Source organism: Pseudonocardia benzenivorans CB1190 (assembly GCF_000196675.2).
GTDB lineage: Bacteria > Actinomycetota > Actinomycetes > Mycobacteriales > Pseudonocardiaceae > Pseudonocardia > Pseudonocardia benzenivorans.
Genome location: NC_015312.1, coordinates 2,394,437 through 2,849,276, shown reverse-complemented (window position 1 = coordinate 2,849,276; position 454,840 = coordinate 2,394,437). Strand labels below are relative to the sequence as shown.

Annotated in this window: 446 protein-coding genes, 5 pseudogenes and 3 riboswitches (1 of these 454 only partly in view); of the genes and pseudogenes, 213 read left to right on the top strand and 238 right to left on the bottom strand. The window is 73.4% G+C overall.

Annotated features, from left to right (window positions below):
- Positions 1-69: 69 nt before the first annotated feature.
- From PSED_RS13590 to PSED_RS13580, 3 genes are all read left to right on the top strand, one after another.
- Positions 70-525 carry a nuclear transport factor 2 family protein gene (locus tag PSED_RS13590; protein ID WP_013674819.1) on the top strand — a complete coding sequence of 152 codons (456 nt, stop codon included), beginning with the start codon at positions 70-72 and terminating at the stop codon, positions 523-525.
- A gap of 52 nt (positions 526-577) precedes the next feature.
- Entirely contained in the window at positions 578-1,303 is a 726-nt protein-coding gene (locus PSED_RS13585) for an NADPH-dependent F420 reductase (protein ID WP_325051323.1), read from the top strand.
- A gap of 149 nt (positions 1,304-1,452) precedes the next feature.
- Positions 1,453-2,505 carry an endonuclease/exonuclease/phosphatase family protein gene (locus tag PSED_RS13580; protein WP_013674817.1) on the top strand — a complete coding sequence of 351 codons (1,053 nt, stop codon included), beginning with the start codon at positions 1,453-1,455 and terminating at the stop codon, positions 2,503-2,505.
- On the opposite strand, the gene PSED_RS13575 is transcribed toward PSED_RS13580, so the two are convergent.
- Positions 2,469-3,764 (bottom strand): cytochrome P450, encoded by a 1,296-nt coding sequence (locus tag PSED_RS13575; protein ID WP_013674816.1) that lies wholly within the window; start codon positions 3,762-3,764, stop codon positions 2,469-2,471. The genes PSED_RS13580 and PSED_RS13575 overlap by 37 nt on opposite strands.
- 64 nt (positions 3,765-3,828) lie before the next feature.
- Entirely contained in the window at positions 3,829-4,611 is a 783-nt protein-coding gene (locus PSED_RS13570) for a DsbA family protein (RefSeq protein ID WP_013674815.1), read from the bottom strand.
- Between the two features lie 209 nt (positions 4,612-4,820).
- On the opposite strand from PSED_RS13570, the gene PSED_RS13565 reads away from it, so the two are divergent.
- The gene (locus PSED_RS13565; protein WP_233899399.1) at positions 4,821-5,837 is read left to right on the top strand and encodes a TIGR03617 family F420-dependent LLM class oxidoreductase; all 1,017 of its coding nucleotides are present in this window, start codon (positions 4,821-4,823) and stop codon (positions 5,835-5,837) included.
- Between the two features lie 43 nt (positions 5,838-5,880).
- On the opposite strand, the gene PSED_RS13560 is transcribed toward PSED_RS13565, so the two are convergent.
- From PSED_RS13560 to PSED_RS13530, 7 genes and pseudogenes are all read right to left on the bottom strand, one after another.
- On the bottom strand, positions 5,881-7,080 hold the full coding sequence (locus tag PSED_RS13560; RefSeq protein ID WP_013674813.1) for an MFS transporter: 1,200 nt from the start codon (positions 7,078-7,080) through the stop codon (positions 5,881-5,883).
- A 146-nt stretch (positions 7,081-7,226) separates the two neighbouring features.
- A pseudogene (locus PSED_RS13555) lies at positions 7,227-8,203 on the bottom strand (thiamine pyrophosphate-dependent dehydrogenase E1 component subunit alpha).
- Between the two features lie 253 nt (positions 8,204-8,456).
- The gene (locus PSED_RS13550; protein WP_013674812.1) at positions 8,457-9,377 is read right to left on the bottom strand and encodes an SMP-30/gluconolactonase/LRE family protein; all 921 of its coding nucleotides are present in this window, start codon (positions 9,375-9,377) and stop codon (positions 8,457-8,459) included.
- A complete protein-coding gene (locus PSED_RS13545) occupies positions 9,374-10,987 on the bottom strand; it encodes an ABC transporter substrate-binding protein (RefSeq protein ID WP_013674811.1) in 1,614 nt (537 codons plus the stop codon). The genes PSED_RS13550 and PSED_RS13545 overlap by 4 nt, the downstream gene beginning before the upstream one ends.
- Before the next feature lie 157 nt (positions 10,988-11,144).
- Complete coding sequence (locus tag PSED_RS13540) at positions 11,145-11,903, bottom strand: SDR family NAD(P)-dependent oxidoreductase (protein ID WP_013674810.1); 759 nt, start codon at positions 11,901-11,903, stop codon at positions 11,145-11,147.
- Positions 11,904-11,995: 92 nt separating this feature from the next.
- Positions 11,996-12,946 carry an SMP-30/gluconolactonase/LRE family protein gene (locus PSED_RS13535; protein ID WP_013674809.1) on the bottom strand — a complete coding sequence of 317 codons (951 nt, stop codon included), beginning with the start codon at positions 12,944-12,946 and terminating at the stop codon, positions 11,996-11,998.
- Positions 12,947-13,122: 176 nt separating this feature from the next.
- Positions 13,123-14,055: an alpha/beta fold hydrolase gene (locus tag PSED_RS13530; protein ID WP_103384003.1), complete on the bottom strand. Its 933-nt coding sequence runs from the start codon at positions 14,053-14,055 to the stop codon at positions 13,123-13,125.
- 289 nt (positions 14,056-14,344) lie between these two features.
- Between PSED_RS13530 and PSED_RS13525 the strand changes: the two genes are divergently transcribed.
- From PSED_RS13525 to PSED_RS13515, 3 genes are all read left to right on the top strand, one after another.
- The gene (locus PSED_RS13525) at positions 14,345-15,508 is read left to right on the top strand and encodes an FAD-dependent oxidoreductase (RefSeq protein WP_013674807.1); all 1,164 of its coding nucleotides are present in this window, start codon (positions 14,345-14,347) and stop codon (positions 15,506-15,508) included.
- A 76-nt stretch (positions 15,509-15,584) separates the two neighbouring features.
- Positions 15,585-15,698: riboswitch (SAM riboswitch) on the top strand.
- A 41-nt stretch (positions 15,699-15,739) separates the two neighbouring features.
- Complete coding sequence (locus tag PSED_RS13520; RefSeq protein ID WP_013674806.1) at positions 15,740-17,161, top strand: aminotransferase class V-fold PLP-dependent enzyme; 1,422 nt, start codon at positions 15,740-15,742, stop codon at positions 17,159-17,161.
- A gap of 208 nt (positions 17,162-17,369) precedes the next feature.
- The gene (locus tag PSED_RS13515; protein WP_013674805.1) at positions 17,370-18,737 is read left to right on the top strand and encodes an NAD(P)/FAD-dependent oxidoreductase; all 1,368 of its coding nucleotides are present in this window, start codon (positions 17,370-17,372) and stop codon (positions 18,735-18,737) included.
- Here the strand turns inward: PSED_RS13515 and PSED_RS13510 are convergent.
- The 5 genes from PSED_RS13510 to PSED_RS13490 form a co-directional block, all read right to left on the bottom strand.
- Positions 18,734-19,306, bottom strand: a complete 573-nt coding sequence (locus PSED_RS13510) for a bifunctional nuclease family protein (RefSeq protein ID WP_049803392.1) — start codon at positions 19,304-19,306, stop codon at positions 18,734-18,736. The genes PSED_RS13515 and PSED_RS13510 overlap by 4 nt on opposite strands.
- Positions 19,307-19,468: 162 nt before the next feature.
- Positions 19,469-21,439 (bottom strand): flavin-containing monooxygenase, encoded by a 1,971-nt coding sequence (locus PSED_RS13505; RefSeq protein ID WP_013674803.1) that lies wholly within the window; start codon positions 21,437-21,439, stop codon positions 19,469-19,471.
- A 98-nt stretch (positions 21,440-21,537) separates the two neighbouring features.
- The gene (locus PSED_RS13500) at positions 21,538-22,314 is read right to left on the bottom strand and encodes an enoyl-CoA hydratase/isomerase family protein (protein ID WP_041761154.1); all 777 of its coding nucleotides are present in this window, start codon (positions 22,312-22,314) and stop codon (positions 21,538-21,540) included.
- Between the two features lie 72 nt (positions 22,315-22,386).
- Positions 22,387-23,136: an SDR family NAD(P)-dependent oxidoreductase gene (locus PSED_RS13495; RefSeq protein WP_013674801.1), complete on the bottom strand. Its 750-nt coding sequence runs from the start codon at positions 23,134-23,136 to the stop codon at positions 22,387-22,389.
- Positions 23,137-23,144: 8 nt separating this feature from the next.
- Positions 23,145-23,894 (bottom strand): SDR family NAD(P)-dependent oxidoreductase, encoded by a 750-nt coding sequence (locus PSED_RS13490; protein WP_013674800.1) that lies wholly within the window; start codon positions 23,892-23,894, stop codon positions 23,145-23,147.
- Positions 23,895-24,088: 194 nt separating this feature from the next.
- On the opposite strand from PSED_RS13490, the gene PSED_RS13485 reads away from it, so the two are divergent.
- On the top strand, positions 24,089-24,784 hold the full coding sequence (locus tag PSED_RS13485; RefSeq protein ID WP_013674799.1) for a TetR/AcrR family transcriptional regulator: 696 nt from the start codon (positions 24,089-24,091) through the stop codon (positions 24,782-24,784).
- Here PSED_RS13485 and PSED_RS13480 read toward each other — a convergent pair.
- Positions 24,765-26,282, bottom strand: coding sequence for an acyl-CoA synthetase (locus PSED_RS13480; RefSeq protein WP_013674798.1), 1,518 nt, complete (start codon positions 26,280-26,282; stop codon positions 24,765-24,767). The two genes, PSED_RS13485 and PSED_RS13480, sit on opposite strands and share 20 nt — an antisense overlap.
- Positions 26,283-26,445: 163 nt before the next feature.
- Between PSED_RS13480 and PSED_RS13475 the strand changes: the two genes are divergently transcribed.
- On the top strand, positions 26,446-27,228 hold the full coding sequence (locus tag PSED_RS13475; RefSeq protein WP_013674797.1) for an SDR family NAD(P)-dependent oxidoreductase: 783 nt from the start codon (positions 26,446-26,448) through the stop codon (positions 27,226-27,228).
- Positions 27,229-27,401: 173 nt separating this feature from the next.
- Here the strand turns inward: PSED_RS13475 and PSED_RS13470 are convergent, their stop codons facing one another.
- The 4 genes from PSED_RS13470 to PSED_RS13455 form a co-directional block, all read right to left on the bottom strand.
- Complete coding sequence (locus tag PSED_RS13470; protein ID WP_013674796.1) at positions 27,402-29,369, bottom strand: hydantoinase B/oxoprolinase family protein; 1,968 nt, start codon at positions 29,367-29,369, stop codon at positions 27,402-27,404.
- 11 nt (positions 29,370-29,380) lie between these two features.
- Positions 29,381-31,417: a hydantoinase/oxoprolinase family protein gene (locus tag PSED_RS13465; protein ID WP_013674795.1), complete on the bottom strand. Its 2,037-nt coding sequence runs from the start codon at positions 31,415-31,417 to the stop codon at positions 29,381-29,383.
- 28 nt (positions 31,418-31,445) lie between these two features.
- On the bottom strand, positions 31,446-31,697 hold the full coding sequence (locus PSED_RS13460) for a hypothetical protein (protein WP_013674794.1): 252 nt from the start codon (positions 31,695-31,697) through the stop codon (positions 31,446-31,448).
- A gap of 228 nt (positions 31,698-31,925) precedes the next feature.
- The gene (locus PSED_RS13455; RefSeq protein WP_143770474.1) at positions 31,926-33,923 is read right to left on the bottom strand and encodes a helix-turn-helix domain-containing protein; all 1,998 of its coding nucleotides are present in this window, start codon (positions 33,921-33,923) and stop codon (positions 31,926-31,928) included.
- Positions 33,924-34,103: 180 nt separating this feature from the next.
- Here PSED_RS13455 and PSED_RS13450 point away from each other — a divergent pair, with 180 nt between their 5' ends.
- Positions 34,104-35,354 (top strand): CaiB/BaiF CoA transferase family protein, encoded by a 1,251-nt coding sequence (locus PSED_RS13450; protein WP_013674792.1) that lies wholly within the window; start codon positions 34,104-34,106, stop codon positions 35,352-35,354.
- A gap of 6 nt (positions 35,355-35,360) precedes the next feature.
- On the opposite strand, the gene PSED_RS35645 is transcribed toward PSED_RS13450, so the two are convergent.
- Entirely contained in the window at positions 35,361-35,930 is a 570-nt protein-coding gene (locus PSED_RS35645; RefSeq protein ID WP_158511310.1) for an SDR family NAD(P)-dependent oxidoreductase, read from the bottom strand.
- Positions 35,931-36,051: 121 nt separating this feature from the next.
- On the opposite strand from PSED_RS35645, the gene PSED_RS13440 reads away from it, so the two are divergent.
- From PSED_RS13440 to PSED_RS13420, 5 genes are all read left to right on the top strand, one after another.
- Complete coding sequence (locus PSED_RS13440; RefSeq protein WP_013674791.1) at positions 36,052-36,741, top strand: HAD family hydrolase; 690 nt, start codon at positions 36,052-36,054, stop codon at positions 36,739-36,741.
- 35 nt (positions 36,742-36,776) lie between these two features.
- The gene (locus PSED_RS13435) at positions 36,777-37,490 is read left to right on the top strand and encodes a M24 family metallopeptidase (protein ID WP_013674790.1); all 714 of its coding nucleotides are present in this window, start codon (positions 36,777-36,779) and stop codon (positions 37,488-37,490) included.
- Between the two features lie 102 nt (positions 37,491-37,592).
- Positions 37,593-39,182, top strand: a complete 1,590-nt coding sequence (locus PSED_RS13430) for an MFS transporter (RefSeq protein ID WP_013674789.1) — start codon at positions 37,593-37,595, stop codon at positions 39,180-39,182.
- Positions 39,183-39,269: 87 nt separating this feature from the next.
- Positions 39,270-40,868, top strand: a complete 1,599-nt coding sequence (locus PSED_RS13425) for a DHA2 family efflux MFS transporter permease subunit (protein WP_013674788.1) — start codon at positions 39,270-39,272, stop codon at positions 40,866-40,868.
- 43 nt (positions 40,869-40,911) lie between these two features.
- On the top strand, positions 40,912-41,640 hold the full coding sequence (locus tag PSED_RS13420; RefSeq protein ID WP_013674787.1) for a TetR/AcrR family transcriptional regulator: 729 nt from the start codon (positions 40,912-40,914) through the stop codon (positions 41,638-41,640).
- Positions 41,641-41,658: 18 nt separating this feature from the next.
- Here the strand turns inward: PSED_RS13420 and PSED_RS13415 are convergent, their stop codons facing one another.
- From PSED_RS13415 to PSED_RS13400, 4 genes are read right to left on the bottom strand one after another with little or no spacing between them, the layout of a single operon-like run.
- Positions 41,659-42,576 (bottom strand): XdhC family protein, encoded by a 918-nt coding sequence (locus PSED_RS13415; protein ID WP_013674786.1) that lies wholly within the window; start codon positions 42,574-42,576, stop codon positions 41,659-41,661.
- Positions 42,577-42,584: 8 nt separating this feature from the next.
- Entirely contained in the window at positions 42,585-44,993 is a 2,409-nt protein-coding gene (locus PSED_RS13410; protein WP_013674785.1) for an aerobic carbon-monoxide dehydrogenase large subunit, read from the bottom strand.
- The gene (locus PSED_RS13405; RefSeq protein ID WP_041759621.1) at positions 44,990-45,469 is read right to left on the bottom strand and encodes a (2Fe-2S)-binding protein; all 480 of its coding nucleotides are present in this window, start codon (positions 45,467-45,469) and stop codon (positions 44,990-44,992) included. Before PSED_RS13405 ends, PSED_RS13410 begins: the two co-directional genes overlap by 4 nt.
- A complete protein-coding gene (locus PSED_RS13400) occupies positions 45,466-46,362 on the bottom strand; it encodes an FAD binding domain-containing protein (RefSeq protein ID WP_013674783.1) in 897 nt (298 codons plus the stop codon). The genes PSED_RS13405 and PSED_RS13400 overlap by 4 nt, the downstream gene beginning before the upstream one ends.
- Positions 46,363-46,598: 236 nt before the next feature.
- Here PSED_RS13400 and PSED_RS13395 point away from each other — a divergent pair, with 236 nt between their 5' ends.
- Genes PSED_RS13395 through PSED_RS13350 form a run of 10 tightly spaced genes read left to right on the top strand, consistent with a single transcriptional unit; the run spans position 46,599 to position 52,619 of the window.
- The gene (locus PSED_RS13395) at positions 46,599-46,826 is read left to right on the top strand and encodes a hypothetical protein (RefSeq protein ID WP_041759619.1); all 228 of its coding nucleotides are present in this window, start codon (positions 46,599-46,601) and stop codon (positions 46,824-46,826) included.
- Positions 46,826-47,701, top strand: a complete 876-nt coding sequence (locus PSED_RS13390; RefSeq protein ID WP_013674781.1) for an FAD binding domain-containing protein — start codon at positions 46,826-46,828, stop codon at positions 47,699-47,701. Before PSED_RS13395 ends, PSED_RS13390 begins: the two co-directional genes overlap by 1 nt.
- 11 nt (positions 47,702-47,712) lie before the next feature.
- Positions 47,713-48,228, top strand: coding sequence for a (2Fe-2S)-binding protein (locus PSED_RS13385; protein ID WP_013674780.1), 516 nt, complete (start codon positions 47,713-47,715; stop codon positions 48,226-48,228).
- Positions 48,225-50,636 carry an aerobic carbon-monoxide dehydrogenase large subunit gene (locus PSED_RS13380; protein ID WP_013674779.1) on the top strand — a complete coding sequence of 804 codons (2,412 nt, stop codon included), beginning with the start codon at positions 48,225-48,227 and terminating at the stop codon, positions 50,634-50,636. Before PSED_RS13385 ends, PSED_RS13380 begins: the two co-directional genes overlap by 4 nt.
- A 3-nt stretch (positions 50,637-50,639) precedes the next feature.
- Complete coding sequence (locus PSED_RS13375; RefSeq protein ID WP_013674778.1) at positions 50,640-51,221, top strand: SRPBCC family protein; 582 nt, start codon at positions 50,640-50,642, stop codon at positions 51,219-51,221.
- Between the two features lie 13 nt (positions 51,222-51,234).
- Complete coding sequence (locus tag PSED_RS13370; protein ID WP_013674777.1) at positions 51,235-51,507, top strand: hypothetical protein; 273 nt, start codon at positions 51,235-51,237, stop codon at positions 51,505-51,507.
- Entirely contained in the window at positions 51,507-51,734 is a 228-nt protein-coding gene (locus PSED_RS13365) for a hypothetical protein (RefSeq protein ID WP_013674776.1), read from the top strand. Before PSED_RS13370 ends, PSED_RS13365 begins: the two co-directional genes overlap by 1 nt.
- A 3-nt stretch (positions 51,735-51,737) precedes the next feature.
- Positions 51,738-51,980, top strand: a complete 243-nt coding sequence (locus PSED_RS13360) for a hypothetical protein (RefSeq protein WP_041759617.1) — start codon at positions 51,738-51,740, stop codon at positions 51,978-51,980.
- Between the two features lies 1 nt (position 51,981).
- Positions 51,982-52,281, top strand: a complete 300-nt coding sequence (locus PSED_RS13355) for a hypothetical protein (RefSeq protein WP_013674774.1) — start codon at positions 51,982-51,984, stop codon at positions 52,279-52,281.
- A complete protein-coding gene (locus PSED_RS13350; RefSeq protein ID WP_013674773.1) occupies positions 52,278-52,619 on the top strand; it encodes a hypothetical protein in 342 nt (113 codons plus the stop codon). The genes PSED_RS13355 and PSED_RS13350 overlap by 4 nt, the downstream gene beginning before the upstream one ends.
- A 41-nt stretch (positions 52,620-52,660) precedes the next feature.
- On the opposite strand, the gene PSED_RS13345 is transcribed toward PSED_RS13350, so the two are convergent.
- The 6 genes from PSED_RS13345 to PSED_RS13320 all read right to left on the bottom strand — a co-directional run bounded on the left by PSED_RS13345 (position 52,661) and on the right by PSED_RS13320 (position 56,768).
- Entirely contained in the window at positions 52,661-53,611 is a 951-nt protein-coding gene (locus PSED_RS13345) for a hypothetical protein (protein WP_013674772.1), read from the bottom strand.
- A gap of 135 nt (positions 53,612-53,746) precedes the next feature.
- Positions 53,747-54,121, bottom strand: a complete 375-nt coding sequence (locus PSED_RS13340; RefSeq protein WP_013674771.1) for a hypothetical protein — start codon at positions 54,119-54,121, stop codon at positions 53,747-53,749.
- Positions 54,118-54,405, bottom strand: a complete 288-nt coding sequence (locus tag PSED_RS13335; RefSeq protein ID WP_013674770.1) for a hypothetical protein — start codon at positions 54,403-54,405, stop codon at positions 54,118-54,120. The genes PSED_RS13340 and PSED_RS13335 overlap by 4 nt, the downstream gene beginning before the upstream one ends.
- A 9-nt stretch (positions 54,406-54,414) precedes the next feature.
- Complete coding sequence (locus tag PSED_RS13330) at positions 54,415-55,539, bottom strand: vWA domain-containing protein (protein ID WP_013674769.1); 1,125 nt, start codon at positions 55,537-55,539, stop codon at positions 54,415-54,417.
- A 1-nt stretch (position 55,540) separates the two neighbouring features.
- Positions 55,541-56,410: an AAA family ATPase gene (locus PSED_RS13325; RefSeq protein ID WP_013674768.1), complete on the bottom strand. Its 870-nt coding sequence runs from the start codon at positions 56,408-56,410 to the stop codon at positions 55,541-55,543.
- 55 nt (positions 56,411-56,465) lie between these two features.
- Positions 56,466-56,768: a hypothetical protein gene (locus PSED_RS13320; protein WP_013674767.1), complete on the bottom strand. Its 303-nt coding sequence runs from the start codon at positions 56,766-56,768 to the stop codon at positions 56,466-56,468.
- Between the two features lie 328 nt (positions 56,769-57,096).
- Between PSED_RS13320 and PSED_RS13315 the strand changes: the two genes are divergently transcribed.
- Positions 57,097-58,044 (top strand): LysR family transcriptional regulator, encoded by a 948-nt coding sequence (locus PSED_RS13315; protein WP_013674766.1) that lies wholly within the window; start codon positions 57,097-57,099, stop codon positions 58,042-58,044.
- Positions 58,045-58,059: 15 nt separating this feature from the next.
- Here PSED_RS13315 and ppk2 read toward each other — a convergent pair whose 3' ends face one another.
- Positions 58,060-58,893: a polyphosphate kinase 2 gene (ppk2, locus tag PSED_RS13310; RefSeq protein WP_013674765.1), complete on the bottom strand. Its 834-nt coding sequence runs from the start codon at positions 58,891-58,893 to the stop codon at positions 58,060-58,062.
- A gap of 168 nt (positions 58,894-59,061) precedes the next feature.
- Between ppk2 and PSED_RS13305 the strand changes: the two genes are divergently transcribed.
- Both PSED_RS13305 and PSED_RS13300 read left to right on the top strand, forming a co-directional pair.
- Positions 59,062-61,374 (top strand): serine/threonine-protein kinase, encoded by a 2,313-nt coding sequence (locus PSED_RS13305; RefSeq protein WP_013674764.1) that lies wholly within the window; start codon positions 59,062-59,064, stop codon positions 61,372-61,374.
- 70 nt (positions 61,375-61,444) lie between these two features.
- Positions 61,445-61,669, top strand: a complete 225-nt coding sequence (locus tag PSED_RS13300) for a hypothetical protein (protein ID WP_013674763.1) — start codon at positions 61,445-61,447, stop codon at positions 61,667-61,669.
- Between the two features lie 7 nt (positions 61,670-61,676).
- Here PSED_RS13300 and PSED_RS13295 read toward each other — a convergent pair whose 3' ends face one another.
- Both PSED_RS13295 and glgX read right to left on the bottom strand, forming a co-directional pair.
- On the bottom strand, positions 61,677-62,261 hold the full coding sequence (locus PSED_RS13295) for a UdgX family uracil-DNA binding protein (protein ID WP_013674762.1): 585 nt from the start codon (positions 62,259-62,261) through the stop codon (positions 61,677-61,679).
- A gap of 86 nt (positions 62,262-62,347) precedes the next feature.
- Positions 62,348-64,453, bottom strand: coding sequence for a glycogen debranching protein GlgX (glgX, locus tag PSED_RS13290; RefSeq protein ID WP_013674761.1), 2,106 nt, complete (start codon positions 64,451-64,453; stop codon positions 62,348-62,350).
- 140 nt (positions 64,454-64,593) lie between these two features.
- On the opposite strand from glgX, the gene PSED_RS13285 reads away from it, so the two are divergent.
- Positions 64,594-65,772 (top strand): thiolase family protein, encoded by a 1,179-nt coding sequence (locus PSED_RS13285; protein WP_013674760.1) that lies wholly within the window; start codon positions 64,594-64,596, stop codon positions 65,770-65,772.
- 41 nt (positions 65,773-65,813) lie between these two features.
- Positions 65,814-66,365, top strand: a complete 552-nt coding sequence (locus PSED_RS13280) for a type 1 glutamine amidotransferase domain-containing protein (RefSeq protein ID WP_013674759.1) — start codon at positions 65,814-65,816, stop codon at positions 66,363-66,365.
- Between the two features lie 102 nt (positions 66,366-66,467).
- Here PSED_RS13280 and PSED_RS13275 read toward each other — a convergent pair whose 3' ends face one another.
- Together PSED_RS13275 and PSED_RS13270 are read right to left on the bottom strand one after the other, a co-directional pair.
- Positions 66,468-67,547: a DNA topoisomerase IB gene (locus tag PSED_RS13275; protein ID WP_013674758.1), complete on the bottom strand. Its 1,080-nt coding sequence runs from the start codon at positions 67,545-67,547 to the stop codon at positions 66,468-66,470.
- Positions 67,548-67,599: 52 nt separating this feature from the next.
- Positions 67,600-69,402, bottom strand: coding sequence for an ABC transporter ATP-binding protein (locus PSED_RS13270; RefSeq protein ID WP_013674757.1), 1,803 nt, complete (start codon positions 69,400-69,402; stop codon positions 67,600-67,602).
- A 91-nt stretch (positions 69,403-69,493) separates the two neighbouring features.
- Here PSED_RS13270 and PSED_RS35300 point away from each other — a divergent pair, with 91 nt between their 5' ends.
- A complete protein-coding gene (locus PSED_RS35300; RefSeq protein WP_013674756.1) occupies positions 69,494-69,952 on the top strand; it encodes a MarR family winged helix-turn-helix transcriptional regulator in 459 nt (152 codons plus the stop codon).
- Positions 69,953-70,193: 241 nt separating this feature from the next.
- A complete protein-coding gene (locus tag PSED_RS13260) occupies positions 70,194-70,631 on the top strand; it encodes an STAS domain-containing protein (protein WP_013674755.1) in 438 nt (145 codons plus the stop codon).
- A gap of 69 nt (positions 70,632-70,700) precedes the next feature.
- Here the strand turns inward: PSED_RS13260 and PSED_RS13255 are convergent, their stop codons facing one another.
- Positions 70,701-71,198 (bottom strand): STAS domain-containing protein, encoded by a 498-nt coding sequence (locus PSED_RS13255; RefSeq protein WP_013674754.1) that lies wholly within the window; start codon positions 71,196-71,198, stop codon positions 70,701-70,703.
- Positions 71,199-71,297: 99 nt separating this feature from the next.
- Complete coding sequence (locus PSED_RS13250) at positions 71,298-71,957, bottom strand: GntR family transcriptional regulator (RefSeq protein ID WP_013674753.1); 660 nt, start codon at positions 71,955-71,957, stop codon at positions 71,298-71,300.
- A gap of 401 nt (positions 71,958-72,358) precedes the next feature.
- On the opposite strand from PSED_RS13250, the gene PSED_RS13245 reads away from it, so the two are divergent.
- The 9 genes from PSED_RS13245 to PSED_RS13205 all read left to right on the top strand — a co-directional run bounded on the left by PSED_RS13245 (position 72,359) and on the right by PSED_RS13205 (position 81,612).
- Entirely contained in the window at positions 72,359-73,279 is a 921-nt protein-coding gene (locus PSED_RS13245; RefSeq protein WP_013674752.1) for a dihydrodipicolinate synthase family protein, read from the top strand.
- Positions 73,279-73,953, top strand: a complete 675-nt coding sequence (locus PSED_RS13240; RefSeq protein WP_013674751.1) for a cyclase family protein — start codon at positions 73,279-73,281, stop codon at positions 73,951-73,953. The genes PSED_RS13245 and PSED_RS13240 overlap by 1 nt, the downstream gene beginning before the upstream one ends.
- Entirely contained in the window at positions 73,950-75,113 is a 1,164-nt protein-coding gene (locus tag PSED_RS13235; RefSeq protein ID WP_013674750.1) for an LLM class flavin-dependent oxidoreductase, read from the top strand. The genes PSED_RS13240 and PSED_RS13235 overlap by 4 nt, the downstream gene beginning before the upstream one ends.
- 3 nt (positions 75,114-75,116) lie before the next feature.
- A complete protein-coding gene (locus PSED_RS13230; protein ID WP_013674749.1) occupies positions 75,117-76,424 on the top strand; it encodes an LLM class flavin-dependent oxidoreductase in 1,308 nt (435 codons plus the stop codon).
- Positions 76,425-76,430: 6 nt separating this feature from the next.
- Positions 76,431-77,150 carry an enoyl-CoA hydratase/isomerase family protein gene (locus tag PSED_RS13225; protein WP_013674748.1) on the top strand — a complete coding sequence of 240 codons (720 nt, stop codon included), beginning with the start codon at positions 76,431-76,433 and terminating at the stop codon, positions 77,148-77,150.
- Positions 77,147-78,469: an MFS transporter gene (locus tag PSED_RS13220; protein ID WP_013674747.1), complete on the top strand. Its 1,323-nt coding sequence runs from the start codon at positions 77,147-77,149 to the stop codon at positions 78,467-78,469. The genes PSED_RS13225 and PSED_RS13220 overlap by 4 nt, the downstream gene beginning before the upstream one ends.
- A 61-nt stretch (positions 78,470-78,530) precedes the next feature.
- Entirely contained in the window at positions 78,531-80,066 is a 1,536-nt protein-coding gene (locus tag PSED_RS13215; RefSeq protein WP_013674746.1) for an acyl-CoA synthetase, read from the top strand.
- A 119-nt stretch (positions 80,067-80,185) separates the two neighbouring features.
- Positions 80,186-81,400, top strand: a complete 1,215-nt coding sequence (locus tag PSED_RS13210) for a cytochrome P450 (RefSeq protein WP_013674745.1) — start codon at positions 80,186-80,188, stop codon at positions 81,398-81,400.
- Positions 81,397-81,612: a ferredoxin gene (locus tag PSED_RS13205; protein WP_013674744.1), complete on the top strand. Its 216-nt coding sequence runs from the start codon at positions 81,397-81,399 to the stop codon at positions 81,610-81,612. The genes PSED_RS13210 and PSED_RS13205 overlap by 4 nt, the downstream gene beginning before the upstream one ends.
- Positions 81,613-81,674: 62 nt before the next feature.
- On the opposite strand, the gene PSED_RS13200 is transcribed toward PSED_RS13205, so the two are convergent.
- Positions 81,675-83,321, bottom strand: coding sequence for an MDR family MFS transporter (locus PSED_RS13200; RefSeq protein ID WP_013674743.1), 1,647 nt, complete (start codon positions 83,319-83,321; stop codon positions 81,675-81,677).
- A gap of 126 nt (positions 83,322-83,447) precedes the next feature.
- Between PSED_RS13200 and PSED_RS13195 the strand changes: the two genes are divergently transcribed.
- The gene (locus PSED_RS13195; RefSeq protein ID WP_013674742.1) at positions 83,448-84,008 is read left to right on the top strand and encodes a TetR/AcrR family transcriptional regulator; all 561 of its coding nucleotides are present in this window, start codon (positions 83,448-83,450) and stop codon (positions 84,006-84,008) included.
- Between the two features lie 22 nt (positions 84,009-84,030).
- Here PSED_RS13195 and PSED_RS13190 read toward each other — a convergent pair whose 3' ends face one another.
- The gene (locus tag PSED_RS13190) at positions 84,031-84,519 is read right to left on the bottom strand and encodes a MarR family winged helix-turn-helix transcriptional regulator (protein WP_013674741.1); all 489 of its coding nucleotides are present in this window, start codon (positions 84,517-84,519) and stop codon (positions 84,031-84,033) included.
- A 161-nt stretch (positions 84,520-84,680) separates the two neighbouring features.
- Between PSED_RS13190 and PSED_RS13185 the strand changes: the two genes are divergently transcribed.
- Positions 84,681-85,514: an LLM class flavin-dependent oxidoreductase gene (locus PSED_RS13185; RefSeq protein WP_013674740.1), complete on the top strand. Its 834-nt coding sequence runs from the start codon at positions 84,681-84,683 to the stop codon at positions 85,512-85,514.
- A gap of 7 nt (positions 85,515-85,521) precedes the next feature.
- Here PSED_RS13185 and PSED_RS13180 read toward each other — a convergent pair whose 3' ends face one another.
- Positions 85,522-87,261, bottom strand: coding sequence for an alpha/beta hydrolase (locus PSED_RS13180; RefSeq protein WP_233899398.1), 1,740 nt, complete (start codon positions 87,259-87,261; stop codon positions 85,522-85,524).
- A 173-nt stretch (positions 87,262-87,434) separates the two neighbouring features.
- On the opposite strand from PSED_RS13180, the gene PSED_RS13175 reads away from it, so the two are divergent.
- Both PSED_RS13175 and PSED_RS13170 read left to right on the top strand, forming a co-directional pair.
- Positions 87,435-89,465, top strand: a complete 2,031-nt coding sequence (locus tag PSED_RS13175; protein ID WP_063821965.1) for a P-loop NTPase family protein — start codon at positions 87,435-87,437, stop codon at positions 89,463-89,465.
- A gap of 27 nt (positions 89,466-89,492) precedes the next feature.
- On the top strand, positions 89,493-90,890 hold the full coding sequence (locus tag PSED_RS13170) for an FAD-dependent oxidoreductase (protein WP_013674737.1): 1,398 nt from the start codon (positions 89,493-89,495) through the stop codon (positions 90,888-90,890).
- A gap of 204 nt (positions 90,891-91,094) precedes the next feature.
- On the opposite strand, the gene PSED_RS13165 is transcribed toward PSED_RS13170, so the two are convergent.
- From PSED_RS13165 to PSED_RS13105, 13 genes are all read right to left on the bottom strand, one after another.
- Positions 91,095-92,000: a TrmB family transcriptional regulator gene (locus PSED_RS13165; RefSeq protein ID WP_013674736.1), complete on the bottom strand. Its 906-nt coding sequence runs from the start codon at positions 91,998-92,000 to the stop codon at positions 91,095-91,097.
- Positions 91,997-93,445, bottom strand: a complete 1,449-nt coding sequence (locus tag PSED_RS13160; protein ID WP_041759610.1) for an FAD-dependent oxidoreductase — start codon at positions 93,443-93,445, stop codon at positions 91,997-91,999. Before PSED_RS13160 ends, PSED_RS13165 begins: the two co-directional genes overlap by 4 nt.
- Positions 93,446-93,453: 8 nt before the next feature.
- On the bottom strand, positions 93,454-93,915 hold the full coding sequence (locus tag PSED_RS13155) for a VOC family protein (RefSeq protein ID WP_013674734.1): 462 nt from the start codon (positions 93,913-93,915) through the stop codon (positions 93,454-93,456).
- A 12-nt stretch (positions 93,916-93,927) separates the two neighbouring features.
- Positions 93,928-94,689, bottom strand: coding sequence for an SDR family NAD(P)-dependent oxidoreductase (locus PSED_RS13150; RefSeq protein ID WP_013674733.1), 762 nt, complete (start codon positions 94,687-94,689; stop codon positions 93,928-93,930).
- Positions 94,686-95,480 (bottom strand): SDR family NAD(P)-dependent oxidoreductase, encoded by a 795-nt coding sequence (locus PSED_RS13145; RefSeq protein ID WP_013674732.1) that lies wholly within the window; start codon positions 95,478-95,480, stop codon positions 94,686-94,688. The genes PSED_RS13150 and PSED_RS13145 overlap by 4 nt, the downstream gene beginning before the upstream one ends.
- Before the next feature lie 34 nt (positions 95,481-95,514).
- Entirely contained in the window at positions 95,515-96,087 is a 573-nt protein-coding gene (locus PSED_RS13140) for a hypothetical protein (RefSeq protein WP_013674731.1), read from the bottom strand.
- A gap of 22 nt (positions 96,088-96,109) precedes the next feature.
- Positions 96,110-96,814, bottom strand: coding sequence for an ABC transporter ATP-binding protein (locus PSED_RS13135; RefSeq protein WP_013674730.1), 705 nt, complete (start codon positions 96,812-96,814; stop codon positions 96,110-96,112).
- On the bottom strand, positions 96,798-97,628 hold the full coding sequence (locus PSED_RS13130) for an ABC transporter ATP-binding protein (protein WP_013674729.1): 831 nt from the start codon (positions 97,626-97,628) through the stop codon (positions 96,798-96,800). The genes PSED_RS13135 and PSED_RS13130 overlap by 17 nt, the downstream gene beginning before the upstream one ends.
- Positions 97,628-98,749 (bottom strand): branched-chain amino acid ABC transporter permease, encoded by a 1,122-nt coding sequence (locus PSED_RS13125; protein WP_013674728.1) that lies wholly within the window; start codon positions 98,747-98,749, stop codon positions 97,628-97,630. Before PSED_RS13125 ends, PSED_RS13130 begins: the two co-directional genes overlap by 1 nt.
- Complete coding sequence (locus PSED_RS13120) at positions 98,742-99,605, bottom strand: branched-chain amino acid ABC transporter permease (protein ID WP_013674727.1); 864 nt, start codon at positions 99,603-99,605, stop codon at positions 98,742-98,744. The genes PSED_RS13125 and PSED_RS13120 overlap by 8 nt, the downstream gene beginning before the upstream one ends.
- 64 nt (positions 99,606-99,669) lie before the next feature.
- On the bottom strand, positions 99,670-100,878 hold the full coding sequence (locus tag PSED_RS13115) for an ABC transporter substrate-binding protein (RefSeq protein WP_013674726.1): 1,209 nt from the start codon (positions 100,876-100,878) through the stop codon (positions 99,670-99,672).
- 107 nt (positions 100,879-100,985) lie between these two features.
- On the bottom strand, positions 100,986-102,209 hold the full coding sequence (locus PSED_RS13110; RefSeq protein ID WP_013674725.1) for an alpha-hydroxy acid oxidase: 1,224 nt from the start codon (positions 102,207-102,209) through the stop codon (positions 100,986-100,988).
- 96 nt (positions 102,210-102,305) lie between these two features.
- On the bottom strand, positions 102,306-103,061 hold the full coding sequence (locus tag PSED_RS13105; RefSeq protein WP_013674724.1) for a class II aldolase/adducin family protein: 756 nt from the start codon (positions 103,059-103,061) through the stop codon (positions 102,306-102,308).
- 166 nt (positions 103,062-103,227) lie between these two features.
- On the opposite strand from PSED_RS13105, the gene PSED_RS13100 reads away from it, so the two are divergent.
- From PSED_RS13100 to PSED_RS13090, 3 genes are read left to right on the top strand one after another with little or no spacing between them, the layout of a single operon-like run.
- Positions 103,228-104,172, top strand: coding sequence for a ketopantoate reductase family protein (locus PSED_RS13100; RefSeq protein ID WP_013674723.1), 945 nt, complete (start codon positions 103,228-103,230; stop codon positions 104,170-104,172).
- 58 nt (positions 104,173-104,230) lie between these two features.
- Entirely contained in the window at positions 104,231-105,034 is an 804-nt protein-coding gene (locus PSED_RS13095) for a sugar phosphate isomerase/epimerase family protein (protein ID WP_013674722.1), read from the top strand.
- A 2-nt stretch (positions 105,035-105,036) separates the two neighbouring features.
- Positions 105,037-106,038 (top strand): zinc-dependent alcohol dehydrogenase, encoded by a 1,002-nt coding sequence (locus PSED_RS13090; RefSeq protein WP_013674721.1) that lies wholly within the window; start codon positions 105,037-105,039, stop codon positions 106,036-106,038.
- Positions 106,039-106,084: 46 nt separating this feature from the next.
- On the opposite strand, the gene PSED_RS13085 is transcribed toward PSED_RS13090, so the two are convergent.
- From PSED_RS13085 to PSED_RS13060, 6 genes are all read right to left on the bottom strand, one after another.
- On the bottom strand, positions 106,085-107,719 hold the full coding sequence (locus PSED_RS13085) for an FAD-dependent oxidoreductase (RefSeq protein WP_013674720.1): 1,635 nt from the start codon (positions 107,717-107,719) through the stop codon (positions 106,085-106,087).
- 88 nt (positions 107,720-107,807) lie between these two features.
- Positions 107,808-107,996, bottom strand: a complete 189-nt coding sequence (locus tag PSED_RS13080; protein WP_013674719.1) for a ferredoxin — start codon at positions 107,994-107,996, stop codon at positions 107,808-107,810.
- 14 nt (positions 107,997-108,010) lie between these two features.
- Positions 108,011-108,454, bottom strand: coding sequence for a VOC family protein (locus PSED_RS13075; protein WP_013674718.1), 444 nt, complete (start codon positions 108,452-108,454; stop codon positions 108,011-108,013).
- 137 nt (positions 108,455-108,591) lie between these two features.
- A complete protein-coding gene (locus tag PSED_RS13070) occupies positions 108,592-109,386 on the bottom strand; it encodes an SDR family NAD(P)-dependent oxidoreductase (protein ID WP_013674717.1) in 795 nt (264 codons plus the stop codon).
- A gap of 17 nt (positions 109,387-109,403) precedes the next feature.
- On the bottom strand, positions 109,404-110,633 hold the full coding sequence (locus PSED_RS13065) for a cytochrome P450 (protein WP_013674716.1): 1,230 nt from the start codon (positions 110,631-110,633) through the stop codon (positions 109,404-109,406).
- Between the two features lie 59 nt (positions 110,634-110,692).
- A complete protein-coding gene (locus PSED_RS13060) occupies positions 110,693-111,934 on the bottom strand; it encodes a cytochrome P450 (RefSeq protein ID WP_013674715.1) in 1,242 nt (413 codons plus the stop codon).
- A gap of 143 nt (positions 111,935-112,077) precedes the next feature.
- Here PSED_RS13060 and PSED_RS13055 point away from each other — a divergent pair, with 143 nt between their 5' ends.
- Positions 112,078-113,394, top strand: coding sequence for an MFS transporter (locus PSED_RS13055; RefSeq protein WP_013674714.1), 1,317 nt, complete (start codon positions 112,078-112,080; stop codon positions 113,392-113,394).
- Here the strand turns inward: PSED_RS13055 and PSED_RS13050 are convergent.
- The 11 genes from PSED_RS13050 to PSED_RS13000 all read right to left on the bottom strand — a co-directional run bounded on the left by PSED_RS13050 (position 113,348) and on the right by PSED_RS13000 (position 123,176).
- Entirely contained in the window at positions 113,348-114,109 is a 762-nt protein-coding gene (locus tag PSED_RS13050; RefSeq protein ID WP_013674713.1) for an SDR family NAD(P)-dependent oxidoreductase, read from the bottom strand. The two genes, PSED_RS13055 and PSED_RS13050, sit on opposite strands and share 47 nt — an antisense overlap.
- 17 nt (positions 114,110-114,126) lie before the next feature.
- Positions 114,127-114,906, bottom strand: coding sequence for an amidohydrolase family protein (locus PSED_RS13045; protein ID WP_013674712.1), 780 nt, complete (start codon positions 114,904-114,906; stop codon positions 114,127-114,129).
- Positions 114,903-115,652, bottom strand: a complete 750-nt coding sequence (locus tag PSED_RS13040; protein ID WP_013674711.1) for an SDR family NAD(P)-dependent oxidoreductase — start codon at positions 115,650-115,652, stop codon at positions 114,903-114,905. The genes PSED_RS13045 and PSED_RS13040 overlap by 4 nt, the downstream gene beginning before the upstream one ends.
- Positions 115,652-117,202, bottom strand: a complete 1,551-nt coding sequence (locus PSED_RS13035) for a class I adenylate-forming enzyme family protein (protein WP_013674710.1) — start codon at positions 117,200-117,202, stop codon at positions 115,652-115,654. The genes PSED_RS13040 and PSED_RS13035 overlap by 1 nt, the downstream gene beginning before the upstream one ends.
- A gap of 15 nt (positions 117,203-117,217) precedes the next feature.
- Positions 117,218-117,613, bottom strand: coding sequence for a Rieske (2Fe-2S) protein (locus tag PSED_RS13030; protein WP_013674709.1), 396 nt, complete (start codon positions 117,611-117,613; stop codon positions 117,218-117,220).
- The gene (locus PSED_RS13025; RefSeq protein WP_013674708.1) at positions 117,606-118,748 is read right to left on the bottom strand and encodes an amidohydrolase family protein; all 1,143 of its coding nucleotides are present in this window, start codon (positions 118,746-118,748) and stop codon (positions 117,606-117,608) included. The genes PSED_RS13030 and PSED_RS13025 overlap by 8 nt, the downstream gene beginning before the upstream one ends.
- 17 nt (positions 118,749-118,765) lie before the next feature.
- Positions 118,766-119,923, bottom strand: coding sequence for a thiolase family protein (locus PSED_RS13020; protein WP_013674707.1), 1,158 nt, complete (start codon positions 119,921-119,923; stop codon positions 118,766-118,768).
- Positions 119,920-120,333, bottom strand: a complete 414-nt coding sequence (locus PSED_RS13015; RefSeq protein WP_013674706.1) for a Zn-ribbon domain-containing OB-fold protein — start codon at positions 120,331-120,333, stop codon at positions 119,920-119,922. The genes PSED_RS13020 and PSED_RS13015 overlap by 4 nt, the downstream gene beginning before the upstream one ends.
- A gap of 4 nt (positions 120,334-120,337) precedes the next feature.
- The gene (locus PSED_RS13010) at positions 120,338-121,207 is read right to left on the bottom strand and encodes a hypothetical protein (RefSeq protein ID WP_013674705.1); all 870 of its coding nucleotides are present in this window, start codon (positions 121,205-121,207) and stop codon (positions 120,338-120,340) included.
- Positions 121,208-121,427: 220 nt separating this feature from the next.
- Positions 121,428-122,153 carry a FadR/GntR family transcriptional regulator gene (locus tag PSED_RS13005; protein ID WP_041761117.1) on the bottom strand — a complete coding sequence of 242 codons (726 nt, stop codon included), beginning with the start codon at positions 122,151-122,153 and terminating at the stop codon, positions 121,428-121,430.
- A 264-nt stretch (positions 122,154-122,417) separates the two neighbouring features.
- Positions 122,418-123,176 (bottom strand): carboxymuconolactone decarboxylase family protein, encoded by a 759-nt coding sequence (locus tag PSED_RS13000; RefSeq protein ID WP_013674703.1) that lies wholly within the window; start codon positions 123,174-123,176, stop codon positions 122,418-122,420.
- 115 nt (positions 123,177-123,291) lie between these two features.
- Here PSED_RS13000 and PSED_RS12995 point away from each other — a divergent pair, with 115 nt between their 5' ends.
- Positions 123,292-124,434 carry an acyl-CoA dehydrogenase family protein gene (locus PSED_RS12995; RefSeq protein ID WP_202946374.1) on the top strand — a complete coding sequence of 381 codons (1,143 nt, stop codon included), beginning with the start codon at positions 123,292-123,294 and terminating at the stop codon, positions 124,432-124,434.
- Positions 124,435-124,486: 52 nt separating this feature from the next.
- On the opposite strand, the gene PSED_RS12990 is transcribed toward PSED_RS12995, so the two are convergent.
- The 6 genes from PSED_RS12990 to PSED_RS12965 all read right to left on the bottom strand — a co-directional run bounded on the left by PSED_RS12990 (position 124,487) and on the right by PSED_RS12965 (position 130,835).
- Positions 124,487-125,293 (bottom strand): crotonase/enoyl-CoA hydratase family protein, encoded by an 807-nt coding sequence (locus PSED_RS12990; protein ID WP_013674701.1) that lies wholly within the window; start codon positions 125,291-125,293, stop codon positions 124,487-124,489.
- The gene (locus tag PSED_RS12985; protein ID WP_013674700.1) at positions 125,290-126,054 is read right to left on the bottom strand and encodes an SDR family NAD(P)-dependent oxidoreductase; all 765 of its coding nucleotides are present in this window, start codon (positions 126,052-126,054) and stop codon (positions 125,290-125,292) included. The genes PSED_RS12990 and PSED_RS12985 overlap by 4 nt, the downstream gene beginning before the upstream one ends.
- Positions 126,055-126,067: 13 nt before the next feature.
- Positions 126,068-127,249, bottom strand: coding sequence for a thiolase family protein (locus PSED_RS12980; protein WP_013674699.1), 1,182 nt, complete (start codon positions 127,247-127,249; stop codon positions 126,068-126,070).
- Positions 127,250-127,331: 82 nt separating this feature from the next.
- The gene (locus PSED_RS12975) at positions 127,332-128,057 is read right to left on the bottom strand and encodes an ABC transporter ATP-binding protein (RefSeq protein WP_013674698.1); all 726 of its coding nucleotides are present in this window, start codon (positions 128,055-128,057) and stop codon (positions 127,332-127,334) included.
- A complete protein-coding gene (locus PSED_RS12970) occupies positions 128,047-129,927 on the bottom strand; it encodes a branched-chain amino acid ABC transporter ATP-binding protein/permease (protein WP_013674697.1) in 1,881 nt (626 codons plus the stop codon). The genes PSED_RS12975 and PSED_RS12970 overlap by 11 nt, the downstream gene beginning before the upstream one ends.
- The gene (locus PSED_RS12965; RefSeq protein WP_013674696.1) at positions 129,924-130,835 is read right to left on the bottom strand and encodes a branched-chain amino acid ABC transporter permease; all 912 of its coding nucleotides are present in this window, start codon (positions 130,833-130,835) and stop codon (positions 129,924-129,926) included. Before PSED_RS12965 ends, PSED_RS12970 begins: the two co-directional genes overlap by 4 nt.
- A 280-nt stretch (positions 130,836-131,115) precedes the next feature.
- Between PSED_RS12965 and PSED_RS12960 the strand changes: the two genes are divergently transcribed.
- Both PSED_RS12960 and PSED_RS12955 read left to right on the top strand, forming a co-directional pair.
- Positions 131,116-132,240, top strand: a complete 1,125-nt coding sequence (locus tag PSED_RS12960) for an ABC transporter substrate-binding protein (RefSeq protein WP_158511309.1) — start codon at positions 131,116-131,118, stop codon at positions 132,238-132,240.
- Between the two features lie 17 nt (positions 132,241-132,257).
- The gene (locus tag PSED_RS12955) at positions 132,258-133,844 is read left to right on the top strand and encodes an FAD-dependent oxidoreductase (protein ID WP_013674694.1); all 1,587 of its coding nucleotides are present in this window, start codon (positions 132,258-132,260) and stop codon (positions 133,842-133,844) included.
- A gap of 75 nt (positions 133,845-133,919) precedes the next feature.
- Here PSED_RS12955 and PSED_RS12950 read toward each other — a convergent pair whose 3' ends face one another.
- Both PSED_RS12950 and PSED_RS12945 read right to left on the bottom strand, forming a co-directional pair.
- The gene (locus PSED_RS12950) at positions 133,920-135,551 is read right to left on the bottom strand and encodes an AMP-binding protein (RefSeq protein ID WP_013674693.1); all 1,632 of its coding nucleotides are present in this window, start codon (positions 135,549-135,551) and stop codon (positions 133,920-133,922) included.
- The gene (locus PSED_RS12945) at positions 135,548-136,324 is read right to left on the bottom strand and encodes an enoyl-CoA hydratase/isomerase family protein (protein ID WP_049803388.1); all 777 of its coding nucleotides are present in this window, start codon (positions 136,322-136,324) and stop codon (positions 135,548-135,550) included. Before PSED_RS12945 ends, PSED_RS12950 begins: the two co-directional genes overlap by 4 nt.
- Before the next feature lie 52 nt (positions 136,325-136,376).
- On the opposite strand from PSED_RS12945, the gene PSED_RS12940 reads away from it, so the two are divergent.
- A complete protein-coding gene (locus PSED_RS12940) occupies positions 136,377-136,922 on the top strand; it encodes a nuclear transport factor 2 family protein (RefSeq protein WP_013674691.1) in 546 nt (181 codons plus the stop codon).
- Here the strand turns inward: PSED_RS12940 and PSED_RS12935 are convergent.
- Positions 136,901-137,560 (bottom strand): EthD domain-containing protein, encoded by a 660-nt coding sequence (locus tag PSED_RS12935; RefSeq protein WP_013674690.1) that lies wholly within the window; start codon positions 137,558-137,560, stop codon positions 136,901-136,903. The two genes, PSED_RS12940 and PSED_RS12935, sit on opposite strands and share 22 nt — an antisense overlap.
- Positions 137,557-138,405 carry a hypothetical protein gene (locus PSED_RS12930; protein ID WP_013674689.1) on the bottom strand — a complete coding sequence of 283 codons (849 nt, stop codon included), beginning with the start codon at positions 138,403-138,405 and terminating at the stop codon, positions 137,557-137,559. Before PSED_RS12930 ends, PSED_RS12935 begins: the two co-directional genes overlap by 4 nt.
- 190 nt (positions 138,406-138,595) lie before the next feature.
- Between PSED_RS12930 and PSED_RS12925 the strand changes: the two genes are divergently transcribed.
- The 4 genes from PSED_RS12925 to PSED_RS12910 are packed head-to-tail and all read left to right on the top strand — an operon-like array spanning position 138,596 to position 143,401.
- Complete coding sequence (locus PSED_RS12925; protein WP_013674688.1) at positions 138,596-139,471, top strand: FAD binding domain-containing protein; 876 nt, start codon at positions 138,596-138,598, stop codon at positions 139,469-139,471.
- Positions 139,468-139,977, top strand: coding sequence for a (2Fe-2S)-binding protein (locus PSED_RS12920; protein WP_013674687.1), 510 nt, complete (start codon positions 139,468-139,470; stop codon positions 139,975-139,977). Before PSED_RS12925 ends, PSED_RS12920 begins: the two co-directional genes overlap by 4 nt.
- Positions 139,977-142,334, top strand: a complete 2,358-nt coding sequence (locus PSED_RS12915; RefSeq protein WP_013674686.1) for a xanthine dehydrogenase family protein molybdopterin-binding subunit — start codon at positions 139,977-139,979, stop codon at positions 142,332-142,334. The genes PSED_RS12920 and PSED_RS12915 overlap by 1 nt, the downstream gene beginning before the upstream one ends.
- Positions 142,331-143,401, top strand: a complete 1,071-nt coding sequence (locus PSED_RS12910; RefSeq protein WP_013674685.1) for a cytochrome P450 — start codon at positions 142,331-142,333, stop codon at positions 143,399-143,401. The genes PSED_RS12915 and PSED_RS12910 overlap by 4 nt, the downstream gene beginning before the upstream one ends.
- Before the next feature lie 134 nt (positions 143,402-143,535).
- Here the strand turns inward: PSED_RS12910 and PSED_RS12905 are convergent, their stop codons facing one another.
- From PSED_RS12905 to PSED_RS12895, 3 genes are read right to left on the bottom strand one after another with little or no spacing between them, the layout of a single operon-like run.
- Positions 143,536-144,462 (bottom strand): beta-keto acid cleavage family enzyme, encoded by a 927-nt coding sequence (locus PSED_RS12905; RefSeq protein ID WP_013674684.1) that lies wholly within the window; start codon positions 144,460-144,462, stop codon positions 143,536-143,538.
- Positions 144,459-145,259, bottom strand: coding sequence for an SDR family NAD(P)-dependent oxidoreductase (locus PSED_RS12900; RefSeq protein ID WP_013674683.1), 801 nt, complete (start codon positions 145,257-145,259; stop codon positions 144,459-144,461). Before PSED_RS12900 ends, PSED_RS12905 begins: the two co-directional genes overlap by 4 nt.
- Positions 145,256-145,876, bottom strand: coding sequence for a carboxymuconolactone decarboxylase family protein (locus PSED_RS12895; protein ID WP_013674682.1), 621 nt, complete (start codon positions 145,874-145,876; stop codon positions 145,256-145,258). Before PSED_RS12895 ends, PSED_RS12900 begins: the two co-directional genes overlap by 4 nt.
- Before the next feature lie 228 nt (positions 145,877-146,104).
- Between PSED_RS12895 and PSED_RS12890 the strand changes: the two genes are divergently transcribed.
- The 6 genes from PSED_RS12890 (at position 146,105) to PSED_RS12865 (ending at position 155,821) form a co-directional block, all read left to right on the top strand.
- Positions 146,105-147,955 (top strand): ABC transporter ATP-binding protein, encoded by a 1,851-nt coding sequence (locus tag PSED_RS12890; RefSeq protein ID WP_013674681.1) that lies wholly within the window; start codon positions 146,105-146,107, stop codon positions 147,953-147,955.
- Positions 147,956-148,512: 557 nt separating this feature from the next.
- A riboswitch (glycine riboswitch) is annotated at positions 148,513-148,601 on the top strand.
- Positions 148,602-148,752: 151 nt separating this feature from the next.
- Positions 148,753-151,596, top strand: coding sequence for an aminomethyl-transferring glycine dehydrogenase (gcvP, locus tag PSED_RS12885; protein ID WP_013674680.1), 2,844 nt, complete (start codon positions 148,753-148,755; stop codon positions 151,594-151,596).
- Positions 151,593-152,705 carry a glycine cleavage system aminomethyltransferase GcvT gene (gene gcvT, locus PSED_RS12880; RefSeq protein ID WP_013674679.1) on the top strand — a complete coding sequence of 371 codons (1,113 nt, stop codon included), beginning with the start codon at positions 151,593-151,595 and terminating at the stop codon, positions 152,703-152,705. Before gcvP ends, gcvT begins: the two co-directional genes overlap by 4 nt.
- A 33-nt stretch (positions 152,706-152,738) precedes the next feature.
- Positions 152,739-153,137, top strand: a complete 399-nt coding sequence (gene gcvH / locus PSED_RS12875) for a glycine cleavage system protein GcvH (protein WP_013674678.1) — start codon at positions 152,739-152,741, stop codon at positions 153,135-153,137.
- Positions 153,138-153,142: 5 nt separating this feature from the next.
- The gene (gene glyA / locus PSED_RS12870; RefSeq protein WP_013674677.1) at positions 153,143-154,432 is read left to right on the top strand and encodes a serine hydroxymethyltransferase; all 1,290 of its coding nucleotides are present in this window, start codon (positions 153,143-153,145) and stop codon (positions 154,430-154,432) included.
- Positions 154,433-154,438: 6 nt separating this feature from the next.
- The gene (locus PSED_RS12865; protein ID WP_013674676.1) at positions 154,439-155,821 is read left to right on the top strand and encodes an L-serine ammonia-lyase; all 1,383 of its coding nucleotides are present in this window, start codon (positions 154,439-154,441) and stop codon (positions 155,819-155,821) included.
- Positions 155,822-155,841: 20 nt separating this feature from the next.
- Here PSED_RS12865 and PSED_RS12860 read toward each other — a convergent pair whose 3' ends face one another.
- A complete protein-coding gene (locus tag PSED_RS12860; protein ID WP_202946372.1) occupies positions 155,842-156,543 on the bottom strand; it encodes a FadR/GntR family transcriptional regulator in 702 nt (233 codons plus the stop codon).
- Between the two features lie 370 nt (positions 156,544-156,913).
- Between PSED_RS12860 and PSED_RS12855 the strand changes: the two genes are divergently transcribed.
- The 4 genes from PSED_RS12855 to PSED_RS12840 are packed head-to-tail and all read left to right on the top strand — an operon-like array spanning position 156,914 to position 160,631.
- Positions 156,914-157,390, top strand: coding sequence for a DUF1097 domain-containing protein (locus PSED_RS12855; RefSeq protein ID WP_013674674.1), 477 nt, complete (start codon positions 156,914-156,916; stop codon positions 157,388-157,390).
- 50 nt (positions 157,391-157,440) lie between these two features.
- Positions 157,441-158,874 carry a glutamine synthetase family protein gene (locus PSED_RS12850; protein ID WP_013674673.1) on the top strand — a complete coding sequence of 478 codons (1,434 nt, stop codon included), beginning with the start codon at positions 157,441-157,443 and terminating at the stop codon, positions 158,872-158,874.
- Position 158,875: 1 nt separating this feature from the next.
- The gene (locus PSED_RS12845; RefSeq protein ID WP_013674672.1) at positions 158,876-159,925 is read left to right on the top strand and encodes a carbon-nitrogen hydrolase family protein; all 1,050 of its coding nucleotides are present in this window, start codon (positions 158,876-158,878) and stop codon (positions 159,923-159,925) included.
- A complete protein-coding gene (locus PSED_RS12840; protein ID WP_013674671.1) occupies positions 159,918-160,631 on the top strand; it encodes a type 1 glutamine amidotransferase in 714 nt (237 codons plus the stop codon). The genes PSED_RS12845 and PSED_RS12840 overlap by 8 nt, the downstream gene beginning before the upstream one ends.
- Before the next feature lie 125 nt (positions 160,632-160,756).
- On the opposite strand, the gene PSED_RS12835 is transcribed toward PSED_RS12840, so the two are convergent.
- On the bottom strand, positions 160,757-161,023 hold the full coding sequence (locus tag PSED_RS12835; protein WP_013674670.1) for a hypothetical protein: 267 nt from the start codon (positions 161,021-161,023) through the stop codon (positions 160,757-160,759).
- A 204-nt stretch (positions 161,024-161,227) separates the two neighbouring features.
- Between PSED_RS12835 and PSED_RS12830 the strand changes: the two genes are divergently transcribed.
- Positions 161,228-162,463, top strand: a complete 1,236-nt coding sequence (locus PSED_RS12830; RefSeq protein WP_013674669.1) for a dipeptidase — start codon at positions 161,228-161,230, stop codon at positions 162,461-162,463.
- A 93-nt stretch (positions 162,464-162,556) separates the two neighbouring features.
- Here the strand turns inward: PSED_RS12830 and PSED_RS12825 are convergent, their stop codons facing one another.
- From PSED_RS12825 to PSED_RS12810, 4 genes are read right to left on the bottom strand one after another with little or no spacing between them, the layout of a single operon-like run.
- On the bottom strand, positions 162,557-163,918 hold the full coding sequence (locus PSED_RS12825) for a phenylacetate--CoA ligase family protein (protein ID WP_013674668.1): 1,362 nt from the start codon (positions 163,916-163,918) through the stop codon (positions 162,557-162,559).
- A gap of 8 nt (positions 163,919-163,926) precedes the next feature.
- The gene (locus tag PSED_RS12820; protein ID WP_013674667.1) at positions 163,927-165,468 is read right to left on the bottom strand and encodes a class I adenylate-forming enzyme family protein; all 1,542 of its coding nucleotides are present in this window, start codon (positions 165,466-165,468) and stop codon (positions 163,927-163,929) included.
- Positions 165,469-165,471: 3 nt separating this feature from the next.
- The gene (locus PSED_RS12815; protein ID WP_013674666.1) at positions 165,472-166,305 is read right to left on the bottom strand and encodes an SDR family NAD(P)-dependent oxidoreductase; all 834 of its coding nucleotides are present in this window, start codon (positions 166,303-166,305) and stop codon (positions 165,472-165,474) included.
- On the bottom strand, positions 166,305-167,414 hold the full coding sequence (locus PSED_RS12810; protein ID WP_013674665.1) for an LLM class flavin-dependent oxidoreductase: 1,110 nt from the start codon (positions 167,412-167,414) through the stop codon (positions 166,305-166,307). Before PSED_RS12810 ends, PSED_RS12815 begins: the two co-directional genes overlap by 1 nt.
- Positions 167,415-167,649: 235 nt before the next feature.
- On the opposite strand from PSED_RS12810, the gene PSED_RS12805 reads away from it, so the two are divergent.
- From PSED_RS12805 to PSED_RS12795, 3 genes are read left to right on the top strand one after another with little or no spacing between them, the layout of a single operon-like run.
- Positions 167,650-168,018: a Zn-ribbon domain-containing OB-fold protein gene (locus PSED_RS12805; protein ID WP_041759598.1), complete on the top strand. Its 369-nt coding sequence runs from the start codon at positions 167,650-167,652 to the stop codon at positions 168,016-168,018.
- Complete coding sequence (locus tag PSED_RS12800) at positions 168,015-169,145, top strand: thiolase family protein (RefSeq protein WP_013674663.1); 1,131 nt, start codon at positions 168,015-168,017, stop codon at positions 169,143-169,145. The genes PSED_RS12805 and PSED_RS12800 overlap by 4 nt, the downstream gene beginning before the upstream one ends.
- Positions 169,142-170,350 carry a cytochrome P450 gene (locus tag PSED_RS12795; protein ID WP_013674662.1) on the top strand — a complete coding sequence of 403 codons (1,209 nt, stop codon included), beginning with the start codon at positions 169,142-169,144 and terminating at the stop codon, positions 170,348-170,350. The genes PSED_RS12800 and PSED_RS12795 overlap by 4 nt, the downstream gene beginning before the upstream one ends.
- A gap of 42 nt (positions 170,351-170,392) precedes the next feature.
- Here PSED_RS12795 and PSED_RS12790 read toward each other — a convergent pair whose 3' ends face one another.
- Entirely contained in the window at positions 170,393-171,004 is a 612-nt protein-coding gene (locus tag PSED_RS12790) for a TetR/AcrR family transcriptional regulator (protein ID WP_013674661.1), read from the bottom strand.
- Positions 171,005-171,084: 80 nt separating this feature from the next.
- Here PSED_RS12790 and PSED_RS12785 point away from each other — a divergent pair, with 80 nt between their 5' ends.
- Positions 171,085-172,242, top strand: a complete 1,158-nt coding sequence (locus tag PSED_RS12785) for a cobalamin-independent methionine synthase II family protein (protein WP_013674660.1) — start codon at positions 171,085-171,087, stop codon at positions 172,240-172,242.
- Positions 172,243-172,282: 40 nt separating this feature from the next.
- Here the strand turns inward: PSED_RS12785 and PSED_RS12780 are convergent, their stop codons facing one another.
- Positions 172,283-172,906, bottom strand: coding sequence for a TetR/AcrR family transcriptional regulator (locus PSED_RS12780; RefSeq protein ID WP_013674659.1), 624 nt, complete (start codon positions 172,904-172,906; stop codon positions 172,283-172,285).
- Positions 172,907-172,967: 61 nt separating this feature from the next.
- On the opposite strand from PSED_RS12780, the gene PSED_RS12775 reads away from it, so the two are divergent.
- Positions 172,968-173,441, top strand: a complete 474-nt coding sequence (locus tag PSED_RS12775; protein ID WP_013674658.1) for a nitroreductase/quinone reductase family protein — start codon at positions 172,968-172,970, stop codon at positions 173,439-173,441.
- A gap of 54 nt (positions 173,442-173,495) precedes the next feature.
- Here PSED_RS12775 and PSED_RS12770 read toward each other — a convergent pair whose 3' ends face one another.
- The 4 genes from PSED_RS12770 to PSED_RS12755 form a co-directional block, all read right to left on the bottom strand.
- A complete protein-coding gene (locus PSED_RS12770) occupies positions 173,496-174,344 on the bottom strand; it encodes an IclR family transcriptional regulator (RefSeq protein WP_013674657.1) in 849 nt (282 codons plus the stop codon).
- A gap of 4 nt (positions 174,345-174,348) precedes the next feature.
- On the bottom strand, positions 174,349-175,401 hold the full coding sequence (locus tag PSED_RS12765) for a histidine phosphatase family protein (RefSeq protein WP_013674656.1): 1,053 nt from the start codon (positions 175,399-175,401) through the stop codon (positions 174,349-174,351).
- A complete protein-coding gene (locus PSED_RS12760) occupies positions 175,398-176,327 on the bottom strand; it encodes a catechol 2,3-dioxygenase (RefSeq protein ID WP_013674655.1) in 930 nt (309 codons plus the stop codon). The genes PSED_RS12765 and PSED_RS12760 overlap by 4 nt, the downstream gene beginning before the upstream one ends.
- Before the next feature lie 70 nt (positions 176,328-176,397).
- Complete coding sequence (locus PSED_RS12755; protein ID WP_013674654.1) at positions 176,398-177,312, bottom strand: catechol 2,3-dioxygenase; 915 nt, start codon at positions 177,310-177,312, stop codon at positions 176,398-176,400.
- Between the two features lie 117 nt (positions 177,313-177,429).
- On the opposite strand from PSED_RS12755, the gene PSED_RS12750 reads away from it, so the two are divergent.
- The 6 genes from PSED_RS12750 (at position 177,430) to PSED_RS12725 (ending at position 181,216) form a co-directional block, all read left to right on the top strand.
- Positions 177,430-178,143, top strand: a complete 714-nt coding sequence (locus PSED_RS12750) for a hypothetical protein (protein ID WP_013674653.1) — start codon at positions 177,430-177,432, stop codon at positions 178,141-178,143.
- Positions 178,140-178,934 (top strand): IclR family transcriptional regulator, encoded by a 795-nt coding sequence (locus PSED_RS12745; RefSeq protein WP_013674652.1) that lies wholly within the window; start codon positions 178,140-178,142, stop codon positions 178,932-178,934. The genes PSED_RS12750 and PSED_RS12745 overlap by 4 nt, the downstream gene beginning before the upstream one ends.
- 88 nt (positions 178,935-179,022) lie before the next feature.
- Positions 179,023-179,826: a 2-keto-4-pentenoate hydratase gene (locus PSED_RS12740; protein ID WP_013674651.1), complete on the top strand. Its 804-nt coding sequence runs from the start codon at positions 179,023-179,025 to the stop codon at positions 179,824-179,826.
- The gene (locus PSED_RS12735; protein ID WP_013674650.1) at positions 179,823-180,581 is read left to right on the top strand and encodes a 2-keto-4-pentenoate hydratase; all 759 of its coding nucleotides are present in this window, start codon (positions 179,823-179,825) and stop codon (positions 180,579-180,581) included. Before PSED_RS12740 ends, PSED_RS12735 begins: the two co-directional genes overlap by 4 nt.
- Positions 180,582-180,599: 18 nt before the next feature.
- Positions 180,600-180,803, top strand: coding sequence for a 2-hydroxymuconate tautomerase (thmT, locus tag PSED_RS12730; RefSeq protein ID WP_013674649.1), 204 nt, complete (start codon positions 180,600-180,602; stop codon positions 180,801-180,803).
- Positions 180,800-181,216 carry a Rieske (2Fe-2S) protein gene (locus PSED_RS12725; protein ID WP_013674648.1) on the top strand — a complete coding sequence of 139 codons (417 nt, stop codon included), beginning with the start codon at positions 180,800-180,802 and terminating at the stop codon, positions 181,214-181,216. Before thmT ends, PSED_RS12725 begins: the two co-directional genes overlap by 4 nt.
- Before the next feature lie 105 nt (positions 181,217-181,321).
- Here the strand turns inward: PSED_RS12725 and PSED_RS12720 are convergent, their stop codons facing one another.
- Both PSED_RS12720 and PSED_RS12715 read right to left on the bottom strand, forming a co-directional pair.
- Positions 181,322-181,564 carry a hypothetical protein gene (locus tag PSED_RS12720; RefSeq protein ID WP_013674647.1) on the bottom strand — a complete coding sequence of 81 codons (243 nt, stop codon included), beginning with the start codon at positions 181,562-181,564 and terminating at the stop codon, positions 181,322-181,324.
- Positions 181,561-182,817, bottom strand: coding sequence for a Rieske 2Fe-2S domain-containing protein (locus PSED_RS12715; protein ID WP_013674646.1), 1,257 nt, complete (start codon positions 182,815-182,817; stop codon positions 181,561-181,563). The genes PSED_RS12720 and PSED_RS12715 overlap by 4 nt, the downstream gene beginning before the upstream one ends.
- Positions 182,818-182,890: 73 nt before the next feature.
- On the opposite strand from PSED_RS12715, the gene PSED_RS12710 reads away from it, so the two are divergent.
- From PSED_RS12710 to PSED_RS12700, 3 genes are all read left to right on the top strand, one after another.
- Positions 182,891-183,688 carry an IclR family transcriptional regulator gene (locus tag PSED_RS12710; RefSeq protein WP_013674645.1) on the top strand — a complete coding sequence of 266 codons (798 nt, stop codon included), beginning with the start codon at positions 182,891-182,893 and terminating at the stop codon, positions 183,686-183,688.
- 14 nt (positions 183,689-183,702) lie between these two features.
- Positions 183,703-184,611, top strand: coding sequence for a TIGR03564 family F420-dependent LLM class oxidoreductase (locus tag PSED_RS12705; RefSeq protein ID WP_013674644.1), 909 nt, complete (start codon positions 183,703-183,705; stop codon positions 184,609-184,611).
- A 327-nt stretch (positions 184,612-184,938) separates the two neighbouring features.
- The gene (locus PSED_RS12700) at positions 184,939-185,460 is read left to right on the top strand and encodes an OsmC family protein (protein WP_013674643.1); all 522 of its coding nucleotides are present in this window, start codon (positions 184,939-184,941) and stop codon (positions 185,458-185,460) included.
- Between the two features lie 50 nt (positions 185,461-185,510).
- Here the strand turns inward: PSED_RS12700 and PSED_RS12695 are convergent, their stop codons facing one another.
- Complete coding sequence (locus tag PSED_RS12695) at positions 185,511-186,596, bottom strand: PEP/pyruvate-binding domain-containing protein (RefSeq protein ID WP_233899397.1); 1,086 nt, start codon at positions 186,594-186,596, stop codon at positions 185,511-185,513.
- Positions 186,597-186,607: 11 nt separating this feature from the next.
- Positions 186,608-188,380, bottom strand: a complete 1,773-nt coding sequence (locus PSED_RS12690) for a PEP-utilizing enzyme (protein WP_013674641.1) — start codon at positions 188,378-188,380, stop codon at positions 186,608-186,610.
- 200 nt (positions 188,381-188,580) lie between these two features.
- Between PSED_RS12690 and PSED_RS12685 the strand changes: the two genes are divergently transcribed.
- A complete protein-coding gene (locus PSED_RS12685) occupies positions 188,581-189,237 on the top strand; it encodes an HAD-IA family hydrolase (RefSeq protein WP_013674640.1) in 657 nt (218 codons plus the stop codon).
- Entirely contained in the window at positions 189,234-189,974 is a 741-nt protein-coding gene (locus PSED_RS12680; protein WP_013674639.1) for an SDR family NAD(P)-dependent oxidoreductase, read from the top strand. Before PSED_RS12685 ends, PSED_RS12680 begins: the two co-directional genes overlap by 4 nt.
- A 46-nt stretch (positions 189,975-190,020) precedes the next feature.
- Here PSED_RS12680 and PSED_RS12675 read toward each other — a convergent pair whose 3' ends face one another.
- The 5 genes from PSED_RS12675 to PSED_RS12655 form a co-directional block, all read right to left on the bottom strand.
- Positions 190,021-190,428, bottom strand: coding sequence for a tautomerase family protein (locus tag PSED_RS12675; RefSeq protein WP_013674638.1), 408 nt, complete (start codon positions 190,426-190,428; stop codon positions 190,021-190,023).
- 1 nt (position 190,429) lies between these two features.
- Positions 190,430-191,860, bottom strand: a complete 1,431-nt coding sequence (locus PSED_RS12670; protein ID WP_041759596.1) for an aldehyde dehydrogenase — start codon at positions 191,858-191,860, stop codon at positions 190,430-190,432.
- Between the two features lie 146 nt (positions 191,861-192,006).
- Positions 192,007-192,789, bottom strand: a complete 783-nt coding sequence (locus PSED_RS12665) for a cyclase family protein (RefSeq protein WP_013674636.1) — start codon at positions 192,787-192,789, stop codon at positions 192,007-192,009.
- A complete protein-coding gene (locus PSED_RS12660) occupies positions 192,789-193,685 on the bottom strand; it encodes a uroporphyrinogen decarboxylase/cobalamine-independent methonine synthase family protein (protein ID WP_143770468.1) in 897 nt (298 codons plus the stop codon). Before PSED_RS12660 ends, PSED_RS12665 begins: the two co-directional genes overlap by 1 nt.
- A 62-nt stretch (positions 193,686-193,747) precedes the next feature.
- Positions 193,748-194,668, bottom strand: a complete 921-nt coding sequence (locus tag PSED_RS12655; RefSeq protein WP_013674634.1) for a LysR family transcriptional regulator — start codon at positions 194,666-194,668, stop codon at positions 193,748-193,750.
- Positions 194,669-194,772: 104 nt separating this feature from the next.
- Here PSED_RS12655 and PSED_RS12650 point away from each other — a divergent pair, with 104 nt between their 5' ends.
- Positions 194,773-196,128, top strand: coding sequence for a mycothione reductase (locus tag PSED_RS12650; RefSeq protein WP_013674633.1), 1,356 nt, complete (start codon positions 194,773-194,775; stop codon positions 196,126-196,128).
- Positions 196,129-196,132: 4 nt separating this feature from the next.
- Here the strand turns inward: PSED_RS12650 and PSED_RS12645 are convergent, their stop codons facing one another.
- Positions 196,133-196,984 (bottom strand): sigma-70 family RNA polymerase sigma factor, encoded by an 852-nt coding sequence (locus tag PSED_RS12645; RefSeq protein ID WP_013674632.1) that lies wholly within the window; start codon positions 196,982-196,984, stop codon positions 196,133-196,135.
- Between the two features lie 207 nt (positions 196,985-197,191).
- Between PSED_RS12645 and PSED_RS12640 the strand changes: the two genes are divergently transcribed.
- The 9 genes from PSED_RS12640 to PSED_RS12600 all read left to right on the top strand — a co-directional run bounded on the left by PSED_RS12640 (position 197,192) and on the right by PSED_RS12600 (position 206,027).
- Positions 197,192-197,473 carry a hypothetical protein gene (locus PSED_RS12640; RefSeq protein WP_041759594.1) on the top strand — a complete coding sequence of 94 codons (282 nt, stop codon included), beginning with the start codon at positions 197,192-197,194 and terminating at the stop codon, positions 197,471-197,473.
- A 238-nt stretch (positions 197,474-197,711) separates the two neighbouring features.
- Positions 197,712-198,566, top strand: coding sequence for an enoyl-CoA hydratase/isomerase family protein (locus PSED_RS12635; protein WP_041761100.1), 855 nt, complete (start codon positions 197,712-197,714; stop codon positions 198,564-198,566).
- Between the two features lie 144 nt (positions 198,567-198,710).
- The gene (locus PSED_RS12630; protein ID WP_143770466.1) at positions 198,711-199,376 is read left to right on the top strand and encodes a hypothetical protein; all 666 of its coding nucleotides are present in this window, start codon (positions 198,711-198,713) and stop codon (positions 199,374-199,376) included.
- 237 nt (positions 199,377-199,613) lie between these two features.
- A complete protein-coding gene (locus PSED_RS12625) occupies positions 199,614-200,297 on the top strand; it encodes a GntR family transcriptional regulator (protein WP_013674629.1) in 684 nt (227 codons plus the stop codon).
- 44 nt (positions 200,298-200,341) lie between these two features.
- Entirely contained in the window at positions 200,342-201,238 is an 897-nt protein-coding gene (locus PSED_RS12620) for an FAD binding domain-containing protein (protein WP_013674628.1), read from the top strand.
- Positions 201,231-201,755, top strand: coding sequence for a (2Fe-2S)-binding protein (locus PSED_RS12615; RefSeq protein ID WP_013674627.1), 525 nt, complete (start codon positions 201,231-201,233; stop codon positions 201,753-201,755). Before PSED_RS12620 ends, PSED_RS12615 begins: the two co-directional genes overlap by 8 nt.
- Positions 201,752-204,202: a xanthine dehydrogenase family protein molybdopterin-binding subunit gene (locus PSED_RS12610; RefSeq protein WP_013674626.1), complete on the top strand. Its 2,451-nt coding sequence runs from the start codon at positions 201,752-201,754 to the stop codon at positions 204,200-204,202. The genes PSED_RS12615 and PSED_RS12610 overlap by 4 nt, the downstream gene beginning before the upstream one ends.
- The gene (locus tag PSED_RS12605; protein WP_013674625.1) at positions 204,199-205,098 is read left to right on the top strand and encodes a cyclase family protein; all 900 of its coding nucleotides are present in this window, start codon (positions 204,199-204,201) and stop codon (positions 205,096-205,098) included. The genes PSED_RS12610 and PSED_RS12605 overlap by 4 nt, the downstream gene beginning before the upstream one ends.
- Before the next feature lie 11 nt (positions 205,099-205,109).
- Complete coding sequence (locus tag PSED_RS12600) at positions 205,110-206,027, top strand: beta-keto acid cleavage family enzyme (RefSeq protein WP_013674624.1); 918 nt, start codon at positions 205,110-205,112, stop codon at positions 206,025-206,027.
- Positions 206,028-206,066: 39 nt separating this feature from the next.
- On the opposite strand, the gene PSED_RS12595 is transcribed toward PSED_RS12600, so the two are convergent.
- Together PSED_RS12595 and PSED_RS12590 are read right to left on the bottom strand one after the other, a co-directional pair.
- On the bottom strand, positions 206,067-206,372 hold the full coding sequence (locus PSED_RS12595; RefSeq protein WP_013674623.1) for a Zn-ribbon domain-containing OB-fold protein: 306 nt from the start codon (positions 206,370-206,372) through the stop codon (positions 206,067-206,069).
- Positions 206,369-207,496: a thiolase family protein gene (locus PSED_RS12590; RefSeq protein WP_013674622.1), complete on the bottom strand. Its 1,128-nt coding sequence runs from the start codon at positions 207,494-207,496 to the stop codon at positions 206,369-206,371. The genes PSED_RS12595 and PSED_RS12590 overlap by 4 nt, the downstream gene beginning before the upstream one ends.
- A 127-nt stretch (positions 207,497-207,623) precedes the next feature.
- Here PSED_RS12590 and PSED_RS12585 point away from each other — a divergent pair, with 127 nt between their 5' ends.
- From PSED_RS12585 to PSED_RS12575, 3 genes are all read left to right on the top strand, one after another.
- Positions 207,624-207,821 carry a hypothetical protein gene (locus tag PSED_RS12585; RefSeq protein ID WP_013674621.1) on the top strand — a complete coding sequence of 66 codons (198 nt, stop codon included), beginning with the start codon at positions 207,624-207,626 and terminating at the stop codon, positions 207,819-207,821.
- Between the two features lie 439 nt (positions 207,822-208,260).
- Positions 208,261-209,223 carry a hypothetical protein gene (locus tag PSED_RS12580; RefSeq protein ID WP_013674620.1) on the top strand — a complete coding sequence of 321 codons (963 nt, stop codon included), beginning with the start codon at positions 208,261-208,263 and terminating at the stop codon, positions 209,221-209,223.
- Between the two features lie 138 nt (positions 209,224-209,361).
- Positions 209,362-210,111, top strand: a complete 750-nt coding sequence (locus PSED_RS12575; protein WP_013674619.1) for a hypothetical protein — start codon at positions 209,362-209,364, stop codon at positions 210,109-210,111.
- 60 nt (positions 210,112-210,171) lie between these two features.
- Here PSED_RS12575 and PSED_RS12570 read toward each other — a convergent pair whose 3' ends face one another.
- Complete coding sequence (locus tag PSED_RS12570) at positions 210,172-210,819, bottom strand: TetR/AcrR family transcriptional regulator (protein WP_013674618.1); 648 nt, start codon at positions 210,817-210,819, stop codon at positions 210,172-210,174.
- Between the two features lie 101 nt (positions 210,820-210,920).
- On the opposite strand from PSED_RS12570, the gene PSED_RS12565 reads away from it, so the two are divergent.
- The gene (locus tag PSED_RS12565) at positions 210,921-211,991 is read left to right on the top strand and encodes a glycoside hydrolase family 113 protein (RefSeq protein WP_202946371.1); all 1,071 of its coding nucleotides are present in this window, start codon (positions 210,921-210,923) and stop codon (positions 211,989-211,991) included.
- A 176-nt stretch (positions 211,992-212,167) separates the two neighbouring features.
- On the opposite strand, the gene PSED_RS12560 is transcribed toward PSED_RS12565, so the two are convergent.
- On the bottom strand, positions 212,168-212,800 hold the full coding sequence (locus PSED_RS12560) for a ribonuclease H family protein (protein ID WP_013674616.1): 633 nt from the start codon (positions 212,798-212,800) through the stop codon (positions 212,168-212,170).
- 77 nt (positions 212,801-212,877) lie between these two features.
- Between PSED_RS12560 and PSED_RS12555 the strand changes: the two genes are divergently transcribed.
- On the top strand, positions 212,878-213,810 hold the full coding sequence (locus PSED_RS12555; RefSeq protein ID WP_013674615.1) for a LysR substrate-binding domain-containing protein: 933 nt from the start codon (positions 212,878-212,880) through the stop codon (positions 213,808-213,810).
- Between the two features lie 3 nt (positions 213,811-213,813).
- Here the strand turns inward: PSED_RS12555 and PSED_RS12550 are convergent, their stop codons facing one another.
- Both PSED_RS12550 and PSED_RS12545 read right to left on the bottom strand, forming a co-directional pair.
- Positions 213,814-214,275 (bottom strand): pyridoxamine 5'-phosphate oxidase family protein, encoded by a 462-nt coding sequence (locus tag PSED_RS12550; protein WP_013674614.1) that lies wholly within the window; start codon positions 214,273-214,275, stop codon positions 213,814-213,816.
- A 236-nt stretch (positions 214,276-214,511) separates the two neighbouring features.
- Complete coding sequence (locus PSED_RS12545) at positions 214,512-215,105, bottom strand: TetR/AcrR family transcriptional regulator (RefSeq protein WP_013674613.1); 594 nt, start codon at positions 215,103-215,105, stop codon at positions 214,512-214,514.
- Between the two features lie 333 nt (positions 215,106-215,438).
- On the opposite strand from PSED_RS12545, the gene PSED_RS12540 reads away from it, so the two are divergent.
- The 10 genes from PSED_RS12540 (at position 215,439) to PSED_RS12495 (ending at position 225,346) form a co-directional block, all read left to right on the top strand.
- Positions 215,439-217,196, top strand: coding sequence for an ABC transporter permease subunit (locus PSED_RS12540; RefSeq protein ID WP_158511308.1), 1,758 nt, complete (start codon positions 215,439-215,441; stop codon positions 217,194-217,196).
- 74 nt (positions 217,197-217,270) lie between these two features.
- Positions 217,271-218,503 carry an ABC transporter substrate-binding protein gene (locus PSED_RS12535; protein ID WP_013674611.1) on the top strand — a complete coding sequence of 411 codons (1,233 nt, stop codon included), beginning with the start codon at positions 217,271-217,273 and terminating at the stop codon, positions 218,501-218,503.
- 19 nt (positions 218,504-218,522) lie between these two features.
- Complete coding sequence (locus PSED_RS12530) at positions 218,523-219,386, top strand: branched-chain amino acid ABC transporter permease (RefSeq protein ID WP_013674610.1); 864 nt, start codon at positions 218,523-218,525, stop codon at positions 219,384-219,386.
- Between the two features lie 20 nt (positions 219,387-219,406).
- Positions 219,407-220,249: an ABC transporter ATP-binding protein gene (locus PSED_RS12525; protein WP_143770462.1), complete on the top strand. Its 843-nt coding sequence runs from the start codon at positions 219,407-219,409 to the stop codon at positions 220,247-220,249.
- Complete coding sequence (locus tag PSED_RS12520) at positions 220,246-220,719, top strand: VOC family protein (protein WP_013674608.1); 474 nt, start codon at positions 220,246-220,248, stop codon at positions 220,717-220,719. The genes PSED_RS12525 and PSED_RS12520 overlap by 4 nt, the downstream gene beginning before the upstream one ends.
- Entirely contained in the window at positions 220,709-221,608 is a 900-nt protein-coding gene (locus PSED_RS12515) for an LLM class flavin-dependent oxidoreductase (protein ID WP_013674607.1), read from the top strand. Before PSED_RS12520 ends, PSED_RS12515 begins: the two co-directional genes overlap by 11 nt.
- A 1-nt stretch (position 221,609) precedes the next feature.
- A complete protein-coding gene (locus PSED_RS12510; protein WP_013674606.1) occupies positions 221,610-222,797 on the top strand; it encodes an amidohydrolase family protein in 1,188 nt (395 codons plus the stop codon).
- A 36-nt stretch (positions 222,798-222,833) separates the two neighbouring features.
- Positions 222,834-224,117 (top strand): M24 family metallopeptidase, encoded by a 1,284-nt coding sequence (locus PSED_RS12505; protein WP_013674605.1) that lies wholly within the window; start codon positions 222,834-222,836, stop codon positions 224,115-224,117.
- A gap of 9 nt (positions 224,118-224,126) precedes the next feature.
- Positions 224,127-224,984 carry a fumarylacetoacetate hydrolase family protein gene (locus tag PSED_RS12500; protein ID WP_013674604.1) on the top strand — a complete coding sequence of 286 codons (858 nt, stop codon included), beginning with the start codon at positions 224,127-224,129 and terminating at the stop codon, positions 224,982-224,984.
- Entirely contained in the window at positions 224,981-225,346 is a 366-nt protein-coding gene (locus PSED_RS12495) for a Rieske (2Fe-2S) protein (protein ID WP_013674603.1), read from the top strand. The genes PSED_RS12500 and PSED_RS12495 overlap by 4 nt, the downstream gene beginning before the upstream one ends.
- Positions 225,347-225,517: 171 nt before the next feature.
- Here the strand turns inward: PSED_RS12495 and PSED_RS12490 are convergent, their stop codons facing one another.
- The gene (locus PSED_RS12490; protein ID WP_013674602.1) at positions 225,518-226,174 is read right to left on the bottom strand and encodes a TetR/AcrR family transcriptional regulator; all 657 of its coding nucleotides are present in this window, start codon (positions 226,172-226,174) and stop codon (positions 225,518-225,520) included.
- A 175-nt stretch (positions 226,175-226,349) separates the two neighbouring features.
- Between PSED_RS12490 and PSED_RS12485 the strand changes: the two are divergent.
- Together PSED_RS12485 and PSED_RS12480 are read left to right on the top strand one after the other, a co-directional pair.
- Positions 226,350-227,783: pseudogene (locus PSED_RS12485) on the top strand (MFS transporter); the annotation flags it as partial.
- Positions 227,784-228,133: 350 nt separating this feature from the next.
- Complete coding sequence (locus PSED_RS12480) at positions 228,134-228,898, top strand: MSCRAMM family protein (RefSeq protein WP_013674600.1); 765 nt, start codon at positions 228,134-228,136, stop codon at positions 228,896-228,898.
- Here the strand turns inward: PSED_RS12480 and PSED_RS12475 are convergent.
- Entirely contained in the window at positions 228,879-229,439 is a 561-nt protein-coding gene (locus PSED_RS12475; protein ID WP_013674599.1) for a TetR/AcrR family transcriptional regulator, read from the bottom strand. The genes PSED_RS12480 and PSED_RS12475 overlap by 20 nt on opposite strands.
- An 83-nt stretch (positions 229,440-229,522) precedes the next feature.
- Here PSED_RS12475 and PSED_RS12470 point away from each other — a divergent pair, with 83 nt between their 5' ends.
- Genes PSED_RS12470 through add form a run of 3 tightly spaced genes read left to right on the top strand, consistent with a single transcriptional unit; the run spans position 229,523 to position 232,220 of the window.
- Positions 229,523-230,416, top strand: a complete 894-nt coding sequence (locus PSED_RS12470) for an aldo/keto reductase (RefSeq protein ID WP_013674598.1) — start codon at positions 229,523-229,525, stop codon at positions 230,414-230,416.
- A gap of 44 nt (positions 230,417-230,460) precedes the next feature.
- Positions 230,461-231,183: a GntR family transcriptional regulator gene (locus tag PSED_RS12465; RefSeq protein ID WP_013674597.1), complete on the top strand. Its 723-nt coding sequence runs from the start codon at positions 230,461-230,463 to the stop codon at positions 231,181-231,183.
- A 23-nt stretch (positions 231,184-231,206) separates the two neighbouring features.
- Positions 231,207-232,220 carry an adenosine deaminase gene (add, locus tag PSED_RS12460; RefSeq protein ID WP_013674596.1) on the top strand — a complete coding sequence of 338 codons (1,014 nt, stop codon included), beginning with the start codon at positions 231,207-231,209 and terminating at the stop codon, positions 232,218-232,220.
- 4 nt (positions 232,221-232,224) lie between these two features.
- Here add and PSED_RS12455 read toward each other — a convergent pair whose 3' ends face one another.
- The 3 genes from PSED_RS12455 to PSED_RS12445 all read right to left on the bottom strand — a co-directional run bounded on the left by PSED_RS12455 (position 232,225) and on the right by PSED_RS12445 (position 234,471).
- Complete coding sequence (locus PSED_RS12455; RefSeq protein ID WP_013674595.1) at positions 232,225-233,043, bottom strand: carbon-nitrogen hydrolase family protein; 819 nt, start codon at positions 233,041-233,043, stop codon at positions 232,225-232,227.
- 218 nt (positions 233,044-233,261) lie between these two features.
- Complete coding sequence (locus PSED_RS12450) at positions 233,262-234,119, bottom strand: class III extradiol dioxygenase subunit beta (RefSeq protein WP_013674594.1); 858 nt, start codon at positions 234,117-234,119, stop codon at positions 233,262-233,264.
- On the bottom strand, positions 234,112-234,471 hold the full coding sequence (locus PSED_RS12445) for a protocatechuate 3,4-dioxygenase (RefSeq protein WP_013674593.1): 360 nt from the start codon (positions 234,469-234,471) through the stop codon (positions 234,112-234,114). The genes PSED_RS12450 and PSED_RS12445 overlap by 8 nt, the downstream gene beginning before the upstream one ends.
- Before the next feature lie 296 nt (positions 234,472-234,767).
- Here PSED_RS12445 and ligM point away from each other — a divergent pair, with 296 nt between their 5' ends.
- Positions 234,768-236,195: a vanillate/3-O-methylgallate O-demethylase gene (gene ligM / locus PSED_RS12440; protein ID WP_013674592.1), complete on the top strand. Its 1,428-nt coding sequence runs from the start codon at positions 234,768-234,770 to the stop codon at positions 236,193-236,195.
- Between the two features lie 137 nt (positions 236,196-236,332).
- Here ligM and PSED_RS12435 read toward each other — a convergent pair whose 3' ends face one another.
- From PSED_RS12435 to PSED_RS12425, 4 genes are all read right to left on the bottom strand, one after another.
- The gene (locus PSED_RS12435) at positions 236,333-237,937 is read right to left on the bottom strand and encodes a class I adenylate-forming enzyme family protein (protein WP_013674591.1); all 1,605 of its coding nucleotides are present in this window, start codon (positions 237,935-237,937) and stop codon (positions 236,333-236,335) included.
- Positions 237,937-238,959 carry a DUF7064 domain-containing protein gene (locus PSED_RS12430; protein ID WP_013674590.1) on the bottom strand — a complete coding sequence of 341 codons (1,023 nt, stop codon included), beginning with the start codon at positions 238,957-238,959 and terminating at the stop codon, positions 237,937-237,939. The genes PSED_RS12435 and PSED_RS12430 overlap by 1 nt, the downstream gene beginning before the upstream one ends.
- A gap of 370 nt (positions 238,960-239,329) precedes the next feature.
- Complete coding sequence (locus PSED_RS35295; RefSeq protein ID WP_013674589.1) at positions 239,330-239,464, bottom strand: hypothetical protein; 135 nt, start codon at positions 239,462-239,464, stop codon at positions 239,330-239,332.
- Complete coding sequence (locus PSED_RS12425) at positions 239,461-240,108, bottom strand: VOC family protein (protein ID WP_013674588.1); 648 nt, start codon at positions 240,106-240,108, stop codon at positions 239,461-239,463. The genes PSED_RS35295 and PSED_RS12425 overlap by 4 nt, the downstream gene beginning before the upstream one ends.
- Positions 240,109-240,165: 57 nt before the next feature.
- On the opposite strand from PSED_RS12425, the gene PSED_RS12420 reads away from it, so the two are divergent.
- The 5 genes from PSED_RS12420 (at position 240,166) to PSED_RS12400 (ending at position 247,165) form a co-directional block, all read left to right on the top strand.
- Positions 240,166-241,968, top strand: a complete 1,803-nt coding sequence (locus PSED_RS12420) for a helix-turn-helix domain-containing protein (RefSeq protein ID WP_013674587.1) — start codon at positions 240,166-240,168, stop codon at positions 241,966-241,968.
- 146 nt (positions 241,969-242,114) lie between these two features.
- A complete protein-coding gene (locus PSED_RS12415) occupies positions 242,115-244,166 on the top strand; it encodes a hydantoinase/oxoprolinase family protein (RefSeq protein ID WP_013674586.1) in 2,052 nt (683 codons plus the stop codon).
- Positions 244,163-246,160, top strand: coding sequence for a hydantoinase B/oxoprolinase family protein (locus tag PSED_RS12410; RefSeq protein ID WP_013674585.1), 1,998 nt, complete (start codon positions 244,163-244,165; stop codon positions 246,158-246,160). Before PSED_RS12415 ends, PSED_RS12410 begins: the two co-directional genes overlap by 4 nt.
- Positions 246,157-246,402 (top strand): hypothetical protein, encoded by a 246-nt coding sequence (locus PSED_RS12405; protein WP_013674584.1) that lies wholly within the window; start codon positions 246,157-246,159, stop codon positions 246,400-246,402. Before PSED_RS12410 ends, PSED_RS12405 begins: the two co-directional genes overlap by 4 nt.
- Positions 246,395-247,165, top strand: coding sequence for an SDR family NAD(P)-dependent oxidoreductase (locus tag PSED_RS12400; protein ID WP_013674583.1), 771 nt, complete (start codon positions 246,395-246,397; stop codon positions 247,163-247,165). The genes PSED_RS12405 and PSED_RS12400 overlap by 8 nt, the downstream gene beginning before the upstream one ends.
- Before the next feature lie 55 nt (positions 247,166-247,220).
- On the opposite strand, the gene PSED_RS12395 is transcribed toward PSED_RS12400, so the two are convergent.
- Positions 247,221-247,481 carry a hypothetical protein gene (locus PSED_RS12395; RefSeq protein ID WP_233899396.1) on the bottom strand — a complete coding sequence of 87 codons (261 nt, stop codon included), beginning with the start codon at positions 247,479-247,481 and terminating at the stop codon, positions 247,221-247,223.
- Positions 247,482-247,768: 287 nt separating this feature from the next.
- Here PSED_RS12395 and PSED_RS12390 point away from each other — a divergent pair, with 287 nt between their 5' ends.
- Entirely contained in the window at positions 247,769-249,019 is a 1,251-nt protein-coding gene (locus PSED_RS12390) for an IS110 family RNA-guided transposase (protein ID WP_013674581.1), read from the top strand.
- Between the two features lie 11 nt (positions 249,020-249,030).
- Here the strand turns inward: PSED_RS12390 and PSED_RS12385 are convergent, their stop codons facing one another.
- From PSED_RS12385 to PSED_RS12370, 4 genes are all read right to left on the bottom strand, one after another.
- Entirely contained in the window at positions 249,031-250,443 is a 1,413-nt protein-coding gene (locus tag PSED_RS12385; RefSeq protein ID WP_013674580.1) for an amidase, read from the bottom strand.
- 232 nt (positions 250,444-250,675) lie between these two features.
- Positions 250,676-251,338 carry a GntR family transcriptional regulator gene (locus PSED_RS12380; RefSeq protein WP_233899449.1) on the bottom strand — a complete coding sequence of 221 codons (663 nt, stop codon included), beginning with the start codon at positions 251,336-251,338 and terminating at the stop codon, positions 250,676-250,678.
- A 68-nt stretch (positions 251,339-251,406) separates the two neighbouring features.
- A complete protein-coding gene (locus tag PSED_RS12375) occupies positions 251,407-252,012 on the bottom strand; it encodes a cysteine hydrolase family protein (RefSeq protein ID WP_013674577.1) in 606 nt (201 codons plus the stop codon).
- Positions 252,009-253,673 carry a purine-cytosine permease family protein gene (locus PSED_RS12370; RefSeq protein WP_013674576.1) on the bottom strand — a complete coding sequence of 555 codons (1,665 nt, stop codon included), beginning with the start codon at positions 253,671-253,673 and terminating at the stop codon, positions 252,009-252,011. Before PSED_RS12370 ends, PSED_RS12375 begins: the two co-directional genes overlap by 4 nt.
- Positions 253,674-254,051: 378 nt before the next feature.
- Between PSED_RS12370 and PSED_RS12365 the strand changes: the two genes are divergently transcribed.
- Positions 254,052-254,390, top strand: a complete 339-nt coding sequence (locus PSED_RS12365; protein ID WP_013674575.1) for a hypothetical protein — start codon at positions 254,052-254,054, stop codon at positions 254,388-254,390.
- A gap of 51 nt (positions 254,391-254,441) precedes the next feature.
- Here the strand turns inward: PSED_RS12365 and PSED_RS12360 are convergent, their stop codons facing one another.
- The 3 genes from PSED_RS12360 to PSED_RS12350 all read right to left on the bottom strand — a co-directional run bounded on the left by PSED_RS12360 (position 254,442) and on the right by PSED_RS12350 (position 258,188).
- On the bottom strand, positions 254,442-255,212 hold the full coding sequence (locus PSED_RS12360) for an enoyl-CoA hydratase-related protein (RefSeq protein WP_013674574.1): 771 nt from the start codon (positions 255,210-255,212) through the stop codon (positions 254,442-254,444).
- 97 nt (positions 255,213-255,309) lie between these two features.
- Positions 255,310-256,518 (bottom strand): cation:proton antiporter, encoded by a 1,209-nt coding sequence (locus PSED_RS12355; protein ID WP_013674573.1) that lies wholly within the window; start codon positions 256,516-256,518, stop codon positions 255,310-255,312.
- A gap of 368 nt (positions 256,519-256,886) precedes the next feature.
- Complete coding sequence (locus tag PSED_RS12350) at positions 256,887-258,188, bottom strand: S1C family serine protease (RefSeq protein ID WP_013674572.1); 1,302 nt, start codon at positions 258,186-258,188, stop codon at positions 256,887-256,889.
- A gap of 213 nt (positions 258,189-258,401) precedes the next feature.
- Between PSED_RS12350 and PSED_RS12345 the strand changes: the two genes are divergently transcribed.
- The gene (locus PSED_RS12345) at positions 258,402-258,737 is read left to right on the top strand and encodes a YrdB family protein (protein ID WP_013674571.1); all 336 of its coding nucleotides are present in this window, start codon (positions 258,402-258,404) and stop codon (positions 258,735-258,737) included.
- A gap of 83 nt (positions 258,738-258,820) precedes the next feature.
- Here PSED_RS12345 and PSED_RS12340 read toward each other — a convergent pair whose 3' ends face one another.
- Positions 258,821-260,479: a sigma-54-dependent Fis family transcriptional regulator gene (locus PSED_RS12340; RefSeq protein ID WP_202946369.1), complete on the bottom strand. Its 1,659-nt coding sequence runs from the start codon at positions 260,477-260,479 to the stop codon at positions 258,821-258,823.
- 245 nt (positions 260,480-260,724) lie between these two features.
- Between PSED_RS12340 and PSED_RS12335 the strand changes: the two genes are divergently transcribed.
- Both PSED_RS12335 and PSED_RS12330 read left to right on the top strand, forming a co-directional pair.
- Complete coding sequence (locus PSED_RS12335; protein ID WP_013674569.1) at positions 260,725-262,239, top strand: flavin-containing monooxygenase; 1,515 nt, start codon at positions 260,725-260,727, stop codon at positions 262,237-262,239.
- Between the two features lie 37 nt (positions 262,240-262,276).
- The gene (locus PSED_RS12330; protein ID WP_013674568.1) at positions 262,277-263,089 is read left to right on the top strand and encodes an alpha/beta fold hydrolase; all 813 of its coding nucleotides are present in this window, start codon (positions 262,277-262,279) and stop codon (positions 263,087-263,089) included.
- A gap of 97 nt (positions 263,090-263,186) precedes the next feature.
- On the opposite strand, the gene PSED_RS12325 is transcribed toward PSED_RS12330, so the two are convergent.
- Both PSED_RS12325 and PSED_RS12320 read right to left on the bottom strand, forming a co-directional pair.
- Positions 263,187-265,340 carry a transglycosylase domain-containing protein gene (locus PSED_RS12325; RefSeq protein ID WP_013674567.1) on the bottom strand — a complete coding sequence of 718 codons (2,154 nt, stop codon included), beginning with the start codon at positions 265,338-265,340 and terminating at the stop codon, positions 263,187-263,189.
- 91 nt (positions 265,341-265,431) lie between these two features.
- Positions 265,432-267,276, bottom strand: coding sequence for an FAD-dependent oxidoreductase (locus tag PSED_RS12320; RefSeq protein ID WP_013674566.1), 1,845 nt, complete (start codon positions 267,274-267,276; stop codon positions 265,432-265,434).
- A gap of 296 nt (positions 267,277-267,572) precedes the next feature.
- Between PSED_RS12320 and PSED_RS12315 the strand changes: the two genes are divergently transcribed.
- The 3 genes from PSED_RS12315 (at position 267,573) to PSED_RS12305 (ending at position 269,753) form a co-directional block, all read left to right on the top strand.
- Entirely contained in the window at positions 267,573-268,001 is a 429-nt protein-coding gene (locus tag PSED_RS12315; RefSeq protein ID WP_132975411.1) for a CBS domain-containing protein, read from the top strand.
- Between the two features lie 150 nt (positions 268,002-268,151).
- The gene (locus PSED_RS12310; protein ID WP_013674564.1) at positions 268,152-269,126 is read left to right on the top strand and encodes an Acg family FMN-binding oxidoreductase; all 975 of its coding nucleotides are present in this window, start codon (positions 268,152-268,154) and stop codon (positions 269,124-269,126) included.
- A 423-nt stretch (positions 269,127-269,549) separates the two neighbouring features.
- Complete coding sequence (locus PSED_RS12305; RefSeq protein WP_013674563.1) at positions 269,550-269,753, top strand: DUF7489 domain-containing protein; 204 nt, start codon at positions 269,550-269,552, stop codon at positions 269,751-269,753.
- A gap of 39 nt (positions 269,754-269,792) precedes the next feature.
- Here the strand turns inward: PSED_RS12305 and PSED_RS12300 are convergent, their stop codons facing one another.
- Positions 269,793-271,553 carry a sensor histidine kinase gene (locus PSED_RS12300; RefSeq protein ID WP_013674562.1) on the bottom strand — a complete coding sequence of 587 codons (1,761 nt, stop codon included), beginning with the start codon at positions 271,551-271,553 and terminating at the stop codon, positions 269,793-269,795.
- Positions 271,554-271,771: 218 nt separating this feature from the next.
- Between PSED_RS12300 and PSED_RS12295 the strand changes: the two genes are divergently transcribed.
- Positions 271,772-272,380, top strand: coding sequence for a DoxX family membrane protein (locus tag PSED_RS12295; protein WP_013674561.1), 609 nt, complete (start codon positions 271,772-271,774; stop codon positions 272,378-272,380).
- Between the two features lie 47 nt (positions 272,381-272,427).
- Here the strand turns inward: PSED_RS12295 and PSED_RS12290 are convergent, their stop codons facing one another.
- Positions 272,428-273,285 carry a helix-turn-helix transcriptional regulator gene (locus tag PSED_RS12290; protein ID WP_013674560.1) on the bottom strand — a complete coding sequence of 286 codons (858 nt, stop codon included), beginning with the start codon at positions 273,283-273,285 and terminating at the stop codon, positions 272,428-272,430.
- 100 nt (positions 273,286-273,385) lie between these two features.
- On the opposite strand from PSED_RS12290, the gene PSED_RS12285 reads away from it, so the two are divergent.
- From PSED_RS12285 to PSED_RS12275, 3 genes are all read left to right on the top strand, one after another.
- On the top strand, positions 273,386-274,372 hold the full coding sequence (locus PSED_RS12285; protein ID WP_013674559.1) for an aldo/keto reductase: 987 nt from the start codon (positions 273,386-273,388) through the stop codon (positions 274,370-274,372).
- Between the two features lie 111 nt (positions 274,373-274,483).
- Entirely contained in the window at positions 274,484-275,278 is a 795-nt protein-coding gene (locus tag PSED_RS12280) for an SDR family NAD(P)-dependent oxidoreductase (RefSeq protein ID WP_013674558.1), read from the top strand.
- Between the two features lie 66 nt (positions 275,279-275,344).
- Positions 275,345-275,707 (top strand): hypothetical protein, encoded by a 363-nt coding sequence (locus PSED_RS12275; protein WP_013674557.1) that lies wholly within the window; start codon positions 275,345-275,347, stop codon positions 275,705-275,707.
- Between the two features lie 95 nt (positions 275,708-275,802).
- Here the strand turns inward: PSED_RS12275 and PSED_RS12270 are convergent, their stop codons facing one another.
- Together PSED_RS12270 and PSED_RS12265 are read right to left on the bottom strand one after the other, a co-directional pair.
- Positions 275,803-276,645 carry a protein-L-isoaspartate(D-aspartate) O-methyltransferase gene (locus PSED_RS12270; protein WP_013674556.1) on the bottom strand — a complete coding sequence of 281 codons (843 nt, stop codon included), beginning with the start codon at positions 276,643-276,645 and terminating at the stop codon, positions 275,803-275,805.
- A 171-nt stretch (positions 276,646-276,816) separates the two neighbouring features.
- Positions 276,817-278,622, bottom strand: coding sequence for a thiamine pyrophosphate-requiring protein (locus tag PSED_RS12265; protein ID WP_013674555.1), 1,806 nt, complete (start codon positions 278,620-278,622; stop codon positions 276,817-276,819).
- 127 nt (positions 278,623-278,749) lie between these two features.
- On the opposite strand from PSED_RS12265, the gene PSED_RS12260 reads away from it, so the two are divergent.
- Positions 278,750-279,079 carry a hypothetical protein gene (locus PSED_RS12260; protein WP_013674554.1) on the top strand — a complete coding sequence of 110 codons (330 nt, stop codon included), beginning with the start codon at positions 278,750-278,752 and terminating at the stop codon, positions 279,077-279,079.
- Between the two features lie 12 nt (positions 279,080-279,091).
- Here PSED_RS12260 and PSED_RS12255 read toward each other — a convergent pair whose 3' ends face one another.
- The 3 genes from PSED_RS12255 to PSED_RS12245 form a co-directional block, all read right to left on the bottom strand.
- Positions 279,092-279,883, bottom strand: coding sequence for a sigma-70 family RNA polymerase sigma factor (locus PSED_RS12255; protein ID WP_143770458.1), 792 nt, complete (start codon positions 279,881-279,883; stop codon positions 279,092-279,094).
- Positions 279,884-280,071: 188 nt separating this feature from the next.
- A complete protein-coding gene (locus PSED_RS12250; RefSeq protein WP_013674552.1) occupies positions 280,072-281,670 on the bottom strand; it encodes a phytoene desaturase family protein in 1,599 nt (532 codons plus the stop codon).
- Positions 281,667-282,116 (bottom strand): SRPBCC family protein, encoded by a 450-nt coding sequence (locus PSED_RS12245; protein WP_013674551.1) that lies wholly within the window; start codon positions 282,114-282,116, stop codon positions 281,667-281,669. The genes PSED_RS12250 and PSED_RS12245 overlap by 4 nt, the downstream gene beginning before the upstream one ends.
- 68 nt (positions 282,117-282,184) lie before the next feature.
- Here PSED_RS12245 and PSED_RS12240 point away from each other — a divergent pair, with 68 nt between their 5' ends.
- Complete coding sequence (locus tag PSED_RS12240) at positions 282,185-282,718, top strand: DUF6328 family protein (protein WP_013674550.1); 534 nt, start codon at positions 282,185-282,187, stop codon at positions 282,716-282,718.
- Here PSED_RS12240 and PSED_RS12235 read toward each other — a convergent pair.
- Positions 282,699-283,475, bottom strand: coding sequence for a methyltransferase domain-containing protein (locus tag PSED_RS12235; RefSeq protein ID WP_013674549.1), 777 nt, complete (start codon positions 283,473-283,475; stop codon positions 282,699-282,701). The genes PSED_RS12240 and PSED_RS12235 overlap by 20 nt on opposite strands.
- Entirely contained in the window at positions 283,472-284,476 is a 1,005-nt protein-coding gene (locus PSED_RS12230; protein WP_013674548.1) for a methylenetetrahydrofolate reductase, read from the bottom strand. The genes PSED_RS12235 and PSED_RS12230 overlap by 4 nt, the downstream gene beginning before the upstream one ends.
- A gap of 77 nt (positions 284,477-284,553) precedes the next feature.
- Between PSED_RS12230 and PSED_RS12225 the strand changes: the two genes are divergently transcribed.
- From PSED_RS12225 to nrfD, 4 genes are read left to right on the top strand one after another with little or no spacing between them, the layout of a single operon-like run.
- The gene (locus PSED_RS12225; RefSeq protein WP_013674547.1) at positions 284,554-285,132 is read left to right on the top strand and encodes a flavodoxin family protein; all 579 of its coding nucleotides are present in this window, start codon (positions 284,554-284,556) and stop codon (positions 285,130-285,132) included.
- Positions 285,133-285,173: 41 nt separating this feature from the next.
- Entirely contained in the window at positions 285,174-288,410 is a 3,237-nt protein-coding gene (gene fdh / locus PSED_RS12220) for a formate dehydrogenase (RefSeq protein WP_013674546.1), read from the top strand.
- Position 288,411: 1 nt separating this feature from the next.
- The gene (locus PSED_RS12215; RefSeq protein WP_013674545.1) at positions 288,412-289,272 is read left to right on the top strand and encodes a 4Fe-4S dicluster domain-containing protein; all 861 of its coding nucleotides are present in this window, start codon (positions 288,412-288,414) and stop codon (positions 289,270-289,272) included.
- Positions 289,273-289,327: 55 nt separating this feature from the next.
- On the top strand, positions 289,328-290,323 hold the full coding sequence (gene nrfD / locus PSED_RS12210; RefSeq protein WP_013674544.1) for an NrfD/PsrC family molybdoenzyme membrane anchor subunit: 996 nt from the start codon (positions 289,328-289,330) through the stop codon (positions 290,321-290,323).
- On the opposite strand, the gene PSED_RS12205 is transcribed toward nrfD, so the two are convergent.
- A complete protein-coding gene (locus PSED_RS12205) occupies positions 290,254-290,925 on the bottom strand; it encodes an HAD family hydrolase (protein ID WP_013674543.1) in 672 nt (223 codons plus the stop codon). The two genes, nrfD and PSED_RS12205, sit on opposite strands and share 70 nt — an antisense overlap.
- A complete protein-coding gene (locus tag PSED_RS12200; protein ID WP_013674542.1) occupies positions 290,922-291,158 on the bottom strand; it encodes a hypothetical protein in 237 nt (78 codons plus the stop codon). Before PSED_RS12200 ends, PSED_RS12205 begins: the two co-directional genes overlap by 4 nt.
- Before the next feature lie 152 nt (positions 291,159-291,310).
- Between PSED_RS12200 and PSED_RS12195 the strand changes: the two genes are divergently transcribed.
- Positions 291,311-291,547 carry a hypothetical protein gene (locus tag PSED_RS12195; RefSeq protein WP_013674541.1) on the top strand — a complete coding sequence of 79 codons (237 nt, stop codon included), beginning with the start codon at positions 291,311-291,313 and terminating at the stop codon, positions 291,545-291,547.
- Between the two features lie 44 nt (positions 291,548-291,591).
- Here the strand turns inward: PSED_RS12195 and PSED_RS12190 are convergent, their stop codons facing one another.
- The gene (locus PSED_RS12190; RefSeq protein WP_013674540.1) at positions 291,592-292,464 is read right to left on the bottom strand and encodes a helix-turn-helix domain-containing GNAT family N-acetyltransferase; all 873 of its coding nucleotides are present in this window, start codon (positions 292,462-292,464) and stop codon (positions 291,592-291,594) included.
- A gap of 94 nt (positions 292,465-292,558) precedes the next feature.
- On the opposite strand from PSED_RS12190, the gene PSED_RS12185 reads away from it, so the two are divergent.
- From PSED_RS12185 to PSED_RS12155, 7 genes are all read left to right on the top strand, one after another.
- Positions 292,559-293,920: an FAD-dependent oxidoreductase gene (locus tag PSED_RS12185; protein WP_013674539.1), complete on the top strand. Its 1,362-nt coding sequence runs from the start codon at positions 292,559-292,561 to the stop codon at positions 293,918-293,920.
- Positions 293,921-293,965: 45 nt separating this feature from the next.
- Positions 293,966-295,270 (top strand): MFS transporter, encoded by a 1,305-nt coding sequence (locus PSED_RS12180; RefSeq protein ID WP_049803382.1) that lies wholly within the window; start codon positions 293,966-293,968, stop codon positions 295,268-295,270.
- Between the two features lie 167 nt (positions 295,271-295,437).
- Complete coding sequence (locus PSED_RS12175) at positions 295,438-295,821, top strand: ArsR/SmtB family transcription factor (RefSeq protein WP_013674537.1); 384 nt, start codon at positions 295,438-295,440, stop codon at positions 295,819-295,821.
- Positions 295,818-296,963 (top strand): ACR3 family arsenite efflux transporter, encoded by a 1,146-nt coding sequence (gene arsB / locus PSED_RS12170; RefSeq protein WP_013674536.1) that lies wholly within the window; start codon positions 295,818-295,820, stop codon positions 296,961-296,963. Before PSED_RS12175 ends, arsB begins: the two co-directional genes overlap by 4 nt.
- Before the next feature lie 31 nt (positions 296,964-296,994).
- Positions 296,995-297,672, top strand: a complete 678-nt coding sequence (locus PSED_RS12165) for an arsenate reductase ArsC (protein WP_013674535.1) — start codon at positions 296,995-296,997, stop codon at positions 297,670-297,672.
- A 116-nt stretch (positions 297,673-297,788) separates the two neighbouring features.
- Complete coding sequence (locus PSED_RS12160; RefSeq protein ID WP_013672244.1) at positions 297,789-299,066, top strand: IS256 family transposase; 1,278 nt, start codon at positions 297,789-297,791, stop codon at positions 299,064-299,066.
- Between the two features lie 137 nt (positions 299,067-299,203).
- Positions 299,204-299,743, top strand: coding sequence for a DinB family protein (locus PSED_RS12155; RefSeq protein ID WP_013674534.1), 540 nt, complete (start codon positions 299,204-299,206; stop codon positions 299,741-299,743).
- A gap of 405 nt (positions 299,744-300,148) precedes the next feature.
- Here the strand turns inward: PSED_RS12155 and PSED_RS12150 are convergent, their stop codons facing one another.
- Positions 300,149-300,352: a hypothetical protein gene (locus PSED_RS12150; protein ID WP_041759570.1), complete on the bottom strand. Its 204-nt coding sequence runs from the start codon at positions 300,350-300,352 to the stop codon at positions 300,149-300,151.
- Positions 300,353-300,381: 29 nt separating this feature from the next.
- Between PSED_RS12150 and ligD the strand changes: the two genes are divergently transcribed.
- On the top strand, positions 300,382-300,594 hold the full coding sequence (gene ligD, locus PSED_RS12145; RefSeq protein WP_013674533.1) for a non-homologous end-joining DNA ligase LigD: 213 nt from the start codon (positions 300,382-300,384) through the stop codon (positions 300,592-300,594).
- A gap of 82 nt (positions 300,595-300,676) precedes the next feature.
- Here the strand turns inward: ligD and PSED_RS12140 are convergent, their stop codons facing one another.
- Complete coding sequence (locus tag PSED_RS12140) at positions 300,677-301,366, bottom strand: hypothetical protein (RefSeq protein ID WP_013674532.1); 690 nt, start codon at positions 301,364-301,366, stop codon at positions 300,677-300,679.
- 191 nt (positions 301,367-301,557) lie between these two features.
- On the opposite strand from PSED_RS12140, the gene PSED_RS12135 reads away from it, so the two are divergent.
- A complete protein-coding gene (locus PSED_RS12135; RefSeq protein WP_037367968.1) occupies positions 301,558-302,832 on the top strand; it encodes an IS110 family transposase in 1,275 nt (424 codons plus the stop codon).
- Positions 302,833-303,112: 280 nt separating this feature from the next.
- Positions 303,113-303,658, top strand: a complete 546-nt coding sequence (locus tag PSED_RS12130) for a Dps family protein (RefSeq protein WP_013674531.1) — start codon at positions 303,113-303,115, stop codon at positions 303,656-303,658.
- A gap of 90 nt (positions 303,659-303,748) precedes the next feature.
- Here PSED_RS12130 and PSED_RS12125 read toward each other — a convergent pair whose 3' ends face one another.
- Genes PSED_RS12125 through PSED_RS12115 form a run of 3 tightly spaced genes read right to left on the bottom strand, consistent with a single transcriptional unit; the run spans position 303,749 to position 306,920 of the window.
- Positions 303,749-304,558, bottom strand: coding sequence for a glycosyltransferase family 2 protein (locus PSED_RS12125; RefSeq protein WP_013674530.1), 810 nt, complete (start codon positions 304,556-304,558; stop codon positions 303,749-303,751).
- A complete protein-coding gene (locus PSED_RS12120; protein WP_143770453.1) occupies positions 304,555-305,901 on the bottom strand; it encodes a PIG-L family deacetylase in 1,347 nt (448 codons plus the stop codon). The genes PSED_RS12125 and PSED_RS12120 overlap by 4 nt, the downstream gene beginning before the upstream one ends.
- The gene (locus tag PSED_RS12115) at positions 305,898-306,920 is read right to left on the bottom strand and encodes an acyl-CoA dehydrogenase-like protein (protein ID WP_013674528.1); all 1,023 of its coding nucleotides are present in this window, start codon (positions 306,918-306,920) and stop codon (positions 305,898-305,900) included. The genes PSED_RS12120 and PSED_RS12115 overlap by 4 nt, the downstream gene beginning before the upstream one ends.
- A 189-nt stretch (positions 306,921-307,109) precedes the next feature.
- Here PSED_RS12115 and PSED_RS12110 point away from each other — a divergent pair, with 189 nt between their 5' ends.
- Entirely contained in the window at positions 307,110-307,307 is a 198-nt protein-coding gene (locus tag PSED_RS12110; protein ID WP_013674527.1) for a hypothetical protein, read from the top strand.
- Positions 307,308-307,430: 123 nt separating this feature from the next.
- A complete protein-coding gene (locus PSED_RS12105; protein ID WP_013674526.1) occupies positions 307,431-307,694 on the top strand; it encodes a hypothetical protein in 264 nt (87 codons plus the stop codon).
- Between the two features lie 40 nt (positions 307,695-307,734).
- Here the strand turns inward: PSED_RS12105 and PSED_RS12100 are convergent, their stop codons facing one another.
- The 18 genes from PSED_RS12100 to PSED_RS12015 form a co-directional block, all read right to left on the bottom strand.
- A complete protein-coding gene (locus tag PSED_RS12100; protein ID WP_013674525.1) occupies positions 307,735-308,034 on the bottom strand; it encodes a gas vesicle protein K in 300 nt (99 codons plus the stop codon).
- A complete protein-coding gene (locus tag PSED_RS12095) occupies positions 308,027-308,227 on the bottom strand; it encodes a gas vesicle protein (RefSeq protein ID WP_013674524.1) in 201 nt (66 codons plus the stop codon). Before PSED_RS12095 ends, PSED_RS12100 begins: the two co-directional genes overlap by 8 nt.
- Positions 308,224-308,973: a GvpL/GvpF family gas vesicle protein gene (locus tag PSED_RS12090; RefSeq protein ID WP_013674523.1), complete on the bottom strand. Its 750-nt coding sequence runs from the start codon at positions 308,971-308,973 to the stop codon at positions 308,224-308,226. Before PSED_RS12090 ends, PSED_RS12095 begins: the two co-directional genes overlap by 4 nt.
- Positions 308,970-309,377, bottom strand: a complete 408-nt coding sequence (locus PSED_RS12085) for a gas vesicle protein (protein WP_041759565.1) — start codon at positions 309,375-309,377, stop codon at positions 308,970-308,972. The genes PSED_RS12090 and PSED_RS12085 overlap by 4 nt, the downstream gene beginning before the upstream one ends.
- Positions 309,374-310,108, bottom strand: coding sequence for a gas vesicle protein GvpO (locus tag PSED_RS12080; RefSeq protein WP_233899394.1), 735 nt, complete (start codon positions 310,106-310,108; stop codon positions 309,374-309,376). Before PSED_RS12080 ends, PSED_RS12085 begins: the two co-directional genes overlap by 4 nt.
- Positions 310,109-310,242: 134 nt before the next feature.
- Positions 310,243-310,473, bottom strand: coding sequence for a gas vesicle protein GvpG (locus tag PSED_RS12075; RefSeq protein ID WP_013674520.1), 231 nt, complete (start codon positions 310,471-310,473; stop codon positions 310,243-310,245).
- Between the two features lie 6 nt (positions 310,474-310,479).
- Positions 310,480-311,211, bottom strand: coding sequence for a GvpL/GvpF family gas vesicle protein (locus PSED_RS12070; RefSeq protein WP_013674519.1), 732 nt, complete (start codon positions 311,209-311,211; stop codon positions 310,480-310,482).
- On the bottom strand, positions 311,208-311,645 hold the full coding sequence (gene gvpJ / locus PSED_RS12065) for a gas vesicle protein GvpJ (RefSeq protein ID WP_013674518.1): 438 nt from the start codon (positions 311,643-311,645) through the stop codon (positions 311,208-311,210). Before gvpJ ends, PSED_RS12070 begins: the two co-directional genes overlap by 4 nt.
- Positions 311,646-312,944, bottom strand: coding sequence for an SRPBCC family protein (locus PSED_RS12060; RefSeq protein WP_013674517.1), 1,299 nt, complete (start codon positions 312,942-312,944; stop codon positions 311,646-311,648).
- Positions 312,937-313,767, bottom strand: a complete 831-nt coding sequence (locus tag PSED_RS12055; protein WP_013674516.1) for a hypothetical protein — start codon at positions 313,765-313,767, stop codon at positions 312,937-312,939. Before PSED_RS12055 ends, PSED_RS12060 begins: the two co-directional genes overlap by 8 nt.
- Before the next feature lie 291 nt (positions 313,768-314,058).
- Positions 314,059-314,502 carry a hypothetical protein gene (locus PSED_RS12050; protein WP_013674515.1) on the bottom strand — a complete coding sequence of 148 codons (444 nt, stop codon included), beginning with the start codon at positions 314,500-314,502 and terminating at the stop codon, positions 314,059-314,061.
- A gap of 276 nt (positions 314,503-314,778) precedes the next feature.
- Positions 314,779-315,030, bottom strand: a complete 252-nt coding sequence (locus PSED_RS12045) for a hypothetical protein (protein WP_013674514.1) — start codon at positions 315,028-315,030, stop codon at positions 314,779-314,781.
- A gap of 99 nt (positions 315,031-315,129) precedes the next feature.
- Positions 315,130-315,447 carry an STAS domain-containing protein gene (locus PSED_RS12040; RefSeq protein ID WP_013674513.1) on the bottom strand — a complete coding sequence of 106 codons (318 nt, stop codon included), beginning with the start codon at positions 315,445-315,447 and terminating at the stop codon, positions 315,130-315,132.
- Positions 315,444-317,039, bottom strand: a complete 1,596-nt coding sequence (locus PSED_RS12035) for an ATP-binding SpoIIE family protein phosphatase (protein ID WP_041759560.1) — start codon at positions 317,037-317,039, stop codon at positions 315,444-315,446. Before PSED_RS12035 ends, PSED_RS12040 begins: the two co-directional genes overlap by 4 nt.
- A gap of 95 nt (positions 317,040-317,134) precedes the next feature.
- Positions 317,135-318,046 (bottom strand): SigB/SigF/SigG family RNA polymerase sigma factor, encoded by a 912-nt coding sequence (locus PSED_RS12030; protein WP_013674511.1) that lies wholly within the window; start codon positions 318,044-318,046, stop codon positions 317,135-317,137.
- A gap of 188 nt (positions 318,047-318,234) precedes the next feature.
- Positions 318,235-318,666 carry an ATP-binding protein gene (locus PSED_RS12025; protein ID WP_041759558.1) on the bottom strand — a complete coding sequence of 144 codons (432 nt, stop codon included), beginning with the start codon at positions 318,664-318,666 and terminating at the stop codon, positions 318,235-318,237.
- 55 nt (positions 318,667-318,721) lie between these two features.
- A complete protein-coding gene (locus PSED_RS12020) occupies positions 318,722-319,726 on the bottom strand; it encodes a TIGR03557 family F420-dependent LLM class oxidoreductase (protein WP_013674510.1) in 1,005 nt (334 codons plus the stop codon).
- Between the two features lie 48 nt (positions 319,727-319,774).
- The gene (locus PSED_RS12015; protein ID WP_013674509.1) at positions 319,775-320,458 is read right to left on the bottom strand and encodes a GAF and ANTAR domain-containing protein; all 684 of its coding nucleotides are present in this window, start codon (positions 320,456-320,458) and stop codon (positions 319,775-319,777) included.
- Between the two features lie 80 nt (positions 320,459-320,538).
- Here PSED_RS12015 and PSED_RS12010 point away from each other — a divergent pair, with 80 nt between their 5' ends.
- Both PSED_RS12010 and PSED_RS12005 read left to right on the top strand, forming a co-directional pair.
- Positions 320,539-321,111: an ANTAR domain-containing protein gene (locus tag PSED_RS12010; RefSeq protein WP_013674508.1), complete on the top strand. Its 573-nt coding sequence runs from the start codon at positions 320,539-320,541 to the stop codon at positions 321,109-321,111.
- Positions 321,112-321,199: 88 nt separating this feature from the next.
- Positions 321,200-321,382 carry a hypothetical protein gene (locus PSED_RS12005; protein ID WP_013674507.1) on the top strand — a complete coding sequence of 61 codons (183 nt, stop codon included), beginning with the start codon at positions 321,200-321,202 and terminating at the stop codon, positions 321,380-321,382.
- A gap of 67 nt (positions 321,383-321,449) precedes the next feature.
- Here the strand turns inward: PSED_RS12005 and PSED_RS12000 are convergent, their stop codons facing one another.
- The 5 genes from PSED_RS12000 to PSED_RS11980 form a co-directional block, all read right to left on the bottom strand.
- Positions 321,450-322,544, bottom strand: a complete 1,095-nt coding sequence (locus tag PSED_RS12000; RefSeq protein WP_013674506.1) for an LLM class flavin-dependent oxidoreductase — start codon at positions 322,542-322,544, stop codon at positions 321,450-321,452.
- A gap of 49 nt (positions 322,545-322,593) precedes the next feature.
- Positions 322,594-323,508: an ABC transporter permease gene (locus PSED_RS11995; RefSeq protein WP_013674505.1), complete on the bottom strand. Its 915-nt coding sequence runs from the start codon at positions 323,506-323,508 to the stop codon at positions 322,594-322,596.
- Positions 323,505-324,455, bottom strand: a complete 951-nt coding sequence (locus PSED_RS11990; RefSeq protein ID WP_013674504.1) for an ABC transporter permease — start codon at positions 324,453-324,455, stop codon at positions 323,505-323,507. Before PSED_RS11990 ends, PSED_RS11995 begins: the two co-directional genes overlap by 4 nt.
- Positions 324,456-324,560: 105 nt before the next feature.
- The gene (locus PSED_RS11985; protein ID WP_013674503.1) at positions 324,561-326,171 is read right to left on the bottom strand and encodes an ABC transporter substrate-binding protein; all 1,611 of its coding nucleotides are present in this window, start codon (positions 326,169-326,171) and stop codon (positions 324,561-324,563) included.
- A gap of 341 nt (positions 326,172-326,512) precedes the next feature.
- Positions 326,513-326,607: riboswitch (SAM riboswitch) on the bottom strand.
- Positions 326,608-326,867: 260 nt separating this feature from the next.
- A complete protein-coding gene (locus tag PSED_RS11980; RefSeq protein WP_013674502.1) occupies positions 326,868-327,227 on the bottom strand; it encodes a hypothetical protein in 360 nt (119 codons plus the stop codon).
- Positions 327,228-327,637: 410 nt separating this feature from the next.
- Here PSED_RS11980 and PSED_RS11975 point away from each other — a divergent pair, with 410 nt between their 5' ends.
- The 5 genes from PSED_RS11975 to PSED_RS11955 all read left to right on the top strand — a co-directional run bounded on the left by PSED_RS11975 (position 327,638) and on the right by PSED_RS11955 (position 331,531).
- Entirely contained in the window at positions 327,638-328,285 is a 648-nt protein-coding gene (locus PSED_RS11975; RefSeq protein ID WP_013674501.1) for a HemK2/MTQ2 family protein methyltransferase, read from the top strand.
- Entirely contained in the window at positions 328,278-328,502 is a 225-nt protein-coding gene (locus tag PSED_RS11970) for a CDGSH iron-sulfur domain-containing protein (RefSeq protein ID WP_013674500.1), read from the top strand. Before PSED_RS11975 ends, PSED_RS11970 begins: the two co-directional genes overlap by 8 nt.
- Complete coding sequence (locus PSED_RS11965; protein WP_013674499.1) at positions 328,499-329,518, top strand: iron-containing redox enzyme family protein; 1,020 nt, start codon at positions 328,499-328,501, stop codon at positions 329,516-329,518. Before PSED_RS11970 ends, PSED_RS11965 begins: the two co-directional genes overlap by 4 nt.
- Positions 329,519-329,521: 3 nt before the next feature.
- Positions 329,522-330,484, top strand: a complete 963-nt coding sequence (locus tag PSED_RS11960; RefSeq protein WP_013674498.1) for an L-histidine N(alpha)-methyltransferase — start codon at positions 329,522-329,524, stop codon at positions 330,482-330,484.
- A gap of 165 nt (positions 330,485-330,649) precedes the next feature.
- Positions 330,650-331,531 carry a manganese catalase gene (locus PSED_RS11955; RefSeq protein WP_013674497.1) on the top strand — a complete coding sequence of 294 codons (882 nt, stop codon included), beginning with the start codon at positions 330,650-330,652 and terminating at the stop codon, positions 331,529-331,531.
- Between the two features lie 150 nt (positions 331,532-331,681).
- Here the strand turns inward: PSED_RS11955 and PSED_RS35290 are convergent.
- From PSED_RS35290 to PSED_RS11945, 3 genes and pseudogenes are all read right to left on the bottom strand, one after another.
- A pseudogene (locus tag PSED_RS35290) lies at positions 331,682-331,930 on the bottom strand (cytochrome P450); the annotation flags it as partial.
- Positions 331,931-332,307: 377 nt separating this feature from the next.
- Positions 332,308-332,724, bottom strand: coding sequence for a CBS domain-containing protein (locus PSED_RS11950; RefSeq protein WP_013674496.1), 417 nt, complete (start codon positions 332,722-332,724; stop codon positions 332,308-332,310).
- A gap of 248 nt (positions 332,725-332,972) precedes the next feature.
- Positions 332,973-334,172: an alcohol dehydrogenase catalytic domain-containing protein gene (locus tag PSED_RS11945; protein ID WP_013674495.1), complete on the bottom strand. Its 1,200-nt coding sequence runs from the start codon at positions 334,170-334,172 to the stop codon at positions 332,973-332,975.
- A 117-nt stretch (positions 334,173-334,289) separates the two neighbouring features.
- Between PSED_RS11945 and PSED_RS11940 the strand changes: the two genes are divergently transcribed.
- Complete coding sequence (locus tag PSED_RS11940; RefSeq protein ID WP_013674494.1) at positions 334,290-335,357, top strand: NAD-dependent epimerase/dehydratase family protein; 1,068 nt, start codon at positions 334,290-334,292, stop codon at positions 335,355-335,357.
- Between the two features lie 50 nt (positions 335,358-335,407).
- Here the strand turns inward: PSED_RS11940 and PSED_RS11935 are convergent, their stop codons facing one another.
- The 3 genes from PSED_RS11935 to PSED_RS11925 are packed head-to-tail and all read right to left on the bottom strand — an operon-like array spanning position 335,408 to position 339,004.
- Positions 335,408-337,594 carry a xanthine dehydrogenase family protein molybdopterin-binding subunit gene (locus tag PSED_RS11935; protein ID WP_013674493.1) on the bottom strand — a complete coding sequence of 729 codons (2,187 nt, stop codon included), beginning with the start codon at positions 337,592-337,594 and terminating at the stop codon, positions 335,408-335,410.
- The gene (locus PSED_RS11930) at positions 337,591-338,565 is read right to left on the bottom strand and encodes an FAD binding domain-containing protein (RefSeq protein ID WP_013674492.1); all 975 of its coding nucleotides are present in this window, start codon (positions 338,563-338,565) and stop codon (positions 337,591-337,593) included. The genes PSED_RS11935 and PSED_RS11930 overlap by 4 nt, the downstream gene beginning before the upstream one ends.
- Positions 338,552-339,004, bottom strand: coding sequence for a (2Fe-2S)-binding protein (locus PSED_RS11925; protein WP_013674491.1), 453 nt, complete (start codon positions 339,002-339,004; stop codon positions 338,552-338,554). Before PSED_RS11925 ends, PSED_RS11930 begins: the two co-directional genes overlap by 14 nt.
- A 202-nt stretch (positions 339,005-339,206) precedes the next feature.
- Here PSED_RS11925 and PSED_RS11920 point away from each other — a divergent pair, with 202 nt between their 5' ends.
- From PSED_RS11920 to PSED_RS11905, 4 genes are all read left to right on the top strand, one after another.
- Complete coding sequence (locus PSED_RS11920) at positions 339,207-339,779, top strand: TetR/AcrR family transcriptional regulator (RefSeq protein WP_013674490.1); 573 nt, start codon at positions 339,207-339,209, stop codon at positions 339,777-339,779.
- A 677-nt stretch (positions 339,780-340,456) separates the two neighbouring features.
- Positions 340,457-340,723: a hypothetical protein gene (locus PSED_RS11915; protein WP_013674489.1), complete on the top strand. Its 267-nt coding sequence runs from the start codon at positions 340,457-340,459 to the stop codon at positions 340,721-340,723.
- Position 340,724: 1 nt separating this feature from the next.
- Positions 340,725-342,497 (top strand): aa3-type cytochrome oxidase subunit I, encoded by a 1,773-nt coding sequence (ctaD, locus tag PSED_RS11910; RefSeq protein WP_013674488.1) that lies wholly within the window; start codon positions 340,725-340,727, stop codon positions 342,495-342,497.
- Positions 342,498-342,534: 37 nt separating this feature from the next.
- A complete protein-coding gene (locus PSED_RS11905; RefSeq protein WP_013674487.1) occupies positions 342,535-342,876 on the top strand; it encodes a TraR/DksA family transcriptional regulator in 342 nt (113 codons plus the stop codon).
- A gap of 6 nt (positions 342,877-342,882) precedes the next feature.
- Here PSED_RS11905 and map read toward each other — a convergent pair whose 3' ends face one another.
- Positions 342,883-343,662, bottom strand: a complete 780-nt coding sequence (gene map, locus PSED_RS11900; protein ID WP_013674486.1) for a type I methionyl aminopeptidase — start codon at positions 343,660-343,662, stop codon at positions 342,883-342,885.
- Between the two features lie 76 nt (positions 343,663-343,738).
- On the opposite strand from map, the gene PSED_RS11895 reads away from it, so the two are divergent.
- Positions 343,739-344,044, top strand: a complete 306-nt coding sequence (locus PSED_RS11895) for a helix-turn-helix transcriptional regulator (RefSeq protein WP_013674485.1) — start codon at positions 343,739-343,741, stop codon at positions 344,042-344,044.
- 15 nt (positions 344,045-344,059) lie between these two features.
- On the opposite strand, the gene PSED_RS11890 is transcribed toward PSED_RS11895, so the two are convergent.
- The 3 genes from PSED_RS11890 to PSED_RS11880 all read right to left on the bottom strand — a co-directional run bounded on the left by PSED_RS11890 (position 344,060) and on the right by PSED_RS11880 (position 346,589).
- Positions 344,060-344,872: a sigma-70 family RNA polymerase sigma factor gene (locus PSED_RS11890; protein ID WP_013674484.1), complete on the bottom strand. Its 813-nt coding sequence runs from the start codon at positions 344,870-344,872 to the stop codon at positions 344,060-344,062.
- A 120-nt stretch (positions 344,873-344,992) separates the two neighbouring features.
- Positions 344,993-345,406, bottom strand: a complete 414-nt coding sequence (locus tag PSED_RS11885) for an ATP-binding protein (protein ID WP_013674483.1) — start codon at positions 345,404-345,406, stop codon at positions 344,993-344,995.
- Between the two features lie 25 nt (positions 345,407-345,431).
- Positions 345,432-346,589 carry a baeRF2 domain-containing protein gene (locus PSED_RS11880; RefSeq protein ID WP_013674482.1) on the bottom strand — a complete coding sequence of 386 codons (1,158 nt, stop codon included), beginning with the start codon at positions 346,587-346,589 and terminating at the stop codon, positions 345,432-345,434.
- Positions 346,590-346,886: 297 nt separating this feature from the next.
- Here PSED_RS11880 and PSED_RS11875 point away from each other — a divergent pair, with 297 nt between their 5' ends.
- Together PSED_RS11875 and PSED_RS11870 are read left to right on the top strand one after the other, a co-directional pair.
- A complete protein-coding gene (locus PSED_RS11875) occupies positions 346,887-347,783 on the top strand; it encodes an SDR family oxidoreductase (protein WP_013674481.1) in 897 nt (298 codons plus the stop codon).
- A 50-nt stretch (positions 347,784-347,833) separates the two neighbouring features.
- Entirely contained in the window at positions 347,834-348,265 is a 432-nt protein-coding gene (locus tag PSED_RS11870) for an SDR family NAD(P)-dependent oxidoreductase (RefSeq protein WP_049803380.1), read from the top strand.
- 174 nt (positions 348,266-348,439) lie between these two features.
- Here the strand turns inward: PSED_RS11870 and PSED_RS35640 are convergent.
- From PSED_RS35640 to PSED_RS11860, 3 genes and pseudogenes are all read right to left on the bottom strand, one after another.
- Positions 348,440-348,757, bottom strand: a pseudogene (locus tag PSED_RS35640) (STAS domain-containing protein); the annotation flags it as partial.
- Positions 348,758-348,847: 90 nt separating this feature from the next.
- Positions 348,848-349,426 carry a hemerythrin domain-containing protein gene (locus tag PSED_RS11865; RefSeq protein ID WP_013674480.1) on the bottom strand — a complete coding sequence of 193 codons (579 nt, stop codon included), beginning with the start codon at positions 349,424-349,426 and terminating at the stop codon, positions 348,848-348,850.
- 126 nt (positions 349,427-349,552) lie between these two features.
- Entirely contained in the window at positions 349,553-349,744 is a 192-nt protein-coding gene (locus tag PSED_RS11860) for a hypothetical protein (protein WP_013674479.1), read from the bottom strand.
- Positions 349,745-349,923: 179 nt separating this feature from the next.
- Here PSED_RS11860 and PSED_RS11855 point away from each other — a divergent pair, with 179 nt between their 5' ends.
- The 11 genes from PSED_RS11855 (at position 349,924) to PSED_RS11805 (ending at position 360,448) form a co-directional block, all read left to right on the top strand.
- Positions 349,924-350,379, top strand: coding sequence for a DUF4383 domain-containing protein (locus tag PSED_RS11855; protein ID WP_013674478.1), 456 nt, complete (start codon positions 349,924-349,926; stop codon positions 350,377-350,379).
- A 345-nt stretch (positions 350,380-350,724) separates the two neighbouring features.
- The gene (locus PSED_RS11850; protein ID WP_013674477.1) at positions 350,725-351,804 is read left to right on the top strand and encodes a magnesium transporter CorA family protein; all 1,080 of its coding nucleotides are present in this window, start codon (positions 350,725-350,727) and stop codon (positions 351,802-351,804) included.
- Between the two features lie 42 nt (positions 351,805-351,846).
- On the top strand, positions 351,847-352,050 hold the full coding sequence (locus PSED_RS11845; protein WP_013674476.1) for a hypothetical protein: 204 nt from the start codon (positions 351,847-351,849) through the stop codon (positions 352,048-352,050).
- Between the two features lie 481 nt (positions 352,051-352,531).
- A complete protein-coding gene (locus PSED_RS11840; protein WP_013674474.1) occupies positions 352,532-353,275 on the top strand; it encodes a GAF and ANTAR domain-containing protein in 744 nt (247 codons plus the stop codon).
- 297 nt (positions 353,276-353,572) lie between these two features.
- Positions 353,573-354,613: a YihY/virulence factor BrkB family protein gene (locus PSED_RS11835; protein WP_233899392.1), complete on the top strand. Its 1,041-nt coding sequence runs from the start codon at positions 353,573-353,575 to the stop codon at positions 354,611-354,613.
- 117 nt (positions 354,614-354,730) lie between these two features.
- A complete protein-coding gene (locus tag PSED_RS11830; protein ID WP_013674472.1) occupies positions 354,731-355,846 on the top strand; it encodes a glycosyltransferase family protein in 1,116 nt (371 codons plus the stop codon).
- Positions 355,843-356,919 (top strand): glycosyltransferase, encoded by a 1,077-nt coding sequence (locus PSED_RS11825; RefSeq protein WP_013674471.1) that lies wholly within the window; start codon positions 355,843-355,845, stop codon positions 356,917-356,919. Before PSED_RS11830 ends, PSED_RS11825 begins: the two co-directional genes overlap by 4 nt.
- Positions 356,916-357,992: a glycosyltransferase gene (locus PSED_RS11820; protein WP_013674470.1), complete on the top strand. Its 1,077-nt coding sequence runs from the start codon at positions 356,916-356,918 to the stop codon at positions 357,990-357,992. Before PSED_RS11825 ends, PSED_RS11820 begins: the two co-directional genes overlap by 4 nt.
- Positions 357,977-358,828, top strand: coding sequence for a glycosyltransferase family 2 protein (locus PSED_RS11815; RefSeq protein WP_013674469.1), 852 nt, complete (start codon positions 357,977-357,979; stop codon positions 358,826-358,828). Before PSED_RS11820 ends, PSED_RS11815 begins: the two co-directional genes overlap by 16 nt.
- A complete protein-coding gene (locus tag PSED_RS11810) occupies positions 358,825-359,565 on the top strand; it encodes a histidine phosphatase family protein (RefSeq protein WP_202946368.1) in 741 nt (246 codons plus the stop codon). The genes PSED_RS11815 and PSED_RS11810 overlap by 4 nt, the downstream gene beginning before the upstream one ends.
- Complete coding sequence (locus tag PSED_RS11805) at positions 359,543-360,448, top strand: NAD(P)H-hydrate dehydratase (protein WP_013674467.1); 906 nt, start codon at positions 359,543-359,545, stop codon at positions 360,446-360,448. The genes PSED_RS11810 and PSED_RS11805 overlap by 23 nt, the downstream gene beginning before the upstream one ends.
- 23 nt (positions 360,449-360,471) lie before the next feature.
- Here the strand turns inward: PSED_RS11805 and PSED_RS11800 are convergent, their stop codons facing one another.
- The 3 genes from PSED_RS11800 to nicT form a co-directional block, all read right to left on the bottom strand.
- Entirely contained in the window at positions 360,472-361,359 is an 888-nt protein-coding gene (locus tag PSED_RS11800) for an EamA family transporter (protein WP_013674466.1), read from the bottom strand.
- A 160-nt stretch (positions 361,360-361,519) separates the two neighbouring features.
- On the bottom strand, positions 361,520-362,158 hold the full coding sequence (locus PSED_RS11795) for a peroxiredoxin (protein ID WP_013674465.1): 639 nt from the start codon (positions 362,156-362,158) through the stop codon (positions 361,520-361,522).
- Between the two features lie 161 nt (positions 362,159-362,319).
- Positions 362,320-363,441 (bottom strand): Nickel transporter NicT, encoded by a 1,122-nt coding sequence (nicT, locus tag PSED_RS11790; protein WP_013674464.1) that lies wholly within the window; start codon positions 363,439-363,441, stop codon positions 362,320-362,322.
- A gap of 353 nt (positions 363,442-363,794) precedes the next feature.
- Between nicT and cbiM the strand changes: the two genes are divergently transcribed.
- The 5 genes from cbiM to PSED_RS11765 all read left to right on the top strand — a co-directional run bounded on the left by cbiM (position 363,795) and on the right by PSED_RS11765 (position 373,364).
- Positions 363,795-364,904 (top strand): cobalt transporter CbiM, encoded by a 1,110-nt coding sequence (gene cbiM / locus PSED_RS11785; RefSeq protein ID WP_013674463.1) that lies wholly within the window; start codon positions 363,795-363,797, stop codon positions 364,902-364,904.
- Positions 364,901-365,851: a cobalt ECF transporter T component CbiQ gene (cbiQ, locus tag PSED_RS11780; protein WP_013674462.1), complete on the top strand. Its 951-nt coding sequence runs from the start codon at positions 364,901-364,903 to the stop codon at positions 365,849-365,851. Before cbiM ends, cbiQ begins: the two co-directional genes overlap by 4 nt.
- On the top strand, positions 365,838-366,644 hold the full coding sequence (locus tag PSED_RS11775; RefSeq protein WP_013674461.1) for an energy-coupling factor ABC transporter ATP-binding protein: 807 nt from the start codon (positions 365,838-365,840) through the stop codon (positions 366,642-366,644). The genes cbiQ and PSED_RS11775 overlap by 14 nt, the downstream gene beginning before the upstream one ends.
- A 359-nt stretch (positions 366,645-367,003) precedes the next feature.
- The gene (locus tag PSED_RS11770; protein ID WP_013674460.1) at positions 367,004-372,583 is read left to right on the top strand and encodes a SpoIIE family protein phosphatase; all 5,580 of its coding nucleotides are present in this window, start codon (positions 367,004-367,006) and stop codon (positions 372,581-372,583) included.
- Positions 372,584-372,722: 139 nt separating this feature from the next.
- A complete protein-coding gene (locus tag PSED_RS11765) occupies positions 372,723-373,364 on the top strand; it encodes an IclR family transcriptional regulator (protein WP_013674459.1) in 642 nt (213 codons plus the stop codon).
- Positions 373,365-373,413: 49 nt separating this feature from the next.
- Here the strand turns inward: PSED_RS11765 and PSED_RS11760 are convergent, their stop codons facing one another.
- Together PSED_RS11760 and PSED_RS11755 are read right to left on the bottom strand one after the other, a co-directional pair.
- Positions 373,414-374,658: a CaiB/BaiF CoA transferase family protein gene (locus PSED_RS11760; protein ID WP_013674458.1), complete on the bottom strand. Its 1,245-nt coding sequence runs from the start codon at positions 374,656-374,658 to the stop codon at positions 373,414-373,416.
- A gap of 91 nt (positions 374,659-374,749) precedes the next feature.
- Positions 374,750-375,784, bottom strand: coding sequence for a sugar ABC transporter substrate-binding protein (locus PSED_RS11755; RefSeq protein WP_233899391.1), 1,035 nt, complete (start codon positions 375,782-375,784; stop codon positions 374,750-374,752).
- Positions 375,785-376,446: 662 nt separating this feature from the next.
- Here PSED_RS11755 and PSED_RS35510 point away from each other — a divergent pair.
- Together PSED_RS35510 and PSED_RS11745 are read left to right on the top strand one after the other, a co-directional pair.
- Positions 376,447-376,653, top strand: a pseudogene (locus tag PSED_RS35510) (hypothetical protein); the annotation flags it as partial.
- A gap of 129 nt (positions 376,654-376,782) precedes the next feature.
- Complete coding sequence (locus PSED_RS11745) at positions 376,783-377,121, top strand: hypothetical protein (RefSeq protein WP_143770446.1); 339 nt, start codon at positions 376,783-376,785, stop codon at positions 377,119-377,121.
- Between the two features lie 39 nt (positions 377,122-377,160).
- Here the strand turns inward: PSED_RS11745 and PSED_RS35505 are convergent, their stop codons facing one another.
- Complete coding sequence (locus PSED_RS35505; protein WP_013674455.1) at positions 377,161-377,697, bottom strand: helix-turn-helix domain-containing protein; 537 nt, start codon at positions 377,695-377,697, stop codon at positions 377,161-377,163.
- Between the two features lie 234 nt (positions 377,698-377,931).
- Here PSED_RS35505 and PSED_RS11735 point away from each other — a divergent pair, with 234 nt between their 5' ends.
- On the top strand, positions 377,932-378,444 hold the full coding sequence (locus tag PSED_RS11735) for a hypothetical protein (RefSeq protein ID WP_013674453.1): 513 nt from the start codon (positions 377,932-377,934) through the stop codon (positions 378,442-378,444).
- A 1,293-nt stretch (positions 378,445-379,737) separates the two neighbouring features.
- Here the strand turns inward: PSED_RS11735 and PSED_RS11730 are convergent.
- From PSED_RS11730 to PSED_RS11705, 6 genes are all read right to left on the bottom strand, one after another.
- Complete coding sequence (locus tag PSED_RS11730; RefSeq protein ID WP_049803378.1) at positions 379,738-380,178, bottom strand: DEAD/DEAH box helicase; 441 nt, start codon at positions 380,176-380,178, stop codon at positions 379,738-379,740.
- A gap of 146 nt (positions 380,179-380,324) precedes the next feature.
- Positions 380,325-381,050, bottom strand: a complete 726-nt coding sequence (locus PSED_RS11725) for an ATP-binding protein (RefSeq protein ID WP_013674452.1) — start codon at positions 381,048-381,050, stop codon at positions 380,325-380,327.
- A 110-nt stretch (positions 381,051-381,160) separates the two neighbouring features.
- Positions 381,161-381,550: a hypothetical protein gene (locus PSED_RS11720; RefSeq protein WP_013674451.1), complete on the bottom strand. Its 390-nt coding sequence runs from the start codon at positions 381,548-381,550 to the stop codon at positions 381,161-381,163.
- 36 nt (positions 381,551-381,586) lie between these two features.
- Positions 381,587-383,425, bottom strand: a complete 1,839-nt coding sequence (locus tag PSED_RS11715) for a CheR family methyltransferase (protein ID WP_013674450.1) — start codon at positions 383,423-383,425, stop codon at positions 381,587-381,589.
- Positions 383,426-383,481: 56 nt separating this feature from the next.
- On the bottom strand, positions 383,482-384,540 hold the full coding sequence (locus PSED_RS11710; RefSeq protein WP_013674449.1) for a chemotaxis protein CheB: 1,059 nt from the start codon (positions 384,538-384,540) through the stop codon (positions 383,482-383,484).
- A 61-nt stretch (positions 384,541-384,601) separates the two neighbouring features.
- Complete coding sequence (locus PSED_RS11705; RefSeq protein ID WP_013674448.1) at positions 384,602-384,970, bottom strand: STAS domain-containing protein; 369 nt, start codon at positions 384,968-384,970, stop codon at positions 384,602-384,604.
- 734 nt (positions 384,971-385,704) lie between these two features.
- Here PSED_RS11705 and PSED_RS11695 point away from each other — a divergent pair.
- The 7 genes from PSED_RS11695 to PSED_RS11665 all read left to right on the top strand — a co-directional run bounded on the left by PSED_RS11695 (position 385,705) and on the right by PSED_RS11665 (position 392,728).
- Positions 385,705-387,393: an ATP-binding SpoIIE family protein phosphatase gene (locus PSED_RS11695; RefSeq protein ID WP_013674447.1), complete on the top strand. Its 1,689-nt coding sequence runs from the start codon at positions 385,705-385,707 to the stop codon at positions 387,391-387,393.
- A gap of 99 nt (positions 387,394-387,492) precedes the next feature.
- On the top strand, positions 387,493-387,945 hold the full coding sequence (locus PSED_RS11690; RefSeq protein WP_041759544.1) for a MarR family winged helix-turn-helix transcriptional regulator: 453 nt from the start codon (positions 387,493-387,495) through the stop codon (positions 387,943-387,945).
- A 515-nt stretch (positions 387,946-388,460) separates the two neighbouring features.
- On the top strand, positions 388,461-388,970 hold the full coding sequence (locus PSED_RS11685; RefSeq protein WP_013674445.1) for a GreA/GreB family elongation factor: 510 nt from the start codon (positions 388,461-388,463) through the stop codon (positions 388,968-388,970).
- A 62-nt stretch (positions 388,971-389,032) separates the two neighbouring features.
- The gene (locus tag PSED_RS11680) at positions 389,033-389,782 is read left to right on the top strand and encodes a hypothetical protein (protein WP_013674444.1); all 750 of its coding nucleotides are present in this window, start codon (positions 389,033-389,035) and stop codon (positions 389,780-389,782) included.
- A 210-nt stretch (positions 389,783-389,992) separates the two neighbouring features.
- Positions 389,993-390,511: a MarR family winged helix-turn-helix transcriptional regulator gene (locus PSED_RS11675; protein WP_199796577.1), complete on the top strand. Its 519-nt coding sequence runs from the start codon at positions 389,993-389,995 to the stop codon at positions 390,509-390,511.
- Between the two features lie 135 nt (positions 390,512-390,646).
- The gene (gdhA, locus tag PSED_RS11670) at positions 390,647-391,999 is read left to right on the top strand and encodes an NADP-specific glutamate dehydrogenase (protein WP_233899390.1); all 1,353 of its coding nucleotides are present in this window, start codon (positions 390,647-390,649) and stop codon (positions 391,997-391,999) included.
- Between the two features lie 213 nt (positions 392,000-392,212).
- Positions 392,213-392,728 carry a hypothetical protein gene (locus tag PSED_RS11665; protein ID WP_013674441.1) on the top strand — a complete coding sequence of 172 codons (516 nt, stop codon included), beginning with the start codon at positions 392,213-392,215 and terminating at the stop codon, positions 392,726-392,728.
- A gap of 44 nt (positions 392,729-392,772) precedes the next feature.
- On the opposite strand, the gene PSED_RS11660 is transcribed toward PSED_RS11665, so the two are convergent.
- Positions 392,773-393,435, bottom strand: coding sequence for a trimeric intracellular cation channel family protein (locus tag PSED_RS11660; RefSeq protein WP_013674440.1), 663 nt, complete (start codon positions 393,433-393,435; stop codon positions 392,773-392,775).
- A gap of 287 nt (positions 393,436-393,722) precedes the next feature.
- Between PSED_RS11660 and PSED_RS11655 the strand changes: the two genes are divergently transcribed.
- Positions 393,723-394,481 carry a gamma carbonic anhydrase family protein gene (locus PSED_RS11655; protein WP_013674439.1) on the top strand — a complete coding sequence of 253 codons (759 nt, stop codon included), beginning with the start codon at positions 393,723-393,725 and terminating at the stop codon, positions 394,479-394,481.
- Positions 394,482-394,510: 29 nt separating this feature from the next.
- Here PSED_RS11655 and PSED_RS11650 read toward each other — a convergent pair whose 3' ends face one another.
- From PSED_RS11650 to PSED_RS11635, 4 genes are all read right to left on the bottom strand, one after another.
- Positions 394,511-394,939, bottom strand: a complete 429-nt coding sequence (locus PSED_RS11650; protein WP_132975392.1) for a pyridoxamine 5'-phosphate oxidase family protein — start codon at positions 394,937-394,939, stop codon at positions 394,511-394,513.
- Positions 394,940-395,049: 110 nt separating this feature from the next.
- Positions 395,050-395,943 carry a universal stress protein gene (locus PSED_RS11645; protein ID WP_013674437.1) on the bottom strand — a complete coding sequence of 298 codons (894 nt, stop codon included), beginning with the start codon at positions 395,941-395,943 and terminating at the stop codon, positions 395,050-395,052.
- A gap of 281 nt (positions 395,944-396,224) precedes the next feature.
- Positions 396,225-396,884: a hypothetical protein gene (locus tag PSED_RS11640; RefSeq protein WP_013674436.1), complete on the bottom strand. Its 660-nt coding sequence runs from the start codon at positions 396,882-396,884 to the stop codon at positions 396,225-396,227.
- Positions 396,881-397,348: a nitroreductase/quinone reductase family protein gene (locus PSED_RS11635; protein WP_013674435.1), complete on the bottom strand. Its 468-nt coding sequence runs from the start codon at positions 397,346-397,348 to the stop codon at positions 396,881-396,883. Before PSED_RS11635 ends, PSED_RS11640 begins: the two co-directional genes overlap by 4 nt.
- Positions 397,349-397,579: 231 nt before the next feature.
- On the opposite strand from PSED_RS11635, the gene PSED_RS11630 reads away from it, so the two are divergent.
- Entirely contained in the window at positions 397,580-397,765 is a 186-nt protein-coding gene (locus PSED_RS11630; RefSeq protein WP_013674434.1) for a DUF1918 domain-containing protein, read from the top strand.
- A gap of 64 nt (positions 397,766-397,829) precedes the next feature.
- Here PSED_RS11630 and PSED_RS11625 read toward each other — a convergent pair whose 3' ends face one another.
- Both PSED_RS11625 and PSED_RS11620 read right to left on the bottom strand, forming a co-directional pair.
- Complete coding sequence (locus PSED_RS11625) at positions 397,830-398,363, bottom strand: hypothetical protein (RefSeq protein WP_013674433.1); 534 nt, start codon at positions 398,361-398,363, stop codon at positions 397,830-397,832.
- A 141-nt stretch (positions 398,364-398,504) separates the two neighbouring features.
- The gene (locus tag PSED_RS11620) at positions 398,505-398,897 is read right to left on the bottom strand and encodes a DnaJ domain-containing protein (protein WP_013674432.1); all 393 of its coding nucleotides are present in this window, start codon (positions 398,895-398,897) and stop codon (positions 398,505-398,507) included.
- Positions 398,898-399,126: 229 nt separating this feature from the next.
- Here PSED_RS11620 and PSED_RS11615 point away from each other — a divergent pair, with 229 nt between their 5' ends.
- Complete coding sequence (locus PSED_RS11615; RefSeq protein WP_013672922.1) at positions 399,127-399,771, top strand: response regulator; 645 nt, start codon at positions 399,127-399,129, stop codon at positions 399,769-399,771.
- 95 nt (positions 399,772-399,866) lie between these two features.
- On the opposite strand, the gene PSED_RS11610 is transcribed toward PSED_RS11615, so the two are convergent.
- Together PSED_RS11610 and PSED_RS11605 are read right to left on the bottom strand one after the other, a co-directional pair.
- A complete protein-coding gene (locus tag PSED_RS11610) occupies positions 399,867-400,295 on the bottom strand; it encodes a pyridoxamine 5'-phosphate oxidase family protein (RefSeq protein WP_233899446.1) in 429 nt (142 codons plus the stop codon).
- Between the two features lie 150 nt (positions 400,296-400,445).
- Positions 400,446-401,261 (bottom strand): hypothetical protein, encoded by an 816-nt coding sequence (locus PSED_RS11605; protein WP_013674430.1) that lies wholly within the window; start codon positions 401,259-401,261, stop codon positions 400,446-400,448.
- A gap of 656 nt (positions 401,262-401,917) precedes the next feature.
- Between PSED_RS11605 and PSED_RS11600 the strand changes: the two genes are divergently transcribed.
- A complete protein-coding gene (locus PSED_RS11600) occupies positions 401,918-402,118 on the top strand; it encodes a hypothetical protein (RefSeq protein WP_013674428.1) in 201 nt (66 codons plus the stop codon).
- A gap of 120 nt (positions 402,119-402,238) precedes the next feature.
- On the opposite strand, the gene PSED_RS11595 is transcribed toward PSED_RS11600, so the two are convergent.
- The 4 genes from PSED_RS11595 to PSED_RS11580 form a co-directional block, all read right to left on the bottom strand.
- Positions 402,239-402,493, bottom strand: a complete 255-nt coding sequence (locus tag PSED_RS11595) for an SHOCT domain-containing protein (RefSeq protein ID WP_013674427.1) — start codon at positions 402,491-402,493, stop codon at positions 402,239-402,241.
- Entirely contained in the window at positions 402,490-404,040 is a 1,551-nt protein-coding gene (locus tag PSED_RS11590) for a DUF4389 domain-containing protein (RefSeq protein WP_013674426.1), read from the bottom strand. The genes PSED_RS11595 and PSED_RS11590 overlap by 4 nt, the downstream gene beginning before the upstream one ends.
- A 127-nt stretch (positions 404,041-404,167) precedes the next feature.
- On the bottom strand, positions 404,168-404,557 hold the full coding sequence (locus PSED_RS11585; protein WP_049803372.1) for a CBS domain-containing protein: 390 nt from the start codon (positions 404,555-404,557) through the stop codon (positions 404,168-404,170).
- Between the two features lie 227 nt (positions 404,558-404,784).
- Entirely contained in the window at positions 404,785-405,252 is a 468-nt protein-coding gene (locus PSED_RS11580) for a CBS domain-containing protein (RefSeq protein ID WP_013674425.1), read from the bottom strand.
- Positions 405,253-405,584: 332 nt separating this feature from the next.
- On the opposite strand from PSED_RS11580, the gene PSED_RS11575 reads away from it, so the two are divergent.
- On the top strand, positions 405,585-406,367 hold the full coding sequence (locus PSED_RS11575) for a universal stress protein (protein WP_013674424.1): 783 nt from the start codon (positions 405,585-405,587) through the stop codon (positions 406,365-406,367).
- Positions 406,368-406,403: 36 nt separating this feature from the next.
- Here PSED_RS11575 and PSED_RS11570 read toward each other — a convergent pair whose 3' ends face one another.
- Positions 406,404-407,678 (bottom strand): wax ester/triacylglycerol synthase domain-containing protein, encoded by a 1,275-nt coding sequence (locus tag PSED_RS11570; protein WP_158511307.1) that lies wholly within the window; start codon positions 407,676-407,678, stop codon positions 406,404-406,406.
- 168 nt (positions 407,679-407,846) lie between these two features.
- Between PSED_RS11570 and PSED_RS11565 the strand changes: the two genes are divergently transcribed.
- Positions 407,847-408,605, top strand: a complete 759-nt coding sequence (locus PSED_RS11565) for an ATP-binding cassette domain-containing protein (RefSeq protein WP_013674422.1) — start codon at positions 407,847-407,849, stop codon at positions 408,603-408,605.
- Between the two features lie 93 nt (positions 408,606-408,698).
- Here PSED_RS11565 and PSED_RS11560 read toward each other — a convergent pair whose 3' ends face one another.
- Entirely contained in the window at positions 408,699-409,523 is an 825-nt protein-coding gene (locus PSED_RS11560) for a dioxygenase family protein (RefSeq protein WP_013674421.1), read from the bottom strand.
- A gap of 155 nt (positions 409,524-409,678) precedes the next feature.
- Here PSED_RS11560 and PSED_RS11555 point away from each other — a divergent pair, with 155 nt between their 5' ends.
- Entirely contained in the window at positions 409,679-411,208 is a 1,530-nt protein-coding gene (locus PSED_RS11555; RefSeq protein WP_041759534.1) for a 4-hydroxyphenylacetate 3-hydroxylase family protein, read from the top strand.
- On the opposite strand, the gene PSED_RS11550 is transcribed toward PSED_RS11555, so the two are convergent.
- From PSED_RS11550 to PSED_RS11535, 4 genes are all read right to left on the bottom strand, one after another.
- Positions 411,169-412,509, bottom strand: coding sequence for a helix-turn-helix transcriptional regulator (locus tag PSED_RS11550; RefSeq protein ID WP_013674419.1), 1,341 nt, complete (start codon positions 412,507-412,509; stop codon positions 411,169-411,171). The two genes, PSED_RS11555 and PSED_RS11550, sit on opposite strands and share 40 nt — an antisense overlap.
- A 22-nt stretch (positions 412,510-412,531) precedes the next feature.
- Positions 412,532-413,083 (bottom strand): flavin reductase family protein, encoded by a 552-nt coding sequence (locus PSED_RS11545; protein ID WP_013674418.1) that lies wholly within the window; start codon positions 413,081-413,083, stop codon positions 412,532-412,534.
- Between the two features lie 82 nt (positions 413,084-413,165).
- Positions 413,166-416,204 carry an AfsR/SARP family transcriptional regulator gene (locus PSED_RS11540; RefSeq protein WP_013674417.1) on the bottom strand — a complete coding sequence of 1,013 codons (3,039 nt, stop codon included), beginning with the start codon at positions 416,202-416,204 and terminating at the stop codon, positions 413,166-413,168.
- 98 nt (positions 416,205-416,302) lie between these two features.
- On the bottom strand, positions 416,303-417,043 hold the full coding sequence (locus tag PSED_RS11535) for an FAD synthetase (protein ID WP_041759532.1): 741 nt from the start codon (positions 417,041-417,043) through the stop codon (positions 416,303-416,305).
- Between the two features lie 154 nt (positions 417,044-417,197).
- Here PSED_RS11535 and PSED_RS11530 point away from each other — a divergent pair, with 154 nt between their 5' ends.
- From PSED_RS11530 to PSED_RS11515, 4 genes are all read left to right on the top strand, one after another.
- Entirely contained in the window at positions 417,198-417,992 is a 795-nt protein-coding gene (locus tag PSED_RS11530) for an SDR family NAD(P)-dependent oxidoreductase (protein ID WP_013674415.1), read from the top strand.
- Positions 417,992-418,117 carry a tautomerase family protein gene (locus tag PSED_RS11525; protein ID WP_013674414.1) on the top strand — a complete coding sequence of 42 codons (126 nt, stop codon included), beginning with the start codon at positions 417,992-417,994 and terminating at the stop codon, positions 418,115-418,117. The genes PSED_RS11530 and PSED_RS11525 overlap by 1 nt, the downstream gene beginning before the upstream one ends.
- 74 nt (positions 418,118-418,191) lie before the next feature.
- On the top strand, positions 418,192-419,295 hold the full coding sequence (locus PSED_RS11520) for a maleylacetate reductase (protein ID WP_013674413.1): 1,104 nt from the start codon (positions 418,192-418,194) through the stop codon (positions 419,293-419,295).
- Positions 419,296-419,513: 218 nt separating this feature from the next.
- On the top strand, positions 419,514-420,875 hold the full coding sequence (locus tag PSED_RS11515) for a GNAT family N-acetyltransferase (RefSeq protein ID WP_013674412.1): 1,362 nt from the start codon (positions 419,514-419,516) through the stop codon (positions 420,873-420,875).
- Between the two features lie 4 nt (positions 420,876-420,879).
- Here PSED_RS11515 and PSED_RS11510 read toward each other — a convergent pair whose 3' ends face one another.
- Positions 420,880-421,296, bottom strand: coding sequence for a VOC family protein (locus PSED_RS11510; protein WP_013674411.1), 417 nt, complete (start codon positions 421,294-421,296; stop codon positions 420,880-420,882).
- A gap of 105 nt (positions 421,297-421,401) precedes the next feature.
- On the opposite strand from PSED_RS11510, the gene PSED_RS11505 reads away from it, so the two are divergent.
- Positions 421,402-422,442 (top strand): helix-turn-helix transcriptional regulator, encoded by a 1,041-nt coding sequence (locus PSED_RS11505; RefSeq protein WP_013674410.1) that lies wholly within the window; start codon positions 421,402-421,404, stop codon positions 422,440-422,442.
- Here PSED_RS11505 and PSED_RS11500 read toward each other — a convergent pair.
- Positions 422,390-424,162, bottom strand: coding sequence for a chloride channel protein (locus PSED_RS11500; protein ID WP_202946366.1), 1,773 nt, complete (start codon positions 424,160-424,162; stop codon positions 422,390-422,392). The genes PSED_RS11505 and PSED_RS11500 overlap by 53 nt on opposite strands.
- Positions 424,163-424,194: 32 nt before the next feature.
- A complete protein-coding gene (locus PSED_RS11495; protein WP_233899389.1) occupies positions 424,195-424,668 on the bottom strand; it encodes a MarR family winged helix-turn-helix transcriptional regulator in 474 nt (157 codons plus the stop codon).
- A gap of 123 nt (positions 424,669-424,791) precedes the next feature.
- Here PSED_RS11495 and PSED_RS11490 point away from each other — a divergent pair, with 123 nt between their 5' ends.
- The gene (locus PSED_RS11490) at positions 424,792-425,643 is read left to right on the top strand and encodes an alpha/beta fold hydrolase (protein WP_013674407.1); all 852 of its coding nucleotides are present in this window, start codon (positions 424,792-424,794) and stop codon (positions 425,641-425,643) included.
- Between the two features lie 180 nt (positions 425,644-425,823).
- Here PSED_RS11490 and PSED_RS11485 read toward each other — a convergent pair whose 3' ends face one another.
- The 16 genes from PSED_RS11485 to PSED_RS11410 all read right to left on the bottom strand — a co-directional run bounded on the left by PSED_RS11485 (position 425,824) and on the right by PSED_RS11410 (position 444,411).
- Positions 425,824-426,942, bottom strand: coding sequence for a substrate-binding domain-containing protein (locus PSED_RS11485; RefSeq protein ID WP_013674406.1), 1,119 nt, complete (start codon positions 426,940-426,942; stop codon positions 425,824-425,826).
- Positions 426,943-427,079: 137 nt separating this feature from the next.
- Entirely contained in the window at positions 427,080-428,069 is a 990-nt protein-coding gene (locus PSED_RS11480; protein WP_143770442.1) for a sugar phosphate isomerase/epimerase family protein, read from the bottom strand.
- A gap of 41 nt (positions 428,070-428,110) precedes the next feature.
- Positions 428,111-429,223, bottom strand: a complete 1,113-nt coding sequence (locus PSED_RS11475; protein WP_041761014.1) for a zinc-binding dehydrogenase — start codon at positions 429,221-429,223, stop codon at positions 428,111-428,113.
- Between the two features lie 153 nt (positions 429,224-429,376).
- Complete coding sequence (locus tag PSED_RS11470) at positions 429,377-430,141, bottom strand: HpcH/HpaI aldolase family protein (protein ID WP_013674403.1); 765 nt, start codon at positions 430,139-430,141, stop codon at positions 429,377-429,379.
- Entirely contained in the window at positions 430,131-430,922 is a 792-nt protein-coding gene (locus PSED_RS11465) for an alpha/beta fold hydrolase (protein WP_013674402.1), read from the bottom strand. Before PSED_RS11465 ends, PSED_RS11470 begins: the two co-directional genes overlap by 11 nt.
- A complete protein-coding gene (locus PSED_RS11460) occupies positions 430,919-431,929 on the bottom strand; it encodes an ABC transporter permease (protein ID WP_013674401.1) in 1,011 nt (336 codons plus the stop codon). Before PSED_RS11460 ends, PSED_RS11465 begins: the two co-directional genes overlap by 4 nt.
- 16 nt (positions 431,930-431,945) lie before the next feature.
- A complete protein-coding gene (locus tag PSED_RS11455) occupies positions 431,946-434,429 on the bottom strand; it encodes an ATP-binding cassette domain-containing protein (protein WP_013674400.1) in 2,484 nt (827 codons plus the stop codon).
- Complete coding sequence (locus PSED_RS11450) at positions 434,422-435,549, bottom strand: substrate-binding domain-containing protein (RefSeq protein WP_013674399.1); 1,128 nt, start codon at positions 435,547-435,549, stop codon at positions 434,422-434,424. Before PSED_RS11450 ends, PSED_RS11455 begins: the two co-directional genes overlap by 8 nt.
- A gap of 148 nt (positions 435,550-435,697) precedes the next feature.
- Positions 435,698-436,540 carry a mycofactocin-coupled SDR family oxidoreductase gene (locus PSED_RS11445; protein WP_013674398.1) on the bottom strand — a complete coding sequence of 281 codons (843 nt, stop codon included), beginning with the start codon at positions 436,538-436,540 and terminating at the stop codon, positions 435,698-435,700.
- Between the two features lie 116 nt (positions 436,541-436,656).
- A complete protein-coding gene (locus tag PSED_RS11440; protein ID WP_013674397.1) occupies positions 436,657-437,619 on the bottom strand; it encodes a vWA domain-containing protein in 963 nt (320 codons plus the stop codon).
- Positions 437,620-437,645: 26 nt separating this feature from the next.
- Positions 437,646-438,560 carry an AAA family ATPase gene (locus PSED_RS11435; protein WP_013674396.1) on the bottom strand — a complete coding sequence of 305 codons (915 nt, stop codon included), beginning with the start codon at positions 438,558-438,560 and terminating at the stop codon, positions 437,646-437,648.
- Positions 438,557-439,735 carry an epoxide hydrolase family protein gene (locus tag PSED_RS11430; protein WP_013674395.1) on the bottom strand — a complete coding sequence of 393 codons (1,179 nt, stop codon included), beginning with the start codon at positions 439,733-439,735 and terminating at the stop codon, positions 438,557-438,559. The genes PSED_RS11435 and PSED_RS11430 overlap by 4 nt, the downstream gene beginning before the upstream one ends.
- Positions 439,732-440,496: an SDR family oxidoreductase gene (locus PSED_RS11425; RefSeq protein WP_013674394.1), complete on the bottom strand. Its 765-nt coding sequence runs from the start codon at positions 440,494-440,496 to the stop codon at positions 439,732-439,734. Before PSED_RS11425 ends, PSED_RS11430 begins: the two co-directional genes overlap by 4 nt.
- Positions 440,493-442,961, bottom strand: coding sequence for a xanthine dehydrogenase family protein molybdopterin-binding subunit (locus PSED_RS11420; RefSeq protein ID WP_013674393.1), 2,469 nt, complete (start codon positions 442,959-442,961; stop codon positions 440,493-440,495). The genes PSED_RS11425 and PSED_RS11420 overlap by 4 nt, the downstream gene beginning before the upstream one ends.
- Complete coding sequence (locus tag PSED_RS11415) at positions 442,961-443,503, bottom strand: (2Fe-2S)-binding protein (RefSeq protein ID WP_013674392.1); 543 nt, start codon at positions 443,501-443,503, stop codon at positions 442,961-442,963. The genes PSED_RS11420 and PSED_RS11415 overlap by 1 nt, the downstream gene beginning before the upstream one ends.
- Entirely contained in the window at positions 443,500-444,411 is a 912-nt protein-coding gene (locus PSED_RS11410; protein ID WP_013674391.1) for an FAD binding domain-containing protein, read from the bottom strand. Before PSED_RS11410 ends, PSED_RS11415 begins: the two co-directional genes overlap by 4 nt.
- A 166-nt stretch (positions 444,412-444,577) precedes the next feature.
- Between PSED_RS11410 and PSED_RS11405 the strand changes: the two genes are divergently transcribed.
- The 3 genes from PSED_RS11405 to PSED_RS11395 all read left to right on the top strand — a co-directional run bounded on the left by PSED_RS11405 (position 444,578) and on the right by PSED_RS11395 (position 446,867).
- On the top strand, positions 444,578-445,519 hold the full coding sequence (locus PSED_RS11405; protein WP_013674390.1) for an NADP-dependent oxidoreductase: 942 nt from the start codon (positions 444,578-444,580) through the stop codon (positions 445,517-445,519).
- Positions 445,520-445,633: 114 nt separating this feature from the next.
- Positions 445,634-445,999, top strand: coding sequence for a hypothetical protein (locus tag PSED_RS11400; protein WP_013674389.1), 366 nt, complete (start codon positions 445,634-445,636; stop codon positions 445,997-445,999).
- A 1-nt stretch (position 446,000) separates the two neighbouring features.
- Entirely contained in the window at positions 446,001-446,867 is an 867-nt protein-coding gene (locus tag PSED_RS11395; RefSeq protein WP_013674388.1) for a mycofactocin-coupled SDR family oxidoreductase, read from the top strand.
- 89 nt (positions 446,868-446,956) lie between these two features.
- On the opposite strand, the gene PSED_RS11390 is transcribed toward PSED_RS11395, so the two are convergent.
- The 3 genes from PSED_RS11390 to PSED_RS11380 form a co-directional block, all read right to left on the bottom strand.
- Positions 446,957-447,658, bottom strand: coding sequence for a GntR family transcriptional regulator (locus PSED_RS11390; RefSeq protein ID WP_013674387.1), 702 nt, complete (start codon positions 447,656-447,658; stop codon positions 446,957-446,959).
- 79 nt (positions 447,659-447,737) lie between these two features.
- Positions 447,738-449,495 carry a sigma-54-dependent Fis family transcriptional regulator gene (locus tag PSED_RS11385; RefSeq protein WP_013674386.1) on the bottom strand — a complete coding sequence of 586 codons (1,758 nt, stop codon included), beginning with the start codon at positions 449,493-449,495 and terminating at the stop codon, positions 447,738-447,740.
- 200 nt (positions 449,496-449,695) lie between these two features.
- Positions 449,696-450,883 carry a M24 family metallopeptidase gene (locus PSED_RS11380; protein WP_013674385.1) on the bottom strand — a complete coding sequence of 396 codons (1,188 nt, stop codon included), beginning with the start codon at positions 450,881-450,883 and terminating at the stop codon, positions 449,696-449,698.
- 186 nt (positions 450,884-451,069) lie between these two features.
- On the opposite strand from PSED_RS11380, the gene PSED_RS11375 reads away from it, so the two are divergent.
- Together PSED_RS11375 and PSED_RS11370 are read left to right on the top strand one after the other, a co-directional pair.
- Positions 451,070-451,228: a hypothetical protein gene (locus tag PSED_RS11375; protein ID WP_158511306.1), complete on the top strand. Its 159-nt coding sequence runs from the start codon at positions 451,070-451,072 to the stop codon at positions 451,226-451,228.
- Between the two features lie 176 nt (positions 451,229-451,404).
- Positions 451,405-451,998 (top strand): carboxymuconolactone decarboxylase family protein, encoded by a 594-nt coding sequence (locus PSED_RS11370; RefSeq protein ID WP_013674384.1) that lies wholly within the window; start codon positions 451,405-451,407, stop codon positions 451,996-451,998.
- An 81-nt stretch (positions 451,999-452,079) separates the two neighbouring features.
- On the opposite strand, the gene PSED_RS11365 is transcribed toward PSED_RS11370, so the two are convergent.
- Positions 452,080-452,868, bottom strand: coding sequence for an N-acyl homoserine lactonase family protein (locus PSED_RS11365; protein WP_013674383.1), 789 nt, complete (start codon positions 452,866-452,868; stop codon positions 452,080-452,082).
- Positions 452,869-453,325: 457 nt separating this feature from the next.
- Here PSED_RS11365 and PSED_RS11360 point away from each other — a divergent pair, with 457 nt between their 5' ends.
- From PSED_RS11360 to PSED_RS11350, 3 genes are all read left to right on the top strand, one after another.
- Entirely contained in the window at positions 453,326-453,496 is a 171-nt protein-coding gene (locus PSED_RS11360) for a hypothetical protein (RefSeq protein WP_013674382.1), read from the top strand.
- A gap of 121 nt (positions 453,497-453,617) precedes the next feature.
- A complete protein-coding gene (locus tag PSED_RS11355) occupies positions 453,618-454,013 on the top strand; it encodes a nuclear transport factor 2 family protein (protein ID WP_013674381.1) in 396 nt (131 codons plus the stop codon).
- A 7-nt stretch (positions 454,014-454,020) separates the two neighbouring features.
- Positions 454,021-454,840, top strand: partial view of a mycofactocin-coupled SDR family oxidoreductase gene (locus tag PSED_RS11350; protein WP_013674380.1) — the 5' portion only. It continues 14 nt past the right edge of the window; the window shows 820 of its 834 coding nt (coding positions 1-820); its start codon is at positions 454,021-454,023; the stop codon falls past the right edge of the window.

Genomic DNA, 454,840 nt, shown 5'->3' with positions numbered 1-454,840 from the left:
ATCGTTCTCTAGACTACGCCCCACTACGGAGAACGCTCGTTCTCCGCAGGTCCGAGGAGGTAGTCGAGGATGAGCCGTCCGCCGTTCCCGCCGTTCGACGCCGCAGGCGCCGCCAAGAAGGTCCAGGCCGCCGAGGACGCGTGGAACACGCGCGACCCGGAGAAGGTCTCGCTCGCGTACACGCCGGACTCCGTGTGGCGCAACCGCGACACCCACGTCGTGGGGCGCGAGGAGATCGTCAAGTTCCTGACCCAGAAGTGGGAGCGCGAGCTCGACTACGCGCTGCGCAAGGAGATGTGGTCCTACAGCGGCAACCGCATCGCGGTGCGTTTCCAGTACGAGAGCCACGACGCGAACGGCCAGTGGTACCGCTCCTACGGCAACGAGCTGTGGGAGTTCGACGACGAGGGCTACATGCGCCGCCGCGAGGCGAGCATCAACGACCGGCCGATCGACGAGTCCGAGCGCCGGATCTTCGGCCCCCGCCCGGAGTCCGAGCACGGCCAGACCTTCGACATCTACTGACCCCCGTGGGTGGCGATGGTCGCCATGGCGACCATCGCCACCCACGACCGTTGTGTCCGCTTCGGACGTGGCGCCGACACGGAGCGGGAATGCCGTCCCGCGGGGCCGGGTTGCCGCGGACATGAGGATCGGAATCATCGGTGCGGGCCACATCGGCGGAACCCTGACGCGCAAGCTGGCCGAGCTCGGCCACGAGGTGCGGGTCGCCAACTCGCGGGCGCCGGAGACCCTGGCGGACCTTGCGGCGGAGACCGGCGCGACGCCGGTGTGGGCGGCGGACGCCGCGACCGACGCGGATGTCGTCATCGTCAGCATCCCGCAGAAGAACGTGCCCGACCTGGCGCCGGGGATCGTCGCGAAGGCGAAGGACGGCGCGCCCGTGATCGAGACGAACAACTACTACCCCCAGCAGCGCGACGGGCGGATCGACGCGATCGAGAACGGCACCGTCGAGAGCGTCTGGGTCGGCGAGCAGATCGGCAGCCCCGTGTTCAAGGTGTTCAACGGGATCTTCTGGAAGCACCTGCTCGAACGCGGTGTCCCGGCCGGCACCCCGGGCCGGATCGCGCTCCCGGTCGCGGGCGACGGGCCAGGCAAGCAGACCGTGCTCGACCTCGTCGACGCGCTGGGCTTCGACCCCGTCGACGCCGGCCCGCTCGCCGAGTCCTGGCGGCAGCAGCCGGGGACCCCGGTGTACGGCAAGGACTTCGACGCCGACGGGGTACGCGCCGCGCTCGCGCAGGCGAGCCCGGAGCGGCCCGCGGAGTTCAGCGGCTGACCGCGGCCGCGCAGTGCGCGTGGGTGGGCCGGGTGGGTCCCGACCCATCTGCGCGCCACCCGTGACCGGCCGCCCGCCGGTGTCCGGGTGCCGAGCCCGTGGTGGGGGTCTCAGGTTGCTCTCATGCGGGCCCGGCAGGATGGCCGCCGATGACGACGACCTCCACCCCGACGGTCTCGCCCGAGGGCACCCGCGCGTCCCCGCGACGGTGGCCGCGCGTCGTCGCGGCGGGTGTGGTCACCGCGCTCGCGGTCCTCACGACGGTGCCCGACCGTCTCGGCGGGCTCGACCGCTGGACGCCGTTCGCGCAGATCGTGGCGTTCCGTCCCTACGTGGTGGTCGTGGTCGGGCTGCTGGGCCTGGTCGCGCTCGTCGCGACGGTCTTCCGGCGCCGGTTCTGGCCGTTCGCCGCGGGCCTGCTCGTGGTCGCCGTCGCGGGCGCCGCGCTGGTGGTCCCGAGACTCGTCCCCGATCCCCCGCCGCCCGCGGGCGCACCGACGCTGACCGTGCTGGCGTTCAACGTCTACGAGGGCCGCGCCGACCCGGCCGCCGTCGCCGCGGCGATCCGGGCCGAGCGCCCCGACCTGGTCGCGCTGCCCGAGGCGGGCGCCCGGTACGCCGGTCGGATCGAGGCACTCGTCGGACCTCTGGGCTACCGCGCGCAGGCGTCCACGTCGCCGCGGGTCCGCGACGTGGACGGCGTGACGGTGCTCGTCGCGCCCCGCCTCGGCGCCGTCGACATCACCATCGGCGACGACATGACGGTGCCCGACCTGCAGGTCAGCGGCAGCGCGCTGGGCGCCGTGCGGTTCGTCGCCGTCCACCCGCGCTCGCCCCGGCTGAGCCGGGCCGACGAATGGCGCGACGACGTCGCCCGCCTCGCGACGTGGTGCGCCGGCCCGGCGCCGACGGTCGTCGCGGGCGACCTCAACGCCACCCTCGACCACTCCGTGCTGCGCGAGGCGACCCGCGGCTGCGGCGACGCGGCGGTCCAGCGCGGCCAGGGCCTCACTCCGACATGGGGCCCGTGGGGCCGCACGCTCGGGCCGCAGATCGACCACGTCCTCGCGACCGCCGGGATCGAGGCCGAGTCCGTGCGGTTCCTGACCCTGCCGGGCAGCGACCACCGCGCGGTGCTCGCGCGCCTCGCGCTGCCGACGGGTCCTCAGTCGAGCTCGACCGGCAGCGCGTCGACGCCGTAGACGAACGACAGCTCGCGGAACGGCAGCTCCGACTCCGCCACGGCCGGGCGGATCCGCGGGAACCGGCGGACCAGCGCGGGGTAGGCCGTGCGCAGTTCCATGCGGGCGAGCTCGGCCCCCACGCAGCGATGGATGCCGTAGCCGAACGCAAGGTGCGGCGGCACCGTGCGGTCGAGGTCGACGCGGTCGAGTCCGTCACCGATGCGCGGGTCGCGGTCGGCGGCCGAGAGCGAGCACACCACGACGTCGCCGGGGAGGATCGTCTTCCCGCCGACCGTCGTCTCGACGCGGGCGAACCGCGGGAAGGCGACCTGGACCGGGGTGATGATCCGCAGCAGCTCCTCGACCAGCTTGTCGGGAGCGGCGTCGTCGGAGAGCAGGGACGCCCGCAGCGCCTCGTCGCGCATGACGACGAGGCCACCCAGGGCGAGCATGCTGGTCGTGGTCTCGAGCCCGCCGGTGAGCAGCCCGTCGGCGATGCCGGCGGCCTCACGGTCGTCGATCTCGTCGCCGTGCTCGCGCAGCAGCATGCCGAGCAGGCCCTCGCCCGGGTCCCGGCGCTCCTTCGCGACGACGTCCATCAGGTACCCGACCGACTCCGACATCGCCCCGAACGAGCCGGTGAAGCCGCCCAGCAGGTCGAACCGGGCCGTCGAGAGCCGCTCGAAGTCGCCGCGGTCCTCGTAGCGGATGCCGAGCAGCTCGCAGATCGCGAGCGACGGGATCGGCAGCGCGAAGTCGCGCGCGAGGTCGGCCTGCCCGCCCTCGGCGACGGTCTTCTCCATGACGTCGAGCTGGCCCTGCACGATCGCCTCGATCCGCGGCGCGAGCCTGCGCAACCGGCGGACCGTGAACTCCGGAGTCAGGAACTTGCGCAGCCGGGTGTGGTCGGGCGGGTCGGCGAACCCCAGGCCGCCCGGGTCCTGCTCCGCGGTGATGCCGAGCCTGCCGACGAGGTGGGTGAAGTCGTTGCTGAACGCGTCGGCCGCCGCGAGCACGGCCTTCGACTCCTCGTACCCCGTCACCAGCCACGCCCGGATGCCGTAGGCCGCGGGCAGCTCGGCGACGGGCTCGCGCTCGCGCTGCTCGGCCAGCTCCGGCACCGGGTCGATCCCGGTGCGACGCAGCGGTACGAGCGCGGGCTCGGGCAGGATCCGGGTGAAGTCGACGGCGCCCGATCCGCGCCGGTTGCGCCAGCGCAGGTACAGCGGGACGACGAGCCCGAGCACCTTGCGGCGCACACCTTCCACGATGCTCATCGCGGTGTGTTCCCCCTGGTCGTGAGGCGTGTGCGACGGGTCGGCCCGGGGTCTGCGCCGCGCCTCAGTGCGCGGCGAGGATCGCCGTGAGCCAGTTCGGGTCGGAGACGTCGACGAGGCGGCCGTCGACGGCGACGGTCGGCGTGCCGAAGCCCGACCCGGCGCTGGTCTGCTGCCGCAGCGCGGGGTTGGTCGCGGCCGTCTGCAGCGACGTCTGCACCGCCTGGTCGAACTCCTTCGACGCGAGCGCGTCCGCCACCCGGCCCTTCGGGACGCCGAGTGCCGTGGCCAGCGCGTCGAGCTGGTTGGCGTCGTACCCGCGGCCGCCCTCGGACGGCTGGGCGCCGTAGAGGCTGTCGTGGAACGACGCGAACGCGCCCGGGTCGGCCTCGGCGACGGCCAGCGCCGCGGACGCCGCGGCCATCGAGTAGCCCGGTGGGTCGGAGCGGTCGTCGAGGAGGTTGACGACGTGGTAGCGCACGTCGAGCTTGCCGTCGGTGACGGCCTGGCGGATCTGGTCGCCGTAGGTGTGCTCGAACTGGCCGCAGATCGGGCAGAGGAAGTCCTCGTAGACGTCGATCGTGGCGGGGGCGCCCGCCTTGCCCATCGTCACGACCGCCGCCGCCTTGTCGACGGCGACGGCGGCGCCGGCCGCCGACGAGGTGACGACCGGGATCTGCGCGGACGCGGCGTCGTCGGTGCGGTTCGCCCGCTGCAGCAGGCCGACGACGACGGCGACCGCCACGACGACGACCACGACGATCCCGGCGATCGTGCCGGCACCGGTGCGGCGCCGCGCCGCCGCGACGCCGCCGCGGGACCGCTTGTGTGTCGGGCGTGCGTTCACCAGCCAGGACCTCCGTCGACCGTCGCGGCCACGATCATCGACCGCCTCGCCCCGATACTTCCACAAGCCGTCGAACGGTCGGCGCCAGCCACCGGTTCCACGCCGGCCCGGCACCCGCGGGAGGGACGCGCCAGTGACGTCGGCGGTCCCGGGTGGACTCGGCCGCGGGCGGTGTGAGTGGATCGGCGGAACCGATGCGAAGGAGCGTGGTGCCCGTGCTGGTCGAAGCCGTCGTCGACGTCCGCAACGACCCGGAGGGCGTCGAGGCCGCCGCCGTCCGGGCCGAGCAGGAGGGCTACTCCGGGGTCGGCATCCCGGAGACCCAGCACGACGTGTTCGTCGCGCTCGGGCTCGCGGCGCGGGCGACCGAGCGGATCACGCTGCAGTCGGCGATCGCGGTCGCGTTCGCCCGCACCCCGATGACGCTGGCCATGGCCGCCAACGACATCACGCTGATCTCGAAGGGACGCTTCGAGCTGGGCATCGGGTCGCAGGTCAAGCCGCACATCGAGCGCCGCTTCGGGATGCCGTGGAGCCGCCCGGCGGCGCGCATGGAGGAGTTCGTCGGGGCGATGCGCGCGATCTGGGACGCGTTCGCCTCCGGGGAGCGTCTCGACGTGCGCGGCGAGTTCTACTCGCACACGCTGCTGACCGAGATCTTCTCCCCCGGGCCCAACCCGTACGGCAACCCGCCGGTGCTGCTCGCCGCCGTCGGCACCCGGATGATCGAGGTCGCCGGCCGGGTCACCGACGGCATCATGTGCCATCCGCTGACGTCGAAGCGGTACATGAGCGACGTGATCCTGCCGACGCTGCGCGACGCCCGCGGCGGCGACCTCGACGGGTTCACGGTCAGCATGCCGGCCTTCGTCGTGCTCGGGGCCGACGAGCAGGCGCGGGCGCGGGCGCTCGCCGGCACGCGTCGGCAGATCGCGTTCTACGCCTCCACCCCCGCCTACCGGCCGGTGCTCGAGGCCCACGGCTGGGAGGACCTGCACGTGCGGCTGAACGGGCTGTCGCGCCGGCAGGCGTGGGACGAGATGGCCGGGCTGATCGACGACGAGATCGTCGACACCTTCGCCGTCGGCGGGACGCCGGAGCAGGCCGCCGCCGGGCTGCGCGAGCGGTTCGGCGGGCTCGCCACCCGGCTCTCGCTCAACACGCCATACGAGGCCGACCCGGAGCTCGTCCTCGCCACGGCGAAGGCGTTGCGGGAGAACGGCTGAGCCGTCCGACCCGACGGTCCACCGCGCCGCCGGGGACGGCGGCTCACCAGGACGGCGGGCGCTCGCCCCGCACCGGCGTCGTCGCGATCGCGACGACGGGGGCGAGCGCGGCCAGCGCGAACCCGGCCGCGTACCCCGCGACACCGATGATCGCGCCCAGCGCCACGGGCGCCGCCGCGGAGACGATGTTCTGCCCGGTGTTCTGGATACCCAGCGCGCGGCCCGACCACCACGAACCCGCCATCTCCGCGACGGCGGTGTAGCCCAGTCCGTTGTCGGCCACCGACACGACGGCACCGACCGCGAGCGCGGCGACCGCGAGCCACGGCGCGACGAGGTCGCCGAGGGCGAACGCGAGCAGCACGAGCACGGCCGCCGCGGCGAGCTGGCGCATCGGGCGCATCCGGGAGCCGACTCGGTCGGACCACCATCCGGCGCCGATCCGGCCCGCTGCGCCGACGACCTGCATGATCGCGACGAACGCGCCCGCGGCCGCGATCGACCAGTGCTGCTGGCGGACCAGGTACTCGGTGGAGAACACGGCGATCGCGAACTGCGGGACGACCAGCAGCGCGCTGCTCAGGTGCACCCGCCACAGCGGCGTGCCGGCGTAGGGCGAGCGGACGGGCACGCCCTCGGGCCGGGGCTCGCGGGGCGGGTCGGGCGCGAGCGTCGCGATCAGGACGGCGGCGACCAGGCAGAGCACGCCGGGCACGGCGAGCGCGGTGAACGGGCCGAGGTGCTGGCCGAGGGTCGGGAGGACCAGACCGGCGACGCCGACGCCGAGCGGTTGCGCGGTCTGCCGGATGCCCATCGCGACGCCGCGTTCGGTCCGTGGGAACCAGCCCATGACCATGCGGCCGCTCGCCGCCCACACCGACGCCGACAGCGCGCCCACCAGGCCCAGCAGCACGACGACGCCGGCCCCGTCGCCGTGCGGGCCGAACGCGACCCAGCCCATCGCGAGCGAGCCGAGCCCGAGCCCGAGGGCCATGACGCGGCGCTCACCGAACCGGTCGGCGGCCGCGCCCCATGCGACGAGGGTGAGCAGCAGGCCGGTCGTCGGCGCGGCGACGTAGACCCCGACCGCGGCGAGCGACAGCCCGAACGTGTCCCGCAGCTGCGGGACCAGGAACGGGATGCCGTAGACGAACGAGCAGGCCGACGACTGGGCGAGCACGCCGATCGCCAGCACGACCCACCGTCGTCGTGATCGCGTGTGCTCGGCCGTCGTCACGGTCACCCTCGGTCCTCCTCGCCACGTGCCCCGCCGAGGAGGTTAGCACCGCTAATCCACAAGCTGAGACGTGATTCCCATCAGCTGAGACCTCCCGTCAGTCGCTGTGACGACTGTCGCCGCTCACCGGGGATCAGGCTTCCCCGACCCGATCAGGCCTCCACGAAGCGCAGCGCGTCCTCGGGGGCGGGCAGCGGCGCGGCGAGCGCCTCGGCCTCGGCCCGGTCCAGCTCCGCGGTCGCGTCCGCGGCGATCGCTGCGGCCTCCTCGACCGTCAGCAGGCCGTCACCGACGAGGCGGGCACGCAGCCGCGGGATCGGGTCGCCGCGCAGCGCCGCCTCGTACTCCTCGACCGCGCCGAACACCCGGACGGCCTCGTGCTCCGGGTACGTCAGCGGCACCCCGGGCGGGGCGATCGTGTTCCCGTGGGCGGAGAGCCGGTAGACCAGCGTCTCCACCAGCGTCGGGCCCGCACCCGCGCGCGCAACGGCCACGGCCGCGGCGACGTGCTCGTGCACCAGGAGCGGATCGCCGCCGTCGACCGTCACGCCGGGCATGCTGTACGCCTTGGCCTTGGTGGCCAACGGCTCCCCCGCGGCGGCGTTGGCGTCCTCCTGCTCGACGCGCGTCGAGCCGCTGAAGCTGTTGTTCTCCATGACGAACACGATCGGCAGCTTCCACAGCGACGCGACGTTCAGCGACTCGTGGAACGCCCCCTGCTTGCTCGCCCCGTCGCCGAAGAAGCACAGCACCACCTCGCCCGCCCGCCGGACCTGCGCGGCGTAGGCGGCGCCGGTGGCCTGCGGGATCGACTGTCCGACGATGCCGACGTGCCGAGGAAGCCGCGCTCCGGGTCGGCCAGGTGCATCGAGCCGCCGTAGCCACCGCACAGCCCCGTCGCGCGCCCATAGATCTCGGCGAGCATCGCCGTGGTGTCGGTGCCGAGCGCGATGGGGTAGCCGTGGCAGCGGTAGGTGGCCATGACCTGGTCGCCGGGCCGGATCGCCGCGATCGACCCGACGATCGACGCCTCGGCGCCGTCGGCGAGATGCGTGTGCCCGCGGATGACACCGGGATGGTCGGCGAACGAGCTCTTCACCCGCTCCTCGAACTCGCGGATGCGCACCATCTGCCGGTAGAGCTCGACGGGGTCGGGAGCGGCGGTCGACATGGGTCCATCGTCGGCAGCCGGTGGCGTGCCGCGGAATGGCCGCCGCGCACGAAGACGTGCGATCCCGCGCAGTCGTCGCACCCTGACGGCCGCCGCCGGCGGCGAGCACGACCGTCAGGTTGCACCCGGACGACGGCGCGCAACCCCACAGCCGCCCACGTGCGCCGGCACGACCGTGGGGTTGCGTGCGGACAGGCGGGCCGGAACGGGGTCAGCCGTACGGCAGCGCCAGCCCCGGCCGCGGCCACGTCGTCCGGTACAGCACGCCGCGCCCCGACGAGGTCACGTACGCCGTCCGCATGTCGTCGCCACCGAAGCAGATGTTGGTGACGAAGATGTCCTCCCCCGGGATCGGGACCTCCTCGACCAGGCCGCCCTCCGGCGAGACGACGCTGATCAGGCCCGTGTACAGCGTCGCGACGCAGACGTTGCCGCCCGCCTCGACGGCGAGCGAGTCGAACCACTGGTACTCCGCGGAGCCGTGGAGCAGCCGCCCGCCGTGCCGGGCCCGCGACGACGGGTCGGCCTTCACCTTCCCGGGGCTCTCGATCTCCCACGACCACAGCCGCCCCGACACGGTCTCCGAGACGTGCACGTACCGGCCGTCCGGGGAGAGGCCCACCCCGTTGGCCGACACCAGCGGGAAGACGACCTCGGTGACCCACGAGCCGTCGGCACGCCCGTAGTAGAGGCCGCCGTGGTCGATGTCGCGTGGCCGCTGCTTGCCCATGTCGGTGAACCAGAACCCGCCGCCGTCGTCGAACACGATGTCGTTGGGCCCGCGCAGCCCGACACCGTCGACGTGGGTGTAGAGGTCGGTGACCTCGCCGTCGGGGGTGACGCGCTGGATACGGCCGCCAATGTAGCCCGCCGGCTGCGGGCCGGGAGCGGTGAGACCGTCGCGCTCGCTCCAGGAGAACCCGCCGTTGTTGCAGACGTAGAACGCGCCGTCCGGGCCCAGGGCCGCCCCGTTGGGCCCGCCACCGCACTCGGCGACGACCGACAGCGTCCCGTCGGGCGCGATCCGGGTCAGTGTGCCGCGCTTGATCTCGACGACGACGACCGACCCGTCGGGCATCACGACGGGCCCCTCCGGGAACTGCAGGCCCGTCCCGAACTCGGAGAACCTCACGACTGCTCCTTCCACATGCCCGCGAAGTACAGGTCCCGCGTGACGTAGCGGTCGACGCCCTTGACCGAGGGCTTGGTGATCGTCGACAGGTAGCTGCGCGAGAGCCACTGGATCGGCAGGTCCTTGTTCACCGCGAGCTCGACCTGCTGGTAGTCCGACGCCCGCCGGTCGGGGTCGGTGGTGGCTGCGGCGTCGGCCAGCAGCGTGTCGACCTGCGGGTTGGAGTACTTGCCGTAGTTGACCGAGCCGCCGGTCTGCACGATCCGGCCCGCCCCGGGGAACGGGTGGTCGAACGCGGACAGACCGCTGGCCATCTGGAAGTCGCCCGCCTGCAGGACGTTGCCGGCGAACTGCGCGAGGTCGAAGTACTGCACGTGCACCGTGACCCCGACCGCGGCCATCGACGCCTGCACGAACTCCCCGAGCGGCACCGAGGACCGGTCGGTGAAGTAGCTGAACGTCGGGTCGCCGCCGCTCGCGACGTACTGCGCCACGAGGTCCTTCGCGCGGGCCTGGTCGTAGCGCGGGTAGGCATCGGACGCCGCCGGGGTGTGCCACCTCGTGGAGCCGTCGAACAGGCTGTCGGCGGCGACGAGCTGGTTGGAGAAGAAGCTGGCGCCCAGGGCCTGCGGGTCCATCGCGGCGACGGCCGCCGCACGCATCCGTGGGTCGTCGAACGGCGCCTTCGTGACGTTGAAGTAGTTCAGCACGCCGCCGCTGCCGGGCCCGTAGTAGACGCGCAGGTCCGGGTTGGTGAAGGCGCGCACGAGCTCCTGGTTGAAGCCGCCGTTGATCATGTCGACGTCGCCGTTGGTCATCGTCGTGTAGCGGCTGTCGGTGTCGGGCAGCGGCCGGATCTCGACGCCGTCGAGGTAGGGCTTGCCCTGCTGCCAGTAGTCCGGGTTGCGGACCAGCTCCATCTTGTTGTCGCGTACCCAGCTCGTCAGCACGAAAGGCCCGGCCCCGACGGGGTGGTTGCCGATGTCGTCGCCGTACCGCGTCAGCGCGGCCGGCGAGATGATCATGCCGAGGGTGCCCGAGCTGAGCGGCTGGGCGAACACGGTCGGGAAGTCCCCGAGCGGGGCCTTGAGCGTGAAGCGGACCGTGAGCGGGTCGACGGCGGTCATCGACGCGATCTGCATGGCGTAGACGTGCGCGGGCGAGGCGGCCTTGTCGATGTGCCGCTGGGTGTTGACGACGACGGCGTTCGCGTCCAGCGGTGTCCCGTCGGAGAACCGCACGCCCTCGCGCAGACCCAGCGTCCAGGTCGTGCCGTCGTCCGACGTGCTCATCGACTTCGCGAGGTACGGCTGGGCGGACCCGTCGGGCATCAGCTTGAGCAGCGAGTCGTAGACGCCGAGCGCGGCGAGGTTGGCGTTCTGCCGCGTCGGGTCGAAGCTGATGATCTCCCGGTCGTTGCCGATGACGAGGGTCCCGCCGCGCTGCGGGTCGCCCTCCTTCGCCGGGTCGCCGCCGTAGGGGTCGACGAGGTGCACCCGCTGCGGCCCTTCGGCCGGCGGGCTCGCCGACCCGCAGGCCGTCGCGACGAGCGCCGCGCACAGCGCGGCCACCACCGCGATCGTTCTGGACGTCCGGGCACGCACGGGCATCGCCACTCCCCATCGAGCGTCGGTCCGGCGCGGGCGTCCGTCGATCCGTCCGCGTGCAGGAGTCGCCTGCGTCACACAGCGTGCGGCCGGGCCGCCGGACCGGACCACCGAGGGGGCGCGAGATCCCCTGACGATCCGTGCGAACCCGGCGGACGGGTCACCAGCCCGCGACCGACCCCGCGTCGACGGGCAGCGTGACGCCGGTGACGAAGGAGGCGTCGTCCGACATCAGCCAGACGACGGCGGCGGCGACCTCCTCGGGCTCGCCGATGCGCTGCAACGCCTGCGGCTTCATGATCTGCGCGAGCCGCTCGGGGCTCGCCCCCCGGGCGAAGCCGGTCATGATCGTCCCGGGGGCGACCGCGTTGACCCGGATCAGGTCCTCGGCGTACTCGACGGCGGCGTTCTTCGTCAGGCCGACCAGCCCGTGCTTCGCGGCGGTGTACGGCGCGAGCCGCCGCACCCCGCGCAGCCCGGCGTTCGACGCGGTGTTCACGATCGACCCACCGCCGCCGGCGAGCATCGCCCGGATCTGGCGCTTCATGCCGAGGAAGACCCCGCGCAGGTTGATCGCGATGACCCGGTCGAACTCCTCGTCGGCGATGTCGGCCAGCAGCTTCCCGCCCCCGCCGACGCCCGCGTTGTTGTGCGCGAAGTCGAGCCGGCCCCAGCGTTCGAGGACCCCGGCGACGAGCGCGTCGTGGTCGGCCGGTTGCGCCACGTCGCAGACCTGGAACTCGGCCGTGCCGCCGGCCTTGCGGATGATCGCGACGGTCTCCTCGCCGCCCTCGCGCGCGGACTCCAGGTCCGACACCAGCACCGACGCGCCCTCGGCGGCCGCACGCACGGCGGTGGCCCGGCCGATCCCGCTCGCCGCACCCGTGACCAGCCCCGACTTGCCCTCCATCGACCCCATCGGCCCAGCGTGGACGCCCGCGCCGCGCCGGGCAGCGGGATCCGTGCCGGATTCCCTGTCGCTGCGTGCGGCGCGGGCGGGGCTGCCCTCGCTCAGGCGCTGTAGGCCGGCCGCAGGCCCGGGCGGTCCCACGTCGTGCGCCACAGCACGCCGGTGCCCGACGCGGTGATCCACGCCGTCCGCAGGTCGGGACCGCCGAAGCAGATGTTGGTGATGGCGGTGTCCCCACCGGGCGGGACACGCGTCGCGAGCAGCTCGCCGCCCGGCGAGACGACGTTGATCTCCCCGGCCTGCAGCGTCGCGACACACACGTTGCCGTCGGCGTCGACGGCAAGCGAGTCGAGCCACCGCATCCCGGGGAACCCGTACAGCAGCCTGCCGCCGTTGCGGGTCGCCGGATCGCGGCGGATGCGGCCGGGCCCGTCCAGGTCGAAGGCCCACAGCCGGCCCGGCGTCGTCTCGGCGACGTAGACGGTCCGCCCGTCCGGGGCGAGCCCCACGCCGTTGGCCTGCATCATCGGGTAGACGGCCTCGACGATCGACGAGCCGTCGGCCGTGGCGTAGTAGAGCCCGCCGTGGTCGAGCTCGCGCGGGCGGATCTTGCCCATGTCGGTGAACCAGAAGCCGCCCTGGTCGTCGAAGACGATGTCGTTCGGGCCGCGCAGCCGGTGGCCGTCGACGTGGGTGTAGAGGTCGGTGACCTCGCCGTCGGCGGTGACGCGCTGGATCGAGCCGCCGACGTAGTCCTCGCCCTGCACACCGGGCACCGCGCGCCCGTTGCGGGTCGTCCAGGTCGACCCACCGTTGTTGCAGACGTAGAACGCGCCGTCGGGGCCGACCGCCGCGCCGTTCGGGCCGCCCCCGCACTCGGCGACGGTCGTCCGGGTGCCGTCCGGCGCGACCCGGGTGAGCCGTCCGCCCTTGATCTCGACGACCACGACCGAGCCGTCGTCCATCGCGATGGGGCCTTCGGGGAACTCGAGCCCGTCCGTCGCGACCTCGTAGGTCAGGTCGTCGTCGACCTCCGGCGCACCGCTGCGCATGTCGCCTCCTCGGGGACCGCGCCTGCCGCGACCGCGGCGGCGCGCTGCGAGCGTGCCGCCGTCCCCGGTGCCGGGGCCAGGGGCCGGCGCGCGGGATCCCGTGACGATCCGTGCGGCACCGTCGGACGACGCCCCGGTGACCGGGGCCCGACCGGGGCCAGACCAGGCCGGGCCGATCAGGGCTGGCGGTGCGCCCGCGAGTGCCGCCAGTCGGCCAGCAGCGCGCGCAGGCCGGTGACCAGGGCGATCGGCTCGTCGACCATGACGTGGTGCGCGGCCGTCGGGATCTCGATGAGCGGAACGCCGCGGCCGAGCCGGTCGACGATCATCTCGCCCATGTCGGCCGGGACCAGCCCGTGCTCGGCCCGGAACAGCGCCACCCGGCAGCCCGGGACGGCGAGGTCGCCGGGCGCCATCGCGGTGCGCGCGAACATGGCCGGGTCGAACTTCCAGCTCCAGCCGCCCTCGACCGGGCGCAGCGAGTGCTCGGCGATGTGCCGCACGACGTAGGGCAGCTCGCTGTCCTGGTCGGGCACCAGCCGGAAGTGGCTCAGCGCGTCCTCCCGGGTCGGGTAGACGCGCAGCGGGCCGAACGCCCGCCGCTCCCGCGCCGCGGTCTCCTCGGGCGTCTGCTCGCGCACCGGGGTGTCGACGACGACCGCGCCCGCCAGCTGCTCGCCGTGCCGCTGCGCCGCGACCAGCGCGACCATGCCGCCCATGCTGTGCCCGATCACGACGGGCATCGGACCGGTGCCGGAGGCCTCGGCGACGGCCATGACCTCGTCGGCCCAGCTCGAGAGCGCGTACCCGGCGGAGCGGCGGCCCGAGTCGCCGTGCCCGGAGAGGTCGACCGCGACGACGCGCCTGCCGTCGGGCCGGGCGAGCAGCGGTCCGATGTGGTCCCACCAGCGCGCGTGCGCGGCGCCGCCGTGCACCAGCACCAACCCGTCGCCGGGCGGGCCCCAGGCCCGGTAGCGGACGTCGACACCGTCGACCCGCACCTCGCCGGGCTCCGCCTCGGTCGCGACGGCGTCGGTGAACCACGCGGGGACGCCGGTGTCGGACCGCTGGGCGGCCGACGTCGATGCGGCAGGGACGGCTGCGGACACGGTGGGCTGCTCCTTCTTCGGGATGCCCGACCGTACGACACCGTGCCCGACGACGTCCCGCCATGGCCGCTCCGCGACCGGACACGTGCCCCACCCGGGCTGCGACGCTTGACACAGTCGGACCGGGCAGGTTGAGTCGGGGCGGCCCGTCGCGGGGTCCCCGGACGGACCACCGCGGTTCATCCGCCCTCCTCCCGACGGTCCCACGGTGCGCTGCAGGCACACCAGGGCACAGCGCGGCCGACGACTGTCCGCTCCAGCACGTCCCGTCGACCGCCCGGAGGGCCACATGACCCCTGCACCCGATGCGCGAACCCAGCCGGGACGGCGGGCGGCGTCGGTGGAGGTGGTCGTCATCGGGGGCGGTGTCATCGGCGCCGCCGCCGCCTGGCAGCTGGCCAGGCGCGGGCACGACGTGCTCGTCCTGGAGAAGGACGAGCTGGGCCACCCTCGCGTCACCTCGCACGGCGCGACCCGGATCTACCGGCAGAGCCACACCTCGCCCGCTCAGGTGGAGCTGGCGGTCGAGTCGCTGCACCGGTGGCGCGAGCTGGAGCACGAGACGGGCGCGGCGCTGCTGCACCTCACCGGCGGGATCGACCACGGCGACCCCGTGCGCACCGCGGCCGTGGCCGCATCGCTTGCCGCGCACGGCATCCGACACCAGTGGCTCGAGCCGGCCGAGGCCTCGCGGCTGTGGCCGGGGCTGCGGTTCGACGGGCCCGTGCTCCACCAGCCGGACTCGGCAGGCCGGCTGCGCGCCGACCAGGCCGTCGCCGCGCTGACGGCCGCGGCCATCGGGCGTGGTGCCACGGTGCGGCACTCGACGCCCGTCGAACGGGTCGACGTGCTGGACGACGACCTGGCCGAGATCACGATCCCCGGCGGGACCATCCAGGCCCGCCGGGTCGTGCTCGCCGCGGGCGCCTGGACCGCCGGGCTGATCGGCGACCTCGTGGCCTTGCCGGCGCTGCGCGTCACCGAGGAGCAGCCGACGATCTTCCGTCCCGTCGGCGCGACGCCGTGTGTGGTCGGCGACGTCCGGTGGCCCACCCTGATCCACCACATCGGACCCGCGCAGGGGTGGCCGGCCTCGGTGTACGGGATCGGGGTGCCCGGGATCGGGGTCAAGGTCGCGTTCCGTGGGACGGGCCCCGACTGGCAACCCGACGTGCGCGATCCGCGGCCGGAGCCCGCGCAGCTCTCGCGGCTGCAGCGCTACGTCGAGCACTACCTGCCGGGCCTCGACGCCACCGACCCGGCGCCGCGCTCGTGCACATTCGTGTCCACACCGGACGCCGGGTTCCTCGTCGACCGAACCGGTCCGCTCGTGGTCGCCGCCGGCTTCTCCGGACACGGGTTCGCCGTCGCGCCCGCCCTGGGGCGCATGGTCGCCGACCTCTCCGCCGACGCGCCGACGGCCCGCACGCTCAGCCCCGCGGCGAGCCGCTGACCCGACTCGCACCGCCCGGAATGTGACCGCCGCCACGGTTGCGCACCCGTCGGCCGGCCCCGTACGGTCTCGCTCAGGTCAAGAGCGCCAGCGTCAAGCCCCGGCTCGCTGGCCGGCAACCCTCCTCCGCGGCGGGGTGCTCCGGGTGACGACCAGGCCGTCGCGGAACGCGCGTCGGCAAGCGCGGACCCGCCGACACGCCCCGGGTCCCTGTTGGACCGGAGGTCCGTCGTGTCCGTTGTGCTCCAGGCCGCCCGCCCCACCGCGCCCACCGTCCCCGCCGACGTCGCGGCGCACGCTCTCCCGGCCCCCGCAGCCAGCTGTCTCCCGGCCCTCGTGGGCACCGGGCTGCCGGTCCCGCTCGTCGACGGCACGACCGTCGCGCACGCCAACCTGGACCTCGCCGCGAGCGCCCCGGCCCTGCGCTCGGTGGCCGACCGGGTCGCCGCACTGCTCCCGTACCACGCGAGCGTGCACCGCGGCGCCGGCTACGCGTCGACCGTCTGCACCGCTGCGCTCGAATGGGCCCGCACGACCGTCGGCCGGTTCGTCGGCGCCCGCTCCGACGACGTCGTCGTCTTCACCCGCAACACCACCGACGCGCTGAACCTGCTGGCCGGGGCGGTGCCCGGCGCGGTCCTGTGCCTCGACGTCGAGCACCACGCGAACCTGCTGGCCTGGCGCGGCGGCGAGCACCGGGTGCTGCGCGCGGCGGCCACCGTCGACGCGACCCTCGCCCAGCTGCGGGCCGCTCTCGAGGCCCGGCCCACGGCACTCGTCGCGATCACCGGGGCGTCGAACGTGACCGGCGAGGTGCTGCCGCTCGCCGAGATCGCCGACCTCGCCCACTCCCACGGGGCCCGCCTCGTCGTCGACGCGGCTCAGCTGGCCCCGCACCGCCGGGTCGACATCGCGGCGACGGGCATCGACTACGTCGCGCTCTCCGGCCACAAGCTCTACGCGCCCTACGGCACCGGCGCCCTGGTCGGCCGCCGCGACTGGCTCGACGTCGCGACGCCCTACCTGGCGGGTGGCGGCGCCGTCGTGCGGGTCGACGCCGTCGGCGACGGCTCCCCCGCCGAGGTCACCTGGACCGCCGCCCCGCACCGGCACGAGGCCGGGACCCCGAACGTCCCCGGTGCCGTCGCGCTCGCCACCGCGTGCGAGGCGCTGGACGCCGTGATCGACGAGGCCGCTCCCGCCCACGAGCGTGCCCTCTCCGAGCGGCTCGACGCCGGCCTCGCCGACATCCCCGGCGTCCGGACCCTGCGGATCTGGCACGACGCGCCCGACCGGGTCGGCGTGCACAGCCTGACCGTCGACGGCTACCCGGCGGCCCTCGTCGCCGCCTACCTGTCCGCCGAGCACGGGATCTCGGTGCGCGACGGCAAGTTCTGCGCGCACCCGCTGCTGGCCCGCCTCACCGGCTGGGCCGAGGGTGCGGTCCGGGCGAGCCTGGGCCTGGGCACGACGGCAGCAGACGTCGACCGGCTCCTCGCCGCCCTGCGCACGCTCGTCACCGACGGCCCGGGCGTGGCCTACGAGTGCGTCGACGGGCGCTGGCTGCCGACGGCCGACGGCCGGGACACCGACCCGCTCGGCCTGGGCATCGGCGACGAGGTCACCGGCGCCGGGCGCGGCTGCGGGCACTGACACCCGCCCTCTCCCGCGCGGCCGCCTCCCGGCCGGATCCTCCGGTCGGATCCGCCGTCCGCTTTTCGACCCCTCGACGCACGGGTAGGCGCCGGAGAATCATCGGCGCGGACCGCGCGGCCCCGACGGCCTCCGGTCCGACGGCGGTCCGACGACGAGCGCGGGGGATGCAGTGGGCGCAACGGGGAACGGCACGCCGGACGTCGACATGTCGAGGAACGGCCGGCCCGGGAACGGGCCGGCGACGACAGGGTCCGGCGGCCGCGGCACGGGCGGACGGCCGCGGATCGTGGTGATCGGCGGCGGGTTCGCCGGGTTCGCGGCCGCGAAGGGGCTGACCGCACGGCTGCCCGACGCGGAGGTCGTCGTCGTCAGCTCGACCGACTACTTCCTCTACCTCCCGCTGCTGCCCGAGGTCGCGACGGGGGTCCTGGACCCCAGGAGGGTGTCGGTGCCGCTGTCGACCGCCCTCCCCAAGGCCGACGTGGTCCTCGGCAAGGTCGACGCGATCGACCTCGACGGGCGCACCGTCGGGTGGGTCGATCCCGAGGGCGGCCGCGGGGAGACGTCGTGGGACCGGCTCGTGATCGCGGCGGGCAGCGTCAACGCCCTGCTGCCGATCCCCGGCGTCGCCGAGCACGCGCACGGGTTCCGCGGCATCGCCGAGGCGGTCTACCTGCGCGACCACCTCGTCCGCCAGATCGACCTCGCCGCGGTGACCACCGACCCGGCCACCCGCGACGCCCGGTGCACGTTCGTCGTGGTCGGCGCGGGCTACACCGGTACCGAGGTCGCCGCGCAGGGCGTCCTGTTCACCGAGCAGCTGCGCCGGGCGCACAAGGCGTTGCGGGGACAGCGGGTGCGCTGGCTGCTCGTCGACGTCGCCCCACGTGTGCTGCCGGGCCTGGACGAGCGGCTCTCCCGTTCGACCGACCGCGTGCTGCGCGAGCGCGGCATCGAGATCCGCACGGAGACCTCCGTCGAGGAGGCCCACGCCCAGGGCGTCCGGCTGACGGGCGGTGAGGACGTCGCGAGCCGCACGCTCGTCTGGTGCGTGGGGGTGCGGCCGGACCCGCTCGTCGCCGGGCTGGGCCTCGAGACCGACAAGGGCAGGCTCGTCGTCGACGACCGGCTCGTCGTGCCCGGACACCCCGACGTGACGGCCTGCGGGGACATCGCCGCGGTTCCCGACCGGACGCGTCCCGGCGAGCTCACCGCCATGACCGCCCAGCACGCGCAACGCCAGGGCGCGCTGGCCGCGCGCAACGTCGCCGCCTCGCTGGGCGTCGGCGAGGCCCGGAGCTACAAGCACCACGACCTGGGGTTCGTCGTCGAGCTGGGCGGCCGCGACGCCGCCGCCAACCCGCTGGGGATCCCGCTCTCCGGGCTGCCGGCGACCGCGGTCACCCGCGGCTACCACCTGCTCTCGATGCCGGGCAACCGCACCCGGGTGGCCGTGGACTGGGTGCTCGACGCGGTGTTCGGCCGGCCCGCGGTGCAGCTGGGCCTGGTCCGGGGCTCGGCCGTCCCGCTGACGACGAGCGAGCCGCAGAAGCAGCCGGAGCGCTCCGGTTAGTCCTTCTCGCCGCCCGCCGGATCCTCGCCCGACGGGCCGAAGTCCTCCGGCGAGACCGAGTCGAGCATCCGCCGGAACTCCTCGACCTCGGCCTTCTCCGCCGGATCGAGGTCGGGCCCTGCGGGCCCGGCCGGATCGTCGGCGACGTCCTCGTCGTCGGGGTCGGCACCGGTCAGGTCGAGCAGCTGGACCGGGGCGGCGCCCGCCTCGAGCACGTCCTCGGTGGCCTCGATGGGCAGTCCGTCGCGGACCGCGAGGGCGACCGCGTCGGTCAGCCGCGACGACACCCGCGTCTCCCGGTCGAACTGCAGCTCCGCGTGGTAGATGCCGTCGCGCAGCTCGGTGATCCGGACCCGTTCGAGCCGCCGCCCGAACGCGTCGACGACGTGCCGGATCAGGTCGTGGGTCTGCGGTCGCGGCGGGTCGACCCCCTGACGTTGCAGCTCGATCGCCGCCGCCTCGGGCAGCCCGATCAGCACCGGGAGCTGCCGGCGCGCCCCGGTCACCTCCCGCAGGAGCAGGACGGGCTGCGTCCCGGCCGGGTCCATGCCCACTGCGACCACCGTCATCTCCGGCACGCTGTCCTCCCCGTCCTCGCGTTCGGCGTCAGCGGATACCCACCCTGCACCCGTCCGACGCGCATCGGGAAGGGAATGACCGCGCCGAGGTGGCCGCGCCGGCACAGCAGGTCACGGAACGGACATTTCCGTCGACGAGCGGGTCGTGAGCGGTCAGGTCGCGGCGTGCTCGGGCAGGGGTGTCGTCACGAACTCGGAGAGATCCGGCTCGCGGGTCATCGCCCAGTAGTCGACCAGCCGCCACGGCGAGTTGGTGACGATGCGCCCCTCGGCGTTGCGGTACCAGTTCGTCATGCCCGGGTGGGTCCAGACGAGCTCGGCGTGCGCCTCGTCGACGCGGCGGTTGTACTCGTCGCACACCTCGGGCCGCACCTCGACGGTGCCGATGTCGCGTTCGAGCATCGTCACCAGCATCCGGGAGATGTAGCCGACCTGGCACTCGGTGTGGAAGATGACGCTGCCGCCGTGCCCGAGGTTGGTGTTCGGGCCGTAGACCATGAACAGGTTCGGGAAGTCCGGCACCGTGATGCCCAGGTGGGCGCGGGCGTCGTCGTCGCCCCAGATCTCCCGCAGCGAGCGGCCGGACCGGCCGCGGATGTCCATCGGGGAGAGCATCCGGCGGCTCTGGAACCCCGTGGCCATGACGAGGACGTCGAGGTCGACGCGGGAGCCGTCGGCGAGCTCGACGCCCTTCTCGTCGACCTGCGCGATCGCGTCGGTGACGAGGTCGACGTCGTCGCGGCGCAGCGCGGCGAACCAGCCGTTGTCGATCAGCATCCGCTTGCCGTAGGGCGGGTAGGTCGGCATGACCTTGTCGAGCAGCCGGTCCTCGTGTCCGGCGATCTCGGACATGAGGTGCTCGGCGAAGAAGCGGCGGTGCCGGTCGTTGATCGCGTTGACCGAGCGCTCGGGGTGCTCCCAGTCGGGGTCGCGGCGCAGCGTCGGGTGCAGCTTGTCCTGGTAGATCCACATCAGCCGGAGCCGGTACCACGCCGCGTACCAGGGCACCTGCTCCATGAGCACCCGCGTCTGCGGGGTCAGGACCCGGTGGTAGTTGGTGTTCGGGATGGCCCACTGCGCCGAGCGCTGGAAGACCGTGAGGTGCGCGGGGCCGCCGACGACGGCCGGGACGATCTGCATCGCGCTCGCGCCCGTGCCGACGATCCCGACCCGCTTGTCGGTGAGGTCGACGGAATGGTCCCAGCGCGCCGAGTGGAACATCGGCCCGGCGAACGAGTCCAGGCCGGGGATCGGCGGGTAGGCGGGCCGGTTGAGCTGCCCGACGGCGCTGATCAGCACGTCGGCGACGAGCTCGGTCGGCGTGGCGTCGGGGTCGTCGGCCGGGCGGATGCCGACCCGCCAGACCCGCTCGGTGTCGTCCCAGCGCGCGGCGACGACCTCGGTGCCGAACCGCACGTGCGGCAGTACACCGTGGTCGCGGGCCACCTCCTGCAGGTAGCCGAGGATCTCGGGCTGCTTGGCGAAGTAGCGCGACCAGTCGGGCTTCTGCGCCCACGAGTAGGAGTACAGCGCGCTGGCCGTGTCGACGCCCGCACCCGGGTAGCTGTTCTCCAGCCAGATGCCACCGACGGCGTCGTGGCGCTCGACGACGGTGTACGGGATGCCCAGCTCGCCGAGCTTGACGGCGGTGCAGATGCCGCCCTCCCCCGCCCCGATGACGACGACCCGCAGGTCCTCGCGCCGCCGGGGCGGGGCGGCGGTCCAGTGGGCGTCGCGGTCGACGAACCCGGCCTCCTCGGCCATCGAGACGTTGTACTCCGGGGGCACGGTCTCACCGCAGGAGATGCCGACGCGGTCGGCGACGTCGTCGACCGGTGGCGGCCCGGCGAGCTCGACCTCCCCGTCGCGCCAGGCGCGCAGGAACGCGAAGGCCTCGGCGCGGACGTGGGCCTGCAGCTCCTCGGTGAAGCCGGCGGTGTCGTTGTCGTCGGTGGCGATCGAGCGCGACGGCAGGTACGGCTCGGCGAGCCAGCTCCGGTCACCGGTGAGGTGGGCCAGCACCAGCAGCAGGGTCGGGATGTTCGCCGACTCGAGCGCCTCGCGCAGGGTCGCGTCGTCGGCGGTCATCCGGAACCCCCGACCGTCCCCTCGTGTCTCCGTCATCGTGTCTCCGTCATCCGACCCGGCCCCACGGGGCCGAGTTTTGTGTAACGACCGGTCTACGAAACAGGGTAGGGGCCCGACGGCCGCACCGCCACCGTTCACCTGCCCTTGTAGACGGGCTCACGTTTCTCGGCGAACGCCCGCGGGCCCTCGGCGGCGTCCTCGGTGCGCATGCAGGCGGCCAGCAGCCGCTGCTCGGCGAGCAGCCCGGCCTCGAGACCCTCGCGCAGCCCGGTCTGGATCGCCTCCTTCGCCGCGCGCACCGCGACGGGCCCCCGCGACGCGATCACCTGCGCGACGCGCGTCGCCTCCGCGAGCAGTCCGTCGGGTTCGACGATGCGGTTGACCAGGCCGTGGCGCAGGGCCGCCTCGGCGTCGATCGGGTCGCCGGTCAGGATCATCTCCGTCGCGACGCCCACCGGCACCGCCCGCGGGAGCCGCTGCGTCCCGCCGGCGCCGGGGATGATCGCCCAGCGCACCTCGGCGAGGCCGAACGTCGCCTGCGGGACGCAGATTCGGATGTCGCAGGCCAGCGCCAGCTCCAGCCCGCCGGCGAGGGCGTGCCCGTTGACCGCGGCGATCATCGGCTTGCCGGCCTCGGCCGTCATCGTCATACCCCCGAGCACCCACGGCTCGGCGGTGTCGTCGAGCACCGTGTCGCGCACGACGGGGATCAGCTTCTTGAGGTCGGCACCGGCGCTGAAGGAGTTGCCGACGCCGGTGAGGACGGCACAGCGCAGCGCGTCGTCGTCCTGGAAGCGGCGATAGGCCTGCGCGAGCAGGTCGTTGTGCTCGGGATCGAGGCTGTTGCGGGCCTCGGGACGGTTGATGGTGATCGTCGCGACGGCGCCGTCGACGTCGAACTCGATGCTCATGGTGTCGCGCCTTTCCTCGATCAGGTCGTGAGTGGCGATGGTCGCTCCGGCGACCATCGCCACGCACGGGGGTCAGGGAGCCGCGTAGCCGCCGTCGACGACGATCGCAGCCCCGGTCGTCCAGCGCGACTCGTCGCCGGCGAGGTAGGCGAAGGCGCCCGCGAGGTCCTCCGGGGTGCCGAAGCCCAGCGGGTGCTTCGCCTCCATCGCCGCCATGGCCTCGCGCGGGATCTTCGCCGACATGCCGGACTCGAACGTCCCCGGACACACGCAGTTGACCCGGATCCGTTCCTTCGCGTACTCGACCGCGGCGACCTTCGTCAGGTGCACGACGGCGGCCTTCGTCGCGCAGTAGGGCGCCGCGTAGGCCCAGGCGGTGAGGCCCGCGACCGACGCGGTGTTGATGATCGAACCGCCGCCCGCCTTCCGCATCACGCGGATCGCCGCGGTCGTGCCGTGTACGACGCCCATCAGGTTGACCCGCAGCTGCAGGTCCCAGTCCGCGGCGGTGAGGTTGTGGAGGCGGGCGTTGGGCGCGATGACGCCGGCGTTGTTGACCATCACGTGCAGCCCGCCGAACTCCTCGACCGCCGTGGCGACGGCCGCGTCGACCTGCGCCGCGTCGCCGACGTCGACGACCTGCGTGCGCACGGGCGTCCCGTCGAGCGAGCCCGCGACCGTCTCCAGGCCGGCGGGATCGAGGTCGCACAGCACGAGGGCCGTGCCGGGCTCGGCGAGCCGTCGCGCGACGGCGGCGCCGAGGCCCCCGGCCGCGCCGGTGACGAGCACGACGCGCGTCACCTCGGAGATCGAGGAGGACATCGGGGCGCTCAGTCCTGCAGCAGCAGGCCGCCGTCGACCGACAGCACCTTGCCGGTCATGAAGTTCGAGCCCTGGGCCGCGAGGTAGACCACGGCCTCGGCGATGTCCTCCGGCTCGGCGAAGCGGCCCAGCGGCCAGTCCTCCTCGCGGTAGCCACGGCCCTTGATCATCTCGGTGGCGACGGCACCCGGCGCGACGCCGTTGACCAGCACCCCGCGTCCCGCGCCGTACTTGGCGAACCACCGCACCATGGCGTGCACCGCACCCTTGCTCGCGGCGTACTGCGGACCGGCCAGCACGCCGCCGATCTTGCCCGCGATCGACCCGATGCAGACGATCTTGCCGCCGCCGTCCTCCAGCGCGGGCCACGCGGCCTGGATGGCGAGGTAGGTGCCCTTGGTGTTGACGGCGTAGACCCGGTCGAACTCCTCGGCGTCGACGTCGAGCGCGCCCTCGCCGTAGACGCCCGCGCACGTCACCAGCACGTCCACGCGGCCGAAGCCCTCGGTCGCCGCCGCCACCAGCGCGGCGGCGTCCGCGGAGCTGGTGATGTCGGTGCGCAGCCCGGTGGCGCGCCTGCCCAGTGCCGCGACGCGCCGGACGGTCTCCTCGGTGTCGAGCATGTCGCCGACGACGACGTCGGCTCCCTCGCGCGCCAACGCCAGCGCCGTGGCCTGGCCGATCCCGCGGGCGCCGCCGGTCACGACCGCGACCTGACCGGTCAGGTCGACCGCGCCGCTGATCCCGTTCTCCGCCATGGCTGTGCCACCTCTCTGTTCGTCCGTCCCGGGCGAGCCGGAACCTGTCCGTCGGGTGTGGTCCGGTCGGAGCATCCGCCGGGCCGTGCCACGCGTGCGGTCGGGCCGCCCGCGCGGGCCGCGTAGGATCGCCGGTGTCCGAGCGGGCACCCCCCTGCCCGCCGAAGGTCCGCGCGGACCGGTAGCGAGGAGAGATGCCCCGACCACCAGGCCACGGCTCTGCCTTCGAGCCGCGGCGCCGGGAGATCATCGACACCGCCGCCGAGCTGTTCGCCCGCCGTGGCTACGCCGCGACCGGCATCACCGAGATCTGCGACGCCGTCGGTCTCGCCCGCGGCGCGCTGTACTACTACATCGGCTCGAAGGAGCAGCTGCTCGTCGAGATCCAGTCGGCCGTGCTCGTGCCGCTGCTGGAGGCCTCGCACGCGATCGCCGCACTCGACGTCCGGCCGGTCGTCCGGCTGCGCCTGCTCTCGGAGCTGCTGCTCGAGCAGATCGTGCTGCGGCTCAACCACATCTGGGTCTACGAGCACGACTACCGGCAGCTGTCGGCGGAGAACCAGGCCACGCTCGTCGCGCAGCGGCACGCGTTCGAGGGCGTCGTCACCGAGCTGCTGTCCGCCGCCGTCGCCGCGGGCGAGTTCCGGGAGATGGACGTCGACCTGGGCATGCTGCAGTTCCTCAACATGCACAACCACACCTACCAATGGGTCCGCCCGTCGGGACGGTGGAGCGTGCAGGACCTGTCCGAGCAGTACTGCGCCACGTTGTTCCGCGGCTTCGCCGCCCCCGGGTACGACCCCTCGACGATCGAGGAGGAGACGGCCCGGTACCGCGCCGAGCACCCGGACCTGCCGACGCTCGCGCCGGTCACCGCAGCTCCCGCTTGAGCACCTTGCCCGACGGGGTCCGCGGCAGCGCGTCGAGGAAGTCGACCGCGACGGGCACCTTGAACTTGGCCAGCCGGTCCCGGCAGAACGCGCGGATGTCCTCGGCGTCGGCCCGCTCCCCCGGCTTGAGCACGACGACCGCGCGCGGCACCTCGCCCCAGCGCTCGTGCGGCATCGCGACGACGGCCGCCTCCAGCACCGCCGGGTGCTCGTAGAGGACGCGTTCGACCTCGGGGGTCGCGATGTTCTCGCCACCGGAGATGATCATGTCCTTGAGTCGGTCCTCGACGTAGAGGAAGCCGTCGGCGTCGAGCCGGCCGATGTCGCCGGTGTGGAACCAGCCGTCGCGGATCGCCCTGGCCGTCGCCTCCTCGTCGCGCCAGTAGCCGTCGAACACCTTGGGTCCGCGCAGCGCGATCTCGCCGAGCTCGCCCGCGGGCACCTCGGCACCCTGCTCGTCGACGATGCGCACCTCGACGTGCGGGATCGGCCTGCCGACCGACCCGATCTTGGACAGGCTGTGCTCGCGGTCGAGGACGGTGTCGCCGGAGACGGTCTCGGTGAGCCCGTAGGCATCGGCGAACCAGGTGTTGGGGAACGCCTCGAGGATGCGGCGCACCACCGGCTCGGGCATCTTCTCGCCGCCGCCGATGATGCAGCGCACCGACGTCGTGTCCCGGTCGGCGAGATCGGGCACCTGCAGCACCGCGTTCATCATCGCGGGCGCGAGCCAGACGATGCCGACCTTCTCGCGCTCGATCGCGTCGAGCACCCCGGCGGCGTCGAACGAGCGCATCAGCACCAGCCGCGCGCCCATGTGGAACGCGGCCAGGCCCGGCAGGTCGAGGCCACCGCAGTGGTAGAGCGGGCCGCAGACCAGCACGGTGTCGTCGGCAGAGAGCCCGAGCTCGACGATGAGCCCCAGGTTCTTCCAGGCGACGTTGCCGTGGGTGATCCGCACGCCCTTGGGCCGTGACGTCGTGCCGGACGTGTACATCAGCCGGGCCAGGGTGTGCTCGTCGTCGACGATCCCCGGCGGGACCGGCGGCGCGCCGGCACCGTCGGCGACGAGTGCCTCGTAGGCGATCCAGCCCTCGGGCGCCCCCGCGCCGAGCAGCACCCGATGACGGATGGTCGGCAACGCCGGGGCGAGCTCGTCGATCCGTCCGCGGAACTCCTCCTCGGTGACCAGCACCACGGTGCCCGCGTTGTCGAGGATGTAGCGCCACTCGTCGGGGGCGAGCCGGTAGTTCAGGGGCAGCACGACGGCGCCGAGCCGGCCCGCGGCCAGCACCGTCTCGAGGAACTCGACGTGGTTGTAGGTCAACAGGGCGACGACCTCGCCGGTCCGTACACCGAGGGCGGCCAGGCCGGCGGCGACCGCGTCCACGCGCGCGGCCAGCTCCGCTGCGCCGATGCGTCGGTCGCCGTGGACCAGCACCTCGCGGCCGGGATCGCGGGCGACGTGGTGGTCGAGGACGCGGGCGAGATCGAACACCGTCGGGCACTCCTCGTCGAGTCGTTTCCTGTACCGTTCGTTCGACAAAACCTACCTGTGGCGACCGGCCCCGGTCGAGGACCCTCGCGGGCGATGCGAGGGCCGCGGCCGCCGTCGTTCGACGTCCGAAGCAGTCCGACGTCCGAAGTAAAAGGAGGCCCCGATGAGTTCCGACCTCTCCGGCCGCGTCGCCGTCGTCACCGGCGGCGCGAGCGGCATCGGCGAAGCCGTGGCCCGGCTCGCCGTCGAGCGCGGCGCCGCCGTCGTGATCGCCGACCTCGACCCGGCACGCGCGACGGCGGTGGCCGACGACCTCGGCGGACACGCCGTGGCGCTCGACGTGGGCTCGGCGCCCGACGTCGCGGCCGTCGCCGAGCAGATCGAGCGCGAGATCGGCGCCGTCGACGTCCTCGTGACCTCGGCCGGCATCACCCAGCGCCCGACGCCGCCCGAGGACTACGACGTCGCCGACTGGGACGAGGTCTTCCGCGTCGACCTGCGCGGCACCTGGCTGTGCGCCGTCGAGTTCGGGCGCCGGATGGCCGTGCGCGGCCAGGGCAGCATCGTCACGATCGCCTCGGTCGCCGGTATGCGCTCGATGCCGCTGCACGCCTACACCCCGGCCAAGGCCGGCGTGATCGCGATGACGGCCGACCTCGCCGCCGAGTGGGGCCGCTCCGGGATCCGGGTCAACTCCGTCGCCCCCGGCTACACGCTCACCCCGCTGCTGCGGGAGCGGATCGAGCGCGGCGAGCGCGACCCCTCGAACCTCGCGGGCGAGTCGGCACTCGGCCGGATGGTCGACGCCGACGAGATCGCCAAGGCGGTGTGCTTCCTCGCCTCCGACGAGGCCTCCGCGATCACCGGGGTGAACCTGCCCGTCGACGCCGGGTGGCTCGTGGCGCCGACGTGGCGCACCTACGACGGGATCCCCGACAAGCGCTGAGCCCCACCGGGTCCGGGCCCGTCCGGCATGCCCGGGCACTGCAGGCGGGAGAAGACGGACGCCGGGACGGACGGCCCCGCGAGCGGAGTCGTGCGTCCCGGCGTCGCCGTCCGGGGAGACGCCGGGACGGGTGGCTGCGTCGGCACCCATCCCGGCGTCGTCCGTGCCGACCGTCAGGCCATACCCGCCGCGCGGAGCTCGGCCCGGCGCGCCTCGGTCGCCTGCTGGTCGATCTGCAGACCCTCCGGGTCCTTCTGGGGGTCGCCCGTGATGATCACGCCGAAGTCGCGCGCGGCGGCCTCGATCGAGATGTACTCGTCACGGACGTCGACCAGCACCCGCTCCGGCTCGCGGGTGTACGGGTTGCCCCAGCCACCGCCGCCGCAGGTGATGTAGCGGAACACGTCGTTGGGCTTGGTGTGCCACAACGGGTTCGCCCCGAACCAGAAGTACTCGCCCTTCTCGACGTCGATCGCCTTGGTGTCCGGGTCGAGCATGCCGGAGACGGGCGTCGACTGACGGTAGGCCTCCGGGTCCAGCACCGGGATCAGGTCCTTGCGCTGGGCCACGTCGAACCCGCCCTCGGCCGAGAACAGCCAGGTGGCGCCGTTGCGGCCGTCCTTGCCGCCGTGCACGCCCGCGCCCGAGGAGCGCTTGGTGTGCACCGGGCTCGAGGTGTGGTGCGCCTCGGTGAGGTACATGCTGTCGCGCAGCACGGACGCACCACCGCGGTTGTAGCCGACACCCGCGGTGTCGGGCACGTACTCCTTGCGCAGCACCACGATCGGCAGCTCGGACTCGATGGCCTCGGTGGCCGGGTCGAGGTTGTTGGCCATGTAGAAGCCGCCGTAGGAGTCGGCGTCACCGGTCTTGGTGGCGCCCCACGGCCCGTGCTCGCCACCACACTGCGCGACCGTGACCCACGGGGTCCCGTCGGGCAGCACGCCGTGGCCGTTGTGAATCGACAGCGAGCCGTAGTCGCCGCCGACCGCGTTCTCACCGACAGCCGGCTCGAGCGCCTTGAAGATGGCCAACAGCACCGGCTGCGCGGCCTCCCAGTAGAGGAAGACCGGCCCGTCCGGCGGTGTCGCCGAACAGATGGTGCCGGCGGGTAGCACGACGTCGACGTTGCGGTAGGCGCCGGAGTTGAACGCCGTCTTCGGGTCGAGCACGTACTTGAGTGCGACCCCGACCGCGGTGAGCGTGTCGAACACGCCCGCGTTGATCGACGTACGCGCCTGCTGCGACGTGCCCGAGAAGTCGACCTCCAGGCGCTCGCCCGCCTTGGTGATCTTGACCTTGATCTCGTACTCGAGCGTGTCGTCGATGCCGTCCGCGTCGACGAGGTCGCTGCCCTCGTACACGCCGTCCGGCAGGGCCTTGATGGCCGAGGCCATCGACTCGGCCGGCACGTCGACGCTGTAGTTGATCGCGCCGAGCCAGGCGTCGGCGCCGTAGCGCTCGAGGCTCTCCTTCATCAGCCGCTCGCCGAGCAGCAGGTTCTGGTAGATCGTGATCATGTCCGGCAGCAGCAGCGCGCAGTACCGGGCGTTGTTGAAGATCAGGTGGAACGAGTGCTGCACCGGCTGGTCGTTCTCGTAGGCCAGCATCGGCGGGATGACCAGGCCCGTCTCGTAGACGTCCTTCTTCGTCGCCGAGAAACCGGCCGGCACGATGCCGCCCATGTCGAGCTGGTGGGCCCGCAGGGCGATGAACGTGACGAGCTCGTCGTTGTGGAAGACGGGCCGGATGAAGCAGATGTCGTTGACGTGGTTACCGGCCCGGTACGGGTCGTTGACCATGAGCACGTCGCCCGGCTTGAGGTTCTCCGGGCCGTACTCTTCCACCGCGTTGCGCACGGCGTGCTCCATGGCGCCGGAGAACAGCACCAGGGAGTTCGACACCGTCGACATGGGGTAGTTCATCGACGCCGGGCCCGAGATCGTCGCGGCGAAGTCGTACCAGTCGCGCAGGATCAGCGAGAACGCGTGGTGCAGCAGGTTCGTGCACATGTGCTCGACGATGTAGCGCATGCGGTTCGACAGCACCGTCGCGGTGTAGCGGTCGCAGTTGTACCGCGCCTCGAACTCCGCGTCGGTGAGGTCCTTGATCGGGGTCTTTCCCACTCCAAGATCGGTCATCTGGTCCTCCCTCAGGCCCTGGTGATCCGCAGCTCGCCGTACTCGCCGACCTCGGCAACCTGGCCGGGCAGCATGAACGTCGTGGAGAGCGCCTCGTGGATCACGGCGGGGCCCTCGATACGGTCGCCGGCCTTGAACGTCTCCCGCTGGTAGCGCCCGGCGGTGACCGGCTCGTCGGTCAGGTACCGCAGCTCGAACGTGGACTCGGGCTTGAGCAGCGCGCCGTCGCCCTTCTCCAGCCGCGGGTAGTCGACCTTGTCGACCTTGATGACGGCCTCCACCCGGTAGGTGACCGCCTGCACCGGCAGACCGTCGAAGCGGTTGCCGGCACGAGACTCGTAGACCTGGTGGAAGGTCTCGATCATCTCGTCGACCTTCTCGGCGGTGATCTCGCCGGAGGGCACGGAGACGAACGGGGTCTCCCAGGTCTGACCCGCGAGGCGGGCGTCCATGGAGCGCACGAACTCGACGTTGGCCGCAGTGTCGTCGAAGCGCTCGCGCAGCTTGGCCTCCATCTGCGCGTAGATCGTGTTGATCGAGTCGGCCGCCTCGTGGGTCAGCATCACGTAGGAGCTGCGGCTGTCGCCGTAGACCTGGTCGGAGGAGACCAGGCCGAGCGCGGAGAACAGGCCCGGGTGCGGCGGCACGATGACGTCGCGGGCGTGCACGAGGTCGAGGCAGGCGGGCAGCAGCATCGGGCCGGCGGCACCGAACGCGACGAGGCTGTAGTCGCGCGGGTCGATGCCGTGCTTGATCGCGATGTTGGTGACGCCCTCGGCGATGTTGTTGATGCCGATGTTGAACGCGTAGTTGACCCGCTGGTGCAGCGACAGCTGGGGGGCGTCGAGGTCGTGGAACGCCCGCTCCGACAGCGCCGGGTCCAGCGACATCCGGCCACCGGCGAACGTCTTCGGGTCGATGACACCCATCATGATCAGGGTGTCGGTCGTCGCGGGCTGGGTGCCGCCCTTGCCGTAGCACGCCGGGCCCGGGTCCGCGCCGGCCGAACCGGGGCCGACCAGGACCTCGCCGCTGGGCGAGATCGTCACGAGCGAGCCGCCGCCCGCACCGATCGACTCGACCTCGTTGGAGAGGGCGTTGACGATCAGGTCGTGCTCGAGCAGGAACGTCGTGTTCACGTACGGGTCGCCGCCCGACACCATGGAGATGTCGCAGGACGTGCCGCCGAGGTCGACACAGAGCAGGTTGCCGCGGTCGATCAGCTTGCCGAAGTGCGCGCTGGCCATCGTGCCCGCCGCGGGGCCCGCGAACACGATCTCGAACGGCTGCTCCATCGCGATGTCGGCGTTGAGCAGCTGCGCGGCGCAGTTGGCGTAGTTGAAGTCGCCGGTGAAGCCCTGCTCGCGCAGGCCGTCGCCGAGCTTCTTGGTGTAGTCGTGGTAGATGAGCTTCATGAACACGTCGATCGTCGTGGTCGACGCGCGTGCCCACTCCTTGGCCAGCGGCGAGGTCTCACTGGAGATCGACACCGGGATGTCGGCGCCGAGCTCCTCGTGGACGATCTCGCGCAGCCGCTGCTCGTGGGCGGGGTTGACGTAGGCGTTGATCAGGCAGATCGAGACGCCCTGGACACCGCACTTGCGCAGGACCGCGAGCTCCTCGCGGGCGTGTGCCTCGTCGAGCGGGATCAGGGCGCTGCCGTCGGTCTTGAGCCGCTCGCGGATGCCGCGCCGCAGGTAGCGGGGAACGAGCGGGCGCATGGCGTCACCGAAGCCGCGGCGCCAGCTCGCGTCGGTCAGCGCGTCCAGCGGCCGGTAGCTCGAGCCGATGTCGAGGATGTCGCGGTGGCCCAGCGTCGTCAGGAAGGCGATCTTGGGCAGCCGCCGGGTGATGACGGCGTTGAGGCCGTGGGTGCTCGCGTGGTTGAACACGGTGGCGTTCTCGACACCGGCCTCGCGGGCGCCCTCGAGCACCGCGAGGTGGGTGTTGCGAACGTCGGTCGAGACCTTGACGGTCTTGATCTGGCCGTCCTCGATGGCCACGACGTCGGTGAAGGTACCGCCGACGTCCACTCCGATCATGCTCATGAGATGTCGCTCCTTCTCGTCGTGGCCGTCAGGCGATGTGGAGGCCGTCGGTCACCAGCTTGACCGGGCCCAGCAGGGTCCACTTCTCCTTGTGGACGGTCTCCATCGTCTTCTGGTTCTTGATGACGATGTACCAGCCGCCCTCGGAGAGCACGGGATACCGCTTGAAGTCCGAGGCGGGCGCCCCGGAGGTGTCGACCCCCAGCTCACGGAGCTCCTCCTCGGAGACGTCCTCGCGCTCGACGCTGAGCCCGGGGGCCGGAGTGGGTCCGTCTGTCACGTCGTCCTCCTGTTGTCGTACGACCCTGTCGACTCCGTGGTGAGTCGTCGTTCTCTTCTGTCGTCGGCAGCCCCGGCCCGGCAGAGACGACACGTGCCAGGCAGAACGCCGTGTGAGCCGGACCATATGGCGACGGCGTCCGACCCGGCCATGGGCCGATCCACCACAGATGAGCCGGAATGAGTGGGCTCATTCCCCATGGTGCGCCCCCACCAGGGGAATCGTCGTTCACACAGCGCCGGAGAGCTGGTGGAGCCGCGCCGCGATGGAGATCCGGAAGAGTGGTTCGGGGTCACGCCACGCCTCGCCGAGCAGCGTCGTGATCCGGTCGAGCCGCTGCAGCACGGTGTTCGTGTGCAGGCCGAGGTTGCGCGCGGTCCGCGTCGGGCTCGCGTTCGCCTCGATGAAGCCGAGCAGCGTCGCGATGAGCTCGGTGCCGCGCTCGGCGTCCCAGGCGATGACGGGCCCCAGCGTCTGCTCGATGAAGGCGCCGAGGTCCTCGCGGCCGGACCCGAACAGCGCCAGGTAGGGCGCGTAGCCGTCGGTCGTGGCGGCGGTGTCGGTGCGGCCCAGCCCCACCAGCAGCCGCGCGCAGCGCCGGGCGAGGTCGAAGCGGTCGGCGAGCGACTCGGGCGATCCTGCGGGCCCCGCGACGACGAGCACCGGGGCGCCCAGCGTCGCCGCGATCCGGGCCCGGACCAGCTCGGCCGCCTCGGACGGGTTGTCGGGGAGCAGGACGACGACGCTGCCCTCGTGCTCGCCCGCGAGGGCAGCCGGGGCGATGTCGTGGGCCGCGCGCAGGGCCGCCCGGCGGTACTCGGGATCGACGGTGACGACGACGGGCGTGCGCAGGTCGTCGATCCGGATGCCGCGCGAGCGGGCCCGCAGCAGCAGCTCGTGCCGGTAGACCGAGCGGGCGCCGAGCAGGTCGGACACCAGCTCCCCGCGCACCCGTTCCTCGGCGTCGGCCACGGCCTCCTGGCGCAGCGTCAGCAGTGCGACGATCTGGCTGGCCCGTTCGACGGTCCGCCGGTCGGCCGGGGTCAGCGCGATCTCGCCGTCGTGGACGAGGATCGCGCCCATCAGCGACTCCCCCGCCACGACGGCGACGGCGAGCCCCGAACCGGGCTCGTGCACGGGGACGCACTGGCCGGTCCGCCTGCTCTCCCGCAGCGCCGCGGCGATCGGACCCGGGAAGCCCGGCCGGTCGCCGTCCTCGACCGGTTCGTCGACGACGGCCGCGCCCGCGGAGTCGGCCAGCGGGGTGCCACGGCGGTCGAGGATGCGCACGCGCCGGCGCAGCACCCCGCCGAGGATCCCGGCGACCTCCTCGGCGCTGCCACCGCGCAGCACCGCGGCGGTCAGCTCGGAGTGGACGGCCGCGGTGCGCTCCATCGCGGCGGTCTGGCGGGTCAGCTCCGCGCAGGCGCTCTCGGCCGCGGCGGCGGAGGCGACGGCCTCGTCGAGCCGCCGCGCCGTCTGCAGCACCACCGACGCGTGGTCGGCGAAGGCCGACAGCAGCGCGATCTCCTCGGTGGTGAACGTGCGCAGCGAGCGGTTCGCCGCGACGAGCACGCCCAGGACCTCGTCGCCCGCGAGCATCGGCACCCCGACCATCGAGACGATGCCCTCGCCGGCGATCACCGCGTCGACCTCGTCGTCGTGCTCGATGCCGTGATCGGTCATGTAGCGGGTGCTGCGGAACGCCGCGCGGCTCTGCGCGACCTTCATCGCCAGGCCCTTGCCAGGCGGCACCCGCACGCCCATCAGCTCCGGCGTCACCGAACCGACCGCCTCGCGGATCATCAGCACGCCGCTCGGCTGCTCGAACGAGGCCACGTAGGCGACGTCGGTGCCGATGAGGTCGAACGCCCGCTGCACCAGCCGGCGCAGCAGCAGCGCGGGTTCGCGCTCCTCGGCGAGCTCGCGTGCGGAGGAGAAGAGGGCCGAGAGCTCGTGCTCGCGCCGGGCCAGCCGGGTGACCGTGGCCTGCACCCGCAGGACCTCGTCCTCGAGCAGGGCCAGCACGTCGGCCCGCAGGTCCTCGTGGGCGAGCAGGCCCGCGACGCCGCGGGCCGGGCCCGCGTCGGCGCGGATCGTGCGCAGCAGCGCCAGTACGCCGTCGACGGACATCCGTTGGCGGGCCGCGATGTCGCGGCCGGTGATCGGTTCGGGCAGCCTGGGCTGCGTCGGGTCGGCCTGCCGGACGGTCCCCGAGAGTGGCAACGTCGCCTCCGCGCGGTCGGTGGTTCCGCCCTCAATCTGACACACATCTGTGCGCCGCGACACAGAGGACCCACCTGAAGGCGTGGAGCTATGGGCGGATCACCCATACTCCCGGCTCCGCGCCCGCCCGTACGGTGACCCGGTCGTCAGGTCGGAAATCACGAGCTGAGCGGAGGCAGGATGGACAGCAGCGCAACCGATCCGGATTCGGCGAACAGCCGCCGGCCGTTGTCGGGAGTCGTGGTGCTCGACATCACGCGCGTCGTCGCGGGTCCGTTCTGCTCGATGATCCTGGCCGATCTCGGCGCCACCGTCATCAAGATCGAGAACCCCAAGGAGCCCGACTACGCGCGGGACTTCCCGCCGTTCGTCGGCAACGCCGACGACGAGGACTCCCGGTTCAGCGCCTACTTCGCGCAGTACAACCGGCACAAGCTCGGACTGACCCTCGACCTGTCCTCGGAGGAGGGCAAGGAGGTGCTGCGCGAGCTCGTCGCCCGCTCCGACGTCCTCGTCGAGAACTTCCGCGCGGGCGTGATGGACAAGCTCGGTGTCGGCGAGGCGAACCTGCGTGCGGTCAACCCGCGGCTGGTCTACACCGCCATCTCCGGCTACGGGCAGACCGGTCCCTACCGGCGCCGGCCCGCCTACGACAACAGCGCGCAGGCGACCGGCGGGCTGTGGGCGCAGAACGGCTACCCGGACCGCCCGCCGGTGCGGGTCGGCACGATCATCGGCGACATGGCCGCGACGATGTACGCCGTGATCGGCACCCTCGCCGCGCTGCGACACGCCGAGCACACCGGTGAGGGCCAGCTCGTCGACGTCTCCCAGCAGGACTCGGTCATGACGCTGACGGAGAGTTCGGTGGTGTCCTACACCGTCGAGAAGAAGATCGCCTCGCCGCTGGGCAACGCGCACCCCTTCGTCCGGCCCTACGAGCTCTACCCGTGTGCCGACGGGTACGTCTTCTTCGGCGGCTACACCGACAAGTTCTGGCGGCTGACCTGCGCGATGTTCGGGCAGCCCGAGCTCGCGGACGACCCCGAGATCGACACCATGGCCAAGCGGTTCGACGCGACGGTCTACGAGGAGCGCGTGCACCCGCTGCTGCGGGGCTGGTTCGCCGGGCGGACGAAGGCCGAGCTCGAGGAGATGGCCGCCGACCACGTCCCGCTGTCGGCGATCAAGACCGTCGACGAGATCGTCGCCGACCCGCACACCGCGGCCCGCGACATGATCGTCGACGTGGAGTACCCGGGGCTCGGCGAGCTGCGGATGCTCGGCACGCCGATCAAGCTGGGCCTCACGCCGGCCGACGCGCGCGGGGTCGCGCCACGGGTGGGCGAGCACACCGAGATGCTGCTGCGCTCGTTCGGCGGGATGTCCGACGAGCGGATCGCGCAGCTGAAGGCCGCGGGCGTCGTCTAGCTGCGGTCACCCCGGGCGGGCTCGGCGGCGAGCCAGCGGGTCTCGTCGCCGAAGCCGTTGCGCGCGTTCCAGTCCGGGGCCAGCACGGCGCAGCCGGTGACGCCGCTGGGCGGACGGGACGCAGCCAGGTGCACGGTTGCCGGCACGACGTGCTCGGGACGCAGCATCGGTTCGTTGACGAACCCCGTCGCCGCGCGGGCGGTGGCCATCTCGTCGGACCCGGTCGTGCGCGTCGGGCCCGGGAAGACGACGTTGACCGCGATCCGGTCGGGCGCGAGGTCCGCGGAACAGGTCGCGCTGGCGCAGCGCGACGTTGTTGACGCACACGTCCAGCCGGCCGTACCGGTCCAGCGCGGCACCGACGGCGGCGTCGACGGCCACGGCGTCGGTGATGTCGATCCCGGTGACCAGCGCGTTCCCCGCCGACTCCAGCTCGGCCGCCGCCCCCGGCGCCCCGGCCCAGTCCCGGTCGGCCGCGACGACGGCGTCGCCCGCCGCGAGGAAGCCGCGCGCGAGCGCGAGGCCGATCCCGCGCGCGGCGCCGGTGACGAGGACGACCTGCGATCGTTGCTCCATCCCCCGATGCTCGCCGCCGGGCGCGGCGCGCGCCTGCGTCCGCACGCGGTGATGGGAGCGCTCCCGTGCACCGCGGCGGTACCGCACGACCCGTGGACGGCGCGCGGTGCAGGATCGGGGCATGACCTCCTCACCCGCACCCGCGCGCCGCCCCGAGCTCGTGCTCTTCGACGTCTTCGAGACGTGCCTGCAGCTCGAGGGACTGGCGGAACGGTTCGCCGCGATCGGCCGTCCGGCCTCGGACGTCGACCTCTTCTTCGCGCGGCTGATCCACCAGGGCATGGCGATGACCCTCGCCGGCGGGGCGCCCCCGTTCCGCGCGGTCGCCGCGGACATGTTGCGCCGCACCTCCGGGGTCGATCTCACCGACGCGCAGGTCGGGCACGTCCTCGACGGCTTCGCGACGCTGCCCGCCCAGCCTGACCTGCTGCCCGCGCTGCGGCTGCTCGCCGACGCCGGCGTCCCCGCCCACGCGTTCACCCACGGCTCGGCCGCGGCGGCCGAGAGCGCGCTGACCGCGGCCGGGGCCCGCGACCTGCTCGCCGGGGTGCACTCCTGCGAGGTGCTGGGCTCGTTCAAGCCGCCCGCCCGGGTGTACGAGTGGGCGTGCGCGCAGGTCGGCTCGGACCCCGCGGCGACGGCGCTGGTCGCGGTGCACTCGTGGGACGTGCACGGCGCGATGTCAGCGGGCCTGCTCGGCGGGCTGGCGCTGCGCCTGGAGGGCCGGGTACCCGACACCGTGCTGCCCCCGCACGTCACGGCACAGCAGCTCGACGGCGTCGTCGCGGGCCTGCTGGACCTGCCCGCGTGAGCCGCGGACCGGGCCCGCGTCCCTAGACTCGGGGCGTGAGCGGGATCGACGAGGACGTCCGCGCGGCCGAGCTGGTCGCCGCGGAGGACAAGGCCGAGCAGCTGTTCGACGAGGTCGCCCGCCGCGGCCTGATCGAGCCCGGCGTGGCGGAGTCCGTCGTGAGCGACCGGGTGCGCGACCTCGCCGCCGACCTGTTCGGCGTCGGCAGGCACTGGCACAAGCGCGTCGTGCGCTCGGGTCTGAACACGTTGGCGCCCTACCGGGCGAACCCGCCGGACCGCACCCTCACCGACGACGACATCGTCTTCCTCGACCTCGGGCCGATCTTCGCCGAGTGGGAGGCCGACTTCGGCCGCACCTACGTCCTCGGCGACGACCCCGTGAAACACCGCCTGCGCGACGACCTCCCGCGGATCTTCGACGCCGCGGCCGCGTGGTTCGACGACCGTCCCGACGTCACCGGGGCCGAGCTGTACGCGCACGTCTGCCAACTGGCCACCGAGGCCGGCTGGGAGTTCGGCGGCGCGCACAGCGGGCACCTCGTCGGCGAGTTCCCGCACGAGCTCGTCGACGGTGCGCGGATCGAGAGCTACATCGCTCCGGGCAACCCGAACCCCATGCGGCGCACCGACAGGTCCGGCCGGCGGTGCCACTGGATCCTCGAGGTGCACCTCGTCGACCGGGAGCGCCGCATCGGCGGCTTCCACGAGCAGCTGCTGACGTTGCGCCGCACCGCGCGGGGCCACTGACCACGGGGCGCCGGCGAACCGGTGCCGGCCGGGGCGATGAGTTGCGGGGGCGGGGGGCGTCAGAGCTGGTGACACCGTCGCCCGCTCCGAAGGACCGCCGCCATGCACACCACCCCGGACGCCCCGACAGCGCCACGCCGCGCCGGCCGGCGCGAGTGGATCGGCCTGGCGGTGCTGTCGCTGGCCTGCCTGCTCTACGTCATGGACCTCACCGTGCTGCACCTCGCGGTGCCCCGGCTGAGCGAGGACCTGCGCCCCAGCAGCACCCAGCTGCTGTGGATCATCGACGTCTACGGCTTCATGGTGGCCGGTGCGCTCGTCACGATGGGCACCCTCGGCGACCGGATCGGCCGGCGCCGGCTGCTGCTCGTCGGCGCCGCCGCGTTCGGCGCCGTCTCGGTCCTCGCCGCGTTCTCGACGACACCGGAGATGCTGATCGTCAGCCGCGCGCTGCTGGGCCTCGCGGGCGCGACGGTGGCGCCGTCGACGCTGTCGCTGATCTTCGCGATGTTCCCCGACCCGCGGCAGCGCTCGCGGGCCGTCGGCATCTGGATCGGCGCGTTCTCCGCGGGCAGCGCCGTCGGCCCGGTACTGGGCGGCCTCGTGCTGGAGCGGTTCTGGTGGGGCGCGGTGTTCCTGCTGACCCTTCCGGTGATGGGCGCGCTGCTCGTGCTCGGCCCGAAGGTGCTGCCCGAGTACCGCGACCCGGGCGCCGGCCGGCTGGACCTGCTCAGTGTCGGCATGTCGGTCACCGCGCTGCTCGCGGTCGTCTACGGGGTCAAGCAGCTCGTCCAGGACGGCGTGACGGTGACCTCGTCGGCGGCGGTCGTCGGCGGCGTGGTCGTCGGGGTGCTGTGGACGCGGCGGCAGCGCCGCCTCGCCGACCCGATGATCGACGTGCGGTTGTTCGGCATCCGCACGTTCCGCAGCGCCCTCGTCGTCAACTTCACGGCGATCTTCGTGATGGTCGGCTACTTCCTGTTCGTCGGGCAGTACCTGCAGCTCGTCGTCGGGCTGTCGCCGCTGGTGGCGGGACTGTGGTCGCTGCCGTCGGCGGTCGCGTTCGTGATCGCATCGCAGGCGGGGCCGCGCGTCGTCGCCCGGTTCCGGCCCGCGACGGTCGTCGCGGTCGGCCTGGCGGGTGCCGCGGTGGGCCTGGGCCTGCTCACCCTCGTCGCCGTCGACCACGGCCTGACGGTGCTGGTCGTGGCCTCGGTGGTCGTGGCGGTCGGCATGGGTCCGGTCTTCGGCCTGACGACGGAGCTGGTCGTCGGGTCGGCGCCCGCGGAGAAGGCCGGTGCGGCGTCGGGGGTCTCGGAGACGGCGGCAGAGCTCGGCGGCGCGCTGGGCATCGCGGCCCTCGGAAGTGTCGGTGCCGCCCTCTACCGTGCGGGCGTGGCGTCGGGGCTGCCGGTGGGGCTGCCCGCCGACGCCGCCGCCGCGGCCCGCGACACCCTCGGCGGCGCCGTCGCCGTGGCAGGCGGGCTGCCGGGACCGACGGCCGAGGCGCTGCTCGCGACGGCGCGTGCCTCGTTCGTGGCCGGACTGCAGCTGACCTCGGGCGTCGCCGCCGTCGTCGCCGCGCTGATCGCCGTCGTCGCCGCAGTCGCCCTGCGTGACCGGCCGGCCACGTCCGGCTCACCCGAGCCCGATCCTGTACCCGCTCGCGACGGCTGCATCGTCGAAGCGTGATCGAGGCCACCGAAAACCGGTTGGCCGCGCATCACCCGATCCCGCTACGGTCCATCCGGAGAGAGTCCTTCCGCTTAAGAGGAGACCATGTCGACCACCCCTGACTCCGGGCAGAGCGCACTGCCCGAGGACCCGACTCCCGCGGCTCCCGCGGCCGCCCCGGAGGCGGGTTCGGACAAGCTCGACCGCGGGGTGCTCGCCATCGCCGCCGTCGTCGTGATCGGCGCGATCATGTCGATCCTCGACGTCACCGTGGTCAGCGTCGCCATCCCGACGCTGCAGCGCGACTTCGGCGTCGAGCTGACCACGATCCAGTGGATCGCCACCGGCTACACCCTGGCGCTGGCCACCGTCATCCCGCTCACGGCCTGGGCCGGCGACCGGTTCGGCACCAAGCGGATCTACATGATCTCGATCGCGCTGTTCGTCACGGGCTCCGTGCTCGCCGGCCTCGCGTGGGACATCACGTCGCTGCTGGTCTTCCGCGTCCTGCAGGGTCTGGGCGGCGGCATGCTCATGCCCGTCGGCATGACGATCCTGACCCGCGCCGCCGGCCCGCACCGCGTCGGCCGCGTGATGTCGATCATCGGCGTGCCGATGCTGCTCGGCCCGATCTGCGGCCCGATCCTCGGCGGCTGGCTCGTCGACAGCTTCTCGTGGCGCTGGATCTTCTTCATCAACCTGCCGATCGGTGTCATCGGGCTGCTGCTGGCCGCGCGGATCCTGCCGCGCGACGGCAAGGGCATCGCCGGCAAGCTCGACCTCCTGGGGCTGGCGCTGCTCTCCCCCGGCCTCGCGCTGCTGATCTACGGCTTCGCGGAGTACGGCTCGCAGCACGGCTTCGGCCACGCGCAGGTCATCGCTCCGATGGCCGTCGGCGCGGTCCTGCTCGTCGGCTTCGTGTGGCACGCCCTGCGCACCCCGCAGCCGCTGATCGACCTGCGGCTGTTCGCCAACAAGGTGTTCTCGGCCTCGATCGTCACGATGATTCTGATGATCATCGCAGTGTTCGGCGGCATGCTGCTGCTGCCCATCTACCTGCAGACGGTCCGCTTCGAGACCGCGCTCGACACCGGCCTGCTGCTCGCGCCGCAGGGCATCGGCGCCATGCTCGCGATGCCGATCGCCGGCCAGCTGGCCGACCGCACCGGTGTCGGCCGCATCGTCCCGGTCGGCCTGGCGATCATCGGCGGCTCGTTCTGGTGGCTGACGGGGCTGCAGGCCGACACGTCGTACTGGCACCTGGGCATCGCCCTGTTCGTGATGGGTGTCGGCATGGGCTTCACGATGATGCCGACGTTCACCGGCGCCCTGCAGACGCTGCGCCGCCGCTCGATCGCCAACGCGAGCACGACGCTGAACATCACCCAGCAGGTCGGCGCCTCGATCGGCACCGCGCTGATGACGGTCATCCTCTACGTCATCGCGACCAACAAGTTCACCGAGGCGTTCGGCCCGGCCGCGGCCGGCGCCGCCGACCCGGCCGCGCTGGCCGCGCTGCCGCCCGAGGTGCAGGCCCAGGTCCTCGGGATCCAGGCGACCGCGTTCGGCCAGACGTTCTGGTGGGCGCTCGCGTTCGTCGCCGTCGCGTTCGTCGTCGCGCTGGCGCTGCTGCCCAAGCGCAAGCCCGAACCGCTCGAGGAGGACGACGAGGCCGGCACCGGCGCGCCCGTCATGATGCACTGACGCTGCCCCCGGCGGGATCCACGTCAGCACACGGGAGTCGAGGATGACGACCACCGAGCAGCAGACCGGTGCGGCGGCCGACGAGCAGGCCGCCGCACCGGCGCGGCCGTTGCGCGCCGACGCCGAGCGCAACCGCGTCCGCATCCTGGCGGCGGCGCGCGAGGTGTTCGCGCGCCGCGGGCTGGAGGCGGGCCTCGACGAGATCGCGCGGCACGCGGGCGTCGGTACCGGGACGGTGTACCGCCGCTTCCCCGACAAGACCGCGCTGGTCGAGGCGCTGTTCGACGAGCGCCTCGACCAGGTGGTGGCCTGCGTCAAGGACGCCGTCGCCGATCCCGACCCGTGGGCGGGGCTCTGCGCGGCGCTGGAGTCGCTGGTGGCCATGCAGATCGAGGACCACGGCCTCAAGGACGTGATCTTCGGCGAGATCGGCGACCTCGAGTCGTTCCGGTCGCGGCGCGCCGAGATCCTGCCGCTCGTCGAGCAGGGCGTGCGGCGCGCGATCGACGCCGGGGTGCTGCGCCCCGACGTCGAGCTGACCGACTTCGCCGCGGTGCAGGTGATGCTCGTCCAGGTCGCGGCGTTCGCCGAGGCGGCGGACCCGCAGGTCTGGCGCCGCTACCTGCACCTGTTGCTGGACGGGCTGTGCACCCGCCGCGAGGCCCCGACACCGCTGGGCGGTCCGGCCCTCGACCTCGACGCGTTCGAGGCGGCGTGCGGTCGGCACCTGCCCGCCCCGACGACGCAACCGTCGGCCCCGACCGGACGGTAGCGGCGCTGCCGCGGGCCGTCAGGGGCGGGGCGTGGCGAGGTAGCGCTGCGGGGCGTCGCGGAAGGCCTCCCGGCAGCCCGACCCGCAGAAGTACCACGCGACGCCCTCGTGCGAGAGCGACAGGCTCGCCGGGCTGACCGCGACGGTCATGCCGCACACCGGGTCGAGCGCCTCCGCGGGGGCGGCCGACACCGGTGGCTCCGCGGGACGCGCGGCGTCGGCGCGGGGCCGCTGGGCGACGATCTCGGCGTAGATCGAGAGCGCGATCTCGTGCGGTGTGCGGGCCCCGATGTCCAGACCCGCGGGGGCGTGGATTCGGGCGCGCTCGTCGTCGGCGACGTCGAGCTCGGCGAGCACCGCGGCCGATCGGCGCGGGCTCGCCACCAGCGCGACGTAGGGCACCCGCGCCGCGAGGGCGGCACGCAGCACCGGCACCTCGTCGCGCCCGTGCGCCGCGACGACGACGGCCGTCGTGTCGGGCGCGACCGGGAGCGCGGCGTCGACGTCGTTCTGCACGTCGAGGTCGAGCGCGGTGCCGACCTGCGCGATCGCCCGCGCGATCGGCGAGTCGCCGAACACCCGGACGAGCACCGGCGGGATGACCGCCTCCAGGAAGATCTCCAGCGTGCCCCCGGACAGGCACGGGTTCTCGACGACCCGCACCCCCTCGGGCGCGACGGCGTCCGCCGCCTCGGGGGTGACCCGGAGCAGCTCCGACTCCCCCGACGCGAGCAGCCGCAGCCCCTCGAGCCGGACGGTCGACTCGGCGCACACCCCGCCGACGAAGCCGTCGATCGACCCGTCGGGCAGCACGAGCGCGCTGTCGCCGGGTTTGGCGCTGGTGGGCCGCTCGGCGCGGACGACCGTCGCCAGTACGTACGGAACCCGGTCGCGGTGCAGCCGGTCGGCGTGGGCGCGCAGCTCGGCAGTGGTCATCTCTCGCCTCACCTGATCGCGATGTCGGGACGGATGGGGCGGCCCTGGAGGGCTCGCCAGACGTGGGCCGGGGTCAGCGGCATGTCCGCGTGGCGGACGCCGATGGCGTCGAGCACGGCGTTGACGACCGCGGGCGGGGACCCGACGGTCGCCGACTCGCCGACGCCCTTGGCGCCCAGCGGGTGGTGCGGCGACGGCGTGACCGTCGCCGCGAGCTCCCACGGGGGGCACTCCATCGCCGTGGGCAGCAGGTAGTCCATGAACGACGCGGAGAGGTGGTTGCCGTCGTCGTCGAACGCGACGAGCTCCATCAGCGCCATGCCGACGCCGTCGGCAAGGCCGCCGTGGATCTGGCCCTCGACGATCATCGGGTTGATCCGCACCCCGCAGTCGTCGACGGCGACGAACCGGCGCACGTCGACCTCCCCGGTGCCGGGGTCGACGTCGACGACGCAGACGTAGGCGCCGAAGGGGAACGTGAGGTTCGGCGGGTTGTAGACCGTCGTCGCCGCGAGCTGGCCCTCCACCCCCTCGGGCAGGTCGAGCCCGCCGTGGGCGGCCATCGCGATCTCGCGCAGGCTCACCGAGACCCCGGGGACACCCGCGACGCTGAAGCTCCCGCCCTCGGCGGAGCCGGGGCCCGCGTCCCAGCGCAGGTCGTCGGCCGCGACCTCCAGCAGGACGGCCGCGACCTGACGGGCCTGCTCGCGCACCTTGCGGGCCGCGACCGACGCCGCGGCCCCGGAGACGGGCGTCGAACGGGAGCCGTAGGTGCCCAGGCCGAACGGGGTGTTGTCGGTGTCGCCCTGGACGACGTCCACGGCGTCGACGGGCAGGCCCAGCTCGTGGGAGACGATCTGGGCGAACGTCGTCTCGTGGCCCTGTCCCTGGCTCATGCACGACAGCCGCAGCACCGCGGTGCCGGTGGGGTGCACCCGCAGCTCGGCGCCGTCGGCCATGCCCAGCCCCATGATGTCCATGAGCCGGCGCGGACCGGCACCGACGGCCTCGGTGAACACGCTCATCCCGATCCCGGTGAGCGGGCCCTTCCCCGTCTTCTCGAACGACGCCCGGCGCGCGGCCTGCTCGGCGCGGATCCCGGCGTAGCCGGCGGTGTCGAGCGCGGTGCGCAGCGCGCGCGGGTAGTCGCCGGAGTCGTACTCCCAGCCGGTGGCGCTGCGGAACGGGAACCGGTCGGGGGTGAGCAGGTTGGCCATCCGCAGCTCGGCGGGATCGCGGCCGGTGTCGTGGGCGAGCACGTCGACGAGGCGTTCGACCAGGTAGACGGCCTCGGTGACGCGGAAGCTGCAGGCGTAGGCCACCCCGCCGGGTGCCTTGTTGGTGTAGACGCCGGTGACCCGGCAGTGCGCGGCGGCGATGTCGTAGGAGCCGGTGAAGACGCCGAAGAACCCGGCCGGGAACTTCGACGGCTGGGCCGTCGCGTTGAAGGCGCCGTGGTCGGCGAGCACGGACACGCGGAGGGCGAGAATGTGGCCGTCGGCGTCGGCGGCGATCTCGCCGTGCATGTGGAAGTCACGCGCGAACGACGTGCTCATCAGGTTCTCGGAGCGGTCCTCGACCCACTTCACCGGCGCCCCGGTCATGATCGAGCCGACGACGGCGCACAGGTAGCCGGGGTACATGCCGACCTTGTTGCCGAAACCGCCGCCGATGTCCGGGGCGATGATCCGGATGTGGTGCTCGGGGATCCCGGCGATCCGGGCGTAGAGCATCCGGTGGGCGTGCGGGGCCTGCGCGGTGGCGTGGACGGTGAGCTTGCCGGAGATGCGGTCGAAGTCGGCCACGGTCCCGCACGTCTCCAGCGGCGCCGGATGCACGCGGGGGTAGACGAGGTCGCACTCCGAGACGTGCGCGGCCCGGGCGAACAGCGCCGCGGTGGCATCCGGGTCGCCGGTCTCCCAGTCGAAGACGTGATTGTCGGTCCGGTCCGCGAGGTCGTCCCGGATCACGGGGGCGTCGAGGGCGAGGGCGAGGCGCGCGTCCACCACCGGTGGCAGCGGCTCGTAGTCGACGTCGATCAGCGCGAGGGCGTCGCGGGCGGCGTAGCGGTCCTCGGCGACGACGAACGCCACCTCCTGGCCCTGGTAGCGGACCTTGTCGGTGGCCAGGACGGCGGCGACGTCGTGGGAGAACGTCGGCATCCACGCCATGCCCCGCGCAGCGAGGGTCTCGCCGGTGATCACGGCGCGGACCTTCGGGTGCGACTCGGCCGCGGTGACGTCGACCGACCGGATCCGCGCGTGCGCGTAGGGGCTCCGCAGGACCGCGCCGTGCAGCATGCCGGGCAGTGCGATGTCGTCGACGAACCGTCCGCGGCCGCGGACGAAGCGTCCGTCCTCCTTGCGCGGGACCGGGCCGAAGCCTGGCCCCGCGCACGCGTCGAGGGTGCCGGTCACGTGTCCCCCCGGCCGGCGGCTTCGGCGTCGGCGGCGTGCCGGATGGCCGCGACGATGTTGCGGTAGCCCGTGCACCGGCAGATCTGGCCGGAGATGGCCTCGCGGATCTCGGTGTCGGTGGGGTCGGGGTTGTCGTCGAGCAGCTTGCGCGCGGTCATGAGCATCCCGGGGGTGCAGAAGCCGCACTGCAGGCCGTGGCAGTCCATGAACGACTGCTGCACCTGGTCGAGCCCGAACGGCCCTTCGAGGTCCTCGACGGTGCGGACGCTGCGGCCGTCGGCCATCACCGCCAGCACGGTGCACGACTTCACCGGAAGCCCGTCCATCCAGACGGTGCAGGCCCCGCAGTTGGACGTGTCGCAGCCCCAGTGCGTCCCGGTGAGGCGCAGCTCGTCACGCAGCAGGTGCACGAGCAGCAGCCGCGGCTCGACGTCACGCACGTGCTCCACCCCGTTCACGGTCACCCCCACCCTCACCCGGCGGACCTGCCGCGACGGGCGCGGGCCACAGCGTCGCGCAGTGCGCGGACGGTGAGCTCGCCCGCGAGGTGGCGCTTGTAGTCGACGGGCCCGCGCTGGTCGGCCGTCGGCCGGCAGTGCTCTGCCGCGACGGCCCCCGCCGCGGCGAAGGCGTCCTCGTCGGCGACCCGGCCGCGTAGCAGGTCCTCGGCCTCGACGGCGGTGAAGTCGGCGTCGCCGACGGCCGTGAGTCCGATGCCGACCTCGTCGACGACACCGCCGGGCCCCAGCGAGACGACGGCCCCGGCCGCAGCGACAGCCCAGTCCCCCGCGCGCCGGTCGACCTTGACGTAGGCGCTGCCGGCGCCCGTCCGCAGCGGCACCCGCAGCTCGACGAGGATCTCCGCGGGCCGCACCGCGGTCTCGTAGGGACCGTGGAAGAACTCCCGCATCGGGACGGTCCGATCGCCGTCGGCCCCCCGGATCACCGCGACGGCGCGCAACGCCGTGAACACCCCGGACAGGTCCTCCGACGGGTCGGCCTGGCACACCGAGCCGCCGATCGTGCCGCGGTTGCGCACAACGGGATCGGCGATGACCCGCTCGGCGTCGTGCAGGATCGGAAAGTGCTCGCCCGCGACGGAGCTGGCGAGCAGCTCGGCGTGGCGGGTCAGCGCACCGATCCGCAGATGCCCGGCGTCCACCGAGCCGTCGACGGTGATCCCCGCCAGCTCGTGCAGGTCGTTGACGTCGACGAGCAGCTCCGGCTGGGCGAGCCGCAGCTTCATCATCGGGATCAGGCTGTGCCCGCCCGCCACGATCCGGGCCTCGGGCCCGAACCGTTCGAGCAACGTGACGACGTGCTCGACGCTCGTCGCACGCTGGTACTCGAAGAACGCCGGTACCTGCACCACCGACCTCCTCTCCCGACCGTCGTGGTCCGCCCCATCGTGGCCGCCCCGCGCCGATACGTCCAAACCCCACTTAAGGCTTCGCTTAGGGCAGGGGTGCACCTCCATTGCGACAGGTGGAGCATTCCGGCACCACGCGGCCGTGATGTCCCACACGTGCCCGCGACCAAGAGGAATGTGAGTCGATGATGACCAACGATCCTCCGCCGAGCAGTCCCGGCGGGAGAACCGGGCGGATGTTCGAGCTCTTCGAGCACGCGCCGAAGGACAGCGGCAGCCCGACGATCTGGGCGTTCCCCGGCATGGTCGGCTGGCTGCGCACGGCGGGCAAGCCCGTCGCCGGGCCGTGGCCGCCCCACCAGGAACCTCGTCCCGACCCCGACGACGAGCCGCTCCCCGTCGCGATCGTCGAGCCGCCGCGGCCGCCGGAGTCGGCCCCGCGGCACCTGCTGGAGGATTCCTGATGTATCCGTCACGGTTCCGTTACGAAGCGCCCCGCACCCTCGACGAGGCGCTCGCGCTGCTCGCCGAGCACGGTGACGAGGCCAAGATCCTGGCCGGCGGCCAGAGCCTCGTCCCGATGATGAAACTGCGCTTCGCCGCGCCGGGCGTCCTCGTCGACATCAACGGCGTGCAGGGCCTGGCCTACCACCAGGAGGTCCCGGGCGGCGGGCTGCGGGTGGGCGCGCTGTGTCGCCACGTCGACCTGGAGCACTCGGCGATCCTGCCGGGCGCGCAGCCGACGATGGCCGCCGCGGCACCGCTCGTCGCCGACCCGATCGTCCGCACCCGCGGGACGCTCGTCGGGTCGCTGTGCCACGCCGATCCCCAGGGCGACTGGGCGTCGGTGATGCTCGCGCTCGACGGCGCGGTCGTCGCGGCGAGTCCGCGGGGACTGCGCACCATCCCGGTCGGCGAGTTCGTCGTCGGCACGTTCCAGAACGCCCTGGAGCAGGACGAGATCGCTGTCGAGGCGGTCGTGCCCGCGGCTCAGGGCACGCGGTCGGGCTCGTACCTGAAGCTGGAGCGCCGCGTCGGGGACTTCGCCACAGCGGGCGTCGCCGTCGCGCTCGAGTCCGACGGGGGACGGGTCGTGCGCGCGGGCATCGCGCTCACCGGCGTCGGCCCCGCGACGATCGCCGCGGTCGACGCCCAGCAGGCGCTCCTGGGGTCGTCGCTGGAGCCCGACGTCGTCGAGCGAGCCGCCGAGCTCGCGGCCGCCGTCGCCCGGCCCCGCACCGACCACCGCGGCACCGCCGACTACAAGCGCCACGTCGTGGCGACGTTCGTGCGCCGCATCCTGACCGCCGAACGCGCGCCCGCGGGCGCAGCGGCCTGAGGAGGAGTCCCGTGACCGCCACCGAACCGGTCGACACCACATCCGACACCGGGGCGCCCACCCGGCGCATCACCGTGACCGTCAACGGCGAACGCCGCGTCGCGGAGGTCGAGCCGCGGCTGCTGCTCGCGCACCTGCTGCGCCAGGGCCTCGCCCTCACCGGCACCCACGTCGGGTGCGACACCACCAACTGCGGCGCGTGCACCGTCCTCTACGACGGTGCGCCCGTGAAGTCCTGCACGATGCTCGCCGTCCAGGCCGACGGCCACGAGGTCACGACCGTCGAGGGTCTGGGCACGCCGAGCGAGCTCGACCCGGTGCAGGAGGGCTTCGTCGCCGAACACGGGCTGCAGTGCGGGTTCTGCACCCCCGGCATGATGCTGGCCGCCCGCGCCCTGCTGAATCGCAACCCCGACCCGTCCGAGGACGAGATCCGCTGGGGTCTGTCCGGCAACCTGTGCCGCTGCACCGGCTACCAGAACATCGTGAAGGCCGTCCGGTGGGCGGCCGAGAAGGAGGCCCAGTGACGGCGACAGCTGAGCCGGCGACCGGCTCCCAGGCGCTCGACGAGGTCAAGATCGGAGGGCTCGGGTCGAGCCGGCCCCGTGTCGAGGACGCCCGGTTCATCCGTGGCCGCGGCAACTACGTCGAGGACGTGACGTTGCCGGGCATGCTGCACATGGAGATCCTGCGCAGCCCCCTCGCGCACGCCCGGATCAAGTCGATCGACACCAGTGCCGCGTGGGCGATCCCGGGTGTCAAGCTGGTGCTGACCGGCGAGATGGCCGCGCAGCGCAACCTGGCCTGGATGCCGACGCTGTCCTACGACACCCAGGCCGTCCTCGCCACCGACAAGGTGCGCTTCCAGGGCCAGGAGGTCGCGTGCGTCGTCGCCGAGGACCCCTACATCGCCAAGGACGCGTGCGACGCCATCGTCGTCGAGTACGAGGCCCTGCCCCCGATCGTCAACCCGGAGCAGGCCGTCGCGCCGGGCGCACCGCTGATCCGCGACGACAAGGCGGGCCAGGCCGACAACGTCGCCTACCAGTGGGAGGTGGGTGACAAGGACGGGACCGACGCCGCGTTCGCGCAGGCCGACGTCGTCTCGAAACTCCGCCTGCACTACCCGCGCAGCCACCCCTCGCCGATCGAGAACTGCGGCGCGGTCGCGGACTTCAACAACGCCACCGGCAAACTCACCGTCTACCTGACCAGCCAGGCCCCGCACATCGTGCGGGCGGCCGTCGCGCTGATCGCCGAGCTGCCCGAGCACCTGATCCGGATCATCTCCCCCGACGTCGGTGGCGGGTTCGGCAACAAGGTGCCCGTCTACCCCGGCTACGTGTGCGCGATCCTCTGTTCGATCCTCACCGCGAAACCGGTCAAGTGGATCGAGGACAACACCGGCAACCTGTCATCGACCGGGTTCGGCCGCGACATGTACCTCGACTCGGAGATGGCACTCACGAACGACGGCAAGATCCTCGCCGTCCGCTACCACGCCACCACCGACCAGGGGGCCTTCTACGCCGACGCCCAGCCCACCAAGTTCAAGATCGGGCTCGTGCACTCGTCGTTCGCCTGCTACGACGTGCCCGTCGGGCACATCACGGCGCAGGGCATGTACACGAACAAGGCGCCGGGCGGCGTCGCCTACCGGTGCTCGTTCCGCGTCACCGAGGCGATGTTCTTCCAGGAACGGATGATGCAGGCCGCCGCCGACGACCTGGGCATGGACCAGGCGGAGTTCCGGCGCCGTAACCTCGTCCGCGACGACCAGTTCCCGTACCGGACGCCGTTCGGGTTCCTCACCGACTCCGGGCAGTACCTCAAGTGCCTGCAGGTCGGGCTCGACGCGATCGGCTACGACGACTTCCTCGTCGAGCAGGCCGAGGCCCGCAAGCAGGGCCGGCTGCTGGGCATCGGGATCTCGACGATGACCGAGCCGCTCGGAGCCGGCAACAGCCGCGAGTACGACATCCTCGGCATCAAGATGTTCGACTCCGCAGAGCTGCGGGTGCACCCGACGGGCAAGGCCGTGCTCAAGATCGGCGCGCAGACACAGGGCCAGGGCCACGAGACGACGTTCGCCCAGATCGTCACCCACGAGCTCGGCATCCCGGCGACCGACATCGTCGTCGAGCACGGCGACACCGACCACACGCCGTTCGGCATGGGCACCTACGCCTCCCGGTCGACCCCTGTCGCCGGCGCGGCCACCGCGATGGTGGCTCGCAAGATCCGGGCCAAGGCGCGCAAGCTCGCCGCGCACCTGCTGGAGGTGTCGGAGGAGGACGTCGAGTGGGAGCTCGGCCGGTTCTTCGTACGCGGCGCCGAGAGCCGCGGCGTCACGATCCAGGAGTGCGCGATGGCCGCGTACTCCAACATGCCCGACGGCATGGAGCCCGGCCTGGAGAACAACGCCTACTACGACCCACCCAACCTGACCTGGCCGTTCGCGTGCTACATCGCGACGGTCGAGGTCGATCCCGAGACCGGGGTGTGGGACGTGCTGCGGTTCGTCGGAGTCGACGACTGCGGCGTCCGGATCAACCCGATGATCGTCGAGGGCCAGATCATGGGCGGGCTCACCGAGGCCTACGCCATCTCGAACATGCAGTTCCAGACCTACGACGTCGACGGAAACCTGGTGGGCGCCAACTACATGGACTACCTGCTGCCGACAGCGTGGGAGACCCCGGGCTTCGAGCTGCACGAGGTCGTCACGCCGTCGCCGCACCACCCGATCGGCGCCAAGGGCGTCGGTGAGTGCGCGGCGGTCGGCGGGCCGGCGGCCTACGTCAACGCCGTCATGGACGCGTTGCGGCCCACGGGTGTGCGCAACATCGACATGCCGCTGCTGCCCGACCGAGTCTGGCACGCCGCCCACACGGGCCAGGACGTGTCCGGCGCCCCTCCCTTCCGGACGGAGTGAGCGATGCTCATCGAGAACGACTTCCGGCTCGCCGCACCGCTCGACGACGTCTGGGAGTTCCTGCAGGACGTCCCCGCGCTGGCTCCCTGCCTGCCCGGCGCGGAGCTCACCGGCGAGCAGCCCGACGGCTCGTTCACCGGCGGGGTGAAGGTCAGCATGGGTCCGGTGTCGCTGCGGTTCACCGGGGTCGCGCAGATCCGTTCGTCCGACCCGTCGACACACACGATGGTGCTGCACGCGGCCGGCTCCGAGGCCCGCGGCCGGGGCACCGCGGAGATGTCGGTGACCGCCTCGCTGGCGCCGGCCGGTGCGGGTGCGACGTCGATGCACGTGGTGCAGGACCTGCAGATCTCCGGCGCCGCCGCCCAGTACGGGCGCGGCATGATCTCCGACGTCACCAGCGTCCTGCTGGGCGCCTTCACCGACTGCATCGCCGCCAATGCCGAGGCCCGATCACGCGGCGGCACGGTCACCATCACCCGGGCCGCTCCCGCGAGCGGGTTCCGGATCGGCCTGTCCGCGGCGCTGATGGCGCTCAAACGGGTGGTCCGCCGCTTCTTCGGCCCGAGTACCCGACCCGCGTAGGAGGCGACAAGACATGGTGCTGTGGTGGATCGGCAACGCCGTCCTGCTGCTCGTGGTGCTCCCGGTGGTGATCGCCCTGCTCAACCGGGTGCTCGCCGCCGTCGAGCGCATCCGCTGGGCGGCCGACGACATCCTCGCCGGCGGCGTGGAGCTCGCCGGCGCGCTCGACCCCGTCCCCTCGATGCTCGCGACGACCGACGCGACCGTCGCCCAGGTGTCCGCAGGCGCGGTCCGCTATGCGGGCAGCGTGGCGGTCCTCCTGCCTCCGAAGGAAGGTGCCCACTGATGCCCGCCGCCGCCTGGGCGACGATCGTCATCGCCGCCCTCATCATCGCCATCGCCGGGATCGGGCTGCTGCGGGTGATCCTGCACCTGCGGCACGTCTCACGGACCCTGGCTGCCCTCGACGGCGGGGTCGGTGCGATCGTCGCCTCGACCGCGCCCGTCCCCGAACGGCTGACCTCGGTGAACGCGAACCTGAAGCCGGTCCGCGACTTCTGTGCGGGGGTGTGACCGATGAGCACAGGATGGATCGTGGGGTTCGCGATCGGCATCGTCGTCGTGCTGGTCGTCGTCGCGCTGGTGGTGCCGATCCTGGTACTCGCGGCGCGGATCGGCCGCCAGGCACAGTCGATCAACGAGGGACTGCAGAAGGCGGAGGTCAACACCCGCCCGCTCGCCGCACTGGCGGAGACGATCGACTTCGCCGACACCATCACCGCGGGCCTCGCCCGCGGGCGCGCCAGGCTGGGAGGCTGACATGTCGGACACCACCGCCTGGTGGATCGCGATCATCGCCGGGTTCGTCGTCGTCATCGTCGTCGCAGTCCTGCTGCAGGTGCTCGTGCAGCTGGTGAAGACCATCGACCGCCGTGTCGGTCAGATCAGGTCGACGCTGGAGCAGGTCACGGCCAACACGGCGTCGACCGCGCTGATCGACCCCACCGGCGACGCCGTCGACCGCGTCCTCGCCGAGGGCCTGCAGCACCACCTATTCCTGGGCCGGGTGCTGCCGTCGATCCCGACCCCCGCCGCCGCTACGAACGGAGCGTCACGATGATCGTCCTGACCGTCGTGGTGATCGCGCTGCTCATCGCGGGGCTGGCGTTCTACCTGTTCTGGGTGGGCACGCTGCTCACCGGGATCGCGACGAACCTGGAGACCTGCGAGGAGAGCGTCCAGCAGGTCAACCGGGACGCCGCCCTCATCGGCCCGGGCGTCGAGCACATCAACCGCTCGGGCGGCACCGTCGCCGGCGCCCTCCCCCTGCTCTACGGCTTCGCGGAGCAGATCGTGCGCAAGGCGTCCCCCAACCCGACCCGCCCGGAGGTGGCGGTCCCCGCCTCGGGCCACCGCCGCTCACGCCTCTTCGACGGGGTGGGCCTGAAAACCCTGTGAGTGGCGATGGTCGCCATGGCGACCATCGCCACTCACGACCCTCACGCGCAGCGTGCGCACCGCGTCGGCCGCCCGGGCCAGCCACGACGGATCAGGACCGTCGCCACCTCCCGGGCGGCCGCGCACGGATCGCTCGACAGGTCCTTCCAGCCGTAGACGAGCCGGGCCCGGCCTGCCAGCTCCGCAGCGTTGTCGCGGCGGCGATCGCGGAACGCCGTCCCGTCGGCGAGGTGCGTCCGACCGTCGAGGCGGATCGTGACGTCGGCACCGGCATGGTCGTAGGTCACATCCTCGTAGAGCGTGAACCCGTCGACCGACGTCGGCGTCTGCCGACGGCCGGCGGGAAGCCCGTGTGCCGCCTCGACATCGGAGGCGTACAGCTCCTCGAGGGCGGAGTGGACCCCGTCGCGCACCAACGCGACCGCATCGGCGAGCACACGGCGATGGCGCCGAGGCGGACGTTCGAGGAGGCGCTGTCGGAGATGGTCCGGTCCGACCCGACCGGTGGTCAGCAGCGCGACGAGGGTCCGGCGCGCCTCCATCACGTCCCCCTCGGCCGCCGCGAGGTCGATCACCGTGTCGCCCAGGCTCGTTCGCGGTGGGTCGGAGGCGACCACGATGTGGCCGAAGGCGCGGGAGCGGTGGACTACGACGAGCCCGGGCTGTGAGACGGCCGAGGTGCCGTACGGGACCGTGAGGTGGATCGGCCCGTCCTCATGGCGGAGCAGCCCCCACTCCTCCGCAGCGGTGCGATGGCTGAGCACGGCCCTCGCCCCGCCGTACAGCAACGCGCCGCTGACTCTCGCCTCGCGAGGGGGCGGACCGGTGAAGGTCGCGTAGACGCGGGGAAGGTGGCGGCGCCAACGACCCGCCTTCGTCCGAGCGACGACTGCGCTCCAGCTGACGCCGCAATCCCGGAGCTGTGCGAGTGAGGCCATGCCGTGCTGGCGTTCGAGCAGCGCCGGCCACGAGGGGGTGTCGATGATCGTCATACGACGACGATCGGCTGCGGATCGCCTCCTCCGGGGATCGGTCGGGGGATCTGTGGAGCACGCGACCGCATGTGGACAGGCGGTCGTGCGCGGCGCTGGTCGCTGTAGCGACTATCGCCGCGCACAGGCTTCAGGTCACAGGATCCACTCCTCGCGCCAGGAGCCGTCGTAGCGTTCGGCGTTGCAGTGGGGGGTGTACATCGAGATCAGTTCCTCGGCGACCATCTCGCGGTGGCCGCGGGTGCCACCCGGGATCGACAACGTGGCGACGTGCAGGCGCCATTTTCCGCCGGCGCGCTGGGTCCAGCAGTGGGCGCGGGGGTGGCGCAGGGGCAGGCCCTCGGCGGTGAGGTCGTCGGCATGGCCGACGTAGACGACGGCGTATCGCTCCCGCTCGGGTTCGGGCTTGTAGAGGATCGCGTAGACGCCCGGCTCCGCGGGCGGGGCCCAGCCGGCGAGCAGCCGCGGGCCGGAGAAGGCATAGCCCGCCAACGAGCCGAGACGGATCATGCCTCCCAGGCCAGGTCGTCGTCCGCCTCGCTCACCGCCTCCGCACGGACGATCGGGAACTCCGGTAGCCCGGCGGTGGCGGCGGCCGCACGGAAGGTCGCGGTCCCGCGTTCGACGGCCTCGTCGTGCGACGACGCGTCGACGATGATCTGCGCGCCGTAACGGTCGGTGCCGATGCCCGAGGCGATGCCGCCGTGCGGGGCGACGGCGTCGGCGAGCTCGACGATCTCGTCGTGGGTGACCAACCGGTCGCCCTGGGCCTCGAGTCCCACACTCCAGCGCATCGCCCGCTCCTATCCCAGCTCCGGCAGCAGCGCCGCCAGCTCGTCGAGACTCCCGAGGTCACGCCCCGACAGCAGCACGTCGACGTACGGCTCGGCAACGAGCATGCCGACGGTCCGCGGCACCCCTCTGCCTCCGGCGACGACGTGCGGGTTGGTCCACACCACGCGGTGGCAGAGCCGCGCGAGCTTCTGCATGGCCGACTCGAGCAGCTCGGGATCACCGCGGTCGAGCCCGTCGGAACACACGACGACGATCCCGCCCCGCGCCATCCCGCGGCGCCCCCAGCGTCGGACGAACTCGTCGATCGCCTGCCCGATGCGGGTCCCGCCCTCCCAGTCGACGACGAGGTCCGCGGCGCGCGCGAGCGCCTCGTCCGGGCTGCGGGTGCGCAGCGACGGCGTCAGGTGGGTGAGCCGGGTGCCGAAGCAGAACACCTCGACACGGAACCGGGCGCCGCGCTGGGCGGAGTGCGCGAACTGCAGCATGGCGCGGGAGTAGTCGGCCATGGAGCCGGAGATGTCGAGGATCAGCACGAGCGGGCGGGGCCGGACGCGGCGGCGCCGGTAGCGCAGCTCGACGAGCTCGCCGTGGGTGCGCAGGGAGCGACGGACCGTGGCGCGGAGGTCGGGACGCCGGCCGCGGCGGGCGGGGCGGGTGCGTCGGGTGCGGCGCATCGGGGGTCGGAGCCGGATGCCGGACATGATGCGCCGCAACGTCTCCAACTCGTCGTCGGTGCATTCGGCAAATGCCCGCGACGAGAGGGTCTCGACGTCGGACGCCATGAGCCCGAGCGTCGTCTCCTCGTCGGGGCGCTCGTCGTCGCCGGGGTCGGGCGCGACGGTCTCCAGCGTCGTCTCCGCCTCGGGTTCGGCGCGCAGCAGCAGCTCCAGGAGGGAGCCGGCGTCGACCCCGGTGCCGAGGAAGAACTCCTCGAAGATCCGGTCGTAGGTCTCGACGTCCTCGTGCCGGGTGACGAGCGCGATCCGTCCGCCCCAGTAGAGGTCGACGAGGTCGGTGGGATCGAGGGTGGCGACGGATGCGCAGTAGGTGAGGACGTCGCCGGGCCCGATGGCGACACCCTCGGCGCGCAGGGTGCGGGCGAACCGGACCAGGAGCCCGACGAGATCGGCCATCTCAGCCGCGGGTGAGCTCGTCGAGCCGGGTGCGGACGAGCTCCTCGTCGTCGTGGTCCTTCACGACCGAGCCGAGGGTGAGGTCGGCGGTGGCGGCGTCGAGGTCGTCGCCCAGGAAGTCGAGGGTGCGGGCCCAGTCGATGGTCTCGGCGACGCCGGGGGGCTTGGCGAGGTCCATGGCGCGCAGCCGGTGCACGGCCGCGACGACCGACTCGGCGAGCGCCTCGGACACCTCGGGCCGGCGCGACCGGACGATCGCGACCTCGCGGGCGGCGGACGGGTAGCCGATCCAGTGGTAGAGGCAGCGGCGCTTGAGGGCGTCGTGCAGCTCGCGGGTGCGGTTCGACGTGAGTAGCACCAACGGCGGCGTATCAGCGACGACGGTCCCGATCTCGGGGATCGTCACCTGGAAGTCCGACAGCAGCTCCAGCAGGAACGCCTCGAACTCGTCGTCGGCGCGGTCGATCTCGTCGACGAGCAGCACCGCTCCGGCACCGGCGCGGACGGCGGCGAGCAGCGGGCGTTCCTGGAGGAACTTCGGGCCGAACAAGGCGTCGACGGCGTCGTCGGGCGAGGAGTTCGTTTCCTGCAGCGCGCGGATGTGCATGAGCTGGCGGGCGTGGTCCCACTCGTAGAGGGCCTGCGCGGCGTCGATCCCCTCGTGGCACTGCAGCCGGATCAGCGTGCGCCCCAACACGTCTGCGAGCGCCTTGGCCAGCTCCGTCTTGCCGACGCCGACCTCGCCCTCCAGCAGGACGGGCCGGTCGAGGCCGAGGGCGACGTGGACGGCGGTGGCCAGGCCGCGGTCGGCGAGATAGCCGGTGGCGCGCAATGCATCGGTGAGCTCGGCAACCGAGCCGGGACGGGTCAACGGAACGATCTCCTCGCAACAGTGGGCTCGTGAGTGGAAATGGCCGCCATAGCGACTACTGCCGCTCACAGGAGTTGAGGGTCTCGCCGACGCTGCGGCCGCGTGGATGCAGCTTGCCGTCGCGTGCGAGGCGGCGACGCCAGGCGGCGCGGACGTCCTCGTCGACGGGGGTGTTGGTGTCGCCGTCGATCGGGTCGCCGGGCATTCCGCCGAACCCGATGTTCTTCATGTTCTTGCAGACCTTGCCGGGGCTGCGGCCGAACCGTTCCTCCAGCTCGGCGCTGGTCTGGCCGGTGGCCGACCAGATTCCGCGCAGCACGGTCAGAGCGTCATCGGTACGTGTCTCGCGCTCGGACATCGTCGTCCTCCTCCTGCGGCGGTTCAGGGTTCATGGTGGCCCGGTCGGCGCGCCACCGCAGCACCCTCCGCCGTTCGGCAGAGTCTCGCGGCGGGGGCGTCTGCGCGACACCCTCGGCTAAGCGTTCGCTTAAATCGCGGCGGCTTCTCGCCTGCAGGGCTCTCTGTCGCGGGGTCGCGGACGGCCGAGATGCGTGCCAGCGCGTTCGGCTGCGGTCCGCACGACCGCCACGTGCATCTCGCGCACCGACCCTCCGCGCGAGATGTACTCCTAAGTGATCGCTTAACGGGGCCCCGATCGCGGCCTCCGATGGTCGAGAATGCCCGGCATGACGCTGACGCAGCTGAGCGCGTTCGTGCTCGTGGCGCGCTTGGGGTCGGTCAAGGCGGCCGCCAACGCACTGTCGGTCAGCGAGCCCGCCGTCTCCCAGGCCCTGGCCGCGTTGCGCAAGTACCTCGGCGACCCGCTACTGGTGCGCAGCGGCAACGGCATGACGATGACGGCGGGCGGCACCCGACTGCTCGCGATCGCGGCGCAGATGGTGGCACTCGGCGCGGAGGCGGAGTCGGCGGTGCGCTCGGCCAAGGGTGCGCCCGAGCAGCTGCGGCTGGTGGCGCCCAGCCCGGTCGTCGAGTTCGTCGCCGGTCCTCTGGGCGAGACGTTCGGCGCGCGGTCGTCGGGGACCATCGAGATCAGCTCCGGCGTCGCGACCACCGCCGAGATGGGCGCGCTCGTCTCGCAGCGCCTGGCCGACGTCGCCCTCGGGCCGCACCTGGGTGGCGAGCGCTCGATGGGGCTGGTCAGCGAGCCGATCTTCCGGGCGCGCCTCGTTGTGCTCGCCGCTCCCGACGCCCGGTTCACCGGCCCGCCCGCGCGCTGGCCGTGGCTCGTCGAGACGTCGGCGACCGACCCGGACAGCGACGTCGGCCGGCTGCTGCGTGCCGCCCGCATCCCCGAGTCGAGCCTGTCGGTGTTCCCGACGCAGACCGCCGCCTGGGACGCCGCCGCCCGCGGCGCGGGTGTGGCCCCCGGCATCGCGCACCTCGCGGTGCACCACGTCCGGCGCCGCGAGCTCACCGTCGTCGAGCTGCCCGGGACCCCGCTCGACGTCGTGTGGCACGTGTCGACGCTGCCGGTCGACCGGCGCTCCGCGGCCGCGTCGTCGTTGCGCCACTTCCTCAGCACCCCGGAGGCGATGAAGCTGCTGCGGGCGCCGGGCGAGGGTCTCGCGCCCGCCCGGTTCCGCCCGCCGGTCTACGTGACGATCTGGAGCTGAGTCGCCCGGAGCGCGTCAGCTCAGCGTCGCGGCATGGTCGGGCACGCTGCGCTGGATCTCGCGCGGCGGCCGCTGGTAGCCCGACGACGCCGGCCGATCGGGCAGCGCCAGCCGCGGACGTGCCCGCGGCTCCCACGGGATCGACGACAGCAGGTGGTGGATCATGTTGAGCCGCGCCGCCCGCTTGTCCTCGGCCTCGACGACCCACCACGGCGCGATCTCGGTGTCGGTGTGGATCAGCATGTCGTCCTTCGCCTGGGAGTAGGCGTCCCAGCGGGTGATCGACTCGAGGTCCATCGGGGAGAGCTTCCACTGCTTCAGCGGGTCGGACGCGCGCTCGGCGAAGCGGCGGGCCTGCTCGTGGTCGCTCACCGAGAACCAGTACTTGCGCAGCACGATCCCGTCCTCGACGAGCAGGTTCTCGAAGATCGGGCACTGCCGCAGGAAGCGCTGGTACTCCTCCGGCGTGCAGAAGCCCATCACGCGCTCGACGCCGGCGCGGTTGTACCAGCTGCGGTCGAGCAGGACGATCTCGCCCGCGGCGGGCAGGTGCTCGACGTAGCGCTGGAAGTACCACTGCGTGCGCTGGCGCTCCGTCGGCGCGGGCAGCGCGACGATCCGCGCGACGCGGGGGTTGAGGTGCTCGGTGACCCGCTTGATCGCACCGCCCTTGCCCGCCGCGTCGCGGCCCTCGAAGACGACCACGATGCGCGACCCGGTGTCGCGGACCCATTCCTGCAGCTGCACGAGCTCGCCCTGCAGTCGCAGCAGCTCGCCCTCGTAGGCCTTGCGCGGCACGCGCTTGCGGGGAGCTTCCGCCTCGCTCGAGGTCGCCGTCGGCTTCGCCATCCACGCAGTGTGTCAGGACGACGACCGTGCGCGGGTCGTCTCGCCGGGTGACAGGGGGCCCGGTTCGGGGATCGGGCGCCGATGGGAATACTGCGCGTAACGGATGGCCCGCGACCGCGACGCCATCGCTGGAGACGGGACGACGCCGTCGGCCGAGGAGGAACCGGGGTGAACGGGACGGGCGCGTGGGGTGGCGCTGTCCCACCGGGGTACGTGCTGCGCCGCGTCGTCGGGCGCGGCGCGTCGAGCGTGGTGTGGGAGGCCACGCAACTGTCCACCGGGCGGCCGGTGGCCCTCAAGCTCCTCGAGGTCGACCTGCGCGACGACGACGCCCGTGGCCGGTTCGAGCGCGAACGGCAGGCGATGGCCGCGCTGTCGCAGCACCCGCACATCGTCGCGCTCTACGACGCGGGCGTGGTCGACCACAGCCCGTGGCTGGCGTTGCAGCTGTGTGCGCGCGGTTCCTACGCGGCGGCGCTGCGCGAGCACGGGCCGATGCCGGCCGCCGACGCGCTCGACGTGCTGATCCGCATCGGCGAGGCGCTCGTCGCGGCACACGCCCAGGGCGTGCTGCACTGCGACGTCAAGCCCGCCAACATCATGATCACCGACTACGGATCGCCCGCGCTGACCGACTTCGGCGTCGCCCGCGGCACCGTCAGTGCCAGGTCGCAGACGGTCGCGGGCGGATACAGCCTCGACCACGTGGCACCCGAGGTGCTCAACAACGCCCGTCCGACGGTCGTCTCCGACGTGTACTCCCTCGCGACAACGGTGTGGGAGCTGCTGTGCGGACGGGCGCCGTTCCGTGACGACTCCGACGTCGGGCCGGCCCCGATGGTCGCCCGCATCCTGCGCGGTCCGCTGCCGACGCCGATCCTGCCCGGCGTCCCGCCCGAGCTGACGGCGTTGCTGACCAGGATGGCCGCCGTCGACCCGGCCGCGCGGCCGCAGTCCATGGCCGAGGCCGTCGCCACGGCGCGCGGGCTCGCCACCCCGCGGCCTGCCGGCGTGCACGCCGGACCGGCGCCGGCCCCGACCCTGATCGGTCCGCCCGCGACGACCCTGCCGCCCGGGTCGACCCCGCCCGGGCCGAGCCCGCCCGGGATCGGGACGGCCGCGACGAACCCGCCGCAGCCGCCGTCGGCGGCGGGCGGGAACCGGAGCGCGCCACCGCCTCCCGCCGACACCGGGTGGACCCCGCAGCCCGCGTTCGCCGCGCCCGCACCGCCGCCGCCGGGCGGCTCCGGGACCGCGCCGCCCCGGGGTACCGGCCCACCCGCCGACCGGCCACGCCGCCGCTGGCCGCTCGTCGCGGCGCTGGTCGGCGTCGTCGCGCTGCTCGCGGGCGGCGGGGTGTGGTGGTGGCTGGGCTCCCGGTCCGACGGGCTCGTCCTGCACGCCGCTTCCGGCCCCGGCACGTTGGGCGCCTTCACCTCCGACTTCGCGACGACGACCGGACCGCCCGGGTCGGTGACCGCCTCGTCGCTGCCGCGCGGGATCGCGAACCGCGACGCCGTTCCCGGCGCCACCGACGGGCTCTACCGCGGGGTCAAGGGCAGCGCGTCGTGCGACCGCGACCGCCTCGCCGACTTCCTCGGCGGGCGTCCCGACCTCGCCACCGCCTGGGTCTCGGCGCTGCGCAGCGACCCCGGCCTGCGCTGGAGCCGCTCCCCCACGGTGCTCTCCAGCGGCGACCTCGCCACGTTCGTCCGCGAGCTGACACCGGTGCTGCTGCGCGCCGACACCCGCGTCCACGAGCACGGCTGGTCCGACGGCTCCGAGCAGGACGCGCAGGCCGTGCTGCAGGCCGGCACCGCCGTGCTGGTCGACGGCTACGGCGTCCCACGCGTGCGGTGCGCGTCGGGCAATCCGCTGACCGCACCGGAGGCGCTCCGGCCCGGCACGACGCCGCCCGCGGGGGCCTGGCCCGGTTTCGACCTCGGCGCGACCGTCGCGGTCACCGGCGCAGGGCAGAACATCCGCGAGTTCGGGCTGACCGACCCGGCCGACGCCGCGTTCCGCCGCCCGGCCGGCTCGCTGGGCCCCGACGACGTCGACGCCGTTCCCGCGACCGCCTCGCCGGAGGGTGCCTTCGTCCTGAAGGGACCGCAGACCGCGTGCGACCTCTCGGACTGCTCGAAGACCCCGACGCTCGAGGTCCCCGTGATCATCTCCGAGTGCACCCGCTCGGCCTGCACCGTGCGCGCCCCCGACGGCCAGTGGGACGGCGCGGTCCCGCTCACCGCCGGGACCGGCGGGGTCTGGACCGCGACCGGCGCGCTCGTGTCGCCCTACGGGTACACCTGCAACGACGAGCAGATCGCGGCGACGTTCACGCTGACGCTGTCGGCGCGCGCCGCGACCGTCGTCGACACCGTGTGGACCGCGAGCAGCGTGGCCGGCCAGATCGTGCACACCATCCCGGCGACGTCCTGCACCGCGGGCCGGTTGACCTGGAACGTCTCGGCGACCCGCTGACCCGGGCGTGACCAGGGGCGCCCGCGGGTAGCCGGGGACGGTCAGCGTCCCCGACCGCACGGGAGGAACCGTGACCAGCGCAGAACGCCCCGAGGCCGACGCCGCCGAGCAGCAGCGCGAGGTCGTCGAGCAGGCTGCCGACCCCGAGACCGGTGCCGATCCCCGCGGTGCCGATCCCCGCGGTGCCGGCATCGTCGTCCCGCCCGACGTCGACCGGCTGTCGGAGGCCGACCAGGCCGACGTGCTCGACCAGCTGCGCGAGGAGGCCGACCCGGACGACGAGCCGCGCGGCTGACGGTCCGTCAGGACCGCAGACCGGCGGCGACCCCGAGGTCCGCGACGAACGCGTCGAGCGCGGCGTCGCGGGCCTCGGGTGAACCGCGCAGGATCGCGGACGGATGGATCGTCGGCACCAGCGACCGGCCCTGCCACTCCCGCACCTCGCCGCGCTCCTCGCTGATCCGGACGTCCGGGCCGACCAGCGCCTTCGCCGCCGTCGCCCCCAGCGTGACCACGACACGCGGCCCCACGACCGCCAGCTCGTCGTCGAACCAGTGCCGGCAGGCCCGCACGTGCCGCACCGCGGGGGTCTTGTGGAGGCGCCGCTTGCCCTCGCGCTCGAACCGGAAGTGCTTGACGACGTTGGTCACGTACACCTCGTCGCGGTCGACGCCGGCGCGCTCGAGCGCGGTGTCGAGCAACCGGCCCGCCGGGCCGACGAACGGTGCGCCCTCCCGGTCCTCGCGGTCACCGGGCTGCTCCCCCACGAGCATCAGCCACGCCGACGCCGGTCCGGCGCCGAACACGGCGTGCGTCGCGTCGGCGTGGAGCTCGCAGTCGGTGCAGCGGGTGACGGCGTCGCGCAGTGCGTCGAGATCGGTGCCCACGTGCCCGGGCTACCCCCGCCGGCCGGCCGCGACACCGCGCCCTGCCCGGTACCGCGGCAGCACGCTCGGTACCGCGAACGGCGCGCTCAGTACCGCGACAGCAGGACCGTCGTCGACCAGGGCTGCAGACGCAGCCGGGCCCCGGGCGCGGGCCGCCTCCGGCGCGCGGTGGCCAGCAGCGGGTCCGCGGTGTCGACGACGATCCGCCACGTCCTGCCGTAGGTCTCGTCGGGCAGCGTGAACGTCGTGTGCTGGGGCGCGGCGTTGACCAGCAGCAGGAACGAGTCGTCGACGATCGTCCTGCCGACGTCGTCGCGATCGGGGATGCCGTGGCCGTTGAGGAAGATCGCGAGGCTGCTGCGCGAGTGCCAGTCGGCGTCGGACATCGGGGTCGCGTCGGGCCGCAGCCACGCGACGTCGGCGACGTCGGAGCCGTGGATGGGGCGGCCCTGGAAGAAGCGGCGCCTGCGGAACACCGGATGCTCGGCGCGCAGCCGTGCGAGCCCGGCGACGAACTCGGTGAGCACCTCGTGCTCGCGGGCGGCCTCCCAGTCGATCCAGGACAGCGGCGAGTCCTGGCAGTAGGCGTTGTTGTTGCCGCCCTGGGTGCGCCCCAGCTCGTCGCCGTGGGAGATCATCGGGACGCCCTGCGACAGCAGCAGCGTCGTGAGCAGGTTGCGCTTCTGGCGTTCCCGCAGGACGTTGACGTCGCTGTCGTCGGTCGGGCCCTCCGCGCCGCAGTTCCACGACCGGTTGTGGCTCTCCCCGTCGCGGTTGTCCTCGCCGTTGGCCTCGTTGCGCTTCTCGTGGTAGGAGACCAGGTCGGCGAGGGTGAAGCCGTCGTGCGCGGTGACGAAGTTGATCGAGGCGTGGGGCCGTCGGCCGTCGGCCTCGTAGAGGTCCGAGGACCCGGAGAACCGGCTCGCGAGCTCCGGGAGCATGCCTGGCTCGCCGCGCCAGAAGTCGCGCACGGTGTCGCGGTAGCGGCCGTTCCACTCCGTCCACAGCGGTGGGAAGCCGCCGACCTGGTACCCGCCCTCCCCGACGTCCCACGGCTCGGCGATGAGCTTGACGCGGCTCACCACCGGGTCCTGGTTGACCAGGTCGAAGAACGCGGCGAGCCGGTCCACCTCGTGGAACTCCCTGGCCAAGCTGGAGGCCAGGTCGAAGCGGAAGCCGTCGACGTGCATCTCGGTCACCCAGTACCGCAGCGAGTCCATGATCAGCCGCAGGGACTCGTGGTGGCGGGCGTTGAGGCTGTTGCCGGTGCCGGTGGTGTCGTAGTAGTGCCGCGGGTCGCCCGGTACCACGCGGTAGTAGGCGAGGTTGTCGATGCCGCGGAACGACAGCGTCGGCCCGAGGTGGTTGCCCTCGGCGGTGTGGTTGTAGACGACGTCGAGGATGACCTCGATGCCCGCCCGGTGCAGCGTGCGGACCATCGACTTGAACTCCTGCACCTGTTCGCCGCGGGTGCCGAAGCCGGCGTAGCCGTTGTGCGGGGCGAAGAAGCCGATGGTGTTGTAGCCCCAGTAGTTGCGCAGGCCGCGGTCGGCGAGGGTCGAGTCGTGCACGAACTGGTGCACCGGCATGAGCTCGAGCGCGGTGACACCGAGACCGCGCAGGTGCTCGACCGTCGCGGGGTGCGCGATGCCCGCGTAGGTGCCCCGCACGTCGCGCGGCACCTTCGGGTTGGTCATGGTCAACCCGCGGACGTGCGCCTCGTAGAGCACCGTCTCGTGGTACGGGATGCGCAGCGGACGGTCGTCCTGCCAGTCGAAGTACGGGTCGGCGACCACCGAGCGCATCGCGAACGGGGCGGAGTCCGCGTCGTTGCGCGAGTCGGGGTCGCCGAAGCGGTACGCGAACATCGCCTCGTCCCAGGTGATCTCGCCGTCGACCGCCATGGCGTACGGGTCGAGCAGGAGCTTCGCCGGGTTGCACCGCAGCCCGGCCGCCGGGTCGTAGGGGCCGTGGACGCGGTAGCCGTAGCGGGTGCCGGGCCGCACCCGCGGGAGGTAGCCGTGCCAGACGAATCCGTCGCGCTCGGGCAACGGCACCCGGGTCTCGACGCCGTCCTCGTCGAACAGGCACAGCTCGATCATGTCGGCCGGCTCGGAGAAGAGGGCGAAGTTGGTGCCGCCGCCGTCCCACGTCGCGCCGAGTGGATGGGGCGACCCCGGCCACAGCTGCATGAACCCCTCCCACCGTCGTACCGCACCCAGATGATGCGGTGTGACGTTGCGCCCGGCACGGCGAAACGGCCGGACGGGGTCGTACGGTCGGTCGTCGTACGGTCAATGAAGGCCCTACGACACGAGAGTCGGGAGCGACCATGCCGGAAGCCGTCATCGTCGACGCGGTCCGCACACCCATCGGCAAGCGCAACGGCAGCCTCGCCGACGTGCACCCCGTCGACCTGTCCGCGGCGGTGCTGCGGGCGCTCGCCGAGCGGACCGGCGTCGACCCGGCGGTCGTCGACGACGTCGTCTGGGGCTGCGTCAACCAGGCGGGCGACCAGGCCGCGCAGGTCGGGCGCTACGCCGTGCTCGCCGCCGGCTGGCCCGAGACCGTGCCCGGGGTGACGGTCAACCGGGCCTGCGGGTCGAGCCAGTCGTCGCTCGACTTCGCCGCGGGCATGGTGATGGCCGGGCAGTACGACCTGGTCGTCGCGGGCGGCGTCGAGTCGATGTCGCGGGTGCCGCTGGGTGCCGGCCGCGACCTGGGCCGGCCGTTCGGCCCGCTCGTGCGCGAGCGCTACGCCGCCGACCTCACCTCCGGCGAGTTCCCGAACCAGGACTTCAACCAGGGCGTGGGCGCCGAGCGCATCGCGAAGCACTGGAACCTCTCGCGCGCCCGGCTCGACGAGTACGCCTCCCGCTCGCACGCGCTCGCCGCTGCCGCCACCGACTCCGGGGCGTTCGCCGGACAGCTCGTCGAGGTCCCCGGCAAGCCGGAGTTCACCGCCGACGAGGGCCTGCGTCGCGGCACCACGCCGGAGACGCTCGCGAAGCTGAAGCCCTCGTTCAGCGCCGACGGGGTCATCCACGCGGGCAACGCCTCCCAGATCTCCGACGGCGCGTCGGCCGTCATGGTCACGACTCCGGAACGGGCGAAGGAGCTCGGCCTGACGCCGATCGCCCGCTACCACGGCGGCGCCGTCAGCGGTGCGGACCCGCTGATGATGCTGACCGGCCCGATCCCCGCGACCCGCAAGGTGCTGGCCCGCACGGGCCTGGCGATCTCCGACATCGGCGCCTTCGAGGTCAACGAGGCGTTCGCTCCGGTGCCGCTGGCGTGGCAGGTCGAGCTGGGTCTCGACGATCCCGACGGCAAGGTGCTCAACCCCCTCGGCGGCGCGATCGCGGTCGGGCACCCGCTCGGGGCCTCGGGCACGATCCTCATGACGCGTCTCGTGCACCACATGCGCGACAACGGGATCCGCTACGGCCTGCAGACCATGTGCGAGGGGGGCGGCACCGCGAACGCGACCGTCGTCGAGCTGATCCGCTGAGCCGCGTTTCGCCCCGTACCGTGGCGGGCACGTCCGCTGCCATGAGCGGAACTCTGGACGGACTGCGCATCGCCATCCTCGCGACCGACGGTGTCGAGGAGGTCGAGCTCACCGAGCCGCGGAAGGCGGTGGAGAGCGCCGGGGCGACGACCGAGCTGGTCTCGCTCGCCGACGGCGACATCCAGGCGATGAACGGCGACATCGAACCGGCCGGGAAGTTCCCGGTCGACCGCGTCGCGTCGGAGGTCTCGGCGTCGGACTACGACGCGCTGATCATGCCGGGCGGGACGGTCAACGCCGACCGGCTGCGGCTCGACGAGGACGTCCTCGCCTTCGTCCGGGAGACGTTCGCCGCCGACCGCCCCGTCGCCGCGATCTGCCACGCGCCGTGGACGCTCGTGGAGGCCGACCTGGTCAAGGGCCGGACGCTGACGTCGTTCCCCAGCCTGCGCACCGACATCCGCAACGCCGGCGGCACGACCGTCGACGAGGAGGTCGTCACCGACGGCAGGCTGACCACCAGCCGCAACCCCGACGACCTGCCGGCCTTCTGCGACCGGATCGTGCAGGAGTTCGCGGCGGCCCGCGGCTGACGCCCCGTGAGTGGCGATGGTCGCTGGCGACGCTGCGGCGACCATCGCCGCTCACGACCGCTGTCGGCCGTTCCGGGTCGGCTTCCGGGTCGGCCTGCCGGGTCAGCCCTTCCTGATGAGCCGGACGACGGCCCGGTCGAGGATGTCGCGTGAGCGGGCGTCGACCGACCCCGCCTCCGAGGTGACGTCCCCGACCCGGCGCAGTGCCCGCAGGATCGTGCGGCCGTCCTCGTAGCGCTCCACGACCCGCGGATCCACATAGGATGCCCGGGCCACGGCCGGGGTGTTGCCGAGGTGGTCCGACACCGCCTCCATCGTGCGCCGCACCTCGCGGGTGCGGGCCCGCTGCGCGTCGGGGACGCCGTCGCGGCTGCGGGCGGCGAGGTCCACGGCGGCGAGCACCGTCGCGTTCCAGGTCCGCAGGTCCTTGCAGGTCATCTCGGCGCCGGCGAGCTCCTTGACCGCGGCGTTGAGGTCGGCCGTCGTGACGTCGTGCCAGTCGCCCCGCGACCGGCCGGAGCCGTTGCGGAACGCCAGCAGCTCCGGCCCCCCACCGCGCCGGCGGCGCAGCGACCCGACCACCCTGTGCAGCTCCGGGTCCGCGAGCCGCACCGACCGCTGCACCCCGCCCTTGGCCGGGTAGTCGACGAGGACGGCACCGCGATTCAGGCTGACGTGGTCGCGCAGCAGGGTGGCGAGGCCGAACGTGCCGTCGTCGTCCGGGTTGTCCGGGGCGTACTGCTCGCCGCCCGCGCGGAAGACCCCGAGGTCGAGCATCCGCAGGCCCGCGGCGAGGACCCGGCGTGCCCCCAGCCCGGACTCCGTCAGCCGCGCCGCGATCTCGGCCCGCACCCGCGGCATCCGCGTCCCGAGCAGCAGGGCGCGGTCGTGCTTCTCCCGGTCGCGCGCCTCCCGCCATGCGGGGTGGTACAGGTACTGGCGGCGGCCGGCGTCGTCGGTGCCGACGGCCTGGATGTGCCCGCTCTCGTCGGGCGCGATCCAGACCTCGCGCCACGCCGGCGGGATCGCCAGCTGCCCGATCCGGCTGCGGACCAGCGGGTCGGTGATCACCCGGCCGCGGTCGTCGGAGTAGCTCCAGCCCTTCCCGCGCCGCTGCCGGGTCCAGCCCGGACCCGACGGGTCCGAACGGGTCGGTCCGGGCGGGAGGTCGTCGTCGTGCACGATGGCCGGTACCCGGATCGACGACCCCGCATGCCGTCCGCCCGGCGGCCGGTCACGTCGCCAGCGCCGCGTAGCGCCCGTTGCGGGCCACGAGCTCGTCGTGCGTCCCGGACTCGACGATGCGGCCCTGGTCGACGACGGCGATCCGGTCGGCGCCGCGCACCGTCGAGAGCCGGTGGGCGATGGTGATGGTGGTGCGGCCGCGCGACAGGGTGTCGAAGGCCTGCTGCACGGCCCGCTCGGTCTCGGTGTCGAGCGCGCTGGTCGCCTCGTCGAGGACGAGCACCCGCGGGTCGCGCAGCAACGTCCGGGCGATCGCGATGCGCTGCTTCTCCCCGCCGGAGAACCGGTGGCCGCGGGACCCGACGACGGTGTCGTACCCGTCGGGCAGGCCCGCGATCAGGTCGTGGACCTGGGCCGCGCGCGCGGCGGCCTCGATCTCGGCGTCGGTCGCGTCGGGCTTGGCGTGCCGCAGGTTCTCCCGGACGGTCGTGTGCAGCAGGTAGGTCTCCTGGCTGACCATGCCGACGATCCGGGCGAGGTCGGCCAGCCGCATGTCGCGCAGGTCGATGCCGTCGATCGTGATCCGCCCGCCGGTCGGGTCCTGCAGCCGGGCGACGAGGCCCGCGAGGGTGCTCTTCCCCGAGCCCGTCTCGCCGACGAGCGCGAGCGTCGAGCCCGCCGGGACGTCGAGTGTGACGCCGGCGACGGCCGCGGAGTCGCTGCCGGGGTAGGCGTAGGTGACATCGGAGAACCGGACGTGGCCCGCGACCTGCGCCGGGTCGACGTCGACGGGCTCGGCCGGGTCGTCGACCTCGACGGTCAGGTCGAGGTACTCGAAGATGCGGGCGAACAGCGCGAGCGAGCTCACGATCGAGACGCCGACGTTGAGCAGACCGGTGAGCGGACGGAACAGCGAGCCCTGCAGCGTCGTGAACGCGATCAGCGTGCCGATGGTCATCGTGCCCGCGGTGACCGGCAGACCGGCTCCGACGTAGATGACCGCCGGGATCGCCGCGAAGATGACGCTCATCGACGCCATCCGCCAGCGCCCGGCGAGCTGGCTGCGCAGCTCGAGATCGGTGAGCCGTGCGGAGGACTCGGTGAACCGCGCGACGAGCGCGGGGCCGCTGCCCATCGTCTTGGTGAGCTGGACGCCGCTGATCGACAGGCCCTCCTCGACGGTGACGTTGAGGTCGGCGAGCTCGCGCTGCTGCTCGGCGGTGATCGCGCGGCGCATCCGTGCGACACGTCGGGTCAGGTAGATCGCGGGCGGCATGACCACCAGCGAGACGAGCAGGAGCTGCCAGGACAGCGCGGCCATCGCGACGATCGTCGCCACGGCGGTGGTGAGGTTGGCGGCGATGGACGTGGCGGTCGAGGTGACGACCGACTGCATCCCGCCGATGTCGTTGGTGATGCGCGACTGCACCTCGCCCGTGCGGGTGCGCGTGAAGAAGGCGATGGACTGCCGCTGCAGGTGGGCGAAGACGTCGGTGCGCAGCCGGTGCATGACCTGCTGGCCGATCTTGGTGCTGATCCAGGTCTGGACGACGCCGAACGCCGAGGTCAGCGCGGCGACGGCGACCATCCCGGCGGCCAGCGCGACGAGGAGCGCGACGTCGCGCTCGGGGAGCGCGCGGTCGATGACGGCCCGCAGCAGGAACGGCGAGGCCATCCCGACGACCGAGGACGCGACGATGATCGCCGTGACGATCACGAGCTGGGTCCGGTACGGGGCGAACAGCCGACCGATGCGGCGCAGCGAGACCCGCCGGGCCTGCTCCTTCTCGGCGGCGGTGACGGTACGACCGCCGCGGCGCGGGCGGTCCGCGGCGACGGTGACGCCGCTCATGGTGGGATCCAAGCCGGTCCCCTCTCGGTAGAGACTTGCTGAGGTTACCTCAACATGAGGCTGCAACACGACCTGCTGGTAGTTTGTTCCCGTGACCGGTGACCGTCCGACCGCCGGGCCCCGCCCCGTCACCGCCGACGAGCCCGGCGACGACTCGCTGGCCGAGACGTTCTGGGCCGTCGCCCGGCGGCTGCGCCGCCTCTCCAAGGACGCCCTCGCACCCTGGGACGTCACACCCGGGCAGTCACGCGCGCTCGGAGTGCTGGCCCGCAACGGCGACATGCGGCCGGGCGCGCTGTCCGAGCAGCTGCGGATCGCACCGCGGTCGGCGACCGAGGTCGTCGACGACCTCGAGGAGCGCGGCCTCGTCGAACGCGCCCCGGACCCCGCCGACCGGCGCGCCACGCTGGTCCGGGTCACGGCGCGCGGACGCGAGGTCGCCGACGGCATCCGCGCCGCCCGCGCCGCCGAGGCGGAGGAGTTCTTCCGCGGCCTGGACGCGGGCGACCGCGCCGAGCTCGCCCGGATCCTCGGCTCCCTGCGCGACTGACCGAGGCGCGACTGACCGAGGCGCGCCTGTTCGAGAGGCGCGCCTGTTCGAGGGTGCGGCGGGCCTCCGACCGGCGGATTCGGCGTTGCGCCGCGCGCACCGGGACGCGGACGCGGATATCGTGAGCGGGCGTCCGGCGGTCGAGCAATGTGCTTCCGGGTACCCGCGACGACCGCTTCACGTCCGCCTCCGGCCCGCGCCGACCCCAGCGGCCCCGCCCGGAGCAGCCGAAAGGACCCCCGTGCCGCCCGTCTCCCCCGCTCCGCTCGCCGACGGCGACGGACTGCACTGGATCGACGTACCCGACCACGGCGCCCGCTCCGGAGCGCTGTTCCGGGCCGAGGTGTCGGCGTCGGTTCAGGGCCTGCGGCTGGTCGGTGACGTCGACGCCCCGGAGGCGTCGGCGCTGGTCAGCACCGCGACGGAGGTCCTCGACGCCGGCGCCGACGTCGTCGTCGACCTGCGGGGCGTGACGTTCCTCGGCTCCCGTGGGATCAGCGCGCTGATCCGGGTGCACCAGCTCGCCGTTGCCCGCGGCCGGCACGTGCGGGTCGTGGTGGACCGCAGCGACCACGTCGTGATGCGGCCGCTCACGCTCACCGAGGTCGACGCCACCCTCGACCTCGTCAGCTCCCTCGACGGCGCCCCCGAGGGCGTCGCCGAGGACACCGACGGCTGAGGACACCGACCCCGGCCCACGCCCCGCCCGACGAACCCGCGGGCGAGCCCACCGAGCGCGGCGCGAACGTCACGAGGCCGGGGCCAGCTCCGGATCCGGTTCCTCGGCCGCGACGGCCCGGCCGACGTCGCCCGCGGGCACCCCGCTCCCGGCGACCACGATCCCCACCTCCCGCAGCGAGCCCACCGGAAGGGCGGCGGCGAGGGCGTCCTCCAACGAGGCGCAGGCGTCGAGGGCGTCGAGCACCTCGACGACCTCGCCGGGCAGCACGTCACGCCGGTCGGCGAGCCCGGTGACCTGCAGCCGGACCCCGCCGCGCCGCGCGAGCGACTCGGCACGACGCAGCGCGCACAGGCCGTGCGCGTCGACCCGGCTCACCGACGCGAGGTCGACGAGGACGCGGCGCGGCCGCACCCGACGGATCAGCCCCGGCACGTGGACCTGCATCTCGACGACCCGCAGCAGCCGGGTGGACGTGGTGCGGTCGAGCGTGCCCGCCACCCGGACGACGACCACGTCGGGCTCGGGCTTCTCGACCGCGACCAGGATCGTGCCGTCGGAGGTCATCGCGTGCATCTCCCGTCTGCCGGTCCGGCCACCGGCCCGGACGGGTGATCACCGTTCCGGGCGAATCCCAAACCTTCGCCCGCCCGGCGCGACCGCCGCTCAGCCCGTCGAGCTCTCCTCCCGGACGAGCGCGGCGATCCGGACGTCGCGGGTGCGCTCGAGGTGGGCCCGCAGGACGGTGCGGGCCCGGTCCTGGTCGCCCTCGGCGATAGCGTCGAGGACCTCGGCGTGCTCGTCGTCGGTCGACTCGAGGTTCGGGTTGCGCGACATGTCGACGCTGTCGTAGAGGGCGAGCTGCAGCGCGAGGCGTTCGAGGATGCCGGTGATCGTCGGGTTGTGGCAGGCCTGCCGCAGGACCGCGTGCCAGCGCCCGTGCAGCGCGCGCATCTGGTCGGGGTCGGTCGCGGCGCCGGCCTCCTCGTGGACGTGGCGCAGCCGGGCCAGATCGAGCGCCGACCGGTGCGCGGCGGCGGACGCGGCGGCCTCGGCCTCCAGCGCGATGCGGGCCTGGTAGATCTCGACGACCTCCGGCGCGGTCAGCGTCCGGACCTGCGGTCCTCGCTGGCCGCGAACGACGAGCCCGTCGCACTCCAGTCGCAGGATCGCCTCGCGCACCGGGGCGCGCCCCACGCCGAGCCGGGTGGCGAGCACGGTCTCCAGCAGCGTCGTCCCGGGCGGCAGGGCGCCACCGACGATCTCGTCGCGCAGCACGAGGTACTGCGACTCGCCGGCGTTGGCTGCCTGCACGGGTGCGGCCACGGGTCCCCCTCACCAGCCGGACCGTGCGGCCCGACCCGACATCGACGGCCACAGAGTACGGGACGTGTCCGCACAATCCAGCTCGCACGTCCATTACGTAGACGCGTGTAGACACGTGTCGACACGCGTCTTGCACATGGCCCGGTCCTCACTTACTGTCGGTTTCGACCGACCGACGACGGGCGAGGAGGTTTCGTGAGCACGGTTCACGTCTCCCAGCGCAGCGTGCTGTCCCGGCCCCGCGACACCCGTGGCGACCGCGGTTGCCGTAGCTGTCGTCCCGGTCTCGTCCGCGGCTGATCGCCGCCGCCCGCGCCGTCGGCGCCGGGCCCCGCATCGATACGCGATGCCACCGTCCGTGACCGCCTCCGGCACGGAGATCCAGCAGAGAGGTACCCCTCATGACGGCTGACGTCGTGCTGCGCCGTGGACCGGTCGTGGCCGCGCTGACCCCCTTCGTCGGCAGCTCCGTGCGTGTCGACAAGGCACGCTTCGGTGCGCAGATCGACGCGCTGGCCGCCGCCCGCCCGGTCGCGGTGACCGTCGGCGCGGTCGAGAGCCAGGAGTTCCAGGTGCTGACCAAGGCCGCCCGGCTGGCCCTGGTCGACGCCGCCCGCGAGGGGCTGCCAGCCGACGTCCCCGTGCTCGCCGGGGTGTCCAGCGCGTCGCTCAAGGAGTCGATCGCCCTCGCCGGGGCCATCGCCGACCGGGGCGCGTCCGTCGCCGCGGCCGTCGCCAGCCCGAAGCCGTGGGGTGCGGCGCCCACCCCCGACGAGGCGCACCGCTGGTTCGCCACGCTGGCCGACGAGAGCCCGATCCCGGTGCTGCTCTACAACAACCCACGGCTGGGCGTCGACCTGTCCGTCGACACGATGGCCCGCATCTGCAGCCACCCGAACGTCGTCGCGATCAAGGAGACCTCCCGCGACGAGCAGAAGCTGCTCGGCCTGGTCAACCGCATCCAGGGCAACGCGCAGGTCTACACGAACATGGAGCTGCTGCTCTCGACGCTCGTCCTCGGCGGGGCCGGTGCCATGCTGCCGACACCCGGCCTGCCGATCGCGGCGCGGCTCATCGAGGCGTTCGAGGCGGGCGACATCACGGAGGCCGCGCGGCTGCAGCTGTTCTTCTCCGAGTTCCCCGGCCGCTGGACCGGGCTGGGCTTCCTGCCCGCGGTCAAGGCCGCGGCCGGTCTGATGGGCTGCGAGCTGGGCGAGCCGCTGTGGCCCTGGTCGGGACTCGACGACACCGCCCGCGCCGAGATGCGGGAGTTCCTCGCGAAGTGGGACCTGGTCGACCACTTCGCCGGTGCAGACGCCTGATGGCACTCGTCGACGTCTCCCACCAGCTCTGGCCCGGGATGCCCAAGATCCCGATCCTGCCCGAGGTCGAGCGCCACCAGGTCGCCCGGATCGCCGACGGCGCCCCGCTCAACATCAGCGCGATCACCCTCGCGCTGCACGTCGGCACGCACATCGACGCCCCGGCGCACGCGGTGGACGGCGCGAAGACGATCGACGAGCTGCCGATCGAGCGGTTCGCCGGGACGGGCGTCGTCGCGAAGGTGGACCGCAAGCCGGGCGAGGAGATCACCGTCGACGACGTCCTGGCCGGTGGCCCGGCGCCGCGACGCGGTGAGTTCCTGCTGGTCGCGACGGGGTGGAGCGAGAGGTTCCTGTCCCCGGACTACGCCGACCACCCCAGCCTGTCCCCCGACCTCGCCGCCTGGTGCGTCGAGCAGGGGGTGCCGTTCGTCGGCGTCGACATGATCACGCCCGACCTGCCGGTGCACCGCCGCGGCGAGGGCTTCGACTATCCCGTGCACCGCACGCTGCTCGGCGCCGAGGTGCTCATCGCCGAGAACCTCACCGACCTCGAGGGTCTCGGCGGACGGCGGGTACACGTGCACGCGTACCCGCTCGCGATCCGCGGCGGCGACGCCGGGCCCGCCCGGGTCGTCGTCGACACCGATCTCCCCGACGGAGAAACACGATGACCGACGGCCGCCCGCTCGACCCTGTTCCCGGCCCGCTCGACTTCCCGGACAGCCCGCTGTCGCGGGCCGCCCGCCAGCCGTTGATGCTGGGCCTGTTCCTGCCGCTGCAGACCGGCGCGTTCTCGCAGTCGACGCTGCCGCGCGCCACGCGGTGGGACTTCGAGTACAACCGGCACCTGACCCAGCTCGCCGAGGCGTCCGGCTTCGAGTTCGTGTTCGGCCTGCAGCAGTGGGTCGGCAAGGGCGGCTTCGGCGGCGAGATGCACTACCGGGAGAACTTCCTGGACCCGTTCATCTCGACCATCGCGCTGTCGACGGTGACGACGAACATCCTGTCGATCTCGACGGTCCACGTGCTCTACGGCAACTGGCACCCGATGCACCTGGCGCGGTTCGCCGCGACGGCCGACCACATCGCCGCCGGACGCTACGGGCTCAACATCGTCACCGGCTACGCGACGGGCGAGCCGCCGATGTTCGGCATGGACCGCATCGACCACGACCGGCGCTACGACATGGCCGACGAGTTCACCTCGATCCTCGAGGACCTGTGGAACGGCCGCGAGAACCTCACCTACGACGGCGAGTTCTACTCCCTGCGCGACGCGTACGTGTCGCCGCGGCCGAAGTACGGTCGGCCGATCCTGGTGGCCGCCAGCGGCTCTCCGGCCGGCTACGACTTCGCGGGCCGCCACGTCGACATCGTGTTCACCGCGAGCCCCGCGGGGGCCGACTTCGACGGTGCGATCGACGCGATGCCCGAGCACGTCGCGCAGATCAAGAACGCCGCCCGCAAGCACGGCCGCGAGGTCAAGGTCATCATCTTCCCGCTGGTCATCTGCCGCGAGACCGACGAGGAGGCCTTCGCCTACCGCGACGAGATCGTCGCCCACGCCGACACCGGGTCCCTGGTGAACTACCACGCCCGGCACACCACCGGCGACGCGCAGGCCTGGCCCAAGCACGTGCTCGCCGACCGCGCGCTCGGCGGGCACCTGCAGATCACCGGCGGCCCGGAGCGCGTCGCCGAGGCGCTCGAGCGGCTGCACGCGGCCGGGTTCGACGGTGTCCAGCTGGGCTTCTACGACTACGAGCCGGAGCTGGCCTTCTTCAACGAGGCCGTCGTCCCGCTGCTCAAGGCCAAGGGTCTCCGGGGCTGAGCAGTGGAGATCATCCTCACCGCCACCGTCATGGGCCTGGGCATGCACCACGGCGCCTGGCGCTACCGCGACGGCCACGCGTTCGACTACGTGGACCCGGACTACTACGCGCACATCGCGCGGACCGCGGAGGCCGGCGCGCTGCACGCGATCTTCCTCGCCGACACGCTCGACGTCAGCGAGGAGCGCTTCGCCCGGCCCAACCTCGGGGCCCTCGACCCCGCGGTGACGCTGGCCGTGATGGCCGCTCACACCGAGCGGATCGGGCTCGTCGGCACCTCGTCGACGACGTTCAACGAGCCCTTCAACCTGGCGCGGCGCTTCGCGAGCCTCGACCACATGAGCCGTGGCCGGGCCGGCTGGAACGCCGTGACGACGTTCGTCCCGGCCGTCGCCGGCAACTTCGGCGGCACGCCGCTGCCCGCGCACGACCAGCGCTACGCCCGCGCCCGCGAGTTCCTCGACGTGGTGATCGGGCTGTGGGAGAGCTGGGAGGCCGACGCCACCGTGGGCGACAAGGCGTCCGGCGTGTTCGTCGACGCGGCGCGGGTGCGCACCCTCGACCACGTCGGTGAGCACTTCTCCGTCCGCGGCCCCTCGACCCTGCCGCGCTCGCGCCAGGGCCGGCCGGTGATCTTCCAGGCCGGGGCCTCCGAGGGCGGGCGCGACCTCGCCGCGCAGTACGCCGACGTCGTGTTCACCGCGCAGAACACCATCGAGGCCGCGACCGCGTTCCGGACCGACGTGCGCCGCCGCGCCGTCGGGTACGGCCGCAGCGCCGACGCGGTGAAGATCGTCCCCGGGCTGCTGCCCGTCGTCGGCAGCACCACCGACGAGGCGCGGGCGCGCAAGGAGAAGCTCGACGAGCTGCGGGGCGTGGGTCCGGAGCTGGAGAAGCTCGCCCTGCGCGTGGGCGTCCCGGTCGAGGCGCTGGAGCTCGACGAGCCCCTGCCCGTGGATCTGATCCGGGCCAACGAGGGCTTCCGCGGCTCGCACGGCTTCCGCGACGCCGCCGTCGAGCTCGCGACCCGCAAGAAGCTCACCGTCCGCGAGCTGCTCTACGCCAACGGCGGCGGCCACCAACAGGTGGTGGGCACGCCGGAGGAGATCGCCGACACGATCGAGACCTGGGTCGAGGCAGGCGCGGTCGACGGCTTCAACCTCATGATCGACGCGTTCCCGTCGGGGCTGGAGGACGTCGTCGAGCACGTCGTTCCGTTGCTGCGCAAGCGATGTCTGTTCCAACACGAGTACGCGGGGTCCACCCTGCGCACGAATCTCGGCCTCCCTCCCCTCCCGAACCGGAGCTGACCCCCGATGCCCGATCCCGTGCTCTACGACGACGCCGACGGTGTCGCGCGCGTGACCTTCAACCGACCCGACCACGCCAACACGATCACCTACGCGACGATGCAGGCCTTCATCGCCGGCCTGGAGCGCGCCCACGCGAGCGGCGCGACCGTGCTCGTCGTCTCGGGCGCGGGCGCCGACCTCACGCTCGGCCGCGACAAGGGTGAGCGCGTCGCCGGCGTGAGCCGCGCCGACAACCTGCGGCTCATCCTGCGCGCCAACGAGCTGCTCGGCGGCTTCCCCGGCATCAGCGTGACCGCGGTGCGCGGGCGCGCGTTCGGGTTCGGCACGGGGCTCGCGCTGCACTCCGACATCGCGATCGCCGCCGACACCGCGATCCTCGGCTTCGACGAGCTGGCAGCCGGGCTGCCGCCGCTGGTCGTGCTCACCTACCTCTACTGCCACGTCACCCCGAAGGCCGCCGACGACCTCGTGCTCACCTCGCGCAAGGTGGGCGCGGCCGAGGCGCTGCGGCTCGGCCTGGTCAGCCGCGTCGTCGCCGAGGCGGACCTGGACACGACCGTCGAGCGGACCGTCGCCGAGCTGGCCGGCCGCGACGCGTCGGCCCTGCGGCTGCTCAAGGAGTTCGCGGCGGAGGCGAAGTCCACCGACCAGCGCCCGGCCAAGGACTTCGGCGAGTACGCGGTCGAGCGGCTCGTCGCCTGGATCGAGCGGGGGAACTCGTGAGCACGCAGGCGGCTGTCCGGACCGGCTCGCAGCCGGCCGCGAAGACCCGGCGCGCGAACTTCGCCTCGGCGTGGCTCGGCTGGATGCTCGACGGGTTCGAGACCTACGCGATCGTCCTCGTCGGCAGCCTGGTCGTGGCCGACCTGGTGGGCAAGGGTGCCTCCCCCATCTACTTCGGCACGATCCTCGCCGTCCAGCTCATCGCGTGGGCGATCGGCGGGCTCGCGTCGGGCGTGCTGATCGACTACTTCGGCCGTCGCAAGGTGCTGATGGTCTCGATCCTCACCTACGCGATCGCGACGGGCCTCGCCGCGCTGTCGCCGAACTTCGCGATCTTCCTCGTCCTGCGGATCATCGCGGGCCTGGGCATGGGCGCGGAGTGGGGCCCCGGCAGCGCGCTGGTCGCCGAGACCTGGGCCGACCGCAGCCGCGGGCGCGGCATCGCGCTGCTGCAGTGCGCGTTCGGCGTCGGCTTCCTCGTCGCCACCGGCGTGTTCTGGCTGCTCGGCCCGACCGACCCCGGCACCTGGCGCTGGCTGCTGGCCATCGGCGCGCTGCCCGCGCTGGTCGTGCTGTTCGTGCGCCGCCGGGTGGGCGAGTCGCCCCTGTGGGAGGACGCCGACGCCCGCAGGCGCGCCGCCTCGGCCCGCGCGGCCCAGGGCGAGACGCTCGACGAGCACGAGCGCGCCCTCACCGTCTTCACGCTCCGCCGGCTGTTCAACGAACCCGTCAGCCGGTCGCGGATGCTCAAGCTGCTGGCCTGCTCCACGGCGAGCCTCGTCGGCTGGTGGGCGGTGTCGACGTGGGTGCCGCAGTACGCGGGTGCCGTCGTCAAGGCCGCCGGCGCGGCGCCGACGACGACGACGCTGATCGTCGTCGCCTACAACGCGGGTGGTGTGCTGGGCTGGCTGGCCTGGGGCGTCCTGGCCGACACGATAGGCCGACGCTGGGCACTGTGGTCCTACTTCGCGGGCGCGCTCGTCATGACCTGGGTGCTGTTCGGGATCCACTACTCCTCGATCGGGTTGCTGACGTTCGTCGTCGCCGTCAACGGGTTCTTCACCCTCGGCCAGATGGGCTGGATGGCCACGTACCCGGGCGAGCTGTTCCCGACGAGCCTGCGCGGCAGCGCGATCACCGTCGTGTTCAACGTCAGCCGGGTGTTCGCCGCGGCCGGTGCGCTGCTGGCCGGCGCGATCGTCGGCGGCCTCGGCGGGATCGCGACGGCCGCGCTCGTCATCGGCTCGATCTACGTCCTCGGCCTGGTGTTCTCGCTGCTGGCCGGCCCCGAGACCAAGGGGAAGCCGCTCCCGGAGTGACCCGTGAGTGGCGATGGTCGCTATAACGACTATCGCCACTCACGGAACAGGAGAGCGCCCGTTGCACCCCGGTCGGATCGCCGCTCGCACCCCCGACAAGCCCGCCGTCGTCATGTCCGACACGGGCGAGACGCTCACCTACCGCCGGCTCGACGAGCGCTCGCTGCGGCTGGCCCGCGTCCTGTACGACGCGGGCCTGCGCCCGGGTGACGACGTCGTCGTGCTGGCCGAGAACGACCCGCGCTGCATCGAGGTCTACTGGGCCGCCGTGGGCAGCGGCCTCTACGTCACCGCCGTCGACCACCACCTGCAGCCCGGCGAGGCGGCCTACATCGTCGACGACTGCGACGCCGCCGCGGTCATCACCTCGGCCGCGCAGGCCGCCACGGCCACCGCGATCGTCGACGCGACGCCGCGGGTGCGGCTGCGGCTCGCCTTCGGCGGGGCGGTCGCCGGCCACGACGACTACGAGGCCGCGCTCGCGGCCGCTCCCGCCGAGCCCGTGCCGGGGAACCCGCCGCGCGGCAAGGACATGCTCTACAGCTCCGGGACCACGGGCCGCCCCAAGGGCGTCAAGCCACCGTTGTCCGACAAGGGCATCGACGACGGTCCCGACCCGCTGCTGGCGGTGTTCGGGCCCGTCTACGGATTCGACGCCGACACCGTCTACCTCTCCCCCGCGCCGCTGTACCACGCGGCGCCGCTGCGCTTCGCCGCGATGGTCCTGTCCGTCGGCGGGACGGTCGTCGTCATGCCGCGGTTCGACGCGGAGGCCTCGCTGGCCGCGATCGAGCGGTTCCGGGCCACGCACAGCCAGTGGGTGCCGACGATGTTCGTGCGCATGCTCAAGCTGCCCGACGACGTCCGTGCCCGGTACGACATCTCCTCGCTGCGTGTCGCCGTGCACGCCGCCGCACCGTGCCCGGTGGAGGTCAAGCGGCGCATGATCGACTGGTGGGGCCCGGTGCTGCACGAGTACTACGGCTCCACCGAGGCCCTCGGCGTCACGATGATCGACTCGCACGAGTGGCTCGCGCACCCCGGCTCGGTCGGCCGGTCGCGGCTCGGTGTGCTGCGCGTGTGCGACGAGTCGGGTGCCGAGGTGCCGGCCGGCGCGACCGGGCTCGTGTACTTCGAGCGCGACGTCCTGCCGTTCGCCTACCACAAGGACGCCACGAAGACCGTCGAGGCGCAGCACCCCACGCACCCCAACTGGGGCACCAACGGCGACATCGGCCACGTCGACGCCGACGGCTACCTCTACCTCACCGACCGGCGGGCGTTCACGATCATCTCCGGCGGGGTGAACGTCTACCCGCAGGAGATCGAGGACGCGCTGGCCCTGCACCCCGCGGTGCTCGACGTCGCCGTCATCGGGGTGCCCGACGAGGACCTGGGCGAACGCGTGACGGCCGTGGTCCGGGCCGCGCCCGGGGCGACGCCGGGGCCTGCGCTGGCCACGGAGCTGCAGGACTTCCTGGGTGAGCGGCTGTCGCGGCGCAAGGTGCCGCGCACCGTCGACTTCGTGGACGAGCTCCCCCGCACCGAGACGGGCAAACTCCGCAAACACGTCCTGCGCGCCCGCTACGCCCGCTGACCTCCCCGGCGAAGCCGGCTGCACCGCCGGTGCGCGCGTGCCATGCTGGGTATGTGGCAGTGAGTGTCAAAAAAGTGCGCGCTGCCGCGTGAACTGCCGTCGACGTCGGGGGACCATCGATGAGTCAGAGCGACACCCGCACCCGTGCAGCCATCGAGCTGCCCGTCTACATGCGCCGCAACGAGTTCGAACCCGTCCCGGAGCTCGCCGCGCTGCGCGACGGTCCGCGGGTCGCGCGGGTCCGCACCGCGTTCGGCATCGACGTCTGGGCCGTCACCCGCCACGAGGACGTCCGGACGGTGCTGTCCGACGCCACCACCTTCAGCAACACCCTCGGCCTGGCGCGCATGGCGATGATGGACGACCTGTCCGACGAGGAGCGGGCCCGGATGCGGGCCGGCAACCTCCTCGCGTTCGACCCGCCCGAGCACACCCGCCTGCGCCGGATGCTCACCCCAGAGTTCACGATCCGGCGGATGCGCAGGCTCGAACCCCGGATCCGCGAGATCGTCGACGAGCACCTCGACGTCATGGCCGCCAAGGGCCCGCCGTCGGACCTGGTCGCCGACTTCGCGCTGCCGGTGCCGTCCCTGGTGATCTGCGAGCTGCTCGGGGTGCCCTACGCCGACCGCGACGCCTTCCAGCGCCGCACCGGGCTGCTGCTCGACATGTCGCTGCCGATGGCCGAGCGGCGCCGCGTCGGGTTGGAGTCGCGCGAGTACATGGCGACGCTCGTGACCCGCGCGCAGGCCGACCCGGGCGAGGACCTGCTCGGGATGCTGGTGCGCGAGCACGGCGACGACCTGTCGTTCGACGAGCTGGCCGGCATCGCGAGCCTGCTGCTGGTCGCCGGGCACGAGACGACGTCGAACATGCTGGGCCTGGGCACGCTCGCGCTGCTGCGCCATCCCGACCAGCTCGCGATCGTGCGCGACGACCCCGCCGCGGTCGAGCCCGCCGTCGAGGAGCTGCTGCGCTGGCTCTCCATCGTGCACAGCGGGACGATGAAGACGACGACGGTCGACACCGAGATCGGCGGCGTCGCGATCCCCAAGGGCGACACCGTGATGTGCGCCCTGCCCGCCGCCAACCGGGACCCGGCCTCCATCGACGACCCCGAGCGGCTCGACGTCACCCGCGGCGCCATCGGGCACCTCGCGTTCGGCCACGGCATCCACCACTGTCTCGGTGCCCCGCTGGCGCGCATGGAGATGCGGATCGCGTTCCCGGCGCTGCTGCGTCGCTTCCCGACGCTGGCCGAGGTGCCGGGCGCTGCGGCGTTCCGGTCGTTCCACGTGGTCTACGGGATGGCGAGGATGGAGGTGACCTGGTGAGCGCAGCTGAGCAGGACGGGCAGGTGCACGTCGTCGCCGACCGCGACACGTGCATCGGCGCCGGGATGTGCGTGATGTCGGCCGACGACGTCTTCGACCAGGACGACGACGGCCTGGTCACGCTGCTCGTCGAGGACCCGCCCGACAGCACCGCCGTACACCGGGCCGTCGCGGGCTGCCCGTCCGGCGCCCTGCGCATCGCACCCAGGTGAACGAACGGCACAGTCGCGCAACCGAGTTGCGCGACTGTGCCGTTCGTGCGGTACGCCGGTGGTCAGTGCGTCGGGGTCGGTGCGGGGGCGCTGCCCCGCAGGGTGACCTCGCGGATCACGAACGCCGCGACGATCGCGACCAGCGCGACGCCCGCGGCCCACAGGAAGGCCGTCGTGACACCCGAGGTGACGGCCGCGCGGAACGCCTCCTGCACCGGCGCCGGCAGCGACCCCAGCATGGCCGGGGTGAGCTGGCCGCCACTGACCTGGGCACCCGCGGCGGCGCCGAGGCTGCCGGTGAGCGAGGACTGCAGGTGCTGGGCGTAGAGCGTGCCCAGCAGCGAGACGCCGAGCGAACCGCCGATGGTCCGGAACAGGGTCGCGGCCCCGCTGGCCGCGCCGATGTCCTTGCGCTCGACGCTGTTCTGGACCACCAGCATCGTCGTCTGCATCAGGAAGCCCATGCCCACGCCGAGGACGACCATGAACAGCGCGCTGGTCAGCAACGTCGTGTCGACGGTCATCAGCGACAGCACGCCCAGACCGGCGGCCATGGCGAACGCCCCCACGATCAGCAGGATCCGGTAGCGCCCGGTCCGGGTGACGAACTGCCCACCGGCCAGCGACGTGACGAGCATGCCCGCCATCAGCGGCAGCAGCAGCAGCCCGCTGCTCGTCGCCGACGCGCCCTGGACGATCTGCTGGTACTGCGGCAGGAACGTCACCGCGCCGAACATCGCGAAGCCGGTGAGGAACGTCAGCGCGACGGCCGGGGTGAAGTTCGGCGCCCGGAACAGCGCCAGCGGCAGGATCGGCTCGGCCACCCGGCGTTCGACGCGGACGAACCACGCGGCGGCGCCGACGGTCAGCACGGCCAGGCCGATGATCTGCCACGAGCCCCACGCGTACTCGGTGCCGCCCCAGCTGGTCAGCAGCGTCAGCGCCGAGACGGCGACGGCCAGCAGGCCCGCGCCGACCCAGTCGATCGAGACCTGCGCGCGGCGGCCCGGCAGCTTCATCGTGAACCAGATGACGATCAGCGCGACGACGCCGAGCGGGATGTTGATGTAGAAGGCCCAGCGCCAGCTCAGGTTGTCGGTGAGGAACCCGCCCAGCAGCGGGCCGCCGACGAACGCGATCGGCATGACCGCGGCCATCATGCCCTGGTAGCGACCCCGTTCACGCGGCGGGACGAGGTCGCCGATGATGGCCATCGCCCCGACCATCAGGCCGCCCGCACCCAGGCCCTGGATGCCGCGGAACGCGATCAGCTCGCCCATGTTCTGCGACAGGCCCGACAGCGCGGACCCGGCGAGGAACACCAGGATCGAGATCATGAAGACGCCCTTGCGGCCGAAGAGGTCGCCGAGCTTGGCCCACACCGGTGTCGCGACGGCCGTCGCCAACGCGTAGGCGGTGACCACCCACGACAGGTGGGCGAGCCCACCGAGCTCACCGACGATCGTCGGCATCGCGGTACCGACGATCATGTTGTCCAGCATCGCGAGCAGCATCGCGATCATCAGGCCGGACAGGACCGTGTAGATCTCGCGCCTGCTGCGCGGGGCGGGCTCACCGCCGTCGGCCTGCGCGGGCGGCAGTTGCTCCCCCGCGGCCCGCGTGTGGGCGACCTCGGCGCGGTGCCTGCCGGCCCGCTGCGCGACGGCCTCGCCCGGGACGGCGACCGCGGCCCGAGTCCCCTCTTCCATGACTGGCGTCCTTCCCCGAGATCACCCTTACTTGCCGACCGGCTAGTAAGCTCTGAGAGGTAAGGTACGCTCTCACTAGCCGGTCGGCAAGTAAGATGGTGGGCATCACCAACCAGGAGGTCAGCGGTGACGGACGCGCGGCGCACGGACACCCGTGCGCAGATCCGTGAGGTGGCACTCGAGCTGTTCGCCGAGCGCGGGTACGACGGCACGTCCCTGCGTGAGATCGCCGAACGGCTGGGCATCTCCAAGGCCGCCGTCTACTACCACTACAAGACCAAGGAGGAGATCGTCGGCGCCCTGTTCGACGACTTCCTCGCCGGCGTCGACGAGATCGTGGAGTGGGCGCACGAGAAGGGCCCGGGACCCGAGACACGCGCCGAGGTGCTGCGCCGCTACCAGGACCTGCTGACCGGGCCGTCGGCCGCGCAGGTCGCGCGGTTGATGCAGGAAGGCCAGTCGTCGCTGCGCGACGTCGCGGCGGCGAAGGACATGAAGACCCGCTTCTTCGCGATGGGCCGCGCCGTCACCGCGCCCGACGCGTCGGCCGCCGAGCAGCTGCGCATGCGGCTCGCGGTGATCGCCCTGCACCTCGGGGCCTTCATGGACCAGGAGAGCCTGCCGGTCTCCGACGAGGAGCGCCGGACCGCGGCGCTCGAGGTCGCGCTGGAGCTCGCCCGCACCTGATCCGCCCCGCTCCCCGGTGCGGTCAGACGTGCCGGTAGCCGGGATGCACGCCCGGCGTCAGACCCTGCTCGTCGGCGATCCGCGCGAGCAGCGCCCGCAGCGTCGCGCGCTCGCCGTCGTCGAGAGCCGCGCAGATCGCGTCGTCGTGCTCGCGGCCGACGTCGGCGATGCGCCGCAACAGCTCCTCCCCCGCCGACGTCAGGTACAGCGCGTGCAGCCTGCGGTCGGCCGGGTTGCGTCTGCGCTCGACCAGCCCGCGCTCGTCGAGCTGGTCGACGAGCGCGACGAGCCGGCTCGGCGGCGTGCCCAGCACCGAGGCCAGCGCCTGCTGCGACTGCCCCGGCGCCGCCGCGACGGCACGCAGCAGCCCCGTCTGCGGGGGCGTGAGGTCGAGCGCGCCGATCCGCTCGGCGAACCTGCCCGCCGCGTGCGCGCCGATCTGCGCGAGCAGGAAGGCCGATCCCGGTCCGGGCCCGGGCGGCGGCACGACGGCCTCCACGGCGGTGTTCATGCGGGCACCGTATCACTTGACAAATGATTCGCCCGAGAGAATCGTTCTAGCTTGTAATGATTTGACCTGGGGAAGAAGCGGGGGCGTCGTTCCCGCGCCCCTCGGTCTGCTGTTCTCGTCGTCGCAGCGATCCCGCTGCCCGTCTTCCGGAGGGCCGTCCGATGACCGACCACACCTTTCGTTTCGGCGTCGTCGCCACGCCGCAGGACGGCGACGCCTGGCGCGCCACCGCCCGTCGCATCGCCGAGCTCGGCTACTCGACGCTGCTGATGCCCGACGGGCTGCAGCTGCTCGCCCCGTTCCCGTCACTGGCGGTGGCGGCGTCGGTCGCCGACATCCGGGTGGCGACGTTCGTGCTGGCCTCGCCGCTGCGCACCCCCATGGCCGCGGCCTGGGACGCACACTCGATGACCGTGCTGACCGGCGGCCGCTTCGAGCTCGGGATCGGCACCGGGATCCCGGCGGCGAAGCAGTCCGCCGAACGGCTCGGGATGCCCTACGGCACCGCCGCGGAGCGGCTCGCGCAGGTCGGCGCGACGATCGACCGCGTCCGCGAGCTCGAGCAGGCCGACGGACCCGGGGACCTGCGGGCCCCCGTGCTCGTCGCCGCGGGCGGGCCGAAGTCCCGCACGCTGGCCGCCGAGAAGGCCGACATCGTCACACTCGCCGCCGGCCCGCTCGCGAACACCGACGACATGGCCGCGATGGCCGAGGACCTGCGCGCCAAGGCCGGCGACCGGGCCGACGCCATCGAGCTGGCCATGAACATCTTCGTCATCGGCGACGACGTGCCCCCGTGGACCAAGCAGTTCATGGGCGTCGACGCCGACGAGCTCATCGCCGCCGACGCGCTCACCATGCTGCGCGGCACCCCGCAGGAGATGGCCGACGAGCTGCAGCGCCGCCGGGAGCGGATCGGCACGTCCTACATCAGCGTCAACGCACAGTTCGTCGAGCAGTTCGCCCCGGTCGTGGAGCTGCTGCGCGACCGCTGACGCTCACTCACGGGGAGATGATCGCGCGCAGCTGGTCGGCCTTCTGCGGGGTCCAGTCGGGTGGGCGCAACAGCGTGGCCCAGGCGTCGACGGACTCGCGGGTGTAGCGGTGCCCGTGTCCCTCCGGGACGTCGGCGGCCGCGGGCATGTCCAGCGTGACCTGCCAGAACGTGACGACGGGCAGCCACGTCATCGCCGGCAGGACGTCGCGGCCGCGCGGCTCGGCGAGCCAGTCGGGCCGGCTGAACAGCAGCCGCGGACTCCACCACGTGATCGGGTCCGACGGGTGCTGCAGGATCAGCGTCCGAGACCCGTCCCACGGCGCGCCGACCGGCGGAGCGCCGGCGTCGATGTCGGTGCTGAACCGGACCGTCCGGCCGTTGCGGTACACGGGTTCGACCTCACGGCTGCCCGGGTCGCGGCCGTCGCGGAACTCGGTGTGCAGTGCGTTGAAGTTCGGCGGGCCGACGAACAGCGCGCCCGACGTGCGGTTGCGCAGGTCGGACTCGCCGCTGAACGCCGCCTCGCCGCCGAACGACCCGAGGCTCTCGCCGAAGACGTAGAGCTGCGGGCGGTGGTCGACGGGCAGCGAGGCCCACTTCCCGTAGACGGCGTCGAACAGGGCCCGGCCCGCGGCCTGCGCACGTGAGGCGTCGACAAGGTACGAGAAGCCGGACGGGACGAACGAGTACTGCAGGGCGACGATCGCGCTGTCGCCGCCCGCGACGTACTCGAACGACGACATCGTGCCGGCGTCGAGCCAGCCCTGCCCGGTCGTCGTCGCCACGAGCAGCCGCGCCCGGTCGAACCCGCCCGCCCGTTCCAGGTCGGCGACGGCGAGCGCCGCGCGGTCCTCCGCGGTGTCCGCGGAGTCCACTCCCGCGTAGATCCGGATCGGCTCCGCGGCACGCGTGCCGGTGAACCGGGCGATGTCGGCGCCCGATGGCCCACCCGCGACGAAGATGCGCCCCTCCCGGCCGAGCGTGTCCCAGCCGATCAGCGACTCGGGTCCGCCCGAACGCAGGTCCGACGTGGGCCGGCTCACCCCGGCGGGGGTCTCGTCGTTGGCGGCGGCGAAGGCCCGGTCGGTGGCGGCGAACAGCCCGTCGAGCGCCAGTCCGCTCACCAGGTACACCACGACGGCGGCGACGACGAGTCCGCCGAGTGCCCGGGCGCCGCGCCTGCCCATCCAGCGCGAGAGCAGCCGGCCCAGCCCGCGGCCGAGCAGGAACAGGGCACGGCACAGCGCGAACAGCACGACGAACGCGACGAGGGCGACCGGCACCGCGAGCAGCGTGTCGCCCCACGACTGCGCGGGGGCACCCATCAGGGTCCGCAGCTCGCCCTGCCAGTACCGCCCGGCGAGGACCGACGCGACGACGAGCAGCACCGCGACGATCCCGAAGACCGCGAGCGACCGGCCCCGGGCACGCCGGGGTCCACGGCCGGCGAACGCCCGCCACACGAGCGCGACGAGCACGCCGAGCCCGTAGCCGAGGATCGCGCCGATGCCCGCGACCGCGCCCTGCAGCACCCCGCTGCGGGGCAACAGCGAGGGGGTGAACGTCAGGCAGGCCAGGATCAGCCCGCCCCAGAGCCCCGGCAGGCTCGGCGCGTACCACCGCCGCACGGGCGGGACCGCCTCGTCGACGGGCTCGGTCCGGTCCTCGGGCGGCACCTCGCGGGTGAGGGTCACATCCGCCGCCGCGGCGGTCCGGCATGCTCGACACCACGACGGGTCATCCACGAACCGTAACGATGTTGCACGCCGCGCAGTACCCCCGACGGGCCTACTCCGACCGGTCCCGCACGGACCCCCTGCGGGCGCGCCCATGTCGTGGGGGTGGTGCCCGCGTCGTCCGGGTGGTGTCCACGGACGCGGGCGGCCCCTACCATCGGGGCCCGATCCCGGGAGCCGCCATGGGAACGACCCTCGCCGCCGCGCTCGACGACGCCCGCCGTCGCGGGTTCGTCGGCCGTGCCGGGGAGCTCGCGGCGTTCGAGCGCGCGCTCCAGGGGGTCGACGTCACCCGGGTGCTGTTCGTCCACGGTCCCGGCGGGATCGGGAAGTCCACGTTGCTCGACGAGATGCGCAGGCGCGCCCGGGCCGCGGGGCGCGAGACCGTCGTGCTCGACGGGCGCGACATCGGCGGGTCGCTGCCCGCGGTGGCCGATCCGGTGGCCGCCGCGACCGCGGACGGCCGGGAGCCGGGACCGGTGCTGCTCGTGGACGGCTACGAGCTGCTCACCCCGCTGGACCGCTGGTTCCGGACGCGGCTGCTGCCGTCGTTGCCGGCGAGCTCGGTCACCGTGCTGGCCGGTCGCGAGCCGCCCGCACCCGACTGGGCGGCCGACCCGGGTTGGCGCCTGTTGCTGGACGCCCACCCGCTGCCCAGGCTCGACGCCGCCGAGAGCGAGGCCCTGCTCCGCGGGCTCGGCGTCGCCGGACCCGACCGCGAGCGGCTGGCCGCGCTCGGCCGTGGCCACCCGCTCGCGCTGGTGCTCCTCGCCGAGGCCGGCTCCGACGGACCGGCTCCCGCGGCACTGGGCGACCGTCCGGGACTGGTCGCGGATCTGTGCCGCGTCCTGGTCGACGACGTCCCCGACGAGCACCACCGGATCGGGCTGGCGACGTGCGCGCACTCGTTCCGCACGACCCAGGACCTGCTCGCGGCCACCGTCGGCGACCGCGCGTCGCAGGTGTGGCGCTGGCTCGCGATGCGCCCGTACACCGCGACGACCTCGCAGGGCCTGCGGCTGCACGACCTGGTCCGCGACGTGTTCGACGCCGAGTTCGCCCAGCGCAGCCCCGACGCCTACGCCGAGCTGCACCGCACGATCCGGATGCACACCGTCACGCGGTTGGTGGCGCCCGGCTCGGTGACCCGCTACCGCGACGCCACCGAGCTGATCCTGCTGCACCGGCGCAGCCCGGCGGAGGCCGAGCTGTCGGTGCTGCGCGACGGCGGGGCACCGGCGGTGTCCGCGGCGACCCCAGGGGACCACGAGCGGATGTGCGCGGTCGCGGCCGCCTCGGAGGGCCTGCACGCGGAGCCCGCCTGCCGGCACTGGCTCACCACCCAGCCGGCCGGGGCGCACGTCGCGCGGTCGGACTCAGGAGTCGAGGCGGTTGCGCTACACGTCCTCGTCGACGCGACGACCGACACCGGGCCCGACCCGGTCGTACCCGCCGTGCTGGAGGCCGTGTCCCGGCGCCGCGCGCTGCGGCCGGGCGAACGGATCGGGGTGTGCCGTTTCGTCGGCGACCTCGCCGGGTCACAGCGCAGCCCGGTCGCGGTGCTGACCGCCTCCGTCTCGGCATCGGTCGAGTGGCTGTCTCGGCCGGTGGGCTGGTCGGTCGTGACCCCCGTCGACGAGGCCTACTGGCGGCCGTTCTTCGACTACCTGGGGTTCTCCGTGCTGGCGCGGGTGCCGGTGCCCGGCGGGGGCGAGGTGACGGCGTTCGCCTGGGACCGCGCCCGGCTGTCCCTGGAGGCGTTCCTCGACATGACCGGCCGCCGCGAGCTGACGGGCGAGACCGGGCCCCCGCCACCGGAGCTGCTGCGGCCCGCGCCGATGGGCCGCGACGCCTTCGACGCCGCGGTGCGCGCCGCGCTGCGTGACCTGTCCCGGCCCGACCGGCTCGCGGGATGCCCGCTGGCGACGACCGCGCTCGGACCGGACGTCCGGCAGGTGATCGTGCAGACCCTCGACGGGCTCGCCGCCGAGCCCCGCGGCGACGTGCTGCTCCGCGTCCTCGACCGCACCTACCTGCACGGGGCGCCGAGCCAGGAGGCCGCCGCCGAGGTGCTCGGCCTGCCCTTCAGCACCTACCGGCGCCATCTCGCCCGCGCGACCGAGCGGCTCGCCGACCTGCTCTGGGCCCGCGAGGTCAACGGCGGGCCGGGCACAGACGGGCATGAACCGGACAGGATCCGAGCTGGAGAGTGAGCACCCTCACGGTGGACCGTGCCGGCCATGAGCACAGTCACCGTCCTCGGGGCCGGACTGACCGGCCTCACCACCGCCCTCCTGCTCGCCCGTGACGGGCACGACGTCACGGTCCTCGAACGGGATCCCGCTCCGCCACCGGCCGATCCCCTCGCGTGGCAACGCCGCGGCGTGGCGCAGTTCCGGCTGCTGCACATCATGCTGCCGCGCTGGCGTGCCGTGATGGCCGCCGAGCTGCCCGACGTGCTCGACGCCCTCGTCGCGGCCGGCGGCATGCGGACGAACCTGCTGCACCTGCGCCCCCCGGCCGCGACCGGCGGCCGGCGCGAGGGCGACGAGCGGTTCGACGTCGTGACCGGCAGGCGCCCGGTCGTCGAGGCGGCCGTCGCGGCGATCGCCGAGCGCGCGGGCGGCATCCGGATCCTGCGCGGCGTCGCCGTCGACGCGTTGCTGGCCGACGCGTCCGGGGCCGTCCCGCACGTCACCGGTGTGCGCGCGGGCGGCCGGGAGCTGGCGTCGGACGTCGTCGTCGACGCGCTCGGCCGCCGCTCCCCGGTCGCGGGCTGGGTCGGCGCGCTCGGCGGGCGGCCACCCGCGCGGGAGCGGGCCGACCTGGGTTTCGTCTACTACGCCCGGCACTTCCGGGCCGCCTCCGGTGTGACCCCCACCGGGCTCGACGCCGCCCTGACCCACCACGACTCCGTCTCCGTGCTGACCCTGCCCGCCGACAACGGCGTGCACGGCGTCGCGATCACGGCGAGCGCTCGGGACCGGGAGCTGCGCGGCCTGCGCGACCCCGCGTGCTGGGACGCGGCGATCCGGCTCTTCGACGCGACCGCACCGTGGCTGGACAGCGAGCCGGTCACCGGCGTCGACGTGATGGCCGGGATCGAGGACCGCCACCAGGAGTACGTCGTCGACGGCACGCCGGTCGTCACCGGCCTGGTCGCGGTCGGCGACGCGTGGGCGTGCACGAACCCGTCGCTGGGTCGCGGTGCGTCGATGGGGGCGGTGCACGCGCAGCTGCTGCGCGACGTCCTCGCCGCGCACGGCACCGACGACGCCGACACTCTCGTCCGTGCCTTCGCGGACGCGACCGCGACGACGCTGACGCCCTACCTGGACTCGACGCTCGTGTTCGACCGCCACCGGCTCGCCGAGATCGAGGCGGAGATCGCCGGCATGCCCTACCGCACGGACGACCGCGGGTGGGCCGTGTCGACGGCGCTCGCCGCGGGCGCCGCCGTCGACCCCGAACTGGCCCGGGTCCACACCATGATCGGCGGCATGCTCGCGACGCCCGGCGAGGTGTTCTCCGACGCCGCCGTGACGGGCCGGGTGCTCGAACACGCCGGACCGCCGCGGCGGGTCGGTGGTCCGACCCGCGAGGAACTGGTGGCGACGGTCGCCGGGACGCGGGTCTGACGTCGGCCCGCCGCGGTCAGTGCCCTCGGACGGTGCCCGACAGCAGCAGGACCGTCAGGTCGCGGCGGCTGCGCACCCCCCCTGCGCGGCATCAACGTGTTCCGCGTCGAGCGCGGCCTCGTCGTCGAACGCCGGGGCCGGCTCGACGAGCTCGGGCTGCGTCGACAGCTCGGGCTCACCCGTGACGGACCCCTGCGCGGGCGGTCAGGCCGACCGGCCGCCGCGGCGGCGCCTGCGGCCGCCGGGGCGCGACTCGCCGTCGGAGCCACCCGCCCGCAGGGCGGTGGCCGCGAACCCGTGGTCGGAGCGCAGGCGGGCGAGGTCGACGTCGTCGGTCCAGAAGGCGGCGACCTCGTCGGCCGGGAAGTGCTCGGCCATGAGCTGCATCGCGATGTCGTGGCGGACGTACTCGACGGCCACCATCACGACGGCCGGGTTGTCGGAGAAGATGCCCCACGCGTCGTCGCCGACGAACCCGCCGATGACGCACTCGCGGCGGTCGGCGACGGCGACGAACAGCCGGCAGCCCAGGTTCTCCAGCACCACCGCGGGCGGCGAGAGCCGGTGGGAGTAGGTGTGCCCGGGGATCTCCTCGTCCTCGCCGTAGGTCAGCGTCGTGACGGCGACCCCGCGGGCGTCGGCCTCGCGGACCAGCTGCTCGAGGTCGACGTTCTCCTGCGGCCACGTCGACAGGAACAGGTCGTGCCGCGCCCCGGCCACGACGTCGCCCGCGCGTTCGAGCAGCGCGTCGCGGCCGGTGAGGTTGTGGATCAGGTGCACCCGCGACGGCGGGACGATCGCGGGCAGCGCGGCCCGCAGCGAGCCGAGTGTCGACTCGTAGCGCCGCCGCAGCCGGTCGAGCAGCGAGGCGGGCGGCAGCGGCAGGTAGGTGACGGTGTCGTCGTCGGTGCGGACCTCGTAGGTGGCGCCGCTCGCGGTGAGCTTGCCGAGCGTCTCGTAGACGGTGCTGCGTGGCACCCCGGAACGCTTCGCGACCTCGTAGCCGTTGAGCGGTTCCCCTGCCGCGACCAGCGCGAGGTACGCCTTCGCCTCGTACATCGACATCCCCAGCTCCTGGAGCTGGGCGACGACGCCGTCGGGTGCCGTCATCGGTCGGCCAGGTGCACGAGCGCGATCTTCGTGTCCAGCTTGCTGGGCAGGAACGCGCCCTGCACGCTGTGCCGCACGCGGGTGTCGACCTCGCCGCGGGCGGCGGCGCGGCCCGCGAGGCGGCCGAGGGTGAAGCCGCCAGAGATGCGGGTGCCGCCGAGTTCCGCGGTACCGCCGAGCCCGCCGAGGCAGTCCCCGGCCGCGTAGAGGCCGGGGATCGGCGCGCCGAACACGTCGATGACCTGCAACGACTGCGTGGCGCGGAAGCCGCCGGAGACGAAGTTGACGCCGACGACCATCGGGATCGCGGTGAACGGCGCGGTCGCGCAGGCACGCCGCCCGGGCGGCATGACGACGCGCCCGGTCAGCGGGTCGCGCGTCGCGTCGGTGGCGAGGAACGCGTTCCAGCCGGCGACGGTCGCCTCGAGCGCGGCGACGGGCACGCCGATCGTCGACGCCAGCTCCACGAGGGTCGGAGCCTGCACGGCCGGTTCGGGCATCTGCCCGATGAGCGTGGCCTTCTCCCGGGCGACGACGTCGTCGACGATGTACCAGCCGCGCCGGCCGGGCTGGCCGAGCAGGGCCTCGACGCGCTCCTCGTAGGGGCCCGCCTCGTCGTGGAAGCGCACGCCGGACTCGTTGACGGCGATGGCGTCCTCGACCAGCGACGACGAGACGATCACCAGCGGCGGCACGAAGGTCATGTTCACCAGGTCGCCGCCGACGGCCTGGCCCATCAGGTGCCCGTCGCCGCGGCACGTGTCGACACCGAGGTAGGGCCCGCGGGCGAGGAAGTTCGGCTGGTAGCGCTGCCGCAGCTCCGGGTTGGACTGGTAGCCGCCGGTCGCGAGCACGACACCGCCGCGCGCCGTGATCGACGTGGTGCCGTCGGGCCCGTCCACCAGGACGCCGGTGACCCGGCCGGCGTCGGTCAGCAGCCGCCGCGCCGTCGTCCCGAACAGGGTGCGGACGTTCGGCGACGCGAAGTCCGGCTCGAAGGCGCGGGCGAACATCCACGGGTCGACGACGGCCGCCATCCGGTCGACGGTGTGCTGCTTGGGCCGCGGGATGAACCGGCTGAACCGCACGCCGCGCGCGGTGAGGATGTCGTAGGTCTCGGCGCTCTCCCGCCCGAACAGCCGCACGAGGTCCTCGTCGACCACCATGCCGTAACCCTCGGCGGCCTCGGCGGTCATCCGCGCGGCGTCGGCGACGAACGTCTCGACGTCGTCGACGATGCCCTGCTCGGCCTGCATCGCGGAGTTCACGAACGTCAGGTAGCCGGTGGACCAGACGCAGTTGCCACCGATGTGGTCCATCGCCTCGACGGCGACGACGTCGACCCCGTCGGCGGCGGCCGCGGCGACGGCGGCCATCCCGGCGGGCCCGGTGCCGAGGACGACGACATCGCACTCGAGCGCGGAGCCGGTCGGCTCCGTACTCACGCCGTGACTCATGCCGTGCCCTCGATCCAGGCCATCAGCTCCGGCTTCACGGACTCGTCGACCAGCTCCAGCCAGGGCCCGCCGCCCGGCGCCCGCATGTAGGCGAAGCGGACGGGGTTCCCGGAGTCGTCGACGGCGTGCACGACCTGCGTGCCGCCGGCCGCCCGCAGCGCGGCGACCCGGCCGGGCAGGTCGGCCTCCCAGTAGCCGAGGTGGTCCAGGCGCGCGCCGCCGTGGGCGCCGCCGGACCAGATGCCCCCGCTCACGTCCTGGATCAGTTCGACGTAGGGCGGTCCGGGCCGCGAGTAGGCGGCGAGGAGCTCGACCTGCAGGATCTCCGGCGAGTCGTCGACCTGCACCTTCAGGTGGCGCGGACGGATCTCCGACCAGGTTCGGCCGGCCGTGGCCGACAGCGCGGCCATCGCCTTCTCGATGTCGTCGACGACGTAGCCGACGTGGTAGAGCTCCATGAGGAAGGCCTCTCAGTCGTTCGTCACGCCGAGCGACAGACCGCCGTCGATCGTCAGGATGCTGCCGGTGGCCCACTCGGCCTCGGCGAGGTAGAGAACGGCCTCCGCGACCTCCTCGGTGGTGCCGATGCGCCCGATCGCGTGTGCCGCCGCCAGACCCTTGAGCCGCTCCTGCGCCTGCTCCGGGGTGCCCAGACCCGCGCGCTCGTTGATCTCGGTGTAGACCCCGCCGGGGCGGATGCAGTTGATCCGGACGCCCTGCGGGCCCAGCTCGGCGGCGAGCACACCGGTCAGGGCCTCGAGCGCACCCTTGGTCGCGGCGTAGGGCGACGCGCCGGGGAACGCGCGCTGGGTGTGCACGGACCCGAACACGACGACCGAGCCGGACCGCTCGCGCAGCGCGGGCATCGCGAGCCCGGTCAGCTGCACCGGCCCGACGACGTTGGCGTGGTAGAGGTCGAGCATCTGCTGCTCGTCGAGCTCGTCGATCTTGCCGCGGTACATGTTGCCCGCGGCGTTGACCAGCGTGTCGAGCCCGCCGCCGTGCTCGATCGCGGCGGCCAGCATCCGCTCGCGGTCCGCGGGCACGGTGACGTCACCGGCGACGACCGCGCAGGCCTCGCCGATGTCGTCGGCGACCTTGCGGATCTTGTCCTCGCGGCGCCCGCTGATCGTCACCCGCGCGCCGCGGGCGGCGAACAGCCGTGCCACACCTTCGCCGATGCCGCTGCCACCGCCGGTGACCAGCACCGACGTCCCGGCGACCTGCTTCACGAGACCTCCTGCGTCGGGTCGGGACCGTCGGCCCCGACCGAGTCGACCGACTTCGGGCGCGCCATCCGCGCCAGGGCGGCGACGGTGATGCCGCCGTCGACGGCGATGGTCTGCCCGGTGATGTACGCGGCGCCGGGCGAGGCCAGGAACATGACCGCGTCGGCGACCTGCTCGGCGGTGCCGAGCTCGCCGAGCGGCACCTGCCCCTGGCGAAGCCGCCGGATCTCGGGGTCGGCGTAGATCGCGTCGGACATGCCGGCGTTGATCAGACCGGGGGCGACGCAGTTGACGCGCACCCCGCTGCCCGCCCACTCCAGCGCCATCTGCTCCGACAGCCGGATCACCGCGGCCTTGGTCGCGGTGTAGGCGCCGCCGTTGGGAGCGGCCGCGATCCCGTTGATCGACGAGATGTTGACGACGGCCCCACCCTCGGCACCCATCCGGTTCGCCCCTTCGCGGGCGACGACGAACGTGCCGGTGAGGTTGACGTCGAGGACGGCCTTCCAGTCGGCGATCGACAGCGTCGCGAGCGGCCCGAAGCGGACCAGCCCGGCGTTGTTGACGACGAGTGAAGGCGGCCCGTCGAGCGCCTCGAACCCGGCGACGACGTCGTTCTCGGATGTCACGTCCACACGGCGCGCGGTCGCGGCGTCGCCGATCCCCGCGGCGGTGGCCGCGGCGGCGTCGGCGTCGAGGTCCCAGCAGGCGACGCGGTAGCCGGCCTTGCCGGCGTGGCGGGCGATGACGGCACCGATGCCGCTGCCCGCGCCGGTGACGACGGCGAGAGTCATGGTCTTCTCCTGGAGGGGACGTCGGGGAGCGCGCTCACTGCGACACCGTGACCTGCCACGTGCACAGGTCCTCCGCGGCGTCCGGTGGCGTCACCGTCCACGCGTCGCCCGCGTGGCTCGCGATGCTGCGGATGCAGCGGGCGCAGTAACGCGGATGGTCGCCGGGCACACCCGGCACCTCGCCGTCGGCGACCATCGCGACGTCGGGGTTGTCGCGCCAGTAGTGCCCGCCGCTGCCGCAGGCGTGCCGGAACGTCGTCGTCGGCCCGACCGACGACACCGTCCCGACCGATCCGTGCGCCCGCAGCAGCGCCGCGATCTCGGCCGGGTCGACCGAGACCCCGGAGCCGACGAGGTCGTCGATCCCGACGGTCGTCTCCCCGATCAGCCGGGTGATGACGTCGTTCACGGCGTGCTCGCCGCCCGTCGCGTCGGTGGCGACGTCGATGAGCTGCACGATCAGCGCGACGAGCCGGTCGTGCAGCCCGCGCCAGCGGGCGTGTTCGGCGTCGACCAGTTCCAGGACGCGCGGGTCGACCGGTGGGTCGAGCGCGCGCAGCTGGTCGGGGAGCTGCCGCAGGTGCAGCTCCCCCGTGTCCCCCGTCATCCGTCCCCCTCGGGTACCGCTGTCAGCGCAGGTACGAGCTCACCAGCTCGTCGGAGGCCAACAGCTCGTCGGAGTCCCGCGTGAGCTCGTTGCGCCCGCCCCGCAGGATGTAGGTGCGGTCCGAGACGCGCAGCGCAGCCGCCTGCTGTTCCACGATCAGCAGCGTGACGCCCTGCTCGCGCAGCTCGCGCACGACGTCGAACAGGTCGCGCACGACGCGGGGCGCGAGACCGAACGACAGCTCGTCGATGAGCAGCAGCCGGGGCTGGCTCATCAGCGCGCGGCCGAGCGCGAGCATCTGCTGCTGCCCGCCCGACAGCGACGACGCCGACTGGTCGAGGCGGCCCGCGAGCTCCGGGAACAGGCCCAGGACGCGGTCGCGGTCGGCCTTGGCCGCGTTGCCGTGCGCGCGGCGGGCGGCGAGCCCCAGGTCGAGGTTCTCCCCCACCGTGAGCGTCTGGAAGATGCCGCGGCCCTCCGGCAGCTGGCACAGCCCCAGGCCGGCGCGCTTGTTGGGCGGCAGCTTGCCGAGGTCCTTGCCGTCGAAGGTGATGCGGCCCGACCACAGCGGCAGCACCCCCGACAGCAGGCGCATCAGCGACGTCTTCCCGGTGCCGTTGGGCCCGAGGACGGTGACGATCTCACCCTCGTCGACGGTCAGCGACACCCCGTGCAGGACCTCCAGACCGCCGTAGCCGGTCCGGGCATCGTCAATCTCCAGCAGCAACGTCGGCTCCCAGGTAGGCCTCGACGACGACGGGGTCGCGCAGGACGTCCTTGGGCGGTCCGTTCTGGATGATCCGCCCGAAGTGCAGGACCGCGGCCGTGGGACACAGCCGGGTGATGAGCTCGAGGTCGTGCTCGATGATCATGACGGCGGCCTCCGGCCGCTCCTCGAGCCAGCCGTTGAGGCCCTCGACCAGCCGGTCGACGTCCTCGGCGCCGAGACCGGCGGCGGGTTCGTCGAGCAGCAGCAGGGCGGGGTCGTTGAGCAGCCCCCGCGCCACCTCGATGATCTTCTGGCTGCCGATCGGGAACTGGTTCGCCGCCCGGTCGGGGTGCTCGCCGAGACCGAAGACGCCCAGGAGCTCGCGGGCGCGGGCCCGCTGGTCCTTCTCGTCGCGGCGGGCGGCGGGGATGCCGAACAGCTCGGCGATGTGCCCGTGCCGGTGGTGGCGGCCGCCGCCGACCATCACGTTCTCGATCGCCGAGAGGTTCGGGATGAGCCGCGGGGTCTGGAAGGTGCGGGAGACGCCGAGCCGGGCGACCTTGTCGGGCCGCAGCCCGATGACGCTCTGCTCGCCGAGGCGGACGTCGCCGGCGTCGGGCCGCAGGTAGCCGGAGACGACGTTGAGGCACGTCGTCTTGCCGGCGCCGTTGGGCCCGATGAGCCCGGTGAACCCGGGCCGCACCGCGAGGTTCACGCCCTCCAGCACGGAGTTGCCGCCGAAGGACTTGCTGACGCCGTCGAACTCGACGACGGGCGTCGCCTCGCGCGAGGGGGTGGCCGTGTCACCGGCGTCGACGGTCTCGGTGGACATCACGCGTCCTCCTTCGCAGCGGTCTCCGGAGCGGCGGCGGTGCCCTCGGTGCCGGGGACCGGCGTGGCGGGCTTGCGGCGCAACAGTGCCGTCCCGAATCGGGAGTCACGGACGGTCCGGAACAGCGACGTGAGCCCGCCCGGCAGGAGCGCGATCACGACCATCAGCACGAGGCCGTAGGCAATGGCCTGCTGGTCGCCGAGGTCCTGGAAGAACTCGATGATGACGACGGCGAACGCCGCGCCGACCAGCGGGCCCCACAGCGACCCGGCGCCGCCGACGAAGACCATGACCAGCATCGGGACCAGCAGGTTCATGTGGAACATGGCCGGGAAGATGAAGGTCTGCAGCTGGGAGTACAGGGTGCCGGCGACCGCGGCGATGAACCCGGACAGCCCGAACGCGACGAGGCGGTAGCGCAGCACCGACACCCCGAGCGAGCCGGTGAGCGGACCGAGGTCGCGCACCGCCTGCAGGGTGCGGCCGAAGCGGCCGAGCAGGGCGCGGCGGGTGAGGAAGAACGTCAGGGCCGCGACGACGAGGATCACGAAGTAGGTCGAGGCGCTGCCGGTGATGCCGGGCAGCGTCCACACGTCGACGTTCATGCCCGCACCGCCGCCGGTGATCGGCCGGGCGAACACCAGGAGCTCGACGATCGCCATGCCGAGCGCGAGCGTCGCGATGGCGAGGAAGAAGCCCTTCAGCCGGACCGCCGGGAATCCGATGATGACGGCGAGCAGGGCGGCGGCGACACCCGCGAGCGGGATCGTGATCAGGAACGGGACCCCGTGCTGGACGGAGATCGCGCTCCCGTAGGCGCCGAGCGCGAACAGCGCGGCGTGGGCGAGGCCGATCTGGCCCGACCAGCCGACGAGCAGGTTGAACCCGACGGTCGAGATCGCGTAGACGAGCGTCAGGCTGAGGACGAACACCAGGTAGGAGTTCGCGACGAACGGCACCGCGAAGAGCACCACCAGGGCGACGATCGCCACGATGCCCTTGCGCAGGCCCGACCCGCGCCCGCCCTCGTCGGCGGCGCCGGCGTTGGCTCTGATCCCGGCCGCGACGGCGGCGGGCCCGGTGGTCGGGGCGCTCGCGAGCACCTCGGTCGAGTCAGACATCGCGCAACCTCACTCCCTTGGTGAACCCGTCGGGTCGCAGGACCAGGACCAGGAACACGATCAGCAGCGCGACGGAGAACTGCGCCGCGGTCGACAGGTAGGCGCCGACGAACTGCTGGATGACACCCAGGATCAGGCCGCCGACGAACGTGCCGATCAGCGACGTGAAGCCGCCCATCGTGGCGGCGACGAAGCCGTAGATGATCAGCGACGTCGGCGTGATCGTCGAGACCAGCGACGACTGCGCCTGCAGCATCACGGTGACCGCGGCGATGAGCCCGCCGATGCCCCACGCGATGGCCGACAACCGGCCCGCGTTGACGCCGATGAGCCGTGCGGTCGCCCGGTTCTCGGCGACGGCGCGCATCTGCGCTCCCGTCGACGACCGGAAGAACATGGTGATCGCGACGGCGCCGACGAGCCCGACGACGATCGACACGATCTGCGAGACGCCGATGGACACGCCACCACCGACGCCGACCGACACACCCGACCAGGGTGCGGGGAAGCTGCGGGGGTCGTGCCCCCAGATCAGCCCGACGACCGCGTTGAGCGCGAGCGAGAGGCCGATCGTCATCAGCAGCAACGGGAAGTGCCCGTACTTCGACAGCCTGCGCATGAGCGCGGCGTCGATGAGCACTCCGAGTGCGATGCCGACGACGAGTGTCGCCAGCACGGTGATCCAGAACGGCAACCCCGCCGCGGCGAGGGAGATGCCGACGTAGGTGGCCACGAGTCCCATCTCCGCCATCGCGAAGTTGGGGACGTCGGCGGCCTTCATGACGACGACGATGGCCAGGCCGAGCAGGGCGAACCAGCTTCCGGACTCCAGCCCGCTGACGATGGTCTGCAGCACGTTTCTCTCCTTCCTGCTCGGCCCGGCCCGTCGGGACCGGGGTCATTTCCCGGGGTGGTGCGGATCAGATGGGGGCCATGAACTCCTGCTCGACGACCCACTTACCACCGGTGTACTTCGCGATACCGGCCTGCCTGGCGCAGGTGTGTCCGTCGGGCAGCGGTCCGCACTCGATGTCCGGGATCGACCCGAGCTTGATCGGCTCGGACTTCAGACCCTCGGCGGTCTTCTGGAAGTTCGCGTAGGAGACGTCGTCACCCATGCGCTTGACCAGCTCGGCGAACGCCTGGACGAAGCTGTAGGTCTGCAGCGAGAAGCCGCTCTCGGCCTGCGGCTTGCCGCTCTTCTTCGCCAGCTCGCGCCAGTGCTCGACGGCGGGGTTGTTCGTGGAGACGGTGTCGGCCTGCATGCCGCCGAGGAAACCTTCGGCCGCCTCGCCCGCCGGGCCGACGGTCGACGGACCGCCGGTGCCGCCGGCGCCCTGGTCGGCGAAGACCATGCCGGTGAAGCCCTGCGCCAGCAGTTGCTTGAGGATCAGCGCGGTCGAAGTGTTGTCCTCGGCGAGCAGCACGGCGTCGGGCTGGGCCGCGACGACCTTGTTGACCGCGGAGCTGACCTCGGTGCTGCCGGTGGCCGTGGTCTCGTCGGCGACGACCTGCATGTCCGGGTGCTTGGGCATCTGCGCGTCGAGCGCCTGCTTGGCCGAGACACCGAGGTCGTTGTCCTGCTTGATGACCGCGAGGCGCTTGGCGCCCTTCTTGGCGAAGTAGTCGATCGCGACCGCGTCCTGGGCCGCGCGGGTGGCGCTGAGCAGGTAGACCTCGGCCTGCTTCGGGTCGGCCGGGGAGATCGGGCCCCACATCGGCGTCTTGTTCTCGGCGAGGAACTGCCAGGTCCCGGGCAGGCCCTGCGAGCCCGCGGGGGCGACGATCGCGTAGACCTTCTCCTGCGAGACCAGGCGCCGGACGTTGGTGACGACGCGGTCGGGAGTGAAGCCGTCGTCGAGGATGATCGCGTTGACCTTGCGACCGCCGATGCCGCCGCCTGCGTTGATCTCGTCGACCGCGATCTGGATGCCGGCCTGCAGGCCCTGGCCGGAGACGGCCGCGGTGCCGGTGATGGGGAGCGTCGCGCCGATCGTGATCTGGTCGGCGGTGATGCCCGGTGGTGTCTCACCTCCCCCCGACCCGGAACTGCTGGAGACGTTTCCGCATGCCGTCGCGAGCAGCGCGGTGACGGCCGCTGCCGCGAACAGGAGAGGCTTGCGCATCATCGGGGATCCTCCGCTGGGGTGACGCGCGGACGTGTGACGGCCGCAACTCCGGCGAAATGTAAGGGTCACACGAAGCGTCGTCAACTGCCTAACGACGTTCTAGTAGGTCACGATTTACGCACGGGCTCCGGAACGCCGTCGGCAAGGCCGCCGGCGACGGCACGCGGCCACGGGCCCACCGCCGAACAGTCCAATGTGGCTACGCCCGGACGGCCGATCAGCGCCAGTGTGCGGTCGATCTCGTCGCGCAGGATGGCGAGCATCCGCTCGACGCCCGCGGTGCCGCCGGCCGCCAGCCCGTAGACCCACGGACGGCCGAGCAGGCACGCCCGCGCACCGAGCGCGAGCGCCTTCACGACGTCGCCGCCGCGGCGGACGCCGCCGTCGAGCAGCACGTCGACGTCGGCCGGGACCGCGTCGACGACCTCCGGCAGCACGTCCAGGGCGGCCGGGACGGAGTCACCCTGCCGGCCGCCGTGGTTGGACACCGCGACCGCGCGGCACCCGACGTCGACGGCCCGCTTGGCGTCCTCGCCGGTCATCACGCCCTTGAGGACGACGGGCCCGCCCCAGCGCTCGACCATCCACTCGAGGTCGCGCCAGGTGTGCGCCGGGTTGAGCAGCCCGTTGGTGTAGACGGCCAGGCCCGTCGTGCCCTTGGCCTCGGTCATGAGCCCGGTGAAGTTCGCGAACGTCGGCCTCGGGTGGGTCAGCAGCCCCGCGAGCCAGCCGGGATGGCGCAGCAGGTCCCAGCCCGTCCTGGGGTTGACCTGCGGCGGGACCGTGAGGCCGTTGCGCAGGTCCTTCTCCCTGGCCCCGACGACGGGCACGTCGACCGTGACGACCATCGCCTCGAACCCGCTGTCGCGGGCGCGGCCGATGATGTTCTCCACGGTGCCCCGGTCGCCCCACGGATAGAGCTGGAACCACTGCGGCGAGGCCACCGAGGCGGCGACGTCCTCGATCGACACGCTCGACCCCGAGCTGGTCACCGACACCGTGCCGAAGGCGTGCGCGGCGGCCGCCGAGGCCCGTTCACCCTCGTGGTCGACCATGCGCATGAGCCCGGTCGGCCCGAGGATCACCGGCAGCTCCAGCCGCCTGCCCAGCACCGTGACGTGCTGCGGGCGCTCGGAGACGTCGACGAGCACCCGCGGCCGGAACGACACCCGGTCGAACGCCGCCTCGTTCTCGGTGAGCGTCAGCTCGTCCTCGGCCCCGCCGTCGACGAAGTCGAACACCATGCGCGGCAACCGACGGCGCGCCGCCGCGCGCAGATCGGCGACCGTCACCGCCGATGCGAGCCGGCCCCGCCGTGCACTCCCGACCACGTGGTCCCTCCTGGTTCTCGGCCGAGCACGACGGTGCCGGGCCACACGCGTGGCGCGGGCCCGGAACCGTCGTGACCCGACGAACGACGCCTGCCCTCAGCCGCGCTGCAGCGTCGCGAAGAGGTCCGGGTCGCTGCGGATCAGTCGGCGGTAGTTCGCGATCCACATCTGCTCGCGGAACTTGTTCTTCAGGTACGCGCCGCGGTAGCTCTCGGCGATCTGACGGTCGAGCGGCTTGCCGCCGACGGCCATGGCCGCCAGCTGGTAGCCGGCGCACAGCTCCATGATCAGCGCCTCCATCGTGACCCGCTCCAGCGTGTCGCCGACGTGCAGCGACCCGTGGTGGCCCATGAGCAGCGCCTTCTTGCTCCCGAGCGCGGCGACCATGAGCTCGCCCTCCTCGGAGGGGACGAGGTTCGGGTCGTCGACCCACGGCACGACCTCGTCGAGCAGCAGCGAGGCGTAGTCGTAGTAGACCCCGTAGGGCTCACCCGTCGTGCTCAGCACCGACATGTTCTTCGCGTGGGTGTGGATCACGCAGTTCACGTCCGGCCGCGCCGAGTAGATCGAGGCGTGGAAGTTGATGCCGGGCGAGGCCGGCAGCGTGCCGGGCTCGATGACCTGGAGGTCGAAGCCGACCTTGCTGACGTGCTCGGGCAGCGTCTCGTCGAAGTACTGGAAGGGCGTGACGAGGAAGGCCTCCTCGCCGGGGACGCGCAGGCTGACGTGTCCGCCGACCTGACTGTCCAGACCCTCGCGGTGCAGGATGCGCCGCGCCGCGGCGATCTGGAACCGCGGGTCGCTCTCGCTGATCACGGGCTGGGTGGTCGGCGCGCTGTCGGTGAGACTCATCGGCTCCTCCGGTTCCGGGGTGCCGCCACCGGCCCGGGCGGCACCGCCTGCCCGGAAGGCTAGCCCGCCGCGGCGGAGCGGCGCTAGGGTTCTAGTGACGCTTTCAGGGTCAGGAATCGACCTACGTACTCGGCCGCGACGCGGCGGCTCCCCCGGAGGACAGGACATGACCGGACGCATCGGTGTGCTCGGAGCCGGCGGCATGGGATCGGCCTACGCCGCCCACCTCGCACGGGCCGGGGCGGACGTCGTCCTGATCGGCCGCGGCAGCGCGCACATCCGGGCCTTGCAGACTGCTCCGCTGCAGGTCGACCCGCCCGAGGGTGAGCCGTGGCGGGTCGACGTCCCGGTCGCGGTGCACGCGGCCGACGTCGCCCCGGGCTCGCTCGACGTGCTGCTCCTGCTCACCAAGGCCTACGACCTCGGCGAGGCCGCCGCCACGGCGGGGCACGTGCTCGCCGCGGACGGCGTCGCCGTCCCGCTGCAGAACGGGCTGGGCACCGACGCGCTGGTCGCGGACGTGTTCGGCGAGGAGCGCACCCTCGTCGGGACCACGACGGTGGGCGCCGCGCTGGCCGAACCGGGCCGGATCACGGTCTCGGCGTCGACGGCCGCGGGCGCCTCGCGCACCGACCTCGGCCGCATGGGGCGGGGTCGCGCACCCCTGGAACGCGGTGCCGCGGTCGCCGCTGCGCTGGGCGCCGCCGGCCTGTCGGCCGAGGCGGTTCCGCAGGTCGACACGCTGATCTGGAACAAGCTCGCGCTCGCATCCATGAGCCCGGTGAGCGCGGTCCCCCGGGTCACCGTCGCGACCGTGTGGAACAGCGCCGAGGGCCGCGACGTCGTCCAGACGATGGCCGCGGAGGTCGTCGCCGTGGCCCACGCCGAGGGCGTCGCGCTCGACCGCGACGAGGCGCTCGCGCACGCCCGCACCGTCTGGGCGGGCACCGGCGAGCACTACACCTCGATGTGCACCGACGTCCGCAACGGGCGGCGCACCGAGCTCTCGAGCATGGCCGCCGCGGTCGCGCGGCTCGCCGGCACCCACGGCGTGCCGGTACCGGTGCACACGACCGTGCTGGGCCTGCTGGCGCTCGCCGGGGTCCGGTGAGCCCGGTGACGTGCAGCACGCGTCGTCTCGTGGCTAGCGACTATCCGAGGAGCGCCCGATGATCTCCCTCGCGGCCGGCACGGTACTCGACGCCGGACCCGCGGCGACGCTCGACGCCGCCGCGGCGGCCGGGTACGACGCCGCGGGGCTGCGGCTGGCGGCCGACACCGACCGGGCCACCGCGACGCGGCTGCGTCGCAGGGCCGCCGACCAGGGCCTGGTGCTGCTCGACCTGGAGGTCGTGCGGCTCGGGCCCGACCGTGACCTCGACGAGGCGCTGCGCCTGCTCGACCTCGCCGTCGAGCTCGGCGCCCGGTACCTGTTGACGGTCAGCGGGCACCCCGAACGCGCCGCCACGCTCGACCAGCTGGCGACGCTGGTGGGCGCCGCCCACACGACCCCGGTCCGGGTCGCAGTGGAGTTCATGCGGTTCACCCGGATCCCGACGCTGGCCGACGCGGTCGGGCTCCTCGACGAGCTCGACGCCGACCCCGCCGACGCCGCCGTCCTGGTCGACGCGCTGCACCTGCAGCGCAGCGGGGGTTCTCCCGCCGACCTCGCCGCGGTCCCCGGGACCAGGATCGGCTATGTCCAGGTGTGCGACGGTCCCGCCACCGGCCCGGCCGACCTCGACGCCGTCGCCGACGAGGCCCGCCATCACCGGCTCGCCCCGGGCGAGGGCGAGCTGCCGTTGCGGGACCTGCTCGCGCGCCTGCCCGCGGACCTGCCGGTCTCGGTGGAGGTGCAGTCCGACCGGCTAGCTGCCGAGCTCGACCCGGCGGACCGCGCCCGCCGCCTGCTGGAGGCGACACAGCGCGTCCTCGTCACCGATCCCGCCACCACCGTCCTCGGACAGGAGTAGCCGTGCGCGCCGCCGTCACCACCGGCCCTCGCGACATCCGCGTCGAGACCGTCGCCGAGCCCGACCCCGGCCCCGGTGACGCCGTCGTCGACGTCGGCACCGTCGGGCTGTGCGGTACCGATCTGCACATGTACCTGGGGGAACGACACGACACCGGGTTCCCGCTGCGGCAGGGGCACGAGGTCGGCGGCACGCTCACCGCGCTCCCCCGCGGCTACGACGGCCCGCTGCAGGTCGGGGACACGGTCACGATCAACCCGGCCATCCCGTGCGGGCGCTGCCGGCCCTGCACCCGCGGGCGGTGGCCGGCGTGCACGTCGTTCCGCGCGCTGGGCGTCGCGCTGCCGGGCGGGCTGGCCGAGCAGGTCGTCGCGCCCGTCGGGCAGCTCTTCGGCGCACCCGGGCTGACCCCGACCGAGGCCGCCCTCGTCGAGCCGTTCTCGATCGCGGCGATGGCGGTCGCGCGCGCCGAGCTGCGTGGCGACGAGCGGATCGCGATCGTCGGCGCCGGCCCCATCGGCCTGGCCGTCACGGTGTGCGCGGCCGCCGCGGGGCACGAGATCCTCGTCAGCGACCCGGTCGCCGGGCGTCGGGCGCTCGCCGCCGAGCTGGGCGCCGCCCGCGTCGTCGACCCGCTCGCCGAGCCCGGTGCCGTCGCCGACTGGTCGCACGGCGAGGGTGCCGACGTCGCGTTCGAGGCCTCGGGAACCCGCCCCGGGCTCGAGTCCGCGCTGGGCGCGGTCGGCAACGGCGGCCGGCTCGTCGTGGTCGGTGTCGCGGCCCACGACCTCGTGGTGCCCGTGCCCAAGGTGCTGTTCGAGGGTGTCACGATCGTCGGCGCCCGGGCGGGCCTGTTCCCTGAGGCGCTCGCGGTGGTCGGCGCGCAGCGCGAGGCCGTGGCGCGCTTCGTCAGCGCCACCTACCCCCTCGACGACGTCGCCGCCGCCTTCGACCACGCCATCACCGGCGCCGCCGAGATCGTGAAGGTGTTGGTCACTCCGTGACCCGTGAGGGCCTGCGCGCCGTGGGACGGGAGGAGCGCATCCCGGGTCAGGTGGTGAGGGGCCGCAGGCCGAGCTGCGCGACGGCCGCGAGGCCGGCGGCGTAGGCCATCGTCGAGCCCGGACCGAGCGTCGCGCCGGCGCCCGGGTAGCCCGGTCCCATCGGGTGCGCGGTGGTGTTGCCCGCGGCGTAGAGACCGGGGACCGGGTCGCCGAACGTGTCGAGGGCACGCCCCTCGCCGTCGGTGACGATGCCGCCCTTGGTGCCGATGACGCCGGAGACGACCTCGACGGCGTAGAACGGCGGCGTCTCGACCGGGCCGAGCGCCGGGTGCGGCGCGTGCTGGTCGCCCCAGTACCGGTCGTAGGCGCTGGCACCCCGGTTGAAGTCGGGGTCGACGCCGTTGCGGGCGTGTTCGTTGAACCGGTCGAGGGTCTCGGTGAGCCCGGCGGGGTCGATCTCCAGCTGGGCGGCGAGCTCGGCGACGGTGGGTGCGGTGCGGATCCACGACGGCGTCGGCAGCCCGGCCCGGTGGGACAGGAACCCGTACTCGCGCAGGTGCCGCTCGTCGAAGATCAGATAGGCGGGCAGGTTCGCGAAGTCGTAGGCGCCCGGGTCGAACAGGTGGAACGCCTTGGTCATGTCGTTGTAGTTGTGCGCCTCGTTGACGAACCGGCGCCCGTTGCGGTTGACGATCACGGTGTGCGGGCCGGTGCGCTCGAACCGCAGCAGCGTGCCGGTCTGGGCGCCGTCGGTCTCGTCGCCGGGGACGAGGACCATCGGGCCCCACCACGCCTCGCGCATCGAGCCGAGCCCGACGCCCGCCTTCGCGGCCATCCGGATGCCGTCGCCGGTGTTGTGCGGCGGGCTGCAGCTGCCGTGCACGGGGCCGGACAGGAAGTTGTCGACCATCTCGGGCGACCACTCGAACCCGCCGCACGCGAGCACGACGGCCCGCGCGGGGACCCGGTCCCCCGCGGCGGTGACGACCCCGGCGACGGCCTCGTCCTCGACGACCAGCCGCTGGGCGGCGCAACCCGTCACGAGGGTGACGCCCGCGTCGGAGCAGGCGGCGACGAGGGGGGCGACCAGCGCGCGGCCCCGCGCGACGAGGCCGGCGGCGGCGCGGCGTTCGAGCATCTCCGTCGGGAAGCGGGTGAAGATGCGCCACTCCTCGTACTCGCGCATCGTGAACGGCAGCCGCAGGTCCGGGCGCAGGCTCCCGGCCAGCTCGCCCATCTGCGTGATGTCGTAGAGCTCCGGGTCGAGCGAGCGGCCGCCGGGGTGGGCGCCGTCCCACTCGGGGTGGTAGTCGGGGAAGTTGTCCATCGGCGCCATCCGCAGCCCGGCGCGGCGTTCGAGGAAGTCGAGCATCTCGGGCCCGCGGTCGACGAGCGCGGCGAGCACGTCGTCGGCGGTGCGGCCGGCGGTGACGGCGCGCAGGTAACGCAGCGCGTCCTCGCGGTCGTCGGTCAGCCCCAGTGCCGCCATCCGGGTGTTCATCGGGATCCAGAACATCCCGCCGGACACCGCGGAGGTGCCGCCGAGGTAGGGCGCCTTCTCCAGGACGGCCACCCGGGCGCCGGCGTCGGCCGCGACGAGCGCCGCCGTCAGCCCGATCGCGCCGGCCCCCACGACCACCATGTCGTGCTCCCTGGCGAGATCGCCGGTCCAGACGCGCACGAGCCCGCACCTCCTCCTGTTCGGGCCGCGGACCTGCCGCAGCAGCTGATGACGTTCCGGCCCGGGACCCGCTCGACCCGTGCCGGGCTCAGTCCCGCACGGTGATCGCGTTCTCCGGGCACGCCGAGGCGCCTTCGCGGGCGTCCTCCTCCGCACCGTCTGGGACGGTCACGTCGGCGAGGACGAACCCGTCGTCGTCGAGGTGGTAGACGTCCGGGGACGTTGCGGCGCACTGCCCGTGGCCGGCACACGCGGCCAGGTCGATGTCGACACGCACGGCGTGCCCCTCTCCTAGGTCTGCGATGGTGGTGGCTGCAGCAGCTCGACGCGCACGCCGTCGGGGTCCTGGACGTAGACGACCTTGCCGCCCTTGGCGATCCCCGCGTCGGGCGCGACGATGGTGCGCGACACCGGCCGCACGCCCGCGGCGAGCAGCGCGGCGTGCACGGCCTCGACGTCGTCGACGACGTAGCAGGTGTGGGCGGTGCCGGGGTTGGCCGTCGAGGTGTCGACCGGTGTCCGCTCGACGCCGCGGTACTCGGTCAGCTCCACGACGACCGACGAGTTCGGCGGCCGCAGGTGCGCGAGGTGCAGCTCGACGCCGGGGTACCCGACGATCTCGCCCGCGTAGGCCTCGCCGCGGACCTGCCGGGTGATCACCTCGAACCCGAGGATGCCCTCGTAGAAGGCCAGTGACCGGTCGAGGTCGGCGACCTGGATCCCGACGTGGTGCATCCGGACGATGCCGTCGGCTGCGGGGCCGCCTCTCGACCCGGCGGCGGTGCCGCCTGTCGATCCGGCGGCGGACCCGTCCCCAGGTCGTGAGCGGGAATCGTCGCCATGACGACCATCGGCGCTCACCGGGGTGCCGCTCATGCCGCCGTCTGCCCGCCGTCGACGGCCCAGACCTGGCCGGTGATCCATGTCGACTCGTCGCTGCCGAGGTAGACCGCCGCCATCGCGACGTCCTCCTCGGTACCGAGGCGTCCCAACGGGAACCGGAGCGTGCGCTGCATCTCCAGCGTCTCGTCGACGGACTCGCCCGTGTCGGTGCCGAACCCGCCGCGCGCCTCGTAGGTGGCCCTGACCAGCGGCGTCGGGACCGTCCCCGGACACAGGGCGTTGACCCGGATCTGCTGCGGACCGTACTCGACGGCGAGCTGGCGGGTCAGCCCGATCACGCCTGCCTTCGCCGCGGCGTAGGGCGCGATCCCGGCGACGCCGACGAGCCCGCCGACGCTGGCCTGGTTCACGATCGACCCGCCGGTCCCCTGGGCCAGCAGCCTGCGCAGCGCGTACTTGTCGGACAGGAAGACCCCGGTGAGGTTGACGTCGATGACGCGCTGCCAGGCCTCCAGCGTCGTGTCCGCGCCGGTGCCGACGCCCGGGATGCCGGCGTTGGCGTACAGCACGTCGAGCCCGCCGTAGGCGTCGACGCAGGCCGCGACCATCGCCTCCGCGTCGGCCTCGACGGCGACGTCGGCGGCGTGCGCGAGCGCGGTGCCGCCCTTCTCGGTGATCATCGTGACTGTCTCCTGGGCCCCGGCGAGGTCACGGTCGACGCACACGACCGACGCGCCCTCCGCGGCGAACCGCAGCGCGGTCCCCCGCCCGATGCCGGAGCCGGCCCCGGTGATCACGGCCCTCTTGCCCGACAAGCGGGTCACGGTGTCCTCCTCGACGGTCAGGGGTGCAGGAGCAGGTGCAGGTCGGGCGCCGACCGCAGCATGAAGCCCGCGTCGACCGGTGGTTCGCCCGCGAACGACAGCCGCCGGTAGCGGTCCAGCAGGTGCTCCATGGCCAGCTCCACCTCCAGCTTCGCCAGCAGCGATCCCGAGCACGTGTGCTCGCCGCCGCCGAAGGCGCGCAACGGCCCGACGGGCGTGAACTGCGGATCGGCGTTGTCGGCGAAGCGCCCGACGTCGAACGTGTCCGGGTCGGGGAAGACGGCGGGGTCACGGTTGGCCGCGCCGAGCAGCAGGATCAGCTTCTCCCCGGCGGCGATCGAGGCCCCGCCCAGCGACGCGTCGACGAGGGCCTGGCGTACCGAGCCCTGCACCGGCGCCTTCCAGCGCAGGACCTCGGCGACGGCCGACGGCACCAGGTCGGGGGCGGCGCGCAGCCGCTCCCACTGCTCGGGATGGCGGACGAGCCCACCGAGGAGGTTGACCAGTGCGCGGTCGGTGGTCTCGATACCCGCGGCGAGGAAGAACGCGGTGTTGGACTTGATCTCGGTGTCGGAGAGCCGCTGGCCCTCGTACTCGACGGTGCACAGGTCCGACAGCAGGTCGTCGCCGGGGTCGGCGCGCTTGCGGGCGATCGCCGGGTCGAGCCAGGCGTCGATCTCCTCGCGGGCGGCCACGCCGCGGGCGTGCACGGCGGGGTCACGCGAGACGTTGGAGACGCTCGCGCCCGCGAGGTCGTGATACCACTGCGGGAAGTTGACGGCCTCGTGCATCGTCGTCAGCTCGGCGATCACGGTGAGCGGCAACGGGGTCGTGAGCCCGGCGCGGATGTCGGCGACACCCGGGGCCGCGGGCAGCTCGTCCCCCAGCGCGGAGACGAGCGCGCTGATCCGCTCGCGCAGGGTGCCGCGCAGCTCGCGGCGGTTGCGGATCCGCCGGGCGACGATGGCTGCCTTGCGACGGTGCTCGTCGCCGCTCATGTGCAGGATCGTGCGGCCGTAGATCGCGCTGCTGCCGGCCCCGGACGAGAGCGGGCCGAACGTCGCGGCGTCCTTGAACGCGCGGGTGACCTCGGCCCAGCCGGTGACGAGCCAGGCCTGCAGCGGCGCGCTCCACACGACGGGCGACTCGGCGCGCAGCCGGGCGTAGATCGGGTAGGGGTCGGGCGTGCTCGCCCCGGCGGCGAACGCCTCCAGCTCGGCGAGCGCCGTCGGCGCCGTCGCGGTCATGAAGCCTCCCGGACCGGGTCCGACGTCGGCGTCGGCCCGGAGCGATAGTAGCTATAAATCTAACGCCGTGTCAGGATCACGGGCATGCTGTCGTACATGTCGTGGCTGCTCGACGCGGCCGCGACGGGCGGGTTCGCCGGGTCCAGCCGCACGTCGGCGGCGTAGAGGGCACGCAGGATCCGCATCATCGTGCCCTCGGTGGGCGCCTGCCCGTCGCGCTTGGCCAGGCCCGTGACCAGCGGCCGGCCGACGCAGACGTGCGCTCCGCCGCCGAACGTGAGCCCCCACGGGCGCACCCCGGACAGCTCCGGCGCCCCGCGGTAGGGGTTGAAGCTCCCCGCGTCCTCGCCGAACACCCCCGGGTCCCGGTTGGCCGGCGTGAACAGCAGGGCGACGCGCTCCCCCTCGGCGATCTCCCGGCCGGTCGCGAGCGTGACGGCGGCCGTGGCGTAGCGCAGCAGCGTCGGCGCGGGCTGGTGCAGGCGCAGCGACTCGTTGACCATGAGCCGCAGGAAGTCCGGATCGCTGCGCTTGTCGGCGTCCTCGGGATGGTCGCGCAGCCACTCCTCCATGTGCACGATCACGTGCGGGAGGGTGTGCGTCGTCGTCTGGGTGGCGGCGACGAGGAAGAGCGTCGCCTCCCGCAGCGGGAACTCCTCGTCCCACGAGTCGTCCCAGTGCAGGTGCAGCAGCGTCAGCAGGTCGACGGGCACGTCCTCGCGGGCGATCCGGCCCGCCCGGAACTCCTCGACGATCCGCTTGCGCCGCTCCTGCGAGGGGCCGAAGAACTCCTCGACGAACTCGGCGCGGCGGGCCAGCCCGTACGCGAGCACCTCGTCGTGGTCCTTCGTCGACCACTCGACCGTCGCGGCGGCGCCCAGGTCCTCGAGGAACCGGCGGAACCGCTCGGTGGCCTCCGGGGTGTCGACGCCGTCGATCCCGGTCGTGGCCGCGGCGATGCGGTGCAGCATCGCGCGCACGAGCGGGACCAGGTCGACGGTGACGGTGCCGTCCTCGCCCGCCTCGGCGAGGCAGTCGCGCACCATCTGCTCGACGACGGGGTTGAGAGCCTCGTGGTCGTAGGACATGAGCGCGGTCCGGTCGAACAGCGGGTTCTCCAGCCGGCGCCGCTCGCGGTGGTCGGGCCCGTCCAGCAGGAGCAGCGAGTCCGCGAACAGCGGGCGGCTCTCGGTGTGCGAGCCCTGTCGGAAGTCCTTGGAGCGCAAGATCTCGTCGATCTCACGGAAGTCCGAGATCTGGGTCATCGTCGCGATGTGCGGCGGTGGCGTCCACTCGCGCATGAGGTGTCTCCCGGGGTCGTCGTCGATCCAGCGGGTGGTGAATCCAGGGTCATAGTCAACAGCATCTGGCACCCCTTCTCAAGGGCCCCTTCGATGCATACCATGACCCTTGATTGCAGTCCGACGCGAGGAGGGGACGCCGGATGGGGTCCTCGCGGGCGATCGTGGCCGTCAGCACCGTCGCCGTCGGGCTGGGGACCGCTCCGGCGTTCCTGTTCGGCTTCCTCGGGCCGGTCCTGCAGGACGACCTCGGACTCTCGCGGACCCGGATCGGGCTGCTCGTCGGGCTGATGTTCGGGCTCACCGGCATCGGCTGCCTGCTCGCGGGCCGGGTCACCGAGCGCATCGGCGCCCGCTGGACCGTCGTGCTCTCCACCGTGCTGCTCGTCGTCGCCCTGTGCGCGCCGCTGCTCTCCCCCGGCTATCCCGCGCTCGTCGGCTGCGCCCTGGTGTCCGGCGTCGCCTACGCGCTGGCCAACGTGGGCACGAACGTCTCGGTCACGGCCGCGCTGCCCGTGGCGCGGCATGCGGTCGGACTCGCGGTGAAGACGGCGGGCGTGCCCGGGGCGGTGGCGGTGACCTCGTTCGTCGTGCCCGGGCTCGGTGCCGCCTACGGCTGGCAGCCGGTCCTGCTGTGGTCGGTCCCGGTCGTCGTGGCGGTCGGCGTCCTCGCCGCCGCGGTGCTGCCCGACGCGCGCGGCCGCATCACCCCGGCGCTCGACACCACAACCGCGGATGACCCGCCCCCCTCCCCCGCCGACCTGCACGAACGGCACATTGGCGCAACCCCGCTGCACGAACGGGACGTTCGTGCAGACAGCGGGGGCAGGCTCCCGTCCGGGTTCTGGCGGTTCACGCTCGCCGCGACGCTGCTCATCGGGGGCTCGCAGGCGATCTACTCGTGGGCCGTCCCGTTCCTGCACGAGGGCGCGGGGGCGACCCTGCCGGTCGCCGGGGTACTGACGGCCGTCGCCTCGCTGGTCGCGCTCGCCCCGATGATCGGCGCCGCGCGGCTGGCCGACCGGCTCGGCACGACGCGCCGGCTCCCGCTGGCCGCGGCCCTGTGCGCGACGCTCGCCGTCGCCGAGGTCGTCCTCGCCACCGGGTGGGGCCTGGCCGCCGCGGCCGTCGCCCTCGTCGTCGCGACCGGGGCGCAGCTGGGCGCGGTGTCGCTCATGCACGCCTCCGTCGTCGCGGCGGCCCCGCACGCGGTCGGCCGCGGGTCGGGCGCGGCGATGGCGGGCTTCTACCTCGGAGCGCTGTTCGCGGCGCCGCTGTTCGGTCTGCTCGTCGACGTCACCGGCGGCTATCCGGTCGCCTGGGTCTCGGGCGCGGTCCTGACGACGGCGGCCGCGGCGTGCTTCCTGTGGTGCCGGGGCGTGGGTCGGCGTCCGACGGCGCCCGACGGGCCCGTCACCACAGGTCCCGCATCGCCCCCCACGGCCCGCCCTGCGCACTGATCCCGCCGTCGACGGTGATCACCTGCCCGGAGATCATCGCGGCCGCGGGGGACACGAGGAACGCGGCCACCTCGGCGATGTCGGACGGCGTGCACAGCCGCCCCACCGGCGTGTGGTCGACGAGCAGCGTGCGGACGTCCTCGCGGCCGTCGAGGTAGGTCTCCAACGAGTCGGTCAGCACCGGGCCCGGGACGATCGCGTTGGCGGTGACCCCGCGCGGCCCCAGTTCGACGGCCCACGACCGGGTCAGCGCCTCCGACGCGGCCTTGGCCCCGCCGAGCAGACCGTGCCCCGACTGCGCGAACCGGGCGTCGAGACCGCTGATCGTCAGCAGCCGCCCGCCCTCGCCCATCGCGGGCGCGAGCCGGTGCACGAGCTCCACCAGCGAGTCGACGACCGTCGCGAACGTGAGCCGGCTGTGCCGCCCGGTGACCTCGACGAGCGGCCGGAACGCGGTGGCCGCGGCGTTGGCGACGAGGGTGTCGACGCGGCCGTACCGGTCGAGCACGGCATCGGCCAGAGCCGTGACCTGGGCGGGATCGGCGAGGTCGGCGGTGACGACGAGCGCCCGCGCGCCGCGCGCCTCGACCGCGCGGGCCACCTCCGCGGCGGCGCGGGCGTCACGACGGCCGTGCACGACGCAGTCGTGGTCGTCGGCGAGACGTTCGGTGATCGCCCGGCCGATCCCGCGCGCGCTGCCGGTCACGAGTGCCACCCGCCGCTCGCCCACGGTCAGAGCCCGAGCAGCCGCGCGAGGTTCCCGCCGAGGATCGCCGCGGTGTCGTCGTCGGAGAACCCGAGGTCGCGGATGGTCGCGATCTCGGCGCCCGGGTCGGCCATGGGCCAGTCGGAGGCGAAGCAGATCCGTTCGGGTCCGTGCTTCTCGATGATCTCCCGCACGCGGCGGGGGTCGAGGGTCGCGAGGCTCGGCGGCCACGAGGTGTCGAGGTGCACCGGCAGCCCGATGACGATCTCCGCGGCCTCCTCGAACCGCTTGTAGCCGCCGAAGTGGCAGGCGATGAGGTCGAGCCGCGGGAACTGCCGGACCAGCTCGGCCAGCATCGCGGGGCTGCACCGGTCGCCCGGGTCCTCCCCCGCGCCGCCGACGTGCACGATCACGGCGAACTCGCCCGACATCGCGTCGAGCGTGGCGAGCAGCCGCGGGTCGTCGAGCGTGAGCTGCTGGAACATCGGGTGCACCTTGGCCCCGCGCAGCCCGTGGGCGCGCAGGCTCGCGACGTTCTGCTCCGGGGACAGGCCCGGGTGCACCGAGCCGAACCCGATGAACCGGGAGGGGTCCAGCGAGCCGGCGAAGCGGTTGGCGTTGTCGACGCGGTCGGGGGTGTTGGCGATGCCCAGGCAGACGGAGCGGTCGACGCCCGACGCCGCCATGACCTCGGTCAACGACGAGACGGTGCCGTCGCCGAAGCGCTTCAGGTCGGCCGGGGAACCCGCGATCGCCTTGCGGGCCACCGCATCCGGATAGACGTGGGTATGTCCGTCGATGATCACAGCTTCGTGACCTCTCCCCCGTCGATGACCAGGACGGACCCGTTGACGAAGTCCGACAGCGGCGACGCCAGGTAGCAGACGAGCGGCCCGAACTCGGCGGGGTCGGCCATCCGCCCGGCCGGGATCTTGCGCAGCCGACGTTCCAGCATCGACGGGTCACCCGTCACCGCCGCCTGCGCGTCCGTCGTGAACGCGCCGGGGGCGATGGCGTTGACCTGGATGCCGAAGGGGGCCCACTCCGCGCCGAGTGCCTTCGTGAACTGCACCAGCGCGCCCTTCGAGGCCGAGTACGACACGAGGATCGGCTTCCCGTTGATCCCCGACGTGCTCGCGACGTTGATGACCTTGCCCGAGCGCTGGGCGAGGAAGTGCTTCCCGGCGGCGCGGGCGAGGACCGCGGGCGCGTGCACGTTGACCGCGAAGACCTCCTCCCACTCGGCCTGCGGCTGCGCGGAGAACTTCCCCGCGGGCGCGATGCCGGCGTTGTTGACGACGACGTCGAGGCGCCCGAAGCGGTCGACGGCCAGGTCGGCGAGCGCGGCGACGGCGTCGGCGTCACGCATGTCGACGGTGGCGACCGCGATGTGCTCGGGGTCGGTGGCCTGCAGCTTCTCGAGGTCGGCGGTGGACCGGGCGGCGGCGAGCACCGACGCGCCCTCCGCCACCAGCGCCTCCACCGCCGCCTTCCCGAGCCCGCGGCTCGCGCCGGTGACGACCGCGACGCGGCCGTCGAGACCGAGATCCATCAGTTCCCTCCGGGCTTCGACGACGTCGTGGCGATCTCGGCGACCGCCCGCTTGGCGATCTTGCCGACCGCGTTCTTCGGCAGCGAGTCCATCGTGAGCACCCGTTCCGGGATCTTGATGCTCGGCAGCCCGGCCGCCTTGCAGTGTGCCCGGAGCTCGGCCTCGTCGACGCCCGATCCTTCCCGGAGGGCGACCGCGGCCAGCACCGCCTCGCCCCACTCCGTGTCCGGCACCCCGACGACGGCCGCCTCGATGACCGCCGGGTGCGAGTAGAGGACGTGCTCGATCTCCGACGGGGTGATGTTGTAGCCGCCCCGGATGATGAGGTCCTTCATCCGGTCGACGATGTAGAGGTAGCCCTCGTCGTCGAACATGCCCACGTCGCCGGACCGGACCCAGCCGTCGACCAGCGTCTCCGCCGTCTTCTCCGGGTTCCGGTGGTAGCCGCGCATCGTGTACGGGGTGTGGAAGCGGACCTCGCCGCGCTCGCCGGGCGGGCAGTCCCTGCCGTCGGCGTCGACGACGCGCACGTCGGCCAGGAACGACGCCCGGCCCGCCGACGCCATCAGCTCGCTGCGGCCCGAGGCGATCAGCCGGTGGTCGTCCTGGGTGAGCATCGTCGCGATCGAGGCGATCTCGGCCATGCCGTAGAGCTGGCTGAACACCGGCCCGAACCGGCCGACGAGCTCGCCGACGCGGTCGTGCGCGATCGGGGCGGCGCCGTAGCCGATCGACGTCAGCGTGGCGACGTCGTCGTGGCCGAGCCCGGCCTCCAGCACCCGGTAGAGCTGCGTCGGGACGAGGTAGGTGTGCGTCGCGGCCTGTGTCGTGGCCTCGGCGGCGAACTGGTGCGGGTCGAAGCCGCGGCCGTCGAGGAAGCCGACCGCACCACCCAGGAAGAACGTGGGCGCCAACGTGATCTGCACGCTGGAGTTGTGCGGGATGGTCGTGAGCCAGCGGCTGTGCCGCGACATCCCGTACTCCAGCCCGGCGACCATCGCGTGCGTCGCGACGGCCTGCGCGTCGAACAGGATCCCCTTCGGGGCGCCGGTCGTCCCGCTGGTGTAGACGATGCAGAACTCGTCGGACGGTGCCCGCGCGTGCAGCGTGGGCGGAGCCGCCGCCGAGGCCGACGCGAGGCCGCCCCAGCCGGCCTCGGAGGGGTCGTCGACATCGACGACGGCAAGTCCGAACTCGTCGGCGAGCGTGGCCGCCATGTCCCGGAACGGGCCCTCGGTCACGAGCACCCGGGCACCCGCGTTGGCCAGGATCGACCGGTACTCCTCCAGGCTCATCCGGAAGTTGAGCCCGCAGTAGACCGCGCCCGCCTTGGTGACGCCGACGATCGCCTCGGCGACCTCCAGCCTGTTGCGCAGCAGCACCGCGACCCGGTCGCCGGGCGCGACGCCGTAGCGCCCCGTCAGGAGGTTGGCCAGCCGGTTGGTGCGCTCGTCCAGCTCGCGGTAGCTGAGGGTGCGGTCGCCCTCGAACGCCGCGTCGGCGTCCGGGGTCTTGCGGGCGTGGGCGGCGACGGCGACGCCGATGTCCATCTGCGTTCCCCCGGTTCAGACGTAGACGACGACGTCGCCGTCCTCGACCGCGACCTCGTAGGTGCGCACGCGCAGCTTCTCGGGTTCGACGATCGAGCGGCCGGTGGCCAGGGTGAACTCGTACCCGTGCCACGGGCAGACGATGAACTCGTTGTGCCGCACGTAGGAGTACTCGTGCGCAGGGGTGTCGTCCATCGTCCCCTTGACCACCCCCTCGCACAGGGGCGCGCCGTGGTGCGGACAGCTGTTGCGCAGGGCGTAGAACGTGCCGCCGACGTTGATCACCCCGATCGACCGGCCGTCGACGGTCACGACCCGCCGCTCGCCCCAGGCGAAGTCCGCCAGCTTCTCGACGACGACGCGGGTGCCACGGTTCGTCCCGGGGTTCGCGTCCGGAAGGGTCTCAGTCAAGGCGGTCTCCGTAGACGGCGCGCGGGGTCTCGACGAGGATCTTGTGCCGCAGCTCCTTGGAGACGGCCTGCAGCGAGCGGTCCGGGTTGTCGAAGTCCCAGTGCGGGTAGTCGGAGCTGAACATCAGCGTCCGGTCGGCGTGCAGCATCTCCATCAGCGGCGCGATGTGCTTCGGGTCGTGCGGCTCGATGAACGGCTGCGTCGTGAAGCGGATGTGCTCGAGCAGGTACTCCGACGGGGGCTTGACCAGCCACGGGACCTCGTTGCGCAGCCCCTTCCAGTCACGGTCGAGCTTCCACATGACCTCGAGCGCCCAGAGGAAGCCGCCCTCGGCGATGATGTACTTCAGCTTCGGGAACTTCTCGAACACGCCGTGGCAGATCATCGAGAGCGTGTTCGACTGGTGGATCTGGCCGAGCGCGGTGTGCCACTCCAGGTAGAACGTCGGGGTGCCGGCCATCTTCGGGGCCTTGGCGAAGACGTTCTCGCAGCCCGACGGGTGCACGATCAGGGGCAGCTCGTGGCGGGAGCAGGCCTCGTAGATGGGCCAGTAGTGCTTCTCCCCCATCAGGATCTCGCCGAGCGGCATGAAGACGGCGACGATCCCGTCGCGCCGTGCCACCCGGTCGATCTCGGCGACCGCCGCCTCCGGGTCCTGCGGGGCGATGACGAGTGCGCCGCGCCAGCGGACGTCGTTCTGCAGCCAGCGCTCGCACATCCACTCGTTGTAGGCGGACGCGATCGTCGCCGCGACCATCCCGTCGGGCATCGCGCCGATGCCGAGGCACTGCCCGGCGAGCAGCACGGCGCGGTAGATGCCGTGCTGGTCGAGCAGGTGGCGCGCGGTGAAGTCGGGGTCGGTCGCGGGCGGCATGCCCGGGCGGGCCGCGTCCTCGCGGTAGGCGCCGGCCGCGTTGATGTAGAGGTAGTCCAACGGGAGGGTGAACTGGGCCGCGGCCATGCCCTTCGCCCAGTCGTCGCCGCTCACGCCGAGGCGGTTGCGCCACGTCTCCGTCATGTACGGCGTGAGATCCCGGATGCCGTTGACGAAGTTGGGGTGCACGTCGGAGTCGATGATCCCGGTCTTCTTCGGGTCGCTGCGTTCCGCGTCCCGCGGTGCCTCGATGGTCGTCATGATCTTCTCCTCTCGACCTACCGCGCCCGGCCGAGCAGCGCGAGGTTGTAGTACTGGGCGCCGGACCCGGCGCCCGCGGCGATCGCGACCTCGGCCCCCGCCACCTGCCGGTCGCCGCACTGTCCGCGCAGCTGGCGCACGGCCTCGGCGAGCTTGAGCGTCGGTGCGCCCCAACCGATGTGGCTGAACGCGAGCAGGCCCCCGTCGGTGCAGGTGGGGAGCTTGCCGTCGAGGCCGATCCCGGTGGCGAGGGCGAAGTCGGTGCCCTCGCCGGGGCCGCAGAACCCCAGCGCCTCGAACTGCCGGGCCACCTCGAGGGAGTTGACGTCGTAGAGCTGCGCGGTGTCGACGTCCGCCGGCCCGATGCCCGCCTGCGCGAACGCCTTGCGCGCCGCGACCGCCCCGATGTCCCAGACCTGCTCGTAGCGGGCGGGGTCGACGTACTGCTGGCGCATCCAGTCCATGCCCGCGCCGAGCAGCACGACCGGCGGGTGCGGCAGGTCGCGGGCCCGTTCCAGCGTCGTCACCACGACGGCGGCACCGCCCTCGGACGCCAGGCACAGGTCGAGCAACGTGAACGGGTCGACGACGGGCGGCGCGTCGAGAACGTCCTGGGCGGTGTAGGGGCCGCGCCCGGCCATGACGGCGTCGGGGTTGGCCGATCCGACGGTGCGGATCGTGGCCGCGATCTCGGCCATCCCCTGCCGCGCATGCGGATACCGCGCGAGGTGACGCTGCGCCACCAGCGCGAAGTGCGCCGCGGTGAACGCCCCGAACGGCTCGACGAACTCGTTGCCGGGCTGGGTGTACGCGGCGACGCGGCCCCCGCCCAGCACCCCCGCCTGCCCGCCCGTGATCAGCACCGTCGTCGCCTGGCCGGTCAGGATCGCGCCGGCGGCGTCGACCAGCGCGGGGATGCCCTGCGGATAGGAGTCGCCGATCCAGCCGAGCGGGATGCCGAGCAGTGTCGACCAGTCGGCCGAGCCGGGCGCGAGGACCGTTCCGCCGGGGCCGGGCCAGCGCGCGGCGATGCCGTCGACGTCGGTGTGGGCCAGCCCGGCGTCGGCCAGCGCGAGCTTGGCCGCGTCGAGGGCGACCTGCAGCGAGTTGCGGTCGGACCGCTTGAGCTGCGGGGTGACCCCGACCCCGACGATCGCGATCTCGTCGAGCCTCATGACGTGACCCCGTCCTCGGTGAACGCGGGCAGGACCCGGCCGTCGCGCTCGGTCCAGGTGACGCGGACCGGGGCGTCGATCGCGGGCAGCCTGCCGTCCGGACCGCCGACCAGCTCGGCGAGCATGCTCCAGCCCTCGTCGAGGTCGACGATCCCCAGCCGGAACGGCACCACGAACCCCGGGCTCGGCGGCTTGTGGACGACCGTCGCGCTGTAGACGCGGCCGCGGCCGGTGCTCGGCTCGTAGGCCCAGTTCTCCGACAGGCAGCCGGGGCAGGCGATCTGCGGGGTGAAGAAGCTGCGCCCGCAGGCGCGGCAGACCGGGCGGACCAGCTCACGACGGCCGGCCGCCGCCCAGAAGGCGTCGGTCAGCCCGGCGGCCGGACCGGTCAGCGCGGCGTCGACACCCACACCCTCACTCCCCGCCGACGAGCAGCCGGTGCGCGGCCTCCTTGACCGTCATCCCGACCGCGACGCCCCGCGCCGCGGCGGCCTCGTTGTGCGCGCTGATCAGCCCCTGGGAGTAGCCGAGGAACGCGTCGCCGATCGGGGCCGTGGTGCCGTCGATACAGGCCCCGGCCAGCCCCGCCTCGTCGGCGGTGACGAGCCCGGAGATGCCGGAGCGGTTCTTGCTCATGCCCCCGTCGTGGCAGATGAAGCCCCACGGCTTGGCCTCGAGGAGGAACTTGGCGCCGCTGCGCCCGGTGTGCCCGGCGGTGACGAGGACGCTGGTGTTCTCGTCCTCGGGGTAGGCCCACACGATCGAGTCGGTGACGACGACGCGCCGCCCGCTGGGGTGGGTCTCGGCGATCTCGCGGCGGACCTTGTTGCCGACCTCGACGTCGGTCGGGTCGTTGAGCAGCAGGATCTCGGCGGCCTCGGACACGGGCATGCCGGGCTTGACGCCACAGGTCTCGGCCACGTAGTTGACGTGCTTGACGACGCCGTTGCGGTACAGGTCCTCGCCGTTGCCCATCTCGGCGGTCAGCCCGTCGGCGGTGGCGGCGGCGATGCCGAGCGCCTCCAGGTACCAGAGCCCCGCGATCCCGGCCCCGTCCTTGCCGACGCACGCGTCGTGCCCGATCACGCCGCGCGGGCGGTGGATCGCCATCATCCGCGCGGGCAGGACGCCGACGTAGGACGCCGGGACGACGACGTCCTTCCCCGTGTTGCGGGCATCGACGTAGCGGGCGGAGTCCATCGTGCAGATGCGCCTGCCATCGCGTTCGACCACGATCTCCTGCGGGTGGTCCTGCTCCCGCTCCAGCAGCGTCTTGCCATCCATGCGCGATCCTGACGTCGTCGTCGGTACCGGGTGACGGTACGAATCTCTGGATATGATTAACAGGTGGCACGATCCTATCCGGCAATGCGGCGCATCGCCAGAGAGCGTCGGCCGCCGGACGGGGAGACCAGGGCCACACCCGCGGCCGGGCCCGTGACGAGACGGCGCCGCGACCCGGGAGGCGGGTGGCGGCGCCGTGCGGCCGGTCTCGGGGGACGGCTCAGGTCCCGTACATCTCCCAGCTGAGGACCTCGTCCATCTGCCGCTGGTAGTGGCGCTCGAAGTAGGCGAGCGTGTCGTCCATGTGCTTGCGCATGGCGAGCTCGGCCTTCTCGCCCTCGCCGGACTCGATGCCGACGCAGACCTCGTCGTGGGCCTGCCAGACGAGCTTGCGGAACCGGCGCGGGTAGTCGACGCCGAGGACCGTGCCGTCGGTGATCCAGTGCAGCGAGTTGATGCAGTAGCCGAACAGCGGGTTCTCCGAGCCCCACGCCACGAGGTCGTGGAAGCGGCGGTTCTCGTCGAGGAACGCGTCGCGGTCGTCGAGGCTCGAGCCCATGCGGTCGACCGAGGCCCGCAGGTCGGCGAGCAGGCCCGCGTCGCCGCGCTCGGCGCACAGCCGCGCCGTCAGCGGCTCGAGCAGCTGACGGGTCTCGATCACCGCCCGGAACGGGGTGTCGGCGAACTGCATGAGCAGCGCGAGCGTGCTGGCCAGGTGCCGCGAGTCCGGCGAGGTGATGACGGGCCCGCCGCCGGGACCCGGCCGGATGGTCAGCACGCCCTGCAGCTCCAGCACCCGCAGCGCCTCGCGCAGCGTGTTGCGACCGACGTTGTAGGTCTCGAGCATCTCCCGCTCGGGCGGCAGGTGGCTGCCCGGCTGCAGGTTGCGGTCCTTGATCTCCTTGACGATGCGCTGCGCGATCACGGTGGCCCGCTTGGGAGGCATGCCGGACGGCACCGAACGCGGCGTCACGTCCCTGCGCGCGACGGACATGCGACCCCCTACGGCGAACACCGGGCCGGCAGCTGACCACCGGCGATTTCGTGACGATCATACTCAGCAAAACACCCGCACCGACCTTGTGGCGCCGGGCGGTCCGGCAGACGCTACCTGGCACCTCGCCGACCACTCGGTCCCCGGCCGCGCACCCACCCGGCGCCGTCGGGTGACCACGTATCCCGCAGGTCGTCGACGACAGCGGCGCGCACCTCAGCCGTCGAGCACGTCGCGCGAGTCGATGACCCCCTGCGCCGCCGGGAGCCAGCTCGCGACGCCCGCGAGCGGCATCGCGACGAGCGTCGCCTCGACGAGCTGTTCCTCGGTGGCTCCCGCGCGCCGGGCGCCGCGGGCGTGGATGGCGACGAATCGTGGCTGGTACTCGGCGGCGTTGACCGCGCAGAGCAGCAGCTCCATGTCGCGCGGCGGCAGCGGGGTCTCCCCCAGCGACGACTCGCGCATCAGGAAGTAACCCTCCAGCCCCGCCCCGACGCGGTCGCCGAGCAGCTCGACGTAGTCGGGCACGAAGCCGAAGTAGCGTTCGAAGTAGGCGTAGGCACCGGGCACGTCGGCGGTGAAGCCGTCGGTGGCGCCGGCGTCCGCGGGCGCTCCGTCGGCCGGCCCGTAGGCCGCGTCGGTCGCGGCGACGAACAGCCCGTGCGGGACGACACCGCGCGAGATCAGCAACCCGACGGACGCGCCCTCGACGTGCTCGCGCGCGACACCGGCCTTGGCCGCGGCGGCGAGGAAGTGGTCGACGAGCGGGGCGTCGCGCTTGACCGCGCAGATCGCGGCGGCGAAGACGTACTTCAGTCCGGCGGGCAGCTCGCCGTCGGTGGTGATCACGTCGGCGACGCGGGCGAGGCCCTCGACGAACTTCGGCGTCGACACCTCCAGCCGCGGGAGCCATGCCGGCTGCGGGATCAGCTCGGCGGTCCGCCGACCGCCCGACGTCGTGACCGTGTCCGCCATGTGACCAGCTCCCCGTCGAGTCATGATCCGTCGACGCTGCCGACATCGGCGCCCCGGGCGACCATCGGACCGGGGCCGCTGTCGAACAGCTCTGCAATAAAGTATCATAGTATTCATGGACTCCCCCGAGATGTGGTTCGGCCTCGGCCCGGCGGAGCGCGCGCTGCAGGAGGAGGCACGCGCGGTCGCCGCGTCGGTAGCCGACATCGCCGCCGAGGCCGACGCGATGAGCGAGATCCATCCCGGCATCCGCGAGGCGTTGCGGGCCAGCGGGCTGTCCGCGCTCATGGTCCCCGCCGCATACGGCGGCCGCCCCGAGAGCGTCGATCCGCTGGCCGTCTGCCTGGTCCGCGAGGTGTTCATGCGCGCCTCGTCGCACCTGGACTCGATGTTCGCGCTGCAGGGCATCGGCAGCTACGCGATCACCGTGGGCGGCACCGACGAGCAGCGTGCGCAGTGGCTGCCGCGGGTCGCGTCGCTGGAGGTGCTCGCCGCGCTCGCGCTGACCGAGGAGCAGGCCGGGTCCGACCTCAAGAACGTCGCGACGACCGTCGTGGAGAAGGACGGTGGGCTCCTGCTGCGCGGCGCCAAGTCGTTCATCTCCAACGCCGGCGCCGCCGACTTCTACGTCACGCTCGTCACCGAGGACGCGGGGCTGTCGCTGGTGCTCGTCCCGGCCGACGCCCCCGGCGTCTCGGTCGCCCCGAGTCCCGAGCTGATCGCCCCGCACGTGCTGGGCGAGGTCACGTTCGACGACGTCGCGCTCCCGCCGGAGGCCAGGCTCGGTGCCCCCGGCAAGGCGATGCGGCTGGTCCTGTCCACCCTCGCGGTGTTCCGTGTGTCGGTCGCCGGGGCCGCGTGCGGGCTCGCCGCCGGCGCTCTCACCGAGGCCGCCCGGCACGCGCGCACCCGCGAGCAGTTCGGCCGCCCGCTGCTCAAGCACGGGCCCGTCGCGCAGCTGCTCGCGGACTCGTGGAACGACGTCGAGATGGCGCGCCTGCTCACCTACCAGGCCGCCGCGGCGGCGCGGTCCGACGCGGCGGCCGCGCTCAACCGCTCGTCGATGGCCAAGGTCGCCGCGACCGAGGCGGCGAGCCGCGTCGTCGACCGGTGCGTGCAGGTCATGGGCCGCTGGGGGCTGATCGCGAACAGCCCGATCGAGCGCTACTACCGGCAGGCCCGCCCGATGCGCGTGTACGAGGGCGCGTCGGAGGTCCTCAAGCTCGGGATCGCGAAGACGCTCTGCGACGAGGTCTGACCCTCCTCGTGGGCGGCGATGGTCGCCGGGGCGACCATCGCCGCCCACGGGGTCAGCGGCCGGTCCAGCGCGGCGCCCGCTTCTCGACGAACGCGCGCGCTCCCTCCTTGGCGTCCTCCGACGTCCGGACCGTTGCGAGCAGCGGCTCCTGGCGGGTGAACAGCTCGTCGTGCGGCCACAGGGCCGACTCCGTCATCACGGCCTTCGACGCCCGTACCGCCAGCGGGGCGTTCCCCGCGATCTCGGCGGCGAGCTCGCGGGCGGCCGCCAGCGCACCGCCGTCGGCGACGACACGGCTGACCAGGCCCAGCTCGGCGCAGCGGGCCGCGGTCAACGGGCGACCGGTCAGCACGGCCTCGTTCGCGACGTTGCGCGGCACGAGCCGCGGCAGCCGCAGCACCCCGCCGCCCGCGGCGACGAGCCCGCGCTTGACCTCGGGCAGCCCGAACGTCGCTCCCTCGCCCGCCACGACCAGGTCGCAGGCGAGCGCGATCTCGAACCCGCCGCCCAGCGCGGGGCCCTCGACCGCGGCGACGATCGGCTTCTCCGGCGGCCTGCCGACGATCCCGAACCCGCCGCGCCGCTCGTCGACGGGCCGCTCGCCCGTGGCCGAGTACGCGGCGAGGTCCATGCCCGCCGAGAAGAAGCCCGACGACCCGGTCAGCACGCCGACCCGCAGCTCCGGGTCGGAGTCGAGCTCGTCGAGCGCCGCGCTGATCAGCCGGGCCGTCGCGAGGTCGACGGCGTTGCGCCGCCGGGGCCGGTCGATCGTCAGCACCAGCACCGGCCCGTCGCGCTCGACGAGCAGCCCCGGCGCGGTCGGCGTGGGAGCGGCTCCGTTCGGGTGCACGCCGGTCATCTGGGCGCCATCCGGATGCCGCCGTCGAGGCGGATGGTCTCGCCGTTGATCATCGGGTTCTCCAGGATGTGCGTCGCGAGGGCGCCGAACTCGTCGGGGACCCCGAGCCGGCTGGGGTGCGGCACCATCTTGCCGAGCGAGTCGCGCACCTCCTGGGGAAGGCGCCCGAGCAGCGGCGTGTCGAAGATGCCGGGCGCGATCGTCGCCACCCGGATCTGCTTGGACGCGAGGTCGCGGGCCGCGACGATCGTCATGCCGACGATGCCCGCCTTCGACGACGCGTACGGGATCTGGCCGATCTGGCCCTCCCACGCCGCGACCGACGCCGTCAGCACGATCGCGCCGCGCTCGCCGTCGACGGGCTCGGTCGTGGCGATCCGCGCGGCGGCGAGTCGCAGCACGTTGAACGAGCCGATCAGGTTGAGCTCGATGATCGCGGAGTAGTCCGCGAGCGATCCGGGGCTGCCGTCGCGCTGGAGGACGCGCATCGCGTGCCCGCGCCCCGCGCAGTGCACGACGGCGCGCAACGGCCCGAGCTCCTCGGCGGCGTCGAGCGCGGGAGCCACGCCCTCCTCGGTCCGCACGTCACCGGGGACGAAACGGGCCTGGTCCCCGAGCTCCGCCGCGGCGGCGGCACCCCCCGAGGACTCCAGGTCGAGCAGCACGACGCTCGCGCCCGCCTTCACCAGCCGCCGCGCGGTGGCCAGCCCCAGCCCGGAGGCGCCGCCCGTGACGAGCGCCGAGATGCCTGCGATGTCCACGTGATTCCTCCGGTCAGACCGTCTCGAGCAGCATCGCGTTGGCCATGCCACCCGCCTCGCACATCGTCTGCAGGCCCAGCCCGCCGCCGCGCGCCTCCAGCGCCCCGAGCAACGTCGTCGCCACCCGGGCGCCCGACGCCCCGAGCGGATGGCCCAGCGCGATCGCACCGCCGCGGACGTTGAGCCGGTCGGGGTCGGCGTCGAACGCCGCCTGCCACGCCAGGGGAACCGACGCGAACGCCTCGTTGACCTCGTACAGGTCGACGTCGGCGATCGTCAGCCCGGCGCGGTCGAGCAGGCGCCGCGTGGCGGGGATCGGCGCGGTCAGCATCTCGACGGGGTCGTCGCCGCAGACGGCGAAGCCGCGGAACCGGGCCCGCGGGGTGAGCCCCAGCTCGGCCGCGGCGCGCCCGCTCGCCAGCAGCATCGCCGAGGCCCCGTCGGTGATCTGCGAGGAGTTGCCCGCCGTGATCGACCAGCGGATCTCGGGGAACCGCGCCGCCGTGGCGTCGTCGGCGAAGGCGGGGGCCAGCGTGGCCAGCTTCGCCGGCGTGGTGCCGCGGCGGATGGACTCGTCGGCGGTGACGGCGCCGCCGTCGGGCAGCGGGATCGGCACGATCTCGCGGTCGAACCCGCCGGAGTCGGCCGCGGCGGCGGCCCGCGCGTGCGAGCGGGCGGCGTAGTCGTCGAGCTGCTCGCGGGAGAGCTTCCAGCGCGCGGCGACCAGCTCGGCCGACACGCCCTGCGCGACGAGTCCCGGCGCGTAGCGGGCGGCCACGGAGGGACCGTACGGGTCTGCGCCCAGCCGCGCGGACCCCATCGGCACCCGGCTCATCGACTCCACCCCGGCGACGACGACGAGGTCGTAGGCGCCAGCCAGGATCCCCTGCGCGGCGAAGTGCACGGCCTGCTGGCTCGACCCGCACTTGCGCTCCACCGTCACCGACGGCACGTGCTCGGGGAACCCGGCCGCGAGCCACGCCATGCGCCCGACGTTGCCGGACTGCTCGCCGGCCTGGCTCACACAACCGGTGACGACGTCGTCGATCCGGCCCGGGTCGACCCCGGTCCGCTCCAGCAGTGCCGCGACCGTCGCCGCCAGCAGGTCGACGGCGTGCACGCCCGACAGCGCGCCACCGGGTTTGCCCCTGCCCATCGGCGAGCGCACGGCGTCGATCACGAACGGCTCGTCCATGCGTTCCCCCTCTCGTCGGTTCGGTGTGTGTCGCGGGGCCCGGCCGCGGCGCGGGTGCACCCGTCCGCCTCGCCCCGCGCCGTCAGTCCGCGGCGCCCGCGTAGGCCTGCATCAGTCGTTCGTGGGAGGTGAACTCCGACGCCGGGCCCGACGCCTTCACCTCGCCGTTGCTCAGCACGTAGACGTAGGAGCAGTGCTCCAGCGCGACGCTGGGGTTCTGCTCGACGATCACCGCCGGCACGTCGGCGAAGAGCCGGTCGAACCGCCCGTACAGCTCCTTGATCAGGATGGGCGCCAGGCCGAGCGACATCTCGTCGATGAGCACGATCCGCGGCCGCTGCACGACGGCTCGCCCGATCGCGAGCATCTGCTGCTCGCCACCGGAGAGGAACCCCGCGCGCACCCCGAAGCGGTCGCGCAGCCGCGGGAAGGCGTCGAGCACCCGGGCGACGTCGTCGTCGACGTCGCGCCCGCCGCGGGAGTAGGCCGCGGCGCGCAGGTTCTCCTCGACGGTGAAGTCGGGGAACACCCGGCGGCCCTGCGGGACATGGGCGACACCACGCTTGACGATCTCGTCGGGCCGCCGCCCGGTCAGCGCGGCGCCGCCGAGCGTGATCGTCCCGGAACGCACCCCGACCAGGCCGGACACCGCGCGCAGCACCGTCGTCTTGCCGGCGCCGTTGGGGCCGAGGATCGCGACCTTCTGACCGGGGCGGACCTCGATGTCGATGCCGTGCAACACTGTCGAGCGCCCGTACCCCGCGGTGACGCCCCTCAGGGACAGGCCGCCGCTCTCGTCAGCCGCCAAGGTAGGCCTCCACGAAGTCGTCCTGGCGCCGCACGACGTCGGGTACGTCGTCGGCGATGACCCGGCCGAAGTTCAGCGCGACGACCCGGTCTGCCACCCGCATGACGAGCTCGATGTTGTGCTCGACGAGCACGACGGTGGCCCCGACGTGACGGCTGTGCACCAGCACCCGGCCGACGAGGTCGTCGCCCTCGTCGGGGGTGAGGCCCGCGGCGGGCTCGTCGAGCAGCAGCAGCCGCGGCCGGGCGACGACGGCCCGCGCCACGTCGACGCGCTTCTGCACGCCGTAGGCGAGGTTCTCCACCCGCTCGTCGACGAGGTCGGCGAGGCCCAGCAGCTCGGCGGTCTCGAGCGCGTTCTGCCGCAGCAGCCGCTCGCCGCGCACGTACGCGGGCATCCGGAACAACTGCCCGACCGGGCCGTAGCCCGCGACCGCGTGCTGCCCGATCAGCAGGTGCTCGAGCACCGTCATGCCCTCGTGCAGGCTGAGGTTCTGGAAGGTCCGCCCGACGCCGAGGGCGCGCCGCTGCGCGGGACGGCGCGGAGCGAGCAGGTGCTCCCCCACCCGGATCTCCCCGCCGGTCACCGGGACGAACCCGGACACCGCGTTGAGCAGCGTCGTCTTGCCCGCTCCGTTGGGCCCGACCAGCCCGACGACCGTGCCCGGCGCGACGTCGAGGGTCACGCCGTCGACGGCCGTCACCCCGCCGAACTCGACCCGCACGTCCCGGACGGTCAGCCCGACGCCGCCGCGCTCCGCCGCGGCGGCCGGCGCCGGCTCGGCCGCGACGCTCCTCGCGAGCTCGGCCTCGACGAGCGTCGCGGTGGGTTCCAGCTCGACCGGGCCCGGTGGCGGGGCCGAGCGGCGCGGGCCGAACCGCCGCCACAGCGCGGCGATCCCGCCGGCGAAGCCCTCGGGGAAGAAGATCATCACGACGACGAAGACCGCGCCGTAGATGACGTAGCGGAACTCGCCCGCCGTCCGCAGCATCTCCGGCAGGCCCTCGACGAAGATCGCCCCGAGCGCGGCGCCCCACAGGTAGCGCTGGCCGCCGATGATCGCGATGACCAGCGTGACGATCGAGAGTTCGAGGGAGAAGTCCGACGGGGAGACGTAGTTGACCGCGTGCGCGTAGAGCACGCCGGCGCAACCGACCATCGCCCCCGAGACGCCGAACGCGCCGACCTTCTGCCAGCCCAGCGAGATGCCCAGGCTCGACGCGGCGAGCGGGCTCGTGCGCACCGCGTTCCACGCCCGGCCCTGCCTGCCGCGCAACAGGTTGCGGGCGAACAGCAGCGCGATGCCCATGACCACGAGCGCGATGTAGAGCAGTCCGAGCGGGGTGTAGACGGCGCCGAAGAGCTTCGGCGGGCTCACCTGGGTCCCCGCACCGCCGCCGGTGAGGTCGGTCCACTCGAAGAAGATCTGCTGGGCGACGATGCAGAGCGCCAGCGTCGCGATCGCCAGGTAGAGGCTGCCGATCCGCAGCGACGGCAGGCCGATGACGACCCCGATCAGCGCGCCGACCACGATCGCCGCGACGAACTCGCCCTCCATCCCGAACGTCGTGTGCCGCGACACCGCGATCCCGGCGTAGACACCGGCCCCGAGCAGGGCCGCGTGCCCGACCGACGGCTGGCCCGCCGCACCGAACAGGAGGGTGTGGCTGGCGCCGATGATCGTGAAGATCACGACGACCGTCACGACGTAGGCCTGGTACCCGGTGAGCGAGCCGGACAGCGCGAGGACGACGAGGATCGCGAGCAGCGCGACGAGCACGTCACGGCCGGGCAGCCTGCGCAGCAACGCGATCGGCGAGCGGCCACCGGGCCGGGTCGCCGCCTCCTGCCGCGTGTCGGGGGCGCTCATGCCCGGGTCGCCGACAGTCGGCCGAACAGTCCGGCGGGCCGGATCATCAGCACCACCAGGATGATCAGCACCGGCAGGGCGATCGTGACCGCCCGCGGGGCGTAGGCGATCGAGAGCGCCTCCAGCACCCCGAGCACGAACCCGCCCGCGACGGCGCCCGGCAGGCTCGACAGCCCGCCGAGCACGGCCGCGGTGAACGCGGAGATGAACGTGCCCTGCAGGAAGCCGACCGACAGCACCGAGACCGACGCGACCATGATCGCGGCGATCAGCCCGAGCAGGCTGGAGATGATCCACGTCCAGCGCGAGACGGTCCTGGCGGGGACGCCCATGAGCGTCGCCGCCTGCGGGTCCTGCGCATAGGCACGCATGCCGACCCCGAGGTTGGTGTAGCGCAGCACGAGCGCGAGGACGACTGCCCCGGCGACCGCGACACCGAGGATGACCAGCCGGGCGAGGTCGACGTTGACCCCGCCGACGTTCAGCCCGCCGCTGGGCAGCGGCGCGTTGATGTTCTGCACACCCGAGCCGAAGAAGATCTGCGTCGCGTTGTTGAGGACGATGTCCAGTCCCATCGTCGCGAGCACGAGCCGGAAGAGGTCGCCCGAGCCCAGCGGCCGGACGATGCCGCGCTCGACGGCCCAGCCCAGCACGACCGCCCCCGCCGCGGCGACGGCGAGGCCCGCACCCCAGCCGAGCCCGAGCACGGTGCCGACCTGGAAGAACAGGAAGGCGCAGAAGGCGCCCATCGACGCCGTGGCGAAGTTCACCGTGTCCATCGTCTTGAAGATCAGCGCGATCGACAGGGCGAGCAGGGCGTAGACACTGCCCGTCATCAGCCCGTTGACGATCGCCTGCAGCAGCGTGCTCACCGCGACCCCCGGCGAGCCCACCCGGGGCTGACGCATCGGGTCATCGTCGACCTCCCGTCCTCCGGCGACGAGACACGCCGCCCGATTCGGCTGATAACGATATACATGGATTGGGCGCGACGAAAGCCCGGCCCGGCATCTTGCGCAGGCCACTCGGGCGCTCCTAGTCTACGTCTACTATTAACATAGATTCCTGGCCTGAGGCGGCAGCGACGCCGCCGGGGAGGGACGACCGATGCGTCGTGCACGTCGAGTTCTGGGTGTGGCCGTCGCGGCCGTTGCAGCGACCGTGATCGCAGGGTGTGGCGGGGCCACGGTGGCCTCGTCCGACTCGGGGGGCGGTGGTGGCGGCGCCGACGCGCCGGGCATCACGGCCGACACCATCACCCTGGGGATGGTGACGCCGATGACGGGCCCGTTCGCGGCACTGGGAGTCGACGGCCAGGCCGGCGCGGACGCGCTCATCCAGACCGTCAATGCGGCGGGCGGCATCAACGGCCGCAAGCTCGCGCTCTCGGTCCAGGACGACCAGTACGACCCGAAGCAGGCCGTCGCCGGGGCGCGCTACTTCGCCACGCAGCAGCCGGTGCTGGGGATCTGGGGCAACAACGGCACGGCGACGACCCTCGCCGGGATGCCGACCCTGCAGGCCGCGGGCGTGCCGCTGCTGTTCCCGATGGCGCTGAGCACGCAGCTGGCCACCTACGACCGGTCGTTCGCCTCGATGCTGCCGCTGTCGTCGCAGTTCGAGCTGCTGTCGAACTACGCCGCCGGGCAGCCGGAACTGGCGGCCGGGAAGTGGGGCATCCTCTACCAGAACGACGGCACGTCGTCGGAGGTCGCCGAGGGCTTCAAGAAGGGCAAGACGGTACTGACCGACAACGTCAGCTTCGAGCGCAGCGCCACGACCTACGCCCCGCAGCTGCAGAAGCTGCAGGCCGACGGCGTCAGCGACCTCGTCTTCATCGGCAACGTCAACCAGATCTCGGTGGCGCTCAAGGAGGCCGACCAGGTCGGCTACAAGCCCACCTGGTACAGCTCGCTGGGCAACACGAGCCCCGACCTCGCCAAGCTCGTCGGCCCGCTCGCCGAGGGCGTCATCACCGTGAACCCGTACGCCCCGCCGCAGAGCGACCTGCCGGGCACCAACGAGTTCCGCGCGGCGATGGACAAGTACGAGCCCGGGAAGTCGCAGAGCATGTACGCGCTCAACAGCTGGGTCGGCGGCAAGATCATCGTCGACGCGCTGCAGCGGGCGGGCAAGGACCTCACCCGTGACTCGTTCCTCGCCGCGCTGCAGCAGACGAAGGACCTGCAGGTGGGCGGCATCATGCCGCCGATCACGCTGACCGCGCAGGACCGCACCGCGAGCACCTGCATCGTGCTGGCGAAGGTCACCCAGGGCGTGTTCCGCGCCGAGGGCGATCCCACGTGCCAGTGACGGGAGGTCACCGCGGCATGCGCCGTGCCGTCGTCGTCGGGGCCGGCCTCGCCGGCCTCGCGACGGCGGTCGCCGCCGCCGACCGCGGCGTCGCGGTGACCGTGCTGGAGAAGGGCGACCTCGCGGGTGGCGCGGCGTCCTTCTCCGGCGGCCAGGTGTGGGTCGCGGCCAACCATCTCGAAGCGGCACAAGGCATCCAGGACGACCTCGGCGACGCCGAGCGCTACGTCAGGGCCGTCGGCGCCTCGCACCCGGAACTGATCGACGACGCCGCCCTGCACCGCTGGCTCACCGAGGCCCCGCGGGCCGCGCGGTACTTCGAGGACGCCGGCGCGGTGACCTGGGAGATCATCCCGGACTACCCCGACTACTACCAGGACGCGCCCGGGTCGCGCCCCACCGGCCGCTACCTCACCGCCGCCTACGACGCCCGCAGGCTGGGCCCGTGGCGCGAGCGGCTGCGGGTCTCGCCGCACTTCCCGGTGGGCACCACCTACGCCGAGATCCTCGGCGCGGGCCTGCGGGCGTCGGCGTTCGGCGCCGCCCGCGAGGCCGACGATCTGTCCCGCGAGGACCGCCTCACCTTCGGCACCGGCGTCGTCGCCGGGTTCCTCGCCGCGGCCGTCGAGCGCGGCGTCGACATCCTGCTCGAGCACGCGGCGGTGGAGCTCTGCGTCGACGACGGTCACGTCACCGGTGTCGTCGCGCAGAACCCGGACGGGGCGCGGCGCATCCTCGACGGCGACGTCGTCATCGCGACCAGCGGCTACGACTGGGACGACGAGCTCGCCCACGACTTCCTCGGCCTCAAGCCCGCCGACCGCGGCAGCGTCGCGCCCCGCACGCTGACCGGTGACGGCATCCGGCTGGCCCGGCAGGCCGGCGGCGCCGTCGTCGAGATCCCGGCGAACCGGGTGCCGGTCCAGGTGGGCTACCCGGTCGACGGCTACCCCGGGTTCCAGGTCGCGCGGGAGCACTCGTTGCCGCACACGTTCGTCGTCGACCGGTCGGGACGGCGGTTCTGCGACGACGCGGTGTACTGGGAGATCGTCAAGAAGACGCTGCAGCCGGGCAGCCCGCACCTGCCCTGCTTCATGATCTGGGACTCCCGCCACCACCGGCGCTACGGGCTCGGCCCCACCCCGCCCGGCGGCACCTACCCGCCGGAGGTGGTGTCGTCGGCGCCGACGCTGCGGGAGCTGGGCACCGTGCTGGGCATCGACGGCGAGGCCCTCGCCGCCACCGCCGCCCGGTTCAGCGCCGCCGTCGCGAGCGGCCACGACCCCGAGTTCGGCCGCGGCACCAACACGACGTGGCAGCGCTTCCAGGGCGATCCCACGCAGCAGCCGCACCCCAACCTCGGCCCGGTCGACGAGCCGCCGTTCTTCGGGATGCGGCTGACGATGGTCAGCACCGGGATCGGGCTCACCGGCATCGCCGTCGACCCCGACGGCCAGGTCCTCACCGCCGACGGCGCACCCGTCGCCGGCCTGCACGCGGCGGGCGCCGCGGCGGCGTTCACGTCGTCGGGCACCGCCTACAACAGCGGCTTCTCGCTCAGCCGCGCGATCACGCTGGGGCTGTTGGTGGCCGAGCGGCTGTGAGTTGCTCCCGGTAGGGAGGCCGCCGCGCGCCGGGACCCGGTGAGTGGCGATGGTCGCCATGGCGACCATCGCCGCTCACGGGGACTCGCGGTCGGCGGTCGCGGCGTCGACACCCGTCTCGCGCAGCTCCAGCTTGCGGACCTTGCCCGACGGGGTCATCGGCAGGGCGTCGGCGATGCGGACGTAGCGCGGGACGGCGAAGGCGGGCAGCCGCGGTTCGCACCACTCCCAGATGTCCGCCGCGGTCAGCGGCACGCCCGCCTCCGGGACGACGACGAGCAGCAGCTCGTCCTCACCCGCCTCGGCGTCGGCCGGGACGCCGACGACCGCGCAGTCCAGGACGCCCGGGTGGGCGAGGACCGGCTGCTCGACCTCGAAGGAGCTGATGTTCTCCCCGCGCCGGCGCAACGCGTCCTTGAGCCGGTCGACGAAGTAGTACCAGCCCTCGGCGTCGCGGCGCAGCCCGTCGCCGGTGTGGAACCACAGGTTGCGCTGGGCCTCGACGGTGCGCTCGGGCATGCCGTAGTAGCCCGTCGTCATCGTGAACGGCAGGTGGGCACGCACGACCAGCTCGCCGACCTCCCCGACGGGCACCTCCTCGTCGGTCTCCGGGTCGACCAGCCGCACGTCGAAGTACTCGTCGACGAGCAGGCCGGCCGCGCCCGGCGGGCGCTCCTCGCCGTAGGGGGTGAGGATCGGCATCGCGATCTCGGTGAGCCCGAAGTTCTCGACGAACGCCTCGATCCCGAAGCGCGCCTTGAAGTCCGCGGCGATCGACGTGGCGAGCGGGACGGCGTAGAGGCAGCGCAGCGGGTTGTCGGCGTCGTCGGGACGGCGGGGCTGCTTGTACACCCAGTCCATCATCACGCCGATGAAGTTCGTGACGGTCACGCCGGACTCGCGCAGCTGGTCGACCCAGCGTGAGGCGCTGAAGCGCTGCTGCAGCACGAACCGGGCGCCGACGATCATCGCCGGATAGCACGCGAGGAACTGCGCGTTGCCGTGGAAGAGCGGGCCGACGGCCATGTGGGCGTCGGCGTCGGTGAGCCGGCAGAGCGAGACGCACTCGTCGGCGAAGAAGTGGAAGTGGGCGTGCGGCATCATCACGCCCTTGGACAGACCGGTCGTGCCGCTGGTGAACAGGATCGCCGCCAGGTCGGAGGCGGCGACGTCGGGAAGCGACCCCGGGCGGTCGGCACCGGTGAGGGCCGCGTAGGGGTGTGCCTCCCAGCCGGCGGCGCGCAGTGCCGCGATCGCCGCGTCGGCGGCTCCGGTGACGTAGAAGGTCTTGATGGCGCGAGCGGCGTCGAGCGGCAGGAAGTGGTCGACGAACTCGGGGTCGACCACCGCCGCGCGCGGCGCCACGGTGCGCACCTGGTGTTCCAGGAACGTGCCGCGGTACGCGGTGTTGATCGGGACCTCGACGAGCCCGGCCACCGAGGCACCGAGCCACGCGAGCAGGTACTCGACGCTGTTGGCCCCCATGATCAGGACCCGGTCGCCCTGCGTGCAGCCGTCCGCGAGCAGCGCCCCGCCGACGCGTTCGGCCGCGTCGAGCGTCTCGGCGTAGGTCAGCTGCGTGCCCTGGAACGGGACGTCGAGGAAGACGGCATCGGCGTGGGTCGCGGCCCGGTGGCGCAGCACCGCGGGCAGCGTCCAGGTCGCGCGGTCGGGGAAGGTCGGGCGCAGGTCGCGGTAGGTCCTCATCGCGGGTCCCGGAACCGCGGCGCCCGCTTCTCCATGAAGGCGGCCGCGCCCTCGCGCATGTCGTCGGACCCGATGGCCTGCACCAGCATCCCGAGCCCGGAGACGTAGCTGTCACGACAGGCGTTCCACCACACGTTGGAGCTGATCTTCGCGATCTCCAGGTAGCGCGGCGAGAGGGCGAGCAGCTCGTCGGCCCAGCGGGTCACCTCCGCCTCCAGGTCGTCGTCGTCGACGACGGCGTTGAGCCACCCCAGCTGCAGGGCCTGCTCGGCGGTGTAGCGCCGGCACATCATCGAGATCTCCTTGGCCCGCTTCTCCCCCACCGAGATCGCGAGCAGGTTCGTCCCGCCCAGCACCGGCGCGCTGCCGACGCGCGGACCGGTTTGGCCGAGCTTCGCGCTGCGCGCGGCGATCGCGAGGTCGCAGGCCACGACGAGCTCGTTGCCGCCGCCCGCCGCGGCGCCGTTGACGGCGGCGATCACCGGCCGCGGCGAGGTGCGGATGACGTCGAACAATTCGAGCGAGGCGAAGAACATGCCCCGCAGCTCCTCGGGATCGGGATCGGCGAGGTTGGCCAGGTAGCCGCCCGCACAGAAGGCGCGACCGGTCCCGGTCAGCACGATCACCCCCGCGTCGGCCGCGCCACGCACCGCGTCGGTGAGCGCCCGGCCCATCGCCGCGTCGTAGGCGTTCATCCGGTCCGGCCTGTTGAGCCGGACCCACGCCACGTCGCCGCGCCGCTCGACCGTCACATCCTCGGAATCCTCCGCCATACAATGATTACTATCACCCTGGATTCGACCGGACAACGAAAGCGGGGCAGCAATGCGGGACGAGGACCTCGAGGCACGCATCCGGCGTCTGGAGGACCGCGCCGAGCTGGGCGAGCTCGTCGCCCGCTACGGCCGGCTGCTCGACGACCGCGACGTCGACGGGCTCGCCGCGCTCTACACCGCCGACGCCGTCTTCGACTCCACCGACGGCCCGATGACCGGCCGGGACGCGGTGATGGGCTACTACCGGCGCCAGCTCGACCGCTACGGCATGACCTACCACTACCCGCACAGCCACACGATCGAGTTCACCGGGCCCGACGACGCGACGGGCGTCGTGTCCGCGCACGCCGAGCTCGCGATCCTGCCGACGCCGTTCGTCGTCGCGCTGCGCTATCTCGACGTCTACCGCCGCGAGGACGGGTGCTGGCGGTTCGTGTCCCGCCGGGCGCTGCAGCTCTACGCCGCTCCCCTGGCCGAGCTGCCCGACGTGCTGGCCGGGACCCTGCGCCGGCGCTGGCCGGGGACGGAGCCGGCCACGGCCGACATCCCGGAGTCGCTGCCCACCTGGCAGGCCTACGAGCGCGCCCGCGCCTGACCCCCGTCGAGCGCCACCACGTGCACCGCCGCGAGGACGCGCTCGGTGGCGACGACGATCCCGGCGAGAGCCCGCCGGTCGGCCTCCGCCGCGGCCGAGCCCAGGTGGGCGAGCGCGGCGGCGCTGTCGGGGAACCACAGCGCCTCGACGCCGTCGACCACCCCGGGCAGCTCGGGAAGCCGGACGAACGCCTCGACCGCGGCCGCGTGACCACCGCGGCCCGGCAGGCGCAGGACCGCGGCGAGCTCACCGGGCCCGACTCCCGGTGCCGTGCGCAACAACGTCAGCACCCGCACACCGGTGACGGCCGCGGGCGCAGCCCCGGACACCCGCTCGGTCAGCACGGCCCCGCCGCGCGAACGGTCGACGAACCGGCGCTCGTCGGCGCGTCCGGCGTCGAGGTAGTGCGGGTGGGCGAAGACCGCGTCGAACGCGGCGACGTCGTCGGCGTCCATCTCCGAGCAGGCATCGAAACCCGGCCACGGCAGCGGGGACCCGGCGACCGCGTGGTTCTGCCAGTACCGCCGCAGGCCGGGCAGGGCGCCGATGACAGGGCCGTGCCGGTCGCGCCAGTGCTGCTGGAACCGCGCGACGGTGCAGCCCGCCCTGCGGGGCGCGAGCCCGAACCGGGTGATCACGGCGCGCGGTGCAGCAGCCGGTGCGCGGCCTCGCGCGCGGACATCCCGATCTCCACGCCGCACGCCGCGGCGAGGGCGTTGCGGGCGCTGATGACGCCGTCGCGGTAGCTGGAGAGCCCGTCGCCCATCATCGCGCTGCGGGCGTCGACGGTGGCGCCGGCGAGCCCGTCGCCCTCGACGATCGCGAGACCGGCGATGCCGGAGTCGTCGCGGCCCCGGCCGCCGTCGGAACAGATGAACCCCCACGGCCGGAACTCGCGCAGGTACGGCACGCTCGACCGGCCCGTGTGTCCGGCGGTGACCAGCACGTTCGTGTCGCGGTCGGCCGGGGTGCCGAAGGCGATCGAGTCGGTGCAGACGACGGCCCGCCCGTCGGGACCGGACTCCATCACGGTCCGGTTGGTGATCTCGTCGGGCGCGCGGGTGACCGGCTCGGCACGCAGGAGCAGCGCGGCCGCGTCGGCGACCGTCATCCCGGGGACGACGCCGCACGCGGCCGCGACGGCGTTCACGCGGCTGATCACCCCGTTGCGGTGCACGTCGACGCCGTCGCCGAGCAGGACGTCGCGGACGTCGGCGGTCGCGGCGGGGATGCCGAGGGCCTCGTAGAACCACAGGCCCGCGATCCCGGCGCCCTCGGGGCCGATCGCGCAGTCGAGCCCGATCGCGGCGCGCGGGCGGCGGTCGGCCACGAACCGAGCCGGCAGCACGCCGGAGTACGAGGCGGAGACGACGACGTCGCGTCCGGTGTTGCGCTCGTCGACGTGGTAGGCGGAGTCGATCGCGACCACCCGCCCCGACTCGTCGCCCGCGACGACCGTCTGCAGGTCCTGCACCTCGTCCACTGTCGACCACGTCCCCTCGCACGAACGGCCTGCCGGTGACGGCCGGGCACGCCACACCCCGCAGGTGCGGACCGCCTCCTCGGCTCGGCCCGCATCGTCGGAATCGGGACCCGGTGCTGTCCACCGTCACCAATCTCTGATAACAATATCCCCTCAGAGCGGTCGATCTCACAGAGAGGTGAGGGCGCCGATGAAGCCCCCCGTCTTCGACTATGTGTCACCCGCGACGCTGGAGGAGGCCATCCAGGCCCTGTCCGCGCCCGACGACGGCGACGTCAAGGTGCTGGCGGGCGGACAGAGCCTCGTCCCGTTGCTCAACCTGCGGCTCTCCCAGCCCGGCCTCATCGTCGACATCAACGGTCTCGACGAGCTGACCGGCATCACCGAGGAGGCCGGATACCTGACCGTCGGCGCGCTCGTGCGGCAGCGCGAGGCCGAGCTGTCCGACGTCGTGCGCACCGCGTGCCCGCTGCTGCACGAGGCGATCCCGCTGATCGGGCACACGGCGATCCGCAACCGCGGGACGGTGGGCGGCAGCATCGCCCACGCCGACCCCGCGGCCGAGCTGCCGACCGTCGCCGCGTGCCTGGACGCCGAGCTCGTCGCGCGCGGTCCGGGCGGCGAGCGGACGATCCCCGCGGCGGACTTCTTCACCGGGTTCTTCACCACCGCGCTCGCCGAGGACGAGATCCTCACCGCGGTGCGGGTCCGCTCGGTCGGGCCGGCCACCGGCGCCGCCTACGAGGAGGTCGCCCGCCGGCACGGCGACTTCGCGATGGCCGGCGTCGCCGCCCAGGTCCGGCTCGACGGCGACACCGTCGCCGAGGCGCGGATCGCGATCTCGGGGGTCGACCTCGCACCCGTGCGGGCGACCAAGGCCGAGGCCGCGCTGGCCGGCCGGACCGTCGACGACTCGATCCTCGACGAGGCGGCCGACGCCGCCGTCGCCGACCTGTCCCCCTCGTCGGACCTGCACGGGTCCGCCGCGTACCGCAAGCACGTCGCGGGCGTGCTGATCCGCAAGGCCGTCGCCGCCGCGGCGGCGCGCGCCCGGGAGGCCCGATGAAAACCCGAGAGATCACCGTCACCGTCAACGGCCGCAAGCGCACCGTCACCGTCGAGGTCCGGCGTACGCTCGCCGACTTCCTGCGCGAGGACCTCGGCCTGACCGCGACGCACCTGGGCTGCGAGCACGGGGTGTGCGGGGCGTGCACCGTCGTCGTCGACGGGCACACCGAGCGCTCGTGCACGCAGCTCGCCGTCCAGGCCGACGGCCGCGAGATCACCACCGTCGAGGGTCTCGCCGGCCCCGACGGGGAGCTGCACCCCGTGCAGCAGGCCCTGCGCGACAACCACTCGTTCCAGTGCGGCTTCTGCACCCCCGGTTTCGTCATGTCGATCTACGGGATGTGCGAGGAGAAGAAGGCCGGCCGGTCCGTGCCGTGCTCGCGCGCCGCGATCCGCGAGGAGCTGTCGGGCAACATCTGCCGGTGCACCGGCTACCAGTCGATCGTCGACGGCGCCGAGGCCGCACTGGCCGGCGCCGGTTCCGACACGGGGAAGGACGCCTGATGGCCGGCGGCAGCGCGATCTCCGGGCTCGTCGGGGCGCGGGTCCACCGCAAGGAGGACCGCACGATCCTGACCGGCACCGGTCGCTACATCGACGACGTGCAGGAACGCGGCATGCTGCACTGCCACTTCCTGCGCAGCACCGTCGCGCACGGGCGGATCACGTCGATCGACGTGTCCGCGGCCCGCGAGGTCGAGGGCGTGGTGCGGGTCTTCACCGGCGCCGACATGAGCGCGATCACCGAGGACCTGAGCTTCGCCCAGCCCATCCCGGGCCTGAACAGCCCCTCCTACCCCGCGATCGCCCGCGACGTCGTGCGGTTCGTCGGCGAGCCGGTGGCGCTGGTCGTCGCCGAGAGCCGCTACATCGCCGAGGACGCGGCAGCGCTGATCGAGATCGAGTACGACCTGCTCGAGCCGGTCATGAGTACCGCCGCCGGGCTCGCCGAGGGTGCCACACAGCTGTTCGACGACGTGCCAGGCAACGTCGTGCACACCGACGAGCAGCTCTTCGGCGACATCGAGGCCGCGTTCGCCCAGGCCGACCACGTCGTCACCCAGTCCCTGGACCAGCACCGCTGGGCGTGCAACCCGATGGAGACCCGGGGCGGCGTCGCCACCTACGAGACGGGCAGCGGCCAGCTCACCTACGAGGCCTCCACCCAGACCACGCACACGCTGCGGTTCCTGCTCGCCGGCTGGATCCGCCACCCCATCCACCAGTTCCGGGTCACCGCGAACAACATCGGCGGCGGGTTCGGGCTGAAGTTCTCCGCGTACCGCGAGGACGTCGCCGTCTGTGCGGCGGCCAAGGCCATCGGCGGCACCGTCAAGTGGGTGGAGGACCGCAACGAGCACCTCGTCGCGGCAGGCGCCGCACGCGAGGAGCAGCTGACGCTCGAGGCCGCGGTGAAGGCCGACGGCACCCTGCTCGGCCTGCGCGTCACCATGAAGCTCGACGCGGGCGCCTACCCGATCAACCCGCCCGCGACCGTCTACGCGGGGCTCGTCCGCACGACCCTGCCGGGCCCCTACAAGCTGCCCGCCTACCAGTTCCGGCACCACATCGTCGCGACCAACAAGGCGTCCTACATCTCGCTGCGCGGGCCGTGGGCGGTCGAGACGCTGGTGCGCGAGCGGCTGATGGACAAGATCGCGCACACCTGCGGGATCTCGCCCGTCGAGGTGCGCAACCGCAACCTGATCACGCTCGACGACCAGCCCACGAAGATGATCACCAACGTGACGCTGGAGAACGTCACCGCGGCCGAGACGTTCCAGAAGCTGGTGGAGATGGTCGACCTGGACGCGGTGCGCCGCGAGCAGGAGGCCGCCCGTGCCGAGGGCCGGCTCCTCGGCTTCGGCGTCGGGACGTTCATCGAGCCGGCGCCGGGCACGCAGGAGTTCTGGGCGGCCGTCGGCTTCCCGTTCGGCTCGGAGCCGTGCCGCATCCGGATCGAGATCGACGGCAAGGTCACCGCGTTCACCCCGCAGACCCCGCACGGGCAGAGCCACGAGACCACGCTGTCGCAGCTGATCGCCGACGAGCTCGGCGTCGGCTTCGACGACATCCGCATCGTCTACGGCGACACCGACGCCACGCCGTTCTCCATGCTCGGCACGGGAGGCAGCCGGGCCGCGACGATGGCCAGCGGCGCGGTCGTCTACGGCTCGCGCGAGCTGCGCAAGCGGCTGCTGGAGATCGCCTCGCACATCCTGGAGGCCAGCGTGGACGACCTGGACATCGCCGACGGCGTCGTCTCGGTCAAGGGGGCCCCGGGCGCGTCGGTGCCGATCGCCCAGATCGCCATGGGCTGCTGGCTCGCGCCGGAGCAGATGCCCCCGGGCACCAACACCGAGATGGAGTTCGTCGCCAACTACGACGGCGAGGGCGGCGGGTTCTCCCAGGCCAGCCACGCGTGCTGGATCGAGGTGGACCAGCAGACCGGGAAGATCGAGATCAAGCGCTTCCTCGTCGTCGAGGACTGCGGCAAGATGATCAACCCGGCCGTCGTGGAGGGCCAGGTCATCGGCGGGATCGCGATGGGCGTCGGCGGCATGCTGCTGGAGCACTCCGCGTACGCCGACGACGGGCAGTACCTCGCCGCGACGTTCATGGACTACCTGATGCCCTCGGCCCCGGAGCTGCCCGAGATCGAGATCGAGCACCTGGAGTTCGAGTCCGACAAGGTCGTCGGCTCGCGCGGTGTCGGCGAGGGCGGCACGGTGCTCGCCCCGGCCGCGCTGCTCAACGCGATCGACGACGCGCTCGCGCAGGTCGGCCGCGAGCGGGTGACCGAGACGCCGGTGACCCCGACCCGGATGCTCGAGCTGCTGGGTGTGATCGAGAAGGAGTGACACTCGCGCGCATCACCTCCTACGCCGAGGCCGACGAGATCCTGACGTCGCGCCGGTTCGCGCAGGAGTCCAAGCACGAGAGCGCGCCGCTCGTGGGCGGGACCGTCCTGGTCATGGACGGCCCCGCCCACCTGCGTCGACGCCGGCTGCTGGCCCCCTTGATGTCGCGGACGGCGCTGGCGGCCTACGACGACGTCGTCGCCAGGACCCTCGACGAGTGCATCCGCGCGCAGGGCGACGACCTCGTCCCGCTGGGGCGGTCGGTGTTCCTGCAGCTCGCGGCATCGATGATCGGGCTGGGTGACCTGGGCGCGCGCACGCCCCGGCTGCTCGCGCTGCTCGGTCCGCTGCTGGAGGCGGTGACCGTCGAGTGGTCGACACGCGACCACGCGGTCGTGCTCGCCGAGGGGCTGGCGGCGCGCGACGCGCTCGTCACGCAGTTCCCGGCGCTGCCCGGCGCCGCCGGCACTCTCGCCACGCTGATGGCCGGCCGTCCCGACGAGTGGGACGACGAGGCGGCCGTCCGCGAGGTCGTGCTGTTCCTCGCGGCGTCCACCCTGAACAACGCGGCGCTGCTGGTCCACGTGGTCGACGAGCTGTCGCGCCGGCCGGTGCCCGACGACGTGCTCCCCGCCGCACTCGCCGAGACCCTGCGGCTCTACCCGCCGACGGTCGCGCTCCTGCGCCGTGCGCTCACCGACGTGACCCTGCGCGACGGCAGGCTCGTCCGCGCGGGCGAGCACGTCGCCGTCGACCTGCACGCCGCCAACCGCGACCCTGCGGTCTTCGGGGCCGACGCCGAGGAGTTCCGGCCCGGCCGCGCGGTGGCGGAGCGCGCCCGGCCGTGGGGGCTGACGTTCGGCAGCGGGCCGCACCTGTGCCTGGGCCGGGCCGTCGTGACGGGCACGGCCGTGACCCCGGGCGTGCACCTGCGGATCCTGGCGCGGCTGCGGGAGCTGGGCGTGCGGCCCGACCCGGACCGCCCGCCCGTCTTCGCCCCGACGGCCCAGCGCCGCCACGACAGCTACCCGGTGCTGCTGGCGTCGTCGGAGAACCGCGGAGCGTGAGCCGGCAGTCCCCGCACCCGGGCAGCGCCTGGTGCGCCGCCGGGAACGTGCCCGCGGGCCCGTGAGTGGTGATGGTCGCCATGGCGACCATCACCACTCACGGGTGCGGCAGTGCTTCAGGGGTGCGACAGGGTTCAAGGGTGCGACAGGGCCGCGGCTCCGGGGCGTGCGGGCAGCGGGCGCATCCCCAGGAGCTCACGGGCCTGCGCCGGGGTCGCGACCGGCCGGCCGATCGTCTCCGCCAGCGCCACCACCTTCGCCACCAGCTCACCGTTGTGCGGGGTGCCGAAGCGGGCGTAGTCGTGGTCCCCCAGCCCGATCGCGACGTGCCCGCCCAGCACGATCGCCGCTGCGGCGAGCGGGAGCACGTCGCCGCCGTAACACATCAGCTGCCACGGCTCCCCCGGCGGCAGCTCCGCGACCATCGCCTGCAGCGCCAGCAGGTTCGTCCCCGCGCCCGACGGCCGGGAGTCGCCGGTGAACACGAGCTCCCAGAACGTCGGTGCCTGGGCGAGCCCCATCTCCCGGAAGCACTTCGCCGTGCGGATCTGGCCGATGTCCCAGACGACCGTCGTCAGGTAGGTGTCGATGTCGTCGAGGATCCGCAGCACGGCCTCGATGTCGTTGCGGCTGTTGACGTACACCCCGTCGCCGGGGGTGAACCGCTGCCCGTCCCAGGTGTCGATGTTGAGCGACCCGAAGTCGACGGCGGCGGCGTCGAAGCGCAGCCACGGGTCGTCGGCCAGGGCGCGGAGGTGCTTGACCCGGTCCTCCACGCCGGTCTGGCTGATGTAGCCCAGCGTCGGCTTGGTGATCAGGTCGGTCGCGCCGCGGATGCCCTCGCTGGCCGCCCGGTAGGTCTCGACGCTGTTGTCCGGGCCGCCCGTGTCAGGGTCGCGGCCGTGCCAGTGGATGATCGCCGCTCCCGCGTCGTGGGCGCGGACGGCCTCGCGGACGATCTCCTCGGTCGAGTACGGCAGGTGCGGGTTGGCCCCGCGCATCGTCGACTCGTTGCAGCGGACCTCGATGAACAGCGGGCTGTCGGTCATCGCCGGGGTCACGACTTCGTCTCCGGCACACCCGGCCGCGGCAGGACGTCGATGAGCATCTGCATCATCCCGCCGTCGACCTCGAGGTTCTGGGCGTTGACGAAGCTCGACGCGTCCGAGAGCAGGAACGCGATCACGGCGGCCACCTCGGACGGGTCCCCGATGCGCCGGCTCGCGATCATCTCCAGCCGGCGACGCAGGGCGTCGGGGTCGGAGTTGAACTTCTCCGACATCGGGGTGCGCATGATCCCGGGGCTCACGCAGTTGCTGCGCACCCCCCGCGGGCCCCACTCGACGGCGAGCTGGCGGGCGAACATGATCGCGGCGGCCTTGCTCGGCGCGTACGCGCCCGCCCGGGCCTCGGGCACGGTCCCCGCGACCGAGCTGATCGTCACGATGCTGCCGGCGCGCTGTGCGAGCATCGGCGGGCCGAAGTGCTTGGCGCCCAGGAAGAGCCCGCGCGCGTTGACGGCCATGACCCGGTCCCACTCGGCGACGTCGAGGTCCTCGATCGGCGTCCAGCTGATGACGCCCGCGTTGGCGACCAGCCCGTGCACCGTCCCGAAGCGCGCGACGGTCGCGGCGGCGGCCGCGGCCATCTGGTCCTCGTCGGCGACGTCGGCCTCGACGGCCAGCGCCGCGTCCCCGATCTCGCCGGCGACGCGCTTCGCCGCGGCCCCGTCGACGTCGAGGACGACGACCGACGCGCCCAGCCCGGCACAGACGTGTGCCGTGGACTCCCCCAGTCCCTGACCCGCCCCGGTCACGACGACGACGCGGCCGGTGAGGTCGATCTGCGCTGCGCTCATGCCTTTGCTCCCCCGATGAGGACGGCGTCGTCCTCGCCGTCGGTGCTCCACGGTGTGACCACCGCTCCCGATGCCGACCGGAACCGTTCCGGCAGCTCGTCGACCATGTGCAGGGCCATCGACAGCCGGCCGTAGCCGACGAACGCGGCGACGTTCATCCCGATCTCGACGACCTCCGCCTCGGAGAAGTGCGCGCGCAGGTCGGCGATCGCGGCGTCGTCGATGGCGAGGTGGTTGGTCGCCAGGAGGTCGGCGAAGCGCAGGGCGGCGCGTTCGGCGTCGGTGAGGTCGGGCGCGGCGGTCGGGTCGTCGGGGCTCGCCAGCTGGCAGACCAGGTTCTCGTCGACGCCCTCGGCCGCGCCGTCGGCATAGCGCACGGCCATGCAGCTGCGGCACTGGTTGTGGAACGCCACCCGCAGCCGCAGCAGCTCGACCAGCCGCCGCGACAGCAGGCCGGGCCGGCGCAGCTCGGCCATGTAGGTGGCGTAGGCGCGGGCCAGCTCGGGGCGGTGTGCGTAGAACCGCAGGTTGCCCAGCTCGAGCGGGGTCCGCGACTCCGCCAGGTCGCGCAGGTCCTCGGGGAACTCCTCGGCGGACAACATCCGGATCCGAGCCACGCGGTGCCTCCTCGTCGCGTCTCGCTTCAGTCCTCGTCGACTGAATGACTGATAACGATGACCCTAGACTCCACCGTTCGTCGTGTACACCGTGCCGGGCGCCGACGTCGCGGTCCGTTCGGCGCCGTCCGGCACCCGGCCGCGACGTCGTCGTGAAACTCGGTGGACCCGGCCGCGCCGGAAGCGGAGGATTTCCGGTTCCCCCATCCACCGTCTGTGAGGAGACCTGTGTCCGCTCCGGCCGAAGCACGCCCCGCGGCAGCGCCCGCACCACCGACCGGCATCCCCGCCGGGCCGGAGGTCCGGTCGCGCCGTGCGGCTGCGCTGCGCCTGGCCACCCGAATCTATGGACGCGAGCTCGCTCGCCACAAGTTGCTCACCGGCTCCGCGCTCCTGCTGCCGGCGATGGGCAACATCGCACTGTCCTACCTCCCGCCGCTGGCCGTCGCGGCCCTGGTCGACAAGCTCGCCGCGGGCGAGGCCTTCACCACGGCGACCGTGCTGCCGCTGGTGCTCGGCTTCTTCGCGTCGCTGCTCGTCGGCCAGGCGTTCTGGCGCGTCGGTGTCCACTGCCTCAACCGGGCCGACGCCGGGGGCATCGAGCACCTCTACGTCGACGGCATGGACGCGCTGCTGGCCAGGGACGCGGCGTTCTTCCACGAGAACTTCTCCGGGTCGCTGACCAAGCGCGTGCTGAGCTTCGCGTCGCAGTACGAGGACTTCGTCGACACCCTGGCCTTCCAGATCGTGGCGCAGCTGCTGCCGCTGACGTTCGCGTCGGTGGTGCTCTGGCGCTACGACCCGTGGCTGGTCGTGGTGCTGGTGGGCATGATCGTCGTGACCGCGGTCGTCGTCGTGCCGCTGATCCGGCGCCGGCAGGCGCTCGTCGACGCCCGCGAGGTGTCGTGGACGCGGCTGTCCGGGCACGTCGCCGACACCCTGACCAACATGGACGCGGTGCGCGCCTACGCCTCCGAGCTGCGCGAGGCCGCCGAGCACCGGCGGCGGGTGGCCGAGCACAAGCGGCTGACGCTGCGCGCCTGGGACTACAACAACCTGCGGATCGACACCCTGGTCGCGCCGATGTCGGTGCTCACCAACGTCGCCGGCCTGGTGCTGGCGCTGCTGGTGGCGCTGCGCGAGGGCGGTCCTGGAGTCGGCGCGGTCGTCGTGACGGTCGCGTACTTCACCCAGACCACCCGGATCCTGTTCGAGTTCAACCAGACCTACCGGCACCTCGAACGGTCGCTGACCGAGGCCGCCCAGTTCGCCGAGCTGCTGCTCGACGATCCGACGGTGGTCGACGACCCCGATCCGGAACCGGTCGCGGGCGGGCCCGCGGGCGTGACCTTCGACCGCGTCCGGTTCACCCACGCCGGCCAGGACGCGCCGCTGTTCGACGGGCTCGACCTGGTGGTCGCACCCGGGGAGCGGGTGGGGCTCGTCGGCCGTTCCGGCGGCGGCAAGACGACGATCGCGCGGCTGCTGCTGCGGCTGATGGACGTGCAGGGCGGCCGGATCCTGGTCGGCGGGCAGGACGTCACGCGGCTGTCGCAGGCCGACCTGCGCGGACTGATCGCGTCGGTGCCGCAGGACCCGGTGATGTTCCACCGCACGCTGCGGGAGAACATCGCGTTCGGCCGCCCGGACGCGACCGACCGGGAGATCCACGACGCGGCCCGCGCGGCGCACGTGCTGGAGTTCGTCGAGGGACTCCCCGACGGGTTCGACACGCTCGTCGGCGAGCGCGGCGTGAAGCTCTCCGGCGGGCAGCGGCAGCGGGTCGCGATCGCGCGGGCGATCCTGCGCGACGCGCCGATCCTGCTGCTCGACGAGGCGACGAGTGCGCTGGACTCGGAGAGCGAGGCCTTGATCCAGCAGGCGCTGTGGCGGCTGATGGAGGGCCGGACCGCGATCGCGGTCGCACACCGGCTGAGCACCGTCGCAGGCATGGACCGGCTGATCGTGCTCGACCAGGGCCGTGTGGTCGAGGAGGGCACGCACGCCGAGCTCCTCGCGCGCGGCGGCGGCTACGCGCGGCTGTGGGAGCGGCAGTCCGGCGGCTTCCTGTCCGAATGAGGCGGTCCCGGCCCGGGCGGCGCGGCGCGCTCCCCGGGCCGGTGTCGTCGGACCGGACGTCGCCGGACAGGGGTGTCGCCGGGCCGGGTGTCGTTGCCCTGTCTGCCCCGGCTGTCGCCGCGGTGTCGGTCGGCATGGCGATCATCTGACCGTCGGGCACGGGGCGGCAGCCGAGAGGGGGCGTCGCGGAAAGGGCCAGGAAGGCGGGGACGGCCGCGGGCGAATGCCCACGGGCAGCGCGATAACCCGCTGCGGGTGATACATGCGTTGCAGGTGCAATTTTCGACCATCCGGGGTGCTCGGTAGAAACCTGTCCACGACAATTCACCGGGACAATTCACCGGATGCGCGACGCGCCGCGCGGGTAGGACGCAGCGGTGGTGGCCGACGGTCACGCATGATGTCGGAGCTGAGCCCGACGCCGCCCGTTCGGGTCCCTGCGTACACAGGGCTGACCTGCCTGGACCGGCGTTCGAGTGCCCGCTCTGGGGGCACGCTCTTGCCGGGTTTCCGCCGAGTGTGCGTATAGTGTGCGCCACAGAACTGCATACGCTGCTCGAATCACAGCGGGAGATCTGGTCCGTTCCAGAGCCGTAGGAGCAATCCTCCCCGGGAATCTCTCAGGCTGCCGTACCGCTGTGACGAGGCAACTCTGGAAAGCGTTCCTCCCGGAATCCCGGGTGGACCACCGACGGGGCAAGTGGGGTCACCCTCACGAAATCTCTCAGGTCCGAAGACAGAGCGGGGAGACGGTGCACGACAGGTGCCATCTGTCCCCCCGACCTCGGAGTGAGCGTATGTCGATCTTCGCCGACCGTCACATCGGTCCCGACCCCGACGCCGAGCAGAAGATGCTCGAGGTGGTCGGTCACGCCGACCTGGATTCGCTCGTCGACGCCGCCGTGCCGCAGGGCATCCGCGCGTCCCAGTCGCTGAAGCTGCCGGCTGCGCTGAGCGAGCAGGACGCCCTCGCGGCCCTTGACGGCATCGCCGGGCGCAACCGCACCATGGTGCAGATGATCGGCCTGGGCCACAGCGACACGGTCACCCCGCCGGTGTTGCGCCGCAACATGTTGGAGTCGCCCGCCTGGTACACGGCCTACACGCCGTACCAGCCGGAGATCTCCCAGGGCCGCCTCGAGGCGCTGATCAACTTCCAGACCATGGTCGAGGACCTCACCGCCCTCCCGGTCGCCGGCGCGTCGCTGCTCGACGAGGCCACCGCCGTCGTCGAGGCCGTGCTGCTGATGAACCGCGCGAACAAGGCCGCCCCGGCCGGCGCGCGGATCGTCGTCGACTCCGAGACCCTGCCGCAGACGCTGTCGGTCCTGCACACCCGGACCGAGCCGGTCGGCATCCCGGTCGACGTCGTCGACCTCTCCAGCCCCGAGGCGCTCGCCTCGCTGGCCGAGGGCGACGTGTTCGGAATCGTCCTGCAGGCCCCCGGCGCCTCCGGCGTCGTCCGTGACCTGCGCCCGATCATCGCGGCGGCCAAGGACAAGGGCGCGCTCATCACCGTCTCCGCCGATCTGCTGTCGCTGACCCTGCTCACCCCGCCCGGCGAGCTCGGTGCGGACATCGCGGTGGGCTCGACCCAGCGCTTCGGCGTCCCGCTGTTCTTCGGCGGCCCGCACGCCGGCTACATGTCCGTCCGCAGTGGACTCGAGCGGATGCTGCCCGGCCGCCTCGTCGGTGTCTCGCAGGACGCCGCGGGCCGCCCCGGCTACCACCTGGCGCTGCAGACCCGTGAGCAGCACATCCGTCGCGAGAAGGCGACGAGCAACATCTGCACCGCACAGGCGCTGCTGGCCAACGTCGCGTCGATGTACGCCGTCTACCACGGCCCCGAGGGCCTGCGGGAGATCGCGGAGCGCGTCCACGCGCACGCCGCCGCGGTCGCCGCCGGTCTGCGCGCCGCGGGCGTCGAGGTCGTGCACGGCGAGTTCTTCGACACCGTCACCGCGAAGGTCCCCGGCCGCGCGCTCGCGGTCGTCGAGGCCGCCGCCGCCGACGGGATCAACCTGCGTCACATCGACTCCGACCACGTCGCGGTCGCCTGCGACGAGGTCACCACCGACGCGATCGTCGCCCGCGTGCTCACCGCGTTCGGCGCCTCGGCCGTCGCGGACGCGGCGGCCGCGCTGCCCGCCTCGGAGAAACGCACCAGCCCGTACCTGTCGCACCCGGTCTTCTCGGCGCACCGCTCCGAGACCTCGATGCTGCGCTACCTGCGGCTGCTGTCCGACCGCGACCTCGCGCTCGACCGCACGATGATCCCGCTCGGCTCCTGCACCATGAAGCTGAACGCGACCGCTGAGATGGAGCCGATCAGCAAGCCCGGCTTCGCCTCGCTGCACCCGTTCGCCCCGGCCGACCAGACCCGCGGCTACGCCGAGCTGACCGACACGCTCGAGAACTGGCTCGCCGAGATCACCGGCTACGCCAAGGTGTCGCTGCAGCCCAACGCCGGCTCGCAGGGTGAGCTCGCCGGTCTGCTCGCGATCCGCGACTACCACCGCAGCCGTGGCGACGACCAGCGCACCGTCTGCGTCATCCCGTCGTCGGCGCACGGCACCAACGCCGCGTCGGCCGTCCTCGCCGGCATGAGCGTCGTCGTCGTGGCCACCGCGCCCGACGGCAGCATCGAGCTCGACGACCTGCGCGCCAAGCTCGAGGCCAACAGCGGCCGCATCGCCGCGATCATGCTGACCTACCCGTCGACGCACGGCGTCTACGAGACCGAGGTCCGCACCGTCTGCGAGCTGGTCCACGCCGAGGGCGGCCAGGTCTACATCGACGGCGCCAACCTCAACGCGCTCGTCGGGCTGGCCAAGCCGGGCGAGTTCGGCGGCGACGTCTCGCACCTGAACCTGCACAAGACGTTCTGCATCCCGCACGGTGGTGGCGGCCCCGGCGTCGGCCCGGTCGCGGTGCGCTCGCACCTCGCGCCGTTCCTGCCCGGTGACCCGCTCGATCCGAAGCGCGGCGCCGTCTCCGCGGCCGCGTACGGCTCGGCCGGCATCCTGCCGATCACCTACGCCTACATCGCGATGATGGGCCCGGACGGCCTCACGAAGGCGACCGCGTCGGCCGTCCTGTCGGCCAACTACCTGGCGCGGCGCCTCGACGAGCACTACCCCGTGCTCTACACCGGCCCGGGCGGGCTGGTCGCGCACGAGTGCATCCTCGACCTGCGCGCGATCACCAAGCAGACCGGCGTCACCGCCGAGGACGTCGCCAAGCGCCTCATCGACTACGGCTTCCACGCGCCGACGCTGTCGTTCCCCGTCGCGGGCACGCTGATGATCGAGCCGACGGAGTCGGAGTCGCTGGCCGAGATCGACCGCTTCATCGACGCGATGATCGCCATCAAGGGCGAGATCGACAAGGTCGACGACGGCACCTGGCCGCTCGAGGACAGCCCGCTGCGCAACGCGCCGCACACCGCCGACGTGGTCCTCGTCGAGAACTGGACCCGTCCGTACACCCGTGAGCAAGCGGTGTTCCCGGTTCCCGAGCTGCGCCGCGCGAAGTACTGGCCGCCGATCGGCCGCATCGACGGCGCCAAGGGCGACCGCAACCTGGTCTGCTCCTGCCCCTTGCCCGAGGCCTTCGCCGCCCCTGCCCTGGAGACGTCATGACCGCGAACGACGACCTCGTCCGCACCCCGCTGGACGCCGAGCACGAGCGCCTGGGAGCGACGTTCACCGACTTCGCCGGTTGGCGGATGCCGGTCCGCTACGACAGCGACCTCGCCGAGCACCACGCCGTCCGCAACTCGGCCGGCCTGTTCGACCTGTCCCACATGGGCGAGGTGGAGTTCGTCGGCCCGCAGGCCGCCGAGGCGCTCGACCACGCGCTCGCCGGGAAGCTGTCGGCGGTGCAGGTCGGCCGCGCCAAGTACTCGCTGCTCTGCGCGCCCGACGGCGGCGTGCTCGACGACCTCGTCGTCTACCGCCTCGCCGACGACCGCTTCCTCGTCGTCGTCAACGCGTCCAACGCCGCGCAGGACGCCGCCGAGCTGATCTCGCGCGCCAAGGGTTTCGATGTCGACGTCACCGACCGCGCAGCCGAGACCGCGCTGATCGCCGTGCAGGGCCCGCGCTCGCCCGACGTGCTGCGCAGCGCCGAGCCCGGCGTCGCGTCGATCCTCGAGGGCCTGCGCTACTACGCGTCGGAGCCCGCGACGATCGGCGGCATCGACGTCCTGCTGGCCCGCACCGGTTACACCGGTGAGGACGGTTTCGAGCTCTACGTCCCCGACGAACACGCGCCGGCCCTGTGGAACACCCTGCTCGCCGCGGGGGGACAGCACGCACTGCACCCCGCAGGCCTCGCCTGCCGCGACACCCTGCGGCTGGAGGCCGGGATGGCCCTCTACGGCCACGAGCTCACCGCCGAGACCAACCCGTTCGCCGCCGGGCTGCGCCGCGTCGTCGCCCTCGACAAGGAGTTCGTCGGTCGCGACACGCTCGCCGCTCTGGCCGAGGACGAGCCCGCCCGGGTCCTCGCCGGCCTCACCGGCACTGGCCGCCGCGCGGGCCGGGCGGGGGCGACGGTGCTCGGCGCGGACGACGCGCCCGTCGGCGTCGTCACCTCCGGTGTCCTGTCCCCCACGCTGGGCGTGCCGATCGCGCTGGCCTACATCGACCGCGGGCTGTCGGAGGTGGGCACCGAGCTACGCGTCGACGTCCGCGGCCGCAGCCAGCCCTACACCGTCTCGTCTCTGCCCTTCTACCAGCGCGCCTGAACCGTCCGGCATCAGTCCCGAGAGGACCCCCCGATGACTTCTCCCGATCTCGTCCCCGCGAACCTCAGCTACACCTCCGACCACGAGTGGATCGCCGTCGAGCCGGGCGCCACCGCGTCCGGCGAGGTCCGGGTCGGCCTGTCTGCCGTCGCCACCGAGGCGCTCGGCGAGATCGTGTTCGTCGACCTGCCGGCCGTCGGCACCGAGCTGACCGCGGGCGAGGCCTGTGGCGAGATCGAGTCGACCAAGTCCGTCTCCGAGCTGGTCAGCCCGGCCGACGGCACGGTCGTCTCGGTCAACGAGGCGCTCGCCGACAACCCCGCGCTCGTGGGCGAGGACCCCTACGGCGAGGGCTGGCTGTTCACCGTCGAGGTCGCGTCGCTGGGCGAGGTCCTCGATGCGGCCGCATACCGCGCCCGGAACGAGGGGTGACCGACGTGTCCGAGACCGTCCTCGACCAGCCCCTCGCGGAGTTCGACCCCGAGGTTGCCGCGCTGATCGGCCGCGAGCTCTCCCGCCAGCAGGACGGGCTGGAAATGATCGCATCGGAGAACCACGCCCCGCTCGCGGTGATGCAGGCCCAAGGGTCGGTCCTGACCAACAAGTACGCCGAGGGGTACCCGGGTCGCCGGTACTACGGCGGCTGCGAGTTCGTCGACGAGATCGAGACGCTCGCGCTGGACCGCGTCAAGACCCTGTTCGGCGCCGGGTTCGCCAACGTGCAGCCGCACTCCGGCGCGCAGGCCAACGCGGCAGCCATGCAGGCCCTGATCAAGCCGGGCGACACCATCCTCGGGCTTTCGCTGGCCCACGGCGGGCACTTGACCCACGGCATGCGGATCAACTTCTCCGGCCTGCTCTACGACGTCGCCGCCTACGAGGTCTCCCCGTACGACTTCCGGATCGACCTGGACGAGGTCGCGCGGCTGGCCGAGGAGCACCGACCCCAGCTGATCATCGCGGGCTGGTCTGCCTACCCGCGGCACCTGGACTTCGCCCGGTTCCGCGAGATCGCCGACGAGGCCGGCGCCTACCTCATGGTGGACATGGCGCACTTCGCCGGGCTCGTCGCCACCAAACTCCACCCCTCACCGGTGCCGCACGCGCACGTCACGACGTCGACAACACACAAGACCCTCGGCGGACCGCGCGGTGGCCTCATCCTCACCAACGACCCCGCGATCGCCAAGAGGATCAACTCGGCGGTGTTCCCCGGACAGCAGGGCGGGCCGCTCGAACACGTCATCGCCGCCAAGGCGGCCGCGTTCAAGATGGCTGCCACCGCGGAGTTCGCCGACCGCCAGCGGCGCACACTCGAGGGCGCGCGCATCCTGGCCGAGCGGCTCACCCGCCCCGACGTCGCCGAGGCAGGTATCGGCGTCGTCAGCGGCGGCACCGACGTCCATCTCGTGCTGGTCGACCTGGGTGCCGAAGGCATGGACGGCCGCCAGGCCGAGGACCGGCTCGCGGCAGTCGAGATCACCGTGAACCGCAACGCGGTGCCGTTCGACACCCGCCCGCCGATGGTGACGTCCGGCTTGCGGATCGGGTCAGCCGCGCTCGCCACCCGCGGGTTCGGCACCGAGGCGTTCACAGCAGTCGCCGACGTGATCGCCCGCGCCCTGCTGCTGCCCGCCGACCTCCCCGTCCACGACGAGGCGATCAGCGGGTTGCGCGACCAGGTCCGGTCGCTCGCCCGTGCCCACCCGCTCTACCCAGCGGGGTGAGCAGCGATGACGGTGAGCGTCTTCGAGCTGTTCTCGATCGGTATCGGGCCGTCGAGCTCGCACACGGTCGGTCCGATGCGGGCCGGCGCCCGGTTCGCCGAGGAGCTGTGCGCGGACGGTGTGCTCGACGAGGTCGCGGAGCTCGAGGTGGTGCTCTACGGCTCGCTTGCCGCGACCGGCGCCGGGCACGGCACGCTCCCGGCGGTGCTGCTCGGCTTGGAGGGACGCCATCCCGAGCGGATCAGCGGTGACCGGGTCCGGACCCGAGCCGCGGAGATCGCCGACTGCGGGCACATCCGGCTCGGCGGCGTCCGCGAGGTGCCGCAGCGGATCGACGACATCGTGCTGCGGCCCCACACCGTTCTGCCCGAACACCCCAACGGTCTGACCCTCACCGTCCGCAACGGTGCAGGCACGACCCTGCGCGAGAAGACCTACTTCTCGGTCGGCGGCGGTTTCGTCGTCGAGAATGACGAGGTCGACGTGGCCACCGTCGACGACGGGCCCGGCAGCCCGTTCCGGACGGCGCAGGAGCTGCTCGAACGCTGCGCCGACTCGGGCTCCTCCATCAGCGACGTCATGCTCGCCTTCGAGTGCCGGTCGCGATCCGAGGCTGACGTGCGGAAGGGCCTCCTCGAGATCCGCGACGTCATGTGGGAGTGCGTGGGCCGGGGCATCACGCAGGACGGTGAGTTGCCCGGCGGCTTGTCCGTGGAGCGGCGCGCCCGCAGCTGGTACGAGCGGCTGCGCATCGAGGACCCGCAGCGCGAGCCCGCCTACGCCCTCGACTGGGTCAACCTCGTCGCGATGGCGGTGAACGAGGAGAACGCGGCCGGTGGGCGCATCGTCACGGCGCCGACGAACGGCGCCGCGGGGATCGTCCCAGCGGTGCTGCACTACGCGACGCACTACACCCCACTGGGTCCGAGCGACCCTGATGAGACGGCCGTGTGCTTCCTGCTCACGGCCGGCGCCATCGGCTCGCTCTACAAGGAACGCGCGTCGATATCCGGTGCGGAGGTGGGGTGTCAGGGCGAGGTCGGGTCGGCGGCGTCGATGGCGGCGGCCGGGCTCGCGGAGGTGCTCGGCGGCACGCCCGCCCAGGTGGAGAACGCCGCCGAGATCGCCATGGAGCACAGCCTCGGACTGACGTGCGACCCGATCGGCGGGCTCGTCCAGATCCCCTGCATCGAGCGCAACGCCATCTCCGCAGGTAAGGCGGTCAACGCCGCCCGGATGGCGCTGCGTGGCGACGGCCGACACCGCGTCTCGCTCGACCAGGTCATCACGACGATGCGCGAGACGGGCCGAGACATGAGCGACAAGTACAAGGAGACCTCGCGCGGCGGGCTGGCGCTCACCATCCCGGTGAACGTCGTCGAGTGCTGAAGGACCCGGCCGCGGCGCGGTCAGCGGCCGGGGCTGATCTCCTTGACCTGGCCCTCCATGACGAGCGAGTCGGTCGTGCTCACCAGGTGGTCGAGCATCGCGTCGGCGGCGCCCGGGGCGTCGCCTGCGCGGATCGCGTCATAGATGCGCCGGTGGTCCGCGAGCGAGGTGGCCGGCTGACCGCTGCGCGTCAGCGACGTCGCCGACGTCCGATCGAGGGCCTGGCGCATGCTTTCGAGCAGCCGGATCAGGATCGGGTTGTGTGACGCCGTCGCGATGCCGAGGTGGAACCGCCGGTCGCCGACCAGGCCCGGCTCGCCGGCGTCGACCTCCCGTGCCATGTCGTCGAGCGCCGTACCGAGCTCGGCGAGATCCTCGGCCGTCGCCCGGTGCGCGGCGAGCCGAGCGCACTGCGTCTCCAGGGCCTGGCGCGTCTCCCAGATCGCGGGGTGGTCGAGGTGGGTCTCGACGAGCTCGGCGGCCAGTGACGAGATCAGGTCCTCGGGCTTGCGGACGAGGTAGATGCCGTCGCCGTGGCGCACCTCGACCTCGCCGCGGGCGCGCAGCGCGGTGATCGCCTCGCGGATCGAGGAGCGCCCGACCGAGAGCTGGCGCGCGAGGTCCCGCTCGGTCATCAGCCGGTCGCCGGGCTGGAGCTGGTTGATGTCGATGAACTCGCGGAGACGGTCGCTGACCTGCTCGTACAGCGGCCTGCGGTCCACGGGTCGGATGGGCGAGATACCCCGTCGGTCCTCACTCATGACAACCCCCACGACGGCGATCCGACCGCCTCGAACGCGGTGGTCTGCTGGTCTGAGCATACGCGGACGACGGTGCGTCCCCGTCCCGCGCCTACGACGCGACGACGCCCGTGGGCGCGGAGCAGCAGGCGCGGACGGTTCCGGTACGTCGAGCCATCGGGGCTGGTCAGGGCCCGTGTGAACGGGATGTCACGGGCACGATACCGACGATGAGACGGTTGACACATCGTCCCCCCGACGCCAAACTGGTCTGACCACCTGATGACCCTGCCAAGCGATGCGATGGTGGATTTTCTCCCTCCCCTGCACGACGACAGCGAGGAGATGTGACGTGCGCGCATTGACGGCCACCGGTCTCACGGTGGGTGTGCTCGCCGGCCTTTGGATCTGGGTGAGCGGAATGGTCGGCCTCCCGCCGTGGGTGGCCGTGATCGCCTGGGCCGGCTTCTTCGCGGCCGGCGGCAAGGCCGCCGGCGTGGTGAAGATGGGCCTGTCCGGGCTGGTCGGCGTGGTGTGGGGCTGGCTCGCCGTCCTCGGCGCCGGCCTGCTCGCCGGGTGGACGGGTGCGCTGCCCGTCGCGGTCGCCGTGATCGCCTTCCTGATGTGCGTCCAGGCCAACTGGGTGCACCTGTCGTTCATCCCTGGCGCCTTCATCGGTGCCGCGTGCCTGTTCGGCAACGAGCTCAACGTCTGGACGACCGCGATCTGCATCGTGGTCGGCGTCGCCCTCGGCTATGTTTCCGAGTGGTCGGCCGCTGCGATCACCAAGAAGGAGCCGGCGCCATCCGCGTCGCCGGCGCAGGCCTGATTTCTTCCTTCTCGAATTGGTCTGACCACCCGACCTGTAAGGAGTAGTCGATGGGTTCCACCTTCATCCAGCGCCACGGCTTGTGGACCGCTGAGCAGCAGGAACAGGCCGACCGTATCGCGGCCCAGGTCACCGAGCAGGGCCTGCGCCAGGTCCGCGTGGCCTGGGGCGACCAGCACGGCATCCTGCGCGGCAAGACGCTCGAGGCCGGTCACTTCCAGTCCGTGCTGCGCAACGGCAAGGACTTCCAGACCGCGACCCTGATCTTCGACACCACCAACAACCCCGCCGTACCGCCCTTCGCGGCCGACGGCTTCGGCGACCCGCGCATGACGGGCCTGCCCGACGGCGTCCTCGTGCCCGACCCGTCGACGTTCCGCGTGCTGCCGTGGCTGGACCGGACCGGCTGGGTGCTCTGCAACCTGCACTACCGCTCCGGCGAGGTCGTCCCCTTCGACACCCGCGGCATCCTGCAGTCACAGCTGTCCCAGCTCTCGAATGAGGGGTACGGCTTCGTCGCCGGCATCGAGCTCGAGTTCTACATCACCAAGCTCGAGGACCCGTGCCTGTCGTTCGAGTCCAGCGGCTACCCGCCCGATCCGCCGCGGGTCACCGCCGTCTCGCACGGCTTCCAGTACCTCACCGAGAACCGCGGCGACGAGATCACCGGGATCCTCGACATCCTGCGCGACAACGTCGTGGCCCTCGGCCTGCCGCTCGCCACCATCGAAGACGAGTGGGGCCCCGGTCAGACCGAGTTCACGTTCGACGTGATGGAGGGCCTGCGAGCCGCCGACTCCGCGATCCTGCTGCGCAGCGCCATCAAGCAGCTCTGCCGTCGCAACGGCTACCACGCGACGTTCATGTCCCGGCCCGCCCTGCCGAACGCCTTCTCCAGCGGCTGGCACCTGCACCAGTCGTTGAGCAGCGCCGACGTCGAGAACACCTTCGCGGGCGGTGCCGACGAGGTCCTCTCCGACACCGGGCGGCATTGGATGGGAGGCCTGCTCGAGCACGCCCGCTCGTGCTCGCTGCTCAGCACCCCGACCGTCAACGGCTACAAGCGCTACCTGCCCGACTCCTTCGCCCCGGACCGCATCGCATGGGCCGAGGAGAACCGCGGCGCGCTCGTCCGTGTCGCCGGCGGCCGCGGCGACGAGAACACCCACCTCGAGAACCGCGTCGGCGAGCCCGCGGCCAACCCCTACCTGTACCTCGCGTCGCAGGTCATCTCGGGTCGCGACGGCCTGCGCAACAAGCTCGACCCCGGCCCCTCGGCCGACGAGCCGTATCTGACCGAGGCCGAGCGTCTCCCGGGCTCGCTCGAGGAGGCGGTGCAGCTCTTCACCTCCAGCAGCCTGCTCCGCGCCGAGCTCGGGGACCCGTTCGTCGAGTACCTGTCGACGGTCAAGGGCAGCGAGGTCAAGCGCTTCAACGCCGCGGTGACCGACTGGGAGCAGCGCGAGTACTTCGAGGTCTACTGACGTGATCGACGACGCCGGCGCGGGAGTACCGGAACTTCGTGTCCTGGCCGCCTCCCGCCTCCCGGACCCGGACCCGCGATCGACCCTCACGGTCGCGGCCGCCCAGCTCGGCGGACGGTGGCTCGATGTCGGCGCGCGCATGAAGCGCCTCGCGGAGGCGGCCCACGTGGCCGCCTCCGCGGGGGTCCAGATGCTCGCCTTCCCCGAGACCTACCTGTCCGGTTATCCGTTCTGGCTCACCCGCACGCACGGCGCCAACTTCGACGACGCCGCCCAGAAGGAGTGCTATGCCTACTACCTCGACTCCGCGATCGAGGTCGGCGGGCCGGAGCAGCGCGAACTCGAGGCGCTCGCGACCGACCTCGGCCTGACTCTCTTCGTCGGCGTCACGGAGCGCGGTCGCGGGCCGGCCAGCGGTTCGACCTACTGCACGCTCCTGGCGATCAGGCCCGGCGACGGGCTCGTCGGCCACCACCGCAAGCTCGTGCCGACCTACGACGAGCGCCTCGTCTGGGCCCAGGGCGACGGCGCCGGCCTGCGGACCCACGCCGTCGGCCCGGCGCGGGTCGGCGGGCTGAACTGCTGGGAGAACTGGATGCCCCAGGCGCGACACGCCCTCTACGCAGACGGCGAGCAGGTACACGTCGGGACGTGGCCGGGCGCGAGCTCGATCAACGCCGACATCACCCGCTTCACCGCGCAGGAGGGCCGCGTCTTCGCCGTCTCGGCGTCGGGCATCCTCACCCTCGACGACGTCCCGGAGGACTTCCCATTGTTCCGTGAGCTGCGCGAGAACTCGTCGGAGATGCCGTTCGACGGCGGTTCCGGGATCGCGGCGCCGGACGGGACCTGGCTGGTCGAGCCCGTGACCGGGGAGGAGGGCGTCATCGTGGCGGACCTCGACCTGCGAGCCGTCGGCCGCGAGCGGCTGACGTTCGACCCGACCGGCCACTACAGCCGGCCCGACATCTTCTCCGTCACCGTCGACCGGACGCGACGGGAAGCAGCGCGGTTCGTCGACACGAAGGAGTGCGAGGCGAGCCGTGACTGACCGCGCATCGAGTCGGGACACGATCCTCGTCATCCAGCACCAGGACGACGCCGGCCCTGGCAACCTCGGGGAGTGGCTGACCGCCAACTCCCTGTCGTGGGAGCTGGTCGACGCGTCGACCGACGGTCTGGGTGTGCCGCAACGGTTTCGCGCGCTCGTCGTCCTCGGCAGCCGGGAGGCCGCGTACGACGAGAGCGTCCCGTGGCTCTCGGCGGAGAAGGAGTTCGTCCGCGAGACGATGGCGCTGGGCACCCCGGTGTTCGGCATCTGCTTCGGCGCCCAGCTCCTCGCGGGTCTGCTGGGCGGGACCGTGCAGCAGGCGGCGACGATCGAGCGCGGCTGGATCCCCATCGCCCCGTGCGTCGACGCGTCCCCGGACGACCCGGCCGATGACTGGGCCGACCTCGTCGACGCGACGTGGTTCGAGTGGCACGGCGACGAGATCACCGCGCCGGGGACGGCGTCGGTCATCGCGCGCGGTAGCTGCGTCCAGGCGTTCCGCCAGGACGGCCACCTGGGTGTGCAGTTCCATCCCGAGGTGACCGAGACGCAACTCGTCCAGTGGATGGACAGCGACCGGCGGCTTCGGCTGCTCGTCGAGGCAGGCGGGGAGCGGGCAGAGCTGCTCGCCGACACGGCGAAGCAGCTGCCCGATGCGATCGCCGCTGCACATCGCCTGTATGCCCGGTTCTTCGGGGTGGGCTGACGAGGGAGGCCGTGCCGGCCCACGACCGAGCGCCTGAGCGGGTCGGTAGCCGCCGAGCCCGAGCTCGCGACGATCGACACCCTGAACCCTTCGTCTGCACCGCGGCCCGGCCGGGGGTCCCTCGATCAGATCTCGATACGGAGGCTCGGGTTGAACGCGAGGATCGCTGCGACCACCGCCTCCTTCTCGGTCCGAGCACGAACGAGGTGGGCCCATCCGTCCGGGGTCTCGACGACGGTGGGCGTGTTCCGCCCCGACACGAAAGCCGAAGGGCGCACCTGTCGTACGGCGTGGGCGCGGGTGCGCAGCTCGCCCAGCGGGCGCCGGATCACCACGGTGCCGTCCACGCCAACGGACACCGTGGTCGCGATGTGCCACAGCTGCCAGCCCATGATCGAGGCGACGGCGAGCAGTATCGCCGCGGGCAGGAGCAGGACCGACCACGTCGCGTCAGGCGGCGGCCCCAGCCCACGCGAAGTGGAGAGCAGCTTCGAGGTCGCCGCGGCGACCCGGGTCGGTGTCCGGCTCGCGCGGCCGCTGTGGGACGGTCGTCGGGAGAGCCGGCGGTGGCGCCGGCACCGGACCGGGGACGGCGGATGACGGACGTGGCGACCGGCGCACCCGGGTCAGCCGTCGAGGCGCTGGTCGCGGCGGTGCTGCGCGCCGTGCCGGTCGTCGACGGGCACAACGACCTCGCGTCCGCGCTGCGGGCCACCACCGGCTACGCCGTCGACGGCCTCGACGGGCCCTGCCCCGAGCTGCACACCGACCTCCCGCGGCTGCGCGCCGGCGGTGTCGGCGCGCAGTTCTGGTCGGCCTACGTGCCCTCGTCGCTGCCCGAGCCCGAGGCCGTCGTCGCCACGCTCGAACAGATCGACGCCGTGTACCGGATGGTCGAACGGCACCGCAGGACGCTCGCGATCGCCTACACCGCCGAGATGGTCCGCGCGGCGTGGCGCGAGGGTCGCATCGCCTCCCTGATCGGACTGGAGGGCGGCCACAGCATCGCCTCGTCCCCGGGCGTGCTGCGCGCGCTCGCGCGCCTCGGTGTCCGGTACATGACGTTGACGCACAACGACAACACGCCTTGGGCCGACTCGGCGACCGACGAGCCCGGCGTCGGCGGGCTCGACGACACGGGCCGCGCCGTCGTCGCCGAGATGACCCGCCTCGGCATCCTCGTCGACCTCTCCCACGTCGCGGCGACGACCATGCACGCCGCGCTCGACGTCGCGACCGCACCCGTGCTGTTCAGCCACTCGTCGGCACGGGCGCTGTGCGACCATCCGCGCAACGTCGCCGACGACGTGCTGGCCCGCGTCCCCGGCAACGGCGGCGTCGTGCAGGTGACGTTCGTGCCGTACTTCCTCTCCGCCGAGGTCGACGCCTGGGACCGGGCGGCCGACGCCGAACGCGCGCGGCTGGGCGTGCCGGACTCGCTGTCGTGGTGGCCGCGCGCGCCGCGGCCCGGCGAGTCGGCCGCCGACGTCGCCGCCGAGTACCGCGCCGCGACGAAGGGCACCGTCCACGCCGGGTTCGCCGACTGGCTCGCCCGCAACCCCCGCCCGCCCGTCACCGTGGCCCGGGTCGCCGACCACGTCGAGCACGTGCGCGAGGTGGCGGGCGTCGAGCACGTCGGGATCGGCGGGGACTACGACGGCGTCGACATCCAGCCCGTCGGTCTCGAGGACGTCTCCGGCTACCCGCGGCTGCTCGCCGAGCTCGCCCGCCGCGGCTGGTCGCAACCGGACCTCGAGGCCTTGACCGGGCGCAACGTCCTGCGCGTGCTGCACGAGGCCGAGTGCGTCGCCACGGCCCCCCTCTGGCCGTGAGCGGCGATGGTCGCCATGGCGACCATCGCCGCTCACGACATCCGCGGCGTACCGCCGGCCGCAGGGTGCGGCGACGCAGCCGTCGTGCGCCGCTCAGCGTTCGTCGACGACCCGGCGGGCCTTGAACGTCGTCTCCGGCAGGGTGCCCGGCGCGAGCAGCGTGACGCCTGCCCGGATGCCCAGGACCCGCAGCAGCGCCTCCTCGGTGCGGGCGCGCAGGGCGTCGTCGGCGGGCTCCGCCTCGGCCTCGACGGTCAGCTCGTCCAGCGCCCCACGCTTGTGGACCCGGATGCGGAACTCCGGGCCCAGCTCCGGGACGCTGCGCAACGCGGTCTCCACCGCGCTGGGGAACACGTTGGCGCCCCGGATGACGAGCATGTCGTCGAGCCGGCCGAGCACGCCCTCGGGCAGCCGCGGGTAGGTGCGCCCGCACGGGCAGGGGTCCGTCGCCAGGTACGTCTCGTCGCCGGGCGCGAACCGGATCATCGGTTGGGAGTCCCGCCAGAGGTGGGTGTAGACGACAGCGCCGCGCCGGCCGGCCGGGATCGGCACGTTGGGGTCGGTGCCGTCGACGACCTCGGTGTAGACCTCGTCGGTGTAGAGGTGGGTGCCCGTGCCGGCCTCGCAGCCGACGCTCGTCTGGAACGGGTACATCTCCGAGGTCGAACCGGCGTCGGCGACGACGGCGTCCCAGCCCTGCTCGATGATCGCGCGGGTGCCCGGCAGCGAGCCGCCCGGCTCCCCGCCGACGAGCAGGTGCCGGACCGTCGAGGCGCGCAGGTCGACGCCGAGGTTCTCGGCCACCGACAACAGATGGATGCAGTACGACGGCGTCGCGCTGAACACCGTCGAGCCCAGTCGCTCGATGAGCTCGAGGTGCCGCTGCGAGTCGGTGACGCCGAGCGGGAAGAGCGTGGCGCCGATCCGCTCCGCGCCCTGCACGACACCCCAGCCGCCGAAGAACAGCCCGAACGGGAAGCCCACCTGGACGATGTCGTCCGGCCGCACACCGGCGCACCACTGCGCCATCGCGTGCACCTCGCCCGCGCGCTCCCAGTCGGTCTTCGAGACCGCGTACATCGTCGGCGTGCCCGACGTCCCCGACGAGCCGTGGATGCGCGCGATGCCGCCGGGCGGCAGGGCACGGGCGTAGCTGCCGAACGGCGGATGCTCGGCCTGGTCGGCGACGAGCATCTTCTTCGTGATCACCGGGACCTTCGTCGTGAAGTCCTCGAGCGAGCGCACCTGGTCGGGGTGGAAGCCGTGGGCCTGCCAGTGCCGCCGGTAGAACGGCAGCTCGGCCCACGCGTAGGCGAGCTGGTGGTGGATCCGGTCGAGGATCAGCGCGTCGCGCTTCGCGGGGTCGAGGGTCTCGCGCTCCTCGTCCCAGAACCGCGGGTAGCCGCGGGCGTCCGTGGAGGTCGATCTCGGGGCGACCGAGCGGGGTTGCGACACTGGGGCTCCTATCCGATCGCGCGGTCCCGGCCCGCCCAGTGCGGGGCCCGCAGGACCTTCTTATCGATCTTGCCGAACGGGGTCTCCGGCAGGGCGTCGACGATCTCGACGGTCTTCGGGCGGGCGTAGCCGGCGAGCTCGCCGCGGGCCCATTCCAGCAGTGCGGCGGCGTCGAACCCCGGGCCGGGCACGACGACGGCGTGCACGGCCTCGCCCCAGTCGTCGTGCGGCACGCCGATGACGGCGACGCGGGCGACCGCGGGGTGCCTGACCAGCGTGTCCTCGACCTCGCGGCAGTAGACGTTCATGCCACCGGAGATGACCATGTCCGACGTGCGGTCGCGCAGGTGGAGGTAGCCGTCGTCGTCGAGGAACCCGACGTCGCCGGTGCGGATCCACCCGCCGGGCAGGAACTTCGCGGCGGTGGCCCCGGGGTCGTCGAGGTAGCACTCCAGCGTGTACGGCGAGCGCAGGCAGATCTCCCCGGTCTCGCCCGCGGGCAGTGGGGCACCGGCGTCGGACACGACCTGCACGTCCGCGTCGATCGAGGCCTGCCCGGCCGAGCCGAGGCGGTCGGGCCGGGCGGGGTCGTGGTCGGACTTGGCGAGGCGGGTGCCCCAGTTCGGGCACTCGGTCTGTCCGTAGAGCTGCACGAACACCGGCCCGAACACCTCCAGCGCGGCGGCGAGGCGGCTCGGCGCGATGGGTGCTGCACCATAGACGACGGTCCGCAGCACGTGGGCCGCCGATCCGCCGGCGGCGTCGAGGAGCCGGTAGATCATCGTCGGCACCAGGAAGGTCCAGGTGATCCCGTTGTCGCGCAACTGGTGCAGCACAGACGACGCGTCGAAGCCGGACTCGATCACCGACGTCGCGCCGCGGATCAGCGCACTCTGGGCGAACAGCCCGGCGGCGTGGGCGAGCGGGGTGGTGAGCAGCAGCCGGTCGTCGGCGGTGATCTCCGCTTCGAGCAGCTGCGCCCGGTGCACCGCGACCGCCGACGCCTGCGTGTGGACGACGCCCTTCGGCAGCCCGGTCGTGCCGCCGGTGAAGTAGATCGCGGCCCGGTCACCTGCGCCGATACCGGGATCGGGCGGCGCCGGGGCCAGTCCGGGTGGCGGCCGTCCGGGTGGCGGTGAGGGGACGAGGACCTCGTCGCGCGCGCGGGGCCGCCCTCCCCCGTCGTCGACGACCAGCGACGGTACGCCGGCCGTCGTGGGCAGGCTCGTACCCCGGACGACCACGCGGGCCTTCGACGCGCGCAGCACGTGCTCGACCGTCGACGGTGGCAGCAACGGGTTGACCGGCACCTTCACCGCGCCGAGCCGGGCCACCGCGACGTCGGCGACCAGGAACTCGACGCAGTTGCCCATGTGCAGTGCGACGGCGTCGCCCGCGCGCACGCCGTGGTCGGCGAGCTGCACGGCGACGGCCGCCGACCAGCGGTCGACGTCGTGGTACGTCCATCGCCGGCCGGCGTGCTCCACCGCGACCCGCGCCCGGTACCGCCGGAGCGCGTGGTCGAACTCCTCACGCAGAGTCGTGCGCACCTCTCAGGACGGCCTCTCGACCAGGCCCTGTTCGAGCGCCACGTCCCAGTACGAGTGCAGGCCGCGGACGTGCTGCCCACCGTCGACCGGGACGAAGTGACCGGTGATCCGCTGCGCCGCGGGCGACATCAGGAACAGCGCCACGTCGGCGATGTCCGACGGGTCCTGGTGCCGCTTCTCGACGAGCGTCCGGTCGAGGAACTCCTTGCCGATCTGCCCGACGGTGAAGCCCGCGCCGAGCGGGGTGTTCACCGTGCCGGGGCCGATGGCGTTGACCCGGATCCCGCGCCGGCCCAGCTCACCCGCACAGGTCTGGGTGAACTGCATGACGCCGGCCTTGGCCGCGCAGTAGTGGCCGAGGCCGTCGGTCGCCGCGATCGCGTTCAACGACGAGATGTTGACGATCGAGCGGGGCTCCCCGTCGTCGGCCGCCTGCCGGGCGAACGCCCGCGTGCACAGGAACGTGCCCTTGAGCAGGGTGTCGACGATGAGGTCCCAGTCCTCCTCCGTCGTGTCCTCCACCAGTGACAACGACGCCGTCCCGGCGTTGTTGACGAGGTGGTGGACCTGGCCGTACCGCTCGGCGGCCAGCGCGAACGCGGCCTCGACGTCGGCCGCGACCGACACCGAGCCCTCGTGCCAGGCGATCCGATCGCCGCCGCCGAGTTCCTCGGACGCCGACTTGATGTTGGCGGGCTCGATCTCCAGGACGACGACGTTGGCGCCCTTCTCCAGCAGGGCCGCGGCGATGCCTTTGCCGATGCCGCTGCCCCCGCCGGTCACCACGACCGTCCGGCCGTCGAGCTCCGGGACCGGCGAGGACAGCCCGGCCTCCATCAGTCGATGCCCAGCGCGCGGTTCGCGAGCCGCTGGCGCCGGTCGAGCCGCTCACGCTTGGTGAAGTGCGGCATGACGTAGCGGGCGAACATCTCGTTCGACCGGTTCCACTTGTCGGTGGTCACCCAGTCGCGGACGTTGATCAGCAGCGTGCCGAAGCCGCCGACCTCCTCCTCCAGCTCCTTGAGCTGGCGGGTGCACTCCTCCGGGCTGCCGACGATCCACGGGATGTTGTCGACCATCCACTCGAAGGTCAGGTCGGCGTCCTCCATCCCGTCGCCGATCTTCATCAGCGCGCCGAGGCCCAGCCCGAACAGGTAGTCGTAGGAGAGCTTGACGCCCTCACGGATGTCCTTGAGCGCCTGGTTCTTGTCGTCGGTGACGTAGACCTCGCGGACGATGCGCCAGTTGTCGCGGGTGACGGCCGGGTCGATGCCCGCGGCGGCTCCGGCGTCGAGCATCGCCTTGCCCATGGCCTTGAGGTCGGGCGCGAGCTCGTAGGTGCCGTTGTCGATCGGGGCGAAGTGCACGGACAGGGGCTTCCAGCCGCGCTCGCCGCACTTGGCGTAGTTGTGGGTGCCGGTGAGGCCGGCGATCGCGAAGGGCGGGACGTCCTGGTAGGGGCCGACCTGCAGCTGGCGGTTCTCGTACTTCCAGTACTGGCCCTCGTAGCTGACCGGGTCGTCCGACGTCAGCAGCTGCCAGATGATCTCCAGCGCCTCGTTGGTCCGCGGCGAGGCCTCCGACGGCTCCAGCCCGAACAGCTCCTTGTCGGTCGGCAGCCCGCCGCCGCCGAAGCCGTACTCCAGTCGGCCGTGGGTGAGGTGGTCGAGGAACGCCATGCGCTCGGCGACCATGAACGGGTCCTGGTAGGGCAGGTTGATGACACCGGTGCCCAGCCGGATCCGGTGCGTCACGGCCGACGCCTTGGCGATCATGTACTCGGGCACCGGCACGTTCTCGTACCCGCCGGTGTGGTGCTCGCCCACCCAGAACTCGTGGAAGCCCAGCCGCTCGGCATCCACGATGTTCGCGATGTCGCGGTCGTAGGACAGCGTCCAGTTCTCGCGCGGCGGGTGCTCGGGCATGGTGAAGAAGCCGAACTTCATCGGTCGGGGTCCTTTCGACGGCTCCGGTCGTCCGGCTTCGGGTGGTCACCCGACGGCACCGGTCGACGAAATTTGACAAACGCCGGTTTGCTGAAGGTGCTTCGCGTCACTGTGTCGCGAGCCCTTGCCGGGTGTCAAGACTCCGCGATCAACGTGCTCCGACGCGGTGTCGCCCCGAGGGGCGAAGATGCCGCTGGCCATTGATAGCCGACCCGCGGTTTGGTTTCATGTCGATGTGACCGTCGTCGATCCACGCCCGCGCATCGTCGTCGCGCCCGATGGCGCGCCGCATGTCGCCGGAGTCCGGTGTCAGGCGTGTGCCGAGCCGGTCGCCTACCCCTGGCCCGCGTGCCCGGAGTGCGGCGGCCCGGTCGTCGCGGCCGAGTTCGGCCCCGAGGGCGTGGTGTGGAGCGCGACCGTCGTCCGCATCCCCGTCGCCGGCCGCACACCCCCGTACGCGTTGGCCTACGTCGACCTCGACGACGGCCCCCGTGTGCTCGCCCACGTCGTCGTCGATGGAGATGGTGACACGGCACCGGCCGTCGGCACGCGGGTCCGGCTGCGCGCCGGGGCACCCGATCCGCAGGTGGAGGTCATCGGATGAGCGACATCGCCGTGCACGGGGTCGGGACCTCGCACTTCGGGCGCGCCCCCGGCACCGACCTCGTCACCCTCGCCTGGACCGCGGTGTCCGAGGCGCTGGCCGACGCCGGTCCCGGGCCGATCGACGCCGTCTGGGTCGGGACCGTGTTCGCACCGGCCGGGGTGGCACAGCGGGTCCTGCGGGCCATGGGCATCACCCGGGTCCCCGTCGTGACCGTCGAGAACGCCTGCGCCAGCGGCACCACCGCGTTCGCCGAGGCATGCGAGGCCGTCCGCACCGGCCGCTACGGCCGCGTCCTCGCCCTGGGCATCGAGCAGATGAGCACCGCGTTCGACGGCGCGATCACCCCCGAGGACACCGACCCGGAGGGCGCCACCGGCCTCGCGCTCCCCGCCCTCTACGCCATGGCCGCCACCCGCTACCTGCACGACGGCGCCGTCACCCCCGCCCAGCTCGCCGCCGTCTCGGTGAAGAACCACGCGCACGCCCTGCACAACCCACGCGCCCAGTACTCCGGCCGCTACACCGTCGACGAGGTGCTGGCCTCGCGGATGATCGCCGACCCGCTGACGTTGCTGCAGTGCTGCCCCACCTCCGACGGGGCGGGCGCCGCGGTCGTCGGACCGGCGCGCGGCGGCGCGCGCGAGGTCGGCGTCCGCGGGATCGCGCTGCGTTCCGGCGCCCCCTGGGGCCGACGCTCCCCGCACGTATGGGGCTACGACATCGTCGCCGAGACCGCCGCCGACGCCCTCGCCGCCGCCGGCCTGCACGCCGCCACCGACGTCGACGTCGTCGAGGTGCACGACGCGTTCACCATCGGCGAGATCGTCACCACCGAGGCCCTGGGCCTCGTCGCCCCCGGCGAGGGCGGCAAGGCCGCCGAGACCGGGGTGACCGCGCTCGGCGGTGCGCACCCGGTCAACCCGTCGGGCGGACTCCTCTCGCGCGGGCACCCGTTGGGCGCCACCGGGTTGGCCCAGCTCGCCGAGATCGTGTGGCAGCTGCGCGGCGAGGCCGGCGGGCGGCAGGTCGACGGCGCGCGGATCGGGCTCGTCGAGACCATGGGCGGTGGCGTCAGCGCCCTCGACGGCAACGCCTGCGTGGTCGCCGTGCTGGAGGCACCGTGACCACCGCACCCCCGGATGCCGACCTGCTCGGCCCGGGTGCCGTCGAGAATCCCTATCCGCTGCTCGCGGCGTTGCGCGAGCACGATCCCGTGCACTGGAGCGAGCGCTACCGCTCGTGGTTCCTCACCCGCTACGACGACGTCGACGCCGCGCTGCGCGACCCGCGGTTCTCCTCCGACCGCATCGCCCCCTACCGCCGGGCCCGACTCGAGCGCGACGACGCCGACCCCGCCGTGCGCGCGGCGTTCGGCGTGCTCGAGGACTGGATGGTGTTCAAGGACCCGCCCGACCACACCCGCCTGCGCAAGCTGCTGTCGCGCGCGTTCACCCCGCGCGCCGTCGAGCGGGTGCGCCCGCGGGTGGCCGAGCTGGTCGAGGAGCTGCTCTCCGAGATCGCGCCCCGCGGCCACGCCGACCTCGTCGGCGACTTCGCCTACCCGCTCACGGCGTCGGTCGTCGCCGAGCTGCTCGGTGTCCCGCGCGCGGACCGCGACGTCTTCAAGGACTGGTCCGACGCCATCGCCGGGCTGGTGTTCGGCGGCATGGGCGACCCGCAGCGACACTCCGCGGGCGCGGCCGGCATGGCCGAGCTGACCGCCTATCTCACCGAGCTCGTCGCCCGCCACGAGCGCGAGCCCGCCGACGACCTGCTGACCGCCCTGATCCAGGCCCGCGACGCCGGCGACACCCTCACCCACGACGAGGTCGTGTCCACCGGGGTGCTGCTGTTGTTCGCCGGCCACGAGACGACGACGAACCTCATCGGCAACGGTCTGCTCGCCCTGCTGCGCCATCCCGGCGTGCCCGCGACCGCGGACGGCCTCGTCGAGGAGGTGCTGCGCTACGACGGCCCCGCCAAGACCATCGCCCGGCTGATGGCCACCGACGTCGAGGTCAGGGGCCGGATGCTGCGTCGCGGCGACCGGGTGTTCCTGTGCCCGTCGGCGGCCAACCGCGACCCGGCCGTGTTCGACGACCCCGACCGCTTCGATCCGGGCCGGGCCACCGGCCGCCAGCTCGGCTTCGGCGTCGGACTGCACTACTGCCTGGGCGCGCCGCTGGCCCGGCTGGAGGGGTCCGTCGCGATCCCGGCTGCGGTGCGTCGACTGCAGGGGATGGCTCTGGCCGACGAGCCGCTGCGGTGGCACCCGGTGCTGCTCTCCCGTGGCCTCGTCCGCCTGCCGGTGACCTTCCGCTCCCTGTGAGCGGCGATGGTCGCTGCAGCGCGACCATCGCCGCTCACGACCTCAGGGCAGGTCCCGGGCCATGGCGTGCATCCCGCCGCCCGCGGCGAGGCCGCCGAGGGCCGTCGCGAACAGCTGGTCGGCCAGCTCCCGGTCGGCCTGCTCGCCGCGCGGGGTGAACCAGTGCTGCATCCAGTCGAGCATCCCGACGATCGCGCGTGCCGTCGTCCGGGCGTCGGCGGCCAACGAGAACTCCCCCGACCGCGCACCGTCGGCGACCAGCTCCTCGACGGCGGCCATGTAGCGGGCGTCCATCGCGCGGAACTCGTCGAACCGCTCGCCGCTCATCCGGATGTGCTGCAGGTAGACGAACGCAGCCGGGTAGCAGTCGCTGAAGATGCGGACCTGGGTGCGGATCAGCTCGCGCAGCCGCGCCGCTGCACTGCTGCCGGAGTCGTGGTTGAGCCGGTCCAGCTCGGCGAGCAGCTGCTTGGCCGGCTGCTCGACGACCGCCAGCAGCAGCTCCTCCTTGCTGGCGACGTAGTTGTAGATGCTGCCCTTGAGGATCCCGACCCGCGCGCCGATGCTCTCCAGCGTCGCGGTGTCGTAGCCGCGCTCGCGGAACTCCTCCCCCGCGGCGACGAGGATCTCCGACCAACGGCTGGGACGTGGCACATCGGCAGCCTAAGGCCCGTGTTCCCTGCGGGGGAACATCGCACTGGCCGGGCCGATGACGCGCTCCTACCGTCCGGGCCATGCAGCGCAGCGACGACCGGATCCTCACCACCCACGTCGGGAGCCTCGCGCGGCCGCGCGACCTGCTCGAGGCGATGCGCGAGAAGGAGCACGGCCGGCCCTACGACGTCGACGGGTACGCCAAGCGCGTCACCGCCGCCGTGGACGAGGTCGTCCGCGAGCAGGTGTCGGCGGGCATCGACGTGGTCACCGACGGCGAGATGAGCAAGGTCAGCTTCCTGACCTACGTCAAGGACCGGCTGACCGGCTTCGACACCGGGACCGGCGAGAAGCTGATGCCGCCGTCGTGGCAGGTGGAGATCGACGCCTTCCCGGAGTACTACGCCGACTACCTCGGCAAGTACAAGGACCAGGTCTCCCCCATGACGACGATGGTCTGCACCGGACCCGTCAGCTACGACGGGCACGCGCAGCTGCGGACCGACGTCGAGAACCTGCGCGCCGCGATCGCCGCCGCGGGCCCGGTGACCGAGGCCTTCCTGCCGTCGACCAGCCCCAGCGGGTTCGGCCGCAACGAGTACTACCCCTCGCACGGCGACTACCTGACGGCGGTGGCCGAGGCGTTGCGCGAGGAGTACCTGGCGATCGTCGACGCCGGGTTCCTGCTGCAGGTCGACGACCCGTGGCTGATCGAGTACCTCTCGGAGAACCCCGCGACGACGCCCGAGCAGCGCGTCCGCGACGCCGAGCAGCACATCGAGATCCTCAACCACGCGCTGCGCGGCATCCCGCAGGAGAAGATCCGGCTGCACACCTGCTACGGGCTCAACCACGGACCGCGCATCCACGACCTGGCGTTCCGCGACATCGCGCCGCTCATGCTCAAGGTGAACGCGGGCGCCTACTCCTTCGAGGTCGCCAACCCGCGCCACCAGCACGAGTGGAAGATCTGGCGCGACGTGACGCTCCCGGAGGGCAAGGTCCTCATCCCGGGGCTGCTCGGGCACGCGAGCAACTACGTCGAGCACCCGGAGCTGATCGCCGACACGATCGAGCTGTACGCGGGCATCGTGGGCAAGGAGAACGTCATCGCGGGCGCGGACTGCGGGTTCTCCTCGCGCGCGTCGTTCCATCCCGAGGTCCACCCGACGGTCGTGTGGGAGAAGTTCCGCGCCCTCGCCGAGGGCGCGCGGCTGGCGACCGAGCGCATGTACTGAGGTCGTGAGCGGCGACGGTCGCTCTGGCGACCATCGCCGCTCACAGGGGTGTCAGGAGCAGGCGGTCGATCGCGTCGGCCATCCAGTCCGCGTACTCCTCGACGGTCCAGCCGCGGACGCGGATCAGGCTGTCCGCGAGCTCCAGGCCGGCGAGCGACCAGTAGATGTCGGTGGCCCGGTCGACGTCGAGGCGCAGCATCGGGACGAACGACTCGGTGATCGTGCGGATGTCCTGGTAGCGACGCCGCTCGTACTCCTCCCAGGCCGCGGCGAGCTCGGCGTCGCCACCGGCGGCGTTGCGGAAGACGCGCAGCATCGCAGGCGCCCCGCGGTAGTAGCCGACGGCCAGCTCGCGCAGCATGGCGAGCTTGCGGGTCCGGTCGCGCTCCTCGATGAACCGGCGGAAGCCCTCCCGGGCGAGCAGCGGGACCTCCTCGTCGTCGCCGACGAAACCGCGGTCGACCGCCGCGAGCAGCAACGCGGCCTTGGCGCCCTGGGTGAAGACGGTCTGCGCGGACACCCCCGCCTCGGCGGCGATCGCCTTCATCGTCGTGGCCGCGTACCCGTCGCGCTCGAAGCAGCGGGCCGCGGCGTCGAGCACGGCGGCGCGGGTGCGACGCGCCTGCTCGTCGCGCAGCGCGGAGTTGTAGGAACGCGTGGCCACCCCTTGACTGTAGCAGCACTCAATTCATAGAGTCGCAACTACAGCGAATTCAGGAGGAGCCATGGAGACCGCGACCCCCACCGCTCGGATGACCCCGAAGGACCGCCGCGCGACCGCGATCATGCGGTGGGTCGGACCGGTGCACACGGCGCTGCTGCGCGCCGTGCGGGGCCGCGCGATGTGGCGCTTCCGGGGCGGCGACGTCGTGCTGCTCACCCACACCGGCCGCCGCAGCGGCCGGCAGTACACCGTGCCGCTGCTGCACCTGCGCGACGGGGAGGACGTGCTGGTCGCGGCGTCCAACGGCGGGGTCGACGCCGAGCCCCAGTGGTGGCTCAACCTCCAGGACAGCCCCTACGCCGAGATCGAGATCCGCGGCGAGCGCCGGGCGGTCGTGGCCGAGGCGGTCCCGGACGCCGAGCACGACGAGCTGTGGCAGCGGTTCCGCGCGATCGGCGGGATGTACGACAAGTACCAGGCCGGGGTGCGGCGACGGATCACGCTCGTCCGGCTCCGCCCGTACCGTGCCCGCTGAGTCGTGAGCGGCGGTGGTGGCGCCAGCGACTGTGGTTCCAGCGCCCATCGCCGCTCACGGGGTCGAGCGGTCCAGCTCTGCGGAGACCGCGGCCGCCGCCCGCCGCACGTTCTGCACGACGGCCATCTTGCGGGTGCCCAGGATGCTCGCCGTCCGACCGACGACGGAGATCGCCGCGACCGCCACGCGCCGGTCGCCGCGGGTGAGCACGACCGGCGCCGCGATCGACGACATGCCCAGCGTGTGCTCGTCGCGCGAGACCGCGTAGCCGTCGGCGCGGACCTGGCGCATCACCTGCCGGTACCGCACCGGGTCGACGATCGTGAACGGCGTGCGGCGCACGAACCCGCGTTCCATGATGGCCCGGGCCATCGCCGGGTTGACCGCGGCCATCGCCTTGCCCGCGCTCGACGAGTGCCCCGGCCCCCGTCGGTAGAGCTCGGTGTGGAACATGATGCCGACCTCGGAGCTCTCCAGCCGGTCCACGTAGAGCACGTCGGCCCCGACCGGCACGGCGAGCTGCGCGGTCTCGCGCAGCACGTCGCGCAGCTCGCCGAGCACCGGCAGCGCGACCTCGCGCAGCATCAGCCGGTCGACGGCGAGCTGACCCATCTCGAACAGCCGCAGTCCCAGCCGGTAGCGGCCGGCGCCGCTGCGCTCGAGCAGCCCGCCCGACGCCAGCGCGGCCAGCATCCGGCACGCCGTGCTCTTCGCGACGCCCAGCCGTTGCGCGACCTTCGTCGCGCCGAGCTCGGGCTCCTCGCCGAAGCAGTCGAGCACCGCCATCGCGATCGCCACCGACCGCAGCGGTCCCTCCCCCGCGTCCGTGTCCTCGGCGGGCTCCGCGGCGGCAGGCCGCGGCCGCACCCGATCGGTCACCGGCGATCCGTCGAGCACGGTCATCGGCTCACTCCTCCCAGGCGGGGAACTCGTCGGCAGGCGGGACGTGCACCTCGGTGACGCGGTTGCGGTAGGACACGAACGCCGTCCGGCCACCCTCGCGCAGCTTGACCCGGATCTCCTCGGTGTTCAGCGGCTCGCCCGGGTCGTAGCCGTGCGCCCAGGTCGCGAACGCGCGCATCGGCCCGGAGTGCGTCGCGGCGACGATCCGCCGGTGCCCGGGGCTCTCGGCCATCAGCCGGTGGAAGCCCCGCCAGAACCGGCGCACGCACAGCGCGGGCGGCTCGAAGTACATCATCGGGATGGTCAGCCACATCTGGATCGGGTCGGCGCCGCCCAGCTGCGTCCGGTAGAAGCGGTCGATCTCCACGAGCCAGCGCGGCCGGTCGCCGACGGCCATCCGCTCCAGCTTCTCCATCGTCGCCTGGTACTGCCGGAACGCCGAGGTCACGTCCCGCAGCCCGTCGGGGGTCCAGACGCCGAAGTTGCGCAGCTCGGGGATCGCCTCGGGCTCGGAGAGCTCGACGTCGTGGCCCCACATCTGCAGCCCGTCGGTCGCACCGCGGTAGATCTGCTCGGCGGTCTGCCGGGCCCGGTTCGTCGCCGCGCACACCAGCCGCACCTTGTCGCCGGAGTCCCAGCGCCGCGACAGCTCGTGCCCGCGGCGGTGCGCCTGCCAGCCGCCCATCGGCGTGAGGCCCGCGTCGGTCGAGTACCCCTGCGTGATGCCGTGCCGGATGATCGAGATCTCGCAGACGATCCGCTCCGACGACCGGCGTTCCACCGGCGCGGCGATCTCCTTGCCGCGGGTGGCCTCGGCCAGCGCGGGGGTGAACCTCGCGCCCTCGAACTCGACGGTCGGCGACGGGGCCGGGGCGGCGTCCGTGGTGGCGCCAACGGCGGCCGTGCGATCCCGGAAGCGGCGCAGGTAGAGCGGGGTGGAGTCCGTCGTGACGGTCCCGTTGTTCTCGTCGCTCCCGGCCGGGGCCCCCCGGCGTTCCCGGTAGCGGGAGAGGTAGTTGGGCGCCTCGTACCGGTCGAGCTTGCGGGGGCCGGTCACGAGTGCACCGTGAAGAAGCGCTCGTTGACCTCGCGGTGGTAGTAGAAGATCGCGCGCCCCATCTCCTCCTCGGTCCACGTGATCGGCTCGAAGTCCGGGTCGACCCAGTAGCCGCCGGTGAACAGCTCGTTTCGGTTGCCGACGGGGTCGAAGAAGTACGTCGTGTAGCCGCGGGTGACGCCGTGGCGCGTGGGCGCGACGTCGATCTGCACCCCGTGGTAGGCCAGCGTGTCCGCCGCCTCCCGGATGCCGTTCCAGTCGTCCATCCAGAACGCGAAGTGGTGCAGGCCGCCGTTCGGGCCGGTGATGACGGCGACGTCGTGCGGGGTGTGGCTGCGCTCGAGGAACGTCGCCAGCTGGTGGCCGTCGTTGGCGAGGATCTGCTCGGTCAGCCGGAACTCCAGCAGCCCCGTGAAGAACGCGGTGAACGCCTCCACGTCCTCGGCCATCACGAACACGTGGTCCAGCCGCGGCGGCGCGATGCCGACGAGGTCCTGGGGCCGGGGCGGTGGGTTGGTCATCGGCAACATGTTGCCGACGCGCTCCATCCCGTGCACCAGCTCGACGAGGTGCCCCGACGGGGCGTCGAAGCGGATCGCCTCGCCCCAGCCCGGGCCCAGCTCGCGGGCGGCGTAGCGCTTCACCGCGACGCCCGCGGTCTCCAGCTTCGTCGTGAAATGGTCGAGGTCGGCGGCCTCGGCGACCTTGAACGACATGTGGTCGAGGCCGTAGGTCGGCGCCTGGCGCAGGACGACGGAGTGGTGCTCCTGCTCGTCCCAGCACTTGAGGAAGACGCGTTCGGCGCCGTCGCGGACGTCGCGCGCGGTCTCGATCAGGCCGAGGACCTCGGTGTAGTAGGCGGCGCAGAGCTCGAGATCGGGCACGCGGACCTCGACGTGCTGCAGCCTCAGGATTCGGTCGGGCATGTGGTGAGCTCCTTCGCCCGGGAGAGGGATGCAAGCCGGTGGGGCCTGCGGAACCGGCGGGGCGGGTCAACTAGGTGTGCATGCGCAGGAAGCGCTGGCTGACGACGTTCTCGTAGTAGAAGAGGCCCTTGCCGAACTCGTGCTCGGTCCAGGTGATGATCTCGCTGTCCGGATCGACCCAGTAGCCGCCGGTGAAGACCTCGTTGCGGATCCCGAGCGGGTCGAAGAAGTAGATCGTGTTGCCGCGGGTGACACCGTGGCGCGTCGGTCCCTGGTCGATCTGCACCCCGTTGTAGGCCAGCGTGTCCGCGGCCTTGCGGATCTGGTCCCAGTCGTCGAGCCAGTAGGCCCAGTGGTGCAGCGCGCCGTTGGGGCCGTTGACGATCGCGATGTCGTGCGGCGAGTTCGTCCGGCCGGCGAGCCACACCCCGAGCTGGTGGCCGTTGCCGTCGAGGACCTGCTCGGTGATGCGCAGCCCCAGCACCTCGGTGAAGAATGTGGCCGCCTCGGCGACCTCCTCGGCGTTGACGAGCAGGTGGTCGATGCGCGGCGGCGCGATGCCGGGCAGGTCGGGCGGCGGCACCGGTGCCGGGTTGTGCTTGCCCAGCAGGCCGCCCGTCTTCTCCAGATCCCAGACCAGCTCCATGACCTGGCCCGACGGGACCTCGAAGCGCAGCGACTCCCCCTGGCCGACGGCCTCGCCGCGGCTGACCCGCGTCGTCGGGCACCCGTAGGCCTCGACGCGCTTCTCGAAGTCGTGCAGGTCGTCCTCGGCCTCGACGCGGAACGTGAAGGAGTCCAGCCCGGTGCGCGGGTGGTAGCGCATCCGCAGCGAGTGGTGGTCCTCCTCGTCCCAGCACTTGAAGTACGCGGTGTCGTCGGTGCGCAGCACCTGCTGCAGACCCATGACCTCGGAGTAGTAGGCGGCGGACAGGTCGAGGTCCGGCGTGCGGACGTCGACGTGCGCGAGTCTCAGGATCCCCACTGCGCGAGCTCCCTCGAGTGGCCGGGGCGTCTTGACGGGTCGACGGTAGCCGTCCTAGCGTTCCGGAGAACAGCCTTGTCGTTCCGCAAATCGGAACGTCGTCCCCGGAGTGAGGTCATGACGGGAAGCCGTCCGGAGAACATGCGCGCCGCGGTCGCCGAGTACGTGGCGGCGCTGCACCGTGCGTACCTGGCCCAGGCCGACACGTTCCCGCCCGCGGTCCGGGGCGCGATGCCGTTGCTGGCCGCCGGGCCCCCGATCACCGTCGCCGCCGTCGGCGCGCGCAACCTGCACCTGCTGGCCACCCGCGAGGGGCTGGGCCCGCTGCGCGGCCAGGAGGTCGAGGTGCCCGGCACGTTGCCGGGGCTCGACTGGACGGTGCGCTTCTACGACCCCGTCGTCGTTCCGGCACTCGGGCTACTGGAGGAGGCCGACGGCCCGGCCTACGACGGCGTCCGGTCCGCGCTCGGCGTGGGCACGGTCGTCTACCACGTCGTCGCGCAGCCCGGGTCGGGACTGACGCCGCACCACGCCGCGCACGTCGGGTCCGGGCTGGCGAGCGGGCACTCGGCCGCGGCCCGCGACTTCGAGACGATCCGCAGCCGGGTCCGCGGCCGCGAGCACCTCGTGGACGAGCTCGCGGGCGCCGCGAGCGCCGGCCTGCCGCACGCACAGGCGTTGCTCGCCAAGGCGATCTCGCCGCACAACGCCGAGGTCGCCGCCGCGGCCGACGGCCTGGACCCGGACTCGATCAGGCGCGCCCTGGTCACGGCGGTCGGCGGCCGTCGCGACTGGACGCCACGCCCGCCCGGCGCGGAGGCCACCACGTGACCGACGCGCCGCTGTCCACGGTCACCAACGCCGCCCGGCTGCTCAAGGCGTTCCTCACCCGGGAGGAGTCGATCGGGGTCTCCGAGCTCGCCCGCCGGCTCGGGCTCGGCAAGTCCGCGGTGCACCGGCTGCTCACCACGCTCGCCGCCGAGGGGCTCGTCGAGCAGAACCCGCGCACGGGCGGCTACCGGCTCGGGATCGTCGTCTACGAGCTCGGCGAGGCCGTCAAGGTGCACCTGGACCTGCACGCCGCGGCCGGGCCGGTGCTCGTCAGGCTGCGCGAGGAGACCGGCGAGTCGTCGCAGGTCGGGGTGCTCGACGGAGCCGAGGTCGTCTACGTCGACCGGCTGGAGAGCGCCTACTCGCTGCGGCTGTTCACCGAGACGGGACGCCGCGTCCCGGCACATGCCACGAGCTCGGGCAAGGTCCTGCTCGCGCACCTGCCCGACAGCGCGCTCGACCGGGTGCTCGCGGCGGGCCTGCCGGGCTTCACGCCCAACACCGTCACCGACGCCGGCGCGCTGCGCGCCGAGCTCGCGAGCATCCGGGCGCAGGGCTGGGCCCGGTCGGTCGACGAACGGGAGATCGGGGTCGCCTCGGTCGCCGCGCCGATCCGCGACGTGCACGACGAGGTCGTGGCCGCGATCAGCATCGGTGCACCGTCGGCCCGGCTGGGCGCGGCGGTGCGGCGCCGCTACGCGCGGCTGCTCGTCGAGGCGGGCGAGGCGGTGTCGCGCCGGCTCGGCTGGGTTCCGACGGCCGAACGCCGGCCCGCCGCGCAGGTCCGCTGAGTGGAACGGCCGGGCTGACACCGCGAACCCGGCCCACGACGATCGGTACCCCGGGCTGCGGGCCCGGGGAGGGAGTGCGAGGAGGACCATGCCCGTCACGGACGCGCCGGCCAAGGCCAGGGCGCTCTACGAGGCCCGGCGCACCCGTGTGCCGATCCCGCCGTTCACCGACGCCGAGCCCGACCTCAGGATGGACGACGGCTACGCCATCCAGCAGGAGCTCGTCCCGCTGCTGCTCGCCGACGGCGACACGATCGTCGGGCACAAGGTCGGGCTGACGTCCAAGCCAATGCAGCGCATGATCGGGGTCGACTCGCCGGACCACTCCCCGGTGCTCGGCTCGACCGTCTTCGCCGACGGTGAGGTCATCCCGCCCGACGCGTTCATCGCACCCAAGGCCGAGGCGGAGATCGTCTTCGTCATGGGTGAGCGGCTCGCCGGGCCGGGCGTGACCGTCACGGCCGCGCGCCGCGCCGTCGCCGGGGCCGTCGCCGGCTTCGAGATCGTCGACTCCCGCATCGCCGACTGGCGCATCAAGCTCGCCGACACCGTCGCCGACCTCGCCTCGTGCGGGGCCGTGGTGACGTCGTCGCGGATCGTGCCGATCGAGGGGGTCGACACCCGGCTCATCGGGATGACGCTCACCCGCAACGGCGAGCTCGTCGACACCGGGGCGGGCGCCGCGGCACTCGGCGACCCGGTCGCCGTCGTCGCCTGGCTCGCGAACGTGCTGGGGCGCAAGGGCGTCGCACTCGAGCCGGGCCACATCGTCATGACGGGCGCGCTGCACGCCGCGGTCCCCATGCAGCCCGGCGACGTGTTCCGCGCCGACTTCGACCGGCTCGGCGCGGTGACCGCCCGCGTCGGCCACCCACGGGAGGCGACAGCGTGAACACCGCAGAGCTCGCGGCGCGGCTGCAGAAGGCCGTCGCCGGGCGCACCGCCATCGAGCCGCTGAGCGGCGAGTTCCCCGACCTCGACCTCGACGCCGGCTACGCCGTCCAGCGCGTGCTGCGCGAGTCGGCCGGCCCGCTCGTCGGATGGAAGCTCGGCGTGACCTCCCGGGCCAAGCAGGCACAGGTCGGGGTCTCGGCGCCGGTCTACGGGTTCCTGCCCGGCTCGGGCGCGCTCGACGTCGGCGAGCCCCTCGACACCGCACAGCTCATCCAGCCGCGCTGCGAGCCCGAGATCGTCTTCGTCCTCGGCCGCGACCTGGCGGGGCCGCACGTCACCGCCGCCGACGTCGTCGCCGCGTCGTCCGGGGTGGCCGTCGGCATCGAGGTGCTCGACTCCCGGTACCGCGACTACCGGTTCACCATGGCCGACGTCGTCGCCGACAACACCTCCGCCGCCCGGTTCGTCGTCGGCACGCCGGTGCCGCTCACCGGGATCGACCTGCGCGTCGTCGGAGTGGTGCTGGAGCACGACGGCGAGGTCGTCGCGACGGCCTCGGGCGCCGCGTCACTCGGGCACCCCGCCGCCGCGGTGGCCTGGATGGTGCGCCGGATGGCCGCCGACGGCGAGGGCCTGCGCGCGGGCGACGTCGTGCTCTCCGGCGGTCTCACCGCCGCCGTGCCCGTCGCGCCGGGCGACGTGGTCGTCGCGTCGATCGACCGGATCGGCACGCTCGAGCTCGGCTGCCGCTGAGCCCTCTGGGAGGTAACGATGCCGCTCGTCCAGATCACCCTCGCCCGGGGCCGCAGCCCCGAGCAGCTCGCCGCGCTCGGCGCCGCGGTCACCGCCGCCGTCGAGGAGTCGATCGGTGCGGCCCGGGAGACCGTGCGCGTCGTCGTCAACGAGTGCGAACCCGAGCACTGGTTCGTCGGCGGCGAGTCGCTCGCGGACCTGCGGGCGAGCGGACGCCGATGACGCTGCTCCCCCTCGGCGGCGACCCCGTCGCCGGCGAGGGGGCCCGCGTCGTGCGCGCCGACGACGGGCGCGCCTTCGCCGTGTTCGTCGTCGACGGGTCCTACGTGGTCACCGACCCCCTCTGCCCGCACAACCGGGGGCCGCTGGCCGAGGGGCGGGTCGACGGCGGGGTCGTCCGCTGCCCGTGGCACTGGTACCGCTTCGACCTCGCGACCGGCGAGTGCCGGACCCAACCCGCCCTGCGCCTCGGCGTCTACCCGGTGCTGCGTCGCGACGACGGTTGGGTCGCCGACGTCGGGGACGAGCCCGTCGCGATGTCGATGTCCGAACGCCTGCGCGCGCACGCCCGCGGCGAGCTGCCCCGACCGCACCCGGGAACGGCACTGCACCCGGGCCGTCGCCCGCAGGGGTAGGCCATCCCGCGCGCAACCTCACCGCCCTCCGGCGGCCCGCGCCCGACCGTGAGGTTGCGGCCGGGGCGCCGGCTGCCCTCACTCACAGGTGCGGGCAGGAGGGTGTCAGTGCTCCGGTTCGTGCCCGACGGCCGTCGCGCCCGTCGGGGTGATCTCGCCCGTCCAGCCGCAGGCCGAGCACCAGCAGTAGAACCGGCGGGCGGAGCCCTCCCAGAACTCGGTCGCGAGCGCGGGCGGGGCACCGCACTGCGGGCAGTGCCGCGGCACGTCGCGACGGTGGGCCGCGGCGTCGGCGGCGAAGCGCCGGTCGGGTCCGCGCTCGACCCGGCCCGGCGGCGCCGGTCTCACGACGCCGACCCGGACGCCACCCGCTCGGCCGCGCTGACGTGGATCTTCTTGATCGTGTCGAGCATCGGGGAGAACCGGGTCGAGCCCATGTCGCAGAAGTCGAGCGCGAACCGCGCGCCGGCGTGGAACTTGTCCTTCTCGCACGGCAGGTCGATGCGCTCGTGCTCCTCGCGGATCGTGCCGATCGGATCCTCACCGCGGGCGACCCGGTCCATCTGCTCGCGGAACATCTTGCGCAGCATCGCCACCCCGATGTCGGAGCGGCCCAGGTGCTCGGTGGTGCGGTCGGTGATCGCGCCCTGCGTCACCCAGGCCATGATGTCCTGGCCCTCGACGTAGTTGACGACGTGGCGGCCGTTCTCGTCGAGCACCGGGATCCGGTAGTCGGGCACCATCGGCTGCTCGACGTGCTCGTAGCCCTCGTCGGGGCGGTGCACCGTGTAGAGCATGAACCGGGTCGTCGTCCGGTTGACCGGGACGCGGATCTGCATCTGGTGCACCCCGCCCCCGCCGACCCGCATGTTGTACGGGAAGACGAGCGGGTGGCCGACCTTCCAGTCGTCGTTCTCCTCGCTCGCACCCTCGAGCACACGGCGCTTGATGATGCCCCACTCGAACGGCGTGAACCCCACCTTGACGTGCTTCTTCGCGAACGACGCCGGCGAGGTGAAACCCTCGTGGCGGCCGATGAACGAGAAGTACCGGCCGTGCAGCCACTCCACGTGGTGCGGGTCGACGGCGTTCTCCATGATCTGGACGTAGTTGCAGGGCAGGTCGGCCCAGCCGATGTCGCGGAAGCCCTCCATGACGTAGACGTCGAAGCGCGGCAGTCGCGGCGCGGGGCCCGGGCCGACGTAGGCCCACACCAGTCCTCCCAGCTCCTCGGCGACGCCGGCCTTCGCGGAGACGCGGGCGCCGAAGCGGGTGTCGTCGCGCTCGGCGGGCTGTTCGATGCACGCGCCGGACTCGTCGAACACCCAGCCGTGGTACGGGCAGCGCAGGCCGTCGGGTTCGACGACGCCGTAGGCCATCGACGCCTTCCGGTGCGGGCAGGCCTCGGGGACGATCCCGTACCGGCCGCTGGGCGAGCGCCACAGCGCGAAGAACTCCCCCAGCAGCTCGACGCGCTTGACCGGGAACTCGGCGAGCTCGCGGGTGAACGCCACCGGGTACCAGTAGCGCCGCAGCACCTCCCCCATCGGCGTACCGGCGTCGACCTGGGTCAGCTCGTCGTTCTGCTCGGCGGTCAGCATCCGCGCTCCCCTGCTCGTGGTGGTGGCGGAACGGTAGGTGGCGGGGTGGGCACCGACAAGGAATCCTTCCCGCATGGAGGGAAACCGGCAGGAGAGGCCGTCGTGGGAGCTGACGTCGGTGCGCAACGCGGCGCGGCTGCTCAAGGAGTTCTCCCGCACCGACCGCGAGCTCGGCGTCTCCGAGCTCGCGCGCCGGCTGGGCCTGGCGACGAGCACCGTGCACCGGCTGCTCGCGACGCTGGCCGCCGAACGGCTGCTCGACCGCGGTGCGACGCCGGGCTCCTACCGGCTCGGGCTGGCCATGTTCGACCTGGGCGCCGCGGTGGCCCCGACGCCGGACCTGCAGGAGGCCGCACTGCCGGTGATGGCGGTGCTGCGCCAGACCACCGGCGAGACGGTGCAGCTGGCGGTCCTCGACGGGCTGGAGTCGGTGTACGTCGACCGGCTGGAGAGCCCGCACACCGTGCGCATCTTCTCGCGCGTCGGCACCCGGCTTCCGGCGCCGACGACCGCGACGGGCAAGACGCTGCTGGCCGCCCTCGCCCCGCGGGACCTCGACGACCGGCTACGCGAGTGGCGACCGGAACGGGCGACGCCGTACTCGATCGTCGACGTCGACACGCTGCGGGCGCGGCTGCGCGAGATCGCCGACCGCGGCTGGGCGGAGAACCGCGAGGAGAGCCGGGTGGGGGTGGTGTCGGTGGCCGCGCCGGTCCGGGGGGCCGACGGCGGCGTCATCGCCGCGCTGTCGGTGGCCGCACCGACGACGCGCGCGACCCCGTCGGCCCAGCGCCGGGTGCGGGAGGCGGTCGTCGACGCGGCCGGCGTGCTGTCGCGCCGGCTCGGACACGGCTCCGGCCCGGCCCCGTGACATAGGCTCGCCGGATGCAGATCAGTCTCTTCGGCTACCTCGGCACCGGCGCGGGCCCCACCGTCATCGACGCGTACGTCGCCGAGCTCGCGCAGGCGCGCGAGGAGGGGTTCGCCCGCTACTGGACCGCTCAGCTGCCGACCGACCCCGACCTGCTCACGGTGCTGGCCGTCGGGCTGCGCGAGGTGCCCGACATCGAGGTCGGCACCGGCGTCGTCCCGATCCAGCCGCAGCACCCGATGTCGCTGGCGCAGCGGGCGCTGACCGTCAACGAGATCGGGCAGGGCAGGCTCACGCTGGGCCTCGGGCTGAGCCACAAGCCCGTCGTCGAGGGTGCCTGGGGACTGCCGTTCGACCGGCCGGTGCGACGGATGTCGGAGTACCTCGACGCGCTGCTGCCGTTGCTGGCCGACCGCAGGGTCACGGCCGAGGGCGAGACCGTCACCGCCCGCGGGTCGCTGCGCTACCCGGACGCACCCGCCCCGCCCGTGTACCTCGCCGCGCTCGGCCCGCAGATGCTGCGGCTGGCCGGCAGGCGGACCGCCGGCACCGTCACCTGGATGACGGGGCCCCGCACGCTGGCCGACCACGTCGTCCCGACGATCCGCGAGGCCGCACGGGAGGCCGGCCGGTCGGCGCGGGTCGTCGCGTCGCTGCCGATCGCGGTCACCGACGACGTCGCCGCCGCCCGCGCGGAGGCCGCCCGGCAGTTCGCCGTGTACGGGCGGCTCCCGTCCTACCGGGCGATGCTCGACCGCGAGGGCCACGCCGGCCCGGAGGACGCCGCGGTCATCGGCGACGAGCAGGACGTCTCCGCACGGCTCGCGCAGCTGCGCGACGTCGGCGTCGACGAGTTCGTCGCCCTGCCCTTCGCCCCCGATCCCGAGGTCCGCGCGCGCACCCGCGCCCTGCTGCGCGCCTGACCCCGCGGCCCCGCGCGGCGGGACGGCCGGCCGGTCCCGGCGGTTGAGCGGACATTGTGCGTCCGGACCGGGCATGCGGGACCGGCGTTGACTCCGGCGCGGCGTACCGGTGTGCTCGCAGGCGTGTTCACGTGGCCGACGGGTGCGCGCCTGACCGAGCGCCGCCACGTCGACCTCTGCCGCACCGGGACCGCCCAGTGTCCGCCGGCACGTCGCGAGCTCCCGGCCTGCGGGAGCTGAAGCTCCTGCCCTGCGGGAGCTGACCTGCGGCGTGCCGCCCCGCCCGCGCGGGAGCCGCGCGGGGACCGACACTCCCCGGGAGACCCCATGACCACCGCCACCACCCGCGAGGACGGCCTGCGCGCCATCGTCGACGCGACCGCCTCGGCCGTCGCCGACGACCCCGGCAAGGCCGCCGCGCTCTTCCGCGCCACCGGCGAGGGCGCCGAGGGCGTCCGCACCGAGATCCGGATCGGCCGGCACGCGGTCACGATCGACGAGCCGCCCGCGCTCGGCGGCGACGACGCGGCCATCAACCCGGTCGAGTCGGCGCTCGCCGCGCTGCTGTCGTGCCAGGTCGTCACGTACCGGTTCTGGGCCGCGAAGCTCGGCATCCCGCTCGACGACGTGCGCGTCCGTACCGAGGGCGACCTCGACGTGCGCGGCTTCTTCGGGCTCGACGAGGCCGTGCGCCCCGGTTTCGGGGAGGTCCGGCTCGCGGTCGAGCTGCGGGGCCCGGCGCCGGCCGAGGACTACGCACGGCTGCAGGAGACCGTCGACGCGCACTGCCCGGTGCTCGACCTGTTCCGCAACACGACGCCGGTCGCGACGACCCTGACCACGGGCTGACCGGCACGCGACCTCGGGGTGGGCGGCGGGCGGCCGCCCACCCCGGGCCGTCAGCGACCGGGGACCGGCTTGCCGCTGAAGACGTACTTCTGTGCCAGGGCGACCGGGTCGTAGGCGACGGGCGCCTGCTCCTGCGCGGTCACGGTGACCGGGCGCGACTGCACGATGCAGATGCCGTCGCCCGCCCGCCGGTGCCGGGAGATGACCCACTCGACGTCGACCGGGTAGCCGTAGTGCCGCTCGATCGCCGACACGGCCTCGACGACCGCGCCGATCTGCTCGTCGTCGAGCACCCTTCGGTCGGCCAGCCGCGCGGGCATCTCGACCTCGGTGACGCGCCCGTCGGCGAAGTCGAACGCCGAGACGATCGCCTTGTGCGCGACGTCGTAGCGCAGGACGCGGCCGTCGGTCTTGCCGACCTCGATGTGGTCGGGGTCGACGACGCCCTGCACGATCGCCTCGCCCCACCCCCACGACGTCTCGATGACGACGCGGTCGGGCTTGCCCGTCACCGGGTGCACCGAGAAGGCCACCCCGGACGCGCGGGCGTGGATCAGCTCGATGACGCCGACGGCGATGGGCATGTCGTGGTGGCTGATGCCCTTGCGCAGCCGGTAGGCCAGCGCGCGGGCGGTGAACAGCGACCCCCAGCAGGCGCGGACGGCGTCGAGCACCCGCGGCGCGCCCGACACGCCGAGGTAGGTGTCGAAGATGCCCGCGAAGGAGGCGTCGGCCGCGTCCTCACCGGTCGCCGAGGAACGCACCGCCGTCGGCACGTTGACGTCGACGCACCGCACGCACAGCTCCTCGTAGGCCTCGGTGATCTCCGCGACGAGGGCGTCGGACATCGGGGTGGTGACGAACAGCTCCCGGATCGCCGCCGAGGCCGTCCCGACCTCGGCCTCCGAGGGCCCCGCCGGGTCGGCGACCAGCGGCGCGAGGATCGCGTCGATCCGCGGGTCCAGGCCGGCGTCGGCACAGTGCCGGCGGTAGGCGTCGACGGTGACCGCGAAACCCTGCGGCACCTCGACCCCGGCCCGGTGCAGGTCGGCGAGCCTGCCGATCTTGGATCCGGCGGCGGCGACCGCCTCGCCCGGCTCGGCCGCGTCGACCCACACCACGGAACCGCTGTCCACGACGACCCCCGTCACGGCTGTCCGGTTGTGTCCTGGCCCGCCCCGGCCAGCTCGGCGGCCCGCTTCAGGATGGTCACCCTGCCGTTCGTGCCGTCGACCTCGATCTTGTCGCCGTCGCCGATCGCGACGGTGGCGATCCCGACCGCGGTGACGGTCGGCACCCCGTACTCACGGCCGACGATCGCCGCGTGGCTGAGCATGCCACCGCCGTCGCACACCGCCGCCGCGATCTTGCCGAACGCGGGCGTCCAGTTGGGCGACGTCGACTCGCACACCAGGATCTCACCAGGCGCGACGCGGTGCAGCTCGTCGGAGCTCTGCAGGACCCGCGCGACGCCGGTCGCGATCCCGCGGGCCGCCGCGACGCCGGTCAGCGTCGTCTCGTTGGCGGCGTCCGGGTTCTGCACGGCGCGCAGCGACCCCGGGTTGATGCCGAAGATCTCGATGAGCACGGGGTCCTCGACCGAGTCCGGGACGGTGCCCAGCACCTTGGGCATCTCCGAGCGCCGGGTGTGCCAGTGGTCGAAGTACTGGCGGCGGTCGGTGACGAGACTGCGCAGCTCGCCGCCGTAGGGCTTGCCGGCGGCGACGTCGAGCAGCTCGGGCCAGAACAGGTAGAGCATGTCGTCGCGGCGGTCGGCGCCGACGCGGTCCGCCAGCTCCTGGCAGGCCTGCCGCAGCGGCAGCATGACCTTCAGGTCGATGTAGTAGTTGTGGTCGTCCTGCCACCACGGGAAGTTCGCGGCCTGGTTTGCGGCGAGCCCGCCGTCGAACACCGCCTGCTCCTCGCGGGTCAGCCCGGACCGGGCCGCGTCGATGGCGGCGTCGCGCTCATCGAGGGCGTTGCGGGCGGCGGCCTCGAAGTCGTGGTCGGTCTCCTTCATCAGGAACGTCTTGATGTTGCCGAAGGCGTTGGTGTTGTCCTCGATCCAGCTGGGGACGCCCACGTCGCAGGTGGCGTCGGTGCGGTGGCCCCAGACCTGCAGCCAGTCGTCGAAGTCGGTGAGCCACTGCGACGCCGACCCGCCGTGTGCCGACAGCGCCTCGCGCATCCGGCCCGGCTCGTTGTCGGCGAAGACCTGCGAGAGGCCTGCCTGCCGCGCCTTGACCGCCAGCGCGTAGAGCTCGCGGTCGAGCTCCATGATCTTGGTGTCCTCGCCCTGCAGGAACTTGCCGACGAGGCCGGTGTCGATGCCCATCTCGGCGCACGAGCCGTAGAACCCGAGGAAGTTGACCAGCATCGGGTACATGACGTTGAAGTGGATCTCCATGGCTCGCTTGTGGTAGCGACGAGCCTGCCGGATCAGGGTGCCCAGCTCGGCGGTCGGGACCGTCGCGAGGTCGATGCCGCGGAAGTAGTCCCACGTGGCCTCGAGCTCGTCGCGCCCGGCCTCCCAGATCGAGCGGTAGTTCTGCAGGAAGTGCGGCAGGTTGGTGCCCAGCCGGTTGGCGCGCGCCGCGATCTCCCGGGGGTCGGTCTCGGGAATCGGCGAGCCGTAGAGGTGGGTGCCCGCGAAGCGGCACGTGACCCCGCGACCGGGCGGCAGCGGCAGGCTCTCCGACGCGCCCTGGGTGCCGGCGCAGTACCCGTCCGCACTCCACAGCGTGGCCGCGAGCGGGGTCAGCCCGCGCGACCAGTGGAAGTCCAGGAACCAGAACGCGTCCTCGTCGCCCGGCTTGAACGGCGACGGCGCGTCCACCACGTACGGGAAGTCGAAGTGCTCCGGCTTGTACCCGGGGTACCAGTCACCGGTGTACTCGCCCAGGGGGACGACGTTCGCCATCGGATCTCCTCTGATCGGGACGATGGGTCGGACCGTGACAGTGCACACATCGGGGCGGCAACCCGGCCGTTCTCCCCTGCCGAACGTCCGGCCCCGGCACCGTCGCGCCGAGCTGCCGTTTCGCGCCGCGGAACGCGCCGCTTCCGGCGCGGACGGGCCCGTTCGTAAGGTCAGCGGATGCCAGACGGGACGCCCGGCCGATGACGGCGCTGCTGCTCGACGTCGGCGGCGTGGTGATCCGCTCCGGATCGGAGATGCTGGAACTGCTCGGCAGGCGCGAGCCCGCCGTCCGCGCCGTCGCCGCCCGGCGCGGACCGCTGGGACCCGAGCCCGATCCGGACTGGGACCGCATGCTGCGCGGCGAGCTCAGCGAGCGCGAGTACTGGGCGTTGCGTGCCGCGGAGGTCGGCCGGGCCCTGGGCCGCGCGGGCTGGCCGGTGTCGGAGTTCATGGCCGAGCTGTTCGAGCGGCCGGGTGTCGACGTCGTCCGGCCCGCCGCTGCCGCGCTCGTGGCCGACGTCCGCGCCGCCGGGCTGCCACTGGGCGTGCTGACCAACGACCTGGCCGCCTTCCACGGCGACGGCCCGCTGCGGGCGGGCCTGGCGTTCCTCGACGACGTCGACGTGCTGATCGACGGCTCGTGGAGCGGGGTGCTCAAGCCCGACCCGCGCAGCTACGCCGCCGCGGTCGACGCGCTGGGGGTCCCGGCGGGCGAGATCGTCTTCGTCGACGACATGCCCGCCAACATCGAGGGCGCCCGGCGCGCGGGGCTGCGGACGGTCCAGCTCGACCTGCGCGACCCCGACGCCGCGTTCGCCCGGGCGCGCTCCTGCCTCGGTCTGGTACCCGCCCGATGACCGCGGAGGTCGCCGTCGTCGCCGGGGCGTCCGGGGCCCTGGGCGGCGCGATCGCCGACGCCCTGCGCGCCGCCGGGCTGCACGTCGTCGCGGTCGCGCGGACGGCGCCGCCGTCGGGTCCCTCGACCACCGGGTGCGCCGCGGACGTCGGGACCGCCGCCGGGGCGGACGCGGTGAGCGCCGCGGTCGCGGCCGCGGGCGGGCCGGTCCGGATGGTCGTGCAGGCGGTCGGGCTGCCACCCACCGGGCCGCTGGACGCCATCGACCCCGACGCGCTGGGCGCGACCGTCGCCCTCAAGGTCGGGGGGCTGTTGCGGCTGGTCAGGGCGGTGGATACGCATCTGGTCGGCGGGTCGCGGATCGTCGCGCTCGGCGGGCACTACGGCAGCGAGCCCTCCCCCGACGCCTGCGCCGCGGGCGTCACCAACGCCGCGCTGGCCAACCTGGTACGCCAGCTCGCCGTCGCCTACGGGCCGCGCGGGGTGACCGCGCACCTCGTCGCGCCGGGTCCGGTCGACACCCCGCGGATGCGCGGGCTGGCCGCGGCGGCCGCGCGGCGGCGCGGGGTCGCGGTCGAGGAGGTGCTCGCCGAGCGGGCGGCCGAGTCGCCGCTGGGCCGGCTCGTCACGCCCGAGGAGGTGGCCTGGACGGTGACGACGCTGCTCGCCCCGCAGGCCGACGCCCTGCACGGCGCCACCCTGGCCCTCGACGCCGGCGCCCGCCGCGGACTCTTCTGACCGATCCGGTGCGTGCGGCGACGGATCGGGCGCCGCACGCACCGGATCAGGGTCGCCGCGCGGCCCTGGCGGCGATCTCCTCGGCACGGGCCGCCGCGGCCGGGACACCGGCGATGCCCCAGTCGTCGGGCGGCACCTCGACGATCCGCGCGCGGACCAGCTCGCGCGGGCTCCCCAGCACGGTGACGACGGCGTCGGTCAGGGCGGCGAGCAGCCGGTGCCGCTGCTCGACCGGCCGCCCCTCCAGCACGAGGGCCGTCACGTACGGTGCCTCCACGCCGATCTCGCCGCCGGTGATCCACTGCCCGGGCGGGTGCTCGGTCACCCAGCCGCGGACCCGCGCGGGCGGCGAGTCGAGGACCTCGGCGTACCGGCGCGTCAGCTCGCCCAGCAGTTCCGCGAGACGCTGCGGCGGGTGCCGGTCGGCCAGCACGTGGACCTCGAAGATCGGCACGTCAGCCGCCGTCGATCGCCATCACGACGGCCTTGGGCTCGGTGAAGAACTCGCGGCTGAAGGTCCCGCCCTCGCGTCCCCACCCGGAGTCGCCGACGCCGCCGAAGGGCGCCCGCAGGTCACGGACGAAGAAGCAGTTCGTCCACACCGTGCCCGCCCGCAGCCGCGCCGAGACCCGGTGGGCGCGCGAGAGGTTCTCGGTGAAGACCATCGCGTTGAGCCCGTAGCGGCTGCCGTTCGCGGCGGCGACGGCCTCGTCCTCGGTGTCGAACGGGGTCACGGTGACCACCGGCCCGAAGATCTCCTCGCACTGGATGGGCGAGTCGGGCGCCGCGTCGACGACGACCGTCGGCCGCACGAACCAGCCGTCGCCGGGACCGCCCGTGAGCACCTTGCCGCTCGGGTCCTCGAGGTAGCTCGTGACCTTGGCGTGGTGGGTCTGCGACGACAGCGGGCCGATCTGGGTGCCGGCGTCCTTCGGGTCGCCGACGACCAGCGCATCGGCCGCGGCGACGAACCGGGCGAGGAACTCGTCGAGGATCGGGCGTTGCACGTAGAGCCGGGAGCCGGCGAGGCAGACCTGGCCGGCGTTGGTGAAGATCGCCCTGATCGACCAGTCGACGGCCGTGGTCAGGTCGGCGTCGGCGAACACGAGGTTCGCGCCCTTGCCGCCCAGCTCCAGGCTGACCGGGGTCAGGTTGCGGGCGGCGGCGGCGGTGATGACACGTCCGGTCGACGACTCACCGGTGAAGGTGATCCGGTCCACCCGCGGGTCCGCGGTCAGCGCCGCCCCCGCGGAGTCCGGACCGTAGCCGTGCAGGACGTTGAGCACGCCGGGCGGCAGTCCGGCCTCGACCGCGAGCCGGGCCAGGATCGTCGCCGACGCCGGCGAGTCCTCCGCCGGCTTGAGCACGACGGTGTTCCCCCAGGCCAGGGCCGGTGCGATCTTCCAGCTCTCCAGCATCAGCGGGAAGTTCCACGGCGCGATCGCGGCGACGACGCCGGCGGGCTCGTAGCGGGCGTAGGCGTGGTGGCCGGTGTCGGTCGGGTAGGCCTCCGACGCCGACAGCCGGGCGTGGTCGGCGAAGAACCGCAGGTTCTGGGCGGTGCGCGGGACGTCCTTGCCCAACGCGTCGGAGACGGGCTTGCCCATGTCACGGGTGTCGGCCATGGCCAGCTCGGCGGCGTTCGCCTCGACGAGGTCGGCCAGCCGGTGCAGCAGTGCGCCGCGCTCGGCGAACCCCATCCGCGGCCAGGGCCCCTCGTCGAACGCGCGCCGGGCCGCCGTGACGGCCAGGTCGGCCTCCGGGGCGCCGCCCAGGGCGACCCTCGCCCAGGGCGACTGCGTGTAGGGATCGACGGAGTCGAACTCCGCGCCGTCGAGCGACGCGCGCTCCTCACCGTCGATCACGTGCCCGAACCGTTCGTCCATGGCAGCGACCGTCGCATCCGGACGGAACGCCCGGGAAGGCGAGCGTTCGGCCTGGTGGAACGCGGGCTCGCGGCGCCGGCTGCGGGTCCGGCGCACCGAACCCTCCCGGGAGGGGGTCGGCGGATCCGCCCGACGCGACGGGCGTGTCAGGCGTCGGGCTCGTCGAAGATCGCGACCGCCCGGGTCCACCCCGCCGACGCGGCGTGGATCTTGACCGGGAAGCACGAGATCTGAAAGCCCGTCGCGGGCAGCGACTCGAGGTTGTGGAGCTTCTCGATGTGGCAGTAGCCGATGTCGCGGCCCACCCGGTGGCCCTCCCAGATGATCGAGGGGTCGCCCTCGGCCGCGTAGCGCCGCGCGGTGTGCACGAACGGCGCGTCCCAGCTCCACGCGTCGGTCCCGGTGAGCCGGACGCCGCGTTCGAGCAGGTACAACGTCGCCTCGCGGCCCATGCCACAGCCCGTCGACACGTAGTCGTCCTCGCCGTAGCGGGCCCCCGCCGCCGTGTTGACGACGACGATCTCCAGCGGCGAGAGCGTGTGCCCGATGCGATCGAGCTCGGCCTCGACCTCGGCGGCGGTGACGACGTGGCCGTCGGGCAGGTGCCGGAAGTCGAGCTTCACGCCGGGCTGCAGGCACCACTCCAGCGGCACCTCGTCGATGGTGATGGCGCGGGCGCCGCCGTCCATCGTGGACGCGTAGTGGTACGGCGCGTCGAGGTGCGTGCCGTTGTGCGTCGTGAGCCGCACACGCTCGATGGCCCAGCCCTCGCCGTCGGGGAGATCCGCGCGGGTCGCCCCCGGGAAGAACGACAGGACGTCCGGGGCCGTCGCCTCGTGGTCGAGGTACTCGATCTGCGGCTCGTGGCCCGGCGGGTCCGACCGGATCCCCGCCGTCAACGCCACCGAGATGTCGACGAACCTGCGCACTAGCCCTCCCCGATCTCCGCGCGCAGGATACGTGCCGCCTCGGCCATGGCCGCCAGCTTGCCGCGGGCGATCTGGCGGGGCAGGGCGAACTGGCCGCAGTCGGTCGTGAGGTGGATGCGCTCGGGCGGGACGTGGGCCAGCGCCCTGCGGACGCCCGCGACGATCTGCTCCGGCGACTCGACGACGAGCTTCTTGATGTCGATGACCCCGATCCCCAGGCCCTTCTCGCTCGGGTACTTTGACCACAGCGCGAAGTCGTCCTCGGGGAAGCCGGTCTCGGCGAACGCGTACTCCACGGCGTCGACCTGCAGGTCGCGCGCGACCATCTCGTGGAACCCGCCGTACGGGGTGACCCCGACCGGGACACCGCTGCCGAGGTGGCAGATGTGGTCGGTGAGCCAGCCGCCGAGGTTTGCCGGGCCCATCCCCGAGCAGAACTTGACCGTCCGCGGGCTGACCGCGCGGGCGGCGCGCCACAGCTGCGCGAGGTGCATCGTGCCGCGGCCGATCTCGCCGGTGACGACGACCTCGTTCCACGTGTTGCCGAACGCCGCGACGGTCTGGTCGCCGAAGCCCGTCATGACGGTGCTGGTCTCGGGGACCACGGCGATGCCGTCGAGGTGTTCGGCCGGGTAGAGCAGGAACGACGAGATCACGCCGTCGTGGCGGTCGTACCAGAGGTGGCCGTCGGTGGGCAGGTCGATGCCGGCGTCGACCTGGTCGCCGATCATGGCGCGCACGCCGTCGGCGAAGGCCTCGGCGAAGTCCGCGCGGCGCAGGGCGACGCGGATGTCCTCGCCGCCGAGGTCGAAGTGGTTCCAGTGCGGACGGGGGTAGGAGCCGACCTGGGTCGTCGGGAGGAGATGGCCGACGACGTCACTGAGCTGCCTGGTCACGGGGGCCTCCGCGGCGGTGCGGGAACGGGTCCCCCCGAGACTCGCGCGGTCGTCGTCGCGGATCATTCGCCGTTTCGGTTGCGATCCCGCGGCACGGCTCCCGCGCCGATGATCGACTCGGTGGCGACGACGACGGCCCGCGCCGCCTCGCGGAACGCCCGCACCGCGGGCCGCTCGTCGCCCTCCCGGCTCGCGACCGACACCAGCGCGGCCGGCCCGGCGAGCGGGACGTAGCGCACGCCCGGGTGCGGGAAGAACCGGCGCGCGGGCTCGCCGTGCACACCCAGCTGCCCCGACGTCGCGACGGCGGCCGGGACCGCCGCGGGCGAGCGCACGACCGTCGACGTCGATCCCGAGGACCCGGCCGGACCGGCCCAGTCGGCGAGACCGGGGTGGCGGCCCACGAGCCGGACCCACTGGGCGTCACCGACGTCGGCCTCGGTGAGTCGAGCGGCCCCGGCCAGCGGCGACCCGGCCGGGACGACGGCCCAGCGCCCGGTGTCGAGCACCCGATCGAGGCGCAGCCCGTCGACGGGCCCGATGTCGTGCACGACCGCGACGTCGACGGCCCCGGAGCGGACCAGGTCGTACTGGCCGTCCCAGTCGGTCTCGACGTGGTCGAGGCGCAGCGCGGGATGCCACTGCGCGAGCAGCGCGCGCACCCCCGGCCACCTGTCGGCCAACCCGAACCCGAGCACGCCGACACGGAGCACCTGCGGGTCGGCCGGCGGGCGGTCGGCGACAGTGGCCAGGTCGTCGACCTGCGCGAGCGCCGCCCGTGCCCTGACGACGAAGCGCTCCCCCGCGGGCGTCAGGGCCACCCGCCGGCTGGTCCGCGCGAACAGCCGCGTGCCCAGCTCGCGTTCCAGCTGCTGGATGCGGCGGCCGAACGCCTGCGCGGCGATGTAGTGCCGTGCCGCGGCCCGGCCGAAGTGCAGCTCCTCGGCGAGCGTGACGGCGTAGCGCAACGACCGGATGTCCACGGGCGGGCACCGCCTTGTCGAGGGCCTCGTCGACGGTGCCGAGCACACTACGCGCGATCGCCTTCCGGTGGTGGGCCCGCGCGAGCGGCCATAGCCTCCGAGGGATGCGGCATCACGACCTCCTCGTCATCGGCGCCGGGTCGGGCAACGCGGTGGTCGACGAGGCGTTCTCCGACCTCGACGTCGCGATCGTCGAGGAGCGCCGGTTCGGCGGCACGTGCCTCAACGTCGGCTGCATCCCGAGCAAGATGCTGGTCCGCGCGGCCGACCTCGCCGACGACGTCCGCGACGCCCGGCGGCTCGACGTCGAGGCGCAGCTGCGCGGGGTGCGCTGGCGCGAGCTGCACGACCGCGTCTTCGGCCGGCTCGACCCCATCGCCCGCGACGGGCGCGCCGGCCGCGAGGACACGCCGTGGATCACGGTGTACGACGGGCACGCGCGGTTCACCGGCCCGCGGACGCTCGACGTCGGCGGCACCGCCGTGCACGCCGACCGGATCGTGGTCGCGGCGGGATCGCGGCCGGTGGTCCCGCCGCCCGTCGCCGACTCCGGACTCCCCTACGAGACCTCGGACACGGTCATGCACATCGACGCGCCGCCGCGCCACCTCGCCGTCCTCGGCGGCGGCTACATCGCGGCGGAGCTGGCGCACGTCCTGGCGGCCGCGGGCAGCACGATCACGATGATCGACATGGCCGACACCCTGCTCTCGGGGCAGGACGTGCTCGTCGCGCGGGAGTTCACCGAGCTGGCGTCGAAGGACCGGGACCTGCGGCTGGGCCATGAGCTCACGAGGCTGTCGGGTGCGCCCGGCGAGCTGGTGCTCACGCTGGACGACGGCTCGACGGTCGAGGCCGACATGCTGCTGGTCGCCGTCGGCCGGACACCCAACGGCGACCGGCTCGACCTCGGGGCCGCGGGGATCGACGTCCACGACGACGGCCGGATCGTCGTCGACGAGTACCAGCGCACCACCGCGGACGGGGTCTGGGCGCTCGGGGACGTCAGCACGGCGGCGCCGCTCAAGCACGTCGCGAACCGGGAGGCGCAGGTCGTTCGACACAACCTGCTGCACCCCGGCGATCTGATCCGGGCCGAGCACGACGTCGTCCCCTCCGCGGTCTTCACCCGGCCGCAGATCGCGGCCGTCGGCGCGACGGAACAGGAGCTCGCGGCGGCCGGGACGCCGTTCACGGTGGGCCTGGCCCGGTTCTCCGACGTCGCCTACGGATGGGCGTCGGAGGACACGACGGGCTTCGCCAAGGTCCTCGCCGAGCCGGGCACCGGGCGGTTGCTCGGCGCGCACATCCTGGGCCCGCAGGCGGCGACGCTGATCCAGCCGCTGGTCGTCGCGATGACGCTCGGGATCGACGCCCGCACGCTCGTCGAGCGCCCGTACTGGATCCATCCGGCGCTGACGGAGGTCGTGCAGCAGGCGGTGGGGGCGAGTCGCCGGTAGCTGCTCAGCCCTCGGCCGCCAGCCCGGCGCGCAGCGTCGTGAGGCTGCGGGCGAGCAGCCGGGAGACGTGCATCTGGGAGATGCCGATCTCCTCGGCGATCTGCGTCTGGGTCATGTCCCGGAAGAAGCGCAGCATCAGGATCGTGCGCTCACGTTCGGGCAGCGACTCCAGCAAGGGGCGTAGCGCGTGCCGGTACTCGACGTGGTCGAGCTCGCCGTCGAGCTCACCGAGCCGCTCGTGGGAGGACTCGCCCGTCTCCGGGTCGACGGGTTCGAGCGGGTCGCTGTGGTGGCCCGCCTTCGCGGTGAGCGCCTCGACGACCTCGCTGACGTCCACGCCGAGATGTGCGGCGAGCTCACTGGGCCGCGGCGCGCGGCCGAGCTGCTGGGACAGCGGGCCGGTCGCCTTGTTGATGGCGACGGCGAGGTCCTTGAGCCGGCGCGGCACCCGGACCGCCCACGTGCGGTCGCGGAAGTAGCGCAGCATCTCCCCGCGCACGCACGGCACGAGGTAGCCGAGCAGGTCCGCGCCCGCGCGGTCGGGGTCCCAGCGGTCGATCGCGCTGATCAGCCCGACGGTGCCGACCTGCACGAGGTCGTCGTAGCCGCCCGGGTACCCGGCCGAGTGCCGCAGCGCGAGGTGCCGGACGATCGGCAGGAACGCGAGGATCAGCTCGGAGCGCAGGGCGTCGCGGCGGGGGTCCGAGGGCGGCGTCGCGGCGAGCTCGCGCATGGCCTCGGCGTGGCGGGCGTACTCGCTGGGCGGCGCGTACGGGGCGTCCTCGGCGAGCGGGGGTTCGTCCGGCGGCGGACCGGGAACCGGTAGGTCGGGAACGACGATCTCGTCGGTGGCCATCGCTCTCCCTCGTCGCCGACGGTGGGAGGCGACTGGCTGCACCTCGAACCTGCTCCCCGGACGGTACAAGCACCCGGGGCGCCCCGCCATGCGCCGGGGTGGGCGGTCAGCCGGCCCGGGTCCCCCGCACGACCCCGGTGAGCGCGACGGCGCCCGCCGCGACCCGCACCGCGAGTGCCGCGCCCGTCAACGGCGGCGTCGAACGGGGTGCCGAAGTTCAGGTGCGACGGCACGCCCCGCCACGCCTGCACCGACACGAGCATGGTCTCGACGACGCACGCCGCGGTGAACAGCGCCAGCCACGACGTCCGGGCACGCACCCGCAGCAGCGAGGTCACCCAGGTGACCGTCGCCAGGGTCGTCCCGAACGACAGGCCGAACGTCGCGGCCTTGCGCAGCGAGGTCGGGCCCGTCCAGGACCCGCCGGTCGTCAGCAGGATCGCGACGTGCACGAGCCCGCCCACGACGAGCATCGCCGCGACGACGTAGGCGAGCCGCTCCACCGGCCGGGCCTCGGCAGGGATGCGACGCAGGTCCCCGAGAACCGTGCCGCGCCCAGGAGAAGGGCTGGTGACGGTGGTGGGCGGCGGGTTCATGACGGTGATGGTCGCCCGCCGGGCCGGGTCGGCGAATCCGCCGCCGGTCGACAACCGGGATACGCCCCGGGGAGTACGCGCCGGCACCGACCGTCGCGGTGACCCCGATCCGGCCGACCTACGCTGCGGCGATGACCGGCCGCACCGAGTACGAGACCCTGTTCACCGAGATCGTCGCCGACGGCGTCGTGCTGCTGACCCTGAACCGTCCCGACCGCGCCAACGGGGTCGTCCCCGAGCTGGCGCGCGACCTCGTCGCCGCGCTCGACGCGGCCGAGGCCGACCTCGACGTGCGCGCGCTCGTCCTCACCGGCGCCGGTCGCCAGTTCTGCGCGGGCGCCGACCTCAAGGAGATGCACCGCCATCTCGCGGAGGAGATGCCCCGCACCGGAGAGCCGTACAACGCGCGCGTGATCTTCCCCGTCATCGAGCGCGTCGTCGCGTCCCGGTTGCCGACGGTGGCCGCCGTCAACGGCGGGGCGACCGCGGGCGGGTTCGACCTGGCGCTGGCCTGCGACATCCGGATCGCGTCGACGGCCGCCAAGTTCGGCGAGACCTACATCAAGCTGGGGCTGCCGCCGGGAAACGGCGGCACCTGGTTCCTGCCCCGGCTGGTCGGGCCGGGCCTGGCCGCGGAGCTCGCGCTCACCGGCGACGTCGTCGACGCCGCACGGGCGCGCGAGATCGGGCTGGTCAACCGCGTCGTCGAGCCGGCGGCGCTGATCGACGAGTCCGTCGCGCTCGCCGCGCGGATCGCGCAGTGGTCGTGGCGGGCGCTGGAGATGACGAAGCAGTCGCTGCGGTCGGCGTGGTCGGTGGACCTGACGTCGAGCCTGAACAACAACTACTGGGCCGCGGTCGGGTTGCAGGCCGGGCCGGACGTGGCCGAGGGGGTCGCGGCGTTCGTCGAGAAGCGGCCCGCGCGGTTCAACCGGCGCCCGCACCCGCCGCGCACGCCCGAGGGCCCCGCGCCCCGGACGGTCTGAGGCCGCCCCGCCGAGGGTGGCGCCGGGCCCGACCGGCCGGGGGCCTACCCTCGGACGGGTGCCCCGACCGACGTCCGTCGCGCTCCCGACCGCCCGCCGGTGGTCGCCGTCGCCGCGTCCGTGCGCGCGCCCCGGGTGGCGCGGATGAGCGCCCCCACCGGCGCCCCCACCGCCGAGCAGGCCGCGGGTCGGTGGGGACGGGTGCCGCTCTCGCGACGCTCGCGGATCGTCGTCGCGATCGCCGCGCTGGCCACGGCCGTGGTCGCCGCCGTCGCGACGATGGTGCTGCTCGGCTCGTCGCGGCCGCTCTACACCGCCTCGGCCACCGTCGCGCTGGTCCCGGCCCCCGGCCTCACCGCGGACCAGCAGTCGAACGCCTGGAAGGACATCACCAACGGTCGGGCGACGAGCGTCGCCGTCGTGGTGCTGCGCCAGACCCAGTGGCTCACCGCCGCGGCGCAGGCCGCCGGCACCACTCCGGACCGCATCGAGGTCGACGTCGCGCCCGGCACCGCGAGCGCGACCGGACTCAACACCGCGTTGATCGACATCGGCGCGTCGGCGCCGTCGCCGTCGGGCGCGGAGGCCGCGGTGGCCAGCATCATCCAGCAGGCCGGCCCCGCGATCAACACGACCGCGGGCGGCTACGCGGTGCAGGTCGCCGACTCCCCCGACGGTACGGCCGTGCCGACGCCCAAGCCGCGCAACGAGATCCTCATCATCGTGCTGCTCGCGGGTGCCGGCGTCGGCGGCGGTCTCGCGTGGACCCGGATGCGCCGCCGCGAGGCGCAGGCGCGCGCCGCGGCCTGACCGCGGTCTCGGCGGCGCACGTCTGCGCCGCTCCCGCGACGACGGCACGCGGCGCCCTGTGCCCCGCGATCGCGGCGGCCGCTCGCCGCAGCTGACTCCCGATCTGCGGACCGGTTCCGGCTGTCGCGCCGCGTCCGCGTGATCGCAGCCTCCGGTCGGCGATCGGCGGCTTGACCAGCTTCCTCGATTATCGATAATCGAGCACGGCCGTGATGGAGCGCACAGTCTGGGGGCGAGGTGGCCGACGGTACCGGGGGTCTGCCCCGCGCGGTACTGCGCGAGCAGCTCCGGGAGCGGTTGCTCGCCCGCATCCTGGACGGGGAGTTCGCGCCCGGGGAGCGCATCGTCGAGAGCCGCGTGATGAAGGAGTACGGGGTCAGCCAGGCCCCGGTCCGCGAGGCCCTGCGCGACCTGGAGGCCATGCGGTTCGTCGAGAGCTTCCCGCACCGGGGCGTCCGGGTCCGGATGATCTCCGAGCGCGAGCTCGCCGAGATGTACCCGGTCCGGGCCGCGCTGGAGGAGGTCGCGGGCCGGGCTGCGGCGCCCGTCGTCACCGACGGGACCCTCGCGCTGCTCCTCGACGAGATCGAGGCGATGCGCGCCGCGAGCAGCGCCGACGACGTGCACGCCGTCCTGGTCCACGACGCCCGCTTCCACGAGATCATCTTCGAGACGGCCGACAACGCGCTGCTGCTCGAGGTCTGGCGCTCGCTGCACGCCGAGATCCGCGCGCTCGTCACCTACAACCGGGCCCGCGTGGGGCTCGCCGAGATCGTCGAGTCGCACGTGCCGATCCTGCAGGCACTCCGCGAGCGCGATCCCGCCCTCGCGGGCAAGCAGATGCGCCACCACATCGAGCACTTCGGCTCGCTGGCCTTCGCCGCCGGCGGCGCCGACCGTCCCACAGCCCGTCCCGACTGACCGGCCACACACCGGTCAGCAATCCCCGCACAAGGAGGTGTGGAGTGAAGCCTGCGGCGTTCGCCTACCTGGCACCGCGCGACCTCGACGAGGCGCTCGACCAGCTCGCCGAGCACGGCGCCGACGCGCGCGTGCTCGCCGGCGGTCAGAGCCTCGTCCGGTTGATGAACGCACGACTGGCCAGCCCCTCGGTCGTCGTCGACATCAACCGGGTACCCGGACTCGACGCACTCGCCGTCACCAACGGTTCCGGCCCGGCGACACTGCGGTTGGGCGCGACGGTGCGCCAGCGCACCAGCGAGCTCTCCGCCGACGTCGCCACGCACGCTCCCCTGCTCGCCGAGGCCGGCGCGCACGTGGCGCACGCGCCGGTGCGCAGCCGCGGCACCGTCGTCGGCAGCGTCGCGTTCGCCGACCCGTCGGCCGAGCTGCCGGCGGCGCTGCTCGCCCTCGACGGCCGCGTCGTCGCGCGCAGCCGGTCCGGTGAGCGGACGATCGAGGCCGACGACTTCTTCACCGGCCCGTTCCGCACGTCCCTCGACCCCGGCGAGATGGTCGTCGCCGTCGAGGTGCCGGCGGTCGGGGCCCGGACCGGGAGTGCGTTCGTCGAGGTCGCACGCCGCCACGGTGACCTGCCGGTGTGCGGGGTCGCCGCCACCGTGACGCGGGCCGACGACGGGAGCGTCGCCGGGACCCGGATCGCGCTGTGCGGGGCGGGTGAGCGGCCCGTGCGCGCCCGCGCGGCCGAGGACGCCCTGACCGGTTCCGACGGGGGCGAGGGCGCCGTCGCCGAGGCCGCGGCCCGGGCGGCCGACGGGCTGTCGCCGATCGGCGACTGTCACGGGTCGGCGGACTTCCGCCGCCACCTCGCGCGCGTGCTCACCGGCCGCGCGCTGCGCACCGCCATCCACCGAGCGGCCGGGGAGGCCACCGATGTCTGAGACGACCTCGACCGCGGCGCCCGAGAAGGTCCGCGTCCGCCTCACGGTCAACGGCACGTCGCACGACCTGCTGGTCGAGCCGCGCACCCTGCTGGCCGACCTGCTGCGCGGCGACCTCGGGCTCACCGGCACCCACCTGGGCTGCGAGCAGGGTGTGTGCGGCTCGTGCACCGTCCTCGTCGACGGCACGGCCACCCGGTCCTGTCTGGTGTTCGCCGCGCAGCTCGACGGCGCCACCGTGCGGACCGTCGAGTCGCTCGGCGGCGTCGACGGCAGCCTGCACCCGATCCAGCGGGCGTTCCACGAGAACCACGGCCTGCAGTGCGGCTTCTGCACCCCGGGAATGCTGATGGGCACCTGTGAGCTGCTCGAACGCACCACCGAGCCGGATCCCGACGACGTGCGGGAGGCGTTGGGCGGCAACCTGTGCCGCTGCACCGGATACCAGAACATCGTGAAGTCGGTGTGCGCGGCGGGCCGGGCGCTGGCCGCGGAGCGGAACGGAGCGCAGGTATGAGCACCGTCGAGGACCGTCCGACGACCGCCACCACCGGCTCCCCCCGCGAGGGCGAGCGCCGCTGGGTCGGGCGCAGCGTCCCGCGCAAGGAGGACCCGAAGCTGCTGGCCGGGCGCGCCACGTTCGTCGGCGACGTCACGCTGCCCGGCATGCTCCACGGCGCGGTGCTGCGCAGCCCCCACGCCCACGCCCGGATCGTCTCCATCGACACCAGCGCGGCCGAGGCGATCCCGGGTGTGGCCGCCGTGCTGACCGGTGCGCAGGCCGCCGAGCTGGTCAACCCGATGCCCGCGTTCTGCGCCGAACCGGTGCCGCAGACCGCGGTCGCGATCGAGCGCGTGCGGTACCCCGGCGAGGCGGTCGCGATCGTCGCCGCGACCGACCGCTACATCGCCGAGGACGCGTGCGCCGCGATCCGCGTCGAGTACGAGGTGCTGCCGGCCGTCGTCGATCCCGAGGCCGCGATGGCCCCGGACGCGACGCGGATCCACGAGACGCTCGACTCGAACGTCGCGTTCCACCGCACTCTCGACTTCGGCGACGTCGAGGGCGACCTGGCCCGCGCGCACACCGTCGTGCGCACCCGGGCGCGCTGGCACCGGATGGGCGCGCAGCCGATGGAGACCGCGGGCGCGGTCGCGTCGTGGGACCCGTTCGACAAGTCGATGACCGTGTACTCGAACTCGAACTTCCACAACTTCCTGCCGTGGGCGTTCGCCGGGATGCTCGGCGTGTCGACGAACCGGCTGCGGATGATCCCGTGCGCCGTCGGCGGCAGCTTCGGCAGCAAGCACTTCATCACCAAGGTGCTCGCGATCGCCGGCGCGCTGTCGAAGGCCACCGGCCGGCCCGTGCAGTACCTCGAGGACCGGGTCGACAACATCGCCGCCAACGACAACGTGGGCTGCGACCGCATCTACGACGCCGAGCTGGCCCTGGCCGAGGACGGCGAGATGCTCGGGCTGACCCTGCGGATCATCGACGACTACGGCGCCTACTTCCAGTTCGCGCACGGCCAGCACGGCAACGCGATGGCCCAACCCACCGGCCCCTACCGGATCAGCAGCCTGCGCTACGACGTGTCGTGCGTGCTCACCAACAAGGTCCAGCAGGGCTTCTTCCGCGGCGCCGGCGCCGACCCCGGCAACTTCGTGCTGGAGCGGCTCGTCGACAAGGCGGCCGAGCAGCTGGGCATCGACCGTGCCGAGATCCGGCGGCGCAACTTCATCCGGCCCGACCAGTTCCCGTTCAAGACCCCGCCGGGCAACGTCTACGACTCCGGCAACTACGCGGCCGTGCTCGACAAGGCGCTCGAGCTCGCCGGGATCGACGACTGGCGCGCCGAGCAGGAGCGGCTGCGCGCCGAGGGCCGGTACCTGGGAATCGGGCTCGCGACCTGCCAGGAGCGCACCGGCTACAACGCCTCGGAGTGGTGGTTCCTCTACGACAACCCGCCGCTGCCCGCGACGAGCACGCCCGAGAGCGTCAAGATGGACGTCGACGCCATGGGCGGGGTCCGGGTCGAGGTCGGCTGCCCGTTGTGGGGCAACAGCCCGGAGACCGTCGTCAGCCAGGTCGTCGCCGAGGAGTTCGGCATCGACCCCGCCGACGTGTCGGTCACCTACGCCGACTCGACGACCGGGGCGATGTCGGCGGGCCCGGGCGGCAGCCGGCTCACGATCATGCTGTCCGGCGCGACCCGCGGCGCCGCGCGGACCATCCGGGACAAGATGATCCGGATCGCCGCACACGCGATGGAGATGGACCCCGCCGACGTCGAGTGCGTCGACGGCACCTTTCGCGCCAAGGGTGCGCCGGGCACGTCGATGTCGATGGCCGACATCGGGATGCGCGCGCACCTGTTCTTCCACGACACACCCGAGGACGAGTCCAGCGGCCTGGTCGCGGTGCACACCTACGACCACCCCTACTCGACGCCGCCGTCGGCCGACCGCAAGGACATGGGCGCCTTCTACCCGATGGTGTCCCACGCCTGCCACATCCCGATCGTGGAGGTCGACCCGGAGACCGGCGTGGTGACGCTGCGCGCCTACTACGCGGTCAACGACTGCGGGACGGTGATGAACCCGACGCTCGTCGAGGGGCAGATCGTCGGCGGGATCGTGCAGGGCATCGGCGCGGCGCTGATGGAGGAGTACCGCTACGGCGAGGACGGGGCGCTGGACACCCCGACCTTCCGCGAGTACCTGGTGCCGAGCATGCACGAGGTGCCCGAGATCGTCGTCGAGCACCTGGAGACGCCGTCACCGTTCACCGAGTACGGCGTCAAGGGTGCCGGTGAGGGCGGGCGGCTCGTCGCGCCGACCGCGATCGCGAGTGCGGTCGACGACGCGCTCAAGCCGCTCGGGGTGTGGGTGGACGAGCTGCCGATGACGCCCGAGCGCGTCGTCGGCATGGTCACGGACGCGCGGGAGGGCCGTCCGTGACCACCACCCGCCCGCCTGCCGCCGGGCCCGCCGCCGACGTCCCCGACGCGGTGCGGGCCCGGGCGGCGGGCCTGGTCCGCACGGGCCGGTCGTTCTCGCTGGCCGCGACGCGGTTCCCCGGGATGCCGTTGTTCCCGGGCCACCCGCAGTTCCAGGTGCTGAGCTACCGCACCCCGCAGGGGCTGCACCAGGCCGGCGAGAACCTGTGGGCGCCGCACCCCAACGAGGTCGGCCTGGGCTGCATGACCGAGGTCGTCTCCGGGACCGTCCACTCCGGCGCCCACGTCGACGCGCTGGCGCACATCACCATCGGCGACGAACATCGCTGGTACGGCGGGGCGAACGCCGCCGAGCACCTGGGCGACTTCGGCCCCACCGTCGGCGACGCGTCGAGCATGCCGGCGATGTTCACCCGCGGTGTGCTGCTCGACCTGGCCGCGCACCGCGGGGTGGACTGCCTGCCCGCGGGCGCGGCCGTCGACGCCGCGGAGGTCGAGGACATCTGCGCGGCGCAGGGGGTGACGATCGGGCAGTGGGACGTCGTGCTGTTCCGCACCGGCTACATGGGGCTGTGGCCCGACCGGGCCCGGATGGCCGAGCACCTCACGCCGGGCCCGGACATCTCGGTGGCCCGGATGCTCACCGAGCGCGGGGTGATCGCCGCGGGCAGCGACACCGAGACCTTCGAGGTCCAGCCCGCGCCGGATCCAGGTTCGCCCGCCAACCCGCAGCCGGTGCACGTCCACCTCCTGGTGGACAACGGTGTCTACATCATGGAGAGCCTCGACCTGGAGGAGCTCGCCGCGGCCCGGGTGTACGAGTTCCTCTTCGTCGCGCTGCCACTGAAGATCGCCGGGGCGACCGGGTCGATGGTCGACCCGCTCGCGGTCGTCTAGGAGGGGAACGAATGGACTCCGGCAAGGTCATCGTCACGTGTGCGCTCACCGGCGGGATGACGGTCCCGGCGCAGAGCCCGGCGATCCCGGTCACGGTGGCGCAGATCATCGAGGAGGGGGTCGCCGCGGCCGAGGCGGGCGCGGCCGTCCTGCACATCCACGTCCGGGAGGAGTCGACCGGGCGGCCCGTGCAGGACGTCGAGCTGTTCACCCGCGTCGTCGAGGGGTTGCGTGAGCGCACCGACGCCGTCCTGCAGCCCACGACGGGCGGCGGGCGGGGCATGACGATCACCGAGCGGGCGGCCGTCGTCCCGCACCTGAAGCCCGAGATGGCGACGTTCAACGCCGGCAGCTTCAACTTCGGGCTCTACCCGGTGGCGCGTCGCGACCTCGACTTCCAGGACTGGGAACGGGAGTACCTGGAGGGCACCCGCGACTACGTCTTCCGCAACACGTTCTCCGACATGGAGTACCTGGCCGGGCTGATGAAGGAGGCGCGGACCCGGCCGGAGATCGAGATCTACGACGTCGGCCAGCTCTACAACATCCGGCGGCTCGTGGCCGACGGCGTCCTGGAGGCGCCGTTCAACCTGCAGTTCGTGCTGGGGGTGCTGGGCGCCAACGCCGTCGAGGCCGACCAGCTCGTGCACATGGTGCGCACCGCGGAGCGGCTCTTCGGCGTCGGCGGGTTCACCTGGTCGGCGGCCGGGATCGGCTACCCGGGCCAGTACCAGGTCGCGGCCCTGGCGCTGGTCATGGGCGGGAACCTGCGGGTCGGGCTGGAGGACAACCTGCGGGTCCGCCGCGGGGAGCAGGCGAAGTCGAACGCCGACCTCGTCACCAAGGTCGTCGAGCTGGCGGGGCTGTTCGACCGCACACCCGCCACCCCGGCCGAGGCCCGCGAGTTCCTGGGGCTGCGCGGCGCGTGACCCGTGAGTGGCGATGGTCGCCCGGGCGACCATCGCCACTCACGAGCGCCGGGCCCAGGCCAGGCCGCCCTCGATCGCGACCCGCACCTCGGCACCGGGAGCGAGGCCCGGCTCGCAGCGGCACATCACGCGCACACCCTCGGCGAGGTCGACGAGGCAGAGCCCGAACGGTGTCGGCGGGTGGCCCTCGCGCGGGGCGCGGTGCACGACCGTCACCGCGGCGACGGTCCCGGGGCCGGACGCCGGGGCCGTCGACACCCGCTGCGAGCCGCACCGCGGACAGGCCTCGCGGCGCAGGTACCAGCGATGCCCGCAGGGTGCACACGCGTGGAGATCGGGCGTCACGGTGCCTCCAGCACGGCACTGACGTGCGCGGACATGACGCCCCCGTCGCCGTGGACGAGGGCGGTCGTCGCCCGGGCGACGCGCTCGCCCGCCTCGCCGCGCAGCTGGGTCACGGCCTCGACGACGTGCGCCAGCCCGCCCCCGACGCCGCAGTGCCCGTAGGAGAGCAGGCCGCCGTGGGTGTTGAGCGGCAACGGGCCGGTGCGGTCGAACCGGCCGGCGGCGGCGTCGGCACCCGCGCGGCCCGGCGCGCTGATCCCGATCTCCTCCAGCAACAGAGCGAGCGTGATCGTGAAGCTGTCGTAGACCCCGAGATGGTCGACGTCGGCGAGATCGCGGCCCGCGTCGGCCAGCGCGCGGTCCGCGGCGTCGCGCGCGCCGAAGGCCGCCTCGTCGGCCTCGGTGAGATGCTGGTGGCGGTGCCCCTCCCCCACCCCGGTCACCCGCACCGAGCGCGGCCCACCCGCCGCGGTGACGACGAGCGCGGCGCCGCCGTCGGAGACCGGGCAGCAGTCGAGCAGCCGCAGCGGCTCGGCGACCGGTCGCGACGTGAGGACGTCGTCGACCGTGAGGGGCTCCCGGAACTGCGCGCCGGGGTGCGCACCGGCGTGCCGGCGCATCGTCACGGCCAGGGGGGCGAGCGCCTCCGGGCCCAGGCCGTGGCGGTGCAGGTACGACGACGCGAGCAGCGCGTAGTACGCCGGCACGGTCCCGCCGAGCGGGATCTCCTGCTCGGCGTGCCCGACCTGGGCGAGAGTGCGGGTGGCGTCGTCGCGCGAGCGCCCGGACGCCCGGTCCTCCCCGCCGACGACGAGTACGGCCCGCGCGTCACCGGCCCGGACGAGCCGGACCGCGGCGGCGACCATCGCCAGGCCGGTCGCACCGCCGACGCTGGTCCCCGCCGCGATGGCCGGCCGCACCCCGAGCCGCTCGGCGAGCAGGTCGGCGGGCATCAGGTGGCCGAGCGTCGTGGCGTATCCGCAGAGCACGGCGTCGACGTCGCGCGGGCGCAGGCCTGTGTCGTCGAGCGCCGCGCGGGCGCCCTCGGCCTGCCACTGCAGCGCGGACCGGCCGGGCCGGACACCGAAGGGCGTCAGGCCGACGCCCGACAGATGTGCCGCCACCTCAGCACCCTCTCAGACCGGCGGCGCCCGCACCGTGCGGGAGCGACGTCCACAGGTGGTAACGGCGCGACGACAACGGGCGAACGTCCTGGCGTCGTGTCACCGGACCGAGCGGGGTAGACCAGCGATGACGTTCCAGCTCGTGGCGCTCCTGGTGGTGGGCGTCGCTCTCGTGCTGTCCGTGCTCGTCCAGCTCACCCGACGGCGGGCCCGGCACTCGGTGCGCGTGACGGGTCGCCAGCCCGCGGTCGCGCTCGTCGACACCCGCCGCGCGCTGCGCAGGCCCCGGGGGCACACCCGGTCCCGGTTGCGCACACGGACCTGACGCGGCAGGTGGCAGGGTCCCCGACTCCTGCCACCCGCCGCCGGTGCCGCGCGGTCAGCCGACTCCCCAGTGGACGGACCCGCGGTGCGCGCCCGCGGTCGGGAGCTCCGCGGGCACGGCGGCCGGACCGGCGCAACGATCGCTGCTGCGATGTGCGGCCCTGTCCGACACGTTCGGGCTACCTCGGCTGCGGACCGTCACAAACATCCTCTCGTCAGATCCGCCGAGAACGTCCGGAATGCCCGTCTTCGTCGCCCGCCTCGGACGATGTCGTGGCCCTCCGTGCTCGCACGTGGACGCGACGTCACCCCCGGCAGGACTGCCGGGAACCGCGCGAACCGGACAGGCGCACCTGCAACGCCACCCCGTCGAGCGTTTTTGCCGACCTCTTGCTCGACTTCGCCCCACACCAGACCGTTCGGTTCCTACCCTCGGACACATGGAGGACACCGCCGTTGCGCCCACGGCCGCCGGGCGGATGCCACGGCTCCGGCCGTCGCGGCGCCTGACCACCGTCGCGGCCGCGCTCGTCGTGGCCGCGATCGCGGTCGTCGGTACCCAACTGGCGCTGGGTCCCGTCGTCCAGGAGTACCGCGCGACCGCACAGGTCGTGCTCGTCCCCGCCGCCACGACCGCGCCGGAGGACGTGCCGTCGGCCTGGGAGTCGCTCTACGACCTGCGCGGGTCCAAGGTCGCCGCGGCCGTCCTGGCGGCGCCGCGCTGGGTCGGACCCGCCGCGCAGGCCGCGGGCGTGCCGGCCACGGCGCTGGCCGTGACCGCGACGCCGGTGGCGGGGACGTCGCAGATCAACCTGACGGCGACGACGACCGACCCGCGCGCGGCCGAGACCGCCCTCACGGCGCTGGTGCAGGCCGCCACGCCGCTCACCGAGCAGCTCTCGGGCCCGTTCTCGCTGGTCCTGGCCGAGCCCGCGACGGGCACCGGCGCCCCGACCGGCATCCCGCGGGTCACCTGGCTGGCGATCGCGGGCGTCGGCGGCCTGCTCCTGGCGGCCGCCGGCGTGGCGCTGCTGAACCGGCGCGACCGTCGCCGCGCGGAGCGGTCACCCGCCGGGCACGGCGGCGGCGCGGCACCGGCCGCAGTCCCGGAGGAGGACGTGGTGTCGGCGGGACCTCCGCAGGACGACGCGCCGCGTGACGCTGCCGCCGACGACGCGCCCGGAGACGCCCCCGAGACCGGCTCGCCGAGTGGCGCGGGCGACGCGCCGGGTGACGCCCCCGGGCCCGGCTCGCCGACTGCCGCGGACGGTGCGCCGGTGACGGCCGCGCCGACGTTCCGGCCGTCACCGCGCCCGCGGGCGGCCGAGCCGGGTCGCACGCCGGAACCGGTCGGCGGGCGGCCGCTCGGCGACGGGACCCGGGTGGCCGACCCGGCTCGGTGAACCCGTCCCGGTCGGCTGCGGGCCGGCGCCAGCCCATCAGGCGAAATCGCGCGCGAAACGGGGCGAACGTCGCACCGTGCTCATCCGGCCGTCGTTGCAGCCCGTGGAAGCGACAGCGGTGACGGTCGGGGGTGTGCGGTGGCGGATGTGCGACGGTACGGACGGTGGGCGGCGGTCGCCGGTGCGGCGGCGACGTTGACCCTCGGCGTCACCCCGCCGCTGTGGGCGGCCGACCCGCCCCCACCAGGCGCGGGCGGGGCAGGCGGGATCCTCATCGGCAACGGCGGTGAGGGCGGCACGGGCGGTCCCGTTCTCGCGGGCGGCGACGGCGGCACGGGTGGTGGCGGCGCCGTCCTGGGCACCGACGGCGGGGCCGGGGGTCGGGGCGGCGTGGCCGGCACCGGCGGCGGCGCCACCACCGGCAGCGACGACGGCGGGGCGGGAGGCGCCGGCGGCAACGGGGGCGCGGGCGGCACCGGCGGGGCCGGGGGCGCAGGCGGGAACGGGGGCGCGGGCGGCACCGGCAGCGACCCGGGTACCAACGGAGGCCGCGGCGGCGTGGCCGGCACCGGCAGCGGCGCCACCACCGGCGCCGACGACGGCGGCGCAGGCGGTTCCGGCGGCGCCGGCGGGAACGGCAGCCCGGGCACCGACGGAGGCGGGGCCGGAGGCCGCGGCGGCATGGCCGGCACCGGCAGCGGCACCACCACCGGCAGCGACGACGGCGGCAGCGGAGCCGACGACTCCACGGCGGCCGCGGACGGCGAGGCAGGATCACCCCAGGACGCTGCTGGTTCGAACCCCACGGTGCCGACCACGGTCGACGTCCACGAGCTGGTCCGGTCGACCCTGACCCAGGTCTGCCATCAGCTCCTGACGTCCGCCTGACGCATCAGCCGCGCACCGTGACCTGACGCGGCGGCACCGGCGGCGCCCCGGTTGACGTCCTCACCCGGGGCGTCGCTCGGCGGCGTCGAACGCGGGCGCGAGCGGGGCCAGGGCCGCCCGGAGCTGGTCAGGTAGTGAGCCGGAGGGCAGGACCAGTGCTCCCGCGCCGGTGCTCCCGGCGGCCTCCTCCTTCCCGGCCGGCCGGAGCCAGCCCTCCAGCGCGATACGGACCGCCGCGGCGACGCTCGCCGCGAGCACGCGGGCAGTGTGCGCCCCCGCGTCGCCCAGGCGTTCGGCGATCACCGCCGTGAGCGGGGGCTCGATGCCGGCGCTGGTGTCGAGGTACGCCTCGCGCAGCGCCGGGCGCGTCGTGATCAGCAGCAGTGCCCGTTCGTGCCCACCGGTGTCCGTGCACTGCTCGACCACCGCGTCGGTGACGGCGTCCGCCAACCGCACCCCTGCTGGCCGCGCCGCGACCGCCGCCGCGATCCGCTCCTCCCGGTCCGCGGTCACCGCCGCGACGATCGCCTGCTCGCGGCTGGCGAAGTAGTTGTTGTAGGTGCGCGGCGAGACCCCGGCCGCCTCGGCGATGTCCTCGACCCGCACCTGGTCGGGTCCGTGTTCGACGGCGAGCCGCAGGGCCGCCTCGCGCAGCGCCGCGCGCGTGGCCTGCTTCTTCCGCTCCCGCAACCCCGGTGGTGTCGTCACGGCCCCAGCGTCGCACGGATAACTGCGTGTGCGCAAATTTGCGTGTACGCAGTTATTCTGCCAGTGTCGGTCCGCCCGAGACCGACGGAGAGGACGCCACCGTGCGAGCACGAGGAATGACCTACGACACCGGATTCGTCGTGCACGGGCGGGTGTCCCGCGAGCAGCTCGATCCGGCGGTGGTCCGGCGCGAGCTCGCCATCATTCGCGACGACCTGCACTGCAACGCGGTCCAGATCATCGGCGGCGACCCGGACCGGCTCGAGCCGGCCGCCCGTGCGGCCGCCGAGCTGGGCCTGGAGGTCTGGTTCTCGCCCTATCCGCTGGAACTGGATCCGGAGCAGATCCTCACGCTGTTCCGCGACTGCGCCGAACGAGCGGAACGGCTCCGGCAAGAGGGAGCCGCGGTCGTGTTCGTCGCCGGGGTCGAGCTGAGCGTGATGAACCGCGGGTTCCTCCCCGGCGGCAGCCCGGAGGAACGGGTCGAGCTGCTGATGAGCCGGCCCGAGCGGCGGGCCGAGACGATGCGCGAGCTCGGCGGGCGCATCAACACGTTCCTCCGCGACGCCGCGGCCACGGTCCGGGAGCGCTTCCGAGGCCCGCTCACCTACGCGTCCATCCAGTTCGAGCAGGTCGACTGGGCCCCCTTCGACATCGTGACGTTCGAGCTGATCCGCTCCGCCGAGGTCGCCGACCGGTTCCGGGACGCGGTGCGCACCCTGGCCCGAGGCCCGAAGCCGCTCGCCGTCACCGGGTTCGGCACCGCGGCCTACCGCGGCGCGGGAGACCGGGGCGGCCGGGTCCTCGACGTGGTCGAGCACGACCCGCAGACCCGAGCGCCGGTCCGACTGAAGGGCGTCCACGAGCGCGACGAAGCAGGCCAGGCCGCGTATCTGAGCGAACTGCTGGAGATCTTCGAGACCGAGGGCGTGGACAGCGCGTTCGTCTTCCTGTTCGCCCTGCCCGGCTATCCGCACCGTCCGGACGGCGACCCCAGGGACGACCTGGACCGGGCCGGCCTGGGCATCGTCAAGCTCCTCGAGGGTCGCCGGGGGCAGACCTACCCCGACATGGATTGGGAACCGAAGGCCGCCTTCGCGGCAGTGGCGCAGCGATACCGGAGCAGCTGTACCCGAGGTGACGGCCCGAGCAGCGGCGTCCCCGCATGGTGACGCCGGGCCGGCACACCGGGTGCGCCCGGGCCCGGCGACGACGTCGTCAGGGGCCGGCCGGGCGCGCCCATCGGGCCGACACCCCTTCTCGGCAGCGGAATGGCCACGTGCCCGAGATGCGCCACGCGACCGCGGGCCGGCCCGCCGAGGACGCCAGGCCGCGGGACGGCGGCGGCTCAGCCGCGCGCGGCGACGGCCCTCGACTGCTCGACGGCCAGCGCGTCGACCAGGTCGTTCATCTCGTCCCCTGAATGCCCCTTCACCCAGCGGAAGGAGACGTCGCCACGGTCCTGGACGAGCGTCACCAGGGGCTCCCAGAGGTCCCGGCTGACGACGGGCTTGCGCGCGCTGGTCACCCAGCCCCGCGCGATCCAGCCCTTCCACCACTCGTCGCGGAAGCAGTTGACGACGTACGTCGAGTCGCTGACGACGACCAGCGGTCCCTGCAGTGCCCGGACCGCCTCGAGCGCGGCCCGGATCTCCATGCGCTGGTTGGTGGTCGGGAACTCACCACCGCTGTCCTGACGGCCGTCGCGGGTGGCCCAGGCCCAGCCGCCGGGGCCGGGGTTGCCGGAGCATGCGCCGTCGGTCCAGACCTCGAGCGCACCCTCGACAGCGGGCATGTCGGGCCTGGCGGGGCGGGCGCGCCTGGCGGCGGCCTTCGCGGGGGCGGCCGTTGCAGGAGCGGCCGTCGGGTCCGCCGACGCGCACGCCGAGTGCGCCCACCGGGACCCGGAGCGGGCGATCTCCTCGCCGGGCGAGATCGGGTCGGAGCACACGCCGCAGGTCGTGGCGTACTTCGCGGTCATCGGCACCGCCCCAGCCTAGGAGGCCGCCACTACCGCAGGCGTTGACAGGTCCTCCGCGCGCGACGGACGATCCCGGCGTGGACGCGCCGTCGCCCCTGGACCGGCTACCGCCCCTCAACGCGTTGCGCAGCTTCGAGGCTGCCGGCCGGCTGCAGAGCGTGCGCCGGGCGGCGGCGGAGCTGTCGGTGACCCCGAGCGCGGTGAGCCGGATGCTGGCGCTGCTGGAGTCGTCGCTCGGGGTCGCCCTGTTCGTGCACGAGCCGCGCTCGATCCGGCTCACCCCGGAGGGCAGCCGCTACCTCGACGCCGTGACCGAGCACCTGCACGGGCTCGTCGCCGCGACCGACCTGCTGACCTGCCCGCGACGGAACGAGACGATCCTCACCGTCCGCGCCGACACCCTGTTCGGCAACTGGCTCGTGTCGCGGCTGCCCTGGTTCCACCGCGGCCAGCCGTGGGTCGCGCTGCAGCTCACGACGGCCTCCGGCGCGGGCGACTTCGGCCGCGGCGACGTCGACGCCGAGATCCGTCCCGGGATCGGTGCCGCGGCCGGCTACGCGACGCAGCCGCTGCTGGCCGAGCCCGTCGCCTGCGTGTGCAGCCCCGGCTACCTCGCCCGGCACCCCCTGGCCGTCCCGGCCGACCTGCGAGCCGTCCACGAGCAGGACCTGCTGCGCTGCCTCGACTCCCCCGGCACCTGGGACGACTGGCTCGACGAGGCCGGGCTCGCCGACGTCAGCGCCAAGAACGGTCTGGCCTACGGCGATGCCGCGCTGGCCTGCCGGGCGGCGGTGTCGGGGCAGGGTCTCGCCCTGCTGCCGCCGACCCTCGTCGAGCCGGAGCTGGCCGCGGGCCGGCTCGTGCGGCCGTTCTGCGCGAGCGCGCAGCCCGTCGGCCAGGTCGTGGAGTTTGCGCTGCACTACCCCGTCGAGCGGGAGGATCGCCGTGCGCTGCAGGCGTTCCGGCGCTGGCTCGACGACGAGCTGGCGCCCCGGGCACAGGCGGGCTGAGCGCTACCGGCTCATCGAGACCTGCGTGCCGCCCACGGTGCCGCCCTTGACCTCGTCGAGGTCGACGACCACCGCGACGCCCTTGCGGTCGGGGTCGTGGTCGCGCTCGGGTTCCGGCGACGCGTCGAACACCGCGCTGCGGACGGCCTCGTCGTCGACGACGGCGGCGCGGCCGGAGAAGACGTAGGTCGTGCGGGAGTCGGAGTCGCGGTAGAGCAGACCGACCGCGGGGTTGCGCGCGATGGCGTCGACGATGCCCCCGGAGGCGTGCCGGACCCAGATCGCGAGCTGGTCCGGCCCGTGGACGTGGGTGGAGCCGCGCAGCGACATGTGGGGCCGGTCGTCGAGCCCGACGTAGGTGACCGTGACCGGCTTCTTCCCCGCGAGGGCGCCGTTGATCCGCTCGGTGATCTCCTCGGTCAGTGCGATCCCGGTTCCGTTGGCGATCCCGGTTGCGTCGGCCACGTCGGTGCTCCTCGTCGTCGAGTGGGTGGTGATCTCGACGCTAACCTCGGTCGCCGGTGGCCGAGCATGAGATTTCGTGACGCACAGTGCTCCGCCGGGCAACACGCCGCGCGGCCGGCCGACACGGCGCTCGTCGGCACCGCGCAGCCCGCTCCCCGCGTGCACACCGAGCGAACGTCGGGCGGGCGCTCTCCCTGCCCGGACCATCGGCACCCCGGCGTCGCGCAGGTGCGGGCTCATGAGCCTGCGGCACGCACCCCTTGCAGCACCGCGTCCACGACTTCGTGCGCGAACGCGACGTCGACCTCGGCGTGTGCGAACGCCATGCGATACCAGAGCGGCCCGTAGATCGCGTCGATGATGGTGTCGACGTCGAGGTCCGACCGGAGCTCGCCGCGCTCCTGCGCCTCCACGAGCGTGCTTCTTATCGACTCCCGGCGCGGCCCGAACCACTGGTCGACGAGGATCGCCCGCAACTCGTCGTCCGCCTGGGCCTCGCCGAGCAGCACCCCGAGGTTCCGCCCGAGTGGCGTCCGGTGGAACACCTCGATGAAACGCTCCGCCCGCCTCTTGAGCGTGACGTCGAGGGTGGGACCGTCCGGCGGCACGGCGGAACTGCTCCGCTCGAGGAAGACGTCGAGCACGACGGCCGACTTCGAACCCCACCAGCGGTAGATCGTCTGCTTCCCGACCTTGGCGCGCGCCGCGATCGCCTCGATCGTCAACGCCTGGTAGCCGACCTCGTCGAGGAGCTCGTAGGTGGCGTCCAGGATGGCGCGCCGCGACCGCTCGCTGCGGCGCTGGACCCGTTCGGCTCCGGTCGTGGTCACCGGCCGGACTATACGCACGGGAGTATCTAGACGGAACGTCTCGTCTCATCTAGTTTGTGTCCTGTTCCCGGAATGACCGTCCACCACCGGCTCGCTCCGCCTCGTTTCCCGGCGGACCAACCGGTGGCCGACGGGTCGCGCGCCGGCCGGCGGAAGCGCGACCCTCATCGACATCGCGCCCAGAGCCGAGCCGCGACGGAAGGTGCTGACGGAAGCATGCGACGCACAGCGACGACGCCGACCGCGGACGAGACCTCGGTCGCCCGACCGGTACCTGGCGGTCGGTTCCGGAGCTGGACCTCGACGTTCCCGCGGCGCCTCACCCTTGCGGCCGTGGTGCTCGTGGCCGTGTTCGTGATCGCGGGCGAGCATCAGCAATCGATCGCGATCACGGTCATGATCTACGCGATGTGCGCCATGGCGCTGACGGTACTCATGGGGTGGGCGGGCCAGCCCTCGATCATGAGCGCGGGGCTGCTCATCGCGGGCGGCTACTGCGCGGCGCTGCTCGGAACCTGGGCAGAGCTCCCGTTCTTGCTGGTCCTCGTCCTCGTCCTGGTGGCGGGCTTCGTCTTCGGCCTCCTCGCGGCCCTGCCCGCCCGCCGCCTCGGCGGGATCTACCTGCTGCTGAGTACGCTGGCGATCTTCTACCTGATCACCAACGTCGGGAACTACGTCCAGACCGTCGAGAAGGCCTATGCCGGGTTCACGCTCCCCTACGCGTCGATCTTCGGGTTCGACCTCGACAGCCCGAGCCGGTGGTTCCCGGTCTGCGCCGTGGTCCTGTTCTGCGTCTACGAGTACTTCCGCTACCTGCGATCGACCCGGATCGGTCGAGCATGGATCCTGCTGAAGGAGCATCCGGACGCGGCACGGGTCGCCGGGATCAGGGTTCAGGCCTACATCGGTACCGCGTTCGCGACGACGACGGCCTTCCACTTCGTCGCCGGTGCGCTGCTCGCCAACTTCATCGGCAGCGCGTCCTACGACTCGGTAACGCTGCTCGACAGCGTGAACTTCATCGTCATGATCGTGCTCGGCACCATCGGTTCGTTGCCCGGGGCGATCATCGGGGCGGTCATCATCAGTGCGGTCCCGCCGCTGATCAACACGTTCTTCGGCAGCGGCAACGCATCCGGTTTCGTGAGTGACAACCTCCTGGCCATCGAGCTGATCGTGTTCGCGCTCATCGGGATCGTCGTGCTTCTCGACGGACCGCGCCGGCTCGTCGCGGCCCTCCGCCGGCGTCGCCGGGCCGAGCGGACCGCGGTTCGACGCAAGGCGGCGCCCGCCGAGCCCGGTGCCGACCCCGCACTGCTCGCCGTCCGCGACGTCTCGGTGACCTACGCGGCCGGCGAACGCGCCGTCCTCGACGTGTCCATGGAGCTGGCCGCCGGCTCTGCCACCGCGGTGATCGGTCGCAACGGTGCCGGCAAGTCGAGCCTGCTGTTCGCGATCGTCGGCTTCCCGCCCGGCAGCGGCGGGCGGATCACGTCCGGCTCGGTCGTCTGGACCCCACCCTCGTCGTCCGCACCGACCGATCTGACGTCGCTGTCGATCACCGAGCGGTGCGCCCGGGGCGTGGTGTTCGTGCCCGCGGAGGGCAAGGTGTTCGACGAGCTGAGCGTCGAGGAGCACCTGCGGGAGGCCCTCGCGCCCGGGCAGGGCCGCCCCGGCTCGGCCACATCCATGGCGGAGATCCTCGACATCTTCCCCGCGCTCGCCGGACGCCTGCGCAGTTCGGCGGGCCACCTGAGCGGCGGTGAGCGTCAGCAGCTCGCCCTGGCCGCGGCGATCGCGCGGTCGGCGGAGCTCGTCGTGATCGACGAGGCCTCGCTCGGCCTGTCCCCCGTCGTGATCTCGTCGCTCGCGCCGGTCCTGCGCCGGGTGAGCACGGAGTTCGCCAGGGGACTGGTGATCGCGGAGCAGGACCCACGGCTCGCGATCGCGGCCGCCGACAACGTCGTGCTGATGGACAGCGGCAGGGTCTTGCACGAGAGCGCCGCGGACGCGCAGCTCATGCACCGCATCGAGAACGTCTACCTGGGCCGCCTCGCGGCCGAGCCGACACCACCGGTGTCACAGCACTAGGTCCGGCAGTTCCCCGGTCCGTTCGGAGCATCTCGCGAGTCGACGACGACGGCGAGACGACAAGGAGGTCGTTGATGCTGGGAGTGCGCATCCGCAGGGCCGGCAGGCTCGCCTGCGCGGCGATCGCGGTCGGGCTGATCGCCGCGAGCTGTGGCTCGGACGGTGGTGGAGGTGGTGGCGCGGCCGACGCGAGCAGTCCGTTCGTCCTCGGCGGCCAGTTCGACCTCTCCGGCATCGCGCGGGCGGCGAGCACCCCGGCCAGCAAGGGCCTGCAGGCGGCGGTGGACGGGGTCAACCGCCGGGGCGGCGTCGACGGGCGGAAGATCGAGCTGGTGATCCGCGACGACGGCTCCAACACCGCGCGGATCACGTCGGTCTACCGGGAGCTCGTCACCAGCTCGAACGCCTCGGCGATCGCGGGTCTGGTGTCCAGCCAACAGACGCCCGTGGTCGTGCCGCTCGCGGAGCGCGACAAGATGGCGCTCATCGACGCGGGCACGCCCGGCAGCTTCATCCAGCCGCCCAACCCGTCGGTGTTCAGCTCGAGCGCCAACCAGAACCTCCAGGGCCCGGCGCAGCTCGCGTACATCATGTCGCTCGCGGGCCAGGGCAAGGTGCCCGCCAAGCCCCGGGTCGCCGCGATCTACTACGCCACCCCGTCGAGCACCGAGGCGCTCGAGGCCACCAAGGCCTACGCCACCGAGGTCGGCATCGACCTCGTCACCGTCGAGAGCCCGCCGGTCGGGCAGGGCGCGATGGGGCCCGTGATGAGCGCCATCCGGTCCGCGAACGTCGACGCGATCGTCTCGGGGCTGATCCCCACCGACGTCATCGCCGCGGTGAAGGTCGCGGCGACCAGCGGCCTCGACATGTCAATGCCGTGGGCGAACTACTCCTTCGGCGGCGGCCCCGAGGTGCTCAAGGAGATCGCCGGCCTCGGGCACACCGGCTACGCGGTGCTCGCGACGGTCAACATCCTCGGGGACACCCCGGGCAGCAAGACCTTCCTCGAGGACCTCAAGGCGAACGGCGTCGACCCCATGGAGCAGGGCGTGGAGGTCGGCTACATCCAGGGCATCATCGCCGCCGAGGTGTTCGCGAAGTGCGGCTTCCCGTGCGAGCCTGAGAAGTTCCGGTCCACCATCTCGACCTTCAGCTCGTCGCTCGACGACCTGGCCTTCGGCCCCGTCGCGTACTCCGACCAGGACCACAGCGGCATCGGCGTCGTGAAGTTCGCGAAGTGGGACGCCGCGACCGGGAACCTGACCTACGCGGGGGACGCGGTCAAGCTCGAGGTGAAGGTGTGACGGCGGCGGGAGCGGTGCCGTGCGGGTAGCCGTCGACCTCGTCGCGAACGTCGTCCTGCTGGCCGCGATCTTCGGCCTGGTCAACGTCGGTCTCGTCGTGTTGTACCGGTCGACGGGCGTCCTGAGCTTCGCCCAGGGCCACCTGCTGATGTTCGGCGCCTACATCATGTCGACGGTCCAGCCGTCGCTCGGCTACTGGGGTGGCCTGGCCGTCACCGTCGGCGTCATCGCGGTCATGGGCGTCGTCATCTACGCGACGACGATGCGGTTCATGCTCGGCAAGTCCGAGTTCGAGAAGGTCGTCATGTCCTTCCTCGTCGCGCTGATCATCACGCAGGTCATCGACCTCATCTGGAGCACCCAGTCACGGAGCATCTCCCCGCCGACCAGCGCCGTCATCGGGATCGGCGCGGGCCGGCTTCCCTGGAGCAGCGTGATCTCGCTCGGCATCGCCGTCGGCGTCGTGGGGGTCCTGACGTTCCTGATCTTCAGGACCGTGCCGGGTCTGCGGATGCGGGCGCTGGCGCACAACGAGACCCTGGCGGTGTACTCGGGGATGCGGGTGCACCGGCTCTCGGGCCTCGCCTGGGTCGTCGCCGGGGCGACGGCGGCGATCGCCGGCGTCGTCTTCGCGCAGACGAGCAGCGTGACGTTCTCCCTCGCCGACATCGGTCTGCTGGCCTTCCCGGCGGCCGTGCTCGGCGGCCTGAAGAGCATTCCCGGCTCACTGATCGGCTCGGTCGTCCTCGCGGCGATCTTCACCGTCGCGAACTACCTGCTCGGCGGCGTGCTCGGGGGCTCGGTCGTCTATCTCTTCATGCTGGCCGTGCTGCTCGTCCTGCCCTTCGGGCTGTTCGGCCGGCGGACGGCGCAGCGGCTGTGAGGGAACCAGTGAGCGACAGCGTGACCGGCACTGTGGAAGGAGCCGACGTGCAGGACTCGGCGGTGCTGCTCGACGTGTGCGACGTGACGGTCCGGTTCGGCGACCTCACGGTGCTCGACGCCGTCAGGATGCAGGTCGGCCTCGGCGAGATCGTGGGCCTGATCGGCTCCAACGGGTCCGGGAAGAGCAGCCTGCTCAACGTCGCGTCGGGGTACTACCAGCCGTCCGAGGGTGAGGCGACGATCACCGGGATCAGCATCAGCGCCCTCTCCCCCGAGGGTGTCGCCCGGCTCGGCGTCGGCCGCTCGTTCCAGAACATCGGGAGCCTGCAGGAGCTGACGACGGGCGAGTACATGATGCTGGGGCTCGAGACCGACTGGGCCGTGGGCCTGGCCCCGGCGTTGCTGTCGCTGCGCTCGAGCAGGCGCGCCGAGCAGGCGGCCCGGGAGACCGTGCGGGGCTGGGCCGAGCGCGCCGGGGTCGCCGACTACCTCGGTGTCCCGCTCAAGCACTGCCCCTACGGCGTGCGCAAGATCGCCGACATCGTGCGTGCCGTCATCGCAGGCCCGACGCTGCTCCTGCTCGACGAGCCGACGTCCGGCGTCGCGTCCGGTGACCGCGCGATGATCGCCGACCTGATCCGGACGCTCGTCGAGGGGACGAACCGGTCGGTCGTCGTGGTCGACCACGACGTCGAGTTCGTGAGCTCCCTCGCCGGGTCGATGGTCGCGCTGGCAGCAGGCCGCGTCATCGCGCGTGGCCCGACCGCCGAGGTCCTCGCCGACCGCGCGGTCGTCGACACCTTCATCGGCCACGCCAGCGAGGGGCTCGTGGACCAGATCGCACCTGGAGAGCAACGATGAGCCCCCACATCAGGGCCGTGTCCCACATCGCAGTCGGCGTCCGCGACATGGCGGAGGCGCTGCGCTTCTACCGGGACTTCCTCGGCCTGGCGGTGAGTCTCGACCAGCACGAGCAGCGTGGGCGCGAACGCGGCGACGGTTCGGCCCAGTCGGGGCGCCGCGCCGTCTACCTGCGTCTCGCCGAGCACGACGACGCCTCGTTCCTCGTGCTGGACCAGCAGCTCGACCATCGGGCCGACGGTGAGCCGCGCAACCTGTTCGACGTCGGCTTCCACCACATCGCCTTCTGGGCCGAGGGACTCGACGCGCTCGTGGCCGCCGCTCCCGCTGCCGGGGTGACGATCGTGCACGGTCCGGCGTGGGAGGACAGCACGAGCTGGGGCGAGAGCGCAGGGCGTCCCATCCGTACCGTGATCTTCCGTGATTTCGAGGGAAACATCGTGCAGGTGGACAGCCGTCATGACGGCTGACCTCCGGCCGCCGCGCGTCGGCTGCGTCGTGCCCAACGGCGGCGACCTGCTGCTGCGCGAGCCGATCGCGGCCGTCGTGGACGCCGTCGGCGAGGGCGGCGCGACGGGTCTGTGGTTCGCCGACCACCTCGTCGTCGCCGAACACGCCTCGTCGGTGCACCCGTACTCCCCCTCGGCCGACGACCAGGTCGACCGTATCCGCACCGTGACGACGCCGTGGTTCGAGGCGCTGACCTGCTGCGCGGCGGCCGCGGCGATCTCGGGGCCGCTGTGGGTCGGCACCGCTGTCCTCGTGCTCCCCCAACGCCGTCCGATCGAGGTCGCGAAGATGGCGGCGACGATCGACCGGCTCACCGATGGGCGCTTCGTCCTCGGCCTCGGGGCGGGTTGGCTGCGCGAGGAGTTCGACGCGCTCGGCTACGACTTCGCCTCCAGGACGGACCGGCTCGAGAGCGGTGTGGCGACGCTCCGGGACGCCTGGACCGGGACGCTGACTCTCGGGGCCGGGCAACGTGTCCACCTGCATCCCGCGCCTGTCACACGCATCCCGGTCCTCCTCGGCGGCAACGCGCCGGCGGCCCTACGGCGAGCGGCCGACCTCGGCGACGGCTGGCTCGGGATCGCGATGAGCTGGGGACCCTACCTGGACGCCCTGGACGAGCAGCTCGAGACGCTCGCCCGGCTGACGAAGGACAGACCGGGCACGCCGTTCACCCGGACCGTGCGCATCGTCCAACACGATCGGACCGATCGCGACGAGCTCCTCGGCATGGTCGAGGCCATCGCGACACGCGACGTCGACGAGATCGTCGTCGAGCCCCCCTGGACCACACCGGCCCACACCGCGACGGTGCTGCAGGAGATCACCGACCAGATCGGAGCCCGATGACATGACGATCGACACCGGCGCCGGCGAGCGAATCGCGCCGTCGCGGTCGGGCTTCCTGTCCGGCGCCTTCGACTCCGACGTCCATCCCAACTTCCGCAACGGGATCCGCGACCTCGCCCCTTATGTGGAGAGCACCGCGATGCGCAAGCGCATGGGCCTGCTCGACGCGCCCCGCGGGAGCGCGGCGCGGGTGCTGCGCGGCGACAACGTCGTGCAGGTCCCGGGCGCCGAGATGCGGCTCCCGGGCGTCAACTACACGAACCCCGGCGGGACGATGCGCCTCGACGCGATGCCGCCCGACGGTGGCCCGCCCGGGTCGGACCCGCGGTTCGTCGTCACCGACCACCTCGATCGCCACGGCCTCGGCGGGGCGCTGCTGATCGGCGGGGGCGTCCTCGGACTGGGCGGCATCCCCGAGCCCGAGATCGCCGCCGCGGTCGCGTCGGCTCACAACCTGTGGCTCGAGGACGTGTGGTGCCGGGAGGACCCACGGTTCCGGATCGCTCTCGTCGTCCCGCCGCAGGATCCGGCACTTGCCGCGACCGAGGTCCACCGCTGGGGCCGGAGCCCCGCGGTCGCGGCGGTGTACGTGCCCGGGACCGACAACGGAATGGCGTTCGGACACCGGCACTACTACCCGATCTACGAGGCGGCGCTCGAGTACGGACTGCCGGTCGTGACGCACCCGGGTGGGGAGAGCTCCGGGACGAACACCGCGATGATCGCCGTCGGCAAGCCCGAGTACTACCTCGAGTTCCACGCGTCGATCCCCCAGGTGTACATGCGTCACCTCGTCAGCCTCGTGGTCGCCGGGGTCTTCGAACGCTTCCCGACGCTGCGCTTCGGCCTGATCGAGGCCGGTTGGGCGTGGTTGCCGCACGTGCTCTGGCGCCTCGACAAGGACTGGAAGGGCCTGCGGGACGAGTGCCCCTGGCTGCAGCGGCCGCCGAGCGAGTACGTGCTCGAGCACGTTCGCTTCACGACCCAGCCGATCTACGAGCCGGCCGATCCGTCCGACCTCGGCACGATGATGCGGCTCGCGCGGGCGGACCGGTGTGTCATGTTCAGCTCGGACTACCCGCACTGGGACGCCGACGCACCGGAGATGGCCCTTCGACGCGTTCCCCGGGACATGCGCCGGTCGCTGACCCATGACCTCCCGTCCGACTTCTTCCGGCTCGGCCGATAGCCCCGCCGACCGTCTACGAACGAAGGAGCACTGATCGTGGTTGCCCCCGACCGGTTGACGAACCTCCCGCCGGCACCGCCGCTCCCGGAGCGGCTGTGCGACGTCGACCGCGTGGTCGCCGTCCTGACCGAGCGAGGTCTCGACGGGCTGGTCTCCTACTGCCGCCCCAACGTCTTCTACTTCACCAGCTACGGCGGGAAGTCGACGACGGCCCACCACGAGGACAACCCTCTCGGCGCGTTCGTGTTCTCCCGGCACGCACCGGACCACCCGATCCTGATCATGCCGGAGTTCGACCTCGGCACGCTGCTCGCCCGCCCGACCTGGGTCGACGACGTCCGCCCCTACGCCAACGTCATGCTGCCCCTGGCCTTTCCCGCCGACGCCGCAGGGTTCAGCCGCTTCGTCCCCGACACCGTTCTCGGCACCGACTGGGGCAAGGCCGCGCTCGCGAACTATGCGCCGGACTTTCCCCGCGCCCTGCAGGGTGCGATCCGCGATCTCGGGCTCGACCGCGGCCGGGTCGGGTTCGACAACCCGCGGGTCGCCGGCATCGTCGACACCGGGACCGCCGAGATAGTCGACGCCTTCAGCACGGCGAAGTACATCCGGCAGGTCAAGACGCCCGCCGAGATCGAGATCATGCGGCACTCGTCGCGGATCAACGAGATCGCGCTCGAGCAGACGCTCGTCGAGTGGGAACCGGGCGTGACGTGGCAGGAACTCAACCACCGATACAACTGCAACGCGCTGGCCGCCGGCGGCTGGATCCACGACGGTGGCGCGATCATCTTCTCCAACCCGCCGGACGGGAACCCTGCGTTCTACACCGACGACGGGATCACGGACTTCGTCATCGATCGCGGCATGAACCTGATGTTCGACTGTCACGGCTCCTGGCGGAACTACGCGTGGGACGGCGGGAAGACCTGGTTCGTGGGAGGGGAACCGGATGCGATGCAGGCCCGGGTCGGGAAGGCCTGCAGCGACGCACTGGACGCGATCCGCGACGCGGCGGAGCCGGGTGTGTCGATGAGCCGTCTGCAGCAGATCGGCCTCGATGTCATGAACCGCGACCTGCCCCGAGCCGACACGTCGACGGTCTTCTTCCACGGGCTCGGCCTGGAGCACATCGACATGGAGGTCGTTCCGGGCCGGACGGACTGGACGCTCGACGCCGGGATGGTCCTGTCCGCCCACATCCAGTACCCCGGGGACGTCCGGGAGCGCTACTTCATCGAGGACATCATGCACGTCCGCGCCGACGGCGCGGACCGGCTCTTCTCCTGGGACAACTCCCCGTTCGAGTACGGCGGCTGAGGGGCGACGATGCAGATCGCGTACGTCGGCGGACCGGCCGGGAGCCGCCTGGCCGTCCGGCTCGACGCCCAGCACAGCTGGATGGCGGTCGACGAGCTCGTCGACGGGGTGGTGACGATCGGCGGCGTCCTCGGCCGGCCGGACGAGGTACGGGAGCGGCTGGTCGCGGCCGACCCTGCGGGCGCGCTCGGCGCCGGCGACGACCTCGTGACGGGCTGCCTGGACCCCGGCGCGACCGTGGTCGCCGCCGGGCTCAACTTCCACTCCCATCTCGCGGAGCTCGGGGCGGCGATGCCGAGCGAGCCGTTCTGCTTTCCCAAGAACGCGTCCGCGCTGGCCCCGCCCCGATCGAGGCTGGTCCTGCCCCTGGAGGTCAGCGAGATGATCGACTACGAGGTCGAGCTGGCCATCGTGCTGGGCGCCTCCGTCCGGGACGCGTCGGAGTCCGAGGCGGCGGCCGCCATCGGCGGCTTCAGCGTCGCGAACGATGTCAGCGCACGCGACTTCCAGGTGGTCGAGGGCGGTTGGGTGGACTGGATCAAGGCGAAGGGGCTCGACGGGTTCCTCCCCCTCGGTCCCGCCGTGACCGTCGCGGACGCGCACTTCGACGTCGGCGCAGCCCGCCTCCGGTGTTGGGTCGGCGACGAGCTCCGCCAGGACGAGGCCGTCGCCGACATGATCTTCTCCCCCGCGGCGCTCGTCGCGTACGTCTCCCGCGGACTGACCCTGCGGGCCGGCGACGTCGTCCTGTCGGGCACCCCGGGCGGCATCGGCCACAGCCGTACCCCACCCGTCTACCTCGCCCCCGGCGACGTCGTGCGCTGCGCGATCGACGGGATCGGCGAGATCCGGACGGAGATGTCGTGAGCGAGTACCTGGTCGGACCGGCCGACGAGTTCCTTCCGGGCGACCGGAGGATCATCGACGCGGACGGTCGGTCGATCGCGGTCTTCAACGTCGACGGTGTCCTACACGCTCTGCGCAACTACTGCCCTCACATGGGTGCACCTCTGTGCGAGGGCGAGACGCGCGGCGTGATGCTTCCCGGGTCGCCGCAGACGTTCCGCTACTCCGAGCGGCCGACGGTCGTCGTCTGTCCGTGGCACCACTGGGAGTTCGACATCCGGGACGGTAGGTCGTCGGCGGACCCGGCGCTCCACGCCCGGACATACCCGGTCGAGGTGCGCGCGGACGCCAACGTCTACGTCGTCGTCCGGTCCGGCCGGTAACCACGTGCTGTCGCACGGCCTGGAGACGCCCATCAGTGTGCGCCCCGACCCCGCGAGCGCAACCTGGCCGTCGTCCCGCACGCCGAGAACAGCAAGGAGGTTGCGCCCGACCTCACGACCGCAAACCTCACACCGTCTGCCCGGCACCGAGAACAGCAGGGAGGTGGCGGGTCAGCGTCGGGCGGGGGTGTCGGGCGCGAGCCAGATGCCGGTCACGGCGTCGACGAGCCCGGTTGCCGCGTCGTCCCAGGTGGCCCGGGGGGTGGGCCTGCCCTCGGCGAGCGCCCGCTCGCGTTGCGCGGGCACGTGCATCATCAGCTGCCGGACCATGTCGCCGCGCTCGGCCCGGACCTCCGGCGGCAGCGCGGGCAGGCAGGCCTCGAGGCCGTCGAGCGCGGCCCGCAGCGACGGGGCGGACAGCGACTCCTCGGCGAGCACCTCGCGCATCGCCGGGTCGGTCATGATCTGGGCGGCGAAGCGGGCGAACCAGGTCGGGCTGCCGAGCGCGTCGAGATGCTCGGTCATCGGCCGCACCAGGCACGCGACCCAGTCCCGGACGTCGGTCGAGCCGAGGGCGGCCTCGACCATCGCGGTGCGGAGCCGGTCGACGTCGGCCGAGTGCCGCCGGACGATGGCCCGCACCAGGTCATGCTTGGTGCCGAAGTGGTAGCCGACGGCCGCGGTGTTGCCCTGGCCGGCGGCCTCGCTGATCTGCCGGTTGGACACCGCGTGCACGCCGTGCTCGGCGAAGAGCCGTTCGGCGGTGTCGAGGATGGCCTCCCGGGTGGCCGCGGCGCGGTCGCCGCGGGGCGGTGTCGTGGTCGCCATCGCGCTCCCTCCGCACCCGGCTTCGCGACGACGCGCGCCGTCGTTCCCGACGCCAGTGAACCCGCCCCGCGCACAGTGAGTCAACCGAGTGATTTAAAGCGCGCTCCGATGACAGACTCTCGATCGGGTGAGAGCCTCTCAATCACCTGATTGACAGGGAGCTTCCTCCCGTCCCGTGCCGTCTGGAGTGCTCGTGACCGCTGCCCGATCCGTCCGGCCGAACGCGATCGTCGCGGTCCTCGCGTACGCCGGGATCGTCGTCGCGCTCATGCAGACGGTGATCATCCCGCTGGTCCCGCAGCTGCCCGGGCTGCTGCACGCGTCGACCTCGGACGCGGCGTGGGCGATCACGGCGACGCTGCTGGCCGCCGCCGTGGCGACGCCGACGATCGGGCGCCTCGGCGACATGTACGGCAAGCGCCGCATGCTGCTGGTGAGCCTGGTCGTGCTGGTGGCCGGGTCGGTCGTCACCGCGCTGGCCGACAGCCTGCTCCCGGCGATCATCGGCCGCACGCTGCAGGGCCTGTCGTCGGCGGTGATCCCGCTGGGCATCAGCATCATGCGCGACGAGCTGCCGCCCCGGCGGCTCGGCTCGGCGGTCGCGATGATGAGCGCCTCACTGGGTGTGGGCGGCGCGCTGGGCCTGCCGGCCGCGGCGATCATCGCCGAACACGCCGACTGGCACGTGCTGTTCTGGGTCTCCGCCGGGCTGGGCGCGGTCGCGCTGGCGCTCGTCGTCGTACTGGTACCGGAGTCCTCGGTCCGCGGCGGCGGCCGGTTCGACGGGGTGGGCGCGGCCGGGCTGTCGATCGCACTCGTCGCGCTGCTGCTCGCGATCTCCAAGGGCGCCGACTGGGGCTGGGCGAGCGGCGCGACGCTGGGCCTGTTCGCGACGGCCGTCGTCGTGCTGGTGCTGTGGGGTCTCTACGAGCTCCGCCGGTCGTCTCCGCTGGTGGACCTGCGCACGCTGGCCCGTCGCCAGATCCTGCTGACGAACCTCGCGTCGACGGTGATCGGTTTCGCGATGTTCGCCATGTCGCTGGTCCTGCCGCAGCTGATGCAGCTGCCGACGGCGACCGGCTTCGGGCTGGGCCGCTCGATGCTCGACGTCGGCCTGGTGATGGCGCCGAGCGGGCTGGTCATGATGGCGATGGCACCGGTCTCGGCCCGCACGTCGCGGACCCACGGCCCGAAGGTGACGCTGATGCTCGCCGCGGTCGTCGTCGCGATCGGCTACGTCCTGATGATCCTGTTCATGTCGCAGCTGTGGCACTTCGTGCTCGCGTCGGTCGTGATCGGCGCGGGGATCGGGCTCGGCTACGGCGCGATGCCCGCGCTCATCATGAGCGCGGTGGAGCCGACGGAGACGGCCGCGGCCAACAGCCTCAACACCCTCATGCGCTCGATCGGCACGTCGGTGTCGAGCGCGGTCGCGGGCGTGGTGCTCGCCCACATGGTCGCGCCGCTCGGGCCGGTGCTGCTGCCGACGCAGAACGGCTTCCGCGTCGTGCTGGCCCTCGGGGCGGGCGCCGCGGTCGTCGCACTCGTCGTCGCGTTCTTCATCCCCGGTCGCCGGGCCGCGGCCACCGCGCCCGCACCCGCCCCCGCCCCCGCGCCGGTCCCGGTGGACGTGGCCGCGCTCGCGGGCCCGGCGGCCGAGGGCGCCGCACCGGGCGGCCGGACGGTCCGCGGCCGGATCCACGCCACCGCCGCCGGCACCGTCACCGTGACCGCGCACGGCGGCGACGGGACCGTGCTCGCCAGCACGCACGCCGGTCCGGACGGGCGCTACCGGCTCGACGGTCTGCCCGACGGCCCGGTCACCCTCGTCGTCGCGCAGCTCCCGGCGGTCCACGAGGTGGTGACGGTCCGCGCGGGCCTGACCCGCCACGACGTCGCGCTGCCCGCACCGGCAGCGCCCCTGGCCGACCCGGCCGCCGCCGGCGCCGGAGAGGCCCGGTGACCGGCCGGGTCGCGGGCACGGTCCGCGCCGCCGGCCGCCCGCTCGACGACGCCGTGCTCACCCTCACCGACGGCGCCGGGCGGCAGGTGGCCCGCGTCGTCGAGACCCCCGGCGGGATGTTCGCCCTCGACGGCCTGCCGCCCGGCCGCTACGTGCTGATCGCCCACCACTCGGGACACCGGCCGCGGGCGACCGGGGTCCGGGTGCCCGCCGACGGCACCCTCACCCCGGCGCTCACGCTGGAGCTGGAACCGCTCGCCGGGGTGCGCGGGGTCGTGCGCGACCCGGACACCGGCCGCCCGGTCGCGGCGGCGACGATCGTCGCGCTCGATGCCTACGGCGACGTCGTCGCGACGACCATCTCCGATCTCGACGGCACCTACCGGCTCGGTGGGGTCGACGCCGCGATCACGCTCGTCGTCGCCGCGCCGGGCGCCGACCCGGTCGCGCGCGGGATCGAGCGCGACCCGTCGCCGACGGGTGCCGACCAGGTCGTCGACCTGCCCGTCCGCACGCTGGGCACGTTGGCGGGCACCGTCACCGCGGGCGGGACGACGGTCGCCGGGCTGACGCTGGAGCTGCACGACGAGGCGGGCGACCACGTCGGCACCGCGACCACCGACGCCGGGGGCGGCTACCGCTTCGACGGCCTGCCCGCCGGCCGCTACACCGTCCGCAGCGCCACGGGTGGCGCGCAGGTCGTCGTCGCGGGCCACGACGGCGTCGCCCCGGACGTGTTCCTCACGACGCCGGGTCCGTGAGCCGCGGTCGCAGGCCCTCCCACACCAGGTCCAGCAGCCGGCCGGCCTGCTCCCGGTCGGGCGTCGTGAGGACGACGCCAGCCATCGCAGCGACGACGTCCTCGGCGGGCACCTCGCGCAGCGTGCAGTCGGCTACCCCCGCGGCGAGCAGCTCGCGGACGGCGTCGGCCAGCCGGGCGCGGGTGTCGGGTGAGCCGATGGCCCCGGTGGCGATCACCGCGCGCAACGCCTCGGCCATCCCGCGTTTGGTGGCGACGAAGTCGGCGTAGCCGTCCATCCAGCGCCGCAACGCCTGTGCGGGCGGATGCCGCTGCGCCAGTGCGGCAGCCTCGGCGCACAGCGCGGCGAGCTCCGCCCGGTAGACCGCCTCGACCAGGGCCTCGCGCGTCGGGAAGTGCCGGTAGAGCGTCCCGATCCCGACGCCCGCCTCGCGCGCCACGGCCTCCAGGGCGGGCTTCTCGTGCGTCGAGAGCGCCGCCTTCGCCGCGGCGAGCAGCCGCTCGCGGTTGCGGACGGCGTCGGCACGTTCGGCCCGAGGCATAGCGGAGGGACCTCCGGATAGTGCTACCGTCGATCCGGAGGGACCTCCGAATCGTCTATCAGCCTGCCACACGGGAGCCGATCGTGACCATCGAGCCGGGCGGCACCACCGCCCCCGTACCCACCGCTCCACTGGGCCGCCGCCGCGTCGGGCGCGTCGGATACGGCGCCATGCAGCTCGCCGGGCACACCCGGCCCGTCGCGGACGAGGACGCCGTCGCGGTGCTGCGCAGTGCCGTCGAGCTCGGCGTCACCCACGTCGACACCGCCGAGTTCTACGGCGACGGCCGGGTCAACTCGCTGATCCGCGCTGCGCTGGCGCCCTATCCCGACGACCTGGCACTCGTCACCAAGGTCGGCGCCGACAGCGTGGGCGACACCCTCGTCGCGGCCCAGCGGCCGGAGCAGCTGCGCGCGAGCGTCGAGGCCAACCTCGCGACGCTGGGGCTCGACCGGCTCGCCGTCGTGAACCTGCGCCGGACCGACGTGCCACCGGGGATCGTGGCCGAGGGCGACCAGCTCGTCGACCTCGAGAGCCAGCTCGCCGAGCTCGTCGCCCTGCGCGACGAGGGCAAGATCGAGGGCATCGGGCTCAGCCACGTCGACGCCGACCAGCTCGCCCGCGCGCTGCCCGCGGGCATCGTGTGCGTCCAGAACGCCGAGAACCTGCTGTACCCGGGCGTCCCCGGGGTGCGGGACCTGTGCCTGGAGCACCACGTCGCCTGGGTTCCCTACTTCCCGCTCGGCTCCGGGTTCCCGCTGATGCGCAGCGTCGCCGACCATCCGGCGGTCGTCGAGGTCGCCAGGGCCCGTGGCGTCACCCCCGCCCAGGTCGGCCTCGCGTGGCTGCTCTGCCGCGACGACGTCACCCTCGTCATCCCGGGCACGACGAGCGTCGCGCACCTGGAGGAGAACGTCGCCGCGGGCGGGCTGCGGCTCGACGACCCGGAGCTGGCGGCCCTGCGCGCAGCGGTCTGACGACGACCGGCCGGCGCGCCCGCGAATTCGGATACGGTGACGCCATGAGCGCTGCCGGGCGCGGCCTGCCTGCGGACCTGCTCGGCCTCGGAGCGGGCCGGCGCATCGCGGCGCCGTTACGCGAGCAGATCACCGACGCATTGCGCCGCGCGATCCTGGAGTTCCGGTTCGAGCCCCAGCAGCGTCTCGTCGAACGCGAGCTCATGGAGCTCACCGGCGTCTCCCGGACGACGATCCGGGAGGTGCTGCGCAGCCTCGAGGGCGAAGGACTGGTCAAGATCGTCCCGCAGCGTGGCGCGGTCGTCGACGTCCCCGGACCGCAGGAGGCCGCCGAGCTCTACGAGGTCCGCGCCACACTCGAGGCGCTGGCCGCGCGCCGGTTCATCGCCCACGCGTCCGACGACGACCTCGACGCACTCGTCGCCGCGCATCGCAGGTACGCCGAGGCGGCCCGCGAGTCCCCCGACGACATCCTGGAGCTGTTGCGCGCCAAGGACGAGTTCTACCGCGTGCTGCTGGCCGGGGCCGGCAGCTCCGCGGTCACGGCGCTGCTGGGCCAGCTGCAGGCACGGGTCCGGTTGCTGCGGGCCCGGTCGCTGTCGAGGCCGGGACGACCCGCGGAGACCGTGGCCGAGCTCGCCGCCCTCGTCGACGCGCTGGCGGCGCGCGACCCGGCGACCGCGACCGCCCTGTGCGAGCACCACATCGACAACGCCGCCGCCTCCGGCCGTGAGATGGCCGACGCCCGGATCGCCGCGACCGACTGACGGCCGGCCCGTATGGTCGGGACGTGGCGACCGGAGGGGACCCGGCGGCGTCGTTCGTCGACACGCTGCCCAAGGCCGAACTGCACGTGCACCTCGAAGGCACTCTCGAACCCGAGGACATGTTCGCGTTCGCCGCGCGCAACGACGTCGACCTGCCGTGGGCGTCGCCCGACGAGCTGCGCGCCGCGTACTCCTACACCGGGCTCGACCGGTTCCTGGAGCTCTACTACCGCGGCTGCACGGTGCTGCGCCGCCGCGCGGACTTCCACGAGCTGACGGCCGCCTACCTGCGCCGCGCTGCGGCGCAAGGGGTCCGGCGGGCCGAGATGTTCGTGAGCCCGCAGTCGTTCCTCGACGCCGGCGTCCCGGTCGCCGACCAGCTCGGCGGCGTGCTCGACGCGATCGCCGAGGCCCGCACCGACACCGGGATCGACGGCGCCCTGCTGGTGATCGCCCAGCGGCACCGCTCCGAGGCCGAGGCGCTGGAGCTGCTCGAGGTCCTGGCGCCGCACCGCGAGTCGCTGCTCGGCGTCGGGCTGGGCGGTGCGGAACGGGGGAACCCGCCGTCGCGGTTCGCCCGGTTCTTCGCCGACGCCCGCCGCCGCGGCTACCGGCTCACCTGCCACGCCGGGGAGGAGGGCCCGCCGGAGTACGTGCGCGAGGCGCTGGACTGCGGCGTCGAGCGGATCGACCACGGCTACACCGCGGCGGGCGATCCCGCGCTCGTGGCCCGGCTGCGCGACGAGGGCGTCCCGCTGACGATGTGCCCGCTGTCCAACCTGCGGCTGCGGGTGACCGACGACCTGAGCACCTACCCGATCGCCGCGCTGCACGACGCCGGCGTCGTCGTCACCGTCAACTCCGACGACCCGCCCTACTTCGGCGGCTACGTGGCCGACAACTACCGCGCCCTCGGCCTCCCGCACCCGACCCTCGCGGCGCTGGCGCGCAACGGGTTCACCGCCTCCTTCGCCGACGACGCGACGGTCGCCGCGGGCCGCCGCGCGGTCGACGACCACCTCGCCGCATGCGGGTGAGGGGTCAGCCGAACGTCGCCTTCCCGGCCTGGCGCGGGTCGCGGACGTTGGCGAGCGCACCCGTCGCCGTGCGGGCGGGAACGGCCCGGTCCAGGTCGACGTCGACCACCAGCAGCCCCGGTTCGGCCCCGAGCCGGTCGACGACCCGGCCCATCGGGTCGGCGACGAGGCTGTGCCCGACCCCGGTCGGCGCCTTGCCCCGGCTCAGCCCCGCGGTCTCCGGGTCGGCCTGGTCGCAGGCGAGGACGAACGTCCCCGAGTCCAGCGCCCGCGCCCGGACCAGCAGCTCCCACTGCTCGACCTTGCCCTCCCCCGCACCCCACGACGCGGGCAGCAACACCGCGTCCGCGCCGTCGCCGGCCAGCCGCTGGAACAGCGCGGGGAACCGCACGTCGTAGCAGGTGGCCAGGCCGACGGTGCGGCCGTCGACCTCGATCGTCACCGGCGTCGCCCCGGCCGCGACGGTCGCCGACTCCGCGAACCCGAACGCGTCGTAGAGATGGATCTTGTCGTAGGACGCCTCGACGCCCCCGCCCGTCGCGAGCAGCGTGTTGCGGACGCGGCCGTCGGGGTCGGGGGTGAACATCCCGGCGACGACGGTGATCCCGGCGTCCGCGGCGAGCTCGCGCACCGCGGACGCCCACGGGCCGTCGAGCGGCTGGGCGACGGGCCCGAGCGGGACCCCGAAGCGGCACATGGTCGCCTCCGGGAAGACGACGACCCGCGCCCTGGCCTCGACCGCGCGGCGCACGCCGTCGCGGACGAGGCCGAGGTTGACGTCGGGGTCGGTGGTGGCGGCGAGCTGGGCGAGTGCGATCTGCACGGCTCTCCTTTGCGGGGTCTCGCGAGGCAGGGGCCGACCGCCACTATCGGCCACCCGCGCGCGGTCCGCGAGCCCGCCCCGACGTGGACGCCACCCGACCGCACGCCCGCCGAACCCGGACCCCCACACCCGCGACTTCCGAGGCCGCGCAGGGCGCTGCGCTCCGTGTCGGAGGGCGCGCGGGCGTTGCGGTCCGTCGGAGGCCGCGCGGGCGGCGGTCAGGCGTGCTGGGCGACCCGGTTGTCGAACAGCGCGAGCCCGGCCGCGGTGTTCGACGCCGGGACGTGGTAGGCGGCGTGCACCTTGCGGACCCGCTCGTTCATGGCGCCGCGCATGACCAGCCACATGATCAGCTCGATGCCCTCGGACCCGGCCTGCCGGATGTAGTCCTCACGGGTCAAGGCCGCGAGCTTCTCCGGGTCGTTCTCGATGGCGTCGAGGAACATCGCGTCGAAGTCGGGGTTGATGAACCCCGCGCGGGCCCCGGCGAGCTGGTGCGACATCCCGCCGGTGCCCAGGATGCCGACCGTGCGGGCACCGTCGAACGACGCGATCGCCCGGCCGAGCGCCTTGCCCAGCGCGTAGCAGCGCGCCGCGGTGGGCTGCGGGTACTGGATGACGTTGACCAGGATCGGGACGACCGGGCAGGGCCACGCGTCGCCCGGGTCGGGCGTCCACACCGACAGCGGCACGGTGAACCCGTGGTCGACGTCGAGCTCCTGGAAGACCGTGAGGTCGAAGCCCTCGTCCATGAGGTGCTGCAGGAGGTGGAACGACAGGTCCGGCGCGCCCACGACGTCGGGCACCGGACGGCGGCCGAAGCCCTCGTCGGCCACCCGGTAGCGCTCCGCGGTCCCGATCGCGAACGTCGGGACGATGTCGAGGTCGATGCCGTTGGCGTGGTCGTTGTAGATCAGGATCGCGACGTCGGGGGTCTTGTCGGCCAACCACGTGCGCGCCGGCGCGTACCCCTCGAACAACGGCGCCCACACCGGGTCGCTCGTCAGCCCGCGGTCCATCGCGGCGCCGATCGACGGGACGTGCGAGGTCGCCAGCCCCCAGATCACCTCAGACATCGGTACGTCCTCCCGCGAGCAACGCGGCCTTGAAGTCGGCCTCGGACATGCCGGTGAAGACGCCGCCGAGGTACTGCATGGACAGCCCGTCCATCATCGCGAGCTTGTAGATGTAGAAGATGCTGCCCCCCAGGTCGAGCATCGCCTGCCAGTCACGGGCCAGCACCGCCGCCGTCTGCTCCTCCGACAGCGAGAACCGGGCGCAGTAGGCCCGCTCATCGGCGAGGAACTCCGTCCGTGCGGTCTCCGAGCGCAGCGACATGAACAGCTTGTTCATGTTGAGCCCTCGACGGCTCGTGGGACCGTCGAACACGTACGTGCCCGGGAGGTCCGGGCTGATCCGGCTCGTCATGCACCGCTCCAAGACTCGGGCCGGCAGCTGCGCCGGCGACCGTCGTCCCGACCGTAGATCGCGGTGCCGCTCCTGGCCACCAGGCAGTTGTCCCGGCCACTGTCGGCACCCCCGACGATTGTGCTTCGCGACAAACGACGGCGGGAGCCGTCCTCCGGGACGTCCGGCGACCCGCCTCGGCGACCCGGACGTGGCGGCACCGCCGCGCGGTCAGCCGGTGCCGCTCGGCCGCGACCGGCTTAGCGTGGGCCGAACGACAGCGTGGCCGAAGCACGACGCACTCTCTCGGAGGACGGATGGACACGAGCGCCGAGACGCCGACCGGTGGCAGCCTGCAGGAGGTCCTGGACGCGGCGGGGGACACCGTCGGGCTGCTGCGGAACTCGCAGATCGGGGCGTACGTGTACCCGGTCGTCCCGGCGGAGTTCACCAACTTCCGGCGCGAGGTCCTCGCCTGGCAGAAGACGGCCGTGCTGTTCGACCAGTCCCACCACATGGTCAACCTGTGGGTGTCGGGACGCGACGCGCTGAGGTTGTTCACCGACACCGGCGTCAACTCGACCGCGACGTTCCCCGTCGACTCCGCGAAGCAGTTCGTCCCCGTCTCCCCCGACGGCGGCGTCATCGGCGACGGCATCCTGTTCCGGCTGGCCGAGGACGCGTTCGTGTTCGTCGGCCGCGCGCCCGTCGCGAACTGGCTGACGTTCACCGCGGGCACCGGCTACGACGTCGACGTCCGCAAGGACGACCGCTCACCGTCGCGGCCCTACGGCAAGCCGGTGACCCGCGACGTCTGGCGCTTCCAGATCCAGGGTCCGCTGGCCTGGGACGTCATCGAGAAGGTGCACGGCGGGCCGCTGGAGCAGGTGCGGTTCTTCCGGATGGGACACATGAACGTCGGCGGCGAGCGGGTCCGCACGCTGCGCCACGGCATGGCGGGGGCTCCCGGCCTGGAGGTGTGGGGTCCCTACGAGACCTACGACAGGGTGCGCGACACGATCCTGGAGGCGGGCCGCGAGTTCGGTCTCGAGCCCGCGGGTGCGCGGGCCTACTCGTGCAACACCCTGGAGTCGGGCTGGATCCCCTCGCCGCTGCCCGCCGTCTACACCGGCGAGGGCCTGCGCGCCTACCGCGAGTGGCTGCCCGCGCAGGGCTACGAGGCCACGAACGCGCTGGCCGGCAGCTTCGTCTCCGACCGGATCGAGGACTACTACCTCAACCCCTGGGAGCTGGGCTACGGATCGTTCGTGAAGTTCGACCACGACTTCGTCGGCCGCGACGCGCTCGCCGGGATCGACCCCGCCAGCCAGCGCCGCAAGGTCACCCTCGCCTGGAACGCCGACGACGTCACCACGCTCCTCGCCTCCCCCTTCGCGGTGGACGGCCCGTCCTACCAGTTCTTCGACATCCCCAACGCGAACTACGGCTCGTCGAACTACGACTCGGTCGTCGACGCCGACGGCCGTGTCGTCGGACTGTCGCTGTTCACCGGGTACAGCGCCAACGAGCGGCGCGCCCTCTCGCTGGCGACGGTCGACCCCGACGTGCCGCTGGGTGCCGAGGTTCGGGTGATCTGGGGAGAGCCGGACGGCGGGTCGCGCAAGACCACGGTCGAGCCGCACGAGCAGTTCGCGGTGCGGGCGATCGTGAGCCCGGCGCCGTTCACCGCGATGGCCCGCGAGACCTACCACCGGGGCTGGCGCACCGCGGCGACCACGCCCTGACCGCGGCCGGCCCCTCGCAGCCGTGGTGGGCGGACACCGGACGGTGCACTCAGGGTGCGTCCGGATCTCCGGCCCCGCCGCGCGGTCCCGAGGGGTCCGCCCGCCCGCCCGAGGGCAGCGGTCCCCCCTCGGGCAGCTCAGGTCATCGCATCGGCGTCGCCCGTCAGGACTCCCTTGATGACGCGGTTCATCCCGTTGCGCGGCAACGCCTCCACGAAGTCGACCCGGACCGGCACCTTGTAGTCGGCCAGCCGCTGCGCGCACCAGTCGATCAGCTCGGCCGGGTCCGGCGCGACGCCCACAGGGACGACGACGGCCCGCACGTCGCTGCCCAGCACCTCGTTGGGCATCGGCACGACGGCCACCTCCGCGACACCGGGATGCTCCAGCAGCACGCCCTCCACCTCGACCGACGACACGTTGAGGCCCCCGCGACGGATGAGCGCGGCGTTGCGGTCGACGAAGTAGACGAACCCGGCGTCGTCGGTGGTGGCCATGTCGCCGGTGCGCAGCCAGCCCTCGCCGGGCAGCGCACGTCGCGTCGCTTCCGGGTCGGAGACGTAGCGCGACATCGTCGACGGGCCACGCAGGCACAGCTCGCCGACCTCCCCCGGCGCGGTCGTCGTCTCCGAGTCGGTGCGGCGCACCTCGAAGCCCACCCACTCCCGGAACCCCGTCCGCCCGATCGACAGACCGTTGTCCCCCATGCGGTCCAGCGCCTCGAGGTGGTCGTCGGCGACGAGCATGATCCCCGACGTCCCGCCCTCGGTGAGCCCGTAGATGTTCACCAGCTCCACGCCCCAGCGCTCGCCGATCTCTGATCGGGTGCGCCGGTAGAAGGCCTGGCTGCTCGGCTGGCCGCCGTAGCAGATGCGCTCGAGCGCGGCGAAGTCGTAGGCGTCGAGCTCGGCGGGGGTGCGCCGGTCGAGGATCAGCGCGAGCACCGAGGAGATGAGGAAGACCGACGTCGTGCGGTGGCGCTGCATCCGGTCGAGGGTGGCGTGCACGTCGAACTCCGGTTCGACGACGTAGGTGCAGCCCGCGGCCAGGCACCCGAGCAGGTTGGTGTGGCTGCCGGTGCTGGTGAAGAACGGCGCGAACGACTGGTAGACGCTGCCCGGCCGCACCCCCCATGCACCCACGCCCTGGTAGCCGCACGCCACCGAGCCGCGGTGGCTCAGCGCCACCGCCTTCGGCCGGCCGGTGGTGCCGGAGGTGAAGAGCCAGTCGGCGTCGTCGTCGCCGCGGACCGGGACCGCGTCGACGGCCGGGTGCGGCGCCTCCAGCACCCCGGTGGAGACGTCGAGCAGGACCTCGCCCTGGGCCACCTGCTCCAGCAACGGGCGGAACCGCGGCCCGTGCACGATCGCCGCGGGTGTCACGAACCCGAGCACGTAGGCCAGCTCCCGCGCCACGTAGCGGGTGTTGAGCGGCACGCAGATCGCGCCGAGGCGATGCACGGCGTGGTAGGCGACGTGAGCCTCGGCGGCGCCGTCGTTGTCGACGAGCACGCCCACCCGGTCGCCCGGCCCGACCCCGGCGGCGGCCAGCGCCCCGGCGGCGACGGCCACCCGGTCGGCCAGCTCGCGGTAGGTCCAGGCGATCTCGTCGCCGCGGACCAGGCTCGGCGCGATCAGGGCCGTCGTGTCGCCCACCACCGCGACCCGCGACGCGAGCAGCTCGGGGACGGTCTCCTCGGGGCCCGGCGCGTCCGGCCACCAGAAGCGCACGGGGTCGACCATCACAGGGGGTACCCGACCGCCGCGCCGTCCTCGACCCGCTCGATGTACTCCATGATCCCGTAGCCGGTGCGGCCGTCCCACATGTACTCGCTGAACGCCTCCGCGACCCGCGACCGCAGCTCCGTCCCGTCCTCGGTGCGACGGCGGTTGCGCAGGGGCGCGAGCGTGAGGGTCCTGGCGTCGATGACGGCCGTGCCCTGCGCCGTGCGGACCCCGAGCCGCGCGGCCGCGGGTTCCTGGTTGTCGTCCCACTCCGTCCACACGTCGAGGTCGGTGACCTCGTGGTACTCCCCGTCGACGAGCAGGACCCCGCGACGGCGCGACGTCCCGTCGGCACGGATGTTCTTGAGGATCATCAACGCCCGGTCCTCGCCGAAGTTCGCGATGAACAGCCGGTAGGCCCAGATCGCCTGCCAGTAGCGCGGGCCCCACGAGTGGTCGCGCCAGCCGTGGCCGTCGATCGGGAACTCCTCGTCGCCCACCACGATGTGCCCGGTGACCGCCGTGTGCTGGTTGAAGTGGCCGCGGGAGAACTGGTCGCCGTAGTACATGAGCGTCTCGTGCTCCGGCGCCGTCGGCTCGCCGCCGTGCATCGGCGACACACCCCGCGCCTCGAAGCGCACCGACGCCCGCGCCCGCGGCGCCTCGGCGAACATCCGGCGGGGGTCACGCAGGACCGACGGGTCGTCGAGGACGAACACCTCGCCGTCGTAGGCCATGGTGACCGCGGCGAACGGCTCGCCGACCTCGTAGCGCAGGCCGCCCGCGTCGAACGCGTCGTTGTGCGAGATCGACGGCTTCCCGAAGGCGCAGGCCACCCGGCCGCCGGGCAGGTACAGGCACACCGACAGCTCCGCGTAGCCCTCGTTGACGCGGTTGCCCAGCCGCATCCAGCCGCCCATCGCCGACCGCGCGTCCCACCCGCTGGCGTAGACGCTCTCGTTGAAGTTCACGAGGTCGTCCGGGGGGTGCGGGTACTCGTCGCGATGCTCCAGGCGCAGCCCGCCCGCGGTCGTCGTCACGTGGTCCCCCGTCGGTCGGCCCGCTCCGTCGATGCAACTGCCTCAACCCTATCCGGGCGACGGGGACCGGGACGCTCCGCGCGGGAACCTCGACCCCCGCCGTGGCGACGAGCCGGGTCAGGAAGTCCCGGAAGACGACGGACGGGCCGTCGGTGACGACGTAGACCTCGCCGGGGCGGCCGCGCTCGGCGGCGGCCAGCGGGCCGTGCACGGCCTCGGTGCTGACGTGCGCGAGCGCATGCACGGTCCAGCCGTCCGCCCGCAGCCGGCGGACAGGTGGCCGCCGAGGAACCCCGAACCGCCGGTGACGAACGCCGTCCCTGCCATCGACCCGGCGTAGGGACGCGTCACCCGCGTGAGGAGGGATCGATCAGGACGGCTCGTCCCCCGCCGCCACGACGAGCGGCCGGTCGGGGCCACCGGGAGGGTCCGCGCCGGCGTCGAGCGCCGCCGGGGCCGCGGCGACGTCACCGGCCCGTACGGCGTCGAGCAGCGCGGGAGTCATCCGAAGCGACAGAACTCGTTGCCCTGCGGGTCGGCCATGACGGTCCAGCACCGGTCCTCACCGGGCGGGCGCAGGGCCGTCGCGCCGGGGAGGTCGGCGGGCGCGGCCGTCACGTCCCAGTGCCAGCGGTTCTTGGCGGTGCGCGGGTCGTCGACGGGAACGAACTTCCACGTCATGTCCAGCCCGGGGACGTCCTCGAGATAGCGCGGCGTGCCGTCCGGGCCGGGGACGGTCCGCGCGCCGGTGCGCGCCGCCCACCAGGCCGCGGCGGCGACCGGGTCGGCGCTGTCGACGCAGAGCGCGAGCGCCGCCGGGCTGTCGGACGCGGCGCCGGGCCGGGGATCGAAGGCGCAGAACTCGTTGCCCTCGGGATCGGCGAAGACGCTGAAGACGTCGAACTCGGCGAGCCTCGTCGCACCCGGGACCTCGCGGCCCGGGACGACCAGGTCGAGGTGCACCCGGTTCTTGCCGACCTTCGGTTCCGGCACGGGGTTCACCCACAGCCACGGGGTCTCGTCGCGCAGCAGGGCGACGACGCCGTCGGCACGCGGCGCGGCGCGCATCCCGAGGAGCTCGGCCCAGAAGGCGGCCACCCGGGCGGGATCGGCGGCGTCGGCGCACAGATCCTTGAAGCGGACGGTCACGAGGCCGCAGGCTAGCCGAGCCCGGACCGCCCGGGCCGCGACGACGCGGAGGTGCCGGTGTCCGACCCGGACGGTCCCCGTACCGAGTGGATGAACGCTGCCGCCGACGTCCTGCGCGGGCTCAACGCCGACGAGGAGCCCGCAGCCCTGCTCCGTCGCGTCGCCCGGCACACGTGCGCGCTCACCGGCGTCGACTCGTGCGCGGTGATGCTGCTCGACGAGACCGGGACACGCCTGGTCACGAGGGCGAGCCACGGGCTGACCGAGGCCTACCGCCACGACCTCGACTCGCTGGCGCCGATGCTGGTGCACCCCACCGCGCACGCACCGGACGTGCCCGCCGCGCAGGCGGTCCGGGAGCGGCGGACCGTCGTGCTGTCCGACGTCGACGGCCTGGGCGAGGACAGCCCGTGGCGGGCCGCGGCGGGCCGGGAGGGGATCCACTCGATCCTCGCCGTCCCGCTCGACGCCGACGACGGCTGCGCGGGCGTCCTCGTCGGGTACACCCGGCGCGCCCACCGGTTCGCGGCCTCGGAGCTGGCCCTCGCCGAGCTGATGGCCCAGTACGTCGCGACGGTGCTGCGCGCGGCGCGGGTCAAGGAGGTTCAGCGCAGCACGATCGCCCAGCTGGAGAAGACCAACGCCGAGCTGACGACGGCCGTCGAGAGCCTGCATCACGAACGCGCGCAACGGGAATGGGCCGAGGCCCAGGACCGGCGGCTGGTGGCCCTGCTGCTCGACGACGCGGGGCTCGACGGCGTGCTCGACGCGCTCGCCGACGCGTTGGCCGCGACGGTGGTGCTGGAGTCGGCCGAGGACGGGACGGTGCTGGCCCGCTCGGCGGACGCCGCGGCCGGCCGGGAGCGCCCGGCCGCGACGGCCGCGCTCCCCCTCGGCCGTGAGCTCGGCACGCTCGGCCCGGGGTCGTCGCCGGTGCGGCTGGAGCTCGGCGACGCGCACGCGTGGGTGCTGGCGCTCGCGGTGGCGGGTGAGGCCGTCGCCCGGCTCTGGGTGATCCGCGACCGGGACGCGGGCGCGGGCGCGCCGCCGCTGGTCCGGTCGGTGATCGAGCGGTTCGCCCCGCTGGTGGCCCTGGAGCTGCACAAGCGCAGGCACGCCGCCGACGCCGCGCTGCGGCTCACCCGCGACCTCGCCGTCGACCTGGTGAGCGGCGGCGGGCGGGACCGGGACCTGCGCGACCGGGCCCGCGCCCTCGGCCACGACCTGACGCGGCCGCACACGGTCGTGCTGGTCCCCGCCGGCGCCGCCGCGACGCGCAGCGCGCGGGCGGCCCGCCAGGCCTTCGGGGACGCCGCGCTCGTCGGCGAGGACGCCGGGTCGCTGGTCGTCCTCGTCCCCGACGCGGACCGGGCAGCCCTGGTCGCGGCCGCGGCCGCGCTGCCCGACGGGCCGACCGTGGTCGGGGCGACGGTGACCGGGACCGAGGACTACCCGGCCGCATGGCGCGTGGTGCGCACCGCCGCCGCCCTCGCCGCCGCGGGCCCGCGTCGGCCTGGGCCCGTGGTCGACCTCGACGACCTCGGCGTCGCCGCGCTGCTGCTGGAGTCCGGCGCACCCGACGGCCTGCGCCGACTCGCCGACCGCACGCTCGGCCCGCTCGAACGCCACGACGCCCAGCGGTCGACCGATCTCGTGGGGACGCTGCGCGCCTGGCTCGACGCGGGCGGCGCGACAGCCGAGGCGGCCCGGGCGCTGCACGTGCACCCGCACACGGTCGGCTACCGGCTGCGCAGGGCCGGCGAGCTCACCGGCCTGGACCTGCAGCGGGCCGACGCCGTGTTCGAGCTGCGCGTCGCGATGATGGTGCGGGCGGTCCAGCGGGCGGCCGGGCATCCGTGACCGCCCGCGGCCCTGCGTCGCCGGCACAGAAATCCGGGCGTGCGTTGGACACCCGGCCATGGCGCGTCGTCGCGGGATGGCGCCACGATGACCGGGCCGGGCGGCGCGCGACGGGGCGCGTCGTCGGCGCGGACCGGAGGTCGCGGATGTACCGGATCGGGATCGACGTCGGCGGAACCTTCACCGACTGCGTCGCGGTCGACGAGGAGACCGGCGCGGTGCGCACCTGCAAGGTGCCGACGACGCCGCAGGACCAGTCCGACGGCTTCGTCGCCGGCGTCGAGGCGCTGGGCGTACCCATGTCGGAGATCTCCCTGGTGCTGCACGGCTGCACCGTCGGGCTCAACGCGGTGCTGACCCGCACCGGCAACACCATCGGCGTGATCACCACCGAGGGGTTCCGCGACGTGCTGGCCATGGGCCGCGGGCAGCGGCCCGGCGGCGACCAGTTCAACCCGCGCTGGCAACGCGAGTTCGGCGACACCCGCCGCCCGTTCGTGCCACGGCACCTGCGGCGCACGGTCGCCGGCCGGATCGACCGCGACGGCGTCGAGGTCGTCCCGCTCGACGAGGCGGGGCTGGAGTCCGAGGTCCGGTTCCTGGTGGGCCAGGGTGTCGAGGCGATCGTCGTGTGCCTGGTCAACGCCTACGCCGACGACAAGCACGAGCGCCAGGCCGCCCGGATCGTCGCCGACGTCGCGCCCGGCCTGCCGTGCTGGACCTCGACCGGCGTGCATCCCTGCTTCAAGGAGTACCCCCGCTTCTCCACCGCCGCCGTCAACACCTACGTCGGGCCGCTGGTGCAGGGCTACCTCGAACGCGCCGAACGCCGGCTGGCCGAGCTGGGCTACACCGGACCGCTGATGCTGATGCAGTCCAACGGCGGCGTGCTACCCGCGGCGACGGCCCGCGACCGGCCCGCGTACACGCTGCAGTCGGGGCCGTCGGGCGGTGTGATCGGCTCGCAGCGCGGTGGCGGCCGCATCGGCCTGCAGAACCTCATCACCCTCGACATCGGCGGGACCAGCGCCGACTGCGCCGTCGTCGCCGACGGGCGGCCCGTCGTGACCACCGAGCTCGAGCTCGAGCACGACGTGATCATCGCGCTGCCCGCCCTCGACGTGCACAGCATCGGCACCGGCGGCGGCTCGATCGCCTGGGTCGACACCCGCGGCGCGCTGCGGGTGGGCCCGCGCAGCGCCGGTGCCGAGCCCGGTCCGGCCTGTTACGGCCGCGGCGGCACCGAGCCGACCGTCACCGACGCGCTGGCGGTCCTCGGCATCCTCGGGCAGGCCCGGTTCATGGGCGGGACGGCCACGTTCGACACCGAGGCCGCGACGGCCGCCGTCGCCCCGCTGGGCGAGGCGCTCGGGCTCGACACGCCCGCGGCCGCGCAGGCGATCGTCGACGTCGCGACGGCGGCGATGGTCGAGGCGGCCCGCGAGGTGTCGGTCTACAACGGCATCGACCCGCGGCGGTTCGCGCTCTACGCCTACGGCTCGGCGGGGCCGGTGTTCGGGGCGTCGATCGGGCGGGCGCTGGGGTGCGAGTCGGTCGTCGTCCCGCCGCAGCCGGGCGAGGAGTCGGCCTACGGGCTCGCGCTGGCCGACCTGCGGATGGACGTCGGCGAACCGGTGGTCAAGCAGCTGGGCGAGCTGCCGCCGGGTGCGTTGGAGGACGCCTACACCCGGCTGCGCGACGACGCCCGCCGCACCCTCGGCGACCGCCCGGGGATCGACGTGACCCGCTGGCTCGACGGCCGCTACCAGGGCCAGACGTGGGAGACACCAGGCGTCCCGGTCCCCGAGCGGCCGCTCGACGACGCCGCGATGACCGAGCTGCGGGCCAACTTCGACGACACCCACCGCCGGACCTGGGGCTACGCCGTCGGGCACGCCGACGTGAAGGTGACGATGGCGCGGGTGACCGCGACCGTCGCGCTGGGCACGCCCGACGCACCCGAGCTCGCGGCGTCGTCCGGGGCGGCACCGCCGTCGGCCGAGGGGGCGCGGATCTTCCGCGGCGGGGCGTGGCGGGAGGTGCCGGTCGTCGACCGGGCCGCGCTGCGCGCCGGGGACCGCGTCGACGGCCCGGCACTGGTCGTGCAGCCGACCGCCACGACCGTGCTCGACGACGGCGACACCGCCCGCGTCGAGCCGACCGGACACATCGTGATCACGTGGGGAGCCGACCGATGAGCACGCCTGCACGCGGCGACGACGCCGTCGGCCTCGAGATCCTGCGCAGCGCCTTCTACGCGACGGTGCGCCAGGCCGGCCGGATCATCCTGCGGTCGAGCTTCTCCCCGATCATCCGCGACGCGTTCGACTTCTGCGTGACGCTCGTCGGGCCGATCGCGCCGCCGCGGCTGGACCTCGACATCGTCGCGATGAACGAGAGCCTCGCGCACTTCTCCGGCGTCATGCCCTACATGGTGCGCAACCTCGTGTGGGAGTACGGCGTCGACAACCTGCGCCCGGGCGACCTGATCGCCTACAACAACCCGTTCAAGGGCGGGAACCACGTCTACGACAACGGGTTCTTCCGGCCGGTCTTCCACGGCGGCGAGCTGATCGGCGGGGTCGCGGTGAAGGCGCACCTGGTCGACATGGGCGGGCTGACCGCGGGCGGCTACTCGGTGCGCAAGCGCTCGCTGTTCGAGGAGGGCGTCGTCATCTCCGGCGTCCAGGTCTACCGCGACGACGAGCCCTTCATCCCCGGCTTCAACCTCTACTTCGACAACTCGCGACTGCCGCAGAACATGCTCGCCGACCTGCAGGCGCTGCACAGCGCCGCGTCGTTCGTCGAGGAGCGGCTGCTCGCGCTGGCCGACCAGCACGGCGTCGAGACGCTGCACGACGCCATGGCCTACACCCTCGACTACGCCGACCGGTCGACCCGCGAGGGGCTGCGCGCCCTGCCCGACGGCGACTTCGTCGGCGAGGACGGCATCGACGCCGACGCCTACAACGACGAGCCGTACGTGATCCGGACGGTGGTGCGCAAGCGCGGCGACGAGGTCGAGGTCGACTTCAGCGGCACGACGCGGGAGGCGGCGTCGTCGGTCAACTGCTCCGTCTTCGACGCCATCAACGGCGTGTTCACCGCGGTCAAGTTCCTCTGCGACCCGCACAACCCGAACAACGCCGGCGCCTTCCGGTGCGTGAGCATCGTGATCCCGGAGGGCACGTTCGTCAGCGCCCGCCCGCCCGCCGCGACGACGATGTACTTCGACGCCGCCGAGGCCGTGTTCAACGCCGTGACCAAGGCGTTCCTGTCGGGCGCGCCCGCCGAGGCGGCCTTCGGCGGGCACTACAGCACCAACATGGGCCTGCTGATCACCGGGACGACCGGCGCCCCGTCGAGCGGTCCCCGGCGCAACCTCCCCCCCGGGGTGGCCGAACAGCTGGCCGCGGCGACGCAGTCGGTCCCGGTGACCCTCGACGACCCCGACGGGTCCGGGCGGCGGCTGTTCGTCGCCCCGCTGTTCGCCCTCGGCGGCTTCGGCGCCTCGGCGGCCGGCGACGGGGAGAGCTTCGTGTCGATGAGCCAGCAGAACCTCATGGAGATGTCGGCGGAGGCCATCGAGGAGGACCACCCGGTGATGGTGCTGCGCAAGGAGTTCGCGACCGACACGGCCGGCCCCGGTGAGCACCGCGGCGGCGCGGGCGTGGTCTACGACCGGATGGTCGTCTCGCGGGCCGACGTCTACCCGCTGCTGCTGCACCTGCGGGTGCTGCCGTGGGGCAGCAAGGGCGCGGAGGCCGGGCGGCCGGGCGGCGCCTGGGTCGGCGTCGCCGGTGCCGACGCCGAACCCGGCAGCGCGGTCGCGCGGACCTGGCTCGTCGCGCGCGACGACGGGCCGGGGCTGGAGCCGCTCGGCGGCTACTTCGACGACGACGGCGGGGCCGTCGCGGCCGGGGAGGGTCGCTGGGTCAACGGCCTCGGCGACGTCGACGCCGGGCCCGGCACCCTGGTCCGGGTGCGCACGCCGGGGGCGGGCGGCTGGGGCGACCCGCACCGGCGCGACCCGGCCGCGGTGCTGCGCGACGTCCGGGACGGCTACGTCAGCGTCGAGGGCGCGCGCCGGGACTACGGCGTCGCCGTCGAGGGCGACCCGGAGACCGCGCCCGACCGGCTGCGCGTCGACGAGGCGGCGACCGCGGTGCTGCGCAACGGAGGTGCCCGATGACCATGCTGTTCGGACGTCCGGAGGAGACCGAGCTGTCGGTCCCGCGGACCCGCCTCGACGAGACCTGCCCGCGGTGCGGGGGCGGCGACGTCGAGGGCTACACGATGCTCGACCTGCGCGGCTGGTGCCTGGTCGCGCGCTGCCCCGGCTGCCTGCACGTGCTGCGCCGCGAACCGAGCCCGACGCCGTTCGGCTTCACCTACGTCCCGTTCAGCGCCCACCTGCGCGGCGCGGGTGGGTGACCGGGTCGCGGTCGTCACCGGGGCGGCCGGCGGCATCGGGCAGGCGGTCGCGCGGGCGCTGGCGGGCGACGGGTTCCGCCTGGTCGTCACCTCGCGCGACCCCGCGTCGCTGGCCGAGACCCTCGACCAGGTCCGCGGCCTCGGGGCGACCGCCGAACCGGTGGCCTGCGACGTCCGCGACGAGGCCGCGGTCGCGGAGCTCGCGTCGGCCGCCGAGGCGCTCGGGGCGGTGCACACCGTCGTCGCCAACGCCGGGGTGACCGGACCGGTCGGGCCGCTGCACGAGGCGGCCCTGGCCGAGTGGCGGGACTGCCTCGCGACGAACCTCGACGGCGTCTTCCTGACCTTCCGCGCGTTCGCGGCCGGGATGATCGCGCGCCGGGAGGGGTCGCTGATCGCGATCGGCTCGATGACGGGCAAGCGCCCGATGGCCGGCCGCGGACCGTACGCCGCGTCGAAGCTCGGGGTGATCGGTCTGGTGCGCACCCTGGCGACCGAGCTCGGACCGTCGGGGGTGCGGGCGAACTGCGTGTGTCCCGGGCCGGTCGGCGGCGGCAGGCTCGACGCCCTGGTGCGGCGCAACGCCGTTCGCGACGGGATCACCGAGGACCGGGCGCGCGCGGCGTTCACCGACATCTCCCCCATGGGCCGCACCGTCGACGCCGACGAGGTCGCGGCCGTCTGCGCCTTCCTGGCCTCCGACGCGGCCGCGGGGATCACGGGCGAGGACGTCAACGTCTCGGCGGGGACGGTGATGTACTGACCGGCTCCTGAGCGGCCCGTGAGCGAGGCCTCGTCGCACGCAGCGCCCGGCGGGGTCAGGCCGGCGGGCCCGCCCACGGCGTCTCGGGGCCGACGGCGTCGGCCCGGAAGCGCAGCGCCGGGTCGAGGTAGCGCACCTCGACGGGCGCGTAGAGCGCCTCGACGCCCGCGCGGACACCCGGGTAGGCCGCGGCGTACGCCGCGATCTCGGCCTCGGAGGCCGGGATGCGTGCCTCGCGCATCAGCGAGCGGACGGTGTCGGCGGTGGCCGTGTCGATGGTGGTCGTGTCGGTGGTGGTCGTGTCGGTGGTGGTCATGTCGGTCTCCGGTCCCGGAACGGCGGCGGGGCTCACTGGTGCACCCTCCTTGTGTCCGAGTCGGATCGTTGATCCAGGATTCGGGCGCACCTGAGGTTCCCACCGGGCCATCGCCCTGCTCGCTCGACCTTCGAGGTCCGGCGTGAGTTCAGCGAGGTCCGGTGGCCCAGGACGCGCCGACTGGCTACAGGGCTGAGCACCGTCGAGTGCCGATCAGTGAGCGACCGGCTGCCGCGTCCCGGGACCACCGGGTGTCTTCCCACTGCGCCAACAGCGAGGAGACGACCATGAGTGTCACCGAGACCGCGCCGTCGGTCGACCCGCACCGCCCGACCGGCGGGGTGGACTGGGCCAAGGACGACCACGCCGTCTGCGTCCTCGCCCCGGACGGCGAACAGCTCCAGCGCTTCTCCGTCACCCACGACCGGACCGGGCTGCGCACGATGGTCGGGCGCCTGTCCAAGGCCGGGGTGGTCGAGGTCGGCATCGAGCGCCCGGACGGCCCCGTGGTCGACGCCCTGCGACAAGCCGGACTGGTCGTGTTCGTGATCCCACCCGGACAGCTCAAAAACCTGCGTTCGCGCTACGGCTCGGCCGGGAACAAAGACGACCGCTTCGACGCCTACGTCCTCGCCGACACCGTCCGAACCGACCGCCGCCGCCTGCGCCCCCTGCTGGTCGACACCCCCACCACCACCGCGCTGCGCCAGAGCGTGCGGGCCCGGCGTGACCTGGTCGCCCACCGTGTCGCGGTGGCCAACCAGCTGCGCGCTCACCTGCAGATCTGCCTGCCCGCCGTGATCGGGCTGTTCTCCGACATCGACTCGCAGATCAGCCTGCGCTTCCTGGAGCGCTTCACCACCCAGACCCAGATCGACTGGCTCACCCCACGACGACTGGCATCCTGGCTGGCATCGGTCGGCTACTGCGGCCGCATGGACCCCACCGTCCTGCACACCCGCCTGACCAGCGCACCCCGCGGCCACACCGGACCCGAAGCCGACACCGCTGCTGCGGTGACCGCCGCCTACGTCACAGTGCTGCGCACACTCACCACACAGATCGCCGAGCTCGCCGCCCGCATCAGCGAGCAGCTCGATCTCCACCCCGACGCACAGATCTTCACCAGCCTGCCCCGCGCCGGCCGAGTCCGCGCCGCACGCATGCTCGCCGAGATCGGCGACGCCCGCGGCCGCTTCCCCACCCCGGACTCGCTGGCCTGCCTCGCCGGGGTCGCACCCTCGACCCGCCAGTCCGGCAAGGCCCGCGCCGTGTCGTTCCGCTGGGGCGCCGACAAACAACTCCGCGACGCCATCTGCGACTTCGCCGGCGACAGCATCAAAACCAACCCATGGGCCGCCGACCTCTACCAACGAGCCCGAACCCGCGGTCACGACCACCCCCACGCCGTCCGCGTCCTGGCCCGAGCCTGGATCGGTGTCATCTGGGCCTGCTGGCACAGCCACACCCCCTACGACCCCGACCGACACCACGCCCTTCAACGCGTCCTCAACCAAGATCAACCAGCGGCGGCTTGACACAGGGCAACTCACGCGGCGACCGCCTCGTCGCCTGCGGCGAGGGCGGGTACGCGCAGATGGTGGGTGGTGCGGGCCTGGAACGCGCTGCCCGCGCGCAGCAGCGTCGCCTCCTCGAACGGGCGCCCGGCCAGCTGCAGCGACAGCGGCATCCCCGACGCCGTCGCGCCCATGGGCAGCGCGAGCACCGGGTTGCCGACGGAGTCCCAGTAGCCGGTGTGGATGTGGGCGAACAGCTCCATGATCTCCGTCGTGCCGTCGAGGTAGCCCTGCAACGCGGGCGCGCCGACGGAGATCGTCGGACAGGCGACGACGTCGACCTCGGCGAACAGCCGGCCCAGCGCGAGCTGCCCGGCGCGGCGCATCCGCTGGGCCTGCACGTAGTCGGCGCCCGACACCATGGCGCCCCGGGCGATCATCGCGCGGGTGGCGGCGAAGTAGTCGTCCCAGCGCGTCGTCATGTCGGTGCGGTGGTAGGCGAGCGCCTCGCAGGCCATCGTCACGATGTCGGCGGTCATCAGCTCCGCGCGCAGCGGCAGGACGACCTCGACCGTCGTGGCGCCCGACGCCTCCAGCTGCGCGACGGCGGCGTCGAACGCGGGGGCGAGTGCCGGGTCGGCGCCATCGGGGAAGTGCCCCTCGCGCACGACCCCGATACGCATCCCGGAGAAGTCGTCACCGACGGGCTCCGCGGTGAACGGTGCGTCGACGCAGTCGGGGTCGCTCGCGTGCGACCCGGCGATCACCGCGAGCACGGCGGCGCAGTCGGCGGCCGACCGCGCCATCGGGCCGATGTGGTCGAGGCTGTAGCCCAGCGGGACGCAGCCGGACTTGGGCACCCGGCCGAACGTCGGCATCAGACCGGTGATCCCGCACAGCGCCGCCGGGATGCGGATGCTGCCGGCGGTGTCGGTGCCCAGCCCCGCGAGGAACATGCCCGCGGCCACGCCCGACCCGGTCCCCGAGCTCGACCCACCGGGCCAGGTCTCGAGGTCCCAGGGGTTGCGCGGCACCGGGAACGGCTTGCCGAGGTCGGGCATGCCGCACGCGAACTCCATGGTCGTCGTCTTGCCGGTGATCACCGCGCCCGCGGCCTTGAGTCGGGCGACGACCGGGGCGTCCTTCCCGGCGCCCCAGCTGCGGTCGAGGACCAGCGACTGCGCGGTCGTCGGGCCCTCCGCCATCGCGATGATGTCCTTGACGCCGAAGGGGATCCCGTGCAGCGGGCCGCGGTCGTGGCCCGCCGCGAGCTCGGCGTCGGCCCGGTCGGCGGTCGCGAGGGCGTACTCGTCGAACCGGGCGAGGTAGGTGCCGACGCGCGCGTCGAGCCGGTCGGCGGTGGCGATCGCGGCCTCCGTGAGGGCGCGGCTGGTCGTGGTGCCGGCGCGCAGGGCCGCGGCGGCGTCGGTCAGGGTGAGGGACACGGGTGGGCTCCGATCGGAGTCGGGGTCGGGGCCCCGGCGGCCGGGAGGACGCCGGGGAAGGGCAACGGTCGCGGAGAACGGCGCAGGAAGGACAGCGCAGGAAGGACAGCGCGGCAAGGACAGGGGTCGACCGTCAGGGCAGGCAGGGGCGATGGTCAGAGCAGGCCGGACGCGGTGGCCCGGCAGACGAACCGGAACCGGTCCGGGCGGATGCGCAGGAACGCCACGTCGATCACGCGCCCGCCGGGGTCGGTGATCGTCTGCTCCACCGCGAGCAGCGGGGCCCGGCCGCGAGCCCGAGCAGCTCGGCGGTGCCGGCGTCGGCGGGCACGCAGTCGATGACGAACTCCGACTCCCCCAACACCACGCCCGCGTCGGCCATGAGCTGGTACCAGTGCCCGTGGAACGACGTGGCGAGCAGCCGCTGCGCCTCCGGGTGGACGACGTAGTTGGTCGCGACGGCGCTGGGCAGGCCCTCGGTCATCGCGACGTACTCCAGGCGCAGCACGGGCGTGCCCGGCTCGACGCCCAGGGCCTCGGCCAGCGTGACCGGCGCGGGCACCGTCGACCGGTCCAGCACCCGCGGCGGTGTCGTGACGGCGTACATCGGCCCGCGGGTGACGCCGAGGGCCTCGTCCATCTCGGTGCGCGGCGGGTCGGCCATCACGTGGGTACCGACGCCCGGGAGCCGCTCGATCAGCCCTTCCGAGCGCAGCATCGCCAGCGCCTCCCGCACGGCCGCGCGGGTGGCGCCGTACGCCGACATCAGGTCGGTCTCGGAGGGCAGCGCACCCTCGGGGAACCGGTGGGCGAGCAGCGCGGCGCGCAACAGGTCGCGCAGCCGCCGGACGTCCTCGCCGCGACGGACACCCGGTCGTCGTCGCGGAACCGGCATGCTCACAGCACCCGACGATAGGAACGCGCCGTTGCGCCCGGGTGGCGCGGACATCACCGACACGTTGCTCATGCGCCCGTCACGGCGGGCACGGCACCGGCGACGTGCTCTGCGACGGTGCGGACCGTCGCGAACCCGCACTCGCCCATGACCTCGACGCCCGCCTCGTGCAGCCGTGGGGTGGCGGCGGCGCAGGCGTCGGCGAGCAGGGTCACGCGGTAGTCGCGCATGAACGCGGCCCGGACCGTCGACTCCACGCAGATGTTCGTGACGACGCCGCACACGGCCAGCTCGTCGACACCCAGACCGCGCAGCAGCGGGTCGAGCGAGGTCCACAGGAACGCGTCGAACCGGCACTTGTCGACGGTGAGGTCGGCGGGCGTCCAGCCGAGGTCGTCGACGACCTGGGCGTCCCAGGTGCCGAGCAGCAGTCCGTCGAGGGCCGCGAGGGCGCCGTCGCGGCGCAGGTTACGTCCCTCGTCGGCGCGTCCAGGGCGGTAGAGGTGCCGGGTGAAGACGACCGGCGTGCCGGCCTCGCGCGCCGCGTGCACGGCGGTCGCGGCGTGGGCGACGGCCGCGTCCACGCCGGCGAGGCCCAGCCCGACCCGCGGCACGGAGCCCTCCGGCCGGCAGAAGCCGTTCTGGAGGTCGACGACGAGCAGTGCGCCGGTCATGGTGTCGCCTCCGTGACGATCGCGGCGGTCGGGACGGCGGGCCTGGCCGCGGGCAGACCGAGGTCGGTGGTCCGGCCCGGCAGCCAGGCGTTCGGTTTGCAGGAGTCGTGGCAGGACCCCTCGGTGGAGCAGCACAGCGAGCAGATGGCGCCCTGGTGGAACGGGCAGGTCGCCATGTCCACCAGCTCGTAGGTGCCCGCGCACCGCACGCACGTCGCGTCGGTGGCGCCCTCGGGGAACTCGCTGGTCCGCGCCTCGTAGAAGCGGCCCTTGGTGAGCACCGCGAGCACCGGCGCCAGCACCAGCGCGAGCACGAGGGAGACGAACGGGGCGAGCGCGGCCATCGTCGAGCCCATGGCACCGAAGTAGGCGACGAGCGAGAACACCGCCGCGATCACCATCGACCCGAAGCCGACGGGGTTGACGTTGAACATGTGCGCACGGCGGAACTCGACGTGCCGCGGGCCGATCCGCAGCCAGCGTGTGACGATCACCAGGTCGGCGACCATGGCGCCGATCCAGGCGATGCCGACGTTGGCGTACACGCCGAGCACCGTGACGATGTGGTCGAAGATGTCCAGCTCCATCAGCACCAGTGACAGCGCGACCTGGAAGACCACCCACACCGCGCGGCCGGGGTGGCGGTGCAGGACGCGGGAGAAGAAGTTCGACCACGACAGCGAGCCGCTGTAGGTGTTCATGATGTTGATCTTCACCTGGGACAGCAGCACGAGGACCCCGGCGAGCACGAGCGCGACGGTGTGGTTACCGGTGAGCCGCTGGTACACGGTGGTGAACAGGTCGACCGGGAGTGCGACCTGGTCGGCGGACGCCTGGGTGTCGGCGTACCCGACGAGCAGCGTCGAGGCGAAGAAGATCACGAGGGCGAAGAACGCGAAGCCGGGGCCGCCCATGATCACCGCGGCGCGCCAGCGACCCCGCTTCCCGGGCCGGGGGTCGGGCATCAGCCGCAGGTAGTCCCCCTGCTCCCCCACCTGCGTCGCCAGCGAGAGGTTCGCCGCCGCGATGACGAACACCGCGACGAAGCTGAGCCCGACCACCGACGCGGCGCCGCCCTGCGGCTGCGGGTTCACCATGTGGGCACCGGCGTCGGGCGCGGTGGCGGCGGTGACGACGGCGATCCCGATGAGCGCCACCCACAGCGGCCAGGTCCAGGCCTGGAACTTCGAGCTGAAGCTCATCCCGTAGAGCGTCAGCGGGATCATCACGGCCGCGACGACGACGTAGGACCAGTGGATGTCCAGCCCGGTCAGCGCCGTGACGGCCTGGGCCATGATCGCGCCCTCGTAGGCGAGGAAGATCAGCGTGTACGTCGCGTAGACCAACGACGTCACCGTCGAGCCCAGGTAGCCGAAGCCGGAGCCGCGGGTGAGCAGGTCGATGTCGATGTGCTTGCGGGCGATCGCGAACGCGATGACGATCGTCAGCGGCAACGTCACGGCGCTCGCGATCACGAAGCCCCACACGGAGTTCGTGAACCCGAACTCGTTGACGAAGGCCGCGTCGAGCGCGTAGCCGGCCATCGCCGACAGCCCGACCAGGCACGACAGGAAGACCATCCACGGCGACCAGCTGCGGAACGAGCTCGGCGTGTACCGCAGCGAGTAGTCCTCCATCTGCGGGTTGTCGGCGACTTTCACGGGCGGGCCTCCCGGTGCTCCTCGATGACGAGCGAAAGCTAGGAAGCGCGCATTGCGTCCCGATGACGCGCCGCGTTGCGCCGGGTTGCGCCGCGCCCGGCCTGGCGTCCGAGCCCGCGACGTGCGCGAACCCACGCGATGATCGGAGCCGCGCCGAAGCCGGGCCCGCTGCGCCGCTCCCCTGCCACCCGTCGTCCGCACCGATCCGTCCGTGACCGCACCGGTCCGGCGTGACCGCGTCGGTCGATCGGGGGACACGGGGATCGTCCGTCGCGTCGACCGGCGGGCCGACGGGTGGAGGCCCGAGGCGGGGGCAGTGTCGGAGGCATCGGAGCGACGGCCCGGACCGGACGCCCCGCCCGACACCAGGAGGACGACATGAGCACCAGCACCGTCGAGGCCACCGAGACCACCACCGACGAAACCGGGACCACCACCGGGCCCCGCCGCACGCCCCGCGGGATCGAGGCGTTCGCGGCACTCGCCGCGATGGACTGCTACGGGTTCGGCATCGGCTACGACTACTACGGCGCGCTCTACGGCCCGGACCCCGAGTCCGACCCGCAGGCGCAGCCGGTGCGCGAGGAGCGCCGGGAGCGCAAGGAGCACAAGGAACACACGGAGCACACGGGGTTCGGCCGCGGACTCGTCGCCGCGGCAGCCGGGCTGGGTCGCGTATTCGGCTTCGGCGGCACGCCCGCCGGGGCGGCCCGCTGACCCGCCGGGCGGGCGCGGTCCCCGCGGCCGTACTCGCTGCGACGAACCGGGTCAGCGGCCGGTCCAGCGCGGCGGGCGCTTCTCCAGGAACGCGGCGATCCCCTCGGCCCGGTCGGCGGAGTCGGCGATCGCGACGCCGGCGACGGCCGTCGCGGTCCAGCCGCGTTCGTCGGGGAGCCCGGCGACGGCATCGACCGCGCGCAGCGTCGCCCGCACCGCGACCGGGGAGTTGGCACAGATCTGCTCGGCGAGTGCGACCGCGGCGTCCTCGGCGGCGCCGTCGTCGACGAGCTCGGAGACCAGGCCGAGGTCGAAGGCGCGCTGTGCCCCGATCGGCTGCCCCGTCAGCAGCATCTGCTTGGCGACGGTCAGCGGCAGCGGCCGCGGGGCCCGGAACAGCGCCCCGCAGTTGGCGACGAGGCCGCGCGCCACCTCGGGCAGCGCGAACCGCGCCGACCTCCCGGCCACGACGACGTCGCAGGCGAGCACGATCTCGAACCCGCCGCCGTAGGCGATGCCCTCGACGGCCGCGACCAGCGGTGTCGACCGCACCCGCCGGACGACGCCGTAGTTGCCGCCGCGCGGTGTCGGCTCGCCCGCGCCCCCGGCGAGGTCGGTACCGGCGCAGAACATCCCGGGCCCGCCGGAGAGGACCCCGCACCACAGGTCGGGGTCGTCCTCCAGGTCGTTGAGCGCGGCGTCGAGGGCGGCCGTCATCGCGGCGTCGACGGCGTTGCGCTTGGCCGGCCGCTCCATCCGGACGAGCAGCACGTGCCCGCGACGCTCGGTCGTCACCCGGTGCGGGGTGGCGGGCGCGGTCATCGCGCTCCCCCACCGGGGCGGTGCCGCGCACGGGCACCGGGGCGGTCGTCGGCCGGCCGGCTGTTGCTCACCGCCCCACTCTCGCAGACGCGCCGGGTCAGCCCGCGACCTCGTCGGGACGCCGCGCGACGACGTCGCGCCCGGTGTCGGGGCCGGGTCTGGTGATCGCGACCGCGACGGTCGGCAGCACGAGCACCGTCAGCACGGCGGCGCCGACGAGTGCTGCCCCGTTCTCGGGCAGCATCGTGCCGTTGCGCAGCCCGATCTGGGTCAGGGCGACGACCAGCGGGAGCGCGGTCGCCGTCACGAGCACCGTCTGGACCCGTTCGCGCAACGACAGCACCCGCAGGTAGACCAGCAGCGCGGGCAGCCCCCGGATGAGGATCATCAGCCCGAAGAACAGCAGGAGCCGCAGCGGCGCCGCCGCGATCGCCCGCACGTCGATGGTCATGCCGGAGTAGACGAAGAAGATCGGGATGAGGAACCCGTGCCCGGCGACGTCGAGCTTCTCCTCCAGCACGCGCGCGTTCCGCCCGGCCCACCGGCGCAGCACCATGCCCGCCACGAACGCGCCGAGCACCGCGTCGAGGTGGAACCGTTCGGTGACGGCCAGCAGCAGGACGAGCAGCAGCACGGTGAACCGCAGCGTGATCTGGCTGGTCTCGTGCTGGCGCTCGCTGATGATGTCGTCGAGCCGCCCACCGGGGCGCAGCACCCGCGCCGCGACGCCGAGCAGCACGGCGAGAACGACGACCGCGGCCAGCGAGAGCAGCGCGACGAAGCGGTTGCCGATGCCGAGGAAGACCGCGATCGCGAGGATCGGCAGCAGCTCGCCCGCAGCCCCGCCCGCCATCAGGTAGCCGCCGAGCCGGCCGCGCAGCATGTCGTTCTCGCGCAGGATCGGCACGAGCGTGCCGAGCGCGGTCGTCGTCATCGCCAGCGCGACGGGCACGAACGCCCGGACCAGACCCGCCCAGGCCAGCAGCCCGATGACCCCGAGCGCGAGCAGCAACGAGACGAACCAGGCCACCAGCGCCCGGCGGCCCGCGTCCTGTCGGTACAGCCGCTGGTCGATCTCGTAGCCGGCGAGCAGGAACACGAAGCCGAGCCCCAGGTCGGCCAGCGGCTCGATCGCCGTCGGGTCGGCCCAGCCCAGCACCGCGGGCCCGACGACGATCCCGCCCGCGAGCAGCAGCACGACCTGCGGGACCCGCAGCCGCGGGAGCAGCCCGAGCAGCAGCGGGGCGACGGCGGCCACGAGGGTGACCGCGAGGAGGCTCTGCAGCGCCTCGCCGACGTTCTCCACGCTCCCGGGGTCTCCTCGCGCCGTGGTCCGCCGGGCGCACCACCGTTCGGGGCCGCCCCGACACGGTCTCGGTCGGGCCTCCGCGATCGTTAGCCGCGCAGCGGGCGGCGGTGGATGCGCTGCCGCGGGGCGTGGCGGTGGCGGCCGTGTCGGCTCGCCCCGGGCGGCCCGCTCCGGGGCCGGCGACGGAGGACCGGTCCCGGGCCGGAACGCTCCCGCCGGTACCGCGCGAGAAGGGCGATGCGCGGCCCGGGACCGTCCTCCGTCCGGGGCCTCCGACTGGCCCCCCTGTGGAGGCCCCGTACCCGGACAACGCGGCGGAACCCGGATCCGGCGTGCCAGGTCACCCGTTCGTGGCGGAGCGCGGGTCAGGCCGCGGGGCCCGCGGCGAGCGTCACGGTCGCCGTCCGCGCGCTCCCCGACGCGTCCGACCAGCCGATCTCCACGTGGTCGCCGGGCCGGTGCGCGGCCAGTGCCGCCGAGAGCGCGTCGGGGCCGTCGACCGGCGTCGCGCCGACGGACGTGACGACGTCGCCCGCCGCCAGCCCCGCCGCGGCGGCGGGCCCGCCCGGCACGACGCCCGAGACGACGGCGCCCTCGGCTGCCGGGTCGGCCACACCGCCCGCGCCCTGCGCCAGCTCGACCCCGAGGAACGCCGGGGTGCCCTGGGTGATCGCGTCGCTCTGCTCACCGGAGGTGATCTGCTGGGCGATGTCGAGTGCCGTCCCGATCGGGATGGCGAAGCCGACGGTGCCCGACGACGAGCCCGGCAGCGCCGCGGTCCGGAACGACGGCCCGGACGAGGCCGACGACGCCGCCGTGTCGATCCCGACGACCGCGCCGCCGGCGTAGAGCGGGCCGCCGGAGTCGCCCGCCTCGATCGCCGCGTCGACCTCGATCATGCCCGTGAGCTGCTCGGAGTCGCCGCCCGACTCGTCGCCCGCCGTGATGGCCTGGTCGAGCGCGAGCACGGTTCCCGGCGCGGCGCTGGGCGTCCCGCCGACGCCGCCCGCGTTGCCGACCGCGGTCACGGCCGTACCGGGCGCGACGGCGGCCTGCTGGGCCGAACTCGCCAGGACCGCGGGCGTGAGGCCGGAGGCGTCGGCGAGCCGGAGCACGGCGACGTCGTCGGTGGCGTCGGTGCCGACGACCGACGCCCGGTAGCTCGCGCCCGTCCCGACCACGGTGACGGTGATCGACGTGGCGTCCGCGACGACGTGGTTGTTGGTGAGAACCTCGCCGTCGGCGGTCAGCACCAGGCCGGTACCCGCGGCGCGCCCGGTGCCGTAGTCGAGGACGGTGTCGATGTCGACGACGCCGACCTCCTCCTGGGCCGTCGCGGCGCGGGTCGGGCCGCCCGTCCCCGAGCCGTCGTCCCCGGCGCCGGGCGGCAGGGCGACGTGCCGCGCGGCTTGCGCCGTGCCGGACGCGACGGTCGTCACCGCACCGGTGCCCACGACACCGGCCGTGACGGCCCCCGCACCCAGGACGGCCGCCGCCGCGGCCGCCGCGGCGGCGACGGCCCGCGACCGGCGGCGCGGCCGGCCGGACCGGGACGCGGCGCCGGGTCGGGCGTGGTCGTCGGGTCGGGCCTGGTCGCCGGGCTGTGGCCGGTCGTCGGGCTGCGGCCGGTCGGTCCGGGCCTCGTCGTCGTCGGGACGGTTCTGCATGACGCACCTCGGGATCGGGATCGGTTGCCCTCGTCGTCCGTGGTACGCGGCGAAAGGAAGACGTCGCTGTGAACGTCCTCGATGTCTGCTGAGACGGCACGCGGCCGCGGTCGGCCGCGTGACCGGGTTCGGCGGCCGTGGGGCCACGATGGTCGTACCCATTCGCCCGGCCGGCTGCCGACCCGGGCCGCCCGCCGACCGGAGACCAGACCCATGCGCGCCGCGAACCTCGCACTCAAGTTCCTGCTCGAGCTCTGCGCCTTCGTCGCGCTCGGCTACGCGGGCGCCCGGCTGTTCGACGGTGCCGGCGCGGTCGTCGCAGCGGTCCTGCTGCCCGCGGCGGCGATCGCCGTGTGGGCGCTGTGGTGCGCGCCGCGCTCCGCGCGGCGGCTGCCGACGCCCGCCCGCATCCCCGTGGAGCTGGGTGTGTTCGCGCTGGCGGCGGTGCTGCTGGGCGTGACGGGCGCGCTCGTGCCGGCGATCGTGCTGGCCGCCGTCATGGCGGTCAACGCCGTCCTGCTCTCGACACTGCACCAGTGGGAGGCCTGACCCCGCCGCCGCCCCGCCGCCGCCCCGCCGCCGCGCCGCAGCCACCGCCGACACGACCGCGGCACGGACGCCGGGCGGCCGCGTCACCCGGTGATGCCGTACTGGCGGATCTTGCGGTAGAGCGTCGAGCGGGCGAGACCGAGCGCGGCGGCCGCGGCGACCCGGTTGCCGCCGACGGCGCGCAGGGCGTCGACGATGGCGTCGCGCTCGACCCGGTCGACGGCCCGCAACGCGCTGCGCGGCATGCTCTGGCACGAGCCGGGCAGGTCGGCCACCTCGATGGTCCCGACGGGCCGGCGGTCCAGCGCCGCCGCAAGCGCCGCGCGCAGCTCCGCGACGTTGCCGGGCCAGCCGTGCCGGGCGAGCGTGCGCATCGCCTCCGCGGACACGCCGACCTCCCGGTGCGGGGCGAGCTCGCCGAGGATCGTCGCGACCAGCTCGGGCAGGTCGACGACGCGGGCACGCAGCGGCGGCACGGTGACCGAGCTGCGGAACCGGGCGAGCAGCCCGTCGTGGCGCGGCGGGGTCGCGGCGGTGGCGGCGACGGGGCGGCCGGCGGCGAGCAGGTCGGCGACGACCTCGTCGAGGATCCCGAGTGCGGCGGGCGTCAGCGCGTCCACGTCGCGCAGCACGAGCAGGGTGCCCCCGTCCAGCGACCGGATCCGGGCGAGGGCCCCGGCGGGTCGGGCCGTGACGTCCGCGGCCGCCACGACGTCCGCACCCGGCCCGCTCCGCCGTCCGGCGAGGTCGGTGAGCAGCCGGGTCCGCCCGCTCCCCGGTTCCCCGACGACGAGCAGCGCCCGGCCGGCCCGCAGCGCGTCCGCCACGCCGTCCCGAGCCGTCCGCCACGCCGGGGACCGGCCGTCGCCCGGGGGCGTCCCGTCGAGGCGCGCCGCCACCGACCCCACCGCCGCGGGCCCGTCGACCTCCCGGACGAGCGCCACCGTCCCGACGAGTCCCGCGACGTCGGCCCCCAGCTCGACGACCCGGGCGCGCAGCCGCACCTGGGCCCCGCTCGGCAGCGACACCACGTCGTCGAACGACCTCGCGCGGCGCATCACGAACCGCATGTGGTCCTGCAGCGCCTGCAGGTCGTGGGGATCGAGCAGGGTCTGCATCGCCGCGTTCGCGACGACGGCCCGGGTCCCCACGGCCAGGACCGCGTGCCGGCTGCGGGCGTCGAGGCGGGAGTAGGTCTCGAACAGCACGCGCTGGGCCTCGTCCCGGTCGCTCAGCAGGTTGTCCTGGATCCGCGCGGCGGCCGTGCGCACCAGGGAGTGCAGGACCGGCGAGGAGTACCGGGTCTCGCAGCTGATGTCGAGCACCCCCTCGATCCGGCCGGTCACCGGGTCGCGCACGGGTGCGCCCGCGCACGCGTAGGGCTGCAGTCGCTCGACGAAGTGCTCGGCCCCGACGACGTGCAGCGACTCCCCCGACTCCAGCACCGTGCCCACGCCGTTCGTACCGACCCGGCCCTCGGCGTAGTCGAAGCCCGCCGCGAAGTAGTTGTCGTCGGCGAGCCTGCCGACCCACGGGGTCGTGTCCCGGCGCACGAGCAGCCGCGCGCGGTCGTCGGTGAGGGCGACGCAGACCGGGATGTCGGCGATCTGGTCGGCGAGCTGTTCGATCACCGGGCGCGCGCAGTGGACCAGCCGCGAGCCGAAGTCCAGGCCCGGGTCGTAGTCGCTGACCAGCTCACCGGGGTCGACCCCGCTCTCGACGCTGCGCCGCCACGACGCCACGACCTGCCGTGGGACCCCGGCAGGTGGGGGGCGGCCCTGGCGAGGAACCCCGCCCGTGCGGACGTGAGCATCCTGATGTCGGCCAGGGCATCCCGCATGCAGCACCCCCGATGTGCGCGTCCTCACATCATGCCCGCGCGTCAACCCCTTGACGTGTCCGACTTCCGGACACGCCCGCCGACGCCGGATCCGCTTACGGTCGTAGCGCCGGAGTTCCCGGGTCAGCGCCGACCGGAAGGGCCGAGATGACGACGACCGTGCCGACCGAGCAGAGCAGCACCGCCGAACCCGACGTCCGGGACGAAGGGCACGTCGACGTGCTGATCGTCGGCGCCGGGGTGTCCGGAATCGGTGCGGCGCACCGGATGCGCACTTCGTACCCCGACCGGACGTTCATCGTTCTGGAGGCGAAGGACGACCGCGGCGGGACGTGGTGGACCCATCGGTTCCCCGGCGTCCGGTCCGACAGCGACCTGTTCACCTACGGCTACCGGCACAAGCCGTGGCGCGGGCCGTCGATCGCCGCCGGCGGGGCGATCCTGGACTACCTCGACGAGGTGATCGAGGAGGACGACCTGGCGTCGCGGATCCGCTACGGACACCGTGTCACCGGGGTGGAGTGGTCGTCGGCCGACGCGGCGTGGACCGTGCACGTCACCCGCGCGGACACGGGCGAACGGCTGCGGTTCACCGCGGGCTTCCTGCGGATGTGCCAGGGCTACTACGACCACGACACGCCGCACCGGCCGCAGTGGCCGGGGCTCGACCGTTACGAGGGTGTCCTCGTCCACCCCCAGAGCTGGCCCGACGACCTCGACCTCACCGGCAAGCGGGTGGTCGTCATCGGCTCGGGGTCGACGGCCACGACGCTCGTCCCTGCGATCGCCGAGAAGGCCGCGCACGTCACGATGCTGCAGCGCTCGCCGTCGTACTACTTCGCCCCGCCGACCACCCACGAGCTCGCCGCGCAGCTCGAGGCGCTGGACGTGCCGCCGGAGTGGACCTACGAGATCATGCGGCGCCAGTACACCGCGCAGCTCGACGAGATCGCCCGGCTGGGGACGGAGGCACCGGCCGACCTGCACGCGTTCCTGATGGCCGAGATGCTCCCGCACCTGCCGGAGGGCACCGACGTCGAGAAGCACTTCACCCCGCGCTACCGGCCGTGGCAGCAGCGGCTGGTGATGGTGCCCGACGGCGACATGTTCGCCGCGATGCGCGACGGCGCGGTCTCGATCGTCACCGACACCATCGAGGAGTTCACCGAGAAGGGGGTGAAGGTCGCCTCCGGGGAGGTGCTGGAGGCCGACGTCGTCGTCTCCGCGACCGGGTTCGACCTGTCGGTGTTCGGCGACATCCCGTTCCGCGTCGACGGCGAGCCCGTCGACTTCACCGAGCGCGTCACCTGGCGCGGGCTGATGATCAGCGGCGTCCCGAACATGGTCTACACGTTCGGCTACCTGCGCCACAGCTGGACCCTGCGGGTGGACCTCGTGGAGGACTTCGTCGAGCGGCTCGACGCGCACATGCGCGAACGCGGAGCGCGGACCGTCGTGCCCGCGCTGCGCCCGCAGGACGCGGACATGCCGCTGCTGCCCTGGATCGACGAGGACAACTTCAGCTCCGGCTACGTCATGCGCGGGCGGGACCGGATGTTCCGCCGCGGCGACCGGGAGCCGTGGACGCACCTGAAGGAGTACGCGCAGGAGCGGGAGACGATGCCCGCCGCCGACCTCGACGACGGCCTCGAGTACCGCTGATCCCCCGACCCCGACCACCGCACAGACAGGAGAACACGTGCCGACGCAGGCCGTCCGTACCCGTGTCACCCTCAACTACGAGATCAGCGGTTCGGGAGACCCGCTGCTGCTGGTCATGGGCACGTCGGGGTCGCTCCCGCTGTGGGGCGAGCTCGTCGCGCGGCTGGCGGAGCGACACCGGGTGATCGCGTTCGACAACCGCGGGCTGGGCGGCAGCGACCGCGGCGAGGGCCCGATCACCGTCGCCTCGCTGGCCGAGGACGCGGCCGCCCTGCTCGAGGCGCTCGACATCCCGAGGGCGGACACCCTCGGCTGGTCACTGGGCTCCGCCGTCGTGCAGGAGCTCGCACTGGCCCGTCCCGACCTGGTCGCCTCCGCCGGGCTCTACGCCACCTGGGCCCGCGCCGACGGCTTCCAGCGCTCGGTGCTGACCGCGCTACGACTGCCCTACGTGCACCGGGACATGGAGTCCGCGCTGGCCGCCGCCGGCATCGCGTTCTCCCCGCAGGCCCTCGACGACCCGAACCTCCCGCAGCTGCTCGAGGCGCTACTGCCGGGCTTCCCGCAGAACGAGGCGCAGATGCAGGTCACCGTCGAGCAGTGGGACGCCGACCTCGCGCACGACACGCTCGACCGGCTCGACGCGATCACGGCGCCGACGCTCGTCGTCGTGGGCGAGCAGGACCTGCTGACCCCGCCGTGGCAGGCGAAGGCGGTGGCCGACGCGATCCCGGGAGCCGAGTACCAGCTGGTCACGGGCCCCGGATCGAGTCACTGCATGCACCTCGAACGGCCGGCCGACGTGGCGGACCGCGTCGACGCCTTCCTCGCGGCGGTGCCGGCGCGCTGACCCGCCCGGCGGCCACGGCCGCTACCCGACCGTCGGCGCGACGCGGCCGATGTTCGCGCCGGCCTCGATCTGCTGGTGGGCGGCGGCCGCGGCCGGTTCAGTTCGGGGCGTGCACCGTCGACGAGCCGTCGCGCGGTTCGAGGTACGCCGGGTCCGGCGGCGGGACGGGCACGTCGGGCTGCCCGCCCAGGATCGCCTTCATGGCCGCGAAGTACGGCGGCGCCGCGACGGTGCCGCCGAACGCGCCGCTGCCGCACTGCCCGAGGTGCACCGGTGTGCCCGGGCAGACCTCCTGCGGGTGCGGGCCGTCGGCGAAGACCATCGACGCGGCGGCGTAGTCGTCGACCCCGCCGACGAACGCGACCGACTCGCTCGCGTTCGTCGTACCCGTCTTGCCGATGCCGGGGTGGGTCCAGCCCGCGGCACTCGCCGCCGCCGCGGAGGTGCCGATCGTGGTGTCGCGGCTGAGCCCGGCGGCAAGGGTGTGGGCCAGCCCCGGCGGGACGACCTGCGCGCACGGCTGCTGGTTCACCGGCACCTGCGCACCCGTGCGGTCGGTGACCGACAGGATCGGCGTCGGCGGGCACCAGACCCCGCCGGACAGGATCGTCGCCGACACGTTGGCCATCTCGAGCGTGCTCACCGGGCTGTCGCCCAGGGTGAACGACGGCTTGCCCTGGTAGTACTGCGACTGCGGCTGGTCGTACTGCGGGTTCTTCGACAGCGGGTCGGCCGGATCGGTGATCGGCGGGCGGCCGACGTCGTTGGACGCGAGCGTGGTGCGCAGGCCGAGCTTCTGGGCCATCGCGATCACGGCCGGCAGCCCGGTCTTCTCCTCCAGCCCGACGAACGCGACGTTCGGCGACGTCGCGAGCGCGTCCTGCAGGCTGATCGGGTCCGGGTAGCCGGCGCCGTCGTTGTGCACCGGGTAGCAGGTGCGCGAGCCCGGGACCGGGAAGCACGCGGAGCTCGGGTCGGGCAGCGCGCTGTCGAACCCGACGGTGCCGGCCTCGAGCGCCGCGGCCGTCGTGAAGATCTTGAACGACGAGCCGGCGCCGAAGACGTTGCTCGGGTCGGCGACGATGTTCGTCGCCGTCTCCCCCGCCCCCGCGTCCGTGCCGTAGTTGCGGTTGGCCACCATCGCCAGCACCTGGTGGCCCGTCGCGCCGGGCTGGACCAGGGCGAACGTGTTGGCGACACCGTTCTGCGTCGTCGGCACGTCGGCGTCCACGGCGTCCTTGATCGCCTGGCTCGCCGCGGGGTCCAGCGTCGTGCGGATGGTGTAGCCGCCCGTCGCGAGCTGGTCGTCGGTGAACCCGGCCTGTTCGAGGTAGCTGACGGCGTAGGCGCAGAAGAACCCGGCGTCGGGCCGGGCGGACATGCACGTGCTGCCGGGCACGACCGGGCCGTTCGCCAGCACCCCCAGCGGCGCCGCCTTGGCGGTCGCGCCGGCCGCCGCGTCGAGCGACCCGTCCTGCACCATCGCATCGATCACCACGTTGCGCCGGGCGAGCGCCTGCTGCGGATGGGTGTAGGGGTTGTCGAGCGTCGGGTTGTTGACCATGCCGGCGAGCAGGGCGGCCTGCGGCACCGTCAGCGCCGACGCGGTGGTGCCGAAGTAGGCCTGCGCCGCGGTCGCGACGCCGTAGACGCTGCCGGAGAACTCGACGAGGTCCAGGTACCCGGCGAGCACGTCCTGCTTGGACATCGCGTGCGAGACCTGCACCGCGATCTCGGCCTCCCGGACCTTGCGCCCCACCGTGTCCGCCCGGTCGGCGGCCTGCTCGGCCGGGTCGTCGCGGTCGACGACGTCGATCAGGTAGTTCTTCACGTACTGCTGGGTGATCGTGGAGGCGCCCTGCAGGTCGCCGCCCGAGGCGTTGTTCACGACGGCCCGCGCGATCGACGTCGGGTCGAGCGCGGACTCGTCGAAGAAGCGCCGGTCCTCGACGGCGAGGATCGCCGCGGTCATCGTGGGCGCGATCTGCGCGTAGCTCACGGGCGTGCGGTACTGCGCGTAGAGCGTCGCGATCGTCGCGCCGTTGCGGTCCTGCACCGTCGTCGCGAGCGGTACCTTCGCCGGGTCGATGTCGGGTCCGCCCGACACCGTCGGGACCTGGTAGGAGAGGTCGTCGATGCCGACGCCGAGGGGGACCAGGAAGCCGGTCGCGACGACGCCTGCGACGACGCACAGCAGGGCGAGGCGGCGCAGCAGCCGGGACCGGTCGGGGGCGGGTCCGGGAGCGGTCACGGGGCGGTGCGGGTGAGCGGGGCGTGCAGGCAGGTCACAGGACCCCAGACTCGACCGCCGACCTGTGCGTTCCCTATGGGTTCGATGTGGATCAGCTCTGTTCCTGCGTGCTCGCCGGCGGCAGCTTCGCGTTGACGACGTCGTTCGTCAGCGCCTTGAGCTCGTCGAGGTGCGCGTCGTGGATCCCGCGCGGGGTGGTCCCGTACTTCCGGCACAGGAACGCCGCGGCGGCGGTCGCCATCGCGTGCTGCCCGCCGTTGCCCATGAACTTGGTGTTCGACCCGGCGACGTGGGTGACGCTGATGTGCTTGCCCGCCATCATCAGGTTCGGCACGTTCACCGAGTACAGGCAGCGGAACGGGACGTCGTAGGGCCGCTCGTCGCGCTCGTCCCACTTCCAGTCCTCGAGCCGGAAGTCGTACTTCTCGTCGCGCGGGTAGTGCAGGCAGAACGCGCCGGAGTTCTGCACGACGGCGTCGGGGAAGTCGACGTGGGAGCGGATGTCGTCCTCGGTCAGCGTGTGGTCGCCGACGTAGCGCCGGTACTCCCCCCGCGCCGCCACGAACGCCACCCACTCCAGCTCGAGGGCGGCGTACGTGGCCGGCTCGACGGTCTTCACGTTGGAGAACGTGCCGTAGACGGCGCGCAGCAGGTGGTCGCGGATGTGCTCGCCCTCGGTGTACGGGTCGAGGTACTGGCCGTACTCCCAGAAGTGGGTGGCGGGGAACAGCATCCGGCGCCGGATCGTCGGGTCCGGCACCTCCCCCGGGCGCCGCGCGACGGGACCCTCTCCGTTCTCGACGCCGGGCTCGCGCAGCTGCCCGTTGAGGTCGGCGAAGTCCTTGGCGACCTCCACGGCCCACGGCACGTCCGGGAACTCGACGGACCCGTCGGCCATCCGGGTGCGGAAGAAGACCGTGTTGCCGTGGTGCACGTCGTCGGCCCGTTCGGGGGCGAGGCCCTCACCGAACTCCGCCACCGACTCGCGGCCGAAGCGCGTCCGCGCGCCGACGTGCAGGCCCAGCGCCGCGGTCCCGGTGCAGTCGACGAACAGCGGCGCCCGGAAGCGGCGCTCGGTACCGGTGCGGGCGTCGCGGGCGTCGACGGAGACGATCCGCGGGGTGGCGGGATCGCCGTCGGAGGCGACCGCGTAGACGGTGTGCTGCAGGAACACCGACGCCGTCGGCTCGGCCTCGATCACGCGCAGGGCGTGCAGGTCGCCGTCGGGGGTGCGCGCGGACAGCTCGTCGATCACCGGGCCGCGCTCGCCGCGCGGGTTCAGCCCCACCTCGACGCTCGCGTTCCCGCCCAGGTGGGGGCGGTCGTGCAGCAACGCCACACGCAGTCCCAGCCGGGCCGCCGACACGGTCGCGGCCGCGCCCGTGACCCCGCCGCCGACGACGACCAGGTCGAACTCGCCGGCCTCGACCGGCTCCTCGGGCAGACCGCGCAGCCTCCGCCGCCAGGCGCGGGCGGTCTCGTCGGCCCCCTCGGGCGGGGCCACGTCCCCCGGGCCCCCGACCGGGGCGAGGTAGATCGCGTCGCAGCGGCCGTCGAAACCCGTGAGGTCGTGCAGGACGAGCCGCACCGGGCCCACGGCGAGGTCGACCGTCCCCGCGTCCTGCCACGACCAGTCCCGGCCGTTCGCGCCGAGGACGGTGTCGAGGACGGTGCCGCCGACCGCGAGGGTGAACCGGCCGGGGTGGTGCGCGGGCACCCAGTCCTTGGCCCGCACCCACACCCGGTAGGTCCCGGCCTCGGGAACGGCGACGGTCGTCGACGCGTCCGCGACGGGTCTGCCGAGCCCGTGCGCCAGCAGGTAGGGCGACCCCATCTGCAGCTCGAACTGCGAGTCCACCGCCCAGCCGCCGAGATCGTCGAACTCCTCGGCCTCGACGAGAATCCCGGCGGGGCCCGTGGCTGCGTCGACACTCATGGTTTCATAGAAAAACCTATTCGCGGCGCGACGTCAACGCCGTGAGCGGCTCGGGTGGGCCCCGCCGGTCCCGCGCCGGGTTCCGTCGGCGGTCCCGTCGAGCCGGAGCCGTCGAGCCGGAGCCGTCGAGCCGGAGCCGTCGGGTGCCGTCGGGTCCCGGGGAGCGGGTCCTTCGGCCCGGCGCGGTGGTGGCCCCCGGCCGGTACGCGGGCACCGGCGCGGCACCGACCATCGGGGAGCGGCGCTCCGGCCGCGACCGCGGCGACCCCGTCGCCCCCGACCCGTGGAGGTCACCCATGACCGCGCCGCAGCACGCCGCCCGCCCCGAGGCCGCCGACGACGACCCGACCCTGCGGACGGTGATGTCCCCGCACGTCGTCTGCATCGTCCCCGACGCGTCGCTGCGGATCGCGTTGCAGCTCATGGTCACCCGCAACGTCCGACACCTGCCCGTCGTCGAGGGCATCGACCATGCGCGCGTCGTCACCGAGGTCGAACTGCTGCGCGGGATCGTCGCCGCGCGCGGCCCGCTCGGCATCGCCCCGCTGCGGGTCCACGACGTCGCGCGCACCGCGGTCGTGCTCCGGCCCGACGACCGGCTCTCGGCCGCCGCGCGCGCGATGCACGACACCGGCTGCGACGCGGTGCTCGTCGAGGACCGTACCGAGCTCGTCGGAATCGTGACCGCCACCGACGTGATCTCCGCCGTCCTCGGCCGGCGCTGACCACGTGCCGGCACCCGGGCGGCTCGGCCGGACCGGCGGGACCTTCGCCCCCTCGCGGGCCGCCGGACGTCCCGCGACCGCCACCCGTCGGGCCCTTGCCGCCGACCACCGGACACGACCAGGCTCGACGCCTGGGGAAGGGAGCTCGCGATGACCCGCGCCGGCCACGGAATCGACATCAGCACCCTCGAGGAGGCCGTCCGCCGGGCCGTCCGCGCCCCGTCGATCCACAACACCCAGCCATGGCGCTGGCACGTCGCCCCCGGGCGGGTCGAGCTGCACGCCGACCCGGGCCGCCGGCTCATCGCGACCGACCCCGACGGGCGGGACATGCTCGTCAGCTGCGGCGCCGCGCTGCACCACCTCCGGGTCGCGCTCGCCGGCGTCGGCGCGAACACGGCGACGACGCGGCTGCCCGATCCGGAGCGACGCGACCACCTCGCGACGGTCCACGTCGTCGACGGGCACGCCCCCTCCGCCGACGCGAGCCTCTACGCCCAGATCGACCGCCGCCGCTGCGACCGGCGCCCCTACGACGCAGGTGCGTCGCCGACGCTGGTCGGCGGGCTCACCCGGCGGGCGCGGGCGCTCGGCGCGGACATCGTCGCGGTCGAGGGACCGGCCAGGGAGCGGATCCTGCGGGCGATCGACGACGCCGCGCTCGACCAGCCGCACCGCCCCGGCTACGTGGGCGAGCTCGTGGTGTGGACGCACCGCTACGCGGGGGCCCGTGACGGTGTGCCGCGCACGTCGATCCCGGCGGACGGGCCCGGCACCGGCAGCCCCCATCGCAACCGCTTCCCGAGCGGCACCCTGCCGCAGCGGGCGTCGTTCGGCCCGGACGCGGGAACGCTGTTCGTCGTCACGACGCCCGGCGACGACCGGATCGACCGGCTGAGGGCGGGCGAGGCGGTGAGCGCGGTCCTGCTCGCGGCCGCCGCGGCCGGGTACGCGTCGTGCCCGCTCAGCCAGGCGCTCGAGCTGTCCTCGACGCGCAGCCGCGTGCAGTACACGGCGGGGACGACAGGCCATCCGCAGCTGCTGCTGCGCATCGGACGCCCCCCGGCGCACGGCGGCCCGGTCCCCGAGACGCCGCGCCGCTCGCTGTCCGCCGTGCTGTTCTGAGCGTCGCCGCCCGGCATCCGGGGCAGCCGGGGCGGATCGGCCCGACCCGCGGGTTCGGGCGGCAGGTTCGGGCGGCAGGTCGTCGTCCGCGCCGCGCTGCCTCGCCCGGGGTCATCGACCGCCGCTCGTCGCGGCCCGGTCGTCGGCGTCCGCGGAGGGACCGGATCGCCTGCCCCCTGCGGCGGGCCCGGAGCCGGCCCGCGGACGAGCGCGGTGAGTCCGACCTCGAACCCGTGGTCGGGTCCCAGTTCGGCGACGGCGATCGCGGCGAGCACCGCGTCCGGCCCGCTGAAGCCGTGTCGGTCGAGGAACCTCACCTGGGCGAGGGCGTCGGCCGGGTTGGGTGCCCGCGATCCGGCGGCGGCGATCAGCCGGGCCCGTAAGCTGCGTGTACGGACGGACCGGCGGTTCGAGGGGGAGAACATGGCTGGGCAGGACGCCTGGAGTGGAACGGTCGTACGGAAGGGCCGAGCGCTGCTCGACGGCTCGAACCTCTACCGGCGCCTCGAGGTGCGCCTGGCGGACGGGACGACGACCCGTGTCCGCGTGGGTCGCTCCCTGTGGAAGGACCTGCAGGTGGGCGACCGTCTGGTCAAGGAGGCCGGCGGCGACCCGCGCCGCGCCTGACGCCGCAGGACGACCGGCGGTCGCCTCACGGCCGTCGCATCAGGGCAGCGGCACCGACCAGCTCAGCCTGCTGCCCCCGGACTCGCCGGGTGCGAGCGCGAACGAGCCGCCGCGGCGTTCGGCGCGACGCCGCAGGTTCGCGAGTCCGCTGCGCCGCCCACCCACGCCCGGGCCGCGGCCGTCGTCGGCCACCACGATCTCGACGGTGGCCGTCGCCGCGTCCACGACGACGTCCACGTCGCAGTGCTTCGCCGCGGCGTGCTTGGCGACGTTGGCCAGCGCCTCGCGGAGCACGGCGGTCATGTCGTCGGCGAGGTCCTCGTCGCTCGCGAGCGTGTCGGCGGGCCCGGTGAACCGCAGCGCCGGGCCGAACCCGAGGACCTCGGTCGCCTCGTCGACGACCTGAAGGATCATCGCGCGCACGCCGCCCGCGTGCTCGGGCTGCTGCAGGGCGAAGATCGTCGTGCGGATCTGGGCGATGGTCTCGTCGAGGTCGCCGACGACACCGCGCAGCCGCTCGGCCTGCTCGGGGTCCTCGACCCGGCCCGCGACGCTCTGCAGCGACAGCCCGGCGCCGAACAGCCGCTGGATGACGTGGTCGTGCAGGTCGGCGGCGATCCGCTCGCGCTCCTCGGCCACCCGCAGCCGCTCCCGCTCGGCCCGCGCCTCGGCGAGCTCCAGGGCGACGGCGGCCTGGTTCGCGAAGCCCGCGACCAGCTCCAGGTCCGCCTCCCGGAACTCCGGCTCCCCCTCCAGCCGCACGACGGTCAGCACGCCGTCGGTCGTCGACATCCCCACCAGCGGCACCACGAGCATCGGCCCGGCGGCGAGGAGACCCCGGCCCAGCACCGGGGTCGCGCCCGGGCCCTCGTCGGGCGACGTCAGCCGCAGCGCCGACGACGAGGTGAGCACCGCACCCGACACCGACCCCTCCAGCGGGAACCGCATCGACCGCACCCGCTGCACGGCGTCCTCGAGACCCGGCCGGGCGTCTGCGATGTCGACGCGCAGCATGCCCGGCTCGCTGTCGTCGGGCCGCACGAGGATCGCGAGGTCGGCGTCGGCGAGCTGGCGGCTCCGCTCGACGATGAGCCGCAGCGGGCGCTCCCCGGACGCGCCGAGCATCTGCCGGGTGACCGCCGCCGTCGCGGCCATCCACTCGCCCCGGACGGTCGTCGCGTGGAAGAGCCGGGCGTTGTCGATCGCGACGGCCGCTGTCGCGGCCAGCGCCGTCAGCAGCTCCTCGTCCTCGGCGGTGAACTCGCCGTGGGCGCTCTCGGCGAGGTAGAGATTGCCGAAGACCTCCTCGCGGATGCGGATCGGCACCCCGAGGAAGCTCTCCATCTCCGGGTGCCCCGGCGGGAAGCCGGACGACCGCGGGTCGCCGGTGATGTGGCGCAGGCGGATCGGCTTGCCCTCGTCGATCACGGCGCCGAGCAGCCCGCGGCCCACCGGCAGGTCCCCGATGCGCTCGACCGTCACGTCGTCCATTCCGGTGTGGACGAACTCGGCCAGCCCGACCCCGTCGGCAGCGAGGACGCCGAGCGCGGCGTAGCGCGCGTCGAGCAGGTCGCGGGCGGCCTCGACGATCCGGCGCAGTACACCGGGCAGCGCGAGGTCGACGACGATCGACTGGTTCGCCCTGAGCAGCCCGCGCAGCCGCCCCTGCGCAGCCATGACCTCGCCCGCCCGGTCGACGAGCTGGCGCAGCAGCTGGTCGAGCTCCAGCCGCGGCAGGTCGGGAAACGTCAGCGCCGGCTCGGTGGGGCCCGTATGGGCGTCGTCGGACGAGTCGTCCACGGGCCTAGCCTCCGGTTCCGCGCGGGTGCCCCGCCGCGCTCCCCTGCCGGCCGCGGCGCCGCCGACGGTACCGGGACCTCCGGCGACGAGGGCCGGGTCGTTGGTCCCGACCCGCGTGTGACCTCGGCCGCGGACGGCTCGGGTCGTTGCGACGCAGCCCGATCCGGCCGCCGCGGCCCATGCTCGACGGGCAACCCGAGATCGAGGAGAGGGTCACGATGACCGTCAGCCACGGCTACCGCGGAGCGGAGCCGACCGTCCCGGCCGCACGCACGGGCCACCCCACCACGCCCGCGGCCGGCACCGGCCGCCCGCAGGGCGCGATCGCCCTCACGGCGTTGCGGATCGGGCTCGGCCTGGTGTTCCTGTGGGCGTTCCTGGACAAGACGTTCGGCCTCGGCTACGCCACCGGCGGGGCCAGGGCCTGGATCCACGGGGGCTCGCCGACGAAGGGGTTCCTCGGCTCGGTCGACGTCGGCCCGCTGCAGACGATGTTCCACTCGTGGGCCGGGACCTGGTGGGCCGACTGGCTGTTCATGCTCTCGATGGCGGGCATCGGGCTCGCGCTGCTGCTCGGGGTGGCGCTGCGCCCCGCGGCCGTGGCCGGCACCGTCGTGCTGGCGCTGATGTGGCTGGCCGAGTTCCCGCTCGCGCAGGTCGCCGCCGACGGCACGCCGAGCGGCTCGTCGAACCCGATCGTCGACTACCACGTGATCTACGCACTGGCGCTGATCGCCGTCGCCGCCACGAACGCCGGCCGGTTCTGGGGGCTGGCCGAGCAGTGGGCGCGGCTGCCGTTCGTCCGCGACCACGCCTGGACGCGCTGATCCGAGGTCGCCGCGCGGTGCGACACCCCGCCCGCGCCCGAGCCGGGTCACCGGGCGGGGGCGTCCGTGCCCACCGCGAACTCCTCGACGCCGAGCACCCGCAGCAGCTCCCACCGCTCACGGGTCTCGGCGTCGGCCGGGGTGAGGACCACCAGCTCCTGGCCCAGGTCGGGGGTCAGCAGGGTCTCACAGTCCATCCGCATGCTGCCGACGCGCGGGTGCTGCAGGGTCTTGCGGTCCATCCGACGCACGGCGACCTCGTGGTCGTCCCACAGCGTGCGGAAGTCGGCGCTGGCCGCGCGCAGCCGCTCGACGAGGCCATCGACCACGGGATCGCCCGACCGGCGCCCGGCGACCGCCCGCAGGTCGGCGACCAGCGCCCGGGACTGGTGGTCGCGCTCGTCGGGCGGATGGCCCTCGCGGATCGCGGCGTCGGTGAACCAGCGCACGATGAGGTAGCGCTCGTCGCCGGTGAAGCGCGTGAGGTCCCCGGCCAGCAGCAGCGAGGCCCGGTTCTGGGCGAGCACCTCGCCCAGGTCGGAGATCACCATGGCCGGGGTGTCCACCAGCAGGTCGAGCATGCGGACGAGGCCCGCGCGGGCGAGGCGGGCCGTGCCGTCCGCGGGCGGCGGTGGCTGACCGGCCAGGTGGAACAGGTGCGCGCGCTCGTCGTCGGAGAGCCGCAGGGCCCGGGCGAGCGCACCGAGCAGCTGCGGTGACGGCCTGCTGCTGCGGCCCTGCTCGAGCCGGACGACGTAGTCGACCGACATCCCCGCGAGCATCGCCACCTCCTCGCGGCGCAGGCCGCGGGCGCGCCGCCGCTGCCCCGCGGCGATGCCGACCTCGGCCGGGCGGATCGCCTCGCGACGACGGCGCAGGAAGTCGGCGAGCTGGGCGCGCTGCATGCCCTCATCCTCCGCGCGTACCCGCGGCCTGGCCAGGGAGCGGCGCTCCCACGATCGACGCTCGCTGTCACGCGGCCGGTCACGGGCGCAGGGTGGCCGCATGCAGACACGAACCCTCGGCCGCACCGGCCCCGTCGTCTCCGCCATCGGCCTCGGCGCCATGAGCATGTCCGGGGCGTACGGCCCGGCCGATCGCACCGAGTCCGTCGCGACGGTGCACGCAGCACTCGACACGGGCGTCACACTGATCGACACCGGCGACTTCTACGGCATGGGGCACAACGAGATGCTCCTCGGCGAGGCCCTGCGTGGCCGGCGTCGCGATGACTACGTGGTGTCGGTGAAGTTCGGCGGGATGGGCGGCCCGGGGCTGCCGCCGTTGACGCAGGACTGCCGTCCCGCCGCGGTGAAGAACTTCCTCGCCTACTCGCTGACCCGGCTCGGCGTCGACCACGTCGACATCTACCGCCCGGCCCGGCTCGACCCCGCGGTCCCGATCGAGGACACCGTCGGCGCGATCAAGGAGATGATCGAGGCGGGCCACGTCCGCCACCTCGGGCTCTCGGAGGTCGGCACCGCGACGATCCGCCGGGCGCACGCCGTGCACCCCGTCTCCGACCTGCAGATCGAGTACTCGCTGCTCTCCCGCGCCGTCGAGGCCGAGGTGCTGCCGACCCTGCGCGAACTGGGCATCGGCCTCACCGCGTACGGCGTGCTCACCCGTGGCCTGCTCTCCGGCCACTTCACGGGCGCCGGACCGGGGGACTCCCGCGCCCACGGGCCGCGCTTCTCCGGGGCGAACCTGCAGCACAACCTCGGTCTGGTCGACGCGCTGCGCCGGGTTGCCGACGCCAGGGGCTGCACCGTGGCGCAGCTCGCGATCGCGTGGGTCGCGGCGCAGGGCCCCGACGTGGTGCCACTGGTCGGTGCTCGCACCCGTGAGCGGCTGGCCGAGGCGCTGCCGGCCGCCGGCCTCGTGCTCACCGCCGACGACCTCGCCACGATCGAGGCCGTCGTCCCCGCCGGGTCGGCCCGCGGCGACCGCTACCCGAGCGCGTTCATGTCGGCGCTCGGCGTCGGGAACTGACGCCCGCCCGCACGACCGCGCCGGGCACGCGCCCGGGGGGTTGCCCGGCCGACCGCCACCTGCCAGCATCGGTTCTACCGACTGGTCGGTCGACTCAACTGGAGGAGAAACGTGACGCTCGACGGTGAGATCGCGGTCGTGACCGGTGGCGCGAGCGGCATCGGTTTCGCGTGTGCGGAGCTGCTCGCGCAACGCGGCGCCCGCGTCGTCGTGACCGACATCGACGAGGCCGGGGCGAAGGAGGCGGTGGGCCGCCTCGCGGGCACGAACCACGTCGCGGTGGCGCTCGACGTCACCCAGGACGGCGAGGTGCGGGCGGCGGCCGCCCGCATCGAGGAGGAGGTCGGGCCGGTCTCGATCGTCGTCACCGCCGCCGGGATCACGCACCTGCCCGTGCCGGCCGAGGAGCTCGCGACCGAGACGTGGGACGAGGTCATGCGCGTCGACGTGCGCGGCACCTGGTCGGCGGCCGTCGCCTTCGGCGCGCCGATGGTCAAGCGGCGCAAGGGTTCTGTGGTCACGATCTCGTCGATCACGGGCCTGCGCTCCACCCCGCTGCACTCCTACGGCATCGGCAAGGCCGCGGTCGTGCGGATGACGGAGAACCTCGCGGGCGAGTGGGGCCGCGCCGGGGTGAGGGTCAACGGCGTGGCCCCCGGCTACACGTTGACACCGCTGGTGAAGCGCCTCCTCGAGACCGGCGAACGGGACGCGACGGCGATCACGAACGCGACCGCGATGGGCCGGATGATCGAGCCGGCCGAGGTCGCGAACACCGTCGTCTTCCTGGCGGGCCCGGAGTCGTCGGCGATCACGGGCGTGACGATCCCCGTCGACGCGGGCTGGCTCATCTCCCCGACGTGGCAGACCTACGGCGGCGTCCGCCCGCACGACGACCCCGCCTGATCGTCGGGTGCACTGAACCGGTCCGTTCGGGGTACGCGGCCTCCACCGCAGCAACGAGGAGGTCACATGGGAACGAGCAGCAGGCCCGTCCGCACGGTCGCGGCCGCGGCACTTGCCGCGGCGCTGACGACGGGCGTGCTCGCCGGCTGCGCAGGCGGCTCGCGCGCCGGCAGCGACCACCCGGGCGCGGACGTCGCCGCGTCGAGCGAGAACGCACGGACGTCGGTCAACGGGGCCTCGTCGCAGGATCTCGCCTCGGCGCTGCGCGGCGCCGACGTCTCCGATCCCGAGAAGTGGGCGCAGACGCTGGTGGAGTACCGGCCCTACCCGCCGGGTGACGAGGGGATGCAGCGGATCCGGCAGGTGCTCGACCAGTTCCGGGCCGACCCCGAGACCGTCTCGAAGATCACGGGGGTGGTCACGGCCTGAGGAGCGCCCCGCGACGACGCCCCGGCGGGCCCTCCCGCCCGAGCCCGCGCCCGCCGGTCACCCCGGCGGGCGCGACGACGCCCGCCTGACGACGCTCAGTCCCCGGTGACCAACGGCACGAAGGTCACCGGGGCGAGCTCCTCGACGGCGCCGTCCCGCCATCGCACCAGCGTGCCCACCCGGTTCGTCCCGACCGGGCACACGAGCGTGCCGCCGGGGGCGAGCTGGCGCACCAGTGGGCGGGGCAGCCGCCCGGACGCCATCGCGGTCACGAGGATCCCGTCGTAGGGCGCGCGGTCGACGCCGGCGTGCACACCGTCGCCGGTCCTGACCTCGACGTCCGGGGCCAGCCGCGCCAACAGGTCCCGCGCGGCGGCGGCGAGCTCGGGGTCGCGCTCGACGGTCACGACCTCGGCGGCGCACCGGGCGAGCACCGCGGCGCCGTAGCCCGAGCCGGTCCCGACCTCCAGGACCCGGGCGTGCTGCGGCAGGCCGAGCGAGGCGATGCCGAAGGCGACGGCCCACGGCGCCGAGATCGTCTGGTCGTGGCCGATGTCGAGCGGGGTGTCGTCGTAGGCCTCGGCCGCCAGCTCGGGGCGGACGAACCGCTCGCGCGGCACCGCGCCCATCGCGGCGAGCACGCGCTCGTCCCGGATCCCGGCGTCGCGCAGCCGTTCCACCATCCGGGCCCGGCACGCTGCGGCGGCGTCACCGGGGTCGGGCGCGGCGTCGTCGGCCCCGGGCACCGGGTCGAGCCGGCTCAGGAGGCGGGTGCGGGCCAACCGGTGGATCAGCTCGGTCGCGCCGCCCGGGCGGGTCTGCCCCTCCAGCTCACGGGTGGCCCGGCGCACCTCGTCGCAGACGTACGCCGGGTCCAGCCGGGTTCCGAACTCCGCCAGCAGCTCCCTCGCGGCCCGCTCCCCCGGCTCCTCGCTCACGGCGCGCTCCTTCCCTCGGGCCGGGTTCCTACCCGCGGCCGCCGCCTCCATGCCCTCGCGCGATCCGCGAGGGGCCGCGCGTCGCGCCGGGAGGGGGCCACGGGAGCACGCTGCTGAACCCCCGTGACCGAGCGCGGCGTACCCGCCCGGCGCGGGCCTATGCTTGTCGGCTCAGCCGTTGTGCGGCAGGAACTCCCGCAGCTTCGTCCGCACCCCCTGGGCGACGAGGTGACGCGCGTCCGGGTCGCCCTTGAGGACGGCCTGCAGCACCGAGATCGCCTGCTCGGGCGTGGCGTGCGGCGGGATCGGCGGCACGTCCGGATCGCAGTGCACGTCGATCACCGTCGGCCGGTCCGCGGCCAGCGCGGCGTCCCACGCGGCACCGAGCCGGTCGGGGTCGTCGACCGTCACGGCGCGCAGGCCCGCGGCGGTGGCGAAGTCGGCGTAGGAGATGTCGGGCAGCGCCTGCGACTCGTCGAACCGCGGCGCCCCGCCCATGGCCCGCAGCTCCCAGCTGACCTGGGTGAGGTCGTTGTTGTGCAGCACGCAGACGACGAGGCGCGGGTCGCTCCAGCGGTGGGCGTAGCGGGCGATCGTCAGCAGCTCGGCGAGGTTGTTCATCTGCATCGCGCCGTCGCCGACCAGCGCGATCGCCGGCCGGTCGGGGTGGGCGAACTTCGCGCCGATCGCGTAGGGCACCGCGGCGCCCATGGTCGCGAGCGTGCCCGAGAGCGAGCAGCGGACGTCGCCGTGGACCTTCAGCAGCCGCGCGTACCAGTTGGCGACCGAGCCCGAGTCGGCCGCGACGATCGCGTCCGCCGGCAGCCGCTGCGAGAGCTCCCGCACGATGCGCATCGGGTTGACCGGCTTCGCGTCGACCATCGCCTGGGCGTCGAGCGTCTCCCACCAGCGCGCGACGTTCGACTCGACGGTCTCGCGCCACGCCCGGTCCGTCGGCCCCGACAGCCGCGGCAGCAGCGCGCGCAGCGTCGTCGCGGCGTCGCCGACCAGCGTCACCTCGGTCGGGTACCGCATCCCGACGACGCCACCGTCGAGGTCGATCTGCACGGCCCTGGCCTGCGGTTTCCCGTCCTTGAACGCCGGCAGGAACTGGGAGTACGGGAAGCTCGTGCCGACCATCAGCAGGGTGTCACAGTCGCGCATCAGCTCGTAGCTCGGCCGGGTGCCCAGCAGGCCGATGGAACCGGTGACCCAGGGCAGGTCGTCGGGCAGGACGTCCTTGCCCAGCAACGCCTTCGCCACCCCGGCACCCAGGACCTCCGCGACGGAGGTGACCTCGGCGACCGCGCCGCGGGCGCCCTGGCCGACGAGGATCGCGACCTTCGAGCCGGTGTTCAGCACCTCGGCGGCGCGGTCGAGCTCGTCGTCGGGCGGGACGACGGTGGGCGCGCGCAGGACCGTCGTGCCGCCGGAGGGCACGTGCTTGAACTCGTGCGCGGGCGGGCTGTAGGCGGCTTCCTGCACGTCGGCGGGCACGATGATCGCGGTCGGGGCGCGGCGGGTCAGCGCGGTGCGGAACGCCCGGTCGACCGCGTTGGGCAGCTGCTCGGGGACGTTCACCTCGACGAGGTAGGCGCTCGCGACGTCCGCGAACAGCGTGTGGAGGTCGACCTCCTGCTGGAACGAGCTGCCCATGGCGGTGCGCTCGGTCTGCCCGACGATCGCGACGACGGGGACGTGATCGAGCTTGGCGTCGTAGAGGCCGTTGAGCAGGTGGATCGCACCGGGTCCCGACGTCGCCGCGCACACCCCGACGCCCCCGGAGAACTTGGCCTGTCCGACGGCCGCGAAGGCCGCCATCTCCTCGTGCCGGACCTGGACGAACGACGGATCGTCGTCGGCCCGGCCGAAGGCCGTCACGAGCCCGTTGATGCCGTCGCCCGGGTAGGCGAAGACCTGTTCCACTCCCCAGTCGCGCAGTCGCGCGAGCAGTACGTCGCCGACGGTGTCCGTCACCTGTCACCTCGTCATCCGCATCGGTGTCCGCATTCGGTGTCACGGCGGGACCGACCCGCCGTCGCTCCCGTCGGCTACCCCGGTGGCGGGGTGCCAACCGTCGCCGGGCGACACGGGTTTGCCCGCCGTGGGCCCCGGGTACGTGCGCGGCCATCCCGGCGCCGTGGGCGACCGGGCGACCCCTGGGGACACCGTGGACACCGCCGCGACGCTCGTTCCGTTCATCGTCTGGCTCCCCTCCCGGGAGACCGACGAGCAGATTCGGCGCCGGCACCGCCGCGTCGTCGAGCACTACCTGGCGTGGTGCCGCACCGATGCCGGACCGGCCCGCGAGCGGCGGCAGCGCTACGAGGTCGCGGTCGCCAGGGACGGGGCCCCGGCCGAGCAGATCACGCAGGCACTGGCCCGGTTCGACGAGTACCGGTCCATCCTCGCGATGACCCGCATCCCGGACTGAGCCCCCGGCCGTTCAGGCCCGCTCGTCGAGCATCCCGGCGCGGAGCTTCGCGAGCGTGCCGGCGAGCAGCCGCGACACGTGCATCTGCGACACCCCGATCTCCTCGCCGATCTGCGACTGCGTGCGGCCGCAGAAGAAGCGCAGGACCACGATGCGCCGCTCGCGCTCGGACAACCCGGCCAGCAGGGGACGCAGCGTCTCGACGTCCTCGACGCGCCCCAGCCGCGGGTCGACGTCACCGATCCGCTCGCCCGGCGACGAGTCGTCGTCGCCCGCGGGGGCGTCGAGCGTCGCGGCCTGGTGGTTGTCCTCGGCGTAGAGGGCCTCGACGATCTCGTCGACGTCGACGTCGAGCCTGCGGGCGAGCTCCGAGGGTCGCGGCGCCCGACCGAGCTCCTGGCTCAGCGGCCCGACGGCCTGCCGGATCGCCACCGACAGGTCCTTGACCCGCCGCGGCACCCGCAGGCTCCACGACTGGTCGCGGAACCAGCGCAGGATCGCCCCGCGCACGCACGGCACGAGGTAGCCGAGGACGTCACCACGCGCCCGGTCCGGATCCCAGTGGTCGACGGCCCGCACGACCGCCTCCGACGCCGCCTGCGCGATGTCGTCGCGCGACCAGGGCCGCGAGGTGGCGTACCGGCCGACGAGCCGCTCGGCGACGGGCAGGAACGCGAGGATCAGCTCGGTGCGCAGCGCGTCGTGCTCGGGATCGTCGCGCGGCAGCGTCGACAGCCTCCGCAGCTGCGCCTCCTCGGCCGCGAACGGGGTGTCGGGTGCCTCCGGCGCCGCCCGCGCAGCCATGACGAGCGGGAGAACCGAACAACCGGGCACTGCGCACCTCCGCGTCGCACAGCAGCGGAGAGGCGACCGGTTGCACCTCCGCGGCCGGTTGCGACCGGGACCCGACGCTACCCCGGCACCGCGATCACCGCAGCGCCTGCGGCGCAGGGACACCCGATCCGGGGGTCCCGCGCCGCAGGGGCGCGCGCTCAGGCCGGGCCCGGCGGATGGATCCGCCGGTGCACGGCGTGCACGAGTGTCCGGTAGAGCGGCCCGGCCGGGCCGGACGCGGCGAGCGCCGCCCGGGCGGCGTTGGCACCCGGCCCGCCGTGCACCGCACCGCCGGGGTGCGCGGACGCGCCCGCGAGGAAGAGCCGGTCGACCGGGGTGTCGGCCCTGGCCGTGCCGGGGACCGGCCGGAACACCAGCTGCTGGTGGATGGCGGCGGTGCCGGCGTTGACCGCCCCGTCGACGAGGCTCGGGTTGCGGCGCTGCATGTCGGCGGGCCCGGCGATGCTGCGGGCGCGGACGAGGTCACGGAAACCCGGTGCGTTGCGCTCGACGGCTGCCTCGACGAGGTCGGTGTGCGCACGGACGTCGTCGGCCGTCCAGCCCAGGTCGCGCGGCACGTGCGTGTAGGCCCACGCCGACTCCGTGCCGGCGGGCGAGCGCGTCGGGTCGGCCGTCGTCATCTGTCCGAACAGCACGAACGGCTCCCGCGGCACCCGGCCGGCGGCGAGATCGGCCGCGTAGCCGCGCAGTCCGTCGACCCCGACGCCCAGGTGCACGGTCCCGGCACCACGGGCCCCCTCGGCCGTCCAGGGCACCGGGCCGTCCAGCGCCCAGTCGATCTTGACCGTCGCGGCGTCCCACTGGAACCGGTCCAGGTCGGCGACGAACCGCGAGGGCAGGTGCTCCTCCCCCACCAGGTCGCGGTAGAGGATCGGTGCGGCGACGTCGGCCAGCACCGCTCGCCGGGCCCGGACGGCGACCCCGTCGGCGTCGCGCACCCCGACCGCGCGCCCGCCCGCGACCAGCACCCTGCGCACCGGACGGCCGCAGTCGACCGTGACGCCGCGGGCCGTCGCACGGGAGACCAGCGCGTCGGTCAGCCGGCCGGCGCCACCCTCCGGCACCGGGAACCCCACGTCCTGCCCGAGCATCGAGAGCAGCCAGCCGAACACGGCGCTGCCCGCCTCGTCCGGACCGAGGTCGGTGTGCAGCGCGTTGCCGCCCAGCAGCAGCGCGGCACCGTCGCCGGTGAAGGTCTCGCGGGCGAAGCGGGTGACCGGCTGCACGAGCATGCGCGCGAACCGCAGCGCGTCGGCCGTGCCCAGCTCCCGCAGCAGCCGCGCGCCGGCGCGGACCGGCGGGAACGGGCGCAGCACCGTCTCCAGCAACGGGTCGCGGATGTGGCGCCACTGCGCGACGAGTGCGCGCCAGGCGTCGCCGTCGCCGGACGCCCACGCGTCGAGCCCCCCGGCCGTGGTGTCGACGTCGCGCGACAGCACGGCGCAACGGTCGTCGGGGGTGACGTGGGCGAGCACGGCGGGGGCGTGGCACCAGCGCAGCCCGTGCCGGCCCAGATCGAGCTCGCGCAGCACGGGCGAGGCCGCTCCGAGCGGGTAGAACGCGCTGAACACGTCCGACACGAACCCGGGAGCGGTGATCTCGGCGCTGCGCACCGCCCCGCCGGGAGCGTCGGCCGCCTCGCACACCAGCACGTCCCAGCCGGCGTCGGCGAGCAGGTTCGCGGCGACGAGCCCGTTGTGCCCCGCTCCCACGACGACCGCGTCGACGGTGGTCACGTGCGGGCGTCCGGGACGGACCGGCGGGTCGCGATCGCGGCGAGCCGGGCGAGCGACTCGCGGTTGCGCGGTCCGAGCAGCAGCTCCTGCACGGGGTGCGGGAGCAGCGTCGCCGGACCGCGTTCCACGTGCTCGGTCATGACGACCCGGGTGCCCGCCCCCTGCGGGTGCAGCGTGAGCCGGATCCGCGCGGCGCCCGTCGGCCACAGGTGCGCGCGGAGCTCGATCAGCTCGTCGGGCCGGACGGCGACGACCTCGGTGACGTCGTGGGCCATCAGCGGCCAGGCACCGACGCTGTGGTGCAGCCGGCTCCCGACGGCCGGCCAGCCGTCGTCGACGTCGCGCATGTGCGTCGCGCCGACGACCCACAGCGGATAGGACCAGCCGTCGGCGAGGACGGCGAACACACGCTCGGGGCTCGTCGGAACGACCCGTTCAACGGCCAACTCGACCACCTCCGCCGAACGGCCTACCCCACCCTGCGCAGCCCACACGGCGGGCGCATCGTGACGCGGTGGACCCGCCCCGTCCTCCTTCGCGACAGTCCGACCCGGCGCCCGACGAGCCCGCCGACGCGGCCTGGAACCGCGCCGTCCGCGACGAGACCGAGACCGAGCGGCTCGACCGCAACTGGAACGACCTGCTGCAGGAGCTGCGCGTCGCCCAGACCGGCGTCCAGCTGCTGACGGGCCTGCTGCTCACCGTCCCGTTCCAGAGCCGGTTCCCCGAGCTGGTCACCCAGCAGCGCGTCGTCTATTTGGTCGCGATCAGTCTGTCGATCATCGCGACGGGCCTGCTGATCGCTCCGGTCCTGCTGCACCGGCTGCTGTTCCGCCGGCACGCGCGGCGCTGGCTCGTCGCCTCCGGGCAGCGCTTCGCCGTCGTCGGGCTGGCGACGCTGGGTCTCGCGGTGGTCGCGGTCGTCGACCTGATCTTCGACGTCGTGCTGGGCACGGTCGCAGGGGTGATCGCGGCGGCGTGCGCCCTCGCCGTCTTCAGCGCCCTGTGGCTCGTGTTCCCGATGGTGGTCAGGCGCCGCGCCGACTGACCTCCCCCGGCCGGTGCACGGCCAGCAGCCGCCCGGCCACCTGGCCCGTGTCGAGCAGTCGCGCCAGCCGGGCCTGCTGTTCCTGCATGCGCCGCCACGCGGGTTCGCGGCCGTGCCGGGCACGGACGGCCTCGTCGGTCTCGGCGGTGCGTCGCTCCCAGTCCGGCGGCGCGGCCGGCAGGTCCGCGACGTCGACGCTGTCGACGACCTCCAGCCGGGCCGTCGCCAGCGCCGCCGCCAGCTCGAACTCCGACGGGAAGGAGTTGCCGGCGGGCGGCTGGTCGCACAGGCCGCGGTCGACGAGGACGAACAGCCCCAGCCGCCCACCAGGCGTGGCGATCCGGCGCAGCTCGCACAGCAGCCCGAGCTTGTCCGTCGTCGTGCACAGCACCCCGAGGCACCACACCGACGCGGCCCGCCCGTCCCCGACCGGGACCGCGTCCCCGCTCCCGACGACCGTCGGCAGCCCGAACATCCTGCGGGCCGCCCAGCAGGCCCCCGGCTGCGGTTCGACGACGAGCGGTGCCGCACCGCGCTGCTCCCTGGCCCACGCCGCGGGCCCGCCCATGCCCCCACCGACGTCGACCAGCAGTCCGCCGAGCCCGACCCGCGTCCGGTCGGCCAGCCACCTCAGCCCGGCGGGTCCGACGCTGCCCCGGCAGGCCGCCGGCCCGGCGTGCCCCGGTCCGAGCTCCGCGACGGCCTCGGCGACCCAGCGCGGCATGACGTCGAACTCGGCGTCCATCGATGTGCTCATGCGGCCTCCCGCAACGCCCGTCCGACCGCGGCCTTCACCGCGGCGCCCTCGACCGGGCCGCGGGCCGAGGCCGGTCCCGACAGGTTCACCCCGACGACCCCGTCGACCCGCAGCGCCGTCCGCGCCTGGTCGACGGCCTCGGCGATCCCCGCCTCGACGGGATCCGGGGCGGACAGCACCGCGGTGACGCGGTCGGGATCGAGGTGCAGGCCCGGGAACGCGTCGAGCACCGTCGCCGAACGCTCGTCGGTGTACACGGCAACGCCCGCGACCAGCGGCAACGTCGCACCCGCCGCCCTGGCCCGGCCGGCGAAGCGGGCCAGCCGGTCCGGCCCGGACACGTGGTTGAGCACGGCGAACTGCGCACCGGCCCGCTGCTTCTGGGCGAGCCTGCCGGGACGCAGGTGCGGCGGCGGCGCCTCGGGCGACTCCGGCACCCCGACCGCGAGCCCGGCCGCGGCGGCGTGCGCGGCGAGGGTGGTGCCGTCGATGTCGAAGACCTGCGTCACCTCGGGACGCACCCCGGCACCGCGGGCGTCCCCCGTCGCGCAGAACACGGCGGCCGGGCCCGCCTCGGCCAGCCCGGCGAGCTCCTGGTCGAGGACGACGCGGTTGCGGTCCCGGCACGTCAGCGTCACCACGGGCGCCCCGCCCGCGTCGCGGACGAGCCCGGTCATCTGCGTCGGCGGGAAGTCGGGCCGGTTGTGGTGCTCGCCGACGAGCAGCCCGTCGCAGGTCGCGGCCAGCGTGCCGACGACCCGGGCGAGACCGTGCCGGTCGAACGGCGGCACCGTCAGGTCGGTGAGCACGACGGGCGGCGCCGCGAGCAGGGCGGGCGGCGGCCGGTCCGGTGCCTCCGGCCCGTCCCAGCCGACCGGCCGTTCGAGGGTGCCGAACGGGCAGCGCACGGGCCGGACCTCGCAGGACAGGTCCGCCCGGACCCCGCCGCACGGCCCGAACCGCATCCGTTTGGGGCAGTGCGCCCCGGGACCGGTCGTCATGCCGGGGCCCGTACCCGGATCCCGATCTCGCGAACCCGCGACGGTTTCGTGTCGTCGTCCGCGGGTAGCGGGGCTCCATGCCGGACCTCTCCCTCGCCGCCCTGAACTGCACGCTGACCCCCTCACCGGGCGAGTCCAGCAGTCAGAAGCTGCTCGACGAGGTCCTGGCCGAGTTCTCCGCGCACGCGAGCGTCACCCCGCACGTCGTCCGGCTCGTCGACCACGACGTGAAGCCCGGGGTGGAGGCCGACATGGGCGCGGGCGACGAGTGGCCGGAGATCCGCGACCGGATCCGGGCCGCCGACATCCTGGTCGTCGCGACCCCGACGTGGCTGGGCCACATGAGCAGCGTCGCCCAGCGGATGCTGGAGCGCCTCGACGCGGAGTTCTCCGAGACCGACGACGACGGCCGGCCGGTCATGTTCGGCAAGGTAGCCGCGGTCGTGGCGGACCTGCGGCAGTCGCTCAACGACATCGGGTTCGGCATCCCCGCGCAGGGCTCGGTGTACTGGAACGGCGAGGCCATGTCCGGGGTCGACTACAAGGACCTGGACAAGACACCGGAGCCGGTCGCGACGGCCACTGCGACGCCGGCCCGCAGCACGGTCCACCTCGCGGGGCTCCTCGGCGCGCAGCAGTACCCCGCGAACGGGTGAGCCGCTGGTTTCGGCCCGGGCCCGACGGGGGACCTCCCGGCATGGGGTTGCGTGATGTGCTCGCCGGCTGGCCACTGGTCCGACAGCTCACCGGGACCGACGGGCTGGGCCGCGGCGCCGCGGCACGGTCCGGCCGGACCGACGCGGCACGCCCCCGCACCGCCGACGCCGACACCGTCACCGCCTCGGTGTGCCCGTTCTGCGCGGTCGGGTGCGGGCAGAAGGTGTGGTCGCGCGACGGGAAGGTGACCCACGTCGAGGGCGACCCGGACTCGCCGATCAGCCGCGGACGGCTGTGCCCCAAGGGGTCGTCGACGTTGTCGCTGGTGACCTCGCCGTCACGGGTGACGACGGTGCGCCACCGCCGCCCGTACGGCACCGAGTGGGAGGACCTGGACCTCGACACGGCCGTCGACATGATCGTCGACCGGGTGCTCGACACCCGCCGCCGCACCTGGCAGGACACCGACGACCAGGGCAGGTACCTGCGCCGCACGATGGGCATCGCGAGCCTCGGAGGAGCGACCCTCGACAACGAGGAGAACTACCTCATGAAGAAGCTCTACACGGCGATGGGCGCCATCCAGATCGAGAACCAGGCCCGCATTTGACACTCCTCCACGGTCCCCGGTCTGGGGATCTCCTTCGGTCGCGGCGGCGCGACGAACTACCAGCAGGACCTCGCGAACTCCGACTGCATCGTCGTCATGGGCTCGAACATGGCCGAGGCGCACCCCGTCGGCTTCCAGTGGGTGATGGAGGCGAAACGCAAGGGCGCCACGGTGATCCACGTCGACCCGCGCTTCACCCGGACCTCCGCGGTCGCGGACCTGCACGTGCCGATCCGGGCGGGCACCGACATCGCCTTCCTCGGCGGGCTCATCCACCACGTCCTGGAGAACGAGGCCTGGTTCACCGAGTACGTGCGCGCCTACACGAACGCGCCGATGCTGCTGCGCGAGGACTTCGCCGACACCGAGGACCTCGACGGGCTGTTCTCCGGCTTCGACCCCGGGAGCGGCACGTACGACACGACGTCGTGGCAGTACGAGGGCGGCACGGCACCACCCGCGTCGGGGCAGCGCGACCTGGAGCAGGACGACGCCGAGGGCAGCGCGGAGGAGGCGCACGAGCACGAACGCGGCCAGGTCGCCGGGTCGGGCGGCTCACCCGTCGAGACCTGGCCGGAGCGCGACGACACGATGCGCGACCCGCGGTGCGTGCTGCAGGTCCTGCGCCGCCACTACGCCCGCTACACCCCGGCGATGGTCCACGAGATCTGCGGCATCCCCGAGGAGACGTTCCGGCGCGTCGCCGACGCGCTCGTCCGCAACTCCGGCCCCGACCGCACCAGCGCCTTCTGCTACGCCGTGGGGTGGACCCACCACACCGTCGGCGTGCAGTACATCCGGGCGGCGTCGGTGCTGCAGTCGCTGCTGGGCAACATCGGCCGGCCCGGCGGCGGCATCCTCGCGCTGCGCGGGCACGCGAGCATCCAGGGCTCCACCGACATCCCGACGCTGTTCGACCTGCTCCCCGGCTACATCCCGATGCCGCACGCGCACCGCGACGAGGACCTCGCCTCCTTCATCGAGTCCAACTCCGGACGCAAGGGCTTCTGGGGCGACATGGACGCCTACACCGTCAGCCTGCTGCGGGCCTGGTTCGGGGACAACGCGACCGCGGACAACGACTGGTGCTTCGACCACCTCCCCCGGCTCACCGGCGACCACTCGTCGTTCCGGACCGTCATGGACCAGGTCGACGGGAAGGTGCCCGGCTACTTCGTGATCGGCGAGAACCCGGCCGTCGGCACCGCGAACGCGCGCCAGCAACGCGCCGGGCTCGCGAACCTCGAGTGGCTCGTCGTGCGCGACCTGAACATGATCGAGACGGCCACGTTCTGGAAGGACGGCCCCGAGATCGAGACGGGCGAGATGCGCACCGAGGACATCGGGACCGAGGTGTTCTTCCTGCCGGCGGCCGCCCACACCGAGAAGGACGGCACCTTCACCAACACCCAGCGTCTCCTGCAGTGGCACCACAAGGCCGTCGAGCCGCCCGGTGACTGCCGCAGCGACCTGTGGTTCTACTACGAGCTGGGCCGGCGGATCAAGCAGCGCCTGGCCGGCTCCACCGACCCGCGGGACCGGCCGCTGCAGGACCTGACCTGGGACTACCCCGTCGATGCGCACGGCGAGCCCAGCGCCGACGCCGTGCTGCGCGAGATCAACGGCAGCGGCGCCGACGGCGAGCTCCTGCCGGGCTACACCGCGCTGCGCAACGACGGCTCGACCCGCTGCGGCTGCTGGATCTACTGCGGGGTCTACGCCGACGGTGTCAACGGCTCGGCACGCCGGCGTCCGGGGGGCGAGCAGGACCTCGTCGCCGCCGAGTGGGGTTGGGCGTGGCCGATGAACCGGCGCGTCCTCTACAACCGCGCGTCCGCCGACCCGTCGGGCAAGCCCTGGAGCGAACGGAAGGCGCTCATCCACTGGGACGCCGACGCCGGCCGCTGGACCGGTGGGGACGTGCCGGACTTCCCCGTCGACACCGCGCCGGACTACGAGCCGCCCGAGGATGCCCGCGCCGCGGAGGCGATCGGCGGCGCCGAGCCGTTCGTCATGCAGGCCGACGGCCGCGCGTGGCTGCACGCCCCCGCCGGCCTCGCCGACGCGCCGATCCCCACGCACTACGAGCCCGCCGAGTCGCCGGTGCGCAACGCCCTCTACGGGCAGCAGGCCAATCCCGCGCGGCAGCGCTTCGACCGCCCCGACAACCGGCTGCACCCCGAACCCGGCACCCCCGGCGCGGAGGTCTTCCCGTTCGTGTTCACGACGTTCCGCGTCACCGAGCACCACACCGCGGGCGGGATGAGCCGCTGGACCCCGTACCTGACGGAGCTGCAGCCCGAGATGTTCCTCGAGGTCTCGCCCGCGCTCGCGGCGGAGCGGGGGCTCGAGCACGGCGGCTGGGCGCACGTCGTCACCGCACGGTCGGCGATCGAGGGCCGCGTGCTGGTCACCGACCGCGCGACGCCGCTGCGCCACGGCGACCGCGTCGTGCACCAGATCGGGGTGCCGTGGCACTGGGGCCCCAACGGCCTGTCGACGGGCGACGCCGCCAACGATCTGCTGGGCGTCGCGCTCGACCCGAACGTCCACATCATGGAGACCAAGGCCGCGACCTGCGACATCCGCCCGGGGCGACGCCCGCGCGGGCCCGCGCTGGTGGCCTTCCTCGCCGACCGCCGGCGTGCCGCTGGACTGGAGGACTGACATGGGCAGGCTCTCGGGCCCGCTGGCCGACCCGTCCGGCGACGCCGGTTACGCCGACCGTCCCGAACGCGTCGGGTTCTTCACCGACACCTCGGTCTGCATCGGCTGCAAGGCCTGCGAGGTCGCGTGCAAGGAGTGGAACGCGCTCCCGGCCGAGGACGACGTCCTGACCGGGATGAGCTACGACAACACCGGGCAGCTGGGCGCGAGCACGTACCGGCACGTGGCGTTCGTGGAACGAACGGTCGACCTCGGGATGCCGGGCCTGGCCGGCGACGGCGGCGACGCCACCGAGGTCCGGTGGCTGATGTCGTCGGACGTCTGCAAGCACTGCACGCACGCCGCCTGCCTCGACGTGTGCCCGACCGGATCGCTGATCCGCACCGAGCACGGCACGGTCCTGGTGCAGGAGGACATCTGCAACGGCTGCGGCTACTGCATCCCGGCCTGCCCGTACGGGGTGATCGACCAGCGGCCCGGCGACGGCCGCGCGTTCAAGTGCACGATGTGCCAGGACCGCCTCGGCGTGGGCCTGCAGCCCGCGTGCGCGACCGCGTGCCCGACCGAGTCGATCCGCTTCGGGCCGCTCGACGAGCTGCGCGCCGAGGCCGACGAGCGCCTCGCCGCCCTCCACGACCGGGGCGTCGACGACGCCCGGCTCTACGGCCACGACGCGGGCGACGGCGTCGGTGGTGCCGGGGCGTTCTTCCTGCTGCTCGACGAGCCCGAGGTCTACGGCCTGCCACCGGACCCCGTCGTCACGACGCGGGACCTCCCGTCGATGTGGCGGCACGCCGCCGCGGCCGCCCTCGCGGTGGCGGGCGCGGTGGCAGCCGCCTTCGTGGGGAGGACGTCCCGGTGAGCGGCAAGGGTCGCTCCAGCGACCATCGCCGCTCACGACCGAGGGAGGAGACGCGGTGAGCCCGAAGCGCGAGCGGCTGATGGTCCCGGAGGCGGAGTTCTCGTCGTACTACGGGCGGCCGATCCTCAAGGCGCCGGTGTGGAAGGTGCCCGACGTCCCGGCCTACCTCTATCTGGGCGGTCTCGCGGGCGTGTCCGCGTCGTTGGCCGCGCTGGCCGACGCGACGGGCCGCCCGGAGCTGCGGCGCACCGGACGGGTCGCCGCCGCCGCGGGCGCGACGGCGAGCGTCGGGTTCCTCGTCCACGACCTGGGCCGGCCGGAGCGGTTCCTGCACATGCTGCGGGTCCTCAAGCCGACGTCGCCGCTGTCGGTCGGGTCCTGGATCCTCGCGCCCTTCGGCGCGCTCGCCGGGGCGGCCGCGGCGAGCGAGGTCACCGGGATCGCGGCCGGACCCGGCCGCCTCGCCGGTGCCGCCGCCGGCCTGCTCGGGCCCGCGCTGACGACCTACACCGCCGTCCTGATCGCCGACACCGCGGTGCCCGGGTGGCACGAGGCGCACCGCGAGCTGCCGTTCGTCTTCGCCGGCAGCGCGATGGCGGCCGGGGGCGGGGTCGGGCTGCTCGCCCGCGACGGCGGACCGGCCCGCCGGGTCGCCGTGGCCGGCGCCGCGCTGGAGCTCGCCGCCTCGGCCGTCGTCGAACGACGGGACCGCCTGTCCGCCAGGGCCTACCGCACCGGCCGGGCCGGTGCCGCGCTGCGCGTCGCCCGGGCCGCCACGGCCGCCGGTGGCCTCGCCGCCGCGGCCGGGGCGCTGACCCGCGGCCGGTCCCGGGCGCTGCTCGACGGTGCCGCGGCGCTGCTGCTCAACGCCGGGTCGGTGGCCACGCGCTACGGCGTCTTCGAGGCGGGGATGGCGACGGCCCGCGACCCGGCGTACACCGTCGTGCCGCAGCGGGCCCGGCTGAACGCCCGGGACGAGGGTCAGCCGGCGACGCGCACCGGCCCGACGAGCGCGTCGAGGTCGTCGGCGAGGTCGCGCACCGAGTCGTAGACCGCGCCCGCGCCCGCGTCGCGCAGCTCGCCGGCCGAGAACCCGCCGGTGCGCACGGCGACGCACGCCTGCCCGGCACGGGCGGCGGCCTCCATGTCCCACACCGAGTCCCCGACGACCAGCGACGTCGTCGCCTGCGCCCGCTCGAGCGCGACGCCGATCAGGTCGGGCTCCGGCTTGGTGCGCTCGACGTCCTCGCTGGTCGTCCACGCGCTCGCGAGCTCGCGGCCGTCGAACAGGTCGAGGTAGACGTCGACGTGCTCGGGCTTGCCCGAGCTGGCGAGCACGACCGTGGGACCGCGGTCGCGGATGCCGCACACGAGCTCGCGCACCCCGTCGAACGCCGCGACCTCGCCGAGCATCGGCGCGAACTCCTCGGCCCACGCCGCGCGCAGTGCGTCGCCGTGTGCGCGCTCGACCTCGTCACCCGCGACGGCGGCGACGAGCTGGTCGCCACCCATGCCGATGGCCCGGTGCAGGCGCCACACCGGCAGCGTCAGGTCGTGGCGGCGGAACGCCCGGTACCAGGCCAGGGCGTGCTGGTAGTTGGAGTCGACGAGGGTCCCGTCGACGTCGAGCACGACGGCGTCGTACGAGCTCACGCCGAGCCCTCGCGACGGATCTCGGCACCGGTCTCGCCCGCGAAGCCCTCGTCCTGGCCCGCGGCGCGGCCGACGAACTCCTCGGACCGGCCGACGCCGGTGGTCGAGCCGCTGTCGCCGCGCTCGGTGTCGCGACCGCCCGCCTCGCGGGTCCTGGCGACGTCGGCGTCCGGACGGACGTCGTCCTCGGCGGTGCGGGGCTTGCCGAACAGTGCTCGGATCCGGTCGAACATGGTACCTCCTCGGGGACGGCGGGACGGGAGCGCGCAGGGCGGCGCGGTGCCGTCGCCCGCGGCCGCCCGGTCGTCCCCGAGGGCTACCCCGCAGCGCCGCGCCGACACCTGTCGGCTCGGTTGGGCGCCCGCCACCGGGGGTACTGCCGGGGATGTCCGGTGCCCGGTCGTCCCCGCTCGACATGCTCACCGCCGCCGAGCGCGACCTGCTGCGGCCGGCCCGCGCCGCGTTCGTCGCACCCATGCCGCCGACGCTGACCGCGGACCACTTCTGCGACCCGGACTGGCTCTTCGAGCGCAAGCTCGACGAGGTGCTCGACCGGGCTCCGCTGCCGCGCGTTCAGCTGCGTCGCAAACGGGACACCAGTCAGGGTTGGCCCGACATCTGAGCCGCCAGACCCCTGGCGAATGACAGCCGACCTGCCACGACACGTCAGGCAGCTCGTCGTTCGAGAACGATGGTGTCGCGCCAGCGGCCGTGGTGTTGGCCGATGCGATCCCGGATGCCGAGAGTGCGGTAGCCCGCGGAGTGGTGCAGGGCGATCGAGGCTCGGTTCTCGGGGAAGATCGCGGTCTGCAGGGTCCAGAGGCCGGCGTCGTCGGCGGCGCAGACCTGTTGGTGGATGAGGGCTTTGCCGACACCGCGGCCGCGATGGCCGTCGCCGACGTAGATCGAGGATTCGGCGACGCCTGCGTAGACGGGCCGGGACGAGGCGGCGGCGAGCGCGGTCCAGCCCACGACCTTGCCGTCGATCTCGGCGACCCAGCGATGCTCGGGCAGCCAGCGACGGTCCAGCTCACGGCGTTCGGGAACGTCGGTCTCGAACGTGGCGTCGCCCGTGGCGATGCCTTCGGCGTAGATGCGGCGCACGTCTGCCCAGTCCGTGGGGGCGAGCGCGCGGACGGTGACGTCGGTGGGCAGGTCGTCGGGACAGCACGGCCGCGGCGCGAGCAGCCCCATCACGGCGTCGGCGGCATGTGGCAACCCTGTGCAGCACGCGGGGTTGACCGCCACCAAAGACGTGGTGCCGTCACGGCGCACGGTCAGGAACCCGACGTCGGCCAGCTTGCGGACATGATGGGAGCAGGTGGACTGGCTGATGCCGAGCTGCTCGGCGAGCTCGCCGACAGGGATCTGCCGCCCTCCGGCGGCGACGGCGTGCAGGAGTCGGACCCTGGTGGGGTCGGCCAGGCAGGCGAACCACTCGGCGTAGACCTTCGCGTCCGCTGCTTCCAGCTGTCCCGGAGAGACCGTCGAGACGTCGCTGATCGACAGCTCGGTCCGAGCGCCTGCGGCAAGCTTCATGCGTGCATTATCGACGTCCGTCGATGGTTGCGTCAATCGATGACGGTCGATACAGTCCGGCGGCATTAATCGATGAGCGTCGATGGAGGTTGTCGTGGACGAGACGGAGCTGCCGGTCGCAGTGGTCGGCGCGGGACCGGTGGGGCTGGCTGCGGCGGCGCGGCTGGTGGAGCGGGACCTGCCGGTGCTGGTGTTCGAGGCCGGGTCGGAAGCCGGGACCAGCGTGCGGCAGTGGCATCACGTGCGGCTGTTCTCGCGATGGGGCGAGCTCGTGGACCCGGCTGCGGAGAAGCTGTTGGCGCCCACGGGATGGGTCGCTCCGCCGGCGGATGCCTATCCGACGGGTCGGGAGTGGGCGCAGCGGTATCTGCAGCCGGTGGCCGAGGTTCTCGGGGAGCGTGTCCGGTTCGGAGCCCGCGTGGTCGGAGTCGCCCGCCGGGGTCGTGACCTCGTCGTGGATGCGGGACGCGCGAGCGAGCCGCTGACGGTGCACGTGCGTAGCCACGGGGGCTCCGAGAACGGTGCCGGTGGTGGCGTGGAGGAACTGGTGACCGCGCGGGCGGTGATCGACGCGTCCGGGACCTGGACCGGTCCCAACCCACTGGGTGGAGACGGGCTGCCTGCGCCGGGCGAGGCGGCGGCCGCCGACCGCATCGTGTACCAGGTGCCGGACTTGAACGACCCGGGCGTGCGGGCGCGGTATGCGGGGCAGCGGGTCGCGGTGGCAGGCAGCGGGCACTCGGCGTTGACGGCGCTGGTCGCGTTCGCCGAGCTGGCCGCTGAGCATCCCGGCACCCACGTCGACTGGTTGCTGCGGCGCAGGCAGGTCGGGAACGCGTTCGGTGGTGGCGCCGCCGACGAGTTGCCCGCGCGTGGGGCGCTGGGTCGGCGGGCGGCCGAGGCGGTCGAGGCGGGTCACATCACGACGGTGACCGGGTTTCGCACCGCCGCGGTCGAGCGCGTGGATGACGGCCTGGCGCTCGTCGGCGATGACGGCCGCCGCCTGGACCCGGTCGGTCAGGTGGTCGCGGTGACCGGGTTCCGGCCGGACCTGTCGTGGCTGTCGGAGGTGCGACTGGACCTGGATCCGGTGCTGCAGGCGCCGCGCGGGCTGGCCCCGCTGATCGACCCGAACGTGCATTCGTGCGGGATGGTCTACCCGCACGGTGCGGGCGAGTTGGCCCAGCCCGAGCCCGGGGTGTTCCTGGTCGGGATGAAGTCCTATGGCCGTGCCCCGACGTTCCTGGCGATGACCGGCTACGAGCAGGTCCGCTCGGTGGTCGCGGCGATCGCCGGGGACGAGGACGCTGCGCGACGGGTCGAGCTGGTACTGCCCGAGACGGGGGTGTGCGGGGGCGCCGGCCTGTTCGACGAACCCGAGGGGGCGGCCGCGGGCGGGTGCTGCGGCTCACCGGTCCCGGTCTCGCTGAGCCTCGGGACCCCTCCCACCGACTGAGCACCCGACAGGGCAGCTGAGCGGCTCGTGGTGCAGCCTGCAGAGATGGACGCCCAGCCCGCCGGCACGCTTGACGTCGGCGGGCTGCGCCGCGTCCTGGTCGTGCTCTGCGTGACCGAGATCGTCAGTTGGGGAGTGCTCTACTACGCCTTCCCGGTCCTGGCCCCGTCCATCGCCGCCGACACCGGCTGGTCGGTCTCGATGATCACTGCCGGGTTCTCCACCGGGCTGGTGGTCTCGGCGCTGGCGGGGATCCCGGCCGGGCGCTGGTTGGACCGGGTCGGGCCGCGCCCGGTCATGACCGTCGGCTCGGTCCTGGGTGTGCCCGCGGTGGTCGGGATCGCGCTGGCGCCGAACCTGCCGTCGTTCTTCGCGGCCTGGGTGCTGGCCGGGGTGGCGATGGCCGGCACCCTCTACCCGCCCGCGTTCGCCGCCCTGACCCGCTGGTGGGGGCCGCAGCGGGTGCGGGCGTTGACCGCGCTGACCTTGCTGGCCGGGCTGGCCAGCACGATCTTCGCGCCCACCGCCGCGGCCCTGCTGGGGCAGCTGGGCTGGCGCCACACCTATCTCGCCCTCGCCGGCATCCTCGCCGTGATCACGATCCCCGCGCACCTGTTCGGGCTGCGGGGTCGCTGGCCCGACCACGCCAAACACCGCCACAGCGGGGTTGCCACCGAGCAGGCCCCCCGTGAGGTGGTCCGCAGCCGGGCGTTCCTGCTTCTGGTCCCGGCGATCGCGCTGGGCACCTTCGCCGCGTTCGCGGTCGTGGTCAACCAGGTCCCGCTGCTCATCGAGCGCGGCCTGTCGACCTCCGACGCCGCCTGGGCGCTCGGGCTGGGCGGGCTCGGTCAGGTCCTGGGCCGGCTCGGCTACGGCCGGCTCACCACCGCGCTGTCGGTGCGGATGCGTGCCGTGGTGATCCTCGCGCTGTCCGCCGCGGCAACCCTGCTGCTCGGGCTGCTACCCGGCCCGGAGGTCCTGCTCATCGCCGCGGCGATGCTGGCCGGAGCCGCGCGCGGGGTGTTCACCCTCCTGCAGGCCACCGCGGTCAGCGACCGCTGGGGCGCGGCGCACTACGGTCGGCTCAACGGGCTGCTCTCGGCCCCCTCGATGATCGCGACCGCGCTCGCCCCGTGGGCAGGCGCCGCGATCGCCGTCGCCCTCGGCGGCTACCCCGGCGTCTTCGTCCTGCTCGCCGCGATTGCCGCCCTGGCCGCGGTCCTGGCCTCCGGCACCGTTCCCCACCACGACAAGCCCACCACCGTGCCCCACGACCCCGACGGTTCGTTCACACACCTGCCCGAAACCGCCGCCGATCCGAGTCGGGATGGATCACCACCAGCGCGATGACGGGGCCGATGACGGGGGCGATGACGGGCGGCTGACGGGGGCGCCGACGGGCCAACGAGGGACACAGCGGTCCTGGGAACACCCTGGGAAGAGCTGATTCAGACAAGCGTCGAAGTTCATGTTCTGTTCACTTGCCTCACTGATTCGATGCTGGTGAAGATAGACCGGTGTCGAAATTGCTCCCCCTGCTGGAGCCGCTCCCGGCCACCGCTCCAGCCCTCGATGCGGACGAGGCCACCTCGTTGGCGGCCGCGTTCAAGGCTCTGGGCGACCCGGTCCGGCTACGCCTGCTCTCACTGATCGCTGCCCACGAGGGCGGAGAGGCCTGCGTGTGCGATATCAGCGGCGCGTTCGCACTGACCGGGCCCACGATCAGCCACCACCTCAAGGTGCTGCGCACCGCCGGCCTGGTGAGCAGCCAGCGCCGTGGCACCTGGATCTACTACCGCGTCCGCCCCGAGGTCATCGGCCGGCTCGCCACCGTGCTGGTCCCCCTCGGCGCGCCCCTGACCAGTACGTGCACCGGCGAGGAAAGTGACCTGCCCGCATGAGCACCACGCCCGACAGCGCCCGTCCCACCGCCCCCGGCGCCGACCCGGACGCCGGCACCGACCCGGCCGAAGCACCGGTCGCGAAGCGGCTGTCGACGCTGGACCGGTTCCTGCCGGTCTGGATCCTCGCCGCGATGGCCCTCGGCCTGCTCGCCGGTCGCACCATCCCGGGCCTGGGCCCGGCACTGAACACCATCGCCGTCGACGGCATCTCCCTGCCCATCGCTCTCGGACTGCTGATCATGATGTACCCGGTCCTGACGAAGGTCCGCTACGACCGGGTCCGCACCGTCACCGGGGACCGTCGACTGCTGATCAGCTCGCTGGTCCTGAACTGGATCATCGGGCCGGCGCTGATGTTCGCCCTGGCCTGGCTGCTGCTGCCCGACCTGCCCGAGTACCGCACCGGACTGATCATCGTCGGGCTCGCCCGCTGCATCGCCATGGTCATCATCTGGAACGACCTCGCCTGCGGTGACCGCGAAGCCGCCGCCGTGCTCGTCGCGATCAACTCGATCTTCCAGGTCATCGCCTTCGCCGGACTCGGCTGGTTCTACCTGTCGGTCCTGCCCGGCTGGCTCGGTCTGCCGCAGACCGACCTCGACGTCTCGGCCTGGCAGATCGCCAAGTCCGTGCTGATCTTCCTCGGGATCCCGCTGGTCGCCGGCTACCTCACCCGCCGGTTCGGAGAGAAGGCCAAGGGCCGCACCTGGTACGAGGAGGAACTCGTCCCCCGCATCGGGCCGTTCGCGCTCTACGGCCTGCTGTTCACCATCGTCATCCTGTTCGCCCTGCAAGGCGACGCCATCACCTCCCGGCCCCTCGACGTCGCCCGTATCGCGCTCCCGCTGCTGGCCTACTTCGCGATCATGTGGTTCGGCTCCCTCGCGCTCGCGAGGACCGTGGGCCTGGGCTACGAACGCTCCGCCACACTGGCGTTCACCGCGGCGGGCAACAACTTCGAACTCGCCATCGCCGTGGCCATCGCGACCTTCGGGGTCACCTCCGGCCAGGCGCTGGCCGGTGCGGTCGGCCCACTGATCGAGGTCCCCGTCCTCGTCGCCCTGGTCTATGTCTCCCTCGCCGCCCGCCGCCGCTGGAACAACCGCGCCACCCCGACCACGCCCACGCGAGAGCCCTGAACACCCCAGGAAGCGCGCCACGGCCACACCGATGTCTTCGCCCCCCACCCACCGCAACGCCGCCGGTGAGCCGCCCGCGCTGCTCTCGGACACCGCAGTTCTCGAACGGCTCGCCGACGAACTGACCAGCCGCTACATCGGGGTCTTCTCCGCCGGGACCATCCACCGCTACGTGTTCGAGTCCAACACAGCGCTGCGGCGTACCGCGAAAGTGCGCGCCCACCTCGTCTCGCTCACCGGCCGGTTCGCCGCCGACCGGCTCACCGCCCTCGCGCAGGCCCAAGGAGCCATCATGAAGACCGTCCCCGAAGTCCTGTTCGTCTGCGTGCACAACGCCGGCCGCTCCCAGATGGCCGCCGCCCTGCTACACCACCACGCCCACGGCACGGTCAACGTCCGCTCCGCCGGCTCCGCCCCCGCCGACACCATCAACCCGGCCGTCGGCGAGGTCATGAACGAGATCGGGCTCGACCTGTCCCAGGAGTTCCCCAAGCCCCTCACCGACGACGTGGTCCGCGCCGCCGACGTCGTCATCACCATGGGATGCGGCGACGCCTGCCCCGTCTACCCCGGCAAACGCTACCTCGACTGGGACCTCACCGACCCCGCCGGCAAGACCGCCGCCGAAATCCGGCCCATCCGCGACGAGATCGACCGCCGCGTCCGCGAGCTGATCACCGAACTCACCGCCCACCCCGCCCAGTCGTGACCGACGCCAGCCCCGTCGCTGCCGGCCTTGACCCCACAGCCTGCTCAGCCGGGAGTGTCCGATCTTCGGTGTAACTGGTCTGTAGCTCCGGGCGTGTCCCGGGGGAAGGACCACCAATGACCGACACGATCGAGCCCATGCCGCGGGCTCGGATTGATCACCAGCAGTTCGCTCAGCAGTTGGTGGAGGCCGCCAAGGCCGACGGGGTGGAGCTCGTCGGCCCGGACGGGCTGCTCACCGGGCTGACCAAAACAGTGCTCGAGACCGCCCTGGAAGCTGAGCTCAGCGAGCACCTGGGCTATGACCGCCACGACCCGGCCGGGCGCGACGGCGGGAACTCCCGCAACGGCACCCGCACCAAGACCGTGCTCACCGAGATCGGCCCGGTCGAGATCGAGGTGCCGCGCGACCGCGACGCCAGCTTCGAGCCTCAGATCGTGCGCAAGCGCCAACGCCGCCTGGACGGGATCGACGAGATCGTGCTGTCGCTGACCGCCCGCGGCCTGACCACCGGGGAGGTGGCCGCGCACTTCGCCGAGGTCTACGGGGCCAAGGTCTCCAAGGACACCATCTCGAGGATCACCGACAAGGTCCTCGACGAGCTGGGCGAGTGGCAGAACCGCCCGCTCGACGCCGTCTATCCGGTGCTGTTCATCGACGCTCTCTACGTCAAAGTCCGCGACGGGCAGGTCACCAACCGGCCCTTCTACGTGGTCATCGGGGTGACCGTGGACGGGCAGCGCGACATCCTCGGGATCTGGGCCGGCGAGGGCGGCACCGGTGGGGAGGGCGCGAAGTTCTGGCTGCAGGTTCTGACCGAGATCAAAAACCGCGGGGTCGGCGATGTGTGCATCGCCGTCTGCGACGGCCTGAAGGGCCTGCCCGAGGCGATCACCACCGCCTGGCCGCAGGCGGTGGTGCAGACGTGTGTGTTGCACCTGATCCGCAACACCTTCCGCTACGCCTCCCGGCGCTACTGGGAGCAGCTGGCCAAGGACCTGCGCCCGGTCTACACCGCCCCGACCGAGGCCGCGGCCCAGGCCCGGTTCGCCGAGTTCGCCGAGACCTGGGGCGGGCAGTATCCGGCGATCATCGCGCTGTGGCGGGCGGCGTGGTCGGAGTTCGTGCCGTTCCTGGACTACGACGTGGAGATCCGCAAGGTCATCTGCTCCACGAATGCGATCGAGTCGCTCAACGCCCGCTACCGGCGGGCGATCAAGGCCCGGGGGCACTTCCCGACCGAGCAGGCCGCGCTGAAGTGCCTCTACCTGGTCACCCGCTCACTCGACCCCACCGGGAAGGGCCGAACCCGCTGGGCGATGCGCTGGAAGCCGGCCCTGAACGCCTTCGCGATCACCTTCGCCGGCCGTATCGTCCCCAGCAACGGAAACTAGCCGCCACCCCGGCCAGTTACACCGTTCCTCTGACACTCCCGCTCAGCCGCCACCAGCCCGACGTGGCCGACACATCCGACTACGCGTGAGCCATTGTTCCTGGGACGCCCGACCTCGGTAGGGCAGAGACTGACGGGATGGACGAGCAGGCCGTGCACGAGGAGATGGGGCGGGCTCGCGCGGAGTTCCGTCGGTTCCTCGACGGTGCCGACGTGGCCGAGCTGCGTGGGCCCTCAAACGGGACGCGCTGGAACAACCGGCAGCTGCTGTTCCACATGCTGCTGGGCTATCTGGTGGTCCGGGTGCTGCTGGGCCTGGTCCGCGTGGTCGACCGGCTGCCTGCCTGGGTGAGCCGCGGCTTCGCCGAGCTGCTGAACGCGGTCACAGTGCCGTTCGACTGGGTGAACTACGCCGGTGCGCGCCTAGCAGGCACGGTGGTGCCGCTCGGGTGGATGGTGGCACTGTTCGACTGGGTGGTCGCAGCGCTGGATCGCCGTCTCGACCGGGAGACCGACGCCGATCTTGCCCGCGGGATGCACTACCCGACCCAGTGGGACCCGTTCTTCCAGGACTACATGACCTTGGCGGACGTGTACCGGTTTCCCACACAGCATTTCGACTTCCACGCCCGCCAGCTCACGCTAGAACACCGGGGCCGATCCGGCGCGGGTGGATAGCCGGTCCATCGCGACCCCATCGGGCAACTGCCGAGCGTCGCAGCGCTGGACACCGCGCGGGACGTCGAGTTCTTCCAGCCGCCAGGAGCACCCGGCCCCATGCGGGTCTGTCCGCTCGCCGACGGCCAGGGCCCCGAGCACACGACCCGACGCGGTTCAGTACTACGACGTCGTCCCGCCACCATGGACCGTGGCCGGCTGTTCCAGCGGAAGGGTGTGGGCGTCGGAGACAGCGGCTCGACGGCCCGACATCGCCGGCCGCCCGGTGGCGCTCAACCCTGGCGTACCGAGGACGCCGCCACCTCCGGGCAGCGGGAGATCGTCCATGTCATCGGCGGCGGACGGCTCGAGCCGACCTTCCACCAGGTCAGCATCGACACCGCCAAGGACTGCGCGCCAAGGACTTCACGAGAAGAACATCTCACGCAGCTCTCCGGAGCTGGTCGATGTGCTCGGCGCGGGCCGGCCGTCGGTGGCCGACGGCGAGATCGTCCCGCAGACCAGCTTCTCCCGGCTCCAGGCCGGCTCGGGCCGACCGATCCCGACCGCGCCCGGGCCACCGACATCGCGGTGTTCCCCTATGTGTTCCGACGACTGGCTGAAGTTCACGTGCGTCCGCGCGTAGGAACTGGTGGTCGGTGGATGGACCGATCCCGCGGGCGGTCCCCGGTGCCCCGGTCGCCGTTCCGCTCGCCTTCGACGAGCTCGGTCGCATCGACCCCGACGGTCACGACGTCCGCTCCGTCCGGCGCAGGCTCGCCCGGCGCACGGATCCCTGGTCCGGGCCGACCGGCGCTCCCGCGGCGGTCGGAGCCGCCCGCCGCGCCCTGAGGGGCCTGGCGGACCTCTGAGCTGCGGACTCCGGAAGGACGGCACCGGGACGCGGCACCAGGCCGACCGCGCCGGGGCGCGGGAGCGGGTCGCCGTCCGACGTCAGGCGGCGACCCGCAGACCCGGCGCGCGCCTGGTCTCGGCCCGGACCAGCAGCCCGACCAGCGCGTCCTCGGCGAGTGCCCCGGGCAGGTCCGCACCCAGCCGGCGGGCGAGGAACGCGCGTAGCCGGACCCCGGCGAAGGCCGCGACCGTCGCGGCCGCGGCGGCGGTGAGCGCGTCGAGGAGGACCGTCGGGCCGTCGGGGCGCGCACCGTCACGCACGTCGGCGCCGACCGCCACGAGCGGGGCGAGCAGCACCCGCGGCACCAGCCCGGCCGGTGCGGTCCGGGGCGGCGCGACCGGGAGCGTGTCGAGGACGACCTCGGCCGCGGTCGCGGCGCAGGCCGCGATCCGGACCGGGAGGCCGGCGAGCCGGCCGAACGGCGCCGGGTCCGCCCGGCTCGACGTCACCACGAGCGCGGTGGCGCCCGCCGTGCTGCGCGCGCCCGTCGCGAGCCCGATCAGCACCGCCCGGGCTACGGTCGCCGCCCTGGGCGGCTGCGCGGGGGTCCGGCCGGGGGTCTGCGCGGTGGGCGGCTGCTCGGCGCGGTCCCGGAACCCGGGCGCGGGCAGCGGGCCCGGTCCGGTCGGCTCGACCGTCGCGCCCGCGCCGTCGGGAGCCGTGTGTGCCGCGGCCGTGTTCGCCCGATCGGGGTTCCCCCGGGTGCTGATAGCGGTACCTTCTTTCATGGCTGGGACCTCCGGGGAACGCTTCTGGTGCTTGTCCTGCGAGGACTGAAATGAGACAGCGTCCTCGGGGGTTGTAGCCGGAGGCTTGTCGTCTTGGAGGGTGTTGTCCCGATGAGGACTGGTTTATCAGCACGACGCGCGGCCTCCGGTTCCAGTTTTTTCGTTGCTGGACGCGAAGGGAGTCGGAGCATTTGCTTGGAGCAGGCATCGACTGGGCGGAATCGTTTCACGACGTGGCCTTGGGTCGCCCCGGAGAAGGGGTGATCGAACAATTCCGTATCGACCACACCGCAGCGGGAGTCAACCGGCTTGTGGCCCGTTGCCTGGAGCTGGAAACCGACCCGGCCGACGTGCGGGTCGTGCTGGAAACCCGACACGGCCTGTTGGTGGAAACGCTGGCCGACGCCGGTTTCACTGTTCTTCCGGTCAATCCGGACGTGGTGGCCCGCCGCCGCGGGCCGGCTAAAAAGAAAGACGACGCCGAAGACGCCAGGATCTGCTGCCTGCTGGCATTGGACCAGTTTCTGGAATTGCGGAAACTGATCCCGCACGGCGAGCTGGCGGGAGAATTGCGCACGATCGCCCGGGACGACGAACGCGCCGCCCGCGACGAGCGCCGGCTGCTCAACCGGCTGCGCGCGGACCTGCTGGCAACCTTCCCTGCCGCGCTGGCCATCGCCGGCGGCAACCTCGGTTCGCCGGTCATGCTCAAGCTGCTGAGCCGCTGGCCCGGCCACGACGAGCTCGCTGCGGCCGACCCGCACGACATCGCCGCGTTCGCCCGCGCCGCCAGCCACGGCTGGCCCGACCGGTTCGCCGCCCGCGTCGCCGACGCCCTCGCCGCCGACCGGCTGCCGGTGAAAGACTACCTGGCGCGCGCGAAAACCGGCACGATCGCGCTGACCGCGACCCAGCTGCTGGCCATCCGCGACCAACGACGGGCCTGGGAACGCCGCATGGCCGAACTGCTGCTCGGAACGGCCCGCCGCGGCCACGCAACACAGGCGAAGGAACCCGATCCGGGAAAAGCGGTCCCGGGCGGTGACATCTACCTGAGTTTCCCCGGACTCGGGGACCGGCTCGCCGCCCGGATAGCCGGAGAAATCGGAGACGACATCACCCAGTTCGCCACACCGAACGGGCTGCAATGCTACGGCGGAACCGCCCCGGTCACCCGCCGCTCCGGCCGGAGCGAGTTCGTCGTCGCCCGTCGTCTGGCGCACAACCACTACCTGGGCGCAGCCGTGCATCAGTGGGCCTTTTGCAGCCTCTCCCGCAGCGCATGGGCGCGGGAGTTCTACGACGGGAAAATCGCCGCCGGGAAGAGCCATCACTCGGCCCTGCGCGCTTTGGCGAACCGATGGCTGGAAATCTTGTGGCACTGCCTGGTCAAACGCATCCGCTACGACGAGACCATTCACATTCGCAACCGGCAGCAAGCCCACCAGCCTCCCTCGGCGGCCTGAGGTTGACAGAGGGTGTCTCATCGCGTCCCCCACGACGCCACGGCGCCGGCGACGAGTCCTGTCAGCAGGTCCATGGCCGTCCCTCTACCCGACCGTCCGCCCGCCGAACCGTCCGGGGCGCGCGCCGACGAGGACGTTTCGTTCCCGGCACAGCGGGCACGCCCTGTGCACGTCCGGGTCGGCGCGCGGACCGGCCTCCGGTACCGGGTGCCGGACCACGTCGCGGACCGACCGGACACCCGCACGCACGTCACCCGCAGACCACTCGGAGAGGAACACGATGCCCGACCGCGTCCACTACACCGTCCCTGGCCTGGACCCCGATGCCGCAGGCGACGTGATCACGCTCCTGCAGGGGCGTCTCGACGCTCTCAACGACCTCGCGCTGACCCTCAAGCACGTGCACTGGAACGTCACCGGCCCGCACTTCATCGCGGTCCACACGATGCTCGACCCGCAGGTCGACGGCGTCCGCGCCATGGTCGACGACGTCGCCGAGCGGATCGCGACACTCGGCGGTTCGCCGGTCGGGACGCCCGGTGCGCTGGTGCGCAACAGGACCTGGGACGACTACTCGATCGGTCGCGACGACGCGATCGCCCACCTCGGCGCGCTCGACCTCGTCTACACCGGGGTGATCGGCGACCACCGCTCCGCGATCGAGACGACCGACAAGCTCGACCTGGTCACCCAGGACCTGTTGATCTCGCAGGCGAGCGAGCTCGAGCAGTACCAGTGGTTCGTGCGGGCCCACCTCGAGTCGTCCGACGGCCGGCTGAGCAGCGAGTCGGCCGCCACCGAGCGGGAGGCCGCGAAGCAGGCCTGATCGACCGTTCGTCACCGTCCCCGGGCGGGCGCCGCGCGTGCGGCGCCCGCCCGGACGTGTATGTCGTCCCCGGTGCCGGACGCCGCGGCGTCACCGGAGCGCGCCGGTCCGCGGCCGCTCCCCCGGACCGGGCCCGGGTGCGGGCGTCGGCGCGCCCAGCGAGCCCAACAGGTCCGCCAGTCCGCCGACGGCGCGGCCCCGGGTCCGCGCGCTGGTCCGGACCCGCAGGTCCACCGGGGTGACGATGCGCCTGCCCGCGGCACGGAGCCGCGCCAGCAGCGCATGCTCCTCCCCCGCCGCGACGGCGGGGAAGCCGCCCGCCTCGCGGAACGCGTCGGCGCGCACGCCGAGGTTCGCGGCGTAGACGTGCGTGTGGGCGTCGGCGGCCGTACCCGCGTCGACGAGCGCGGTGTAGCGGCAGAGCACCTCCGGCGGCAGCCGGTGCGGGCTGTCGAGGTCGGCCATCCCCGCGACCGCGTCCGCGCCGGCCGCGGCGTGGCGCAGGTGGCGGCGCATCCAGTCGGGCGGTACGCGGGTGTCGGCGTCGGTCGACAGCAGCCAGGCCCGGCCCAGGTCGGCGAGCCCGAGGCGGCGCAGCGCGTCGTCGAGCCCGAGGGTGCGCAGCTCACCGATCGTGCGCGGGACGGCGTTGCCGAGCGTCGCGACCGCCGATCGCGGCCACCAGCGGCGGACCGCGTCGCGCACGACGGCGGCCGTGCCGTCGGTGCACCGGTCCAGCACCACCGACGCCACGACCGCGACCTGGGAGGACACCGCACACGCGGCCGTGGCGAGCGCGGCCAGGCACGGCCCGATCAGGGCCTCCTCGTCGTGGGCGGGCACGACGACGGCCACCGCCGCGATGTCGCGCGGGGTGCGCGCGCCGTCCGCCGGGCTCACCGGCGGCGGTGGACGTGCGCGAGGAACTCCGTGTCGACGTGGTCGACCAGCAGCTCGAACCGCTCGTCGGCGTCGAAGCGGGCCCGGACCGCCCGGGCGTCGTGTGGTGCCTCGGCGGGCCAGCCGCGCCAGTGCACGACGAGCACGTCGCCGCCCGGGACGACGGCCGCGGCCAGCAGGTCCAGCGTCGCGTGAAGGTCGGCGGCGGACAGGTAGTAGAGCACCTCGGACATGACGGCCAGGTCGGTGCCGAGGGGGATCGCCCCGGGTCCGGGCAGCGCGTCGGCGCGCACGGTGACGTGCGGGAGGCCGGCGGTGGCGGCGCGCGTCGCCGCGACCGCGGCGGGCACGACGTCGGAGGCGACGACGGCCCCGCAGCGGCCGGCCAGCTCGCGGGTCAGCTCACCGGTCCCGCAGCCGGGCTCGGCGGCCGAGTCGTAGTGCTGCCGCGGCAGGCACGACAGCGCGACCGCGCGTTTGCGTCGCTCGTACCAGCTCGTCCGGGTCGCCCACGGGTCGCCGCCCGGGGTCGCGTACAGGTCGGCGAAGCGCGCGGCGGGAGCGCCGGTGCGCCGCGGCGCCCGCCAGAACAGCTCGACGCCGGTGTCGAAGTGCGCCAGCACCTGCGGCGGCAGGATCGGGGGGCCGCCGTCGGGCGCGGTGGCGACCTGCGTGCCGAACCGGGCGATCGCCTCGCGTTTGCGCCGCGCCTGCGCCTGCGACAGGTCGTGGCGGGCGGCGCGGTGCCACGGGGGGCCGACCTCGTCGGGGCTCCCCCACACGCACGCCCAGATCGGGTACGACCAGCAGTGCGTGGTGACGGGCGCGGCGGCCGCCGCGGCGGTGCCGGCGGCGGCGTGGTCGGGGTGCGGGTCCTCGGTCCACGGCGCGAGGCACGTCGTCGCCCCGGCGAGCACCGGCCGCAGCGCGTCGACCAGGACACCGTGGTGGGCGGCCAGGTCGGAGTCCGGCAGCCCCAGCCAGGTGACGTCGACGTCGTCGAGCCCCAGCGACGTCAGCGCGTCCCGCAGCTCGCGGCGCCGGGCCCGGCCGAGTGCTGCCCGCTCCTCGCGGTCGAGGCCGGGGAATGCCGCCTCCCCGTCGGTCGCGACGACGACCCGGACCTCGGCGCCCGCGCCGTGTGCCGCGGCCGTGAACCCGGCGGTGCCGAGGGTCTCGTCGTCGGGGTGCGCGGCGACGACGACGAGTGGTCCCGTCCCGGCGACGGGCATGGCCGGCAGATCGTGCCGGGCGAGCGCGTCGGCCCAGACCCGTGGCGCCGTGACCGGTCGTGGCGTGCTCCGCGGCGCCGACGACGTCGAGCCGGCCCGCCCGCCGCTCACCGGGCACCGTCCGGGTCCAGCACGGCGGCCCCGAGCGCGGCGAGGTCCCGCTCGCCGTGGTGCTGGCGCACGTAGACACCCAGGTCGGCGAGCCGGCCCGCGAGCCGGCCCCCGCGGGTCAACGCCGCCACCCCGGCCAGCCGGGGCGCCACGTCGAGGACCCGGCGGCACGCGAGCTCCACTGCCGCCCGTGCGGTCCACACCGCCTCCCGGTGCGCGTCCGCGGGATCGTCGTCGATCGCCGCGGCGGTCGCGACCAGCAGCGCGTCGCACGCGGCGACGCCGGTGTGCAGCTCCCCGAACAGGGCGAGCCGGTGCGGGTCGGGGTCCGTGGCGGTCACGACGAGGCGCAGGTCGTCGAGCACCCCGGCGGCGCCGCCCAGCCACACCGCGGCCACCCCGCCGCCGCCGTGCCAGAACCCGGGCCGCGCGGTGTACCAGCCGGGCCCCCCGACCAGCGCGTCGTCGTCGACCGGCACGTCGTCGAGATCGACGTCGGCGCTGTCGCTGCGCGCCATCCCGACCGTCTGCCACGTCCCCGCGACCGGCCGCACCCCGGGCCGGGCGAGCGGCACGTCGGCGATCCGGCTGCCGTCGGGGGCCGCGGCGACGACGAGCGCCCGGTCCAGCCCGTGTGCTCCCGAGCAGAACCGCACCCGGCCACGCAGGCGCCACGCTCCGGCCCCGCCCGCGAGTACCGCGCCGGTGCCGCCCGACCGCGCCGCCCAGACGCCGTACGTCGCCCCGGGTACCGGTGTGCGCCCGGCCTCGGCGAGGATCGCGACGGCGTCGGTGTGGCCCTCGCACAGCCGCGCGAACGACAGCTCCGTGCGGCCCCACCGGGCGAGCGCGGCCCAGCGCTGCGCCGTCGCGCCCGCACCGGGGGCCGGGAGGTCGGTCTCGCCCCGGGCGGCGGCGCGGGCCAGGTCCGTCGCGGCGTCCCCGGTGGCGGCGGGTCCCGGGTCGGGCGGCGCGGAGCCGAGCAGCCGATGACGGACCCCGGGCAGCGACACGGTCATCGGAGCCGGTCTCCTCACCGCCGCCCCTGCGGACGGCACGACGACGGCCGGGGTCGCGTGTGGATCCCGGCGGAACAGGGGTCGGTACCCCGCCCGCCACGATCACAACCACCCGGCCAGAACCACCCGGGCACAACCACCCGGCGGCGCCGGCCGGTACGCCGGGGCCTTCGGGGGTACCCACCCGTCATGGGCACGCACCCGCACGGCTCCCGTGACCTGCACCCCCGCGACGAACCCGATGCGGTGACCGTCGAGGACGGCTACCCCGACAGCGGAACCGGCCCGGACCGCGGCGGCCGGCCCGACCGGCGCCGCGACGACCGCGACACCCGCCCACCCGACTCCGGGACGAGCTCCGGGGCACCGCAGGGCCAGGACGCCTGACCCGCCGACCGGGACACGCCGGGCGCGGTTCCCGGCGGACCCGCGTGGGTACCACCGACCTGCACCCGCGGTCGTCGCGGGCCCACGTCCGGTTCTGCCGGCTCGCACCCCGGAGGTCACCCCATGGGCCGTCGCCTGTCCGACATCGCGTTCGAGGAACAGCACTCACTCGACGACGTCCGCGCCGCCGTGGCCGAGCTGCTCGCGGACCCGACGGTCACACCGGAGGCGGTCATCGCCGACCCGGGGACCGAACGCGAGCGGATCGAGACGGCGTCGGGCATCTTCGTCGACCAGCAGCTCACCGACGCGGGCGACGAGGCCGTCACCGAGATGCTGGGCCGGCTGCACTCCGGCGGGGGCACTCCGGACCACCCGGCGCTCTGACCGTCCGGGCAGCGGCGCTACGCGACGGGCGTCCGCGCCGTCACCGGCCTTGTCCCGCCTCGGGACCCAGCAGGTTCCCGAGCGGGCCGAGGTCGATGTTCAGGTCCCCGGGCTCGAGGCCGAAGTGCTCCCGGAGCTCGACCATCGCCTCCTCCAGCCGCATCAGGCCGACCCCCAGCGCCTCGATCTTCTCGTCCGGGAGGTCCCCCGCGTCGACCCGGCGCAGCGCCTGCCGCTCCATGAGCTGGCGCAGGAGCTCGACGACGGTCAGCACCAGCCGACCGAGGTCGCGGCCGACCGTGTCGGGCTGGGCGTCGATGCGGCTCGGCAGCTCAGGCACCGTCGCCCTCCCCCGGGTCGGGGCCGACGGCGAGCGTCGACACCGAGCTGATCAGCGCGCGCAGCGACACGTGCACGAGATCGACCTCGGCGAGCGAGATGGTGACCTCCCCGGTGAGCACCACCCCGCCGGCGAGCAGCCGGTCGAGGAGGTCGACGAGGCTGAGCTCGTCGTCGGGATGCGCGAGCGTCACGGCGGGTCCGCCGTCGCGAACGAGAAGGGCGGCCACGGCCCGGTCAGCTCCACGGTGGCACCGTCGCCCGCGCCCGTGACCGCGGCCCGGAACTCCGCCTCCTGCGTCTCGTCGACGAGGAACGTCGCGTTGAGGACCATCTCCTCGTTCCGGCCCGAGAGCCGGGCGTCCTGCAGCGCGAACCGACGGACGTCGACCGCGTGGGTCCCGGCGGCGTCGGCGACCGACTCCGCGACGGCGCGTGCGCGCTCCCGACCGGCCGCACCGCGGTCGCGATCAGCCTTGCGCCGCAACAGGTATGCCGTGCCCGGCCGGTCGCCCGGCGCCGGCGCCGGGCTGTCGTCGCCGCCGGCCCGCGTGTCCGCGTAGACCTTCACCCCCCACTCGCGGCGCCCGCGCACGCGGTCGAGCGCGGCCTCGAACTCGTCGGCCCGTTCACGCAGCATCGCGACGACCGCCTCGTCGTCGCGGAAGACCGTCGCCAGCCGCACCGGGGCGACGGCCCCGGCGCTCCCCGCCTCGACCACGACGGCGTGGTGCGCCCTCGCGAGCGCCTCCAGCCGGGCGAGATCCTCCATCGCGGCGGCGAGCCCGGCCTCGTCGAAGCCCTCGTCGGCGACGGTCCCGACGACCGCGCCGAGCGTCCCGGCGGCGACGACGCGGGGCCGCTCACCGTCCACACCGGACACTGCGGGCGGGTCGTCGGCGTCCCCGTCGCGCACGGCGTACACCCAGACCAGGCTCACCCGTCGGACTCCTGCTCCTGCTCCTCTGCCCTGCGCCGCACAGCAGACCGGCGCGGCCGCTCCGGCGCCCCGTCCAGCTCCGCGGTACGCGCGGCCTCGAGGTCACCGATCCGCTGCCGCAGCCGGCGGTTCTCCTCGTTCAGGTCGCGCTGCCCCGAGCTGAGGGTCGGGTCGTGTTCCCACCAGTCGATCCCGATCTCGCGGGCCTTGTCGACCGACGCGACGAGCAACCGGATCTTGATCGTCAGCAGCTCGATGTCGAGCAGGTTCACCCGGATGTCGCCCGCGATCACGATCCCCTTGTCGAGAACGCGTTCAAGGATGTCGGCCAGGTTCGTCGACTCCACGCGGCGCTCGGCCGGGCGGGACGCGCCGCCGGGCATCGGAAGCCCTCCGCTGGTCATCGTCCTCCGTTCTCGTACAGCCGGCCGCGGCTGTAGCGGCCGACGCGCCGGAACCCGGCCAGCTCGCCGTCCTCGTCGACACGCACCTCGAACAGCGCCAGGATGTCAGCGGAGTCGGGGATCCGCCGGGTCTCGACGACCTCGACCCCGATCTGCCACCCGCCCTCGTCGTCGTCTCGCTCGATCGACACGACGCTCTCCAGGTCCCGGCCCGTCAGGCCGACGATGTGCTCCGCGGCCCGCCGGGCCGCGGCGCCCGGGGAGATCCCGTCGTCGGGGTTCCTCCGGCCCGAGGTCTTCCGGGCAGGGGACTTCCGGGCAGGGGTCTTCCGGCCAGGGGTCCCGTTCTCCGAACCCCCGTTCTCCGAGCCCCCGTTCTCCGAGGCCCCGTCCTCCGGCCCGGCGTCGGTCGCCGTGTCGTGCGACGACCCGTTGCGCCGCCCGCCGGCCGCGGACCTGCGCGACGTCGTCCGGCCCGCGGTGCGGGTGGAACGGCCGCCCCGGGTCGCCTCGGCGCGCCGGCCACGGGACCCGCCGCGGGCGGCCGGGGCGGCCTCCGCGTCACGGTCCCCGTCGTCCCCGTCCAGCTCGTCGCCGAACCCCTCGTCGGACTCGTCGTCGGGTTCGACACCCTCGTCGGCGTCGCGCTCGTCGTCCGGCTCGACACCCTCGTCGGCGTCGGGCCCGGCGTCGGGGCCGCTGTCGTCCGGATCGGCGGACCGGTCGATCACCTCGTCCGGTCGGTCCTCGGAGTCCTCGGCACCAGCCTGCCGGCGCCGCGCCGGCCGGTCACGTGCCGGCCTGCGGCGTGGTCCCTCGCGGTCATCGCTCATGTCCTCGGTCGCGTCTCGTCCCGGCTGCCCGGTCAGGTCCGTCGGACCATCAGCCGTTGCAGCAGCTCGTTCTCGCGTTCGACGCACTCCTCCTCGGTGAGGGTCCCGTTGCGACGGGCCTCGTCGACGGCCTCCAGCTCCGCGCGGATCCGGGCCGGGTCGTAGTACTGCTCCTCGGCCTGGTCCTGGATCTGCCGGGCCAGCCACACGACCCCGCGGACGGGGGCGAGCGGCAGGCCCAGCAGACCGGACACGAGTCCCATCGGCGATCACTCCTCCGCCGGGACGAAGTCGTAGGGCGCGAGGGGCCCGAGCAACCGCAGGCGCAGCCACTCGTGGGTGTCCGCGCCGAGCTCCTCGACCTCGCTCTCGAACTGCTCCACCCCGTCACGGCGGACGAGGAACGCGATGTCGACGACCTCGTCGGGCTGGGGAGGCGTCGTCGGCGACGCCTGCTCGGCGAACGGCGAGATCCGGTCCAGGATGTCGTTCGCGTCGACGTCGCGCCGCTCCTCCATCGCCTTGGCCACGATCTCGCCGAGCTTCACGCGGTCGTAGTACGACGCGTCCTCGGACACCCCGCGGATCCGCTCCTGCAGCTCGGCGACCGCCGGCTCCTCCTCGACGATCTCCTTGAGCAGGACCTCCTCCACGTAGCGGCCCTTGAGCGAGTACTGGACCATGCCGTCGAGCTGCTCGAGGGCGCGCAGGAAGCGGTCCTGGTGCGGCGCGAGGAGCTCGTCGACCACCTGGGAGTCCTCGACGACGGCCGGGAACCGCATCGGCAGCACCGTCGTCGCGGCGGCGACGGTGTCGACGACGGCCTCGTGGGCCGTCAGGTCGTCGCGGGTGCCGAGCGGCCGGTCCGGGACGTCACCGACGATCGCGGCGACGCCGTCGTGCTCGACGAGCGACACCCGTCCCGACGGGCCGAGGCCGACGAGGTCGTCGGGCAGAGTGGTGCCGGCAGCCACGAGGCCGTACACGTAGGTGGCGGTCACCGCTCACGCTCCCGTTCCCGGGCCCGCTGCCGTGGGCGTTTGCGGACGGGCTCGCGCTCGTCCTCCTCGTCGCCCCCGAGCAGCTCGCCGACCTTGTCGACGGCCGCGTCCAGCACTCCGGCCGTCTTGCCCTTCGCGCCGCCCTCCATCATCCCCTGGGTCAGCTCGGTGAGGTCCTTACCGCCCTTGCCCTTCCCGTAGAGGTCGAGCCGGTTGGTGGCCTCGGCGAACCGCAGGAACGTGTCGACGCTGGCGACGACGACCCGCGCGTCGATCGTGAGGATCTCGATCCCCACCAGCGACACCCGGACGAAGACGTCGATGACCAGCCCCTTGTCGAGGATCAGCTCGACGACGTCGGCCAGTCCGCTCGAACCACCGCCGCCACCGCGGTCGACGTGACCGCCTCCCGCGGCCTGGGTCGCGACCGTCATTCATCGGCTCCTTCCGGCAGTCGCGGGCCGACGACGCGCGCTGCGCCGGCGGGCGGGCTGCTCGTCCTCGGCCTCGTCGGCCTCGTCCCGGGCACCCTCGTCGTCGTCCGCGTACTCGTCCTCCGCGTACTCGTCCTCCGCGGGCTCGTCGTCCGTCTCCTCGTAGTCGTCGGCCGTCCCGTCGCCCGCCTCGTCGTCGGCGTACTCGTCGTCGGCGCCCTCGTCGGTGCCCTCGTCGTCGTACTCGGCGTCGTCGTACTCGTCGGTCTCGGCGTCCTCGTCGCGGTCGCCGGCCTCGTCGTCCGCCTCGTCGTCGGCGTACTCGTCGTCGGCGTACTCGTCGTCGGCGTACTCGTCGGACTCGTCGCGGTCGTCGCCACGCCCGGCGCCGCGCTCGTCCTCACCGTCGCGGCCGCCGGCGCGCTCCTCCTCCTCGAGCGCCTCCTCGTGGGTCTTGACGACCTCGCTGTCGCGGATCTCGCCGCGCCAGCCCTCGATCTCGTCCTGGTGCAGGATCGCGGTCGTCATCGCGTGCCGGCGGAAGTGCTTGAACTCCAGCCGCGCGCGGCGGCCCTGGGCCCGCCAGATGTTGCCCGTGCGCTCGAACAGGCCCTGCGGCCAGTACTCGAGCACCAGCAGCACCCTGGTCAGGTTCGGCCCGAGCTCGGTGAACGCCACGGCGCCGTCGACGTGCCCCTTCGCGCCGGTGGACCGCCACACGATGTGGGAGTCCGGGACCTGCTCGACGGTCGTCGCCTCCCACTCGCGGTGGGACAGGAAGACCTGCGCCTTCCAGTGCGTCTTCTCGTCGGAGACCTGCTCGACGCTCTCCACCTTCTTCATGAAGCTGGGGAAGTCCGACAGCTGGGTCCACAGGTCGTAGGTGGTGCGCAGGGGCAGGCCGATGTCCTGCTCCTCGACGATGTTGGTGACCTTCAGCTTCTTTCCGCTGCCGGAACCACCACCGCCGCCGGACTCGCCGCCGAACATCCCGGAGACCTTCTCCTTGAGCCCGGCGAAGAACCCGCCGCCGGAACCGTCGCCGGAGTCGTCGCGGTCCCTGTCACCCTCGGCACCCTCCTCGGAGTCACGGTCGGCCTCGTCGGAGTCACGGCCCCCGAGCGCCTTGCGCAGGCCGGTCCCGCCGTTCTCGGTGATGCCGTCGAGCTTGTCGGTCAGGCCGGTGACCCGGTCGGTCGCCGCCTCGGCCGCACGCTGGACCAGCAGCGTCAGCAGGCGCTGGCCGGAGTCCTTCAGCGCGTCGGTCGGCAGCGCATCGGTGAGCTTCGCGTCAGGCATTGCTGGTCCTCCGTCGGCCCGTGCCCTTCCGGGCCGTGCTCGTCGCGCTCTTACCCGCCGACCGGGCTGCGCTCGTGGCACCACCCGCGGCCTTCTTCGCGGTGCGGGTCGTCTTCGACCCGGCGCCGGACCCCGACCGCGTGGCACGCGCCGACGTCTCCTCGACGTCGGCGCGTCCGGCGGCCTTCGCCGAGCGCCGCCGCCGCGGGGCCGGGCGGTCGTCCTCGTCCTCGGCCCGCTCGTCGTCCTCGGAGACGTCGTCGGACAGGTCGTCGCCGTCCTCCGCCTCGTCGGCGACGGGCTCGTCGGAGACGTCCTCGTCGGACACGGGCTCGTCGGACACGGGCTCGTCGTCGGTCGTGTCGTCGGACCCGGTGTCCTCGGAACCGGCGTCGTCGGCCTCGGCGCCCCGCCTGCGGCGACGGCCCACGACACCCTCGGCCGCGCCCCGGGCGGACGACGCGGCGTCCGTGGCCGACGAGACGGCGTCCTCGCCCGCGCTGCGCGCCCCGGAACCGACGTCGCCGAGCGACTCCACCCGCTTACCGACCTTGTCGGTCAGGTTGGCGACCTGTCGTGCGGCTACCGCCATGGCGGCACCCTTGCCCGCCTCCAGCAACCGGCCGCGGACCTGGTCGGTCAGCGCCGCCAGCTCGGGGGAGCTGTTGAGCAGCTTGCTGCCCTGGGCCAGCAGCTCACCCGGGCCACCGGCACGTCGACCTGCTGCCATCCCACCGAGCATCAGGGCGAGCTTCATCTTCTTCGTACGGCCCAGGAAGTAGCCGCCGGCCACCCCGAGCGCCACTCGCGCGCCGCATTTCATCTTTCCTCCTTGATCGTGACCCGCCCCGGACTCGAGATCCGAATTCGAAGATCACGAATCGGAGCGGAGTGCAGGTCGGGCCTGGGTCGCCACCAGTTACCCGAGCCAATCCGGACCCACACATTCGCGAGCCCAATCACCGATAAATGGGCCGTTCGGCCTATTCCGCCGGGCCATTTCACGCGAGTGATCGAGATTCATCCGGGTGCCGGACCTCCGAATGCCCGAACGCCTTGCTCTGGTCGGAATCCGCCGCCGATCGCGGCGGCGCCGACCACGAGACCGGTCGCGTCATTCCGTCGCGCGCGCCGCGGCCACGACGATCAGCACGACGAGCGCGACCAGCAGCACGACCACCGTGATCGGGAGCAGCAGGATCGCGAGCACCAGCACGGCGACGAGCGCGGCGCGCATCCCGGGGCTCATGGCACCGATCGCGCCCTTGAACGCACCCCAGATCGGGTTCGACCCGGCCATGCCGGCCCGCACCGCGCCGAGCAGCCCGCCCATGGCCAGGCCACCGGTCGAGGCGCTGCGCTCGAACATCGCGGCAAGGTCCTCGACCTTGTCCAGGACGATCCCCGTCGTCGCGCGCAACGCCGAGCGCAACAGCTCCTTGAGGCTGTCCTTCAGGTCCTCGACCGCGGCGGCCCGGCGTTCGGAGTCCGACGGCCGGCTGCCGTTCGTCGACACGTGCCGCGGGTCGTCGATCTCGAGTGCCGTCGTCGGCCGCATGCGTCCACCCTCCGCTGGGTGCCACCGCCCGGCTGCGGCGGCACGACGTGCCCGGTTACCCGGCACCGGGCCCGGGTTATCCGCGTCGCACGGGAATTCCGCGTCACGCGGGAATTCCGCGTCGCGCGGGAATTCCGCGCGCGGGAACTGGGCCACGACGCACGCCGTGGTCCCAGGCCCGTCCGTACCTGCGACCGGGCGGGACCGATGCGCGTGCCGGCCCGGCGCCACGATCCAGCGGCTCGCCGGAACCGCTCGTGGCCCGGGGCCGCGCGGTCAACCTCCCGACATGCGCTGCATCCGGCGCAGGACGTCGGTGCTCGGGAACGCGCCCTCGCGCGACTTCTGCGCCAGCAGCTCGACGTACTCGGGAACCATGTCGGGCGGGATCGACTGCTCGATCATGTCGAGCTGCGTGCCACTCGGGTACGGGTCGTCGCGGACGGTGTCGAGCAGCAGCCGGATGAACACCTCCCTCGGCGTCGCCTCGGGCTGTTCGTCGTATCCGTCCCGGTCCGTCGCGGTCATGTGCGGCTCCTGACGTCGCTGCTGTGGGCCCCGGCCCCGCCCGGGTTCCCGGGTCCGGCGACGCTCAACCGTCCGGGTCGCGCCCGGTTACGGCGACGTTCAGTGGACCGCCACGATGTCGCCGAGCCCCGACAGATCGACAGCCCGGCGGACGACCGAGCCCTCCGGCACCCGCACGTCGAACGCCACCTGCAGCAGCTCGAGCCGCGACGCCAGGGTGAACAGGACACGCAGGCCGGCGCTGTCGAGGTACTCGAGGGCGCCGAGGTCGATGGTGACCGACCGGGCCTCGTTGTCGACCATGTCGTGGATGCGCCGCTCGACCGCGCCCGCGTTCTGCAGGTCGATCTCCCCGGTGACGACGATCTCGACGGTGCCGGGCGCCGGCTCCCGGCACGTCACCTCTGCATCGGTCATGCCGTGTCCTCCCTCCGGCCCAGCGTCGTCGTGAGCACCACCTGCGTGCCACCGAGACCACGGTCGACCCGGATGTCGTCCATCAGGGCGTACATCAGTGTCGTCCCTCGGCCCCGGTTCGTCCCGCGGGGATCGCGCCACGAGCCGGTGTCGGTGACGGTGACGGTCAGCCGCGGGCCGTCGCGCTCCAGCTGGACCTCGACCGTCCCGCCACCGGGACCGTAGGCGTGCTCGACCGCGTTCGCGCACGCCTCACCGACGGCGAGGACGAGGTCGGCGGTCTCGGCGGGCGTCGCGCCGAGCGCCTCGACGTAGGTCCGCACGGCGTGCCGGATGACCCGAAGCGACCGGGGTTCGGCCGGCTCGACGAGCGTGAGGGAGCCGCCCGTCACCGCGGCGGCCGACCGCATCACGACGAGCAGGGCCACGTCGTCGACCGCCTGGTGGTTGCCGATCATCCGGCCCATCACGGTGCTGCACACCAGCTCCGCCGGGCCCGGGACGACGGCGGACATGAGCCGCTGCAGCCCGGTGTCGAGCGACTCGTGGCGGCGTTCGACGAGCCCGTCGGTGTAGAGCACGAGCCCACCACCCGCGGGCAGGTCGACCATGGTCGTGTGCCGTCGCCGTGACCGGGTCAGGCCGATCGGCGGGTCCGCCGGCATCTCCACCAGCTCGCCGGGGTGGCCGGGGACGGCCCGGATCGGCGGCGGGTGCCCGGCCGACGACACGCGGGCGACGTCGAGGGTCGGCTCCACGACCGCGCACAGCACGGTCGCCATGACGTCGGGCTCGAAGTGCCGGGTCTGTTCGTCGAGGCGCCGGAGCATCTCCGACGGATCGTCGCTGACCAGGGCGTACGCGCGCATCGCGCTGCGCAGCCTGCTCATCGCCACCGACGCGTTCAGCCCGCGACCGACGACGTCCCCCACCACCACGCACAGTCGTCCCGACGGCAGGTCGAACACGTCGTACCAGTCGCCGCCGACGTCCCCGCCGCCCCCGGGGACGTAGCGCGCGGCGAGCTCGAGGCCCGGGATCTCGGGCAGCAGGCCGGGCAGCAGGCTGCGTTGCAGCACCGACGCGGCCGTGAGCTCGGCATGCGTCATCCGGGCCCGGGTGGCGAGCGCGATGCGATCGGCCGCGAGCTGCAGCAGCTCGGCGTCCTCGGCGGTGAAGATGCGTGGTTCGAGCGTCCCGACGTGCACGACCCCGATGACGTCCTCGCCGATGCACAGGGGGACACCGAGCAGCGAACGGATCCCCTTCTCGCGCAGGATCGGGTTGAGGACGTTGCCGTGGTCGACCTCGGCGATGGTGACGGCCTTGCGCTCCTGGGCGACCCGGCCGGCGAAACCTCGACCGAACGGGATCCGCACGCCCTGGCGGGTCTCCTCCTCCAGACCCAGCGCGGCCCTCGCGACGAGGAACGCCCCGGACGGCTCGAGCAGCAGCACGGCGCCGGTGTCGACATGCAAGAGGTCGCGGACGCGTTCGAGGACCGCCTCGAGCAGCTCGTCGACGTCGAGCCGGGCGAGGTCGGAGTCGGTGAGCGCCTGCAGCCGTCGCAGCTGCTCACCGTGGGGATCCATCGGTTGCACCCCTCGCCTCCTCACGTCCACGCGCACCGTCGCCGTGGCGGACGGGAGGTGGCCCGGGGTCCCGGGCGACGATGCCGTCCCAGAGATTACGTGGAGGCGAGGTCATCGTTGGTCGCGGCCAGCCCTTCCCGCAGGCGTTCGAGGGTGCGCGCGAGCAGCCGCGACACGTGCATCTGTGAGACCCCGACCCTCGCGGCGATCTGCGACTGGGTCTGGTCGCCGAAGAACCGCAGCGTCAGGATCAGACGTTCACGCTCGGGAAGCTGTTCGATCAACGGTTTGAGCGCGATCGCGTACTCGACGTGGTCGTAGGCCTTCTCGACCGTCCCGACACGTTCCTCGGGTGCGTCGTCGTCGTGGGTGACCGGGAACAGCGGCGTCGCCCGGCGGTCGGCCGCGGCGGCGAGCGCCTCGATGACCTCCTCGCGGTCGACGCCGAGGTGGGCCGCGAGCTCGCTCGGCCGCGGGGCGCGGCCGAGCTCCTGGGTCAGCGGGCCGGAGGCCTTGCCGATGGCGACCCCGAGGTCCTTCAGCCGCCGCGGCACCCGCATCGACCAGGTCCGGTCGCGGAAGTACCGCAGGATCTCGCCGCGGACGCACGGGATGAGGTAGCCGAGGAACTCGCCCTTCGCGCGCTCGGGGTCCCAGCGGTCGATCGCGGTGATCAGCCCGACGGTTCCGGTCTGCACGAGGTCGTCGTACGCGGCGACCCGATAGCCGTTGCCGTAGCGGCGGGCGAGGTGCTCGACCACCGGCAGGAACGACAGCACCAGCTGCTCGCGGATGCGCTCGCGCTCGGGATCGTCGGCCGGGAGCGCGGCGTAGCGCTGCAGCAACGGCATCTGGTCGGCGTACTCGCTGGGGCCCAGCTCGGTAGCATCGGCGGCCGGGTCGGCCGTGTGGTCCGCCGCGTGGTCCGCGGCGCCGTGATCGGCGGTGCGGACGGCATCGTCGTCCACCGGCACCGGGCCGGCGGTCGGGCGGGCGTTGTCGAGCACGGAGCCTCCTCGAATCTGCGATCGAGAGGCAGCTGGTTGTACCTCCACCGGGACCCGGCGGCGGACCGCCCGGACACCCGTCCACGGGGCGCGGCCGATCAGGGCCGCGACCAGGCCGGGTTCCCGGCGGCGCGCCACTTCAACCGGAATCCGGGGAACTCGCGCCCGACCAGCGGCGACACGCGCGGTCACCGTCGCTCCGCCGCGACCAGCTCCTCGTCGTCGGTCCACACCGTCAGGCAGGTTCCCGCGTCGCCGGTCGCCAGGGTCATGCCCTGCGAGACCGACCGGATCAGCGCCAGCCCGTTGCCGGGGCAGGGGTGCGCGCCGGCGTCGCGCCAGTGCCCGAAGTCCGTGACCACGGCGAGCACCCGCATGCGGCCCGGCGTCGTCGCCTGCAGGGCCAGCTCGATCGTGACGCGCCCGGACGCGAAGCCCGGATAGGCGTGCTGGACGCTGTTGCTGAACGCCTCGACGACCGCGAACACCAGCTCGTCCGTCGCCGAGTCGGGCCAGCCGTTGGCGGCGAGCCAGGTCTGTAGCGCCCGCCGGACCAGGCTGACCTGCTGCGGCTGCGCGTCCAGCCCGAGATGCAGGGACTGCCGGTCCATGACGGTCATCTCCGTCCACCTGGCCGCCGGGGCTGCCGGCGGCGACGACCCCCGGTGGTAGCGCTCACCGCCGCACGGCGAGCCCGGGGCCCTCCGACTTGCCGTACTCCTCGCGCAGTGCGGGGAGCAACGTCGTGCGGGCGAACTCGCAGAAGTCCGGTTGCATCTCGCCTCCGACCTCGACGAGGGCGACGTGGGTGAACCCGGCGTCGACGAAGGGACGAACCGCCTCCACGTGGGCGTCGACGTCGGGTCCGCACGGGATCGCCGCCGCGACGTCGTCGGGCCGGACGAACTGGGTCGCCGCCGCGAAGCCCGCCGTTCCGGGCAGCTCCGCGTTGACCTTCCACCCCCCGCCGAACCAGCGGAACAGCGAGTGCGCCCGGTCGGTCGCGGCGCCGGCGTCGGGGCCCCAGCTGATCGGCTGCTGCCCGATCTTGGGCAGCTCCGCTCCTGCGGCGGCGTCCCAGCCGCGGACGAGCTCGGCCTCGGGCTGCACCGCGACCATCGCGTCGGCGACGGGCGCGTACCGCTGCACCGACTGCGCCCCCGACACCGCGACGGCGAGCGGCACGCCGCCGTCGGGCAGGTCCCACAGCTTCGCGGAGTCGACCCGGAAGTGCCGGCCCTGCGTGGTCACGTACCCGCCGGCGAGCAGGTTCCGGATGATCCCGACGGCCTCGTCGAGCATCTCCTGGCGCACGTCCGCGGTGGGCCACCCGCGGCCGACCACGTGCTCGTTGAGGTTCTCCCCCGCCCCGAGCCCGAGCGCGAACCGGCCGCCGGACAACAGCCCGACGGTCGCGGCCTTCTGCGCGACGACCGCGGGGTGGTACCGCATGATCGGGCAGGTCACGTACGTCATGAAGGGGACGTGCTCGGTGGCCGTGGCGACGGCGCCGAGCACGCTCCATGCGTAGGGGGCGTGGCCCATCTCGTCGAGCCACGGGAAGTAGTGGTCGCTCATCACCTCGAAGTCGAAGCCCGCACGCTCGGCCGCGACCGCGTCGGCGACGAGCTCGCGCGGACCGCGCTGTTCGGTCATGAGGGTGTAGCCGAACGACGTCATGGCGTCCGCCTACCCCGCCTCCGCTCGGCTATCCGCGTCCGCCGGGGTCTATCCGCTCCCGCGGTCCGGCCCGGGCAGGCGGCCGGTGGCCAGCAGTTCCTCGGCCACGTCGGCGACCTTCCGGCGACGGTTGCGCGCGGCGCGGCGCAGCAGGTCGAACGCGGTCACGGCGTCGGTCCGCCGGGCCGCCATCACGTACCCGACGGCACGCTCGATCACGACGCGGTAGTCGAGGGCGTACTGCAGCTGGCGGACGAGCTCGCCGGTGTGCCGGGCCGCCAGCGCGGAGCGCAGGCTCATCTGCAGCACCTGGGCGTAGCGGGTCAGCGCGGCGTGCTCGGAGTCGTCCCAGCGGTGCGGGCGGTCCAGGTAGACGTCGAGCGAGCCGACGACGACCCCGCCGAGGCGGACCGGCACGCCGAGGACCGCGCGCACCCCGTGCCCGACGAGCACGTCCCGGCTCGCGAGCCAGCGCTGCTCGGCGGCGAGGTCGTCGGTCGCGACCGGCCTGCCGTCGACGAAGGTGTCGACGCAGGGCCCCTGCCCGGTCTCGCTCTGCACCTCCTCCAGGACGCGGCCCGGCCCGTCGGTCGCGGCCGCGTAGCGCAGCGTGTCCTGCTCGTCGGCGACCATCAGCCCGGCACCGGAGGTCCCGAAGAGGTCGACGGCCGCGGTGACGATCTCCCCCCCCCCCGGCCGACCTCCTCGCGCTCCTGCTCGACCTCGGCGCACCCTCGGCCGCGGGAGCACTGTCGGCCGCGGGCGGGCTGCGACCGGCCGGGAGCGCGGTCGAGACCGCCGTCGTCGCGCTCGTGCGCGACCGGGTCCCCGGGGTCGCCTCGGTCAGCGTGACCCGCCGGGTCGGCGCGCGCCCGGCCACGGCCGTGGCGAGCGATCCGCTGGCCGAGCGCGCGGACCGGATCCAGTACGAGGTCGGCAAGGGCCCGTGCCTGCATGCGTTGACGGCCGGCGAGCCCGTGCGGCTCGACCTCACGGCGACCGACGACCGGCGCTGGCCCGGGTTCCGCAGCCGGATGCGCGCCGAGACCGCGATCCGGTCCGTCCTGAGCCATCCGTTGCCCGACGTCGTCCCCGCGAGCCTGAACGTCTACCTGGCCACGCCGCCCCCCGGGGACGACGCCGTCGCCGCGGCCGCGGTCGCCGCGGGCCTCGTGCTGGCGGCCGCCGCGGCCCGGGACCGGGCCGACCAGCTGCGGGAGGCGTTGGACAGCAGCCGGACCATCGGCGCGGCGATCGGAATCCTGATGGTCCGCGACGGCGTGACGCGTGACGCGGCGTTCGCCGCGCTGCGTGAGGCCAGTCAGCTGCGCAACCGCAAGCTGCGCGACCTGGCCGCGGAGATCGTCGCGAGCCGAACCGGTTGACCGATCGAGGGAACCCGGAGGACTTTCATCGTGCTACGATATTTATATGTCGTGACACGACATTTCCGTGTCGAGGCGAGGAGGAACCATGTGGGAGGACGTCGCCGTCGCGCTGGCGTGCACCGGGTTCGTGATCGCGTTCGCGGTCGTCGCGCTCGAGCTGTGGACCATGGGGCGGCTCGGCGAGCTCACCGGCCGGGGCGGCACCCGTCCGGCGGACTTCGCGCCGCACCCGGAGCACGCCCCGGAGCGGTCGAGGCCGGTGCCCTGACCGCTTCGGCCACGGCCGCCCCCGGCCGTCCCGGCGACACGCACGCCTCCGGGGGCCGGGGCTCCGGTCAGGCGGTGAAGCCCTTCGCCCGGCCGGAATCGTGCGGGCCCCACAGGGTCGTCGTCACCTCGCGCCGCACCAGCGGGGCGACCTCCTCGGCGAATCGGGTCAGCACCTCCTGCTGCTGCACATAGGGCAGCGTCGGGTTGACCGACACCGACTGCACGTCGTGCCGGAACGACTTGTGGTAGTCGACGATCTTCTCCGCCACCCGCTCCGGCGTCCCGACCAGCGCCGGCCCGTGCGCGACGGCCTCCTCGATCGTCGCGAACGACGTCACCTTGCCCGGCCGGTCGTCGCCGGCGTGCGCGGCGCGCATCTTCGCGGCGAACCCCTCGTAGATCGGCCGGTACTGCGCGACGGCCTCGGCGTCGGTGTCGGCGAGGAACAGCCCGCCCGAGCCGGAGCCGACGTAGCCGACGGCCGGGTCGTGCCCGTTGGCCACCAGCTGCTCGCGGTAGCGCTCGATCAGCACCAGGTAGTTCTCCCTGGGCTGCAACGCGTTCGCCGAGAAGATCGGATCGCCCCACCTCGCGGCGAGGTCGACCGCGACGGTGGACGTCGCCGACCCGTGCCAGATGCGGAACGGGCCGTCGAACGGGCGCGGGTGCGTCGTCACCGAGTCGAGGTCCGCGTGGTGCGTGCCCTTCCACGACACCCCTTCATCGCGCAGCAGCCGGCGCAGCAGCTCGTAGTTCTCGGTGAGGTACTCGTACTGCTTGGCGAGCTCCAGCCCGAAGAGCGGGAAGTGCTTGTCCTCGTTGCCCTTCCCGATCACGATCTCGAGCCTGCCGCCGGAGAGCTGGTCGATGGTCGCGTAGTCCTCCGCGACGCGGACCGGGTCGAGCAGCGAGAGCACCGTCACCCCGGTCGAGAGCAGGATCCGGCTCGTGGCCTGGGCCAGCGCGCCGAGCAGCACCGTGGGTGCGGACGAGACGAACTCCCCCGCGTGCCGCTCACCGACGGCGTACGAGTCGAACCCCAGACGCTCCGCCAGCACCGCGGTCTCCACGACCCGGCGCAGCCGCTCGTGGACCGAGACGATCTCCCTGGTCACCGGGTGCGGTGTGTGCGGGACGATGTCGAGAACCTGGAACCTCATTGAACCCCTTATCCGGTGTGGCCGGGGCGGCGGCCGACGAGCCGAGCGCTCATCGGGCCCGCGCCCACTCCCCGTCGAGCGCCCGGGAGATCCGGTTGACCGACAGCACGGTGGCGGCGATCGTCAGGCCCGGCAGCGCGCACAGCCACCACGACGTCGCCAGGTAGTTGCGACCCTCGGCGATCAGCGAGCCCCACTCCGGCGCGGGCGGCGGCGCGCCGTAGCCGAGGAACGACAGCGAGGAGATGGCGAGGATCGCCAGCCCGAACTCCAGCACGGCGAGCACCAGCACCGGGCCGGCCGCGTTGGGCAGCACGTGCCGCACGAGCGTCACGTGCCGGCGGGTGCCGATCGCCCTGGCCGCCTCGACGTAGGTCGACTGCCGGATGCGCAGGGTCTCCGCCCGCATCACCCTGGCGAAGCTCGCGACGCTGGCCACCCCCACCGCGATCGCCACCTTCACCGTGCCGTAGCCGAGCGCGGTGATCAGCGCGAGCGAGAGCAGGATCGCCGGGATCGACAGCAGCACGTCGACGACGCGCATGAGCGCCTCGTCGACCCAGCGGCCGACGAAGCCCGCGAGCAGGCCGATCAGCCCGCCGACGACGAGCGCCACCGCGACGGCGATCAGCGTCGCCTGCAGCGACAGCGACGCGCCGTGCACGACGCGTGTGTAGAGGTCGCGGCCCAGGTAGTCGGTCCCGAACACGTGCGCGCCGCTGGGCGGGCGCAGTTTGTCGGCGACGACCCCGACGTTCGGGTCGCCCGGCGCCAGCACGCCCGGCGCGAACGCGGCGAGCAGCACCAGCGCCACGACGACCACCGCGGCGAGGAGCCCCGGTCTGCGGCCGAGGAAGCGCAGCAACCGTCGGCGCCGCTCCTTGCGCGACAACGGCTCGGACCGGGCCACGCCCGCGGGCGCGGCGGCCTCCGTCGAGTCCGGCCTGATCAGCAGCTCGGTCATGCGGTCGCCGGCACCCCCCTCGTGATCCTCGGGTCGAGCACCGGGTACACCAGGTCGACCAGCAGGTTGACGCCCACGAACACCACCGCGGAGAACAGCACGATCCCCTGGACCATCGGGATGTCCTGGACGCCGACGGCCTGCACCATGAGCCGGCCCAGTCCCGGCCGGGTGAAGACGGTCTCCACCACGACCGTCCCGGCGAGCAGGTTGCCGGCCACGTAGCCGAGCACCGTCAGCGCCGGGATGACGGCGTTGGGCAGCGCGTGGCGCAGGTGGATCGCGCCGCGCCCGACGCCCTTCGCCCGTGCGGTCTGGACGTACGCCTCGTCGAGCGCGGTCTGCAGGCTCTTCGCGAGCACCTGCGCGACCAGCGCGCCCGTCGGCAGGCCGAGCGTCACCGACGGCAGGACCAGCGACCGGAAGCCGGTCGACCCCACCGACGGCAGCAGGTGCAGGTCGAACGCGAAGATCTGCACCAGCATCAGCCCGACCCAGAACACCGGCAGCGAGACCGCCAGCGACGGGAGCGCCATGAGGCCCTGGCGCAGCCAGCGGAACCGTGTGTAGGTCGCGACGACCGCCACCACGGTGCCCAGCACGACGGCGACGAGCAGGCCGCCGAGCGCGATCTGCAGCGTGGGTGGCAACGCCGCCAGGACGGCGCTCCGCACGTCCTCGCCGGTCTGGATGGACGTGCCCAGGTTCCCGTGCAGCGCCTCCCACAGCCGGTTGCCGTACTGCACGACCACCGGCTGGTCGAAGCCGTAGCGCGCCTTGAGCGCCTCGATCGCGGCGGGCGAGAGCGGCTCGCCGTCGAGCCCGCCGCTCGCCATCGTCGTGACCGGGTCGCCGGGCAACAGGTACAGCACGGCGAAGCTGACGGTGTAGGCGGCCCACAGCACCGCGACCGCGGTGACGATGCGCCGCACCAGGTACCGGGTCACGGCGGGGTCACCCGCTCGGTCGGCACGGTCACGACGTTCCCCCCATCACGACTTCCCCCGGGTCACGACTTCCCCCGCGCACGACGAGCTCCGTTCCTCGAACCGTCAGGCCGACTTCCACGCGTCGTGCAGCTGGATGCGCGACGACGCGTCGAACGTGACGCCGTGCACGGTCGGCCCCACCGCCAGCACCGTCGTCAGCTCGACGACCGGCACGTAGAAGCCCTGCGTGAGCAACAGCTGCTGGGCCTGGCCGACGAGCCGGGTGCGCTCGGCCGGGTCCGGCTCGCCCGCCTGGGCCACCAGCACCGGCTCGAGCGGGCTCTGCGGAATCCGGTAGAAGTTGGAGCCGGCGACCGAGAACTGGCTGCGCAGCAGGTCGGGATCGGCCCGGGTCAGGTTGCCCCACAGTGCGGTGAAGTCGCCCGCGGCCTGCTGGCTCGCCAGCTGCGCGACCGGGACCTGCTGGATCCGGATGTCGATGCCGACGGCCTTGGCCTGCTGCTGGATCAGCTCCAGCGCCGGCTGGTTGGTCCCGGCGACCGGGGCGTAGGTGACCGGGATCGTGAGCTCCTGGCCGTCCTTGGCGCGGATGCCGCCGGGCCCGGGGACCCAGCCGGCCGCGTCGAGGACGGACCGCGCCTTGGCCGCGTCGAAGACGACGAGCGCCGACTCGTCGGCGTAGGACGGCGTCGTCGAGGCCAGCACGCTGGTCGCCGCCCTGGTCTGCGACGGGAAGACCCCGCCCACGATGTCCTGGCGGTTGATCGCCAACGACAGAGCCTGTCGCACAGCGGGATCGGCGACGACGGGCTTGCTGAGGTTGAACCCGATGCCGAACACGATGCCCGGGTTGGGGCGGGCGAGCAGCTGGTCGCCGGCACCCGTCAGGGGCGCCTCGTCCTGCTGCCCGATGCTGCCGATCGCGTCGACCTCACCGGACTGCAGCGAGCCGGTCCGGACACCGGACTCCGGCACGATCGTGAACCGCAGGGTGTCGAGGTACGCCTCGCCCGGGTGGGCGAACAGCGACGAGCCCCAGTCGTAGCCCGGCCGCTTGGCGAGCGTGATCGAGGCGTTCTTGACGTAGCTCTGCAGCGTGAACGGACCCGAGCCGATCACACCGGCGCAGCGGTCGTCGTCGGACCTGGCGACCGAGGCCGGCGACAGGATCCCGAGGCTGTGGGTCGAGGTGGCCTGCAGGAACTGGACGTTCGGCTGGGTGAAGCTCACGGTGAGCTGCGTCGGGCTCTGCGCCGTCGTCCCCGCGTACCCGGCGAGGTAGCCCTTCGCGAGCGCCGCGCGGACCCCGAGCGACGGGATGCGGTCGAAGTTGGCCTTCACCGCCGCGGCGTCGAGCGGGGTGCCGTCGGAGAACGTGACCCCGGTCCGCAGGGTGAAGGTGAAGCTCTTGGCGTCCGGGGAGGTCTGCCACGCCGTGGCCAGCCACGGCTTCAGTTCTCCGGTCCTCGGGTCCTGGTCGGTCAGCGAGTCGACCAGCTGACGCACGGAGTAGATCGTGTCGTTGCTCGCGACCTGCTGGGGGTCGACACAGCCCGCGTCGCTGCCGACGGCGAAGGTGAGCGTGCCGCCGGCCCGCGGCGGACCCGCGTCGGCCTCCGTTCCCGAGCTCCCCCCGCCGCAGGCGGCCAGCACCAGTGCGGCGGCGGCGAGGAGGGCCGGGAACATCGCTGCCCGGCGCGATCGTGCGGTCATCGGTGGTTCCTTCTTCGGGAGGGAGCGTCCCCGTCGGCGGGTGGGCCGGACGGGGCCGGTCGTGGTCGGCGGTCGGACGGGTTCGGGGTCAGGACGGCGCGTGGCCGGTGTGGTTCGCCGAGGCCCATGGGCGGGTGCAGGCCGAGGTTGTCGCGCAGGGTCGAGCCCGTGTACTCGCTGCGCATCACGCGCCGTCGAGGGCGACGGCGAGACGGAGGTGGGCCATGAGGTGACCTCTCGTGCACGAGCGTGGACGGGCCAGGGTCGTCAGACCCGACAGACCGCTCCGGCCGTGCGCTTGAGGTCGACGTGCAACCGCCGCACTCCCAGGAACATCGCATCCTCCATCGCTCCCGGCTTTAGCACCCGCACCCGCTCGGGCGGGGGGTTGCTGCGGCGTCGTCGAGCCAGGTCTCTCGGCCGCTCTGGATGGTGTGTCCCCGGAGGAACTTCTGCACTCTACGTACATGGACGCGGGCGGCGTCAATCCTCCGGGCGACGATGTGACACACACGGACCGAAACGCGGTGTCGACGGGATCGACCTGTCCGAACACCGCGGCCCCGATCCCATTCCGCAGGACGATTCGGGATGCGGTCGCCGATGCGCCGGACATTCGGCTCGGGACGCGACGGCCCCGTCGGCGGCCGGGCGCCGGCCCGGCCGCCGGCGTCGCGGCGCCCGCCGCTTGCGGGATCAGGGTCGTGTGGGCTCGCCGGGCACGGCCGGGGTGCTCGGCGCGCCGGCCGAGCCGGTGGGCCGCGGCGGCTGCAGGGCCGGCGCGCGCCGCAACGCCGCGCGGGCGATCGCGAGCTCGTGCGCGACCTCCGCCGCGATCAGCTCGACGTGCAGCGCACCCGCGTCCGGGTCACCGAGCAAAGCCCGGTTGCGTTCCAGGAGCGACTCGAGGCCGTCGAGCAGCCGGGCGGCGATGTGCGCGCGGCGCCGCTCCCGTGGCGAGGGCTCCGCGGAGATCGAGCGGGCAGGTGCGGGCAGGGTGTGGATGGGCGGGGTGTGGATGGGCGGGGTGTGAGTGGGCACGGCGTCGACGGACATGGCGTTGCTCCGATGTCGGGAGGGGTGACCGGGGGCGGGCGGGGTCACCGACAGAGCGCGGCCTCCGTGCGTCCGAAGTCGACGTGACGACGCCGCGACAACGCCGGCCGGGTGCCGTCCATGACGTCCTCCATCGACCCCGGCGGGAGCACCCGCACCCGCACGGGGCGGGGGGTTGCTGCGGCGTCGACGAGCCGGGTCTCTCGGCCGCTCTGGATGGGTCTGCTTTCACTGTAGGCAGCGAGGCCCGCGGGGTGTCAATACCGGAGTGTCGATACGGAGCCGCCGGCGACGGGGTGCAGCGGCGGCCGACAGGGACAGGCTTAAGCGCCGCGGGGCCGGGTATGGACCGATATGCCTGCCGTCGTCCACGGGTCCGCGCGGACCCCCGTCCGCACCGAGGACCGCACGTGATCCTTCTCTGTCCTCCCGGGGTGTACAAGGCCCAGTCCGACACCCACCTGCTCGCCGGCCGCGTCGCCCAGCTCGCACACGGGCGGCACGTCCTCGACCTCGGCACCGGTACCGGCGCGCTCGCGCTCACCGGCGCGCGGGCCGGGGCGCAGTCGGTGACCGCCGTCGACCTCTCCCGACGCTGCGTCGCCACCACGCGGCTGAACTTCCTGCTGCACCGCAGGCCCGTCCGGGTCCACCGCGGCGACCTGTACGAGCCGGTGCGCGGCCGCCGGTTCGGGCTGATCGTCGCCAACCCGCCGTACGTGCCGTCGGAGACCTCGGTCCTGCCCCGGCACACCCGCGGCCGCAGCTGGGACGCGGGCCCGACCGGGCGCGCGATCCTCGACCGGATCTGCGACGGCGCGCCCGAGCACCTCGAGGACGACGGCACGCTGCTGCTGGTGCACTCCGCGGTGTGCGGCCCCGAGCGCACGCTCGAGCGGCTCGCCGCCGCCGGGCTGGCGGCCGACGTCGTCGACCGCGCGCGCATCCCGTTCGGGCCGGTGATGCGCTCGCGTGCCCAGCTGCTCGAGCGCAGTGGTCTCATCGAGCCGGGCGAACACCTCGAGGAGCTGGTCGTCGTCGAGGCCCGTCGTGGTTGAGCGCCGGCTCGCGCGCCCGGAGCCGACCCGCATCGTGCTGACCGAGGAGGGCCCGGCTCTGGTCAGCGGCCCGGTCGAGCTGGAGCTGCCCGACGGGTCGCGGGTGCGCTCGGACCGCGCCGTCACCGCCGTGTGCCATTGCCGCCGCAGCAAGCGCTACCCGATCTGCGACGCGAGCCACCGGCGCAAGGTGCGACAGGAAGGACGTGAGGCATGACCGGGACGCTGGACCGCCCCCGTACCGCGGCGCCCGAGCTGCCCACGCCGCGCGGACCGCTGTCCGGGGCCGTCGTCGCCGCGTTGCGCGGCGATCCGGTCCCCGCCGTCGACACCGCGGACGCGGACCCCTACGGCGACGACCTGCAGCTCGCGCTGCACTGCTGCTACGAGCTGCACTATCGGGGGTTCGCCGGCGTCGACGACGACCGCGAGTGGGACCCGGCGGTCCTCGGCCTGCGCCGGCAGCTGGAGCAGGTCTTCCTCGCGGCGCTGCGGGCCGACGTCGAACCGGGCGACGACGTCGCCGCCGAGGTGGAGTCGCTGCTCGTCGAGCCGGTCGGGCCGGGGGTGCGCGGGGTGTCGCACCACCTGCAGCGCGACGGGACCCTCGGGCAGCTGCGCGAGTACGTCGCGCACCGGTCGATCTACCACCTCAAGGAGGCCGACCCGCAGGCGTGGGTGATCCCGCGGCTGTCGGGGCCGGCGAAGGCGGGCCTGGTCACCGTCGAGCACGACGAGTACGGCTCGGGACGTCCCGAGCGCATGCACTCCACGCTGTTCGCGGAGATGATGGTCGAGATCGGGCTGAGCGACGCGTACGGCGCCTACGTCGAGCAGGCCCCCGGCGCCACACTCGCCGAGGTGAACCTCATGACCCTGTGCGGGCTGCACCGCGGGCTGCGGGGCGCGTCCGTCGGGCAGTTCGCGATGGTCGAGCTGACGTCGTCGCCGGGGTCCGAGCGGCTGGTCAAGGCCATGCGCCGGCTGGGCTGCGGGCCCGCCGCGATCCGGTTCTACGACGAGCACGTCGAGGCCGACGCGGTGCACGAGCAGGTCGTGCGGCGCAGCGTGCTCGACCCGCTGCTGGCCGCGGAACCGGAGCTGGCGGCCGACGTCGTCTTCGGGATCCGCGCGAGCTCGCTGCTCGCGGAGCGGATGGGCGAGCACCTGCTGGGGTGCTGGGAGCGCGGCACGACGAGCCTGCGCACCACCCCCACCGGGTCCGCGGGCTGACAGGTGTCGGTCGAGGTCGAGTCGGTCGACGCGGGGTTCTGGGACGACGGCGCGGACCTCGCGGCGTGCCTGCGCGAACCGGTCCCCCGCATCCCGCCGCACTTCGGCTACGACAGCATCGGCTCGCAGCTGTTCGAGGAGATCACCGAGCTGCCCACGTACTACCTCACGCGGGTGGAGCGGACGCTGCTCGGCCGGCACGCCGCCGAGGTCGCCGCGGCGCTCGACACCGCCCGGCTCGCGGAGCTGGGCAGCGGCAGTGCCCGCAAGACCCGGCTGTTGCTCGCGGCGTGCCTGCGTCGTCGGCCGACGACGTACCTGCCCATCGACGTGAGCCGGGAGATGCTGGAGCGCAGCGCGGCCGACCTGACCGCGGCCCTCCCCGACCTCGACGTGCGCGGCCTCTGGGGCCGCTACGAGGCGGGACTGGCCCAGCTGCGTGCCGACGGCGAGCCGGTGTGCGTGGCCTTCCTCGGCAGCAACGTCGGCAACTCGACGGCCGCCGAGCGCGAGGCGCTGTTCGGCGCGGTCGCGGCGGCGCTGCGGCCCGGCGACGGACTACTCGTCTCGGCCGATCTCACCAAGTCCACCGAGACGCTCGAACGCTGCTACAACGACCCTCCCGGCCATGACGTGTTCCGGCGGTTCCGGCTCAACCACCTGAGTCATCTCAACTCGCGCTTCGGTGCCGACTTCCGCACCGAGCTGTTCGAGCCCCGCGCACGGGTGGTGGGTCCGGTGGTCGAGGGGCTGCTGCACGTCCTGGACGACCACGTCGCGACGCTACCGGCGCTCGACGTCTCGCTGACGCTCCGCCGCGGGGACGCGATCAACGTCGGCTTCTCCGCGAAGTTCGAGCCCGGTCCGCTCGCGGCCGAGCTGGTCGGCCACGGCATGGCCCTCCAGGACCGGTGGATCGACCACCGCCACCGCTACGGCCTGTTCCTGTTCCGCCGGACGGACTGAGGACACCTCGGCCATCGGCGACCGCGCCGGTGGGCGATCCGGTCTCCGTGGGCGGTTTCGACCGGTGTCGCGCGGGCAGGCGACAGGAACCGTCCGGAGTGACGGGTCATCGCGCGCGGCCGAGACGGTGCCGCGCCTCCCCCGCTCGATTCCCGAGGAGCACACGTGTTTCTGCACCGCCAAGAACTGCAGTTCAAGTCGACACCGGACAAGCCCGACGCCGTGTACGCCCGCAAGCTCCAGGAGGTGCTGGGCGGGCAGTACGGCGAGATCACCGTCGCGATGCAGTACATGTTCCAGGGCTGGAACATGCACACGCCGGGCAAGTACCGCGACCTCGTCTTCGGTGTCGCGTCCGAGGAGATCGGGCACGTCGAGATGCTCGCGACGATGATCGCCCAGCTGCTGGAGAAGGCCCCGCTGGGCATCACCGAGGACGCCGTCCAGGACGACCCGACGGTCGCCGCCGTGATCGGCGGCACCGACGTGCAGCACGCCATCGTCGCCGGTGCCGGCGCGCGGCCCGTCGACAGCAACGGCAACCCGTGGCAGGGCAGCTTCATCACCGCCAGCGGCAACCTGCTCGCCGACTTCACCGCCAACGCCAACGCCGAGATGCAGGGCCGCGTCCAGGTCGCACGGCTCTACCACATGACCGACGACGCAGGTGTGCGCGAGCTGCTGTCGTTCCTGCTCGCCCGCGACACCATGCACCAGAACATGTGGCTGGCCGCCGCGGCCGAGCTGCAGGAGGAGGGCGCGGAGACGATGCCGACGCCCAGCAACTTCCCGCAGTCGAAGGAGTTCACCGAGGTCAGCTACCAGTACCAGAACTTCAGCGACGGCGCGCAGGCCTCCGAGGGCCGCTGGGCCAAGGGCCCCAGCGTCGACGGGCACGGCGAGTTCACCTACCACGACGGGCCGACGACGACCGCCCCGATGCCGCCACCCACCCACCCCGACAGCCGCCTGTACGGCACGACGGAGCTGCCGAACACGGTCGAGAAGGTCGCGGGTCTGGCACAGGACAAACTGAACAAGGAGTGACGGCTGCCGGCGCGGCGGCAGCGGCGGCGCCGGCCGGCGCGGCGCGCCACCACCGGGACACCCGGTGAGCGCGTCGCGTCGGCCCGGCCCCGGCCCGACCGGCCGCGTCGAGCCGGTACGCCCCGTGCCGCGTCGGCGCGGTGTGCGCCGCTAGGCGTCCGCCCGGCCGTGGACCGCGAACCGCAGCGTGAACGGGTCGAGGCCGCCCGGCAGCGGGCGTCCCGGCACGAGCAGGCCCGCGGGGCGCACGGTCAGGTCGAGGTCACCGACGAGCGTCGCCAGCATCGTCGACGCCGTCAGCAGGACGAGCTCGCGGCCCGGGCAGTGCGCGGGCCCGGCGCTGAAGGGGACGATCGCCGGGTCCGCGTCGTAGGTCCCGTCCAGCCAGCCGTCGGGGCTGAACCGACGCGGCGCCCGGCCAGCGCGACGACCCGGCGCCTGCGGGCGATCACCTCCTGGGCGACGATCGGACCTACGGCCAACGCCAGCACCCGGGCGGTGTCGGCGGCGGAGGCCTCGGGCAGCGCGGGCGGTGCCGCGGGCCTGGGGTCGGCCGGCGGGTCGCCCGCCGTGCGCGCGGAGGAGTGCGTCATGCCCGGTGCGTACCCGGGCCGGCGCCGGACATCCCCCGCCGACCGCCCGGCGTCCTTCGACTCGTCGTGCCGATCCGCCGCTCGGCCGTTGGCGCGCACGTCTGGTTCAGGGGCATCGTCGCTCCCTGCGCAGCCGCGCTCCTCGGCGTCGGCGGGTGAGGGTCTCCTGCCGCGTTCACGTGCTCAGTCCGTGGACAGGGCCTCGGTGAGCATGCCGGTGTCGGCGTCGTCGAGGCTGCGGGCGACGTCGGCGAGGCTGATGACCCCGACGACCCGGGTGCCGTCGATCACCGGAACGCGGCGCACCTTGTGCGCCACCATCGTGCGCATCAGTTCGGCGACGTCGTCGTCCGCGCCGACCGTCACGGCCTCGCCCTGGGCGAGCTCCCCGGCACGCACCGCCAGTGGGTCCTTCCCCGCCGCGATCACCTTGGTGACGATGTCGCGGTCGGTGAGCATCCCGACCAGCTGGTCGTCGACGCCGCAGATCGGCAGCGCGCCGACGCCGGCGTCGGCCAGCTTGGTCGCCGCCTCTCGGACGGGCTCGTCGCCGCGGACGAAGGTGACGTCCGCGGTCATGATCTCGCGCGCGGTGGGCATCGTGCTCCTCTCGTCGCCTCGCCGTGGCGGGCGAGGCGCGTCCGGTCCGAATCCGGTCCCGATCCGGACCGGTTACCCGGTCCCCCGCCGGGACACACGCCGCGCGACAACCGTGGGCCGGTACTCGCCGGCCGGTTTCCCCGACCGCCGAACCCGGCAGGAGTCCTGCCGCGACGGCTCCGCGGTCCTGGCGGTGCTCACGCCCGTAACCCCCACGAGCGCGGGATCCTCCTGTTCCGGATCGCCGATCACGCGCCGTCGCGGGTGGGCATGAGCAGGGTTTTCACCATCCCGTCGCGCTTTTCCTGGAACGTCGCGTATGCGTCCGATGCGGACTCCAGCGGCAGCCGGTGCGTCGCGAAGTCGTCGACACCCAGCGGGTCGCCCTCGGTCAGCAGGGGCAGGATCTCGGGGACCCAACGGTGCACGTTGGCCTGGCCCATCCGCAGCTGGATCTGCTTGTCGAACATGGTCAGCATCGGCATCGGGTCGGCCATCCCGCCATAGACACCGGACAGCGAGATCGTGCCGCCGCGGCGGACGGCGTCGATCGCGCTGTGCAGGGCGCCGAGCCGGTCGGTGCCCACGGTCATCATGAGCTTCGCGGCGAGCGCGTCGGGCAGCATCCCGGTGACCTGCTGGGCGAGCTTGCCCACGGGCGAGCCGTGCGCCTCCATCCCGACGGCGTCGATCACGGCGTCGGCGCCGCGCCCGCCGGTGAGGTCACGGACGGCGTCGCCGAGCCGGCCGTCCAGCGAGCTCAGGTCGACGACCGTCGTGCCGCGCGCCGCGGCGCGGTCCAGCCGCTCCGGGACGAGGTCGGCCCCGATGACCTGCGTCGCCCCGAGGTGGCGGGCCACCCGGGTGCACATGTCACCGATCGGGCCGAGACCGAGGACCAGCAGGGTGCCGCCGGGGACGACGTCGGCGTAGCGGACCGCCTGCCACGACGTCGGCAGCACGTCGGAGAGGTACACGAAGCGGTCGTCCGACGGCCCGTCGGGCACCGCGATCGGCAGCGTGTTGCCGAACGGGACGCGCAGGTACTCGGCCTGCCCGCCCGGCACCTGGCCGTAGAGCTTGGTGTAGCCGAACAGCGACGCCCCGGTCCCGTACTCGTGGACCTGCGTCGTCTCGCACTGCGAGTACAGCCCGTGCCCGCACATCCAGCACGTGCCGCACGAGACGTTGAACGGGATGACGACGCGGTCGCCGACGGACAGCTTCGTGACCTCCGGACCGACCTCGACGACGCGTCCCATCGGTTCGTGACCGAGGATGTCGCCCTCGTCGAGGAACGGCCCGAGGACCTCGTAGAGATGCAGGTCGGACCCGCAGATCCCGGTCGAGGTGATCTCGACGACGACGTCGTCGGGCGCCTCGATCTTCGGGTCGGGGACCGTGTCGACGCGGACGTCGCGTCGGCCGTGCCAGGTCACTGCTCGCATGGGTCTCCTCCGGGAGGTCGACGAGGTCGTGGGGCTCGGCCCCGCCCTACCCGGCAGCGGGGCGGACAAACGGGCACGGGCAGGTTTGGCCGGGCCGCGGCGGGCCACCCGCGGACCATGCGTGTCGTCGTGACCGGTGCGACCGGAAACCTGGGCGCGGGCGTGCTGCGCGCGCTGGCCCGCGAACCCGGCGTCGGCTCGGTGGTGGGCGTCGCCCGCCGGCCGCCGCCCGATCCGGGCCCCGGCGTCGAGTGGGTGCGCGCCGACGTCGCCCGCGACGACCTCACGGACGCGTTGCGGGGTGCCGACGCGCTCGTGCACCTCGCCTGGCTGTTCCAGCCCACCCACGACCCCGCCCTGACCTGGCGGGTCAACGTGCTGGGCACGCTGGCGGTGCACCGGGCGGCGGCCGAGGCCGGGGTGTCGACGGTGGTGCACGCGTCATCGGTCGGTGCGTACTCACCGCGACCCGACGCGGACGGGAGCACCGCGGACCATCCCGTCGGCGAGGACTGGCCGACGCACGGCTGGCCGGGCGCCGCCTACACCCGGGAGAAGGCGTACCTGGAACGGGCGCTCGACGGCTGGGAGGCCGAGCACCCCACGATCCGCCTGGTGCGGCTACGCCCGTCGTTCGTGTTCCGCCGGGAGGCCGCGGTGGAGCAGCGCAGGCTCTTCGCCGGGCCCTTCGTCACGCAGTCGCTGGTGCGACCCGGGCGGATCCCCGTGCTGCCCGACGTGCCCGGCCTGCGGTTCCAGACCGTGCACTCCGACGACGTGGGCGAGGCCGTCCGGCTGGCGCTGCTCGGTGACGCCCGCGGCCCCTTCAACCTCGCCGCGGACCCCGTCGTCGACACCAAGGCCCTCGCGGGGCTGCTGCGCGCCCGGCTCGTGCCGGTGCCCAGGGCGGCCGTCCGGGCCGGCCTGGCTGCGGCGTGGTACCTACGGCTCGTCCCGGCCTCCCCCGGCCTGTTCGACGCCGTGCTGCGGCTGCCCGTCATGGACACCGCCCGGGCGCGCGACGTGCTCGGCTGGACGCCGCGGCGCTCGTCGACCGAGGCGCTCTCGGCGTTCCTCGACGGCCTGGCCCGGCCGACGGGCGGGCCCACCCCCAGGCTGAGCCCGGATGCGGGTGGCCCCGCCCGCGCCGGCGAGATCGCGTCGGGGGTCGGCCGCAGACCCTGACCGCGGCGTACCGGACGGACCACCGCAACGCGTCCGCGGCCAGGACACCCCTACTCGGGCAGGCCGTCCAGGAGGTCCTCGATCGTGATCGGGGTGTGCCGCACCCGGACGCCCGTCGCGTTGTACACGGCGTTGGCGACCGCGGCGGCCATGCCGACCACCCCGATCTCGCCGATGCCACGCGCGCCGACGGGGTTGTGCAGCGTGTCCGGGTGCTGCACGAAGTGCACGTCGACCTCGGGGATGTCCGCGTTGACCGGGAGCAGGTAGCCGGCCAGGTCGCCGTTGGCGAGCCTGCCGTCGCCCTCGATCTCCAGCCCCTCGTGCAGGGCCGCCGAGACGCCCCAGATCATGCCGCCGCGCAGCTGGCTGCGGGCGGCCTGGTCGTTCACGATGCGACCGGCGTCGAACACCCCGAGCATCCGCGACACCCGCGCCTCACCCGTCCACCGGTGCACCCTGACCTCGCAGAACTGGGCCCCGAACGAGCTGAAGGAGTGCTTCGTCAGCTCCTCCCCGGGGCCCGACGAGCCGACGGCGGAGATCGCGTCCCGGCCGAGCGCGGACAGCAGCTCCCCGAACGTCATCGACCGTCCGCCGCCCAGGACCCGGCCGTCGGCGTAGGTCACGTCCTGTCCCGCGAACGGCGCGCCCGGCGCGCTCGCGAGCGACTGCAGCTCCTCGAGCACCGCCGAGGCCGCGGCCACGATCGCCGACCCCACGCTCGCCGTGGCCGTCGACCCGCCGGACATCCCACCGGGCGGGTAGGCGGACAGGCCCAGCCGCGGCGTGATCCGCTCCGTTCCCACGTCCAGGGCCTCGGCCCCGAGCAGCGCCATCACCGTCAGCAGGCCGGTACCGGGGTCGGAGCCGCCGACCGAGACCAGCGCCGTGTCGTCCGCCCGCAGGGTGATCTCGGTCGTGGTCGGGAACCGCAGCGCCGGGAACACCGCCGTCGCGGTGCCCATCCCGACCAGCCAGTCGCCGTCCCGCGTGCCGGTGGGCGTCCGGCGCGACCAGCCGAAGCGCTCGGCGCCGATCCGGTAGCAGTCGTCGAGGTACTTGCTCGACCACTGCAGGTCGCTGCCGGCGGGGCCGAGGGAGCCGTTGCGCAGCCGCAGCTCGATCGGGTCCATGTCCAGCGCGACGGCCAGCTCGTCCATCGCGCTCTCCAGCGCGAACGACCCGGGCGCCTCGCCCGGCGCGCGCATGAACGTGGTCCGGGGAATGTGCAGCGGCACCACCTTCTGGCTGACCGCCAGGTTCGGGGTGCGGTAGGCCACCCTCGACGCGGCCGAGGTGGGCTCGACGAACGACCGGTCGGTGTCGGCGCTGCACCAGGAGTCGTGGCGCACGCCGATCAGGGTGCCGTCGCGATCGGCGCCCAGTGTGATCTCCTGCAGCGTCTCCGGGCGGTTCGCGGTCGCGGTGAAGACCTGCTCACGGCTCAGCGCCGCCTTGACCGGCCTCCCGAGGGCCCGGGAGGCCGCCGCGGCCAGGAACGCCGGGACGGACGTGCGTCCCTTGCCCCCGAACGCACCGCCCACGAACGGGTTCACGGTGTGCACGGCCGACGGATCCACGTCCAGGGCGGCCGCGAGGTCCGCCTGCTGCACGAAGGCTCCCTGGTTGCCGCTGTAGACGGTGAGACCGTCGGCGTCCCAGTGCGCCACGGCGGAGTGCGGCTCCATCGCGGCGTGGTTCTGGGTGGGCGTGGAGTACCGGCCCTCGACGACGACCGGGCTGCCCGCCAGCGCGTCGTCGATCGACTCCACCCCGTCGGCGAGGACGACCTGGGTCGAGGGCTCCCCGTCCAGCCCTGGCGGCGCCTCCTCGGCCAGGTCGAGGTTGTCCGCCAGCGACGTGCGGGCAGGCCGTTCGTCGTAGGTCACCTCGACGAGCGCGCTCGCGTCCCTGGCCTGCTCGTAGGTCTCCGCCACGACGAAGGCCACCGGCTGGCCGTGGTGGGTGACGCTGCGGTCCTGCAGCGGCACCCAGGTGTCGCCCAGGATCGGGGTCGAGGGGGTGCGCAGCGTGAGCGGGTCGAACGGCGACCAGACGGCGACGACCCCGGGCGCGGCCTGCGCCGCGGCCACGTCCATCGCCACGATCTCGCCGTTCGCGATCGTGCTGGTCACCACGTAGCCGTGCAGCATGCCGGGCAGGTTGTGGTCCGACCCGTAGCGTGCCCGGCCGGTGACCTTGAGGGGTGCGTCGATCCGTGTGGTGGTCGTCATCCTCGGCTCCCGGTCGGTTCGTCCTGGGTCAGTTCGCAGAGGGCGCGGACGACGGTCCGACGCAGCAGCGCGACCTTGAAACCGTTCGCGGACAGCGGCTCCGCGCCGTCCGCGGCGAGTGCCGCGGCGTCCTGGAAGGCGTCCTCGGTCACCGGCGCCCCGCGCAGGGCCGTCTCGACGGCGGTCAGGCGCCACGGCACGGTCGCGACGCCGCCGACCGCCACGCGGGCGTCGACGACGTGGGCGTCCCGGACGTCCAGCGCGACCGCCGCCGAGCACAGGGCGAACTCGTAGGACTGCCGGTCCCGCACCTTGACGTAGGTCGAGTTCACCGCCCAGTCCAGCCGGGGCACCACGATCTCGGTGATCAGCTCACCGGGCCGCAGGTCGTTCTCGACGTGCGGGGTGTCGCCGGGCAGGCGGTAGAAGTCGCGCAGCGCCACCATGCGGGTCCCGGCCGCGCTCGCGAGGGTGATCTGCCCGTCGAGCGCGACCAGCGCGACGGCCACGTCGCTCGGATGCGTCGCGACGCACGCCTCGCTGGTTCCGAGCACCGCGTGCATCCGGTTGGCCCCCGAGCGCGCCGGGCAGCCGCTGCCGGGATCGCGCCGGTTGCACGCCGTCGTCACGTCGCGGAAGTAGCTGCACCGGCTGCGCTGCATCAGGTTCCCGCCGATGCTGGCCATGTTGCGCAGCTGCTGTGATGCGCTCTGCAGCAGCGCGCCGGAGATCACCGGGTACACCCCCGGGTGCCGCGCGACGTCGCTCATCCGCTCCAGCGCGCCCAGCCGCAGCCCGTCGGCGGTGTCGATGCCCCGCAGCGGCAGCGCGTTGATGTCCTGGACGTGGCGGGGGGTCAGGACGTCGAGCTTCATCAGGTCGACCAGCGTCGTCCCCCCGGCCAGGTAGGTGCCCGCGCCCGCGACGGCGTCGTCGACGCTCGTCGGGGCGGTCAGCTCAAACGACTGCATCGGCCCCCCTCGCCTGCTCGATCGCGGCCACGATGTTCGGGTACGCCGAGCAGCGGCAGAGGTTGCCGGACATGAACTCGCGGACGTCGTCCACGTCCTGCTCCACCGCGGCGACGGCCGACATGATCTGCCCGGAGGTGCAGAAGCCGCACTGCAGCGCGTCCTGGTCGACGAACGCCTGCTGGACCGGGTGCAGCGCGTCGCCGGTGGCGAGCCCGTCCACGGTGGTCACCGGCTCGCGCACGGTCGCGGCCAGGGTCAGGCACGACAGCACGGGGCGGCCGCCGACGTGCACGGTGCACGCACCGCACTGGCCGCGGTCGCATCCCTTCTTCGGCCCGGTCACGTCGAGCCGCTCGCGCAAGGCGTCGAGCAGCGTGACACCGGGCGCCACGTCGAGGATCTCGGTCCTGCCATTCACTTCGAGTGAGATGTCCACTGAGGTTCTCTTCCTCGCCGGGCGGCGCGAGGCGGTGACCCGGCATCGGATGGTGCTGGCTCGTCAGTCCGTAGGATGGGAACCGGATAATGATCCGGTCCTGCGGACGACAGTAGCGGATATCTATCCGGTCGGCGAGCGTCCTGTCCGGGACGTCCCCTGTCGTGAATTAGAGTTCGCTGAGACCGGCCGGGAGGTGACCATGACGGGGGCCGTCAACCTGAGGCGCGCGGACACCCGGCGCAACAACGAGCGCATCCTGGCCGCGGCGGCGGCATCGCTCGCCGACACGGGCGAGCTGTCGTTCAACGCCATCGCCAGGACGGCAGGGGTGGGCGTCGGCACCGTCTACCGGCACTTCCCCACCCAAGGGGCCCTCGTCCTCGCCGTCTACCGGCACGAGGTGCAGCAGATACTCGACGCGGTCCCCATCCTGCTGCAGGAGAAGTCCCCGCCGGAGGCGTTCCGGACGTGGACCACCGACCACCTCGCGCGCTACATGATGACCAAACGGGGCCTGGCCGACGCCCTGCGCGCCGCCACGAACGCCGACGACGAGGACGTCCCGGGCAAGGCCTACGAAGCCATGGTCGGCGCGGTACGCGCGCTGCTCGAGGCCAACGTCGAGGCCGGCACCGTCCGCCCCGGCCTCGACCCGGAGACCGTCGCGCGCGGCCTGGGCGGGTTGTTGTTCCTCGACCCGCGGGGCGACTGGCGCGGCCAGACCGAGGCGCTCGTCGACCTGCTGTGGCGGGGTATGCGCCCGGGCGACTGACGCCGGGCGGTACCCGTCCCGCTCAGCCCCGGCGATACCCCGACCGTCCCGGGCCGGACCGGTCGAGCGCTGGATCACCGCCTGCGACCTGATGCCCGCCGTCGACACGATCGTCACGGCCACCGCGTCCGGGGTCCGGGGGCCGTGACCGCGGCGGCGGTCGGCGGAGGTCTGCGGTCACCGGGCCGAGGGCCTCCGCGACCCGCCCTCTCGCGGTCGCGTCGACCCCGCGGCGACCGGACCACACGTGGGGACGGCATCGTCTGCCCCGCTCCCGACGCCCTCGTCCTCGCGGCCGCGGACCTCGACGGTCCCGCGCTCGCGGCGCTGCCCGGCGCCGACGTCGCCGTCACCGACGACGGCGGGGGCGGGATGCACCTGGCCGACGCGGTAGCGACGCCGGTCGTCGTGCTGTTCTCCGGGACCGAACAGGTCGAGCAGTTCCGCCCTCGAGGAGTACCGTCCTCGGTGCTGCAGGTCGCGACGGTGTGCAGTCCGTGCCGCCAGTTCGTCTGTCCGTTCGGGCTGCCCTGCCTGGACCTGCCCTCCGCGACGGTCGTCGCCGAGGCGCTGCGGCACGCCGCGGACCACGACGACCGGGCGGGGTTTGCCGCCCGGCCTGCCGGGTATACACCGCGCCGCCCGCACCCCGGCGACGGCCACGACGAGGAGGAGCTGTGGAACCCAGCGCGACACTCGCCCCCTTCATCGCGTGGCTGGCCACCAGGGAGGAGGACGAACACGTGCGGCGCCGGCACCGCACGATCGTCGAGCACTACCTCGTGTGGAGCCGCACCGAGGCCGGCCCGCTCGCCGACCGCCGGGCCCGCTACCTCGCCCAGCAGACCAACCGGGGCGGCCGGAGCGAGCACGTCACGGCCGCGCTGGCCAGGTTCGACGAGTTCTGCGCGATCCTCTCCGCCACGTCCCTCCCGGAGCGCTGACATGACCCGAACCGACCCGCCGCCGGCCGCCGTCCTCCAGCCCTCGCGCCCGGCTCCCCCGGCGCCGCCGCGTCGGCCCAAGGGTTCGCGCATGCTGCACATGCTGCGCACGACCGACCCCAAGGACATCGCGTTCCTCTACCTCACGACGGCGTTCGCGTTCTTCCTCGCGGGCGGGGCGATGGCGCTGCTGATGCGCGCCGAGCTTGCCCGCCCCGGGCTGCAGTTCCTGTCGGCGGAGCAGTACAACCAGCTGTTCACGATGCACGGCACGATCATGCTGCTGCTGTACGCGACGCCGATCCTGTTCGGCTTCGCCAACTACATCCTGCCGCTGCAGATCGGCGCCCCCGACGTCGCGTTCCCGCGGCTGAACGCCTTCTCCTACTGGGCATTCCTGTTCGGTGGGCTGATCGTGATGTCCGGGTTCCTCACCCCCGGCGGCGCCGCCGACTTCGGCTGGTTCGCCTACGCCCCGCTCAGCGACGTCGTGCACTCCCCCGGCATCGGCGCGGACCTGTGGATCACCGGCCTGGCCCTCGCGGGACTGGGGACGATCCTCGGCGCCGTCAACATGATCACGACCGTCATCTGCCTGCGGGCCCCCGGGATGACGATGTTCCGGATGCCGATCTTCACCTGGAACATCTTCTTCACCTCGATCCTGGTCCTCATCGCGTTCCCGGTACTCACCGCGGCCCTGCTGGCCCTGCTCGCCGACCGGCAGCTGGGGGCACACGCGTTCGACCCGGCCAACGGCGGCGCGATCCTGTGGCAACACATGTTCTGGTTCTTCGGCCATCCCGAGGTCTACATCGTCGCGCTGCCGTTCTTCGGCATCGTGACCGAGGTCTTCCCCGTCTTCAGCCGCAAACCCGTGTTCGGCTACAAGGGCCTCGTCTACGCGAGCGTGGCGATCGCCATGCTGTCGGCGGCGGTCTGGGCACACCACATGTTCGCCACCGGCGCGGTGCTGCTCGCGTTCTTCTCGTTCACCACGTTCCTCATCGCGATCCCGACCGGGATCAAGTTCGTCAACTGGATCGGCACGATGTGGAAGGGCAAGCTGACGTTCGAGACACCGATGCTGTTCGCCCTCGGCTTCCTCGCGACATTCCTGTTCGGCGGCCTCACCGGCATCCTGCTGGCCTCACCACCGCTCGACTTCCACGTCTCAGACACCTATTTCGTCGTCGCCCACTTCCACTACGTGCTGTTCGGGACGATCGTGTTCGCGACGTTCTCCGGGATCTACTTCTGGTTCCCGAAGATGACCGGCCGGATGATGGACGAGACGCTCGGCAAGGTGCACTTCTGGCTGACGTTCTTCGGCTTCCACACGACGTTCCTGGTGCAGCACTGGCTGGGCAACGAGGGCATGCCGCGCCGCTACGCGGACTACCTGCCGACCGACGGGTTCACCACGCTGAACACGGTCTCCTCGATCGGCGCCTTCATCCTGGGCGCCTCGACGCTGCCGTTCATCTGGAACGTGTTCCGTTCCTACCGCTACGGACGAGTGGTGACCGTCGACGACCCGTGGGGTTTCGGGAACTCGCTGGAGTGGGCCACCTCCTGCCCGCCACCGCGGCACAACTTCACCGAGCTGCCGCGCATCCGGTCCGAGCGGCCGGCGTTCGAGCTGCACTACCCGCACCTGGTCAAGCAGTTCCGCGACGAGGCGCACGCGGGGGGCCGGGCCGCGCCGTCGGAGCACGCGGCCCGGGGTACCCAGCGCGAACACCATCCCGGCGACGACGCCCGCAACCGCTGAGCCCGAACCGACCCGTCAGGACCCCCGAGAGGACCCCATGGACGACGCCCACGCCCGCACCCTGCTCCGCGAGGAGCTGCGCAGGATCGACCACGAGCTCGCCGACCGTCGCTCCGGCGGCCCGTTGCGCCCGGACGAGTCCGACCGGCGGGCCGTCGACGAGGCCGACCGTGCGTCGCGCGAGACCGAGACGATGGAGGCGGACCTGGCCGAGGGCACGTTGCGGACGCAGCGCCGACGGCTCGACGCGGCGCTCGACCGCCTCGAGCGGGGCGAGTACGGGCGGTGCACCGTCTGCGGGCGGGAGATCGACGACGAGCGGCTGAGCATCCGACCGGAGACCGACCGCTGCCGCGACCACCCCGAGGAGCCGCGCTGACCAGGGCTACCGGGTCCCGGTCGGGAGCGTGAGGATCTCCGCGCCGTCGTCGGTGATGGCGATCGTGTGCTCGCTGTGCGCGGTGAGGCAGCCGGTCGCGCTGCGCAGCGTCCAGCCGTCGGCGTCGACGACGAGGTCGGCAGTGTCGGCCATGACCCATGGCTCGAGCGCCAGCAGCAGCCCGGGGCGCAGCGTGTAGCCGCGGCCGGGCCGTCCCGTGTTGGAGATGTGCGGGTCCTGGTGCATCGTCGTGCCGACGCCGTGCCCGCCGAACTCGGTGTTGATCGGGTATCCGGCCGCGCCGAGGACCGAGCCGATGGCGTGGGAGATGTCGCCGGTGCGCGCGCCGGGGACGGCGGCGGCGATCCCGGCGCGCAGGGCGCGCTCGGTCGCGTCGATCATCGCGGCGCCATCGGGCGTGGTCGTCGCGCCCACGACGAAGCTGACCGCCGAGTCGGCGACGACGCCGTCCTTGGCGACGGCCAGGTCGAGCGACAGCAGGTCGCCGTCGGCGAGCGCGTAGTCGAAGGGTCGCCCGTGGAGCACGGCGTCGTTCACCGACGTGCAGATGTAGTGCCCGAACGGGCCACGTCCGAACGACGGCGCGTAGTCGACGTAGCAGGACTCCGCCCCGGCCTCGATGATCATGGATCGGGTCCAGCGGTCGATCTCCAGCAGGTTGGTGCCCACCTCACAGCGGCTCCGCACGGCCTGCAGGATGTCGGCCACCAGTGCGCCCGCCCGCCTGGCGCGGGGCAGCCGGGTGGGGTTGAGGATCTCGATCATTCGACGCCTTACTCGCTGGCCTACTCGCTCCAATAAGTATCCCGTCCATGTTATCCCCGGTACTACAATCGGTGTCATGGTGAGGTTGCCGCTCACGCCTGCCGAGCTCGAGCGCGGGCAGCGCCTCGGCGCGCTGCTGCGGCGCGCGCGGGGCGAGCGTTCGATGCTCGGCACCGCGCTGGACGCGGGCGTGTCTCCGGAGACCCTGCGCAAGATCGAGTCGGGCCGCGTGGCCACCCCGGCCTTCCCCACCATCGCCGCGATCGCCGACGTGCTCGGCCTCTCCCTCGACGCGGTGTGGGCGGAGATCAACCGGGCCGACGCCGCCGCTCCGGCGCGGTCGGCCCACGAGCACCACGCGGGTGAGCGGCTGGCCCTTTAGCCGTCGGGCCGGCGATCAGCCAGGGGGCGTGTCGTCGAGCATGGCGGCCCGCAGCCGGGCGAGCGTGCGACTGAGCAGCCGCGACACGTGCATCTGCGAGACGCCGAGTTCCTCCCCGATCTGGCTCTGGGTGCGGCCGCCGTAGAACCGCAGCAGCAGGATGCGGCGCTCGCGCTCGGGCAGTGCGGCGATCAACGGGCGCAGCGTCTCGGCGTCCTCGACGAGCTCGAGCTGGCGGTCGATCTCACCGAGCTGCTCGCCGGGCAGCCGCTCGTCCCCGGGTGCGGGGGCGTCGAGCGTCGCGGCCCGGTGGTTCTCCTCCGCGTGCAGCGCCTCCAGCACCTCCTCGATGTCGACGCCGAGCTCGCGAGCGAGCTCCGAGGGGCGCGGCGCGCTGCCCAACCGCTGGGCCATCGGCCCGTGGGCGGACCGGATCGCGACGGAGAGCTCCTTGAGCCGGCGCGGGACCCGCACGCTCCAGGACTGGTCGCGGAACCAGCGCAGCACCTCACCGCGCACGCAGGGCACGAGGTAGCCGAGGAAGTCGCCCTGGGCCCGCTCGGGGTCCCAGCGGTCGACCGCGCGCACGACCGCCTCCGACGCCGCCTGCCGCAGGTCCTCACGCGACCAGGGGGTGGCGGAGGCGTGCCGGCCCGCGATGCGTTCCGCGACCGGCAGGAACGTCAGGATCAGGTCGTCGCGCAGCGCGTCGCGGGCCGGATCGTCGGCCGGGAGCCGGGCGAGCCGGTGGAGCCGCTCGAGCTGGTCACCGAACTCACCGTCAGGCCGGACGTCGGGATCGGCGCGGTGGGCGGGAAGTGTGCGCATACGCACGTCTCCACGAATCGACACTGGGAGAGGGCGGCGGTTTGCACCCAGCGGCCGTGGATGCGGCCGGACCTCCACGGTAGCGCCGTCGCGGCCCGTTCGCACGATGCGAAGGCGTCGTCACGGGCGGTCCCCCCGGGCGACGGGCTCGCTCAGCAGCGTCAGCCGGGTGCCCTCGGCGTCGGTGACGACCTCGACCGCCGCGCACAGCGTCTCGACCAGCGGCAGCCCGTTGCCGCGGCCTGGCTCCGGGCCCGCCGTGCGCCAGCGCCCGCGGTCGCTGACCACCACCCGGATCCGCTCGCACCCCGGGCTCACCACCTCGACGGCGAGCGCGATCCGCACCGGTCCCGGGGGTTCGATCGGGTAGGCATGCTCGATGCTGTTGCTGACGATCTCGCTGACCGCGAAGACGATCGGCGACATCGCCCCTCGCGGCCAGCGCACCGCCATGAGCCACACCTCGACGGCATGCCGGACGAGGCCGAGCCGGTGCGGCTCGGCCTCGACCTCGAGCGTGCAGAAGAGCTCCATGGCCCGGCGCGGATGCGCGGACTGCTCAGCCGGCGGCGACCGGGAACCGCAGGACCGCGCCCAGGCCGTGCCGCAGCACCGGTCCCGCCGGCTGCTCCTCGTCCTGCTCGCCGGGGACGTCCGGGTCGAGCGGGTCGCGCGCGTCCGGGCCCGCCGGTCCGGTCACGACGACGTCCGCATCCGTGACGACGGCCGCACGCAGCAACGCCGCGGCGACGGGAGCGCGGCCCGCCGGGGTGCTCCCGATGGCTGCCAGACCCGCCTCGTCGGCGGCGAGGGCGGCCGGGTCGGTCCCGAACCACACCTCGTCGGCGGGTACGGCGGCCGGATCGACGAGCAGCGTCTCGACGGCCTGGGCGCGCGCGGCGGCGAGCACGTCGGCCTCACCGCTGACGGCGAGCCCGTCACCGTGCCCGGCGGCCCGGGCGAACCGGTCGAGCGCGGTGCGCCGCCGCAGCGCACGCACGTCGTCCTCGGCCCGGGCGACGGTGTCGGGCAGGTCCGCGCCGCGCTCCCCGCCGCTGTGCTCGATCTCGACGAGGACGTCGGTGCACCGCCGCGACAGCCGGTCGCGCAGCCGGGCCCGGGCGGGCGCGTCGCCGGTCAGGACGAGCACCTCCGCCCCGGTCCGCTGGACCGCCCGCTCGGTGGCCTCGGCGACGGCAGCGGTGTTGCGCCGCCAACTCTCCTCGACCCGCTCCTGCATCGGCAGGTGCGACGCGCCGCCGGCGGGCACCTTGTGCACCGGCGTCTCGCCGCCGACGGTCACCGGGTCCTCGCCCGGGACAGCGATCTCGCCGCCCGTCTCGTGGACCTGGACCCGCACCGTCCGCACCGGCTCCGGCACCTCCGTCACGACGGCGAGCAGGTCGGGCAGGGGACCCCAGCGCGCGGCCGGTGCCGCCGGCGGCACCGGCGTGAGGCGGTCGACCAGCACGCCCGTCGCGTCGGCGACCAGCACCCGTCCCGCGGTGCCGTCGGGTGGTGGCGGACCGGCGAGCGCGGCCTCGACGGCCTCGCGCACGTCCTCCGGCGCGCCCTGGTCGGCGAGCGCGGCCCCGACCTCGCGGCGGCGCAGCCGATCCAGCTCGGCGGCGTCCTCGGTGTCGTGGGTGGCGTCGATCAGCACTGTCGCGAACGGTCCGGGCCGATCGCAGGCCGGGCGCAGCCAGTCGAGTCGCATCTGCTCACTTCCTGGGTCGCGGATGTTCCGTGACCTCTGCTGTACCCGCGACCGTGCTGCCGACACACCGGTCCGGGCGGACCTCGCCCACGGTCGCCGGCCTCGCCGGGGAGACCGCAGGAATGAACCGAGCCCGCCGGGGAACGCGGAGACCGCGGCCGCCACCGCGCGACCACCGGGAGCCCCGCGGCGGCGGCCGGACCTCTCGCGACGCGACAGTCGCGGCCGGCGCCCACCGCCGGCTCGTGCCGTGCCGCGTCTCGACCCGGCGACACACCGGCCCGACCCGGAGGATCCGTGACCCACGACCAGTTCACCCCCGCAGACCCAACCGAACGTTTCGCCGTGCCGGGCAGCGGCGACACCCCCGTACCCTGGCCCGGGCGCACCGATGAGATGGACGTCGTCCCCGACCACGGCGAGCGGACCTACCGCGGCACCGAGCGGCTCGTCGACCGTAAGGTCCTGCTGACCGGCGGGGACTCCGGGATCGGGCGGGCGGTGGCAATCGCGTTCGCGCGCGAGGGTGCCGACGTACTGCTCACCCACCTCCCCGAGGAGGCGGAGGACGCCGCCGAGACCGCGCGCTGGGTCGGCGAGGCGGGCCGTGAGGCCGTCACCGTGCCGGCCGACCTGCGTGAGGAACGGCAGTGCGAGGAGGTCGTCGCCCGCGCGGTCGAGGCGTTCGGCCGCATCGACGTCCTCGTCAGCAACGCCGCGTACCAGATGTCGCAGGACGAGGGCCTGACCTCGATCACGACCGAGCAGTTCGACCGCGTCATGCGCACCAACGTCTACGCGCTGTTCTGGCTGGCCCGGGCCGCCGTCCCGCACATGCCGCCGGGTTCGTCGATCATCACGACGTCGTCGGTGCAGGCGTTCTCCCCCTCGCCGCACCTGCTCGACTACGCGACGTCCAAGGCCGCGATCGTCAACTTCACCAAGGGACTCGGGCACAACCTCGTCGAGCGCGGAATCCGTGCCAACTCGGTCGCACCCGGCCCGGTGTGGACGCCGCTGATCCCCGCCACGATGGGCGCGGACAAGCTCGACTCGTTCGGCGCGCAGGCCCCGATGGGCCGCGCCGCGCAACCGGCCGAGCTCGCGCCGTTCTTCGTGTTCCTCGCCTCGCAGGAGTCGTCGTACATGACGTCCGAGGTGCTCGGCGTGACCGGCGGTTCCCCGATCACCTGAGCCGCCCACGTGCGGTGGATGGATCGGCGCCACGCGGGTAGGCGAACGACGTGACAACTGGCGTCGGGCAGGGCGGCGCGTTCGTCGACATCGACGTCGACGACGAGCAGGACATCATCGACCTCAACGTGACCTCGACCGTCCGGTTGGCCGAGCACGTCCTGCGCGACATGGTCTCCCGGGGTGAGGGGCGCGTGCTGGTCACGTCGTCGATCGAGGCGACCATGCCCGCGCTGATGCCGGGCCCGACCGAGACCGACTTCTTCCACCGCGCGGACGTGGACGACACCCGGGTCGGCGCGGTGGAAGGACGACCCGGCGCAGGTCGCCGAGCAGGGCGTCGAGGCGATGCTGTCGGGCCGGGCGAAGATCGTCGCAGGGTCCGTCGGCACCAAGGCCCAGGCGCCACCGGCAACGTGCTGCCCGACGGCGTCAAGGCCCGCATGCACCGGCGGATGGCCGAGCCCGGTTCGGCCCGGTGATCCCGGGGCGGTGATCCCGGGGGCGGTGAGCGGCGCGCTCCGCGTCGCGGTCCGCCGCGCTAGCGGCGGTCGGGTCGTCCCCGGCGCCGCGGGACCCGGGTCGGGTGCCGACCCGGGGCCTGGGGAGTCGGCGACCCGGGGCCGGGGCGCCAGGAGCGTCAGACCGCCGACGACGGTCAGGATGCGCCGGACGGCGCCGTCCGGCGACGCCACGACGTAGAGGTTGTCGCCGCGGGCGCGCAGGTCGGCCTGCACCCGGCAGAGGTCGCGGGCGGCCGAGAGCCCGAGGAAGCGGACTCCCGTGAGGTCGAGGACGGTCCGCGACGCGGCGAACTCGTCGATCCAGTCCCGCAACACCGGTCCGTTGATCAGGTCGATCTCCCCCACGCAGCGCAGCACCGTCAGCCGTGTCGACGGCCGGATCACCTCGACCCGCAGGCCGAGGGCCGAGAAGGTCTCCCCGTCGGGAGTGCCGGGCGGCTGCGATGTCATGGGGTCCTCACACAGCAGTGTGTCGACGGGCCGCCGGCTGCCCTGCGCCGGTGCGGCGCCGCCCGCGGCCGGGAGGCGCGGTCGCGGACATCAGCCGGTAGCGCGTCCGCTCAGCCGGTCGCGGAGCCGGTCGACCAGCCCGACGCCGGGCCCGGCGAGCTTGTGGAAGAGCTCGGCGTTCGGCGCGTCGGGGTGTGGCCGCGTCGGCGCGAGCTTCTTCGCCGTCTCGACCTTGCGGCGCAGCCCGACCAGCGTCTCCTCGTCGAGCGCGGCCCGCAGCTTCGGGAACTGCTCCGCCTCCTCGTCCGACGCGTGGTGGCGCAGCGCGTCGGCCATGGCGGTGACGAGATCGTCGAACCGCGGGTCGTCGCCGCCGACGCCCTCGAGGTCCTTCATGATCCGCTCGAGACCCTCGTGCTCGTCCTTGTCGTGCGCGACGGTGTCGGCGCCGTCGCTCAGGTGCGAGCTCATGGCCGGGTAGACGTACATCTCCTCGGCGACGGAGTGGCGCACGACCTCGGCGATCACCGTGTCGGCGAGGTCGCGCCGTTCCGCGGCGTCGGTGGTGGCGCCGATGCGACCGAGCAGGTCGAGCGCCTCGTGGTGGTCCTGGGTGAGCGCGTCGACGACGTCGGGCGCGTGCCTGTCGGGGGTGGTGGTGTCGGTCATGTCTGCTCCAGTCGGTTCTCCGTCGTCGGTTCCGTTCCGTGGCGCTCGGGTCACGTCGCGCTCGGCCGTCGCGCCCGGCCCGTCGCGCTCGGCCCGTGGCGCGACGCGGCGGCGCCCCGGCGTGCCTCAGTCGGGCGGCTCGGCGTCGGGCGCGTCCTCGGCCGTCCTCGTCGACGGGTCGGGGTTCTCGGCACGCCCGAACACCTCGTCCTCGAGACGGTCGACCGTCTCCTCGGTGTCCGCGGGCCCGTCGGGTCGTCCGGGTACCGGGGGGCCTGTCGTGTCGTCGGCGGTCTGCCTCTCTCGGGCGTTGTCCATCGACGTCACCTGCCTCGTGGTCGTGCGGCGGGCACGGCCGTGGCACCTCCCGCCGCTGCGGTCTCGTACGCACGAGGGCTACCCGCGACGGCGTCGTCGAATCGCGTGCGTGCGCCGCGATCCACCGGGTAGCCCCGGCGAACCGGCGCCGCGCGTCGCACGCACTCGAAGGGAGCTCCATGGCCGAGTCGACCACGCAGCGGACGAGACCCGCGCCCGTCCTGTGGATCCAGATCGGTGCGCTGGTGCTGGGCACCCTGATGTTCCTCTACGGGCTCGTCGGGTTCTGGCCGTCGTTCGCACCGGCCGGTCCGGACGGGCAGCAGTCGACGCTGCTCGGCATCGAGTGCAACGCGCTGCGCTGCGCCCTGCAGGTGCTGCTCGGCGTCATCGGGTGGGCGGCGGCGAGCCGGGCGCCTGCCGCCCGCGGCTACGGCTGGCTGCTCGCCGTCGTCAACGCGGTGTTCGTGGTCCTCGGCATCATCGGTGTCGCGAACCCGGACGCGGACCCGCTCGCCATGAACGTGCCCGCGGTGGTCGCCGCCGGTGCGTTCGCCCTGCTCGGCCTGGTGCTCGCGCTCGTCCCGCTGCGCCGCCAGATCCCGGGCGGCGACGACGTCCTCGCCGAGGACTGACTGCGAAACCGGGCACGGCACGTTCACGACCAGCAACAGCTGATGGTGCAGGTCTACGACAACGGCATGACCCCGCCTGCGGTGCCTCCTGAGCGTCGGTGCGCCTGATCCTTACCGGGACGGCGCTCGGTCGGGCGCGTCATGGGCGTGACGGGGACCGATGTCGACCGGATGGTCGATCGGCTCTTCCTGGGCCCAGAACACCGATCTCGTCGCGGCGCTGCCCTGCGTTCACAGCCACCCCTGCGGCGTGGCGGAGCGCCGGCCGTCGTTCGCCGTCGGCCTCGCCGGGTTCCCGGACCCCGCCCGGGGTTTGCAGGGCGGCCGGGCCAGGTAGGTCCGGGCATGACCGGCCCGCACGCCACGCCCCGGACCGTCCCCGCGCACGGGGACCCGCAGACGCCCGGCCCTTGCGCGCACAGCGTCACGACGGCGGTCCCGCCGCGCTGCCCGACGCGGACCCGGCTCTACCGCGACGGCACCCTCGTCGACCAGGGATTTCCCGCCGAACGCATCTCCGAGCACCTCGCCGCCCACGACGACGCGGTCGTCTGGCTGGACCTGCACGATCCCGACGAGTCGGACCTCGCGATCCTCGTCGAGGAGTTCGGGCTGCACCCGCTCGCGGTGGAGGACGCGGTCGTCGACGAGCAGCGCCCGAAGGTCGACCGCTACAGCTCGCACCTGTTCGTCAACCTGTACGCGGTGGAGGTGCGCGACGCCGGCTGCGAGCTGGTGACCAGCGAGATGAGCGCGTTCGTCACCCCGCGAGCGCTGATCACCGTGCGCAAGGCCGACTTCGACATCGACGTCGTGGAGGCGCGCTGGGACGCCGCGGCCGATCTTGCGGGCAACGGCGTCGGGTTCCTCGTCCACGGCTGGCTCGACGCCGTCGTCGACGGGCACCACCAGGCCGCGCAGCGGCTCGACGACCTCGCCGACGAACTGGAGGACGCGCTCTTCGAGCCCGGCACCGACGTCGACGTGCGCCGTCGTGGTTTCGAGCTGCGCAAGAGCCTCGCCGGGCTGCGCCGCGTGACCGTTCCGATGCGCGAGGTCCTGGCCCGGGTGCTGCGCGACGACGAGCACATCCGGCTCGCCCGCCCGGCGATGGCGCCCTACTTCGAGGATGTCCACGACCACGCGCTCGGGGCCGCCGAGACCGTCGACGCGACCCGCGACCACGTCGCGACGATCCTCGACAGCAACGCCACCGAACAGGGCAACCAGCTCAACGTCATCACCCGCAAGCTGGCCGCATGGGCCGCCATCATCGCGGTGCCGACGGCGGTCACCGGCTGGTACGGCCAGAACGTGCCCTACCCGGGCTTCGAGCAGCCGTGGGGCTTCGTCACCAGTACCGCGGTCATCGTCGTGCTGGCCGGACTCGTGTACTTCTCGCTGCGGCGCAAGGGCTGGCTGTGAGCGTCCGGGGATGAACCGTCCGGCCACGGGTACTCCGTCGCCATGGCCGAGAACACCGAGAACGCTCCGCAGGACCAGCCGAGCCCGGCGACCCGCGCCGCGGCCGACCCCGACAACCAGACCGCCTCGGTGGAGGGCATGGCGGAGGTCCCGGGCGGGCCGCAGGTCGCGGTGCCCGGGGCGCAGGGCGAACCGTCGCCGGACGAGGCGAAGGACCCGCACCTCGGGGCCCGGGGCCGGGACTGACCCCGGACGGGGTCCCGATGCCCCGGCACCGCTGTGCTCCGCGCCGCCGGGAACGGTCCCGGCGCCCGCGCGCCGAGCCGGACGAACGCCTCGGCGGCGTGCCGGCGCACCCGCGGCCGCCTCGGCCGCGGGTGCGCCGGCGGAGCCGGGTCGATCGTCACTCGTCTGCCGGGGCGACCTCGTCGTCGGTCTCCTGCGGCGGGGTCTGCTCGCCGTAGGTCGGCGTCTGCTCCTCGGACTCCTCGCCGTAGTGCGGCTCGGGTGTCGGCTCGCTCATCGGGCCTCCTCTCATCGGGTGTGCGCGCGGCGTGCCCCGCCGTCGGTCCGCCAAACCACCCAGCTCGGCAACGCGGGCGAGACGACCGCGCCCAGGTCCGGCGCGCAGGTCCGGGGGACAGGATGAGGCCGCGCGGTGGTTTCCTGCACGGACGGCGCGGCAGTACGTTCGGTGGCGACACGTGACGGGTTTCGAGGGACGACCGTGGAGGGCGGCGACGCCGTGGCGAACGGGGCGGGTGCCCATGACTGGGCCCACGAGTTCTCGATGGTGGCGGCGGCGCTCGGCAAGACGGCCACGCCGGAGGACGCGTTGAGGCTGATCGTCGAGGCCGCCGGCGCGATGGTCCCCGCGGCGGACCTGGTCAGCGTGACGATCCACCTCGACGACGGCACGTTCGAGACCGCGGTCTGCACCGAGCCGCTCGCCGCCCGCCTCGACGAGCTGCAGTACCGGTTGCGCGAGGGTCCGTGCTTGCTGGCCAGCAGTCGGGCCGGGCTCGGCGTGTTCGCCTCCTCGGACCTCGGGGCCGATACGCGACTCGCCCGCTGGGGCCCCGCCGCAGCCCACGACGGCGTGCACAGCGCGTTGGCGGTCGGGCTGTTCGCCCACGAGGAGCCGCCGCGTCTCGGCGCGCTGAACTTCCTGTCCCGCGGGCGCGGCGGTCTCGACGGGGCCGACCTCGACGCCGCGGTCGTGCTCGCCGCGCACACCGCCACCGTACTCGACACCCGGCGAGCCGCCCTGGCGGCGGAGCGCACGAACGAGAACCTGCGCGCAGCGCTACGCAACCGCGACGTCATCGGGCAGGCCAAGGGCATCCTCATGGAGCGCGAGGGCATCACCGAGGAGCAGGCCTTCGAGATCCTGCGCTCGGTGTCGCAGCGGATGAACGTCAAGCTCGCCGACATCGCCGGCACCGTCACACAGCGCCGCTGCGAGCTCTGACGGCCCGACCCGCCGGCGCAACCCCGCTGCGAGCCTTCATACCCCGCGCGGGCGCACCCCGGTCGAGCCTCCGGCCCACGCGGGGTGCGCCCCCTACGAGCCCGGCCCGCGCCGGCGCAGCCCGCGGGGAGCCTCGGGCCCGCGGGTGCGGCCGGGCGCCCCGAGGTCGGGAGCGGCGATGGTCGCCCTGGCGACCATCGCCGCTCACCGGCCCGGTGCAGGGTGGTCCCCCGCGTGAGCCGGTTCCCTCGCGGCGGGCAGGATTCGACCGCCCCCGGGCGGGGCATGTGGTCCGTCGTGACGACGAGACGAGACCCGGCCGGTCAGGACCGCACCGACCGTGACGGCCGGACGCCGGACGGCGGTGACGACGCGCAGGTCCCCGGCAGGCGGGCCCGCACCCCGGCGCAGGTACCGCCCGCCGGCTGGTGGCAGGTGACCCGGCGGGCGTGGGCGGAGGCCAAGGCGGACAACGTGCCGATCCTCGCGGGCGGGGTCGCGTTCTTCGCCTTCCTCGCGCTGTTCCCGGCGCTGATCGCCGCCATCACCGTCTACGGCCTGGTCGCGGACCCCGCGCAGGTCGGTGACCAGGTCGACCGGCTCGCCGCGATCCTGCCGGCGGCGGCGCGCCCGATCGTCGCCGACCAGCTCGGCGCGGTGAGCAGCGCGGGCACCGGCGCCCTCGGCGTCGGCCTGGTGGTGTCGCTGCTCGCCGCGCTGTGGAGCGCCTCGGCGGGCACGATGAACCTGATCAGGGCCACCAACCTCGCCTACGACGAGGAGGAGACCCGTGGCTTCCTGCGGCTGCGGGGCACGGCGCTCGGCCTGACCCTCGCCGCGATCGTGTTCGTACTGCTCGCGGTCGCGCTCGTCGCCGCGATGCCCGCCGTGTTCGAGGCCGTGGGTCTCGGCGGTGCCGGGCTCGTCGTCGCGCAGGTCGTGCGGTGGGTGCTGCTCGTCGTGCTGGTCGTCGTCGCGCTCGCGGTCGTCTACCGCGTGGCCCCCGACCGCGACGCGCCGAAGTTCCGCTGGGTCAGCGTCGGGGCGGTCGTGGCCACCGTCCTGTGGCTCGTCGGCAGCATCGTCTTCAGCGTGTACGTCGACAACTTCGGCTCCTACAACAAGACCTACGGTGCGCTGGCCGGCGCCGTCGTGCTGCTGCTGTGGCTGTACCTGACCAGCTACATCGTCCTGCTCGGGGCCGAGATCAACGCCGAGAGCGAGCGGCAGACGGCGCGTGACACCACGCGCGGGCCCGCCGAGCCGATGGGCGCGCGCGGCGCCGACGCGGCCGACACCGTCGCGGGCGAGCCGCGGCGGGCGCGCTCACGTGCCTGACCCGTGCCGTCCCGGCGCGGTTTCCGTTCGGGGGGCTTCGGGTATCGACCGCGCTGTGATCACGATGTCCGAGCCCCGGGATGCCGGTCCGCGCCGCGGAGACGCGGACGCCGCACGATGAGCGGGCCGACGCTCGACGGCTGCCCCGCCCGAGCCGGCGGGCCCACCGACGTCCTGACCGTCGCCTCCGTGCCCTCCGGCCACGTCTACGTCCGGCACCTGTCGGACCCGCTGGCCGACGACGGGGTCCGGCGCCTCCCGGACCCGCGCCCCTGCCCCGCACCCAGCGACCAGTCCGTCTGGTGGCCACCGGTGATGCTCGATCCGGGGTGGGTCGCCGACAACCACCGGTCGTTCGACGTGTTCCACGTCCACTTCGGGTTCGACGCCCAACCCGTCGACGACCTGCGTGCCCTCGTGCAGACGTTGCGGCGCTTCGGCAAACCGCTCGTCTACACCGTTCACGACCTGCGCAACCCGCACCACGTGCACCGCGACGCGCACGACCGGCATCTCGACGTGCTCGTCCCGGCGGCCGACGCGCTCGTCACGCTGACCGCGGGCGCGGCCGCCGAGATCGCGCGCCGCTGGGGCCGCGAGCCGTTCGTCCTCCCGCACCCGCACGTGGTCGACCTGCCCTCGATCGATGCCCCGCGGGCGGCGCGGGCCGAGACCGTCGTCGGGATCCATCTGAAGAGCCTGCGCGCCAACATGGACCCGATGCCCGTGCTGGAGACGGCGGCGGCCGTGATCAACAGCCTCGACGGCGTGGTCCTGCGCGTCGACGTGCACACCGACGTGATGGACCCGGCCGGCGACCGGCACGACCCCGCGCTCGCGCAGTGGCTGACGCGAGCGCACCGGCGCGGGCTGCTGCGCCTGGAGGTGCACGACTTCTTCTCCGACGACGAGCTGTGGACCTACCTGCGCGACCGGATCGACGTATCGATCCTGCCGTACCGGTTCGGAACCCATTCGGGCTGGTTGGAAGCCTGCCACGACCTCGGCACGGTCGTGGTGGCCCCGAGCTGCGGGTACTTCCGCGACCAGCGGCCGTGCCTGACCTACCGCAACGACGAGCGCGACGGGTTCGACCCGGTCTCGCTCACCGGGGCGATCGTCGGGGCCTGTGGTGGACAACCACCGCAGCGTCCCGGCCGCGACCGGCGCACCGCCGAACGGGTCGCCGTGGCCGCCGCTCACCGGCGGATCTACGACCAGGTCCGCGGATGACACCGCTGCGGGTCGCGCTCATCGCGTCGTCCACCCATCCCATCCGGGAGCCGTTCGCCGGCGGCCTGGAGGCGCACACCGCGCTGCTCGCCCGCGAGCTCACGCGCCGGGGCCACGTCGTCACGGTGTTCGCCGCGCCGGGGTCCGAGCTGGCACCCGGGGTGCGGGTGGAGATCATGCACTCCCTGCGGCTCAGCGACGCCGCCCGCGCCGACGTCTCGATGCCCGCCGCGGTGTTCATGGCCGAGCACCACGCCTACCTCGACCTGATGCTGCGGCTGGCCGACGGCCACGACGTCGACGGTCACGCCCTCGACGTCGTGCACAACAACAGCCTGCACCACCTGCCGGTGGCGATGGCCCGCACCGTGCGGGCACCCGTCGTCACGACGTTGCACACCCCGCCGACGCCGTGGCTGGAGTCCGCGATCGCGACCGCGGCGGGCCGGCACGGAGTGCTGACCGCGGTGAGCACACACACCGCCGGGGCGTGGCGGCACGTCGCGGGCGAGGTCACGGTGATCCGCAACGGCGTCGATGTCGAGGCCCGCGCACCCGGCCCCGGTGGCGGGCCGCTGGTGTGGGCGGGCCGGCTGGTCCCGGAGAAGGGCGCTCACCTCGCCGTCGACGCCGCCCGCCGGGCCGGCTGTGCGCTCGACCTCGCCGGCCCGGTCAGCGACCGGGCCTACTTCGACGAGATGGTCGCGCCCCGCCTCGGTGGTGCCGTCCGCTACGTCGGTCATCTGGCGCACTCCGAGCTGACGAGCCTGATGGGGCGGGCCTCGGCCGTGCTGGTGACACCGTGCTGGGAGGAGCCCTACGGACTGGTCGTCGCGGAGGCACTGGCGTGCGGGACACCCGTCGCGGGCTTCGCCGTGGGTGCGCTGCCCGAGCTCGTCGACGACTCCTGCGGCCGGCTGGTCCCCGCCGGCGACACGGCCGCGCTCGCCGCCGTCGTCCCCACGGTGACCGGACTCTCCCGCCGCGCCGCGCGGCGGCGCGCCGAACTGCACTGGAGTCACCGCCGGATGGTCGACGAGTACGTCGGGCTCTACACCCGGGCGGCCGCGTGATCGGCTACTACGTCCACCACCACGGCCGCGGGCACCTCGTGCGGGCCATGCAGATCCTCGTCGCCCACGGCGGCCCCGCGACGGTCCTGTCCAGCCTCGACCGGCCGGCCGACGCCCCCGGCCACGTCGACTGGCTCACCCTCCCCCGCGACGACGCGGCCGACCGGCCCGACGACCCGACCGCCCACGGGGTGCTGCACTGGGTCCCCCGCCACGACCCGGGGCTGCGCGGGCGGATGGCCGCGGTCGCGGAGTGGATCGGCCGCACCGCGCCGCGGCTCGTCGTCGTCGACGTGTCGGTCGAGGTCACGCTGCTCTGCCGGCTGCTCGGGGTGCCCGTGCTCGTGGTGGCGATGCCCGGCGACCGGACCGACCGCGCCCACCGGCTGGCACACGACGTCGCCGACGCGCTGCTCGCCTGCTGGCCGCGCGAGGTGCTCGACCCGCCGTGGCCCGCATCGTGGACGGCGAAGACGCGGTTCGTCGGGGCGTTGTCGCGCTACGACTCCCGTATCGGGACCAGACCCGGGCCCGGGCCCGGCCGCACCCGGCGGGGTGGCGACGGGCCACGCCGAGTCGTCGTGCTGCTGGGCGCGGGTGGTCGCGACGTCGGCGACGACGACCTCGCCGCGGCCGAGCGCGCGACCCCGGGATGGGACTGGACCGTGCTCGGGGGCCGTGACGGCTGGACCGCCGACCCGTGGCCCCTGCTGCGCGGCGCCGACGTCGTCGTCACCCACGCCGGGCAGAACGCGCTCGCCGAGGTCGCCGCGGCCCGGACACCTGCGGTCGTCGTCCCGCAGCAGCGGCCGCACGGCGAGCAGGTGGCCACCGCCGAGGCGCTCGACCGGGCCGGACTGGCCGTCGTCCGCCGCCGGTGGCCCCACCCCGCGACGTGGCCGGCGCTGCTCGACGAGGCCGCCGCGCAGGACGGTCGGCGCTGGCGGCGCTGGTGCCCGGGCGGGGCGCCCGCGGCCGCCGCGGAGCTGGTCGCGGAGCTGGCGGGGACACCGGAGCCGGCAGGGACACCGGAACCGGCAGAGACACAGGAGCCGGCGTGCGCACCGCGGTGATCACCGTCGCCCACGGCAGGCACGGCCACCTGCGCCGCCAACAGGAGGGCCTCGCGGCGGTCGAGCGGCCGCCCGAGGTGCGGATCGTCGTCGCGCTCGACGACCCGCAGGTCGCCGACGTCGTCGACGACCGGGTGCCAACGCGCACGGTGCCGGTGACCTCCGACGGGCCCGGGCTGCCGCTGGCGCGGGCGCGCAACACCGGCGCCAGGGCCGCACTCGCCGCCGGGGCGCGGCTGCTGGTGTTCCTCGACGTCGACTGCATCCCCGGTCCCGCGCTGTTCCGGCGCTACCGGGAGGCGGCGCGGACCGCCGGGACGCGGCTGCTGTGCGGGCCCGTCGCCTACCTGCCGCCGCCGCCGCCGGGCGGGTACCGCGCCGAGGCGCTGGCCACGAGCGCGGCGCCGCACCCGGCCCGGCCGGCCCCGCCCGACGGCACGTGCGTCGAGGCCGACGACCACACCCTGTTCTGGTCCCTGTCGTTCGCGGTGACGGCATCCACGTGGGCGCGGCTCGGCGGGTTCCACGAGGGCTACCACGGCTACGGCGCCGAGGACACCGACCTCGGCCAGCAGGCCCGCGCCCGCGGCATCGGGCTGTGCTGGGTGGGTGGCGCCACCGCGTACCACCAGCACCATCCGGTCAGCGACCCGCCCGTCGAGCACCTCGACGACATCCTGCGCAACGGCGCGCTGTTCCGGCGCCGCTGGGGCTGGTGGCCGATGACGGGCTGGCTCGAACGGTTCGCGGCCAAAGGCCTGGTGCGCCACGACGCGCCGGATGATCGGTGGGAGCGCGTATGGGACGGCGCCCGCGCGGGTACGGCCCGGTCGTGAGCTACCGCGGCCCTGACGCCCTCTGGCTCGTCCGGCACGGACAGAGCACCGGCAACGTCGCCAACGACGAGGCCCGCCGCAGCGACGCCGAGCTGCTCGACCTGCAGCGCGACGCCGACGTGCCGCTGTCGGAGCTGGGCGAGGAGCAGGCCGACGCCGTCGGCAAGTGGTTCTCGACACTCCCGGCCGAGCAGCGGCCCACGCTGGGCCTCACCTCGCCCTACCGGCGCGCCCACGACACGGCCCGCCGGGTGCTCGAGCACCTGCCCGACGTCCCGCTGCGCGTCGACGAGCGCCTGCGCGACCGCGAGCTCGGCATCCTCGACCTGCACACCGCCGCGGGCATCGCGGCCCGTTTCCCCGAGGAGGCCGCCCGCCGTCGCCACCTCGGCCGCTTCTACCACCGGCCGCCCGGCGGGGAGTCGTGGGCCGACGTCGCGCTGCGGCTGCGTTCGCTGCTCACCGACCCGATGCTGGAGCTCGACGGGCAGCGCGTCCTGTGCGTCAGCCACGAGGCGCCGATCCATCTGGTGCGCTACATCGTCGAACAGCTGACCGAGTCCGACCTGCTCGCCGCGCTGCGCGACGCGCCGATCGGCAACTGCTCGCTCACCCGGTTCGAACGTCCCTCGCCCGGCGAGCCGCTGCGCGTCGTCGACGTCGGACTCGTCGATCCCCTGCCCCGCAACGACGTCCCGGCGACGAAGGAACCCCGTGTCGGATCCGACGAGAAGTGACCACGGCCCGCCCTCGGGCACCGTCATCGCCCCGGCCGTCCTGCGGGAGTGGGCGCTGCCCGCCCCACGCGGCGGCGCGAAGGCCTCACGCGGCACGGCGCTGGTCGTGGGCGGGAGCCGCGGCACCCCCGGCGCCGTCCTGCTGGCCGGGGTGGCCGCGCTGCGTGCCGGGGCCGGGGTCCTGCAGCTCGGCGCGCCCGCATCCATCGCCACGGCGCTGGGGGTCAGCGTGCCCGAGTCGCTCGCGCTCCCGCTGCCCGAGAGCCCGGCGGGCTGCGTCGCGGCCGATGCCGTGGACGACCTCGCCCAGGTCCTGCCCGCGGCCGACGCCGTCCTCGTCGGCCCCGGCCTGTTCGACGACGAGCCCGCCCTGCAGGCACTGGTCACCGCCGTGCTCGGGCGGGTCCGCGACGACGCCACCGTCGTGCTCGACGGCTACGCGCTGCGCGGGCTCGAGCCCGGGACCGTCGCTGCGCTGGGCGGGCGGCTCGTCGTCACCCCGAACTCCGGTGAGACCGAGGCCCTGCTCGACGGCGTTCCCGACGCGCCCGAACCCGGGACGGAGGCCGCCGCGGCGGCGGTGGCCGAGCGGCTCGACGCCGTCGTCGCCTCGGGCGGGCGGATCGTGACCCCCGACGGCCGGCGCTGGGCCGACGGCAGCGGCCACGCCGGGCTGGGCACCTCGGGCAGCGGCGACGTCCTGGCCGGGCTCGTCGTCGGCCTGCTCGCGCGGGGTGCGACGCCCGCGCAGGCGGCGTGCTGGGCCACCCACGTGCACGCCACGGCCGGCGAGCGCCTGGGCACCCGCATCTCCCACGTCGGGTTCCTCGCCCGCGAGCTGCTCGACGAGGCCCCGCTCGTGATGGCCGAGCTGTCGAGCTGACGATCTCGCGCCCGCCCGGGAGCTCACGACACCGAGATCAGCACGGCCGCGACCAGCGCGGTCGTCAGCCCGAGCACCTGACGCCGGGACAGCCGCTCCCCCAGGAAGACCAGTCCGACGAGCGTCGGGACCAGCGGGTACAGCGAGGAGAGCACTACCGCGACCGTGACGGACCCGGCGAGCACGGCCGCCGCGTACGCGGCCAGCGCCGCCGCGGCCAGCACGCCGGAGCCGAGTGCCTCGACGGCCGCCCGGCTCGTCGGCGCGGCGTCGTCGGTGCTGGTTGTCGTGGGGGCGCCGGTATCGGCGTCGGTCGGGGTGCGGCGCACCAGGGTGACCGCGAGGATGCCGACGGCGAGCACCGCGGTGACCCGCCCCGCGAGGACGGGCCAGAGCCCGGCGTCCGGCCCGGCCCTGGCCAGGGCGAGGTACTGCACCGCGATGCCGGCGCCCGCGACGAGGCCGTCGCCCACCGAGCCCCGGTCGGGGGCGGCGACCCCGGCTCCCGGCCGCGACACCAGCCACAGCCCCGGCAGGACGAGCGCGATCCCGACCCAGGTCGGCACCGACGGGCGGTCCCCGAGCAGCGCGACCCCGACCAGGACGGGCAGCGCGATCCCGCCGACGGCGCTCACCGGGACGACGACCGACATCGCGCCCCGGCGGATGCCGCGGAACAGGAACGCCATCCCGAGGCCCGTCCCGACACCGGACAGGGCACCCCAGGCGAGGCTCGCGGGGCCCGGTCCCGGTGGGCTGAGCAGGGGCGCGGCGACGCCGACCGCGACCAGGCCGCCGAGCTGCCCGAGCAGCGCGACGAGCGCCGGCCGCATCCGCCGGGCGGCGAGGCCGCCGACGACGTCGGACAGTCCGTAGCTCAGCGCGGAGGCGAGCGCGAGCAGGGCACCCACGCGGGGTGGGTGTCCACCACCGGCCCCCGGGAAACCGGGGCGCCCTCACTGGGCGCGACGGCGGCACACCGCGGTCGCGCGGCCCGCGGATGCAGGACGGCGCCCCGCCGCGGCCGTGACGGCCGACGACGGGGCGCCGTGGTGCAGCTGTCGCGGCTGCTCAGTTGTCCTGCGACGGCTGGGCCGTGACCCGCAGGTACGGCTTGATCGTGCGGTAGTCGGGGAAGCGCTCGCGGGCCTCCTCGTCGCTCACCGCCTTCGTGATGATGACGTCCTCGCCCTGCTTCCAGTCGGCGGGCGTGGCGACCTTGTGCTTCGCGGTGAGCTGCAGCGAGTCGATGACGCGCAGGATCTCGTCGAAGTTGCGGCCCGTGCTCTGCGGGTAGGTCATCTCGAGCTTGAGCGTCTTGTCGGGGCCGATGACGAAGACGGACCGCACCGTCGTGGTGTCGGACGCGTTCTCGTGGATCATCCCGTAGAGGTCGGCGACCTTCCGGTCGGGATCGGCGATCATCGGGTAGCCGACCTGCGCGCCCTGGGTCTCGGCGATGTCGGACGACCAGCTGCGGTGGTCCTCCGCCGAGTCGACCGAGATGGCCGCGATCTTGACGTTGCGCTTCTCGAACTCGGGCTGCAGCGCCGCGGCGCGGCCCAGCTCGGTCGTGCAGACCGGGGTGAAGTCGGCCGGGTGCGAGAACAGCACGCCCCAGCCGTCGCCCAGGTAGTCGTACCAACGGATCTCGCCGTCGGCGGTGGGGGCAGTGAAGTCGGGGACGACATCGCCCAGCCGCAGGGTCACGAGGCTCTCCTTTACTTCGCGGGCGCGCACCCGCCACGTCCGACATCGCTCGTCGGGGCGACGACGGCCGCCCGGACAGAAGCATACGGAGTGAATCTACGTCGACGGCCGTGAGCCCGGCGACTGTCGGGGTCCACGCCGCAGGGGGCTGCCGTCCGCGCTCACCCCTCCTCGGCCCGCGCGAGACCGGCGGACCAGCGGTCCTCGATCCGGCCGAACTTCCACACCCCGAGCGCGACGGCCCACGTCAGCACGAACAGCCCGACGACCACGAAGCCCACGTTGTCCAGGTCGAGGCCGGCGATCCACGCGAGCGGCCCGGACTCGACGCCGAGCTTGTCGGCCAACAGGGAGACGAGCTCGATCACCCCGATGACCAGGGCGACCGCGACGGACAACGCGGTGATGGTGATGTTGTAGAAGACCTTGCGGACGGGACGCAGGAACGCCCAGTCGTAGGCGAAGCACATGAAGGCACCGTCGAGGGTGTCGAACAGGCTCATCCCGGCGGCGAAGAGGATCGGCAGGACGAGCACCGCGTACCAGGGCAGGGCACCTGCTGCCGCCCCGCCCGCGATGACCAGCAGCGTCACCTCCGACGCGGTGTCGAAGCCCAGTCCGAACAGCAGCCCGACGGGGTACATGTGCCACGGCTTGCGGACGGCCCGCGTCGCCCGCCCGAGGATGCGGTTCATCAGCCCGCGCTTGTCGAGCTGCTCCTCGAGGGAGGCCTCGTCGTAGCGGCCCCGGCGCATGTCGCGGAACACCCTGAGGATCTGCACGAGGATGACGAGGTTGATCAGGCCCAGCAGCACGAGGAACAGTCCCGAGACGCTCGTGCTGATCAGCCCGCCGATCTGTTTGAGCGAGGAGTTCTCGTCGGAGATCTCACCCGCGACCGCCCGGACGCCGAGCGTGATGAGGGCGACCAGGACGAGGACGAGGGTCGCGTGTCCGAGTGCGAACCAGAACCCGACCGAGAGCGGCCGCTTCTCCCCCGGACCGCGCTCGGCCAGCAGCTTGCGTGTCGTGTTGTCGATGGCGGCGATGTGGTCGGCGTCGAACGCGTGCCGCATGCCGAGCAGGTAGGCGGTCAGGCCCAGCCCGACGCCGAACACCCCGCTCTCGCCCAGCTCGTAGTGCTGTGGCGCGACGAACGCCGCGAGCACCACCCAACCGACGACGGTCAGCGCGACGAGCACGACCGCCATGGCCGCGACGGTGCGCTTCTCGGCGGGCCGCAGGCCGGCCCTGGCCGGGCGCGTGGTGGGGAGCGTCGCCATCGGGGTCCTCTCGTTCCGCCCACGATCACGTGCGTCGTGGACGTCCCAGTCCAGCAGCGTGGTCGGCTCATCGGCAAGGTTGAGCAGATGTCGGAACAGGATGATCCGGGACGAAGTCCCACGACCGGTCACGTTTCGGGCCTGTGATCCAGCACACATATCAACTCGGCGCGACAACGCCCACCACGAACATTCGCCGCCATAGAACGCTATTTCGACGAATCGGTGAATTCACAGGAAATGCGTCTTTCGTGAATCCTGCTACGTGAGGGGGCGAACACAAGTCGCCATTCCTGCGCTGTTGCGTCTAATTTGCGAGAGCGGTTCGACCGCGCACACCGGTGGAGGCGGACATGCACATTCCCGACGGCTACCTGAGCCCGCAGACCTGTGCGGCCGGGTTCGTCGTCGCGGTGCCGGTGCTGGCGACGGCGGCCGCCCGGGTGAAGCGACGGGTCCGGACACGCAACGTGCCGACACTGGCCGTGCTGGCCGCCGTCAGCTTCCTCATCATGATGTTCAACGTGCCGATCCCCGACGGCACGACCGCGCACGCCGTCGGCGGAGCGCTGATCGCGATACTCCTCGGACCGTGGGCCGCGGCGATCGCCGTCACCGTCGCGCTCGGCTTCCAGGCCCTGTTGTTCGGCGACGGCGGCGTGCTCTCCTTCGGCGTCGACGTCGTCAACATGGCCGTGATCCTCCCGTTCGCCGGGTACGGCGTGTACCGGCTGGTCGCCCGCGGCGCCGCGCTCACCGCCCGGCGACGGGTCCTCGCGGCGTTCCTGGCCGGGTACGTGGGCATCAACGTCGCCGCGCTGTGCGTCGGGATCGAGCTGGGCATCCAGCCCGACCTCTTCCACGACGCCACGGGTGCCCCGCTCTACTCCCCGTACCACCTCGCGCAGTCGATCCCCGCGATGCTGCTCGCCCACCTCACCGTCGCCGGTGTCGCCGAGGGCATCCTGACCGCCGCCGTGCTCGGGTACCTGCAGCGCGCCAACCTGCCGCTGCTGCGCGTCAACCACCCCGGGGTGCCGGTCGACGCCGCCGCGGCCGACGCCGAGCGCACCCGGCGCCGCCGGCTGCGGCCCGGGGTCGTCGCGGCGGTGGTCGTCGCGGCCCTGGTCGTCCTCACCCCGCTCGGCCTGCTGGCGCCCGGCGGCGCGTTCGGCGAGGACTCACCGCAGGACCTGCGGGCGGCACTCGGGCTGGCGGCCGTCCCGGCCGGGCTCGCGCACTACTCGGGCTTCTGGCACGACGTGCTGTTCCCCGGCTACCTCTCCGGCAGCCCGTGGACCTACATCGTCTCGGCCGTGGTGGGCATCGTGGTCGTCGGTCTGGTCGTGTGGGGGGCCGCGACGCTGGCCGTGCGGCTGTTCGGCCGTCGCGTCCCGGTTCCCCCGCCCGCGGCGGAGCGCGAGGACACCGTGGAGCAGGTCACCGACGGACCGGCCCGGTGACCGGCGCCGACGGGTCGCACGCCGGCGCGGTCGCCGTGCCGGACTGGCTGGTGCAGCAGGACGTCGCGCTCTGCCCGTGCGGGTGCGTCGGCAGGCGCCGGAAGGCGAGCTTCCTCACCCGCACGATCCGGGGCGGCTCGGGGATCCTGCAGCAGGTCCTCTTCGGCGAGGACGTCGCCGCCGCGCCGGGCCTGCTGCAGCGCATCGACCCACGGACCAAGATCGTCAGCCTCCTGGCGCTGCTGGTGGTCGCCGGGCTCGCGCACTCGATGATCACGCTCGCGGCCCTCTACGCGCTCACGCTCGGGTTGGCCGCCGCGTCCGCGATGCCCCTCGGGTTCTTCGTCCGCCGGGTGTGGCTGTTCGTGCCGATCTTCACCGGCATCGTGGTGCTGCCCGCGACGCTGTCGGTCGTGACGCCGGGCCACGTCGTCCTGACGCTCTGGCACTGGCACGGCGTCGCCGAGGGCATCACGACGCAGGGACTCCTCGCCGCGGCGCGCGTGGTCTGCCGGGTCGCGGCGTCGATCTCGCTGGTGGTGCTCCTGACCCTCACGACGCCGTGGGTCCGGCTGCTCGCCGCACTGCGCGGGCTCGGCGTGCCGCGGATCGTCGTCCTGATCGTCGGCATGGCCTACCGCTTCGTCTTCCTGCTGCTCGGCTCGGTCACCGACATGTTCCAGGCCAGGCAGGCCCGCACCCCCGGCACCCCGAGGCACGACGGGACCGCGAGGGCCTTCGTCGGCGCCGGGGTCGGTGCCCTGCTCGGGAAGTCCGCGCAGCTGTCCGAGGAGGTCCACCACGCGATGCTCGCCCGCGGCTACCGCGGTGACGCCACGACCCTGGAGCGGCACCGCCTGCGCGCCGCCGACCTCGGCTACGCCGCCGCGGTCGTCGTCGTGGCCGCCGCCCTGATCTGGGGGGACCACGTCCTTGTCCCACGCTGACCCGACGTCCCACGCCGACCCGACCCCGGACCCGCAGGAGCTGCTCGTCTGCCGCCACCTGAGCTACGCCTACCTGGAGCGCCATCCGGCACTCGACGACGTGTCCCTGACGGTCCGCCGCGGCGAGCGCGTCGCGCTCCTCGGCGCCAACGGCTGCGGCAAGTCGACCCTGCTCAAGGTCCTCGACGGGCTGGTCTTCCCCGACGCGGGCAGCTACACCGCGTTCGGCGCACCCGTCACCGAGGACAGCCTGGAGGACGAGCAGATGTCGCGGGGCTTCCGCTCGCGCGTCGGGTTCGTCTTCCAGAACTCCGACGCCCAGGTCTTCTCCCCCACCGTCCGGGAGGAGATCGCGTTCGGGCCGCTGCAGCTCGGGCTCTCCCGCGACGAGACCGCCGGGCGCGTCGACGACGTCCTGCACATGCTCGGCATCCCCGACCTGGCGGACCGCGCCCCCTTCCAGCTCTCCGGCGGGCAGAAGAAGAAGGTCGCCATCGCCACCGTCCTCGTCATGAGCCCCGAGGTCCTGCTGTTCGACGAACCCACCGCGGCGCTCGACCCCCGGACGCGGTACTGGCTCGTCGAGCTGATCGAGCGGCTCGGGACGGCGGGCCGGACGATCGTGCACGCCACCCACGACCTCGACCTGCTGCACCGCATCGCCGACCGCTGCGTCGTGTTCTCCGAGGATCACCGCATCGTCGCCGACGGCACCCCCGAGGAAATCCTGCGCGACCGTCGCCTGCTGGTCGAGGTCAACCTGGTCCACCCGGCGGCAGCGGCGGTCGGCTGACCCGGCGCGCGGCGCAGGACGGGTCCGGGCCGTCGACCGCCCGTCCGCCCTGCGGCCCACGGCGTCCGGCCGGCCTCACGGGCGGAGATCCGCCACCGAGTCGGGCCGTTCGGCCCTGCCGATCCGCGCCGCGGAGGCGAACCATCTGTGACGTCGGCAGCGTGACCACACCGCGCCGGCACCACCCGTCGCTGGGGAGCGGACGGATGGATCGACCGGGGTGGGCACTGTTCGGGGCTGCCCACCCCGGTCCCGTCCCGCGGGGACGGGCCCGCAGCCGGGCCGCTGTCGACGGGCCGACCCGGCCACCGCGTACTACGCTGCGCATCCGGGACGAGCGAGTTCGGAACGGAGGTCGTGTGCCCCCGCCCGACGACGACAGCGTGTCCCCGCAGGCCCCCGGCCCGACGTCCCCCCGGGGCAGCGACCTGTCCGTCTTCGGCCGCGGCGGTGAGCTCGGCCGGATCATGGCCCGCTGGGACTGGGCGTCGACGTCGGTCGGGCCGCCCGGGACCTGGCCGTCCGCGCTGCGCAACGTCGTGCGGATCCTGCTGGGCTCCCGGTTCTCCATGTGGATGGGCTGGGGACCCGACCTGGCGTTCTTCTACAACGACGCCTACCAGCGCGACACCTTGCGGGCCAAGCACCCGTGGGCACTCGGGCGGCCCGCCCGCGAGGTGTGGGCGGAGATCTGGGAGGACATCGGCCCGCGGATCGAGTCGGTGCTGCGGACCGGCGAGGCGACCTGGGACGAGGACCTGCTGCTCGTCCTCGAACGGTCCGGGTACCCCGAGGAGACCTACCACACCTTCTCCTACAGCCCGCTGACCGACGACGCCGGCGCCGTCCCCGGTTTCCTCTGCGTCGTCACCGAGACCACCCACCGGGTCCTCGGCGAACGCCGGATGTCGACGCTGCGTGCCCTCGCCGGGGCCGTCGCCGCCGCGCGCACCGAGCGGGCGGTGCTCGACGCGGTGCGCGAGCTCCTCGCCGCGAGCACCCGCGACCTGCCCTTCTCCCTGGTCTACCTGTTCGACGACGGCGACGAGGCGCGGCTGGCGTGCGCCGCGGGGATCGACCCCGGCTGTCCCGCGGCGCCGGCGCGAATCGGGCCGGACGGGCCGTGGCCGACGGCGCAGGCCCGCGAGGGGCGCGCGGTCCTCGTCGACGACCTCGCCTCCCGGTTCGCGACGCTGCCCCACGGGGAGTGGGACCGCCCGCCGACCGAAGCGGTGGTGGCGCCACTCGGGTCCGAGGACGCGGTCGCCGGGTTCATGGTGGTGGGCCTCAACCCCTTCCGCCGCTACGACGACGGGTTCCGCGGCTTCGTCGAGCTGCTCGTCGCGCAGATCGCCTCCGGGCTGCTCAACGCCCGCGCGTACGAGACCGAGCGGGACCGCGCCGCGGCGCTCGCCGAGCTCGACCGGGCCAAGACCGACTTCTTCTCCAACGTCAGCCACGAGTTCCGCACGCCCCTCACGTTGATCATGGGCCCGCTCGACGAGCTGCGGTCGGCCGACGACGTCACCCCGGAGCGGCTGCGCACCGAGCTCGACGTGATCCACCGCAACGGGCTGCGGCTGGGCAAGCTGGTGAACAGCCTGCTGGACTACTCGCGGCTGCAGGCCGGCCGGATCGACGCGCGGTTCGAGCCGCTGGACCTCGCGGTGTTCACCGCGGAGCTGGCCGGGGCGTTCCGGTCGGCCGTCGAGCACGCGGGCCTCCAGCTCGTGATCGACTGCCCGCCGCTGGCCCGACCCGTCCACGTCGACCGGGACAGCTGGGAGAAGGTCGTCCTCAACCTGCTGTCGAACGCGCTCAAGTTCACCTTCGAGGGGTCGGTCACCGTGCGGCTGCGGCAGGACGGCGACGCCGCCGTGCTGACCGTCGCCGACACGGGGGTCGGTGTCCCCGCCGACCAGATGCCGCGGCTGTTCGAGCGGTTCCACCGGATCACCGGGACCCGGTCCCGGTCCGCCGAGGGCAGCGGCATCGGGCTCGCGATGGTGCGCGAGCTGGCCGCGTTGCACGGCGGGACCGTCGACGCGCAGAGCGAGCCCGACCGCGGCACCACCTTCACGGTCACCATCCCGCTCGGCACGACGCACCTGCCCGCCGACCGGGTCGCGGCGGCGCCGGAGGAGCCCGCGCCGACACCGTCGGCGGTCGAGCCCTTCGTGGCCGAGGCCCTGCGCTGGCTGCCGGGCGACGCGGCCGGGTCCACCGACCGGCCCGCGGCCGTCGCGGGCGGCCGGGTGCTCGTCGCCGACGACAACGCCGACATGCGCGACTACCTGCACCGGCTGCTCGCCCCGCGCTACGACGTCGAGGTCGTCGCGGACGGGCGGGCCGCGCTCGACGCCGCGCTCGCCCGCCCGCCGGACCTGGTCGTCTCCGACGTGATGATGCCCGAGCTCGACGGGATCGCCCTGCTCGGCGCCCTGCGCGCCGATCCCCGCACCTCGCGCGTCCCCATGATCCTGCTCTCCGCGCGCGCGGGGCAGGAAGCGGCGGTGCAGGGCCTCGCGTTCGGCGCCGACGACTACCTCACCAAGCCCTTCGCCGCCCGGGAGCTGCTGGCCCGCGTCGACGGCCATCTGCGGCTCGGCCGGGCCCGCGCCGACGCCGAGCGGCGGTTCCGCGCCCTCGCCGACGCCACCCCGGCGCTGATCTGGGCCGACGACGCCGACGGGGGCAGGCACTTCGTCAACAGGGCGTGGCGCGAGTACACCGGCGCCGGCGACGGCGACCTCGGCACCGGCTGGCGCGCCCGCATCCACCCCGACGACCTCGCGGGCTACGACGAGCGCCGGGCCGCGGCCGGCGGCGTGTTCGAGGCGGAGTACCGCCTGCGCAGGGCCGACGGGCGCTACCGCTGGGTACTCGACCGGGGCGCCCCGCTGCAGCCGGCGCACGAGGGCGGCGGCTACGTCGGCGGCTGCCTCGACATCGACGACCGCTACCGCGAGCAGGAACGCCAGCGGGTCCTCGGCGTGCTGTCCGCCGCGCTTGACCGGGAGCACTCCGTCGACGCCCGCCGTCGGGTCCTCGTCCGCACCCTCGTCGAGGAGGGCGTCGCCGACCAGGTCCGGCTGCTCGTCGTGGACGACGACGGCGAGCTCCGGGTGGCGGCGCTCGCGGCGCGCGACCCGGAGCACGAGGCGGCGCTGGCGCGGCTCCACGTGTCGTCGCCGTGGATCGCCGAGGCGCTCGCGAGCGGCCGGGCCGCCACGGCGACGGCCGACGAGGCGTTCATCCACGACGCGTCGACCGACCCGGAGCAGCGGGAGCTGCGCCACGCACTGGGCCAGGGCGACGTCTCGCTCGTCCCGCTGGCCGCGCGGGGCCGGGTGAGCGGGCTGCTCGGCGTCGCCCGGACGGGGCCGCCTGCCTCCCCCGACGCGCTGGACCTGGGCCTGCTCGCGGAGGTCGGGAGGCGCGCGGCCGCGGCGATCGACAACGCCCAGCTCTTCGAGAGCGAGCAGCACACCAGCCACCGGCTGGCGCTGCTGCAGGGCGCGACGGCCGCGCTGTCGGCGGCGGCGACCCCGGCGCAGGTCGCGCAGACCGCGGCGGTGCACTTCTCCCGGCTCGTCGGGACCGCGTCGGTCGCGGTGTGGGAGGTGCGCGCCTCGGGCGCGCTGGAGGTGCTGCACTCGGTCGGGTGGCCCGCCGCCGTCGCGCGGGATCGGGCCTCGGTCGCCGACGACCGGCCGGCCCCGATCACCGATGCGGTCCGCCACGGGTCCCCGGTGTGGGTGCTCGCCGACGAGGACTGGGAGACCGGCTACCCGCACCTGGCCGACCTGGTCCGGAACGACTACGGCTACCCCGCCATGGCCGCGGTCCCGCTGCCCGGGGCGGGCGGGCGGGTCGGCGTCGTCGCGCTCGGCTTCACCCGACCGCGACGACTGTCCGCGACCGAGCGGACCGCGATCGTCTCGCTCGCCGAGCAGACCGGACAGGCGCTGCAGCGGGCCGAGCTGCTCGCCGCCGAGAGCGGTGCCCGGCTCGCCGCGGAGAACTTCAGCCGGGTCGTGTCGGCGCTGTCCCGCTCGGCGCGTCCCGCCCAGGTCGCCGAGGTCATCCTCGGACACGCCGCCGACCTCGGCGCCGAGGCGGCCGTCGTCGCGATCCGGCGCGGCGACCAGCTCGACGTCCTCGCCGCCGACCCGCCCACGTCCGTGCGACTGCTGGCCGCCGACGGCGCGCGTCCCCTCGCCCGGGCCGCCCGCTCCGGACGGCCGGTGTGGACCGCGGTCGACCCGGACACCGGTTCCACCGCCGACGACGGGCGGCTGCCCGAGCAGGTCGCGGTGCCGCTCGTCCTCGCGGGCGCGCCCATCGGCGTGCTCGGCATGCGCTTCCCCGGGCAGAGCCCGGAGCTGTCCGACGAGGCACGTGCCGCGCTGCTGACCGTGGCCGCGCAGTGCGCGCAGGCACTCGACCGGGCCCGGCTGCACGAGGCGGAGCACGAGATCGCCGCGGTGCTCCAGCGCAGCCTCCTGCCGGCGGACCCGCCGTTCGTGCCCGGACTCCGCAGCGCCACGCGGTACCGCCCGGGCGCCGCGCGCCAGCAGGCCGGCGGTGACTGGTACGACGTCTTCGCCGTCGAGGAGAACCGGATCGCGCTGTCCGTCGGCGACGTCGTCGGCCAGGGACCCGCCGCCGCGGCGGTGATGGGGCAGCTGCGGGTCGCCCTGTCCGGCGCGCTGCGCCAGGGTCTCACCCCCGCCGCGGCCCTGGAGGCGCTCGACGCGCACGTGTCGTGGATCCCCGGAGCGCTCGCCTCGACGGCCGCGTGCCTGCTGCTCGACCGCACGAGCGGGGTGCTGCGCTGGGCCCGCGCGGGTCACCTTCCGCCGCTGCTCATCGACAGCGACGGCGCCCACTACCTCGACGAGACCCTCGGCTCGGTCCTCGGCCTGTCCGGCAGGCCGCCCTTCGCCGAGGGGACGACGACCGTCCGCCCCGGCACGACCCTGCTGCTCTACACCGACGGGTTGGTCGAGCGCCGCGGCGAGGTCATCGACGAGGGGCTCGCCCTGCTCGCGGCCACGGCGGCCGAGCACGCGGACAAGGACCCCGAGGAGCTGCTGGACCACCTGCTCTCCGACGTCGTCGGACAGCACGGACCCGCCGACGACATCGCGCTCGTCGCCGTGCGGTTGCTCCCGCCGCCGCTGCGCCACGAGTACCCGGCGGAGCCCCGCGTCCTGCGCCGGATGCGCGCCGACGTGCGCACCTGGGCGACCGAGTCGGCGGTGTGCCACGAGTTGGAGCAGGACCTCCAGCTCGCCCTCGGTGAGGCCGCCGCCAACTCGGTCGACCACGCCTACCGCGACAGCGCGCCGGGGACCTTCGCGATCCGGGTCGAGCTGGACCGCGAGGGCGGCATCGAGGTGACGGTGCGCGACCACGGGCGGTGGCGGCCGGAGCCTGCCGACAAGGGCTTCCGCGGCCGCGGGATCGGCCTGATCCGGACCCTCGCCGAGGGCTGCGAGATCACCCGGGGCGACGACGGGACGACGGTCGCCTTCCGGCTGGCGCCGGTGCGGGCCGAGATCGGGGCACCTGCGCCCGCCGCCCCGGCCGCGGTCCGGGGCCCGGCGGCGCTCGCCACCCTGGAGGCCCGGCGGGACGACTCCGCGTTGCACCTGCTCCTGCGCGGCGACCTCGACCTCGACGGGATGGCCGCGGTCCGCGGTCCGCTGCGGGCCGAGCTCGCCGCGGCGCCGCCCGGGTCGACGACGGTCCTCGACCTCACCGGCGTCACCTACCTGCCCAGCGCGGGCATCGGCATGCTCGTCGACCTGATCGGCGAGGTCCGCGCCCGCGGCGGCCGGCTGCGGGTGGAACGGGCGGCGACCGGTCCGGTCGCGCGGGCCCTCGCCCTCACCGGCCTGGACGGCTCCGCGGTCCTGACCGGCGACCGCTGACCCCGCTCGGGAGCGACCATCGGAGGTTCGACCCACCGCGAGGGCGGCGCCCGGCCCCGACGCCGGCGAGGGTGCACAGGGCGGGGGCACCAATCGACGACGGCAGGTCCGGACCGGCGCGCAGCACTAGACTCGAGTCGTGGATTACCTGGTCAGCGGGGTCGGGGTGCTCGACAAGGCAATGCACCTGCTCAACCAGGTCGAGCGCCGCCAGCCGCTGGGATTCCAGGAGCTCGCCGAGTCCGTCGAGTTCCCGCGGACCACGACACACCGGCTCGTCGCGGCCCTGGAGACGCACGGGTTCGTGTCCCGCGACGAGCGCGGGCTGCTCGTCACCGGTAGCCGGTTCGCGACCGCGAGCCTGTCCCAGATCGCGACGCCCGTCCTGGGCCGGCTCTCCGCCGACACGGGCGAGAGCACGCAGCTGTTCGTCCGCCGGGGCCCGCACCGGCTCGTCGTGGTCTCGATCGAGTCGTCGGAGGAGCTGCGCACCATGGTGCCCGTCGGCGCGCTGCTCACCGTCCACAAGGGATCGGCGGGCCGGCTGCTGCTCGGTGACGAGGACGCCCTGCGGGCCGGGTGGGTGCAGAGCGTCGGGGAGCGCGTGGCGGGGATCGCGTCGGTCAGCGCCCCGGTCTACAGCGGCCGTCAGCTCGTCGCGGCGGTGTGCCTCTCCGGCCCGGTGGAGCGGCTGGGCACCGACCCGGGTTCCCGCTACGCCGAGGCGGTGATGGCCGCCGCGAAGGAGATCGAGATCGCCGCGGCCACGGCGTCGGACTGACCCCGGCCGGCCGGCGGGCGCCCGCCCCTCGGAGCGCCCGTGAGTGCGGTCAGACGACCCCGTCGCCGCGCAGCTGGGCGATCTCCTCCGGGGCCAGGCCGAGCAGCTCGACGAGGACCTCGTCGGTGTGCTCGCCGAGCTCGGGCCCGAGCCAGCGGATGGCCCCCGGCCGGCGGGCCAGCTTGGGCACGACCCCCGGGAACGGCACGGTCTCGACCTCGTCCTCGACGACGACGTCGAGCGGGACCAGCATGTCGCGGGCCCGGAAGTGGGGGTCGGCGACGATGTCGGCAGCCGAGTAGATCGGCCCGCCCGGGACCTGAGCCGCGTCGAGGATCGCGCTCATCTCGTCGAGCCGCCGGGTCACGGTGAACGCGGCGATCGCGTCGTCGAGCATGGTGGCGTGGGCGGCCCGGCCGGCGTTCCCGCGCAACCGCGCGTCGGTGGCGAGGTCGTCGCGGCCGATCGCGATCATGAGCCGCCGGAACAGGGTGTCGGAGTTGGCGCCGATGACCACCCAGTCGCCGTCGCGGCACGGGTAGGTGTTCGACGGTGCGACGCCCGGGATCGCGTTGCCGGAGCGCTCCCGGACCAGCCCGTACGCGGAGTACTCGGGGACGAGCCCCTCCATGATCGAGTACACGGCCTCGTACAGCGCGACGTCGACGGTCTCGCCCTCCTCGGCCGGCCGGCGCTCACGCGCCCGCAGCCCCAGCAGGGCGCCGATCACGGCGTGCAGGCCGGCGAGCTGGTCACCCAGGCTGACTCCGACGCGGGTCGGCGGGCGGTCCGGGTGCCCGGTGAGGTGACGCAGGCCGCCCAGCGCTTCGGCGACCCCGCCGAACCCCGGGCGGTCGCGGTAGGGCCCGGTCTGGCCGTAGCCCGAGATGCGCACGACGACGAGCGACGGGTTGTCGCGGCGCAGCACGTCCGGGGCGATCCCCCACTTCTCGAGCGTCCCGGGGCGGTAGTTCTCCAGCACGACGTCGGCGGTCGCGGCGAGCCGGCGCACCAGGTCCTGACCTTCGGGCCGACGCAGGTCGAGTGTCACCGACTTCTTGTTGCGTGCCAGGGTCCGCCACATCATCGACGTCTCGCCTCGGCCCAGCCGCCAGCGCCGGACCTCGTCCCCGACGCCGGGCTGTTCGATCTTGATGATCTCCGCACCGAACTCGCCCAGCAGGCGCGCGGCCGACGGCGCGGCGACGAAGTTGCCCAGTTCGATCACGCGCACGCCGGCCAGCGGCGGCCGGTGCCCGTCCGGTGCGTCCCCGGGCGGCTCCTCCGGCGTCACCGTCGGAACCGGCCGGTCGGGACGGGCCGGGGCTCCGCTCGCCACGTGCAGGTGTGGGCCACGTGCCCGCGGCGAGCGGCCGAACCCGTCGTCACGACGCCGGCAGGCCCCACAACTTCAGGAACCCGGCCGGCAGCGCGCCGCCGTAGCCCTTGCCGACCTCCGGCGGGACGCCGGCCTCGTTCACGTTCGTCTTGTCCCAGATGCGGATCGGGGTGCGCTCGTCGACCGTCGGCTGCCCGAGCAGGATCCGGAAGGCCTGGTCCATGGACGCGTAGCCGATGCCGACGGTGTCCTCCCCGACGTTCATCGCCACGATGTCGCCCTCCTGGATGAGCTTGAGGGCGTACGGCGAGCCGTTGTAGCTGACGACCTTGACCTGGCCGGCCCGGCCGAGGGTCTGGATCGCGGGCACCGCGCCGGCGACCATCGCGTCGTAGAGCGGGTAGACGTAGTTGATCGAGGGGTCGGCGGTCAGCGCGGACTGGATCTCGCTCTGGGTCTTGGTGTTCCAGTCCGACACCGGGATGTTCTTGACCGTCACCTTGCAGGCCGGGCACTCCGCGGCGAACTCCTTGCTGATGGTGTCGAGTGTCGCCGGGCTCGGGAGCACGTCGGCGCCGCCGATGAGCAGGACGTTGGCGTTGGCCTTGGAGTCGGCGATGATCCAGTCCGCGGCCGCCTTGCCCGCGACGTTGAACGGGGCGGTGACCAGCGCGGTCACGCCGGCGGCGCAACCCTCACACGCCGGGGGGACGGGTGAGGAGTCGTCGTAGAAGTGCGTGACCAGGACCGGGATTCCGGCGGCCTTGGCCGCGGCGAGCTGGGGCTGCAGCGTGCGCGGGTCCGGCGCGGTGCTGAGCACGATGATGTCGGGCTTCGCGGTCAGAGCCGCGTTCATACCCTGCACCCATTCCGACGGCTTGCCCTGGTTGGGATAGATCGTGAACTCCATCCCGATCTTCTGGGCGATCGCCTGCATCGTCTCCTGGATGCTCTGGTTGAACGGGTTCGGCACCAGCGGGATGAGGTACATCCGCTTGCCGCGCAACGTGGTGGGGTCGATCGGCGGGCCAGGCGGAGTGAACGTGGGCAGGGCCTTGTACTTGGCGACGTTTTCGGTCACCGCGGGCGGGACCGTGTTGGCGGCCCCGGAGCCGGTGCCACCTGCACTGCCTCCACCACCGGTGCTGCACGCCGTGAGAGCGAGCGCGAGCGCCGCCACCGCGACCGCTCCGCGGCGTACCACCCGTGTACTGACAGGACGAACGATCCCCATGGGAGTCCTCCGGCGCGGCCGTCGAGGGCGGCGAAGAGCACCGCCTATCCACTATTTGGACAAAACTTCACCGCATATCGGACGTTAACGGCTCCCGGCGATCGAGGACAAGCGACGGGGCATTGCGATTCGGCAACCGGTCCACCCCGACGCCGGCCGGCAGCACGACCCGGCGCACGTCCACGTCGAGGGCGGCCCCGGTCGAGGGCGGCCTCGTGGAGGGCGGCCCGTCGCGGGCGGCCGCGTCGCGGGCGGCCGCGCCGTCGCGGCCCACCCCGTCGGGCGGCTCGGCGCCGGGTCGTGTGGTCGCGGGCGCGTCGCCGGGTGCGTCAGCCGTCGGCGCGGGCCAGTGGCCCCGCCCGGCCTGGGCAACGTCGGCAGGCCGGGTGGCGGGGTGTTCGCGCTGCGCGGGCGCGCGGCAGCCAGTCGACGCGGCTGCGGGTGAGTGGACACGCAGGCCGCGGACACCGCCCGGTCCGAGGGGGCCGAGGTCGCATCTCCGGCGCGACATGGCCGGGCGTGCCCCCGCGCCCGGTGACGCCCACCCCGGGCACGCCCGCGGCCGGTGTCCCGCCCACACCCACAGATCCCTACGCGCCGACCTACTCGCAGCCCGGTCCGGCCCGTACCTGTCCGTCGCGCTGTGGGCGGGCCTCACGAACGTGATGGACGGCAGCTGGGCCGGCCTGATCGTCGCCGCCGTGTGGGCCGTGATCGCCGCCGTCGGTTACGCGATCGGCCGATCGAACCTGCGCCGTACCAACCCGACCCCCGACCCCCGAACGGACCGTCGACACGCTCGAGCAGGTTCCCGACGCCCTGAGGAGCCGGTGAGGAGGACCCCCTTGACGCCCCCTACGACCACCCGCAGCCCACCACCTCGAACGACGATCCCGCTCGTGTCGTCGCTGCTGCCCGCCACGCGGCAGGAACAGGATCTCGCCGAGCAGGTCAAGGACAAGCCCGTCGAGGCCGGGCAGCCCCTCGGCGGGCAGGCGCAGGAGAAGACGAAGGAGCTCGTCGAGAACCTCCGCGAACCGGCGCAGCAGTCGGCGCAGTCGGTCCAGCAGACCGCCCAGGACGCCGCCTCGACCGTGCAGGAGGAGGGCCGGTCGGCCGCGCAGGACGTCCGGACGCGCGCCCAGGACGCCGGCGGGACCGTCAAGGAGACCACCGGCCGCTGACCGCCGCCGACTGCCACGTCCGGCTCAGCGCGGCCGCGGTCAGCCGGACGTGGCACTCTCCTCCACCGCGGACGCGTGGGCGCGGTCCAACCGGTCGGTCAGCGCCGAGATCTCGTGACGGGCCTCGTCGAGCTCGCGCTGGGCCTGACGGAGCTGGTCGGTGCGCTTCCGCAGGTCGGTACGGGCGTCGTCGCGGTCGCGGATCGCCCGGCGCTGCTCGTCGGTCGCCCGTTCCCGCGCGGCCTCGGCGTGGTCGCGGTCGCGGCGGGCCTCGTCGCGCGCGTCGTCCGCACGGCGGCGTGCGTCGTCGCTCGCCGCGACCCGCTTCTCCAGGTCGACGATCGTCTGGGCGGAGACGAGACTGTGCCCGGCATCGAGGAGCGCCCGCAGCCGGACCGCCTGGGCGAGCTGGCGCCGGGAGTACCGACGATGCCCGCCGGCCGTACGGTGCGGGTGCAGCACACCCGCGGTGTCGAGGCTGCGCAGGAAGGCGGGCTGCACGCCGAGCAGCTCCGCTGCCTGCCCCATCGACACCGACGGGTAGTCCTCGTCGTCGAGCCGGTCGAGTCCGTTCATGTCACCTCCTTCGACTCGAGCCTACCGGACACCCTGTAGCCGACGAATACAGGAACCTCTACTCTTGACAGCAGAGTTTCGGTACATGCCCCGCCGGGTGTCCACCCAGGTGATCACTGGAATTCCGCTCTTGCAGACGGAGAAACTCTTCTCTAGACTACAGATATTCGGCAAGGTGACTTGAGCATCGGCACGGGCAATGACCCCGGACCGGGGAACCGAGCAGGAGTTCTCATGAGCCTCGAGCACGTGTGGCTGCAGATGTGCGACGGCGGCCTCGTCCGCGCGGACCGGATCAGCGAGATCGTCGTGCGGCCGACGCCTGCGGTGTACGGCGGCACGCCACGGTGGTTGGTCGACGTCGTCGTCCCCACCCCCGCGGGCGCCGGCGACCGGCACGGCTGGCGAACCGGATCGCTGCACCGGACCCTCGCCCAGTCCCCCGTCGAGCCGCGCGAGGCGCCACTCGACCTCGCGCGCCTCCTCGCCCAGCTCGACCCCCTCGACACGGCGGGAGTCGTGACGACCCGGGTCGACGCCCCCGCCGGTCCGCACGCGGACCGCGATGCCGGTGCGGCGCCGGTCCGCTTCCTCTTCAGCTCCTTCCGCGCCGCCGTTCCCGCGGATGCGCGGGACGCCTCGACCGGCGCCGACGAGCGCGATCCGGCGGACCCCCGGCAGGAGAAGCCGTCGCGGCGGGAGGCGCCAGGGAGCGACGCGGTCCGCGCCGCCGCGGGTGCCCACTGAACGGCTGACGGCACCGCGGCACCGACGCCTGGTGACGTTTCCCCGCACCGACCGGACGGCATGCCCCGTGACGGCGCCGAACGGTCGACGACCCGACCGATCCACCCGCGCCGAGAGGAGGTGAGCGCCACCCTCCACCACCGGCGTGGCCGATCGCCCCCCGAGTGGCCACGCAGACCACATCGCGACAACCGTTGGCGGGTGGTGGCCGAACCACCCCGGCCGCCATCCGCCACCGACCCGGGACCACCGGCCCGGTCACGCCGACCCGGCCCTCCCGGACTCAACCCTCCCGGACCTCGAGCAGGTCGTTCTCCGCCACCGCCTCGCGGGAGAGCGTGGCGTAGCCGCGCTCGTCGAACAGCACGGTGGGCCGGTCGGCCTCCGTCGCGAGTACGACCCCGTCCCCACTCGGCGTGCCGGACCGGGGTGCTCGGCGTGCGCCCCGAGCGGCCGTCGCCGCCTCCGGCGCAGCCTCGGACGGCCTCCCCCGCCGGCAGGTCGGCGGCGTTCGCGCGGACGATCCGTCCGTCCTCGTGCCGCAACGCCCCGACCTGTTCCAGCAGGTTCACCGCGGTCGTGCGCCGCTGCCGGGACAGCCCCGTGCGTTCGCCGAGCTCGGCGCCGGTGACCGGGCCGTCCGCCACGGCGTCGAGCACGGCCCGCAGCGCGTCCGGCCTCGGCCGGCGGGCGACGAGGAACCGCTGCAGGCGCAGGTCGTCGTGATGGTGGTGCAGCTCGATCGTCGCGGGCTCCCCGTCGCGTCCGGCGCGCCCGATCTGCTGGAAGTACGCGTCGAGCGAGCCGGGTGTCGCGGCGTGCGGCACGCACCGCACGTCGGGCTTGTCGATGCTCATCCCGAACCCGGACGTGCGACGACGACGTCCAACCCGGACGCGAGGAAGGCGTCGTGCACTCGTCGCGCGCCCGTCGCAGTCCCGCGTGGTGGTGCGCCGCCCGCACGTCCGGAGCCGCGGCCGCGAGCAGCTCGGCGTAGCGTTCGGCCTCCTTGCGAGTGGCGACGTAGACCAGCCCCGGCTTCGGCAGCTCCCGCCACCCGCTCGACGATCTCGCGGTGCCGCAGACCGTCGTCGGCGTGGACCTGGACCGCCAGGTGCAGCTCCGGTCGGTCGACGCTCGCGACGACCTCCCGCGGCGCGCGCAGCCCTAGCCGCTCGACGATGTCGGCGCGCAGCGGCAGGGCGGCCGTGGCCGTCGACGCGGCCACCGGCGGATGCCCCAGCCGATCGATCACCGCACCGATGCGCAGGTAGTCGGGCGGAAGTCGTGGCCTCACTCCGACACGCAGTGCGCCTCGTCGACGACGAACAGACCGACGCCCGCTTCCAGCAGGCGCGCGACGACGACGTCCTTCGCCAGCTGTGCGGGGGCGAGGAACACATATTCGGCCCGCCCGTCCGCGAGGGCCTCCCATGCGTGCCGCGTCCGGGCCGCGGCCTGGCTCGCGTTGACGGTGACCGCCTCCGGGACATCGCGGTCGGCGAGTCCGCGCTGCTGGTCGTGCTGCAGCGCGACCAGCGGTGACACGACGACCGTCGGTCCGTCGAGCAGGACTGCCGGTACCTGGTAGATCGCGGACTTGCCCGCCCCGGTCGGCAGCACGGCGAGGACGTCGTGTCCGGCGAGCAGGTGCTCCATGCCGGCGAGCTGGTCGGGGTGCAGCTCGGTGAAGTCGAGACGGACCCGCTGCAGCCGCTCACGCGCTGTGTTCACCGGCGCGGGCTACCCCCGGCCCGCCCGCGCAATCCCGGCGCCGCGCCGCTGTCGGCGGCGCCGTTCCCGTGCGGCGCGGCGGCTCGTCCACGCCCTGCGTCGCAAAGGCCGGCCCGGCTCGGCCGCGGCCGAGCCGGGCCGGGCGCTCACCGAGCAGATCGGCGCAGCAGGACCCACATCGTCTTGCCGTCGCGGTGCGGGGTCACGCCCTGGGCGTCGCTCAGCGCGGCGACGACGCCGAGCCCGCGCGCCGGCCCGGCCGGGAGCGTGGGCAGCGTCGGCGACCCGTCGCGGACGGCCACCCGCAGCCCGCGCGCGTCGAGGGTCAGCACCAGCTCCCCCGCCCCCGACGTGTGCCGGACCGCGTTCGACGTCAGCTCGTCCGCGACCACGACGGCCCGGTCGCGGAGCTCGTCGGGAAGCTCCCAGTCGTCGCACGCGAGCCGGACGAGCTCGCGGACGAAGCCCGGTGCGTGCGACCCCTGCGGCAGCTCGGTGGTCCGCCGCACGCGGTCCGGCGGGCTGTCGAGCCGGACCAGAGCCGCCGCGCGGTCGGCGGCGAGGGGCACCTCGCGGTCGTGACCGGCGAGCCGCATGACGCGCACGACCGGGCCGTCCGGGGCGACCAGCACCATCCGCGCGTGCGGCCATCCGCCCGCGCGCGCCAGCACCGTCGCGAAGACGGTGGTCTGCGCCGCCGAGGTGGGCCGGAGCGCCGCCACGTCGACGAGCAGCCGGCCGCGGTCGAGAAGGTGCTTGCGCAGGACACGGTGCAGGGAGCTCGCCCCCGCGACGGTGAGCTCCCCGGTGCACACCACCATCCGGGCGTCGGGACCGTCCTCGACCCGAACCGTCGGTTCCTCGGCTCGCACCGGTCCTCCCCTCTCGGTCGTACCGGATGGTGCCCCCGCTGCGGCGGTCCCGCACCTGCTCGTGCCGTCCGGGGCCTTCCTACGCGTCGGGTTCCTCCGCGTCGAGGTTCCTACTCATCGGAGCTCGGAATCGTGGGGATCCCTACCCGCCGGGGTTCGTAGTCGTCCCGCCCGGCCGGCTCACCCGGACGCTCGGCGGCGGCCGCCGCCCGGTGCCGCGCAGCGGCCTCGTGGTCGCCCGCGGCCGCCAGCACCGCCGCAGCCTGGAGGTGCCGGTGCCTCGAGAGCTCCTGACGTTGTTCGGCCCGATTCCTGGCCTCCTCGGCGTGCCGGCGCGCCGCCATGGCGGAGCGTTCGGCGGCCGCCACGTCGGCCGCCGTCGAGCCTCTCGCGCCGCGGGCCGCGAGCAGCCGCCTGCGCGCCCGCAACTCCTCCAGGCGGACGGCGATCAGCTCGCGCCGTCGTTCGACGGCTGCCAGGAGTGCAGCGTCGTCGTCCATCGCCGCCCTCCCGGCCGGGTCCGCGGGACTTCCGGCTCAGCGGACGAGGTCCTCCACGCTGGACGCCTCCTCCATCGTCAGGATGGCCCCGACGACCGTACCCGTGTCACCCCGCAGCGGGCTCGCGACCACCCGGACGTCGATGGTGCGACGCCGGCGGTTGACGGCGGCGAGGGTCACCTCCTGCGGGCCGTCCTCGCCCGCGAGGGTGCCGCGCACGACCGGCCGCACCAGGTCGAGCGGGAGGCCGATGTCGAGGTTGAGCAGGTGCTCGCCGACGGCCTCGTCGCGGCGCAGCCCCCACAGCTCCTCCGCCTGGTGGTTCCACACCTGGACGACCAGCTCGGTGCCGACGACGACGACCCCCGCCCGCAGGCTGGTGAGGATCGTCTCGAGGAACTCGTTGCTGCGGTCCAGCTCGCTCGTGCGGTCCTGGAGCTCGTCGTTGGTCGACTGCAGCTCCTCGTTCATCGTCTCCAGCTCCTCGTTCGTGGACTGCAGCTCCTCGTTGGTGGTCTCCAGCTCCTCGACCGTGGACCGCAGCTCCTCGTTGGTGGTCTCCAGCTCCTCGTTCGTCGACTGCAGCTCCTCGTAGGCGGTCTCGAGCTGGCGGTTGGCCTGCTCGAGCTCGTCCTGGAGCCGGCGGAAGTCGGTCACGTCGTGGAACGCGACGCTGACGCCCAGCGGTTCATTCCCGCCGCCGCTCGCCAACGGGCTGACCTGGACCTCGAGGTGCACGACCTCCGGCCCACGGTGGTAGGTGACGTCGGTGACGCGGACCGTCCGCCGCTCGTCCAGCGCCTTCTCGATGTGCCTGCGCAGCTCCAGCGGCCGGTAGGACAGCTCCAGGTCCCGGAAGGGGCGGCCGACGTCGCGCGTCGAGATGCCGAACAGCACCTCGGCCTGCCGGTTGACCACGGCGACGATCCCGTCGCCGTTGAGGACGACCTGCGCCAGCGGCGACGCGAGCACCGCCTCGTCGCGGAGCAGGTCGATGCCCTCGGGCGAGGACCGCGTCACCAGGGGCGGCGGGTCTGCGAACAGCGTCCCGTTCTGCGGCGCGACCCGCGGCGTCTTGCGGAAGGTGTGGCGCTTGAGGTCCACCGGCAGGAACAGCGAACCGTGGCTGAGCAGCATCTCCGCCTTGCCGAGGAACAGCACACCGTGCTCGGCGAGTCCGAAGTGGAACCGGGCCAGGATCCGTGCCTGGGTCTCGGCGTTGAAGTACATGAGTGTGTTGCGGCAGACCAGCAGGTCGATGCGCGAGATGGGCGCGTCCTGCACCAGGTCGTTGCGTCCGAAGATCACCGAGCGGCGGAGGTCCTTGCGGAAGGTGAACCGGCCACCGACCTGCTCGAAGTAGCGCTCGCGCAGCTCGTCGGGGACGCCACCCACCTCCCGCTCGGAGTAGGTGCCGTGCCGCGCGTAGGACAACGCCTCCTCGTCGACGTCGGTGGCGTAGATCTTCACGCGGTCCCGGAACTCCGCCGGCCCGAGCATCTCGGCCAGGACGATCGCCAGGGTGTAGGCCTCCTCGCCCGACGCACAGCCCGCGCTCCACACCCGGACCGGCTCGGTCGGCCCCTTGCTGGCGAGCAGGTCCGGCAGCACCTCGGTCCGCAGGAACTCCCACGCGTCGGCGTCCCGGAAGAACCCGGTGACGTTGATCAGGATGGTGTTGAACAGCGCCGTGAACTCCTCGGCGTGCAGCTCGAGGTGGTCGAGGTAGTCGCCGTACTCGCTGACCCCGACCTGCGACATCCGGCGGGCGACCCGGCGGACCAGGCTGCTCCGCTTGTACCCGGTGAAGTCGAACCCGCGGGTCTGCTTCAGATGCTGCAGCAGGGCCTCGAAACCCGGATCCGGCTGCGACACTGCCTACTCCCGATTGCTCGGCCGGCGGCCCCGGTCCGGGGCTGCGCCGGCGCAGCCTAGCCGATCGGCGACGGGCCCCCGGAGCCGTGCCGGGCCTGGTCGTCGGCCAGCAGCCGGCGCAGGAGGCCGGCGTCGGCCTCGGCCCGGTCGGCGCGCCGCCGGTACTCGGTCGCGGTCTCACGACGGCCGGCGACCGCGGCCGACTCGCCGAGGCGGCGGTGCAGCTCCGCCTTCTCCGCGAGTGCCCGCAGGGCCGACCAGAGGACACGGTCGATGTCCTCGTCCTGCTGCGCGGAGAGGCTGGCGGGCGACCAGGCGTGGCCGACCCGGCACCGGAACCGCGGCGCGGGTGCACCCGGGAGTCGGAACAGCACGCCGTCGCAGTCCGGGCACGACAGGCCCGACGGCTCCGCCCCCGCCAGCCTCGGCGTCGGGCCCACGACCTCGGTCGTGCCGTCGGCGATCACGGTCTCGGCCGCGGGCAACGCGTCACCGGCGGGAGTACCGGCCGGGACCTCCGCCAGCAGCTCGCCCACCGCCGCTCCCAGCTTCACCGCCGGCAGGGCCCGGGCAGTGCGGACGTGGTGCAGCACGCTGCTCGGCATGCCGTCGTAGAGCGCTTCCTCCAGGTCCTGGACCAGGACGGGCGCATCCCGGTCGGCGAGCGCCGACGCTCCCGCGGTGCCGTCGTCGCGGTTGCCCGACAGGACGATCCCGATCGCCGCCTCCCCGAAGTCCGCCGCCGCCGACCGGAACAGCGGGTCGAGGGCCGGGCGGTGCCCGTTCTCGCGCGGTCCCCGCGACAGGTGCAGGTGCCCGTCGGCCACGAGCACATGGTTGTCGGCCGGGGCGGTGAAGATCGTCCCCGGCACCAGGACGTCACCGTGCCGCGCGGTCACCGCCCGCAGCGGCCCGGAGCGGTCGAGGATCGGGGCGAGCGCGCTCGGGGCGTCGGGCGGGATGTGGAGCACGACGACCACCGCGGCGGGCAACCCCGGCGACAGCGCACCCACGAAGGCGCGCAAGGCCTCCACCCCACCCGCCGAAGCTCCGACGACGACGATGTGCCGCGCCCGGCCAGGCGGGGCGTCGACCCAGCGCGACGTCCCTGCCACCTTGCGGCACCGCCTTTCCGGTCGCGTCGACGGCGGCCGGACGGGGCCGCCGCCCTTCTCGTCATCCGGACGAGTCGACGACCGGCTCGACGATCTCGAAGGGCCCCGTCGCCTCCAGCACCCGCCGGATCACGGGCTCACGCGGCGGCAGCACCCGAAGAGTCCCGGAGCGCGCCTGAAGCTCCGCCCGGAGGTGGGCGAGCCGACGCGCCCCGCACACCGCGAGGAAGCGTACGCCGGTGAGGTCGAGCTGGATCGTGTCCGCCGGCAGGCCCTCGAGCCACCGGCCCATCCCGTCGCAGTTGAGCAGGTCGATCTCGCCCGTGAGGCTGACGCACACCACGCCCGGCCGCAGCCACACCGCACGAGCCTCCCCCTCGGCGCTGTGCCATTCGGACGGAGACGAGACCCGCTCGGGCTGCTCTTCCATGACGACTTCCCTCGATCGGCACGAGGACCGCCGGACGACGTGCCGGCAGGTGACCTGCACCGTCACGACGGACCCCTGGACGAAACCACGCGTACGCCGCGCAGGCAAGCGGTGTCACGCCGCGGGACCCTGCGCACGCACGGACGCCGAGCGGGTGCGTCGCCGCCATGGTCTCGCCCTTGGTCGAGGCACTGCGGTCGGCCGAGTCCGTCCCGGTCCCCGACGGTCGCGCCGCTGCCGTGCAACGCGGGCTCCGCCGGGTCCTGCGCGGGCCGGTCGACTCGGCCCTGCGCGGTGAGTGGCTCGGTCATCCGGTCCACCCCTGCTGGTCACCGTCCCCATCGGGGCCTGAGTGTCGGTCGCGCTCTTGGACGCGGTGGGCGACCAGCAGACGGCGGCCCGCCGGCTCGTCGGAGCCGCGCTGCTCGCGACGGGCCCCACCGTGGCGACGGGGCGGCCGACTGGAGCGAGCTCACCCTGCCGCGCCGGTCGTCGTCGCTGCGCGCTCGACGCCGCGCCGAACGTTCGCCACCGTCCGGCCGACCGCCACCCCGACCGCCGCGACGATTCCCGCCGCGGCACCGGCAGCCACACACCTGCCGCGTCCTGCGCCGTCCCGCACCCTGTCCCGTCATCCACCCCGGCCTCGCCGCGGCAACCACCCGCTCGACCCGGCGACCGGGCCGCCGCGTCAGTACGCTCGTGCACACCCGAGCCGTGAGGAGCGCCTGCACATGCCCGCGACCTCGGCCACCGGTGTGCCGGCGGTGACGAGCCCCCGTCACGTCCGCGTCCTGCTCGTCGAGGACGACGCCGGCGACGCCCTGCTGGTGTCCGAGCTCTTCGCGGACATCGGCGAGATCCACGACGTGCTCCACGTGCACACCCTGGCCGAGGCCCTCGCCGGCCTCGACGGGGTCGACTGCGTCCTGCTCGACATGCACCTTCCCGACGCCGCCGGCCTCGACGGGCTCACCCGGCTGCTGGCGGTCGACGGGCACCCCGCGATCGTCGTCCTCACCGGTGACGTCGACGAGACCCGCGGGCGCGCTGCCGTCGCCGCCGGCGCAGAGGACTACCTGATCAAGGGCCGGGTCGACGGGCGGTTGCTCACCCGCGCCGTCCAGTACGCCGTCGAGCGGCGGCACGCCGAGCGGCTGGCCCGCCAGCTGCACGAGGCCAGGGTCCACGAGCGGGAGAACCGCCGGCTCGCGCGCGGGCTGCTGCCCACGGCCCTGCTGCAGGACCACAAGGTCGACGTGACCACCCGGTACCGCGCCGGACGCCAGCAGCTGCTACTGGGCGGGGACTTCTACGACACCATCGAGACCGACGACGGCACCCTGCACGCGATCATCGGCGATGTCAGCGGGCACGGCCCGGACGAGGCCGCGATCGGCGTCAGCCTGCGGATCGCCTGGCGCACCCTCATCCTCGCCGGCGTCCCCGCGGCGCACACCCTGCCCGTGCTCGACCGGGTCCTCGTCACCGAGCGCCACGACCACACCCTCTTCACCACCGTCGCGACGGTCTCGGTGTCCGCCGACCGCCGGCGGGCCGACCTCCACCTCGCCGGCCATCCCCCGCCCCTGCTGATCGAGGGCACGACTGCGCGGCCGCTGCCCGATCACGCGCTCGGCGTCCCGCTCGGTGTACAGCTCGGCACCACCTGGGCCCCGGTCGAGGTCGCACTGCCGCCGGCGTGGTCGTTGCTGCTCTACACCGACGGGCTCATCGAGTCCCGCGACCACGACGGCGAGGTGCTGTGGGTCGACGGCCTCGTCGACGTCATGGGTGACGTCCTCGCCACGACCGGTCCGGCAGGCGGGTCCGGGTCCGACGCAGTGCTCGACGCCCTCCTGCAGGCCGTCGACGCGCGCACGCCCTTCGGCAACGACGACCGCGCCGTCGCCCTCCTCAGCGCCGCCCCCTCCGCCGCCGGCACCGGGTTCGACGGTTTGCCCGGATCGCGGCCCGGGCACCCCGATCTCGTGTCCGGCCGCACGCGGACCGAGCGTGACGGCCCGGAGAGGAGGCGCATGCGGCACCGCTACGAACCCGTCCCGGAAGCCTGTGCCGAGCTGCGTCGCGACATGCGGGCGTTCCTCACCGCATGGCACGTCGACGAGGAGACCGCGGAGGACGCGCTGCTCGTCGCGAGCGAGCTGGCGAGCAACGCGGTCGACCACGCCCACACGCCGTTCAGCCTCACGGCCACGCTGACCCCCGGGAACTTGCGGGTCGAGATCACCGACGGCTCCTCCGCCGAGCCGCGCCTGCAGCCGTTCGACATGCGGGCCACCCGCGGCCGTGGGCTGCAGATGGTGCAGAACCTGACCTCGACGTGGTCGTTCCGGCGCCACGACGCCGGCAAGACGGTGGTCGCCGACCTCGCCGTCGGTGCGATGGACCTGCACGCGTAGCGCGGGACGACCGGGGTCACCACCGCCGAAGAACCGGACACAAAATATCGCAACGCGATAGAAATGACAGGAGTCGGGTCGTCGTGGTCTGATGCGGTCGTGACGACCGAGGGACCGCCACCTGCCGCGGATCCGGCCGAGGCGGACCCGGCGCTGACCAAGCAGGACTTCGAGGCGCTCGCCCGGTTCCGCTTCGGCATCCGCCGTTACCTGCGCTTCAGCGAGGACACCGTGCGCGGTCACGGGCTGAGCCCACAGCAGTACCAATTGCTGCTGGCGCTCAAGGGCTTCCCGCTGCGCGACTGGGCGACCGTCGGGGAGCTGGCCGAACGGCTCCAGCTGCGCCCGCACAGCACCGCCGAGCTGATCACCAGGGCACAGAAGCAGGACCTCGTCCGCCGCGTCCCGGATCCCGACGACGCCCGCGTCGTCCGCGTCGAGCTGACCGGAGCCGGGGAGGAGCTGCTCGCGCGGCTCAGCCGCCTGCACCGCACACAGCTCGAGCACATGCGGACCGCGCTGTCCGTCCCGATCTGGCACGACGAGATGTAGCGGCGGCCCCGGCTCCCTCCCCCGCGCCGCGGGCCCGGCGCGGGCCCGGCGGACCTCCCCGTGTGCTCGAACGACCTCCTGGGAGGACGGCCTCCTGGGAGGTCCTGGGGAGGACGCCCCGAGGGGCGTCGGACCCCGCGGGTCCGCGCTCTCGGCCGAGCCGGCCGCATGATGCCCGGAAGACAGGCGGCCCGTCAGGTCGGAAATGCGCAACCTGGGGCGCGCTCTGCTTGCCGGAGGTCGGCAATGTGCTCGCGAAAGCGTCGACAAGGGCGCTGTGGCTGTCGCACCTGTGATAGAGGTGGGTCGGGCGGTCGTGGGGAACAGGTGTTCGGGCGCCGGGAACGGCGTTCCCGCCACCTCCGCGGCCCCTTCCGAACACGGCCCGGCTCTCGTCGGGCCGTGTTCGTCGTGCATCAGGGGTGGACGGGGGCGTCGAGCGCGGTTCGTCGACGACCGGGCCGATCACCGCAGGACGGCAAGGAAGACAAGAAGGACTCGGAAAGGACGAAGGCGTGACCGAGGAAGCGGTGTGGCTGGCCGAGATCGCGTACCAGCGGCTGCGCAACGAGCTCGCGGAGCTCTTGCGACAGCGGGCCGAGGGGGCGGAGGGCGGCGCCGGCGACCATCTCGTCGGCGACAGCGCCGATTCGACCGGCGACCACCAGCGGTTGACCGATCGCCGGGAACGCGACAACCGGATCAGGAAGCTGCAGGAGTTGCTGCAGAAGGCGATCGTGAGCCACGACCCGCCCGACGACGGGGTCGCCGAACCCGGGATGTTGCTGACCGTCCGCTACGAGGAGGACCAGGAGTCCGAGACCTTCCTGTTGTCGCACTACGAGGAGGGCGCGTATCCGGACGACTTCATGACGTGCTCGCCGGACTCCCCGCTCGGCAGCGCCGTGCTCGGCAAGAAGGAGGGCGACCGCATCGAGTACTCGCTCCCGAACGGGGAGAGGATGCAGGTCACGCTCCTGCGAGCGGTTCCGTACCGGACCGAGACGTTCCCGGTCGCCGGTTGACCTCGGCGGTCGACCCGTTCATCGGCCATCCCGGCAACGGGATCTCATCAGGGTAGGTGTCCATGTCCGGCGCGGTCCGGCGGAAGTGGTGGCGGCCCCGCGACGAACCGGGGCCCGCCGTGCTGTGGTGGCGCGCGGTCGTGGGCGCCTCGGTCGTCGGACCCGACGGCGAGCATCTCGGCCACCTGCGTGATCTCGGCCTGACACGGTCGCGCGGGCGGCCGTCGGTGGCGACGGTGCTGGTGGACGCGGGCGGGCATCTCTACGTGCTCCCGGCGGAGGCGGTCCGGAGCTGGCACCCGCGGCGGGTGCGGCTGGGCGAGGTCGCGCGGTCCACCCGGGAGCCGTACCTGGACCTCGAACCGGCCCCGGAGTGGCTGGGGCACAGCGTGGTGGGCAGGCCGGTGCTGTCGGTCGCGGGCCGCCCGGACCGGCACCTGGTGAACGACGTCGGGCTCCGGTGGCGCCGCGACGGCCGGTGGGTCGTGTGGCTGATCGACTCCCGGCCGCGCTGGCAGCGACGGCTCGGCCTGCCGCGCAGGACCATGCCGTGGGAGGCACGGTGCCGTCACGGCTCCTGGCAACGGTCCGACCACACCGCCCGCGAGGCGGACACCGAAATCGGCACGGGGATCGGCACGGGGATCGGCACGGAGGCCGGCACGGAGATCGACACGGAAATCGGTGTCGGACGGCGCCGGGCCGGGTCCCGGCGGGCTCCCTCCCGCACCGCGCGGACCCGGCACAGCGGTGGCACGGCGACGAGCAGCGACGTCCGGCCGCCGGCCCCACGCGTCGTGGTGCGGCGCTGAGCAGCGCCGCGGGCCTCGCCCGGCCACGGCCCGCCGGAGCCCGACCTCCGCACGTCACCGACCGCGCCCGGCTGCCGAGCGTCGGCAGGCGCAGCGACGACGCCCCTCCGGCCGGCACCGGGCCCGCGGGCCCGGTGCCGGACCGGTGCGCCGGGGGCCGCGCCCGGCCCGCCGTCGCCGGAACGCGGCGTGCCGCCCTACCGTGGTCGGGTGGCAGGCGGTGTGGACGGCGTGACCGGTGGCGGCACGGGAGCCGGGACGCGGCCCGATGCCGCACTGCGCGAGCTTCTCGGCGCGATGGACGGCCGGTGCAACAGCTTCGCTGCCAGGCGCGCGGCGCGCTACCTCTCGGCGTCCTACGACCGCGCGCTCGCCCCCGCGGGCCTCCGGACGACGCAGTTCACGATCCTCCACAAGCTCGCGGTGGCGGGTCGCGCGTCGATCTCCGGGCTCGCCGACACCATCGCGATGGACCGGACGACGCTGGCCACCAACCTCAAGCCGCTCGAACGCGACGGGCTGCTCACGGTGCGGCCGGACGAGCACGACCGGCGCACCCGGCTGGTCGAGATCACCGAGGCGGGGCTCCGCACGCTCGAGCACGCATTGCCGCTGTGGCAGGAGGCGCAGGACACGTTCGAAGCGGCGTTCGGCGCCTCCGAGGCGGCGAACCTGCGCACGGCGCTCCGCGCCGTCCTGGACACCGACCTGGACCCCTGGGCCGAGTGACCGTCACCCCGTCGCGTCCGGCGTGCCCGGCGGTGACGGGAATCTCCCGATCGTCCCGCTCACCCCGGGGCGCCGCGGGCCACGCCGGGCATACCGTCGGACACGAGGTGCACGGCGGACGAACAGCACGAAGGGATGCGGGCACAGCACATGCACGAGGCACTACAGGCGGTCTACGAGCGGGTACTGTCCCGCAACCCGGGCGAGACCGAGTTCCACCAGGCGGTCCGTGAGGTGTTGGACAGCATCGGCCCCGCCGTCGACAAGCACCCCGAATACGCGGACGCGCGGATCGTCGAGCGGATCTGCGAACCCGAGCGGCAGATCATCTTCCGGGTGCCGTGGGAGGACGACCACGGCGGCATCCACATCAACCGCGGGTTCCGCGTCGAGTTCAACAGCGCCCTCGGCCCGTACAAGGGCGGGCTGCGGTTCCACCCCTCGGTGCTGCTGGGCACGGTGAAGTTCCTCGGCTTCGAGCAGGTGTTCAAGAACGCCCTGACCGGCCTGCCGATCGGCGGCGGCAAGGGCGGCTCGGACTTCGACCCGCGCGGCCGATCGGACCGCGAGGTCATGCGGTTCTGTCAGAGTTTCATGCTGGAGCTCTACCGCCACATCGGCGAGTACACCGACGTCCCTGCGGGCGACATGGGGGTCGGTGGGCGCGAGCTCGGGTACCTGTTCGGCCAGTACAAGCGGATCACCAACCGCTACGAGTCCGCCGTGCTCACCGGCAAGGGGCTGATCTACGGCGGCGCGCAGGTGCGGCGCGAGGCGACCGGCTACGGCAGCGCGTTCTTCGTCGAGGAGATGCTGCAGGTGCGCGGCGACTCCCTCGCCGGCAAGGACGTGGTGGTCTCCGGCTCGGGCAACGTCGCGATCTACACGGTCGAGAAGGTGCACCAGCTCGGCGGTCGGGTCGTCGCGTGCTCGGACTCCGACGGGTTCGTCCACGACCCGTCCGGCATCGACCTCGACCTGCTCAAGGACGTCAAGGAGGTCCGCCGGGAGCGGATCCGCGCCTACGCCGACAAGGCCCCGGGGGCGACCTTCGTCGAGGGCGGGTCGATCTGGGAGGTGCCCTGCCGGGTGGCGCTCCCCTCGGCCACGCAGAACGAGCTCGACGCCGCCGGTGCGGCCGCGCTCGTGCGCAACGGCTGTGTCGCCGTCGGGGAGGGCGCCAACATGCCCACCACCCCGGGCGCGGTGCGGGTGCTGCTGGAGGCAGGGGTCGCGTTCGGGCCCGGCAAGGCCGCCAACGCCGGTGGCGTCGCCGCCTCCGCGCTGGAGATGCAGCAGAACGCGTCCCGCGACTCCTGGACCTTCGAGTACTCCGAGGCCAGGCTGCGCGAGATCATGAGGGACATCCACGCGCGGTGCCACGCGACGGCCGAGGAGTACGGCGTTCCGGGCAACTACGTCGCCGGGGCGAACATCGCCGGCTACGCGCGGGTGGCCGAGGCCATGCTCGCCCTGGGCCTCATCTGACCGGGCCTCATCCGACCGGCCTCAACCGACCGGCCTCAACCGACCGGGCCTCATCCGACGCGCTCGGCCGCCCCGGGCCGGCCCGCGGCCCGGCGGCACACTCCCTGCCGGAGGTCGGCAACGTCCACGGCCGCATGATGTCCCGTCGGCACCCCTGCCGCGGCCCGCGGTCTCCGGCATCGTGGGTCTCGTCCGCGTCACCCGGACAGGGGCATGCGGGGGTTTCCCGACCCGCCCTTCGCCGACCCCCGCATGCCCCGCCGCCGCGCCGTCCCCGCCGCGCGGTCGGTCACCGTCGTCCCGTCGCGAAAGGAGCTCGCGGACCCCGACGTCCGCGAGGCGCTCGTCATGCCTGCCCCGAAGTCCCCACCCCTCGACCTGGAGCTCGTCGCGGAGATCGTCCGGCGCACCGGCCTCGCGTGCCGGGTCACCGCACCGGCGGCGGCGCTGCGGGCGAGCCGCGTGGGAGCCGACGGGACCTCGTGGACCGTGACGGCCGACGTCGTCACGGGCGACCCCACGGCGGGCGGCGACGCCGGCCCGCTGGCGTTCGTCGGGCCCGCGGGCTCGCCGGTCTCCCGGGTGCTGCGCGCTCCGGACGAGCGCCGGCTGGCCGCGGTGGTCGTCCTGCAGGCCCTCCGGCGCAGCCCCGACGAGCTGCTCACCCACGACGAGGCGCGCGCCGCAGGGTTGGCCGACGACATCGTGTGGCCGCTCGGCTCCCCGTGAGTGGCGATGGTCGCCACGACAGTCGCAATGGCGACCATCGCCACTCACGACCGCTCGTCGTCGTCGCGCTCGTGCTCCTGTGCGCGCTGCCCGGCACCGGGCGGGCCCGGGGCGTGGAGATGGAACCTGACCCCGATCATCCGCACGACGAAGCAGACCGCCGCGGCGCCGAGCGCGGCGGGCAGCCCGTAGACGCCGGCGCCCACCGCCGCGACGGTGAGCCCGGCAGCGATCAGCGCCGGGATCGCGTACAGCTCCGAGTGCAGCACCGTCGGGACCTGCCGGACGAGGGTGTCGCGGATCGTGCCGCCGCCGACCGCCGTGACCGCTCCGAGCAGGACGGCCGGCGCGGCTCCGAGGCCGAACTCCAGGGCCTTCGCCGCGCCGATCACCGCGAACACGCTCAACCCGACGGCGTCGAGGACCAGGATCGGCGTGCCCAGCGCGTCCAACCGACGGCTCAGCACGAACGCGACCGCGCTGCCGCCCAGGGCGAGCGCCAGGTAGCGCCAGTCGGTGAAGGCGGCAGGCGGGATCGCGCCGATCAGGACGTCGCGGGTGATCCCGCCGCCGAGCGCGGTGATCACCCCGAGGGTCAGCACACCGACGACGTCCAGCCGCGCGGCCCGGACCGCGGTCAGCGCGCCGTTGAGCCCGAACACGAACGTGCCCGTCAGGTCCAGTACGAGCAGCAGCGGCTGCGTCACCCCGCCTTCCTAGCAGCCGCCCGTCGACACCGCCGTGCCTTCCGGGACGGCGGCGAGCGGGCGGCCCGTCACTCGAGGAACCGGCGCTCCCGGCGGGGTTCGGCCTGCTCGGCGCATGAACCCGGCACGTCGGCCGACGACCGGGCGGCCGGCCGCCCGGCCCGCTGCCGGGATTGTCGCGCTCGCCGGGCAGGCGTAGCCTCCGCCGGCATGCGCGGCGGCCGGACCTCCCGGGGCCGGCGTGCGCAGCGACGGAGCCGTCGTGACCGGTGAGGGTGGAGGCGGACATGACCGCTGAGGACTACACCACGCCGCCCCGAGCCGTGGGCCGCGATGCCGTGTTCGTCCGGCACCGGCTCAAGAGCCCGAAGGTCGCGGAGTCGGCCTACGTCGCGCCGAACGCGGTGCTGTGCGGCGACGTGACCGTCGGCCCGCACAGCCGGGTGCTCTTCGGCGCCGTCGTCACCGCGGAGGGCGGTCCCGTCGAGATCGGCGAACACTGCGTGGTCATGGAGAACGCCGTCATTCGCGGGGTGCCCCAGCACCCGGCCCGGCTCGGGGACCACGTCCTCGTCGGCCCCCACGCCTCGCTGACGGGCTGTGTCGTCGAGGGTGACACCCGCATCGCGACCGGCGCGGTGGTGTTCAACGGTGCGCGCGTCGAGGTCGGCGCCGAGGTGGAGTTCCATGCCGTCGTCTACGTGAACACCGTGGTCCCGGCCGGGACGGCGGTGCCGATGGGCTGGTTCGCAGGAGGTGATCCGGCGGAGCTCGTCGCCCCGGGCGAATGGGAGCGCATCCGGGACCTGATCGGCCCGCTGGACTACCCCGGCACCGTGTTCGGGGCGGCGGGACAGGGCGGCTCGGTGCCCGACATCGCTCAGCGCTACGCCCGCGCGCTGGCGCTGCACCACCGCGACACCGTGCTCCCGCCCGGCCAGCACGACCAGTTGCCCGGCCCGACGGGCAACGGGCGGGCCGGGACGGTCCGCAGGCCCCGGCGCAGGCGGGTCACCCGGACCGAGCAGCCGGACGAACGTCTGTAGGGCACGTCCGACGGACCCACCCGCGAGGGTCAGGCATGGGTGAGGGCCCGGCCGGTGAGCCGCCTGGTGGGGATGGCGAGGGTGTGCGCGGTCCGGCCCGGCGCACACCGCGTCGGGAGCCGCGGCCCGAGCTCGGCGAGGCGCTGCGGATCGGTGATCTCGTAGGCCTCTCCGACGGCGAGCACGCTCCATCCCGTCCGGGTCGCCGGGTCGACGTCGTCGGCCTGGAACCCGACGACGACCCCGTTGACCGCTCGTAGGAGGGGGCCGTCGGGGCAGGTCCGGAAGACGATCTCGTCACCGTCGACCAGGAAGTTCACGGGATGGGCGGCAGGCATGGCCGCATGGGTGAACACGAGGCGGCCGATCGCGGCGCCCGCCAGCAACCGCAGGCACTCGCCGCGGTCGAGCTCGGGCAGGCCCGACGACATGCTCGCCGCCGGAGGAGAGATCCACACGGGTCCAGTGTCCCTGCGCCCACGCGTGCGTCACCGGGCCGAAGGACCCCCTTCGCACGGACTTCCCGTCCTTCCTCGGCCCTCGGGCCGCGGCACCGCCCACACCGGTCTCACGCACGCACCACCGCGACCGGGCAGCCGGCGTGCCGGAGGAGGACCTGGCTCACCGAGCCCAGCAGGGCCCCGCGCACCGACCCGCGCCCACGGCTGCCGACCACGACCAGCTGCGCGCGCCTCGACCGGCTCACCAGCGCCGCGGCCGGGTTGTCGCGCACGACCTCGCGCGTCACCACGACATCGGGGTACTTCTCCGACCAGCCCGCCAACCGCTCGGCCAGCAGCTCCCGCTCGCCCGCCTCGATCGCGTCCCACTCCAGCAGCGCCCATCCGGCGGCGTCGAGCGTCGAGTCGCTCCACGCGTGCACGGCGACGAGCCCGCTGCCCCGCGCCGACGCGGCGGTGAACGCGAACGACAACGCGGGCTCGCTCACCGGTGACCCGTCGACACCCACCACGACCGGGCCGTCCGGCGTCGGGGTACCGCGGACCACGACGACCGGGCAGCGCGCGGAGGCAGCGGCGGCGATCGACACCGATCCCGCGAACAACCCGGCGAAACCTCCCACCCCGCGGTTGCCCACGACCAGCAGCTCCGCGGTCTCCGACTCGTGGTGCAGGACCGCGGCCGGCACCCCGCCGCGGACCTCCGTCTCGGTCCCGAGCTCCGGCGCGACGTCCTCGGCGACGGCGCGCGCGTGCGCCAGCCACTCCTGCGCTGCGGCCTCGATCGCGTCGCGGAAGATCTCCGGCTGCAGGTCGACCGCGCCGATCCCCGCCGGGACGGCCCAGTCGACCGCCGCGACCAGCCGCAGCGGCAGGTGCCTGCGCGCCGCCTCCTGTGCGGCCCACCGCACGGCCCCCGCCGCGGCCTCGGAACCGTCGACGCCCACCACCACGCCGCGGGGCCTCTGCTCGCTCACCGGCTGCTCCCCTCTCCCGACCATCCGTCCGTCCGACGGTGCCAGAGCACGGCCGGGCCGACCACAGCTGTGGGTCACCCCGGCTCCGGTCCGGCGACCCCGCCGGCCGAATCACAGCCTGCTCAGGTCCTTCGGCCCTGCCCGCACCCACACTCGTCGGCTCACCATCGATGTCGCCGGTCAGCGTGACCACACCGCGCCGGCACATCCCGTCGCTGGGGAGCGGACGGGGTAGTCGGGCCGGGGTGGGCGTCCATGGGGGAACGCCCACCCCGGCTCAGCACCCGACGTCCGACGGCAACTCGTCACCGTCGCAGCGCGGTCGGCGGTTCGTGCCGGTGCAGGACGACGGCCAGCAGGATCACCGCGAGCCCGATCCCGAGCATGACGGGCTGCAACACGTTGTAGCGCTGCACGACGAGCAGCTGGACCCCGATCCAGGCGACGAGCGCCCCACCGGCCGCGATCGACACCACCGGCGCCCACGTCGAGCGCCGGGCCTCCAGGACCGCGGTAACGGTCATCGGCACCGCCACGACGAGCACCAGAAGCATCCCGGGGACCACCCATGACGTGAACGGGGTCGCCGAGAGCCAGTCGTGCGGCATCCCGATCATGTTGTCCGCCATGAGTCCCACGCCGCCGTAGACCGCCGCGAGGGCGACCAGTGCCTCGACCACCACCAGGGACCACCGGGTGACCCGGACCGTCTCCTGTCGGCTCGCCTGCGCCACGTACCGCATGTCCACCTCGCGTCCGTCGCCGGGATCGTCAGGCAGAGCCTCGCGCGGCCGGAGCCCGTCGACCACGGGCCGGCCGTCCCCTGGGACCCGCTGACGGACCGCCGTCGACGGGACCTTCGGCCCGTGCACCCCGGCGAGCACGGCCACGTCCGCGACCGATGGCACCCCGCGGCCACCCGGCGCGGCGCTCGCGGCGTCGGCCGAGGAGGCCGGCCCGGTCACGGGGTACGCAGCGTGATCGTCGCCAGCGCGTACTCCCGGACCGCCGCCTCGAGGTCCTCCGGACCGTAGCCGTCCGGCAGCGTCAGACCGAACCGGCGCTGCGCCTGCGCCCGGCCGATGCGCTCGACGGCCCGCGCGAGCGTCGCGGCGACGGCAGCCGGTTCCTCGGTCACCACCGCGGTCATCGGTGTCGTCCGGCCGTGGTGGGTGACCGTCACGTCCGACCCGCCGCGCAGATTCGTCCGCCACCGGTGCTGGGTGACCACCAGCAGCTCGTCTCCCAGGTCCGCGAAACCGACCGGGATGTCGTAACGACGCCCCGTGCGCCGGCCCGTCACGTGCAGGATCAGCACCTGGTCGTCGACCAGGCCGTGCAACCGGGAGCCCGCGAGCCCCCGCACGACGGGATTGATCGCATCGATCAGCCGCTGGGGCGGAATCCTCCTGGTGATCGTGACCGTCATCGTCTCCTCCTCGCCTCCGGCGCCCGGCCCGGGCATCGGCCGGGTCGGACGCCCCCAGCCTCGTCCGTCGCACCGCGGCGCGCTGCGGCGCTCCGGCCCCTCCCCCGGGGCCGAACGACCGGGCGGCGCGGTCGGGCCGGAGGTCCTCGGCGGACGTGCCGGAAGCCTCACGCGAAGGCCCCGACCGGACCCGGACGCTCGGGGCTGCGGCCCCGCGACCGAGGAGGAACAGTGCACGCAGACGTCGGAGACCACATCGTCGTCGAGAACAGCGTCCTCGACGCCACCCCACGGCGCGGGACCGTCGTCGCGGTGCTCGGCAAGGACGAGGGGCTCGAGCACTACCAGGTGCGGTGGCAGGACGGGCACGAGTCCCTGTTCTTCCCGGGACCGGACGCACACCTCGAAAAGGGCTGAACCGGGCGGCCCGGGACTCGTCCCGGCGGGAATGCGCCTCCCGGACCGGGTTCGGCCCGACGGGTCACCGCGGCGGTGCGGCGGGCAGCGTGCGTCGTCCGGAGAGGAACTCCGCACGCTCCGCCCCCTCCACCACCTCGTAGGCGACCGAGCCCGCAACCGTCACCAGCCTCAGGACCTGGGACAGCCGGACCGCGTAGGCCGTCGCCCGTGCGGCCCCGTCCCATACGTACAGACCCCGGTAGACATCGGTCGACCGATCGGCGAGCCAGAGCTTGCTCACGAACCCCGGGAATCCGGCGAACAACGGCGTGTTGACGACGCACGTCCTGCGGAAGACCGCGTGCGCCCACCGCGCGGCCCCGACCCACCGCAGGCGGAAGGCCACGACGAGCAGGACCGGGTCGGTCGCGCGCCGCGCGGCGACGGTCTCACGGAACACGGTCGAGCAGGACCCGTCGACATCCCGGAGCTGGGCCCCGACCAGCGACGACGGCATCGTCAGCCGGCGCCGGGCGAGCAGGCGCGCGGTCGTCCCCGCCGACCTGGCCACCGCCAGGAGGACGTCGGCGGTGCTCGGCTTCACCTCGATGGTCATGACGCCTCGCCGGGTCGTCGGACGGATGCGGGGCCGCGGTGAGCCCCGTCCCCGAGGCTAGGAACGGGCGGCGGGCGCGGAGCAGGGGCGAACGGCCCGGCCGCGCGCGCCGATCAGACCGTCCTCGTTCCGGGCTCGCCTTCAGCCGAGGTCGATGCGCAGCGGGCCGATCCTGATCACCAGCCGCCCTTCGGCGCGTGGCGCCCGCCTCGGCTCGCGACCGGCGGAGGTGGCCGACGGCGTGGCCCGGTTGCGGGGGCGGGGACCACCGGGCCGTGCGCGGGCGGCCGCCCGCGCGGCGTCGTAGTGCGCGCGCCGGATCGGGTCGCGCAGCACCTGGTAGGCGTGCAGCACGTGGGCCAACGCCGCCTCCGCCGCCGCGTCCGGGCGTGTGTCGCCGGCCGCGCCCCGGGTGTCGGGATGCAGCCGTCGCAGCGCGCGGCGGTAGGCGCGCCGCAGCTGTTCCTGGTCCGCGTCCGCGGGTACGCCGAGCACCCGGTACAGATCGGGCGTCGCTCGTCCTTCGCCGGCCACGTGCACCTCCGATGCCGTCGACGACCCACGGTTACCCGGCTCTGCGCCCGGAGAACCGAACCGCCCGCCGGTCGGCCGAGCGCTCCACGGTCGCCGGCGCCCGGACGTGCCGGCTTCTCCGGCCGGAACCGATCATGACCGCGGTCCACCGGGAGGGGGCCATCGGTTCTGTTCAAGGCCGGTCGAACGCCGTTATCGTCGAGCCTCGCCACGAACCAGGAGGCCCCCGGTGACGATCTCGGTGTTCCTGCTCGACGACCACGAGATCGTCCGACGCGGCATCGCCCAACTCCTCGAGACCGAGGACGACATCCAGATCGTCGGCGAAGCCGCCACCGCCGCCCAAGCCCTCGCCCGCATCCCCGCCGTCCGCCCCGACGTCGCCATCCTCGACGTCCGCCTCCCCGACGGCGAAGGCGTCGCCGTCTGCCGCGACGTCCGCTCCGCCACCTCCCCACCACCCGCCTGCCTCATGCTCACCTCCTTCTCCGACGACGAAGCCCTCTTCGGCGCGATCATGGCCGGCGCCTCCGGCTACCTGCTCAAACAAGTCGCCGGCACCGACCTCATCGGCGCCGTCCGCACCGTCGCCGCCGGCGGCTCACTCCTCGACCCCAAAGCCACCGCCTCCGTCCTCGAACGCCTCCGCCGCGGCGAGGACACCGAAGACCCCCGCTACGCCGGCCTCTCCCCCCAGGAACGACGCATCCTCGACCTCGTCGCCGACGGCCTGACCAACAAACAGATCGGCGCCGAACTGTTCCTCGCCGAGAAGACCGTCAAGAACTACGTGTCCTCACTGCTGCACAAGCTCGGCTTCTCCCGCCGCACCGAGGCCGCCGTCTACGCCGAACGACGCCGCGCCGGCCAGTAGCCGCCGGGTCGCCCGACGACGCGGCGCACCGGGCCGACCGGTCGGTGGAGCAGGCGCCACCGGCACGTGCCCGGCCGAGTGGCACCGACCGAGGATCAGGGCCCGACCTGCAGGCCGCTCAGCCGCCGCGGTCGAAGGGCGAGTACGTCCGCCGCCGGCCCCGCCGCCCACGACCCGGTCAGCCGCCGCCGCATCCGCGCCGCGTCGACGTCCGACTCGACCCGGCAGGTCTCCCCCACCGCCAGGACCGTCCACGACGACGGACCGAGCGGGGCGACGCCGTCGACCTCGAAGGCCGCGACGGCGTTGCCGGCGATCGCGCGTGCCACGGCGGCGTCGTCGACGGAGAAGACGATCAGGCCGCGGTCCCACGCATAGGCGACGGGACGACACTCCGGCAGCGCACCGCGGGTGAACACGATCCTCCCGACGCTGTTCGACTCCAGCAGCGCCCGGCATCGTGCCGCGTCGAGCACGGCCGCGCCCGGCCGCGGTTCGGCGGCGATGTCGCCACGCATCGGCATGCTCACCCGGCCAGCTTCCCCACCCGCCCCGAAACCACTGGAGGGCCGAAGGTCCTCGATCGGACGGCCGGTCGACACGTTCCCGGCAGACCGCCGACCGATCACGGCCGCCGTGGGCCCGAGACCCCCGGTCCCTGCCCTGCAGGGCCATCAGGCGGCGACGAAGGCGAGTGCGGGACTCAGCTGCAGCACGGCCATGGTGGCCCCGCGACGGTGGGCGCCCAGGACCGCACGGGCCGAGCCACGCAACGCCTCGCGCAGCCTGTCCCGGTCGGCGGGCGCCGCCGCGATCCGCGTCCACCAGCCCAGTGCCGCGGCCGTGAGCCGGACCGCCTCGATCGCCTGCCCGAGACGGACGTCCGCGTGCAGCGCCAGCCCGTCGGTGCCGAGGAGCAGCCCGGACGGGTGCTCCGGAACGGCCCGTCCGTCGGGCCATGCGGGACCCACATCGGCGTGTGGCATCGGCCCGGTGCTGCGGGCCCAGGCACCTTCGCGCTCGGCGGCACGCCGCAGCCACGGCAGGAGTCCCACCTCGGGGACGACCGGATCCGGTCGCCGTGGCACACCCGACCGGCGCTGCCCGTCGAGCATGGCCGTCTCCTCGGGGCACGGTTCGCGACGTCCGCCGGCCCGCAGCACCGCGACCACGCCGGGCTCGGGACCGTGGGCCGTGACCGCACGGCGGCCGAAGCCGACGACGGCCAGGCGCGCGGCGCGCAGCGCCGTCCCCGCCGCGATCCTCGCGAGAACCGCGTCGGGCGAGGACGCCTCGGTCCACCGGCGCACGATCATCCGCATCGCGACGCCGTCGGGAACCGCGTCGATGTACCACGGGGTCGGGCCCGTCGCCTGTGCCGAGCCGTGGGCGGCGTGGGCGACCGCCTCCATCAGCATGTCGGCGGTCGGCGCCGCGAACGGGAAGGCTCCGAGCGACCGCTCGTCCACCGTCATCTGCTGTGCGTGCATGTCGAGGAGTCTCCGATCGGGTGCGCCCCGTCGTGAGGGGACGAACGTCCGTCGACCGGGCCGCGACGGCCCGGTGCTCGGTGGGACTGTCGGCAGGGAAGATCGGGTACGTCCGGCCCTGCCGGCCACCGGCGGCGATGCGGGTCCCGCGTCACCCGCCGCGACCCGGGCCCGCGTCGCGGTCGCGCCGGTCCACCGCACCGGCGAGGCCGTCGGGACCGGATGTGCGCCGCACGATCGCCCCGCCCGTCCGGCGCGCGCCGTCGCCGATCCGGTCCCCGGGCCCGGCCCGGACGAGTCGGGGACCCTTCGGCGCGGCTGCCCGGAGCCGGTTCCGGTCCCCCGACGCCACCGTCCGCACGCCGCGCCGTACCGGGCGGTCGGGCGCCGGTCGCTCGGTCGTCCTCACCATGAGTGCCCTCCCGGGTCGCGGTTCCTCCGACGTCGCGCCGACAGGGAGATCGTCGGGCGTCCGACGGGGGCGCGGGCAGGGTCGATCGGCCTCGTCCGGGAGGACCACCGTCGGTCCGCGGGCGGCGGCGCAGAGTCCGAGGTCCCGGCCGCCGCCACCCTCCGGCCCTGGTCGGACCATCCGGAACCGGCGGACCGTGTGCGGCACCGCCCGGACGACCGGGCCGACCCGAAGGAGAGCCGCCATGTCCACGTCTGCCTACGCCGTCGTGACCGGTGCGTTCGTCGTCGACGACAGCGGCGTCCGGCTCGGCACCGCCGGTGAGGACGGCCAGGTGCGTGACTTCGCCGGCGTCCACATCGGCTCGGTCGACCGCAACCGCGGCGACGTCGCCGTCGACTTCGCCGGCATCCGCATCGGGCGCGTACTCGGCGACGAGGGCTGACCGGCCGCCGCGCCCCGACGCACCCGAACCGGTCCGGCACCTGCTGCGGCCCTGACGACGCCGGGGCGCCGTGTCCTGGTGACACGGCGCCCCGGACGTGTCCCGGGCCCGTCGACCGGTTCAGGGAGCGGGTCGCGATCCGCTCCGCAGCGCGGTGCGCAGCCGCTCGTACTCCTCGACGTCGATCTCCCCCGCGGCCAGCCGCTCGTCGAGGATGCGGCGCGGGCGGTCGCCCTCCGGGCCGTCCGGCCACGTCCCGGTCCGACGGCCGAGGAGCAGCACGGCCCCGGCGGCGCCACCGCCGGCAGCCAGCAGGAGCAGGACGAGCTCGACGACCCACGCCGCAGGCGAGACACCCCAGCCGCCCCACATCATCGGGCCACCTCCACGGTCCTCCGCCGGCCGGTGGTCGCCGCGCCGACGATGACCGCGATGCCGACCACGAGCAGCCCCACTCCCGTCCAGAAGGCGGCCATCGAGGCCAGGCCCAGCACCGGTACCCGTGCCGCGAGCTGGACGCCGGCCGAGACGGGCGCCGTGCCGTCGGCGTTCATCACCACCGCGGTCCAGTCACCCGGCACGGGTGCCCAGGACATCGTCGTCGTCCCGGGCCCGGACGCCCGCGCGACCCAGAACGGCTGTTCGCCCGGCGGTGCGACCGACGCGCTACCCGCGACCTGGTCAACCCCGGCCGCGAACCCGCGTCCGTCGAACGCGCCGGTCCGCCACACACCCTGCGCCGCCCCGGCGAGGTAGCGCGACACGTCGGCCGTCGGACCGATCCCGACGAACACGTCACCTCCCCGGTTCGACGTCGCCCGCAACGCGACCTCGCCGAAGACCCGGGCCGGCGTGTCGGGCCGGTCCGCGTCGATCTGCAGCGGGTCGGTCCGCAGTGCGACGCCGGCTGTCGTCGCCGTGCCGACGCCGGTGGCGAGGAAGCCTCCGCCGTCGCGCGCGACCCGGTCGGTGACCAGGCCCGCGGTCCCCAGTCCCCCCAGGAGGACGCCGAGTGCCGTGACGACGGAGCCGAGCACGAGGAGCAGCGCCCGGGCGGTCGAGGGCGGCGGGGCCGGCGTCGTGGACACCGGCCTGCGCGCGCCGGGCGGCACGTCGTCGGGAACCTCGACGACGTCGACGGGCGGATCCATGACGATCGTCGCCCCGCCCGGCGCGGACGAGGCCGCCGGCGTGAGCGGCCCGCCGGAGCGCCGCTCGGGGCCGGCCGCGACCCGCCGTCCCGTGCGGTCGTCGTCGACCGCCGGAGGGTCGTCGCCACCCTGGTCGAGCCGGAAGGGTGGGTACACGTCGGTCATCAGCAACGCATAGGCCGCCACCCGAAGCACCCATCGGTTCATCCCCATGACCGCGTCGAAGATGCCCGCCGGGTACCGGCCGGTGAACAGCAGCGCCACCAGCGCGATCAGGACGAGCACCCCGATCAGGCCGAGGCCGAAGACGCCCGTCGTCACGTTCGTCCCGGGCGCCTCCCAGCGGCCCGCGCCGACGAGCAGGACGACCACCAGATAGTGCGGGATCGCCAGCAGCCACCACTTGACCAGCGCCTTCGGTCTGGACAGCCGCTCGGGCCGCTCGATGTCCAGGCGCGCCGGATAGTCGGGCACGTCGGACAGGGTGAACGGCGGGTACCGGTCGGTCCCGCCGAGCGCGTAGCCGTAGAAGGCCACCCGCCAGGACCAGCGCAGGACCCCGGCGTTGAACCCGAACAGCGCGCTCGGATAGCGGCCGGACACGACGACGGCCACGAGCGCGACGATCGAGAGCACCACCAACGCGATCCACAACACCGCCAACACGATCAGGTGCGGTATCAGCAGGAACCATTTGACGAGCCACGTCCACCGCGAGAGTCCCGGGTCGAGACGACCGCTGATGTGGACCGGCTGGTGAGAGTTCGACATGCGCTCGAGGATCCAGCGCGCCGTGGCGATCCGGCAGAGGCTCCCTTCTCCCGGATGGTGGGCCGGAAGGCCCGGGACCGGCCGGCCGGTGGGACCGTCGCGACCTCCCGGGATCCGACCGACGGTGCTACCGCCCGACCGGATCGACGGCCCGCGCGGCATCCGCCAGCAACAGCACACCGACCACCCGGGCCCCGTCGCCGACGGCGACCGCCGGCAGCGCACGGGTGCGCATCAGCGAGACCACGGCGCCGAGGTCGTCGCCGGGCCGCACCACGACGGGCCCGTGCGTCATCACCGCCGCGACGACCGCCTCCGGATCGAGCTCGAGCTGCCAGCCGTTCGGCAGCACCGGGCCGGCCAGATCGCCGCGGGTGACCACGCCGACCAGCCGGCCGGACGAGTCCGCCACCGGCGCGACCTCGTCGCCGCGCGCGGCGAGGATGGCCGAGGCGGTCGGGATCGGCATGCCCGCCTCCACGGTCCCGGCGCGACGCATGACGTCCTGCACCCTCATCCGGATCGCCCTCCCGTCGTCGGACCGACGAACCCATGACCGCCCGGCAGGGAGAGGCGAGCACCGCCCGGCCGCCCACCTCACCTCGCTCTCGCCCGGTCGTCGTGGGCAGTGTCGCGCGATCGCGCCCGCCCCGACACGGCCGGCCGCACCGGTTTCCTCCCGTCGGGGGAACCGTCGCCGGCAGGGCCTTCGGCCCGCGCGCGGCCGGGCCGCGGTGAGCACGGTCAGGCCCGCAGGCCGCGGCGTCGACGCACCTGTTCGGGGGTCCGCTCGTGCCGGGCCACCACCCTGAGCAGGTCGCGCCACGTCACGACACCCACGAGTTCGGCGCCGTCCATGATCGGGACGGACCGCACGTCCGACGCCACCATCGCCGCCGCGACGTCGGCGAGGTCGTCGTCGGGACACAGGGCCGCGGGCGGGGGCGTCATGACGTCGTCGACGAGCACCGCGGTCGTCGCCTCCGCGGCATCCGACGAGAACCGGCCGCGCACGAGGTCCGCCTCGGTCACCATCCCGACCACGTTCCCGTCCCGACCGAGGACCGGCGCCGCCGTGAACCCGTGGGAGGCCAGGAGCGCTGCCGCAGGGGCGATCGGGGTGTCCGCGCGCACCGTCACCACCGGCGAACTCATCACGTCCGCCGCCGTGAGGACGACTCCCGTCACGGCGTCCGTCTGCACGTCGTCCACGTCCGCCCGCCTTCTCCGTCTCGTCGCGCACCCGTTGTCTCCCGACCAGGCTCGACGTGCGGCGCAGGTGCGACCAGGGCCGATCGGTTCGGCGGACACGGCCGTTCGGCGGGGCCGTACCGGGCCACCGGCCTCTGTCGACGGGGTGGTCCCGGCGCGCACGCTGACGCGATGACCAGCACCGCGCCGGTCCTGCCGACGCCACCTGCCCGCGCCGATCGGCGGCGCCGCGTCGTCCGGCACGAGGACGTGGCGCGACGTCGGCGCGGCCGCCGGTCGCGCGGCCGTTGCGCCCGGCCTGCTCGGCAGACCCGGCCTGGACGGGCCCGGCCGTGAGCGGCCGTCCGGTCGTCCTCGCCGCCGACGACCTGGTCCCGTCCAGGTGGGCCGCGGCGGAGGCGGAGCGCCTGCGCGCGCCGCTGCAGGTGGTGGGGACCGGGAACGACGTCGCCAGGACCCGCGTGACGCAGCTGCTGCGCGCCTCGGCCCCCGGCGCCCCGGTGGCGACCCGCCGGGTGGCCGACCCGCTCGGAGCCGACCTGAGGCGCGTCAGCGCCGGGGCCGAGCTCATGGTCGTCTCCGCGGCGGTGGGTCCGCGGGTCGTCGGTGCCGCGGTCTGCCCGGTCGCGACGGTCCCGCCCACAGTGCCCCCGCTCGGCCGCGTGATCGTCGCGGTGGCCCCCCGGACCGCGCCGTCCGTCCTCGACCTGGCCGTCCACGAGGCGCTCGCGCGCGACGCGGAGCTCGTGGCGGTCCGGGTGCGGGGCGGTCCGGACGCCGATTCCGGCGATGCCCTGCCGGACGTCCTGGCGAGATGGCAGCGCGATCTGACGCACGCATGCCGCGACCTCCGCCAGGCCCTCGCGCGGTGGGGTGCCGACGACGCCGATCGGCGGTTCCGGTTGCTGACCGTCCGCGGCGACCCGGTACCGCTGCTGATCGCCCTCGGCATCGACGCCGAGCTGCTGGTCGTCGGCTGCTCGGTGCACGGCGCGGGCGCGGCGGTCCTCGCGGGCGACCTGGTCGCCACGGTCCGGTGCCCCGTCATCGGCGTGCCGGACCCGGCCACGCCGCGCGGGGCCACCGCCCGGCAGCGCGTCCGGTCGAGCTCATGACGCCTCCGGGTCGGCAGCGGGGCCGCCCGGCCGTCGCTAGGTGCGGGCGCGGTTCACCGAGTCCCCCGTGAGCGCGAGGAACCCGGCGCGGACCCCTGCGGCCACCCGGTCGAGTTCCGGCACCCGGACGGGGTCGGCGTGGATCGTCACGACGAGCCGTCCCATGGCGGCCAGCGCGACGACGGTGACCGTGATCGATCCCTGGTCGCCCAGTGCGAGCGGGACCATCCGGGTCACCGGGACCCCGCCGAGCGTGAGCGGTCCGGCCGGGCCCCGGACCAGGCTCACGATCGTGTGCAACCGCCGCTGCCGTCGCAGGTAGTGGCGGAAGAGGCCCAGCCGCGCGACCAGCGGCATCACCGGCCGCAGCAGCGTGAGCGGCGCGGCCGGCGGGGCCGATGCCCGCCGGACCGCGACCGCCGCCGCGACGGCCCTGATCCGCTCGGCCGGCCCGAGGCCGCACGGGATGTCCACGAGCAGCGGGGCGTTGGCGTTCCCGGCGTCCCCGCCCGTGGCCCGGGTCGCCATCGGCACACCGACCGACAGCGTCGCGATCCGCTCGCCGCGTCCGGCCAGCAGCTCCTCGAGCGCACCGGCGACCACGGCGAGCAGAGCGTCGTTGACGCTCCCGCCCGCCGTGTGGGCGGCGGCGCGCACGGTGGCGAGTTCCACGTCGACGACGACACTGCGCCGCCGCGGCCCGGTCGGCGCCACCAGCGAGCACGGCTCGGCCCGATGCGGATGTAATCCTCCGCTCGCCCGCAGCGCGGCCAGCAGTGCCCGCGGCCCGCGCGTGGCCGTCGCCCGCGGCCCGCCGGTGACCGGCGCCCGCGGCCCACGCGGCGCCGGCGGCCCGGACACGTCGGTGGCCGCCGACGGCCGGTCGAGGAGCCCCCCGAGGACGTCCATGCCGGTCAGACCGTCGGCGACGGCGTGGTTGAGCACCAGGACCACCGCGCACGGCCGGCCCCGCACGACGAGGGCCCGCCACATGGGACGGTCCGCGGGCAGCGGCGCCAGCACCGCGCGGGTGGCCCGGTCGAGGAGGCTCTCGCCGGGCCCCGCGTCGACGACCGACACCCGGCCGCCGAGATCACCGACGTGCCGCCAGCGCAACCGCCGCAACGGCTGCCGGAGCACCGCCCGGCACAGCCGCGGCTGGGCGCGCGCCCGCAACACGAGGAGGTCGGCCAGCTGCCGGGCGTCCGGCCGGCCCTCGAGCTCCAGCACGACACCCATCTGCAGTGGCACCTGCGAGCCCGTCTGCACCGCGAGGACGACCGCGTCCGCGGGCGCAACCGGCTCGGTCATGGACATCGGCTCCTCCTCCCACGAGGGTCCGACCGGCCCGCGGGCCCGCCCAGGGCCGAAGGTCACCCGCCTTCGTCGACGTGGGCAGGTGGGCGTGCCTTCCTTCCCTACATTCGATGGACCTTCGGCCCATGAGTCCGGCACGGCCGCCGCATACCGTCGGTGGTCATGAGCAGTGCCCCCCGCCCGACGATGCCCGTTCTCGACGACGGTCTGGACCTCGCCGTCAACCTCCGCGACGTGGTCAAGCGGTTCGGGCCCGTCACCGCGCTCGACCACCTCACCATCCGGGTCCGGCGCGGCGAGGCGCACGGACTCGTCGGACCCGCGGGGTCGGGCAAGACGACCGCGCTGCAGATCCTCGCGGGGCGGCTCCGCCCGGACCGTGGCTCGGCGCGGGTGCTCGCCACGGACCCCCGGCGGCACGCCGTCGAGCTGCAACGGCGGGTGGCCTATGTGCCGCAGCAGGTCTACCGCTGGTCCCACCTGACAGGTGCCGAACTCCTCGACACGATGTCGTTCCTGCGCGGCAGCGACAGAACGCGACGCACGGAACTGATCGAGCGGTTCGACGCGGCCACCGATCGCGCCGGACACCTGGACTCGGCGGAGAACCGACAGAAGATCGAGCTGATCGCCGCTCTCGCCTCGCGCGCCGAACTGGTGGTCCTCGACGAACCCGGCCGCTACCTCGACGCCGCCGCCCGAGCGGAGCTCACGGCGGTGCTCGCCGAGGAACGGGGTCGACGGACCCTGCTCCTCACCGAGGACCCGTCGGCTCCGGCCGTGCCCGTCGCCTCGGTGTGCGGGCAGGTGACCGGCCTGGACGCCGGGCGCGCCTGTGACCCGGACCGTCGCGACGCGTGGGGAGCCCGCGGTGTCCGTCGGGTCGACGACCCGTGGCGCCGGTCGGCGCGGACGTTCTGATCGTCCCTCCCCCACGAGCCACCAGAGGGCCGTGACGCCGTCGGCGACATCGCAGGACGGAGATGTCCGCTCTCTCCTCGTGAGAGCGGGCGGTCACTCGCGGTCGAGCACGAACGTGTGGCGCAGGGTCTCGCCGTCACCGTCCGACTCGTAACGGGTCAGGAGCGAGGCCTTCACCCCGAACACGGGGTCGCTGTCGAGGTACGGGTCGTCCTCGCGGAAGAGCATGGTCGTCAGCGGTGCGAATCCGGGAGCCCCGATCCGGACGTGGAGGTGTCCCGGCCGCATCACCGACCGCCCGCTGGCGCGCATCAGCGCGCCCACCGGCCCGTCGTCCGGGATGGGGTACGGCGCCGGGCTGATCGTCGAGAACGACGCCCGCCCCTCCGCCGAGGTGTGGAACAGGCCGCGCATCGCGGCGCCCTCGATGCCCGGGATGTCGGAGTCGTAGTGTCCGTCCCCGTCGGCGTGCCACACGTCGACGGCAGCACCCGGGACGGGCACGCCGTCGGTGTCGACGACCGTCAGGTGCACCGACAGCGGTGTTCCGGGAAGTCCGGCGGAGATGTCGGCGCCGTCGTCGAACGAGGGACGGTTCGACCGGTAGAAGGGACCGAGGACGCTGTTCTCCGTCGCGGTCCGGCTGCGCCGATGGGCCACGGCGTCGACCAGCATGGTGACGCCCAGGACGTCGGAGAGCAGGATGAACTCCTGCCGCTCCGGCGTGCAGAGCTGTCCTGTCCTGGTGAGGAAGCCGATCGCCGCGGCCCACTCGGACTCGGTCAACGAGACCTCGCGCACCAACTCGTGCAGGTGCCGGACCACTGCGTCGAGCACGGTCCTGAACCGCTGGTCGGACCCGTGGGTCCCGGCCCGCAGCACTGCCTCGGTGATCGTCTTCTCGTCCGTGTCGAGCATGCCGACGAGCGTAGGGACCGGCTGTGACCCGGAGGGAAATCGACGGAACCCGCGATGTCACCCGGGGTGAGCACGCCGGGGTCACCCCGGCGGGCGGGACCCTCCGCAGGTCGGTGCCCCATCGGGGCGGCGCCGCGGAAGCGAAGGGATTGGTCGTGCTGCGGACAGGCAAGCAGTATCTCGAGGCGCTCGACGACGGCCGCGTCGTCTGGGTCGGCGACGAGCTGGTCGACAACGTCGCGACGCACCCGAAGACCCGGGACTACGCCCGGCGCATCGCCGAGTTCTACGACCTGCATCATCGCGCCGACCTGCGCGACGTCATGACCTTCGTCGACGACGACGGCGAACGCCGCTCGATGATGTGGTTCCGGCACCGCGACAAGGAGGAGCTGCGCCGCAAGCGCCGCTACCTCGAGACGGTGATCCGCGAGCTCGACGCCGGCGCGGCGCCACGGACCCCTGATGTCAACAACTACGTGTTCCTGACCTACATGGACGACCCGTCGCCGTGGAGCGAGCAGTCCGTCGGCACGGGCGGGCGGGACCTGACGGCCGGGATCACCGCGTTCTGGCAGCACATCCGCGACGGCGACCTGAACGCGGCCCCGGCGTTCGTCGACCCGCAGACCGACCGCTCGCGCGAGTCCGCGCAGGCCGAGTCCCCGGCGCTGCGGGTCGTCGAGACCCGCGACGACGGGATCGTCGTGCGGGGTGTGAAGGCGATCGGCACCGGCACGCCGTTCGCCGACTACATCCACATCGGGGTGTTCTTCCGCCCCGGGATCGTGAGCGAGCAGATCGTGTACGCGGCCGTGCCGGTCAACGAACGCGGTGTGACCCTGGTGTGCCGCGAGAGCACGGTGAAGGAGGGCCGGACCGACGAGCATCCGCTCGCGTCCCGCGGCGACGAGCTCGACGCCGTGATGCTGTTCGACGACGTGTTCATCCCGTGGGAGCGCGTGTTCCACGTCGGCAACCCCTCGCACGCCGCGCTGTACCCGCAGCGGGTCTTCGACTGGCTGCACTACCAGGCACTGATCCGGCAGGCCGTCCGCGCCGAGCTGATGGTCGGACTGGCGATGCTGATCACCGAGCACATCGGGACCTACCAGCTGCCACCGGTGCAGACGAGGCTCGCGCAGCTCGTCGGGTTCCATCAGACGATGCGGGCGCACGTGATCGCCTGCGAGGAGGAGGGGTTCACCACGCCGGGCGGGCTGTACAAGCCCGACGTGCTGCTGTTCGACTTCGGACGGGCGCACTACCTCGAGCACGTGCCGCGGATGGTGAACGAGGTCGTCGACCTCGCGGGCCGCTCCGCGTTGATCTTCCCGACGGAGAAGCAGTGGGAACGGCCGGAGCTGCGCAAGTGGCTCGAGCCCCTGCAGACCGGACCGGTGGGACGCCCCCATGACCGGTTGCGGATCAGCCGGGTCATCCGCGACATGTTCCTCTCCGACTGGGGCGACCGGATCGGCGTCTTCGAGAACTTCAACGGCACGCCGCTGCTGGCGGTGCGCATGCTGACGATGCATCGAGCGGAGATGGCGCCGTCCGGACCGCTGACCGACCTCGCCCGGAAGGTCTGCGGGATCGCCCCGCCCGAGCCGACCGGGGACACCGCGTACTCGGAGCAGGCCGCCTACGCGCGACGCCAGGACGCTCGCGCCGTCGCGAGCTGACCCCCGGCCGTGGGCTCCCGCCCGCCCGGGAGCCCACGACGGGCCGGCTCGCCCCGCTCCCGCCCGGCGACGACCGCCGCACGACGTTCGTGCACGCGGAGCTTGCGGAACACCGACCGCACGTGTGTCTTGACCGTGTTGTGGGACAGGTGCATCTCGGCGGCGATCTCGCGCAGGGTGAGCGGACCGGCGAGGGCGCGCAGCACGGCCAGCTCCCGCGGCGACAGCGGTTCGCCGGCTACCAGTACCGGTCCGGCATCGTCCCGGACGGCCGCCCGGTGCGCGCGCTCGGCGAGCACCGGGAGCATGCCGGGCTCCTCGCGGACGAGCACGTCGTGCAGCACGGGCCGGAGGGCGGGATGGATCCGGAAGCCGCGCGGTGTGCGCCGGAGGAACAGGGTCGAGGCCGCCAGCGCGCGGAGCTCCTCGCCGGCTCCGGGTGAACCGGTCAGTGCCTCGGCACCGTCCGGGGTCACCTCGTCCAGCACGCCGCAGTGGAGCAGCAGCCGGCGCTGCGCGGACGTGACACGCTCCAGGAGCTCGGCGGAGAAGTACTCCTCCACCTCCGTCAGGGACGCCGGCAGCGGTCCGCACCCGCCGACGCCGCGCAGCGCGACGCCGGCGAGCCGGACTCCGGTGGCCCAGCCGTCGAACCGGGTCCGCACGTCGTCCACCACCGAGGGCGCGATCGGGAAGCCCGCGACGGCCGACAGCAGCTCCGCGGTGTCGGGCGGGTCGAGGCGGAGGTCGTCCTCGGTGATCTCGGTGAGCCGACCCGCCGCGCGCACCATCGCGACGGGCCCGCCCGGCGGGCGCGCGGTGGCGAGGACGACGCGGACGTGCGGTGGGAGCCGCTCCACGAACTCGTACAGCGACTGCCTGGTCAGCGGGTCGTCGACGACGTCGAGCCCGTCCAGGACGAGGGTCAGGCCGCGCGCGGCGTGCAGCGCGTTCACGACGTCGGGCAGGACCTCACCGAAGACGACCGACCTGGTCCCCGCCGGCAACGGGTCCGACCCGTCGAGGCCGCAGAACGGTCGCAGGGCCTCGAGCAGCGCGCGCCACACCGCGGGCGCGGAGTCGTCGTGGCGGCTGAAGGTGATCCACGCGGTGCGGTCCCGGCCTGCCGCCCACTGCGCGAGCAGCACCGTCTTGCCCGACCCGCGTGGCGCCGCCACGAGCGTGACCTGTTCGCCCGCGTCGAGGACGGCCAGCAGCCCGGCGCGGTGCAGCGCATGGCGTGGCGCGACCGGCGGGCGCAGGCGGGTGCGGACGACGGCCGTCCGGTGGCTGCCGCTCACGTCAGGGGTCTCCCGGCCGCGCCTACATCGCCGACGCGAGCTGCCAGTGGAAGGCCTCGCGCGCGTGGCCCTGCGGGTCGCACAGACCGCCGAACGTGCTCGCGAAGTAGACCAGCGGGCTCGTCCCCGCCCGGAACTCACAGGTCAGCACGTCACCGATGACGATCGTGTGGTCACCCCCGGGCAGTGCCGACCCCACCGAGCACACGAAGTGCGCGATCGCGTCGGCGAGGACCGGGACGTCGTCGTCGGTGCGCAGTGCGACGCCGGCGAACTTGTCGTCGCGACGTGTCGCGAAGCGCCGCGCGAGATGCTCCTGGCCCTCACCGAGGACGTTCACCGCGAAGCGGCCCGACTCCTCGATCGCGCTCCGGGTCGGGAGGGTGGTCCCGATGCACACGAGGAGCTGCACCGGATCCAGGGACAACGACGCGACGGCACTGGCCGTCATCCCGGCGGGCCCCGTCGACGTCCGGGTGGTGACGACCGCGACCCCGGTGCTGAAGTGGGAGATCGCCTGCCGGAAGTGGGGCGCCGACGGCCGCGGGTCCACCGTGGTTGCAGGAAGGGTCATCGCTACCTCCGTGGGAGCTCGAACGTCGTCCCACGACGGTGCCATCCGCGTCGTTAGTGCTCGGGAAATCCGGCTCGCGACGTCAGGCCCGCAGCCGGGTGACCAGCCGGCGGATCTCCGCCGACGGCGGCACCGACAGCTCGCGCATCGCCACGACGTAGCGGCGGTAGAGCGACAGCACCTGGTCGTCCTGGCCGCCGGCCTGCGCCACCGAGATCCGCAGCATCCACGCCTGCTCGCTGTAGGGATCGACGCGCAGCACGGCGTCGGTGTTGGCCACCGCGTCGCGGTAGCGGCCCAGCCGGAACGCCACCCGCGCCAGGTCGAGCCGCGCGGCCCGGATGCGCGCGCCGATCTCGGCGCGTCGTGTCTCGGCCCACGCCCCGGGGAAGCCGTCGAGGTACGGGCCGCGCTCGGCGCGCTCGATCGCCTGCGCCAGGGTCGCGAGGCGGGTCTCGCCGTCCTGGTGGTCGGCCTGGGCGAGGCTCGCGACCGTCTCCGCGGCGGCGCTGGTCACGAGCTCGGGTCCGGCGAGCCGGAAGCGGTCGCCGTCGAGAACCGGCACGACCTCGTCGGGGAGGACCTCGCGCAGCCGGTAGAGCGCCTGGCGGAGGTAGCTGCGACCGGCCGCTTCGTTGCGGGACTCGAACAACGCGTCGAGGAGCTCCTTCCGGCCGGCGACCCGGTCGTCGCCGGCCAGCAGGTAGGCCAGCAGCTCGACGCTCTTGCGCAGGCGCGGGACGACGGCCACCCCGTCGAGCCGCAGCTCCGGAGCACCGAACTCGTCGAGTACCAGCCGGGGTGCGCGTCCGGTGACGGTGAGCTGCCGTCCTCCGGTGAGCCGTGCGGTGAGGTCGTGCCAGCGCGACGTGCGGCTCGGCTGGGTGTCGGCGCCTCGGACGGCGACGGCGGGCACGTCGGCCAGTGCCGTGAGCAGCAGGTGCATCGACCCGCGCTCCTCGGCCACGGCGATCGCCAGCTCTGCGGCCGCGTCCGACGCGTCCTCCTGGCCCAGGTGCCAGCGCGCCTCGGCGAGGTAGCAGGCGGCGGTCGGGACGTCGAGCAACCGGTCGCTGCGCTGCATGCTCTCCAGGGCCCGGGTGAGGAGATCGGCTGCCGCCGCGTACCGCTCCTGGAGCAGGAGCGCGAGTCCGCGCCACAGCCGGGCGAGCTCCCGGGTGAACCCGTGCCGCTCGGCGCCCCGGGCCTCGGCCTCGTCGAGGGCCCGGACGGCCGCCTCGTGGTCCCCGTGCAGACGCAGGCACAGCTTGGCCTCCATCAGCAGGACCAGGGTCGCGTAGATCTCGGAGCCCGTGGCGGCGGCCTGTTCCCGGCCGCGCTGCAGCGCGTCCCACGCGTCGGCACCGCGTCCCAGGTCGAGCATCAGCTCCGCGGCGTCGAGCGCGTGCAGCCACAGCGGCTGCGGCTGCGGCTGCTGACGGTGTGCCTCGTAGAGCGTCATGGCCTGTTGGATCCGCCCCGTCGCGCGCAGCCCGGCGATCACCCAGGGCGCGCCGAGCACGCTCCGCCACGGCCCGTGGACCCCCGGCGAGTCGAGACCGTCGAGCCGGCCCCGGATGTACGCGAGCCGCATCAGCAGGCTGTCCAGCGGGCCCGACGGCGTGGTGGCGAACGCCGGAAAGGGCGGCGGCGGCCGGTCGAGGCTCAGGGAGAGCACCGTGTCGGCGACGTCACGGGCCCTGCCCGGCGGCAGGCACCGGCCGACGCGGACCGCGTCGTCGAGCCGACCCGCGTGCCAGAGACACCACGTCAGCAGGACCAGCGCCTCGTCCTTGGCCGGCTGGTCGCTCGCGGCCGCCGCGCTCACCCATCCCCAGCCGTGGCGGTCGAGCAGCTCGACGGCCCGGCCGGGTTGTTCGAGCGCGAACGCCACGCGCAGGACGATCGCGCCGATCGCCGGGGTCGGCGAGCGGCTGGATGCGCCGAGCAGGTCCAGCCAGCGTGCTGCCGGCCGGAAGTCCATCCGCTCGACCAGGCCCGGGAGCAGCTCCGCGGCCTCGGCCCAGGCGTCGTCGACGGCGCCGATCTGGAGCAGGGCGTGCACACCTTCCTCCCGCTCACCGCGGTGCAGGAGGAGCCGGGCGTGGCGCAGCCGAAGCTCGTGGAGCTCGGCGGCGTCCTCGTGCGAGAGCATCTCGCGGAGGTGGTCGCGCAGCTGCGGGCTCACGATCATCGCGCGGTCGGCGGTCCAGGTGACGGGCAGGTGCCGGTCGCGCAACCGCGCGAGTGCCTGCGCGGCGTCGGTGAGCCCGAGCGCGTGCGCGGCATCGACGGTCACCTCGTCGAGCAGGCTGGTCCGGACGAGGAACCGCCGCTCGAGCTCGGGGAGCTCGGCGAGGACGTGTGCCGTGAGGTAGTTGCGCATGTGGTCGGGCGCGGCGCCGGCAGCCGTGCCCTCGCTGAACAGCACGCCCGCGACCCACCCGCCGGTGAGCCGGAGGGTGTCCGCGGCGGAGTCCGGTTCGCGTCCGGTCGCCTCCAGCGCCGCGATCACCTCGTCGAGGTCGAAGGCGAGGGCGGCACCGGTCAGCGACGACACTCGCGCCAGCTCGCTGGTGGAGCCGAGATCCAGCGGGAGAAGGGTTCGCGAGATCAGCACGATGGTCACGTCCGCCGGCGCGTACCGGGCGAGCGCGGAGAGCACGGCGAGCGCCTCGTCGCTGCCCGCCACCCGCTCGGCGTTGTCGCACACGAGCACGAGCCGGGACCCGTGCAGGCTCTCGGCGAGCAGTCCGGCCGCCTCGCCCACCGGGATGCGGGCCGCGAGCGCGTCGGTGGCCACCCCTCGGGCGTCGGACGCGTGCGTCTCGACGGCGGCCTCGAGATAGAGCAGCAGACGGCCCGCGGCGGCCTCGCTGCCGTCGAGCGACAACCACGCGGTCGGCCGGTCCTGGGTCTGCAGCGCGGCCGCCACCGCGGTCGTCTTTCCCGATCCGGCCGCGGCGTAGACGGTGAGCGTGCCACCGCGGGCGACCAGACCCGCGATCCTGCGGGACAGCCGGGGGCGGTCGACGAGATTCCCGGCCAGCACGGGCGGGGTGATCTTGCGACGGATGATCGCCCGGCGTGGGACCGGTGCGACGGGCTCCTCGACTGCCACCGGACCCGCACCCCCTGTGGTGGCGCCGCCTCAGCGCGGAGCCGGTCCACAGCTTCGGCGGTGGGCACGGGCCGGTGCAACCCTCGATTTCGCCCTGGCTAACGGTCCACCCGGCAGCGGAGCACCAGCTCGACGCGCCCGCGCAGCTGCTCGTCGACGGTGATCCGGCCGCGGTCGTCGACCACCGCGTGCGTCGGGACGTCGTTCACCAGTACCCGGTAGCGGCCCGCCGGCGGTACCGCGAGCCCGGTGTCGACGACCACCGAGCGACCGGGGGCGCCCCGGCCGGTGAGCGCATGCGGTCGCCCGAGCAACCGGGTCACCGCGCCGATGTCGCCCGACGACAGCGACGCCCGGATCCGGCTGGACGAGACCACGCCCGCCGCCGATCTCACCAGCGGCGTGACGCGCGTCCGGAACCGACCGTCCCGTCGCAGGACGTGCCCGCTCCCCTCGCCGCCGGCACCGAAGCGGAAGTTCGCACCGACCGACACGGTGTGGGCACCGAGCCTCCCGACGAGGAGATCGTCGACGAACGACGGCGCCGCCACTGCTGCCCACCGCGCGTCGAACCGCAGGACGACCACCTCGCGGACTCCGAGCGCCGCGAGCCTCGCCACCTTCGTCGGCACCGTCGTGAGCAGCGCGGGCACGTCGTCGGGCCGCAGGACCTGCAACGGATGCGGGTCGAAGGTCAGCACGGTGTCGCATCCCGCGATCACCTGCGCATGTCCGATGTGGACACCGTCGAACACGCCGATGGCGACGGCGCGCGGTCGGCGACGGACCGACGCGTCGTCGGTGACCTCGACGGTGGGCTGGTGCAGCACGTTCCGCATCCTCGCGGGCCGGTCGTGAACAGCGGCGAAGCCCACCTGGGCGGTCGCCCCCGCGCCGTGACCCCGCCTGTTAGTCGGCGTTGCCCCGGCCGTCCGCGGCGGATGGAGTGGCCGCACGGAACGCGGCACGGACCGCCAAGTGATCGGAGAACACATGAGTACCGGCGCTGACCTGACCGGACGAACCGCGCTCGTCACCGGCGCGAGCCGCGGCATCGGCCTCGCCGTGGCCCGGGCGCTGGGCGAACAGGGCGCCGGCGTCGTCCTCCTGGCCCGCGACGACGCATCGGTGAAGGAGGCCGCCACGCGCGTCCCCGGCGCGTCGCTCGCGGTCGCGGGTGACGTCACCGACGAGCAGTCCGTCGTCGAGGCCGTCCAGGCCGCGCACCGGTGGCGGGGGCGGCTCGACATCGTCGTCAACTGTGCCGGGCCGCAGCTGGCGTCGACGCCGATCGTCGACGTCGAGGACCAGGTCCTCGGCTCGGCACTCGACGTGAAGCTCCGAGGCTTCGCGCGCGTCGCCAAGGCCGCGCTGCCCGTGATCGAGGACGGCGGAACCGGCGCGATCGTCAACGTCGCCGGAGCGACCGCGCACACCCCGATCCCGGGTGCGGCGGTCACCGGCATGACCAATGCGGCCGTCGTCGCGCTGACCGGCTTCCTCGCCGCCGAGGCCGCCCCGCGCCAGGTCCGGGTCAACGCGGTATCCCCCGGCATGACGGCGACCGAAGGCTGGCTGGCCCGTCACGACGCGATGGCCGAGCAGCAGGGCCGGTCGCCGGACGAGGTCCGCGCCGCGATGGTGGCGGCGCTGGGCATCGCGCTCGGGCGCTGGGCACGTCCGGAGGAGATCGCGGCGGCCGTCGGGTTCCTGGTGTCGGACCGGGCCTCCTACATCACCGGGCAGGTCCTGCGCGTCGACGGCGGCCTGACGAAGCCGGTGGCCTGATGCCGTTCATCCAGATCACGATCGGCGAGGGGCACGACGAGGCGTGCAAGCGGGAGCTGCTGACCAGCGTCTCGCGGGTGGCGTCGGAGGTCACGGGCACACCGGAGGCCGCGTTCCGGGTGTAGATCGTCGAGGTCCCCGCGACGGAGGTCAACGTGGGCGGGACGATCCTCGCCGACGCCCGGGCACGGGCGGCCCGGTGACCGCGAGCGGCGCGGCGGCCGTCCCCTCCTTCGAGTTCACCGCGCTGCCCTACCGGGTCCTGTTCGGCGTCGGTACGGCCGCCCGCGTCGCCGGCGAGGTCGGCCGGCTCGGCCGGTCCCGGGTCCTGCTCCTGGCGAGCGGCGAGATCGCCGAGCTCGGCGACCGGGTGGCCGCGGAGCTCGGGCCCCTCTGCGTGGGCCGCTTCGACGGCGCCGCCATGCACACCCCCGTCGACGTCACCGAGAAGGCGATGGCGATCCTCGAGGAGACCCGGGCCGACGTCGTCGTCGCGGTCGGCGGCGGGTCGACGACGGGCCTGGCCAAGGCACTGGCCGTGCGTACCGGGGTCGATCAGATCATCCTGCCGACCACATACGCCGGGTCCGAGGTGACCCCGGTCCTCGGCGAGACCGTCGACGGACGCAAACAGACCCGCTCCGACCTCGCCGTCCTTCCCGAGACGGTCATCTACGACGTGGAGCTCTCCCGACGCCTCCCGGTGCCGATGGCGGTCACGAGCGGGGTCAACGCCCTCGCCCACGCTGTCGAGGCGCTGTACTCGCCGCAGGCCAACCCGGTCGTCGACGGCTGGGCGACGGATGCGATCACGCACCTCGGGCGGGGCATCCGGCGGGTGCCGGGCGCGCCGGCGGACCTGGGCGTCCGCGCCGACCTGCTGCGCGGGGCCTGGCTGGCCGGGACCTGCCTCGGGTCGGTCGGGATGGGGCTGCACCACAAGCTCTGCCATGTGCTGGGCGGTTCGTTCGGGCTGCCCCACGCCGCCACGCACACGGTCGTGCTCGCGCACGTCATCGCCTACAACGCGCCGGCCGCCGCGGCGGCGATGGACGCGGTCGCGGCGGCCCTCGGCGTCCCCGACGCGGCCACCGGTGTGTTCGCGCTGGTGGTGGACTCCGGGGCACCCCGCTCGCTGCGCGGGCTCGGGATGCGGGAGGCCGATCTCGACGAGGCGGCCGATCTCGTCGTCGCCACGCCCTACCCGAATCCCCGACCGATCGACCGGCCCGCGGTGCTCGGCCTGCTGCGGGCGGCGTGGGCCGGCGAGGAACCGGCGGCTCGGCGCTCCGCCGGCCGCTGATCGCCCCTCTCACACGGCAGGCGGACGCGCCCGAGCCCCGGCGTCCGGGTCGGTCGGTCGGTCGGTCCCCGAGCGTCCTCCGGGCGGCGCGCAAAGGTGATCGCCGCCCGAGCTCTTACGGGCCGCGAACGGCGGCCGGAACTCGGGTGCGGTTCGGGTCTGCCGTCCGTAGCGTCGGACGGCGGTACAGCGTCGAACCCACACCCTGGACACGAGCGATGACGGACCGGTCCCCTCTCTTCTGCGACACGGCGCTGGCGGCGCGCATCGAAGCCGCCGAGACCGAGCTCATCGTGGCGACGAGCCGAGCCGCCCTGGCCCGCACCGGCACGCCCGGTTTCGTCCTGCCGCTCGCCGGCGGTGCGGCGACGTTCGCGGGTGCCGGCTCGCCGTACACGAAGGTCGTCGGGCTCGGGTTCGGCGGGGTCCCCACGGAGGCCGAGCTCGACGAACTCGAGGACGCCTACGCCGCGCACGACGCGCCCGTCCAGATCGAGCTCTCCCACCTCGGCGACCCCGAGCTGCCCGCGGTGCTCACCGCCCGCGGCTACCGGCTCGAGGGTTACGAGAACGTGCTCGGCCGCGCCCTCGACGGCGACCACGCCACCGACTCGGACATACCCGCCCCGCGGGGTGTGGAGGTCCGGATCAGCCCGGAGGCGGAGCTCGACGCGTGGATAGCCGTCGTCACCGAGGCGTCGCTCCACCAGGACGCCGAGGGTCTGCCCTGGCACGACGAGTTCCCCCGGCAGGCCCTGGAGGACGCCGAGCGGGACTCCGCCGCCGCCGGACTCGTCCGCTACTCCGCATACCGCGACGGCGTACTCGCCGGCGGCGCCGAGTTCCGGGTCACCGGCGGCATCGCCCAGTTCGCCGGTGCCGCCACCGCGGTGGCGCACCGTCGGCACGGCATCCAGACGGCACTGCTCATCGCCCGTCTCGTCGACGCCCGCGCGGCCGGCTGCGACGTCGCGGTGATCGTCACCCAGCCGGGCTCGAAGTCCCAGCAGAACGCCCAGCGGCGCGGCTTCGACCTTCTCTACACGCGCGCGACGCTCGTCGGACGGCCGCGCGGCCACGCCTCGCCGGCCGCATCGAGGAGCGACCGTGGCCACGACGTCACCATCGCGCTGCACTCGGGACCACGTGAGCAGCTGCGCCCGCTCTTCGAGCTCGCCGAGGACTCGGCGACGCAGCTCGACGCCTATCTCGACGACGGCGACGTGCTCGTCGCCCGGATCGGCGAGAAGCTCGCCGGGCACCTGCAGCTCGTCGCGACCGGGCGTCCCGACGAGGTCGAGCTGAAGAACATGGCCGTCGACGAGTCGTTGCAGGGCAACGGGATCGGCCGTCGGCTCGTGCGGGCTGCCGTCGCGCTGGCCGGCACCAGGGGCGCGCGCCGGATGATCGTCGCCACCGCGGCGGCCGACATCGGGAACCTGCGCTTCTACCAGCGCGTCGGGTTCCGGATGCGAGCAGTCGACCGCGAGGCGTTCGTGCCCGCCACCGGCTACCCGGAGGAGATCGTGATCGACGGGATCGTCCTGCGCGACCGGGTGTGGCTCGATCTCGACCTGTGACCGGTCACGGTCGGACACCGAACTTGGCGCGCGCCGTGGCCGTGACCGGCGTGAACAGGTTGACCAGGTTGCCGTCGGGATCGCGGAACAGCAATGCACGGTTGCCCCAGGGCATGTCGGTGGGCGGGGTGACGACCTCTGGCTGCTCGTCGCCCAGGAGGTCGCGCAACCGGGCGAAGTCGGCGTCGACGTCGTCGACGAGGAACTCGACGATCACGGTGCGGTTGGCGGCCGCCTCCGCGCTGCCCTCGCCGAACAGCGCCACGGTGCGGTCGCTGCCGATGGCGAGCGTGCCTCCCACCGTGGGCAGCTCGGCGAACAACTCGTTGCCCCACACGGCCGCTGTGCCGGTGACCCGCTCGTAGAAGGCCACCAGCCGCGGCACGTCGGCGGTGATGATGCGGGCCGAGACGAACTTCATGACGGGCTCCTCGTGGTCGGTCGACGCGACCGCTCCGGCCGCGGCACCGACGCTAGGACCGATACCGGACAGGGTCCGCCCGATATTGCTGGCATTGTCGTCACCGTGACCCGCCCGACCAGCCGCGTCCTCGCCCTGCTCGCGATCCTGCAGGCCGGTGGGACCCGCACGGCCGCCGAGCTGGCCGCCGCGATCGGTGTCGACGAGCGCACCGTGCGCCGCTACGTCGCGCACCTCGTCGAGCTCGACGTCCCGGTGCGGTCCGAACGCGGCCGCCACGGCGGGTTCCGGCTCGCGCGCGGGTACCGGATGCCCCCGCTGATGCTCACCGACGAGGAGGCCGTCGCCGTCCTCGTGGGAATGGTCGCCGCGGATCGTGCCGGCCTCGTCCCGTCCTCGGCCGCAGCCGCCCACAGCGCCGCCGCGAAGATCCGGCGGGTCCTGCCGCGACGACTCGGGGCCGGCCTCGACACCCTCGTCGAGGGTGCCGGGCCTCCGGGTGCCGGTCGCCCGCGTGAGGTCCCCGCGACCGATGTCCTGCTGCTGGTCGCCGAGGCCGCGCGGGAGCAGCGGGCGGTCGCGATCGACTACCGCTCCGGCGACGGACACGCCGGCGAACGGACGCTGCACCCGTACGCGGTCGTCGCGCACGCCGGACGCTGGTACGTCACCGGCGCCGACTCCGCCAGCGGCGAGGACCGGACCTTCCGCGTCGACCGCGTCCGCGCCGCGCGCCTCCTCGAGGACACGTTCCCGGTCCCGGACACGCGCGAACCGAACGCCCGCCTGCTCACGGCACTGGCGACCGCCCCGCGCCGGCACACCGTCCGGGTCCTCGTGCGGTCCGATCGCGCCCACGTCGTCCGGAGAGTCCCTCCCGGCCTCGCGACGGTCGAGGCCGCCGCCGACGACGGCTGGCTCCGGCTGCGCCTCGAGGTAGAGGAACTCGACTGGGTGCCGTCGCTGCTGGCCTGGATCGACCGCCCCTTCGTCGTCGAGGAGCCCGACGCGCTGCGCGGCCACGTCCGCGCACTCGCCGATCGGCTCCGGAGGGCTGCCGACGACGTCGAGCCCCGGAGCCCGGCCGGCGTCGCTACCGGGGACCCGCCGGCCGGCCCCCCGGGTCGGCCGCGCCGTACGACGTGAGGACGTCACGGTGGTCGATCCAGCCGATCGGCGGTTCGCCCGGCGTGGCCGTGACGGGCAGCCCCGTCGCGTCGTGTGCGGTCAGGGTGCGCAGGGCGTCGTGCAGCGACGTGCCCGGCGTCAGCTCCGGCAGTCGCCGGGCGAGGTCGGCCGCGCGCGGTGCGGCGACGCCGACCTGCCCGCCCACGTCGAGCGCCGTCTCCCCGGCGAGCGCGGCCCCGAGGTAGCGCCCCTCGTCGTCGACGACGGGCATCGCACCGTACCGGCTCTCGGCCAGCCGGGCCGTCACCTCGTCGAGGCCGGACGACGCGCGTACCGGCGCGGGCGCCGGGCGCATGACGTCGGCCACGGTCAGCCGCTGCAGCCGGTCGGCGTCGACGGCCTCGGCGTCGATGTCGATCCCGCGACGGATCAGCTTCAGCGTGTAGATGTTGTCGCGCGCGATCAGGTGGCTGAGCCCGGTCGCCAGCGCCACCGCGGCCATGAGCGGCAGGATGATCGAGTACTCGCCCGTCAGCTCGAAGACGATCAGCACGGCCGCGATCGGGGCGTGGCTCGCCGCCGCGAAGACCGCCGCCATCCCGACCAGCCCGAAGGCCCCCGGCGAGAGGTCGAGCCCGGGGAAGGCCACGTGGGCGACGTCGCCGAACGCCGTGCCGACCATGCCACCGATGAACAGCGACGGCGCGAACACCCCGCCCGAGCCGCCGATGCCGATGGTCAGGCTCGTCGCCAGGACCTTGCCGACGAGTAGCACCAGCAGGAAGCCGACGGCGTACCCGCCGGCGACGGCCTTCTCCAGCACCGGGTAGCCGACGCCGTACATCTGCGGGAGCGCCAGCAGCACCCCACCGAGCACGAGGCCGCCGACCGCCGGGCGGAGCCACTGCGGGCCGCGCCAGACCGCGTCGCAGACGTCCTCGATGCGGTAGAGGACCCGGGCGAACCCCCAGCCGACGGCACCGGCGACGAGCCCGAGCACCGCGTAGAAGGGGAACTCGGCGGCCGAACCGAGGGAGTAGGCGGGCAACGTCAGGATGTGGTCCTCGCCGACGACGGCCCTGGCGACCACGTTCGCCGTGACCGACGAGATCACCACGATCCCGAACGCCTCGGCGGTGAAGCGCCGCAGGATGACCTCGAGCCCGAAGAAGACCCCGGCGATCGGTGCGTCGAACGTCGCGGAGATCCCGCCTGCCGCGCCGCACGCCACCATGAGCCGCAGCCGGTGGTCGGGCACCCGGAGCCATTGCCCGATGGACGATCCGAGCGCCGATCCGATCTGCACGATCGGTCCCTCGCGTCCGACCGATCCCCCGGTACCGATGCACAGCGCGGAGGCGAGCGACTTCACGATCGCCACCCGTGCCGGGATGCGGCCTCCGTTGCGGGCGACCGCGACCATCACCTCCGGGACGCCGTGGCCGCGCGCCTCGGGCGCGAACCGCTGCACGAGCGGTCCGTACAGCAGCCCACCCACGACGGGCGCCAGCAGCAGGAACCAGGGACCGAGCGCCGGCAGGTGCAGGCTCGCGACCCGCCCGGCGTCGCTGAAGTCGGCCCGGCCCGTCACCAGCTCGGTGATCCCGACGATCAGCAGGCGGAACACGACCGCGCCCAGGCCCGCACCGACCCCGATGAGCAGCGCGAGGCCGACCAGGCCGGACTGGCTCGTCGTGAGCCAGCGGTGCGCCCGGCGCGCGGCGCCCCCGAGCCGCACCGTTGCCAGCGGGCGGCTTGACACAGGGCTGCTCACAGCACCACCGCCCAGTCCGGCTCCCCCGGCTCGCCGGCAGCGTCGGCGAAGGCCCGCAACGCGGTGACGAGCCCGTCGCGGGTGTCGGCCGACATCGCCGTGACGAGTGTGCGGAGCTCGGCGCGGCGCCGCCGCGTCACGTCGTCGACGAGGACCCGCCCCCGCTCGGTGAGGGTCAGCGCCACCTCACGCCGGTCGGTGTCCGACCTGTCGCGCTCGACGAGCCCCTTGCCGACCAGCCGCTCGCACATGCGGCTGGCCGTCGAGCGGTTCACGGCGAGCAGGTCGGCGAGGTCGGCCGGGCGCAGGCCGCCGCGCTGGGCGAGTACGACGAGCGCCCGGTACTGCGGGAGCGTGACGTCGTCGTCCACGGCGGCGACCGAGCGTGCCGCCACGGCGACCATCACCCGGCTCGCCGTCATCACCGCGTCGACCAGGTCCTCGACCGTCGAGCCAGGATGTCGTTGCACTGACACATCATTGCACAGCGCAATGATTAGCGAGGACGCTCGCCGACGCCGGGCGAGCGCACGGGTGCCCCGCCACAATTTGGGTCACAATTCCGCCCGCCTTTCGTTCGTAGCGTCAGCCGGATGAGATCACGATCCTCGGTGGACGGCTTCAGCCTCGCCTACGACCGCACCGGCACCGGAACACCCGTCGTCCTCCTGCACGGCTGGCCCGGGGACCGGGTCGACTACGCCGCCGTCGCCGGTCTGCTCGACGCCGACGTCATCGCTCCCGACCTACGCGGGTTCGGCGGGTCGGACAAGCACCGCGGCGGCGACTACTCGGCTTCGGCGCAGGCCGCGAGCGTGCTCGCCCTGATGGACGAGCTCGGCATCGACCGCGCCGTCCTGGGCGGCTACGACATCGGATCGCGGATCGCGCAGGTCGTCGCCCAGCAGCACCCCGACCGGGTCGCAGAGCTCGTCGTCGCACCGCCACTGCCCGGAATCGGGCGTCGGGTTCTCGACCCCACCGCGCAGCAGGAGTTCTGGTACCAGTCGTTCCACCGACTGCCGCTCGCCGACGAGCTGCTCGACGGGCGTCCCGATGCCGTGCGCGCCCACCTCCGCCACTTCTGGTCCCACTGGTCCGGTCCGGCGTTCACCCCCTCCGAGGCGCTCCTCGACCGCCTGACCGCGAGCTACGGCGCGCCGGGCGCATTCGCCGCGTCCGTCGGCTGGTACCGCGCCGGCAGCGCGACCGTCGTCCGGTCGCTGGAGGAGTCGTCCCCGGCCGAACCGGCCGCCACCCCGATCACGGTGCTGTGGCCGGAGTTCGACCCGTTGTTCCCCCGGGCATGGGCCGACCGCGTCGGCGAGTGGTACAGCGCCGCGACGGTGCACCACGTCGACGGGGTCGGACACTACGTCCCGGTCGAGGCGCCCGAGGTGTTCGCCGACGCCGTCCGATCGGCAATCGACCGCCTTGGTCGCTGAGCGGGGTCAGAACCCCACGGAGGCCGCGCCCTCGAGCTGGAGAGGGTGCGCGCCTCCTCGGGGGTGGCAGGTTGACGACGGCATCGGTGTGCCCCCGAGCGTGCACAGGATCGGCGCCACATGCGCCGGGTCCTGGGACGGCCGCCCGTCGCCACGTGACCGGCTCCTCCCTCGGCCCGCTCAGCCGCCGTTCAGGACCGCCTTGAGCGTGTCGACCGGAAGGCTCGACGACAGGTCCGCGTCCGGCGAGATCGACGGGTCGCACGTCGGGACCTTTCCGGCGGCGGTGTCGGCGTACACGGAGAGCACGAACGGGACCGGTTCTGCGCTCTGCTTCCCCGCCAGCGCCGCAAGCCCGACCCGCAGCGACGCGGCCGACATCTGGGTGGTCCCGTCCTGGCCGAGCCAGGCGATCCTGTGTTGCGCGACGGCGCACACGAAACCCTGCGACGAACCGATGTTGAGGAACGCGGGCATCGTCGCCCCCGCGTCGACGATCGCCTGCACCGCGCCGATGTCGGAGGCACCGTAGTCACTCACGAACGCCGCGTACTGGCCGTTCTGGGCGATCAGCCCGGCGACGGCGCGCCGTTTCTGCGAGGCGTCCCAGTTCGTCGGCACCCAGGTGTCGGGGACGAGCTGGATTCCCGGCGCGTACTGCTTCAGCGCGGCGGCGAACGCGGTGAACGTCTTCTCGGTCGACGGCGCGCCCGGCTGCCCACCCAGGAACGCCACCTTGCCGTTGCCCACGTTCTCGGCCAGCCACGTCGCCTGGTTGCGTGCGATCGCGTCGGTGTCCCACACCACGGACTCGACGTAGTCGGTGCCCTTCTGACCGGTGACGTCGTTGACGGTGCTGACCACCTTGACACCCGCCTGCATGGCCTTGCGCATCGAGGGCAGCTGCGAGGGGCCGAAGTCGGGACTGATGACCACGACCTTCGCGCCCTGGGCCACCGCGGCGTTCGTGGCGGCGATCGCGGCCTGCTGTCCGGTGGTGCCGTTGTACCAACTCGCCTCCACGGTGGGGCACTTCGCCGCCTCGGCCTGGAACTCGGCGTTGGAGATCGCCGCCCACACCTGCCCACCCGCCGACTTGATGTAGACGACCTTCGTCGGCTCCGGTGGGCACAGCGAGGTGATGTCGCCGGGCGCGCCCGCCGCTGCCGCGGACGTGGCCCCGCCGGCCGGCGTGGTGCCGCCCGCCGGCGCCGGGGCGCAGGCGGCCAGTGCGACCGCCGAGACGATCGCCGTCACGGCGGCGAAGAGGTGGGAACGTGAGAGACGCGCGGGGTGCATACCGGTCTTCCTCGATACGGTTGATCCGGCCTTCGGATCAGGTCGAGGCTATGCAGCGGCCCGACCTGCGAGTTGTCCCGCGTTGGGACGACGGGCGCGCCCGCGGGGCGGCGCGACACGGGCGTCCGAGGAGCGTCTCAACCCTCGAGCGCCCGAGCACGCGCGACGAAGGTCGTGGCGGTCTGCACGATCGGCCGCGCGTGCCAGTTCTCCGACAGGATCTCGATCGAGACCGGAGCGGTGACGCCGTTCGTCCGCAGCGTCGCGAGGAAACCGGCGACGTCCCAGTCGCCGTCGCCGAAGAGCCGGCGATGCTTCAACGTCTCCTCGAAGTAGTCGTCGGTCAGCGGCGCGGCGGGGCCGTCCGACAGCTGGACGACCACCACGCGGTCGGCCGGGAGCGACCGTAGCGCCGCGTCGTCGCGGTTTCCGCGCATGAAGTGCCAGTTGTCCACGCACAGCCCCCCGTTGTCGCGGTCGGCCGACTGCACGACCGCCAGCGACGTGGCGATGTCCGGGATATCGGTTCCGGGGAGGAACTCGATGGCGACCTTCGCGCCGACCTCTGCCGCTCGATCGCACAGGCGGGCGAACCGACGAGCAGTGTCGGTTCCCTGTCGGTGCGAGGATCCTGCGACCACGATGTGATGGGCCTCGAACGCGCCGGCGAGGTCGAGCAGATCCTGCTCCACGCCTGCGTCCATGTAGGGCAGGTCCCAGGGGAACGACACGGGACCCCATCGGCGCCCGTCGGCAGGTCCGTCGAACCCGAGACCGATCTCCACCTCCGCCACGTGGATGGCCGCGTTCTCGGCGATCGCGGCGAGGTCCTTCGCGTCGATGCCGTTGCGCTTCGCATCCTGGAACTCGAGTACCGAGTACCCGATCGCATCGACGCCGGCCGCCGCTGCTGCGGCAACCCGTTCCTCGAAGGCGATCCCGGTGAGATTGCCGTAGCCGAGGATCAGCCCCGGAACGCCGCGAGTGCCGTTGGTCATCGTGTCTCCCTGATCGAGTCCATGTTTCGGGGCGACGTCGACGTTAGGGAGACGCCCGGTCCGGACGTTGTCCCGCCTTGGGACGCTCCCCGAGCCACCCGGGATCGGGTCCTCACCGGATTCGCGCACCGGACGGCACCGGGCACCGCGTCGACCGCGGTGCCGCCGCGTCACGGGACGACGGCGGCCCGCATCGCGTGGCCGGACTCCGTGCGCGCGACCGCGGCGGGAATCTCGTCGAGGGCGTAGACGCGATCGGACATCGTCCCGTAGGGGTGCAGGTCGCGGGTGTCGACGAGGAAGTCGAGCGCCCGGCGCAGGTACCACGGGTCGTAGCGGAGGTAGCCCTTGACCGTGAGGTTCTTGCGCGTGAACGTCGCGGGCGAGATCGCCAGCTCGGAGCCGGGACCGACCCCCAGATTGCCGACCGAGGCTATCGAACCGCCCGTACGCGCGAACGAGACCGCCTCGCCGAACGCCTCCGGCCGGCCCGTCACCTCCACCACCAGGTCGGCGCCATCGCCGTCGGTGAGGTCGAGCATCCGTCGCTCGCGGTCCGCGGCCGTCGTGTGGACACCGAGGTCCACCACCTCGGCGGCGCCGAACTGCACGGCCGCGGCGATCCTGCGCGGGTCGCGGTCGACGGCGATCACCCTCGCGCCGGATGCTGCGCCGATCGCGCAGGCGTAGAGCCCGAGGCCACCACATCCCTGCACGACGACAGTCAGACCTCGCCGGACGCCCATCCGTTCCGACGTGAAGAGCATCTGCGCCAGGCCGCAGTTCGCCCCGGCGACCTCGGCGTCGGTCAGGACGTCGGGCACGACGTAGAAGTGCCGGCCGGCGGCCAGGTGGTAGTGCGTGGCGAACGCGCCGTGGAAGTGCGGCGCACGGCCCGGCGGCGCCGCCATCGTGTCCGCCCAGTGCACGCACATGTTGAACTCTCCGCGCCCACACGGCCGGCAACGGCCACACACGCGGAAGTACACGACGACGACCCGGTCCCCGACGGACACGGGCGTACCGGCCGAGTCCTGGATGAGCCCGTCGCCCAGCGCGCTCACCCGCGCGACGAACTCGTGACCGAGCACGACGTCGCGCAGCACAGGGTTGCGATGGTGGAAGATGCCGACATCCGAGCCGCACACGTTGGCCCGCAGTACCTCGAGCAGCGCCTCACCGGGGCCCGGTTCCGGCAGCGCATACTGCTGCAACTCGACCGACCGCGGCCCGGCGAGAGCAGCGACGACGCCGCGCGCCGCGTTGCGGGAGTTGTCCGGCACGGAAATCCTCTCGTCGACATTCCACCCGAGCACGAGCATCGTCCGGGGAACCGCCACCGGGCTGTCCCACGTCGGGACGGCGGGTCATCCCGGTCCGGGGACGCCGGCGCCGTCCGGGTCGTCGTCCACAGGTCGGTTCCGAGCCCGGCTTCATCACCGCGCGTGCTCCCGGTGATCGGGCAGTCGGTCGGCGAGTACCGCGCGCGCTTCCGCGAGCGCGCGCCGTGCGGCCGAGAGCAGCAGTGCCGAGTCCGACTCCACCGCGAGCATGCTGAAGCCCGCCGACCGCCACAGCCCCACGTTTCCCGTCCCGCAGAAGACACCTGCGGCGATGTCGTTGGCCCGGCACGCCGCAACGACGGGTGCGACGGCCTCGACCGTCCCCGGATCCGACGTGAGGTACGGACTGCCGAACAGGTCCAGCGCGAGATCGGCCGGCCCGACGATCACCCCCGCCAGACCGGGGACGGCCGCGATGTCCGCGACGTTCGAGACGCCGGCACCGTCCTCGACCATCACGTAGCACCGCGCCGCGCCGAGCTCGGCAGGCTCGGGTCGGGGGCCGGCGAGCTTGGCGGTGAGCGGTCCCCAGCTTCGGGTTCCGTGCGGGGCGTATCGGCACGCGGCCACGGCGGCTCGGGCCTGCTCGACGCTCGAGACCTGCGGCACGACGATGCCGTCGGCGCCGGCGTCGAGGACCGCGCCGACCAGGTGGGGGTCACCGCCCGGCACTCGCACGAGCGCAGTCCCGGCCCGCGCGCGGACGGCCTGCAGCAGGCCGACGATCTCGGGCGTACGGATCGTGCCGTGTTGCATGTCCAGACAGCACCAGTCGAACCCGACCGAGGCCATCAGCTCCACCGCGAACGCCGCGTCCAGATGGCACCAGCCACCCAGCGAGACCTGGTCAGGACGCATGACGTGCCCGTCTCCCCTCGATCATCTCGTGAATGGCGCCGACCAGCGCCGGCGGTTGCTCGACGGGCACGAAGTGCCCGACCCCGGGGAGCCCTCGGACCGTCACCCGGGTGAACCGGTCCGAGAGACGATCGAAGAACGACGGGCGCACGAGCGGGTCGAGCAGGGGCCACAGGATCGTCGTCGGGATCGTCACGACGTCCCCGCGACCGAGTGGTGCCGACATCCGCATCAGCCGTCGATCGGACTGCGCCACGAGGTGGTCGAGGCGGGTCGACAGATCGACGACGTTCGGGCCCGACCATCTGGTCCACGCCCTGGCCAGGACCTCGCGCAGCGGTCCGGCCGTGGCGCGCGGCGGGACCGCGGGTGGCGGCGTGATCACGAGGCCCGAGACCCGACCCGGGCGTCGCGTCGCGAGCTCGAGGGCGACTGCGGCACCGATCCCGTAGCCGGCGACCACGACGGAACCGATCCGGAGCTCGTCGATCAACCCGGCGACGCTCCTGGCCTGGGCCGGCACCGACACGTCCCCGGCGGACCACCGGTCGGACTCGCCGACCCCACGCAGGTCGGGCGCGACGACGGTGCCCCGGAGGCTCACGGCGACATCGGTCCAGTCCGTCCGGTCGCCGTGGCCGCCGTGCAGCAGCACGACGGCGGGGCCGGTCCCGCACCGGTCGTATGCGAGCCGGAACCCGTCGACCGGCCTGCTCACCAGCGGATGACCGCGTTCGGGCGGCAGGAGGCCGGCCGCCAGCTGCCCGCCGACCGTGGTCACACCCCGCTCCCCCGACGACGGTTCAGCCAGGCTGCGCCGGCCAGCGCGAGCGCCATCGCGATCGCCTGCACGAGCAGTTGGACCGCGGCGTCGGCTCCCAGCGTGAGGACGACCTGGCCCAGCTGGGTCAGGAACAGTGCGGCCACCGCCGTCGCGACGACGCTGCCGCGGCCGCCCGCGAGGCTCGTCCCACCGATCACGACGGCCATGACCGTCTGGAACAGATACGGGTTGCCCATCGTGGGCGCCGGGTTCTGCGCGTACCCGGCCAGCAGCACCGCGGCCAGCGCGAACAGCAGCGCCGCGGCGATGTAGGCGCCGACGATGTAGGCATCGACCCGGATCCCGATGGCACGCGCCGCGTCCGGGTTGGAGCCGACAGCCACGAAACGGCGTCCGACGGTCGTCCGGCGCAGCACGAATCCGACGACGGCGATCGTGCCGAGCGCGAGCCAGACCAGTACGGACACATGGAGGAAACGCGCTGCGGCGAACGCCTGCAGGCTCGCCGGCGCCGCCGACCCGACGCCCTTGGTGTAGCTGAACATCGCGCCGACGAGCAGCGCGTTGAGGGCGAGCGTCGTGATCAGCGGCGTCACGTTGATCCGGGTGATGATCAGCCCGTTGACGAGCCCGATGACCACGCCCAGCGCGACGACGACGATCAGTCCGACGAACACCGGGGTGTCGTTGCGGTCGACGAACACCACGAACCCCATGGCGGTCAGGCTGACCACGCCGGGGATGGACAGGTCGATGCCACGCTGCTGGATCACCAGGGTCTGGCCTGCGGACATGATCGCGAGGATCGCCCAGAACGGCAGCATCGCGCCCAACGACTCGGCCGACAGCGACTTCGGTACGAGGATCGCGCTGAGCACGAACAGCACACAGGTCGCGAGCACGATGCCGGTGTACGGGCTGTTCGACCGATGTCTGCGTCGAGGAGGGGCCACGTCCGGGTCGACGGTCGCGACCTGCTCCGGATCGCTCAAGGAGTTGCTCATCGACGTCTCCGAGTCGTCAGTGTGTGCGGGCGAGGTGGCGGGTTCGGGAGTAGACGGCCACCGCGACCAGCGTCATGGCCCCGGGCAGGTACGACGACCAGGCGGCGTCGAGCCCCAGGAACGTCACCGCCCCGATCGCCTGCGTCACCAGGAGTGCCGCGGCGATGGTGCCGACGAACGAGCCGCGGCCGCCGAAGATGCTGGCGCCACCGATGACGGCCGCGGAGATGCTGGTCAGCGTGTAGTCCACGCCCGACGTCGGGTCTCCCGAGCCGACCTGGGCGAGGAGGAACAGGGCCGCCAGGCCGGCCAGCAGGCTGCAGAGCAGGAAGCCGACGAGCCGGAGCCGCGGGGCGCCCAGCCCGTTGAGCCGGGCACGCTCGGGCTCGGAGCCGACCGAGCGCAGCGCGATGCCGGTCCGTGTCCGCCGCAGCCAGAACTGCATCCCGGCCGCAACGATGACCATGAGGATGAAGGCGATCGGGACGGGGCCGAGGGTGAACGTGAGGGCCTCGGTGATGCGGCTGTCGAAGAGGCCGCCCGGCTGCGGTCGCAGCACCAGGGAGAGTGCCTGCAGGGCGATGTAGGTGATCAGCGTGGCGACGATCGCGTTCATCCTCACGACGTCGACGAGCGCCCAGTTGACCAGGCCGACCGCCAGCGGGATCGCGAACAGCAGCACCCAGCCGAGCACTCTGTCGAGCGGCATCGACTCCGCTGTCAGGAAGAACGACTCGGCCACCACGACGAACCCCATGAGCGGGCCGACCGAGAGGTCGACCGCACCGATCATGAGTGCGACGGTCTGGCCGAGCGCCACGAACCCCAGCACCGCCACCAGGGCCAGCAGGCCGGCGATGCTCGGGGTCGTGAGATAGAAGCTGCTCGTCAGCGAGGTCCACAGGCCCAGCCCGAGGACCGCCAGCGCCACCATCGCCATCGGCGCCGTGTCGCCGGCGAACCAGCGGACCGCGGGCCCGGCACGATGTGTGTCCTTCTCACGGTGTGTGGTCGCCGTCAGCGCCGCCCCGGTGATCCGCGACTCGGAGATGTCGTCGCCGACCAGCTCCTCCACGACGTGGCCACGGGAGAAGATCAGGACGCGGTCGCACAGCCCGGCGAGCTCGATGCCGTCCGATGACACGACCACCACGCCCATTCCCCGGTCGCGGGCGCTGTCGCGCAGCAGGTCGTAGATCTCGGACTTCGCGCCGATGTCCACGCCCTGGGTCGGTTCGTCGATCAGCAGGACGCGCGGGTCGCGACGAAGAACGCCCGCCAGCAGCGCCTTCTGCTGGTTGCCACCGGACAGCGACTCGATCGGCGTGTCGATGCTCGGGGTCTTCACCGCCAGGTCGGCCACGGCCGTCCTGGCGAACTCCCGCTCCCGGCGCGGCTCGACCACGCCGAGTCGCGTGAACCGGTCGAGGTTGCGCAGACCGATCGTCTCGCGGACGGTGAGGCCCGGGAACACACCCTCTCGGTGTCGGTCGCCGGTCAGGTACGCGACGGCCGCCGACCTCCGCCGGACCTGCGCCCCGTCGACGGACACGGACCCTGTGCGGTGGCCGAGACCGGCCAGTGCACGCAGGGCGTCTCGTTGCCCGTTGCCCTCGATGCCGGCGAACCCGACGATCTCGCCCGGTCCGACGTCGAACGTCAGGTCCTCGAAGCCCCGGCCGCGCAACGTCTCCACGCGCAGGACCGGATCGCCCGCATCCGACAGCACGGGCTTGTCCGGGAACACCGCGTCGAGCCGGCGGCCGACGATGAGGTCGACGATGTCGCGTTCGGCCAGGGACTGCGTGTCGAAGGTCCCGCGGTGGCATCCGTCGCGCAGCACGCTGATCCGGTCGGCGATCTCCTTGACCTCACGTATGCGGTGCGAGATGTAGACGACGGCGCCACCGTCGCGCACCCGTTCCCGGACCGCGGCGAACAGCCGCTCGACGTCCTCACCCGCCAGATGCTCGGTCGGCTCGTCGAGAACCAGCACTGCCGGCTCGTGGGCGAGTGCCCGGACGATGTCGACGATGAACCGCTTCTCGGGTTCGAGCTCCTCGATCCGGGAGTCGGGGTCGATTCCGACCTCCTCGCTCCAGTCGCGCAACCGGTCCCGGCTCCACGACCGGAGCCGGCCGATCGGTGGCCGCGCGGCCGGCGGCTGACCCAGGTACATGTTCTCGGCGACGGTGAGGTCGGGCAGCAGCGCCGGTTCCTGCAGGACGATCGCCATCCCCAGTTCCTGTGCGGCATGCGTGGAGCCCGCTCGTAACGGCCGGCCGCCGAGGGAGACCGTGCCCGCGTCGGGAACCAGGGCGCCCGACGCCACGGCCATGAGGGTCGACTTGCCGGCGCCGTTCTCCCCCACGATCCCGTGGACCTCCCCGGCGCGCACCGTCAGGTCGACGTCATCGAGCGCGACGACGCCGGGGAAGGTCTTCGTGACGTGGTCGATCCGCAGCGCGGGGACGGCCTCGAGCACGATGTCGTCAGCCACCGAGAACCTTCTTCAGGTCGGGCACCGAGAGGCTCGATGACAGGTCCGCGTCGGGCGAGACCGACGGGTCGCAGTCGGGCATCGTGCCTGCGGCGGTGTCGGCGTAGGTGAACAGGACGTAGGGGTTCGGCTCGGCGCTGGGCTTGTGCTGCATGTCCGCGAGCGCGATCCGGAGTGCCGAGGCGGTCATCCGGGTCGAGCCGTCCTGGCCGAGCCACTGGATGTCGTTCTGCCGCGCGGTGCACACGAAGCCCTGCGAGGAACCGATGTTGAGGAAGGCCGGCATCTTCGCCCTGGCGTCCCGGATCGCCTGCACCGCACCGATGTCGGAGGCGCCGTAGTCGCTGACGAACGCAGCGTAGTCGCCGTTCTGGGCCAGTAGGCCCGCCACCGCGCGCCGCTTCTGTGCCGAGTCCCAGTTCGTCGGGACCCAGGTGTCGGGGACGAGCTGGATTCCGGGGGCGTACCTGCTCAGCGCGGCCTTGAAGGCGTTGAAGGTGGTCTCGGTCGACGGGGCGCCGGGCTGGCCGCCGAGGAAGGCGACCTTGCCGGTCCTGATGTGCTCGTCGAGCCACTTGGCCTGGTTCTCGCCGATCGAGTCGACGTCCCACAGCAGCGAGTCGGTGACGTCGGTTCCCCGCTGCGCGCCACCGTCGCTCACCGTGGTCACCACGGTGACGCCCGACTGGACGGCCTTGCGCAGCGACGGCAGCTGCGCGGCGCCGAAGTCGGCGATGACGACGAGTGCCTTCGCGCCCTGGGCCACCGCCGCATTCGTGGCGGCGATCGCGCCCTGGACGCCGGAGGTGCCGTTGTACCAGCTGGCCTGGATGTTCGGGCACTTCGCAGCCTCGGCCTCGAACTCGGCGTTCGCGATGGCCGACCACACCTGGCCACCTGCCGACTTGATGAAGACGATCTTCGTCGGTTCCGACGGGCAGTACGGGGTGATGTCCCCCGCAGCCGACGTCGCGGCACCGGTGGTTCCGGACGGTCCCGCCGCCGCACCTCCGGACGGGGAACTCGGTGCCGGTGAGCACCCGGCGAGAACGACGGCGGCCGCGGCCGCCAGTGCTGCGGCGACGATCCGCGCGCGCGACGATGAGGCGAGGAAGCGCATCACCGACCTCCATTTCAGGAATTGCGTTCCCCGGGTTTCGCGGGGGCGCAGGGAAACGGTCAGCAGTGCAGGAAGGGTGTGCCGGGCAGAATCAATACTCTTCCCGAGTCGAATGCCTCGGGGGTGTCCCGCCGTGGGACACGGGCACCTATTTGATCAGCGCGCCGGCGTCGACGGACATGCGTAGTCCGGTCACATATCGCGACTCATCGGAGGCGAGGAACAGCACAGCGTTGCTGACGTCGCGCGCGTCGATCCAGGGAATGGGCAGAAGGTTCATCGGAGCACAAGCCTCGGCGAACTCCTCCCGTGTCGGGACGCGGCCGCCCAGGTCCGCGCGGAACAGTTTCTGCATCGGCTCGTTGCGCATGAGGATGTCGGTGTCCACGGCCGTCGGATGGACGGTGTTGACCCGGATGCCGTACTCGGCCACCTCGGCCGCCAGCGACTGGGCGAGCCCGACGTCGCCGGCCTTCGCGGCCGAGTAGGCCGCGGTATGGGGAGTGCCCTTCAACCCCACCAACGAGCTGGTGATGATGATCGAACCTCCACGACCTGCGGCGATCATCTTCGGGACCACCGCCTTGACGGTGTGCCACACACCCGTGAGCATCACGTCGAGTTGTGCGTCCCACATCTCCTCGGTGATCTCCCACGTCCTCGGGACCGAGTCGATGATCCCGGCGTTGGCACAGACGATGTCGATGCCGCCGAACTCCGAGCAGGCCTCGTCCACCACGGCCTGCACCCCGGCCGCGTCGCGGACGTCGACGCGCCGCGCGAGGATCCGGCGGTCCTCGTTCTCCACGAGCCGCACGGTCTCGGCGAGCTCCTCGGGGCTACCGAGCGGATACCCGAGATTCTCGATGTCGGCACAGATGTCGAGGGCGACGATGTCGGCGCCCTCCTCGGCGAGCCTTCGTGCATGTGCTCTGCCCTGCCCGCGCGCCGCGCCGGTGATGAGCGCGACCTTCCCCTTCACCCGATCCACGATTCGTCGCTCCTGTCTCGTCGGAATGGGGCGGTGGCGCCACGAGGGCGATCCGCGGAACGAAGTGACCGTAGGCCGAGAAATTGGGCGCGTGGTGTCCCGGAATGTGACACGAATCAATCGATGAGGAGATGGTTCAGAGCAGGTGCGACGTCGCGGTGCGTCGCGACCGGCGCGAGGCGGCCTCGGCCCAGCCGGGCGAGGTCCACGGCGAGGTCGGCGTCGTGCTCGCCGTCGGACTCGAGCATGACGTGCAGCTCGCCGCACCGGGCCGCGGCGATCCGCGGATCCGGGCCCGCGTTGTGCACTGCGTCGGAGAGCAGGACGATCGAGCGTCGACGCACCGGCGTCCGTGCGAGCTCGGCGCGCGCGACCTCGAGTCCGAAGGAGACGTTGGTGAGTCCGCGCGCGGGGATGCGCAGCAGGCGGTCGAGCATCCGGGCCGCCGGCATCCGGGCGTCGAACGACTTGACAAGCGCCGCATCGGACCAGAATGCGACGAGTGCAAGCTGGTCGTCGGTAGCGGCGCCGGTCAGATCGGCCGTCAGCGCGGCGACCGCGGCGGCCGTGATGCGCGCCTTCTCCCCGCGCATCGAGCCCGACACATCGGCCATCAGCACGACGGCGCGCGGTGAGCGCACCCGCTCGCGCACGACGATCTCGGTGTCCTCGGGATGCGGCCGCTCGGCGAGCACCTCCAGGGTGCGGTCGATGTCGATGTCGTCGGAGCGATATCGGTAGGGCATCGGCTGCAGACGGCCGGCGCCGCGACCACTACTGGCGACCCGCGGCCGGCGCCGCACGGTGAGGCTGCGCGCGATGCGCCGGGCCAAGGCCGCCACCTCGCCGTCGGCCGGCGTGTCCTCGAGCAGCTCCTCGAGGTCACGACGACGAGCCCGCTGCATCGTCACCAGCACACCCTGGCCGCCGGCCGGCCGGTCATCGGCGCCCTCGCCGCGGCCGTCGGCAAGGTCGACTACCAACGGGCTGCCGTTGTCGTCCTGGAACAGCGACGGCGCCTCGGTCAGCGTCTTCGGGGTCCGACGCCGCGGCGCCGGTGTCTCGTGGGCACCGGGCAACTCGACCGCATCGGCGACGTCGAGGTCTAGGCGGTGCGGTCCCGGCGCCGCACGCCGGGGTGCGAGAAAAAATGGTTCTCCCAGAGCTCGGTGATCACCTGCTCCGGCGTCGCCTCCGACGTCTCGTCCACGGCGATGCGTGCCGACAGCGCGAGCAGCGCCGCATCGAGCACGATCCGGGTGCGGTCGGCCTGGGTCTGCATCGCCTCCAGCTCGACGGCGAGGGCGACGAGGTCGATCGCGCCGCGGACGCTCGAACCGCGGCGCAGTTCCGGGTGCACCCGCGTCGCCCGGGTCATGGCAACCGCGTCGGCCACGAGCAGGTCGTCGGAGCACCCGGTGCGGGTCGCGACGATCGCCCGTTCTTCGCCGTCGTCCTGGTAGTCGACGACGAGCCGGCACCAGCGGTCGTAGACGCTGTCGGAGATCCGCGCCGTGCCGATGTTGTCGAACGGGTTCATCGAGGCCAGCAACCGGAACGTGGGCAGGGCCCGGACCGTGCCCGCGCGCGGGACGACGACCTCACGCTCGGCCATCGCGGCGAGCAGGACGTTGAGGGTGTCCTCCGGCGCACGGTTGAGCTCCTCGATGTAGAGGAAGCCGCCTGCCTGCATCGCCTGCACCAGTGGGCCGGGGACGAAGTTGTCCCTGGAGTAGTCCTCCTGGAGCACCCGAGCCGGGTTGTGGTGCCCGACGAGCCGCGCCGGGGTCAGCTCGCCGTTGCCCTCGACGAGGACGAACGGGACACCCCAGTTCGCGCTGATCGCGCGCAGCATCGTCGACTTGGACGTCCCCGGCGGGCCCTCGAGCAGGATGTCGCGGCCGGCCGAGACCGCCGCGAGCACGAGGTCCAGCTCGCGCTCGCGGCCGACGACGCAGCCCGCGACGGCGTCGCGTCGAGAGCGGGCGGACCCGCGCACGGAGGACTCGAACCCGCTCATCGGGCCGACCTCAGTGGGCGGAAGAACTCGCGGACGTCGTCGACGATCGCGGCGGGCTGCTCAGCCGGTGCGAAGTGACCGCCCGCCTTCATGTACGAGAGGCGGCGGAGGTCGTAGTAGTCCTCCATCCATGCCGTGGGCATGACGAGCAGCTCCTGCGGGAACACCGCGATCCCGGTGGGCGCCTTGACGACCGGCGTCGCCGTCGACTCCGCCTTCCACAGGTCGTTGCGCGCCTCCCAGTAGAAGCGGGCGCTGGTCACGAAGCTCTCGCCGACCCAGTACAACATCGTGAGGGTGATCAGGTCCTCCTTGGTGAACACCGACTCGACGTCGCCGCCGCAGTCGCTCCACCAGCGCCGCCGGTCGACCAACCAGGCCAGCAGGCCGGCGGGCGAGTCGTGCATCGCGTAGGCGAGGTTCTGCGGGTCCGTGCTCTGCACGGCGATGTGGCTGGTCGCATGAGCCATCCGGGCCCGGCTGTGGTGGTACCAGTGCCGCTCCTCGGGCGCGTAGTCCTCCTCGGCCGGGAGCGCCGCCTCGAAGAAGTCCAGCGGCAGCGAGAGGCTCAGGTGGATGCCGATGAGGTGGTCGGCGTAGCGGTGCCCCAGCTCGGAGGTGACCAGCTGGCCCCAGTCGCCGCCCTGCGCCGCGTACGTCTCGTAGCCGAGGCGCTCGCGCATCAGCACGTCCCACAGCCCGGCGGTGCGGTGGAAGTTGATCCCGGTGCGCTGCAACGGGACCGAGAAGCCGAAGCCCGGCAGTGACGGGACGACGATGTCGAAGGCGTCGGCCGGGTCGCCGCCGGATGCCGCCGGGTCGGTGAGCGGCCTGATGATCTGCTCGTAGTCCCAGAACGACCACGGCCACCCGTGGGTCAGCACGAGCGGCATCGGGTTCGGGCCCTTGCCGCGCTCGTGGATGAAATGGATCGGGACGTCGTCGATCGTGGTGCGGAAGTGCTCGTACTCGTTCATGCGACGCTCCACGGCACGCCAGTCGTACTCGGCGAGCCAGTAGGAGACGAGCTCCTCGAGGTAGGCCCGGTTGGCGCCGTAGCGCCAGTCGGCGTTGCCGACGTCGGCGGGCCAGCGCGTCCGCGCCAGCCGCTCGCGGAGGTCGGTCAGGACCTCGTCGGGGACCGCGACGACGAACGGCTCGACCGCCCCGCTCACCGGGGCACCAGACCGGCGTCGACCGGGACGGTCAGACCGGTGAGCAGGCGCGCGTCGTCGGAGGTCAGGTAGACCACCGTCCCGGACACGTCGCCGGTGGCCACCGAGGGTTCGGGCGTGTCGGCCGCCGGGTCGAAGACGAGGCTGCCGGGCGGCGCCGGGACCGCCGGGTCGGCGGGACCGCCCGCGGGGTGGACGCTGTTCACGCGGATCGCGCGCGGCGCCAGCTCGTGTGCCAGCGACCGCACCAGCCCGACGACGCCGTGCTCGGCGGCGGCATGATGGGCCAGGTGCGCAAACCCGCGCAGCCCCGCCGCGCTGCCCACGACGGTGATCGAGCCGCCGTCGGCCATGTGCGGTAGTGCGGCACGGCAGGTGTTCCACACGCCGGTGAGAACCCGGTCGAGGGTGCCGTGCCAGACCTCGTCCGCGATCCCCTCGACCGATCCGGGGGCGGTGACGACCGGGCTCGTGACGACGGCGTCCAGGCCGCCCAGACGCCCTGCGGCGACGGCGACCGCGGCGTCGAGCGCCCGAGGGTCGCGGACGTCGACGTCGCGGGCGACGATCCGGCCGCCCAGCGACTCGACGACCGCGACGGTGGAGCTCAGGTCGGGATGGCCGGTCGGCCCGGGCGCGCCCTCGTCCAGGGCGATCACGCCGGCGCCCTCGCGAGCGAGCCTGACCGCGAACTGACGACCCGGAGCCTGCCCGGCCCCGGTCACGAGCACGACCTTCCCCGCGAGACGCGCCGTCGTCATGTCTCCTCCTTCCGGAGCCAGCCGACGATCCGTTCGGGGGTCGCGGGCAGTTCGGTGACCCGGACCCCGTGGTCGCGCAGGGCGTCGTCGATCGCGGCGGACAGCGCGCCCGGAGCCATCAGACGGCCGGCCTCCCCACCGCCCTTGATCCCGTGCGCGGTGATCGGCGAGGGCGTCTGTTCGTGGCCGAAGTCGACCTCCGGCACGTCGAGGGCGGTCGGGATCAGGTAGTCCCAGAACGTGCCCACCTGCGGGTTTCCGCCCGCGTCGTAGGTCAGCTCTTCCGACAGCGCCGTTCCGACGCCTTGCGCGGTGCCGCCGACGATCTGGCCGTCGTAGGACCGCGGGTTGACCAGGGTCCCCGAGTCGTGGACGGCGACGTAGTCGAGGATGTCGACCGCGCCGGTCTCCGGATCGACCTCGACGGCGACCAGGTGGCACGCGTGCCCCACACACGGATAGAAGGAGCCCAGGTCGCTGCGGTCCGGCTTGGGCATCGTCAGGTGCGGATGGTCGTAGACGAAGTTCGCGGCCAGTCCGCTCTCCTCGCCCGCCGGCAGTGCGGTCTTGACGAGATACGCGAGCATCGCCAGATCGGCTGTGCTGCGCCGCGCGTCCTCGGCGCCACGCACCTGGTAGCCCCCGTCGACCCACTCGAGGTCGGCTTCGTCGACCTCCATGTCGTGGGCGGCGATGCGCAGCAGCTTGTCCTTGATCTTCTTGGCCGCACCGGTCACTGCGCCCGCGAGCATCACGGTCAGCCGGCTGCCGCCCGGACCCGCCGCCGGGAGCCCGCCCTTCGTGCCGTGGTGCACGACGGTGACGTCGGCGGGGTCGACGTCGAACTCCTCGGCGACCAGCATCGCCGCGACGGTGTCGGAGCTGTTGCCCCAGAACGGAGTCGAGTAGAGGGTCACCGTCAGGTTGCCGACGGTGTCGACGGTCAGCGACACCCCTTCGGGAGTCGAGGTCGTCTTGACCGGTACGTCCTTGTCGTCGAACCAGAACCAGAACTCCGTGGCGCCGTATACACTGCGCTCGTTCGCCGTGACGATGCCGATGCCGACCTTGCGGCCCTCGGCGCGCATGAGGGCCTGCTTCTCGCGCCAGCCGGCGTAACCGAAGCGTTCGAGCGCATGGTCGAGCACCGGCTCGTAGTTGCCGGAGTCGTACATGTTGCCGCTCGGGATGTGGTACGGGAACGCATCGGGCGGGATCAGGTTGCGCCGGCGGATGTCGACCGGGTCCATACCCAGCTCGGCAGCAGCCTTGTCGACGATGCGTTCGAGCGCCCAGTTCCCCGCATCGGCGCCGAACCCGCGGTATGCGCCCTGCTGGGTCTTGTTCGTCAGCACCGCGCGCACCCGGTACTCCGTGCTGGTGATCCGGTACGGGCCTGTGACCTGCGCGAGTGCGTTCCCGTGCGACCCGACGCCGAACTGGATGTAGGCGCCGTAGTCGTCGACGCAGTCGATCTTCAGGCTCCGGAACGTGCCGTCGCGCATCAACGCCAGCTCGACGTCGTAGTAGCGGTCCGAGCCGTGCTGGTCGCCGTTGAGCTGGTGGTCGAGACGGTCCTCGACGTACTTCACCGGCCGCCCGGTGATCTTGGACATCATCGCCGCGGTCACCGTCGAGCGCCAGCAGAACTGCTTCGAGCCGAAGCTGCCCCCGGAGATGTAGGGCCTCAGGTCGAGCTTGTTGCTCGGGATGCCCAGCGCGACGGCCGCGCCGAACGCGAGCCACGTCATGCTGATGCTGTTGGTGTGCACCACCATCTCGCCGGTGCCCGGGTCGTAGTCGCCGATCGCGGCGGTCGTGTCGAGCGGATGGGCCGTCTGCCGGCCCCAGCGGAGCCGGTCGCGCACGACGACGTCGGCCGTGGCGAAGTCGTGGGCGACCTCGCCGAAGGTGAACGTCCGCTCATAGGCGACGTTGGTGCCCAGCGCCTCGTGGACGAGATCGTCGGTGTTCTCCGCGGCCTCGAGCGGGTCGACGATCGGATCGAGGAGGTCGTAGGTGACATCGATGAGGGTTCGGGCGTCCTCGGCCTGGTACCGGGTCTCCGCGACGACGACCGCAACGCCCTCGCCCACGTAGCGCACCTTGTCGGCGGCCAGCACGCGCCACACGTGCTTGTCGGGGGCGGGTCCCGAGTCGGGCAGCGGGGCGAACCGCGCGGCGGCCTCGGGCCCGGTCAGCACCGCGACGACCCCCGGCGCGTTGCGGGCCCGCTCCGCATCGACCGACACGATCCGCGCGTGGGCATGCGGACTGCGCAGCACCACGGCGTGCAGCATCCCCGGCAGGACGACGTCGTCGATGTAACGGCCCAGCCCTCGCAGCAGCTTCGGATCCTCGACCCGCTTCACCGATCGGCCGATCCACTTCAGATCCTTGTGCGGTGCCATCGGCGCGGGTGCCGTCGCCACTGGCACGTCGGTGGGGATGTCCGTCTGTGTCATCAGGAGCCGTCCTCGGCCATCTGCGCCGCCGCCTCGATCGCGGCGTCGACGATGAACTGGTAGCCGGTGCACCGGCAGAGGTTGCTGGAGATGCCCTCGCGAACCTGCGCACGTGTCGGCGTGGGGTTCTCCTCGAGGATCTCCTGCACGCGCAGCACCATCCCCGGGGTGCAGAAGCCACACTGGAGGCCCTGCTTCTCCCAGAACGCCTGCTGGATCGGGTGCAGCGTGGACGCGTCCGGCGCGACGCCCTCGATGGTGCGCACGTCGGCACCGTCCGCCTGGACCGCGAGCGTGATGCACGAGCGCACGGTCCGGCCGTCGAGGCGGACCGTGCACACGCCACAGACACCCTGGTCGCAGCCGGTGCGGGTGCCGGTCAGCCGCAGGTCCTGGCGCAGCACGTCGACGAGCAGCCGGCGTCCCTCCACCCGCAGCCGGTGCTCCGTGCCGTTCACGGTGATGGTGATCGGGTGCAGCGTGGCCGGGTCGGTGTCGACATCGGTGCCGACGGGAGCCGCCGGCTCGTGCGTCGCCGTCATCGGGTGCCTCCGGCTCGGGTCAGTGCGGTCGTCACGGCGCGCCGGACCTGGGCCCTCGCCACCGACGCGCGGTAGGCCCAACCCGGGACGGGCGCGGCGGACACCGGGAGAATGTGTGCCGCGAGGTCCCCGTGCGCACGCGGTGCGAGGCCGCTCGTGGTGGCGGCGGCGGCACGCTCGACCGTCTCCTCGTCGGCGACGGCGCCGCGCAGCACCTGCTCGGCCGCGCGCGCCCGGACGGGCCGGTCGGCCACGCCGCAGACGGCGATCGACACGTCGACGATGCGGCCGTCGGCGACGGTCAGCGAGACGGCGGCGCCGGCAACCGGGAAGTTGCCGCGCCGCAGGCTGAACTCCGACCACGCCTGACCGGTTCCGGGGCCGGCGACCGGGAACTCGACCTGCGCGACGATCTCGTCGGACCGCGCGACCGTGCTGAACGGGCCGGTGAAGAACTCCTCCGCATCGACGGTCCGGACCCCGTCGGCACTCAGCAGCGTGAGCCGAGCGTCGAGGGCGAGGGCGGCGCACGGCAGCTCGGCGACGGCCGAGGCGTGGGCGATGCTGCCGACGACGGTCCCGCGGTGGCGGATGGGGGGGTGCGCGACGTGCTCGACCGCCTCGGCCAGCAGCGGCACCAGGGCGCGAACATCGGCGGAGTGTTCGACCGCCGACTGCCTGGCCGTGGCACCGACGACGAGCCGGTCGCGCTCGCGGCGGACGAACCCGAGATCGGGGATCGGCCCGAGGTCGACCAGGTGCGCGGGCTCGGCCAGGCGCAGATTCAGCATCGGCAGCAGGGACTGGCCGCCGGCGAGCACACGAGCGCGCGGACCGAGTTCGCGCAGCAGACCCGCGGCATGCTCGGGACTCCGGCCGCGGTGGTAGCTGAACGGTGGTGGCTTCACCCGGGAAAGGCTGGCGGTCGGGGTCGGGCGCGGGTTGTCCCAAGTTGGGACGGGCTCGCGACGCTGATTGACACCTCTGAGAATGCGCTCCTACGGTTCGGTCGACAGCCGACCGTCGCCCGATCGACGGTCTCCTCGAGACAGAACGGACAGCTCCGTGCCCACGATGAAGGCGATCAGTCAGGACCGACCCGGCGGCCCGGACGTGCTGCACGTGATCGAGACGGCGCGCCCCACGCCCGGACCGACCGAGATCCTGGTGCGCGTGGAGGCCGCCGGTGTCAATCCCACCGACTGGAAGACGCGGTCCAGGGGGTTCTTCTACCACGACGAGAGGCCGCCGTTCACCCTCGGGTTCGACGTCAGCGGGGTCGTCGAGGCGGTCGGACCCGGCGTCACGCTCTTCACCGAAGGCGACGAGGTCATCGGCATGCCCCGGTTCCCCCGTCCGGCCGGCGGCTACGCCGAGTTCGTCACGGGCCCGGCCCGCCACTTCACCCACCGGCCCGCCGGCCTCGACCCGGTCGCCGGCGCCGCCCTGCCGCTGGCCGGACTGACCGCACGGCAGGCCCTCGTCGACACCGCAGGGCTCCGCAGCGGCCAGCGGGTGCTCATCCACGCCGCCGCGGGCGGGGTCGGCCACCTCGCGGTCCAGATCGCGAAAGCACGCGGCGCCCACGTGATCGGGACGGCGAGCGAGGCCAAGCACGACCTCCTGCGCCGGCTGGGCGCCGACCAGCTGGTCGACTACCGCACCCAGGACTTCGCCGACGTCGTCGAGGACGTCGACGTCGTCCTCGACACGCTCGGCGGCGACGTCACCGAGCGTTCGCTGCGCACGCTGCGCACGGGAGGCACGCTCGTCAGCATCATCCCTCCGGCGGGCTTCGACCGGTCGCTGCTCCCGACGCGCGACGGCGTCCGGGTGACGTGGCTGCTCGTGGAACCCGACCCGTGCGGCCTGGCCGACCTCGCCGCCCTCGTCGCCGACGGCAGGCTCCGGGTCGTCGTCGACCGGACCTTCCCGCTGAGCTCGGCGGCAGAAGCACACCGATACGGCGAGGCGGGGCGCACCACGGGCAAGATCGTCCTGGAGGTGTCCACCTGACCCTGTCCCACGCCGGGACAACAGCCATCGGTCGATCGTCAATAGCGTGGCCGTGAGGCCGAACCCCTGCCGGTACGAGTCTCCGGAACTGCGATCACACGAGAGGAAACGACCATGGCGATCGACCCTCAGGAGGACGCGATCAACGCGCTCCTCGACCTGCCCGAGGACCAGCCGATCATCCTCATGAACCTGCTGCGGTTCAACGAGGGCGGCGAGAAGACCTACGAGGAGTACGTCCGGCACTGCAAGGTGCACGGGCCGCGCTTCGGCGTCGAGTTCGTCTACCTCGGAAAGGGCGGGTACGCGATGGTCGCCGAGGACGGGCAGGCCTGGGACGCGGTCTGGATCGTTCGCTACCCGAACTCGAAGCAGTTCTTCGCACTGCTGCACGACGCCGACTTCAAGTCCGGCTTCCACCTGCGCGGCGACTCGCTGCAGGAGGCCGTCCTGCAGGTCACCACGCCGTGGGACATCTGACGTGGGCCGGCTCGACGGGAAGGTCGCACTGATCACCGGAGCCGCCCGCGGTCAGGGGCGCTCGCACGCCCGGCTGCTCGCGAGCGAGGGTGCCGACATCATCGCGGTCGACATCTGCGGCGACATCGACGACCTCGGCTATCCGCTCGGGACGAGGGCGGAGCTCGACGAGACGGTGGCCCTGGTGGAGGACCAGGACCGCCGCATCCTCGCGCGAACCGCGGACGTCCGCGACGTCGCCGCGATGCAGGACGTCGTCGACGACGCCTACGAGGAGTTCGGCCGCATCGACATCGTCTGCGCGAATGCCGGGATCTGCCAGGTCGGCCCGCGAACCTGGGAGGTCACCGACGAGATGTGGGACGCCCACGTCGACGTCATGGCGAAGGGCGTGTGGTCGACGGTCCGACCGGTCGTCCCCCGGATGATCGAGGCGGGCAACGGCGGTTCGATCATCATCACCAGCTCCCTGCTGGGGCTCAAGGCGATGCCGAACCTCGCGCCGTACTGCGCGGCGAAGTTCGCGGTGGTCGGGCTCTCGCAGTCGTTGGCAGCCGAGGTCGCCGAGTACGGGATCCGTGTCAACACCATCCATCCGACGACCGTCGACACGGACATCAACTTCAAGAACGAACCGCTGAAGCGGATGTTCCGCCCCGACCTCGATCACTCCCCCAGCAGGGAGGAGTTCGGGGAGGCGTCGTCGCAGATGAACCTGCTCTGGGATCCGTCGCAGCCCTGGAAACACGCCGTGCCGTGGCTCGACGTCAGCGACATCAGCAACGCCGTGCTGTTCCTGGCCTCCGACGAGTCGCGCTACATCACCGGTCTTCGGATGTCGGTCGACCTGGGCGCGCTGATCAAGTAGCGCTGATCAGGTAGCGCCGATCCAGTAGCACTGCGAACGGACGAGGGGCCCCGGAGGTGTGTCACCGGGGCCCCTCGTACGACTACCGCTCAGCCCCCGTTGGCCTCGAACGTGGCCACCAGCCGCTCCGTCACTCCGCGGATGTGGACGTCGACGGTGTGGCGCAACTCGGCGGTGCTGCCGGCCTCCATCGCCGCCATGATCGCGAGATGCTCGTCGCAGGACGCCATGGTGTGGGCCTCGAACCGTCCGGCGTAGTTGATGATGCGCTGCAGGCTGCCACGCAGCCGGTGCAGATGGCTGATCAGCAGGCGGTTGCCGCAGTTGGCCACGAAGAGGTCGTGGAAGGCGAAGTCGTTCTCGTTGAACGGCGCGAAGTCGCCCTGTCGGGCCCGGGCGACCTGGTCGTCGAGGCGCTCACGCATGCTCCTGATGTCCGCGGGCGGGATCGCGACGGCCGTCTCCGCCGCCGCCGTCTCCAGAGCCCGGCGCACGCCGTAGACCTCGCGCACGAGCTCGACGCTCAGCGGCGGAACGCTGAACCCGCGCGGCCCCGACGGCTCGAGCAGCCCCTCGTCCTGGAGTCGTCGCACGGCCTCACGCAGCGGGGAACGACTGATCGAGAAGCGGCGTGCGAGGTCGTTCTCGCTCAACGGCACACCAGCGGGCAGATCACCGTCCACGACCCACTGCTTGAGCGCCTCGTACGCCTGGTCCGCCAGCGACGGCGCCTTCCTGGGCGCCCGCCCGCTCAGGTCGAGCGACTCCCAGGCCGGGACGGACGCTGGCATGACGTGCCTCCTCGCTGCGCACCGGTCGTCGGCAACCTACCACCCGGTCGACAGGCGACCGCAGTCCGCCACGGACCGGTCAGCTGCGAAGGCGCACCTCGACCTGGCCGGCATCGGCCAGGCCGTACCTCTCGATCTTGCGGTACAGGCTCGACCGCGAGATTCCGAGCTCCTCCGCCGCGATCACCTTGTTGCCCCGCGAGTTCTCCAGGGCCGCCATGATGGCGTCACGTTCGGCGCGCTCCATCCGGGTCAAGCTGCGCCGGCCTGCTTCCTGGCGGACGTCGAGCGGGAGGTCCGCGACCCGGATGAGGCCACCGCTGTTGCTCAGCGTTCGCTGCACGACGTTCTCCAGCTCGCGCACGTTGCCCGGCCACGTCCGTCGGCCGAGCACCTCGATCGCCTCGGGACTCCAGCGCGCTCGCCGGTCGTGTCCGGCCGTCAGCGCCGAGAGCAGCGTCGGCAGGTCGGCGACGCGGTCGCGCAGGGGCGGCACCTCGACCGTGACGGTGGCGAACCGCTCGAACACGACCTGCAGGACGTCGGGCCCGTTGCGCCGCCTGGTCGTCGTCGCGATCAGCTGCGGCGGGCGCGGGCTCGACGTGAGCATCTCCAGGACCGGTGCGAGGAGCTTCGCGGCCGGGTACCCGATGCCGTCGAGGTGGCGCAGGAGCAGAACCCGGGCGCCGGCGCCCACGGTGCGCACGTCCTCCGCGAGCCGGCCGGGTTCGTCGACGTGAGCGCGACAGTCGACGACGATCAGCGGGTCGAGGTCCGCGTCCGCGCTGGTGAGCCGACGTGCCAGCGTCAACTTGCCGACGCCGGTCTCGCCCGTGATCAGCAGCGGCAGACCGGCCGCGACCGCGTCCGCGCCGGCCTCGGCCGCGGCGGCGAACGCTGCGCACGCGCGTGGGCGGACCGCCGAGCGACGTCGAGGCGGCCGCCCCTGTCGGCGGACCTCGATCAACAGCCCCTCCTCCACCGGAGTCACGTTCACCGGGACCACGGCACCGTCCGCGAGCTCGAGCTCCGTCGCGCCGCCGGGCTGCCGGGAACTGCCGACCTGGTCCCAGAGCTCGGCCGCGTCGAGGTCGGGCAGGAGCGCCGCGGCCGCCGGGTCCGCGATGCAGAGGCGAGGGCTGAGCAGGAGTGACGGCCGATCGCTACGGCGGCGGGCCATGAACTGCTCGAACAGCAGCCGCTCGGCCTTGCCCGTCCGTTCGAGCAGACCTTGGCGGATCTCCTCGATCCCCCAGCGGACGAGTGCGGTCAGGGCCGGATGGATCTGCTGGTCCATCAGCGTGACGTTGAGCGCGCCGGCCGTCCGCCGCGTCACGGGATGCACGATCGGGGCCGCCACACAGGTCATGTCCTGGTGGAGCTCACCCCAGTGCTCCGGACCGCCGATGATCTTGGTCTTTCCGTCCGCGAGGGCGGTGCCGATGCCGTTGGTCCCGACGTGGGCCTCGTTGCAGCTCGCGCCGGGCTCGGCGAGGATCCGTCTCAACGACGTCCGAACCATCTCGTCCGGTATCCAGCTCCGCACGAGCTGTGCCTGCGAGTTCGCCAGGAACACCGCACCCCCGAGCTCGTCGATCTCGGAGGCGAGCCGGTCCAGCACCGGACCCGCGACCATGGCGAGCTCGCTCTTCTCGTCGACCTCGGGCAACGCGGGCAGGTGCACCTCCTCCGGGGACACGCCGCCGCTGCGCGACCGGGCCCACGATGCGGCGATCTCCGGACGGACGGCGGCACGGTAGCGCTCGGGCACGCGGCCCGTGACGACGAACTCGTCGCGAGCGGCGCGGAGTTGGCGAGCGTAGGTGGTGGTGGACATCGTTGGCCTCCCGTCGGCAGGGCACGTGCAACGGCTGTGTCGAATGGCGTGCCGTGCGCTGGAGCAGCAGTTCCGGGCCACCGTCCGGCGCACGCCGCCGCGCCTGGTGGCGGGCGACGAGGAGCGCAATCACGCTGGGCGTGTCGTCGGTCCGTGAGATTGAGTCACCTGCTGACGCCCTGCGCAACAGCCGAGCGAGGTCAGCATTGCGCGACCGACCAGCCACGGGCCCCGTCGCCGAAGGCCCGGTGTCCGTCGTCGGTGACGACGACGGTGTCCTCGAGCTTGATGAAGCCGCGGGTCGGATGCAGCAGCGTCGTCTCGATCGAGAGGACCATGCCCTGCTCGAGCGGCTGGTCACCGTGGTCGTTGGGGTAGGGCACCGGGCCGGTCGCGGTCAGTCGCGGCGCCTCGTGGCTGATGAGCCCCATCCCGTGCGCCACGAAGGACGTGCTGGCGGCGAACTCACCGCGACGGACGACCTCGTCGGCGGCGTGGAAGATCTCCTCGCCCCGGGCGCCCGGTCGGATCGGCCGGCGCGCGGCCTGCTGCGTCTCGTCGACGTGGCCGAGCAGGTCCTGCAGCTCGCCGTCGGGCTCGCCGAGGACCGCCATCCTGGCCAGGTCGCCGATGTAGCCGCCGAGGTTGCCGCCCGAGTCGAGGCACAGCACGTCGCCGCGCCGCCATGCCTGGTCGGACGCGCCGCGGTTGGCGCTGCTGCCCATGCTGACCAGGCAGTACTCGAAGATCAGGCCGCGAGCCGTCTCCTCCCTGCGCAGTGCTTCGACAAGCTCGTGCTTGGTCGTCCCCACACCGTGGCTGCCGAAGACCGCGACCATGGAGTCGACGATCGCCGTCGAGGCCTGCTCGACGAGGGCCAGTTCCTGCGGGGTCTTGCGCGCCCGCAGCCGCTCCAGCGCGAGGTAGCCGTCGGCGACGTCGACCTCGGGGTCCTGGGTCAGCCGCAGGTAGGCGTCGGCCGGCAGGAACGAGGGCTCGATGCCCACGGTGACCGCTCCGGGGCGGACCCTGCGCAGGTGCGCGAGAGCACGGTCGACGGCATCGACCGCGCCCCAGCTCGACAGCTCCACCTCGGAGACCCACAGCGGACGGTTGTCCAGCTGCCAGTCCTCGGTGGCGTTGCCGATGTAGGCCGTCGCCTCCGGACGGCCCCGGACGTAGACGACGACCGGCAGGTACCGGCTCACCCCGATGGCGTCCATGTAGTCGAAGAAGAAGTAGCGATGACCGCCGAGCAGGTACTGCACGTTGTGCTTCGACGTCGCCAACAGCGCGTCGAGCCCGGCCCGCTCCATCAGCTCGTCGAGCCGGCGGTGATCGAACGCGGGTGCCACCGCCGGCGCCGGCGGCGCGGGTGCTGCGGACATCTCGTACTCCTCAGACCGAAATCACGGGCGACTGTCGCCTGTCGACCGACGACACTATGAGCGGCGCCACAGCCCTGTCAACGTGCCCGTCATGTTCCGTTCACGGCTGTCCCAACCTGGGACAACTCCGCCGAGCGGTAGCGTGGCGACCATCGCCGCGCCCCGGAACCGGTTGCGTGCCGTCCCGTGGATCGCCCGCTCCGGCGCCGCCGCGCCCGCAGCACGTCCGTCGAGGAGGACCTGGCCCTGATCCGCGCCGGCGGCGGGTTCGCCGATCTGCGCCGCGGTCGGCCCGTCGACCCGGGCTGCTCGCCGAGCCCCTCGCGCCCCCGGGCGGACCCGTAGCCGGTCCCGACCGCGTGCGGGGTCCACCGCCCGCCGTGGGACGGCTGCCTACCTCTCGTGCTCCGGCGGCCATGTGCCCGAAGTTGGGACACCTCCCCTCGCACCCCCCGGTCCGACGATGGGCCATCGGTCCGGAAACCACCCGGTCCGGACGACGAGGTCGACGAGGAGACAACATGGCTCGGATCGCGCCCGCGGCACCAGAGGTGTACACGCCCCTCATCGGTGACGACGTGCCGCTCGTGATGAAGATCCACGCCCGGGCCACCCGCCCGGAACGGGTCCGGACACTGGTGACGTTCTTCGGCGCGTGGATGACCGACACGTCACTGGCGCCGCGTCTGGTCGAGCTGGTGCGGTTGCGGATCGCCTTCCACAACCAGTGCCGCAGCTGCATGGCGATGCGCTACGACCACGCGACGCTCGACGGGGTCGACGAGGACCTCGTGTGCTCGCTGGAGAAGCCCGAGGAGGCACCGAACCTGACCGACGCCGACCGCGCCGCGCTCGACTACGCGGACCGGCTCGCGACGAACCACCTGTCGATCGACGACACGGTGTACGACGACCTGCGGAAGTACTACAGCGACGGCGAGATCGTCGAGCTGGGCCAGATCGCCGCGATCTGTGTCGGTCTCGGCCGTCTGGACGCGACCTGGGACCTGCGCGACGACCTCCCCGAGCACTTCAAGCAGCAGGGGCCCGCCAGCAGCGGCACGATCGTCACTCCGTGGGGCGGCGACTCGTGGGTCGAGGTCTCACTGGGCTGAGTGCCCGGGATCGAGCTCCCGGACGCGAACGTGGGTGGCACCCGGGCGGTGCCACCCACGTCGTCGTCGGGGCCCGGCCGCTCACTCGTAGCAGTGCGGGGCGTGGCCGTAGGCGGCCCAGTCCTCGGGGTCGTGGGTGATCCACACCGTCGCGTCGGCGGCGTCGCGCAGCAGCTTGAGCCGGCGCAGGCTGCGGACCGCCTGCTCGGTGTTCGAGTCGATCGGGAAGTGGACCTCCTGGTCGAACGCAGCTCGCAGGTGCGCGGTGTCACCGGTCAAGATGAACGTCCGCGAGGGCAGCCGCACCAGCAGGCTCAGCTCTCCCGGGGTGTGGCCGGGGGTGAACAGCACCGTCAGGCTGCCGTCGCCGAAAAGGTCGACGTCGGTGCCCGGGATGTAGTTCCAGTCGAAGTGCCGGGTCGCCTCGATGTCGGCGGGCCGGAAGAACCCGGCGCCGATCCTGGTGGGCCAGAACGAGAACGGGAGCTCGCCCTCGCCCGCGTAGAACCTCGCCTCCGGGAACAGCGACAGACCGCCGGTGTGGTCGAGATGGCCGTGCGAGGCGATGACGTGGGTGACGTCGGTGGTCCTGTAGCCCAGGGCCGCGAGTTGGCGGTCGAGCCGCTGCTCGGGCCTGACCTCCAGCCGGGTCATGGTCGCGAGCTCGCCGTAGACGGCCTCGGGGTCGTCGTGGGCCTCGGGCACCAGGCCGGTGTCGAACAGGACCAGTCCCTTCGGATGCTCGATGAGGTAGGCGGGGAGCGGGACGGTCAGCTCACCGCTGAGCCCGTACATCAGCGTCGAGGCGTCCAGGGTGAAGCTGGGCGAGTCGAGCGCCCACAGCCGCTTGCACGTTGCGGAGGACGGCATGGTTCTTCCTTTCGCCTGATCTCGGCGCGGGATCGGTCGGGGAGCCTCCCCGATCCGGGTGAGGACGCGGGAGACGGCATCCGTCGGTCCCGGTCACGGAATCTGCACCGTAGGCGGGCGCCGCGCGGGAATGGTGTGTGATTTCGGGACACCGGCGCGATTCCGGTGTGCCAGAGTGGCACAGGTCCGCAATCGGCGGCGCTGTTCTCCTGTGAGGATGGCCATCCTCGTCGACTATTCGTGCCCCACCTGCGCAGGCCGGTTCGAGAGCTGGTCCGCCGCTCCTCCGCCCGCCACCCGGACCTGCCCGGCCTGCGGCACGCCGGCCCGCCGCGCGTGGTCACCTGTCGGTCTGAGCCGTGGCGCTGCCGGCGGCGGAGAGAGGCGACGGCCCCCGCTGACACCGCCCGAACAGTCCCTCTGCGCCCGGAACCCCGATGTCCTCGGGCTCTGCCACATGACCCCGGAGGCCGGTCGGGCGTGGGTCGCCCGGGTCCGCGGCGACAACCGGACACTCGAGCGCGAGCTCGCCGCACAGGAGGCGGCCGCAGCCGTGCGAACCCCGAAGCTCGAGGACGTCCTCAGCCACAGCCATTCCAGGCCGGCCACCCCCGCACCCGCCGAGTGACCGGGCGGACCGGCGCGCTTGTCCCAAGGTGGAACAACAACCCCCGGAACGCGACTCCTAGCGTCGGTCGTCGGACAGCCGACCACGGCCGGACATGGCGACGAGCGAAAGGTGGCAACTGATGAGTGAGGCCGACAGGCAGGTCGTGAAGGGATTCGTCGACGCCTTCATCCGGGGCGACCTCGAGGACGCCCTGACCAGGCTCGCCGACGACGCCGTCGTCGACGAGGCCGATGGCATGGACTTCTCCGGGAGGTTCACCGGCCCCGCCGGATTCGTGAAGCTGATCGAGAAGATGACGGCCGGCGTCGAACCTCGCATCGACGAGAACTCGCTGATCGACGGTGGAGACGTGATCGTCTCCCGGCTGGACATGACCTTCACCTCGCGAGGTAGCGGCCGTTCGCTGGCGACCCGCGTCACCGAGATCTACACCGTCCGCGACGGCAAGATCGTCGGTCTGGACTCGTTCTACAAGGACCCGGTCGCGATCAACGCTCTCTACAACGAGAAATGAGCTGACGATGGCAGGAAGGCTGGAGGGCAAGCTCGCCCTCATCACCGGTGGTGCCCGCGGGCAAGGCCGGTCGCACGCCGTCCGGCTCGCCCAGGAGGGCGCCGACATCATCACCGTCGATCTCTGTGGTCAGGTCGACACCATCGAGTATCCGATGTCCACACCGGAGGACCTGAAGGAGACGGTTCGCCTCGTCGAGGCGCTCGACCGTCGCATCGTCGCCACCCGGGCCGACGTCCGCGAGTACGCCGAGCTCGCGCAGGCCGTCGACGCGGGCGTCGCCGATCTCGGCCGCCTCGACATCGTCTGCGGCAACGCGGGCATCGTGAGCCTCGGGATGGTCCACGAGCTCTCCCTCGAACAGTGGAACGACATGATCGGTGTCAACCTCACCGGTGTCTTCCACACGTGCAAGGCCGCGATCCCGCACATCATCGCCGGAGGTCGCGGTGGCTCGATCACACTGACCAGCACCGCGGTGGCGCTGCGCCCGGTCCAGGGCGCGGGGCACTACATCGCCGCCAAGCACGGCGTCATCGGGCTCATGCAGACCCTCGCGCTGGAGCTGGCGCCGCACTTCATCCGGGTGAACACGATCCACCCGACCAACTGCGACACGGACATGATCCAGAACCCGGCGCTGCGCAAGGCCTTCGTCCCCGATTCGGAGAACCCGACCCGCGAGGAGAGCGTGCCCGCCTACACGGCCCTCAACGCACTCCCCATCCCGTGGATCGAGCCACGCGACATCTCGAACGCGATCGCGTTCCTCGCGTCCGACGAGGCCCGCTACATCACGGGCATCTCGCTTCCCGTCGACGCCGGGT

Excerpts from the sequence above, each read along its gene's own strand:
- PSED_RS11880 (WP_013674482.1), bottom strand. The coding sequence starts at position 346,589 with ATGCGACTCGACTGGCTGCGCCCGGCCTGCGATCGGCCCGGACCGTTC.
- PSED_RS13095 (WP_013674722.1), top strand. The coding sequence starts at position 104,231 with ATGATCTCCCTCGCGGCCGGCACGGTACTCGACGCCGGACCCGCGGCG.
- PSED_RS13170 (WP_013674737.1), top strand. The coding sequence starts at position 89,493 with ATGAGCACAGTCACCGTCCTCGGGGCCGGACTGACCGGCCTCACCACC.
- PSED_RS12350 (WP_013674572.1), bottom strand. The coding sequence starts at position 258,188 with ATGCAGAACCGTCCCGACGACGACGAGGCCCGGACCGACCGGCCGCAG.
- PSED_RS12520 (WP_013674608.1), top strand. The coding sequence starts at position 220,246 with ATGAGCCCCCACATCAGGGCCGTGTCCCACATCGCAGTCGGCGTCCGC.
- PSED_RS12990 (WP_013674701.1), bottom strand. The coding sequence starts at position 125,293 with ATGACCGGCGTGCACCCGAACGGAGCCGCTCCCACGCCGACCGCGCCG.
- ctaD (WP_013674488.1), top strand. The coding sequence starts at position 340,725 with ATGACCCGAACCGACCCGCCGCCGGCCGCCGTCCTCCAGCCCTCGCGC.
- PSED_RS12130 (WP_013674531.1), top strand. The coding sequence starts at position 303,113 with ATGCCCGACCGCGTCCACTACACCGTCCCTGGCCTGGACCCCGATGCC.
- PSED_RS11435 (WP_013674396.1), bottom strand. The coding sequence starts at position 438,560 with ATGAGCGGGTTCGAGTCCTCCGTGCGCGGGTCCGCCCGCTCTCGACGC.
- PSED_RS13210 (WP_013674745.1), top strand. The coding sequence starts at position 80,186 with ATGAGTCAGAGCGACACCCGCACCCGTGCAGCCATCGAGCTGCCCGTC.
- PSED_RS12830 (WP_013674669.1), top strand. The coding sequence starts at position 161,228 with ATGACGGACGTGGCGACCGGCGCACCCGGGTCAGCCGTCGAGGCGCTG.
- PSED_RS12155 (WP_013674534.1), top strand. The coding sequence starts at position 299,204 with ATGGACGAGCAGGCCGTGCACGAGGAGATGGGGCGGGCTCGCGCGGAG.
- PSED_RS12055 (WP_013674516.1), bottom strand. The coding sequence starts at position 313,767 with ATGAAATGCGGCGCGCGAGTGGCGCTCGGGGTGGCCGGCGGCTACTTC.
- PSED_RS12005 (WP_013674507.1), top strand. The coding sequence starts at position 321,200 with ATGTGGGAGGACGTCGCCGTCGCGCTGGCGTGCACCGGGTTCGTGATC.
- PSED_RS12395 (WP_233899396.1), bottom strand. The coding sequence starts at position 247,481 with ATGACCACCACCGACACGACCACCACCGACACGACCACCATCGACACG.
- PSED_RS13235 (WP_013674750.1), top strand. The coding sequence starts at position 73,950 with ATGACCGACGGCCGCCCGCTCGACCCTGTTCCCGGCCCGCTCGACTTC.
- PSED_RS12255 (WP_143770458.1), bottom strand. The coding sequence starts at position 279,883 with ATGGCTGCGCGGGCGGCGCCGGAGGCACCCGACACCCCGTTCGCGGCC.
- PSED_RS12770 (WP_013674657.1), bottom strand. The coding sequence starts at position 174,344 with ATGACCGTGCTCGACGGATCGCCGGTGACCGATCGGGTGCGGCCGCGG.
- PSED_RS12180 (WP_049803382.1), top strand. The coding sequence starts at position 293,966 with ATGGACGCCCAGCCCGCCGGCACGCTTGACGTCGGCGGGCTGCGCCGC.
- PSED_RS11655 (WP_013674439.1), top strand. The coding sequence starts at position 393,723 with ATGACCGCTGAGGACTACACCACGCCGCCCCGAGCCGTGGGCCGCGAT.
- PSED_RS13270 (WP_013674757.1), bottom strand. The coding sequence starts at position 69,402 with ATGAGCGGCGTCACCGTCGCCGCGGACCGCCCGCGCCGCGGCGGTCGT.
- PSED_RS12580 (WP_013674620.1), top strand. The coding sequence starts at position 208,261 with ATGGAGGACACCGCCGTTGCGCCCACGGCCGCCGGGCGGATGCCACGG.
- PSED_RS12085 (WP_041759565.1), bottom strand. The coding sequence starts at position 309,377 with ATGACCAGCGGAGGGCTTCCGATGCCCGGCGGCGCGTCCCGCCCGGCC.
- PSED_RS13140 (WP_013674731.1), bottom strand. The coding sequence starts at position 96,087 with ATGACGGGGGACACGGGGGAGCTGCACCTGCGGCAGCTCCCCGACCAG.
- PSED_RS12980 (WP_013674699.1), bottom strand. The coding sequence starts at position 127,249 with ATGGACGAGCCGTTCGTGATCGACGCCGTGCGCTCGCCGATGGGCAGG.
- PSED_RS12535 (WP_013674611.1), top strand. The coding sequence starts at position 217,271 with ATGCTGGGAGTGCGCATCCGCAGGGCCGGCAGGCTCGCCTGCGCGGCG.
- gcvH (WP_013674678.1), top strand. The coding sequence starts at position 152,739 with ATGACTTCTCCCGATCTCGTCCCCGCGAACCTCAGCTACACCTCCGAC.
- PSED_RS12020 (WP_013674510.1), bottom strand. The coding sequence starts at position 319,726 with ATGACGTCGTTCGGCTACACCCTCATGACCGAACAGCGCGGTCCGCGC.
- PSED_RS11605 (WP_013674430.1), bottom strand. The coding sequence starts at position 401,261 with ATGCACGCACAGCAGATGACGGTGGACGAGCGGTCGCTCGGAGCCTTC.
- PSED_RS13370 (WP_013674777.1), top strand. The coding sequence starts at position 51,235 with ATGGTGCTGTGGTGGATCGGCAACGCCGTCCTGCTGCTCGTGGTGCTC.
- PSED_RS11850 (WP_013674477.1), top strand. The coding sequence starts at position 350,725 with ATGACCGGCCCGCACGCCACGCCCCGGACCGTCCCCGCGCACGGGGAC.
- PSED_RS12785 (WP_013674660.1), top strand. The coding sequence starts at position 171,085 with ATGCAGCGCAGCGACGACCGGATCCTCACCACCCACGTCGGGAGCCTC.
- PSED_RS13245 (WP_013674752.1), top strand. The coding sequence starts at position 72,359 with ATGACGGCTGACGTCGTGCTGCGCCGTGGACCGGTCGTGGCCGCGCTG.
- PSED_RS12645 (WP_013674632.1), bottom strand. The coding sequence starts at position 196,984 with ATGGCCACCGACGAGATCGTCGTTCCCGACCTACCGGTTCCCGGTCCG.
- PSED_RS12600 (WP_013674624.1), top strand. The coding sequence starts at position 205,110 with ATGGACTCCGGCAAGGTCATCGTCACGTGTGCGCTCACCGGCGGGATG.
- PSED_RS12700 (WP_013674643.1), top strand. The coding sequence starts at position 184,939 with ATGACCACCGCCACCACCCGCGAGGACGGCCTGCGCGCCATCGTCGAC.
- PSED_RS12740 (WP_013674651.1), top strand. The coding sequence starts at position 179,023 with ATGCCCGTCACGGACGCGCCGGCCAAGGCCAGGGCGCTCTACGAGGCC.
- PSED_RS13515 (WP_013674805.1), top strand. The coding sequence starts at position 17,370 with ATGTCGAGGAACGGCCGGCCCGGGAACGGGCCGGCGACGACAGGGTCC.
- PSED_RS12685 (WP_013674640.1), top strand. The coding sequence starts at position 188,581 with ATGACGGCGCTGCTGCTCGACGTCGGCGGCGTGGTGATCCGCTCCGGA.
- PSED_RS13490 (WP_013674800.1), bottom strand. The coding sequence starts at position 23,894 with ATGGCGGAGAACGGGATCAGCGGCGCGGTCGACCTGACCGGTCAGGTC.
- PSED_RS12760 (WP_013674655.1), bottom strand. The coding sequence starts at position 176,327 with ATGCCCGACCGAATCCTGAGGCTGCAGCACGTCGAGGTCCGCGTGCCC.
- PSED_RS11695 (WP_013674447.1), top strand. The coding sequence starts at position 385,705 with ATGCCCGCGACCTCGGCCACCGGTGTGCCGGCGGTGACGAGCCCCCGT.
- PSED_RS13075 (WP_013674718.1), bottom strand. The coding sequence starts at position 108,454 with ATGCACCACGTCGGGATCCAGGTCGCCGACCTCGACCGGTCACTGGCC.
- PSED_RS12950 (WP_013674693.1), bottom strand. The coding sequence starts at position 135,551 with ATGAGGACCTACCGCGACCTGCGCCCGACCTTCCCCGACCGCGCGACC.
- PSED_RS13125 (WP_013674728.1), bottom strand. The coding sequence starts at position 98,749 with ATGTCTGACTCGACCGAGGTGCTCGCGAGCGCCCCGACCACCGGGCCC.
- PSED_RS11950 (WP_013674496.1), bottom strand. The coding sequence starts at position 332,724 with ATGCCCACCGCGCGCGAGATCATGACCGCGGACGTCACCTTCGTCCGC.
- PSED_RS11860 (WP_013674479.1), bottom strand. The coding sequence starts at position 349,744 with ATGGACAACGCCCGAGAGAGGCAGACCGCCGACGACACGACAGGCCCC.
- PSED_RS13470 (WP_013674796.1), bottom strand. The coding sequence starts at position 29,369 with ATGACCGATCTTGGAGTGGGAAAGACCCCGATCAAGGACCTCACCGAC.
- PSED_RS11365 (WP_013674383.1), bottom strand. The coding sequence starts at position 452,868 with ATGCCGTCCTCCGCAACGTGCAAGCGGCTGTGGGCGCTCGACTCGCCC.
- PSED_RS13020 (WP_013674707.1), bottom strand. The coding sequence starts at position 119,923 with ATGAGGCTCGACGAGATCGCGATCGTCGGGGTCGGGGTCACCCCGCAG.
- PSED_RS12360 (WP_013674574.1), bottom strand. The coding sequence starts at position 255,212 with ATGACCGCGCCCGCCACCCCGCACCGGGTGACGACCGAGCGTCGCGGG.
- PSED_RS11935 (WP_013674493.1), bottom strand. The coding sequence starts at position 337,594 with ATGACGACCACCACACGGATCGACGCACCCCTCAAGGTCACCGGCCGG.
- PSED_RS12050 (WP_013674515.1), bottom strand. The coding sequence starts at position 314,502 with ATGCGGCCGACGACGGCACTCGAGATCGACGACCCGCGGCACGTGTCG.
- PSED_RS11905 (WP_013674487.1), top strand. The coding sequence starts at position 342,535 with ATGGACGACGCCCACGCCCGCACCCTGCTCCGCGAGGAGCTGCGCAGG.
- PSED_RS13355 (WP_013674774.1), top strand. The coding sequence starts at position 51,982 with ATGTCGGACACCACCGCCTGGTGGATCGCGATCATCGCCGGGTTCGTC.
- PSED_RS12225 (WP_013674547.1), top strand. The coding sequence starts at position 284,554 with ATGCCGGACCTCTCCCTCGCCGCCCTGAACTGCACGCTGACCCCCTCA.
- PSED_RS12105 (WP_013674526.1), top strand. The coding sequence starts at position 307,431 with ATGGGCCGTCGCCTGTCCGACATCGCGTTCGAGGAACAGCACTCACTC.
- PSED_RS12955 (WP_013674694.1), top strand. The coding sequence starts at position 132,258 with ATGCGCCGTGCCGTCGTCGTCGGGGCCGGCCTCGCCGGCCTCGCGACG.
- PSED_RS12075 (WP_013674520.1), bottom strand. The coding sequence starts at position 310,473 with ATGGGACTCGTGTCCGGTCTGCTGGGCCTGCCGCTCGCCCCCGTCCGC.
- PSED_RS12970 (WP_013674697.1), bottom strand. The coding sequence starts at position 129,927 with ATGAGCGCCCCCGACACGCGGCAGGAGGCGGCGACCCGGCCCGGTGGC.
- PSED_RS13000 (WP_013674703.1), bottom strand. The coding sequence starts at position 123,176 with ATGGCGGACACGGTCACGACGTCGGGCGGTCGGCGGACCGCCGAGCTG.
- PSED_RS12715 (WP_013674646.1), bottom strand. The coding sequence starts at position 182,817 with ATGCTGACCGCCGAGCAGAACGACGAGCTGACCCAGGTCGACGCCGGT.
- PSED_RS13395 (WP_041759619.1), top strand. The coding sequence starts at position 46,599 with ATGTTCGAGCTCTTCGAGCACGCGCCGAAGGACAGCGGCAGCCCGACG.
- PSED_RS12815 (WP_013674666.1), bottom strand. The coding sequence starts at position 166,305 with ATGGAGGCCGGGCTGTCCTCGCCGGTCCCGGAGCTCGACGGCCGGACG.
- thmT (WP_013674649.1), top strand. The coding sequence starts at position 180,600 with ATGCCGCTCGTCCAGATCACCCTCGCCCGGGGCCGCAGCCCCGAGCAG.
- PSED_RS11665 (WP_013674441.1), top strand. The coding sequence starts at position 392,213 with ATGCGGGGGTTTCCCGACCCGCCCTTCGCCGACCCCCGCATGCCCCGC.
- PSED_RS12335 (WP_013674569.1), top strand. The coding sequence starts at position 260,725 with ATGACGACGACCGTGCCGACCGAGCAGAGCAGCACCGCCGAACCCGAC.
- PSED_RS13155 (WP_013674734.1), bottom strand. The coding sequence starts at position 93,915 with ATGGAGCTCTACCACGTCGGCTACGTCGTCGACGACATCGAGAAGGCG.
- PSED_RS13315 (WP_013674766.1), top strand. The coding sequence starts at position 57,097 with ATGACGCTGACGCAGCTGAGCGCGTTCGTGCTCGTGGCGCGCTTGGGG.
- PSED_RS13285 (WP_013674760.1), top strand. The coding sequence starts at position 64,594 with ATGCCGGAAGCCGTCATCGTCGACGCGGTCCGCACACCCATCGGCAAG.
- PSED_RS13225 (WP_013674748.1), top strand. The coding sequence starts at position 76,431 with ATGCCCGATCCCGTGCTCTACGACGACGCCGACGGTGTCGCGCGCGTG.
- PSED_RS13485 (WP_013674799.1), top strand. The coding sequence starts at position 24,089 with ATGCCCCGACCACCAGGCCACGGCTCTGCCTTCGAGCCGCGGCGCCGG.
- PSED_RS13025 (WP_013674708.1), bottom strand. The coding sequence starts at position 118,748 with ATGACGACCATCGAGGCACCGCGGGACGCGGAACGCAGCGACCCGAAG.
- PSED_RS12345 (WP_013674571.1), top strand. The coding sequence starts at position 258,402 with ATGCGCGCCGCGAACCTCGCACTCAAGTTCCTGCTCGAGCTCTGCGCC.
- PSED_RS12140 (WP_013674532.1), bottom strand. The coding sequence starts at position 301,366 with ATGAAAGAAGGTACCGCTATCAGCACCCGGGGGAACCCCGATCGGGCG.
- PSED_RS13360 (WP_041759617.1), top strand. The coding sequence starts at position 51,738 with ATGAGCACAGGATGGATCGTGGGGTTCGCGATCGGCATCGTCGTCGTG.
- PSED_RS13100 (WP_013674723.1), top strand. The coding sequence starts at position 103,228 with ATGACCGGACGCATCGGTGTGCTCGGAGCCGGCGGCATGGGATCGGCC.
- arsB (WP_013674536.1), top strand. The coding sequence starts at position 295,818 with ATGAGCACCACGCCCGACAGCGCCCGTCCCACCGCCCCCGGCGCCGAC.
- PSED_RS11380 (WP_013674385.1), bottom strand. The coding sequence starts at position 450,883 with ATGTCCGCAGCACCCGCGCCGCCGGCGCCGGCGGTGGCACCCGCGTTC.
- PSED_RS13185 (WP_013674740.1), top strand. The coding sequence starts at position 84,681 with ATGACCGACCACACCTTTCGTTTCGGCGTCGTCGCCACGCCGCAGGAC.
- PSED_RS13200 (WP_013674743.1), bottom strand. The coding sequence starts at position 83,321 with ATGGAAGAGGGGACTCGGGCCGCGGTCGCCGTCCCGGGCGAGGCCGTC.
- PSED_RS12750 (WP_013674653.1), top strand. The coding sequence starts at position 177,430 with ATGACGGGAAGCCGTCCGGAGAACATGCGCGCCGCGGTCGCCGAGTAC.
- PSED_RS12680 (WP_013674639.1), top strand. The coding sequence starts at position 189,234 with ATGACCGCGGAGGTCGCCGTCGTCGCCGGGGCGTCCGGGGCCCTGGGC.
- PSED_RS12115 (WP_013674528.1), bottom strand. The coding sequence starts at position 306,920 with ATGACCGTGTCGCTGCCCGGGGTCCGTCATCGGCTGCTCGGCTCCGCG.
- PSED_RS11590 (WP_013674426.1), bottom strand. The coding sequence starts at position 404,040 with ATGTCGAACTCTCACCAGCCGGTCCACATCAGCGGTCGTCTCGACCCG.
- PSED_RS13440 (WP_013674791.1), top strand. The coding sequence starts at position 36,052 with ATGACCTCCTCACCCGCACCCGCGCGCCGCCCCGAGCTCGTGCTCTTC.
- PSED_RS13130 (WP_013674729.1), bottom strand. The coding sequence starts at position 97,628 with ATGTCCACCGAGACCGTCGACGCCGGTGACACGGCCACCCCCTCGCGC.
- PSED_RS13590 (WP_013674819.1), top strand. The coding sequence starts at position 70 with ATGAGCCGTCCGCCGTTCCCGCCGTTCGACGCCGCAGGCGCCGCCAAG.
- PSED_RS13475 (WP_013674797.1), top strand. The coding sequence starts at position 26,446 with ATGAGTTCCGACCTCTCCGGCCGCGTCGCCGTCGTCACCGGCGGCGCG.
- PSED_RS13330 (WP_013674769.1), bottom strand. The coding sequence starts at position 55,539 with ATGGCCGATCTCGTCGGGCTCCTGGTCCGGTTCGCCCGCACCCTGCGC.
- PSED_RS13065 (WP_013674716.1), bottom strand. The coding sequence starts at position 110,633 with ATGACCGCGACGGCGCCGACGGCGCTCGCCGAGCTGGAGGCGTTCGCC.
- PSED_RS13365 (WP_013674776.1), top strand. The coding sequence starts at position 51,507 with ATGCCCGCCGCCGCCTGGGCGACGATCGTCATCGCCGCCCTCATCATC.
- gvpJ (WP_013674518.1), bottom strand. The coding sequence starts at position 311,645 with ATGACGGTCGCGACCCAGGCCGCGGGAGGCGGTCACGTCGACCGCGGT.
- PSED_RS13545 (WP_013674811.1), bottom strand. The coding sequence starts at position 10,987 with ATGCCCGTGCGTGCCCGGACGTCCAGAACGATCGCGGTGGTGGCCGCG.
- gdhA (WP_233899390.1), top strand. The coding sequence starts at position 390,647 with ATGCGGGCACAGCACATGCACGAGGCACTACAGGCGGTCTACGAGCGG.
- nicT (WP_013674464.1), bottom strand. The coding sequence starts at position 363,441 with ATGGCGACGCTCCCCACCACGCGCCCGGCCAGGGCCGGCCTGCGGCCC.
- PSED_RS11930 (WP_013674492.1), bottom strand. The coding sequence starts at position 338,565 with ATGCAGTCGTTTGAGCTGACCGCCCCGACGAGCGTCGACGACGCCGTC.
- PSED_RS13535 (WP_013674809.1), bottom strand. The coding sequence starts at position 12,946 with ATGCGCAGCGGTGCGCCGGAGGTCGACGACGACCTGACCTACGAGGTC.
- PSED_RS13335 (WP_013674770.1), bottom strand. The coding sequence starts at position 54,405 with ATGCGCTGGAGTGTGGGACTCGAGGCCCAGGGCGACCGGTTGGTCACC.
- PSED_RS12035 (WP_041759560.1), bottom strand. The coding sequence starts at position 317,039 with ATGGATCCCCACGGTGAGCAGCTGCGACGGCTGCAGGCGCTCACCGAC.
- PSED_RS12375 (WP_013674577.1), bottom strand. The coding sequence starts at position 252,012 with ATGACCGGCGCACTGCTCGTCGTCGACCTCCAGAACGGCTTCTGCCGG.
- PSED_RS11995 (WP_013674505.1), bottom strand. The coding sequence starts at position 323,508 with ATGACCGAGCTGCTGATCAGGCCGGACTCGACGGAGGCCGCCGCGCCC.
- PSED_RS11985 (WP_013674503.1), bottom strand. The coding sequence starts at position 326,171 with ATGACCGCACGATCGCGCCGGGCAGCGATGTTCCCGGCCCTCCTCGCC.
- PSED_RS11895 (WP_013674485.1), top strand. The coding sequence starts at position 343,739 with ATGGTGAGGTTGCCGCTCACGCCTGCCGAGCTCGAGCGCGGGCAGCGC.
- PSED_RS11400 (WP_013674389.1), top strand. The coding sequence starts at position 445,634 with ATGGCGATCGACCCTCAGGAGGACGCGATCAACGCGCTCCTCGACCTG.
- PSED_RS12915 (WP_013674686.1), top strand. The coding sequence starts at position 139,977 with ATGGCCGGCGGCAGCGCGATCTCCGGGCTCGTCGGGGCGCGGGTCCAC.
- PSED_RS12410 (WP_013674585.1), top strand. The coding sequence starts at position 244,163 with ATGAGCACGCCTGCACGCGGCGACGACGCCGTCGGCCTCGAGATCCTG.
- PSED_RS12610 (WP_013674626.1), top strand. The coding sequence starts at position 201,752 with ATGAGCACCGTCGAGGACCGTCCGACGACCGCCACCACCGGCTCCCCC.
- PSED_RS12365 (WP_013674575.1), top strand. The coding sequence starts at position 254,052 with ATGAGCACCAGCACCGTCGAGGCCACCGAGACCACCACCGACGAAACC.
- PSED_RS13425 (WP_013674788.1), top strand. The coding sequence starts at position 39,270 with ATGTCGACCACCCCTGACTCCGGGCAGAGCGCACTGCCCGAGGACCCG.
- PSED_RS35295 (WP_013674589.1), bottom strand. The coding sequence starts at position 239,464 with ATGACTCCCGCGCTGCTCGACGCCGTACGGGCCGGTGACGTCGCCGCG.
- PSED_RS12215 (WP_013674545.1), top strand. The coding sequence starts at position 288,412 with ATGGGCAGGCTCTCGGGCCCGCTGGCCGACCCGTCCGGCGACGCCGGT.
- PSED_RS11830 (WP_013674472.1), top strand. The coding sequence starts at position 354,731 with ATGAGCGGGCCGACGCTCGACGGCTGCCCCGCCCGAGCCGGCGGGCCC.
- PSED_RS12690 (WP_013674641.1), bottom strand. The coding sequence starts at position 188,380 with ATGGCGAACGTCGTCCCCCTGGGCGAGTACACCGGTGACTGGTACCCC.
- gcvT (WP_013674679.1), top strand. The coding sequence starts at position 151,593 with ATGACCGCGAACGACGACCTCGTCCGCACCCCGCTGGACGCCGAGCAC.
- PSED_RS11920 (WP_013674490.1), top strand. The coding sequence starts at position 339,207 with ATGACGGGGGCCGTCAACCTGAGGCGCGCGGACACCCGGCGCAACAAC.
- PSED_RS13320 (WP_013674767.1), bottom strand. The coding sequence starts at position 56,768 with ATGTCCGAGCGCGAGACACGTACCGATGACGCTCTGACCGTGCTGCGC.
- PSED_RS12510 (WP_013674606.1), top strand. The coding sequence starts at position 221,610 with ATGACGATCGACACCGGCGCCGGCGAGCGAATCGCGCCGTCGCGGTCG.
- PSED_RS12835 (WP_013674670.1), bottom strand. The coding sequence starts at position 161,023 with ATGGGCTGGCAGCTGTGGCACATCGCGACCACGGTGTCCGTTGGCGTG.
- PSED_RS12900 (WP_013674683.1), bottom strand. The coding sequence starts at position 145,259 with ATGAGCGCAGCGCAGATCGACCTCACCGGCCGCGTCGTCGTCGTGACC.
- PSED_RS13165 (WP_013674736.1), bottom strand. The coding sequence starts at position 92,000 with ATGACGGCACCCGACGGCGTCGTCGCCCAGCTCCAGGAGCTGGGGATG.
- PSED_RS12310 (WP_013674564.1), top strand. The coding sequence starts at position 268,152 with ATGACCCGCGCCGGCCACGGAATCGACATCAGCACCCTCGAGGAGGCC.
- ppk2 (WP_013674765.1), bottom strand. The coding sequence starts at position 58,893 with ATGGCGAAGCCGACGGCGACCTCGAGCGAGGCGGAAGCTCCCCGCAAG.
- PSED_RS11595 (WP_013674427.1), bottom strand. The coding sequence starts at position 402,493 with ATGATGTGGGGCGGCTGGGGTGTCTCGCCTGCGGCGTGGGTCGTCGAG.
- PSED_RS11545 (WP_013674418.1), bottom strand. The coding sequence starts at position 413,083 with ATGACCCTTCCTGCAACCACGGTGGACCCGCGGCCGTCGGCGCCCCAC.
- PSED_RS12925 (WP_013674688.1), top strand. The coding sequence starts at position 138,596 with ATGAAGCCCCCCGTCTTCGACTATGTGTCACCCGCGACGCTGGAGGAG.
- PSED_RS12450 (WP_013674594.1), bottom strand. The coding sequence starts at position 234,119 with ATGTCTGAGGTGATCTGGGGGCTGGCGACCTCGCACGTCCCGTCGATC.
- PSED_RS12630 (WP_143770466.1), top strand. The coding sequence starts at position 198,711 with ATGAGCGCCCCCACCGGCGCCCCCACCGCCGAGCAGGCCGCGGGTCGG.
- PSED_RS13430 (WP_013674789.1), top strand. The coding sequence starts at position 37,593 with ATGCACACCACCCCGGACGCCCCGACAGCGCCACGCCGCGCCGGCCGG.
- PSED_RS12490 (WP_013674602.1), bottom strand. The coding sequence starts at position 226,174 with ATGGCGACCACGACACCGCCCCGCGGCGACCGCGCCGCGGCCACCCGG.
- PSED_RS12165 (WP_013674535.1), top strand. The coding sequence starts at position 296,995 with ATGTCTTCGCCCCCCACCCACCGCAACGCCGCCGGTGAGCCGCCCGCG.
- PSED_RS11355 (WP_013674381.1), top strand. The coding sequence starts at position 453,618 with ATGAGTGAGGCCGACAGGCAGGTCGTGAAGGGATTCGTCGACGCCTTC.
- PSED_RS35645 (WP_158511310.1), bottom strand. The coding sequence starts at position 35,930 with ATGGAGCAACGATCGCAGGTCGTCCTCGTCACCGGCGCCGCGCGCGGG.
- PSED_RS12040 (WP_013674513.1), bottom strand. The coding sequence starts at position 315,447 with ATGACCGATGCAGAGGTGACGTGCCGGGAGCCGGCGCCCGGCACCGTC.
- PSED_RS12945 (WP_049803388.1), bottom strand. The coding sequence starts at position 136,324 with ATGGCGGAGGATTCCGAGGATGTGACGGTCGAGCGGCGCGGCGACGTG.
- map (WP_013674486.1), bottom strand. The coding sequence starts at position 343,662 with ATGATCGAGATCCTCAACCCCACCCGGCTGCCCCGCGCCAGGCGGGCG.
- PSED_RS13115 (WP_013674726.1), bottom strand. The coding sequence starts at position 100,878 with ATGATGCGCAAGCCTCTCCTGTTCGCGGCAGCGGCCGTCACCGCGCTG.
- PSED_RS11945 (WP_013674495.1), bottom strand. The coding sequence starts at position 334,172 with ATGCGAGCAGTGACCTGGCACGGCCGACGCGACGTCCGCGTCGACACG.
- PSED_RS11885 (WP_013674483.1), bottom strand. The coding sequence starts at position 345,406 with ATGGAGCTCTTCTGCACGCTCGAGGTCGAGGCCGAGCCGCACCGGCTC.
- PSED_RS12275 (WP_013674557.1), top strand. The coding sequence starts at position 275,345 with ATGGGAACGAGCAGCAGGCCCGTCCGCACGGTCGCGGCCGCGGCACTT.
- PSED_RS12045 (WP_013674514.1), bottom strand. The coding sequence starts at position 315,030 with ATGACCGCGACGGACCGGGACGGATACGACGAACAGCCCGAGGCGACG.
- PSED_RS11385 (WP_013674386.1), bottom strand. The coding sequence starts at position 449,495 with ATGTCCACCACCACCTACGCTCGCCAACTCCGCGCCGCTCGCGACGAG.
- cbiM (WP_013674463.1), top strand. The coding sequence starts at position 363,795 with ATGCACATTCCCGACGGCTACCTGAGCCCGCAGACCTGTGCGGCCGGG.
- PSED_RS12850 (WP_013674673.1), top strand. The coding sequence starts at position 157,441 with ATGGGTTCCACCTTCATCCAGCGCCACGGCTTGTGGACCGCTGAGCAG.
- PSED_RS12810 (WP_013674665.1), bottom strand. The coding sequence starts at position 167,414 with ATGAAGTTCGGCTTCTTCACCATGCCCGAGCACCCGCCGCGCGAGAAC.
- PSED_RS11450 (WP_013674399.1), bottom strand. The coding sequence starts at position 435,549 with ATGCGCTTCCTCGCCTCATCGTCGCGCGCGCGGATCGTCGCCGCAGCA.
- PSED_RS12560 (WP_013674616.1), bottom strand. The coding sequence starts at position 212,800 with ATGACCGCGAAGTACGCCACGACCTGCGGCGTGTGCTCCGACCCGATC.
- PSED_RS13495 (WP_013674801.1), bottom strand. The coding sequence starts at position 23,136 with ATGTCCTCCTCGATCTCCGAGGTGACGCGCGTCGTGCTCGTCACCGGC.
- PSED_RS11965 (WP_013674499.1), top strand. The coding sequence starts at position 328,499 with ATGACCGGGACGCTGGACCGCCCCCGTACCGCGGCGCCCGAGCTGCCC.
- PSED_RS13280 (WP_013674759.1), top strand. The coding sequence starts at position 65,814 with ATGAGCGGAACTCTGGACGGACTGCGCATCGCCATCCTCGCGACCGAC.
- PSED_RS12800 (WP_013674663.1), top strand. The coding sequence starts at position 168,015 with ATGAGCGACATCGCCGTGCACGGGGTCGGGACCTCGCACTTCGGGCGC.
- PSED_RS12465 (WP_013674597.1), top strand. The coding sequence starts at position 230,461 with ATGAGCGCTGCCGGGCGCGGCCTGCCTGCGGACCTGCTCGGCCTCGGA.
- PSED_RS11510 (WP_013674411.1), bottom strand. The coding sequence starts at position 421,296 with ATGAAGTTCGTCTCGGCCCGCATCATCACCGCCGACGTGCCGCGGCTG.
- PSED_RS35505 (WP_013674455.1), bottom strand. The coding sequence starts at position 377,697 with ATGAACGGACTCGACCGGCTCGACGACGAGGACTACCCGTCGGTGTCG.
- PSED_RS11360 (WP_013674382.1), top strand. The coding sequence starts at position 453,326 with ATGACCCCGGAGGCCGGTCGGGCGTGGGTCGCCCGGGTCCGCGGCGAC.
- PSED_RS12315 (WP_132975411.1), top strand. The coding sequence starts at position 267,573 with ATGACCGCGCCGCAGCACGCCGCCCGCCCCGAGGCCGCCGACGACGAC.
- PSED_RS11680 (WP_013674444.1), top strand. The coding sequence starts at position 389,033 with ATGTCCGGCGCGGTCCGGCGGAAGTGGTGGCGGCCCCGCGACGAACCG.
- PSED_RS11490 (WP_013674407.1), top strand. The coding sequence starts at position 424,792 with ATGAGATCACGATCCTCGGTGGACGGCTTCAGCCTCGCCTACGACCGC.
- PSED_RS12445 (WP_013674593.1), bottom strand. The coding sequence starts at position 234,471 with ATGACGAGCCGGATCAGCCCGGACCTCCCGGGCACGTACGTGTTCGAC.
- PSED_RS11865 (WP_013674480.1), bottom strand. The coding sequence starts at position 349,426 with ATGACCGACACCACCACCCCCGACAGGCACGCGCCCGACGTCGTCGAC.
- PSED_RS12775 (WP_013674658.1), top strand. The coding sequence starts at position 172,968 with ATGGAGACCGCGACCCCCACCGCTCGGATGACCCCGAAGGACCGCCGC.
- PSED_RS12705 (WP_013674644.1), top strand. The coding sequence starts at position 183,703 with ATGCAGATCAGTCTCTTCGGCTACCTCGGCACCGGCGCGGGCCCCACC.
- PSED_RS11525 (WP_013674414.1), top strand. The coding sequence starts at position 417,992 with ATGCCGTTCATCCAGATCACGATCGGCGAGGGGCACGACGAGGCGTGC.
- PSED_RS12320 (WP_013674566.1), bottom strand. The coding sequence starts at position 267,276 with ATGAGTGTCGACGCAGCCACGGGCCCCGCCGGGATTCTCGTCGAGGCC.
- PSED_RS11415 (WP_013674392.1), bottom strand. The coding sequence starts at position 443,503 with ATGACGGCGACGCACGAGCCGGCGGCTCCCGTCGGCACCGATGTCGAC.
- PSED_RS11890 (WP_013674484.1), bottom strand. The coding sequence starts at position 344,872 with ATGCGCACACTTCCCGCCCACCGCGCCGATCCCGACGTCCGGCCTGAC.
- PSED_RS11735 (WP_013674453.1), top strand. The coding sequence starts at position 377,932 with ATGAGCCTCGAGCACGTGTGGCTGCAGATGTGCGACGGCGGCCTCGTC.
- PSED_RS12725 (WP_013674648.1), top strand. The coding sequence starts at position 180,800 with ATGACGCTGCTCCCCCTCGGCGGCGACCCCGTCGCCGGCGAGGGGGCC.
- PSED_RS11425 (WP_013674394.1), bottom strand. The coding sequence starts at position 440,496 with ATGACGACGGCGCGTCTCGCGGGGAAGGTCGTGCTCGTGACCGGGGCC.
- PSED_RS11390 (WP_013674387.1), bottom strand. The coding sequence starts at position 447,658 with ATGCCAGCGTCCGTCCCGGCCTGGGAGTCGCTCGACCTGAGCGGGCGG.
- PSED_RS13240 (WP_013674751.1), top strand. The coding sequence starts at position 73,279 with ATGGCACTCGTCGACGTCTCCCACCAGCTCTGGCCCGGGATGCCCAAG.
- PSED_RS12435 (WP_013674591.1), bottom strand. The coding sequence starts at position 237,937 with ATGGTCGACCCCGTGCGCTTCTGGTGGCCGGACGCGCCGGGCCCCGAG.
- PSED_RS11535 (WP_041759532.1), bottom strand. The coding sequence starts at position 417,043 with ATGCGGAACGTGCTGCACCAGCCCACCGTCGAGGTCACCGACGACGCG.
- PSED_RS11720 (WP_013674451.1), bottom strand. The coding sequence starts at position 381,550 with ATGGACGACGACGCTGCACTCCTGGCAGCCGTCGAACGACGGCGCGAG.
- PSED_RS13540 (WP_013674810.1), bottom strand. The coding sequence starts at position 11,903 with ATGGGGTCGATGGAGGGCAAGTCGGGGCTGGTCACGGGTGCGGCGAGC.
- PSED_RS13055 (WP_013674714.1), top strand. The coding sequence starts at position 112,078 with ATGGGGTCCTCGCGGGCGATCGTGGCCGTCAGCACCGTCGCCGTCGGG.
- PSED_RS11940 (WP_013674494.1), top strand. The coding sequence starts at position 334,290 with ATGCGTGTCGTCGTGACCGGTGCGACCGGAAACCTGGGCGCGGGCGTG.
- PSED_RS13505 (WP_013674803.1), bottom strand. The coding sequence starts at position 21,439 with ATGACGGAGACACGAGGGGACGGTCGGGGGTTCCGGATGACCGCCGAC.
- PSED_RS11825 (WP_013674471.1), top strand. The coding sequence starts at position 355,843 with ATGACACCGCTGCGGGTCGCGCTCATCGCGTCGTCCACCCATCCCATC.
- PSED_RS12415 (WP_013674586.1), top strand. The coding sequence starts at position 242,115 with ATGTACCGGATCGGGATCGACGTCGGCGGAACCTTCACCGACTGCGTC.
- PSED_RS13010 (WP_013674705.1), bottom strand. The coding sequence starts at position 121,207 with ATGGATGGCAAGACGCTGCTGGAGCGGGAGCAGGACCACCCGCAGGAG.
- PSED_RS12670 (WP_041759596.1), bottom strand. The coding sequence starts at position 191,860 with ATGGACGAACGGTTCGGGCACGTGATCGACGGTGAGGAGCGCGCGTCG.
- PSED_RS13035 (WP_013674710.1), bottom strand. The coding sequence starts at position 117,202 with ATGGACATCGGCGTCGCCGTCGCCGCCCACGCCCGCAAGACCCCGGAC.
- PSED_RS11610 (WP_233899446.1), bottom strand. The coding sequence starts at position 400,295 with ATGCCGATGCGTGGCGACATCGCCGCCGAACCGCGGCCGGGCGCGGCC.
- PSED_RS12110 (WP_013674527.1), top strand. The coding sequence starts at position 307,110 with ATGGGCACGCACCCGCACGGCTCCCGTGACCTGCACCCCCGCGACGAA.
- PSED_RS12230 (WP_013674548.1), bottom strand. The coding sequence starts at position 284,476 with ATGACGACCGGTCCCGGGGCGCACTGCCCCAAACGGATGCGGTTCGGG.
- PSED_RS11705 (WP_013674448.1), bottom strand. The coding sequence starts at position 384,970 with ATGGAAGAGCAGCCCGAGCGGGTCTCGTCTCCGTCCGAATGGCACAGC.
- PSED_RS12995 (WP_202946374.1), top strand. The coding sequence starts at position 123,292 with ATGGACTCCCCCGAGATGTGGTTCGGCCTCGGCCCGGCGGAGCGCGCG.
- PSED_RS13040 (WP_013674711.1), bottom strand. The coding sequence starts at position 115,652 with ATGGATCTCGGTCTCGACGGCCGCGTCGCGGTCGTCACCGGCGCGAGC.
- PSED_RS12585 (WP_013674621.1), top strand. The coding sequence starts at position 207,624 with ATGACGTTCCAGCTCGTGGCGCTCCTGGTGGTGGGCGTCGCTCTCGTG.
- PSED_RS12515 (WP_013674607.1), top strand. The coding sequence starts at position 220,709 with ATGACGGCTGACCTCCGGCCGCCGCGCGTCGGCTGCGTCGTGCCCAAC.
- PSED_RS13255 (WP_013674754.1), bottom strand. The coding sequence starts at position 71,198 with ATGACCTCCGACGGCACGATCCTGGTCGCGGTCGAGAAGCCCGAGCCC.
- PSED_RS12710 (WP_013674645.1), top strand. The coding sequence starts at position 182,891 with ATGGAGGGAAACCGGCAGGAGAGGCCGTCGTGGGAGCTGACGTCGGTG.
- PSED_RS11570 (WP_158511307.1), bottom strand. The coding sequence starts at position 407,678 with ATGACCGAGCCGGTTGCGCCCGCGGACGCGGTCGTCCTCGCGGTGCAG.
- PSED_RS13175 (WP_063821965.1), top strand. The coding sequence starts at position 87,435 with ATGGGAACGACCCTCGCCGCCGCGCTCGACGACGCCCGCCGTCGCGGG.
- PSED_RS12000 (WP_013674506.1), bottom strand. The coding sequence starts at position 322,544 with ATGAGGTTCCAGGTTCTCGACATCGTCCCGCACACACCGCACCCGGTG.
- PSED_RS11565 (WP_013674422.1), top strand. The coding sequence starts at position 407,847 with ATGAGCAGTGCCCCCCGCCCGACGATGCCCGTTCTCGACGACGGTCTG.
- PSED_RS12615 (WP_013674627.1), top strand. The coding sequence starts at position 201,231 with ATGTCTGAGACGACCTCGACCGCGGCGCCCGAGAAGGTCCGCGTCCGC.
- PSED_RS11405 (WP_013674390.1), top strand. The coding sequence starts at position 444,578 with ATGAAGGCGATCAGTCAGGACCGACCCGGCGGCCCGGACGTGCTGCAC.
- PSED_RS11845 (WP_013674476.1), top strand. The coding sequence starts at position 351,847 with ATGGCCGAGAACACCGAGAACGCTCCGCAGGACCAGCCGAGCCCGGCG.
- PSED_RS11560 (WP_013674421.1), bottom strand. The coding sequence starts at position 409,523 with ATGCTCGACACGGACGAGAAGACGATCACCGAGGCAGTGCTGCGGGCC.
- PSED_RS12475 (WP_013674599.1), bottom strand. The coding sequence starts at position 229,439 with ATGCCTCGGGCCGAACGTGCCGACGCCGTCCGCAACCGCGAGCGGCTG.
- PSED_RS11600 (WP_013674428.1), top strand. The coding sequence starts at position 401,918 with ATGTCCACGTCTGCCTACGCCGTCGTGACCGGTGCGTTCGTCGTCGAC.
- PSED_RS12920 (WP_013674687.1), top strand. The coding sequence starts at position 139,468 with ATGAAAACCCGAGAGATCACCGTCACCGTCAACGGCCGCAAGCGCACC.
- PSED_RS13420 (WP_013674787.1), top strand. The coding sequence starts at position 40,912 with ATGACGACCACCGAGCAGCAGACCGGTGCGGCGGCCGACGAGCAGGCC.
- PSED_RS13060 (WP_013674715.1), bottom strand. The coding sequence starts at position 111,934 with ATGCGCGAGTGGACGCCACCGCCGCACATCGCGACGATGACCCAGATC.
- PSED_RS12380 (WP_233899449.1), bottom strand. The coding sequence starts at position 251,338 with ATGCCGGTTCCGCGACGACGACCGGGTGTCCGTCGCGGCGAGGACGTC.
- gcvP (WP_013674680.1), top strand. The coding sequence starts at position 148,753 with ATGTCGATCTTCGCCGACCGTCACATCGGTCCCGACCCCGACGCCGAG.
- PSED_RS12500 (WP_013674604.1), top strand. The coding sequence starts at position 224,127 with ATGCAGATCGCGTACGTCGGCGGACCGGCCGGGAGCCGCCTGGCCGTC.
- PSED_RS13145 (WP_013674732.1), bottom strand. The coding sequence starts at position 95,480 with ATGACTCTCGCCGTCGTCACCGGCGCGGGCAGCGGCATCGGTGCCGTC.
- PSED_RS12295 (WP_013674561.1), top strand. The coding sequence starts at position 271,772 with ATGACCGTCAGCCACGGCTACCGCGGAGCGGAGCCGACCGTCCCGGCC.
- PSED_RS13340 (WP_013674771.1), bottom strand. The coding sequence starts at position 54,121 with ATGATCCGTCTCGGCTCGTTGGCGGGCTATGCCTTCTCCGGCCCGCGG.
- PSED_RS12235 (WP_013674549.1), bottom strand. The coding sequence starts at position 283,475 with ATGAGCACATCGATGGACGCCGAGTTCGACGTCATGCCGCGCTGGGTC.
- PSED_RS12940 (WP_013674691.1), top strand. The coding sequence starts at position 136,377 with ATGCGGGACGAGGACCTCGAGGCACGCATCCGGCGTCTGGAGGACCGC.
- PSED_RS13390 (WP_013674781.1), top strand. The coding sequence starts at position 46,826 with ATGTATCCGTCACGGTTCCGTTACGAAGCGCCCCGCACCCTCGACGAG.
- PSED_RS12160 (WP_013672244.1), top strand. The coding sequence starts at position 297,789 with ATGACCGACACGATCGAGCCCATGCCGCGGGCTCGGATTGATCACCAG.
- PSED_RS12285 (WP_013674559.1), top strand. The coding sequence starts at position 273,386 with ATGCAGACACGAACCCTCGGCCGCACCGGCCCCGTCGTCTCCGCCATC.
- PSED_RS12650 (WP_013674633.1), top strand. The coding sequence starts at position 194,773 with ATGCGGCATCACGACCTCCTCGTCATCGGCGCCGGGTCGGGCAACGCG.
- PSED_RS12405 (WP_013674584.1), top strand. The coding sequence starts at position 246,157 with ATGACCATGCTGTTCGGACGTCCGGAGGAGACCGAGCTGTCGGTCCCG.
- PSED_RS11635 (WP_013674435.1), bottom strand. The coding sequence starts at position 397,348 with ATGACGGTCACGATCACCAGGAGGATTCCGCCCCAGCGGCTGATCGAT.
- PSED_RS12025 (WP_041759558.1), bottom strand. The coding sequence starts at position 318,666 with ATGACCGTCATGGACCGGCAGTCCCTGCATCTCGGGCTGGACGCGCAG.
- PSED_RS13525 (WP_013674807.1), top strand. The coding sequence starts at position 14,345 with ATGACCCCTGCACCCGATGCGCGAACCCAGCCGGGACGGCGGGCGGCG.
- PSED_RS12965 (WP_013674696.1), bottom strand. The coding sequence starts at position 130,835 with ATGCGTCAGCCCCGGGTGGGCTCGCCGGGGGTCGCGGTGAGCACGCTG.
- PSED_RS11855 (WP_013674478.1), top strand. The coding sequence starts at position 349,924 with ATGGCCGAGTCGACCACGCAGCGGACGAGACCCGCGCCCGTCCTGTGG.
- PSED_RS13450 (WP_013674792.1), top strand. The coding sequence starts at position 34,104 with ATGGACAGCAGCGCAACCGATCCGGATTCGGCGAACAGCCGCCGGCCG.
- PSED_RS13580 (WP_013674817.1), top strand. The coding sequence starts at position 1,453 with ATGACGACGACCTCCACCCCGACGGTCTCGCCCGAGGGCACCCGCGCG.
- PSED_RS13415 (WP_013674786.1), bottom strand. The coding sequence starts at position 42,576 with ATGACCACTGCCGAGCTGCGCGCCCACGCCGACCGGCTGCACCGCGAC.
- PSED_RS12290 (WP_013674560.1), bottom strand. The coding sequence starts at position 273,285 with ATGCAGCGCGCCCAGCTCGCCGACTTCCTGCGCCGTCGTCGCGAGGCG.
- PSED_RS13350 (WP_013674773.1), top strand. The coding sequence starts at position 52,278 with ATGATCGTCCTGACCGTCGTGGTGATCGCGCTGCTCATCGCGGGGCTG.
- PSED_RS13005 (WP_041761117.1), bottom strand. The coding sequence starts at position 122,153 with ATGCCTCCCAAGCGGGCCACCGTGATCGCGCAGCGCATCGTCAAGGAG.
- PSED_RS13190 (WP_013674741.1), bottom strand. The coding sequence starts at position 84,519 with ATGAACACCGCCGTGGAGGCCGTCGTGCCGCCGCCCGGGCCCGGACCG.
- PSED_RS13465 (WP_013674795.1), bottom strand. The coding sequence starts at position 31,417 with ATGAGCATGATCGGAGTGGACGTCGGCGGTACCTTCACCGACGTCGTG.
- PSED_RS13500 (WP_041761154.1), bottom strand. The coding sequence starts at position 22,314 with ATGAGCATCGAGTTCGACGTCGACGGCGCCGTCGCGACGATCACCATC.
- PSED_RS12195 (WP_013674541.1), top strand. The coding sequence starts at position 291,311 with ATGTCCGGTGCCCGGTCGTCCCCGCTCGACATGCTCACCGCCGCCGAG.
- PSED_RS11485 (WP_013674406.1), bottom strand. The coding sequence starts at position 426,942 with ATGCACCCCGCGCGTCTCTCACGTTCCCACCTCTTCGCCGCCGTGACG.
- PSED_RS11460 (WP_013674401.1), bottom strand. The coding sequence starts at position 431,929 with ATGAGCAACTCCTTGAGCGATCCGGAGCAGGTCGCGACCGTCGACCCG.
- PSED_RS13575 (WP_013674816.1), bottom strand. The coding sequence starts at position 3,764 with ATGAGCATCGTGGAAGGTGTGCGCCGCAAGGTGCTCGGGCTCGTCGTC.
- PSED_RS11515 (WP_013674412.1), top strand. The coding sequence starts at position 419,514 with ATGACGGACCGGTCCCCTCTCTTCTGCGACACGGCGCTGGCGGCGCGC.
- PSED_RS11470 (WP_013674403.1), bottom strand. The coding sequence starts at position 430,141 with ATGCGTCCTGACCAGGTCTCGCTGGGTGGCTGGTGCCATCTGGACGCG.
- PSED_RS12060 (WP_013674517.1), bottom strand. The coding sequence starts at position 312,944 with ATGCCTGACGCGAAGCTCACCGATGCGCTGCCGACCGACGCGCTGAAG.
- ligM (WP_013674592.1), top strand. The coding sequence starts at position 234,768 with ATGGACACGAGCGCCGAGACGCCGACCGGTGGCAGCCTGCAGGAGGTC.
- PSED_RS11645 (WP_013674437.1), bottom strand. The coding sequence starts at position 395,943 with ATGGTCGGGAGAGGGGAGCAGCCGGTGAGCGAGCAGAGGCCCCGCGGC.
- PSED_RS12390 (WP_013674581.1), top strand. The coding sequence starts at position 247,769 with ATGAGTGTCACCGAGACCGCGCCGTCGGTCGACCCGCACCGCCCGACC.
- PSED_RS12190 (WP_013674540.1), bottom strand. The coding sequence starts at position 292,464 with ATGAAGCTTGCCGCAGGCGCTCGGACCGAGCTGTCGATCAGCGACGTC.
- PSED_RS13105 (WP_013674724.1), bottom strand. The coding sequence starts at position 103,061 with ATGAGTCTCACCGACAGCGCGCCGACCACCCAGCCCGTGATCAGCGAG.
- PSED_RS11980 (WP_013674502.1), bottom strand. The coding sequence starts at position 327,227 with ATGTCCGTCGACGCCGTGCCCACTCACACCCCGCCCATCCACACCCCG.
- PSED_RS12200 (WP_013674542.1), bottom strand. The coding sequence starts at position 291,158 with ATGTTCGACCGGATCCGAGCACTGTTCGGCAAGCCCCGCACCGCCGAG.
- PSED_RS11585 (WP_049803372.1), bottom strand. The coding sequence starts at position 404,557 with ATGAGGGTGCAGGACGTCATGCGTCGCGCCGGGACCGTGGAGGCGGGC.
- PSED_RS12305 (WP_013674563.1), top strand. The coding sequence starts at position 269,550 with ATGGCTGGGCAGGACGCCTGGAGTGGAACGGTCGTACGGAAGGGCCGA.
- PSED_RS12635 (WP_041761100.1), top strand. The coding sequence starts at position 197,712 with ATGACCGGCCGCACCGAGTACGAGACCCTGTTCACCGAGATCGTCGCC.
- PSED_RS13345 (WP_013674772.1), bottom strand. The coding sequence starts at position 53,611 with ATGACGATCATCGACACCCCCTCGTGGCCGGCGCTGCTCGAACGCCAG.
- PSED_RS11530 (WP_013674415.1), top strand. The coding sequence starts at position 417,198 with ATGAGTACCGGCGCTGACCTGACCGGACGAACCGCGCTCGTCACCGGC.
- PSED_RS12865 (WP_013674676.1), top strand. The coding sequence starts at position 154,439 with ATGACGGTGAGCGTCTTCGAGCTGTTCTCGATCGGTATCGGGCCGTCG.
- PSED_RS13510 (WP_049803392.1), bottom strand. The coding sequence starts at position 19,306 with ATGACGGTGGTCGCAGTGGGCATGGACCCGGCCGGGACGCAGCCCGTC.
- PSED_RS11420 (WP_013674393.1), bottom strand. The coding sequence starts at position 442,961 with ATGACACAGACGGACATCCCCACCGACGTGCCAGTGGCGACGGCACCC.
- PSED_RS11370 (WP_013674384.1), top strand. The coding sequence starts at position 451,405 with ATGGCTCGGATCGCGCCCGCGGCACCAGAGGTGTACACGCCCCTCATC.
- PSED_RS11625 (WP_013674433.1), bottom strand. The coding sequence starts at position 398,363 with ATGACCATCGAGGTGAAGCCGAGCACCGCCGACGTCCTCCTGGCGGTG.
- glgX (WP_013674761.1), bottom strand. The coding sequence starts at position 64,453 with ATGCAGCTGTGGCCGGGGTCGCCCCATCCACTCGGCGCGACGTGGGAC.
- PSED_RS13375 (WP_013674778.1), top strand. The coding sequence starts at position 50,640 with ATGCTCATCGAGAACGACTTCCGGCTCGCCGCACCGCTCGACGACGTC.